Genomic DNA, 324,596 nt, shown 5'->3' on the forward strand with positions numbered 1-324,596 from the left:
CCAGCTCCGGGACACCACGCTGACCCTGATCTACAGCACCATCTCGCTGCCGTCGTGGTCGGCCGGTAGCCGGCAGGTGTCCTGCAGCATCGGCGCCACGCTGGGCAACGGCGGATGGTCCACCCTGCTGAACAGTGCCAAGGGCCCGCTGCTCATCAACGGTCAGCCGCCGGTGCCGCCGCCGGAGATTCCGCCCGAGCGGCTCTCGCTGCCGCCGATCCCGCTGCCGCAGCCGCCGGCGTCCTCGTCGTCCGGATCCACCTCCGGCTCGTCGGGCGCCGGGTCATCGGGCGCTGGGTCATCGGGTGCCGGGTCGGGAGCGGGTTCCTCGGGAGCGGGGGCCGGCAGCGGAAGCAGCAACCAGACCCAGCAGTCACACGGTCAACAACACGCCCCGCAGCAGCAGGAGACCGGGGCGCCCGAGCCGGAGCCGGGCGCACCACCGCCGCCGGCGGATGCCGCCCCGCCCCCACCGCCCCCGGGTGCACCGGCGCCACCTCCCCCACCGGCACCGGCCCCCGAGCCGCCCCCGCCACCGGCGGCCGAGCCGCCCCCGCCGCCGGCACCGTAGTCGGATGGCGGTGCGGATGAGCCCGCAGCGGTTCGAGGAACTGGTCTCTGACGCACTCGACCTGATCCCGCCCGACCTCGCTGCGGCGATCGACAACGTGGTGGTGCTGGTCGAGGATCGCAACGACGAGGAGCCGGACCTGCTGGGGCTGTATCAGGGTGTGGCGCTGACCGAGCGGGACTCCTGGTACGCGGGTTCGCTGCCGGACACCATCACCATCTACCGGGAAGCGCTGCTGGACATGTGCGACACCGAGGAGCAGGTGGTCGAGGAGGTGGCGATCACGGTGATCCACGAGATCGCGCACCATTTCGGGATCGACGACGACCGGCTGCACGAACTGGGTTGGGGCTGATTCGAAACGGCCGGGGCGCGGCAACCACGATGCGTCGGCGCCGGGTGTTATGAACGGAGCATGAGCGGAGAATGCCGGGAGTGCCGGGCGGGTCTGCAGCACTGCCACGGCACGGTCATCCACCACGTCCGGTACCGGTCGGAGTGCACCGAGGATGGCTGCGACACCCCGGATGCGCTGCACACCTTCGTCGTCGACTGCGAATCGGTCGGTTGCGTGTGCAGCCGGTCGGAGGTGTCGGCGTTGCGGGCCGGGTGAGCCGCCTCAGCCCATCGGGTCCACGGAGTGCAGCGCGTCCTCGACCGGCTGCACATCGGGTTCCGGATAGAACGGCGGGGATTCCTTCCCCCACTGCAGGCAGCTCCAACGACCGTCGGTGATCGGCGCCAACACCACCGATTCGGTGTTGCCCAGATGCCGGTCCAGCGCGAACGTGCTGTCCACCCCCGCCAGGGTGGCCGCCACCAGCCGGATCGCGGCACCGTGGCTGACCACTACGATGTCGTCGGTCCACGCGTCGTTGTCGAGGTAGTGCAGCCGCAACTGGGTGATCACCGACACGTAGCGGTCGAGCACCTCCACCCCGTTCTCCCCGCCGGGCATGTTGACCTTGAGGTTGCCCTGATGCCACTGCTGGTAGACGGTCTCGAATTCGGTGATCGCCTCGTCGTCGTTGCGGTTCTCCAGTTCGCCGGCCTGCACCTCGTGGATGCCCTCGAACACGTGGGCCTGTTGCCCCAGGTGTGAGCCGGCCTCCCCGGCGGTCTGTTCGGCGCGCACCGCCACCGAGTGCACCAGCAGTCCCGGTGGACGTCGGAGCTGGCGGGCGAAGGCGCGCGCCTGTTGGCGGCCCAGGTCGGTCAGTTCGGCGCCGGGCGGGGCGGTGTCCAGCCGGCGCTCCACATTGGCCTGCGACTGTCCGTGCCGCACCAGCACCAACCGCCCGCTCATGGGCCACCCCCGGTTTCGCTCACCGGCTTGCCCTCCCGCAGCCGGGCCAACCAACGTGCCTGTTCATCCAGTGGCGGTGGTGGGGCGCCGACCACCGACCCCGTCGGCCAGGAACCCAGATATCTCACATCTGCACAACGACGGTGCAGCGCCATAAGTGCCCCGGCGACCGCATCGTCGTCGATGTGGCCCACCATGTCCAGGAAGAACATGTAGCTGCCCAGCCCGGTCCGGGTGGGCCGGGATTCGATCCGGGTCAGGTCGATGTCGCGGACGGCCAGTTCGGTCAACGCGGTGACCAGCGCCCCGGGAACGTTCGCCAACCGCAGCACCACCGACGTGCGGTCGGCCCCGGTGCGCCGCGGTGGCCGGGCCGGTTGACCGACCAGCACGAATCGGGTGCGCGCGTTGGGTTCGTCGACGACGTCGGTGGCCAGCACGGCCAAGCCGTACCGTTCGGCGGCCAGCGCGGTGCTGACCCCGGCATCGGCGGCGCCCGCGGCGACGTCCTGGGCGGCGGCGGCGTTGGAGGTGGCCGGCACCAGTTGCGCGTGCGGCAGATGGTCGGCCAACCAGTGCCGCACCTGGGCGGCGGCCACCGGAAAGGCCGCCACCGTGGCGATGTCGGGGGGTTCGGTGCCGGGCCGGGTCACGATCGTGAAGGCGACGTCGAGGGTCAGCTCGGCGAAGATCTGCAGGGGGTTGCCCACCGCCAGGTTGTCGAGCGTGGGCAGCACCGAACCCTCGATCGAGTTCTCGATCGGAACGCAGGCGTAGTCGGCGTCGTGGGACCGGACGGCGGCCAGCGCGGCCGGTGTGCTCTCCACCGACACCGCGGTCATCCCGTTCGGATCTCCGGAGGCGTCTTTCGGGACGGCCCGGGGCACCATGCCCCGCGCCGACATCTGCAGCAGCGCCGATTCGCTGAACGTTCCCTCCGGCCCCAGATACGCGATGCGCGGCATCGCTTCACCCTATCGATTCCCGCGATCTCAGAGAGCCCGGTGAATCGGTGTGGCTCACTCCGGGGAAGGTCTTGCGCCGCCGACCAGGACATAGTTAAGTAAGGCTTACCTCACTTTGGATGGCCTTACTTCGGACGGAAGGCGGCGCGAATGACAGTTGCGGCACCCACGGGACCCACGACGGCGGAGCGGATCCGCAGCGCCTGCGCGCGGGCAGGCGGCGCGATGCTGGCGGTGGAGGGCATCGAACCGGTCGCCACGCCGGTGCACCACCTCCTCGAGGACGGATCGGTGGCGATCACCGCCCCGGTCGACGGTCCGCTCAACGCCCGGGTCGTCGCGGCCGGCGCGGGCGGCATCCAGGCCGTGCTGGAATTGACCGACTACGCGCCGGTGCCGCTGCGCGAACCGGTGCGGGCCCTGGTGTGGATCCGGGGCCGGCTGGTGCGGGTTCCCTCCGGACAATCCGCCGAACTGCTCGACACCATCGCCGCCGAGAACCCGAATCCCGCTCTGCTGCAGGTCAATTCCGATGCCGCCGGAGGGGACGGCGAACCCGCCGCGACCCTGCTGCGGTTACGTATCGACTCCGTGGTGGCCGCCGACTCCACCGGCGCGGAGGCGGTTCCGGTCGACGCGCTGCTGGCGGCGCGGCCCGACCCGTTCTGCACGATGGAGTCCACCTGGTTGCAGCACCTTGAGGTCGCCCACCGCGAGGTCGTGGACCGGCTCGCGAGCAGGCTGCCGGTGGCGCTGCGCCGGGGCCGGGTCCGTCCGCTGGGCCTGGACCGCTACGGCGTGCAGTTGCGGGTGGAGGCCGACACCGGCGATCACGACGTGCGGCTGCCGTTCAACCAGCCGGTCGACGATGTGACCGGCCTGAGCCGGGCGATCCGGATCCTGATGGGCTGCCCGTTCCTCAACGGCCTGCGGGCGCGGCGACCCTGACCGCGCCGCTACCGTATGTGCGGTGAGCGGTCCGGCCGAGGAGTTGACCGCCCCGCAACGGCGGGCGCTGCGTCTGGAGATAGCCGTCGTCCTGCTGGTGACCTTCGGGCTCACCGCCTACAGCGCGCTGCTGCGCCTGACCGAATCGGTGTTGCTCGGTCTGTCCGGTCAGATCGTGGCGCTCAACCCGCGCCGGTCGCAGTTCAGCCTCATCGACCTGGGCCTGAACCTCGCCGCGGTGTTCCAGCTGATGGGCTGGGGCGCGCTGGCGCTGTACCTGCTGTGGCGCAGCGGATCCGGTCCGGCCCGGATCGGGCTGGGCCGGTTGCGGTGGCGGCCGGATCTGCTCGGCGGCCTCGGCCTGGCCGCGCTGATCGGGCTGCCCGGCATCGGGTTGTATCTCGCCGCCCGCGCGCTCGGCCTCAGCGCCGCGGTCGAACCGGCCGAACTGTACGACACCTGGTGGCGCATCCCGGTCCTGCTGGCGATTGCGTTCGCCAACGGGTGGGCCGAGGAGATCGTCGTGGTCGGGTTCCTGGTGACCCGGTTGCGGCAGCTGCGGGTCACACCGGTGGCAGCGGTGCTGGCATCGAGCCTGCTGCGCGGGGCCTATCACCTGTATCAGGGGTTCAGCGCGGGCCTGGGCAACCTGGTGATGGGTCTGATCTTCGGCTGGCTGTATCTGCGCACCGGCCGGCTGTGGCCGCTGATCGTCGCGCACGCCGTGATCGATGCGGTGGCATTCGTGGGCTACGCGCTGGCCGCCGACCACCTGACCTGGCTCACCTGACGAGATTCCGGTCCGGCACACCGGTGGCGGCGCACCCGGCGGCTACATTCGGGGCGTGACCCAGCGACGGCCGCCCGACCCCCGACGACGCGAACCGTCGCAGGTCATCCGTCGCGACCCGAACTTCCGGCCGCCGCCGGTGTGGCCGCCCAATCCCCCGACCCCGCCGCCGGCCCAGCCGCCGCACCGCCGGCCACAACCGCCTCCCCGCCGGTCGGCCCCCGCCCGTCGGCAACAGCCGGGCGGGCCTCCGCCCCACCCGGCGCCGGTGCCGGCCCGTCCGGTCCGCCCGCGCCGCCCGTGGGTGCTCCGGCATCTCGGCCGGATCGTGCTGACCACGGTGCTGGTGTTCGCGGTCGCGGTGGTGGCCGGTGTGGTATGGATCGACACCGAACTCCAGCGGGCCCCGGTGCTCGGCCAGTACTCCGGCCGGCCGGCCGCCGGCAAGGGCACCAACTGGCTGCTGGTCGGATCCGACAGTCGGCAGGGGTTGACGCCCGACCAGCAGGCGGCGCTGACCACCGGCGGCGACCTCGGCAACGGCCGCACCGACACCATCCTGTTGGTGCACGTGCCCGCCGTCGGCTCCGGCGCCCCGTCCGCGATGGTGTCGATCCCCCGCGACTCCTACGTCGAGATTCCCGGTTACGGCGGCGACAAGATCAACGCCGCATACTCGCTGGGCGGCCCGGCCCTGCTGGCGCAGACCGTCGAACAGGCCACCGGGTTGCGCCTGGACCACTACGCCGAGATCGGGTTCGGGGGTTTCGCCGAACTCGTCGACGCCGTCGGCGGGGTCCGCATGTGCCTGGCCGAGCCGGTGACCGACCCGCTGGCCGGTATCGACCTGCCCGCCGGCTGCCAGAAGCTGGACGGCCGCAACGCGCTGGGGTTCGTCCGGTCCCGGGCCACCCCGCGGGCCGATCTGGACCGCATGGTCAACCAGCGCGCGTTCATGTCCGCCCTGCTGGACCGGGTGGTCAGTCCCGCGGTGCTGCTCAATCCGCTGCGTTGGGAACCGATGAGGACCGCGGCGATGACGGCGCTGACCGTCGACGCCGGCGACCACGTGTGGGATCTCGCCCGGTTGGCGTTTGCGCTGAGCCGCGGCGCGGTCACCGCCACGGTGCCGATCGGCGGATTCGGGTCCGGGTCGACCGCGCAGTGGGACCACGCCGCGGCCGACCGGTTGTTTGCTGCGCTGGCCTCCGACACCCCGATCCCGCCCGAGTTGCTGGACGATCCCGTGCCCTGATGACAGCTCGACCGAGCCCGGGTCCAGCAAACTCAAATCCGGCTTCAGCAGGGGCATCACGCCTTAGGATTACCTTGCCTCAATTAGGTTGACCTTCCCTGACAACCCTGTTTGACCTGGCATATCCTGGCCGCATGTCATCCGTGGACGTACTCGACACCAAGTTCCACCAGCTCGTGCAGGAGCAAATCCGGGCCGAGTTCTCGGCCGCCCAGCAGTACCTCGCGATCGCGGTGTACTTCGACGGCGCCGACCTGCCCCGGCTCGCCGACCACTTCTACGGACAGGCGGTCGAGGAACGCAATCACGCCATGATGCTGGTGCGGTACCTGCTCGACCGTGGGGTCGAGGTCGAGATCCCCGGCGTCGACCCGGTGCGCAACGGCTTCGAGTCGGCGGCCGACGCGGTCGGCCTGGCGCTGCAGCAGGAACGCACCGTCACCGAGCAGATCACCCGGCTGGCCGGTGCCGCCCGCGACGAGGGCGACCATCTCGGCGAGCAGTTCATGCAGTGGTTCCTGAAGGAACAGGTCGAGGAGGTGGCGCAGATGTCCACCCTGGCGCGGGTGGCCGAACGCGCCGGGGACAACCTGTTCCACCTCGAGGAGTTCGTCGCCCGCGAATTCGGCGACCGCCGCGCCGGCGACCCGACCGCGCCACCGGTCGCCGGCGGCGCGCTGTAACCCACAGTCAGTCCCGGCCGGCGCCGGTCAACCCGTCCTGCAGCCACTTCTTGGTGCGGCCCGGGTAGTTGGTCGAGATCCACGGCACCCCGAGATCGCGGCAGAGCGCCACATCCTCGTACTGGTCCACGGTCCAGCAGTAGGTGGACCGGCCCTGTGCCGCGGCCCGGTCGACCAGCTCGGGGCGGGCCCGCAGGGCCGCGATCGACGGTCCGACCGCGGTGGCGCCGACCGTGGTGGCGGCACTGCCGCCCAGGTAGCGCGACGTCGGACCGAGCAGCACCGTCGGCAGCAGCGGTGCCGACCGGCGGACCCGCCACAACGCGGCGGGCGAGAAGGACATGATGACCGCCCGGGACAGCCGCGCGGACGGCGGGGAGGCGATGCCGAACCGGTGCAGCATGGCCAGCACCTTGCTCTCCACCAGCCCGCCGTAGCGCACCGGGTGTTTGGTTTCGATGAACAGCTTGACCGGCCGCTTCCAGCCCAGCACCAACCCGATCAGCTCTTCGAGGGTGAGCAGACCGAACGTGCCGTAGACCGGCTGCCAACTGTCATGCCACGCCCCGAAGTCCAGCCGCCGCAGCTCGTCCAGCGTCATCGTGCTGATCACACCGGAACCGGTGGACGTCCGATCGACGCGCCGGTCGTGCACACACACCAGCTGACCGTCCCGGGTCAGCCGGACATCGCACTCCAGACCGTCGGCGCCCTCCTCGAGAGCGAGTTCATAGGCGGCCAGCGTGTGTTCCGGACGGTCCGCCGACGCCCCGCGATGTGCCACCACATAGGGGTGGCGGCCGAGCGCCTCCCCGCCCGTCTCCATACCGCTATGCTGCCGGGTTCTGCCCGCCGGCCTCAACCGGAGGCGCGGAGGAGCCGTCGGCGTGTTCCTCCGACCCGCCGGGCCGTCCCGGTTCCGCGGTCTGGTCGGGCACCACCACCCATCGCCGGGCCGGCCGCTCGACGGGGGTGCGGTCGAAGCTGTCGTGCACGCGGGCGACCAGCACCACGACGGCCAGTGCCGCCAGGTAGGCGACGACGGTGATCACGGTGTTGTCCGCGATGCCCTGGGCGTCCCGGGCGAAGCTGGTGAAGAACGCGCACCCCGAGATCACGTGGCTTACCAGCCACGCCGCCCAGAACACGTAGACCGGCCGGCGCAGCCAGCTCAGCCGATCCTCGGCCTTGGCCAGCTCGAAGATGAACACCGGCGCGACGATCAGGTTCACCACCGGCAGCACGCATCCCGTCCACAGCATCCACACCGGGCGCGGATCGGATGTCCCGAGCCGGCGGTAGGTCGCCGCCCGCCGCGCGATCAGCCAGTTCGTCAGCACCAGGATCGTGGTGACCACAGCGAACATCGCCGCCACCGAGAGCGCCACCGGCAGCCAGGTCGCCACGGCCGCCACCCACGGATGCAGCAGGGTGCTGCGGTTGATCAGCAGCAGGACGTACCGCACGATGTGGGCGAACGCGGCGGCGCCGAGGATCACCATGGTCAGGATGAGCACCCCGCGCACCAGCGCCGCGCTGGCGCCGGGCTCGGGTCCGGCGTCCTGCGGGGCGGTGTCGAAGTGCTCCACCAGTCCCCACCGGGGGACGGACTCGTACCGCGGTGTCGGCCCGAGTGGTCGCGGGCCGGTGCGGCGTGGTGGCGCCGCGCCCGGGCGGACCGCGATCCATCGGTACCCGGGAGGCAGCCGGGGCGGCGCGGCGCCCGGACCCGCCGATGCGGTGGTCGACCGGGCACTCCACGGCGACGGTGCCGGTGGTGTGGCGCCGGGCGCCAGCAGGGCGCCGTTGCACCGTGGGCACCACACCCGCCGGCGGTCGCGCACGTTCCACCGCGTTCCGCACTGGGAACACACCTGGATCATTCGACCAGCCTAATGGTGAGCGGTCGCCGAGCACTCGACGCGGACGCGGCCGTCACCCGCCGCCGGCCGCTCAGCAATCGCAGGTTATCCACAGTTTCCACAACGTAGTCCACAGGGGCTGGAATCGCCGGGTCCGAGCTGAACGGCGCAAACCTCCGGGCACCGTACCGATTGGGGACAACCGGCCGAGCCGGATCAGCAAACAAAGATCACCGTCAGCCGACGGGCGATGATGCGGCCCGGTTACCCCGGGTGACAGGGGTGGAAACGAAATCTCCGGACCGGGTTTTCCTGATCGGAATCAGCGGGCTATGATCACGCCCACAACCTCGCGTTGTGACAATCTTCACGGTGTGAAACCGCAAGGGAGTGTCGTTGAACGAGTCAAGCGGGCACGCCCGATGACCCCACCTCATTTCGGGCGGCAGGCCGGACCGGCGTCGGAATGGCAGCCCTCGGGACACCTCTATACCCGCAGCCAGCTCATCGCGTGTCTGCGCGCAGGCATCATCGCGCTCGCCCTGCTGGTGGTATTGGCGCTGATCGTCCTGTCATAACCGGCGTACAGGTCGGGTGTGCCGGGTAATCCGAGCAGGTGTGGGCCGCCTCCTTGCGAGGCGTCCGTCGATGGAGCAATGTTGAGGTCGGACGCTTTCGAACCTCGGATGCTCGAGCTCCACTGATTACTGAATAGGAAGGAATCTCGTGGCCGAATACACCTTGCCCGATCTCGATTGGGACTACGGTGCGCTTGAACCGCACATCTCGGGCCAGATCAACGAGCTGCACCACAGCAAGCACCACGCCACCTATGTGAAGGGCGCCAACGACGCACTGGCGAAGCTGGAGGAGGCCCGCGCCAACGGCGATCACTCCGCCATCTTTCTGCACGAGAAGAACCTGGCTTTCCATCTCGGCGGCCACGTCAACCACACCATCTGGTGGAAGAACCTCTCCCCCAACGGGGGTGACAAGCCCACCGGTGAGCTCGCCGCCGCCATCGACGAGCACTTCGGCTCGTTCGACAAGTTCCGCGCACAGTTCACCGCGGCGGCCAACGGCCTGCAGGGCTCGGGCTGGGCGGTGCTCGGCTACGACACCCTCGGCCAGCGGCTGCTGACCTTCCAGCTCTACGACCAGCAGGCCAACGTTCCGCTGGGCATCATCCCGCTGCTGCAGGTCGACATGTGGGAGCACGCCTTCTACCTGCAGTACAAGAACGTCAAGGCCGACTACGTCAAGGCGTTCTGGAACGTCGTCAACTGGGAGGACGTGCAGAACCGGTTCAACGCAGCGGTCAGCAAGGCCCAGGGCCTGATCTTCTGACGGTCTTCTGACAGCTGCCACCGCAGCGCTCGGACGGGGCGTCGCACCGAGGGTGCGGCGCCCCGTTTCGTTGCAGCCCGTACCGGCGGGACCCGACCGCCGTACCGGCTCAGTTCGCCAGCGGGGCTTGACTCTTCGGCGTCAGCGACCGCCGACCCGTTAGCACTGTCCGCCTCTTGTCTGCCAGCGCGGGTTTGGCGCATTCTTAGCCACTGCGTAGAGCCACGGAGGCGAGATGGACAAGGGGTCAGACCGGGCGATCGAGATCGCGCCGTTTCACTTGCGTGGAGCACTGAAAGGGTTTGTGGTGTCCGGCCGTTGGCCGAACTCCACCAAGGAGTGGGCACAACTTCTCAAAGCCGCGGTCCGGGTGGCATCGGTTCCTGGATTACTGCCCACCACAACCGTTTTCGGAGTCCGAGAGGAACTCCCGGACGATCCCGAGCCGGGCACCGTGGGTCTGGTCGTGGCGGAAGGCCCGGTGATGGGCGAGTCCGCCGTCCCGCCAGGGCATTTCGCGGACAAGCAGCCACCGGCCCTGATGTTGCTGCATCCGCCCTCGGAGACCACGCCGTCGCTACCGGAATGCGCCGGCGCCGCGTCGGGATGCGTGCTGCTGCCCGGGATTCCGCATCTGGGCCTGGAGCACCGTGCGGCCTGGGTGGAGGCCGAGGCCGACGGCACCGTCACCTCGATGATGAGCCGGGTGGGCGTCGACCCGATCAGCCACCCCGACACCGCGATATTGGCGATGCTGCTTGCGGCGTAAGGAATTTCGAATGTAGTTGACCCGGACCGGCGAAGTATCGGTTACGGGTGCCCGAAATCCCGGGAGCACTGGCGCGGCCCCTGCCGGCACGCTATGGTCGGTGTCGTCAGCGAAGGGGAGTAGCCCCCAATCGTCGTGTCGACATACTGGCGCACAGCCCGGCCGGCGAACCGCACCTCCTCTCAACCGGTGCGGTGGGCGAGACCTTCGACCCCTGTCGGCGGGTCGCGCATCCGTGACCTGTCGGCAATGTGTCGAGAGGTCGTTGCCCATGCTCACCGCCACACTGATCAGCCTCGGCGTGGTGTTCGTCGCCGAACTCGGCGACAAGTCCCAGCTCATCACCATGACCTACGCCCTGCGCCACCGCTGGTGGGTGGTGCTCAGCGGGGTCGGGATCGCCGCGCTGCTCGTGCACGGCATCTCGGTGGCCGTCGGCCACTTCCTCGGGATGACGCTTCCGGAGCGGCCGATCGCCTTCGCGGCCGCGGTGGCCTTTCTGCTGTTCGCGGCGTGGACCTGGTGGGACGGCCGCGACCCGGGCGGCGACGGGGCCCCGTCGGTGGCCCAGACCCGGCATGTGCTGTTCGCGGTCGTCTCGTCGTTCGTGCTGGCCGAGTTGGGTGACAAAACCATGCTGGCCACGGTCGCGCTGGCCAGCGAGCACGCCTGGGCCGGGGTGTGGATCGGCGCCACCGCCGGAATGGTGCTGGCCGACGGCGTCGCCATCGCCGTCGGCGCGGTCCTGAACCGCCGGCTGCCGATCCGGTCGCTGCACCGGTTGGCCGGACTGCTGTTCCTCGTGGTCGGGCTGTGGTTGCTGTTCGACGCCGCGCTGGGGTGGCGCGGGGTTGCGGTGGCCGCGGTCGGCGGGGCCGTCGCGCTGGCCGGTCTGGCCGCGACGGTGGGTTACCTCCGCGGCCGCGCGGCGCCGGAACCAGCGCCGATCACGCCGACGCAGGACCGGTGACCGGCTGGCAACGTTCAACCGCACCGTAAACAACTGTCACGGCTCCGTTCCCCCGCCCGGCGGCGCAGGAAATGAGACCGCACACATTACGTCAAGCCATTTGGCGATGGCATTAGCAAATGGAATTCACCCCGGGAACAGATCGGTTGCGCTGCACCGGTGGTGAACACGTCCCATCCGCGCCGCGCCGCCGTCGCCCCTGCCGGAGAAGCTTGCTGAGCATCGGTAAGATGCACTTCGCTGCACCATACGGTGCTACCTCGGGTGTCAAGCGAGGAAGCCGCCACGGCTGTGGAGACCCAGGAGGCTGCGCGGTTAGTTAACTTTTATCGGGTTTGCACTTGGTTGGACGCACAACTCTCGCTACGATGATCAGCAAATACCCCGCCCAATTGCCCGCTCAACAGATCATGTGGAGGTCAATTCGATGAGCAAGACGTTCGCCGACCGGCTGAACCGGCTGTTCGAGACGGTTTACCCGCCGGGTCGGGGCCCGCATACGTCGGCCGAAGTGATCGCCGCACTCAAGGCGGAGGGCATCACGATGTCCGCGCCGTATCTGTCGCAGCTGCGTTCCGGCAACCGCACCAACCCGTCGCAGGCAACGATGGCGGCGCTTGCCAGCTTCTTCCGGATCAAGCCGGACTACTTCACCGATGACGAGTACTTCGAGAAGCTCGACAAGGAGCTGACCTGGCTGGCGCAGATGCGGGACGAGGGGGTCCGCCGCATCGCTGCGCGCACCATCGGCCTGTCCCCCGAGGCGCAGGAGGACATTGTGAAGCGGGCCGAGGAGCTCCGCCGCAAGGAGAACCTCGACGACTGACCCGTTGCCCCGGGTGCGCTGACACCGGTCTCATACCGTCCGGCGGCGCGGCGCTCGTTCGGCGCGCCGCCGGACGAGCCGGTGGTACTGCTCCGCGATCGCGAGAATCCAATCCCGGTCGGAGAACGTCTCCGGTTGCCGTAACCAGTTGAGGCCGGGGAAGAGCTTTCGGGCCGAGCCTTCCTGGCCGTTGCGGCCGGCGTGAATCCATTCGGCGATCGCCCGGGCCTGCTCGTCGGCCGACACCGGCGGGGGGTCGAGGTGTCCGACCTCGTCGACCAGATCGTCGTCCGGGCTGTCAGGCCCGTCCGACGCCCCGCGCCCAGCCGGTGCGTCGACCCGGTCGCGATCACCGACGGCCAGGGTGGCCTCGAGGAACAGTCCGTCGGAGATCAGCGACATCCGCTCGGCCACGCGGAAGACCAGCGGACCGCGGGGCCGCTCCCCCACTCCCGCATCGGGATGGCGTCGGCTCAGCTCGGCCAGCAGCGGATCGATGATCCGCAGCTCACGGCGGGCCCCGAACCAGTCCTCGATGCTGGGCACCAACGCGGCCGCCGCCACCATCACCATCGCCAGACCGAGCATCGTGGCCACCGTCCCGATACCGGGCTCGTCGGTCTGGCCGACTGCCCTGATCAGCAGCAGCACGCTGGCCACCACGATCAGCGCGGCGCCGAGGGCGAACCCGAACAACGCCCGCCCCCGCCGGCTGCGGTTGGAGTGGCGGATACCGGCCCCGGCCACCACCGTCAGGGCGAAGATCACATACATCAGCGGCAGCAGCCACACCCACACCGCGCCGCCGGGACCGACATTGTGTCTGAGGTATTCCTCGGTGGTCATCTCGGGCTGCTGACCGGATGACAGGAAGACCACCAGGGTCAGCGTGGCGACGGCGACGGCGACCACGTACTGAACGATGGCGATGCGCCGCACCGTGGTGGTGTCACGCCCGGAGGCGACGGTGGTGATCATGACGCTGCTGCCGGCGGCACAGCCGATCAGCCCGACCTGGCTCAATCCGATCACGATGTTGGGCCAGCCCAGCGCGGTGTCCACCAACAGGGTCAGCGGCGGCCAGTTCAGCGCCGCGACCAGGGCCAGGCTGCCCAGGGCCACGATCATCGCGGTGCTCACCACCGACTGCTTGTTCGCCAGGGCCCAACCGATACGTAAACCGGTGGCCAGGCCCAACAGACCGGCGATCAACCAGACGATCAACCAAACGCCTCTCCGAGGCGGACCTGCACCAGCGAGGACCGGTCGGACGGCAACCGGCCCAGCCGGTAGATGAGCAACGCGGCGAAATCCTCGGCTTCCTGCTCGGCGTCCTCACCGCTGGGCCCCATGCACCCGGTGCGTTGGTTGAGCATGTAGCTGATCAGGTCGTCGCCGGCCACCTCGGTGCCGGCCTGGGCCGCCTGCGCGACCGGGATGCCGTCATGGCCGAGGACCAGGTGGCCGAGTTCGTGGGCCAGGGTGCGATCCCACGCCGGCAGGCCCTGCTGGATCAGGAAGACGTCACGGTCGGCGTATTCGCGCCACTGTCCACACACGCCGGGCGGCAGGTCGGCCATCTTCAACTCGATCGGACGGCCCCGCTGCTCGGCGACCGCCTGCACCAGCTTCAGCAGGGAGACCTCGCCGCGCCGCGGCGCGAGATCGAGAACCGCGTTGACGGCTCGTGTGACACGTCGACTTGCCGGCATCCGACCCCCTGTCTGCCCTGCTGTACAACGGGTGCCCAAAGCGGTCCAACCCTGAACCGAGAGATACCACCCCCTGGCGGCGCGGGCGGCGTTTTCGTCGACTCGCCGGGTGTCGTCCCGGCCCCGCCCGAATGGCGCCGTGTCGCGGCCCCTACGTCACGGCGATTCTCGCACAGCCGGGCCGACCCGGGCGCGGCACCGGAGCGAACGTCCGGAGCGATAGTGTTGGGCTGGATGATCAGCTGTGGCAAGGTGCCGCGGCCAGCGACGGCACCAGCGAAGTCCACGCCGCACGAGATGACCGAGAGGCAGCCGGGATGAGCCTGTTCAAGCGACGCAAGAGCCGCGCTACCCGTCGAGCCGAGGCCCGGGCCCTGAAACACAAGGCCAAGCTCGAGGCCAAGCTCGCCGCGAAGAACGAGGCCCGGCGGATCAAGTCCGAGCAGCGCGCGGAGGCCAGGGCGCTCAAGGCTCAGCTGCGCGCGCAGCAGAAGAGCGACCGCACCGCCCGCAAGGTCGCCGAAGCCCAGCTCAAGGCGGCACAGGAGGGCAAACTGTTGTCGCCGACCCGGATTCGCCGGGCATTGACCGTCACCCGGCTGCTGGCGCCGGTGGTGGTTCCGGTGGGCTACCGGGTGGCCATCGCCGCGCGCGGTTACCTCGATGAACGCCGTGCCGACCGGCTCGGGGTCCCGCTGGCCCAGCTCGGCCAGTTCTCCGGGCACGGAGCCCAGTTGTCGGCGCGGATCGCGGGCGCCGAACGGTCGCTGCGGCTGGTGGTCGAGAAGAACCCGAAGGACGCCGAGACCAAACAGTTCGCCGCCGCGATCACCGATCGCCTCAGCGATCTGTCCGCAGCGGTGGCGGCCGCGGAGAACATGCCCTCGACGCGGCGCAAGGCCGCGCACGCGGCGATCGCCGAACAGCTCGACGGTATCGACGCGGATCTGCTGGCCCGGCTGGGAGTGTCGAGCTGACCTGACGATGCCGTGACGGGGTTGACGTGAGGTGAGGGGTGCGACTGTGGGTGCGGACGGCTCCGCACCGCTGCGCGGCACCGCGACGGGTTTGTTGACCGCCGCGCTGGCGGTCGCTGCGCACGGTGCCGCCGGCGGTGCGCTGCCCACCGGCGCGCTCGGCGCCCACCTCGTCGTGCTCGCGGCGACCGTCGGCGCGCTGACCGTCGGCCTACGGTCGGCGGCCTCGACCCCGGTACTGGTCGGGTTGCTCGGTGTCGGCCAACTGCTGGCCCATCTGCTGTTCACCGCCGCCGGGCATGCCCACGGTCCGGACACCGCGAGCCTCCCGCCGCACCGGGCGTGGGTGATGGTGTTCGCCCACACCGTGGCGGTGGTGGCCGGTGCGATGCTGGTCGCGGCGGTCGGCAGGCTCGGTGGCGCGCTGTCGCGGGCGGTGCGTGCGGCGCGTCCGGTCGATCTCCCACCGGTGGCGCCGACGGCGCCGACGGTGCTGGTGTGCAGCGCCGATCAGCCGTTGCGGGCGTTGACGCTGGCCTCTTCGGTGGCGCGGCGCGGCCCGCCGGCCGGCGTCGCGTCCTGACCGACAGTCCCAACGACAGAAAGTCCGATCTCATGTCTTCGACCTCTCGCGCGTTCACGCGCACCCGGGTCGGCCCCGCCCGGATTCTCGGGGCCTTCGCCGGAATCCTCACCGTGATGGGGATCGTCATGGCCCCGCCCGCGGCGGCGCACGCCACCCTGATGTCCACCGATCCGGCCGACGGGGCGGTGCTCGAGGAGGCGCCGGAGCGGGTGTCGGCGACGTTCAACGAGCCGATGCAGGACACCTTCGCCGCGATGACGGTGGTGGGTCCGGACGGCAACCTGTGGTCCACCGGCGAGGCCGAGGTGGACGGTCCGGTGGTGAGTGTGGCAGTCAAACCGCTCGGGCCGGCCGGCACCTACACCGCCAACTACCGCGCCACCTCGGCCGACGGCCATGTGGTGCAGGGATCGTGGACCTTTGAGCTGAAGGTCGCCGGCAGCGGGGAGCCCGGTCCGCCGGCCACCCTGCCCGCCGATACCGCCGACGGGGAGTCCGACGGCGCCACCGACGGCGCGGCAACCGGGGCCGATCTGCCGGTCTGGGTGTTCGTGCTGATCGCCGCGGTGATCGTGGCGGGTGGCCTGGTCTGGGCGGTGCGGCGCCAGCAGTGAGCCGCCTGCGGGCGGCGGCCGTCGGCGTTCTGCTGGTGGCCGCCGCCACGGCAGCCGCCTGGGCGGTGGCGTTCCCGCAGGTCGTGCCGGCCACCGCGGCGACCCGCGCGCTGGCCGACTGCGCGGCGGTGGTGACGCTGGGGTTGGCGGTGGTCCCGCTGCTGGACACCGGCCGCCGGCGCGGCGAGCTGGCCCGGACCGCGGCCGGGCCGCTGGCGGTCAGCGCCGGATGCTGGCTGCTGGCCGAGGTGGTGCGGCTGGCGGTGCAGGGCGCGCAACTGGTCGGGGTACCGGTGTGGCGGCTGCGCACCTCGACCGTGGTGGAGTACGCGACCGTGACCGCGGCGGGCCGGTCGGCGCTGCTCAGCATCGCGGCCGCGGCGACGGTGGCCGGTCTGGCGTTGGCGGCGCACCGGCGGTCGGCGGCGTGGATGGTGGCGATCGGCGCGGCCGCGGCCGGGATGCTGGCGCGCACTCTCACCGGCCATCTGGCGGCGAGTCCGGTGGGCGGGGCGGCGGTCGCGGTCCATGCGCTGGCGGCGGCGCTCTGGTGCGGTGTGCTGGCGGCGCTGGTGCTGACCGTGGCGCACCGGGGCCGGTGGGCGCGGGTGCTGCCGCGGTTCTCCCAGGTGTCGTTGTGGTGTGTGATCGTGCTGCTGGTGTGCGGCGTGGCCGGCGCCGCCGTCACTCTCGCCTCCCCGGCGGCGTTGTTCGACACGGGCTATGGCCGGGTGTTGTCGGGGAAGATCGCGGTGACGGTGGCGCTGATCGGGTTGGCGTGGCGCAACCGCACCGGCTGGGTGCCGGCCGCCCGCGCGCACCGGACCACCGCCGAGGTGTCGACGGCCCGCTCGCTGACCGAACTGGCGTTGATGACGGTGGCGTTGACTTTCGCGGCGGTGCTGACCGTCACGGGGTGAGACGTACGGGCGGGACCCGGGCGCCTGGCATGATAGGTGCCGCCGGATCCACCGGCCCGCACCGCCCAGCTGAGACATGACACTGCAAAGGAGCAGCCACATGGCAGACCCGCAGGACCAGCCGGCCGGGACCGGAGACTCCGTGTCGTCGGGGCCGGATCCGGCAGCCGGTTCTCCGGAGCCGGCCGAGAAGGCGGGCGCCCCGGCCGAGAAGAAGACCGAGCGGGCCCAGAAGGCCACCAAGAAGACACCGGCCCAGAAGACACCGGCCAAGAAGGCGGCCCAGAAGACACCGGCCAAGAAGGCCACCAAGAAGACACCGGCGAAGAAGGCGGCCCAGAAGACACCGGCCAAGAAGGCCACCAAGAAGGCACCGGCCCAGAAGGCACCGGCCAGGAAGCCCGCCGAGCCCGAACGCCGGCAGACGGCCGGGGCTGCGCCCCCGGCCGATCTCACCTCGGCTGCCAAGGAAGTCGCCGCGCATGCCAAGTCCACGGTGGCCTCGGCGCCCAATCCGGTGGCGACGCCGGCGCCGATCTCCCGCCCCGACGACTCCCGGCTGCCGTTCATGATCGCGGTGGCGTCCGGGGCGCTGATCCTGCTCATCGTCCTGTTGGTCAACCGCCGCGGCAAGTAGCGCGCAATCGGCTGACAACGCCTTGACCCTGACGCCGCGTCAGGGTCGATAGTGGTGCCCATGGACCCTGCACCACTACGACCGCATCGGGCTGCCGGTGCCCAGTGTGCGGACCGCGGCGGGATACCGCGGTGACACCGATGCCGCCATCGAACGGCTGCACCTGATCCCGGTGTACCGCTCGGCCGGTCTCCCCCTGGAGGAGATCCGTGCGCTGCTCGACGGCGCCGCCGATCCCCTCGCCCGTCTGCAACGTCAGCATGCGCTGCTGCTCGAGCAGGCGGACCGGTTGCAGCACACCATCAAGGCAGTGGAGGAACTGATGAACGCACACCGCCACGGCATACAGCTGTCGGCGGAGGAGCAGGTCGAGATCTTCGGCAGCGCGGTGTTTCGATGAACACGCCGCCGAGACCGAACGGCGTTGGGGCGGCACCGAGGCGTTCCGGCAGTCCCGGGAGCGCATGCATCGCCGGCTGGCCGAGATGTATCTCGCCGACGAACGGTTCGCCGCGTTCTACGACGACGCCGAACCGGGATTGGCCCGGTTCGTGCACGACATCATCATCGATAACATCGAGCGGTGATCGTAGAACCTCGACCCACCGCCGATCTGGTCGATGAGATCGGTCCCGATGTCCGTAGTTGCGATCTGCAGCTCCAGCAGTACGGCGGCCGCGCCCAGTTCGCCGGTCCGATCAGCACTGTGCGCTGTTTCCAGGACAACGCGCTGCTCAAGTCGGTGTTGTCGGAGCCGGGCAACGGTGGGGTGCTGGTGATCGACGGTGACGGTTCCCTGCACACCGCCCTGGTCGGCGACGTGATCGCCGAGTTGGCCCGCGGTAACGGCTGGGCTGGTCTGATCATCAACGGCGCGGTGCGCGATTCGGCCACCCTGCGCACCCTCGACATCGGCATCAAGGCGCTGGGCACCAATCCGCGCAAGAGCACCAAGACCGGCGCCGGCCAGCGCGATGTGGCGGTCGAGTTCGGTGGGGTGACCTTCGTGCCCGGTGAGATCGCCTACGCCGACGAGGACGGCATCGTGGTCGTGCCACCGCCGTCCCCGTCGGCCGAAGGCTGAGTCAGTCGGGTGTCAGGCGGTCGCTGACAGCGCGGCGCGGCGTCTGCCGAACTGCAGACCCTCGTCGTCGACCCGGCCGTGCCGGATCAGCCCGAGGTCGAACAGATAGTTCTGCTTGAGCCGCCACGGGGTACGGGATCCGGCCTTGGGCAGCCGGTCCAGCGCCCGCAACACGTACCCGGGGGTGAAGTCCAGCAGCGGCCGCTCCTCGACGCTGTCGCCCGGATGCTGCGGTTCGACGACGTCGTAGCCGTGCTCGTCCATGTGGTTCAGGACGCGGCAGACGAATTCGGACACCAGATCGGCCTTCAGTGTCCAGGACGCGTTGGTGTAGCCGATGGTGAACGCCATGTTGGGCATCCCGCTCAGCATCATGCCCTTGTAGGCCATCGTCTCGGTGAGCTCGACCGGCTGCCCGTTGCGCTTGATCTCCGCGCCGCCGAACAGCTGCAGATTCAACCCCGTCGCGGTGATGATGATGTCGGCTTCCAACTCGGTGCCCGATGTCAACCGGATACCGGTCTTGGTGAAGGTGTCGATGGTGTCGGTGACCACGTCGGCCTTGCCGTGCCGGATGGCGCGGAACAGGTCACCGTTGGGCGCCAGGCAGAGTCGCTCATCCCACGGGTTGTAGCGCGGACCGAAGTGCTTCTCGACGTCGTAGCCCGGCGGCAGCCGGCGCTCGGCCATCCTCATCAACGTCCGGCGCATGTAGTTGGGGAACTTGCGCGACAGCTGGTACTGGAAGGTGCTGAAGATGATCGCCTTCCAGCGGTTGACCACACTGGCCATCTTCGGTGGCAGGTACTTGTTCACCTTGACCGCGATCGGGTCCACCAACGGCAGCGAACCGATGTAGGTGGGCGACCGCTGCAGCATGGTGACATGCCCGGCGCCGGTCTCGGCCAGGGCCGGGATCAGCGTCACCGCGGTCGCACCGCTGCCGATCACCACGATGCGCTTGCCGGCGTAGTCGAGATCCTCGGGCCAGTGCTGCGGGTGCACGATGGTGCCCTCGAAGTCGTCGGCGCCCGGGAACTCCGGCGAGTAGCCCTCGTCATAGTTGTAGTAGCCGCTGCAGGCGAACAGGAACGAACACGTCATCTCGACCTGCTCACCGTCGCGTTCCACCTGCAGGATCCACTTGTTGTCCGGATCGGACCAGTTCGCCGACACCACCCGGTGGCGGTACCGGATGTGCTCGTCGATGCCGAACTCCTCGGCGGTCTCCTTGAGATAGGCCAGGATGTCCGGCCCGTCGGCGATCGCCTTGGGGTCGGTCCAGGGCTTGAACCGGAACCCGAGCGTGAACATGTCGGAGTCCGACCGGATGCCCGGGTATTTGAACAGATCCCAGGTGCCGCCCAGATTGTCGCGGCGTTCCAGGATCGCGTAACTCTTCGACGGGCAGCGGTCCTGCAGATGCCAGGCGGCGCTGATACCGGAGATTCCGGCGCCCACGATGAGGACGTCGAGGTGCTCAGTCATGACCACAAGCTATCAACACAGTGTTGAGATAGTCAACACACTGTTGAGAACGTCAACGCTGTGTAAAGTGGGGCGCATGAGCACAGCCAGTCCGGTCCGCAGTCGGGGCCGCCGCAGCACCCGTCCCTCCGGCGACGACCGGGAGCTGGCGATCCTCACCACCGCGGAGAAATTGCTCGCCGAGCGTCCGCTCGCCGAGATCTCCGTCGACGACCTGGCCAAGGGCGCCGGGCTGTCGCGGCCGACGTTCTACTTCTATTTCCCGTCCAAGGACGCCGTGCTGCTGGCGCTCGTGGAACGGGTGATCGCCGAGGCGGACCAGCGCGCCGATGCGGCGCTGAACGGCATGGACGCGCGCGCGGTCGATCCGGCCGGGGTGTGGCGGGCCATCAACGCGCTGTTCGAGACCTTCGGCGCGCACCGGGCGGTGACACTGGCCGGTGCGGCGGCCCGCACCACCAATACCGAGGTGGATGCGTTGTGGTCGCGGTTCATGAAGAAGTGGATCGACTACACCGCCGAATCGATCCGCGCCGAGCGTGAACGGGGCGCGGCCCCGGACACCATCCCCGCCGAAGACCTCGCGGTGTCGCTGAACCTGATGAACGAACGCACCATGTTCGCGGCGTTCGCCGATGAAAAGCCCGCGGTGCCGGAGGACCGGATCGTCGACACACTGGCCCATATCTGGCTCACCAGCATCTACGGCACCGGCCGCTAGCTCGCCGGCGCGGGGACCGTCGACCATCGCCGCGTTGTCGGCCCGGCATGCGAACATGTGTTCGTGTCCGGTCCGGCTGGTCACGGCGCGACGATCCTGCACGCCGATCTCGATGCGTTCTACGCATCGGTGGAACAGCGGGACGACCCGGCGCTCCGCGGCCGACCGGTGATCGTGGGCGGCGGGGTGGTGCTCGCCGCCAGTTATGAGGCCAAGGCGTACGGGGTGCGCACCGCGATGAGCGGCGGTCAGGCCCGTGCGCTGTGCCCGCACGCGATCGTGGTGCCGCCGCGGATGGCGGCGTATTCGCAGGCCAGCGCGGCGGTGTTCGACGTGTTCCGGGACACCACACCGCTGGTGGAGCCGCTGAGCGTGGACGAGGCCTTCCTCGATGTCGGCGGGCTGGGTCGGCTGGCGGGCACGCCGGTGCAGATCGCCGCCCGGCTCCGCGAGCGGGTGCGTGCGGAGGTGGGGCTGCCCATCACGGTCGGGATCGCCCGCACCAAGTTCCTCGCGAAAGTCGCCAGTCAAGAAGCCAAACCCGATGGTCTGCTGCTGGTGCCGCCGGACCGCGAGCCGGCCTTCCTGCATCCGTTGCCGGTCCAGCGGCTGTGGGGGGTGGGCGTCAAGACCGCTGCCAGACTGCGGGCGCACGGCATCGAGACGGTGGCCGACGTGGCCGCGCTCCCCGAGACGGCCCTGACCTCGATGGTCGGGGCGGCGATGGGCAGGCAGCTGTTCGCGCTGTCGCACAACATCGACCGGCGGCGGGTCGCGACCGGGGTGCGGCGCCGGTCGGTCGGCGCGCAGCGCTCGCTGGGCCGGGCGGGCAGTGCTATGTCGGCCGCCGAGATCGACGCGGTGGTGGTCAACCTGGTCGACCGGATCACCCGCCGGATGCGTGCGGCTCACCGCACCGGGCGGACCGTGGTGCTGCGGCTGCGGTTCGCCGATTACAGCCGCGCGACACGGTCCCGGACCCTGGCCGCGGCGACCGCGTCCACCGATGTCGTGCTCGCTACGGCGCGCGCCCTGGTGTCCGCGGCGGCACCGCTGATCGCCGAACGCGGCCTGACCCTGATCGGGTTCGCGGTCACCGACATCGACCGCTCGGGTGCCACCCAGCTCGAACTGCCGTTACCGTGTGGTGGGACCGAAAGCCGCACCGCCGCCGGTCAACTCGACTCCGCGGTGGACAACGTCCGGCGCCGGTACGGCACCGCGGCACTGACCCGCGGGGTGCTCCTCGGCCGCGACCCGGGCTGGGAGATGCCCCGGCTGCCCGATGAGCACCGGTCGGCCCCTTCCTGGACCTGAATCAACTGGGCCTCGAGGAACTGGACCTGGATCAACTGGGCCTAGAGGAACTGGGCACTGACGAACCCGGCGAGCAGCACCGCGAATCCGCCGATCTCCCCGGCGATCAGCGCCACCATGGCGCCGTGCAGTGCCGTGGTGGAATGTTCGAACTGGTTGGTGGTGTCGCGGCGGGCGCCGTGCAGGACGTAGGACCCGATCGCCACCACGAAGAAGAACACCACGACCATCGCCGCGGTCAGGTTAACCGCCGCGGGCCAACCGCTCAGCTCGACGAACACCGCGATCAGCAGCGTGGCGAACGAGTACAGCAGCGCCGCACGGTGCGCGATGTCGACATACGGGTGCGCCAGATGGTTCTGGGCGGTCGCCATCTGCCGGTACTTCCACACCCCGAGGATCAGTGCCCACAGGAAGATCAACCCGGCGGCGAGCAGGGTGATGACGGTGTCGGTTCCGAGGTCGGCTCGCATCCCGCGAGTCTAGGACCCCGCCCGAATCGCCGGATCGCCGAATCAGCGCCTCAGTTGCGCACCGGACGGTCCCACACCCGATGCGCACCGAGTGCGGTGATGAGAGTTGAGGCGGCACGGGCCGGATCGGACTCCAACGCCACTCCGGCGGTGTCGACGGGCACCCCGGCCGCGGTCACCAGGTTCTCCCCCGCCGGCAGCACCGCCACCGGCTTGAGGTGGCGGTAGGACTCGTCGACCATGATCCGGGCCCGCATGTCGGCCGGTGAACCGGCCACCACGATGGCGTCGAACTCCACGGACCGTCCGGTCAGATACGTGCGGGAGACCGGCACGCTCACCTCCCCGTTGCCCAGTTCCCCGCCGTGGACGGCGGTGACGTGCGGGACCAGATCGGCGGCGAGCAGCGCTTCGACCAGCGTCGCCACCGCGGCGACGTCGGTGTCGGGCCCGGTGAGGATGCCGACCCGGCGGCCCTCGATCGGCCAGGTGCTGCCGAGCTGCGACAGCGCCGGGCTGAGCGTCTCCGGATCCACCGGCGGCACGCTCGGCCTCGGCGCCTCCAGCCCCAGCGCCGCCGCGACGGTGGCACACAGTTCGGCGTCGATGTTGGCCAGCACCGCGAGCGCCCGCTCCTTGATCGTCTGCTCGTAGCATTTTCCGATCTCGAAACTGAACGCGGCGGCCACGTGGGCCTGTTCGACCGGGTGCAGGCTGCGGTAGAACAGCGTGGCCTGGCTGAAGTGATCGTCGAAGGTCGCCGGGTTGGCCCGCCGTTTCGCCGAGGCCGGCAGCGGATGCGGCGCCTCGATGAACGCGCCGGTCTCCGCCGACGCCATGAACGGACACCCGCCGTCCAGTGAATTCGGTTGGTAGGGAGCCACTCCGGCATGGACCCCGTGCTGGTGGAAGCCGTCCCGGAGCATGTCGTTGACCGGGGCGTGCGGACGGTTGATCGGGATCTGCGCGAAGTTCGGCCCGCCGAGCCGCAGCAGCTGGGTGTCCAGGTACGAGAACAACCGGGCCTGCATCAGCGGGTCGTCGGTGATGTCGATGCCGGGCACCAGGTGACCGGGGTGGAAAGCCACCTGCTCGGTTTCGGCGAAGAAGTTCGTGACGTTGCGGTTGAGCTGCAGGGTACCGATGATCTGCACCGGGGCGAGTTCCTCGGGCACGATCTTGGTCGGATCGAGCAGGTCGATGCCTTCGAACATCTGCTCCGGATTGTCCGGGAACACCTGCACGCCGAGGTCCCATTCCGGAAAGGCCCCGGCCTCGATCGCGTCGGCGAGGTCACGACGGTGGAAGTCCGGATCCACCCCGCCGATGATCTGGGCCTCCTCCCAGATCAGCGAGTGCACCCCGAGGCGCGGCTTCCAGTGGAATTTCACCAGTGAGGTCGTCTCGTCCGGTGCGATGAGCCGGAAGGTGTTGACGCCGAACCCCTCCATCGTCCGGTAGGAGCGCGGGATGCCCCGGTCGGACATGGCCCACATGGTGTGCGCCGCCGACTCGGTGTGCAGGGAGAAGAAGTCCCAGAACGTGTCGTGGGCGGTCTGCGCCTGCGGGATCTCCCGGTCCGGATGCGGTTTGGCGGCGTGCACGACGTCGGGGAACTTGATGCCGTCCTGGATGAAGAACACCGGGATGTTGTTACCGACCAGATCGAAGGTGCCCTGGCCGGTGTAGAACTTGGTGGCGAAGCCGCGGGTGTCGCGGGCGGTGTCCATCGATCCGCGGTTGCCGATCACCGTCGAGAACCGCACGAAGACCTCGGTCTCTACGCCGGACTTCAGAAACTCTGCCTTGCAGATCTTCTCGGCCGCGCCGTTGGCGCGGAACACGCCGTGCGCGCCGGCGCCGCGGGCGTGCACGACCCGCTCCGGGATGCGCTCATGGTCGAAGTGGGTGATCTTCTCGCGGAAGTGGTGGTCCTGCAGCAGGGTGGGTCCGCGGTCGCCGGCCTTCAGCGAGTGGTCGGTGTCGTAGAGACGGGCGCCCTGCGCGGTGGTCAGGTACCGACCCTGCTGCGCCCGGGTGTCGGCCGGCCCGTCCGCCGGGGTCCCGGTGGCGCTGCGCAGTTCGGGTGCGCCCTGATCGGGCTTGGGTGGCAACGGTGGCCGCGGCTCGGTGGGCTCCTCGAAGGACGGCGGCTGCGGGGCCGGCGCTCCGGCCAGATCGGGGCGGACCCGTTTGCCCTGTTCGGCCCGGCCCTCGTCGACGAGGTCGTCGCGGCCGGTCACCGCTCCCACGACTTCTTTGGCCATTCCCTTGGCCTGTTTGAGTGCGTCTTTGGGCGCGTTGCTGTCAGCCATCGGATCCTTACCTTTCTTGGAGGGTGTTCGGGGCCGCTGGCCTTAGGCTTCGATTCACCCAGGGACAGCGGGTATGGCTTTCATTGGTCAGCCCTTGATGGCCGAGGAGGATTGGCCGCCCGCTGTCCCGCGACGACTCGACCGCTAATTGAGAGATGCGATTCGATCGCTGTGTAAGGACACGACGGCGTGGTCGTCTGCCGGGCTGGTGGAAATGGTGATGAGCACGGAGGCGGTAGTGACACAAGCTGTTTGGGCGGGTATCGATGCTGGGAAATCGGACCACTTCTGCGTGGTCATCGATGCGCAGGGAAAGCGACTGCTCTCGCAGCGGGTAGCCAACGACGAAGCGACTCTGTTGAAGTTGATCAGCACTGTCGCAACCATGGCTGACGGCGGTGAGGTCACCTGGGCCATCGATCTCAACGCTGGCGGTGCGGCCCTGCTGATCACGCTGCTGATCGCCGCTGACCAGCGGCTGCTCTACATCCCCGGCCGCACCGTGCACCACGCCTCGGGCAGCTACCGCGGGGAGGGTAAGACCGACGCCAAAGATGCCGCCGTTATTGCGGATCAGGCCCGGATGCGCCGCGATCTGCAACCGCTGCGCCCCGGAGATGACATCACAGTGGAGCTGCGCATCCTCACCAGCCGGCGCACCGATCTGGTGGCTGATCGCACCCGCACGATCAATCGACTGCGTGCCCAGCTGCTCGAATACTTCCCAGCCCTGGAACGCGCGTTCGACTACAGCACCAGCAAGGCCGCGTTGCTGCTGCTCACCGGCTATCAAACTCCCGATGGGCTGCGACGAGCCGGTGCTGCTCGACTGGCAGTCTGGTTGGGTAAACGCAAGGCCCGCAACGCCGATGCCGTCGCGGCCAAAGCCCTGCAGGCCGCTCACGCTCAACACACCGTCATACCCGGACAACAACTCGCTGCGGCCATGGTTGCCCGCTTGGCCAAGGAGGTGATGGCCCTCGACACCGAAATCGGCGACACCGATGCGATGATCGAGGAGCGGTTTCACCGCCACCGCCACGCCGAAATTATCGTGAGCATGTCGGGCTTCGGCGTCACGCTCGGCGCCGAATTCCTCGCTGCCACCGGCGGAGACATGAGTGCCTTTGACTCCGTCGACCGCCTCGCCGGCGTCGCCGGCCTGGCTCCGGTACCGCGTGACTCCGGCCGCATCAGCGGCAACCTTCAACGACCCCGCCGCTACAACCGGCGCCTGCTGCGCGTCTGCTACCTGTCGGCGCTGTCTAGCATTCGATCCGACCCCGCCTCGCGCACGTATTACAACCGCAAACGCGCCGAAGGCAAACGCCACAGCCAAGCCGTCCTGGCCCTGGCACGTCGGCGTCTCAATGTTCTGTGGGCAATGCTGCGCGACCACACGACCTATCAACCCACCACGCCTACTGCCGCCGCAGCGGCTTGACAACCTCATTGAGAATCCTCCTGCTTGTTCCGCCCCACGCGGGGCCGCCCGGCCTACGGCCGTTGCGCGCCTTCTTCCCCGCGCGGGTGGGAACTAAACGTCGGTCCAGGCCAACAGCTGGTCGGCGGACCAGGTGTTGACGATCCGTTCGGCGGGCAGCTCGGCGTCCAGCGCCCGCTGGGCGCCGTAGCCGAGGAAGTCGAGTTGGCCCGGCGCGTGCGCGTCGGTGTTGATGGCGAACAGACATCCGATGTCGCCGGCCAGGTTCAGCAGGCGGGTCGGCGGATCGCGGCGTTCCGGACGTGAGTTGATCTCCACCGCGGTGCCGTGGTCCCGGCAGGCGGTGAACACCTTCTCGGCGTCGAACCGGGATTCCGGGCGCAGGCCGCGGTTTCCGCTGACCAGCCTGCCGGTGCAGTGGCCGAGCACGTCGGTCAGCGGGTTGGTCACGGCCCGGAGCAACCGACGCGTCATCGCGTCGGCGTCCATCGACAGCTTGGAGTGCACACTCGCGACCACGACGTCGAGCCGTTCGAGCAGGTCGGGATCCTGGTCCAGGGAGCCGTCCTCGAGGATGTCGACCTCGATCCCGGTGAGGATGCGCATCGGCGCGAACTTCTCCCGCAGTTCGTCGATGACGTCGAGTTGGTGGCGCAGCCGGTCCGCGGAGAGTCCGTTGGCGATGGTGAGCCTCGGTGAGTGGTCGGTGAGCGCACAGTATTCATGACCGAGCTCACGGGCGGTCCGCATCATCTCCTCGATCGGGGCGGAGCCGTCCGACCAGTTGGAGTGCAGATGCAGATCGCCCCTGAGCGCGGCCCGGAGGTCGCCGCCGCCGAGGTCGGCCGCGGCTTCGCGCAATTCGACCAGGACGTCGGGTTCCTGTCCGGCCCAGGCCTGGGCGATCACCCTGGCCGTCTTGGGTCCGATGCCCGGGAGCGACTGCCAGCTGTTGGCGCGGCCGTGCCGTTCCCGTTCGGCGTCGCTGAGCGCGTCGACGACGTCGGCGGCGCGACGGTAGGCCATCACCCGCCGCGGGTCCTCGCGGGCGCGGTCCTTGTAGTACGCCACCTGCCGGAGTGCCGTCGCCGGGTCCATACCCCCAGTGTGCTCGGTTTGCGGCAGATTGCCCACGCCGGTACAGTGGATTGAGGTTTTGTTCAATTCATCAACTGATCAAATCACAAAGGTGTTGGTTTTCGCGTGCCCAGTTCCGTGTCCGACGGCCCCGAACGGCCGTTGTATGAGATCAAGGCCAACCTGTTCAAGGCGCTGGCCCATCCCGCCCGGATCCGGGTACTCGAAATCCTCTGCGCCTCCGGCGAACCCACCCCGGTGAGCGACATCCTCGCCGACACCGCGATCGAACCGACCCTGCTCTCACAGCACCTCGCCGTGCTCAAACGACATCATGTGGTTCGCGCGCAGCGCGTGGGTAACGCGGTGTTCTACGAACTGACACATCCGAAGATCTCCGAATTGCTGGTGATCGCGCGCACCTTCCTGGCCGACACCCTCGGCGCACAGCGCGATCAGCTGGAGACGTTCAAACGACTTCCACCATTGGGACGGTCACAGTGATCGCCACTGCGAAAGAGAATCTGATACGGCTGTTGCCCAGCCGCCGTGACTACGCCGAGTTGCCCCGGTCGTGGCGGCGTGACATCCTCGCCGGCATCACCGTCGGCGTGGTGGCCCTGCCGCTGGCGTTGGCCTTCGGCATCAGTTCAGGCGTGGGGGCGGCCGCCGGCCTGATCACCGCGGTGGTCGCCGGCCTGGTGGCCGCGGTGTTCGGCGGTTCCCACATCCAGGTGTCCGGGCCCACCGGCGCCATGGCCGTCATCCTGGCGCCGATCGTCGCCCAGCACGGGCTGACCAGCATCGCGCTGGTCACCGTGTTGGCCGGGTTGATCGTGCTGGCGGCCGGCATCACCGGGTTGGGGCGCGCGGTCACATTCATTCCGTGGCCGGTGATCGAGGGGTTCACGCTCGGCATCGCGGCGATCATCTTCCTGCAGCAGGTGCCGGCGGCGTTCGCGACCGAGGCGCCGGCGGGGCAACGCACGCTGGTCGCGGCCTGGCATGTGGTGACGCACGCCGACTGGACCGCGGCGGTGAAGACCCTGAGCGTGGTGAGCCTGGTCGCGCTGCTGATGGTGGTGTTGCCGCGGCTGCACCGCAGCATTCCGGAGTCGCTGACGGCGGTGGTGGCGGCGACGGTGATCGTCACGGTGTTCGGCATCTCGGTGGCCACCATCGGGGAGTTGCCGTCGCAGCTGCCGACCCCGGTGTTGCCGCAGGCCGACATGGGCGCCATGCAGACCCTGCTCGGCGCCGCGTTGGCCATCGCGGCGCTGGCGGCGATCGAGTCGCTGCTGTCCGCGCGGGTCGCGGCGACGATGTCGGCGACGGGGCCGTACCACCCGGACCGGGAGCTGGTCGGACAGGGCATGGCGTCGGTGGCATCGGGTCTGTTCGGCGGGATGCCGGCGACGGGCGCGATCGCCCGCACCGCGGTGAACGTGCGCTCGGGTGCCCGCACGCGCCTGGCGGCGATCGTGCATTCCCTGGTTCTGCTCGCGGTGGTGTATCTGGCCACCGGCCCGGTGTCGGCCATTCCGTTGTCGGCGTTGGCCGGTGTGCTGATGGTGACGTCGTTCCGGATGGTGTCGTTGCACACCGCTCGGCGGATCCTGCGTTCGACCCGGTCCGATGCGTTGACGTTCGTCCTGACGGCGCTGGTGACGATCACCTTCGACCTGATCGAGGCGGTGCAGATCGGTGTGCTCGTCGCGGCGTTCTTCGCGCTGCGCAATGTGGCCCGCCGGTCGGGTGTGACCAGGGAGGAACTGCCCGGAGAACCGCAGCCCGGCGATGAGAGGATCGCGCTGCTGCGGCTCGAGGGGTCGATGTTCTTCGGTGTGGCCGAACGGATGTCGTCGACCATCTCGGAGATCGAGGCCGATGACATCTCGGTGGTGATCATCCGGTTGTCACAACTGGGGACCCTGGACGCGACCGGGGCGAACTCGCTGGCCCAGATAGCCACCGAACTCGAGCGGCGTGGAATCACGGTGATCATCAAGGGAGTTCAGCCCGAGCACTCCAAGCTGCTGTCCAATGTCGGTGTCTTCGAGTCGCTTCGGCACGAGAAGCATCTGATCGACTCGCTCGAGGACGCCATCGAGCACGCGCGCAGCCACGTCGCACGCCAGCAGACGGCCCGGACCACCTCATAGTCGGCGGCGGACAGACATCCACTCCCCGACATTGGTGTCCAGGACCCCACTCGAGCACTGACAGGCTCCCGGCGAACGGAAGAGGTGGTCTCGTGGGGCTCTTCGACTTCGTCGGCGACGCGGTGGACTCACGGCTGGTTCGATCGCGGCTTTACTTGTGCCTCTATGCGTGTGCCGCCGGTGCCGGGATGGCAAACGTCCATCAGTCAGCTGGGTTTGCCTCCCGACAGCCGTATCGCCACGAAAGACCATCCAGCACGTTCAGATCCGTTCATCGGCCATCTCGATGACCACGCCTACTTTCTCGCCACCGACGGAGAGGTCGCGGTCCCGGCGGTCAACAACCCCGGCGCCCCGGTCGTGCTGCGCGCCGCCGACCTGACCCGTTGCGGAACCTCTGGCGGCTACCCGAACAACCCGATACCTTCGGTCGCGTCTGGCGGGCGAACACCACCCCGGGTCCGGCTCTCCGACGACGCCACCGAACTGATGTCACTCGTCGCGCCGTGACAAGCGGTCAGCCGCAGCCGGCCGCCGGAGGCCTCCTTCGATGGGTCGGATCTCCGGTGTCGGTTCAGTCGGCGAGGAAGGTCAAGAGCTCGTTGGTGACGAACGCCGGGTTCTCCTCGACAAGCCAGTGCCCCGCTCCGGGGACCTCTACGGCTCTGGTGATGTTGGCCATCCGGGGTTCGACGGTGAGCCGGGTGGATTCGAGCAATCCCTCGGCGGTCATGAGCAGCGTGGGCGTGGTGATGGGGCCGGCCGCCACGTTGTCGTGTTCGTCTTGGTCCAGCGTCCGGTACAGGTCGAATCCCCCCGAGAGGACGTCGGGCCGGTTGTAGGTGCGCGCGAACTCGTCGACCTGTTCGTCGGTGAACGGTGACTGTGCGCCCGGCCCGCCGAAACTCGTCCCGCCGTATGCGACGTAGGGGTAGAACAGGGCGAGGTACTCGCGCACGTCGTTGGCGACGACCGCTTCAGGGACCCTCGGCTGATGGTGAAAGGCCATGTGCCAACTGAATTCCCGATAGCGTGCCGCGCTCAGGGCGGGGCCGGGGAGTGGGTAGTCCAAGTGGGCGTATTTGCTGACCTCGGTCGGGTATTGCGCCGCGTACTGAAATCCGACGCCGGCGCCGAGGTCATGGGCGACCAGCCTGATGGACCGCAGGCCGAGCTGGTCGGCCAGCAGACGATGCACGAACCTGGCCAGCGTGGCTTTGTCGTAGCTCGGCGGGGCGCCTTCGCTGTCGCCCAGTCCGGGCAGGTCCAACGCGTACACCGTGTACTTCTGCGCCAGTGCGGGAATGATCCCGCGCCAGGCGTACCACGTTTGTGGCCATCCGTGCAGCAGGACCAACGGATCGCCGCTCCCGCCGGTCACGTAGTGCATCCTCACACCGTCGACATCGGCGAACTCATGGCGGAACAGGCGGTTGAATTCGTCGTCGTCGCGGGTGGCGGAGTCGAACGCATGGGCACCTGTATCCACCACCGCGGCACCGGGAGCGTTCTGGCAAGGTGACGCTCCCCCAACGCAGCCGCTCACCAGCAATACCGACGCCATCGTCACACCGAGGGTCCATCGTGCTCGGCCACGCCGCCGCGCAGTGTTCAGACGGCCACCGGCGGCCGCTTCGGCACCGATGCGCTCCTCACGTTCTCGTGCAGTCACTGACCTACCTCCGTGGGCTTGTCGACCCCTCGATGGCAGCACGGGCCTTGAACTGCTTGCAAGAAAAATTGCAGATCTGCAAAATTGCCCACGTGGATCGAGGTGACAAGGACGTGCTGGCTGGAGTCGGGCCTCGTTTGCGTGCGATCCGTCGGTCACGGGGCGTGACGCTGGCGGCGCTCGCCACGGAGACCGGTCTGTCCGAGAGCACGTTGTCGCGGCTGGAGAACGGGAAACTCCGGCCGACCCTGGAGCAACTGCTTCCGTTGGCTCGCGCACACGGCGTGCCGATCGACGACCTGGTGCAAGCACCGCTCACCGGTGATCCGCGTATACATCTGCGACCGATCCGGCGTTTCGGGTTGACCGTCATCCCGTTGACACGACGGGCCGGTGGAATCCAGGCCTACAAGATCGTGTACCCGCCGGCAGACCGGGCAATGACGACGCCGCTGCAGACTCAAACGCACGAGGGCTATGAGTGGTTCTACGTTCTCAACGGCCGTGTCCGGTTCGTGCTGGGGGAGCAGGAACTGCTGCTCAACCCGGGAGAGGTCGCCGAATTCGACACCCGCATACCCCACTGGATCGGCAGTGCAGGACCAGAGCCCGCCGAACTGCTCACCTTGTTCGGACCCGAGGGTGAGCGCGCACACCTGTTGACGGCCGGTGACTGACTGCCCTGAACAGTGAATTGTCCGGTTGTCACCGCTTCGCGTCGTGACAACCGGTCAGCCGCAGCCGACCACCGCGTTATCGGGCCGGCAACCCGGAGTCGCGGATCGCCTCGGCGAGCGGCTCCAGCACCGCCGGGGTGTGCGGAGTCGGCAGGTAGACGATGGCCAGATCCAATCCTTCGGAAGCGAGGGCAGCCGCCTCGTCCACCACCTTCCGGCAGTCGCCGTCCTCGCCGAGCCGGACGTGCGCCGACAGCCTGATCTCCCGTGGATCCCGGCCGACGTCGGCGCAGTGTGCGGCGAGCACATCGCGCTTGCGCGCGAACTCCTCGGGCGGTCCGCCGACGAAGTTCCAATGGTCGGCGTACTTCGCGGTGATCCGTAGGGTGCGTTTCTCACCACTGCCGCCGATGCAGATCGGCGGATGCGGCTGCTGCGGCCCCTTCGGCTCGTTACGCGCCGACTTCAGTCGGTAGTACGCGCCGTCGAAGTCCGTGGTCTCTTGACTGAGCAGGCTGATCAGCACCTGACACGCCTCCTCGAAACGGTCGAAGCGTTCTTTGAGGGTGCCGAGTTCGATGCCGTACGCCCCCGACTCCTCCTCGTTCCAGCCGGCGCCGATGCCCAGTTCCAACCGCCCGGCCGAGATGATGTCGAGGGCGGAGGCCATATTCGCCAGCACGGCCGGATGGCGGTAGTGGATACCGGTGACGAGCACGCCCACCCGGAGCCGGGTGGTGGCCTGCGCCAGCGCGGTCAGCGTGGTCCACCCCTCCAGGCACGGTCCCGTGGGATCGGAGAAGATCGGATAGAAGTGATCGAAGGTCCAGCCCGACTCGAAGACGTCGATGTCGTCGGCGGCGCGCCAGACAGAGAGCATGTCCTGCCAGGTGGTGTTCTGCGGCGACGTCTTGAATCCGAACTGCATGGCTGCCAACGCTACCCGCCGGCCACGTCAGGGTCCTGCCATTCGCCTGCCACGACATCGGACCGCAAAGGGTGCGACGGGCCGCCGCCCGCCGGGTGCCAGACCGCCTCAGTAGCCGTAGCGAAGTAGCTCGTCGGCGGTGATCAGGCGTTCGTTCTTCGCCGGGAACTCCCGGCTCTTGACCGGATGCCGAAGCAGTGACCAGGCGATTCGTCCCATTCTGGATCGGGTCAACGGGTTGCGGAACACGAGAACCACCCCTGCGGTAGGCGAATAGCTGTGCCGTGGGTCCACACTACCGCACGACCCACCTTTTCCATTAGATCCGGTTGCGACGGCAAACGCCATGAGGCACGCCGACAAATGTGGCCGAAGTTACCGGTGATGTTCCGGCGCCCTGCTCACCGCTGCGGTGCGGCAGTCGGCTCGATCGGCCGCGGCAGCGCGGTCCGGCGCATCAGGTAGCGGTCCACACCGGCCGCGGCGGCCCGCCCCTCGGCGATCGCCCACACGATCAGGGACTGACCCCGCCCCATGTCACCCGCGACGAACACCCCGGGCACGCTGGTCTGGAAGTCCTTGTCCCGAGCCACGTTTCCGCGGTCGGTCAGCTCCACCCCGAGATCGGTGAGCAGGCCTTCCCGCTCCGGCCCGACGAAACCCATGGCCAGCAGCACCAGGTCCGCCTCGAGTTCGAAGTCGGTGCCCTCGACCTTCTCGAATCTGCCGTTCACCATGGTGACCTCGTGCGCCCGCAGCCCGGTCACCCGACCGTCCCGGCCGACGAACTCCTCGGTGTTGACCGAGAACACCCGCTCGCCGCCCTCCTCATGGGCCGACGAGACCCGGAACATCAGCGGATAGGTCGGCCACGGTGTCGACGGGGCGCGGGTCTCCGGCGGGCGCGGCATGATCTCGAACTGGTGCACGCTGACCGCACCCTGGCGGTGCGCGGTGCCGAGGCAGTCCGCACCGGTGTCGCCGCCGCCGATGATGACGACCTTCTTGCCCTTGGCGGTGATCGGCGGCTCACCGTGCTCGTCGACCACCGGGTCTCCCAACTGCACCCGGTTCGCCCACGGCAGGTACTCCATGGCCTGATGGATGCCGTCGAGTTCGCGGCCCGGGATCGGCAGATCCCGCCACGCGGTCGCGCCCCCGGCGAGCACCACCGCGTCGAACTCGGCGCGCAGCCGCTCGACCGGCAGATCCACCCCGACGTTGACCTTGGTGCGGAACTCGGTGCCCTCGGCCGTCATCTGTTCCAGCCGGCGGTCGATATGGCGCTTCTCCATCTTGAACTCGGGGATGCCGTAGCGCAGCAGCCCGCCGATCCGGTCGGCCCGCTCGAACACCGTCACCGCGTGCCCGGCCCGGGTGAGCTGCTGGGCCGCCGCCAGCCCGGCCGGACCGGACCCGACGACCGCCACCTTCTTGCCGGTCAGCTTCTTCGGCGGCAGCGGCACCACCCAGCCTTCATCGAAGGCCTTGTCGATGATCTCGACCTCGACCTGCTTGATGGTCACCGCATCCTGATTGATGCCCAGCACGCAGGACGCCTCGCAGGGCGCCGGGCACAGCCGCCCGGTGAACTCCGGGAAGTTGTTGGTGGCGTGCAACCGCTCGATGGCGTCGCGCCACCGGTCCCGGTAGACCAGGTCGTTCCACTCCGGGATCAGGTTACCCAGCGGGCATCCGTTGTGGCAGAACGGGATTCCGCAGTCCATGCACCGGGACGCCTGCCGGCGCAGCACGTCGTCGGAGAAGTCCTCGTAGACCTCTTTCCAGTCCCGCAGCCGCAGCGGCACGGGGCGCCGCTGCGGAGTCTCCCGCGAGGTGATCTTGAGGAAGCCGCGTGGATCAGCCATTGGCGGCCGCCATGATCGCCTCGTCGACATCCGCGCCGGACGCCTCGGCCTCTGCGATGGCGGTCAGCACGCGCTTGTAGTCGCGCGGCATGACCTTCGCGAAATGTGTCACGTGTTCATCCCAGTCGTTCAGAATTCGTTGGCCGATGGCCGAATCGGTGGCGTCCACATGGGCCGCGATGAACCCGCGCAGCCACTCGCGGTCCTCGTCGTCGAGGGATTCCAGTTCGACCATCTCCCGGTTGAGTCGTCCGGGCAACACACCGTCGGGGTCGTAGACGTAGGCGATGCCGCCGGACATCCCGGCCGCGAAGTTGCGGCCGACCGGACCGAGGATGACGACCCGGCCACCGGTCATGTACTCGCAGCCGTGGTCGCCGACGCCTTCCACGACGGCCAGCGCACCGGAGTTACGCACCGCGAACCGCTCCCCCACCTGACCGCGCAGGAACACCTCACCGCTGGTGGCGCCGAACAGGATCACGTTTCCGGCGATGATGTTGTCCTCGGCGACAAAGGATTCCGGGACGTTGTCCGGTGGCCGCACCACGATCCGCCCGCCGGACAGCCCCTTGCCGACGTAGTCGTTGGCGTCGCCGTACACCCGCAGCGTGATGCCCCGCGGCACGAACGCGCCGAAGCTGTTGCCGGCCGATCCGTCGAAGGTGATGTCGATCGTTCCGTCCGGAAGTCCCTGGCCGCCATAGGCCTTGGTGACCTCATGGCCGAGCATGGTGCCGACGGTGCGGTTCACGTTGGCGATCGTGGTGCTGAATCGCACCGGCGTACCGTTGTCCAGCGCCTCCCGGCACATCGTGATCAGCTGCTGATCCAGCGCCTTGTCCAGGCCGTGATCCTGCCGGGAGCTGCAGTACAGGTCCTGGTTCATGAACGCCGACTCCGGTTGGTGCAGCACCGGCGACAGGTCCAGCTTGTGCGCCTTCCAGTGTTCGGCGGCGCGGGTGGTGTCGAGCATGCCGACCTGACCGACCATCTCGTTGACGGTGCGGAAGCCCATCTTCGCCATGTATTCGCGGACCTCTTCGGCGATGAACAGGAAGAAGTTCTCGACGAATTCGGGCTTGCCGGTGAACCGTTGCCGCAGCACCGGATTCTGGGTGGCCACCCCGACCGGGCAGGTATCCAGGTGGCACACCCGCATCATCACGCACCCGGACACCACCAGCGGTGCGGTGGCGAATCCGAACTCCTCCGCGCCGAGCAGCGCGGCGATCACCACGTCGCGGCCGGTCTTGAGCTGCCCGTCGACCTGCACCACGATGCGGTCCCGCAGCCCGTTGAGCAGCAGCGTCTGCTGGGTCTCGGCCAGGCCGAGCTCCCACGGCGCGCCGGCGTGCTTGAGCGAGGTCAGCGGCGAGGCGCCGGTGCCGCCGTCGTGGCCGGAGATGAGCACCACGTCGGCATGCGCCTTGGAGACGCCGGCCGCGACGGTGCCGACACCGGCCTCGCTCACCAGCTTCACGTGCACCCGCGCCTGCGGGTTGGCGTTCTTCAGGTCGTGGATCAGCTGCGCCAGGTCCTCGATGGAGTAGATGTCGTGGTGCGGCGGCGGGGAGATCAGCCCGACCCCCGGAGTGGAGTGCCGCACCTCGGCCACCCACGGATACACCTTGTTACCCGGCAACTGGCCACCCTCACCGGGCTTGGCGCCCTGGGCCATCTTGATCTGGATGTCGGTGCAGTTGGTCAGATAGTGGCTGGTCACGCCGAACCGGCCGGACGCCACCTGCTTGATCGCACTGCGCCGCCAGTCACCGTTGTCGTCCGGATCGAACCGGGAGACGTGCTCGCCGCCCTCACCGGAGTTCGACCGGGCGCCGAGCCGGTTCATCGCGATCGCCAGCGTCTCGTGCGCCTCGGCGGAGATCGAGCCGTAGCTCATCGCGCCGGTGGAGAACCGCTTGACGATCTCGCTGGCCGGTTCGACCTCTTCGATCGGCACCGGCGGGCGGACGCCCTCCTTGAATTTGAGCAGACCGCGCAGCGAGGCCATCCGCTCGCTCTGGTCGTCGACGAGCCTGGTGTACTCCTTGAAGATCTCGTACTGACCGGTGCGGGTCGAGTGCTGCAGCTTGAACACCGTGTCCGGGTTGAACAGGTGGTACTCACCCTCCCGGCGCCACTGGTATTCGCCGCCGACCTCCAGTTCGCGGTGCGCCCACTCCTCGGGCCGGTCCAGATAGGCCAGCTCGTGCCGGCGGGCCACGTCCGCGGCGATGTCGTCCAGGTCGATGCCGCCGGTGGGGCAGCTCAGCCCGGTGAAGTACTCGTCGAGCACCTCCTGGCTGATGCCGATGGCCTGGAACAGCTGTGCACCGGTGTAGGAGCGCAGGGTGGAGATGCCCATCTTCGACATCACCTTCAGCACGCCCTTGCCGGCCGCCTTGATGTAGTTGTTCAGCGCGGTCTCGCGGTCCAGCCCCTCCAGCAGATTCCGGTCCAGCATGTCCTCGATGGACTCGAACGCCAGATACGGGTTGATCGCCGACGCGCCGAAGCCGATCAGCGCCGCCATGTGGTGCACCTCGCGGGCGTCGCCGGCCTCCACCACCAGGCCGACCTGGGTGCGGGTGCGGTCGCGGACGAGGTGATGGTGCACCGCCGCGACGCTCAACAGCGACGGGATCGGCGCCAGCTGCTCATCGGACTCCCGGTCGGAGAGCACGATGATCCGCGCGCCCTCGCGGATCGCCGCGGACACCTTGGCCCGCACCCGGTCCAGGGCTTCCTTCAGCCCCTGCCCGCCGCGGTTGACCGGGAACAGGCAGCGCACCACCGCGGCACGCATCCCGTGTTTGCGGCCCCGGACCTCGTGGTCGGGGTCGACGTTGATGAGCTTGGCCAGTTCGTGGTTGCGCAGGATCGGTTGCGGCAACACGATCTGCCGGCAGGATTCCGGACCCGGGTTGAGCAGGTCGCCCTCCGGTCCGATGACGCCCTGCAGGCTGGTGATCACCTCTTCGCGGATGGCGTCCAACGGCGGGTTGGTCACCTGGGCGAACATCTGCTGGAAGTAGTCGAACAACAGCCGCGACCGCTGCGACAGCACCGCGATCGGGGTGTCGGTGCCCATCGACCCGAGCGGCTCGGCCCCGGTGCGGGCCATCGGGCCCACGATCAGGTTGAGCTCCTCGGAGGTGTATCCGAAAACCCGCTGCCGCAACACCACCCGGTGGTGCGGCATCCGCTGGTAATCGCCCTGCGGCAGCTCGTCGAGCGGGAACAGGCCGGCATCGAGCCACTCCTGATAGGGGTGTTCGGCGGCCAATTCGGCCTTGATCTCCTCGTCGTCGATGATGCGGCCCTGGGCGGTGTCCACCAGGAACATCCGGCCCGGCTGCAGCCGCATCTTGCGCACCACAGTGGCCGGATCGAGGTTGAGCACACCGGCCTCCGAGGCCATCACCACCAGGCCGTCGGCGGTGACCCAGATCCGGGAGGGTCGCAGGCCGTTGCGGTCGAGCACCGCGCCGATCACCGTGCCGTCGGTGAAGCACACCGACGCCGGGCCGTCCCACGGTTCCATCAGCGAGTCGTGGAACTCATAGAACGCCCGCCGGGCCGGATCCATCGACTCGTGCTGCTCCCACGCCTCGGGGATCATCATCAGCACCGCGTGCGGCAGGCTGCGGCCCCCGAGATGCAGCAGTTCGAGCACCTCGTCGAAACGTGCGGTGTCCGAGGCGCCCGGGGTGCAGATCGGAGCGACCTTCTCCAGGTCCTGCCCCCCGAACAGATCGGTGCGGATGAGCGCCTCCCGGGCCCGCATCCAGTTCTCGTTCCCGGTGACGGTGTTGATTTCCCCGTTGTGGGCGATCCGCCGGAACGGGTGGGCCAGCGGCCAGGACGGGAAGGTGTTGGTGGAGAACCGGGAGTGCACGATGGCCAGCGCGCTGGTCAGCCGCTCGTCCTGCAGGTCCAGGTAGAACGCCTTGAGCTGCGGCGTGGTCAGCATGCCCTTGTAGACGAAGGTCTGACCGGAAAGGCTTGGGAAGTAGACGGTTTCCCGGCCAGGACCGTCCTGGCCCGGGCCCTTGGTGCCGAGTTCGTGCTCGGCACGCTTGCGCACCACGTAGGCGCGCCGCTCCAGGTCTATTCCCGTTGCCCCACCGAGGAACAGCTGCCGGAACGTCGGCATGGCGTCGCGGGCCAGGGCGCCCAGCGACGAGTCGTCGATCGGCACCTCACGCCAGCCCAGGACGGTCAGTCCCTCGGCCTCGACGATCTTCTCCACCGCGTCGCAGGCCTGGGCGGCGTCCTTGGCCGACTGCGGCAGAAACGCGATGCCGGTGGCGTAGCTGCCCGGCGGGGGCAGTTCGAAATCCCCCTGCTCCTCGACGACGGCACGCAGGAATTCGTCGGGTACCTGCAGCAGGATGCCGGCGCCGTCGCCGGTGTTCGGTTCGGCGCCCTGCGCGCCGCGGTGCTCGAGGTTGAGCAGCGCGGTGATGGCCTTGTCGACGATGTCGCGGCTACGACGGCCGTACATGTCGGCCACCATGGCCACGCCGCATGCGTCGTGCTCGAATGCCGGGTTGTAGAGGCCCTGAGCCTTGGGCGTCATTCCCACCTGACCCTTCACGAAAGCGTTATGAAGCCTGGCTACCGCCGAGACGACGGCGATCCAGCCTGGCGAGGAAGGTGCCTCCGTGCAGCACTGAACGGCTGGTATGTCCCACTCACCACGGGTGATGAAAACGATAAGGCAAAAACCGGCCTGCGCGCCAACTTAGATGAACCTAATTGAATTCGGGACTGATGCCCGCCTGATCGGCGCTGGTCGCGGCCGCGTACCGAATGTGGAAGTCCGGGTGCAGTTTTCGTAGTCAAACAGATTCGGACGGCGATGCGCGTGCCTGTCCGAATGCCGGGGATTTCACCAGTGCGATTTTGCCCACATCTCGGATTACCCGTGTGCCACCTGCGTCAACCGTCACGAATTTGTTTGCAGAAAGCCTTGCCAGATTCTTAGGAATCGCTATCTGCGGGCCGCGGCCAGGCTCTGCTCCGGACGCAGGTCCAGTCGCCGTAGCAGTTGGGCGTTCAACGCCACCACCACGGTCGACAACGACATCAGGATCGCGCCCACCGACATCGGCATGACGAACCCGGCCGGGGCCAGCACACCGGCCGCCAGCGGAACCGCGATCAGGTTGTAACCCGCGGCCCACCAAAGGTTTTGCTTCATCTTCCGGTACGCGGCCCGGGATAGTTGCAGCACCGAGAGCACCGAGCGGGGATCCGAGCCGGCCAGGACCACACCGGCCGAGGCGATCGCGACGTCGGTGCCCGCCCCGATCGCGATCCCGACGTCGGCCCGGGCCAACGCGGGCGCGTCGTTGACGCCGTCCCCGACCATGGCGACCCGACGGCCTTCTCGTTGCAGCTCCACGACTTTGGCGGCTTTGTGTTCGGGCGGCACGTCGGCGAGGACCCGGTCGATGCCCAGCTCGGCGGCCACCGATTCGGCGACCGAGCGCGCGTCGCCCGTGATCAGGGCGACGTCGATGCCTTGCCGGTGCAGCGCGTCGACGGTCGGACGGGACTCCGGGCGGATCTCGTCGGCCAGCGCCACCGCTCCGGCGATCATGTCATCGACCAGCACGTACAGGACGGTCGATCCGCGGGCCCGCCACCCTTCGCTGCCGGCCGGCGCGGTCTGACCGGTCTCGGCCAGCAGCCGTGGACCGCCGACCCGGACCGTCCGGCCTGCCACGCGGGCCCGTACCCCGAGCCCGGGAGTGGAGGCGAAGTCGGTGGCGGGCGGGAGATCTGTGCCGTGCCGCTGCGCCGCGGCGACCAGCGCCCGTGCCAGCGGATGCTCGGACGGCGCCTCCGCCGCCGCGGCCAGCCGCAGCACGTCCTCCTCGGAGTGAGCACCGGCCGCGGTGATTCCGGTGACCGCGGGTTGCCCCTTGGTCAGCGTGCCGGTCTTGTCGAACAGCACCACGTCGACCGTGCGCATGTTCTCCAGCGCTATCCGGTCCTTGATCAGCACTCCGCCGCGGGCCGCGCGTTCGGTGGCGATGGCGACCACCAGCGGGATGGCCAGTCCGAGCGCGTGCGGGCAGGCGATCACCAGCACCGTGATGGTGCGGACCACCGCGAAGTCCGGCCGGTGGAGAACGGCCCAGACCAGCGCGGTGAGCAGCGCCGCGCCCAGGGCGAACCAGAACAGCCAGCCGGCCGCGGTGTCGGCGATCCGCTGCGCCCGCGACGACGAGCTCTGCGCCTCGGCGACCATCCGCCGGATGCCGGCGAGCGCGGTGTCGTCGCCGACCGCGGTCACGGTGATCCGCAGCCCGGAGTCGGTGGCCACCGTCGCGGCGACCACCCGATCCCCCACGCCGCGCCGAACCGGGACCGACTCCCCGGTGACCATCGATTCATCGACGTCGGCGACACCGTCGATGATCCGCCCGTCGGCCGGGATGCCGGCGCCCGGCCGCACGATGACGGTGTCCCCGACCCGCAGGTCCGCCGGCGCGACGACGGTGACCGTCTCACCGTCCGGCCCCTGCTCAACGCGTTCGGCGGTGTCGGGCAGCAGCGCGGCCAACGAGTCGAGCGCCGAGGTGGTCCGCGCCAGCGACCGCAGCTCGATCCAGTGCCCGAGCAGCATGATCACGATCAGCAGCGCCAATTCCCACCAGAACTCGAGCCGATGGTCGAGCACGCCGAGGCTCGCACCCCAGGACGACAGGAACGCCACCGTCAGGGCCAGGCCGATCAGCAGCATCATTCCCGGTGTGCGGGAACGGATCTCCGAGATCGCACCGGTCAGGAACGGCCGGCCGCCCCAGACGTACATCACGGTGCCGAGTACCGGTGACACCCATTGCGCGCCGGGGACCCGGGGCACCTGGTAACCCAGGATCATCGCGAACATGCCGGAGAACGCCACCGTCGGGACGGCGAGTAGCAACATGACCCAGAACAGCCGCCGGAATTCGGCGACATGGCCCGCGTGATCCCCGTGGCCGTGCCGGTGGTGGTCGCGCCCGGTCAGGTGCTGCGCGCGCCCGTCTGCCGCGACGGTTCCGTGGTGCGCGGGGCCGACCATCTCACTACCTTATACCCCTAAGGGGTATATGCGTGTGGCGTTGCCGCAAAGCTTGACGCCGATGCCACATCCACCGAACACACCGCTGGGCCGATTCGGCGTCGACACCGTCACCGTCGACCCTGCTCGCTGTGTGGGCTCCATCCCCGCCGGCGGGGTGGTCAATCCCCTCACCGGTACCCCGACACTGGCGGTGCTGGCGATGCTGGTCGACCACATCGGCGGCGTGGTCAACCACATCCGCCGCGGCCCCTCGGAGTGGACCGTCACCAGCGAACTCGTCCTGGAACTGACCCCCGATGCGGTGGACCGGGTGGCCGAGGCGCCCGACGAACCCGTGTTCGCCACCGGCCGGCCGTTCGGTCCGCGCACCGGCACCGCGCTCAGCCGGTGCGATCTCACCCACCGCGATCAGCTCGTCGGCACCGCGACGGTGCGATCGTTCTACATCGACGCACCCGACGAACACGTCCCCTACCCCGCCGCCACCGAGGACACGACCCGGCCGACGGATCTCGCCGAGATGATGGCGGTTCGGGTGGGCACCGCGGAGGGCGGCGCACAACTGCTGCACCAGCTGCCCGACCCGGTGCTCAACAACACGCTGGGCATCGTGCACGGCGGGGTGTCGGCAGCCGCGCTGGAACTGGTCGGCGCGGCTGCGGTGAACGCCGGCCGCACCGACGAACTCCTCCAGACGGCGTCGCTGCGGATCAACTTCCTCCGGCCGCTGCGCACCGGACCTGATTCGCACTATCGGGGCGCCGCCCGGCGGGTCGGGCGGCGCAGCGCCCTCAGCGAGGCCGAGGCCGTCGACACCGACGGCCGCGTGGCGATCATGGCGCGGCTCACCGCCTATCGCTGAGGTCCAGCGCCCGCTACCATCCGCGCATGCGGGAAGTCGCCGGCGGCGGACGGATCGGGGGATACGTCAACCGGCTGGGGTATCTGCCCCGGTGGCTGCTGCTGGGGGTGGTGATCGGTGTCATCGCCGGGCTCGGCGCGGTGGTCTTCTATCTCGCGCTCGACTACAGCACCCGGTTGCTGCTCGGTCACCTCGGCGGCTATGACATCCCCGAGGCTGTCGGCGACGGCGGCGATCCCGGATCGGCCGGGTTCCAGCGGCCCTGGGCGATCCCGCTGATCGCCTGCACCGGCGCTCTGGTGTCCGCGTGGCTGATCGCCCGATTCGCACCGGAGGCGGAGGGCCACGGCACCGACGACGCGATCGAGGCGGTGCACACCGATCCGCGTCGGATCCGCGGTCGCGCCATCGTGGTGAAGACCGTCGCCAGCGCGCTGACGATCGGCTCGGGCGGTTCGGGTGGCCGGGAGGGCCCGGCCGCGCAGATCTCCGCCGGCTTCGGCTCCCTGCTGACACGCCGGCTGGACCTGTCCGACGACGACGGGCGCATCGCGGTGTCGCTGGGCATCGGCGCCGGCATCGGCGCCATCTTCGGCGCCCCCCTGGGCGGCGCGGTGCTCGCGGCGTCGATCGGGTACCGCAAGGACTTCGACTACACGGTGCTCGTTCCCGGCTTCATCGCCTCGGCGGCCGCCTATGCGGTGTTCGGCTCGATCCTCGGCTTCGATCCGCTCTTCGGCCATGTCGCAGCGGATTTCCGGTTCGATCACGCCGCCCTGTTGCTGTGGTTCGTGGTGCTCGGCGTGCTCAGCGCAGGCGTCGGCTACCTGTACGCGCGCACGTTCTACGGCATCCGGGCGGTGACGGCGGACCTGCCCGGCGGCCGGATCGTCAAACCCGCGCTCGGCGGGCTGGCGGTCGGTCTGCTGGGGCTTGCGCTGCCGCAGGTACTGTCCAGCGGCTACGGGTGGGCGCAGAAGGCCACCGTCACCGACACCCTGATGGCCCTGCCGCTGTGGCTGGTGCTGGTGGTGCCGTTCGCGAAGATCCTGGCCACCGGCCTGTCGATCGGCACCGGCGGATCGGGCGGGATCTTCGGGCCCGGGGTGGTGATCGGCGCCTTCGTCGGGGCGGCGCTGTGGCGCTTGGGTGAGGCGGTCGACGCGCCCGGGCTGCCGGAGAGTCCCGGTGTCTTCGTGGTGGTCGGGATGATGGCCTGCTTCGGCAGCGTCGCGCACGTGCCGTTGGCGGTGTTGCTCATGGTCGCCGAGATGACCGGGTCCTTCTCGGTCGTCCCCGGCGCGATGGTGGCCGTCGGCCTGGCCTACCTGCTGATCACCCGCACCGACGTGTCCATCTATGCGGCGCAACGGATGGACCGGGAATCCGCGGCCGCCGAACGGGCCCGCCGCGGCGCCGGCGGGGATTCCTGACATCGATGCTCGGCAAACGGTCAGGCCCGCGTCACCGAGGACGCGGGCCTGATCGGGGGATCTCAGCGGGCTTTCGCGGCCGCCTGCTTCTCGGTGGTGGCACCCTCATGCTGGAGTCGGCCGCCGGCGTTCTCCAGGTGGGCGCGCACGAACCATTGGAACTTCTCCATCTCCGCGGCGTGCCCGATCAACATGTCGTTGGTGACCGGGTCGAGTTCCTCGGTCTCGTCGATGGCCTTGCGGGTGTCCTCGATGACACCGTTGTAGACCAGATCCAGTGCGGACAGATGCGCCTGCACGCAGTCCCGGCCGATCGAATAGTCGTCCCAGGTGCGGTCGTCGAGGATCGCGCCCGGGGTGCCCTTCGGCGAGCCGCCCAGCGTCGCGATGCGCTCGGCCACTTCGTCGGCATAGCCGCGGATCAGCGCCACCTGCGGGTCGATCATCTCGTGCACGCCGATGAAGTTCGGGCCCACGACATTCCAGTGCACATGTTTGAGCGTCAGGTGCAGATCGTTGTAACAGCTCAGCTGCTTCTGCAGCAGTTCGATCACCTGATCGGCGTCCTTGTCGGTCATGCCCGGAACGGTGTAATGGGATTTCGACATCGACAGCTCCTTCTTCTCGCGTCGACGCCACGCATACCCCACATCCAGCTGCGGTAACCGCCGGACGGCTCACGGATCCGGCGCGGTCGGACGCCCCTCACCCGCCGCTCACAGGGCGCGCAGATCGGGGATCGCCATCCGCGGGCCGAACCGCGGGTTTCGGGCCAGACCGCTGACCTCCAACAGCCGCACCGCCCGGTGCCGGTGCGGCCGGATCGGCTCGAGGAGTTCCAGCATCGCGGCATCGTCGATCGGCCGCCCGAGCAGGCTCCAGCCGACCATCGCGGCCAGGTGGTAGTCGCCCACCGACAGTGCGTCGGCGTCGCCGAACGCCCGCTGCAACGTCTCCGCCGCCGTCCACTGCCCCACCCCGGGCAGCGACATCAACCCGGTGCGGGCGTGTTCGACGGAGCCGGTGGTCAGCCGTTCCAGCGCGTCCGCGCGGCGGGCACACCCGACGATGGTGCGGGCCCGGCCCGGGTCGACGTTGGCGCGGTGGTACTCCCACGACGGGATCCGCTGCCACACCTCCGGCGACGGCGGCACCCGCAGGTGGGCCGGGGCCGGACCGGGCGCCGGGCTGCCGTACCGGGTCACGAGCCGCCGCCAGGACCGGCGGGCGTCGGCGCCGTGCACGCGCTGTTCGAGGACGGCCGGGATCAACGCCTCCAACACCCGGCCGGTCCGCCCGAGCCGCAGATGCGATACCCGGCGGGCGGCGGCGGCCAGGGTGGGATGGTGCGGCCGGAAACCGGACGGATCGTCGTCGGCGCCCAGGAACGCGGGCAGGGACTCGGCGAATTCCGTTGCCCCGGCGCCCCACATCCGACATTCCACCGACCGTTCGCCGGTCCGCGCGATCCGTACGGTGACCGGCCCGTCGGCCATCAGCGACGTGCGCCAGATCGACCCGTCGGGGCTGTCGTGATGGCACGGGTCGCCGCGGCCGCGGCGCAACGGCGCGAGCGTGAGGCCGGGACTGACCGGTCCGGCGAAGACCACGCTGCGGCGCACGGCGGCGTCCACCCAACGACTCCCCTCGGTTTTGCCGTGCCGTCGGCGGGGTAGCTACGCCGTATGAAGTCAGCGCACACCGACGACGAACCGAGCCCCGACCATCAGCGGCCGGCCGATGCCGACGATACCGCGGTCGAGGCGGCCGGTCTGATGTCTGAGGCACTGGAGACCATCGAACAGGCCCGCGGTCATCTGTACGCCTTCCACCAACTCACCGGCCGCGCCGACGGGATGCTCGACGACGTGGTGGCCAAACTCACCGATGCCGGTCACCCCGAACTCGCCGATCTGGTCGACCACGAGCTGATCGGCCGGAATGTGCTGCCGGGCCGGTGGACTTTCCAGGTGGTCGAGGACTACGACGACGGCTACTACGACTGCTTCCGCGGCATCGAGCGGCAGATCCGGGACCGGCTGATGCGGGGACGCCGGCACGTGTACGAGGCCGAGATGAAGGAACGCCGCCGCACCCACGGCCACCCTGCCCACACCGCCCGACCTCCCGAGCAGGAACGCCTCCTCACCGGGGACTCCGGCCGACGCTGACGGCGGGCAGACATGTCGGCGGCCGTCACGCTGTTCACCCGCGACCTGCGGGTCCGGGACAACCCGGCGCTGGGGCGGCAGACCGGGACGGCACCGACGTGCTGCCGGTGTCCATCCTCGATGACCGTTTGCTCGCGGGCCGGATCGCCAACCCGAACAAGGCGGCGTTCCTCAGCGCGGCGCTCGCCGATCTCGACGGCGACGTCGCCGACGCCCCGGATCGTCGACCACCTGGACGGCGCCCGCCGGTTCCGCGCGGTCCGGACGGGAGCGTGAGCCGATGCGCACCGTGACCGGCCGCCCCGACCACATCGTCGTGGTGGGCGCGGGGCTGGCCGGACTGTCCGCGGCACTGCACCTGGCCGGTCGGGGGCGATCGGTGACCGTGGTGGAGCGCGGCGCCCATCCGGGCGGCCGGATGGGCCGACTGGATGTGCACGGTTACCGGCTGGACACCGGCCCCACGGTGTTGACCATGCCGGAGATCCTCGATGAGACGTTCGCGGCGGTCGGCAGCTCGGTGGCCGACCGGCTCGACCTCAAACCGGTCGTCCCGGCCTACCGCGCCGAGTTCGCCGACGGGTCCGGCCTGGATGTGCACACCGATCCCGCCGCGATGGCCGACGAGATCACCCGGTTCGCCGGCGGCGCCCAGGCCGCCGGATATCTGCAGCTGCGGAACTGGCTGGACCTGCTGTACCGCACCGAGTTCGACCGGTTCATCGCCGCGAACTTCGACTCGCCGCTGTCCCTCGTCAGCCCGCACCTGGCGAAGTTGGTGGCGCTCGGCGGCTTTCGCCGCTGGGAGAAGGTGATGCGCCGGTTCATCACCGACGAGCGGCTCCTGCGGGTGTTCACCTTCCAGGCACTCTACGTCGGGGTGCCGCCGCAGCGGGCGCTGGCCGTGTACGCGGTGATCGCCTACATGGACACCGTCAACGGGGTGTATTTCCCTGCCGGCGGTGTCCGGGCGGTGCCCGAGGCGCTCGCCGCCGCGGCACGCGACGCCGGCGTCGAGTTCTGTTACCGGGAACGGGTCACCGGCCTCGAGCGCAGCGGCGACCGGGTCACCGCGGTGCACACCGACACCGGCCGCCGACTCGCGGCCGATGTGGTGGTCCTCACCACCGAACTGCCCGACAGCTACCGGCTGTTGGGACGTCGGCCGCGCCGGCCGGCGCGGTTGCGGCCGGCTCCCTCCGCCGTGGTCGCCCATGTCGGGTGCCGGCGGGCCGAGCCCGCGCCACCGCATCACACCATCCTGTTCGGCAGCGCCTGGGAGCAGACGTTCCGCGACATCATCGACGACGGCCGGCTGATGCGCGACCCGTCGCTGCTGGTGAGCCGGCCCACCGCGGGGGATGCGAGCCTGGCCCCCGACGGGCGCGATCTGCTCTACATCCTGGCGCCGGCGCCCAATACCGCGGCGGGCAGGATCGATTGGGATCTGCTCGGCGACGGCTACGCCGAGGAGATGCTCAACGCGGTCTCCGCCCGGCTGCCGGAGTCGACGGTGGACGCCGAGATGCTGCATGTGGTCAATCCGGCCGACTGGGAACGTCAGGGCATGGCCGCGGGCACCCCGTTCGCGCTGGCGCACACCTTCAGCCAGACCGGGCCGTTCCGGCCCGGCAATATGGTGCGCGGTGTCGCCAACGCGGTGCTCGCGGGCGGGTCCACCGTGCCCGGGGTGGGCATCCCGACCGCACTGCTGTCCGGGCGGCTGGCCGCCGACCGGATCACCGGGGCGGCGAGGTGACCGGCCGGCGGCGACATCTGGACCGCGCCGCGGTACCGGCGGCGTTCGACGCCGGCGCGGCCTCCTACGACCGGCTGGTGGCCGCCAACCCGGGATACCATGAGCACCTTCGCCTCTCGGCCCACCGGATGGGGCTGCCCGGATGTGCGGCCCGGGGCCGGGGGTTACGGATCCTGGACGCGGGCTGCGGCACCGGCGCCTCCACCGCGGCCCTGCTGACGTACGCACCGGACGCCGAGATCGTCGCGGTGGACGCGTCGGCCGGTATGCTGGCCGCGGCGGCCGCGAAGCCCTGGCCGGCGACGGTGCGGTTCGTGCACAGCCGCGTCGAGGATCTCGCCGGCGCCGGGGTGGGCGGGCCGTTCGACGCGGTGTTCGCCGCATATCTGCTGCGCAACCTCCCCGACCCGGACACCCAGCTGACCGCTTTCCGGGATCTGTTGCGGCCCGGGGGGATCCTGGCGGTGCATGAGTACTCGGTCCGCGATTCCGCCGTGGCCACCGCGGTGTGGAATGTGGTGTGCGGCGCGGTCGTCATCCCGCTCGGCCGGCTGCGCACCGGCGACGCCGCCCTCTACCGCTATCTGCGCCGCAGCGTCAACACGTTCGACGGGGCGGAGCGGTTCCGGAACAGATTGCGCGCGTGTGGTTTCACCGACGTGCGCAGCGCGACGATGCCGGGCTGGCAGCGCGACATCGTGCACACCTTCCTGGCCCGGCGACCGGGCTAGGGTCTCGTCAGCCGGCCTTGGCGCGCCGCCTGGCATCGCGCAACTGCACCCAGAACCGAGCCGCCTCCCGGATCGACTCCTCGACCGGGCGGGGATGCCAACCCAGTTCCCGCACCGCCTTGCTGTGGTCGAGTTCGGCTTCGGCGCGCATCAGCCGCAGCGACGCCAGCGACAACTGTTCGTCGGTGCCGCGCAACCGGCCCCGCACGGTGCCCAGCGTGGCCAGGGCGTAGGACACCGGCAGCGGGATCGACCGGGCAGGGGCCGGCACCCCGGCCGCCTCCGCGGCGATCCGCGCCACCTCGGCGTTGCTGATCATCTTCTCCGAGACCAGGTACCGCTCACCGGGCCGGCCACGCTCGGCGGCCAGGATGAGCGCGCGTGCGGCGTCCTGCACCCCGACGGCCTCCGCGGCGATGCCGCGCATCACGAACGGCAGCTTGCCGAACGCCGCCGCGGCGATGATCTGGCCATGCGGGGTGCGGCCCCAGTCGCCGCTGCCGTAGGTGGTCGACACGCACATCGCGACCGCGGGCAGACCACGTTCGCGGGCGTACGCCAGCACCAGGTTCTCGGCCAGCACCCGGGATTTCACGTAGGGCGTGACCCGGCGGTTGCCGATCTGGTCCTCTTCGGTGGCCCGCCGGCCGCGGCGCCGCCCCACCGTCACATAGCTGCTGGTGTAGACGAACCTGCGGAGCCCGGCCTTCTCGGTGACGTCCAGGGCGACGTTCAGGACGTTGCGGGTGCCCTCGACGTTCGTCTGGAACAGCGGGGTGGGGTCGCGCAGCCAGCCGCGGGTGTCGACGACGCAGTAGTAGACGTCGTCCACACCGTCCATCGCGGCGCGCAGCGTCTCGGTGTCGAAGACGTCTCCGTGAAAGCGGTGCAGCGCAAGGTCGTCGATGCCGACGGTGTTGGCTCCCGGCCGCACCATCGCCCGCACCTGATGCCCGTCGGCGACCAACTGCCGGGTGACGTGCGAACCGAGGAAACCGTTGGCGCCGATGACGAGCTTCGGCCGTGCCGTCACGCCCGGCCTCCGTACTGCTCCATCCAGGCGGCCGCCTCATCGGTCAGGGTGCCCAGCTCCCGGGCCTTGCGGCACCACTTCATCGCCGCCGAGGCGAACCGCAACGGGTTGTACACATCCTCCTGCCGACACCACAGCCCGTCGCCGGCGTAGGTGAGGATCGACAGGTTGGTGGCGCTGATGACGGTCCCGTCGCCCGGGTCGATCATCGGGTTGTCGAGTTCGCAGATGATCCGGCCGGTCGGCTCGTCGATCACCGACCACAGCGACGGGAACGCGGTCATGTGGCTGCCGGGGAAGGTGGTCATGGTGCGCCAGATCCACTCGCGCACCTCCTCGCGGCTGCGCATGGTGCCCGCGGCGTGTTCCACATAGGTGACATCGACCGTGTACTGGTTTGCCCAGGGGTCCCAATCCTTGGTCCGGGCCGCCCGGTCGACGGTGGCCTCGAAGTTCGCGAACGCCTCGGCCAGCTCCTCGCGGCTGAACTGTGGTGTCGTCACATACAGAACTAGAACACGTTCTATCGAGCTTGTCGAGGGGTCAGCCGGCGGCGCGGACCTGCCGGACGCCGACCGGCTCCCGCAGCGGCACGTCGAGGGTGCCCAACAGGGCGATCGCGATGCATGCCCGGCCGACCGCCTCCGGCAGCGTGCCGCTCCACAGCTCCACGGTGACCGTCTCGGGGGTCTCGACGACGTGCGCATGAACGCCGTAGCACTGCGGGGTGCCGGTGGTGAAGTGCACCGCGAGCCCGTCGTCGGTGCGGGTCCACGACTCGACCGTCAGCGGCCGGGGGTCGACGATGTGCGGGTTGTCGGTGAACACCGTGCGGGCGGGGTCCGCCGGCACCTCCGGCGGGGAGGTGACGGGCTGTGCCGCCGCACCCGGCGCTGCGGTGATGGCGGTCGCGGTGAGGACACCGGCGAGCATCGCGGTCCCTGCTGTTCTACGGGTCAGCATGGCCCCACGGTAGATCCCGGCGCACAATGGGGGAAGGGTTCCGAAGGAGGACGCGCGTGAGCGAGTACAAGAAGGCGATCCTGGCCGGCGGCTGCTTCTGGGGTATGCAGGAGCTGATCCGCAAGCAGCCCGGCGTCGTCTCCACCCGGGTCGGCTACACCGGCGGCGAGAACGACCACCCCACCTACCGCAATCACCCTGGGCACGCGGAGGCGATCGAGATCGTCTACGACCCGGCGCAGACCGACTACCGCACGCTGCTGGAGTTCTTCTTCCAGATCCACGATCCGACGACCAAGGACCGGCAGGGCAACGACATCGGCTCGAGCTACCGGTCGGCGATCTTCTACCTCGACGAGGAGCAGAAGCGCATCGCCGAGGACACCATCGCCGATGTCGACGCGTCCGGGCTGTGGCCGGGCAAGGTGGTCACCGAGGTGACGCCCGCCGGCACGTTCTGGGAGGCCGAACCGGAGCATCAGGATTATCTGCAGCGCTTCCCGAACGGCTACACCTGCCATTACCCGCGGCCGAACTGGAAACTAACTGTTCGGTCGGGCATTCGCGGTCGGTGAGCGGCGCGAAAGCCACACTATGAGGCCTGCGTAGACGACGACTGCGATCAGTGGCATCAGCCATCCCGACGGCGCACCAAGCGCAACTTCCGCTCCGATTGCGAGTACCTGGGTGGACACACCCAGGCTGACGATAGCGATCCAAAGGGTGTCGTAGTCAACCGCCGTTTCGTGCACCTTGGCGGGGGGTTGGCGCCGTCGCATCCACCAGAGCAGCGCCAGCGCACCACCGACGGCCGCCATGAGTGCCCCGGCGATCGCCGCTGCCGGCAGGGTTGCGCCGTTGGAGAACTTGCCATCGAAGAACACTGCGTAAGCCAGCGTCGATCCAAAGACGCCGACAATCAGGACCGCGATGGTTTGCCGAATGTTGACCAACTCAGACCTCCATCGGGTTTACAGGCAGTCCCAAGCGGATGTCACCGCAGTCCGGGCGGGACCCGAGATCAGTGCGCCGCCGGCGGCACCGCCCACGAATCCGAGCACTCCACCCCCGAACACGCCTATCGGACCTCCCAGGATGCCCATGAGAGCGCCGCGGGCTGCTCCGATTGCACCACCGACGAAAACACCTTGAACCATGTTCTTTCCAACGTCCTCCTTGAAGCTCTCGGCGAAGCAGGTCCCGAAGTGGTGCTCGTCGGAATCGGTGGAGAGCGGTTGGATGATCGGGTTCCGAGCAAAGTCGAAACTATCGAAGTCGTCTGTAGCTTCTCGCAGTCGTTGAGCTACCGCGTGATCCGTACTCACCAATTGTGCGGCGCCGACCCGAACTGTCGCAGCGAGCACGTTGGATTGCTGGAGGCGCACTGCCGTGGCTGCCGGGGATCCGGTGGCCAACCGGTCGACTAGAGAGAGATCCTCTCGGACATCGAACGCGAGGGCCCCCGCGACTCGGACGACTAACAAGGCCTCTTCTTTGGCCTGATCGACCATGGCCGCACCGGATTCTGCAATAGACGCACCGAAATACAATCGCTCGGCCAGCAACTCAACGGTGTCGCGGTCCCTCTTGGTTCGAGCCTGCGCGGCGGTACTCGCGTCTCCCTCCCACACGATTTCGCTTTTTGCCGACAGGTCTGCAGCGATGTCGTCGTAGATAGAGGTCCAGGTGTCGGCCGTAACCCGCCACCGCCGTGCCGCAGAACGGAGGTGTGCAGTCTGCCATCCCTGAATCTGCGACAGAGTGGGCAGTCCGGAGGCGGGTAAAGCATCGATCATGGAAAGATCCTCATCGCCTTCTTCACAGACACAGCCGAGGATTCGTCCTCCCCGAGGTACATCGCGGCGGCCTCAGCGACCTTGATGGCCAGCTCCTCCGCTCTTACCGCCAATGTCCCGCACGCAGATTCGATACTCGAGTCAGCGGTTGTCAGCGACATGGACGTCGCTTGGTAGTGCGGTCCGGGTTCGCCAACCGGAAGCGCGTGGCGCAGTTCATCAGCTCTCACCCCGCACACCGACGCAAATGCTCTCAGACTGTCGGGGGCCACCCGCAGAGTCGCCATGTTCGCATTCTATGGCCGGGCGTCAGCGGGCCAGTGCACCTTTTCCCCTCGCAGCGAACCCTCAGCGGCGGTGCAGTGTGACGCGGCCACCGTCCTTGGGCGTGTAGGCCACCCCGCGGGAATGCACTTTCTCATCCGGTGCGGTGGTCGTCTCAAGAGTGAAGTGGCGCAACACCGTCCGCAGCACCACGTCCATCTCGACGTTGGCGAACACCGCGCCGACGCATCGGCGGGTGCCACCGCCGTAGGGCAGCCAGGCGAACATCGGCGGTCGGCTGCCGACGAACCGGTCGGGATCGAACTCGTCTGGACGCGGGAACTCCGCCGACCGCTCATGCAGCTGGGAGATGCTCACCACGATCGAATACCCGCGCGGAATCACCCAGTCGCCGAGCTCCAAGGTCGGCGCGTAGACATGTCGGCCGGAGAAGTCGATGACCGTGCGGGCCCGCTGCACCTCCAGGATGGTGGCCTGCCGGTAGGTGTTCTCGTCGGTGTCCGCCTCGGCGGCGAGCCGGGCCAGCACCTCGGGATGGCGGGTGATGCGCTCGAACACCCAGCCCATCGTCGATGCGGTGGTCTCGTGACCGGCGGCCAACAGTGTCAGCAGTTCGTCGGCGATGTCCTGCCGGGTCATCGCGGTGCCGTCCTCATAGGTGCTGCGCAGCAACAGCGCGAGCACATCGTCACGCTCCTCGAAGTGCGGGTCGGCCTGCACCTTGTCGATCAGCCGGCCGATCACCTCGTCATAGCACCGCCGGTAGGCGGCCAGCCGTCCCCACGGGCTGAACCGGCCGTAGTTGCGGGACGGGGTGGGCAGCGTGGCGACCCGCGAGCCGAGCGTCACCCAAGGCGGGATGATCCGGCGCAGTTCGTCGAGGTGTTCCCCCTCGGCGCCGAACACCGCGCGCAGGATCGCGTTGAGGGTGATCCGCATCATCGGCTCGAGCGTCGGGAACTCCCGTCCCTCAGGCCAGTTGGCGGCTTCGGCGAGGGTCTCCTCCTCGAAGATCTTCTCGTAGTTCTTGATGCTCTTGCCGTGGAACGGCGGGGTGAGCAGTTTGCGCCGCCTGCGGTGCTCGGCGCCGTCGAGCGCGAACACCGAACCGGGGCCGAGCACTCGGGACAGGTTGGGCTGGATGTTGCCGACGTCGTCCGGATTGGCGCTGAAGACCTGTTTGGCCAGCACAGGGTCGGAGACGACGACGGTGCGGCCGAACACCGGGATGTTGAGCCGGAACACATCGCCGTAGCGGCGGGTGGCGGTCGTCAGTGTCCAGCGGCGCGACGCGATGAACGCGATGCCCTGCAACGACTTCGGCAGCGGCACCGCCGGTGGCAGCTTCTGCGACCGGACAGCGTGATCGACGTCGGGGGCAATCGTGGCTTCAGTCATGACGCTCCAGCCATCCTTGGTACTACCGTGTACCGCCGGTGATGGGTGTACGGTACCGCTAGGTACCGGTAAGGGCAAGGGGGTGACGCGATGACGACCGCGGTGCAACCGGCCGATGTCGGCGCCGGCGACGACGCTTTCCGGGGACGGCTGCTGTCCGGCCTGGCGGCCTCGATCGCCGAGCGGGGCTACCGCGAGACCACCGTCGCCGACATCGTGCGCCATGCCCGCACCTCCAAACGCACCTTCTACGACCAGTTCGGCAGCAAGGAAGAGTGCTTCCAGGAACTGTTGTGGGCCAACAACATCGATATGATCGGCGCGATCAGGGCGGCGGTCGATCCGGAGGCCGACTGGTCCGAGCAGATCCGCCAGGCCGTGGTGGCCTACGTGGACCACATCGAATCGCGCCCGGCCATCACCCTGGCGTGGATCCGGGAACTGCCCGCGATCGGCGCGTCGGTGCGCCCGATTCAGCGGGCGATGATGCACGAGCTCACCGAACTGCTCATCGAGCTGAGCCGCAGTCCCGGCTTCGCCCGCGCCCAGATGCCGCCGCTCACCCGCCAACTGGCGGTGTTCCTGCTGGGTGGCCTGCGGGAGCTCACCGCGCTGTTCGTCGAGGACGGCCGGGACGTGCGCGGGCTGATCGCACCCGCGGTGTCGGCGTCGAAGGCCCTGCTCTCCGCCGGTGCGAGCGAATGATCACCGCAGGATCAACCGGGCGGACTTCTCCAGCCGCCGGGTCATGTCCTCCTGCGACGAGTACCCCATGCCGACCCACACCAGCACGCCGATGTAGAGCAGCTCCAGCGCCTCGATGACGTCGTAGTCGGTCTGCGGCCCGAGCGCTGCCAACAGCCTGTCCCTGATGTCGCGGCCGATGCGCTGCCGCAGCACCTCGACGTCGGGATCGCGCCCCAGCAGCGCCGTCGTCACCGCGCCCGCGAACTCCGGTTCGTCGGCCACCAGCAGGGCGATGTGGCGCAGCACCTCGATCACCCGGGTGGCCGGATCGTCGGACTTGTGATCGGCCGGCGGCGCCGCGGCCAGCCGTCGCCAGAACACCTCGGCGACCAGGTGTTCCTTAGATGAGAAATAGGTGTAGGCGGTGGCTGCCCCGACACCGGCCTCGGCCGCCACCCGCCGGATCGTCAGCCCGGCGAACCCCTCACGTTGCAGCAACTCGACCGCGGCCCTGCCGAGACGGTCGACGGTGTCGGCCTGCTTGGCGGTCAGGCGACGCCGAGTCGACTCCAGAGCCGGATCGGACACATGTCTGGACGCTACTACAACGCCTCGTGGCGGGCAACGCTAAGTTGGTTACCCATGACGTCCGACCACACCACGCTGCCGCCTGCCGCGGCCCGACTGTTCGCCCTCGCCGACGAGACCACCGGATTCATGCCGGCCGACGAGGGCCGCGCGCTCTACGACGCGGCGATGCGCTTCCTCGGCGACGGGATCGGTGTGGAAATCGGTACCTACTGTGGGAAGTCGACGCTGCTGCTCGGCGCCGCCGCGCAGCAGACCGGCGGGCTGCTCTACACGGTGGACCACCATCACGGCTCGGAGGAGCATCAGCCCGGTTGGGAGTACCACGACCCGTCGCTGGTCGACCCGGTCACCGGGCTGTTCGACACCCTGCCGTCGCTGCGCCACACCCTGGACGCCGCCGGTCTCGACGACCATGTGGTGGCGGTGGTGGGCCGTTCCCCGGTGGTCGCACGGGGCTGGCGAACACCGTTGCGGCTGTTGTTCATCGACGGCGGACACACCGAGGAGGCCGCCCAGCGCGACTTCGAGGGATGGGCCCGGTGGGTGGACGTCGGCGGGGCGCTGATCATCCACGACGTGTTCCCGGACCCGGCCGACGGCGGCCAGGCGCCCTACCACATCTACCGGCGCGCGCTGGACACCGGCGCCTTCCGGGAGGTCGGCGCGACCGGTTCGATGCGGGTGCTCGAACGCACCGCCGGGGTCGCCGGCATGCTCACCGGCTGACGGCCCGCCGTCAGCTGCCGGCGGTGGTGGCGCAGGCGCAGTCGAACTCGTCCTCCAGGCCGCGGGGCAGATCCTCGGACCGGAAGATGTTGTTACCAGGGGTGGTGCGGGACAACGCATCCGCGGCCAGGATCACCGCCGCGCCGGTCCAGGTGGTGCGCTCCACCGGCCACCGTTTGCCGTCGGCGTAGACCAGCCCGGTCCAGTACGACCCGTCCTGCTCGCGCAGGTGGTGCATGGCCGCGAACTGTTCGTGGGCGCGCCGCGAATCACCGATCGCGTCCAGCGCCAACACCAGTTCGCAGGTCTCCGCGCCGGTCACCCACGGGCGGTCGTCGACGCAGCGGATTCCCAGGCCGGGCACCACGAAGTCGTCCCAGCGTTCGTCGATGCGTTCCCACGCGGCCGGACCGCGCACCGCACCGGTGAGCACCGGGTAGTACCACTCCATGGAATGGCGGTCCTTGGGCACGAACGAACCCGGATGCGCGACGATCGCGTGCCCCAGCCGGCCGACCGCGACCTCCCATTCGGGCTGCGGGTCGTCGAAGTAGTCCGCCAGCGCCAGTCCGCAGCGGATGCTGTGGTAGATGCTGGCGCAGCCGGTCAGCAACGCCTCCTCTGCGGGTCCGGATTCGCCCGATGCCCAGGCGATCTCACCGTTGGGCCGTTGCAGGCTGAGCACGAAGTCGATGGCGCGGGTGACCACCGGCCACATCGTCTCGGCGAAGGCGCGGTCACCGGTGATCAGCAGGTGGTGCCACACACCGGTGGCGACATAGGCGCAGAAGTTGCTGTCGCTGTTGGCATCCTCGACGACGCCGTTGCGCACCTGCAGCGGCCAGGACCCGTCGGCGCGCTGCGTGGTGCGGCACCAGTCGAACGCGGCGCGGGCGGGCTCGATCAACCCGGCCACGGTCAGCGCCATCGCGCTCTCCACGTGGTCCCACGGATCGGTGTGGCCACCCTCCGACCACGGAATCGCCCCGGAGGGCTCCTGTACGGCAGCTATCGACTCGGCGGTCTGCAGACACTGCTCCGGAGTGAAAACTCCTGGCACGCCGGGTAATTCAGCTGTCCGCACCGGCCACCTCCGGCTTGTCGAAATACAACGCCACGCTCTTGCCGATCAGCGGGTTGAGCATCTCCTCGGCCCACCGGGTGACCCACGGCCGGCGCACCATGTCCCACACCAGCAGCTGATGGTAGGCGCGCACCGCGAAGTGGCGGTCATTGTTCGTTCCGACAGCGCATTTGAGCCACCAGAACGGCGAGTGCAGAGCGTGTGCGTGGTGCCGGTGGGTGAGACGCAGCCCGTGCCGGGTGATCTTGTCGCGCAGTTCGTCGGCGCGGTAGATCCGCACGTGCCCACCCTCGTTGGCGTGGTATTCGTCGGACAGCAGCCAGCAGATCCGCTCCGGCAGCCAGCGCGGCACCGTCACGACGAGCTTTCCGCCCGGCTTGAGCACCCGGACCAACTCGGCGATGGCGCGGTCGTCCTCCGGCACGTGTTCGAGGATCTCCGAGGCGATCACCCGGTCGAAGGTCCCGTCCGCATACGGCAGGTCCAGTGCGTCGCCCTTGACCACCTCGGCCCTGGCGCCCGCCGGCGCCTCCCTCTGCTCGGCCATGGCCTGCAGGATGGTGTCGACCTCGTTGAGTTCCTCGGCGTTCTGGTCGAAGGCGACGATGTGTGCCCCGCGCCGGTACGCCTCGAACGAGTGCCGGCCCAGCCCGCAGCCGACATCGATCACCGAGACACCGGGCCCGATGCCGAGCCGGTCATAGTCAACAGTCAGCATATCGCCCGCTCGTATATCGAAACCGTTTGTGCTGCAACAGATTCCCAGCTGAACACATCGAGCGCGCGCTGCCGTCCGGCGGCACCGAGACGACTGCGCTGGTGCGGTGAGTCCAACAGTTCGCCGAGGACACGGGTCAGCGCGTCGACGTCGGCCGGCGGTACCAGCCGCGCACACTCGCCGTCCGGGCCGAGCACCTCGGGGAGGGCGCCGGCGCGGCTCGCCACGATCGGCGTCCCGCTCGCCATCGCCTCCACCGCCGGCAGCGAAAACCCTTCGTAGAGCGAGGGAATGCAGGCCACCTCGGCGGAGGCCAGCAGCCGGGCCAGTTCGGAGTCGGACAATCCGCTGGAGGCCTGCACGATGTCGGAGATGCCCAGTTCGGCGATCAGCTTCTCGGTGGGCCCGTTGGGTTCGAGCTTGGACACCAACTGCACGTCGAGATTCCGTTTGGCGCGCAACCGGGCGACGGCGTGCAGCAGGTGGCTGATCCCCTTGAGGGGCACGTCGGCGCTGGCGATCGCGATGATGCGGCCGGGCACCCGGTGTTCGGACGGGGTGAACAGCTCGGTGTCCACCCCCAGCGGCACCACGTGCAGTTGTCCGGGTGAGACGCCGAAGTCCGCGGAGATGTCGGCCGCCGACGACGAGGACACCGTGATCAGTTCCGGTATCCGGCGCGCGACCCGCTTCTGCATCTCGGCGAAGCCGTACCAGCGGCGCACCAACGGTTTACGCCACCACTTCGCGGCGGCCACCTCGACCACCTTGTCCCGGGTGATCGGATGGTGCACCGTCGCGACCACCGGCAGCCCCAGGTCGGCCAGCTCCAGCAGACCGGTGCCCAGGCTCTGGTTGTCATGGACGACGTCGAACTCGTCGCGGCGCTCGGCCAGGATGCGGGCCATCCGCATGGTGAACGTCTTGGGTTCCGGGAAGCCGGCCGTCCAGGTGGTCAGCAGTTCGAGCAGGTCGATCCGGTCCCGGATCTCGCTGGGCCGCGGAATCCGGAACGGGTCCGGTTCGCGGTACAGGTCGAGGCTGGGCACCTTGGTCAGCTTCACCCGCGGATCGAGCCCCTCGGGATAGGGCTGGCCCGAGAACACCTCGACCTGATGCCCGAGTTCGACCAGGCCACGGCTGAGATGCCGGACATAGACGCCCTGCCCGCCGCAGTGGGTCTTGCTTCGATACGACAACAACGCGATGCGCATATCAGCTCTTCACGCTCGGCCCCGACGGCTGCGGGGTTCGGGCGGTCGGGCTCGGAACCGGCGAATCGGGAGTCATGCGCGCTCCGGGCCCTCTGGACATGTGTCCAGACTATAGTTTGACGCTCTAGCGGTCGCAATGTGTCGGCGCCGGGTTCCGCTCACCGCATCCTGTCGGACCCCCGCCGTATTCTTCGAACATGGATTCGAACATCTCCGGCCCCGAGCCGTCCGGCGCCCCATCGGCCCGCGCCCAGTGGGCGGCGGTACTGGACGAGCTGGAAGCGGCCGAGGCGGCTCTGCTGCGGGCCCCGGTGCACAGCCTCAGCGGCCCACAGCTGCTCGAGCTCATCCGCCGCCTGGAAATCCTGGAACGCCGGACGCGGGCCCATCAGCAACGGCTGCTCGGACGGCTCGTGGCCGAGTCGGTGGCCGGGTCGGTGGCCGGGTCGGTAGGCAAGGCGCTGCGTATCTCCCCCGCGGAAGCGCACCGCCGCATCACCGAAGCGAGGGGGTTGGCCTCATGAACCGCACACTCATGAACCGCACACTGAAGCGGCGCTGCTGAAGCGCTCAATCCGAACGTTTGAGCATCCAGGCCGGGATCCAGTGGGTCACCGTCCGGCGCCGCGCCCCGAAGGCGATGGGATAGCTGACCAGCCCCCACCAGAAGCCCTGCTCGCACATCCCCCAGCAGGTCAACCGCCCCTCCACCACGGTGTGCATCTGCAGCCCGGCCGGGTTGTAGCCGCCCCGACGGTGGGGCTCGCGGGGAAACAGGGCGGCGAGATCGACCAGCACGGTCACCGGTGGGTCGACCCGCCGGAACGGCGGCTGTACCGGCTGACCGTTGTAGCCGATCGACTGCAACGCACCCACGCATTCGATCATACGTTCGAATGACCTCGCGTCGAGGGTCGGACGGGTTTCGAATCCCGGTGGCCGGTTATCTCCATGGCGATGGCCTTCGACCTCACCCCCACCGTGGCGCAGCACGACCTCGCCGCGCGCACGCACGAGTTCGCCGAGCAGGTGATCCGCCCGGTGGCGTCCGAGTACGACCAACGCCAGGAGTTCCCCTGGCCGGTGCTCGAGGAGGCCGCCACCCGGGGGTTCTACAGCCCGCTGTTCTACCGCGATCTGATCGGCGATCCGACCGGGTTGTCCCTGCCGATGTTCATGGAGGAATTGTTCTGGGGCTGCGCCGGCATCGGGCTGGCGATCGTGATGCCGGCCCTGGCGCTGTCGGCGATCGGACAGGCGGCGACCCCGGAGCAGATGCTGCGATGGGCCCCGGAATGCTTCGGCACGCCGGGCGACCTCAAACTGGCCGCGCTGGCGATCTCCGAACCCGAGGGCGGCAGCGACGTGCGCAATCTGCGCACCCGGGCGGTGCGCGCCGACTCCGGCCCGGACGCGGACTGGATCATCGACGGCCACAAGATGTGGATCGGCAACGGCGGCATCGCGAATGTGCACGTGGTCAACGCCGTTGTCGACGAAGAACTCGGTCACCGGGGACAGGCATTGTTCGTGGTTCCCGGCGGCACTCCCGGGCTGCAACTGGTGCGCAAACTCGACAAGTTGGGCTGCCGTGCGTCACACACCGCCGAGCTCAGGTTCACCGGGGTGCGGGTGCCGGCCGACCATCTTCTCGGCGGGCAGGACAAGCTCGAGTACAAACTCGCCAAGGCCCGCGAGACCGCCGCGGACGGCCGCAGGTCCGGGTCGGCGACGCTGGGCACCTTCGAACAGACCCGTCCGATGGTGGCTGCGCAGGCCCTCGGCATCGCCCGGGCCGCCCTGGAATACATGACCGACTACGCAAACCGCCGGGAGGCGTTCGGGGCGCCGATCATCGACAACCAGGGCATCGCGTTCCCGATCGCCGAGATCGCCACCCGGATCGACGCGGCCCGCCTGCTGACGTGGCGGGCATCGTGGATGGCCGCCACCGGGGTTCCGTTCGGCCGCGGTGAAGGGTCGATGGCGAAGATGGCGGCCAGCGAGATCGCGGTCCGCGCCACCGAACAGGCCATCCAGACCATGGGCGGCTGGGGGTACATCACCGACCATCCGGTGGAGAAGTGGTATCGGGACGCCAAGCTGTACACCATCTTCGAGGGGACCAGCGAGATCCAGCGGGTGGTGATCTCCAACGCGCTGGGCGCCGCCGCCGGCAAGCCGCCGCTGCACTTCGAGCTGGATCCCTCCGGCGGTCCGCTCAACCGGTATCTCGGTCGTGGAACTCCGCTGCGCGGACGCGCCTCCGATGCCATGCTGGCTGCCAGGGACCGGATCCCCGAACCGGTCATGCGGCTGGCGATGAAGGTGTTGCGGCCACCTCGCAGGTGAACCCGCCCACCACGGGACACCGACCACCGCAGAACAGGAGATGTGATGGCGGTCCGGATGAGTGCGCACCTCGGTGAGGCGCATGAGCTGCTGCGCTATGAGCCGACCGCGAAACGGGTGCGGGTGCGGCTCGGCGGTGATCTGGTCGCCGACACCACCGACGCGGTGTTGGTGTGGGAGCCGCGGCGGCTCGTGCCGACCTACGCGGTGCCGCGGGCCGCGCTGCGGGCCCAACTGGTGCCGGCCGGCGCGGCCACCGGCGCCGACGAGGAGGTGAGGACACGGCTGCCGGCGATCGGCTCCCGCCCGGTGCTGGACCCGACGGTGCCGTTCGCCGCCCACTCCTGTCCGGGCACCGCCTTCGACGTGCTCACCGGCGACGACGCCGGCGACGCGGCGGCGTTCCAGCCGCACGACCCGGATCTGGCCGATTACGTGATCCTCGATTTCGGGGCGTTCGAGTGGTGCGAGGAGGACGAGCCGGTGGTCAGCCATCCGCGGGATCCGTTCCACCGCATCGACGTGTGCCGCACCAGCCGCCCGGTGCGGGTGGAACTGGACGGCACGGTGCTGGCCGAATCCGACCGGGCGGCGGTGCTTTTCGAGACCGGGCTGCCGCCGCGCTGGTATCTGCCGCGCGACGACGTCGTCGCCGAACTGCTTCCCAGTGACACCGTGACCTACTGCGCCTACAAGGGCCGGGCCTGCTACTACTCCCTGCCCGACGGCCCGGCCGATGTGGCGTGGAGCTACCGCGAGCCGCTGCACGATGCGGTGCCCGTGCGGGACCGCATCTGCTTCTTCGACGAACGGGTCGACGTCGTCGTGGACGGGCAACGCCGGCAGCGGCCCACCACGGTATGGAGCTGACCCACCCGCGACGGTTGAGGTCCCCCCGCGGTGGGCATGCCTGCACCTGACACCCGACGCGAGGGGCAGGCATGCGAGCAGTGACGTGGCACGGTCGCCGCAAGGTTTCGGTCGACACCGTGCCCGACCCGGCCATCATGGAACCGACCGACGCGATCATCCGGGTCACCAGCACCAACATCTGTGGCTCGGATCTGCATCTCTACGAGGTGCTCAGTGCCTTCATGAGTCCGGGCGACATCCTGGGCCACGAGGCCATGGGCGTGGTCGAGGAGGTGGGGCCGGAGGTCGGTGCGCTGCAGGCCGGCGACCGCGTGGTCATTCCGTTCAACATCTCCTGCGGCACCTGTTGGATGTGTGCTCAGGGTCTGCAGAGTCAGTGCGAGACCACCCAGAACCGCGATCAGGGCACCGGCGCCGCATTGTTCGGCTACTCGAAGCTCTACGGCGAGGTCGCCGGCGGGCAGGCCGAGTACCTGCGGGTTCCACAGGCGCAGTACACCCACATCACGGTGCCGCACGACGGCCCCGATGACCGTTATGTCTACCTGTCCGACGTGCTGCCCACCGCCTGGCAGGGCGTCGAGTACGCCGCGGTGCCCGACGGCGGCACGCTGGTGGTACTCGGCCTCGGCCCGATCGGATCGATGGCCTGCCGGATCGCCGCCCACCGCGGCAACTGCCGGGTGATCGGTGTCGACCGGGTCCCCGAACGCATCGAGAAGGTACGGCCCTACTGCGCCGATGTGCTCAACGTGGACACCGACGACGTCGAGGCCGCGGTCCGGGAGCAGACGGGCGGGCGCGGCGCCGACTCGGTGCTCGAGGCGGTCGGGATGGAGGCGCACGGCTCGCCGGTTGCCGCAACCGCGCAGAGCGCCGCCGGATACCTGCCCGCACCGGTGGGCCGGCTGGTGATGCGGCATGCCGGGGTCGACCGGCTGGCGGCGCTGAACCTGGCCGTCTCGCTGGTGCGCCGCGGCGGCACCATCTCACTGTCCGGGGTGTACGGCGGGGCCGCCGACCCGATCAACATGATGATGTTGTTCGACAAGCAGGTTCAGTTGCGGATGGGGCAGGCCAACGTCAAACGGTGGGTGCCGGAGATCATGGACCTGCTCACCGACGACGATCCGCTCGGGGTCGACACCTTCGCCACCCACCGGCTGCCGCTCGAGGCGGCGCCCGACGCCTACGAAACGTTCCAGAAGAAACAGGACGGCATGATCAAGGTGGTGCTCAAACCCTGATCCGGTCACCACAGGTAGATGATCAACACGACGGCGAACAGCGCACCCAGCCAGGCGTCGGTGGACACCTTGAGCCATCGCGGCGCGGTGCGCACCTCCATGAAGTAGCGGATGACCAGACGCGATTTGATCAGCGTGAGGGCCAGCACCAGCACGGTGACCGGCACGCTGGGGTCGACCGTGGTCTTGAAATGGGCCGGCGCCAGCCACCAGGACCCGATCGTGATCGCGGTCAGTGCCACCCATGCCCAGGTCATCGCCCGGGCCGCGCCGGTGTCGTCGTGGTGCCGGGTATCGGTTGTCATGTCACCTCATCACGTAGAGCAGGCCGAAGATGATGACCCACAGCAGGTCCACCATGTGCCAGTAGACGGCGCCGGACTCGACCATCCACACCCGGCGGCGCCCCGCGTTGCGCAGTTCGCGTATCACCGCCCCCAGCACGATGAGCCCGATCAGCACGTGCACCAGGTGCACCCCGGTGAGCACGTAGTAGAACGAGTAGAACATCTGGGAATTGGTGTGGCCGGCAATGATCTTGCTCGCCCACTCGTAGCACTTGAAGCAGACGAACAACACCCCGCCGAACCCACCCAGATACACCAGCCGGATGGCCCGCCGATGCTGTCCGGCACGGGCGGCCAGCACGCTGCGCGCCACGAACAGCGAGCTGGTCAGCAGGATCAGGGTGTTGATCACGCCGATGTTGACGTCGAGATGCTGCTGGGCCCGCAGGAACTCCTCCGGGGTCATCGCCCGGTAGACCATGAAGATCACGAAGTACCCGGCGAAGATGACCAGGTCGCCGAGCACCATCACCCACATGTGGATGTCGCCGGGCAGATGCGCCGCCGCACCGCGGCCGCGCCATGCCGCCTCGGGTGTGCCGGCCGACAGTGAATCCGAATGGGTCATGGAGTTTTTCCTGACGGTCAATCCAGCGGGGGCGCGTCGGCCGGTTCCCGTTCGGCGGCGCGTTTGAGCAGCATGATCAACAGGGCCAGCCAGACGGTGAACACCACGACCGACCACCAGAACGCCAGCGATCCGTTCCAGGCGAACGGACCGGAGTAGAACACGAACATCTGGGTGGCGATGACTTCCGTGATGATCTGCCAGATCGTCACGTAGGCAAACCATTTCGGGAAGATGTCATTCTTGTCGTACAGGATCGCGATGGCGAACACCAGATAGGCGGCCGAGAAGCAGCCCAGCGACCCGTTGTACGACAACATGCCGAGGTCATAGAGCATGCTCACCACTTCCGGGTCCCGGTCGGCGCGGAATGTCGCGGTGAGGAAGCACACCGCCACCAGCAGGAAGCCGGGTAGCGCGCCCACTCCCATACCGCCGATGTAGCCGTAGGCGAACACCGATCCGACCGACATCCGTTTGATCTGGTAGGCGACCAGTCCGTTGGTGATCGGGGCGCCGCCGAGTAGGATCATCAGCAGAACGAAGCCGATCTGGATGGTCAGGCCGTTGGTGGTGAAGAACGACACCTTGTCGGCGGCGGTGACATCCGGGCGCGGCGGCGGGGTCACCCGGGCCATCACGCAGATGATCACCCCGAACGCCAGGTACCAGGCCGGGAAGAACCAGGTCACCAGACGGACGTCGGGTCTCCCCTCGGGTCGCCGGTCGGCCGCCGTGCCGGTGCGGCCGGGGGTCAGGACGCTCACCGCAGCACGCCGTCCGTTTCGGCCTGCCGCAGCACCGCGCGCCGCAGCACGAAGAACATCACCACGACGAACGCCGCGAACGCTGCGTTGCGCAACCAGAAGGTGAGCAGACCGTCCCAGGCCAGCGGCCCGGACTGGAAGACCGCGGCACCGGCCGAGGGGATCATCGCCAACCCGGTCGCCAGCGAGTAGTGGCCGACCCACCGCGGGAAGACCGGTTCGGGACCGGCGTCGAAATAGACGGCCAGGGCCAGCAGGATGAACTGGGCCAGCACCATCCCGATCGGCGCGATGAACACGATCCAGGCGAGGTCGTTGAGTACCTGGATCAACTCCGGACTGCGGTCCGGGCGGAACGCCGCCACCAGGAAGAAGATGTTCGACAGCGCGAAGATGGTCGCACCACTGACGACGGCCGTCAGATAGCAGTAGGCGAAGACGTGGCTCTGCGTTCGCATCCGCTTCATCTGCACCACGATCACCATGAAGAACGGCAGCACCATGATCCCGCACAGGTTGAACGTCACCTGGCTGAACCGGATCCACGCCGTGTTCTCCGCGTAGAACGCCGCCACCTGGTCGGGACTCAACAGCGGCGACATCGGGGGCCAGAACCCCGGGAACGACACCAGCGCCGTCAACAGCACCAGCCCGACCGCCGGGCCGGTCCACAGACTCACCCACTGCGCCTTGATGTTCCCGGCCTTCGGGGAGTCCTGGACCTCCTCCAGAATCTGCACGGGCACTCCTTTTCACCTGACTGTGATCAGCGTTGGCTCATCCGCTCGGACCTGCGCACCCAAAGCGAACGGAGCTGTGATACCCCTGCCCACAGGCGCTTACCTGCTCGGGAGACTAACAACCCGGTACCCGCCCGGTAAAGAAGTTTCTGAGTTGAGTCAGTGATATCTGTCGTAGACTCGCCGTCGGTGTCGCGTCCGGACGCGGCGGAAGGAGCGCCGGTGCTCAACGAGAGGACATCCGACCGGGGAAGCAAGGGCCGGCAGACCCGGGAACGACTGCTCGGGGCGGCGATCGCCGAGTTCAAGCGCGGCGGGATGGCGGCCGCGGACGTCGCCAGCATCGTCGCCGCGGCCGGCGTCGCCCACGGCACCTTCTTCTTCCACTTCCCGACCAAGGAGCATGTGCTCGTGGAATTGGAGCGGCGTGAGGAGGAACGGATGGCCGCCGAACTGAATCGGTACTTCCGCACCCCGCACACCGTCCGGCAGACGCTGGCCGAGATCGTCCGGCTACTCGAGGACCTGGAGCGTCGGCTCGGCACTCGGCTGTTCAAAGACTTTTTGGCACTGCACTTCTCCACCACCCGGCCACCGTCGGAGGAATGGAGCCGGCACCCGGTCATCGCCGCCGTGGTGGAGGAGTTACAGCGGGCCCGGGACCGCGGTGAGATCCCGGAGGACGTCGACGTCATGCACAACGGGGTGTCGTTTCTCACCGGTCTCTACGCGCTGCTGATCACCATGCCCGAATCCCACGACCTACGGGCGCCGGCCCTCTCGGAGTACCTGACCACCTACGTTCACGGCATGCGGGTGCGCAGCGACCCACCGGCGATTGCCCGTTGACCGACCCGGGTACCCGGCGGGTATGGAGCACCGGTCGGACCAGTCGACGCCGCCTGACACATATTCCACCGAAACGCCGCTACCTGGGGTTTCATCTGATGGGATTCCGGAAACATCACCCGCGAGTCAGTTCGAGACCGCGAAGTCGACCGGGCGGAGATGACCAATGAACCACCCAGAGCACGTCGGTACGCTCCCCGCCCCCTCGGTGCTCGCCCAGGCCGATGAGGGCGGCGGCGCGGCGCTGAGCGAGATCATCGGGTTGTCGGTGGCCGCCGCGGTGGTCACCCTGGTGCTGTTGTGGATCGGCTATCTGCACCGGTCACACAAGATCACCTGGCTGACCGGCCTCGGCGACTGGGCGGGCCGCCGCTTCAAACGCCCGTCCTGGGTGGCGCTGCCGATCGCGTTGTTCATCGCGTCGATCATCTGCGCGCTGTTCGGGTTCATCTGGGACGTCAGCCTGCACATCGGCAACGGCCGCGACGACGGGGCGCTGGCCAACCCGGCGCACTACTTCATCCTGATCGGCCTGTTCGGCATCTTCGTCGCCGGGTGCACGGCCATGGTGTTGCCGTTGGGCGGAGCCGACGCCAAACCGGGACCGTCGGCGGTACGGATCACCGATCACTGGTACGCCCCGGTCGGCGGCATCGTGATGGCCGGCTGCGGTCTCTACGCGCTGATGGGTTTCCCGCTCGACGACATGTGGCACCGCATCTTCGGCCAGGACGTCACGCTGTGGGGCCCCACCCACCTGATGATGATCGGCGGCGCCGGGTTCTCCACCCTGGCCGCCGCGTACCTCGAACTCGAAGGCAAGCGGGTCCGCGGCCCGGATACCCCACCCGACGGCCCGGGCCTCAAGTTCATCCAGTACCTCGCGTTCGCCGGTGTGCTGATCGGCGCGTCGGTGTACCAGATCGAGTTCGACTTCGGTGTTCCGCAGTTCCGGCAGGTGTTCCAGCCGATGTTGATCGCCGCCGCGGCGGCCCTGGCGCTCGTCGGTGCGCGGATCTTCCTGGGCCGCGGTGCCGCGATCATCGCCGCCCTCGTCGCCATCGGACTGCGGGGCATCGTGGCGCTGCTGGTCGGCCCGATCCTCGGTGAGCCCATCAACTGGTTCCCGCTCTACCTCGGCGCGGCGGTGGTCGTCGAACTCCTCGCGCTGACCCCGCTGTTCCGCCGACGGGTCCTGTTCGGACTGGTCAGTGGCCTGGGCATCGCCACGGTGGGGCTGTGGCTCGAATCGCTGTGGATCGGCACCGTGTACCACCTGCCGTGGCCGGCCGGCATCTGGCCCGAGGCGCTGGCGATGTCGATCCCGGTGGCCGTGCTCACCGGTGCGTGCGGCGCCATGCTCGGCATGGTGCTGACCGAGGAGCGGCTGCCGCGGCGAGCCGTCGGGGTCGGTCTGGTGGCGCTGACGGTGCTGGCGATCGGCGGCGCCACCGCCAACGGGCTGCGCTACGACGTGCCGGAGACCGCCACCGCCACATTCACCCTCACCGAACAGGAACCCGCCGGCGACCAGCAGCGGGCACTGGCCGACGTACGCATCGACCCCGCCGATCTGATCAGCGCGGACCCGAACTGGGTGGCGGTGCTGGCCTGGCAGGGTGGGGTGGACAACAACCGGGGCATCTTCATCGACCACCTCGAACGGGTCGGCCCCGGCCACTACCGCTCGACCGAACCGATGCCGGTGTCGGGCACCTGGAAGACGCTGCTGCGGGTACACGACGGCCGCACCCTCGCCGCCGTCCCGATCTACCTCGCCGGCGATCCCGGCATCGGCGCCGAGGAGGTTCCGGCCGAGCAGCAGTTCACCCGGCCGTTCGTCGCCGAGATCACCATCCTGCAGCGGGAGCGCAGCCCGGACATCCCCGAGTCGTTGTGGCTCATCGGGTGCCTGGTGGTGCTGGCATGCACGCTCGCGATGGTCGCCGGAATCACCTGGGGCGCCGGACGGATCAACAACACCGAGCCCAGCGGCAGCGCGGCCGAACTGGAGCCGTCGACGCAGGCATGACCACTCGCCCCGACGTCGCGATACTCGCCGACCACCCGATCTGGCTGGCGGTGCCGGCCTTCGCGCCGGCCATCGTGGTGGCGGCGGTGGTGGTCTACATCGCGATGAAGAACCGCCGCAGGCCGGACTCCGACAATCAGAATCCCGCAGACACCGAGAAGTGAACGACACCGAGAAACGAACACAGTCAAGGAGGACCGGTGACGAGGATGCTGGCCGTACTGGCCGTGACCGGGCTGATCACGGTCGCATGTGCCGACGACACCGACACCGGCGGACCCGCCGCTCCCCCCGGCCCCGGCACCACCGCTGACGCGACACAGCCGGTCACCACCGACGCGCACCGGTCCGACGGGCTGGTCATCGACGTCACGATCGAGGACGGTTCGGTCACCCCCACCAACGAACGATTCCAGGGCCGGGTCGGCGAACCCATCACGATCCGGGTGACCAGCGACACCGACGACGAGTTGCACGTGCACTCGATCCCGGAGCACACCTTCGCGGTGGCGCCCCGCGCCGATCAGACCTTCGAGTTCACCGTCGAGGTTCCCGGCCAGGTGGAGATCGAACTGCACGATCTGCATCGCACCATCGCGACGGTGCACGTGCGGCAGTGACATACCTGGCCCACGGCATCGGCGGTTCCACCGATCTGCCGATTCCGTTCACCTATGCGCTCATCGGGGCGTCGTGGGCGTTGGCGATCACCTTCGCGGTGGTGGCGTTCGCCTGGCGGCGGCCGCGGTTCGATCCGGACCGGCCGGGCCGCGCGCTGCCGCGTTGGGTCACCACCGTCGTCGACGCCGCGGCGACCCGCTGGGCGTTGGCCGCCGCCGCACTGCTGTTCACCGGCTGGGTGGCGCTGGCCGCGTTCTTCGGACCACAGGACCGGTCCAACCCGCTGCCCGGCGTGTTCTACGTGTTGCTGTGGGTCGGCCTCGTCGCGCTCTCGGCGCTGATCGGTCCGGTGTGGCGGGCGATCTCCCCGGTCCGTGCGGTGTACCGGCTGCTCAGCCTGCCGCGTCGGTTACCCGACCGCGGCTATCCGCGTCAACTGGGGTACTGGCCCGCCGCGCTCGGGTTGTTCGCGTTCGTGTGGCTGGAACTGGCCGGCCCGAATCCCGGTTCGCTCACCGCGATCCGCACCTGGCTGCTGGTGTACCTGGTGGTCACCCTGGCCGGGGCCCTGTGGTGCGGTCCACGCTGGTTCGGCCGCGCCGACCCGTTCGAGGTGTACAGCGTGGTGGCGTCGCGGGTCTCGGCGCTGCGGCGCAATCCGCAGAGCGGTCGGATCGTGATCGGCAACCCGTTCGACCACCTGCCGTCGCTGCCGGTGCGGCCCGGGATCGTCGCCGTGCTCGCGGTGCTGCTCGGGTCGACCGCCTTCGACAGTTTCTCGGCGACGCCGCGGTGGCGGGATTTCGTCGACTCCACCACCTCGGGGGTGCTCACCGCGACGCTGTTGAACACCGCCGGACTGCTGGTGTTCATCGGCGTGGTGGCCGGCACCTTCTGGGGAGCCGCCCGTGCCACCGGCGGGGTGGATCCCGAACAGCGCCGGCGGCTACCCGGCCGGATGGCGCACTCGCTGATTCCGATCGTGATCGGCTACGTGTTCGCGCACTATCTGAGCTACCTGGTGGAGCGCGGTCAACAGACGCTGTACCAGTTGGCCGATCCGCTCGGCGCCGGGTGGAACCCGTTCGGCCTCGCCGACACCGAGGTGAACTACGTGCTGTCCATGCATCCCGCGGTGTTGTCCACCCTCAAGGTCGGGTTCGTGGTGGCCGGCCATATCGCCGCGGTGGTGGCGGCCCACGACTGCGCGCTGAAACTGTTGCCCAGGGCCCATCAACTCACCGGCCAGTTGGCGATGATGCTGGTCATGGTGGGTTACACGTTCACCGGCCTATATCTGCTGTTCGGCGGGTGAACACCGCGAACTTGCGGTTACAGTGACGGCGTGCCGGGTGATGGTTCGGTGGAAGACGCGCTCGCCGGCGGTTCGCCGCAGCGGGTCGGCTGGTTCCGCTTCTACTTCGCCGACGAACGCTGGGAATGGTCGCCCCAGGTTCAGCAGATGCACGGCTACGAACCGGGCACGGTGACCCCGACCACCGAATTGGTGCTCTCCCACAAGCACCCCGACGACTACGCCCAGATGGTGGCCACGCTGGAGCAGATCCGGCGCAGCCACAACACGTTCAGCACCCGGCACCGCATCGTCGACAAGCACGGCGACGTGCATTCGGTCGTGGTGGTGGGAGATCAGCTGTGCGACGAGAACGGGGCGGTGATCGGCACCCACGGTTTCTACGTCGACGTCACCCCCAACATCGCGGTCGCCGACGATCTGGTCAGCGCCGCCGTCGCGCAGATCGCCGAGAACCGCGCCACCATCGAACAGGCCAAGGGCATGCTGATGCTGATCTACCGGATCGGCGCCGACGCCGCTTTCGACCTGTTGAAGTGGCGGTCCCAGGAGACCAACGTCAAGCTGCGGATGCTGGCCGAGCAGTTGATCGAGGACTTCACCGGCCTGGACTATCAGGACGAGTTGCCCACCCGCGGCACGTTCGACCATCTGCTGCTCACCGCGCACCAACGGACCAACTCCGACGGGCGCCGGGCCGGTATTTCCTGAACCCGTCCTGCCCGACCGGCCTACCGTGGAGACATGACGGCCCTGATCATCGTCGACGTGCAGAACGACTTCTGTGAAGGCGGCGCGCTGGCGGTCGCCGGTGGCGCCACGACGGCGCGGCGGATTTCTGATTTGCTGCGGTCCGAGACGGGGTATACCCACGTGGTGGCGACCAAGGACCAGCACATCGACCCCGGCGACCATTTCTCCGACCACCCCGATTTCGTCAGATCGTGGCCGCGGCACTGCGTCGCCGGCACCCCCGGCGCGGAGTTCCACCCCGACCTCGACACCGGCCGGATCGAGGCGGTGTTCGGCAAAGGGCAGTACTCTGACGGCTACAGCGGATTCGAGGGTGTCGACGAATCCGGAACCCCGTTGGCGCAATGGCTGCGCGACCACGGGGTCACCCGGGTCGACATCGTGGGGATCGCCACCGACCACTGCGTGCGGGCCACCGCGCTGGACGCCGTCCGGCACGGCTTCGACACCCGGGTACTGGTGGACTACACCGCCGGCGTCGACGCGGACGCCACCGCGCGGGCGGTGTCCGAACTTCGCGACGCCGGTGTCGCGGTGACCGGTTCGCTCGCCGCGTGAACTCCGACGGGTGAACCCCTGACATCTGACAACCCCGGTCTAGCGCCAGCCCCTTCGACAACTTCAACCGATTGAGAGCATTCGTGACCCAGTCCACCGCCGCCCGACGGCCGGCGTCCCCCGATCAGGCACAGATCTGGCCGGGTAAGGCCTACCCGCTCGGCGCCACCTATGACGGCTACGGCACCAACTTCGCGGTGTTCAGCGAAGCCGCCGAACGGGTGGAGCTGTGCCTTTTCGACGACGACGGCGCGGGCGGTGTCCGGGAGACCCGGGTGCCGCTGCCGGAGGTCGACGCGTTCGTCTGGCACGGCTATGTGCCCAACGTCGTCCCCGGCCAGCACTACGGATACCGGGTGCACGGTCCGTACGATCCGGCCGCCGGGCATCGCTGCAACCCCAACAAACTGCTGCTCGACCCGTACGCGAAGGCGCTGGACGGATCATTCGACTGGAATCAGTCGCTGTTCGGCTACGACTTCGGCGACCCGGACAGCCGCAATGACGACGATTCGGCGCCGAGCATGCCCAAGTCGGTGGTGATCAATCCCTACTTCGACTGGGGCACCGACCGCCCGCCGGGTCACGAGTACGCCGACACGGTGATCTACGAGGCGCACGTCAAAGGGCTCACCCAGACCCATCCCGATCTGCCCGAGGAACTGCGCGGCACGTATTCGGGGGTGGCGCACCCGGTGATCATCGACCACCTCACCGCGTTGGGCGTCAACGCCATCGAGTTGATGCCGGTCCACCATTTCGCCAACGACTCCACCCTGCTCGACAAGGGGTTGTCGAACTACTGGGGCTACAACACCATCGGCTTCTTCGCGCCGGACCCGAAATACAGCAGCAGCACCGCCCCGGGCGGGCAGGTGCAGGAGTTCAAGGCGATGGTGCGGGCGCTGCACGAGGCGGGCATCGAGGTGATCCTCGACGTGGTCTACAACCACACCGCGGAGGGCAACCACCTCGGGCCGACGCTGAGCTTCCGCGGGATCGACAACGCCGCCTACTACCGGCTCGTCGACGACGACAAGCGCTACTACATGGACTACACCGGCACCGGTAACAGCTTCAACGTCGGCAACCCGCACTCCCTGCAGCTGATCATGGATTCGCTGCGGTACTGGGTCACCGAGATGCACGTCGACGGGTTCCGGTTCGATCTGGCGTCGACGCTGGCACGTGAGTTCTATGACGTGGATCGGCTGGCGACGTTCTTCGAACTGGTGCAACAGGATCCGACCGTCAGCCAGGTCAAGCTCATCGCCGAACCGTGGGATGTCGGGCCGGGCGGCTATCAGGTCGGCGGATTCCCGCCGCAGTGGACCGAGTGGAACGGCAAGTACCGCGACACCGTCCGCGATTACTGGCGCGGTGAACCGGCCACCCTCGACGAGCTCGCCTACCGGTTGACCGGGTCGGCCGATCTGTACGAGAACACCGCCCGCCGGCCGGTCGCGTCGATCAACTTCGTGACCGCCCACGACGGATTCACCCTGCGGGATCTGGTGTCCTACAACGAGAAACACAACGAGGCCAACGGCGAGGACAACAACGACGGGGAGAGCCACAACCGGTCCTGGAACTGCGGCGCCGAGGGGCCGACCGACGACCCGCAGGTCAACGCGCTGCGCGCCCGCCAGCAGCGCAACTTCCTGGCCACCCTGCTGCTGTCCCAGGGGGTGCCGATGCTCTGCCACGGCGACGAGCTGGGCCGCACCCAGCAGGGCAACAACAACGTCTACTGCCAGGACAATGAGCTGTCCTGGATCGACTGGTCCACCGCGGACACCGAGTTGATCGAGTTCACCAGAACCGTCTCGGCGCTGCGCACCGCCCACCCGGTGTTCCGGCGCCGCCGGTTCTTCTCCGGCCGGCCGGTGCGCGGGCACGGCGGCGATCGGCTGCCCGACATCGCGTGGCTGGCGCCGGACGCCTCCGAGATGACCGACGAGGACTGGGAGTCCGGTTACGCCAAATCGATGGCGGTGTTCCTGAACGGTCAGGGCATCCCGGATCTGGATGTGCGGGGGCAGCGGGTCGTTGACGACTCGTTCCTGCTGTGCTTCAACGCGCACTTCGAGCCGATCGAGTTCACGCTACCGCCGCCCGATTTCGCCGGCTCCTGGCTCCGGGTGATCGACACCGCCGAACCCGCGGGCCCGGCCGCCGAGCCGCTCGACGCCGGGGCACCGCTGTCGGTGGAGGGCCGCGCGGTCGTGGTACTCCAGGCCGTTCCGGCCGGCGACTGAGCCCGCTCACCGGGTGGATCTACTCCGCGAGCTCCTCGGCCACCGGGTCCGGGCGTTCGGCCGCCAGTTTCGCGTCGAGGGTCTCCTCCTCGAGATGGCCGTCGGCGGTGACGCCCGCGGCGCCGCTGGAATACCCGGAGCTCCACCGCTCGGGCGGGTCGACGACCTCGTCGCCGTCGTCGTTGCGCAGATCGTCGGAGTCCAGCGCCTCCATCGGGCGCAGGGTGTCGCCGGGCCCGCCGACGTCGTTCGCGCTCGCCGGATCCATCCCCTCGGGATTCATGTGGCCTCCTCGCAGTCACGCTGTCGTCGCCCGCCGGTTGCCCCGCCCGAAGCACCGCTAAACGCCCCGCTCCGTACCGCGAGGTATGGTACGTTTGCTGGTATCGCAGCCGTGGCCGCCACACAGGTTGCTGAGATGTTCGAAGCACCCCGGCCGGGCGGGCCGGTGTCGGCACCGATGAGCGGCGGTAGCCGACCGGCGGCCACGGCTGCAATTCTTTGCTGAAATCCGCCGCGCCGGGGCGGTTGGCCGTATGCTCCCGCGCATGGATCAGCCACCCGGCGGCCGGTTGTCGGTGGACGACTGGATTGCGGCCGGCTTCGCCGAGTTGGCCTCGGGTGGCCCCGACGCGCTGCGCATCTCCCGGCTGTGTGCGCGGCTCGGTGTCACCAAGGGCAGCTTCTACTGGCATTTCTCCGACGTCGCCGGTTACCGCGCCGCGCTGGTGCAGGCGTGGGCAGACGAGCGGGAGCAACGCGACGCCCGGGCCGCCGAGCCGGAGCACCTCGAACCCCGGGAGCGGCTGCGGCGGATGATGGAAACCCAGCTGGACTCGCGCCACTGGGCGGTGTCGCGGGTGATGCGGATCTGGGCGTTGACCGACGACGCGGTCGCCGCCAGCGTGCGCCGCAGCGACGAACGGGTGCTGCGCGCGGCCCGCCAGGCCCTGATCGACTCCGGCTTCGACATGGCCCAGGCACATCTGCGCGCGACGCTCGCGGTGGCCACCAACGCCGGGTTGTTGATGATCGACGCCACCGCCCCCGACATCCCGAACGAGACCCGGGAACAGTTCCTGGACTTCATCTTCCGGCCGTGACACCGGTCGGGGATCCAGAGTCGGGGACCCGGGGTCAGGGCCCGGGTCCGGTCAGGAGATGAGCCGGGCGATGGACTCGAGCGGGATCGGCACCCAGCTCGGGCGGTGCCGCGCCTCGTAGCCGGCTTCATACACCGCCTTGTCGAGCTCGTAGGCGGCCAGCAGTTCGGCGTGGTGCCGCGGGTCGTCCCCGGCCACGGCCGCGTAGCCGTCGCAGAACGCCGCGGTGTTGCGGTCCACCCACTCCCGCGCCCGCGCGGCGAGCTGTTTGTCGTGCTGCAGATCGTCGCCGCCCTGTTCGGCCAGCCGGTGGTAGGCGGCGTACTCATAGGACCGCAGCATCCCGGCCACGTCCCGCAGCGGTGAATCCGGCCGGCGCCGTTCGGACAGCGGATAACCCGGCTCGCCCTCGAAGTCGATGAGCAGCCAGCGTTCCGGGGTCCGCAGCACCTGTCCGAGATGCAGATCGCCGTGGATGCGCTGCACCGTGATGGTCTGTTCGGCCAGTTTGCGGTACCGCTCCTCGATCAGCGCCGCGTAGGGCTGGAGCGCGGGCACGGTCTCGGTGGCCGCCGCCAGCCGCGCCAGCAGCGGCTCCACCGGGAACTCCGCGGTGCCGCGGCCCAGCTGCTCGGCCAGTGAACGGTGCACCGAGGCCACCGCCTCGCCGAGCCGGTAGGACTCCGCCGCGAAGTCGCCACCGACCTCGTCGGCGTACAGGTCCCCCTCCGCGTAGAGGTCGCGGGTGCTCGCCGTGGCCATGTCCCAACCCTCGGCCGAGTTGGCGGCGAACTCGGTGATCATACCCAATGCGTATGGGGCACCGTCGAATTCGATCTCATAGGCCGCCATGAGCCGGGCCACGTGGGGATTGCCGGCCCGGGCCAGCACCCGGTTCAGCTCGATGTCGGGGTGCACGCCGGGGGTGACCCGGCGGAACGACTTGAAGATCACCGCGTCCTCGCCGCCGTGCACATCCTCGTAGATGACGCTGGTGTTGCTCTGCTCGGCCGGTGAGACCCGCGGGCTGGCCTGCAGCGGCAGCGTCACCCCGGGTTCCTTGTCGAAGCGCACCGCGCCGACGGTGGCGGACCGCTCGAACAGTTCCAGCAGGTGCCTGGCGGCGGCGGGATCGTAGAGCGCGTCGTAGGCGGTGCGGTCACCGGCGCTGCCGATCGTCGCGACCGCGCTGTACTCCTCGATCGGTCCGCCGCCGTGTCCACGGTCCGGTCCGCCCTGTGGGCCGTCGGCGTGCCAGCTGACGATGATCTGGTATTTCTCGGCGGACCCGTCGCGGTAGTCCACGTCGAGCAGCACCAGGTCCATGTCCTCAGACAACGCGATGACCGTCGCCGGTTCGGCGGTGACCAGCTCGCGGCTGCGCCCGGCGTACCAGCGCTGATGCGGTAGCCAGTCCTTGAACGGCAGATTCATGGCTGCTCTCCAACCTCTGGTTCGGGCTCGCGCAGCTGGAACCAGTAGAACCCGTGACCGGGCAGCGTCAGCAGGTACGGCAGCTGGCCGATACGGGGGAACTCGACGTATCCGGTCATCTCGACGGGGGTGTAACCGCTCCAGTTCTGCAGCTGCAGTTCGATCGGCTGCGGGAAGCGCGACAGGTTGTTGACACACAGCACGGTGTCCTTCTGCCCGTCCTCCTCGAGCTCGCGGATGAAGGCGAGCACCGACGGGTTGCTGCCGCCCAGTTCGCGGAAGTCGCCGACGGCGAACGCCCGGTGCCGCCGCCGCACCGCCAGCATCTTGCGGGTCCAGTTGAGCAACGAGGTCGAACTGTCCCGCTGCGCCTCCACGTTCACCGACTGGTAGCCGTAGATCGGGTCCTGGTTCACCGGCAGGTACAGCCGGCCCGGGTTGGCCTTGGAGAAGCCGGCGTTGCGGTCGGGTGTCCACTGCATCGGGGTGCGCACCGCATCCCGGTCGCCGAGCCAGATGATGTCGCCCATCCCGATCTCGTCGCCGTAGTAGATGACCGGTGAGCCGGGCAGGCTGAGCAGCAGCGCGGTGAACAACTCGATCTGATTGCGGTCGTTCTCCAGCAGCGGGGCCAGGCGCCGGCGGATGCCGACGTTGGCCTTCATCCGCGGGTCCTTGGCGTACTCGGCGTACATGTAGTCGCGTTCCTCGTCGGTCACCATCTCCAGCGTCAACTCGTCGTGGTTGCGCAGGAAGATGCCCCACTGCGCGGTCTCCGGGATATCCGGTGTCTGGGCGAGGATCTCGCTGATCGGGAAGCGGGACTCGCGCCGGACCGCCATGAAGATGCGCGGCATCAGCGGGAAGTGGAACGCCATATGGCATTCGTCCCCTCCGACGGCGGGATCGCCGAAATAGGCGACCACGTCGGCCGGCCACTGATTGGCCTCGGCCAGCAGGACCCGGCCCGGGTACTCGTCGTCGACGACCTTGCGGCACCGTTTGAGGAAGGCATGCGTCTCGGGCAGGTTCTCGCAGTTGGTGCCCTCACGTTCGAACAGGTACGGCACCGCGTCCAGGCGGAAGCCGTCGATGCCGAGGTCGAGCCAGAACCGCAGGACGTCGAGCATCGCTTCCTGCACGGCGGGATTGTCGTAGTTCAGGTCGGGCTGGTGGCTGAAGAACCGGTGCCAGTAGAACTGCCGGCGCACCGGGTCGAACGTCCAGTTCGATTCCTCGGTGTCGACGAAGATGATGCGCGCTTGGGAGTACTTCTCGGCGGTGTCGCTCCACACGTAGAAGTCGCCGTAGGGCCCGTCCGGATCACGCCGGGACTCCTCGAACCACGGGTGGGTGTCGGAGGTGTGGTTCATCACCAGGTCGGTGATGATGCGGATACCGCGCCGGTGCGCCGCATCGAGCAGGTTGACGAAGTCGTCGACGGTGCCGAATTCGGGGAGCACCTTGTAGAAATCGCGGATGTCGTAGCCGCCGTCGCGCAGCGGTGAGTCGTAGAACGGCGGCAGCCACAGACAGTCCACCCCGAGCCACTTGAGGTAGTCGAGTTGTTCGGTCAGACCGCGCAGGTCGCCGATGCCGTCGGCGTTGGAGTCGTAGAACGCCCGGACCAGCACCTCGTAGAAGACGGCGTGTTTGTACCAGGTGGGGTCCTCGGGCAGCACCCGGGCCTGGCCGAAGTCGTCGGCGGTGGGGTGCTCCACCACGCTTCCGGCGGGACCATGCTCGACATGACTGCCCTCGGAGCGGTGGTGCTCGGTGCGCCGGTCGGGTTCGCTGGTCGACTCCATCAGCTTCAAAACTACCCACGCCCGGCGGATCCAATCGCGAAGATCAACCGCGCGAACGGGTCCCGGGCGGCCACCTGATCCCCGGGTATGACGATCCGGCAAATTTCTTCGCGGTTTTGCTCCGGCATGATCATCGGAGGCATTTAATGTTCTCAGCCGGGGTGGGCAGCGAAGCTGCGACCGGACGGCGTCCGGGTCGTCGCGGCAGAGGGGGACGCAACGAGCCGGACGCCGACCTCACAGTTAATAACTCACAGTCGATGACCGGCGGTTGAATCGGCCGCGCGGACGCGTTAACGTTTCCGCGTCCTTGATCTTGTCCCGGGCCGGGCGGATGCCGGCCCGCTGGAACGATCACCCTGTGGATTCGACGAATCGAGTGCCTGTGGCTGAGTCTGTGCCCAATGATGGTGAAGCTCCTGTAATCGTCGGTATGGCCGATGCGGCGATGCACATGTACGCCGCAGCCATCGACGCTCTGCCCGACCCCGCCGATCCGGAGTATCCCGAGCAGGTGGGCGTGGTGCTGGCCGGCCTGCGCAAGTTGCAGGGCGCCCTGGCTCAGGCGGCCACCCGCAGCCGGACCAACCCCTCGGTGATCGTGGCGTTGAGCGCGGTGCGCAACCGTTACGACGAGGTCATGGCCGCCGCCGCCAACGGACCGAACGCCACCCTGGGCCAGCGTCTCTACATCGCCCGGCAGCGCGCCAAACTGTCCATCCCGGAGGCGGCCAACGGCATCGGGCTGCGTCCCGACATCATCGCGGCGGTCGAGGCCGAGGAGATTCCGACCGAGGGCGAAGAGATCAAGATCAAAGATCTCATCGCCGCCCTCGGCGGCTGATCGGGCCGGGCGATCCGGTCAGGGCAGGAACCGCTGCGCGGCGTTCACCCGCACCATCCGTTCGGCGCTGGCCTGCCGGTATCCGATGATCGCGCCGCCGACCGTCATCAGCACCAGCCCGGCCACCCCGGGCAGGGCCACCGCGGCGATCTCGCCGCTGCGCGCCGACCGCAGATACTGCGGATAGCCGAGCCGGTGCAGGTCGGCCCGGACGGTTCCGGGCGGCACCGGTGCCGGAAGTGCCGGGGTGGGGCCGCGGCCCGGGGCCGGCACCGGGTTCGCCGCGCCGCCGGCACCCGGAGAAGACGGCGCACCGCCCGGGCGACCGGGCACCGGGCCGGCCGGCGGTCCCAGCGGTGGCGCGGCGGCGGGCGGAGGGGACGCGACCGGAGGAACGGTCGGCAGTATGGGCCGCACCGAGGCGGGCGGCACCGCCCGCGGGACCGGCAGCAACGGCGCCTGGATCGGCTGCGGCTCGCCCGGGGCGCGGCCGCCGCCCCCGCCCGGGGCGTTGACGACCGGGCCGCCGACGTCGATCACCGGCGGCTCGTCGGGCGGTGTCTCGGCGATCGGCAGATCCGGCGGAGCGGCCGGCGGTGGAACGGAACCGACCCTGGGCAATGGCGCGGCACCGAGCCCGGGCGGGCGGCCGTCGACCACCGTGGGGGCCTCCTCCTGTCCGGGCGACGGGACCGGCCGGGGTGCCGGCAGGCCTTCACCGGGTCCGTCGTCGGGATTCTCGTCCGCGCCTTGATACGTGCCCTCGTTCACCCCGGGCTGCGCCTCGGCGGGGCCGGTCTGTTCTCCTGGGCCGCTCTGTTCTCCGGGTGCGGGTCCGGGTTCGGGGTCCGGCCCGGCCGCCGCGCCCGCCATCGGATCGGACTGCAGCGCGCCGCGCACCGTCGACCCGGTCGACACCCCGATGCGCACGGTGTTGACCACCATGCCCCGGGTGAAGGGTGAATCGCCGGTCCCGCCGCCGCGGTGGCGCAGCACCTGGGGCACCGTGAGGAACAATGTGGCGCCGCGGCCGCGTACCGCGGCGACACCCGGATTGCCGGCGCCGCGCGCACCGGAACCGGGTTCGCCGGTGTTCGGCCGGGCAGCCGGCCCATCGGATCCACCGGCGCCGGCCCCGGTCCCGGCCGCCGTCGCAGCCGCCACGGCCGACCCGGTGTTCGCTCCCGCCGTGGACGGTCTGCGCACCCCCCACCGGCCGCGTTCGGAATCCGCGCCGGAGATCCGCACCTGCTGCGCGCCGATCCGGACCGCGATGCCGTTCGAGCCGACCTCGACGCTGCCGCGCGAACGCGACCCGACACCGTCGGCACGTGGCGTCCCGGGTCGGCCGCCGGCCCGGGTACCGCCGGGCTGGGCATCGGCAGTGGTCGCGGCCGTCCCGATCGGGCCGCGGCCGGCACCGAACCGCACCGGGGAGCCGTTCCGTCGAGCGTCGGCAGTCCGCGGGGACCCGGCCTGCGAGGACCCGGCCCGTGCGGACCCGGCCTGTGCGGATGCTGCCGGCGTGGCCGACTGGCTGGACCGGCCGGCACCGGAGTCACCGGAGTCGTCGTCGCCGGGTTGCGCACCAGCGACCGGGGCGGTGGCCTGTGCCAACCACACCCCTCCGGCGATCAGACCGGCATAGCCGACGATCCGCCATGCCGTTGCCGACACGATGACCACTCCCCGTTGTCGAGGTTCTCCCCGCGAATATGTTCTGGGATTGTTTCACCATTGGCAATTCCGCATCCGAGCTTTCGGGAGGACAACACAGTGACGGTCCGTGACCACGGCGACCCGGGCGACGCCCCGACGATTCCGCCTCCCCTGCAACCCCCGCGGAACCCGGCCCGCCCGTCGGCCGCCGAGGAAGCGCGCACCATCGTGGCGTCGACCAACACCGCGACGCTTGCCACGTTGACCGCCGACGGTGACCCCTGGGCGTCGTTCGTGACCTACGGCGACCTGGACGGCGCACCGGTGCTGTGTGTGTCCGATCTCGCCGAACACGGCCGCAACCTGGACGCCGACCCACGCGCCAGCATCGCGATCGTCGCCCCGGACGACGCCGGCGCGCAGACCGACCCACTGGCCCGCGCCCGGGTGACGTTGGCCGGGGTGGCCGAACGTCCCACCGGCGCCGAACTGACCGCTGCCCGGGAGGCGCACCTCAACGCCGTCGCCGCGGCCAGGTTCTACATCGACTACAGCGATTTCACGGTGTGGCTGCTGCGTGTGCACCGGGTCCGCTGGGTGGGCGGGTACGGCCGGATGGATTCGGCCACCGGCGCCGACTACGCCGCCGCCGAACCGGATCCGGTGCGGCCCCGGGCGGCCCGGGCGGTGGCCCACCTCAACGACGACCACGCCGACGCGCTGACCGCGATGGCCCGGGTGCTCGGCGGTTACCCGGACACCCGGTCGGCGGTCTGCACCGGCGCCGACCGCTACGGCCTGGATCTCCGGGTGGACACCGAACGCGGGGTGGCCCACACCCGGGTCGGTTATCCGGCCCCGCTGCGATCGATCGATGAATTGCGTTCGGCTGCAGTCGAGTTGACCCGTATGGCCCGCGAGGGCGCCTGACCTCCCGGCGGCCGGGACCCGGCAGGCCGGGCCCCTGCCATACGATCACCGGTATGACTGCCGCGCCCGACCGTCCGGCCTCCTGGCAGGAGGCCTTCGAGTTGATCCGCACCCGCGGGTATGAACGACGCGCCGAACCGTTCCGGCTCGCCAGCGGTCAACTCAGCCACGACTACATCGACGGCAAGTACGCCGTGGACACCGGCACCCGGCTGGAACTGGTCAGCCGGGCGGTCGTGGAACTGGCCGCCGCGCACGACATCGAGTTCGACGCGGTGGGCGGCCTGACGATGGGTGCCGATCCGCTGGCGCACGGCATCGCGATCGTCACCGGCAAGGCCTGGTTCTCGGTCCGCAAGGAACAGAAGTCCCGAGGCCGCGAACAGTGGATCGAGGGCACCCGGTTGGCCCCCGGCACCCGGGTGCTGCTGGTCGACGACGTGATCAGCACCGGCGGTTCGACGCTGCAGGCCTACGAGCGGGTGACCGAGGCGGGCGCGGTCGTCACCGGGGTGATCCCGATGGTCGACCGCGGCGATTCGGCCGCGCGCCTGTTCGCCGAGCGCGGCGTTCCCTTCGTCGCCCTGGTCACCTACCGGGATCTCGGTATCGAACCGGTGCAGGCGGTCGACCCGGCGACCTAGGCTGGCTGCCATGGCCCCCGGCAATCCCAGCGGAGTCCCCTCCAGCGGGCCCGACCCGCACGGGTTCGACCCCGAGGCGATGTTCGCCGCCGCGCCGGTGGCGGCCCTGGCGACGGTCGGGTCCGACGGTCAGCCCCACCTGGTCCCGGTGGTCTTCGCCGTGCACGGCGGCGCCGTCTACACCGCGGTCGACGCCAAGCCCAAGACCACCCAGCGGTTGCGGCGGCTGGTCAACATCGAGGCCAATCCGCGGGTGAGCCTGCTCGTCGACCACTACACCGAGGACTGGACCCAGCTGTGGTGGGTGCGCGCCGACGGTATCGCGACCATCCACCGCAGCGGTGAGCAGATGGCCACCGGCTACGCGCTGTTGCGCCGCAAATACCCGCAGTACCAACGCATCACGCTGGACGGCCCGGTCGTCGCCGTGGAGATCCGGCACTGGTCGTCCTGGCACGCCTGATCCGCGCCCTTGTGCTCTGCGTCACATCGAGGAATGGTTGATTCGTGCGGCGCGTGAGGGCCCGCACCGCACCGGCTGCGCGAGGCGAGGGAGAATGCCGTGGCAGACAGGTCGAACTCTTCCGCAACGGGCACCGCCGTCCCGGTGGCCGACAGCCCGGCGGCGATCCGCAACGTGGCGCTGGTCGGGCCGTCCGGGGGCGGTAAGACCACGCTGATCGAGGCGCTGCTGGTGGCGACCGGCGTGCTGAACCGGCCCGGCTCGGTCATCGAGGGCACCACGGTCTGCGACTTCGACGAGGCCGAGGTCGCCCAGCAGCGGTCCATCGCGCTGGCGCTGGCGCCGCTCAAGTACGACGGGGTCAAGGTCAACCTGCTCGACACCCCGGGCTACGCCGATTTCGTCGGGGAACTGCGGGCCGGGCTGCGGGCCGCCGACTGTGTGTTGTTCGTGGTCGCCGCCAACGAGGGCGTCGACGCCTCCACCCGGGCGCTGTGGCGGGAATGCAGCGAGGTGGGGATGCCGCGCGCGGTGGCGATCACCAAACTCGACCATCCGAGCGCCGACTACGCCGAGGCGCTGGCCGGCGCCCAAGCGGCGTTCGGCGAACGGGTGCTTCCGCTCTTCGTCCCCGTCGACGACGGTCTGCTCGGCCTGATCACCAAGACCCACTACCGGTATTCGGAACGCGCCCGGACGCTGCGCCCGCCCGACGGTGCCCACACCGAACGCATCGACACCCTCCGCGGCGAGCTGATCGAGGGTGTGATCGAGGAGTCCGAGGACGAGACGCTGATGGACCGCTACCTCGCCGGGGAGGACATCGACGAGTCGGTGCTGCTCAAGGACCTCGAACAGGCGATCGCCCGGGGATCGTTCTTCCCGGTCATCCCGGTGTGCTCCACCACCGGGATCGGCACCCTGGAACTGCTCGACATCATCACCCGCGGATTCCCGGCACCGCCCGAACACCGGCTGCCCGAGATGTTCACCCCGGCCGGGGCCCGGCGCGATCCGCTGCCCTGCGATCCGGCCGGGCCGCTGCTGGCCGAGGTGGTCAAGACGACCTCGGACCCCTACGTCGGCAGGATCAGTCTGACCAGGGTGTTCTCCGGAACCATCAGGCCCGACACGACCGTTCACGTGTCGGGCCATTTCACGGCGTTCTTCGGCACCGTGCCGTTCGGGACCGGGTCCTTCGGGACCGGCAGCGGCCCGTCCGGGACGGCCTGGACCGTCGGCCACACCGACCACGATGAGGACGAGCGGATCGGTTCGCTGTCCTTTCCGCTCGGCAAACAGCAGCGTCCCGCCCCGGCGGTGATCGCCGGCGACATCTGTGCGATCGGCCGGCTCACCCGCGCGGAGACCGGTGACACGTTGTCGGACAAGGACAATCCCCTGGTACTCAAACCGTGGACCATGCCCGAACCGCTGTTGCCGGTGGCGGTGCGACCGCGTGCCAAGACCGATGAGGACAAGCTGGCGGTCGGGTTGCAGCGGCTCAACGCCGAGGACCCGACGTTGCGGATCGAGCAGAACCCGCAGACCCATCAGATCGTGTTGTGGTGCATGGGTGAAGCGCACGCCCAGGTGGTGCTCGACACGCTGGCCCGCCGCCACGGGGTCGCGGTGGACACCGTCGAGGTCCGCGTTCCGCTGCGAGAAACGTTCGGCGACAAGGCAAGAGGGCATGGCCGGCATGTCAAGCAGTCCGGTGGTCACGGTCAGTACGCGGTGTGCGACATCGAGGTGGAACCGCTGCCGGAGGGTTCCGGTTTCGAGTTCGTCGACAAGGTGGTCGGCGGTGCGGTGCCGCGTCAGTTCATCCCGAGCGTGGAGAAAGGGGTCCGCGCCCAGATGGAGAAGGGGGTGGCAGCCGGCTACCCCGTCGTCGACATCCGCGTGACGCTGGTCGACGGCAAGGCGCACAGCGTCGACTCGTCGGACTTCGCGTTTCAGATGGCCGGCGCCCTCGCGCTCCGGGAAGCCGCCGCGGCCACCCGCATCGACCTGCTCGAACCCGTCGACGAGGTGACCGTCGTCATTCCCGACGACCTCGTCGGACCGGTGATGAGTGATCTGGCCGGGCGCCGCGGCCGGGTGCTGGGCACCGAGAAGACCGACGAGGACCGCTCGGCGGTGCGTGCCGAGGTCCCGCAGATCGAATTGACCCGGTACGCAGTCGATCTGCGGTCGCTGGCGCACGGCGCCGGGTCGTTCACCCGCAGCTTCGCCCGCTACGAACCGATGCCCGAGGCGGCGGCCGCGAAGATCCGATCCCAGGGCACGTGACGAGGCACGTGATAATGAACCATGCCCTCGGTCAAGCCGTTTCGCATCGCCGTTCCCGACGACGACCTCGACGACCTGCGCCACCGCCTGGCGCGCACCCGCTGGCCCGACCGCGAATGTGTCGACGACTGGGGGCAGGGCGTCCCGCTGGACTATGTGCGGGACCTGGCCGGGTACTGGGCCGACGGATACGACTGGCGGGCCCGGGAGGCCGCGCTGAACCGCTTCGATCAGTTCATCACCGAACTCGACGGGCTCGACATCCACTTCATCCATCAGCGCTCCCCGCATCCGGACGCGTTTCCGCTCCTGATCACCCACGGCTGGCCGGGCTCGATCGTGGAGTTCCACAAGGTCATCGGGCCGCTCACCGACCCGACGGCGCACGGCGGCACGGCCGCCGACGCGTTTCACGTGGTGTGCCCGTCACTGCCGGGTTACGGGTTCTCCGGTAAGCCGACGACGACCGGATGGGGTGTCGGCCGGATAGCGACCGCCTGGGATGAGTTGATGGCCCGGCTCGGCTATGACCGTTACGGCGCCCAGGGCGGCGACTGGGGCGCCGCCGTCACCACCGAACTCGGCCGCCGCGGCGGCCGGTGCGTGGCCATCCACACCACCATGCCGCTCGCCCGGCCACCGGCCGATCTGACCGATCCCACGCCGGAGGAGCAGCGGGCGCTGGCGGCCGCCCGGCACTACCGGCGCTGGGATTCCGGATACGCCAAACAGCAGTCGACCCGGCCGCAGACACTGGGCTACGGCCTGGTCGACTCGCCGGTCGGCCAGCTGGCCTGGATCGTCGAGAAGTTCTGGGCCTGGACGGACTGCGACGGCCACCCGGAGAACGTGCTGAGCCGTGACGAACTGCTGGACAACGTGATGCTGTACTGGGTGACCGGATCGGCGGCGTCGTCGGCACGGCTGTACTGGGAGAGTTTCGCGGTGTTCGGCTCCACGGACCGGGTCCGGGTGCCGACCGGGGTGGCGCGGTTCCCGCGCGAGATCAATCAGGCGCCGCGGCACTGGTGCGAGGCGATCTACCCGATCACCCACTGGACGGATATGCCGCGGGGAGGTCACTTCGCCGCGTTCGAACAGCCCGAACTGTTCGTCGAGGACGTCCGGACGTTCTTCCGCACCATCCGGTGAGCGACCGGCGGCGCGACGCTCAGGTGCGGACCTGCTGCGACCGGGACTGCTGGGCCAGGGCGGCCACCTCGAGGCGTTCCTCATAGGCGCCCTCGTTGCGGCCCAGGGCGACGGTCGCCGCGAACATCGCGGCCCCGGCGAGGGCCAGCGGCACCGGCTCCCAGCCGTTGATGTCGAGATGCTCACCCAGCACCGCGGCGCCCAACGCGACGGCCACCACCGGTTCCAGCACCAGCATGGTGGGCACCGACGCCTGCAGCGAACCGGCGTGGAACGCCGACTGTTGCAGCAAGGTCGCCAGCACCCCGAGCAGGATCAGCAGGTAGAGCAGCGGCGAGGTCACGCCGACCGCGACGCCGCCGGTGAACAGCTTGTGCAACCACACCTTCGTCAGCACCGCCACGACGCCGAACAACACGCCGACCGCGGTGGCCAGCAGCAGCGCCCGCCGCCAGCCCAGACTGCGCACCGCCAACACCACGCAGACGGTCACCCCGGCCACACAGGCCACCGTCACCACGACCGTGCCGGGAATCGACGCCTGGTAGTCGCCGGGTTTGGGTTTGGCGATCAACACGAACGCGGCGAGCGCGACGGTGAGCACGGCCGCCCACGCCCATTCACCGCGGCTGACCCGCCGGGCCCCCAGCCGCGCGCTCAACGGCAATGCGAACAGCAACGCCGACACCAGGATCGGCTGCACCAGGATCAGCGAACCGAACGCCAGGGCGGCGGCCTGCAGGGCGTATCCGGCGACGGCCGCACCGGTGCCGATCCACCACAGCCGGCGCCGGACCAGGGTGGCGATCATCACCGTGCTCACACCCTTCTCGGGCGGCACGTCCATGGTGGCGCGCTGGCGGACCACGATGCCGACGGCGGCGAACACCGCTGCACACACCGCCAGCAGCACCGCCAGTCCTTGGCCCAGCACGACTCATCCCTTCCCGGCGCACGTCTCGATGGCCGACAACCCCACCACGGTAAACCGAACCCGGCCGGCGTTCAGCGCGGCACCCGGATCTCTCCCGGACCGGTGCGGGGTGCGCAGCAGCAGGGACGTGTCAGACGGCGCGCAGATGCCGCTTGGGCCGACCCGGCCCGGAACGCGCGGGGTCCGATCCCGTCGGGCCGGCCGGTTCCGGACCGGTTGCCGGCGGGTCGGACGGGGCGATCCGGTCGTTGACGGTGGCCACCGCGGTGTCCACCCGCTCGACCGCCGCCTCGCACAGATCACGGACGCGATCACCGGCGGTCTCGACATCGTCGGCGGCGCTGCGCAGATAGGCGGTCAGGGTGGTGCGCAGCCGTTCTCCGGCTCGGCGCAGCCGCTGCCGCAACCGGTCGTCGTCGACGTCGACGGTGACGTAGGGCAACAACCGAAATCTCATATCCGCTCCCTGCTCTGCACCTGCGCACAAGAGTAGTCGGGAACAGCACCGGCCGGTCACCACGCGGTGTGGGCCCGGCTTCAGATCGGTTGCAGCTTCGGCACGGTTGCCGCTCGCCTCGGTCCCGAATTGACATCGAAGACAGGAGCCGCGGAGCAGCGGGATACATTGACATCATGGCTGGGGCCGAGGAGAAGCACACCCGGTTGGCGGTGGGCAGCCGGGTGCGCACCACTGATGAGTCACGTGCCACCGGAGAGATCGTCGAGGACTTCGGCGACCTCGCAGGTACCGAAGTCGTCGTCGACGACACACTGACGGCACGGGCGCGGCGCTGGGCGGTCCGGCTCGACGACGGCACCCTGGTATTCCTCGACGACGAGAACCTCGAGCCGATCGACTAGCCGCCGGAGCCGGTCGTGGTCACCCTGGACCGCCTGGTCAACGTCCTCGGCAGTTACGGGGTCCGGCTGCAGTTCTGTCCGGTGCCCCGATCGACCGAGGTCCGCAGCGTCGCCCTGCACGAGAACGCCGGCGGTCTGAGGGTCACCGGCGACGTGTTGCTGGCCGTCGGGGCGGAGTCGGTGGCCGAGGCGGTGCGGTGGGCCGAGACCGCCCAGGCCGTCGTCGTCCTGACCCGGGCCGGACCCGACGCGTCGCGATCCTGCTCCGACGGGGCGGTCGCGGTGCTCACGGTGGAGCCGGAGGTGTCGTGGAGCGAGCTGGCCGCGGTGGTGTACGGGCTGGTCCTGGAGGGCCGGGAGACCGAATCCGGTCGGGGCCCGACGGATCTGTTCGCCCTGGCCGACAACCTCGCCGACGCGGTGGGCGGGCCGGTGACCATCGAGGACCGCATGTCCCGGGTGCTGGCGTACTCCCAGCGCCAGCAGCACGCCGACCCGGCGCGCGCGCAGACGATCCTGGCCCGGCAGGCGCCGGAGCCCCTGCGCCGGCTGTTCGAGCAGCTGGGGGTGTCCGAGCATCTGGCCGCCGGTGACGACCCGCTGTTCATCGCGGCCCGGCCCGGACACGATCTGACCGGGCGGACGGTCATCGCGGTCCGCGCGGGGCGGGAGCTGCTGGGTTCGGTGTGGGTGGTGACGCCCGAACCGCTGGACGACGGCCGGCGGCGGGCGCTGGCCGACGGTGCCCGCACCGTCGCCCTGCATCTGCTGCGCTCACGCGCGAGCGCCGATCTGGAACGGCAGGTGGAATCCGACCTGGTGCTGCGTCTGTTGGAAGGCACCTCCGACGCCGCGGGGGCGGCCGCTCGGCTGGGGCTGCCCCAGGAAGCGTTGCGGATCATCGCGGTGCGCGCCCGGTCGGGCGTCGATCGGCAGGGACCGCTGCTGCTGGCGTTCGAGCACGCCACCACCGGTTTCGGCTGGTCCCGGGCGGGGCGCAGCGCGTTGGCGGGTGACACGGTCTACACCGTGCTGCCCGCCGATCACGCGGCGACCGCGCGGCGCTGGGTGGAGGGGTTGCAGGCGGCCCTGCCCTCGGAGGTGACGGTGTCGGCGGGTATCAGCGGGATCGCCGATCACACCGAGTTGCCGGACGCCCGCCGGGAGGCCGACGAATGCCTGGCCCTGCACGACGCCCTGCACGACGCCCGGCCCGACACCGGCAGCCCCGACTCCGACAGTGACGCCCTCGCCGCGGTGGTGTACGACGAGTCCTGGCATGACGTGCTGCTGCAGCGATTGCGCACCGCGGCCCGCGCCGGCCGGATACCGTCCCGCGGACCGATCGCCGCGCTGCACGAGCATGATCTGCGGCACGCCACCCAGTACGTCGCGACCCTGCGCAGTTGGTTGGCCGCCCAGGGCGATCCGGCGGCGGCCGGCGCGGTACTCGGGGTGCACGAGAACACGGTGCGTTACCGGTTGCGGAAGATGACCGCTGTGACCCAACTCGATTTGCAGGACCCAGACAAGCGGTTGGCGATGATGATCGAGTTGGCCGCGATCGAGGGCCCACCGATATTATCGGGATAGCACAAATAGCGGCATCTCGCTTGTGCGATTTCACCAAGGGGTGACGGGTGCCACAGGGCCATTATTGAATTGAGCCCTGTCGACACCGGTTTCGGCCCGGCTACCACCGGCCGGCGGCCCGTACGGGGCTCGTATGGGTTTCCGACAGCCATGAGTCGTCCACACGCGCAGATGGGGGGAGGTTCGATGTCCCAGCGGTTCGCTGAGCGAGTCGATGGCGGGCCACGGTCGGCCATCGTGATCGGGGCCGGCATCGTCGGGCTCTCGACCGCCTGGTTCCTCCAGGAACGCGGTGTGGACGTGTGCGTCGTGGACCGCACCGGGGTGGCGGCGGGCGCGTCCTGGGGTAACGCCGGCTGGATCTCCCCCGGCCTGGCGATCCCCCTCAACGAACCCGGCGTGCTGCGCTACGGTTTGCGCAACCTGCTGAGCCCGACGGCGCCACTGCATCTACCACTGACCCGGGACCTGCGCCAGTGGGCGTTTCTGACCAGGTTCGCCGCGAACTGCCGCCGATCCTCGTGGACGCGGGCGCTGCTGGCCAACAAGCCGCTCAACGACGAGGCCATCGAGGCCTACGACGTGCTCACCGCCAACGGGGTCGACGCCCCGGTGACCGATGCGCCGATCACCGCGGTGTTCCGGGACCCGCGCGAGGCCGGCCGTCTGCGGGACGAACTGCGGCGGGTGGCGGAGACCGGTCGCGATGTCGAGGTCACCGAGCTCAGCGGAGCCGACCTGCGCGAGCGGGTGCCGTTGGCCTCCGCCGAGATCACCGTCGGCCTCGAGATCCACGGCCAGCGTTATGTCGACCCGGCCCGGTTCGTGCAGGCGTTGGCCGATTCGGTGGTCGACCGTGGCGCGACCATCCACCGGATGGACATCACCGGCGTCGACAGCGGACCGGGTGGGGTCACCGTGCACTCCGCCGGCGGTCAGGAGCTGTCGGCCGGGGCCGTGGTGATCGCCACCGGCGCCTGGCTGCATCAGCTGGCCCAGCGCTGGGTGAGGGTGCCGGTGCAGGCCGGTCGCGGCTACTCGTTCACCGTCCCGGTGGACCGGCCGGTGCCGGCGCCGGTGTATCTGCCGGAGGTCCGGGTGGCCTGCACGCCGTGCGCGGCCGGTCTGCGGGTGGCCGGAACGATGGAATTTCGGGATCCGGACGCCCCGTTGATATCGAAGCGGGTCGACGCGATCGTCGCCGCCGCCCGTCCGTTGCTCGACGGGGTGCGCTGGGACGAACGCGGACCGAGTTGGGTGGGGCCCCGACCGGTCACCCCGGACGGGCGTCCGTTGATCGGCGCGGTGGCCGAGGACGTGTACGTCGCAGCCGGCCACGGGATGTGGGGGTTGACCCACGGCCCCGTCACCGGGCGATTACTCGCCGAACAGATCACCACGGGTAAACAGCCCGACGTCCTGGACGAATTCGACCCGTTGCGCTGAGCGCCGGGCCGAGACTCTCACCAATCGCTGGTAACCGACGTCGATGGGACGGACGCTACCAGCCGACCGGAAAAGGAAGCAGCAGATGACAACTCAACGCATTTGGCTCACCCAGGAGGGCTACGAGCGGTTGCAGCAGGAGTTGCACACCCTGCAGGAGCTGGTGAACACCGCCATCGATGACGACGAGAACACCCTCGACGTGCAACGCGCCCGGCTGGAGCGGATCCACGAGATCCACGAGATCCTGGGCAACGCGGTGGTCGGGGAGGCGCCGCCGGACGACGGTGTGGCCGAGCCGGGCATGGTCGTGACGGTCAGCTACGACGATGACCCGGACGACACCGAGACGTTCCTGCTCGGCGTGCGCGGCGCCGAGGAGGCCGACGACCTCGAGGTGTACTCGCTGGACTCGCCGCTGGGTTCGGCGATCGCGGGTGCCCGGACCGGCGAGACCCGGACCTATCAGGTGCCCAGCGGGGCGACCGTGAAGGTGACGCTGGTGTCGGCGGTGCCTTACGGCTCGCACCACCCGACCCCGGCGGGCTGATTCACGGCGTCCCGGCCAACGGCCGGGCCGCCGTCTCCCGCAGGGTCATGACCACCCCCAGCGACACCACCGCCGCCAGTGTCACGGCGCAGGCCGGTGCCAGCGGGTTGGCGGTGGTGTCGATCAACCAGGTCATCACGTACGGGGTGGTGCCGCCGAACAGCGCGACGCAGACGTTGTAGCCCACCGACATGCCGCTGTAGCGCACCCGGGTGGTGAACTGTTCCACCGCGGTCACCACCGCCACCGAGATCACCACCGACTCGATGGCGGCCAGCCCGGCGTGCGCGATCATGGCCGCCGCCGTCGAACCCGAGTTCAGCAGCAGGAACAGCGGATACGCCAGCACCGCGAACGCGATCGCACCGCCGACCAGCAGCGGCTTGCGGCCGATCCGGTCCGACAGCGCGGCCAGCGGCAGGATAAGCACCAGCGCCACCACGCAGGCGATCGTGCTGGAGATGAACGCGTCGGAGCTGCTGAGGCCTAGTTCTTTGATGAGGTAGGTCGGCATGTAGGCGAACACCACGTAGTACGCCACGTTGAAGATGATCATCAGGCCGATCACCTGCAGGATCGACCGCCACGCCGTCTGCACCGCCTCCCGCAGCGGCGACTGGGCGACCTCCTCCTGCTCGCTCAGCGCGGTGAACGCCGGGGTGTCGTCGAGCCGCAGCCGGATGTACAGGCCGATCAGGCCGAGCGGACCGGCCAGCAGGAACGGGATGCGCCACCCGACGTCGGTCATCACCTGATCCGGCAGCGCCACCTGCAGCGCGGTGACCGTGACGGAGCCAAGCAGGAAGCCCAGCACACCCGACCAGGCCATGAAGGTCACGATCAGGCCGCGGCGCCGGTCCGGGGCGAACTCCGCGAGGTACACCGCGCCGCCGCCGTACTCTCCACCGGCGGAGAAGCCCTGCAGGCAGCGCAGCAGCAACAGCAGCAGGGGCGCCAGCACACCGATCGATTCGTAGGTGGGCAGCAGGCCCATGGTGAGGGTGGCCCCGGACATCAGCAGGATCACCAGGGCCAACACCCGCTGCCGGCCGATCCGGTCGCCCAACGGGCCGAAGAAGAAACCACCGAGGGGGCGTACCACGAACGCCGCCGCGAAGATCGCGAACGTGTTCAGCAGCGCCGCGGTGTCGTCCCCGGCCGGAAAGAAGTTCGCCGCGATGTAGGTGGCGAGGAATCCGTAGATGGCGAAGTCGAACCACTCGACGGCGTTTCCGATGGAGGCGCCGGTGACGGCCTTGCGGATCACCACCGCATCGGGTGCCGGCGGTGCGCTGACGATGCTGGGGTTCTCGGACACGGGTCCAAGTTTTACATGAGCGGTAACGCCGTTACGCATTGGCGGAAACGTTCTTCTCCCATCCCGGGGTGGCCATCGGTCACCGTCGGGCCCTGATCCGCTTCAGTACATGCAGACGTTCGGCGCCGCCATCAGGATCGGCCACAATCCGGCTACCACGCCCATGGCGAGGATCTCCGAGCCGGCCGGGAACAGCCGGTGCAGCTGCGCCTCGAGGTGTCCGACGAGTTCCGGGTGGAAGAACGCCCACACCAGACCGACGACGACGTACGGCAACAGCGCCCACAGCGCGGCCTCCAGGACCGCCTCGACGCTCACCCGGTGGTTCAGCACCCGGCGCAGCAACGTCATCTCGTCAGATCACCCGCTTTCCCCGACGGGCCCGCCGGCGCACGTCGGCGAGCAACACGTGGCTGCCGCCCTGCCGCACGAACGGCGGCAGGAACCGGTTGACGAACGCCACCAGGAGGAACAACTGCTCGAAGCGGCGTTGCCGGCGGTCGGACCACCGCACCCCCAGCGCATCCCGGAACACCGGCGCCAGAAACCCCACGGTCAGGAACCTCAGCAACGGCCGGAAGGGCCGGCCCAGCACGGGCGTGATCATCGTCAGATCGAGCAGATCGGACAGGTATGCCCGGGCCCGGTCGTCCACCACGACCCGCGCACAGGCGTTGTTCCAGTACTCGTCGAAAGCGGCGCGGGTGGGCGGCCACTGCGACTCGGCCACCTGCAGGGTGGTGCCGAGGGGCCGGGCCGACCGGTAGAACTCCTCGGCCTGCCCGGGAGTCATCTCCCCGCGCAGCAGCCGATAGCTGTCCTCCAGCCCGACGAACAGGCAGGCCGCCACCCACATCTGCAACTCGCGGTCGAAAGCGTTGTAACGCACCGGGCTTCGACGATCCGACACGACGTGGCGGTGCACCCCGTCGACCGCCGCCCGGAACATCGCCCGGTCGGATTCCGAGCCGAACACCGCGACCGCCAGATACTGGAACGTGGTGCGGGCCCGTTTCCACGGATGTTTCATCAGGTTGCCGGAGTCGACCCTGCTCTCCATCACGCCGTAGGCCACCTCCGGTCGGGACAGCTGCATGATGACGTTGGCGGCGCCGGCGGCGAACGCCCAGAAGTCCATCGCGTCGGCGACGGTGACCGGCGCGTCACTCCACCGTGCGGTGCGCCGGGTGATGTGGATCCGGGTGTCGGTGACGGTCAGGCCGGATCCGGACGCCGGGTGGGGATCGGACGCTCGGTGGGGATCGAACAGCGACATGTCGACTTCCGTTCACTGCCGGGTGTTCGCAGCGTCTCACACCTCAAACACCCCCGCAAGGCCCGAACCGCTGGGCACATAGGCTCGTCAAAGTGTCGTGGTACCGGGCTTGGATCGGGTTCAAAACAGCCAGCGGGAGGCGAATCGGCATTAACATTACGTGCGATCCGATCCGAAGGCAGGCGATGTCATTGCTGACCAAGCTGCGTCAGTTGCTGAGCTATCAACTGACCATCGCGGAACTGATCGGGCTCGGCATCATCGTCGGGGCGCCGTATCTGATCATCGGGATGGTCTGGTCGAGTACCCACACCGAACATCTGCAGGGCATGCAGGGTGCCGATCTGGTGGTCTCGTTCCTGGGTTCGATCGTGTCCTGGCCGGTGCTGCTGTTCTCCGACGTCTGCATGACCTGAACCGGTCTCAGGCGGTGCGGTGCGCTCCGGTCGTGAGCATCCGCCGGCGGATCGGTTCCCGTCCGGGCGGCTGGGGCGGGGGCGGCAGCAACGCCTTACGCGGCCGCATCGGCACCACCGTCGGTTCGGTGGTCCGCAGCTTCAACGGCTCCCCGGCGTGCCGGATGGTCAACTCCCCGTACGGTCCGTCCCGCAACGTGTAGGTGATCTGCTCGTGGGTGATGTCGACCTTGACCCGGAATCCCCGCCACCGCAACCGGAACCGCAACCGGGTGATGCCCGACGGCAGCGCCGGGTCGAGCTGCAGGACACCGTCGTCGTCGCGCAGCCCGCCGAAGCCCTCGACCAGCGCGGTCCAGGCGCCGGCCAGTGAGGCCATGTGCAGCCCGTCGCGGGTGTTGTGGTGCAGATCGCGCAGATCGACCAGCGCGGCCTCGTAGGTGTAGTCGTGGGCCAACTCCAGATGCCCGACCTCCGCGCACATCACCGCCTGGGTGAACGCCGACAGCGAGGAGTCGCGGGTGGTGCGCCGCTCGTAATAGTCGACGTTGCGGGCCTTCTGCTCGGGGGTGAAGGCGTGGCTCTGCCAGTGCATCGCCAGCACCAGGTCGGCCTGTTTGATCACCTGCGACGGGTACAACCGCACGTATGGTTCGTACTTGAGCAGCGGATACCTCGTGTTGGTGGTGAAATCCCATTCGCGCAGGGTGGTGAACCCCTCGCACTGCTGGTGCACCCCGAGTTCCTCGTCGTAGGGGATGTGCACCGCGTCGGCGGCCGCCAGCCAGGCTTCGGTCTCCTCGTCGGTGACGCCCAGTTCGCGGGCCAGGTCGGGGTGTCGGTTGCAGGCCGCCACCGCGGCCCGCAGATTGGCCGCGGCCATCAGGTTGGTGAACACGTTGTCGCGCACCACCGCGGTGTACTCGTCGGGGCCGGTGACCCCGTCCAGATGCCACACCCCGTGCCGGTCGTGGTGACCCAGCGACTGCCACAGCCGCGCCGTCTCGACCAGCACCGCCAATCCGCACTCGGCTTCCAGCGACTCGTCGCCGGTGACGATCCGGTAGCGCTCGAAGGCCATCGCGATGTCGGCGTTGACATGCCAGCCTGCGGTCCCGGCCGGCCAGTACGCCGAGCATTCCTGACCGGCGATCGTGCGCCACGGGAACGCCGCACCCTGCAGGTCGAGTTCGGCGGCGCGTTCCCGGGCCATGTCGAGGGTGGACGCCCGCCAGCGCAGCGCATCGGCGGCGGCGTACGGGGCGGTGTAGGTCAGCAACGGCAGCACATGACCTTCGGTGTCCCAGAACGCGTGCCCGTCGTAACCGGTGCCGGTGAGGCCCTTGGCCGGGATCGCGCGGCGTTCGGCGCGGGCGCTGGCCTGCAGCACGTGGAACAACCCGAAGCGCACCGCCTGCTGGCAGTCCGGATCGCCCTCCACCTCGACGTCGGCGCAGTCCCAGAAATCGTCGAGGTAGGCGCGCTGGGCGTCCAGCAGCCCCTGCCAGCCGGTGTAGCGGGCGATGGCGATCGCGCCGGCCGCCTGATCGCGCAGCGCCGGACGAGACCGCAGACTCGACCAGCCGTAGGCCAGCCACTTGACGATCCGCAGTCGCTGGCCGGCGCGCAGCCCGCAGATCACCGTGGTGCGGGCCAGGTCGTCGGCCGCCTCGGTGTGCATCTCCATGCGGCCCGGCACCTCGACCTGATGGGCCATCTCGGCGACCATCATCAGTTCGCTGGCGCGGGTGCGGTGGATGAGCACGGCCCCCGAGTCGGTGGTCTCATGGCAGACCGGCTCCAGTGGGCTCTCCAACGCCGCGGCCACCCGCGGGTCCCATTCCGGATGCGGGATGTCCTCGTTGGCGACCAGCTCGGACTGCACCGTGATCAGCGCGTACTCGTCGACCGGCTCCACGATGTACTCGATCGCGGCGACGGCCCGGTGCGCCAGCGAGACCACCCGGGTGGACCGCACCCGGACCTGCTTCCCGGCCGGCGAGCACCACCGGGCGTCGCGGCTCAGGGTGCCGGCCCGCAGATCCAGGATCCGCTCATGCGAGATCAGTTCGCCGTAGCGCAGGTCGAACGGTTCGTCGTCGACCAGCAGCCGCATGATCTTGCCGTTGGTGACGTTGATCAGGGACTGACCGGACTCCGGGTAACCGTAGCCGGCCTCGGCGTAGGGCAGCGGACGGAATTCGAAGAACGCGTTGAGGTAGGTGCCGGGCAGCCCGTGCGGCTCGCCCTCGTCGAGGTTGCCCCGCATCCCGATGTGGCCGTTGGACAGGGCGAACAGCGATTCGGTTTCGTCGAGCAGTTCGAAATCCAGCCGGGTCTCGCGGACCCGCCAGGGCTCGACTGGGATGATGTCCTCGGCCGGGCTCACGGCGTCAACAACTCGGCCAGATCGGTGACGACGATGTCGGCGCCGTTGCGGCGCAACGCTTCCGCCTGCCCCACCCGGTCCACTCCGACGACCAGGCCGAAGCCCCCGGCCCGGCCGGCGGCCACCCCGGACAGCGCATCCTCGAACACCGCGCCGTGTTGCGGCGGCACCTGCAACAGTTCGGCGGCCCGCAGAAACGAGTCGGGCGCCGGTTTACCGGGTAGCTGTTCCTCGCGCATGGTCACTCCGTCGACACGGTACTGCACGAAGCGATCCAACCCGGTGACCTCGAGTATCTGTCGGCCGTTCGCGCTGGACGTCACCACCGCCACCCCCAGACCGGCGTCCACCACCGCGGCGAGGTAGCGGCGCGAACCTTCGAAGACCTCCACCCCCTCGGCCTCGAGGATCTGGTGGAACACGACGTTCTTGCGGTTGCCGAGGCCGTGCACGGTCTCGGTCGCCGGGTCGTCGTCGTAGTGGCCGTCGGGCAGCTTGATGGACCGGCTGGCCAGAAACGACCGCACTCCGTCCTCCCGCTTCTTGCCGTCCACGTAGTGGTGGTAGTCGGCGTCGATGTCGAACGGGACGAACTCGGCGCCGGTGCGCGCCGCACGGTCGCGCAGATACTCGTCGAACATCGCCTTCCACGCCTTGCGGTGGACGCCGGCGGTGTCGGTGAGCACCCCGTCGAGGTCGAACAGACAGGCGCGGATGTGGTCGGGCAGCCCCAGCACGAATTCACCTCGGACTCTCGGACATCGGTCGGACCTGACCCCTTCATACCCGGTCGGTCACCCGGCAGGGCGACAGGAGGGGCTACAGGATGGGCCGCCCGCCGGTGACCGCGATCCTGGCGCCGGAGATGTAGCTGCCCTCGTCGGCGGCCAGCAGCACGTACGCGCCGGCCAGTTCGGCGGGCTGACCGGCGCGGCCCAGCGGGGTGTCGTCGCCGAACCGCGCCACCTTCTCCGGCGGCATGGTCGACGGGATCAGCGGCGTCCAGATCGGGCCCGGTGCGACACTGTTGACACGGATTCCCTTGTCCCCCAACATCTGGGCCAGGCTGGCCGAGAAGTTCGCGATCGCCGCCTTGGTCGCGGCGTACGGCGCCAGGGTGGGCGAGGGCATGTCGGAGTTCACCGACGAGCTCCCGATGATCGAGGCACCCGGCTTCAGGTGCGGCAGCGCCGCTTTCACCAGGTGGAAGTAGGCGCCGATGTTCAGCCGGAAGGTGTAGTCCCATTCCTCGTCGCTGATCTCCTCCAGCGTCGGGTGGGTCATCTGATGGGCGTGGTTGACCACCAGGACGTCCAGGCCGTCGAATTCGCTGACCGCACGGTCGATCACACTGCGGCAGTGGGCCGGGTCGGACAGGTCGCCGGGAACCAGCACACATCTGCGTCCCGCATCGGTGACAAGTTGCGCCACCTCGGCGGCGTCGTCGTCCTCGTTCAGGTAGGAGACCAGCACATCGGCTCCCTCGCGGGCGTAGGCGATCGCCACCGCCCGGCCGATCCCGCTGTCCCCGCCGGTGATCACCGCGCGTTTGCCGGTGAGTTTGCCCGATCCGCGGTAACTGGACTCACCGCAGTCCGGGACCGGATCCATCGCTGACTGTCGGCCGGGCACCTGCTGCTGTTGCTCCGGGAACCCCATCGGTGGTCCTTTCTTCGTCGGTCCCATTTCTTCGGTCGATCCGTGCTGGTTAACCGGCCACCGCGGGAACAAACCTGACGGGCGCGTTCCCGATTCAGCCCGCGCCCGCGGCGCCGGTCGGTGATACTGGTGCCGATCTCGCATCGCCGCCGGAGGAGGGCCATGAAGTTCACGTTCGCGCTGCCGCACATGATGGAACTCGACGCGATGATGCAGCCCTGGGAGATGGCGGTGACCGGCGCGGATCAAACCCGGATGGCCCGGCGCGCCGAGGAGTTGGGCTTCGACATGATCGCGGTTCCCGAGCACATCGTCATGCCGCGCGAACACGTCGACCTGTCCGGCGGGCACTGGCTGCACTCGACGATCGCACAGGCCTACTTCGCCGGCGCCACCGAACGCATCACGCTGAACTCGTGTGTGACGATCCTGCCGCTGCAGCATCCGCTGGTGACCGCCAAGGCGCTGGCGACCGCGGACTGGCTCAGCGGCGGCCGGATGATGGTGACCTTCGGTGTGGGTTGGCTGCAACGCGAATTCGAGTTGCTCGGCGTGCCGTTCCGCAAGCGCGGCCGGATCGCCGACGAGTATCTGGCCGCGATCATCGAGCTGTGGACGCAGGACGAGCCGAGCTTCGCCGGGCAGTTCGTGTCGTTCGAGGACGTGGTGTTCGAACCCAAGCCGATCCAGCAGCCGCATCCGCCGATCTGGATCGGTGGTGACTCCGACGCCGCGTTGCGGCGGGCGGCCCGGTTCGCGTCCGGGTGGTTCACCTTCCTGACCAAACCGGAGGACATCGCCGCGCGGGTGGACATCATCACGTCGCAGCCGGAATACGACGGCCGCCCGTTCGACGTGATGCACGGGCTCGGCACCAACCGCGTCGGCGAAGGGCATGTACCCACCGGCGATCGCGGCGCCTGGCCGGGGATGAGCGCCGCCGAACTCATCGACCGGATCGGTGCCCTGCACGAACACGGGGTCACCTACACGTCGGTGCCGATCCCGCCGGTGCGCGGTGTGGAGGAGTACCTCGACTACAGCCAGTGGGTCATGGAGGAGATCGCGCCGAACGTGCCGTGACGGTGCCGGGCGTGCATTCGTTGCGGTGGGCGTGCATGAGCTGAGCCGACCGTGCATCCACGGTGCGATACGAGGCGATTTCCCGCAGCCGTCTCACCATCGACACCACCACCGCACCATCGACCCAGCCACCGCACGACCACCGCGCTCAGGCCACAGTCATCGCGGGCGGCGCATCACCGATGCGCCCCGGTCCTGCTACCGGTGCTGCTCGAGGAAGAACCGGGCCGCCTTGGCGATGGAATCCTCCACCGGTTCGGGTTTGAAACCCAGTTCCCGTTCGGCCTTGCTGTGGTCGAGCGGTGACATCAGCTCGGCCATCTTGAGTCCGACATGGGCGAACATCAGATCGCGGCGCAGCAGCCGGGCCGCCAGATCGTTCCCGCGGGCGGCCACGCTCAGCACCGGCAGCGGCAGCCCGAACCACGGTGCCCGCCGCCCGACCGCCTCGGCGGCGATGGCGTGCACCTCGCGGGTGTGCAGATAGCGGTCGGAGATGATGTACCGCTCCCCCACCCGGCCCTGCTCGGCGGCCAGCAGCATGGCCCGGGCGGCGTCCTCGATGCCCACCACCTCCGCGGACCAGCCCAGATAGAACGGGAACCGGCCGGTGGCGACCATCGCCAGCAGCCGGCCGTGCGGGGTCGGCTGCCAGTCGCCCGGACCGTAGGTGGTGGAGATGCACAACGCCACCGCGGGCAGACCGCGCTCCCGGGCATACCGCAGCACCAGCTGTTCGGCGGCGACCCGCGCCTCGATGTACGCCCCGCCCTCGGTCCAGTTGTGCGGGTCGTCCTCGGTGACCGGCCGATACGGGTTGATCGCCATCGTGCCTGTGGTACTGGTGAACAGGAACCGGTTCAGGTCGGCTTCGACGGCGGCGTCGAGCACATGGCGCAGCCCCTCGACGTTGGTGCGGAACAACGGGGCCGGATCGCGCAACCACATCCGGGCGTCGACGACGCAGTAGTACACGTCGTCGACGCCGGTCATCGCGGCGCGCAGGGCGGCGTCGTCGAACACGTCGCCGTGACAGCGTTCCACGTCGAGGTCGTCGATGCCGCGGGTCATGCTGGTGGTGCGCACCATCACCCGGACGTCGTGGCCTTCGCGCACCAGCTGGCGGGTGACATGAGACCCGAGGAATCCGCTTGCGCCGATGACCAGCTTCTTCTTCGCCACGCAAGCACTGTCACATGACCTGCGCGACGGTGCCGGTCGTTTCGGTGAAAATGCGGTCCGCCGCCCGGCAGTAGGATCAGCGCTCGATGAGAGCCATCGTGTTGCTGGCCCAGGCCGGGCACCTCGACAAGGCCGGCACCGTGCACGCGCTGGGGCTGGGCTGGACGACCAGTCCCACCCCCACCCCCCAGCACGTGCTGATCGTCTTCGTCGAGGTGGAGTGGTCCGAGATCGGGAAGGAGTTCCCGATCCGGGCGGAGCTGATCGACAGCGACGGCAATCAGGTCGCCCAGACCGAAGAGAACACCATCAAGGCCAGACGCCATCCGGTGCATCCGGCGGGCACACCGGTCACCATCCCGTTCATCGCGACGATCCCGACGCTGAACCTCAAGGTCGGCGAACGTTATCAGTGGCGGGTCACCATCAACGGGGAGATGCATGAGGACTGGCTGGCCGGGTTCACCGTCACCAACGACTGATTTCCGGCTGGGCCGGATCCTCGCGGTGCTGCTGCTGGCCTGCGCCCTGGCGGCACCGGCGGGCATCCCGGGTTCGGTTCCGACGGCGCGAGCGGCTGGTCCGGCGGTGATGACGCTGACCCTGGTCCGGCACGCCGAATCGATGGGCAACGCGTCCGGGGTCATCGACAGTTCCACCCCCGGTCCCCCGCTCAGCCCGCTGGGCTGGGTGCAGGCGCAGGTGGTGGCGGCCGAGCTGGCCGGGGGCGGCCACGACGGCCTCTACGCCTCGACGATGATCCGCACCCAGCAGACCGCGGAGCCGTTGGCGAACCTGACCGGCGAACCGGTCGTGGTGCTGCCGGGGCTGCGGGAGATCGAGGCCGGCGTCTTCGAAGGCCAACCCGAAGCCAGTGCCGGCGACTACTCGGGTGGCTATTTCACCGCGCCGGCCCGGTGGCTGCGCGGCGACCGCAGCGCGCGCATCCCCGGGTCGATCGACGGCAACGAGTTCGACGCCCGCTTCGACGAGGCCGTGCAGCAGATCCACGCCGACGGCGCGGTCAACCCGGTGGCGTTCGCCCACGCCGCGTCGATCATGGTGTGGGTGATGATGAACGTCGACAATCCGGACCCGGACCTGCTGCTGCAGCGGCCGTTGCGCAACACCGGCCGGGTGGTGCTCACCGGCAGTCCCGGGCAGGGCTGGACGCTCGTCGACTGGGACGGCATCCCCGTCCGACACCGGCCCTGAGACCGGGCCTGAGACCGGGCCTCACGAAGACGCAGGTCCCTAGAAGTGCGTCATCCAGGTCGCCAGCAGCACGTCGGTGCGCACCCAGATCAGCACCGCGAACAGCAGCACCAACGTGACGACCGTGGCCGCCTGCACCGCGTTGCGGCGCGCGGGGGGCGGGTAGGCGAACGCCGCGGCCACCAACGCACCGGTGAGCAACCCGCCCAGGTGGCCCTGCCAGCTGATGCCGGGCACCACGAAGGTGATGACCAGGTTCACCACGATGAGCCCGGTGACGAACCGGACATCGAGGTTGAGCCGTTTGGCCACCACGTAGGTGGCGGCGAACAGGCCGAACACCGCTCCGGACGCGCCGGCGGTGGGATTCATCGCGAGCAGGTACACCAGCACCGACCCACCCAGCGCGCTGAGCGCGTAGAGCAGCCCGAACCGCAACCGGCCGAGCGCCGCCTCGAGCGGCCCGCCGATGACGTACAGCGCGAACATGTTGAACAACAGGTGCATCAGCCCGAAGTGCAGGAACGCCGACGTCACCAGCCGGTAGTACTCCCCCGCGGCGACCGCCGGCGCCCACAGCACGAACGCCTCGGTGAACCCCGTCGACGCCCGCTGCAGCACGTACATCAGCACGTTCACCGCGATCAGCGTGTAGGTGAGCACCGGCGGGCCGGTGCTGATCCGGCCGCCGAACGGGGTCGTCGGCCGGCGCACCGTGCGGGCGGCCGCGGCGACGCACTCCACGCACTGATGGCCGACCGCGGCGGCCCGCATGCACTCCGGGCAGATGTAACGCCCGCAGCGGGTGCAGCGGACATAGGTGGTCCGGTCCGGATGCCGGTAACACGTCGGGGTGCCCGCCGGGACGTGCGGGGTGCTGGGCATGCTCATCGCCCCTGAGCCTAGAGCTTGCCGATGACCTCGCTCCCGAACGCCTCGATCGCCTCGAGCGCGTGGTTCAGGCTGTCGCCGGGGATCGGCACCTGCAGCCAGGTCACGCCGAGGGCGCCGAGCTTGGCCACCCCGTCGAGGTAGGCGTCGGCGTTGAAGTCCGCGCGACCGGGCGTCCCTCCGGTCAGGTTGCTGAACACCACGTCGACGTCCGCGGGGTCACGGCCGGTGGCCTCCAGTCTGCGGTGCAGATCGGTGATGCCGGCGGCGAGCGCCTCGGCCGAATCCATGGCGGCGGTGCGCGCGGTCTGGGCCAGCACCGCCGGCGCCGGGAACGGACACCAGCCAGCGCCGTGGTCGGCGACGCGTTGCCGGGCGGCGCCGGTGTTGCCTCCGATCCAGATCGGCGGGTGGGGCTTGGTCACCGGGTGCGGATGGGCGGTGATGCCGTCGGCGGTGAAATGCCGTCCCGTATAGGAGACGTTGTCGGTGGTCCAGATCGCCCGGATCACCTCGAGCGCCTCCTCGAACAGCGCGGCGCGCTCCTCGAAATCCACTCCGAGAGCGGCGAATTCGCGTTTCAGATAACCCACGCCGACGCCCAGGGTGAACCGGCCCCCGGACAGCAGATCGACCGATGCGCCCGCCTTGGCCACCACGAACGGGTTCCGGTACGGCAGCACCACGATGTGCGGGATCAGCCGCAGGGTGGTGGTGTGCGCGGCGGCGAAGCCCATCGCCACGAACGGGTCCAGGGTGTCGTGGCCGCCGTGGTCCAGCCATTTCTGGGTGGGCGCCGGGTGGTCGGTGAACCCGAACCCGGAGAAGCCCGCCGTCTCGGCGGTCGCGGCGACCCGGGCGACGGCGGCTCCGGTGGCCAGGTCCGGGTGGTAGGGGTGGCTGTCCATCGGATAGGTGAACGCGAACCGCATCCAGGGCCCTCCTCGGCGGTGATCGAGCTTGCCGAAAAGCATGCCGTAATACCGACGGCAGCGCGCAACCGGCCTATTTGTTACAAGGAGATGTTGTGTAAACTCAGCGTATGGCACTCGTCAACCGGACCGCGCCGACGGCCACCGTCGGGCGTCGCGCCGAGGTGCTGGCCGTGCTCCGGTCCTCGGACGCGCCGCTGAGCATCGCGCAGATCGCGGACCGGATCGGTGTGCACCCCAACACCGTCCGCTTTCATCTTGACGCGTTGTCGGCGACGGGGCAGGTCGAACGGGCGCCCACCGAGGCCCGGCGCCGGGGCCGTCCCGCACTGCGGTACCGGGCGGTGCCCGGCATGGATCCGGCCGGCCCGCGCCATTACCGGCTGCTCGCCGAGATGCTGGTGACGGCCGTCGCCGCCGAACCCGACGCGCCGGAGCGGGCCGCGGCGACGGGGCGCGAATGGGGAGCCCGGCTGGCTCACACCGCCCCGGCGGCCCGAGGGGAGCCGCCGGTCCGGCGCCTGCTCGATCTGCTCACCCAGGTGGGCTTCGAACCCGACCGCGAATCCGAGGGCCGGATCGGCCTGCGCAACTGCCCGTTTCTGGAGTTGGCCCACACCCACGCCGAGGTGGTGTGCCCCCTGCATCTCGGATTGATGCAGGGGGCGTTGGCAGCCTGGGACGCCCCCGTCGACGTCACCGACCTCACACCGTTCGCACAGCCGGATCTCTGTGTGGCACAGCTGAGTTCGAAGGGAGCACGGACATGAACGCCGGAGTCGCCGTCGCGGTGGCCGTCATCTTCGCCTGGCTCGGGATCGTCATCGCGATCTCGTTCATCGAGGCGCCGTTGAAGTTCCGCGCGCCCGGGGTGACGCTGCAGATCGGTCTCGGCATCGGCCGGTTGGTGTTCCGCGCCGTGAACTCCGTCGAGGTGGTGCTCGCCGTGGCCGCGATCGTCGGGCTGTTGGTGGGTGGCCGGCCGATGGGCGGGTTCATCGCGGCGCTGGTGGCCGCGGTGGCGTTGGCCGCCCAACTGCTCGCGGTGCGGCCGCGGTTGACCCGCCGCTCCGACGCCGTGCTGGCCGATCCGGAGGCCGCCGGCCAGACCCGGTCGCGGGCGCACTACGCCTACGTCGCATTCGAAGTCGTCAAGGTGGTGGCACTGTTGACCGGCGGTGTGCTGCTGCTGGCGACCTGATCGGAAGGACTTGTCGCCGTGGAGGTTTCCACAGATCTGCGGGACCGCGCCGATATCGAGCGGTTGCTGCGCAGGTTCTACGGGCGGGCCCTGCACGACGACGTGCTCCACGGGCCGTTCACCGATCTCCGCGCACGCGGCCTCGACGCGCACATCCCGGTGATGTGCGACTTCTGGGAGACCGTGCTGTTCCGGGCGGGCCGGTACCGCGGGAGTGCGCTCACCGCGCACCGCCACATCCACACCGAGCACTCGTTGACCGGCGAGCGGTTCGCCCGCTGGCTGACGCTGTGGCAGGCCACCGTCGACGAGATGTTCCGCGGCCCGGTGGCGGACCGGGCCAAACTGCAGGCCGGCCGGATCGCCTGGGCGATGCACCGCCGCCTCAACGGCACCGACTCCCCGCTGCTCGACGCCTACCTGGGGCGTGGCGCGGCCTGAGTCACCGGGCCAGCTCGGTGAGGAACCGCTGCACGTCGTCGACGGAGTGGAGCAGGAACTGCGCGGCGGTGTCGCGGTCGGCGACCTCCGGATCGTCGGGGTGGCCGACGAAGATGCCGATGCCGTTGCCGTGTTCCTGTAGCGCTCGGAACGCGTCCTCGTCGGTGATGTCGTCACCGAGGTACAGCGGCACCACATCGTCCCCGTCGAGGCCGAGCACCTCGATCAGGTGCAGCACCGCCTTTCCCTTGTGCCAGTCGATATTCGGTTTCAGCTCGTAGACCATCTTGCCTGGGGTGAGCGCCAGCTCGTCACCGAACTGCTCGAGCAGCTGCTGCACCGCTTCGCCGACGCGCCGGGCGTCCTCCCGGACGGCCAGCCGATAGTGCACCGCGACCGAGGCGCGTTTGGGTTCGACCTGCACCCCCGGCAGCGTCCCGACCGCCTCCCGCAGCCGCTCGGTCACCGTGGCGATCAACTCCGCGTGGGCGTCGATGCGGTCGCTGGAGATCGATCCGTGCTGCGGCGTCCAGATGTCGAAGCCGTGGCTGCCGGCCACGGCCAAATCGTCGACCCCCATCAGGTGTTGCACCACGGCGCGGTCCCGGCCGGTGATGATGCACACCGGGTGCCGCTCGGCCAGCGCGCGCACCGTGGCCCGCATCGGCTCGGACAGCACGGCCTCCTCGGGCCGGTCGACGATCGGGGTGAGCACCCCGTCGTAGTCGAGGAAGACCGCCGGGCGGCGGCCCGCCAGCCGGGATCGGACGGTGTCGTCGTCCAGCGCCGACGGCAGCGCGCTCACTTTGGTGGTTCGCATATCGCCTCTGGCCTCCCGTCCTGCCGGCGCCATCGTCCCGCCGGCGCGAAGAACTGCTGTCGATCCTGCCCCACGCTCCCCGGCGACTGTGATGGACTGGGGCGGTCCAGGTCGGAGGTGAGACGTCGGAGGTCAGATGACACACCCATCGGGGTCGGGGGCGCCGGGTCCGACCCACACCCGGGCCCAGAGCCCCCAGTCCGGCCAGCCCCAGCCCGGCCAGCACTGCGTCGCCTCGTTCGACGACTACGCGGGTGCGCAGCGCCTCGTCGACCGGATGTCCGACGGCGGGTTCCCGGTCCAGTACTTGCGCATCGTCGGTGACGATCTGCGGACCGTCGAACACGTCACCGGCCGGATGACCAAGGCCCGCGCCGCGCTGGTCGGGGCGGGCAGCGGAGCCTGGTTCGGGCTGCTGATCGGGCTGCTGCTGAGCATCTTCGCGGTGGGCCCGATGTGGCTGTGGGTGTGGCTGATCGCGACGGCGATCGGCGCGTTCTGGGGTGCGGTGTTCGGGTTCGTCGCGCACTGGTCCACCGGCGGCGAACGGGATTTCTCCAGCATCAAAAGCCTTGTCGCACAGCGCTACGACGTCTATGTGCCGACCGAGTACGCCGACGCGGCGGCCCGCTTCGTGCAGTCGGTGCAGCCGGGACGGTCCGCCCCGGCGGGCTAGCCGGGCCGCATCGCGCGTCGGTTGATCGCGCCGACGGCCTCCTCGACCAGACCGGCTTCGGTGTCCCCGGGCGTCGGCGGGGTCAGCCGCGCCGGTATCCGCCGGGCGGGAGCGGTCGAGCCGCGCCGACGGAGTTGCTGCACCAACGACCGCACCGGCCGGTACAGGCCACCGGCCAGCGCCGCGAGCACCGCCGCCGAGCCCAGCGCCGCGGCGGGCAGCCCCACCGATCGGCGGCCGCCGATCAGCGCCGCACAGTCATCGGTGTAGCTGGTCCGCTGGAACAGCGAACCGCGCGTCTCGTGCAGTCGCTGGTTGACGGCGTCCTCGCGGGCAGCGGTCTCATAGTCGGGTTTCAGCACGCTGCCGCAGGCGATCCGCTCCCCGCTCCGGTCCACGGCGTAGAGCGACACCGGTGCGGCCAGGCCGAGCACCGACCCGAACACAACGGCGGCCCCGAGGACACCCGCACACCACCGGACGGCACCCATGTGACACCACTCCTACACACCATTGTGTGCCGGCAGCTATACCCATCGGTCCGAATGGCAATCCCTGGTCGGGACAATTTTCCCAGAATCGGCAGCAGGTCATCACGGGGCAGCGGTCGACTGCGGGGCTCTCGACGCGGCGGTCAGCTGATTCCGGATGCTCGCCGGCGCCCGCCCTCGGTGACGACCGGACATCGGCTGCGGGTGTGCGTTCCGGGCGTCGACCGTGCCATCCGGGCGTCGACCGTGAACAGGCCGCGTCGACCGTGAACAGGCCACGTCGAGGGTGAACGCACCGCGGTGTTTCGGCCGAAATCCCGCCGCCGGCGCACACCGACATCCGCCGGCGCACGCTCACCGCGGCGGTGACACACTCACCGCGCGCACCGCACGCGCACCGAGCTACGCCTGGGCGAACTGCTGCTTCTGCTCGTAGAGCTGCGCCCATTCGGCCCGCGACCGGATCGTGGTGTCGACGTCGGTCGCCTTGGCCCGCAACGCGCCGACGGTGGCCTCGGCCCGCGGGGTGTGCTCGAACGGGTCCCAGCTGAAGAACCGGCAGGAGTTCTCCCAGGTGATCTTGTTGATGTCGAAGTCGTCCGCGCCGGCCGCCCGCAGTTCGGCATGCACCTGCTCGGGAGCATCGGGCCAGAAGCAGTCGCTGTGCGGGTAGTCGCACTCCCAGGCGATGATGTCGATGCCGATCTCGTGCCGCAGCTTCAGCGACGTCTTGTCCGTGACGTAGCACGCCAGCGAATGCTCCCGGAACACGTCCGACGGCAGCTTGTCGCCGAAGTCGCGGCGCAACCACTTCTGGTTGGTGTAGTGCCGGTCGCAGCGGTCCAGGTAGAACGGGATCCAGCCGATGCCGCCCTCGGAGAACGCGAACTTCAGGTCCGGATAGTTGCGCATCGCCGGGCCCCACAACAGATCCTGGGCGCACATCGCCGACACCTGGGTGGCCAGGATGATCATGTTGTCGATCGGCGCGTCCGGCGCCATGCTGATCGCCCCGAATCCGGTTCCGATGTGCAGGCACATCACCACGTTCTCCTCGGACAGGGTCCGGAACACCGGGCCCCAGTAGTCCTCGTCGTGGTAGCTCGGAAGGCCCTCCAGGTGCGGCAGTTCGGGCATGGTCACCGCCCGGCACCCCTTGGCGGCGACCCGGCGGATCTCGGCGCACATCGCCTCGGGATTCCAGGTGGGCAGGATCGCGATCGGGATGAACCGGCCCGGATACGAACCGGCCCATTCGTCGATGTGCCAGTCGTTGTAGGCCGACACCATGATCAGCGTGACGTGCTCGCGGTGCATGTTGAGGTGCCGCGCGGAGAACCCGGTGAAGGTCGGGAAGCACATCGACGCCAGGATCCCGTTGCGGTTCATGTCGCGGACCCGTTCGTGAACGTCGTAGACCCCGGGACGCATCTCGGCGAACCGGGCCGGGTTGCGGCCCCACTCCTCCGGTGGCCAGGACACCACCGCGTTGAGCCCGCTGACGCCCTGCGGCCGGCCCTGATACATCCACTGGTCGACACCGTTCTCGTCGGTGACGACGATCGGCGCCTCGTCTCGGTACTTGGCCGGGACGTGGCGCAGGAACATGTCGGGCGGTTCCACGACGTGGTCGTCGATGCTGACGAGAATCAGGTCCTCGGGGCGCAGATCGTGACTCATACCTCAGTAGTACCGTGAGAAACCGTGACCGTCTCTGCGCTATCGGCCAGGAACTTAGCTTCTTCGGCCAAGCCGCCGCAGATCGATCTGCGCCGCGGCGGCCGCGCCCTCGGCGGCAGTTATCTGTACGAGGGCGACAAACTGCAGACCGGCTGGCACTCCCACGACGTCCACCAGATCGAGTACGCCATCGGCGGGGTCGTCGAGGTCCAGACCCGGACCGGTCACTATCTGCTCCCACCCCAGCAGGCGGCGTGGCTGCCGGTCGGCCTGGAACATTCGGCGACGATGAACCCCGACGTCAAGACCGTGGCGGTGATGTTCGACCCGCAGCTGGTGCCCGACGCCGGCAACCGCGCCCGGATCCTGGCGGTGTCACCGCTGATCCGGGAGATGATGATCTACGCGCTGCGCTGGCCGATCGACCGGCCGCACGGCGACGAGATCTCCGACACCTTCTTCCGCACCCTGGCCCATCTGGTGTCGGAGGCCCTCGATCACGAGGCCCCGCTCAGCCTGCCCACCTCAGACCACCCGATCGTGGCCGCGGCGATGGCCTACACCAAGGAGCATCTGCAGTCGGTGACCGCAGAGGAGGTCAGCCGCGCGGTCGCGGTGTCCGAACGCACCCTGCGCCGACAGTTCCGGCAGGCCACCGGAATCTCCTGGCGCACTTATCTGCTGCACGCCCGCATGCTCAAGGCGATGGCGTTGCTGGCCGCACCGGACCAGTCGGTGCAGGAGACCGCCAGCGCGGTCGGTTTCGACAGTCTGAGCGCCTTCACCCGGGCGTTCACCCAGTTCTGCGGCGAGACCCCGTCGGCCTACCGGCACCGAATCAGCACCGATCCGCACAGCAGGCCCACCAGCGCCGATCCGATCGGGTAAGAACACCATATGGTTCTTCAGCACATCTCCGGCCTCCGCAAATCGGCGCAGAGCTCCGGACGGCCGGTCGACTTCAACGGCACGTGGCTCAACGAACTCGGCTCGGAACTGCATCTGGAGGTCGACGGACAGGGCAGGGTGACCGGAACCTTCCAGACCGCGGTCGGCGCCCCGCAACCGACGCAGAAGTTCGAGGTGACCGGGTTCGTGGCCGGTGATGTGCTCGCGTTCTGCGTCAACTTCGGCGCCTACGCCTCGCTGTCGAGCTGGGTCGGCCAGCACACGGTCGAGGACGGCAACGAAGTCATCAAGGCGATGTGGCTGCTGGGCCGCGACATCAAGGACGCCGACGAGCCCACCGATCTGTGGAGCGCTGTGCTCACCGGCGCCAGCAACTTCCGCCGTTGAACCCACGCTGAACCCACACCGCGGGTCGGTCCGACCGGCCTGCTAACTTTCTGGCTGCCAGTCGCACCCCGCACCCGGGGTCAGGGAATCCGGTGCGAATCCGGAGCTGACGCGCAGCGGTGACGGTGACGGGCCGAGCACGATGCCACTGGGCGACACCGCCTGGGAAGGCGCTCGGCCCGGTTTGAGCCGAAGCCCGAAGACCTGCTGGCCCTCCCGGCGTTGCGCCGCGAGGTCGTACCCCCGGCTCCGCGTCACGAGCCCCGGCCTCGAAAGGTCTGTGTATGCCTGCCCGTATCAGGAATGCCCGTGTCACGAAGCTGACCGCGACGTTCGCCGCGGTGCTCACCGTGACCGGTTGTGCCGGATCGGCCGCCACGTCCGCATCCCCCGACACCGCCGACGGCTATCCGGTCCAGCTGGAGAACTGCGGCCGGACCGTGTCGATCCCCGCCCCACCTCAGCGCGCGGTGTCGCTCAATCAGGGGTCGACGGAGATCCTGTTGTCGCTGGGACTGGCCGACCGGATGGTCGGCACCGCGACGTGGACCGACCCGGTCCGGGAGAACCTCGCCGCCGACAACGCCGGCGTCGAACGGCTGGCCGACAACCATCCCTCCCTGGAGCGGGTGCTGCAGACCGAACCGGATCTGGTCACCGCATCGTTCGCCTCCACGCTCGGCCCGGGCGGTGTGACCACCCCGGAGGCGCTGGAGCAGCTCGGCATCCCGTCCTATCTGTCGCCGGCGGACTGCATCAAGAACAACGACACCGACGGTGACGGGTCGCGTGATGCGGCGCTCGAGATGGACACGGTCTACCAGGAGATCACCGACCTGGCCGAGATCTTCGGGGTCCCGGACCGCGGGGCCGCGCTGGTCGAGGAATTGCAGACCCGGATGGCCGCGGCCGCCGACACCGCACCCGGCGCACCGGTGCGGGTGCTGTTCTGGTTCGCCAACTCCGAATCACCGTATCTGGCCGGATGCTGCGGCGCCCCGGGCATCATCGCCCGCACCCTCGGGTTGACCAACGTCTTCGATGACACCAACGCCGAATGGCCGCAGGTCAATTGGGAGACGGTGGCCGACCGCGACCCGGACGTGCTGATCATCGGCGACCTCACCCGCAAGAGTCAGACCGCTGAGAGCGCGGCCGCCAAGATCGAGTTCCTAAAATCCCATCCGGTCACCCGGGAGCTCACTGCCGTCCGGGAGCAGCGCTACATCCCGTTGTCCGGGGCCGCGATGAACCCGTCGATCCGCACCGTCGACGGTGTCGAACAGGTGGCGGCGGCGCTGCGCGAGTTCGGGTTCGGCGGGTGAGCCTTGCCCACCGCGCCTGGCTGCTGGGCGCGTTCGGGCTGGCGGCGCTGCTCGCGTCGATCGCGGTGGCGGTGACGATCGGCCCGTCCACGGTGGGGGCCGGCGAGGTGTGGGCCGTGGTGCGGGCCAGACTCGCCGGACCGCCGTCGGGTCTCACCCGCATCCAGGAAGGCATCGTCTGGGATCTGCGGCTGCCGCGCAGCCTGCTGGCCGCCGCGTGTGGAGCCGGTCTGGCGGTGTGCGGGGTGATCCTGCAGTCGATGCTGCGCAATCCGCTGGCCGATCCGTTCCTGCTCGGCGTCTCCTCGGGGGCGTCCACCGGTGCGGTGTCGATCGTGGTGCTCGGGGTCGGCGCCGGGTCGATCGGGCTGGCCGGCGGCGCGTTCATCGGCGCGGTCGGCGCGTTCGGGTTGGTGCTGCTGCTGACGGTGGCGGCCGGGGGCGGCACCGACCGGGTCATCCTGGCCGGGGTGGCCACCACCCAGCTGTTCTCGGCGCTGACGTCGTTCATCGTGTTCACCGCCGCCGACGCCGAACAGACCCGCGGGGTGCTGTTCTGGCTGCTCGGTTCGCTGGCCAGCGCGTCGTGGCGGGATGTCGCGGTGGTGACCGCGCTGGTCGCGGCGGGCCTGGTGGCCTGCCTGGTGTGGGCGTCGTCGCTGGATTCGTTCACCTTCGGTGAGGACGCCGCCGCCGGCCTCGGGGTGCGGGTCGGCCCGACCCGGCTCGGTCTGCTGCTGGTGACCGCGTCGATGACCGCGGTGATCGTCAGCACCTCCGGGGCGATCGGGTTCGTCGGGCTGGTGTTGCCGCATGTGGCGCGGGCGCTGGTCGGGGTCGCCCACCGTCGGCTGTTGCCGCTCAGCGCGGTCATCGGCGCGGTGTTTCTGGTGTGGGTCGACACCGTGGCGCGGGTGATCATCGACCCGCAGGAACTGCCGGTCGGGGTGGCCACCGCGCTGATCGGGGTGCCGGTGTTCGCGTTGATCCTGCTGCGCCGGAGGCGTGCGGTATGACCGACGTCCGAGACGCGACCGCAACCGCTCAGACGGCGGTGTGCGCCGATCGGGTGTGCTGGACGGTGCGCGGCACGCTCATCGTCGACGGGGTGTCGCTCGACGTCACACCCGGGTCGACGGTCGGCCTGCTGGGCCCCAACGGATCCGGGAAATCCACCCTGCTGCGGATGCTGGCCGGGATCCGCCGGCCCAGCTCCGGGGTGATCCGGCTGCACGATCAGGACGTCACCACCCTGGCCCGCCGGCAGGTGGCCCGCCGGGTGGCCGTCGTGGAACAGGAGTCCGGCACCGACAGCGACCCACGGGTGCGCGACGTTATCGCGCTCGGCCGCATCCCGCACCGCCGGCCGTGGGCCGCGCTGTCCGACCGCGACCTCCGGATCATCGAGCGGGCCGCGGCCGCCACCGACGTGGCGGACCGGCTCGACCAGCACTACGCGACGCTGTCCGGCGGGGAACGCCAGCGGGTGCAACTGTCCCGGGCGTTCGCCCAGGAGCCGGAGGTGCTGCTGCTCGACGAGCCGACCAACCACCTCGATGTCCGCCATCAGCTCGACCTGATGCGGATGGTCCGGGACGCGGAGCTCACCTCGGTCATCGCGATGCACGACCTGAACCTGGCGGCGGCGTTCTGCGATGCGCTGCTGGTGTTGGCCCACGGGAGGGTGGTGGCCGCCGGCCCACCGGCCGGGGTGCTGACCGCCGAGTTGGTCGAACGGGTGTACGGGGTCCGCGCCCGCATCGGGCACGACGACACCGGCCTGTACGTACGGTTCCTGGGCTGACGTTCCCGGTCCGGGCCGGGCACTGGGCCGGCGCCCCGGGCGAGCCGTAGGCTGGCACACGTGCCAGATCTGCATCCGGACGTCGCGCGGCTCGCACCGCTGCTCGGCACCTGGGCAGGTGCCGGCACCGGCGAATATCCCACCATCGAGCCGTTCGGCTACTACGAGGAAGTGACCTTCGACCACGCCGGTAAGCCGTTTCTCACCTACACCCAGCGCACCCGCGCCGCCGACGACGGGCGGCCCCTGCACACCGAGACCGGCTACCTGCGGGTTCCGGCGCCGCACCGCGTCGAGTGGGTGCTGGCCCAGCCGACCGGCGTCACCGAGATCCTGGAGGGCCCGTTGACCGTGACCGACGGGGTCATCGAGATGGAGTTGACGTCCACCACGGTCGGGGTCACCTCGTCGGCCAAATCGGTCACCTCGGTGCGCCGGTCGATCCGCGTCGACGGCGATGAGCTGACCTATTCACTGGACATGGCCGCGGTGGGACATCCGCTGCAGCACCATCTGGCCGCGACGTTGCACCGGAAGACCGCATGACGCGAGACAACACGACCGGCGCCGGCGCCACCCCGGATGGCCGGATCAGGGTCCCGGCCGATCTGGACGCGGTGACCGCGGTCGGCGACGAGGACCACACCGGCATCGATCCCAGTGCGGTGGAACGGATCTGGCAGGCGGTACGGCACTGGTACCGGGCCGGTATGCACCCGGCGATCCAGGTGTGTGTGCGCCACGACGGCCGGGTCGTGCTCAACCGGGCCATCGGGCACGGCTGGGGCAACGCCCCCACCGATCCGCCCGACGCGGAGAAGGTGCCGGTGCGCGTCGACACCCCGTTCTGCGTGTACTCGGCGGCCAAGGCGATCGCCACCACCGTGGTGCACATGCTGGTCGAACGCGGCCACCTCAGCCTCGACGACCGGGTGTGCGACCACCTGCCCGGCTACACCAGCCACGGCAAGGACCGCACCACGATCCGGCATGTGCTGACCCACAGCGCCGGGGTTCCGTTCGCCACCGGCCCGCGGCCGGATCTGCGCCGGATGGACGACAGCGAGTACGCCCGCACGATGCTGGGGAACCTCAAACCGCTGTACCGCCCCGGGCTGGTGCACATCTACCACGGGGTGACATGGGGGCCGCTGATCCGCGAGATCGTCTCGGCCGCCACCGGCCGCAACATCCGCGACATCCTCGCCACCGAAATCCTCGAGCCGCTGGGCTTCCGGTGGACCAACTTCGGTGTCGCGCCGGACGACGTCCCGTTGGTCGCACCCAGCCATCCGACCGGGAAACCGCTGCCCGCGCCGATCGCGGCGGCGTTCCGCACCGCGGTGGGCGGCACCCTGCACCAGATCATCCCGTTCTCCAACACCCCGCAGTTCCTCACCGGGGTGGTGCCGTCGTCGAACACGGTGTCCAATGCGTTCGAGCTGTCCCGGTTCGCCGAACTGCTGCGCCGCGGCGGCGAACTGGACGGGGTGCGGGTGCTGGCGCCGGAGACCCTGCGGGCGGCCACCCGGCAGTGCCGCCGGCTGCGCCCGGATCTGGCCACCGGCGGGCAGCCGCTGCGGTGGGGTCTCGGATACATGTTGGGCTCCAAGCGGTTCGGCCCGTTCGGACGCAACGCCCCGGCCGCGTTCGGGCACACCGGGCTGGTCAACATCGCGATGTGGGCCGACCCGGAGCGCCGGCTCGCGGCGGCCGTGGTCAGCAGCGGCAAGCCGGGGAACCACCGGGAGGCCAACCGGTACCCGGCGGTGCTGGACCGCATCGCCGCGGAATTCCCCCGGGCCTAGAGTCCAGAGCGTGCCCGATCACCCGCAAGACTCCATGCGTCCCGAGCTGGCCGAACTGCTGGGGCGGCGGCGGCTGACCACCGACGCCGCCCGGCCCGAGGCGGTGCAGCGCCGACACGGCGCCGGCGGGCGGACCGCCCGGGAGAACATCGAAGACCTCGTCGACCCGGGGTCGTTCGTCGAGTACGGCCGGTTCGTCGTCGCCGCGCAGCGGCAGCGCCGCGACCTGGCCGACCTGATCGCCCGCACCCCGGCCGACGGGCTGGTCGCCGGCACCGCCCGGATCAACGGACGGCCGGCCGCGGTGCTGTCGTACGACTACACCGTGCTGGCCGGCACCCAGGGCGTGTTCGGGCACTTCAAGAAGGACCGGCTGTTCGACCTGATCGAACGGATGCGGCTGCCGACGGTGTTCTTCGCCGAGGGCGGCGGCGGCCGGCCCGGCGACACCGACCATCCGACGGTGTCGTCGCTACAGGTGCGGGCGTTCAAGCTGTGGGCCGGACTGTCCGGGCTGGTGCCGCGGATCGCGGTGGTCAAGGGCCGCTGCTTTGCCGGGAACGCGGTGATCGCCGGGGCGGCGGATCTGATCGTGGCCACCGCCGACACCTCGATCGGCATGGGTGGTCCGGCGATGATCGCCGGCGGCGGGCTCGGCGATGTGCACCCCGACGAGGTGGGGCCGATCTCGGTGCAGGAACCCAACGGGGTGGTGGACCTCGTGGTCGCCGATGAGACCGAGGCGGTCGCGGCGGCCAGACGGCTGCTCGGCTATTTCCAGGGCAGCACCGCGCCCGGGGAGGTGGCGGACCAGACGGTGCTGCGCACCATGGTTCCCGAGCGGGCGCGGCGGGCCTACGACGTCACCCCGGTCATCGAGACCTTGGCCGACGCCGATTCGGTGACCGTGTTGCGGCCCAGGTTCGCCCGCGAGATGGTGACCGCGTTGGCCCGCATCGACGGCCGCCCGGTCGGGGTGCTGGCCAACGACACCCGTTACATGGCCGGCGCCATCACCGCCGCGGCCTCGGACAAGGCCGCCCGGTTCCTGCAACTGTGCGATGTGTTCGGACTGCCGGTGATCAGCCTGATCGACTGTCCGGGCTATATGGTCGGCCCCGCCGCCGAGGCCGAGGCCCTGGTGCGGCGCGGTTCGCGGCTGCTGGTCGCCGGGGCCGCGCTGCGGGTGCCGCTGATCGCGGTGGTGCTGCGCCGCGGCTACGGGCTGGGCGCCCAGGCGATGGCCGGCGGCGGTCTGCACGAACCGGTGCTCACCGTGGCGTGGCCGGGCGCCCATCTGGGCCCGATGGGCCTGGAGGGAGCCGTCCGGCTCGGGATGCGCAAGGAACTCGAGGCGATCGCCGACGAGGCCGAGCGCGAGGAGCGGGTGCGCCAGGCCACCGCGGCGGCCCAGCGGCACGCCGCCGCGCTCAACGCGGCCATGCACTTCGAGATCGACGACGTCGTCGACCCAGCCGAGACCCGTGGGCTGATCGCGGCCACGCTGGCGGCGGCCACCGCCGCGCCGCGGGACCGCCCGCCGCGCAGGTTCGTCGACACCTGGTGACAAGAGCCTGCCGCCGTCCCGGAGGACGGCGGCAGGACCACGTGGGGGCGGGTCAGCCCGCCATGAACTCGTCGTAGGCCGACGCCAGATCCGGCGGCAGCACCGTGACGTCGCACTGCCGCTGCACGTCACCGATCGGTGCGACGATGTCGCGCAGCTCGTAGTACTCGTTCGGGTTGGCGGTGAAGTAGGCCCGCACGTTGGCCGACGCCTCCGCCCGCGGCTGGCCGGCCGCGGCCGTCAACACCTGATTGGCGCCGGGGTGCCCGGCCAGGTAGTCGCGCGCCGACCCGGTGACCGAGCTGACGGTGTTGGACACCGCGCTCGCGGTGCACTGCTCCGGCGCCGCGGACGCGACCGGCACGGCAACCGCCGCAACCATCGTTCCCCCGAGCAGTGAACCGGCACAGACCGCGGCGAATCGCCGGCGTGTAGAGGTACTGCTGAAATTCATGATCACTTTCCTTCTTGGCACGGAATTGATGTTTTGTCCCCGTCCCGGTTTTCCACGGTAACCGCGCCGAAAACCCGCTCCCGGCGGCTTTCGCGCTCGGTGAACACGCAGGTGAAAGCGTTACGGAGGAGCGGCGTGACGTTCATCTCAATTTGCCGCGACATACCCGGCGGAGCACGACGATTTGCGCTCGAATCGGGCGGATTCTTACATTCCTCGACGCACTCTTAAATGATCGTGATATTCGGTGTGATCGAATTGTTATCTCTGATCGGGTGAAATTCGCCCGATTCTCCGGTGGAGCCGGCAATCGTCGCGGAGCGCCGGCGTCGGCCGACCCGTGCCGGTGGCGGTCGGCCCGGGCTTGTAGCGTCATGAGCCGTGAGCACACCGGCGGCACGGGCGCGGTATCTGCGCGGCGGGTTGGTCGGCGCCTGCTCTGCGTTGCTCACCGGCGCCGCCCACGGCGCCGCGGGCGGCTCCCTGCCGGGCAGTGGCGCGCTGACCCTGCTGCTAGTCGGCTGCGCCACGGTCGGCGCGTTGACCGCGACCCTGACCACCGGCCACCGCGCCGCGCGGGCGGCGGTGCTGGTCGCGGCGCTCGGCGCCGGGCAGTTCATCGGCCACTTCGCGTTGACGCTCACCGCGGGCGGCCACGGACATGGTCTGACCGCGCTGATGGTGGCCGCGCACGCCGCGGCCGCGGTGGCGCTCGGCCTGCTCATCGGGCTGGGCGAATATCTCTACCTGGTGGCCCGCTCGGTGCTGTGCTGGCTGCGGCTGGTGCTGCGCCCTGCCGGGCGGACCCCTGATCGCTCACCGCTGCGGGCGGCCAGACATGTCGCCGCGCAGTCTGTCCTGTGGTGCTCGGGACTGGGGATGCGGGCTCCCCCGCACCGGGGGTACGCCGGCGCCTGACGCCGAAGAGCTCTCCTGAACATCTCCTGACGCCCCGGTTCGTGGCCGGGCGTCTCACTTTGTGACGTCGCCGTCGACCGCCGACGTCTCCCGTCCCCGCCGACCCGGCCCGGCTGCTGCGTCGGCCCGTTCGTTCCGAAAGCACAAATCCCATGACCACCACTGGAGAAGACCGGGTGGACTCCGGCAGCCGCGTCCACCCCGCTACCCGGGCGCACCGTCACCCGGTGTTGGCGCTGCTGCGCCGGCTGCACTTCTACGCCGGCGTGTTCGTCGGCCCGTTCATCCTGATCGCCGCGGTGACCGGGCTGTTGTATGCGCTGATCCCGCAGATCGACGCCGCGGTGCACCGCCATGAACTGACCGTCGACCGGGTCGGCGAGCAGCGGCTGCCGCTGGCCGAGCAGATCGCCGCCGCCCGGGCCGCCCACCCCACGGGCGCGGTGTCGTCGGTCCGTCCACCGGTGACCGCCGAGGAGACCACCCAGGTGACCTTCGCCGTCGACCCGGAAACGTCAGGGGTGCCGGCGGATTACGCCCGCACCGTGTTCGTCGACCCCTACACCGGCGAGGTGCGCGGGACGTTGACCACCTACGGCCAGTGGATGCCGGTGCGGGCCTGGTTCGACGAGCTGCACCGCAACCTGCACCTGGGCGCCGTCGGCCGGCACTACAGCGAGTTGGCCGCCAGCTGGCTGTGGGTGATCGCGCTCGCCGGCCTGGTTCTGTGGGTGCGGCACCGCCGCCGGTCCGGGGGTCTGCGGCGGCTGGCCCTCCCCGACCGGGCCGGCCCCGACGGCAGTCCGAACAGCCGCAACCGGGCGGTGTCCCGGCACGCCGCGGTCGGGGTGTGGCTGCTGGTGGCGCTGCTCGGGTTGTCGGCCACCGGGATCACCTGGTCCCGGTACGGCGGCGCGTCGGTGGATCGGCTGCAGCAGCAGCTCAACTCGAAGGCCCCCGCGGTCGACACGTCGCTGAGCACCCCGGCAACCGGGCAGCACGGCCATGCCGGTCACCACAGCGGGACCGGTTCCGGTGACGAGCTGCTCGCCGGGGTGGACACGGTGCTGCGATCGGCTCAGCAGGCCGGGTTGGCCGGCCCGATGTGGCTGTACCCGCCCGCCGAACCGGGTGAGGCCTGGCGGGCCGCGGAGCGCAAGCGGGACTGGCCGACCCGCAATGACGCGGTGGCGGTCGATCCGGTTTCCGGGGAGATCACCGACCGGGTGGACTTCGCCGACTGGCCGCTGCTGGCCAAGCTGACCCGGTGGACCATCGACGCCCACATGGGAATCCTGTTCGGCGTCGTCAACCAGGTGGTGCTGATCCTCACCGCGGTCGGGCTGATCTACCTGATCGTGCGCGGTTACCGGATGTGGTGGCAGCGCCGGCCGGTCCGCGGAACGGCCTGGGCGGTCGGGCGGCCGCCGCTGCGGGGAGCCCTGCGCGCACTGGGCCCGCTGCCGGCGACGGTTCTGGTGCTGACCGCCGCGCTGGTGGGCTGGTTCCTTCCGCTGTTCGGGTTGAGTCTGCTGGCGTTCGTGGCGGTCGACGCGGCAGTCGCGTGGTACAAGCGCCGACGCACCTGAAGGCCGGGCTGAATACCGCTCCGACGCAGCCGGTCTGGCGGCCCTGCCCGGCGGAATCGCCGGGCAGGGTACCCTGAGCGGTGCAGCTGGTTTGCCGACGCGCCGCGGCGCATCGGCATCGAGTGGCGGATCCCTCCACGGACCGTCATGAGAGGGAACCCGGTGAGAGTCCGGGACTGTCCCGCAGCGGTGTGCAGGAACGACCGCCGTCATCGGCACTGGCCCGCAAGGGCTGGGAAGCGACGGCCAGTAGGAACCGAAGACGAATGCCTGCGAGTCCGAAGACCTGCCGGCTGTGCCGGGCGCGCCGCGTCCGGCGCGCATCGCCTCGTGGACTGGGCTGATGGCTACCGGCTGTCGGTCGGTGGGCGCCCAAAGGCGATGAGCATCCCCCGCACCGAAGGACGCCGAGTGACATCCCAAGCGACATCGCAACCGACATCCCGACCCACACCGCAACCGTTCCGGGCCACCGTACTGGGCACGCCACGCATCGGCCCCAACCGCGAACTCAAACGAGCGGTCGAGGGATACTGGTCCGGCAGGATCGACCGGTCGACGCTGCACGAGGTGGCCGCCGACCTGCGCCGCACCGGCAACGCCCGGCTGGTGGAGGCCGGGCTGGACTCGGTTCCGGTCAACACGTTCTCCTACTACGACCACGTGCTCGACACCGCGGTGATGTTGGGGGCTCTGCCACCGCGGGTCACCGGGAACGCCGAACTGGCCGATGACCTGGACCGCTACTTCGCCGCCGCCCGGGGCACCGACACCGTCGCGCCGCTGGAGATGACCAAGTGGTTCGACACCAACTACCACTACCTCGTCCCCGAGATCGGACCGGACACCACCTTCTCGCTGCATCCGGACAAGGTCCTCGCCGAACTGGAAGAGGCGCTGCAGCAGGGTGTTCCGGCACGTCCGGTGATCCTCGGACCGCTGACGTTCCTGGCGTTGAGCAAGGCCGTCGACGGCGGCCCGGAACCGATCGAACGGCTCGACGAGGTGCTGCCGCTGTATGCCCGGCTGCTGGGCCTGCTGGCCGACGCCGGGGCCGCCTGGGTGCAACTGGACGAACCGATCCTGGTCACCGACAGTCTGGCCGATGCGGCGGAGCTGGCCCACCGGGCCTACATCACCCTGGCCCAAACCCCCACCCGGCCCGGGATTCTCGTGGCGACGTACTTCGGTGAGCTGGGCGGCGTGCTGTCCGCGCTGGCCCGCACCCCGGTTGAGGCGATCGGCATCGACCTGGTCGCCGGCGCCGGTCAGCCGGTCGCCCAGGTTCCCGAACTCGCCGGAAAGCTCGTGGTCGCGGGGGTGGTCGACGGCCGCAACGTGTGGCGCACCGACCTGGAGGCGGCGCTGGGCACCCTGGCGACCCTGCTGGGCAGCACCGCCGCGGTGGCCGTGTCCACCTCGTGTTCCACACTGCATGTCCCGTACTCGCTGGACGCCGAGACGGATCTGGACGATTCGCTGCGCGGTTGGCTGGCGTTCGGTGCGGAGAAGGTGTCCGAAGTGGTCACCCTGGCCACCGCGCTGCGCGACGGCCGCGATGCCGTCGCCGACGCCATCGACGCGGCCAGGGCGGCGTTGGCATCCCGCAAGACCGATCCCCGGCTGCGCAACGAGCAGGTCCGAGCACGGCTGGCGGGCATCGCCGCCAGAGGGCTCCGGCGGGCGCCCGCGGCGGCGCGGCGGGCCGCTCAGCAGGAGCGGCTGCGGCTGCCGTTGTTGCCCACCACGACGATCGGCTCGTTCCCGCAGACCGTGGAGATCCGCAGGACCCGGGCGGCGCTGCGGTCCGGTGCGATCGACGAGGCGGAGTACACGCGGCGGATGCGGGATGAGATCGCCGCGGTCATCCGGCTGCAGGAGGAGCTCGGCCTCGACGTGCTGGTGCACGGTGAGCCGGAACGCAACGACATGGTGCAGTACTTCGCCGAACAGCTCGACGGTTTCGCCGCCACCCGGAACGGCTGGGTGCAGTCGTACGGCACCCGGTGCGTGCGGCCGCCGATCCTCTACGGCGATGTGGCCCGACCGCGGCCGATGACCGTCGACTGGATCACCTACGCGCAGTCGCTGACCGACAAGCCGGTCAAGGGCATGCTCACCGGTCCGGTGACGATTCTGGCGTGGTCGTTCGTGCGGGACGATCAGCCGCCGGCCGACACCGCCAACCAGATCGCGCTGGCCATCCGCGATGAGACGGTGGATCTGCAGGCCGCCGGGATCGCGGTCATCCAGGTCGACGAGCCGGCGCTGCGGGAGCTGCTGCCGCTGCGCGCCAAGGACCGCCACCTCTACCTGGCGTGGGCGGTGTCGGCGTTCCGGCTGGCCACCACCGGGGTCGGTGACACCACCCAGATCCACACCCATCTGTGCTATTCGGAGTTCGGCGAGATCATCGGCGCCATCGCCGATCTGGACGCCGACGTCACCTCGATCGAGGCGGCCCGCTCGCACATGGAGGTGCTCGACGACCTCAACGCCGCCGGTTTCGCCAACAGCGTCGGACCGGGTGTGTACGACATCCACTCGCCGCGGGTGCCGGCCCGTGCGGAGATCGTCTCCTCACTGCGGGAGGCGCTCAAAGCCGTTCCTCCCGAACGACTCTGGGTCAACCCTGACTGCGGGTTGAAGACCCGGCGGACCGAGGAGGTGGTCGCGTCGCTGCGCAACATGGTCGAGGCGGCCGAGGAGGTGCGGGCCGCGTTGTGAGCCCGCGTGCGACGGACCGGGGCCGACGGATGCCGGTCCCGCACCCCGGCGGGTGCGGGACCGGCAGCGTCACCGGGATCGCGCGCTCACCCTCACCGGGTGACGCGGACCCCACCGTCGGGGAGCCGCTCGGCGTGACCGGCCGGCATCGGCTCGGTGCTGCCGTCCGTCTTCACGAACACCCCCGCACTGTCGGGCGGGAGCGATGCGATGTCGAACCCGGGCAACTCGTGCGGAACCTCATCCCGCAACACCACCCGCTCGACCCCCTCGGGCAGTTCGGTGCGCAGCACGGGCCCGGGAGACGGGGCCGGGTCGGGTTCGGCGGAAGCGGCGCCGGCCGCGGCCAGCCCGGCGCAGATCACACCGGCCGTGACCGCGGCCCCACCGACCGCGGCGGCGGCGCGGCGCACCCACGGGTGACCAGGGGCATCTGCAGCATTCATCGGCGTATCTCCTCTCGTGGCGCGGTCCGGACGGTCCGGCCGCAGGGGATAACCAACCACGACGGCTGTTTCGCCGGCGTTTCCTGCCGCTTTTCGTGTGCGGTCACCCCGGCGCCGTCGGCGGCCGGCGCAAACACGAGGGAAACACGTCCGATTGCATCATGGCTGCATGCGGATTCTCGTCGTCGAGGATGAACCCGAACTCGCGGACGCGGTCGCGGACTGGCTGCGCGCGGACAGCCATGCCGTCGACGTCAGCCACGACGGGGACGACGCCCTGGAGCGTCTCGACGTCAACGATTACGACGTCGTGGTGCTCGATCGCAACCTGCCCGGCGTGCACGGCGATGACGTGTGCCGGCGTCTGGTGGCCGACGGTGCCACCGTCCGGGTGATCATGCTCACCGCGGCGGGGGAGATCGCCGATCGGGTGGACGGACTCAGCCTCGGGGCCGATGACTACCTGGTCAAACCGTTCGCCCTGCCCGAACTGGCCGCGCGGGTGCAGGCCCTCGGCCGCCGGACCGGCCCGGCTACGCCGCCGGTGCTGCGCTGCGCGGATATCGTCCTCGATCCGGCCCGTCGCACGGTGTTCCGCGCGGGCCGGTACGTGCCGCTGTCCAACAAGGAGTTCGGCGTGCTCGCCGAACTGATGCGCGCCGACGGTGCGGTGGTCTCCGCCGAGCATCTGCTGGAGAAGGTGTGGGACGAGAACGCCGATCCGTTCACCAGCGCGGTGCGCCTGACGATCCACAAGTTGCGGCGCAAGCTGGGGGACCCCACGGTGGTGCACACCGTCGTCTCGGCCGGGTACCGGGTGGGCTGGTCGTGAGGGGTCGATGGTCCGGTCGGGTGTCTCTGCGCGGTCGCATCACGATCATGAGCGCCGCGGTCTCGTGCGCGGCGGCGGCGCTGCTTCTTGCGATCACCTATGCGCTGGTCGACCTGCAGCTCTCCCGGCGAGGTCCGGTCGTGATGCGGCGGAGTCCGCCGGACACGGCGCCGGCGGAGCCGACCGGTCCGGAAGTGTCCGGGGTGGCGGCCTGGATGGACCGGCACCGCGCCGAATTACAGGAAGCCGCCACCAACTCGTTGTTGCTCTACGGGGCTGTCGCGATGGCGGCGGTGACCGCGCTCGCCGCCGTCGTCGCCTGGCTGGTCGCCGGCCGGGTCCTGTCCCCGCTGCACCGGGTCACCGCCACCGCACGCCGGATATCCCGGGCTCCTGCGTTGAGTTCGGGTCTGCGGGAACGGATTCAGCTCGCCGGGCCCGCTGACGAAGTCAAGGACCTGGCCGACACGTTCGATCAGATGCTCTGCCGGTTGGACCGCGCCTTCGCCGGGCAACGGCGATTCGTGGGTGACGCGTCGCACGAATTGCGGACCCCGGTAGCGGTGAGCCGGGCCATGATCGAGCTCGCGATGCGCCGTAACCCCGGGTCACCCGAGCTGATCCGGCTCGGCACGGATCTGTTGGAGGTCAATGAGCGCCTCGAGCGGCTCATCACCGGACTGCTGGCACTCACCAACGCCGAGAACGGGGTGATCGACGCCCACACCGTCGACCTCGCCGATGTGGCCGGCCATGCCGCGGCACAGCTGGCCGGCACCGCCCGCGCCCGATCGGTCGAGGTCGACACGACGTTGTCGGAGGCCGTCACACGCGGTGACGCGACCCTGCTGGAACGGCTCGCGCACAATCTCATCGAGAACGCCGTGAAGTACAGCGGCGACGACTCGCCACGGGTGGTCGTCACCACCGGATCGTTGTCGGATTCTCAGGTGTTCCTCCGTGTTTCGAACAATGGCGAGCCCATCCGCGACGAGGACCTGCCGACCCTCTTCGAGCCGTTCCGGCGGCTCACCCGCGACACCCGGGCCTCGGGAGCCGGGCTGGGGCTCTCCATCGCCGCGGCGATCGTGCAGGCGCATCAGGGCACGATCGAGGCGACCGCCCGACCCGACGGGGGCCTCACCGTCGAAGTCGTCCTGCCGGCTCCGGCGGCCGCACGACCCTGAGCCGGCCGCGGTCGTTAATGTGACCTCCATGACTACTGACGCGGACCGGGTCGCCGAACTCGCGCGGCGGGTGGTCGCCGAGCACGACCCCAACTCGGTGCCCATTCCGGAGTTCCTCGGCGCGTGTTATGACGCCGGACTGTCCTGGGTGCACTTCCCGGAGGGGCTCGGCGGCCTGGCCCTGCCACGCGGGTTGCAGGCCGTCGCCGACCGGATCCTGCAGGGTGCGGGTGGGCCGGTGCCGCTGGGGCTGAACCCGATGGGTTACGGCATGGCCGCTCCGACCATCCGCGAGCACGCCCAGACCGATGAGCTGAAACGGTTCTGGCTGCGACCGCTGGCCACCACCGAGGACATCTGGTGTCAGTTGTTCAGCGAGCCCGGAGCCGGGTCGGATCTGGCCGGGCTGGCCACCTCGGCGGTGCCGGACGGCGACGACTGGATCGTCAACGGGCAGAAGGTGTGGACCAGCCTGGCGCACCGCGCCCGGTGGGGGTTGCTGCTGGCCCGCACCGACCCCGACGCGCCGAAGCACAAGGGGTTGACCTATTTCGTGCTGGACATGCACGCCGACGGGGTGGAGACCCGGCCACTGCGGCAGATGACCGGACAGGCCGAGTTCAACGAGGTGTACATCACCGACGCGCGGATCCCCGACGCGCACCGGCTCGGCGCGGTCGGCGACGGCTGGCGGGTCGCGATGACCACCCTGATGAACGAGCGCAGCGCGTTGGGCGGCAGCGGCAACCGGCGCGGGTCAGGCACCATCGCCGATGCGGTCGCGTTGTGGGCGTCACGGCCCGACCTGCACACCCCGGTCATGCGGGATCGGTTGACCCGATTGTGGTTACGCGCAGAAGCTCAGCGGCTCACCGCCGAACGGTCCCGTGCCACCGCCACCGTCGGCGGACCCGGCCCGGAGGCGTCGATCGGCAAGCTGGTCGGCGCGGAACTCAATCAGGAGATCTACCAGTTCTGCATGGATCTGCTCGGGCCCGAGGGCGTGCTGTACCACAGCTACGACATGGACGGCGGCTCCGGCGACGACTGGCGCGGCCCGATCCAGCAGCGCTATCTGCGCAGCCGCGCCAACACCATCGAGGGCGGCACGTCCGAGGTGATGCGCAACATCCTGGGCGAGCGGGTCCTCGGATTGCCCGGTGATCTGCGCGCCGACGCCGGCATGCCGTGGAAGGAGATCCCGCGTGGCTGAGGAGCTTGCGGAACAGCCCGACAACGCAGCTGAGGAGCTTGCGGAACAGCCCGACAACGCAGCTGGTCTTTCGCCCACGTTCACGTTCACCGAGGAGCAGCAGCAGCTGCGCGCGGCGGTGCGCAGGTTCTGCACCGAGCACTTCGACGAGCAGACGGTGCGCCGGCTGATGGAGTCCGAGCCCCGTTTCGACCCGAAGGTGTGGGCCCGGCTGGGCGCCGAGCTCGGCGTGCTGGGCATGTCGGTGCCGGAAGCCGACGGCGGCGTGGGCGGCACGCTGGTCGATCAGGCCGTCGCGGTGGAGGAATTCGGCGCGGCACTGGCCTGCGGCCCGTTCTTCGGCACCGTGTATCTGGCCGTCCCGGCGCTGGCGGCGGCCTCGGCCGGCCCGGTGCGCGACGAGCTGCTGGGCCCGTTGCTCGAGGGCGCCCGCACCGCGGCGGTGATCCTCGCCGACCGGGCCGGGGTGTTCGACCCGACCGCCGTGACCGTCACCACCGACGGCGCCACGCTGACCGGCACGGCGTCGCAGGTGGTCGACGTGGACGCCGCCGATGACCTGCTGGTCGCCGCCGACGGTCCGGACGGGGTCGGGCTGTACGCGGTCGACGCCACCGGCCCCGGGGTGACGCGCACCCCGCTGGTCACCATGGACCTGACCCGACCGCAGGCGGCGGTGCGGTTCTCCGGGGCCCCGGCACGGTTGGTCGCCGAACCCGGCACCGCCGAACGGGTGATCACCCGGGCGCTGCAGGTGGGTGCCGCGCTGCTGGCCGTCGAACAGGTGGGCGCGGCCCAGCATCTGCTGGACCTGTCGGTGGATTACGCCAAGTCGCGGCTGCAGTTCGGCCGGCCGATCGGCTCCTTCCAGGCGGTCAAGCACCGGCTGGCCGACATGCTGGTCGACGTCGAGCACGCCCGGTCCACCGCCTACCACGCGGTGTGGGCGCTGGCCGACCCGGCCGGCGAGCTCGACGATCCGGCGCTGGCCACCGGCATCGCGCAGGCCGTCTGTTCGGCCGCGTTCAGCCGGGTCGCCGCCGACACCATCCAGGTGCACGGCGGCATCGGCTTCACCTGGGAGCACTCGGCGCACCTGTACTACAAGCGGGCGGCCACCGACGCCGCCCTGCTCGGCACCGCCGAACAGCATCGGGACCGGGTCGCCGCGCTGGCGTTGGACACCGCGTCGCCGGATCGGGTCCCGCGGGTGGCCACCGGCAGCGGATAGGCTCGGTAACAGCCGCTCACCTGGGAGAAAGGACGTGACGTCGATGATCACCCTCACCAACTGGACCGGAGGCCTGCTGGTCGCGACCGGCGTGATCGCCTACATCGCCAGTGGCGCCGTCAGCGTCACCGCCCTGATTCCGGCGTTCGTCGGTGTGCTGCTGCTCATCGCCGCGTTCGTGGGCGCCCGCTCCGACGGTGCGCGTCAGCCGGCCATGATCACCGCGCTGGTGGTCGCGTTGCTGGCGGCGCTCGGCGCGGTGATGAACGTGCTCAAACTGCCGGCGGTGTTCGACGGCACCGCCGAGCGTCCGGCCGCGGTCGTCACGAGCACGATCATGTTCGTGCTGCTGGTGATCTATCTGATCCTCGGCATCCGGTCGTTCCTGGCGGAGCGCCGCGGCGACAAGGTCGGCTGAGTGTGCGCAGCCGGATCCCGGTGAGGCGACCGGCGCCTCACCAGTTCCAGTCCTCGTCGGTGGTGCTCTCCGCGGTGCCGATGACATAGGCCGCGCCGCTGCCGGAGAAGAAGTCGTGGTTCTCCCCGGCGCCCGGGTCGAGCGCGGCCAGGATCTCCGGAGCCACCTGGCAGTCGTCGGCCGGGAACAGCGGATCGAAGCCGAGGTTCGACAGCGCCTTGTTGGCGTTGAACCGCATGTAGGGCAACACCGGTTCGGTCATGCCGAGCGGGTCGTACAGGTCGTGGGCGTAGTCGACCTCGTTCTCGTACAGCTCGGTGAGCATGTCGTAGGCGAACTCCTGCAGATCGGCCTGCCGTTCGGGAGTCGACTCGTTGTAGCCGAGCTGGAACTTGTAGCCGATGTAGTGGCCGTGGATGGCCTCGTCGCGGATGATCAGCCGGATGATGTCGGCGGTGTTGGTCAGGATCGACCGGGTCGACCAGTACAGCGGCAGATAGAACCCGCTGTAGAACATGAACGACTCGAGCATCACCGAGCTGATCTTCTTCTTCAGCGCGTCGTCGCCGCGGTAGTAATCGTGCACGATCCGGGCCTTGCGCTGCAGGAACCGGTTGGTCCGGGACCACTCGAACGCCTCGGTGATCTCCCTGGTCGAGCACAGCGTCGAGAAGATCGAGCTGTAGCTCTTGGCGTGCACCGACTCCATGAAGGCCATGTTGGTGTACACGGCCTCCTCGTGCTGGGTCTTGGAATCGGCGAGCATCTCGATGCAGCCGACGGTGCCCTGCATGGTGTCCAGCAGGGTCAGCCCGGTGAACACCCGCACGGTCAGCTGCTGCTGTTCCGGCGTCAGGGTGCGCCAGCTGGGCAGGTCGTTGGACAACGGCACCTTCTCCGGCAACCAGAAGTTCGCCGTCAGCCGGTTCCAGACCTCGATGTCCTTCTGATCGGTGACATCGTTCCAGTTGATCGCCTCGAGCGGAGCGACGTCCGTCGTGGTCTTTTCAGCGAGCTCTGTCATCGCGTCACCCTTTCCGATCCATCCGGCCGCCCCGCAACGCGGGCCAACACTCCACATACTGGCGTGCACCTGCTGGTTTTCCTAGCAGAAACGCCAGTTCAGCGAGTTAGCTCGAGTGGTGGGTGGTTGAATGCCCGCGCGGGGTGTGCAGCGCTCGAGGATAGCCGACCCGGCGGGGTGTCGGCCGTCACGCTCACAGCTGCACACCGTCGATCGCCCGGTAGATGCGTTGTTCGCTGACCGGGCGCGCGGTGCCGAGCTGCTGGGCCCACAGACTGACGCGCAGCTCCTCGATCATCCACCGGATCTCGGCGATGTCGGGGCGGGCGGCGCGGGCCGGTGACACCGCGGCCACCAGCTCCTCGTAGGCCTCCTGAACCGCGTGCACCCGGGCCATCCGGTCCCGGTCGGCGGCCACGGCGTGCGGCAGACGCTCCAGCCGTCGTTCGATCGCGGTGAGGTACCGGGTGAGGTCCGCCAGCCGGCCCGCCCCGGAGGCGGTGACGAACCCGGCCGGCAGCAGCCGGCCCAGCTGATCGCGGATGTCGGCCACCGCGTCGGCCTGGGTGGGCGGCGGTGGGTCGGGCAACGCCAGCTGCACCCGCTGCGCGGCGGCCAGCACGTGCTGGACCCGACCGACGACGTTCTGGGTGGTGGCCGCCAGCTTCGCGGCCACCCGGTCCCGCACGGCGAGGAACTCGGCACGGGTCCACACCGGCGTCTGGGCCAGCACGTCGACGGCGGCGTCGGCGCAGTCCTCCAGCAGCGCCGTCGGCGATCCGTGCGGGTTGTTGCCCAGGACCAGCCGGGCGCGCGGGTCCAGTGCCCGTTCCACCGCCTTGACCGGGGACGGCACCGTCAGCCGCAGCAGACGCCGCAGGCCGGGACGCATCGCCGCGGACTGCTCGGCCTCGGTGGGCAGCACCCGCAGGTCCACCGCCGGCCCGGTGTCGACCAGGGCGGGGTATCCGCGCACCGCGCGGCGTTCCACGGTGCGGGGCAGTTCCTCGAGGTCCTCGGGCCAGTCCCGCAGCCCGGTGCGTTCCAGGTCGGCGCCGACGGCGTCGGCGACGGCCCGGCGGGTGGTGCCGGCCAGTCGCTCCTGCAGCGCCGCGAGGTCCTTGCCGCGGGCCACTTCGGTGCCGTCGGGGCCCTCCACCGCGAAGGTGACCCGCAGGTGGGCGGGCAGGCGGTCCAGATCGAACGCGTCGATCGGAACGAGGATGCCGGTGCGACGGTGCAGTTCGCGTTGCACCGCTTCCAGGAGCGGCTCGTCGCCGGGTTGCAGGGTGGTCAGCAGCGCGCGGGCGGTGTCGGGGGCGGGAACGAAGTTGCGGCGCAGGTCCTTGGGCAGCGACCGGATCAGTTCGGTGATCAGTTCCTCACGCAGCGCGGGGACCTGCCAGGCGAAGTCGTCGCCGCCCAACCGGGCCAGCACGTGGACCGGCACGTGCACGGTGACCCCGTCGTCGGCGGCCCCGGGTTCGAAGCGGTAGCTCAGCGGCAGCTCCACATCCCCGCTCTGCCAGGTGTCGGGTTGTTCGGCGTCCGCGTCGTCGGTGCGCAGCAGATCCTCGCGGCGCATGGTGAGCAGATCCGGGGTGCGGTGGCGTTGCTTCTTCCACCATGCGTCGAAGTGACGGGCCGACACCACGGTGTCGGGTATCCGGGCGGCGTAGAACTCGTAGATCTCGTCGTCGCCGACCAGCAGGTCGCGGCGCCGTGCCCGGTCCTCGAGTGCGGCCAGTTCGTCACGCAGCCGGGCGTTGTCGTGGAAGAAGCGGTGCCTGGTGTGCCAGTCGCCCTCGACCAGGGCGTGCCGGATGAACAGCTCGCGGGCCACCTCCGGTTCCACGGTGGCGTATCCGACCCGGCGGCGCGGCACCACCGGCAACCCGTAGAGCGTCACCCGCTCGTAGGCCATCGCCGCACCGCGCTGGGCGTCCCAGTGCGGTTCGCTGTAGCCGCGCTGCACCAGGTGCGCGCCGACACGCTCCACCGTCTGCGGGTCGATGCGGGCCGCGATCCGCCCGTACAACCGGGACGTCTCGACCAGCTCGGCGACGACCACCCACCGCGGCGGTTGTCTGGTGAGCACCGATCCGGGGGCCAGGACGAAACGGGTGTTGCGGGCGCCGAGGTATTCGCGCGGGCCGCGGTCCCGGGCGCGGTCCCGGCTCTTGCGGTCGCGCTGGTCGTCGCGCATCCCGACGTGCGACAGCAGCCCGGCCAGCAAGGCGGCGTGGATCCGGTCGGGCGCGGCCGGTTCGGGGTCGGGCGATTCGCGGATACCGATGTCGCGGGCGATGCTGCGCAGTTGCCCGACCAGGTCCTGCCATTCCCGGATGCGCAGGTAGTGCAGGAACTCCTCCCGGCACATCCGGCGGAATGAGTTGCCGGACCGTTCCTTTCGCTGCTCGGTGAGATACCGCCACAGGTTCAGGTAGGACATGAAGTCGGAGTGCTCGTCGGCGAACCGGGCATGTTTGGCCCGGGCGGCGTCCTCCTTGTCAAGGGGGCGTTCGCGTGGGTCGGGGATGGACAGTGCGGCGGCCAGCACCAGCACCTCGCGCACGCATCCCTCGGTCTCGGCCTGCAGCACCATGCGCCCCAGCCGCGGGTCGACGGGCAGCTGGGCCAGCCGCCGCCCGACGTCGGTGATCTCCCCGCGCTCGTCGAATGCGCCCAGCTCGCGCAGCAGCGCGACCCCGTCGCGGATGCTGCGCTGATCCGGCGGGTCGAGGAACGGGAAGTCCTCCACCGCACCGAAACCCAGGGCGGCCATCTGCAGGATCACCGCCGCGAGGTTGGTGCGCAGGATCTCGGGCTCGGTGAATTCGGGGCGGGACTCGAAGTCCTCCTCGGAGTACAGCCGGATGCACACGCCGGGCGCCACCCGGCCGGATCGGCCGGCGCGCTGGGCGGCCGACGCCTGCGAGATCGGTTCGATCGGCAGCCGCTGCACCTTGGTGCGTCTGCTGTACCGGGAGATCCGGGCGGTGCCCGGGTCGACGACGTAGCGGATCCCGGGGACGGTGAGCGACGTCTCGGCGACGTTGGTGGCCAACACGATCCGCCGCCGTAACCGATGCGGGGTGAACACCTTCTGCTGTTCGGCGGTGGGCAGCCGGGCGTACAGCGGCAACACTTCGACGTCGGGATCCAGGGTGCCCCGCAATGCCTCCGCGGTGTCGCGGATCTCCCGTTCTCCGGAGAGGAAGACCAGCACATCGCCGGGTGGTTCGGCGTCGAGTTCCCGCACCGCGTCGATGATGGCCTCGGTCTGATCGCGGATCTCGGTGCGGACGATCTCGTGGTCGGGGTCGTCGGGATCGTCCGCGGTGTCGGTGCCGGCCGGCACTTCCAGTGGGCGGTACCGGATCTCCACCGGGTAGGTGCGACCGGACACCTCCACCACGGGGGCGTCGAAGTGCTTGGCGAACCGGCGCGGCTCGATCGTGGCGGAGGTGATGATCACCTTGAGGTCGGGCCGCCGCGGGAGCAGCCCCTTCAGATAGCCGAGCAGGAAGTCGATGTTGAGGCTGCGTTCGTGGGCCTCGTCGATGATGATCGTGTCGTAGCGCAGCAGCCGCCGGTCTCGCTGGATCTCGGCCAGCAGGATGCCGTCGGTCATCAGTTTGACCAGGGTTCGGTCGCCGGCCTGATCGGTGAAGCGCACGGTGTAACCGACCGCCTCCCCCAGCGGGGTGCCCAGTTCGTCGGCGATGCGCTGCGCGACGGTGCGGGCCGCCAGCCGGCGCGGCTGGGTGTGCCCGATGGTGCCGCGGATGCCGCGGCCGAGTTCCAGACAGATCTTCGGCAGCTGGGTGGTCTTGCCCGACCCGGTCTCCCCCGCCACGACGACCACCTGATGGTTGGCGATGGCCTCGGCGATCTCGTGGCGGCGCTCGCTGACCGGCAGATCCGGATAGCTGATCTCGGGCACCGCGGCCGCCCGGGCAGCGACGAGCGCCTCACCGGCGGCGATCTGTTCGGCGATGCGCTGCAACTGTTCCGGTTTGGCGCCCCGCACCTGCCTCAGCCGACGGCCGAGCCGGGCGGCGTCGCGATGGGTGAGGCCGTCGAGGCGGGCGCGCAGCGCACGCACGTCGTGAGACGGATCGGACACTGGTACCACGATAGGCCGCCCGCAGATCCGGGCTGTGCCCTGTTCCCGGGGCTGTGACCTGTTGCCCCAACCCTCCCGCGCGCCCCCTCCCCCGCACCCCTCCCCCGCGCCCAACGTGAAACCGCTGCGCTGTGCGGGCGGTTTTTCCGCAGTAGTTGCACGTACGACGGCTCCCGGACCGTTTCCGACGGGATGGTCCCGGCGGTCGGCGGCGGCCGAACTCGTTTCGCACGCAACCGTCCGATGCTCCGGGGATGGACCAGGCTCCGCGGGCGTACCAGGATGGGATCCAGACCCATCAATCAAGGCCGATGGCGGCCGGCACCGGTTCCGGTTCGCGGTGCAGATGACGACTCGCTGTGGGCTGATCGCTCATCCGTAGGACACGTCATGACCGCACCACGCACCCCGTCCGGCCCGACCACCCGGGGCGTCGACCCGGAGAATCTGATGGCTTTCGTCCTCCGCGCCGTGACGGAGGTCGGCGCCGCGCTCAACGCCGCTCTGGTGGTGATGGGCGACCGGCTCGGCTACTACCGGAGCCTGGCCGCGCACGGCGCCAGCACACCGGCCGAGTTGGCCGAGCGGACCGGCACCGATGAGCACTACGCGCGGGAATGGCTCAACGCCCAGGCCGCCGGGGCGTTCGTCAGCTACGACCCCACCACCGGCCGGTACCTGCTGCCGCCCGAGCATGCCGAGGCACTCACCGATGAGACCAGCCCGGCATTCGTCGGCGGCCTGTTCCAGATCGCGCACGGAACCGTCTGCGACACCGCCTCGATCCTCGAGGCCGCCCGCACCGGCGGCGGTGTCGGCTGGGGCGACCACAATGCGGACGTGCACATCGGGTGCGAACGGTTCTTCCGGCCCACCTATCACGCACATCTGCTCGCCGAGTGGCTGCCCGCACTCGACGGGGTGCTCGACAAGCTCACCGCCGGCGCCTCGGTCGCCGACGTAGGCTGCGGTCACGGCGCGTCGACGAGGTTGATGGCCGAGGCGTTCCCACGGTCGACGTTCCAGGGCAGCGACGTTCACGCGCCGTCGATCGAGGTCGCCCGGCAACGCGCCGCCGGGACGGGGCCGGACGCGGTACGCAACATCGCCTTCGAAACGGCCGGTGCGGACGCCGTCGCCGGCGGACCCTACGACCTCATCACGATGTTCGACTGCCTCCACGACATGGGCGATCCGGTCGGTGCGGCCCGGCATCTCCGCGAGGTGATCGCCGACGACGGCACCTGGATGATCGTGGAGCCCGCCGCCGGCGACCGTGTCGAAGACAATCTCACGCCGATCGGCCGGGCCTATTACGGCTTCTCGACCCTGCTGTGCACCCCGGCGTCGCTGTCCCAGCCCGTCGGGTTGGCGCTGGGCACACAGGCCGGACCGGCCCGGATCCGGGAGGTCGTGACCGCGGCGGGTTTCACCCGGTTCCGACTGGTCGCGGACACTCCGTTCAACAACGTCTTCGAGGTCCGGCCGTGACGTTCACGCGCCGTCTTCAGCCCCGATCCGTTCCTGCCTGACGCACGGCCGGGACATGACCTCGTTCCGTAGCCTGGTGATGTGAGTGCCGCACCGGCCGAGGCCGTGACCCTGGACAACCGTTTCGCCCGCGAGCTGCCGGAGCTCGCGGTGGCGTGGCAGGCCGAGTCGGCGCCCGACCCGAAGCTGCTCGTCGTCAACGAGGCGCTGGCCCGCGAGTTGGGTCTCGACCCGGACTGGCTGCGCAGCCCCGACGGGGTGCGGTTCCTGATCGGCACGTCGCTCCCGCCGGGGGCCACCCCGGTGGCGCAGGCCTACGCCGGTCATCAGTTCGGGGGGTTGGTCCCCCGCCTCGGCGACGGTCGGGCGTTGCTGCTCGGCGAACTTGTTGACGAGCAGGGCCGGCTGCGTGACCTGCATCTGAAGGGCTCCGGCGCCACCCCGTTCGCCCGGGGCGGCGACGGGCTGGCCGCGGTCGGGCCGATGTTGCGTGAGTACCTGGTCAGCGAGGCGATGCACGCACTCGGCGTGCCCACCACCCGATCCCTGTCGGTGGTCGCCACCGGCCGGCCGGTGTACCGGGAGACCGAACTTCCCGGCGCGGTGCTGGCCCGGGTGGCGTCCAGCCATCTGCGGGTGGGCAGCTTCCAGTACGCCGCGCTCGTCGGCGATGAGGCGCTGGTCCGTCGGCTCGCCGACCACGCCATCGCCCGGCACCACCCGGCGGCCGCCGACGCGGCCAACCCGTATCTGGGATTGTTCGAGGCGGTGATCTCGGTGCAGGCCCGGCTGGTGGCCCGGTGGATGCTGGTCGGCTTCGTGCACGGCGTGATGAACACCGACAACACCACGATCTCCGGGGAGACCATCGACTACGGGCCGTGCGCGTTCCTCGACGTCTACGACCCGGCGACGGTGTTCAGTTCCATCGATGACCGGGGCCGCTACGCCTACGGCAACCAGCCAGCCATCGCGGGCTGGAATCTGGCCCGGTTCGCCGAAGCCCTGCTGCCGTTGCTGGCCGACGACACCGACCGCGCGATCGCCGTCGCCACCCAGGCGTTGCAGGGTTTCCCGGGCCAGTACGAGGCGGCCTGGACCGCCGGTATGCGCACCAAGCTCGGATTCCGCGCCAACGCGGACATCCCCAAGGAACTGATCGACGATCTGCTCGCCCAACTGATCCAGAGCCACATCGACTACACGTCGTTCTTCCGGACCCTGAGCCGCGCCGCCCGCGGCGACACCGAACCCGCACGGGGAGTATTCCTGGACCTCGCCGAGTTCGACCGCTGGCTGAGCCGGTGGCGCGATCTGGACCCGGATCCTGAGCTGATGGACCGGTCCAACCCCGTCTACATCCCGCGCAACCATCTGGTGGAACAGGCCCTCAGCGCGGCCGTCGACGGAGACATGGAGCCGTTCCGCCGGCTGCTGACGGTGGTCACCGACCCGTTCACGGAACGTCCCGGCCTGGAGCGCTACACCGAACCGGCACCGGAATCGTTCGGCCCCTACCAGACCTTCTGCGGCACCTGACGCCTACCGCTGGGCGGTGACGAGCTCCCGCACCGCCGGGGCGACCTCGGCGGCGAACCGTTCCGTGGTGGCGGTGTCGTCAGAGGCCAGGATGAACGCGCTGATGCCGTGGCTCAGGGCGATGTCGGCCAACTCGTCGGCGGAGGGCTGCCCGCCGACGTTGAGGAGCCGGCGGATCTGCCGGGGGTCGCGTCCGGCGGCGACGGCCGCGTCGTCGATGCGCTGGTTCATCGCGGTCAGGTCGGACACCCCGCCGGACAGGTACTGCAGCGACGGCAGCCAGCCGTCGGCGAGCCGGCCGACCAACCCGAGCATCCGCGGTCCGTACCCGCCGATCCAGATGCTGATCCGGTGCGCCGGCGCGGGCCCGCGTTTGGCCCCGCGGATCCGGTAGTGGGCACCGTCGACGTCGAGCACCCCGGCGGCGTCGACGTCCCAGATGCCGCGGATGACGGCGATCGCCTCCTCGAGCGCCTTGATCGCCGCACCGGGACTGCGGCGCTCACCGCCCATCGCGACCACCCCGTCCCAGAACGCGCCCGCACCCAGCCCCAGCTCCACCCGGCCGCCGCTGAGCAGATCGAGACCGGCGGCCGACCGGGCCAGCACCGCCGGCGGCCGCAACGGCAGGTTCGCCACGTTGGCGCTGAGCCGTACCCGCTGGGTGCGGGCCGCCGCATAGGACATCAGCGTCCAGGTGTCGTGGTACTTCGCCACGTACGGGTGATCCTGGAATGTCACCAGGTCCAGCCCGGCCCGGTCGGCGACCACGGCCTGTTCGACCGGATGGTGCGGCGGATGATTGCTGGGTGTGACGAAGGTGCCGAACAGCAGATCGTGCCCATAGTCGGTCATGACAGGCCTCCTCAGATCTTCAGGTCTACCCGCTTTTCGCATCACACTCCCCGCCGAAGTGCCGGTGCGGCGGGCAGACTGGCAGGTGAAGCGGTCGAGAGGAGACGTGGTGAAGGCGACGGTGCGGTTGGGCCGGATAGCCGGGATCCCGGTCGGGGTGCACTGGAGTGTGCTGGGCATCGTCTTGTTGCTCGTGGTCGGGCTGTCGGTGCAACTGCAGTCGGTCGTGGGCGGATATCCGCAGGCCGCCTACATCACAGCCGCATTCGGCACCGCGGCGTTGTTCGTCCTGTCGCTGCTGGCGCACGAACTCGCGCACGCGGTGGTGGCCCGGCGCAACGGGGTGGAGGTCGACGGCATCACGCTGTGGCTGCTCGGCGGGGTGGCCCGGCTGCGCGGCGACGCGCTGACCCCCGGCGCGGCCTTCCGGATCGCGGTGGTGGGACCGCTGACCAGCCTGCTGATGGCGGCGATCTTCGGGGCCGCGACCTGGCTCGCCGAGGGGGCGGGCCTCGGCGACCTCACCCACGCGGTCCTGCTCTACCTGGCGATCATCAACGTGGTGCTGGCGGTGTTCAACCTGATCCCGGCGGCTCCCCTGGACGGCGGACGCATCCTGCGCGCGGCGATCTGGGCGTGGCGGGGCGACCAGTACGTCGCCACCGTGTGGGCCGCGCGGGCCGGCCGGTTGTTCGGTTTCACCTTGATCGCGCTGGGTCTGGTTCAGGCGATGACCGGCCTGGGCGGGCTGTGGTACATCCTGCTCGGCCTGTTCATCGTGACCATGGCCGGCGCCGAGGAGTATCAGGCCCGCACCACCGCAGCGCTGGCCGGGGTGCGGGTGCGGGACGTGATGACGCCGCAGCCCGAGACGGTGCCGGGGGACCTCACCGTGGCCCGGTTCCTCCACGACGTCCTGCTGTTCCGGCGCCATTCGGCGTTTCCGCTGGTGGACGCCTTCGGCCGGGTGGAGGGGTTGATCACCCTCAACCGCATCCGGTCGTTGTCACCCGAGGAGCGGGCCACCGCCCTGCTACGCCAGGTGGCGTGTCCGGTCAACGAGGTTCCCACCGCCGCCCCCGATGAGCTGCTGACCGATCTGCTGCCCCGCCTCGGTGGCTGCGCCGACGGTCGTGCGCTGGTGTTCGAGCGGGGCCGGCTGGTCGGTATCGTCTCGCCCACCGACATCAGCCGTGCCGCGGCGCTGCACGGTTTGACCGCTGAGATAGGCTCCGGCGGTCCGGACATCAGCCCTGGTCACCCGTGGTCACGCTGACCCACCCAGCAGAATCTGTTTACTCGTCGGGCGATACGGGAACAACAGGCGCTCGATGTCCGTTTGACCGACGGAAACCGAGACTACGAGGCACTGCCATGACTGTTGATTACGACGCTCCAAGACGAAAACAGGACGATCTCGAACCCACCGACTCGCTGGAGGAGTTGGCGGTGCGGCGCGCCGAGGCGGCGCCGGTGCTGGAGGTCGACGACGCCGACCTCCTCGAGGGTGTCGAACTGCCGGGCGCCGACCTGTCCGGCGAGGAGCTGACGGTTCGGGTGATCCCGAAGCAGGACGACGAGTTCACCTGCACGAGTTGTTTCCTGGTGCAACACCGCAGCCGGTTGGCGGCCGGCTCCGATTCGGTGTGCGTCGACTGTGCCTGATGTTCGGGGCCTGATGTTCGGGGCCTGATGTTCGGGGCCTGATGTTCGGGGCCTGATGTTCGGGGCCTGATGTTCGGGGCCGCCTCGGGCTGAGCGCAGCGATCTGGGACCGCGGCTGCCCGGCCGGATCTGCTCCGGCCGGGCAGCCGCGGTGTCTCCGGTGCGCGCAACCCGCACGTCGGCCGCCGTGGCACGACGGCTGAGCGCTCCTGTCGGTGGCCGGTGATATCTCTGTAGGTGATGCCAGGTCGGGGGGACCTGGGACACACAAAACGTGTGGAATCGGCGCCTACAGGGGGGGACGATGACGTCGACGTTCGAGGATCGCATCGACTGGGTGCTGCGGGCGCGCTGCCGCGCAGCCGATCCGGACACCTTGTTCGTCCGGGGCGCGGCCCAGCGCAAGGCGGCGAAGATCTGCCGGCCGTGTCCGGTGCGCACACAGTGCGCTGCCGACGCATTGGACAACCGGATCGAATACGGCGTGTGGGGCGGGCTGACCGAACGGCAACGCCGGGCGCTGCTGCGCAGACACCCGGAGGTGGACTCCTGGGCGGAGTTCCTCCCCCGGGTGATGGACTGACCCCGGTGCTGGATCGGACCCGGCGGCGACCGGCGACCGAGGGCGACTGTGACCTGGGATACTTGCGGTTCGGACGGCTGAAAGTGAAGTAGGTCTGATGGCGAAACCCATTCTGCTGGTGCACGGTGCGTTCTCCGGTTCCTGGGTGTGGGACCAGGTGGTGGCCGAGCTCGCGTCGTGCGGCGTGCAGGCCCGGACCGTCGAGCTGTCCAGCCGGAAGCCGGATGGAACGCTCGCCCGTGACGCGCATGTGGTGCGGGACGCCCTGAAACAGTTCGACCAGCCGGCCGTGCTCGTCGGTCACTCCTACGGTGGCGCGGTGATCACGGAGGCCTCGGCGGACAACGATCACGTGGCGCATCTGATCTACGTCTGCGCGGCCCTGCCGCAGGCCGGCGAGTCCGTCAGTGACGTGCTGGCGCGAGATCCGGACCCGCAGGGTGATCTCGCCCCCGCGCTCGAGGTGCGCGAGGACGGCACCGCCACGATGAAGCGTGACGCGGCCCGGCAGGCGCTGTTCAACGACGCCACCGAGGAGCAGTTCGAGTCGGTGGTGGACAAACTGGGCCCGCACGCGATGGGCACCCTCAGCGAGCCGGTCACCGGCCTGGGCTGGCAGCAGCATCCCGCCACCTACGTGATCGCACTGCGGGACCAGATGTTCTCGGTTGCGCTGCAGGAGGAGTTCGCGAGCCACGTCGGCACCGTCGCGAAGATCGACACCGGCCACGGCCCCATGGCCACCCGGCCGGCCGAGCTCGCCGAGATCATCGCCACCGCAGCACGTTAGGCGCGACATCGCCGGCGAGCCCGCAACCGCCAACGACGGGGCCGCCGTTCGGGTCGAGCCTGACAGTCCGGACGGCTGCTCGGCGGACTCGGTGCGCTCCCGGCGCGCGAGCTGTCGGACGCTGTCCGCGTTTGGCAGTATCTCGCACCGCGGGAAGAATGTGCGCAGCCGATCGAACGAGGAGACCATGGCCTCATCCACCCGGCGTGTCGGCGCCGAGACGTCCAAGACCCGCGACACCCTGCTCAACTGTGTCGAACAGATGATGCTCGCCGAGGGGTATGCCAGTGTCACCTATCGTGCACTTGCGGCCAAGGCCGGTGTCACCCCGAGCCTGGTGCAGTACTACTTCCCGACACTGGACGACATCTTCATCGCCGCGATCCGGCGCTATTCGGAACGCAACATCGCCCAGCTGAACAAGGTGCTCGCCGAGCGGGCCGACGATCCCCTGCGGGCGTTGTGGGAATACAGCTGGGATGAGGCGACCGGTGCGCTCATGACGGAGTTCATGGCGCTCGGCAACCACCGCAAGAACATCCGGTCGGAGATCGCGTCGGCGACCAGGAAAGTCCGCAAGATCCAGTTGGATGCGTTGTCGGCGAAGTTCGGCAAGGACGCCCGACTCGGCGCGGAGTTCGACCTCAGCCTGCCCGCGCTGCAACTGCTGCTGTCGGGGCTGCCGAAGCTGCTCAACCTGGAGGCGGGCGTCGGGGTGAAGACCGCACACCACGAGATGGCGGCGGCGTTCGAACGTTATATGGACGCCCTCCAGCCGACAGCCGGCACGGCAGAGACCAAGACCGGGGCGAAGAGCACACCCCAACGCAAATCCGCTGCGCATCGTCCGAAGTCTCCGGGTCACTGAGCACTTTCCGCTGTCCTGTACGCACGTATGGCAATTGTGCTATACATCCGTACAACAGCGACGGTGGGAGGGACCCATGACCAATTCGGACGAACTCGAACAATTGCGCCGACGGGTGCAGTACCTTGAAGACCGCGCGGCGATCCTGGACTGCGTGATGAATCAGGCCCGCGGTCACGACCGCCACGACGCCGACCTGATGAGTGGCGTCTACTGGGAGGACGGCGTCGACGAACACGGCCCGACCGTGAAATCCGGCCCCGAGTACGGCGAGTGGGCCAACGCCGCGCACAGTGCGGTGTTCGAGGACCATCTGCACAACATCACCACACACACCTGCGAGATCGACGGCGACGAGGCACATGCCGAGAGTTACGTGATCGGCGCCATGCGGGCCAGGGGCGGCAAGGTCGTCTCGTTGATGGGTGGCCGCTACCTCGACCGCCTGGAGCGACGGGACGGCGTGTGGAAGATCGCGGTCCGGCGCTGCACCATCGAGTGGATGATGAGCGGCGATTCATCGATGCTCAATTCCGGTGCCGTCCAGGGCTTCATCAAGGGAAAGTGGGACAAGTCCGACGCCTCCTACATTCGGCCGCTGCAGCTGGAGAGCGCACCGGTCGAGCGGTGGTGACCGGTGCGGCTTGACGGTCGCGCCGCACTGGTGACCGGCGGCGGCTCCGGGATCGGCAAGGCCACCGCGCAACGCCTCGCGGCGGCGGGTATGCGGGTGTGCGTGGCCGACATCGACGCTGACGCGGCCGCCGAGGTCGCCGACACCGTGAACGGGGTCGCGGTTCGATGCGATGTGTCCGATCCGGCACAGGTGGACCGCGTCTTCGCCGCATGCACTCACGAGCTGGGCGGTGTCGACCTGGCTTTCCTCAACGCCGGCATCACCATCGAATGGTCCGGCGACATCGCCGAACTGGACCTGGCCCAGTACCGCCGATCGGTCGGCGTCAACCTCGACGGGGTGGTCTTCGGTGCGCGAGCCGCGGTGCGCTCCATGCGGGTCCGAACCCGGCGGTCCCACGGGGTCATTCTGGCCACCGCATCGCTGGCGGGGCTGATCCCGTGGCACCCGGATCCGGTGTACTCGCTGGGCAAGCACGCGGTGGTCGGGTTCATGCGTTCGATCGCGCCGAATCTGGCGCCGGAGGGAATCGCGGTGCACACCATCTGCCCGGGCATCACCGAGACCGGTGTGCTCGGGGACCGTCGCCCGCTGGTGGAGCGCATCGGGGTGCCGGTGATGGAGGCGGACACCGTTTCCGACGCGGTGCTGGCCGCGGCCCGTGCGCCGATCGGACAGACCGGCGCCTGCTGGGTCACCCAGCATGGAAAACCCGCGTGGCCGATGACTTTTCCCGACGTGCCGGGCCCTGACAGCAAGCTCAACGTGCCGGTTCGCCGCACATCGGGCTGATCACCCGCCGGACGTCAGCCCAGCACGGCGGGCATGCTGTCCCAGCCCCGGACCGTCGCGGTGGGTGCGCGCACCGCGTTGTCGGCGTCGATCGTCCAGTCCGGCCACCGCTTGAGAATCTCCTCCAGCGCCACCCGGCCCTCCAGCCGGGCCAGCGACGCACCCAGGCAGAAATGGGTACCCCGCCCGAACGCCAGATGGCTGCCGGAGCTGCGGTGGATGTCGAATCGGTCCGGGTCCTCGAACCGGCGCTCGTCGCGGTTGGCCGCCCCGGCCATCAGCAACAGGGCGCTTCCGGCCGGCACCGTCTGTCCGTGATACTCGACGTCGTTGGCGACATACCGGGCGATGTTGTGCACCGGCGACTCATAGCGCAGAACCTCCTCGACCGCGCCGGGGATCAGTGCCGGATCGCGCGCCAGCTCGCGTCGTTGATCGGGGTGCTCGCCCAGGAGTTTGCCCAGCCAGCCGAACAACCGTCCGACGGTCTCGGTGCCGGCGTTGGCGATCACTCCGAGGAAGACCAGCAGCTCTTCGGTGCGCAACCGGCGCACCGTACCCGAGACGTCCTCGAATTCGACGTTGAGCAGTTCGGTGACCAGGTCGTCGGACGGGTGCCGTTCGCGCCAGGCCACATAGTCTCTGAACATGTCGCCGTTGAAGTAGTTGTCCCTGCTCACCGGCAGCGGCCGCCCCGGTTGGTTGCGGAGCCGGCGCCCGGCGACCGAGCGCACCTCGCGCTGCAGGGAATCGGGCATCCCCACCAGCATGCCGATCACCCGCATCGGCATCTCGGCACCGAGGTCGCGGGTGAAGTCGAACCGGTCTCCCGCGTTCAGCGGGTCGAGGCAGGCCGCGCAGAACGCCCGCACCTGATCCTCGATCGCGGCCATCTTCCTGGGCGTGAACGCCCGTGAGACCAGTAGCCGATGCACGGTGTGCAGTGGCGGGTCCTCGTGGATGAACACCCCCAGCGGCATCACCGGTTCCGCTTTGACCACCTCGAGGATGTCGCCCTTGGCCGAACTGAGATTCTCCACGTCCCGCAGGGCGGCTTCGACGTCGGCGTAGCGGCTCAGCGCCCAGAAGTCGAACTTGTCGTTGTAATACAACGGAACCTCGTCACGCAGCACCCGATAGGTGGGGTATGGATCCCGGTCGATCTCGATGTCGTAGGGGTCGTAATACAGCCGGCTGCCACCCAGGACGCGCATATTCTCCTCGATTCCGCCGACGCTCCGGCAATGCAGTACGATCGTACAGCACGCTGCCGGACAACCTGGAGAGTTTGATGGACCTCGGCTTCGTCTCGATGAACACTCCGCGGGACCTGTCCCCTGATCGTCTCGGACGGGAGTTGGAGACAAGGGGATTCGAGTCGATGTGGGTCGGAGAGCACCCGAAGATCCCGGTGGCCGCCGGCGACCGGTTCCCTCCCGCTCTGCTCGGCTCACAGAAGCAGATGTGGGACCCGCTCCTCTCGCTGTTGGCCGCCGCGCAGGCGACGAGCGCCCTGCGCATCGGGACCGCGGTGGCACTGCCGCTGGAGCGCGAACTGTTCACATTCGCCAAGGAGGCGGCCACCCTCGATCGGCTGAGCGCCGGTCGGTTGCTGCTCGGTGTGGGCGTCGGGGTTCGTCCTGAATTCGAACTGCTGCAATCAGTTCCGTGGTCAGCACGATACCGCGCTCTGGGTGACATGCTCAACGCCCTGAAGGCGTTGTGGACCGAGGACGAGGCCGAACACCACGGCGAGTTCTTCGCATTCGAGCCGGTGTGGAGCTCACCCAAACCCCATCAGCGCCCTCATCCTCCGCTGCTGGCCGCGGCGACCGGGCCGAAAGCGGTACGGGAGTGCGCGTCCTGGGCCGACGGCTGGCTTCCGGGTGATGCGGCACTGCCCGACGTCGGGACGGCGCTGACCGAATTCCGCCGCGCGGTCGCGGACGCCGGCCGGGACCCCGGAACGCTCGAGCTGACCATCATGGTCTGGGGTGATCCGTCGCCGGGCCGTCTGGCGAGGTACCGCGAGCTGGGATTCCACCGGGCCATCGTGGGTGGGGGACGGCGTGGCGGCAGCGACCCGTCGGCGACGTTGGCGTTCTTGGACCGCTACGCCACGATCGCCCACGAGCTGCGCTGACGTCAGTTCCGCGGCACCGGTTGCCAGCGGGTGTACACCAGCTCGATCAATTGGCCGCCCGGATCCCGGACCATGCAGGCATAGCCCCCGCCCGGGTCGGCGACCACGGTGCCGCCCGTCGCGGTGACCGCGTCCAGTGCGGCGGCCATATCGTCGACCGCGATCGACAGGTGGGTCAGCCCAGCGCCGACCAGGTCCCGTGGGGGTGCTTCCGGCGCCGGATGACCCGACATGGTGAGCAGCTGCAACACGAAGTCGCCCCGCCTCAGATACACCGCTTCGAACCCGATCGGCGGTTCGAGCCCGAGCAGGCCAGCCGCCATCTGGTCGGGCACGGTGAGCCGGTTGGCCTCGGTGAAGCCCAGCGCCGTATAGAAGGGTTGCACCGCGTCGATGTCACGCACCCGCAGTCCGACGTGGCTGACGCTCATCTCGATCAGACCCCCGCCGGCCCGGGCCCGCCGTGCATGTAGAGCGTCTGCCCGGAGCAGTAGCTCGACGCATCGGAGGCGAAAAACAAGACGCCGTAACCGATTTCGTCCGGCTCGGCGATCCGGCCGGACCCGTTGGTCTGGCCGATCATGTCGATGTCGAAACCCTGTCGCTTGGCATCGGCCTCCAGGCCCGGGGTGCGGATGGCGCCGCACGCGATGCAGTTGACCCGCACGCCCTTGCGAGTCCACGCGGCCGCCATCGATCCGGTGAGATTGTTCAGGCCGGCTTTGGCCGCGGCGTACACCGGCGCCTGCGGCATCGCCAGCAGGCCGGCGCCCGAGGAGATGTTGACGATCGCCCCCCTGCCCTGGTCGATCATCGGCTTGGCGGCCGCGCGGGACAGGTACCACGCGCTCGACAGGTTGAGGTTCAACACCTCGTGCCACTCGTCGTCGGTCCACTTCATCAGCGGTTTGGTCGCCCCGCCGCCGGCGTTGTTCACCAGCACGTCGAGGCGGCCGAATTCCCCCACCGTGGCATCGACGAGGGCGCGGCACTCGTCGGGGGCGGTGACATCGGTGGGCACGGCCAGGGCTCGCCGGCCCAGCGCCTCGATCTCGGCGGCCGTCTTCTTCAACGGTTCCGGTCGCCGCCCGGCGAGCACGATGTCGGCGCCGTATTCGGCCAACACCAACGCCGAGGCCCGCCCGATCCCGGTTCCACCGCCGGTGATGACGGCGACCCGCCCCGCCATCGAGAACCTGTCGTCCACAGCACCACTTCCTGTCCGCGACTCGTCGAATGCAGTACGACTGTACAGCATCGGAAATCGCCTCTCGACAACTTCGCGCAGGTCTTGTACACCAATGGGATGCCGCATCCGACCAATGACGTCTGGGAAGTGCTGTCCACCGCGCGGTCGATCCGTCGGTTCACCGACGAACCGGTCGACGACGCGACCCTGCAGCGCTGCCTGCAGGCCGCCACCTGGGCCCCCAACGGGGCCAACGCCCAGTTGTGGCGCTTCATCGTGCTCGACGCCCCCGAACAACGTGCCGCTGTCGCGGAGGCCGCGCAGATCGCCTTGCACTCAATCGAATCCATTTACGGGATGAGCCGTCCCGCCGACGATGATCGAAGCCGGGCGGCCCGCAACAACCGGGCGACCTATGAATTGCACGACCGCGCCGGCGAGTACACCTCGGTGCTGTTCACCGCCTTCAAGAACGAGTTCTCCTCGGAACTCCTGCAGGGCGGATCGATCTACCCGGCCATGCAGAACTTCTATCTGGCCGCGCGGGCACAGGGCCTGGGCGCGTGTTTCACCAGCTGGGCGTCCTACGAAGGGGAGAAGGTGCTGCGGGAGGCGGTCGGCGTCCCGGACGACTGGTTCCTGGCCGGCCACGTCGTGGTGGGCTGGCCGCGGGGTCGGCACGGGCCGGTCCGGCGGCGGCCACTGGGCGATGTGGTGTTCCGCAACCGCTGGGACCCCGACCGCGCCGACATCACCTACGGCCGCGGCGCCCGACCCAAACGGCGCTGAGCGGATCGGTCACCGCATCATGTAGCCGTACTGCCGGCGCGGATGTACGCCGAACAGGTCCCGGTAGGACGGTGGCCGGCGACCGTCCTCGTCGCGGATCCCGTATCTGGCCGCGAGTTCGGCGCCGATCAGGGTCTGCCCGCTGACCGACATCAGCCCCGGATCGCGGTACAGCGCCCAGATCACGTGCCCGGTCAGCTCCGGGGTTTCCGCGGTGTCGAGGATGTGCCCGAATTTCTCGGGTTTGCTCGCGATGATCTTCCGGACCCGCTCGGTCAGCAGTGAGCCCATCCAGATCGACACCGCTGCGATTCCGTACTCCCGGAAATCCACCGCCATGTCGGCGGCCATCTTGTCGGCGCCGGCCTTCGGCACCCCGTAGGCCGGGCCGAACGCGTAGTGCACCCCACCGGATGACGAGGTGAACACCACCAGGCCGCGGCGCTGCGGAAGCATCAGCGGCGCCGCGTACACCGTGGCGACGTAGCTGCTGCGCAGGCCGACATGGAGGGTGTCGATGACGTTGATCGGCTCCTCCCAGAATTTGGTCCGACCCATCATCTCGTCTCGGATGATGGCGGCGTTGTTGACCAGAATGTCGATTCGGCCGTGCTCGCGGCCTATCCGTTCGAACAACGCCCGCACCTGGTCGTCGTCGCCGTGGTCGACCCGCACGGCGATCCCGGTACCCCCGGCCGCCGTCACCCGGTCGGCGGTGTCGTCGATGGTGCCCGTCGCCCCGCCGGCGCCGGACCGCTGGGTTCGGCCGGTGACATAGACCGTGCACCCATGGCTGCCCAACGCATGCGCGATTCCCGCACCGGCGCCACGGCTGGCCCCGGTCACCACCACGACCGGACTGTTCTCGGACATGTTCTCCCTTCTGCGGCGACGGTCAGCGGATGGCGCCGCCGTTGACCCCGATCACCTGTCCGGTGAGGTATCCGGCGGCATCCGAACAGAGAAAGGAACACACGGCGGCGACGTCCTCGGCGACCCCGAGCCGACCCATGGGGATGGCCCGGGTGAGGTATTCGGCGGGCGGGAGTGTGCCCCGCCGCTGCTGTTCGCGCAGCATGGGTGAGTCGATGACGAACGGCGGAACGGTGTTCGCGGTGATGCCCTTGGCCGCGTAGTCCAGTGCCACGGTCTTCGTCAACGCGATCACGCCGCCTTTGGTGGCGGCGTAGTGGCCCTGCCGGTGGGCGCCCTGTTGGCCGGCCGCCGAGGATATGGTCACGATACGGCCCCACCCGTCGGCCACCATGTCGGTGAGGGCGGCCTGCACGCACAGGAACGTTCCGGTGAGATTCACCGCGAGATAGCGGTTCCATTCGTCGAGGGTGATCTCGTCGAATCGGGTGAATCCCGCGATGGCGGCGCTCGTCACCAGGATGTGCACGGGCCCGAGCGATCCCCGTATCGCGGCGAAGGCGTCGTGAACCGCATCCTGATCGGCGACATCGGCGCCGACGGCAACCGCATCGCCACCGTGGGCCCGCAGCTCGGCGGCCGTCTGCTCGGCGGCCGCATGATCGATGTCCAACACCGCGACCCGGTGCCCGTCGTCGCCGAGCCGGGCTGCGATCGCCCGCCCCAGCCCCGAAGCCCCTCCGGTCACAACCGCCACTCGGCTCACCACGCCACCTCCGCCGCGCAGGCAGTCATCGTCACAGGTCCTGCCGGATGAGGTCGGCTGCCCGCCAGGCGACCGCCATGATCGGACCGTTGAGATTGCCGGCAACCATGACCGGCAGGACCGAACAGTCGACGACCCGCAGTCCATCCACCCCACGCACCCGCAGTTGCGGGTCGACGACGTCGTCGTCGCTGGGCCCCATCGCGCAGGTGCCGATCGCGTGGTAGCCGCAGTAACCGCCGTCGAGTGCGGCGTCGACGAGTTCGTCGTCGCTGCGGATGTGCGGGCCCGGAAAGGTCTCGTGGCTGATGCGTTCGGCGATCGGTGACTGCTCGAACACGCTGCGCATCCTCCGCAGCAGGTTCGCCGTGGTCTCGCGGTCGGCGTCGCTGCCGAGGTAGTTCGGATCGATACGCAACGGTGCGGCCGGATCGACCGCGGTGATCTCGACCGTGCCCTCCGAGGTGGGGCGTAGCGCCATGCCCAGAGCCGAGACACCCGCCTGCCGTGGGATGACGACCGGTTCACCGCTCTGGTTGTACGGGGGAATGGTCCACGGGCCGAGCATGATCTGACCGTCCGGCCGGTCCAGGCCCGGTTGCGTCTTGACGAACCCGACGACGTCGAAAGACGGTGCGGCGAGGGGGCCTTTCCGGGTCGCCAGATACTTCGCGCCGGTCAGTGCCTGGCCGGTGCCGGTGGCCAGCAGGCGGTTGTAGCCCAGATCCTCCCGCAGATCGAACCGCAAGGTCGCACAACGGTGTTCGCGCATCCTCCGGCCGACGTTAGCCCGGTCGAGGTAGACCGGCACGCCGGCCGCGTCGAGCACCTCACGCGGGCCGATTCCGGACAATTGCAACAGCTTCGGGGTGTTGAGGCTGCCCATCGCGATGATCACCTCGCGGGTGGCGTAGACCTTTCCTGTTCTGCCCCGGCTCGCGATTTCCAGTCCGACGGCCCGCCCGCCGGCGAGCAGGATGCGTTGCGCGACCGCGCGGGTGCGCACGCTGAGATTGGCCCGGCGCAGTGCGGGTTTGAGGAATGCCCGGGCGGCGCTGACCCGGCGGCCGTTCTTGATCGTGGCGGTGGCGTAGCCGATCCGTTCGTCGTCGGACTCGTTGATGTCCTCGACCCGGTGCAGCCCGGCCACGGTGCCGGCGTCGATCATCTCGTCGCACAGCGGGTCGGCATCGCGGGGCACCGAGATGTGCAGCGGTCCGCCGGCGCCGCGGGTCGGTGACGGCCCGAACTCGTTGTCCTCGAACTGCTTGAAGATGGGCAGGATATCGTCCCAGCCCCAGCCCTTGTTGCCGAGCTGCTCCAGGCCGTCGTAGTCCGCGCGGTTGCCGCGGTTGTAGATCATGCCGTTGACCGAACTCGAGCCACCGAGCACCTTGCCGCGCATCCACTGCTCGGTGTGCCGGCCGGGGCCGAACGGCGTGGTCTCGTAGTGCCACATGTGCCGCTCGCTGTCGAACAGCTTGCCGGATCCCTTCGGGATGGAGAACAACGGATTACGGTCGAATCCGCCGGCCTCGATCAGCAGCACACTGACCTTCGGATCGGCCGAGAGACGGTTGGCGAGCACACATCCGGCCGATCCGGAGCCCGCGATGATGTAGTCGTAGCTACTCATGCGCGCAGCCTATACGGATGTACAGCGTTTGAGCCCGTGTTGCGTCGAATTCGTCAGCCGGCCGCCCGCAGAGTGAGCACGGAGATATCCGGCGGGGCGCCGACGCGCGCCGGCGGCCCCCAGAACCCCGCGCCGCGGGAGACGTAGAGCTGGGTGTCTCCGACAGCGGCCAGTCCGGCCAGGGTCGGCTGCACCGCCCGCACCGCGAGATGGAACGGCCAGACCTGACCGCCGTGGGTGTGGCCGGACAGCTGCAGGTCCACCCCGCGGGCGGCGGCCTCGGTGATCAGATCCGGCTGGTGGGCCAACAGCACCGTCGGCAACGCCGGATCCGTGCCCGACAGCGCCCGGTCGAAGTCCGGCGGATCACCTCTGCGCGCACCGGCGACATCGGTGACCCCGGCGAGGGTGAACGCGGCCGGGCCGCGCCGGATGACGGTGTGGGCGTTGCGCAGCGTCCCCACTCCGAGCCGGTCGAGCTGCTCGATCCAGGCGTCGGTGTCGGTGAGGTAGTACTCGTGGTTGCCGGTAGCGAAGAAGGTTCCGTGGGCGGCCCGCAGCGCGTGCAGCGGTTCGGTGGCCGCGGCCAGCTCGTGCACCTCGCCGTCGACGAGATCGCCGACGATCACGATCAGGTCCGGTTCGGTGTCGTTGACCAGCCGCACGATCCGTTCGGTGAAGGAGCGACCCAACAGCGGACCCAGGTGCAGGTCCGACAGCATCGCGACGCGGAAACCGTCCATCGCCGGGTGCAGTCCGCGCAGCCGCACGGTCACGTCCAGCAGGTCCGGGTCACCCAGCGCCCGGGACGCACCGGCTCCGACCACCCCGGCCGCCGCCACTCCGGCGAGCGCCGCCGCACCGCGCGCGAGAAACAACCGCCGATCGATCACCGGTGAGTGCTCCGGTGTCGGCTCCCGGCGCGGTCGGCGGCGCAGCACCACGCGGAGGGGTTCGAGAACCAGCAGGATCAGCAGCAGATATCCGGCCACCGCGAACCACAGATAGCCCGGCCACGCCAGCCAGCGGGTGGCGGTCACCCCGATCATCCGGGGCAGCAGCAGGGCCGCGATCAGCACCACGAACAGCGCGCCCAGCACGCCGGTGAGCAGCCACCGTGTCCGCCCGGCGACCGTGGTGTCCTTGACCAGCCGTTTCCACAGGTAGAGGTGGATCAGCGCGAGGATCGCGGTGAGAACGAGAATGAACATTGCCGTCCTTTGCCGGTGCCACCGCGACCCTATGCGGCCGTCCCGGCCGGCCGCCCGACCGGGTCGGGTCAGCCGAACTGGCCGGGCTGATAGTCGCCCGCCGGCTGCCCGACGATGACGTTGCCCCGGTTGAAGGCGTTGATCAGCACGATCAGACCGACCAGCGCCGCGAGTTGCTCCTCGTCGTGGTGCTTGGCGGCGCGGGCCCACGCGTCGTCGGTCACACCGCCGCCGTCGGCGAGCCGGGTGCCCTGCTCGGCGAGTTCCAGCGCCGCGCGTTCGGCCTCGGTGAACACCGTCGCCTCCCGCCATGCCGCGACCAGGTGCAGCCGGGTCGCGGTCTCGCCGGCGTGGGCGGCGTCCTTGGTGTGCATGTCGAGGCAGAACGCGCAGCCGTTGATCTGGCTGGCCCGGATCTTCACCAGTTCCCGGGTCGCGGCCGGGAGGCTGGAGCCGTCGATGACGGCGTTGGCCGCGACCAGGTGCTTGAGGAACTTCGCCCCGAGTGGGTTGTCCAGCAGGTTGATGCGAGCGTCCATGGTGACCTCCGGTGTCTGTGGGACCGCCGAATTGCGGTCCACCCTTCAGACACCGGAGCGCACCCGGATGTGACAGGTCCTGCCGAATCCGTCGGATCTATGCGCCGAGCTTGCTGCCCGGGGTGAAGGTGATCGGCATCTTCGAGTAGCCGTAGACCCAGTGCGTGGGCACGAGTTCCGGGGTGCCGGCCAGTCGGATGTCCCTCATCCGGGACAGCACCTCTTCGAAGACGATGCGCAGCTCCAGGCGAGCCAGGCTCGCGCCCAGGCAGATGTGCCGGCCGCCGCCGCCGAACGCCATGTGGTTCGGTTTCTCCCGGTGGATGTCGAATGTGTCGGCGTTCTCGAAGACGGCCTCATCCCGTGATCCGCTGCCGTACCACAGGACCAGCTTGTCGCCTTCGGCGATCCGCTGGCCGCCCACTTCCACATCCCGGGTCGCGGTGCGCGCGAACCACTGCACCACCGACGTCCAGCGCAGGATCTCCTCGATCGCGGTGGGGATCAGCGCCGGGTTGTCGCGGAGCTCCTGCATCGCCTGGGGATGGTCGATCAGGGCGCGCAGACCGGTGGAGATGGTGTTTCGGGTGGTGTCGTTGCCGGCGAAGGCCAGCAGTCCGAACACCGCCACGATCTCCATGTCGTTGAGCTTCTCGCCGTCGACCTCGGCGTTGCGCAACCGCATCACCAGCGAGTCCTCGACGGCCGCCTTCGTCTGCTGCTCGATCTGCGCGGCCAGATAGCCGCTCATCTCCTCGAACACGTCGACGGCGCCCAGCGGGCCGGGCACCCGTTGCGCCTGCTCGAGCCGTTCGGTCCAGTCGGAGAAGACGCCGGCGTCCTGCTGCGGTACACCCATCATCTCCAGCAGCACACCGAGCGGGACCGGGACCGCGAAATCCTCGACGAAGTCGCACGACCCCTTCTCGATGAAGTTGTCAATGGTGCGGTTGACCCGGGCGCGGATGTCATCCTCCATCTTCGCCACCGCCAGCGGGGTGAAGACCTTGGACACGATCCTGCGGTAGCGGGTGTGCTGGGGCGGGTCCATCACCAGCATCATCGAGCGCATCAACTCCAGCGGCACCTGCTGATCCGGATGCAGGTACACACCGCCGCGGGCGCTGGAAAACGTCTCCGTGTCGTGGCTGATGCGATGGATGTCGGCATGGCGGAACACCGACCAGTACCCGATGCCGTCGGGCCGCTCATACCAGTACACGGGCGCTTCGGTGCGCATCCGCTTGAACAGCCCGTGTGGAGGACCGTCGGCCCGCCACCGGAGATCCAACATGTCCATATCAAGGCCTACGGTCACCTCGGGGGCGGCTTGATTCCATTCGGGAAGCATCGAAACCGGCCGGAACAATCCGGCCCCACACAAACCGCAGCGCGGGTCTGAACCGCGGGTCTGAACAGCGAAGACGAGAAACCGGACGGCAACGCTGCTACCTCCACCATAGCGCGGGTCGGCGGGCTTGCGGCAAGGCCGGGGTGGTGGCGCACAATCGCTGTTCCTAGTGGTGACAGGGGGATCGTGGACACAGGGAGGCGTGTGACGGCGAACGAGAACACCGGGCGGGACGACCGGCAGGACGAGTTGCGGTCCGAGCTGGAATATGTGGCCGACCTCTACGCACGGCTGGACGCCGAACGCGCCGGCGCCCAGGAGCGGTACCGCGAGGCGCTGCGGGCTCCGGTCGATCTGCAGGACGGCGGGACGCTGGTGGACCGCGACGCCCGGGTACGTGCGCTGGCCCGCGAGATGCAGCGCCTCGACGTCGCCGACAGCGGGTTGTGTTTCGGCCGGCTCGACACCGAGTCGGGCGAGCGGCGTTACATCGGGCGGATCGGCATCTTCGACCGCGACAACGACCACGAGCCGCTGCTGCTGGACTGGCGGGCGCCGATGGCGCGGCCGTTCTACACCGCCACCGCCGCCAACCCGGAAGGGATGCGGCGGCGCCGGCAGTTCCACAGCCGCGGCCGGCAGCTGACCGGGTTCACCGACGAGATCCTGGGCCGTCCCGACGCCGGCGAGGATCTGACCGGGGACCCCGACGCCGCGTTGCTGGCGGCGATCAACGCGCCGCGCGGGCCGGGGATGCGCGACATCGTCGCCACCATCCAGGCGGAGCAGGACGCGGTCATCCGGCTGGATCATCCGGGGGTGCTGGTCATCGAGGGCGGACCGGGCACCGGCAAGACCGCGGTGGCGTTGCATCGGGTCGCCTATCTGCTCTACACCCGCCGGTCGCAGCTCTCCGGCAGCGGTGTGCTGGTGGTCGGTCCGAACCCGACCTTCCTGGACCACATCGGCAGGGTGCTGCCGAATCTGGGTGAGTCCGACGTGGTGTTCATGACCCCGGGCGATCTGGTGCCGGGCCTGCGGGTGACCGCGCAGGACAGCGACGACGCCGCCCGGGTGAAGGGATCGCTGGAGATCCTCGACGTGCTGCGCGCCGCGGTCGCCGACCGGCAGCGATTGCCCGAGGAACCGCTGCCGATCGAGCTGTCCGATGTGACGGTCCGCATCGACGCCGAGACCGCGCAGTGGGCGCGGCAGGAGGCCCGCGACAGCGGGTTGCCGCACAACGAGGCCCGCGCGGTGTTCGCCGACGTCGTCACCTGGGTGCTCACCGAACGGGCCATCGCCCGGATCGGCAGGGGCTGGCTGACCCGCGACGACCGCGCGGCCTGGGAGGAGCTGCGGGCGGATCTGCTCGACGAGCTCGCCAACAACGCCGACTACGCGGCCGCGCTCGATCAGCTGTGGCCGATCCTCACCCCGCAGCAGCTGCTGGCCGACCTGTACACCTCACCCGAGCGGCTGCGGGCGGTCGGCGCGGATCCGGCGCTGTACCGCGCCGACGGCGAGGCCTGGACGGTGTCGGACGTGCCGCTGCTCGACGAGCTGATCGACCTGCTGGGTCCGGACAAGCCGGCCGACGACACGGCCGAGCGGGAACGGCAGAAGCAGGCCGAGTACGCCGCGGAGGTGCTGGAGAGTCTGGTCCGCCGCGAGGACCTGATGGACGACGAGGACCGGCTGCTGCCCACCGACATGCTCTTCGGCGAGGACCTGGCCGAGCGGTTCGCCGAGCGCGACCACCGCGACCTGGCCGAGCGTGCCGCCGCGGACCGGGACTGGGTCTACGGCCACATCGTGGTGGACGAGGCGCAGGAGCTGTCCGAGATGGACTGGCGGGCGTTGATGCGGCGCTGCCCGAGCCGGTCCTTCACCGTGGTGGGTGACCTGTCTCAGCGGCGGTCGGCGGCCGGCACCACCTCGTGGGACAGCATGTTCGAGCGGTATGTGCCGGGCCGCTGGGTGTACCGCACACTGACGGTCAACTACCGCACCCCGGCGGAGATCATGGCCGTCGCCGCGGCATTGCTGGCCGAGTTCGCGCCGGGGGTGGCCCCACCGGAGTCGGTGCGCGCATCCGGGGTGCCGCCGTGGTCGCGGCGGGTCACCGCCGACGAGCTGCCGGCCGCCGTCGAGGAGTTCGTCCGCGCCGAAGCGGACCGGCCGGGCACCAGCGTGGTGATCGGCCCGCCGGATGTGCCGGGCGCGGTGGCGCCGTCGCAGACCAAGGGGTTGGAGTTCGACGCGGTGCTGGTGGTGGAGCCGGAACGGATCCTCGCCGACGGGCCGCGCGGCGCCGCCGAACTCTATGTGGCGCTCACCCGGGCCACCCAACGGCTCGGGGTGCTGCACATCGACCCGCTGCCGTCGGCGTTGAGCGGGCTCACGCCGCTGGAGGACCCGGCCGGGACCCCCGCGCCCGCCTGACGGGTCAGCGCCAGGCGAAGACCGGTTGTTCGAGGTCGTGCACCGGGTCGGGACGGCCTTCCAGGCCCAGCAGCCGCAGTTGCAGCAGCACCGCCCCGGTCGGGGCGTGGATGAGGTCACCGCCGAGCGGGATCTGCACCACCGGCCGGTCGCTCTCCGGGATCGAGACGAACCGCGGCGAGTCCGGGCGCTGCAGCTGGTGCAGCCCGACCCGGTAGGCGGCCACCACCTCGTCCGGGGCGGGCCGCAGGTCGAGCCGGCCACCGCCCCAGATCACCACCGGGGTGATCACGTAGCCGGACCGGGTCGGGTAGTCGTCGAGCAGGCCGAGCACCGACGATTCGGGCAGGGTCACCCCGACCTCCTCGTGCGTTTCCCGCAGCGCCGCCTCGACGATGGTCTCCCCCGGGTCCACCCGGCCGCCGGGCAGCGCCCACTGTGCGCTGTGGGAGGACAACCGGAACGCCCGCCGGCACAGCACGAACGCGGCGCCGCCGGAGACGTCGACCATCCGGCCGTCGAGGTCGGGCGCCGACAACCCGCGCCCGGCGTTCCAGTCGTCGACCGGAGCCGGGTCGACCCGGTCCTCGCCGACCTCGGAGTCGACCAGCACGATCGCGACCGCGGCGTGGCGCTTGGTGGGATCGGTGACTACCCGGCGGTCGTGACCGGCCAGATTCCTCCGGATCGATTCGCGCAGTTCCGCGTCATAAGGGATCGTCACCTGCTCGACCATAGCCAGCGTCGGGGTGACACCCGTCGGGAAGGTATCGGCGATCAGGCACGCTGTTGAGAGATATGACCGCCACAACCCCTGCCTTGATCGGCGATCCGGCCGACCTCTCCGCGCTGCGCGCGCGGGGCGCCGACCCCGACGCGCTGTTCACGTCGTTCGCGGACTGGGCGGCGGCCAACGGCACGCCGCTGTATCCGGCGCAGGAGGAGGCGCTGATCGAACTGGTCAGCGGCGCGAACGTGATCCTGGCCACGCCGACGGGGTCGGGCAAGTCGCTGGTGGCCACCGGCGCGTTGTACGCCGCGCTCGCCGGCGGCCGGCGCAGCTACTACACCGCGCCGATCAAGGCGCTGGTGAGTGAGAAGTTCTTCGCGCTCTGCGAGGTGTTCGGCGCGGTCAACGTCGGAATGCTCACCGGTGACGCCGCGGTCAACGCCGACGCGCCGATCATCGCCTGCACGGCCGAGGTGCTGGCAAACATCGCGCTGCGGGAGGGCGGCGAGGCCAACACCGACGACCACATGATCGTCATGGACGAGTTCCACTTCTACGGCGATCCGGACCGCGGCTGGGCCTGGCAGGTGCCGCTGCTGGAACTGCCCAAGGCGCAGTTTCTGCTGATGTCGGCCACGCTCGGGGATGTCACGTTCCTGCGCGACGATCTGACCCGGCGTACCGGCCGGCCGACGGCGCTGGTGACCGGCGCCCAACGGCCGGTGCCGCTGTTCTACTCGTATGCGACCACGCCGATCCACGAGACCATCTCCGATCTGCTCGACACCCGGCAGGCGCCGATCTACATCGTGCACTTCACCCAGGCGTCGGCGCTGGAGCGGGCGCAGGCGTTGATGAGCATCAACGTGTGTACCCGGGAGGAGAAGGCCGCGATCGCGGAGATGATCGGTGGGTTCCGGTTCAGTTCGGCGTTCGGCGCCACGCTGTCGCGGCTGGTGCGGCACGGTATCGGGGTGCATCACGCCGGCATGCTGCCCAAGTACCGGCGGCTGGTGGAGCAGTTGGCGCAGGCCGGGCTGCTGAAGGTGATCTGCGGCACCGACACCCTCGGCGTCGGGATCAACGTGCCGATCCGCACCGTGGTGTTCTCGGCGCTGTCGAAGTACGACGGGGTGCGCACCCGGCTGCTCAACGCCCGGGAGTTCCACCAGATCGCCGGCCGCGCCGGACGGGCGGGCTTCGACACCGCCGGAACGGTCGTGGTGCAGGCGCCCGAACACGAGGTGGAGAACCTCAAGCAGTTCGCGAAGGTCGCCGACAATCCGAAGAAGCGGCGGAAGCTGGTGCGCCGCAAGGCTCCCGAGGGGATGGTGCCGTGGAGTGAGGCCACCATGAAACGGTTGGTCGACGCCGCGCCGGAACCGTTGACCAGCAATATGCGGGTGTCGACGGCGATGATCCTCGACGTGGTGGACCGCCCCGGCGACCCGTTCGCCGCGATGCGCCGGCTGCTCACCGACAATCACGAGCCGCGCAAGCGGCAGCTGCGGTTGGTCCGGGAGGCGGTCGGCATCGCGCGGTCGCTGTTGCAGGCCGGGGTGCTCGAACGGCTCGACGAACCCGAACCGGACGGCCGGCGGTACCGGCTGACCGTGGACCTGCCACCGAACTTCGCGCTGTACCAACCGTTGTCGACGTTCGCGCTGGCCGCGATCGACCTGCTCGACCCGGCCTCGCAGACCTATGCCCTCGACGTGGTCTCGGTGATCGAGGCGACGCTGGAGGATCCCCGGCAGATCCTGGCGGCGCAGTTGAAGAAGGCCCGCGGCGAGGCGATCGCCGCGATGAAGGCCGAGGGCATCGAGTACGACGAGCGGATCGAGCTGCTCGACGAGGTCAGCTACCCCAAGCCCCTCGAGGAACTGCTCGAGCACGCGTTCGAGGTGTACCTGCAGAGCAACCCGTGGGCGGCCGACGCGCAGCTGTCGCCCAAGTCGGTGGTGCGTGAGATGTGGGAGCGGGCGATGACGTTCCGCGAATACGTCAGCGAGTACGGGTTGACCCGCTCGGAGGGGGCGGTGCTGCGCTACCTGTCCGACGCGGTCAAGGCGTTGCGCTCCGGGGTGCCGGCCGCGGCCCGCACCGAGGAGCTCACCGACATCGTGGAGTGGCTGGGTGAGCTTGTCCGGCAGGTGGATTCCAGCCTGCTCGACGAATGGGAGGAGCTCACCAATCCGGACCGGCCCGATCCGGGCACGGCCCCGGCCGCCGCGCCGGACCGGCCGCGGCCGCTGACCGGCAACGAGCGCGCGTTCACCGCGATGGTGCGCAACGCGCTGTTCCGGCGGGTGGAGCTGTTCGCCCGGGAACGCTGGGACGAACTCGGTGCGCTCGACGCCGACTCGGGCTGGACCGCGCAACGCTGGGCCGAGGTCGGGGAGGCGTATTTCGCCGAGCACGATGACGTCGGCACCGGTCCGGACGCCCGCGGCCCGGCCATGCTGATCTTCGACCGGCAGCCCGGGGTGTGGCGGGTGCGGCAGATCCTCGACGACCCGGCCGGGGACCGCGACTGGGGCTTCGACGTGGAGGTGGACCTGTCCGCCTCCGACGAGGCGGGCACACCGGTGCTGCGGTTGATCGACGCCGGCCGGATGGACTGAGCGGTCCCTCGAACCCCGATCGTGAACCCCGATCGTGTGAAGCGGGGAACAACGCCGGTCGTAAACTCGATCCTGTCGAGCAATCAGGAGGCAGCCGTGAGCGACCATGAAGTCCGGATGATCGTGTTGTCGACCGACGATCTGGATGAGTCGATCAAGTTCTACAGCGAGACCCTCGGGATGCCACTGAAGTTCCGCGACGGCACGCACTTCGCCGCCCTCGACGGGGGCTCGGTGACGCTGGCCCTGGCGACCGAGGTGGACCACCCGATCCCGGGGCAGGTGGTCGTCGGCATCAAGACCGACGATGTGGACGGAGCGGCCAAGGCCGTGGAGGCCAGCGGCGGCGGCATCGTCAAGGGCCCCTACGACGACGCTCATGAGCGCCGCGCGGTTGTCTACGACAACAAGGGCAACGGCCTGGTGTTCTACAAGCCGCTGAAGCGGTGACGATGCGCCGCCGCCGGCCGGGGCGTCAGGCGACCTGGCGCGCGTCCACCCAGGCGCCGTAGCCGCCCAGGATGTCGCTGACGTCGGTGAAGCCGCTCCGGCGCAGCAGGCTGGCGGCCACCGACGAGCGGTAACCGCCGGCGCAGTACACGACCGTCGGCCGGGTGGGGTCGAGCTCGGTCAACCGGTCCGGCAGCTGACCGACCGGGATGGCGATCGCTCCCGGAATCGCGCCGAGGGCGACCTCACCCGGATTGCGCACGTCGACGATCTGCAGGTCGGGTAGTTCGGCCGCCCGCTGGTCGAACGCCTTCACCGTCAACCGGGAGGCCACCTGGACGCGGTCCGGGTGGGCCATCATCACCTCGAACGGCCGGTCCAGATGGCCGATCACCCGGTCGAATCCGATCCGGGCCAGCCGGTTCTTGGCTTCCAGCTCGTCGCCCGGCTCGGTGAACAGCACGATGTCGACGTCCGCCGGCAGCACCGACCCGGCGAATTCGGCGTAGCGGCCGTCCAGACCGATGTTGATCGCACCGCGCAGATGCCCCTGGGCGAACTCCTCGGGGCTGCGGCCGTCGACCAGGACGGCGCCGCGTTCGACCGCGGCCAGCATCTCGTCGTAGCTCAACACCGGCGGCAGGGCGGTCTCGTCGAGCAGGCCGCGGTTCTTGCGGTTGAGGATGGCGTCGTAGACGAAGTAGCCCGGCGCGGGCGGCTGTCCTTCGGTGACCAGTTCGATGAACGTGGCCTTGTCCGGGGCGCGCAGCGCGTAGTTGGTCTCCCGCTGCTCGCCGATCGTCGACCACAGCTCGGTCGACAGGTTCTTGCCGCAGGCCGAGCCGGCGCCGTGGGCCGGGTACACCCTGGTGGCGTCGGGCAGGGTCATCAGCTTGTGGTGCAGTGAGTCGTAGAGTTTGTCGGCCAGTTCCTCACGGGTGTATCCGATCGAGGCGAGCAGATCGGGACGGCCGACGTCACCGATGAACAAGGTGTCGCCGGTGAGCACGCCGTAGGGGATCTCGTCGTCGGCGTGCTCGTAGACCACGATGCTCAATGACTCGGGCGTGTGGCCCGGCGTGTGCAGGAACTCCAGCGTCACATCACCCAGCGAATAGCGTTCGCCGTCGGCCACTCCCATCGATTCGAACTCGGTCTCGGCGACCGAGGAGTAGACGATCTTGGCGCCGGTGGCCTCGGCCAGTTCCAGATGGCCGGACAGGAAGTCGGCGTGGAAGTGGGTTTCGATGACGAGTTCGATGGTGTAGCCGTATTTCTCGGCGTCGGAGAGGTATTCGGCGACATCGCGTTGCGGGTCGACCACGACCGCACGGCCGGTCTTGTCGTCGGCGATCAGGTACGACGCGTGCGACAGGCAGTCCAGGTAGTACTGGATGAATTTCATCGCGGATTCCTTCCTCGCGCGGATGCCGGTCGATCCGGCCCCGTTAGGTACCCCTGGGGGTATGTGTATCATGATGACGACTATACCCCCACGGGTATATGACGCAACATCGACGACCGGAAGGACGACTCACATGACCGCCACGATCGACTGCCGGCACCTGCGGGACTGCCTCGACTCCGACTCGCCGCCGAGGGTTCTGGACGTCCGCACCCCCGGCGAGTTCGAGACGGCGCACATCGCCGGCGCCTACAACGTGCCGCTGGACCTGTTGCGCGAGCACCGGGACGAGATCGCGCGGCACCTCGACCAGGACGTCATCCTGGTGTGCCGCTCCGGCCAGCGCGCCGCGCAGGCCGAGGAGACACTGCGGGCCGCCGGGCTGACCAACGTGCACATCCTCGAGGGCGGCATCACCGCATGGGAAGCCCAGGGCTTCGACGTGGTCCGCGGCAGGCAGCGGTGGGATCTGGAACGCCAGGTCCGCCTGGTCGCCGGGGCGATCGTGCTGTTCAGCGTGCTGGCCAGCGTGGTGGTACCCGGCCTCCAATGGGTGGCCGCCGCGATCGGGGGCGGGCTGATGTTCGCCGCGCTCACCAACACCTGCGCGATGGGCATGCTGCTGGCCAAGCTGCCGTACAACCGCGGCGCCACCTGTGACGCCCGCACCATCGTCGCCCAGCTGATCGACTCCGGCCCCGAGACGGGCCGATCATGATCGGGCTGATCATCGCCCTGGCCGTGCTCGTCGGCGTGGCGCTGGGCCTGCTCGGCGGCGGGGGTTCCATCCTGATGGTGCCGCTGCTGGCCTATGTGGCCGGGATGGACGCCAAAGCGGCGATCGCGACCTCGCTGCTGGTGGTCGGCGTCACCAGCGCGGTCGGCGCGGTCTCGCACGCCCGGGCCGGTCAGGTGCGGTGGCGCACCGGCCTGATCTTCGGCGCGGCGGGCATGGCCGGCGCCTATGCCGGCGGGATACTCGCCCGCTTCATCCCGGGCACCGTTTTGCTGCTGGGCTTCGCGGTGATGATGGCCGCCACCGCGGTGGCCATGCTGCGGGGGCGCCGGAACACGGCGACGCCGGATACCGGTGGTGACCACCGGCTCCCGGTGCCCCGGATCCTCGCCGACGGCCTGGTGGTGGGCCTGGTGACCGGCCTGGTCGGAGCCGGCGGCGGGTTCCTGGTCGTACCGGCGCTCGCGCTGCTCGGCGGGCTGTCGATGCCGGCCGCGGTGGGCACCTCGCTCGTCGTGATCGCGATGAAATCGTTCGCCGGGCTGGCCGGTTACCTGACCAGCGTGCAGATCGACTGGCCGGTCGCCCTGGCGGTGACGGTCGCGGCGGTGGCCGGGGCGCTCCTCGGCTCCCGGCTGACGGCGCTGGTGAACCCCGACACCCTGCGGCAGGCGTTCGGCTGGTTCGTGCTCACGATGTCCGCCGTCATCCTCGCGCAGGAGGCCCATCCGGCTGTCGGGGCGGCCGCCGCCGTGCTCACCGCGGTGGCCGCGGCCCTCACCTTCACCTGCAGCCGGTACGGCCGGTGTCCGCTGCGCCGGGTCGCGGAGGCACTGAGCTCACGTCCGGCCACCGCATGACCTGTTCGAGCCGGCCGCCGGAATACCCCCACCGGTACCATGGGTTACATGATCCGGGGGTCGGAACCCCCTTCAGAAAGGAGCAACCCATGGTTGGTGACGAGGCCGCGATCGCCGCGGTGCTCAACCGGTTGCGCAGGGCTCAGGGTCAGCTCGCCGGAGTGATCTCGATGATCGAACAAGGGCGTGACTGCAAGGACGTCGTGACCCAACTGGCGGCGGTGTCGCGGGCCCTGGACCGGGCCGGATTCAAGATTGTCGCCACCGGCCTGAGGGAGTGCCTGTCGGGTGAGGGCGCGGACGGACAGGAGCCGATGTCCGAAGCCGAGCTCGAAAAGCTGTTCCTGGCCCTAGCCTGATCGGGACACGGCCTGATCGGGACACGGCCTGATCGGGACAGGGCCTGATCGGGACACGGCCTGATCGGGACAGGGCCTGATCGAAAGAGAAGGGGAGAACCGTGAGCTACGCACTGTCGACAAGACTGCGCACCACATTCGAGGATGCGGTCGAGCGCACCCGTAAAGCGTTGGCCGATCAGGGTTTCGGTGTGCTCACCGAGATCGACATGAAGGCCACGCTGAAGGCCAAGCTCGGTGAGGACATGGAGGACTATCTCATCCTCGGTGCCTGTAACCCGCCGTTGGCGCACCGGGCCGTCAACGCCGATCGGCAGATCGGCCTGCTGCTGCCCTGCAACGTCACGGTGCGTGCCGACACCTCCGCGGAGGGCACGGTGATCGTCGACGCGATGGACCCGAAGGTCATGGTGCAGGTCTCCGACCAGCCCGGCCTGCAGGAGGTCGCCGACGAGGCGGCGGCCAAACTGCGTGCCGCGATCGACGCGCTCGCGGCCGGCGACGGCGGGTGATCCCGGCGCCGGGTCCGAAGGGCTGTCGTGACGACGACCGACACACTGCACGATCCGGTGACACTGCCCTGTGGGCTGGTGCTGCCCAACCGGATCATGAAGGCCGCGCTGAGCGAGGTGCTCGCCGACCGGGAGCACGCGCCGGACGCCCGGCTGGAGCGGTTGTACTCCGCGTGGGCGCGCGGCGGGTACGGCTTGATCGTCACCGGCAATGTGATGGTCGACGGCTCGCAGCTGGCCGAACCCGGCAACATCGTCATCGAGGACACCCGTCACCTCGACGCGCTGACCCGCTGGGCCCGGACCACCAAGGACGGCAACGGCGGCGGTGTGCCCATCCTGGCGCAGCTCAATCACCCTGGCCGGCAGGCGAATCCGTTGGCGTTCGGTCACGTTCCGGTGGCGCCCAGCCCCGTTCCACTGAACTTCCCGGGCGCGGCCACACCCCGTGAACTGACCTCCGCCGAGATCGAGGACATCATCGACCGGTTCGCCACCACCGCGGCGATCTGCGAGGCGGCCGGCTTCGACGGCGTTCAGATCCACGGTGCGCACGGTTATCTCATCACCCAGTTCCTCTCCCCGCTGTCGAACCGGCGCACCGACGAGTGGGGCGGCGACCCGCAGCGGCGCCGCCGATTCGTGCTGGAGGTGGTGCGCCGGGTCCGGGCGCGGGTGTCGCCCGGATTCGCGGTGGCCATCAAGCTCAACTCGGCCGACTTTCAGCGCGGCGGGTTCACCGAGGACGAATCCCGCGCCGTGTTGGAGGCGCTGGCCCCCGAAGGCCTGGATCTGATCGAGATCAGCGGCGGAAGTTACGAGCAGCCCGCCATGATGGGAGCCGTCTCGGAGAGCACCCGGCAGCGGGAGGCGTACTTTCTGGCCTACGCGCGCACCGTGCGCACACTGATCGGCGACATTCCGCTCGCGGTCACCGGCGGATTCCGCAGCCGGTCGGCGATGGCGGCGGCGGTGGCCGCCGGGGATTGCGACGTGATCGGGCTGGGCCGCCCCACCGTCACCACCACCGATGCCGCACACGTCATCCTGACCGGGCGCGCCGACGCGGTGCCGTCGTATCACCCGCGCTACGGGATGCGGAGGATGCTGGGCCGCTTCGTCGACCTCAAACAACTGGACGGTCTGCTGGAACTGGCCTGGCACACCGATCAGCTGCATCGGGTGGGCGCCGGACTCTCACCCGACCTCAACCGGGGACGGCTCGCGGCCACTCTGGCGATGCTGCGCCGCAACGGCCGGGCGTCATTCCGCCGCAAACGCGGGCCGTGAGAGCGGGTCCGCCGGCTCGGGCCGTTCGGCTCAGAACTGAGCGCAGGTGTCCAGCACCGTGCGCATGGCGGTGATCTCGGCCTGCCCCTCCGGGGATTCCTTCCAGGCGCGGATCCTCTCGCGCTTCTCGGGCGGGATCTCGCCCATCCTCTCCCGCATCTCGGCCGCTTTGGCGTGACGTTCCTCGACCGACATGTCGAGCACCTTCTCGAACTTGGCCATCCGCTCCGGATCGGCGGCGAGATCGGGTGCGTGCTGCTGGGCGGCGGCTCGGAACTGCTCGAAGGTGCAGGTGGTGTCCAACAACCGGTGATGCGGTTGCGCGCCGGCGGCGCCGGTGCCGAACAGCAGACCGGCGGCGGCCACACCTGCCACGGTCGCGAACAACGAGGTACGACGAACGGCCACGACGAATCTCCTCCTCGACGGATGGACCGGCAGACACCTCGATTGTCCACGATCCCGCGATTGACAGGCAAGTAAACACTTGCCTATCGTCGTCGTGTGGGGGATGTCTTCAAGGCCCTGGCCGACCCCACCCGGCGCGCCATCCTCGACGAACTGACCGAACGGGACGGCCAGACGCTGTTCGAGATCTGCGCCCGGCTGACCACCAGACACCTTCGTAAGTGGTTTTTGTCAAGGGGTTGGGGGGCTCTGCCCGGTCCTCGTCTCTACGTAGTCATCAAACGGGTTTGGTACCCAACTGCGTGCAACCGAGTTCGGTGAGGACGGGCGGGGCCTGCTCATGGTGTCTGGCGAGGTCACCAAGTGGTGCCTCAGGGGCGCTGGGCTTGACCCCATTTGGTGGACACAGGGTCAGGCGGCTTGTGCCGTCTGAGTGATCCGGTTCTCGTATTCGACCGGGGAGATCATGCCGATCGCTGAGTGGCGGCGGCGGCGGTTGTAGACCCGCTCGATCCAGTCACCGACAGCGAGCTTAGCCGCGGCCTTGGTAGGCCACAAGTGACGGTCATAAAACTCGACCTTCATTGTGCCCCAGAATGATTCATGCTGGGCATTATCCCAGCATACGCCGGTGCGCCCCACTGAGCGGGCCAGGTTGTGCCCGCGGGAGAACCTGGCCAGCTGTGCACTGGTGAACTGACAACCGCGGTCGGCGTGCAACACCACCTGCTCGGCCAACTGCCCGCGCATGGCCACCGCCATGGCCACCGCCGACTCCACCAGGTCGGTGTGCATGTGATCATCGATGGCCCAGCCGATCACCCGCCGGCTGCAGCCGTCACGGACCGCGCATAAGTACAGCCAGCCCTCGCCGGTGCGCAAGTAGGTGATATCCGACGTCCAGACCCGGTCCAGCTCACCGACATCGAAACGACGGTTGACCAGGTCTTTGGGCACCGGGGTATCGAGGTCGACGATCGTGGTCACCGGCGCGAACGTACGCGGGCTGATCCCGGCCAGGCCCTGGCGGCGCAGCGAGGCCGCCACCGTCTTGCGCGACACCTTCTCACCGTCCTCGCGCAAATCAGCCAGAATCCGCGGCGCCCCATACACCCCGTCAGAGGCCTTATGGAAGGCGGCGACCTTGGCGTCCAACTCCGCACGCCTCTGCTGGGTCGGCGTAGGCTCGCGATCACGACGGGCACGCCATTTGTAGAACCCCGAGCGCGACACCTCCAGCAGCGCACACATCCGCTTGATCGGGTAGTTGGCCTTCTCCGCCTCGATCAGACCGTAGGCCTCTACTGGTTCTGTTCGGAGGCGAAGAAGGCCGCGGCTTTTTTTAAAAACTGCCGGTCCAAACGCAATTCGGCGTTCTCCTTGCGAAGCCGTTCCAGCTCGGCACGTTCATCAGCATCAAGCACCGCCCCATTATCGCCGCCGTGCTCACGGGCCTGGCGCACCCAGCGACCTAGCAATTGCTCACCCACCCCGATCTCGGCCGCCACATGAGCAATCGGGCGGCCCGTCTCGATCACCAGCCGAGCCGCCTGCTCCCGAAACTCCGGGGTGTACTTCTTCCGCTTGCCCGACATACGGACATCCTTCCCGCGGGACCAGCAGTCCCACCAGTCAGGTGTCCACCATCAGGGGTCAACCCCAGCGCTTGGAGCTTGGCCCCAACCGTGGTTATTCGAGTGGCTTGGTTAAGCGGCCACGGGCATCACCTGCGCGGCGGCGATGGCGCCATCCCAGCGCACCCGCTGGGTGACCACGACATGCAGCCAACGCAGCAACGCCGCAGCGATCGCTGCTCGGGCCTGGCCGTCGGTGAGCTTGTTGTCGTCGCGGGTCGTCAGATACCGGTAGCGAGCGAGCATCACCGGATTATGTTGAAGGGCACCCCATGTCGCGCGCCAGGCGGCCAGCCGCAGCCGGGGTCGGCCACGCCGGGAGATCCGCGCTCGGCCGTTGAAGGTGCCGCTGGCGTTGTCGCGTGGGCACAGCCCGGCATGTTTGACCAGCGCGCGAGGGCTGTCAAAACGGGTGGGATCGCCGGTTTCGGCCAACATCGCCGCCGCTCCCACCGCCGAGACTCCGGGGATGCTGGTGACCAACTCGGTCAGCTCGAGTTCGTCGAGCACCTCAACCATGCGGGCTTCCACCTCGGCCAGCCGGATGCTGGCCGCGCGCCAATCAGAAAGCACCCAGCGGGCCCGCTCCAGTACACCGCGGCGTTGGACCATCACCCCGGCCGGGTCGACCAGCGCGACGAAGACCGCCTCGATGATGGCCCGACGCCGCCGCTGACCACCCCAACGGCCCAGCTCGCGAACCACCGCGGCCTCAAACCGTGCCAGCCCACGTCCCTTGAGCCGTTCCGGGCGGCCGTCACAGCGGTCGAGCACCACCGCCACAGCCGCACACCAGTTGCTCGAACCGAAGGGATCCGCCGCCGCCTCCAGCACCCCCGGCCAGACGCACTCCAGCAGGTCGCGCAGCTGCTGCACACACGCAGTGGCCTCGGTGACCAGCCGCTCACGGCGCGCTCCCAGCTGGCGCAGCCGCGCCCACGTCTCCTCAGCACGCTCGGGGCGGTAACAATGCAGCTGGGCCACCAGCCGCGCGATCAACATCGCATCCTTGTCATCGCTTTTGTCACAGGTGTAGTCCTCAGCTTCACGTGCCCGACCCACCAACATCGGGTTCACACACATCAACGTCATATCGCGTTGAGTGGCAAGCTGATTGAGCACCATCCAGCGATGCCCGGTCGGCTCACACCCCACCGTCACACCACAGAACCCATGCTTGTGCGCCACGCGCTGCGCCCACTCCAGCACAGGACCCAATTCCCACGCCCGAGCCTTCACCGTCTTGCGGGCCAGCACCTGCGAATCGTGATCACACACCACCACCGCCTGCTTCTTATCCGCCAGATCAATACCGACGATCACATGATCGGCCGGCACCAGCCGCCGCAGCTCGGCCAACTTGGCATTACGGCGCTTGTCACCACGCGACAGACCACTACCCTTGGACACGACGCCCTCCTCCATGTCATTGGGACTCGAACCCGTCAACGACATCAGGAGGGCGTCGCCACTTTCATCACCAACACGCCGCATAGCTCTCTTACTACGGGCGCTCGCGGCAGGCGATCTCCCAGCATCTCGACGTGCTCGAGCGGGCGGGTCTGGTCAAGACCCGCCGTGACGGCCGGTACAAGTTCCACCACATCGACACCACGCCGCTGGAACCGATCATCGAGCGGTGGCTCCGGAAAGGAACGGAACACGATGCGAATCCATCTGACCAGCGTGCTCGTTGACGATCAGGACAAGGCGCTGCGCTTATACACCGAGAAACTCGGCTTCCTGCCCAAGCACGACATCCCGCTGGGCGACGCCCGGTGGATCACGGTGGTCTCGCCCGAGGAGCCCGACGGCACCGAACTGGTGCTGGAACCCGACGGCCATCCGGCGGTGGGGCCGTTCAAGGAGGCGTTGGTCACCGACGGGATCCCGTTCACCTCGTTCGCCGTCGACGATGTGCACGCCGAGTTCGACCGGCTGCGGCAGATGGGCGTCCGTTTCACCCAGCCGCCCACCACGATGGGCAACGTCATCACCGCCGTGCTCGACGACACCTGCGGGAATCTGATCCAGCTGGCCCAGATGATCGGCTGAGTTCGGCCTCTCCCACTCTCAATGTAGCGCGCACCCCCGGGCTTGCCGCAAGGCCCGGGTGCTGCCGCACAATCTCCCCTCGTCCACACTAGAAGGGCTGGGAATCAACGATTCTCAGGAGGGGGGATTCGTGTACGACGTGATCGTCGTCGGCGGCGGGCCGACCGGCATGATGCTGGCCGGTGAGTTGCGGCTGCATGGGGTGCGGGTGCTGGTGGTCGAGAAGAACAGCGAGCCACCGGCCCACGTCCGGTCGCTGGGTCTGCATGTGCGCAGCATCGAGATGCTCGACCAGCGCGGTCTGCTGGACCGGTTTCTGGCGCACGGGCAGCGGCATCCGGTGGGCGGGTTCTTCGCCGCGATCGCCAAACCGCCGGCCGAACTCGACACCGCACACGGTTACGTGCTCGGCATCCGGCAGCCCGTCACCGACCGCCTGCTCGCCGAGTGGGCCGCCGAGCGCGGCGCCGTGATCCGCCGGGGCTGCGCAGTGGTCGGCCTGGACCAGGACGCTGCCGGGATCACCGTCGAGTTGGCCGACGGTTCGGTTCAGCGGGCGCGCTATCTCGTCGGCTGCGACGGCGGCCGCAGCACCGTGCGCAAGCTCGCCGGGATCGGGTTTCCCGGTGAGCCGGCCCGATCGGAGACGCTGCTCGGCGAGATGTCGCTCTCCGCGGATCCGGCGACGGTGGCCGCCGTGGTCGCCGAGGTGCGCAAGACCCAGTTGCGGTTCGGCGCCATGCCGCTCGGGGACGGGGTGTACCGCGTGATCGTGCCGGCCGAGGGCGTCGCCGGTGATCGCGCCGAACCGACCCTCGACGAGTTCCGTCGCCGGCTGAAGGCCTTCGCCGGCACCGACTTCGGCGCGCACACACCGCGCTGGCTGTCCCGGTTCGGCGACGCCACCCGGTTGGCCGAGCGTTACCGGGCCGGCCGGGTGTTCTTGGCCGGAGACGCCGCGCACGTGCACCCGCCGGCCGGCGGGCAGGGGCTCAATCTGGGCATCCAGGACGCGTTCAACCTGGGCTGGAAGCTGGCCGCCGCGGTCGGCGGCTGGGCGCCGGACGGACTGCTCGACACCTACCACGCCGAACGTCATCCGGTGGCCGCCGACGTGCTGAACAACACCCGCGCGCAGATGGAGTTGATGTCGCCGGAACCGGGGCCGCGGGCGGTGCGGTGGCTGCTGGCCGAGCTGATGGATTTCGAGGAGGTCAACCGGTATCTGACCGAGAAGATCACCGCGATCGGCGTGCGCTACCACACGATGGGCGACGGTCATGGGCTGCTCGGCAGGCGGATGCGCGACATCCCGCTGACCGGTGGCCGGCTCTACGCCCGCATGCATGCCGGCCGCGGGGTGCTGCTGGACCGGACCGGAACGCTGTCGGTGTCGGGATGGGCCGACCGCGTCGACCACATCGTCGATCCGGGCGCCGCGCTCGACGTGCCGGCGGTACTGCTGCGTCCCGACGGTCACGTGGCCTGGGTCGGCGCCGACCACCCCGGTCAACAGGACCTGACCGCCCGGCTGTCGAGGTGGTTCGGCGCCCCGGCCTGACGCGGCTCAGGCGTGCCGGATGGCGCGGTAGGCCGCCCGGCCCACCAGCTCGCCGAGTTCGTCGGGGGTGTGATCGTTTTCGTCGGAGAGCAGGCTGCGCACCGCCGCCTCGCCCATGGACACGAACAACTCGACGAGCACCGGGAGTTTGCGGTCGGCGTCTTCGGTGCCCCAGCGTTGCAGATCGGGGGCGATCAGCGCGGCGAACCGTTCGGCCACCCGTTGGCGACCGCGCGCGATCATCGTGGCGATGTCGGGTCCCGGATTGGACCAGAACAGCATTCGCCAGGTGTCGGGTTGGTCGGCCACGGTGCGCAGCAGTGCCCGCATACCGGCGATGAACGCCTCCTCTGCGTGGTGGGTGCGCGGTGTCGGATAGGCGGCGAGCACGCCGTTCAGCAGCGTCTGTTCCTCGCGTTCCAGCAGTGCGGTCACCAGCGCCACCCGGTCGGGGTAACAGGCGTAGACAACCGGGCGGGTCACCCCCAGCCGGTCGGCGACCGCGCCGATGGTGATGGCCGGGATGCCGCCGCCCTCCAGGGCGATGGCCTTGGCCGCGTCGAGCACCTGCGGCCGGCGCCGTTCGGGCCCCAGGTGGGCTGCCCGGCGTCGTGATCTTGCGCCACCACGCTCAGTTGCTACACTCACGTAGGAAAATACTACATGACTGTAGGAATTGGCAGGGACAGGCCGGGAAGGGGAATCAGATGGCCGCCGCCGCTCACCACGTCCAACCCGCGGAGGATTACGGGTTCTTCGGCCCCGACTCGGTGACCTGGAAGGTGTGGAGCTATCCGACCTCGTTCAGCATCGGGTTCATCCGCTCGGTGGTCATCGAGGAGCTCGACCCCGCGCTGGTGGCGGCGGTCGACACCACCCACGACATCTACAAGCGGCCGCGCACCCGCTACGACCGCACCCTGCGGTACTTCGCGATGGTGGCGTTCGGCGACTCCCGGTCCACCTCGCAGGCCGCCGACGTGCTGGTCAAGGTGCATTCCAAGGCGATCGGCACCGAGCCGTACAGCGGCCGGCGCTACGACGCCAACGATCCGCGGTCGCAGCTGTGGATCCACCTGACCGCGTGGCACTCCATCCTCTACGCCTACGAGAGGTACGGCCCCGGCCCGCTGTCGGAGCAGGAGGAGCAGCGGTACTGGGCGGAGTGCGCGCGCGCCGCGGAACTGCAGACCTGCGATCCCGCCGACGTGCCGCGGGATCGGGCCGGCGTCCGGGACTACTTCGACCGGATGCGCCCGCAGCTGTCCGGGTCGCCGATCGCCCGCAAGGCCATGGCGCATCTGCTCGACGGCACCGCGCTGGTCGCCCCGGACCTGCCCCGGCCGTTGACGCCGCTGACCTGGGTGACCAACCGCGTGGTACGGGCCGGTGTGCTGGCCGCCATGCCCCGCTGGATGCGGGAGATGGGCGGGCTGAAGCAGTCCCGCGTCACCGATGTGGCCGTGGCACCGGTGCTGCGGGTCGTGTTCGCCGTGCTCCATGCCGCTCCGGCAACCGTGAAACTGCGGCTGCTGAAGCAGATCTCACCGTCAACGGTGCCGGTCGTGGCACCGGTGTTCCACGGGGTGGCGCCCCGCCGCACCGAGGTGGTCAGCCCCGCCGAGGCGCGGGAACGCCACGGCTACCACAAACCCGCCGAAGCGCATCTGGAGTGGCGGGCCAGACAGCACCGGCGGGTGTTCACCGACCGGCAGGAACCCAGCGATGCGGGACTACTGGAATCGCAGCCGATCCTGGGCGCGCTCAGCTGACGTGGAATCGTCCGCCCCGGTGCCGTTTCCGCACCTGTTCACACCGCTGCGGCTGGGCGCCGTCACCCTGCCCAACCGCGTCGTGATGGGCTCGATGCACATCGGCCTGGAGGACCGCCCGGGTCAGCTGCCCAAACTGGCCGCGTTCTACGCGGAGCGGGCCGCCCACGGCGTCGGACTGATCATCACCGGCGGGTTCGCGCCGAACCGCACCGGCTGGCTGCTGCCGTTCGCCGGCAAGCTGACGTCGGCGCGGGAGGCCGACCGGCACCGGGTCATCACCACGGCGGTACACGACGCCGGCGGGCGGATCGCACTGCAGATCCTGCACGCCGGCCGGTATGCCTACCACCCGTTCGGCGTCAGCGCGTCGCGCACCAGGTCACCGATCACCCCGTTCCCGGCCCGTGGTATGACCGGCGGCGAAATCCGGGGCACCATCGACGATTTCGCGCGGTCGGCCGAACTGGCCCGGCGCGCCGGCTACGACGGTGTGGAGATCATGGGGTCCGAGGGCTACCTGATCAACCAGTTCCTGGCCGCCCGGACCAACCGCCGCACCGACGAATGGGGCGGTGATCCGGCCCGCCGGCGGCGGTTCGCCGTCGAGATCGTCCGGCGGGTGCGGGCCGCGGTCGGCGACGACTTCCTGGTGATCTACCGGATGTCGCTGCTGGATCTGGTGCCGGGCGGGCAGACCTTCGCCGATGTCACGGCGCTGGCGGCCGAGATCGAGGCGGCCGGCGTGACGATGATCAACACCGGGATCGGCTGGCACGAGTCGCGGGTGCCCACCATCGTCACCTCGGTGCCGCGGGCGGCGTTCAGCTGGGCCACCGCGGCGTTGGGCCGGCACGTGACGGTCCCGGTGATCGCCAGCAACCGGATCAACATGCCGGAGGTCGCCGAGGAGATCCTGGCGCGTGGCGACGCCGATCTGGTGTCGATGGCCCGGCCGTTTCTCGCCGATCCGGAGTGGGTGGACAAGGCTCGGCAGGCCCGCAGCGAGGAGATCAACACCTGCATCGCCTGCAATCAGGCCTGCCTCGACCACGCCTTCGCCCGCAAGCGGGCCACCTGCCTGGTGAATCCGCGCGCCGCCTACGAGACCGAACTGCGGTTGGCACCGGCCCGCCGACCGCTGCGCATCGCGGTGGTGGGCGCCGGCCCGGCGGGTCTCGCGGCGGCGACGACGGCGGCGGTGCGCGGTCACACCGTGGACCTGTTCGAGGCGGCCGGGGTGATCGGCGGACAGTTCCAGCTGGCCCGCCGCATCCCCGGCAAGGAGGAATTCGCCGAAACCATCCGCTATTTCACCCGCAGACTGGAGATCACCGGTGTCAAACTGCACCTCAACCACCGTGTCACCGCGGCCGAGCTGCTCGACGCCGGCTACGACGACATCGTGCTGGCCACCGGTGTGGCACCGCGTATTCCGGACATCCCGGGAATCGACCGGCCGAACGTGCACGGCTACGCCGAGGTGATCACCGGGCAGGTCGACATCGGCCGGCGGATCGCGGTGATCGGCGCCGGCGGCATCGGTGTCGACGTCACCACGCTGCTGACGCATGGCGGGGTACGGCCGCAACCCGTCGCGGACTGGCTGCGCGAGTGGGGCGTGGCCGACCCGGCCGAACACCCCGGCGGGCTGACCGGAGCGCAGCCGCCAGCACCGGCGCGGGAGGTGTATCTGTTGCAGCGCAAGCGCTCCCAGATCGGCGCCGGATTGGGTAAGACGACCGGTTGGGTGCATCGGGCGACGCTGCGCCACCGCGGTGTGCACCAGCTGACCGGCGTGCGGTATCACCGCATCGACCAGGCCGGCCTGCACATCAGCGTCGACGGCCGGGACCGAGTGCTCGATGTCGACGACATCGTCGTCTGCGCCGGCCAGCTGCCCCAACGGGAGCTGCACGCCGAACTGTCCGCCGCGGGGATGTCGGTTCATCTGGCCGGCGGCGCCGCGGTCGCTGCGGAGCTGGACGCCAAACGCGCCATCGCCGAAGGCACCCGGCTGGCCGCGCGTATCTGAACCCACCGAGGCGGTCGGCGACGACTGGTCGTGGCTGGTGCTCAGCGATGCGATCATCGACGGCACGCGCCGGTTCGACGCGTTTCGACGCCGACTGGAGATCGCCCGTTCGACGTTGAGCGCCCGGTTGTCACCGCTCTGCGACGACGGATTGATGGTGCAGCAGGATCGCGATTACCTGCTCACCGACGCCGGTGCCGACTTCTTCGCATGCGTCATGACGGCGATGGCGTGGGGGACCGCTGGCATACCGACGGAAACGACGTCCCGACGCGCGTCATCCACATCGACTGCGCCGACCAGGTTCGCGGCGAATTACGTTGCGCAGCATACGATGGCCTGCTGGATGCGCACGCCGTGGCGTTCGACCGGCGGCCCGAGGACAAGGGTCTCGATCTGTATCCGGTGCCGTTGTCGATGATGGCGTGGGGAGATCGGTGGTTGCCGACCGAGCGACCGTCGGTGCGGCTGACCCATCTGGTCTGCGGGCAACGTCTCACCGCCCGGCTGAGCTGCAGCGCCTGCGCTCGGCCGATCGACCGGTCGGCGGTGACGTTCGAACATCGTTGAGGGGCATCCGCGCCGCGCGCAGATGACGAATTGGTGCATCGCCGGGTGCGCCACAGCCGTTACGATGCTTAACCATGGCGGCGGCACTGCAGGTCAACCCCGATGACTTGGGTAGCGCGGCGACAGCGCAGACCGAGGTGGCCGCTGCCGTCTCGGCGTTGACGATCGGCGAGTCGATCAGCGCGGCCGGTGCGGCGCTGGCGGGTCTGTCCTGCGGGTCGGCCTGTCAACAGGCCGGTGCGACGCTCGACGCGGTGGCCGGCGTCATCGCCACCGACCTGTCGGCCCATGCCGAACGGTTGACCCGGGCCGCCGCCGACTATCGCAGCACTGATCAGCAGCAGGCGGAACGGCTCAACCGGATCGCGGGGCGGTGATGGTCACGATTCCGCTGGTCGAAGCGTCCCGACCGGAGGAACTGGTATCGGCTGCGGCGAAGGCCGGCGCGGCGGCGGCCACCCTGCAGGCCCAGATCGCCCGCCAACAGTCCACGCTCACCACATTGCGGACAAGCTGGCAGGGCACCGCGGCAGACGCCGCGCTCGCCAAGGCCGCACCGACCCTGCAGCAGCTTCAACTCCTGCATCAGTCGCTGATCGACTTGCAGACCAGCCTGCACACCGACGGGACGGCGCTGATCGGCCACCGGACAGCACTGCTGGAGACGGTCTCTCAGCTGACGGCGCTGGGATGGTCGGTCGCGCCGCACGGCACGGTGTCGGTGCAGGCGGGCAGTGCGCTGGACCAGTACGCGCGGATAAGCCCGGCCAACGCGATGCGGGTGCAGCAATTGGCCGCCACCCACACTGTCGTGGTGGCCCGACTGCTGGGCGAGTTCGACGCGGCTGACCGCCGGGCCCGGGGCGGCATCACCGCCGCGGTGGCGCCGCTGGACGGCAACGTCGCCCTGGTCTGGAGTGCCTTCGGACCGAAACCACAGACCCCGGCGCGCGACGGCCCGCAGATTCCCGAAACCACCGATCCGGTGCAGATTCGCGACTGGTGGACGTCGCTGACGGACGAGGAACGGGAACGGCTGCTGCGGGAGCATCCGGAGAAGCTGGGCAACCTCAACGGGATCCGCGTCTCAGACCGCAGCGAGGCCAACAAGACGGTGATGAACAACGACATCGACCGGGTGCAGAACCGGGCGGCAGTGCTCGGCGCCGACATCGAGGAGGTGCTCGCCGATCCACAGCGGTACAACCTGACCGACACCGATGTCACCCGGTACCGCAACGCGGTCAAGGTCAGAGAGGGCCTGCAGCGGCAGGCGGAACTGACCGATGAGCCGACCTACCTGTTCGTATACGAGCCAGAGGAGTTCGGTGGACAGGGCCGGGCCGCGGTCGCGGTCGGCAACCCCGATACCGCCGAGGACACCGTGGTGCTGGTGCCGGGCACCGGCAACAGCGTCACCGACGGTTGGCTGGCCAGCGATGACATCACCAACGTGTTCAAGGAAACGAATCTGGCGAACGACGGCGGTCCGACGGCGGTGGTGGCCTGGATGGGTTATGACGCACCGGACTCGCCGATCGATCCGCGGATCGCGATGACCGGCCTGGCCCGCGAGGGTGGCCAATTGTTGGCGTCCGACGTCAACGCGCTCGATGTGACGTCGTTGGGTACCTCCCATGTCACCACGATCGGACACTCCTACGGTTCGACCACGGTCGCCGACGCCGCCGCCGGCTATGGGATGCGTGTCGACGATGTGGTGTTGATCGGCAGTCCGGGCACCGATATGGCCAAGAGTGCGGCGGACTTTCACCTTCCGGAGGGTGGTCACGTCTATGTCGGGTCAGCTTCCACTGATCCGATCACCGGTATCGGTGAAGCGTTCGGCGCGCTCGGCAATGACCCGTCGATGGACGGTTACGGCTCAACCCGGTTCAAGGCCGAGGTGTACGGCTTCAACGCCAACGTCTTCGCCGACCACAGCGCCTACTTCGAGCCGGGTTCGGAGTCGTTGTACAGCATCGGCGACATCGCCTCGGGCAACGGGGACAAACTGCAGGAGCACGGCATGACCGCGCAGCACCGCGGCGCGGGTGTGCTGCCTGACTTCGTGGATCCCGAATTGTTCCGCCGGGCCACAACAGGACATCACCATTGACAGGTCAGACGAGGATCGGAGCATGAGTGCGAAGCTGGTTGGTCCGGGCGGCAGGGATGCTGACCGCGGTAATCGTTGTGACGGGATGTGATTCGATGGCTGCTCCCTTCGGTGGTGTCAGCGAACCGCTGACCCCCGAACAGGCTCGTGACCAGGCCGTGGACGCGGCTCGGGATGTGGTGTCGACGCTCGATCTCCCGGTTGCCGAAGCGCATTTCAGCCGGGCGGCGTGCCGGGACAATGGGGGTGGCCCGTACCGGGGTCAGGTGACCATCAAGTATCCGAAGGCCGACAGTTATGACGCCGCGACCGCGGAGATCGAGCAGATGGTGCAGCGGCTTTTCGCTGCCGGTTGGGACGACAACACCGATTTCCGCACGCACGGCAAGATCGCTCACAAGGACGGTGTGGTCGCGGTGTTCCGACCCCAGAGCAGCACCGCTCAGAACCGGATGATCGACGTCCTGGGTGAATGCCGCGACACCACCACAACCTGGGAAACCCGGGGCGGCCTTGAGACGTTGACGTTGCCGTAGCGGATAAGGTTGTCCCTTACTGGGTTTCGGCTGCCGCCCGGGCCCGTTCTGTCATCGAGGCAATCACCCCGCCGTCATTGAGGATGTCGGTGCCGGTGAGGTAACTCGCCTTGGCACTCGCGCAGAAGGCGAGCAACTCCGCCATCTCCTCCGGGGTGCCCCAGCGCGGAACCGCGGCATCGGCGACCATCGCCCCGGCGCCGGCCTGCTCCTCCAGCCGTCCCATCTCGGTGTCGATCGATCCGGGCGAGACCGACACGATGCGCAGCCCGCGCGCGTTGAACCGCTCGGCCTGGGCGGCGCTGTACCACTTGACGAAGCTCTTGCTGAGCGCATAGGCGATACCTGAGCGGCCCTCCTCGGGGAAGGCGTCGCAGGTGGCGAGCATCTCCGACAGGAACCCGTCCAGATCGGTCAGCGCGCGGGCGAACAGGTTCGTCCGAACCATCTCGGCCGGCAGCATGTGCGCGGCCATCGAGGCCACGTTGACGATCGCCGCGCCCGCGCCCGCGGTCCGGAGGAAGGCCTCGTTGACGTGGACGGTACCCACCGCATTGGTGCGCATGACGTATTCGGCGCTACCCATGCTGGGGCTGACCCCGGCGGTGTGGATCACCGAGGCGAGCTCCCCGATACCCGCCGTCTCCTTGAACAGCCGGTCGACCGCCTGCGGATCGGTGACGTCGCAGTGCACGGGCGTGGCGGTGATGCCGTCGTCACGCAGCACGGCGGCCGCCGTGTCGAGCCGGTCCTGCCGCACGTCGCACAGCACCACCGCATGTTCCCGGCCGACGACCCGGGCGGTCGCCTGCCCCATTCCGCCCGCACCTCCGGTGATGACCGATACCGAAGACATGACGGTAAACCTATACTGGCCGCGCTGCCCGGCACCAGGGCCGGCGCCGGGTAGCCTCGATCCGGTGCATGAGTCGAATCCCGACAAGCTCGATGCGAGCACCCTGAGCGGCGTGTCGGAGACCGCGTTGATGACGCTCTACGGCCGGGCCGAGCAGGCCCGCCACCCGCAACCGATCATCGACGACCCGATGGCCGTCCGGCTCGTCGACCGCATCGACTTCGACTTCACCAAGTTCGGCCGCCGCGGTCAGGAGATGGCGCTGCGGTCGCTGGCTTTCGACCGGGCCGCGCTGCGGTACCTGTCCGATCACCCGCGCGCCACGGTCGTCGCGCTCGCCGAAGGCCTGCAGACCACCTTCTGGCGGGTCACCGACGCCATCCCCGATGCGCGGTTCCGTTGGCTGACAATAGACCTCCCGCCGATCATCGAACTGCGCGAGCGGTTGCTGCCGGCCGAACCGCGAATCGTCACGCTGGCCCAGTCGGCGCTGGACTTCTCCTGGATGGACCGGGTGGACACCGATCACGGCGTACTCATCACCGCCGAGGGGTTGCTGATGTATCTGCAGCCCGACGAGGCCATGACCCTCATCGAGCGGTGCGCCGCCCGGTTCCCGGGTGGACAGATGCTCTTCGACCTGCCGCCGGTTCTGCTGAAGAAGCTGGCACCCAAGGGTTTACGGGCCAGCCGTCGCTACCGGGTGCCGCCGATGCCGTTCAGCCTGTCCCCCGCGCAGCTGGCCAGGCTGGCCGACACGGTGCCGGGTGTGCGGGCGGTGCACGACCTCCCGATGCCCGAGGGTCGCGGGTTCTTCTTCCGGGCCGTGTTCCCGCGGTTCTGGCAGGCCCGGCCGACCCGGCAGTGGCGCGGCGCCTACACCCTGCTGGAGTTCGGCTGACACGCACCCACCAGGATGTCCCCGTGAGCCCCCTCGACCCCACCACCGTCTCCGGCATCCACGGCATGCGCTACGACGGCGCCACCCTGTCGCTGCGGCAGGACCTCACCACGGCGCTGGTCGACCATCGCGGGGAGCTCGAGATGGCCGCCTACGCCGTGCTGGCCGACATCTCCCACACCCGGGCCTGATCGGGGGCGTCGGCCGGTTCCCGGTCCGGCGAGCACCGACTACGCTCTTCTGCTGTGCGGAAACGGGCCAGAGGTGCGATCGAGCGGCCCACCTATCTCCTGGAGTCGGTCGACAACGCCCTGCGGCTGTTGCAGATGCTGCGCGACGGGGGAGCGGTCCGGCTCACGGAGGCGGCCGAAGAGCTCGGCGTCGCGCCCTCCACGGCACACCGCCTGCTGGCGATGCTGGTCTACCGGGGCTTCGCCGTACAGGACGAGAAGCGCACGTACCTTCCGGGTCCGGCGTTGCGCGCCGGGCCGGCCGAGCGGGGCTGGACCCGCGAGTTCACCGACGTCTGCCTACCGCACCTGGAGGCGTTGTCCACGGTGTGCGGCGAGACCGTCAACCTGGTGATCCGGGTCGGCACCGGGGTCCGGTTCCTCACCTCGGTGGAGTCCACCGCGATGTTGCGGGTCGGCGACCGCAGGGGGCAGGTGTTGCCGGCCGAGCGCACCGCCGGCGGTCGGGCGTTGCTGGCCGAGCTCGACGACGAGGTGGTGGAGCGGCTCTACGCGGACCGCTCGGCCGGGCAGCGGGCCGAGCTGCTGACCGAACTGGCCGCTGTGCGTGAGGTCGGGTTCGGCCTCAACGTCGAACACACCGAGGAGGGGGTGGCGGCCTTCGGGGCGGTGGTGCGCAATCGGCTGGGCCGGGCCGTCGGTGCGGTGACGGTCGCGGTGCCGATCGTGCGCTACCAGCGGCATGCCCGCGGGGATCTGGTCAGACAGTTGTTCCGCACGGCCGACGAGATCTCGGTGGATCTGGACGGCCGGTTCGATTCGCTCGAACCCTGACTTGTTTCTGCTGTACAGAAATAGCTACCGGGCGGATGGTGGCCGACCCTAGCTTCGAGGGAGGGCCGTGCCCCGGGTCCGCCGACCGGCGTGACGCCGGAGTCGCGACCGATCCACATCGACTCCACATCGACCGGGTTCTGTCCGGTCCGGGGCGGTGGCGACCGGGCGGCCCACCCCGAAGCAGCTTTCGTGAAGGAGCTTTCGTCATGTCTGCCCACGTCGCCGGCGATCGGCGCGGGTCGAACACGGTCCGGTCGATGAGGACACCGTGACCGGTTTCGTCATCAGGCCGCCCCGGCCGCCGGTGCTGACCCGGCTGTACGGCCGGAACCCGTTGTTGCGTCCGATCGATCGGGTCGAGGCGACGATCATGACGCTGACCGTCGTGCTGTCGGTCATCGGGCTGCCGTTCGCCCTCGCCGTCACCTCGGAGCAGGTCCGCGCCGACACCGCACCGGCTGCGGCGGCCGTCGCCGCGGCGGTCATGGCGGGCGTCGCCGTCACCGCCGCCGCGATGTGCGGGGTGACCCGGGTGGTGTGTGACCGGATCCGCACCGCCCGCTGGGAGCACGGGCTCGACAGCCTGGAGGACGCCGTCTGGCCATGATGGGGTCATGGCCGAGGTGACAGTCGACCCCGCGGTGACATTCGACAGTTCCGGTTGCCGGCTCGCGGGAACCCTGGTGAGCCCCGCCGGGCCGCGCGCCGCCGCACTGCTGCTGTCCGGCTCGGGCCGGGTGGACCGCGACTCCGACACCCGCGGGTTGCGGCTCGGGGTGACCCGGATCCTCGCCGACGAGTTGGCCCGCGCCCGGGTGGCGACGTTGCGGTACGACAAACGCGGCGTCGGGGCCAGCGGTGGCGACTACCTGCGCGCCGGATTCCACGAGCAGCTCGCCGATGCTCGCGCCGCGCTGCGCCGGCTCACCGAGCGGATGCCGGGGTTGCCGGTTCTGGTCGTCGGCCACAGTGAAGGTGGTCTGCACGCCATCGAGTTGGCCGCCGACTCCGCTGTGGCCGCGGCGGTGCTGCTGGGCACCCCGGCCCGACCGGGAGCCGAGGTGTTGCGGTGGCAGGCCGAACAGATCCTCGACACCATGCCCCGGTGGGCGCGCGCACTGCTGCGGGCGGTTCGGCTGGATCCGCTCGAGACCCAGCGAAGGCGGCTGGCCCGCATCGCCGCGTCGTCCCGGGATGTGATGCGGATCCAGGGGGTGCGCGTCAACGCCCGCTGGCTGCGTGAGCTCATCGCCCACGATCCGAGGCCGGCGCTGCGCCGGATCACCGTGCCGGTGCTGGCGATCACCGGTGCGCACGACGTGCAGGTGCCACCGGCCGACATCGACATGATGCGGGAGCTGATCCCGGGCCCGTTCGAGGGCCATGTCGTCGCCGGCGTCAACCACCTGTTGCGGCCGGATCCGCACCGCCGCGGACCTCGCGGCTACCGGCGGTCCGCCCGGGATCCGCTCGCCCCGGCGGTACTCGAGTTGATCACCGACTGGGTGTCCCGCACCGTGCCGGTGCCGTGACCGGCGCCGGCCGCTAGATCCGCCGGCGGAGCGTCGCCGCCCGCAGCGTCAGATGGTTGCGTTCGGCCAGGTTGTCGGCCTTCGCGGCGGCTTCGGCGTAAAGGTCTGCCGCAGTGGCGATGTCACCGGCCTGTTCGTGCAGGTAGGCCGCCGCGGCGGTGTGCCGGGGCAACTCGGGGTCCAGTTCGGCCAGCGCCGCCAGACCCGCCCGTGGTCCGGCGGCGGCGCCGACCGCCACCGCACGGTTGAGCCGCACCACCGGGCTGCCGGTGAGCGCCACGAGCTCGTCGTACCACTCGACGATCTGCACCCAGTCGGTGTCCTCCACCCGCTGCGCATCGGCATGCAGCGCGGCGATCGCGGCCTGGGCCTGATACTCGCCCAGCCGGTCACGGGCCAGCGCGGCCTGCAGGATGCCCACCCCCTCGGCGATCAGATCCCGCCGCCACACCGATCGGTCCTGCTCGGCCAGCGGCACCAGGCTGCCGTCCGCGCGGGTGCGGGCGGGCCGGCGGGCGTGGTGCAGCAGGAACAGCGCGAGCAGCCCGGCCACCTCCGGATCGTCGGTGACCGCGACGAGCCGGCGGGCCAACCGGATCGCCTCCTCGGCGAGGTCGACCTCGCCGGTGTAACCCTCGTTGAAGACGAGATAGAGCACGCGCAGCACGGTGCGCAGATCACCGGGCCGACCCGGTTGCACGTCGGCAATGGTGTGTTTGGCGCGGCTGATCCGTTGCGCCATCGTGGATTCCGGCACCAGATAGGCCTGCGCGATCTGCCGGGTGGTCAGCCCGCCGACGGCGCGCAACGTCAGCGCGACGGCCGACGCCGGGCTCAGGCGCGGATGCGCGCAGAGAAAGTACAGCGCCAGGGTGTCATCGACGGCGGGGACGGGTCCGGGCGGCGGTCGTGTCGCGATGAGTTCCTCGCGGCGGCGACGGGCGGCGTCCGACCGGGTGGCGTCCACGAAGCAGCGCCAAGCGGTGGTGATCAGCCAGCCCTTCGGATCCCGCGGCGGCTTCCCGGCCCAGGTGGTGAGCGCTCTGACCAGAGCCTCCTGGACGGCGTCCTCGGCGGAGGCGAAGTCGGCGCCGCGGCGGACGAGGGTGCCCAGCACGCCGGGGATCAGCTCGCGCAGCCGGCGCCCGTCGATCACTGGTCGACGATGGTCGGCGCGGTGGTCAGGAACGGCCGCAGTTCGAGCCATTCATGGATCGGTCTGCCGCCGGCGCCGGGGGCCGCGGAGAGCTCACCGGCGAGTTCGACGGCGCGTTCGTAGGAGTCGACGTCGATGATCATGAACCCGGCGATGAGGTCCTTGGTCTCGGCGAACGGTCCGTCGGTCACCGGCGGCCGGCCGTCGCCGTCGTGGCGGACCCAGGCGCCTTCGGGCGCCAGCGCGCTCTCGCCGACGAACTCGCCGGTCTCCTTGAGCCGGTCGGCGAAGTCGGCCATGTACTTGATGTGCGCCTCGATCTCGGCTGGTGTCCACCGGTCCATCGGCGCGTCGTTGACGGCCGCCGGCGCCCCGCGGTAGTGCTTGAGCAGCAGGTACTTCGCCATCGGATTCTCCCTTCGGTGTGGCGACCCGATCGGTCGCTCATCCATGGGACGGAGCCGTCACGCCGTTCTCGACATCCTCGACCGTGACCGCAGGCGCCCGCAACCGCTTGCGATTGCTTACGGTCTAACGGTGAATTTCGACGAGTACCGCAGCCACGACGCGACCGGCCTGGCCACACTCATCGCCGACAAAGAGGTGACGCCTGAGGAGTTGCTCACCCTGGCCCGGGACCGGGCGGCCGCGGTGAACCCGCGGATCAACGCGATCGTGCGGGAGGTGCCCCCGGCGTTGCCCACCGAGCTGTCCGGTCCGTTCGCCGGGGTGCCGTTCCTGATCAAGGATCTGTCGCAGGACTACGCCGGTCTTCCCACGTCGGCCGGCTCGCGGGCGCTGATGTCGACGCCCGCCACCGAACATGCCGGCGTGGTGCGGCGCTGGCTGGACGCCGGTCTGGTGATCTTCGGCAAGACCAACACCCCCGAGTTCGGGGCGAAGGGCATCACCGAACCGGAGGTCTGGGGCCCGACCCGCAATCCGTGGAATCTGCGGCACAGTCCGGGCGGGTCCTCCGGCGGGTCGGCGGCCGCCGTCGCGGCGGGCATCGTGCCGTGCGCCGGGGCGAGTGACGGCGGCGGCTCGATCCGCATTCCGGCGGCGTGCTGCGGGCTGGTCGGGTTGAAGCCCGGGCGGGGACTCGTCCCCACCGGACCGGCGGTGGGTGAGTCCATGCACGGCGCGGCCGTGGAGGGGGTGGTGTCCCGGTCGGTGCGGGACACGGCGGCGATGCTCGATGTGCTGGCCGGCGGGGAGCCGTGGGGCCCCTATGCGCCGGCCGTCCCGCCGTCGTCGTTCGCCTCGTGTGTGGGCGCGGATCCGGGCCGGCTGCGGATCGGGGTGCGGGTGCCGACGGCGATCAACCCACAGCCCCACCCGGACGCGTTCGCCGCGGTAGAGGCCACCGTGCGCACGTTGACCGAATTGGGCCATCAGGTCGAGGAACTGCCGCAGGCCCCGTTCGACGACGCGGCGCTGGCCCGCGATTTCCTGCTGACATGGTTCGTCTACACCGCGTGGGAGCTCGCCGACACCAAGCGCCGGACCGGCGCCGGGGACGATGCGTTCGAACGGGACACCCTGATCCTGGCCGCACTCGGCCGGGCTACCGGCAGCGTCGACTATCTCGACGCCGTGCATCGCCGGCATGCCCACACCCGCCGGCTCACCGAATTCTTCGAGACCCACGATCTGCTGCTCACCCCGACGCTGGCCACTCCCCCGCCGCGGATCGGGCAGTTCGACCTCCCGGCGGCGCTGGAACGCGCATCGGACGTGCTGATCAAGACCCGCACCGCCGGGTTGCTGCGATTCACCAAGTTCGTCGACGACGCGGTGGAGCAGAACCTGGCCTGGGTGCCCTACACCCAGTTGGCGAATCTGACCGGGCGGCCGGCGATCTCGCTGCCGCTGCACTGGACCGCCGACGGGTTGCCGCTCGGTGTGCAATTCGTCGCACCGCTGGCCGGTGAGCAGACGTTGATCCGGTTGGCCGCCCAGCTCGAAGAGGCGATGCCGTGGGCCGACCGGGTGCCGCCGCTCTGAGCGGGTCTCAGAGCAGCCCGGAGGCGGTCACCACCTGCCACGTCCCGACGACCGCGAACAGGATCAACAACACCTGACTGCGGTGGTCGCGCGCCCAGTTGTGGATCGGCTGCAGGATCGCCTCGGTGCGGCTGGGCACGAACACGTAGCCCAGCAGCGCGATCTCGAACACCGCCAGCATCACGATGATGAAGACCAGCACCGCCGCCACCTGGGTGCCGATCGGCGCACCGGACGCCACGATGATGGTGTTCACCAACAGCACCAGCGGGGGCGGCGGCACATAGGCCAGACCGAACACCATCGACACCCACACGGCGCCGTTCTCCCATGCCTGCCGGGCCCGGCCGACCAGCCGCCCGACGGCCGCCTTGGCATTCCGGTACCCGCCGCGCAGGCCGCCCGGCGCGGGTTGGTCGGCCCCGGCGCCGGCGCCCGCGGTGTCGTTCCCGGCGGCGGCGCCCGGGGCGTCGGGGTCGAGCACCAGCGTCGAACCGGCACCACCGGCGACGGCCGGCGCCGGTTCGGGCACCCGCCGCCGGCGCAGCAACCGCACCCCGATCCAGGTGGCGACCAGCAGGCAGAACACGCCGGTGCCCAACTGCAGTGGTTGGATCCCGGTCTGTTCGGACGGGGTCGCCAGATCCCGGGCCACCGCCTCGAAGGACGGCACCAGGTGCAGCAGCATCAGCGGCACCAGCCAGACCGGGATGTTGACGATCAGGCAGCCGATCCAGAACGCGACCAGGTTCGGTATCGGCCGGGGCCGCGAGATCATCAGCAGGATCAACGCGAGCAGCATCGGGTTGAGCGACACGAACAGTGCCAGCCCGACAACGTCACTCCACATGGTCACTCCACATGACCGATCCCTGTTCGTCGCGATCCCACGTGATTCCTCGTGTTCCGTCGTGTCACAAGCGCTCTGCCGCCACCGGGTCGTCGTCCTACAGCAGCCCGAGCTGTCGCAGATCGGTGACGTACCGGACGATCACCTCCGGTGTGACATGTGGAATGCCCTGCCCGCCGTTGATGCCGGCCCTCTTCACGGCGGCCTCGAACCGGTCGGCCGGGGCGTCGGAGCCGTGCCGCGGCTCCGGGGGCTGCGGTTCGCCTCCCTGTTGGCGCAGCAGGGTCAGCATCTGCAGCACCGAATGCTGGCGTTGCCGCTCCGGAAGGGCGTGCAGGCCGGCCTCGAACCGCCGCAGCCATTCGCCGAAATCGTCGATCCGCTCGATCGGGTGGCCCGCCTCGATGAGCCAGTCCACGTACTCGTCGATCCCGATGCCGTCGTCGTGCGGGTTCATCACGTGATAGGTCCGGAAGTCGCCGGCCGGCGATCCGGTCGCCGTCCGGGCGATCTGCCATCCGAGCGTGGCGACCGCCTCGGCGACGAAATCGACCGGGAGCCCGTCGAAATGGGCCCGCTGCCGGCTGCCGTCGTCGCCGAGCCGGTAGAACGACTTGGGCGCCACCCCGGTGGCGACGATGCTCAGCACCATCCGGCTGACGGTGTCGGTCACGTTGAGCTGGCCCGCATAGGTGGGATCGACCAGGATCATCCCGGACCGGAACACCGCCACCGGCAGCCCGCACAGATCGTGGGCCTCCCGGAGCAGCACCTCACCGGCCCACTTGCTGTTGCCGTAGCCGTTGGCGTAACTGGCGTCGACCGTGCGGGTGGGGCTGATCGTGCGGATGTCGGCGTCCTCGGTGAACAGGTCCGGTTCGATCTGCCGGCCGATATCGGAGGTCGACACGAAGTTGTACGGCTTGAGTTTGGCGGTCAACGCGAACCGGATCAACTCGGCGGTACCGACAACGTTGGGGCCGAACAGTTCCCGATACGGCAGCACACTGTTGACGAAGGCCGCGGAGTCGACGATCAAATCGACCCGTTCGGCCAGTCGCCGCCAGGTCTGCACGTCCAGACCGAGGTTGGGCTGCCCCTTGTCGCCGGCGATCACCTGCAGCCGCTCGGCGGCCAGCTCGCGGAAGTGCCGCCGCAGCGCCGGGTCGGTGTCGAAGACCGCCTCGAGCCGCTGCCGCGCATCGGCATCGGATCTCCCCCGCACCAGGCAGATCACGGTGTCGTCCACCCGGCGCAGTCTGCGCAGCCATTCCAGCAGCAGGTAGCGGCCGAGGAACCCGGTGGCCCCGGTGAGCAGCACGGTCTGCACCTGCCCGGTCGGGCGGGGCAGGTCCGCCGCGGTCCGCAGGGTGGCGGCGTCGATGAACCTGTCCAGGGTGAGGTCTGCGGCCCTGACCTCGGTCGCGGTGGCACCGTGCACGGATTCGTAGGTGACCGCGCCGAGATCCGCGCCCTGCGGTGCGGTGTCGGCCCCGCCCTCCAGCTGTCTGCTCAGTCGGCGGACCGTCGGCGCCTCGAACAGGGTGCGCACCGCGACATCGGTGTCCAGCGCGGTGTTGATCGCCGCGACGGCCCGCATCGCGGAGATCGAGTCGCCGCCGAGGTCGAAGAACGAGTCATCGACGCCGACCCGTTCCAGCCCGAGCACGTGCGCGAAGATCTCGGTGAGGGTCTTCTCGACCGCCGTCTCCGGCGCCCGGTACCGGTCCGCCCGCTGATACTCCGGCGCCGGCAGAGCGCGCCGGTCGAGTTTGCCGTTGACCGTCAACGGGATCCGGTCCAGCACCACCACCGCGGCCGGAACCATGTAGGCGGGCAACCGGTCGGCGAGCCGGGCGCGGGCCTGATCCGGGTCGGCGGTGCCGGTGATGTAGCCGACCAGCCGTTTGTCCCCCGGCCGGTCCTCACGGGCGATCACCGCGGCCTGCTGCACACCGTCCAGATCGGCCAGCGCAGCCTGGATCTCACCGAGTTCGATGCGGTAGCCGCGGATCTTGACCTGCTCGTCGGCGCGGCCCAGATACTGCAGCTGCCCGTCGGCGCCCCAGCGCACCAGATCCCCGGTGCGGTACATCCGGCTGCCCGGCGGCCCGAACGGACACGCCACGAACCGGGTCCCGGTCAGCTCGGCGCGCCCGATGTACCCGACGCCGATGCCGTGGCCGGCCAGGTACAGCTCGCCGACGACACCGGGCGGGACCGGCCGGAGCCATTCGTCGAGGACGAACGCCGCACCGGTGGGTACCGGTGTGCCGATCGGGGCGACCGCCGCCCCGGCGGTCAGGGGTGCGCTGATGGCGGCGTAGATGGTGGCCTCGGTGGGCCCGTAGGCGTTGATCATCACCCGCCCGGGCGCCCACCGGTCCACCAGGTCGGTCGGGCAGGCCTCACCGGCGACGACCAGTGCGGTCGAGTCCAGTCCCCGCTGGGACAGCATGCCCGCCGCGGACGGGGTCTGATACACCACGTCGACGTGTTCGGCCACCAGCAGGTCGTGCAGGTCGTCGGGGGATCCGGTGATCGATTCCGGCACGATCACCAGTCGGCCGCCGTGCAGCAGGGCGCCCCAGATCTCCCAGACCGAGACGTCGAACACCAGCGAATGCCATTGTGACCACACCTTTCCCGGCCCAGCGGGTAGATCGGCGGGCAGGGTGTGCAGCACCCGGGTGACGTTGGCGTGGGTGATCGCCACGCCCTTGGGCACCCCGGTGGTGCCGGAGGTGTAGATCAGGTAGGCGATGTCGTCGGGCGCCGGAGGCAGCAGGGTGCTGCTGGGATACATCGGCGGCGCCGGATCGTCGACCTCGATGATCGGCACCCCGGTTCCGTTGAACCGGGTCCCGAGTTCCACGGTGGTGAGGGCGACGATCGGTTCGGCGTCCGACAGCATGAATTCCAGCCGGGCGGCCGGCACCGCCGGGTCGATCGGCAGGTAGGCCGCGCCGGTCTTGAGCACGGCCAGGATCGCCACGATCGCGTCGGCGGACCGCGGCATCAACAGTGCCACCGACTCTCCCGGGCCGGCGCCGTAGACGGCCAGCAGGTTGGCCAGTTCGGTGGCCGCGTCGTCCAGTTCGCCGTAGGTCATCGACCGGCCCTCGAAGGTGACCGCCACGGCTCCCGGATCGCGGGCCACCTGCCGGGCGAACACCTCCGGAATCGATTCCAGCGCAGGGCTGTCGGCCAACACCGCGCGGTTCGACCAGGCGTCGAGTTGTTCGCGTTCAGCGGCGTCGAGCACCTCGATCGCCGACAGTCGCCGGGCCGGATCGCCGACCATCGATTCCAGCACCCGCCGGAACCGGTCGGCCAGGGCGTCGATCGCGGCGGTGTCGAACACCTCGGTGTCGTATTCGATGCGCAGTCCGAGCTCGTGTCCGGGCAGCGCCATCACCGACAGTGGATAGTGGTTGAACTCGCGGTTGGTGAAGCCGGTGACCGCCAGCTCCTGCGCCCCGGAGAACGCACCGGTGTCGATCGGGTAGCTCTCGTAGAGGAACAGCGTGTCGAACAGCTGGTCGTGCCCGGCGAGGTGGTGGATCTCGGTGAGGGCCAGGTGTTCGTGCTCGAGGGTGTCGTTGTGGGCGTGCTGCAGCTGGGCCAGCAGATCGGCCACGGTGGTGTCGGCGCCGATCCGGGCCCGCACCGGGATCGTGTTGATCAGCAGCCCCACGATGCGGTCCGCGCCGGGCAGGTCCGCGGGCCGTCCGGACACCGCGGTGCCGAACACGACGTCGCGCTGACCGGTCATCGCCATCAGCAGGTGCGCCCACGCGGCCTGGAGCACGGTGTTGACCGTGGTGCGCTGAGTTCGGGCGAGTTCACCTATGGCCGCGGTGGTTTCGGTGTCGATCCGATACGATGCGCTGCCCCGCGGCCCGGCCTGGCCCGGTGGGGCGATCAGGGTGGGGGTGTCGAAACCGTCGAGCAGTTCCCGCCACGCGGCACGGGCGGCGTCGCGGTCCTGCGCGGCCAGCCAGGTGACGAAGTCGCGGAACCGGGCCGGCGCCGGCAACCGCTGACCGAAATAGCCGGCGAAGATCTCCTGCAGCAGGATCGGCAACGACCACCCGTCGATCACGATGTGGTGCACCGTCAACACGAACCGGTGCTCGGTCGCCCCGGTGCGGATCAATGCCGCCCGGAAGGTGGGCCGTTCGGTGAGGTCCCGCACGGCCGCCCGCTCGGCGGCGCACAGCTGCTGCACCTCGTGTTCGGGGTTCTGATCGTCGCCGCGCAGATCGAGGTAGCGCCACGCCGCCACCGGTTCGGTGGGGATGATCTGCACCGGGTGATCGTGGTCGGTGCAGAACCGCGCGGCCAGGTTCGGATGCCGGGCGACCACCGCGTGCACCGCGTCGCGCAGGCGGTGCTGGTCGACGACGCCGGCGATGGTCAGGTCGAGTTGCACGGCGTAGATGTCGTCCGCGGTGGTCCTGGTGACCGCAGAGTGGAAGAGCAGCCCCTGCTGAACCGGGGTGAGCGGCAGGATGTCGGCGATGTCGTGGCGGTCGGCCAGCTCATCGATCTGCTGCTGGGTGAGCCGGGCCGGCGCGATGTCGGACGGGGTGAGCCCACCACCGCCGCTGCGCACATGCGCGCAGACACCGCCCAGCGCCTCGAACCACAACCGGCTCAACCGGGCGATCTGCGCCTCGTCGACCAGCGACGGCGCCCACGTCCAGGTCGCCTGCAACACCGGACCGTCGGGGCCGGCATCCAGGGTTCCGGCATTCACCTCGACGGTGTGCATCAGCGGCATCCGCACCCGGGAGGCGACCCCGGTCAACTCCAGGGCGTCGGTGTCGATGCGCCACAGTTCGTCGGGCAGGTCGCCGGCTCCGGCGGCGAGCCGGCCCAGGTAGTTGAACCCGATGGCGGGTTCGGCACCCCCCAACTCGACGTCGGGGTTCAGATGGCGCAACAACCCGTAGGTGATTCCGTCAGGAACGCTGCGCAGTTGTTCCTTGGCGGCCTTGACCGCCGCCCCCAACGCGTCCCCACCGGTGCGCACCTGCTCCCACGACAACTTCGGAATGGTCAGCGCCACCGGGTATTTGGTGGTGAACCACCCGACCGTGCGGGACAGATCGACACCTGCCGCCAATTCCTCGGCCCGGCCGTGGCCCTCGACGTCGATCCCGATCGGGCTGTCACAAGCGCCGAGGAACTCCGCCCAGGCCAGCCCGAACGCGATCAACAGGATGTCCTGCACCCCGGCGTGAAACGCCGCCGGCACCGCCCCCAGCAACTGACGCGTGGTGTCGGCATCCAGCGAGACCGACAACTGTCCGGCGGTGGCGTAGGTGTCCCGCTCGGGCCGGATCGCCGGCAGCGCCGACGGGGCGGCGATCACCCGCTGCCAGGCCTCGACGTGTTCGACCACCTCCGGGGCACGGGCATGGTCGGCCAGCAGCGCCGACCAGCGGGCGAACGAGGTGCCGTTCGCGGGCAGGTCGATCGGTTGACCGGTGCGGTGCTGGGCCCAGGCGATGTTGAGGTCCTCCACCAGGATCCGCCAGGACACCCCGTCGACCGCCAGGTGGTGGATCATCAGCACCAGCTGACCGCTGCCGCGAGCCCACACCGCGCTGAGCATGACCCCGGCCGCGGGATTCAACCTCGACCGCGCGGCGATCAACACCTCATCGGTCAGGGTGTCGACGGTGTGCATCACCTCGCGCGCCGATGTCGCGCCGGGTTCGGGGATGAACAGGGACCAGTCGTCCGTCCCGTCCCCGGCGGTCATCCCCTCGGCGCGCATCCGCAGGGTGGGGTGCCGGTCGATCAGCGCCTGCAGCACCGCCACCACATCGGCCTCGGCCGCGGCGGTGTCGGTTCCAGGCGGGGCCTGCAGCACCACGGTCTGGTTGAACTGATCGGTCGGACCGTCGACGCCGCGCAGCCAGCGCATGATCGGGGTGGCCACCACCGCACCGGTACCGTCATCCGCGACATCGGCCTGCCCGTCGGTGTTCTCCGCGACGTTCTCCGCGACCTCGGCCACCGCGCCGACGGTCTGGTGGACGAAGATGTCGCGGGGCCGGCACTGCACCCCCGCCGCCCGGGCGCGGGCCACCACCTGCATCGACAGGATGCTGTCACCGCCCAGATCGAAGAACGAGTCGTCCACCCCGACCCGCTCCACCCCCAGCACCTCGGCGAAGATCCCGGCCAGGATCTTCTCGGTGGGCGTGGACGGGGGGCGGTAATCCGCGGCGGCACTGCGGTATTCCGGCGCCGGCAGCGCGCGGGTGTCCAGCTTGCCGTTGACGGTGAGCGGCAGGGCGTCGAGCATGACGATCGCCGCCGGAACCATGTAGGGCGGCAGCCGGTCGGCCAGTTGGGCGCGGGCCTGGACCGGGTCGGCGGTGCCGGTGATGTAGCCGACCAGCCGTTTGTCCCCCGGCCGGTCCTCACGCGCGATGACCGCGGCCTGGTCCACCCCGTCCAGACGCGCCAGCGCCGCCTGGATCTCACCGAGTTCGATGCGGTAGCCGCGGATCTTGACCTGCTCGTCGGCGCGGCCCAGATACTGCAACTGCCCGTCGGCGCCCCAGCGCACCAGATCGCCGGTGCGGTACATCCGGCTGCCCGGCGGCCCGAACGGACACGCCACGAACCGCGACGCGGTCAACTCCGACCGCCCCACATACCCGACCGCCACCCCGTCACCGGCGATGTACAGCTCGCCGACAACGCCTTCCGGAGCGGGCCGCAACCCTTGATCGAGCACGAACAGCGCCGCCCGCGGCACCGGGGTGCCGATCGGCACCACCGGGGTACCTGGTTGCAGCGGCCCGCTCATGGCCGCGTACACGGTCGCCTCGGTCGGGCCGTAGGCGTTGATCATCACCCGCCCGGGCGCCCACCGGTCCACCAGGTCGGTCGGGCAGGCCTCACCGGCCACCACCAGCGTGGTGGCGTCCAGTCCCTCGGGGGACAACATCCCGGCGGCGGACGGGGTCTGGCACAGCACGCCGACCTTCTCGGTGATCAGCAGGTGCCGGAAATCCTCCGGGGAGGTGCCGACCGACTCCGGGACCACGACCAGCCGGCCGCCGTGCAGGAGCGCACCCCAGATCTCCCACACCGAGACATCGAAGACCAGCGAATGCCATTGCGACCACACCTGTCCCGGCCCGGCGGGCAGGTCGGCGTGCAGCCCGGCCACCAGTTGGGTGACGTTGTGGTGGGTGACCGCCACCGCCTTGGGCCGCCCGGTGGTGCCGGACGTGTAGGTCAGGTACGCCAGATCGTCGGGTCGCGGGCCGGACGGCGCGGTGACCGGCTGAACCGCGAGCGCGGGGTCGGCCACATCGAGGACGGGGATGTCGTGACCGTCGAACCGCGACCGCAGGGCCGCGGTGGTCAGCGCGGCGACCGGGGCGGCGTCGGCGAGCATGAACCCGATCCGCGCGTCGGGGTGTGCCGGGTCGATGGGCAGGTACGCCGCACCGGTTTTCAGCACGGCGAGGATGGCGATGATCGCCTCGGCCGACCGCGGAATGAGCAGTGCCACCGACTCGCCCGGCCCGGCTCCGTACGCGATCAGCCGGTTGGCCTGCCGGTTCGCCGCCTCGTTCAGCTCGCGGTAGGTCCACGACCGGTCCTCGAAGACCAGGGCGACGGCCTGCGGTGCGCGGATCACCTGTTCCTCGAACAGTGTCGGGATGGTGACCGGGGCGGGACCGGGGTCGGTCAGGACCGCGCGGTTGCTCCACTCATCGAGTTGATCGTGCTCATCGTCGTCGAGGAGGTCGAATGACAACAGCGTCCGGGTGGTGGGTTCGGCAGTCATGACTTCTCCCTCGTGTCTGCGGTCATGGCCACCAGTACCCGTCGCATTCGGTCGACCAGTCGTCTGATGCGCGCCGCGTCGAACACGGTGGTGTCGAATTCGACTCGCAGACCCAGTTCATGGCCCGGCACAGCCTGCACCGAGAGCGGGTAGTGGTTGAATTCGCGGTTGCTGAAGTCGGTGATGGACAGGTCCTGCACGCCCAGCAGGGCGGCCGCGTCGATCGGATAGTTCTCGAACACGAACATCGTGTCGAACAACTGATCGTGGCCGGTGGCACGGTGGATCTCGGTGAGCGCCAGGTGCTGGTGGTCCACCGTGTGCGCGAAGTTGTTCTGCAGTTGTTCGAGAATGCCCGCGACGGTGGTCGTCGGGGTGATGGTGGCCCGCACCGGGACGGTGTTGATCAGCAGGCCCACCATCGACTCCGCCCCGGCCAGTCCGGGTGGCCGGCCGGACACCGCGGTGCCGAAGGCGACGTCGGTCTGTCCGGTCAGCCACATCACCACCTGCGCCCACGCGGCCTGCAGCACGGTGCTGACCGTGGTGTGACAGGTGCGCGCCAATTCCCCCAGCGCCCGGGTGGTTTCGGCCGGGATCCGGAACGAGGCGACGTCGCGCCGTCCGGGCAGCCGGCCGGGCGGCCCCACCAGGGTGGGGGCCTGGAACCCGGCGAACACCTCACGCCAAGCCGCGCGGGCGGCGTCGTGGTCCTGTTCGGCCAGCCAGCTGACGAACCGGCGGTAGGGCACCGGTGCGGGCAGTCGCTCACCGAAGTATGCGGAGAAGATCTCCTGCAGCAGAAGGGGTTTCGACCAGCCGTCCAGCACGATGTGGTGGTTGGTCAGCACCAGCCGGTGCTCGTCGGCGGCGGTGCGGATCAGCAGGGTCCGCAGTGTCGGGGAGTTGGTGAGATCGCACACCGCGGCCCGTTCGGCGGCGCTGAGCTGTTCGATCCCCTCGGCGGGCGCCTCCCCGTCGACGTTCGGCGCGGTCATGTCGACGTAGCGCCAGACCGGTTCGGGGTCGGCCGGAAGCACCTGCACCGGTTCAGCGAACTGGTCGTGGAACCGGGCCACCACGTTGGGCCGTCTGCGGATCACCCGTCGCACCGCGTCGCGCAGCCGGTCCGGGTCCAGCGGTCCACGCACGGTGAGGTCCAGTTGCACCGCGTAGAGGTCGTGGTTGTCCGGTGCGGCGCCGGCGTGGAACAACAGACCCTGCTGCAGCGGGGTCAGCGGCAGCACATCGGCCACCGGCTCGCGGCGGGTCAGTTCGTCCAGTTCCTGCTGGGTGAGCCGGGCCGGCGCGATGTCCGACGGCGTCAGTCCGCCACCGCCGCGCCGCACATGGTGGCAGATGCCGGTCAGGGCGTCGGCCCACAGCCGGCTGACCCGGCTGATCTGGTCCTCGCTCAGCACCGACCGGGCCCAGGTCCAGGTCGCGTGCAGCCGCTGCCCGCCGGACCCGTCGTCGGCGTCGAGGATGCCGGCATTGAGTTCGACGGCGTGGCCCAGCGGGGTGTCCGTCGCCGCGGCGGCCGCGGTGACCGCCACCGCGTCGGAATCGATGCGCCACAGCTCCTCGGACAGGCCGGCGCCACCGGCCCCCAGCCGTCCCAGATAGTTGAAGGCGATCGCCGGGTCCGGATCCGGCAGCTGCACGTGCGGATTCAGGTAGCGCAGCAACCCGTAGCCGATACCGTCGGGCAGGGCGCGGAGCTGCTCCTTGGCGGCCTTGATCACCGGACCGAGGGCGGCGTCCCCGGCGACGACCTGTTGCCAGGACAGTCCACCGACGGTCAGCGCCACCGGGTGTTTGGTGGTGAACCAGCCGACGGTGCGGGACAGGTCGACCTCGGCGTCCGGGTGCGAGCCGATGTCTTCGGTCCGGCCGTGTCCTTCCACGTCGATGCCGATCGGACTGCCCGGCGTATCGAGGAACTCCGCCCAGGCCAGCGCGAACGCGATCAACAGGATGTCCTGCACCCCGGCGTGGAACGCCGCCGGCACCGCGCCCAGCAACTGACCGGTGGTGTCGGCGTCCACCGTCATCGACAACTGTCCGGCGGTCGCGTAGGTGTCGGCCGTCGGGTCCGGCGCGGGCAGCGCCGCGGGCACCGCCGCCACCTGTTGCCACACGCCGGCCTGGGCCACCACCTCGGGGGTGTCGGCGTACTCGGCGAGCAGGGTCGACCAGCGGGCGAACGAGGTGCCGCCGGCGGGCAGGTCGATCGGCTGTCCGGTGTGCCGCTGTCCCCAGGCGATGTTGATGTCCTCGACCAGGATTCGCCAGGACACGGCATCGACGGCGAGGTGGTGGACGATCAGGGCCAGCCGGCGGGTGTCCGGCGCCCACAGGGCGCGCACCATCGTTCCGGCGGCGGGATCCAGTTCGGCGCGTGCGGAGCGCAGTTCGTCCCCGGACAACCGGTGCACGGTTCGCAGGCATCCGCGGGCGGTGACGGCTCCGGATTCGGGCACCGTCAGGTTCTCGACGTCCGCGGCGCGCAGCCGCAGCATCGCGTGCCGGTCCAGCACGGCCTGCAGGATCTCGACGACGTCGGCCTCGGTCACCCCGGCGGGCGCCCGCAGCACGACGGTCTGGTTGAACTGATCGATCGGGCCCCGGGTGTCGTACAGCCAGCGCATGATCGGAGTGGCGACCACCGGTCCGGTCCCCGCGTCGTCGACCGCGGCATCGGCGCCGGTGGGCACCGCGACCTGGGCCAGCCGGGCGACGGTGCGTTCGACGAAGATGTCGCGGGGCCGGATGGTCAGCCCTGCCGCCCGGGCGCGGGCCACCACCTGCATCGACGAGATCGAGTCGCCGCCGAGGTCGAAGAACGAGTCGTCGACCCCGACCTTGTCGATACCGAGCACCTCGGCGTAGATGCCGGCCAGGACCTCCTCGACGGCGTGGGTCGGCGCCCGGTACTGTTCGGCGTCCTGGTATTCCGGCGCCGGTAGCGCCCGGGTGTCGAGTTTGCCGTTGACCGTCAACGGCAGGGCGTCGAGCACCACCACCGCGGTCGGCACCATGTAGGCGGGCAACCGGTCGGCGAGTCGGGCGCGGGCCTGATCCGGGTCGGCGGTGCCGGTGATGTAGCCGACCAGCCGTTTGTCGCCCGGCCGGTCCTCGCGGGCGATCACCGCGGCCTGCTGCACACCGTCCAGATCGGCCAGCGCGGCCTGGATCTCACCGAGTTCGATGCGGTAGCCGCGGATCTTGACCTGCTCGTCCGCCCGGCCGATGTAGTGCAGTTCCCCGCCGGTGTCCCAGCGCACCAGATCGCCGGTGCGGTACATCCGGGTTCCGGGCGGCCCGAACGGGCAGGCCACGAACCGGGTCGAGGTCAGATCGGAGCGGCTCACGTATCCGGTGGCCAGACCCGCTCCGGCCACGTAGAGTTCGCCGACCACCCCGGGTGGCACCGGGCGCAGCCAACCGTCCAGCACGAAGAACGCCAGATGCGGCAGCGGCCGGCCGATCGGGCTGGTGTTGTCGTCGAGGTCGGCGGCGCCGATCTCCCGGAACGAGGCGTGCACCGTGGTCTCGGTGATGCCGTACATGTTGATCAGCCGCGGCCGTTCCGGATGGTTCCGCATCCAGGCCGACAGGCGTTGCGGCTCCAGCGCTTCACCGCCGAAGACCACGGTCTGCAGCTGCAGCTGCCGCGCCTGCTCGGGCTGCAGCGAGTCGGCCGTCTGCAACGCATAGAACGCCGACGGCGTCTGGCTGAGCATGCCGACCTGCTCGGCGGCCAGCAGGGCGTGCAGATCCTCCGGGGACCGCACCACCGGATCGGGCACGATCACCACCCGTCCGCCGTACAGCAGCGGGCCCCAGATCTCCCACACCGAGAAGTCGAAGGCCAGCGAATGGCACTGGGTCCACACCTGTCCGGACGCCAGTTCGGCGTCCAGGGCGGACAGCAGGGCGGCGACGTTGCGGTGCGTGACCGCAACACCTTTGGGCACCCCGGTGGTTCCCGAGGTGTAGATGATGTAGGCGATGTCGTCCGGCGCCGGGGCCGGTCCGGTGGTGGCGCCGGCCTGTCCGGGCGCCGCCGGGTCGTCGATGTGGATGACCGGCACCCCGGATCTGTGCAGCCGCGCGCCGAGCTCGGCGGTGGTCACCGCGACGATCGGCGCGGCGTCGCCGAGCACGAACTCGATCCGGGCGTCGGGATGTGCCGGGTCCAGCGGCAGGTACGCCGCACCGGTCTTGAGGACCGCCAGGATCGCGGTGACCGCCTCACCGGTGCGGGGCAGCAGCAACGCCACCCGCTCGCCGGGGCGGGCGCCGCGGGCGGCCAGCACCCGTGCCAGCCGGTTCGCATGCTCGTCGAGCTGACGGTAGGTCCACGCCCGGTCACCGCAGCTCATCGCGACCGCGTCCGGGGTGCGCGCCGCCTGGGCGGCGAACAGGTCCGGAATGGTGGCCACGTCCGGTTCGGGGCGGTCCAGCACGGAGCTGTTGCCCCAGTCGGACAGCCGGTTCCGCTCTTCGCTGTCGAGCAGGTCGACGGCGGCCGTCCGCTGGGCCGGATCGGTGGTCATCGCGGTCAGCACCCGCCGCAGCCGGCCGACCAGTGCCTCGACATCCGCGGTGTCGAACACCTCGGTGTCGTATTCGATGCGCAGTCCGAGCTCGTCCCCGGGCATTGCGACCACCGACAGCGGATAGTGGTTGTATTCGCGGCTCTGGAAATCGGTGACCGCAAGGCCTTGCGCCCCGGCCAGCGCCGCCGCATCGACCGGATAGTTCTCGTAGACGAGCAGCGTGTCGAACAGCCGGTCCTGACCGGCCGCCCGGTGGATCTCGTTGAGCGCCAGGTGCTCGTGCTCGACGATGTCGTTGTGGGCGTGCTGCAGCTGGGCCAGCAGATCGGCCACGGTGGTGTCGGCGCCGATCCGGGCCCGCACCGGGATCGTGTTGATCAGCAGCCCCACGATGCGGTCCGCGCCGGGCAGGTCCGCGGGCCGTCCGGACACCGCGGTGCCGAACACGACGTCGCGCTGACCGGTCATCGCCATCAGCAGGTGCGCCCACGCGGCCTGGAGCACGGTGCTGACCGTGGTGCGCTGCGCACGCGCCAGGTCGGTCAGCGCGCCGGTGAGCTGTCCGGGCAACCGGAAGGACGCGGTCGCACGTGGTCCGGCCTGGCCCGGTGGGGCGATCAGGGTGGGGGTGTCGAAACCGTCGAGCAGTTCCCGCCACGCGGCACGGGCGGCGTCGCGGTCCTGCGCGGCCAGCCAGGTGACGAAGTCGCGGAACCGGGCCGGCGCCGGCAACCGCTGACCGAAATAGCCGGCGAAGATCTCCTGCAGCAGGATCGGCAACGACCACCCGTCGATCACGATGTGGTGCACCGTCAACACGAACCGGTGCTCGTTCGCCCCGGTGCCGTGGCCGCCGGTGTGGACCAGTGCGGCACGGAACACCGGCTGGTCGCCGAGCGTGCACACCGCGGCGCGTTCCGCCGCGCACCACTGCTCGAAGTCCGCGCTGTCGTCGAGTTCGACCTGCTGCCAGGCGATGACCGGGTCGGTGGGGATGATCTGCACCGGGTGATCGTGGTCGGTGCAGAACCGCGCGGCCAGGTTCGGATGCCGGGCGACCACCGCGTGCACCGCGTCGCGCAGGCGGCCGGCGTCCAGTTCGCCGGCGATGGTGATCATCAGCTGCACCGCATAGATGTCTGCGGCCGGAAGGTCGGCTTCCGCGGCGAACGCGGTCTGGAAGAGCAGCCCCTGCTGCAGCGGGGTGAGCGGCAGGATGTCGGCGATGTCGTGGCGGTCGGCCAGCTCATCGATCTGCTGCTGGGTGAGCCGGGCCGGCGCGATGTCGGACGGGGTGAGCCCACCACCGCCGCTGCGCACATGCGCGCAGACACCGCCCAGCGCCTCGAACCACAACCGGCTCAACCGGGCGATCTGCGCCTCGTCGACCAGCGACGGCGCCCACGTCCAGGTCGCCTGCAACACCGGACCGTCGGGGCCGGCATCCAGGGTTCCGGCATTCACCTCGACGGTATGCGCCAGGGGCATCGGGATTTTCGACGCCGCTTCGGTGATCGGCAGACCGCTCGGGTCGATGCGCCACAGTTCGTCGGGCAGGTCGCCGGCTCCGGCGGCGAGCCGGCCCAGGTAGTTGAACCCGATGGCGGGTTCGGCACCCCCCAACTCGACGTCGGGGTTCAGATGGCGCAACAACCCGTAGGTGATTCCGTCAGGAACGCTGCGCAGTTGTTCCTTGGCGGCCTTGACCGCCGCCCCCAACGCGTCCCCACCGGTGCGCACCTGCTCCCACGACAACTTCGGAATGGTCAGCGCCACCGGGTATTTGGTGGTGAACCACCCGACCGTGCGGGACAGATCGACACCTGCCGCCAATTCCTCGGCCCGGCCGTGGCCCTCGACGTCGATCCCGATCGGGCTGTCACAAGCGCCGAGGAACTCCGCCCAGGCCAGCCCGAACGCGATCAACAGGATGTCCTGCACCCCGGCGTGGAACGCCGCCGGCACCGCCCCCAGCAACTGACGCGTGGTGTCGGCATCCAGTGCTGCGGTGAGGCGTCCCGCCGTCGCGTAGGTGTCGCTCTCGGGGCGGACGGCCGGTAGCGCGGCCGGTGTCATCACAAGGTGCCGCCAGGTGTCGACGTGTGCGGTCACCTCGGGTGTGCGGGCGTGTTCGGCCAGCAGGGTGGACCAACGCGCGAAGGACGTACCTCCGGCCGGCAGGTCGATCGGTTGACCGGTGCGGTGCTGGGCCCAGGCGATGTTGAGGTCCTCCACCAGGATCCGCCAGGACACCCCGTCGACCGCCAGGTGGTGGATCATCAGCACCAGCTGACCGCTGCCGCGGGCCCACACCGCGCTGAGCATGACCCCGGCCGCGGGATTCAACCTCGACCGCGCGGCGATCAACACCTCATCGGTCAGGGTGTCGACGGTGTGCAGACAGTCCCGGGCCGTCACGGCACCGGCCGCGGGCACGAGCAGACCGTCCCCGGCGGTCGTCCCCTCGGCGCGCATCCGCAGGGTGGGGTGCCGGTCGATCAGCGCCTGCAGCACCGCCACCACATCGGCCTCGGCCGCGGCGGTGTCGGTTCCGGGCGGGGCCTGCAGCACCACGGTCTGGTTGAACTGATCGGTCGGACCGTCGACGCCGCGCAGCCAGCGCATGATCGGGGTGGCCACCACCGCACCGGTACCGTCGTCGACGGTCTCCGGCTCCCCACCGCTGACCTTGACCACCGACGCCAGTCGCGCGACGGTCTGTTCGACGAAGATGTCGCGGGGCCGGCACTGCACCCCCGCCGCCCGGGCGCGGGCCACCACCTGCATCGACAGGATGCTGTCACCGCCCAGATCGAAGAACGAGTCGTCCACCCCGACCCGCTCCACCCCCAGCACCTCGGCGAAGATCCCGGCCAGCAGACCTTCGAGCGGTGTGCCCGGCGCGCGGTATTCGGCGCCCGTCGCCCGGTATTCCGGCGCCGGCAGCGCGCGGACGTCGAGCTTGTTGTTGGAGGTGAGCGGAATCGATTCGAGCACCACGATCGCCGCCGGCACCATGTAGGGCGGCAGCCGGTCGGCCAGTTGGGCGCGGGCCTGGACCGGGTCGGCGGTGCCGGTGATGTAGCCGACCAGCCGTTTGTCCCCCGGCCGGTCCTCACGCGCGATGACGACCGCGTTCTCGACGCCGTCGACCGCTGTCAGCGCGGTCTGCACTTCGCCGAGTTCGATGCGGTAGCCGCGGATCTTGACCTGCTCGTCGGCGCGGCCCAGATACTGCAACTGCCCGTCGGCGCCCCAGCGCACCAGATCCCCGGTGCGGTACATCCGGCTGCCCGGTGGCCCGAACGGACACGCCACGAACCGCGACGCGGTCAACTCCGACCGCCCCACATACCCGACCGCCACCCCGTCACCGGCGACGTAGAGTTCGCCGATCACCCCAGCGGGGACCGGTCGCATCCAGGAGTCGAGCACGAACAGCGCCGCCCGCGGCACCGGGGTGCCGATCGGCACCGCCCCGGATCCGGGGGTGAGCGGCGCACTGATCGCCACGCACATCGTGGTCTCGGTCGGGCCGTAGGCGTTGATCATCACCCGCCCGGGCGCCCACCGGTCCACCACCGCGGCGGGGCAGGCCTCGCCGACGACGGCCAGCGCCGCATTCTCCAGCCCCTCGGGCGAGAGCATCGCCACCGCAGACGGTGTCTGGGTGAGAACCGTGACCCCTTCGTCCACCAGGACCCGGTGAAAGTCCTCCGGTGAGCCGGTCACCGACTCGGGTACCACGACCAGCCGGCCGCCGCGCAGCAGTGCTCCCCAGATCTCCCACACCGAGACGTCGAACGCGAGGGAATGGCACAGCGGCCAGACACCCGGATAGGGCAGCCCGGCGTCCAGGGGCGCCATCAACTGGGTGACGTTGTGGTGGGTGACCGCCACTCCCTTCGGGTTTCCGGTGGTGCCCGAGGTGTAGATGACGTAGGCGGTGTCGTCGTATGCCGGCCCGGGCAGCGCGGTGGCCGGTTGTTCGGCGATCGCCGAATCGTCGAGGTCGATGACCTCCCCGACCTGACCGTCCAGCCGCGACCGCAGATCCGCGGTGGTCAGGGCGGCAGCCGGGGCGGCGTCCCGCAGGATGAACTCCAACCGCGCGGCGGGCACGGCGGGGTCGATCGGCAGATACGCCGCCCGGGCCTTGAGGACAGCGAGAATGCCGATGACAGCCCGGCTGGATCGTTCCGCGACGAGCGCCACCCGATCTCCGGGACCGACTCCGCGCGACACCAGCAGGTGCGCCACCCGGTTGGCCGCCTCGTCCAGTTCGCGGTAGGTCATGCGCAGACCGTTTCCGCTGACCGCCGGCGCATCCGGGGCATCGGCCACCCGGGCCGCGAACATGTCGGTGATCGCGACCTGGTCAGGCGGCGGCGTGTCGAGCACCCGGTGGTTGCCCAGCACCGCCAGGTCGGACCGGCCGGGGTCGGCGATCAGCTCGATCGAGGACAGCCGCCGGTCCGGGTCGGCCGCCATCGCCGACACCACATGCTGCAGATGCGCGGCGAGCTCGGCGACCTCGAAACCGGCGAAGGGTTGTCCGGCGCCGGCGGTGCTCAGGAACAGTTCGTCGCCGGCACCGATGAAGAACAGGCCGAAATGCCCCATCGGACCGTGGTTGGTGTACGACGCGGTCAGTGGGGCACCGGCGAGATCGAGGGTGAGCCGGGACGGGATGAAGTTGACCGCGACCCGGTTGGAGACCGGTCGCCGCGATCGCCAGTCCCCGGAGCCCGCGTCCGGTCCGAGCGTGTGCACCGGGAAACGTTGGTGCTGCAGCAGTTCCCGGATCCGGATGTCGACCTGTCGGCAGAAGTCCGCGACGGTGAGGTCGGGCGCGGCGTTCAGCACCAGCGGCACCACACCGGCGAGCATCGCCGGCAGGGTCTTCGATCCCGCGTCCACCCGGCGGGAGACCGGGAAGTCCAGCGCCACCTGTTCGCCGTTGCCCGCCCAGGATCTGACCATCAGCGCGCAGGCCGCGGTGGTGATCGCATACCGGCGCACCCGCAGGTTCCGGGCCAGCACCTTGATGTCACCGACGACGGCCGGATCCAGCGGGACCGACGCGGACGGTTCATAGCCGCGGCGCTGAGCGTCCGCGGGCGGCAGGGCGAGATCGAGTCCGTCGTCGGACGGCAGATGGTCGAGCCAGTACGCCTTGTCCTCCCGGAATTCCGGTGAGGCCTCATAGGACGTCTCGTAGTCCAGCAGATCGCGCAATGTCCCGAAATAGGCCGGCCCGATCGGCTTCCCGGACACCAACGCCGTGTAGACCGACGCGATCCGCCGGCTCACCAGCGCCATCCCCAGCCCGTCCACCGCGATGTGGTGGCACAGGCCGAACAGGTAGTACTGATCGGTCCGGGTGCGGAACAGCGCGAACCTGATCAGCCGGCCGGTCAGCGGCATCAGCGTGTGTTGCATGGCCGACGCGACGTCCCGGACCTTCTGTTCCGGATCGTCCTCAGCGGTGAAGTCGTAGAACGGAAGCTCCAGATCCGCGTAGTCGAGCGGCTTCTGCAGCACCCGGCCGTCCGCTTCGAAGAAGGAGGCCCGGGCGGGTTCGGCTTCCTGCAGTGCGATCCGGATCGCCTGTTGAAGAAGGTCTCGGTGAACCGTGCCGTCGATCCGGCCCAGCAGGCCGAGCTGCCATTCGGCCCCCGCGAGTCCGCTTTCCTGCGACAGCCAGATGTCCAGCTGGCCCCGGGTCAGCGGTAACGCTTCATCGACAGGTTCCATTGACCATCTTCCTCAGACGCTTTCGCCTAATGACTGCTTCCCTGCGCCAACCTGTCGCGCAGGCTCTTGGGCCGGATGTCGGTCCAGTTTTGCTCGATGTACTCCAGGCATGCAGACCGGTCCGCTTCCCCGAAGACCACCCGCCAGCCGGCCGGCACATCGGCAAACGTCGGCCACAGGCTGTGTTGCTCCTCGTCGTTCACCAGGACGAGGAAGCGGCCGTTTTCGTCATCAAACGGGTTGGTGCTCACTTTTCTCCAAGCTGCTGCTTTTGGCGGACATCGCAGAGTTATCCCAAACATACCGGCATGTCGCAAGTTGGCGCTTGGCCTTTTTCAAGGACTTCCTCAGGTTTGCGTTCCAGAAATGGGCGGAGACGTTCGCGATTAATTCACCAATACCCATCAGTAGATTTGTTATCGCAGGTTGAAAGCGGTTTCATGGCATTCTCCGCGCTTTGCGCATATTGCATCTTCATGAGTGTTATGTGGCCGCGAGCGGCATTTTTCACGAATCCGGCTTGGAATATGCGGCCGAGTGGCAATCTCAGCAATCGGCAACCAAATAACTGGACTTATTGTCGGATATACATTCCCAAATTCGAAACACCATTATTTACTCCTGCGGTAATTCGCTCCGGCGGCGTTCCGGATCGCTATGCCGTGGTCAATGCCATTGCGCGATGGCATCACTACATTGCGAAGTGTGCGCCTCCGCGACGATGCCGGTCGTGCGTGCCGACGACGATCGCCGACCGAGCCGGCGCCGACGTCACTCCCGCACATCTCAGCAACGTACACAGCGCCGGCACAACGCCCCGGTGACGGTCCGAAGCTGCTCGCTCCGAGGGTGATTCGGGCAACATCAGGCCGGCGCGTGATCGTATGGACACTCAGCCCAGCCGCCGACAACGCGGCACTTTGCTATCCGGCAGCGGCGGCGGAGTCACCGCCTCGAATTATCTTCTGCGTAAGACCCTTTGGCAGACAGACGGCTACGATTCGGTCCGGCCGTCCCGGGGCCCGGCCTCCGAACCGTCGATCGGGGAGGATCCCCGGGGCATCAGCATGACGAACAACGGAATACGCAGTGTCACACCTGCCATGGGTGCCCGGATCGCGAAGGACACCACTTCCAGCTCGAGCCGCTTACCCCGCTGCGTCTCCATCTCCAGACGCCCCGGGAGGCGCTTGGGCGACGCGAGCCAACTCAGGCCGCGTTCCAGCGACTCGACCAGGTTCATGTCACCGACTATACCCATCCCGCTCGGGACGGTCTGGTGAAAATTCTTGTATCAGCGGGTTTTCAGCGGTTTTCAGGGGATGTCAGCGTGTTCCGGCGGTTTGGTGAAGCAGTACATCCGGTACTCGGTCGACCCCTCGGTGCGCAGCTCCTCCCAGGCGCGCCGGGCCGGTGCGAACTCACGCACCCGACGGCGCAGGAATGCCGGTGCGACCCGTTCGATCACGTCCTCCCACACCGGGAGGATCTGTTCCATTCCGCGCACGACCTCGGCATTGATCACCCGCGCGGACACCATGTCCAGCGGCGCGGCGGCCAGCGCCGCCTCCCACTCGGCGAATTCGTGCGGTTGGCGGGCGTCGGCGTACAGGAAATGTCCACCCGGCCGGAGCACCCGTGCGACCTCGGACAAAAAGCGCGAGAAGCGTGGATACAGGTGCGAGGATTCGATGTTGATCACGGCGTCGAACGACTCGGCGCCGAAGGGCAGGTCCTGCGCATCGCCCACCACGAACTCCAGCCCCGGCAGGCGGTGCTTCTTCCGGCAGAACTCGATACCGGCCGGATTCAGGTCCAACCCGACGTAGGACATCGGCCCCAGGGTTCGCATCAGATACGAGGCACCCCCGCCGTGGCCACACCCCACTTCCAACACCCGCTTGCCGGTGAGGTCCGCCTGGCCGGCGGTGCGGTGATACAGCTGGATCGAATACCGGTTCGGTTCGTCGGTTTCCGACAACGGCAGGCCCATCGGGGGGTCCTCCTCGTAGCCGTAGTTCAGGAAGACCACATCGTCGTCGTCGAGTCTGCGGCTGGCGTACGAGTAGATGAACTTCTGACCGTGTTGGGTTAGCTTTTCATTCAGCTTCCGGAAGACCTGGTCGCGAGATTCCCGCACACGATTCCGCAGAGGCATATGCGCCAGTATTGCAGACCCCGTGCAGCGGGTGAAGGCTGTTGCCCATCGGGCTATTGACTTCGACCCGTCCGCAGGCAGGCTGAAAGGCTTTGACCGCTATGAAGTTTGCGTTGGCCTGTTACGGCACCCGCGGCGATGTCGAACCGTCGGTGAGCATCGGCCGGGAACTTCAGCGGCGCGGTCACGAGGTGCGGCTGGCGGTGCCGCCGGACCTGGTCGACTTCGCCGAGAGCGCAGGTCTTTCCGCGGTGCCCTACGGGCCTCGGCTGGCGGACTTCCTGCGCGAGGACTTCCTGCGCCACTTCTGGTCCCGGATATTCGGGAACCCGGTATCGGCGTTACGCGAACTGTGGGCTCCGATCGCCGAGCACTGGTCCGCGACGAGCACGACGCTCATGTCGCTGGCACAGCATTGCGACCTGCTTTCCACAGGTCTGAACTACGAACAGCCCGCCGCCAATGTTGCTGAGTTCTACGGTATCCCGCTGGTGACGCTGCACCACTTCCCGATGCGCCCGAACGGACAGCTGGTGCCGGCGCTGCCGTCGGCGCTGGTCCGCGCCGGCGGCGCCCTCTCGGATTGGCTGTTCTGGTGGTCCACCCGGAGTGCGGAGGACGCGCAGCGCCGTGAACTCGGATTACCGCCGGCACGGGTTCCGGCGACGCGCCGGATGGCGCGGCGGGGCGTGCTGGAGATCCAGGCCTACGACGCGGTGTCGGTGCCGGGACTGGCCGCGGAGTGGGCCGGATTCGGAGACCGCCGGCCATTCGTCGGTGCGTTGACGATGGAGCTGCCGACGCCGTCGGACGCGGAGGTGCTCGAGTGGATCGCGGCGGGCACACCGCCGATTTGCTTTGCCACCGGCAGTATTCCGGTGGAATCTCCCTCGCAGACGGTCCAGATGTTCGCGTCGGTGTGTTCGCGGCTCGGCGAACGGGCGTTGATCTGCGCCGGCGGCACCGACATCGACGGCGTGCCGGAGTACGGACATGTCAAGGTGGTGGGGGCGGTGAACTATGCACGGGTGTTCCCGGCGTGTCGGGCCATCGTGCATCACGGTGGCTCCGGCACCACCGCCGCCGTCCTGCGCGCCGGCGTGCCCAGCCTGGTCACCTGGAGTTCCGCGGATCAGCCCTATTGGGGCAACCAGGTCAAACGACTGAAAGTGGGGACGTCTCGCCGGTTTTCCCACACCACGCCCGACACCCTGGTCGCCGATCTGCGCCGCATCCTCACCCCGGACTACGCCGTCCGGGCACGCGCTGTCGCGGCACGCATGACCGATCCCGCCGACAGCGTCGTCCGGGCCGCCGATCTGTTCGAAACGGCCGTCGAGTGTGCCCCCGGCGTGGCCCACCGGGAATGAGGGAAGCAGAATAGCGGTGCGGGCAAAGATTTTCGTCTACGTTCAACAGCGAACCCCGTCGGCGCGCAAGGCTCCGCCAAGCCCGTCACGCCGCCTTCGGCAACGTCAGATCACGAGATGTCAGATCACGAGATAGGGGGCAACATGGCCGACCACAGATGCCGTATCTGCAACGGTGTCCTGCGTGAGGTTCTCGACCTCGGTCGCCAGCCCGTGTCGAACGCCTTCGCACTGCCGGAGGACGCCGACAAGGTTCCGTTCTTCCGGCTCGCGATGGGGGTGTGCACCTCGTGCACCATGGTGCAGCAGTTGGAGACCGTTCCCCCCAGCGAGATGTACCGGGCCGATTACCCCTACCGGGCATCCGGATCGATGGTGATCCGCAGACACTTCGAACAGGTGGCCCGGCAGATCGTCGAGAACTGCCCGGGCGGCCGGGACGGTTTCGTCGTCGAGATCGGCAGCAATGACGGAGTGATGCTGAAGACGCTCAGCGCGGCCGGGATGCGCCACCTCGGAGTGGATCCTGCCGCCGGCGCCGGGGAGGTCGCCCGCGCGCACGGCGTCAACGTGCGGACCGCGTTCTTCAACGCCGACACCGCGGCCGAGATCCACAGCGAGCACGGTCCGGCAAATCTCATCTTCTCTGCCAACACGTTCAGCCACATCTCCTATCTGGATTCCATCTTCAAAGGTGTGGACCACCTGCTCGCGCCGGACGGCCTGTTCGTGTTCGAGGACCGGTCGTTGGCCGACATCCTGCGTAACAACTACTTCGACCAGATCTACGACGAGCACATCTACCTGTTCTCGGTCAGTTCGGTGCAGGCCATGGCCGCCCACTTCGGGTTCGAGTTGGTCGATGTGGAACACCTTCCGCTGCACGGAGGTTCGATTCGCTACATCGTCGCCCGCAAAGGAGTGCGAGAGCCCGCGGAGGCGGTCGCGGAGTTCCTGGCCGGGGAGCGCGAGCAGGGGCTCGGCGGTGACGAGGCGTTCACCCGGTTCGCCGATCAGATCGCGCGCATCAAGACCGATCTGGTGTCGCTGCTCGCGGACCTGCGCGACGAGGGCCGGCGGGTCGTCGGCTACGGTGCCACGTCGCGGAGCGCCACGGTGCTGAACTACTGCGGCATCGGCCGCGATCTCTTGCCGATGGTGTGCGACTCCACCCCGGAGAAGCAGGGCCGCGTCACCCCCGGTTCGCGGATTCCGGTGTGCCCGCCGGATGCCTTCGCCGATCCCTACCCGGATTACGCGCTGCTGTTCGCGTGGAATCACGCTGAGGAGATCATGGCCAAGGAGACCGAGTTCACGGAGAAGGGCGGACGCTGGATCCTCTACACCCCGCAGGTTCACACGGTCTGACCCGCGGGCGGGCCGGCCTCACCGCGGCGGTTTGAGCAGCAGGCCCTGTCCGGTCGGCAGCGCACAGACCTGCACTCCCAACGCGCCCGCCACCTCGTCCATGGCGATCCGCTGCTCATCGCGGCCACGGTTGGCGTAGTCGTCGAGCAATACCACCGCCCCTGGGGTGAGGCGGGGCCAGAAGTGGCGCAGCGCGGCGACTTCCGGTGGCGCGCAGTTCATGTCGATGTGCAGGTAGGCGACCCTGTCGGTGTCGACCTGGTCCAGCGTCTCGGGCACCGCACCCACGATGATGCGATGGTTACGCCACTGTGCGAAGTTCGCACGCACACCGTCGACCCCGTCGACGTACATGCCGTTGCGGACCAGCTGTTCACTGTGTTCGACGATGCCCGACTGGCGCTCCTCCTCGGTCACGTAGCGCGGATCGATCCCGGCGAACGTGTCGAGCAGATAGAACGTCTTGTCCAGCCGGTCCCAGTCGAGGTACTCCATGATGGCACTGCTCAGGAACCCGTAGCTGACACCGCATTCGACGAAATCGCCGTCCAGCTTGCTGGCGGTGGCGGCCGCCCACAACCCGACGTGGACCCGCCAGTGCCACTGGTACCAGTCCTCGTCACCGAGGGCGCGCGCACCGCGTTGATAGGCGCGTTGGAAATCCGGGTCGTCGATGAACGCGTAGCTGTTGAAACAGATCAGCCCGTCGTTGGAGTAGACCTTGGGCAACAGCTTGCGGGCCAGCCAGTACTCGGCACGGACGGCCCGCAACACCAGCCTTGTCGGCAATGAGAGTTTGCGCCCCACAATGCAAACCCTAGCACCGTCGCCGGCGCGCAGGCGCCCGGTGAATTGATGTGACATTCGGGCTTTTTCGCGTTCGAGACGGTTGCCGCGGCAATTCACACCGCCTGGCGGGCAGCGGCGAATCGCTCGAAGGCGTCCGCCGCCCGCGTGATGCTGTCGGCGGGGCGGGTGACCTGTCGCGCGATCTCGCGGGCTCGCGCGGCGTACCGCGGTTGCAGGATCCGGCGCAGATCCGACACCAGTGTGTCCCGCGTGGTGCTCGCGAAACTGCGGACGGTTCCGACCCCGAGGAGTTTCACCCTCGACGCCCAGATCGGCTGGGCGCCGTCTATCCACAACACCAGCGTCGGCACCCCGGCACGCAGGCTGGCCGCCAGGGTGCCGGCCCCGCCGTGGTGCACCACCGCTCGGCACAGTGGGAAGACCGCGGCGTAGTTGACCGTGCCCACGACCTTGACGTGGTCGTACTGCGGGACGTCGCGGTAGTCGCTCCACCCGGAGCACACCAGCGCCCGCTCCCCCAGCTCCGCGCACGCGGCGGCGATCATGCGCACGGTGTCCGACGGCGACTCGACCGGCATGCTGCCGAAACCGAAGCAGATCGGCGGCGTTCCCGCGGCGATCCAGTCGGTGACGGCGTCGTCGGCCATGGTCGGTTGGGCCATCGTCAGGGTTCCGACGAATGGCCGCTGGTCGGCCCACTGTTCCCACTCGGCGGCCAGCCCCGGGAAGCACACCGGTTCGTAGGCCTGGATCTCCAGGCCGCGCCGGGCGGCGATGCGGCGCGACACCGGCCGGGTTGCCCTCGGCAACCCGAGTTCCCGCCGCTGCGCGTCCTCCACCTTCCGGTTGAGCCGCCAGCCGATCCAGTCGTATGCCCACATCGCGAGCCGGGCCAACGGGGGCGGGAGCCGCCACAACAGCCGGCCGTTCACCCGGATGGGGGTGTTGTGCAGGGTGGCGAAGGGCACGTCGTGGTGTTCGGCGACGTTGGCCGCCACCTCCTGATAGCTCTGACCGGCGAGCACGGCATCGGCGCCGCCGATCAGCGAGTCGAGCGCTGAACTCATCTCCATCCAGGCCCGGTCGCTGGCCGCCCACATCTCCCGCCACAGCGCCCGCAGCCGACGGACGCGCCAGAACCCGTGGAAGAAGCAGGTCCAGAAATCCCGGTAGACGTCGAGCCAGGCCACGGTCTCCAAGCCGTACGGCACCGCCTCCAGACCGGCGGACTCGGCGAAGCCGACCAGATCCGGCGGCACCGCGATCCGGACGTCGTGCCCACGCCGCTGCAGCTCCCGGCCCACCGCGACGGACGGTTCCAGGTCACCACGGGTTCCATAGGCTGCCAGGACGAGTTTCATTGTCCCGTCAGTCCTTCCGCCACAGCACCCCGGTGCCGTCGATTTCCACGATGTCCTCGGTGATGCCGTGGGTCGCGCGGAAGTCCGTCACGGCCTGACGGCACCCGTCGATCGCGTGGTAGTCATCGATGATGCAGAATCCGCCCGGCGACAACCGGGCGTAGAGTCCGTCGAGCGCCTGGATCGTGGACTCGTACAGGTCACCGTCCAACCGCAGCACCGCGATCTGCTCGATCGGGGCCTTGTGCAGGGTGTCCTTGAACCAGCCCGGAAGGAAGCGCACCTGATCGTCGAGCAGGTTGTACCGCTCGAAGTTGGCCCGGACCTCCTCCTCCGACACCGCCAGGATCGGCGCCGCCAGGTGCAGCCGATCACCCTGATCGGCGCGGTACTTCTCGGCGTCCGGTGGCGGGACACCGGCGAACGAGTCCGCCAGCCACACACACCGTTCCTCATCGCCGTAGGCGGCCAGGACGGCCCGCATCAGGATGGACGCGCCACCCCGCCAGACACCGCACTCGACCAGGTCGCCCGGCACGTCGTCGCGGAGCACCGTCTCCACACACTCCTGCAGGCTGGTGAGCCGCTTCATGCCGATCATGGTCAACGCCTCGACCGGCCAGTCCAGGCCCAGGTCCCGCTTGTGTTTGTCGAACGGGCGTCTGCGCACCAGCATGAGGTTTCCGATCTTGAAAACGGGCCGGTGCAACCAGTTCCACCCCACCGGCACCAGTTCGTCGCTGCCGTATCTGGTCAGATCCCGGCGAAGCAGATCCAAATAGGCGGATCGGCTGTCACGGTCGGTCACAGTCACGAGGATCCCATCTCCTAAGCCGGTGAGTTTTGAGCTGAGCCTAACCGCCTCGGGGGACGGGGCCGTACCCCTCGTGGATATTCGATCTGTGTTGTGGCGGTTACGTTTTCAGGAATTCGCCGGTACTCGACGTGCAGGTGCGGATCTGGCGAACGGTTGCCCGGGCGGTTCCCGGTCACGATGAGGCGCTATCCCCGGTGCGCTTCGGGCTGGCAAATCACGCCCAGGTTCCCTTGCGGCCGTGCGCGAGTGCGACGCTCTCGTAGAGCGGTTTCATGAACCTGCGGGAGAACCGGTAGCGGATGTTGAACTGGCCGCGGAAGTCCTCCAGAGCGGTCCGGAAGCCGTGTTCACTCGCACGGAACTCGTCGAGCACCCGGTCCAGCACCGCGGGATCCCACGGTTCGTCGCGGGCCGCGGCCTGCAACGCCTCGTACACCACCGGCAGCCAGTCCGTGCCGAACGTTGCGGTGACCGGACCTGCTTCGCGCTGCCGCCGCAGACCGGGTTCGAGGAACTCGTCGATCTCCGGCGCACTGCCGGTGTTCAACTCGATCGGCAGGATCGCCGAGACCCGGGCCAGTTCCCGGCGCCAGTCCTCGAGGAGGTTCGGGTAGTCGACGAACACCCGCGGCAGCCCCCGGGTATCCCGTTCGGCCAGCAGGTTGTACTTCAACCACAACGCCCCGGACAGCTGCGGCGACGCCTTCATGAACTTCGACAGCGAGGCGTTGACCTCCCGCGGGTCGCGCACCGCGAGCACCGCGGCCACGTCGTATCCGGTGGCACGGGCGGCCGTGAACCAGGCGTCGCACAGCACCGAGATGTGCAGCACCTTGATCACCACCACCGGGGCGGCGGGCAGGGTGCGCAGATAGTCGGCGATCTTCCGGGTGAACGCCGCCTTCTCGGCCGGACTCACCGCACCGGGCTCCTGTAAGCGCAGGGTCGGGTCGAAATAGCTGCTGCCGTGCCGGTACAGGAACTGCTCGTTGATGTGCAGCGCCTTACGCGGCTCCCAATAGCCCCGCGGATTGCCGGCGTCCGCACCCAGCATTCCGGGCGGTAGGGCGGCGCCCGCGAGACCCAGGGCCCGGGTGAGCGCCGACGTTCCGGACCGGCCCATGCCCAGGACGAACAACAGCACCGGCCGCCTCGCGGCCACGGTGCCGCCCGGCGCGATCACCGGCCCTGCTCCGCTGCGGCGGCGACGGTTGACCCACGCAAGCAACACATCCCGGTCATCGACTCTCCATTTGGTTGGTATCACGGGTGCCACAGCTCGCCATGAAGTACCCCAGGTTTTGTTCCTAGTTGGTTGCGAGGGCCGGGGTTGGCTGGCTCGCGGGGTGTGAGGTGCCGGTGAGGGCGGCCTCGTACTCGGCTGGTGGGACGTAGCCGAGGGCTTCGTGCAGGCGTTCCTGGTTGTACCAGGCCACCCATCCGGCGGTGGCCAACTCGACGTCGTCGACGCTGCGCCAGGGTTTGCCGCGGTTGATTAACTCGGTCTTGTAGGCGGCGTTGACCGCTTCGGCGAGGGCGTTGTCATAGCTATCGCCGCGGGACCCCACCGAAGGGGCGATCCCGAGCTCGGCCAACCGGTCGGTGTATGTCAACGATAAGTATTGCGACCCTCGGTCGGAGTGATGGATCAACTCAGACAGGTCTGAGTCCGAGTGCCACACAGCATGATTGAATGCTTCCAGCGGTAGGTCCTCGGTGCGCATGCTGGCCGCGACTGCCCATCCCTTGATGGCTTTGGTGCAGGCGTCGGTGACGAACGCGGTGTAGCAGAACCCCTGCCAGGTCCGTACGAACGTGATGTCAGCAACCCACAGCCGGTCTGGGGCCTCAGCGCTGAACTGCCGGTTGACCAGATCAGCAGGCCGGCAGTGCGCAGGGTCGCTGATCGTGGTGAACACCGGCTTACCGCGCTGCACGCCGCGCAGGCCGGCTTTACGCATCAACCGGCGGGTCTGCTCGCGGCCGACCCGCCAGCCGCGGCGTTTCATGGCGTGATGCATCTTCTTGACGCCATAGACCGAGAAGTTCTGCTCGTGGACGGTGCGCAGCTCGGCGATGAGGAGTTCATCGCGCATCGCCCGCTCTGATGGCGGGCGGGCCTTGGCGGCCCGATAGCCCCGGGAGGTGAGGAAACCGGCGATTGCTGCCCGCAGAACACGGCAAATGAGCTCGACCCCGAACTGATCGCGATGCGCATCGATGAAGGCGATCATTTCGTCGCGGGGCGGTCGAGCTCCGCTGCGAAAAACGCGGACGCAGACTTCAAAATCTCGTTAGCTCTGCGCAATTCGGCGTTCTCGCGCTTGAGCTTGCGGATCTCGGCGTGCTCAGTGCTGGTCACGCCGGGGCGCTGCCCGGCGTCAATCTCGGCCTTGCGCCGCCACCGGCGCACCGATTCCTGCGATACACCAAGTTTGCTGGCTACAGACTTGATGGCCTCGAACTCAGAAACCCCTGAGTCTTCCATCGTGGTGTCCAACAACCGAAGCGCACGGTCACGAAACTCCGGCGAATACTTACGTGGCATGTTCCTGATCCTCCTATACGGATCGGAACAAAACCTGGGGTACTTCACCATGGCGATGTTCTCGACCATTCCGCCTTCCGATCAGTTCCGTGTTCGACGACCGTCCATTGCCGTTCATTATCACCGGTTTTGAGCACTTGACCAGCCGCGTTGCCGGACCCGACGCCGAATTACACGGCGAAACGTCAAGGTAGCGAATAAATTTGCTGCGACGTAAGCGAATGCTGCTCGGGATCCGAGGGAATCGCGAGCCGTCTGGCAATTTCCCGGCCGGTTTCTCTCCCACCCCGCTGCGACCCGGATGCGGCCGCCCGGTTCATCCGGACCGCGGCTTGTTCGTGGCTCGAGCCTGATCCACGTCCCGATCGGCGCGGACCGGATCCGGGCCGGCCGCCGTGGCGGGACCCTGGCGTTAAAGTGACCCAATGATGTGGAGTCGGTGTTCCGTCACCCGGACAGGTCCGGCACATCGCCGGGTTAGGGGATAAGGGCAGATATGCGCGGCATCATTCTCGCCGGCGGTTCCGGTACCCGCCTTCACCCGATCACGATGGGTGTCAGCAAGCAGCTGCTTCCGGTGTATGACAAGCCGCTCATCTACTACCCGCTGTCGACGCTGATCATGGCGGGTATCCGGGACATCCTGGTGATCACCACCCCGACGGACGCGCCGGCGTTCCAGCGGCTGCTCGGCGACGGCTCGGCGTTCGGTGTGAACCTGCGGTATGCCGAACAGCAGGAGCCCGAGGGGCTGGCCCAGGCCTTCGTGATCGGCGCCGATCACATCGGCGACGACACCGTCGCCCTGGCGCTCGGGGACAACATCTTCTACGGTCCCGGGCTGGGGACCAGCCTGCGCCGGTTCCAGAACGTCACCGGGGGAGCGATTTTCGCCTACTGGGTGGCCAATCCGTCCGCCTACGGCGTGGTCGAGTTCGGTCCCGACGGGAAGGCGGTGTCGCTCGAGGAGAAGCCGAAGGTCCCGAAGTCCAATTACGCCGTTCCGGGCCTGTACTTCTACGACAACGACGTCATCGAGATCGCCAGGTCACTGCGCAAGTCGGCGCGCGGCGAGTACGAGATCACCGAGGTCAACCAGATCTATCTGGAACGCGGGCAGTTGTCCGTCGAGGTGCTGGCGCGGGGAACAGCGTGGCTGGACACCGGAACGTTCGATTCCCTGCTCGATGCCAGCGATTTCGTCCGGACCATCGAACGCCGCCAGGGGTTGAAGATCGGCGCTCCCGAGGAGATCGCCTGGCGCGCCGGATTCATCGACGACGAACAGCTCGCCGCCCGCGCCAGGCAGCTGCTGAAGTCCGGATACGGGACATATCTGCTTGAACTTCTGGGCAGGGAACGGCGGGAGCCTTTCTGATCTGGTGCCGCCTCAGGCCCGGTGCGGAAAGAATTTTTCTGCACGCTGATGCGATTTCGGCGAATTCTCCCACCGCGCCGAAAGGCGGTTTTCCGGCGGCAACAGGTCGAATGACTGCACCCAGCACATTCCGTCATCGAATAGTCGCTGCCCGGAACGCTTTTGGCGAGTAACACGGGGATGCCGACGCCGGATATGGCTAGTAGGTTTGGGACGCAGATGCTTGGACCTGAGCTCGCATTCCGATTTCGGGGCTCAGGCGGGTTGACGGCCGACGTCGACACGGCCCGGCCCGGATTTCCGTCAGATGATCGGTGATGTGCAGGAAGTTTCGAGGAGGGGCAGATGTTCACAGCTTCATTGACCAGATTCGCCGCGGCGGCGGGCGGTATGGCCCTGGCTCTCACCGCGGGCGCCGGGCCGGCGGCGGCCCAGCCCGATTACGGCCCGATGGTCGACAGCCCGTGCACATTCGAACAGGCGATGGCCGCGGTGAACACCGAGAACCCCATGGCTGCGCGGTATCTGAACCAGTCACCGCCCAACATCCAGTTCCTGCAGGTGTTCCTGAGCTCGCCGCGCGAGGAGCGGGTGAGTTTGCTCAACCAGATCAAGGACAATCAAGGCGCTGATCAGGCGCTGCCGGTATTCCGGCAGATGTTGACCAGCTGCGTCAACTACTGATCCCGTCCGCGGTCGGATCCCCTGCGCAGCCGTTCACCCCGGTCCGGTCTCGTCGGCCGGCGGTGGGGCGGGTGGCTGGTAGGGGGTGTACCACCACCAGTCGGCGCGTTCGCCGGTGGGCCCGGTGCATGGCGCGACCTGGGGCGGGGGTCGGTCGGGTGGCCGGGCCAGCGATCCCGGGTGCAACCGGTCGCCGTCTCGGTCGGACACGGTGAGGTTGTCGGGAGTGTCGGAGATGGTGATCAGCCCCCGGTGATGCAGCCGGTGGTGATACCGGCAGACCAGTACCAGGTTGTCGAGGTCGGTGGGGCCGCGGTGTTCCCAGTGCCGGATGTGATGGGCATGCAGACCACGGGTGGCCCCGCAACCGGGCACCGCGCAGGTCCGGTGGCGGTATTCCAGGGCACGGCGCAGCCGACGGCTGATCTGCCGGGTGTGGCGCGCGGTTCGAGCTTGGTGGCGGTACGCAGCCGGCTGGCCATCGCATTACGGGCCAGCCGGGGGTAATGCTCATCGCCGCCCGGCCGACCGTGTCGGGCGATCACCCCGACCTGATCCAGCGACAACCGGCCGTCAAGCACGTCGCCGGTGCAGCGGGGCAGCTCATCCCATCACTGCGCGACGGCAACCGTGGTCTTGGCGTTCGCCGGTGATTCACCGGTTTTCCACGCCGGCGTCGTCGAACAGGCATTCCAGCACCGCGTGCACCGCCGGTGAGCGGTCGTCCCGTCGCCATGCCGCCCGGAGGTCGACATCGACGTCGGCCTCGGCTGCGCCCTCGAGCGGAACGAACACGACGTGCGGATCGGTGGCGTTGCGCGCCACCGACGCGAAGGTCAGATGGCAGCCGACCTGGGCGCTGACCAACGCCAGCGCGGTCTGGGTATCCGGTGCGATCTGAACGACTTCGGGCACAAAACCGTTGGCGTGCGCGAGCCGGCGTAACCGGTCCGGCAGCACCGATCCCTCATACGGCGGCAACGACACGAAGCTCTCCCCGGCCAACTCGCCGGCGGACACCCGTCCTCTGCCCGCGAGCGCATGGTCCTCGGGCAACGCGACCACCAGCTCGTCGCGCATCACGATCCGCGACGAGACGTCGGCCGGAATCAGATCCCAGCGCCCCAGGGCGATATCGGTCTCGCTGCGAACGAGTTTCTGCATCGCCGGTTGCGCGAAGTTCTGGCTGGACAACTCCAGCCGGATCCCCGGTCGCTGGGACCGCACCACCCGGGCCAGCCGGGCGACGTGCGGGTGTGTCGACATACCGGGGAATGTGATCCGCACGATCCCGGTCATCCTCTACACCTCGGGGACCACCGGCGCCCCGAAGGGCGCCCAGCTCACCCACTCGAACCTGTATCGCAACGCCCTCGCGTTCACCGGACTGTTCGGTCTGAACCGCACCGACGTGGTGCTGGGCACCCTTCCCCTGTTCCACGCGTTCGGCCAGAGCAACGCGCTCAACGCCTCGATCGCCGTCGGGGCGTGTGTCTCGCTGGTTCCGCGTTTCGACGCCGCGGCGGTCCTGCGCCTCATCGAGCGGCACCGGGTCACCGTGTTCGCCGGCGTCCCGACGATGTACACCGCGGTGCTGCAGGCCGAAGCCGGCCCGACGGACACGTCGAGCCTGCGGATATGCGTCTCGGGCGGGGCGCCGCTCCCGGTGGAGGTGTTGCGCGAATTCGAGAGCACCTTCGGTGCACAGATTCTCGAAGGACACGGGCTGTCGGAGACCTCACCGACCGCCTCCTTCAACCCGGCCGGCCGGACGAAACCCGGTTCGATCGGGCTGCCGCTCGACGCGGGTATCGAGATGAAGGTGGTGGACGGGGACGGCATCGAGGTGCCGACCGGCGACGTCGGTGAGATCGTCATCCGCGGTCACAACGTGATGAAGGGCTACTGGAACCGGCCCGACGAGACCGCCGCCGCGATCAACGACGGCTGGTTCCACACCGGCGACATGGCCGTCCGGGACGAAGACGGCTTCTTCTTCATCGTGGACCGGAAGAAGGACGTGATCATCCGGGGTGGCTACACGTCTATCCGCGTGAACTCGAGGAGGTCCTCTACGAACATCCCGCGGTGCGGGAGGCCGCGGTGATCGGGGTGCCACACCCGACCCACGGCGAGGAGGTCGCGGCGGCCGTGGCGCTACGCCGGGATGCGACCGCCACCGCGGAGGAACTGCGGGCCTTTGTGAAATCCCGGGTGGCGCCGTACAAGTACCCGCGTGTGGTCTGGCTGGTCGACGACCTGCCCAAGGGGCCGACCGGCAAGATCCTCAAACGCGAGATCGCGGTGAACGGTCTCACACCCGCGGTGGTTGATTTACCACGCACCGCTTGATTTACTGAACATAGCGCACCCGCCTGGTGCCGCCACCCATCGACAAGAGGAGTCATCCGGATATGTCGTATGTCGTCGACACCGTGAACAAGATCCACGAACTGCAACTGAAGGCCGTCGCCGACGGGCAGGACGCCGTGATCGACCTGCTGAGGAAGGCCAACGAGTACGCCGACCGCACCGCGGTCCCCGAGCCGTTGGGAAAGCTGGTCGAGCCGATCGAGGCCGTCGTGGGCAGCCCTGCCGAGTTGGCCCGGGCCTTCGCCGAGGTCAACCGGGAATGGGCGCAGGCCTGGCTCGACTTCCAGACCAAGGTCGCCGAGGCCCTCACACCGGCGACCGAGCCGGTGCGCGGTACCGGCGCCTGATCTGACACGCTGTCACGCGCCCAAGGTGATCGGGGGCCGGCCCGGGGGGGCTGGTCCCCGATCTGTTCGAGACGATCACCGGCGGATTCCGGGAGGTTGGCGAGAGGATGGGGTCGATGTCTGACGAGAAGTGGTTTCCGGGCAAGGCCACCATCGGCTCCTATATCCGTGCTCAACGCGAACTGTCGAAGATGTCCCTGCGTGAACTCGCCCGCATGTCGCAGGTGTCGAACGCGTATCTCAGTCAGATCGAACGCGGCCTGCACGAACCGTCGCTGCGGGTGCTGGCGGCCATCGCCGAAGCGCTGTCGCTGCCGCTCGAAGAACTCATGGCGCAGGCCCGCCCCGACTCCCGCCCCACCGACGGGACGACCCGGAGGACCGACGCGGTCGAGGCGGCGATCCGGGCCGAGTCGCGGCTGACGCAGGCGCAGAAGGAGGCGCTGCTCGCGGTGTACCGCAGCTATCTCGCCGAATCCGAAGGCTCGCAACAACCCGGCGACTAGCCAGGTCGGGCCGGAGCCCGCTACGCCCGGTCGGTCACCGGGGGCTCGGGCGGCAACATGAATCGACGGACCACCGGGCGCGGGCCGTCGGACCGGAGCAGACCACTCGCCGGACGCGGGCGCACCCGCTGCGGCCACCAGAACCACCGCCCGAGCACCGCCGCGATCGACGGTGTCAGGAAGGCACGCACGACCATGGTGTCGAACAGCAACCCGAGGCCGATCGTGGTGCCCACCTGCCCGATGATCCGCAGATCGCTCACCACCATGGACGCCATGGTCGCGGCGAACACCAGGCCGGCGACCGTCACCACCTTGCCGGTTCCGCCCATCGCCCGGATCAGACCGGTGTTCAGGCCGGCGCCCATCTCCTCCTTCATCCGCGACACCAGCATCAGGTTGTAGTCCGACCCGACCGCCAACAGGATTATCAGCGACATCGCGAGCACCATCCAGTGCAGGTTGATGCCGAATATGTACTGCCACACCAGCACCGACATCCCGAACGAGGCACCCAACGACAGCACCACGGTGCCGACGATCACCAGTGCCGCGATCGGGCTGCGGGTGAAGACCAGCATGATGACGAAGACCAGGCAGATCGCCGCGACACCGGCGATCCACAGGTCGTACTTGGAGCCTTCCTGCCAGTCCTTGGCGGTCGACGCGGCGCCGGCGAGATAGATGCGCGCATGCCCGAGCGGGGTGCCTTTGAGGGCTTCCTCGGCCGCGGTCAGGATGCGCTCGGTCCGCTCGATGCCCTCCGTGGTCGCCGGGGGTCCGCTGTGCGAGATGATGTAGCGGACCGCGTGTCCGTCGGGTGACAGGAAGAAGCCCATCGCCCGCTGGAAGTCCGGGTTGTCGAACACCTCCGGCGGCAGATAGAAGGTGTCGTCGTTCTGGGCCGCGTCGAACGCCCGCCCCATCGCGCTGGCCTCGCCACCCGACTCGTTCATCTGCGCGATCAGACCCGACATCGTGCTGTGCATGGTCAGCGTCATCGCGCGCATGGTCTTCATGCTCGCGATCATCGCCGGCATCTGGGCCAGCATCTGCGGCAGCAGGGCGTCCATCCGGTCCATGTACTCGACGAGGATCTCGAGCTGATCGTTGATCGTGTCGACACCGTCCATGGCGTCGAAGAGCGAGCGCAGCGCCCAGCAGATGGGGATGTTGTAGCAGTGCGGTTCCCAGTAGAAGTAGTTGCGGATCGGCCGGAAGAAGTCGTCGAAGATCGTGATGCTCCCCCGCAGATCGGACGCGATCTGTTGCAGCTCATGAGCTTTCCCGACCAGGCTGTGGGTGGTGTCGGCCATCTCGCGCATCACCTGATGCATGTGCTCCATCAGCGCGATGGTCTTCTCCATGTCCTCGGCCTGCTTGAGCATGTCGTCGATGCGGTCGGCCTGGAACTCGGTGACCTGTTCCTGGGCGGCGCTCTGCAGGCTGAGCAGGAACGGGATCGACGTGCTCTCCATCGGTGTGCCCTCGGGCCGGGTGATGGCCTGCACGCGGGACACCCCACGCACCGCGAAGATCGCCTTGGCGACCTTGTTCAGCACCAGGAAGTCCGTCGGGTTGCGCAGGTCCCGGTCGGCCTCGATCATCAGCAGTTCCGGCGTCATGCGGGCCTGTGAGAAATGTTTGTCGGCCACCGCGAACCCGACGTTGGCCGGGATGTCCGCTGGGATGTATTCGCGATCGTTGTAACTGGTCTGGTAACCGGGCAGGGTGACGAGCCCGACCAACGCGACCGCGAGGGATGCCGCCACGATGGGGACCGGCCAGCGCACGATCGCCGTGCCGATGCCCCGCCACCGGCGCACCCGCAGTTTGCGTTTGGGCTCGAGCAGGCCGAACCGCGTCGCCACCGCGACACCGGCGGGCACCACGGTCACCGCGACCGACACCGCCGCCAGCATCCCCAGGGCCGCCGGGACGCCCATGGTGTTGAAATACGGCAGCCGGGTGAAGCTGAGGCACAGGATCGCCCCGGCGATGGTCAGACCGGACGCCAGGACGACCGGGGTCACCCCGCGGAACATGGCGTAGTAGGCGGCTTCCGGATCCCTGCCGGCCTGACGCTCCTCCTGATACCGGCCGAAGTAGAAGATGCCGTAGTCGGTGCCCGCCGCGATCGCGAGGAACACCAACATGTTCACCGCGAAGGTGGACAGTTCCAGGACCCCGTTGTCGCCGAGATAGGCGACCAGCGCACGGGCCGCCCCCAGCTGGAAGCCCACCATCGTCAGCAGCAGGACCACCGTGATCACCGACCGGTAGACCAGCAACAGCATCGTGAAGATGACGATGACGGTCACGATGGTGATGGTCAGCACCGACCGGTTCCCGCTGGCCTGCATATCGCTGACCAGGGGTGCGGCGCCGGTGACGTAGACATCGACCCCCGGCGGCGGGTCGGACCGGTCGACGATCTCGCGGATGGCGGCCACCGATTCGTCGCCCATCGTGGTGCCCTGATTGCCGACCAGCGTCAACTGCACGTACGCGGCGCGGCCGTCCGGGCTCTGCACGCTGGACGAGGTGAGCCGGTCTCCCCACAGATCCTGGACGTTGGCGACGTGTGCGGTGTCCGCGCGCAGCGTTCGCACCAGCTCGGCGTAGTAGGCGCGCGCCTCCGCGCCGAGCGGGTCCCGGCCCTCCAGCACGATCATCGCGTAGCTGTCGGAGTCGGATTCCTCGAAGGTGCGGCCGATGTGCGCCATCGCCTGCGCCGACGGGGCGTCGGGCGGCATCAGCGAGACGGCGTTCTCCTCACCGACGCGTTCCAGCAGCGGCGCCGAGAAGGTGCCGATCAGAATCAGCACCAGCCAGCCGATGATGACCACCGGCGCGAAGGTGCGGACGGTGCGCGCGATGAACGGCCGTCCGGTGTCCGCCCGTGACTGCTCGAGACCCATGCGCCGCCGCTAATCCCTCAACAACAGCGAGCGGACCAGGGGGCGGGGGCCCACCGGTCGCAGCATGGCGCTGGCCGGCCGGGTCCGCACCCGCTGCGGCCACCAGAACCACCGACCCAGGATGGCGGCGACCGACGGGGTCATGAAGGCCCGCACCACCATGGTGTCGAACAGCAGACCCAGGGCGATGGTGGTGCCCACCTGGCCGATCATCAGCAGATCGCTGACGATCATCGACGCCATGGTGGCCGCGAACACCAGACCGGCCATCGTCACGACCCGGCCGGTGCCGCCCATGGCCCGGATGATGCCGGTGTTCAGGCCGGCGCCGATCTCCTCCTTCATCCGGGACACCAGCATCAGGTTGTAGTCCGAACCGACCGCCAACAGCACGATCACCGACATCGCCAGGACGACCCAGTGCAGTTGGATGCCGAGCAGATGCTGCCAGAGCAACACCGACATGCCGAAGGACGCACCCAGTGAGAGCACCACCGTCCCGACGATCACCAGCGCCGCGATGACGCTGCGCGTCATGAACACCATGATCATGAAGATCAGGCAGACCGCGGAGATCGCCGCGATCATCAGGTCGTACTTGGCGCCCTCCACCAGGTCCTTCACCCCGGCCGCCGAACCGGCGAGATAGATCCGGGAGCTCTCCAGGGGCGTTCCCTTCAGCGCCTCTTCCGCGGCGATGTAGATCGGTTCGACCAGCGCCATGCCCTCCGGGGTCGCCGGGTCACCGCGTTGGGTGACGAGCATCCGGGCGGCTTTGCCGTCCGGGGACAAGAAGATCTCCATGACCCGCTGGAAGTCCTTGTTCTCCAGCGCTTCCGGCGGCAGATAGAACGAGTCGTCGTTGTGCGACGCGTCGAACGCCTTGCCCATCGCGGTGGCGTTCTCGCTCGACGACTCCATCTGATCGAAGATGCCGGACATGGTGGCGTGCATGGTCAGGATCATGGTCCGGCTGGATTCCATCGTTTCGATCATCTGCGGGAACTGCACCAGCATCTGCGGCATCAGCGCATCGAGCCGGTCCATGTCCTCGACGAGTTCCTCCATCTTCTCGGTCATCTCGTTGATGCCGTCGAGGGCGTCGAAGATCGACCGGATCGACCAGCAGATGGGGATGTTGTAGCAGTGCGGTTCCCAGTGGAAGTAGTTGCGGATCGGCCGGAAGAAGTCATCGAAATCGGCGATGTGGTCGCGTAGATCCCTGGTCGTGTCCAGCAATTCGTGTGTGGTGCCGACCATGCTGTGGGTGGTCGCGACCATCTTTTCCATCAGGCTCTGCATGCGCCGCATCAACGCGATGGTCTCGGTCAGCTCGTCGGCCTGCTTGAGCATGTCGTCCATGCGGGCCCGCTGGAACGGCAATGCGAGCCGCTGACTGGCCTGCGACATGCTCAGCATGAACGGGATCGTGGTGTGCTCGATCTGCCGGCCCTCGGGCCGCGTCACCGACTGCACATTGGCCACGCCGGGCACCTCGAAGATCTTCTTGGCGACCTTGTTCAGAACCAGCAGATCCGCCGGATTGCGCATGTCACGGTCGGCCTCGATGAGCACCACGTCGGGGACCGACATCGCCGAGGCCGGGAAATGCCGGGCGGCCGCCTTGTATCCCTCGCTCGCCGGGATGTCGTCGGGGATGAACTCCTGGTCGCTGTAGCTGGGGTTGTAGCCGGGCAGTGTCAGCAGGCCCACCAGCGACAGCGCCACCGCCGCGGTCAGGATCGGCACCGGCCACCGCACCACCGCGGTGCCGATGCGGCGCCAGCGGTGCGTCATCACCCGCCGTTTGGGTTCGAACAACCCGAACCGGCTACCCAGGGCGATCGTCGCCGGAACCAGGGTGAGCGCCACCGCGACCGCGACGAGCAGACCCACCGCCCCCGGGATGCCGAGCGGTTGGAAGTGCGGCAGTCGGGTGAAGCTCAGACAGGCGATCGCGCCCGCGATGGTCAGACCCGATGCCAGCACGACCTTCGCCACGCTGCGATAGGTGGTGAAGTAGGCGGAGTCGCGGTCCTCACCGGCCTCCCGGGCCTCCTGGTAGCGGCCGAAGAAGAAGATGCCGTAGTCGGTGCCGGCCGCGATACCGACCGACACGAGCAGATTGACGACGTAGGTGGTGAGCCCCACCCAGCCCTGCAAGCCGAGGTACGCCACCAGGCCGCGGGCGACCTGCAACTCGACGGCGACCGTCAGCAACAGCACGATCACCGTGAGGAACGACCGGAAGAAGAACAGCAGCATCAAGAAGATCACCGCGACGGTCACCAGGGTGATGAGGATGACCGTGGCGGTGCCGCTGTCCCCGGCATCCGCGCCCAGTGCGGCCGGACCGGTGACGAACGTCTCCACACCCTCGGGCGCCGGCGTTCGCTCGACGATCTCCTGGACGGCCCGCACCGCTTCGTTCACCTTGGCCTGCCCGAACCTGCCGACGAGGTTCACCTGGACGAAGGCGGCCTTGCCGTCGTCGCTCTGGGCGGCGCCGGCGGTGAGCGGGTCCCCCCAGAAGTCGCGGATGTGCTGGACGTACTGGGGGTGCTCGCGCAGCTGGCTGATCAGCTGGTCGTAGTACTCGTGGGCTTCCAGGCCCAGCGGTTCCTGACCCTCCAGCACGATGATCGCGATGCTCTCCGAATCCGGTTCGTCGAAGAGCTCGCCCATCCGGTGCATCGCGGCGAAGGCCGGCGCATCGTAGGGAATGAGGGACAGGGATTTCTCTCGTTCCACCGCTTCCAGCGGTGGCACCGCGACCGTCGCCAGCACCGTGAGAGCGACCCAGCCCAGGATGATCAGGACCGAGTACCTACGGATGAACGACGCTACGCGCGGTCGTCGAGGTTCGACGCCGACGCGGTCGAGGACGCTCATGCGGCCTGCAGGAGGCAGGAGGCAAAGGCGTTCACCTGGTTCGAGACCTTTTCTTCCTTGACCTCGTCATCGACCATGATGCGGCAACCGATGCTGTTGCTGTCGCCTTGCGCCATGATGCTTCCCAGTGCGGTGGTCTTGCTGATCTCCATCTGCAACGACCAGGGCAGCGCCACATTCTCGATGAACTGCGGATCGGTGTTCTCATCGAAATAGCTGATGCTCGCGGTCGTGCCGGGCGGCCCGAACACCTCGTAGGTCAGCCGCTTCGGGTTGAACGTGGTCACCTCGTTCTGGAGAGCAGCGGCGTAGGTGGGGCGCTTCTCGGAGCCGAAGATACCGTGCAGGCGTGACACGGCGAATCCGCCCGAGCTGAACACCACCAGCGCCAAGAGCGGAATCCAGAAACGCTTCAACAGCCGAAGAATGGTAGCTCTCCTCCCCTGCTACATACCGGGCGTCGCGCGGCCAGATGGCCCCCGACCCGGCGCGTCAGGGCCCGCAACATTGGTCGTTTGAGAGTAAACCATGGGCGATGTCACGCACATAGAAGTCCACCTCACTGCTATCAGAAGTGCTCGTACACAACATGTTCCGCGACATGTCGCCCCGTCGACAAGAGTGTGCCCCAGATGCGCGAGCAGGTGATCGCAGTTACCCGTCGACATTTCGCTGTTTCTGGTGATTCGTGCGCGTTCCGGCGGCGTTCGGAAACCCGGTATCGCTTGCTGAAGGGCGCGGCTCAGCGCGAATCCGCCTGTGATTGCGCGGTTTAGCGGGCAATCAACCGCCGCCGGCCAACGTTGCCAGTTCTCGCGACACGGGAGCCGCGGGAGGGTCTGAGCACCTTTGGTCGCGGGTTGCCGACCATGGATCAGCAAGAATCGCCCGCGCTCACAACGTATTTGACTTCTGTGACGGGCGATCCGCCACCGCGACAGGTGTCCCATCAGTGGCACGCCTGTCCCAGAACAGCGGGCCGTCTCGGTTCGGTCCGGTGCGCTATTCGAGGACTTCCACGGGCCGGGAGCCGGATCCGAGGAAGTCGTCCAGGTAGGCCGGCGGCCGCAGGTTCAGCAGCTGTTCGCGATCGGCGGCCAGATCCTCGTAGGTGAGCGCGGCGATCTGGGCCACCGAACAGGACAGCCGGGAGTCCGGGGTGCCGCGGCGAAGGATCCCGACGCCGAAGTCGCAGTCGAGGACGGCCACCCGCAGATCGTCCCGGGTGCTTCTGAGGTGGACGATCGCCTTCCACACGTCACCGCTCCAGCCGAGGAACCGGGCCTTCCACCACGGTGTCGCGGCGCGGTACTCGGCGTATGAGCCCGCGGGCCGGCCGACCGAGGGAAACCTGGGGTTACAGTCGTGCAGGACGACGATGCCGTCGTCCCGCAGATGGCGCAGGGTGTGGTCGACATCCCGCATCACCTGCTCGTAGGTGTGCAGGCCGTCGATGAGGGCGACATCGATCCCGCGGCGTTCGAGGAACTCCGACCGGGTCGCGAAGAACTCGTCGCTGGTCATCGGGAAGTAATGGGTGGCCGCGGCCTGTGCGTCGGCCCGCCGACGCGTGCGTGCGGTCATCCGGAACCGGGGGTCGACGGCGATTTTCTCGTGTGCGGCGATTCTCCGGAACGCGGCGCCGCGGGAGACGCCGACCTCGAGATAGACCGGATCCGCCCTGCCGGCGAGCGCACGCTGGACGACCGTGATCCGGTTCATCGCCGAGTCGCCTTCAGTGTCCGCATCCCACTCCCCTTCATCCCTTCTCGGATCGACAACTCGCCATCGCGAACTGCTCGAGCAGGTCGGTGGCGGTGGTGAGTGCCTCGTCCGGCGTCGTCGTCCCCGCCGCCAGATCCCGGGCCCGCCCGAGATAGCCTGGGTCGAGGATCTCCCGCAGGTCGCCGACGAGGCTCTCATAGGTAAGATCGGAAAACCGCCGTCCGTAACCGACTTTCAACCGTTTCAGCTGCGCCGCCCAGAACGGCTGATCACCGGCGGTCCAGAAGATCAGCATCGGTAACCCGGCGCGCAACCCGGCGGCGAGGGTGCCGGACCCGCCGTGGTGGACGAGGGCCCGGCATGCGGGCAGTATCCTGCGGAAACGGATTGCTTTGACCACCTTCACCTGATCCAGGCGGTCGATCTCGCCGTAGTCGGTCCACCCGGAGCAGATCAATGCCCGCTCACCCAACTCGTCACAGGCGGCCGCCAGCATCTCGATCAGCTCCGCCGGAGAGTTCACCGGCATGCTGCCGAAGCTGAAGCAGATCGGCGCCGGGCCCGCGGCGATCCAGGCCGCCACCTCGTCGTCGGCGTCCGTCGAGAGATCGAGTGTCAGGGCGCCGACGAACGGACGCCTGTCGGACAGGGCGGCCCACTCGGCTGCCAGGCCCGGGAAGCAGACCTTCTCATATGCCTGGATCTCCAACGTGCCCCGTTCGGTGATGCGCCGGGGTGACGACGAGGTCGCCTTCGGAAGTCCCAGGGCCGACCGTTGGGCGTCCTCGGCCTTCTTGTTCATCCGCCAGATGAACCAGTCGTTGGCCGCCATGGCTGAACGTGCCAGCCGGCGCGGCACCATCGGGAACAACCGGCCGTGCGGCCGCATCGGGAAGTAGTGCAGGGTTGCCAGCGGGATGTCGTAGTGTTCGGCGACGTTGACGGCGAGGTCCTGATAGATCTGGCCGGTGAAGAGGATGTCGGCGCCCTCGGTCAGGGCGGTGAGCTCGACGCTCATGTCCATCCAGAACGCGGTGACCGGTTCCCAGGCCTCGCGTACCAGCCGGATGGGTTCCCGGATCGTCCACAACCGCCGGAAGAACCGCGACATCAGCGTGCTCAGGAAGTCGTCATCCCAGAACTCGCGGACATCCGGCCCGTAGCGCACCGCGGACAGCCCTGCCGCCTCCGCGAACCCGATGAGGTTCTCCGGCACGCCGATCTTCACGTCATGGCCGCGGCGCATCAGTTCCCGCCCCACCGCAATGGACGGCTCTATGTCACCCCGGGTGCCATAGGCTGCCAGTGCGAATTTCATGGGCCCCTATGCGGTTCCGATGCGGGCGTGGGTTTCCATCAGATCGGCCGCCTGCGCCACGCTCACAGCAGGTTCGGTCATGTGCGCTGCGATACGGCGGGCGTGTTCGGCATGGTCCGGGGCCAGGATCCGGCGCAGGTCGGCGATCAACGTATCCGCTGTCGTCGCCGAAAGGCGCCGCTTGGTCCCCACTTTCAATCGTTTGAGCTGGGCTCCCCAGAACGGCTGGTCCCCTGCCGTCCACAGGGCCAGCGCAGGCACCCCGGCGCGCAGACCGGCGGCCATCGTCCCGGAGCCGCCCTGATGGACGACGGCCCGGCAGTGCGGGAACACCGCTCCGTAGTTGACGGCGCCGACGACCTTGACGTCCGGGGATGCCGGCACATCACTCATGTCGGTCCCGCCAGCGCAGATCAGCGCGCGTTCACCGAGTTCCGCACACGCCGTCCGGATCATCCGCACCGTTTCCGCCGGAGACTCCACCGGGATGCTTCCCAGGGCGAATCCTATTGGTGGTGAGCCGGTTTCGATCCATGATCGCACCTCGTCCTCGGCGCCGGTGACCAGCTCCATCGTCAGCGCTCCGACGAACGGCCGGCGCGGCAGCCGGCCCGACCACTCCTCGCGCAGGCCCGGGAAACACACCGCGTCGTAGGCCTGGATCTCGAGCACTCGGCGGTCCGCCACCCGCAGTGACAACGGGCGTCTCGCCGGCGGCAGGCCCAGTTCGAGTCGCTGTTGTTCCTCCGCCTTCCTGGACAACTGCCACGCCATCCAGTCGTAGACGACCATTCCGGTGCGGGTCAGCGGCGGCGGTGACAGTCGGAACAGCCGGCCGTTCGGACGCCAGGGGAACGTGTGCAACGCGACGAACGGGATTCCTTGGTATTCCGCGACATTGGCGACCGCGGCGTCGTACCCGACGCTGGTCGAGATGACATCGGCGCCGTCGGCGAGGGATACCAGCGTCGCGGTCAGCTGTTCCCATTGCTCGGTGTCCCATTGCTGGGTGTAGACCGCCGAGGCCTCCTCGCGTATCCGGTTTCCACGCTCGGCGGAGAACAATCCCCGGGTACCGGTTGTCCACAGATTGCGGTACGCCTCCAGTTTCGGCGCTATCTCGGTGCCGTAGGGCACCGCGGTGAGACCGGCGTCCTCGGCAAAGCCCACCAGGTCGGGCGGGACGGCCAGCCGCACGTCATGGCCCCTGTGCTGCAACTCGCGTCCGACCGCTACGGAAGGCTCGACGTCGCCACGCGTGCCATAGCTGGCCATCGCGATTCTCACAGCGTCGCCGCCCTCCGACTCTCCGGTGAAATCTGGACTCCCCCAGGATGATGTCGCTCATTATCACTGACCGCGGGCGCGGCTGTGAGCGAACAGGCAACCCTGAGCGGGGGCGTGATTTGCGAGAAAACCGTTCAGCAAACGGCAAATTGACTCAATCAACGCTCTGGCCAGCAACGCCGATCGCGGTGGAGATCCGAGCAATGGCCGTCCGGGTTCATCTCGGCCGCGAAATTTCGGGGCGTCCGGTCAGCGCGCCATCCCGAGACGGCGCCGGGCCCGGCGCCGGACTTCCGGGGCCAGGGCGTCCGCGACCAGGATGTCCGGCAGGAGTCCGGGTTCGGACATCATGGCGCGAAACACCAGTCCGATCGTGACGCCGTGGTCGGGGCGGTCGGTGACGGTGACGGGATCGCCGGCGCGGACCCGTCCCGGATTGATCACCCGCAGGTAGGCGCCCGGCTTACCGGCGCGGGTGAAGGTGTCGGCCCAACCCCGGATACCGAGGAATGTGGTGAAGGTCCGGCAGGGCGTCCGGGGGCGGGACACCTCCAGGACCAACCCGTCCGACCCCAGCCGCCACCGCTCGCCGATCACCGCGCCGGTCACATCGACGCCGAGGGTGGTGAGGTTCTCGCCGAACATGCCGTTTGCCAGGTCGCGGTCCAGCGTCCGCTCCCAGCCGTCGAGGTCCTCGCGTGCATAGGCGTAGACGGCCTGATCGTCGCCGCCGTGATATCTACGGTTTCCGATCAGGTCGCCGTCCAGCCCGCTGCCCGGCCCGCTGCGGCGGTCACCCGGCGCGCGCACCGCCACGGCCGCCGTGGTGGGTCGTTTGTCGATACCGGATCGCCCGTTCGGACCATCCGAGTAGCGCTGAGCGATGTTCACCGATACGACAGTCGACACGACGCAACTGTACGGCGGCGGGACGTCACCGCCGACTCCATCGGCCGGCGCAACGCCGCCCCTCGAAAGTGATCCCGATCAGATCGGTCGCCAACGTCGCGCCGGTCGTGTCACAGTGGAGACATTGTGTTCGAGAAAGACACCGCACCTGTCTGGCGCGACCCGCTGTCCCTCGGCTGGCAAGCCCATCGGGGGTTGCTGCTGCTGCGGCTGCGTTGGCACGCCTCATCGAGTCGCCGTGACGAACGGGGAGTCACCACCCTGCTCCGCCCGTCCCGCGTGCTCGGCCGCCTGCCCGTCCGCCCGGTGCTGCGGCCGCGGACCCGTACCACCGGCCACCGGCCGGAGTAGGGCAGCCCGGCGGCACCGGAGCCGCACCGGTGCCGCAGGCTCAACCCGTGCTGACGAAGTCGTCCCAGTTCGACGCGAGGTAGTCGACGAACCGGGGGCCGACCGCCTCGGCGGCGAGGTGCTCGGCTGACACCGGCAGCGGCGCAGCCCGATAGGCCGGGTCGGCCAGCACCTGACGGGCGAAGTCGTGGTGGACGATCGCCGCCTTGCCGATCAGGACGAAATCGGCGCCGCTGTCCAGACACCGGCGCGCCGACTCGGCATCGGTGATCTTGCCGGCCACCCCGACCCGGGTGTCGCCGCGGGGCAGGTCCATGAACAGCTCGATCAGCCGGCGGCCACGGTGGGCCTCCTCGTACGGCTCCTTGAACGCGTCCCACAGCGACAGATCGAGGTAGTCCAGCTGACCGTCGGCCAGCACCTCCCCCGCCAGCGCCCGCGCCTCGTCGAGGACGATGCCGTAACGCTCGGGGGACAACCGCAGGCCGAGTTGGAAGTCCGGTGACGTGGCGGCCCGGATCCCGGCGATGATCTCGTGCACGATGCGGAACCGGTTCTCGGGTGACCCGCCGTACCGGTCGGTGCGGTGATTGTGCCGGACGTCGAGGAACTGGGCCACCAGATATCCGTGGGCGCCGTGGATCTCGGCGCCGTCGAAGCCTGCCTTCTCGGCCCGGACGGCGGCGTCGACGAAATCCTGGACCACCTGCTCGACCTGCGCCGTCGTCAGCGCGGTGACGCCCTTGTCCGGATCGTCCCACGGCGCCACGACCGGCAATCCGGTCAGCCGGGCTTCGGCGCGGCGGCCCCCGTGGTGCAGCTGGACCGTGGCGACCGCACCGGCCGCGCGTATCCCGGCGGCCAGCCGGGTCAGCCCCGGAAGGTGGCGGTCGTGCCACACCCCGAGCTGTCCCGGGAACGCCTGCCCGGCCTGGCTGACGTGGGCCGCGCAGGTCATCACCATCGCGAAACCGCCCTCGGCCCGCCGGACCAGCCAGTGGTGCTCGTCGTCATGCAGAGTGCCGTCGGCGTTGCTCTGCATGTTGGTCAACGGCGCCAACGCCAGCCGGTTGCGCCAGGTGGGCCCGTGCGCGAACCGCAGCGGTGCGGACAGATCGGTCATCGGCACCATCTCATCACGGCGCCGGCCGCACATGCCCGGCGCCGGACGGTGATCGCTCGTCAGGACGCCGACACCAGCAGTTCGGAGTCGCGGGACAGTTCGGCGCGGGCGCGCCGCTCCACGAGCAACGGGACGAATTCGCGTATCGGAGACTGCTCGAACCGGGCGTGGGCGTTGTGCACCACGTCAGCCACCCGCTCGGGCGCGACGTCGGTGTAGCGGGCTGCCAGTCGCTCCACGACCTGGTCGATCAGCATGGACTCGCTGATTTGCGCCACATCGGGTAGCTTGCCCCACGCCCCCGGGCCCGTCAACGGGATCCACGTCACTTTCGGCGGCGTGTCGGCCGGGATCACAGTCGCCCCCGCCGACGGTCCCCCGGCGCTCCTCGGCCCCTACCGGGACTCGCCGACGACGGCGTGGATGCGGCCCCGCGGGTACGGCAGGTCGATGCCGTGTTCGTCGTAGGCGCGCAGGATCTCCCGGCGCAGCCGGCGCTGCACCGCCCACTGCTCGTTGGGGCGGGTCTTCACCGTCATCCGCAGTGTGAGCAGATCCGGGGACAGCTCCTGAATGCCGAGCATCTCCGGCTTGCCCAGCACCTTGTCGGCCAGCGACTCGTCGGCGAGGGCCCGCTCGGCCGCCTCCACCGCCACCTGCTCGGCGCGGTCCACATCGACCGTCAGCGCCACCGGCACCTCGACCCGCGCCACGGCGTACTCCTGACTCATGTTCCCGACCCGCAGGATCTCGCCGTTGCGGACGTACCACAGGGTGCCGTCGATGTCGCGGACGGTGGTGATGCGCAACCCGACGGTCTCCACCTGGCCGACGACCTCGCCGAGGTCCACGATGTCGCCGACCCCGTACTGGTCCTCGAGCAGCATGAACACCCCGGTGACGAAGTCCCTCACCAGGTTCTGCGCGCCGAAGCCGATCGCCAGGCCGACGACGCCCGCCGACGCGATGAACGGGGCGATGTTCACTCCCAGCACGCTGAGGATCGCCAGGCTGACCCAGATGATCAGCACGATCGACACCGTCGACTTGAGCACCGAGCCGATCGTCTTGGCTCGTTGCTGCCGCCGCTCGGCGATCTTCTGGCTGGTCGCGCCGGAGGACTTACGGTCGCGCAGCGGCCGCAGCAGCAGCGGCCTGGTGTGCGGATGTCCGTCGGATCTGCCCATGCGGCCGGTGGCGCGGTCGATCATCCGGTGCAGCACGAGCCTGGCGATCAGTGCCGCGACGAGGTAGGCGACGATGCGGATCGGCACCTCGATCAGCCAGTGCTGACTCGTCTCCGTCCATTCGAGTGCGACCCAGGTGGCGGGCGTGAAGCCAAGATCCATACGTTCGACGGTAGTGGTAACCGCGCCACCGGCCCAGGCGACGGACCCGTTGATCAGGCCCAGACACCCTCCTCGCGGTACCGGATCTCCTTCTGGATCCATTCGTTGTCCTGCGGGAAGTCCTCGACGTCGTTGATCCGGCGCACCTCGAGCCGGGCGCCGGGGCCGAGCGGGCATTTCGCCGCCCACTGCCTGGCCTCGTCCTTGGAGGACACCTCGAGAATCCAGAACCCGTTGAACAGTTCTCGGGCGTCGGGGTAGGGGCCGTCGGTCACCACCGGCGGGTTCTGGTCGAAGTTCACGACGAACCCCTCCTCGGGGCCGGCCAGGCCCTCCCCGCCGCGCATCACCCCGGCCTTGATCAGTTCCTCGTTGTAACGGCCCATCGCCGCGATGATCTCGTCGAAGTCGACGTTCTCCATCTCCTGCCCCGCTTCGGGGGTGGACCGCATGATCAGCATGTATCGCGCCATGGTGTGCTCCTCACTGGCTGTTGGTGTTGCGTTGACTGGTTCGCAGATATGGACACCCCGGCAGGGGATTTCTCATCGCGGCACGTCCCGCTCGGCCAGTTCCTTCAGATGCCGCAGCGAATTCACCAGGTGTTCGGGCGGGAAGGGCGGGAACCGCATCGCGCGGCGATCGGCCGCCGGCACCTGCGACCAGTCGTATGTCAGCGTGACCCGGGTGCCTGCCGGAGCGCCGGGGGCGTGCTGCGGTGCCAGGTCGTAGCGCCAGATCCAGCCGCCGAACTCGACGGGCCCGGTGGCGTCGGCGCCCCGGCCGGGGATGTGCCGCGGTTCGGCTCCGGGCTGCCAGGCGATCGCGTGCGGCGGGTCGAACACCTCGACCCGGTTCGCGATCTCGTAATGCCGGTGCGGATGGTTCTCGTGGTACATGCCCATCCGGAAGATCTGGCCGGCCCCGGTCAGCCGCGCACCGTCGACCGGTTCGCGCACCCATCCGGTGCCGTCGATCCGCGCGTGGGTGGTCGGATCGGCGAGCACGTCGAACACGGTCCGGGCGGGTGCGTTGACGGTGGTGTGGACTGCCAGGCTCGTCCCGGTCGTCTGAATGTCGCTCATACCGGTACCGACCGGTGGCGGCCCGACGACTCATCGCCGGTTCTGCGTGACTGTGGCGGAATCCGGCGCTCAGAACCGCCACCGCGTCACGTAACGCGCGGCGCACACCGCAATACCGTCTAGCTGTCGTCTCGGACGGCGTCCCGCAGCGGCGCCTTGAGCACCTTCCCGGAGGCGTTGCGGGGCAGGGCGTCCACCACCACGACCCGGGTCGGCTTCTTGTAGGACGCCAGCCTGGTCGAGGTGAACTCGATCAGTTCGTCCGATCCGGGCGGATCGTCCGGATCGCGGGGGACGACGACGGCGACCGGCGTCTCGCCCCATTTCGGGTGCGGCGCGCCCACCACGGCGACCTCCCGCACCTTCAAATGTTCGGCGATGGCGGCTTCCACCTCGGTGCAGTAGACGTTCTCCCCACCGGAGATGATCATGTCCTTGAGCCGGTCGACGACGTAGAGGTAGCCGTCCTCATCGGCGCGCACCAGATCACCGGAGTGGAACCAGCCGCCGCGGAACGCCTTCGCGGTCTCCTCCGGGTTGTCCCAGTAGCCCAGCATCGTCTGCGGTCCGCGGTAGACGATCTCGCCGACCTCGCCCTGCGGGACATCGTTCATGTCGGCGTCCACGATGCGGGCATCGACCAGCGGTACCGGCCTGCCCACCGAACCCAGTTTCTCGATCGTGTCGGCGCCGTCGAGAACGGTTGTCACCGGAGACATCTCGGTCTGCCCGAAAGTGCAGACGTTGGCGGCGTCGGGGAACACCTCCGCCATCGCCCGCAGCAGCGCCGGCGTCGCCGGTGAGGCGCCCCAGGAGATGGTGCGCAACCGCAGCTTGCGGTCCCGCACGGTGGGGCTGGAGCACAACGCCTGCCACTGGGTCGGCACCAGGAACGCGTTGGTCACCCCCTCCGACTCGAGCAGGTCGAGGAACTCCTCGGCGTCGAAACCGCCGGTGGGGGTGATCACCGTGGGATAGCCGAGAATCAGATTGGGCACCAGGGCGCCGATCGCGGCGATGTGGAACATCGGCGAGGTCACCGCGACCACCTCGTCGTTGCGCACGAAGTTGTAGGCCCGGGTGAGGGTCAGCGTCTGGCCGAGCAGGTTCTGGTAGCTCAGCATGGCGCCCTTGGGCCGGCCCGTGGTGCCCGACGTGTACATGATCAGCGCGCAGGTCCGCAGATCGTCGGGGCCGGTTCCGGGGTGCGGCGCGGCCGACGCGACCGCGTCGGTGTAGAGCTCGGCGCCCGGCCCGGCGCCGTCCGGGTCGCTGCCGACGACCAGACACGCCACATCGGAGCGTTGCTCACGCACCCCGGCCACCAACGGTGCCAGGTCCTGTTCCACCACCACCGCTCCGGCGCCGGAGTTCTGCGCCAGGTAGGCCACCTCCGCGGCGACCAGCCGGAAGTTCACCGGGACCGCGATCGCGCCGAGCCGGTTCACCGCGACCAGCGTCTCGACGAACTCGGGTCGGTTGGTGAGCAGGATCAGCACCCGGTCGCCGTGGCCGACGCCCCGGCTCTCCAGCGCGGTGGCCAGCTTGCGGGACCGCTCCTCGAGTTGCGCCCACGTGGTGGTGGCGCCGCGGAACCGCAGGGCCGGACGGTCGGGTTGGCTGCGGGCGTGTTTGCCGACCTGTTCAACCCAGGTCAGGGCGGTGTTCGGGTGCGGTGTCGAGCTGCTCATCGGACCAGGAGTCTATGGGCCGCGGCCGGTGTCGCGCCCTGGCCCTGCCCGCCCGGCTACAGGCCCGCGTTGCGGACCAGTTCCACCGCGTACCGGGCGACGAACGTGCCCGCCGGCGGATGCCCGTTGCAGGCGCCGTCCGACTCGCCGGGGCGTTTGATCCACAGGTAGGCGTCGGCGTGCGCGCCGGCGGTGGCCGTGGTCGGGAAGGCGCCCAGGGCCCGGCCGGGTGGATTGCACCACGCGTCGCTGTCGAGTGGTCCGGCGCCGTTGCGGGAGGTGTCGATCACGTAGTGCGCGCCGCCGGTGAGGCCGGAGATCGCCTCGCCGTAGCCGATGGACTCCTCGGTGGTGAAGAAGTTCGCGGTGTTGAGGCTGAAGCCGCGCGCTCTGGCGACGCCGACCTCGTTGAGCATGCCGGCCATGTCCTCGACGCTCACCCAACGTGGGTGGCCGGCGTCGATGTACACCGCGGTCGCCGGGTTGCGGGTCAGCGTGTCCACCGCGTACCGGATCAGCTCGAAGCGTTCCTGGCGCTGCTCCGACGACAGGCAGCCGGACATCGCCAGCGCATCGGGTTCGAGGATGACCGCGGCCGGGCCCGAGCCGATGGCGGCGGCCACTCCGTCGATCCACCCGCGGTAGGCGGCCGCGGAGCCGAATCCGCCGGCGGCGTAGCTGCCGCAGTCGCGGTGCGGGATGCCGTACAGCGCCAGGATCGGCATCTCCCCGGCCGCCTGCGCGTCGGCGATGTACTTCGCGTCGACGGCGGGGCTGGACAGATGGTCCATCCAGTACGCGGTCGGGGTGTTGACGATGATGTCCAGTTCCGGGCTGGGATCACCTTTCGCGGCGCGCGCGGCCTTCGAGTCCGGGTTCACGTAGAAGGTGTGCCCGGCGAGCGGGTTCGCGTCGCTGACCAGCCGGATCGCCGGTGTGGTCCCGGGAGCGGTCCCCGTGAGCACACCCACGGCCACAGCGGCGACGGTCAGGAGGGGAAGGATCGACCGGGCGGCGGCGTGCGCGGCTGTAGACATCACGTCCACAGAACTTAGCGGGTCTCTACAACACCCATCCAGGAGGTGCCCATCAGTCCTTGTGCGCGGACACCAGGAACCCCGGGAACATCAGCTTTCCGTCCGCCGCCCGCTCGTAGGCGGTCGGCGGCCCGTCGAGCAGGTCTCCGGTGAAATCGTTGACGTACAGCTTGGCCGGCCGTATCTCGTCGACCGTCCACAGCACGCCCACCGTGTCGCGGAGCTCCTCGGCGGTGAACCCGTCCGGGCCGTGCCCGTCGCCGAAGGGGCGCTCGGCGAAGGTCAGGATGAACAGCCGCGCGTTCGGCGCGGCCGCCCGGTGGATCGCCCGGAGGTAGGCCTGGCGTCGATCCACCGGCAGCGCATGCAGCAGGCCGCTGTCGATGATCGTGCTGAACCGGCCGTCGTATCCGCCGAACTCGGTGAGATCGGCCTGCGCGAAGGTCGCGGTGGTCAGCCCGCGTTCGGCGGCGGTCGCGGTGGCGGCGGCGACGGCGGCCGCACTGCAGTCCAGCCCGACGACGGTGTGGCCCCGCGCGGCGAGCTCGAGGGACAGGGCGGCCTCCCCGCAGCCCGCGTCGAGCACCTCGCCCCGCACGGTGCCCTGAACGGGGCACTGAGCGGGGCCCGCGTCGAGGAGCGCGGCCAACTCCGGCTGGGGCGCCCCGATGCTCCACGGCGGCGGGACTCCCCGGCGGTACATGTCGTCCCATTCCATGTCGGGTCTGGACATCAGTGCTCTTCCCTGACGTACTCGCGTTCCCGACGTGCTCGAGGCGGTGTGCTGCGGGTACCCACCACTGTGCCCGCTCGCCGGTGTGTGGTCCACCGTGCGGCGCCGACGCCACGGCCGGGGCGGGGCGGCCGATGCCCGGGCGCTAGGGTGCTGGGGTCGGCCCCAGCGAACAAGCCGATGGAAGAGTTGAGCACACCCATGACCACAGCAGAATCACCGGCGCTCGAAGCCCGGGTCGGCCACTGGTACCAGATGGACAACACCTATCTGGTGGGCCGCGAGAAGCTCCGCGAGTACGCCCGCGCGGTGCAGGACTACCACCCTGCCCACTGGGACGTCGCCGCGGCAGCTGAGCTGGGCTATTCCGATCTGGTGGCGCCGCTGACGTTCACCTCGGCACCGGGCATGACCTGCAACCGGGAGATGTTCGAGTCGGTGGTCGTCGGTTACGACACCTACATGCAGACCGAAGAGGTCTTCGAACAACACCGGCCGATCGTCGCCGGTGATGAACTCACCATCGACGTGGAGCTCACCTCGGTGCGCCGGATCGCCGGCCGCGACCTGATCACGGTGACCAACACCTTCACCGACACCGCCGGCGAGGTGGTGCACACGCTGCACACCACCGTCGTCGGGGTGACCGCCGAGGACGTCGACCCGGCGATCAAGACCGCCGTGCAGAACGCGATGATGCACGACGTCGACATCTTCAGCGTCGGCGAAACCGAGTACCGCAAGACCGTCCGACCCGAGGGCGAGGTCCGCATCTCCGACGGCGGCCTGACCCGCACCCCGGGCACCCCGGCGTTCGAGGACGTCCAAGTGGGCGACGAGCTGGGTGTGCACCATGCCAAGCTGTCCCGCGGCGACCTGGTGAACTACGCCGGCGTCGCCGGTGACGCCAACCCGATCCACTGGGACGAGGACATCGCCAAGCTGGCCGGCCTGCCCGACGTGATCGCCCACGGCATGCTCACCATGGGGCTGGGCGCCGGGTTCGTCTCCAGATGGTCCGGTGACCCGGGTGCGGTGACCCGCTACGCGGTGCGGTTGTCGGCACCCGCGATCGTGTCGGCCAAGGAGGGCTGCGACATCGAGTTCAGCGGCCGGGTCAAATCGTTGGACCCGCAGACCCGGTCCGGCGTCATCGTCGTCACCGCCAAGTCCGGCGGGAAGAAGATCTTCGGTCTGGCGACGATGAACATCCGGTTCCGCTGACTCATCCGGTCACCGCATCGACGCCGCCGGTCGGCGTGATCAGGCCGATGCCGCCGTCGTAGCGGGGATACAACAGCTTGCCGCGGCCGCTGTCCGCATCGGTGAAGAACACGAAGTGCAGGCGGTGGTCGCACAGCCGCGCCAGTGCGGTGTCCTCGGTCAGTGTCGGCGCCGGACGGGAATTCACCACCAGCGCATCGGGACCCGGTTCCCGCGGGGGGTGGACATGGCGTTGCCGGACCAACCGCAGACCCGTCGGCCCGGCCCGGTACACCACCGCCTCCTCTCCCGTTTCGACGTCGGTGAACAGGTGCATGTTGTAGTCCATCGCGTCGAGGATCTCCGAGGCGCACCACGGGGTGGTGCGCGCCGCCGCCACCTCCTTGCGACGGACGATGGTCGCGTGCCCGGGGGCGGTGAGCAGGGTGCGCGTCGAATCGGGCCAGGGCCGCGGCCGCCACGGCCCCCACGCCCGGACGATCTGGCGATCCAGCCGCCTCAGCACCGCATCCCAGCGGTGAGGGCTGTCGTTGAGAGTCTGCATCCGCACCGGCTTGTCGCGCACCAGCAGGTTGATCTGGATCAGGATGGGGTCGTCCGGCGCGGTCGGCGTGCTCAGCCGGACCCGTGCGCCGCCGCCGATACCGCGGTGCCGCAACGCCTCCCGCACGAGACGCTCGACGGTCCGGACCATGTCCGCGGTGTCGGCTTCCGGGTCGAGATCAGAGAACACCCGCACCTCGGGGTACGCCGGGTCCGTTCCCGGCTCGGCGGATACCGACAAGCTGGTCATCGCTCTCAGCTTCTCCTTGCTCACCGTTGGCCAGGCCTCGAGTCTGCGGGCCGACGGCCTCCAAGCCCAGGGCCGAAAGTCCCTAGAACTAGCCCCTAGAACTGAAGAAACCGGCAGGTGTGGAACGGATTCGTGTGACCGGGGCCACACCGCCGCGACGGGCGGCTCAGACCGTCAGCCGGCGGATGATCGACCGCAGGCGGGGCAGGTCCCGGCCGCTGACCAGCTCGCAGCCGTGCCGCTCGGCGAGTTTGCGTGCGGCGGGTGTGAAGTCGTGGTTGGTCACCACCATGGTGCGGGTGCAGTCCTGCATCGGCGCGCCGGCGACGACCTCCTGGACTGCTGCCGCACCGACCGGCCGGGATTGACGTTTGCATTGCACGGCAAGTCGATTGGGCCGGTTGCCGATGATGAGGTCGACACCCCAGTCGCCGGTGACCGACGTCATGATGACCGGCACACCGCAGGAGCGGGCGATCCGGGCGATGTGGTCCTCGAACTCCCGGCCGGACATCGCCGCGGTCGGGTCCTCGCCCGGGGCCGGCGTGGTGACACCGTGGAACACCCCGCGGAGAAAATGCGGCGCCGCCGCGACTGCGGCCGGGACTGTGAGCGCTGCAAGAGAACTCGCGATGAGGTCGAGTCCGGCCAGATAGGCGGCGACGCCCGCGAGGACCGCGAGCACCAGGTACCGTTTGAGACGCGACACGGCGGATCGTAACGCGGCTCGCCGACAGCCGGGCCTCTCGGCGGCTCGGGCGGCTTCAGGCGGCCGGCGTTGTCGCGGCCATACCCTGCAGCGCGCGCCGTAGCTGGGAACGTGCCCGGGAGGCGCGAGACATCACCGTGCCGATCGGGATGTTCATCCTGGCAGCAGTCTCCGAGTAGGTGCAGCCCTCGACGTCGGCGTAGTACAGCACCGTTCGAGATCCCTCGGACAGTTGCTCCATCGCGGCGCGGATCCCGCTGTCGGGCAGGGACTCCAGCACCTCGCGTTCCGCCGACGGCGCTGCGGTGCGCGCATGGGTGTCGTGGTTCGCCACTTCCCGATCGGTGAGGACGTCGAGGGACACCTCGGCCGGGCGCCGTTGCCGACGTCGGTGGTCGTTGATCCACTGGTTGTGCTGGATGCAGAACAACCACGCTTTGAGGTTGGTGCCCTCTTCGAAGGATCCGAACCCGACGAAGGCGCGCATCAGCGTGTCCTGGAGCAGATCCTCGGCATCGGCGTCGGTGCGGGCCAGCCGGCGCGCTCCCCGCGACAACACGTCGATCAGCGGTCCGACCTCCGCGGCGAATCTCGCCTTCAGCGCGCTGTCGGGTTGGATCCGGGCAGAGGGGATGGATGCGGTCATGATCGGTACCTCGGCTGTCGATGTCGGGGCCGGCCCGGCGGTGGGCTGACGAATATCAGCCTGGCGACATCCACGCACGACCGAACCCTTGATTGTCCGTGGTCAGCGATCCGTGGTCACCACGTCGCGGTCACCCGGGGCGCGGCCCGAAGCTGTCTGCGTGAGGTGATGCCCAGCTTGACGAACACTTTGCGCAGGTGCCACTCGACGGTGTGCACGCTGAGGAACAACTGGGCTCCGATCTCCTGGTTGGTCAGGCCGTCAGCGGCCAGCCCGGCGATCTGCGCCTCCTGCGCCGTCAGCTCGTCCCCCGAGGTCAACGGCTGTCTGCGCACCTTCTCACCGACAGCGATCAGTTCCCGGCGGGACCGCTCTGCGAAGCCCTGTGCCCCCATCCTGGTGAACATCCCGTGCGCTTCGTTCAGCTCGCGACGGGCTTCGCCCCGTCGGTGCTCTCGCCGGAGCCATTCGCCGTAGGTGAGATGCACCCGGGCTCGGTGTACCACCACCCGAGACCGACTCAAGTGGTCGAGCGCCTCTCGAAACAACCGGTCGGCTTCGTCGCCATCGGCGAGGAGGGCCCGTGCGCCGGCCAACGCCCCGAGTCCCCACGGCGTGCCGCTGGCTCCGGCACGCTCTTCGATGTCACCGAGCGCCCGGTGCGCGGTGTCCGTCTCACCGACACGCGCGGCGGCTTCCACCAGTTCGTGCAGACACCAGCTGTAGAAACCCAGATCCTCGTACTCGCAGGTCGTCCGCGCGGCGGCGAGAGCCTCACGGTATCGGCCGATCCCGTTGTACAGCAGCGCGGCCGCGTAACCGGTCAGCCCCATCAGACGCCCCTCCCCGCGGGCCTCGCCATCGGCCGCGGCCGCCTCGATCAATCGGGCCGCCTCGACCGCGTCGCCCCGCCAGGCGGCGATGATCAGCCGGTGATACCGGACCGGCCCCCGGTGGTCTGTGGCCGCGGTGATCGACTCCGCCTCGGTGAGCAATGTGTCAGCCAGACCGAACTCGCCGAACAGCAGGTGGACACCAGCCCGATACACCAGGGCCTGGGGCAGACCGGCGAGCGCTCCCGCGTCGCGTGCCTGTCTGACCACCGCCTCCGACAAGGCGTCGACCAGATTCTCGTCCCACAGCTCGTGGCCGGCGGACTCCTGAAGCACGGGAAAGGCCGGCACCAACCAGTGCACGACCTCGGCCGGCCGCGACCGGGCCAGTTCGCACATCGCAGTGAGTGCGACACGCAAAGGCGCTGCGGCGGCGCTGATTCCGCCGACGATGCGCTGGGTCATCCCCTGACAGAACGCATCCACGGCCCGCGACCCTTCCGGCGCACGGGCGAACGCAGCCTGAACCGCGTCGGCCGCCTCGAGCAGCGCACCGGACGGCGCGAGACGCCCGGCGTACATCAGCGCGGCGAACGCTTCCAGATAGCTCTCCCTGGCGGCCGGTGCGTCGACATCCTGAAGCAGCTGAGCGGCGGTGAGCAGGGCCGCGGCGGTCTGGCCGACGGGTGGGCCACCGGCGTCACCGGCCCGGCTCCGCGCGAACTCCAGCTGCGCGCGCAGGTGTACCGCGCGGGCCCATTCGAGTGCGGACAGCGGTGCCCGTTCCGCGATGGCGAGCAGGTCGTGGGCCGCGGCGCTGTCGGCGGCGTCGCGTTTGGCCTGCGCCGCGGCCAGCGCCCGGCGACCACGCAGCCCCGGATCGGCGGTGAGCACCACCGCACGCTCCAAGAACGTCGCGGTTGCCGCTATTCCGCCACGTTGTTGCGCCCTGGCCGCCGACTTCTCCAGTTCGGCCGCGACCGCGTCGTCGGTGCCCGTCACACCATTGGCGGCATGCCAGGCACGGCGATCGGGATCGGCGCCCGGGTCGGTTGCCTCGGCGAGTGCGCGGTGGACCGCACGACGGTCGCGAGGGTCCGCGGCACGGTAGGCCGCCGAGCGCATCAGGGGATGGAAGAACCGCATTCGAGGCCCGAATTGGATCACTCGCGCGGCTTCTGCGGGCGCCAACGCGTCGACCGCGATGCCCATCAGCGCCGCGGCCCGCAGAAACAACGCGGAATCACCGATGGGCTCGGCCGCGGCGATCAGCAGCAGTCGGCGGGTCTGCGCGGGCAGGGCCCGAATCCGGTGGACGTAGTTCTCCTCGATCCGGCTCGGCGCACTGCCGGCACCGGGGCTGACGAATCCGCCCGCCAGTTCGCCCACGGCGTAGGTTCGGGGGACCTCGAGCAGGGCCAGCGGGTTGCCCCGTGACTCGGCCACCAGCCGATCCCGGACGTTGGCGTCGATCGCACCGGGGAACATGTGCTCGAGCAGGGTTCGCGCATCGGCGTCGGCGAGGCCGGGCACCGCCAGCGCAGGAACGCCGACGAGTGCCTCGTGGATGTCGTCGCGGAGGGCGAACACCATCGCCACCGGTTCGGCCATCAACCGGCGCGCGACGAATCCCAGCGTCTGCAACGACACCCGGTCCAGCCACTGGGCATCGTCGATCACACACAGCAGCGGTTGGTCGGCGCCGGCGGCCGCGAGGAGATTCAGCACCGCCAGCCCGACGAGGAAACGGCCCGGAGCGGGCCCGGCGCCACGCCCGAACGCGACGTTCAAGACGTCGCGCTGGGGGGACGGCAGGTCATCGAGCCGATCCAGCAGTGGGGCACACAGTTGGTGCAGTCCGGCGTAGGCCAGTTCCATGTCTGATTCGACTCCGGCTACCTGCACGCAACGCATCCCGGCGGCGTCGCCGAGCAGCTGGCCGAGCAGGGCCGTCTTGCCCACCCCCGCTTCGCCGTGTAACACCAGCACACGCGAACTGCCTGCGCGCGCTGTCGACATCACGTCACGCAGCGTCGCGATCTCGGCCGCGCGGCCGTGCAACACGACGTCGCCGTCCCGGCTCGACATGCCGCACCACCGCCGCTCCGGACCGCACCGCGTCGCCTGGTCACAGTCGGCCCTTCGGCAATCCTATCGGGTCGCCGCAGCGCCGAACCAGCTTCGCTCGGCGGGCAACGGCCGGACCGAGGACGGTCATCGTCGGTTCTCGGCTGCGCTTGCCAGCAGCCAATCCTCGAACCGAACGTCGAAATCCGGCGCGGCGTCGCCGGGAACCAGTGTGCGCTCGTCGATGTCGACACCCCAGTACCGCGCGTTCGGGTCGCCCAGCACCTCGCGGGTGTCGCCGTGCGCCGTCAGCGCGGTGCGGATGAGTTCGGGTAGTCGGTACTGTGCGGGTCCACCGACCTCCACGATGCCGTTGACCGGTGGGCTCACGGCCGCGACGGCGACCGCTTCGGCGACATCGGCCGTGGCCATCGGCTGGATCAGCACGTCCGGTAGGCGGACGACACCGTTCAGAGTCGCCGAATCGGCTATGGTGGCGAGGAATTCGAAGAACTGCGTGGCCCGCACGATGGTAAACGGCACCGGGCCGGCGCCGATCAGGTTTTCCTGCAACAGCTTTGCTTGGAAGTACCCGCTTTGACGCGCCAGTGCATCGGTGCCCACGACCGACAACGCCACATGATGTGACGCACCGGCCTCCGCCTCCGCAGCCAAGAGATTCGCAGTGGACACTCGGAAGAACTCCTGGGCGGCAGCGTCGTCGAACGTGGGTGAATTCGAGACATCCACGACCACGTCGGCGCCGGTCAGCGCTGTGCGGAGGCCCTCCCCGGTGAAGGCGTCGACACCCGTTGACGGCGCCGCGGCCACCGCTCGGTGTCCGTGCTCGACCAGTCCGGTGACAACCTGCGCACCGATTCGTCCGGTGCCGCCGATGACGACGATCCTCATGATGGGCCCCTTCTCTGCTGTCGATCGCGGTTCCGATCGCCAGAACAGATGCGGCGACGGCAATTCATCCGGTGCGCTTCATCACGCTCGGATGAGCTGGTCGGCCCCGTGTGGTTCCGGTGGGCAGCACAGTCAGACCAACGAGAGGATCGATCATGGAATTCCAGGGGCTTCATGTGCTGGTGACCGGAGGCACCGGCGGTATCGGGCTGGCCTGCGCCCGCGCGTTCGCCGAAGCCGGCGCCGAGGTCACCGTGACCGGTCGCGACGCCGGCCGCGGCGCGGCAGCGGCCGGAGCGCATCCGCGCCTCCGGTTCATCCGGGGCGATCTGGCCGACCTCGCATCGGTGCAGAACCTCATCCGGTATGCCGACGCCGTGGACGTCCTGGTGAACAACGCGGCGAGCTTCCCCGGCGCACTGACCGTCGAGCAGGACGCCGAGTCGTTCACCCGGACCTTCGCCACCAACGTCACCGGCACGTACTTTCTGACGGCGGGCCTGATCCCGGGCATGCTGGCGCGTGGACGCGGCAGCATCGTCAACATCACCTCGATGGTGGCCACCAAGGCAGTTCCGGGGGCCTCGGTGTACAGCTCGTCCAAGGCCGCGGTCGAATCGCTCACCCGCTCATGGGCCGTCGAATTCGCGGCCCACGGCATCCGGGTCAACGCGGTCGCCCCGGGGCCGACGAGCACCGACGGGGTGGCCACCGAGTGGGGCGAGACCAACGAGGCTCTGGGCCGGGCCCTGCCCATCGGCCGCACCGCCGATCCCGACGAGATCGCCCAGGCCGTCGTGTTCCTGGCATCGTCGCGCGCCAGCTTCATCACCGGAGCGGTGCTGCACGTCGACGGCGGGGGGATCGCGGTCTGACGAACGTCCGTCGTGTGGATGAGTCTGGGTGAGTCTGGATGAGTTCTGTCGTCCATGGATGTTCCGGGAGACGTCAACACCTTCCGCATCGTCGTCACCACAGACGATCGAGCCCGAGGAGAACGCCATGAGCACGACCGCCGTCCGACCCGTCGCACACCCGGAGCACGATGAGCTGGTCCCATCCCGATACGCGCTGCGCGTCGGCGACATCGAGGTGCTGGTGATCAGCGACGGGGTGTTGCCGTTGCCGGCCGCGACCCTGGCCACCAACGCGGACCGGGCCGAATTGGCGGCCTGGCTGCATGACATGTTTCTGCCGGCGGACCTGTTCGACTGGCCGTTGAACGTAGCCGTGGTGCGCAGCGGTGACCGGACCATACTCATCGATTCCGGCCTGGGACTGGAGTTTCCCGAGTTTCCACGGGCTGGCCGGTTGGCCCACCGAATGCAGGCAGCCGGCATCGAGCCCGCAGCCGTGACCGACGTGGTGCTGACCCACCTGCACATGGACCACGTCGGCGGGTTGCTCACCGACGGGCTCATGGGCCGACTACGGCCGGACCTGCGGGTGCATCTGGCCGCTGCGGAGGCCGAGTTCTGGGCCGCACCCGACTTCTCCCGCACCGCGATGCCGCACCCGGTGCCCGATGTGCTCCGGGCGGTTGCGTCACGATTCCTCGACGTGTACCGCGATCGGTTACGGCCGTTCGACACGCAGTACGAGGTGGCGCCCGGTGTGTCGGTACATCGCACCGGTGGACACACACCGGGGCACAGCATTGTGCGGTTGGAGTCCGGCAAAGACCGACTCACCTTCGCCGGTGATGCGGTGTTCCAGGTCGGGTTCGACAACCCGCAGTGGCACAACGGATTCGAACATGATCCCGAGGAAGCGGCGCGTGTCCGGGTTCGGCTGCTGCAGGAGATCGCGGCATCCGGCGAGACCCTGGTGGCCACCCACCTGCCGTTTCCGTCACTGTGCCGGGTGGCGCCGCGGGGCGAGGCGTTCAGGTTCGTGCCCACCGTGTGGGATCACTGACATCCGGGCCGGGCCCCGGTGTGACCGCGTCGCTAGAACACCCGGATCCAGTCGATGATCATGTCCGCCGGATAGCTGCCTCCGGCCGGCTCACGGCCGCCGGACCCTCCGACGGCGATGTTGAAGACCGGCACCATGGTGTAACCGGGATCGTTGAACGGCCACTCCGGCAACGAGTTCGCCAGCACGGTGAAGAAGGGCTCCTTGCCCGGCTCGTAGTCCTGCCAGAAGTACATGCCCGACGGCAGCCAGGTCATCCGCCAGGTGTGCCAGGCACTGTCCACCGGGTAGTTCTGGGTCTGGAACATCGTACCGTCGAGTTTGGCGTGCACCGTTGCGCCCGACGGCCAGTCCCGGTTGCCGTACCACTCGAAGATGTCGATCTCGGCGCCGCGCACCGGGTCGTCGTTGAGCAGCCAGAACGCCGGCCAGGCGCCGTCGGTCAGGCAGTTGAGTTTGACGCGTGCCTCCCAGGTGGTGCCCACCCCGCCACGCCACAGGCCGACGATCTTGGCGCTGGCGTACTTCTCCCGGATGTTCGCCCCCGGGCCGCGGGTGGCACGGATGACCAGGTTGCCGTTGCCGTCGTGGAAGACGTGCTCCTGGTCGGTGACGTAGCGGCCCATGTTGTACGGCTTGTCCCATTCGACCGGGTTCCGGATCGTCTCCCGCTCCGGAACGATGAACCACTTCGCCGGATCCGGGGGCGACCCCGCCGGCCCGTCGAACTCGTCGGCGAACAGCAGACCAGGCCCGGAGGCCGCCTCCGGTGTGTCCGGTCCCGGAGCCGGCGCATCGAGCACCGGCTGCGCGCCGGCCTGCGGAAGCGGCAGCGCGGCGGCGACCGCACCGAATCCCAGCATCATCATCGCTTGACGGCGGTTCATCATCGGCATGGTTGAACCGTAAATGGCGCAGCGTGGTTCGGGCTGCCTATTCGAGCGGATTCGCGGCGTTTCGTGTTCCGGCCCGGGTGACGGCGCGAAATCCGCACCCGCGTGCGAAGAGTCGGTCGCCGTTGCTCGGCAAACCCGGTCAGCTCGGCGCGTTGGCCTTCACCGCCGCCAGCGCATCGGCGCTGAGCTGGGCCAACTCCTGAGCCTCAGCCACCGTCAACGCGGACGCGTAGATCTGGGCCATCCGCCGATTGGTTGCCTGCTCGACCTCGGCGTAACGGTCCTTCTTGTCCGTGCCCTCGGGGTACGGTTCCGGCCAGCCGAACATCTGTGCGTACTGGCGACCCTTGTTGAGCATGTGCGCCTCGATCGGGCTGATGTCGGACAGGGTGAGCGCATTGAAGTGCAGACCCGCGCGCAGCTCCCGCAGCACGAACATGACCTGCAACGCGCGGGCCGGAGCATCGTCGGCCAACGGCATGGTCCGCCAGCCGGCGAACAGCGGGACCCCCGCGGGCGGCGCCGCGGCGATCACCTTCTCCCCCAACCCGGCGAGACGGTCCAGGCCATCGGCACCCGACAGGTACTTGCGGCCGAAGTCGGCGGTCTGCGCCCAATACCGCTGGGCCGCACCCTCGGCGCCGTGCACGGCGACCCCCTCGTCCCACAGTGCCGCCAGGCCGGTGGGCTCGAACACCACGAACACCGACGCCACCGTCGCCCCGCTGGCCTGGCCCAGCACCCCGCCACGCCCGGCGACGTACCCGGCCAACGGATTCTGGTAACCGGCGGCCTGGCTCGCACTGAACGTCTCCGGGTGCAACATGAACAACGCAACGGCCTGCTCCATCGCCGCTCCCGCGTCCGCAACGGCTTTCGTCATGTCGGTGTCGCTCATCGCACGTCCTCTTCCTTCGGCCTTCGGCTTTCTCTCATCCTGACATGCACCCCGGGGACACCTCGATCGAGCCGTCCCCGGGCGGGCGGCCAGGATCGACCTTGTCTGCGCTTTGGGTTCGACGGTTTCGCCGTGGCCGTGAGCCGACCGTTCCCGGACCGCCCGCGCGGCCGTCGAGTGCGTGTACGTGCTTGTCAGACAAACGGATCGGCTGTGTCACCGTGAACCGACACCCTCCCCACCGCTGCGGGGCTAGAGTGAACCCGCGAATGCGCCGCCCGGCATCGTCACCGTGTCGCGACAGCGCACCACCTGTTCGAACGTTCAGAGGACGCCGGATGATCAGCTGGATGAGCCGGCGCGCGAATGCGGCGGCGGCGCTCGTGGCGGCGCTCGTGGCGATGCCCGCTCTGATCACCGCCTCCGCATGCTCGTCGAGCAACTCTCCTCCGCCGCGGCCCGGCACCACCGGCGGTGCGGCCGCTGACGACGTCTCGGCCATCGCGGTTCAGACCTACGTCTACACCTACCCGCTGGTGGCGGTCGAGGTCACCCGACGCCAGTCGACCAACGTTGCGGCTACCGACCCGTCGACGGGCGCAGCCCCGATGAATCAGCTTGCCCACCTGGGGTTTCTGCCGACAGCCGAGTTCACGGGAGTGGTGCGGCCCAACGTCGACACGCTGTACACCTCGATGTTCTTCGATGTGTCGGCCGAGCCGTTGATCGTCACCGTCCCGCCCATGGGAGACCGCTACCACCTGTTCCCGCTGCTGGACATGTGGACCAACGTCGACGCCTCACCCGGGACCCGCACCGTCGACGACGCCGGCACCGGTTATGAGTTCGCGATCGTCGGGCCGAACTGGCACGGTGACCTGCCCGAGGGTGTGCGGGAGTACCGGTCGGCCACCGACGCGGGCTGGATGATCGGCCGGATCCAGGTCAACGGCCCCGAGGACATGCCCGCGGTCATCGACCTGCAGAACGCGATGACGGCGGTTCCGCTCAGCGCCCACGGCACCCCCTACGAGCCACCCGGCAACGCTGACCTGCGGCCGGACTGGCCCCGGGGCCGGGAGGTGTCCCGCTACATTCACGACCTGTCGCCACAGCAGTACTGGGACCTGTTCTATTCGGGGCTCTCCCACGATCAGCCCCGGCCCGGCGACGAGGTCCTGCTGGAGCGGCTCGCCGCCGTCGGTTGGAGTCCGACCGAGAAGCTCGATCTGGCGCAGCTTCCCGACGACGAGCGCGACGTCTGGGAGCAGGCCTGGCCGCAGGCGTTGAGCCAGATCGAGGTGGACCTGGGCAGCGAGGAGGTCAACGGGTGGCTGCTCGCCCGCACCGGCCTGGGGGATTACGGCACCGACTACGCGACCCGCGCCGTCGTCGCACACGGCGGGCTGGGCGCCAACCTGCCCTCCGACGCCGTGTACCCGACGGTCCGCGTCGATGACACCGGTGCCCAACTCAACGCCGCGAACGACTATGTACTGCGGTTCTCCCCTGAGGATCTGCCGCCGGTGCGTGGCTTCTGGTCGCTGACCCTCTACGACGACCGCGGCTTCTTCGTCGACAACCCGCTCGACCGGTACGCCCTGCGCGGCGAACGGCTGACCACGAATCCGGACGGCTCCGTCGACGTCTACGTGCGGCACGAGCCACCCGGCTCGGACAGAGAGGCCAACTGGCTGCCCACACCGGAGACCGGCGACTTCAACCTGATGTTGCGGCTGTACTGGCCCGAAGCGGAGATTCTGGACGGCGGTTGGAATCCGCCACCGGTCCAGATCCTCCAGTAGCCGCGGCCGGCCGGCATCCCGCGGTCTCGAACGGCGGCGGGGTGGGTATCCCGTCTGCCATGACCGATGCCCCACCGCCCGACGAACGACCCGAGAACGCGGTCGTGATCTTCGCTCCCCTGCCGGTTCTCACCGTGACGATCGAGGACCGCTCGGGGGAGGCCGACATTCACGTCCACGCCGGCGGGCAGGGGGTCTGGCAGTCGCGGATGCTGTCCTCGCTCGGGGTGCCGGTGGTGCTGTGCGCCGCCGTCGGCGGGGAGACCGGCGACGTTCTCGGCCACCTGCTGCCGATCCCGGATGTCACCGTGCGCACCGTGCCGGTCAGCTCCCGCAACGGGGCCTACGTACACGACCGCCGCACCGGCGAGCGGCAGGTGATCGCCGAATCCCCCGGCAGCCCGTTGGACCGACACGAACTCGACTCGCTCTACGAGCTGACCCTGACCGAGGGCTTGAAACACGGCCGGGTGCTGCTCTCCGGGCCGCAGGAGTTCGGCACGCTGCCGGCTCAGCTCTACCGGCGGCTGGCCGGCGATCTGGGTGGCAACGGTTGTCAGGTGGCGGCCGATCTCTCCGGTGACCGGCTCGAGGCCGTCCTGGCCGGAGGGCCCGAGCTCATCAAGGTGAGCCATGAGGAACTGCTCGCCGACGGACGAGCCAAATCCGACGACGCCGCGGATCTGGTCGATGCCATGCGCACCCTGCGGGACGACGGCGCGGGCACGGTCGTGGTGTCGCGGGCGGGGTCCGCGCCGGCGCTGGCGTTGCTCGACGGTCAGCGGCCCGGTGGTGACGGATCCCGCGGCGGGTCGGTGGTCGAGATCGTCATGCCGACGTTGGAACCCGCCGATTCGGCCGGTGCCGGAGATTCCATGACCGCCGGCATCGTCGCGGCGCTGGCGCAGGGACGGCCGTTGCGTCGGGCGTTGCAGGTCGGTGCGGCGTGTGGGGCGCTCAATGTGGTGCGGCACGGTCTGGGCACCGGCGGCGCGGAGGCGGTGGAGACGCTCGCCGAACGTGTGGAACTGCGCGCATGGGAGGCAGCGGGGTGAGGCCGGTGACTGCGCGAACGCCGGGGACGACGGGGCCCGGGAGGAGGTGCGACACATGGTGGCACGCGCGCTGGTGACCAATGACGACGGCATCGATTCACCCGGGCTGCATGCGCTGGTGATCGCGGCTCATCGGGCGGGCCTGGAGGTGATCGTCGCCGCCCCGGTCGAGCAGGCCAGCGGTGCGAGCGCGGCGCTCAGCGCCGTCCGGCGCGACGGCCGCACCGTCGTCGAGCGCCGCGACCTGCCCGGCCTCGACGGTGTCGAGGCGTGGGCGGTGCACGCCCAGCCCGGCCACATCGTCGCCGCGGCGCTCAACGGCTGGTTCGACCCGCGTCCGGACCTGGTGCTGTCCGGAATCAACCACGGCGCGAATGTCGGGCGCGCCGTGCTGCATTCGGGCACGGTGGGCGCGGCACTCACCGCCAAGATCAGCGACACCCGCGCGCTGGCGGTGTCCCTGGATGTTGCGCTTCACCCCACCGGCACCCGGCACTGGGACACCGCGGCCGCCGTGGTGGTCCCGGTGCTGGAGCTGCTGTTCGACGCACCCCACGGCACCGTGCTGTCGCTCAACGTCCCGGATCGCCCCGCCGCCGAACTGCGTCGGATGCGCCACGCCCGGCTCGCCCGTGGCGGCGCGGTGCAGACCCGGGTGGAGGAGGTCCGCGGCGGCGGGGTCCGGCTGGCCGAGGTCGAGGTGCCCGACGTGCCGGAATCCGACACCGACAGCGCGCTGCTCGATGCCGGGCATCCCACGCTGACCGAGCTGCGGTCGGTCGAGGCCGACGACGGGGACCTGGTGCGTAAGTGGTTGGCCGGACAGCCGGTGGAGTTGTTCGGAAAGCACTAGCGCACACGGTTTCACGTCATGGATTGGGCGGTGGAGCGCCTACTGCCCGGTTCGGACTCCGGAACGGGCCGGCCACGGCGACCGTGCATCCGTTCTCGCACATCCGACACATCGGCCGCACCTCTGTGTTCGCACCTCGGAGTCGTGGTTGCGCCGGCGTGCGCCCGACCTCCGGCAGATTGCGGTTCCGCTCAGCGCCGTTGGGGAGTGACCCGCATCTCCTGGCCAGGATGTGAGGAGACCGTGACGATGACGGTGCCCGGGCCGGTCACGAACCTGGTGTTGGCGTAGCCGATGAAGCCGTAATGCCCGTCGATCGTCGACACGGCGGTGATGTCGCGGTTGCTGGCGGCGCCGGTGTCGAGGTTCCGCCATGCCGCGGTCACGGTGAGCGCGCAGGATCCGTCGTACACGCCGGCGTCGTACCGGATCACCGCGCGCACCCCGTCCTCGATCCGGTCCCCGACCTGCACCGGCGTCACCTGGGCCTCGGCGCTGGCCGTTCCGCCGCAGGCCGGTGACGCCACCACCGGCACCTCGTCGAGGTACGCCTCGGCGTACGCCGTGCCGGCCCCCGACCAGGCACCGGCCAGTGCGACGGCGAACAGGCCGGCCACGCGCAATGCGGTCATACCCGGATATCGCGGCACGGTACGCATGTGTTAGCCGCGGGCATGCGGCGCGCGCAGTCCGAGCGTGCGGCGACCGGCCGCGAGCAACTCGTCACGCAGGGCCGCCTCGTCGAGGTCGCCGTAGTCGACGCCGGCGGCCGCCGCGATCCCCGCCATCACCACCGCGGCCTTGACCCTCCCGCCGGGTCCGGGTTGGACGTCGCCGAGCAGCGCCATCTGCCGTTGCACCACCTCCGCCCAGTCCGGCCGGGTCCGCAGCAGCGCGACGACTCCCGGGTCGCCGGTGAGCAGGGAGATGACCTCACGGTGCGCCGCCGCCAGGGCCGCGTAGCCGCGCAGGAAGTGGTCGGCCCGGGTCCGGGCGCCGCGGCGCGCCTCGGCGGCCGACACGATCTCGGCGACCTCGGAGATGAGCGGTTCCATCACCGCGGTCAGCAGTTCGTCGCGGGTGCGGAAGTGGTGGTAGATCGCCGATTTGGTCAGGCCCAGGGCGTCGGAGATCATCTGCAGCGAGGTGCCGGCGACGCTGTGCTGTTTGAACAGTTCGATCGCGACCTCGATCAGGCGCTGCCGGGTCGGACCGGTGCCTGCGGACGCACGGCTGGTCAACAGGGCTGCCTCTCTGCTGATGGGCTTGCCGACACCGCTCACTCTAACCGACCATCCGTACAGGCCAGGTCTGTACGTTTGGTCAGGTACCACCTGTACGATTGGTCAGTCAGTCGCGGCGATGGGCCGCGGCGACCCCCGAGGAGAACCATGGCTTTCGACTTCGACCGCAAGGACCGCACGGCCTTCGACCTGTCCGGCAAGGTCGTCGTGGTGGTGGGAGCCGGCCAGAGCCCCGGCCCCGGGATGGGCAACGGACGGGCGATCTCGATCCTGGCCGCCCGCCACGGCGCGGAGATCGTGGCGGCCGATGTCAATGTCGCATCCGCCCGGGAGACGGTTGATCTCATCCGTGCCGAGGGCGGCCGCGCCTACGCCGTTCCGGCCGATGTCGCGAAGAAGGAGGACTGCCAACGCATTTTCGACACGGCGATGCGGACCAGCGGCCGGGTGGACGGCATGGTGTACAGCGTCGCGACGAATCCACCGTTCGACTCGGAGACGAACTCGATGACCGTGGAGAACTTCAACTACGGCATCAACGTCAACATGCTGGGTTGCTACTACTGCAATCTGTTCGCCGCTGGGTGCATGGAGAAGAACGACGGCGACACCACCGGAAGCATCGTGAACATCTCCTCGATCGCCAGTGTCAAGAACGAGCTGGGCCTCAACATCGGCATCATGCCCTACGCGCTGGGCAAGGCCGGGCTCAATCAGATCACCGAGCTGACCGCGGTCCAGTTCGCCGAGGCCGGAATCCGCGCCAACACCCTGATGCTGGGGCCGATCGATTCGGCGCTGGCCAACCGGGAGACCCAGTCACTGTTCGGTGTGGATGCCGACGAGGCCGCCGCCCGGCACAGCGAGGTCGTCAAGCTCAGGATGGGGCGTGCCACTGTGTGGGAATCCGCCTATGCCGCACTGTATCTGCTCGCCGACGAGTCACGGTTCATGACCGGACAGCAGATCCGGTTGGACGGCGGCGCCACGCTGGTGCGCTGAGCCCGTACGGTAGGTGGCCCGTTGTACGGTCCCGCCGAGCACCGCTGACCCGGCGCACGCTGTCGATCATGCTTCACCGGGGATCCTGATCACCCTACGGTCGGAGCTCGACACTGAAAACCCCAGGGGCCGACAAACTCTCAGCGGCGCCCGAGAGATGGATGAGTTTGTCTTCGCGGATCAACATGTACGGGGGACGTTTTTGTCGACCCAGATCCCCTCACCAAATTCCCGAACCATTTCGCGAGGGTCAAAGCGCATGGCTTCGGCATGGATGGCTGCCGCCGTATCGTCCGCCGCAGCCATCACCAACACCTCGATACCGACTTGATATCGATCACTGAAATCGTACGCCGTTCCACCAAGAACCAAGACAACAGCCGCCAAATGTACACTGTCGCCGCGGTGGTTGCCCTTAGCCCGATCTCAGCGCGGTGTAACCAGGCAATAGGTTCGCGGCGGATCTCGATAGACCATGGCTTCCACCTCATCACCGAGGTCGCGCCAGGCATCGGCTCCGCAAACCGCACCATTGGTGGTGCCGTCGATCCGCTCTGCCACCAGAACATTTGCGGCCGGATCGGTGCAGAGCACCGGCCTGACCAGACGGCCAACGTGGTAACACTCACCGGGTTGCAGGTTGAGGGCGAAGCACAGGGTGCGCGATTCATTCACCAGCGGAATGTAGCGAGTTCTCGGAAACGGGTTCTCCGGACAGGTGGCGGAGCCATCACCTTGGGACACCAGTAGAAAAGTCGCGTCCCTCCGATCACACTCGACCGGATCGATAGAAAGCCGGCCCTCGGCGTCGGTATCCGCAGTGATGCACTGGCCGACCTCGATACCGCGCGACTTCAGCCGATCGCCGATCCAGCCGACGAGGTGCAGTGCCCCCAGCAGCAAGAGCACCACGCCGGCCACGATGAGCCCAGCCCCCCTGCTCGCCGGCAGCGGTGTCAGATCGGGGACGTTCGGACTCGCCGCGAGCAACCGCTCGTCGTCCCGCTGGTGCCAACGGTTGTGAGCGATGCGGCGACGCACGCCAATGACCAACAGCAGCGCACCCAGGATCGGAAACAGGAATGCGCCTATCGCGGAGCCGATCCGCAATGTGTCGCCACCGTCGGCGACGAACTGCTCGAGCACGACTCTGTCCCTTACTTGGTCTCGGCCGTCGAGGGTAGAGGATTCCGCAAACCTGATTGACGGATTTGGTGATCTTGTCTGCCCGGCGGCCACGGCCCGTTATACGGTCAGGGCTGGAACAGGATGCCGTCCTCGGACGCCGCCGCCAACAACTGCGGAATCGTCAGTTCCCCGTAACCGGCGTGCACCGGCCCCCGCGCGGTCCCCAGAAACGGCACCACCCCGGGATCGGGCGTGACGTCGAGGTGGTAGGCCTGCACACCGGGCAGGTGGTACTGGAAGAAGTTCATCAGGAACGCCGCCAGGAAGACGGCGCTGCCGGTGATGCTCCTCCCCCACAACGCAGACGCGTTGTAGAGCGGGGTCATCGCGGCGGGGTCGCCCACCATCACGATCGGACCGTAGTGCGGTTTGGCGCCACCGCCGGGCACGAACGGCGGCATGAACGGTTGCAGGCCGGGTAGGTCGGTGGCCAGGTACGGCGCCGAACTGCCGTAGGTGCCGATGTTGACGAACATCGAGTCGGCGCCGTTGCCCGGCACCGTGGTGTTGATTCCGGGCGCCTCGAATCCGACACCGGCCATCCCGGTCTGCTGGGCGACGAACTGGGCCTGCCACCCACCCAGGGAATGGCCGGTGACGAAGATGTCGTCCTCGCTGTAACCCTGCCGCACGGCCTCGGCGCGCACCTGCTCGGCGAAGTCCAGCGCGTCGTGGAACGCCGCCGGGGTGGTCCCGGTGAACACCACCTGCAGATCGGCGATGACCTGGGGGATCACGATGAGCGGATTGAACAGCAGATGGGATCCGCCCGTCGTGCCCTGGTAGGCGATGATGATCTGCCCCTCCGGCGTCACCCAGGTCTTGGCCACGGTTCCGGTCATCAGATTGGTTCGCGACATCTGAAATCCGTTGACGGTGAACGGAACCAGATCGCCGGGCGTCGATCCGAGCACATAGGCGGCGGTGGACGCGTTGAGGAACTGTGCCACCGTCGGGGTCGGTTGGTCGATCGGGCCGGTGTAGGTCATGGTGGGCACCGCGGGCTGCGGCGGCGGTGTCTCCCACAGCCCCAGCAGCCGCTCGATCTCCCGGTACGTTCCGAAGATCAGATCGTTGACCGGCGCCAGGCTGACCGGAAGTGTCGGGGTGTCGGCGGAGGAGGTGAGATCGAGCGCCTCCAGCACGGTGTTGACGATGCGTGCCGGCAGTTCCAACAGCTCGGCCACCGGCGACAGCGGTTGTGGCGCAGTGGGTCCGGGCGCCTCGGACGGTTCGGATACCTCGGGCTCGTCGCTCGTGTCGGAGCCGAGGACCGCTCGCGGCACCAGGGCGTCGGGGTGTGCCCCCGGGGCGAGGGCGCGCTTCCGCACGGGAGGCGCCGGCGTGGTCACATCCGGCAGGTCGATCGGCTCGACCAGCGTCACAACCACCGGCCTCGAGGACGGCTGAGGCGCGGCCGCCGCGGAACGTGTGGGGCTGCGGTGCGGATCCGTTTCGGCCGCACCCGGTTCCGGGCCGGTGTTGTCGACAGGTTCGGCCGGCTTCGTGGCGACGGTCCGCAGCCTGTCGCGGTCGCGCAGCCTGGTCAGCGGTGTGTCGGCGCGTTCGGACCAGCGGCCGACGACCGGTCCGGGCGCGAACCCCGAGACGGCCCGTCGTGACGAACCGGCGAGCCCGGGCTCCTCCGTCACGGCTGGTCTCGACGTGGTGGCGGGCGTGCGCCGAGACCCGGTTCCGACGCGGCCCGGCCTCGTGCCCGAGCGCGGAACGGACGTTGTCTCACCGGATTTCGCGCTCCGCGTGGTATCGCCGCGAAGTGAGTCGCCGGTTTCGGAGACGCTCGCGGAACCACCGGTGTCGGCCCAGGCGACCCCGGGCGCGGGCGCACCCGCCACCGCCACCGCGACCACGAACGCCGCCGGGACGAGTGCGGAGACGTATCCGACCGTCCACCGTTCCCGTATCCGGGTCTGCACCCGCGCACCGTGTTTCACCGCCGACGGCTCCTCGCTGCTCGACACACCGGCCCGGCCGCCGGCACGATGACAACCTACATTGTCAGGTGACCGCGGTCACGCATCCCGGTGTTTGCTGTGCCGTCCGGGTCCCCGCAGCCCCGTCGGGAAGCCCCCGGAGCCCCCGTCCGGTTGGACAACCCGCCGTGCCCAAATAGGCTGGAGACCGGTGGGAGCAGCGTGCCGGCCCGCCTTCTCGTTGGTTCGTTCTGATCAGGAGGGGACGTCATGCGTCGGCTCCAGCCGATACCGGTGAAGACAGGGGCGGCCGCCGCGTGCCTGGCGCTGCTCGTCGGCGGCTGCGCGGCGCACGGGTGGGGCGCTCCCCACGACACCGACCATGCCCCGGAGGGGACTACGCCCGCTGCGCCGGTCTCGGCCCCCGCGCTGCCCGGGATGATCCCCGCCGCGCAGGGGACCCCGCTGGCGCCGGCCATGTCGCCGCCGGCCCTGCCGCTGGCTCCGCCCGCCCAGCCCCCACAGTCGTTCGCCGACCTGAACGCCCGGGTGCAGCAGGCGACCGCCGACGCCGCCGCGTCCGGAGCGGACATCACGATCGCCGTCCTGGACCGGAGCACCGGTCAAGCCGCGTCCAGCGGCGGCGACACCCCGTTCCCGATCGCCTCGGTGGTCAAGCTCTTCATCGCCGATGACCTGCTGCTGCAGGAGTCGGAGGGAAAGACCCAGTTGTCCGACGCCGACCGGGCGGCGCTCGACCTCATGCTGCGCTCGTCAGACGACGGTGCCGCGCAGATGTTCTGGGACCGCAACGGCGGTAACGCGGTCATCTCCCGCATCGTGGCCCGGTACGGGCTTACCGGCACCACCCCGCCCTACAACGGCCACTGGGACGTCACCCTGAGCACCGCCAACGACCTCATCCGCTACTACGACAAGTTGCTTGACGGCTCAGGTGGGCTGCCGCGCGAGCAGGCCGCGATCATCATCGACAACATCGCCCGGTTCACCCCGTCGGGGGTCGACGGCTACCCGCAGCGGTTCGGCATCCCCGACGGGCTCCACGGCGAACGGGTTGCGGTCAAACAGGGATGGTTCTGCTGCTGGAACGGCGCCAACCAGTTGCACGTGTCCAGCGGCACGATCGGACCCGATCACCGCTACGTGATGGTGATCAGCTCGTTGGATCCCACCAGTGAGGCCGCCGCCCGCGAGAACATCACCCGGGCGGTCAAGACGGTCTTCCCCGAAGGCAGGATCTGACCGATCCGGCCGCCGGCCGGGCGGGTGTCAGCGGCCCGGCAACGTGGTCACGTGCACGTGATCGAAGTGGCCGTAGCCGGAGCCCTGCGGCCCGCTGGGGGTGTAATAGGTGCCCCGCCAGATCACGTCCTGAACCCCGAACCGGGCGGCGTTGCTCAACACGAACGCCATGATCTCGTCGCCCAGGGCGATGCCCTCCGGGCTGTGGTGATTGGGGATCATCACGTCGATCGCCAGGCCGCTCGGATGCCACGGCAGGGAGTCCGGCCGCACCCCGCCGATTTCGGCGATCTGCGGGAAGCGGGCGCTGATGGCGCGGGCCACCAGAACCGTGTTGGGCTGCAGACCGGCTTCCGGCGCCACCCCCACGGGCAGCGACTCCAGGTTCAGATCGGCGCGCGCCGCGGCCAGCTCGAGCGGTGAACCCGCCCCCGGCACCGGCGCGGCCGCGTTCACGACCATCTGCTGCTGTTCGGGTGTCAACGCCGCGTACTGAGCCTCCGCGGCGGCGATCTGCCTCAGCAGATCCTTCCACTTGGCCTGCAGCTGTTCCTTCTCGGCGGCGGCTCGTTCGGCGGCGGCGCGGGCCTCGGCGGCCGATCGCTCCGACGCCCGAGCGGCACCGGCCGCGCGTTCACGTTCGGCGCGGAAGGACGCCAACCGCTCGGTGATCTGGACGGTGACCATCCGTTGGATCGCCAGCCGGTCGATCAGCTGCTGCGGGGCGGTGGCGGTCAGCGTGGCGCTGATCGGGTCAGTGCTGCCGCCCATGTAGGTCATGGCGGCCACCTTGTTGACGGCTTCCTGGTGGGGTTGCAGCCGGATGTTCGCGGCCGCCAGCGCCTCCTGGTCGGCGCGGTGCCGCTCCTCCGCCGCGGACTGCTCGGCCAGCTTGGCGTCCACCTCCCGTTGGGCGGCGGTGACCTCTTCCCGACTCTGCAACGCCTGTCGGGACAACTCGTCGAGTCTGGCCATCGCGTCAGCCGCCGGATCGGCCTGCACCTGCCCCATCGAGAGGGTCAGCACCAGGCACGCCGTCGCGATCCCGCACGCCGCGCGCCGTAGTGGCCGGCACACCCTGGTCACTCGAATGGTCACGTTCCTTGCTGTCTGGACGGGCGCTGTCCGGACCGGCTCGGTCCCGCCGGTGGCGCCTCGGACAGGCTACGAAGTGGCCCCGACCATGTCCACCGCGGGGTGCCGGAGACGGGTCAGGCGGCGCCGGTGCGGTCAGCGCTTGTTGAGCAGCCCGGCGTCGACCGGCACGACCGTGCCGGTGACATAGCGCGCGTCGTCGGAGGCCAGCCACGCGACGGCATTGGCGATATCGCGCGCCTCGACGTAGTCGACCGGTATCGCATTCTCCAGCGACCGGGCGATGGCCGGCTCGTACTTCTTGAGCATGCTGAGATCGCCGTTGTTGGCCATCGGGGTCGCCACGGTCGTCGGCGCCACGCTGTTGACCCGGATGTGGTGCGGAGCGAGATAGTTGGCGTACGCCCGCATGATCCCGATCACGCCGTGCTTGGCGGCGGTGTAGGCGATCATCCCGCCGCTGACGACCGGGGTGCCGATGAGCCCGCCGGTGGAGCTGGTCAGGATGATCGACCCGCCGCGGTCCTGCGTCAGCATCGTCGGCACCGCGACCCGCAGGGTGTTCCACACGCCCTTGAGGTTGACGTTGACGACGTCGTCCCACTGCTCGTCGTCGGTGGTCTGCCCGCCGGGCCCGATGCCGGCGTTGGCGACCACGATGTCCACCCCGCCGAGTTGGGCCGCCCCGTCGTCGAACGCCTTCTGCAGCCCCGCGAGGTCGCAGACGTCCACCTCCCGGGCCACGATGCGCCGGCCCAGCGTCTCGACCTGACGCACCGTCTCGGCGAGGTCCTCCGGCCGCGACATCTGATAGACCACGGTGGCGTACTGCTCACAGACGTCGACCGCGATGACGTCGGCGCCCTCCTCGGCCAGGCGTACCGCGTGGGCGCGGCCCTGACCCCGGGCGGCGCCGGTGATGAAGGCGACCTTACCGTCGAGTTTTCCCATGTCCGTCCTATCCGGGTGGTGTCGGCGAGTGGCCACGACCGGACCACCCGGGACAGTTTGGTCGATCGACCAAACTTTGGGCAACAGGTCGCCGCCGCTAACCGGTGAAACCCTCGCCCGTCGTCGACCGGTCGTGGTGGGTGAAGGTCAGCGGGATCTGCCGGTCCGCGGCGATCCGGTCGAGCATCGCGATGCGTTCCCGGGCCGGCGCGCCGGTGCGTTTGCGGTGCTCCCGGATCGGGTTGGCGAACGGCAACCGGTCCGCCAGCGTCGCCAGCCGGACGTTGAGCCGGGTGAGCCGTTCGACGGTGCGCACCCGACGCTCGATGTCGTAGCCGAGCCCGTCGTACATCGAGCCCTCGATCATCGCGCGGATCTGCTCGGCGCCGAACACCACACCCGCGGGTGCGAACGCGATGTTCGTCGTGATCTGGGTGGCGTACTTCGCGGCGAACTTCTTCACCGGGCCGGGCAGCGTCCCGGTCAGGGTGCGCAGATGTTCCGGGCCGGCCACGGCGTCGACGAGCTCGGCGCGCCACGGGGAGGGGTCGCCACCCCGGGCCAGCACGTAATTCAACGATTTGATGAGCTCGAGTCCGTTGGGGGACCGCAACTTCTCCGGGGCGCCCCACAGCTGCCCGGAGTATGACGAGTACTCTGCCAGATCCTCCAGCTGGTCGTGGGTCAGCTTGCGGCCGAAGGCGTGGTCGACCAGGCGACCGAGCAGCATGCCGCTGCCGAACCCGAGCAGCGAGGTGACGGGGATGGGTTCGCCGAACTTCAGGTAGACCCTGTCACCCCACTTGCGGCGTAACCCGCGGCTGGCCAGCGCATGCATCAACCGCACCCGCACCACATCCTGGAACGCATCGGAGCGCCGGTCGAAGATCTCGGGCCGGACGAACTGGGCGAACACCCGGGCGGTCTCGATGAAGCGGCGCGGGCCGTCGTCGGCGAACCGGCCGGTGGCGCCGGTGGCGGCGGAGATGTCGCCGGTCATCGCCGTCTCGTACACCGCCCAGCCGCGGATGACGGTGGTGGCCGACATGGTGGCGCCCATCGCCAGCATGCGGCCGCGTTCGGCGGCGGCGAGGTCGAACCGGCCGGGCAGGCTGTCGAGGTGTTCGAAGAGGTCGACGAACTCCGGCGGCGGATTCTTCACCGAGTCGATGCCCCGCGTGAGGGCCTGTTCGAAGATGGCGCGGGCCTCCCGGTGACCGAGACGTTCGAACGCGTCGACCACGCCGACCATGTGCTCGTCGCCCTGCCAGAAGTAGTCGTCACGCCAGCGGGTGAGGTCGCTGGGTTCGACCTCCTTGTCGATGTCGATCCAGTCGCCGAACATGGATTCGCGCATGCGCCGCCACTGCGGGGCGAAGTGGTCCCGACCCGGCGGTATCGGCCGCAGCGGTTTGTCCGGATGCTCGCGCCGATTGAAATCGACGTCCTCGAGCCGGATCTCTGAACGCTCCCCGGTCACCGTCATGTGTGACATCCCATCCCGTCGGCACCGAATCCGACGTTAGTTCTGTGCGTCGCCGATGTGAACAGCGGTTCGGCGGTCAGAAGCCGAACCGGAGGTCACGCGACCTGGCTGACGTGGGCGGCCGATTCGCCGATGGTGGCCTCGGCGTCGGCGCCGATCATGGTGCGCAGCAACTTCTGGTGCTGACGGCGGCCCCGCTGGTCGGCCCGCTCCAGCCCGCCCGGCAGGGTCAGCGCGGCCACGCTGCGGGCGAGGTTGAGCGGCAGCCGCAGCATCGGGTACCAGGGCGGTGCGTAGTACGGCAGCCCGAGCTCGCGCACCGTGCGCGGGCCCAGGAACGCGCTGGCGATCGACAGGTGCTGAGCCCTCGCGAACCGGCGCCGCAACCCGGGCAGGGTGTCGTAATGCCAGCGCAGCGGGTCATCGACCATGGGTGCGGCCAGTTGCCGGCTGGACTCGTCGGGTTCGGCGAGCGCGGAGAGGGTGTGCGCCAGCACCCGGATGGCGTCCCGGAAGTTCCGCGGCAGCCACCGGTCCTCCACGCCCATCAGCCAGCCGACGTAGCGGGTGAGGTGGGCGACGGCGTCGTACTCCGACGGGGAGAGCACCACCCCCATTCCGATGGCCCCGACCGCGGGCGCCACCAGGGCGCCGACCAGGGTTGCGGCCATGTCGGTCTGGTTGATCGGCACACCCCATTCGTCGGCGCGCCAGTCCGGCATGGCCGACACGTGACGACGCACGAACGAGTGGATCAACCGCACCCGGAGGGTGGATCGGTAACCGACCCCGAGCGGTTCGAGCCCGCCTTCGGCGATGACGTCCAGGGCCCACTGCATGGTTTCGGCGAACCGCTTGTTGGAGCCCTTCTCCAGCGCGCCGGTGCGCAGCAGCGTCTTGTTGAAGCCGGAGAACTGGTAGCCGCCCAGCAGGGATACGTCGCGGGCGATGTACATGCCGTCGGCGCCGCCGCGGCGCAACGCGCGTTGACCCTTGCGCACGACATCGAGGTCAACCCAATCCGGCAGCGGTTCATAGGTTTCGAAAAACCCGCGGAGGAGCTCCGGGGCGTCCGGGACGCTCTGGATGCCGTCGCTGAGCGCGCGGTCGAACAGCATGCGCGCCTGCTCCGTCCCGGTGGCGACCATCCACTCGACCACCCGGTCCATCGGCTCGTCACCGACGGTGAGCCGCTCGCCGAGCAGCTGCCACTGCTGCGGTGTGGGGTTCTTGATCGCGAGGGCTGTCGCGGTGGCGCGCACACCGGCCGGGATCGGCCGCGGCCGGTCCGGGTGGCGTGTCGGAATGGGCACGCCCATGGAATTCCTCCTCGACCCCCCCCTGTTGACAACATGTGTAGTCAACATAAGGTCGGTGTTCGGCGGCTGTCAACGAAGCATCGAGGTCCTCCCATGGCACCCAGCGCACCGGTCGCGAACCCGCTGGAACAGTTGACTCTCGAGCAACTGCGGCTCCGGACGAGCATGAAGTGGCGGGTGCATCCACCGGATGTGCTGCCGCTGTGGGTGGCCGAGATGGATGTGCCGTTGGCCGACCCCATCGCCGAGGCGCTCACCACCGCCGTGGCGCGCGGGGACACCGGATATGCGGCCGGAGCGCGCCGGTACGCCGAAGCCTTCGCCGGGTTCGCGGCGCGCCGCTGGGGATGGTCCGGGCCGGCGGCCGAGCACACCGCGATCGTGCCGGACGTGATGCTCGGGATCGTCGAGGTCTTGAAGCTGATCACCGACCCCGGGGACGCGGTGGTCGTCAACGCGCCGGTCTACCCGCCGTTCTATGCGTTCGTCACGCACGCCGGACGCTGCGTGGTCGAGGCACGGCTCGGCGCCGACGGCCGGATCGACCCGGCGTCGCTGGAGGCGGCGTTCGGCACCGCCGCCGGGATCGGCGACCGGGCGGCCTATCTGTTGTGCAGTCCGCACAATCCGACCGGCGCCGTGCACACCGCGGACGAACTCGCGCACGTCGCAGCGCTGGCGAGCCGGTATGGGGTGCGGGTGATCTCCGACGAGATCCATGCGCCGCTGGTCCTGCCGGGCGCGAGTTTCACACCGTACTTGAGCGTCCCGGGCGCCGAGGACGCCTTCGCTGTCACCTCGGCGTCGAAGGCGTGGAATCTCGCCGGCCTCAAGGCCGGGCTCGTGATCGCCGGCCCCGACGCGGCGGCCGACCTGGACCGGATGCCCGAGGAGGTCAGCCACGGTCCCAGCCATCTCGGTGTGATCGCCCACACCGTCTCCTTCGCTGAGGGTGAGCCGTGGCTGGATGCGCTGCTGGCCGGCTTGGCGGCGAACCGCGACCTGTTGGGCCGGCTGCTCGCCGAGCGGCTGCCGCTCGTCGGCTACACACCACCGCAGGGCACCTACCTGGCCTGGCTGGACTGCCGCCGGCTCGGGCTGGACGAAGCCGGTGGCGGTGACGGTCCCGGCATCGTGTCCGAACTGGCCGGCCCGGCGCGGGTGTTTCTCGATCAGGCGCGGGTTGCGCTGAGCTCCGGGCACGTGTTCGGTTCCGGCGGCGCCGGTCATGTCCGGCTGAACTTCGCCACCTCGCAGGCCATCCTCACCGAGGCGATCACCCGGATGAGCACGGTGCGGGCCGCCCGATGCGAGTGACGCCGCGGTCCCTCCGGGTGTGCATCGCAGCTCTTGTGCTGGCCGCGGCGGTGTCCTGCGGTGCCGTTCCCGCGCCCGATCGGGTTCCGAGCCCGACGGCTTCTCCGGTACCGGCTCCTGCTTCGGATCCTGCTCCGGCCGGGGCGGCGGAGCGGATCGCCGCTGCGCGGTACGACTTCGGGCCGGTGATCGGGCAGGTGGACGATGCGGTCGCGGTGCGCCGGCTGCCGGGGGCGGTGGTGCAGATCGGCCACGCCGGCGAGGTGGTCTTCCGGCAGGCGTTCGGCTCTCGAAAACTCGCCGGTGAGCCGGGACCGACCGGCGAGCCCACGCCGGCCGAGCCGATGACCGAGGACACCATGTTCGACCTGGCCTCGTTGACGAAGAGCCTGGCGACCACGGTGGCGGTGCTGCAGCTCGCCGAGCAGGGCCGGCTGCGGGTCGATGATCCGGTGCAGAGCCATCTTCCGGAGTTCAACCCACAGCACGACCCGCGCCGGGCCCGGGTGACGCTGCGGATGCTGCTCACGCACACGTCCGGGATCGCCGGGGACCTGAGCCTGGACGGGCCGTGGGGGCTGGACCGGCCCGACAAGGCCGAAGGGGTGCGCCGCGCGCTCGGGGCGTGGGTGGTGCACGAACCCGGCCGACTCTTCCACTACTCCGACATCGGTTTCATCCTGCTGGGCGCGATCGTCGAGAAGCTCACCGGCGAGCCACTGGACGTCTATGTGACCGAGAACGTGTTCGCACCCTTGGGGATGGCCGACACCCGCTATCTGCCGGTGTCGAAGGCGTGCGGGCCGATCCGGATGGTCGGGAACGCGGTCGTGGAAGACGAATCCGCCGAGCCCACACCCTGCGGTGAGGACAGGTGGAGCACATCGTTGCGGGCGCGCATCGCGCCGACGTCCTGCGACGGCGACACCCCGGACCTCAACCCGCACCGCGGGCGGCTGCTCCGCGGCACGGTGCACGACCCCACAGCGCGCCGCATGGGCGGGGTCTCCGGCAGCGCCGGGGTGTTCTCGACCGCGGCGGACGTCGGCAGCTACGCGCAGGCGCTGCTCGACCGCCTCGCCGGACGGCCGAGCCGGTTTCCGCTGCGCCGCTCGACACTGCAGATGATGACGTCACCACAACAACCCGGCCACGCTCCGGGACAGCTGGATGTGGCGAACAAGGCCGCCCGGGAGGCGGTGCTATCTGCGTCGGACGATCCCCTGCTGGCGCCGGACTATCCGGCGGTCCCGGGCCGAGATCTGCGCGGGTTCGGCTGGGACATCGACACCAATCAGTCCCGGCCGCGCGGCAGCGTCTTCCCGGTCGGCAGCTTCGGGCACACCGGCTTCACCGGGGTGACGCTGTGGATCGACCCGGGCTCGGACACCTACGTGGTCGTGCTCGCGAACGTGATTCACCAGCCGGGCGGCCCACCCGTGGCGCCGCTGAGCGGCCGGGTCGCCACGCTCGCGGCCCGGGCGCTGCATCTGTACGGAACCTAGACCCGTACCCGCGCACCCGCGCGGCAACACCTTTAACACAATTCACTTTGTTAACATCGCGCGATGCGGGATGCTCCCGAGGAGTCTGATCTGTCGATGTCTCGGTCGATATCCCGGCGTGACGCGCTGCGCTTCGCCGCCGGAGCAGCGCTGGCCGGCATGGGCGCGGCGGCAGCGGGTTCCGGTGCGCCGTCAGCGTCGGCGGCACCTCCCACGCTGATCGATTTCGCCATGCGGCAGATCCCGCCCGAGGCCATCCGGGCTGCGGGGCATGCCGGCGTGATCAACTACGTGTCCACATCCCGGCCGGGTTCGAACTTCGGGGCCAAGCCGATCACGCTGCCCTACGCCAAGGCGCTCACCGCCGCGGGGCTGGTCATCGTCAGCAACTACCAGTACGGCAAGCCCGGCGGCACCGCACCGTCGGACTTCACCCGGGGGTTCGCCGGGGGTGTCGCCGACGCCCGCACCGGCTGGCACCACCACACCGCCGCCGGTGGCGGGCAGAGCGCGCCGATCTACTTCAGCGTCGACGACGACATCGATCGCCACACCTGGAACACGCTGGCACTGCCGTGGTTTCGCGGAATCAACTCCGTTCTCGGCGTACAGCGCACCGGTGTGTACGGGGGAATCAACGTGGTGCAGTGGGCCATCGAGGACGGCGTCATCGGGTTCTCGCGGGTGCAGGGCCGCCGGTGGGCGTGGCAGACCCGGTCCTGGTCGCGCGGACAGATCCACCCGGCCGCGGTGCTCTACCAGCGCATCATCGACACCCCGTCGAATCCCGGACCGGTGGTCGGCGGAATCCGCGTCGACGTCAACGACGTGCTGGCCGCCGACGTCGGGCAGTGGAACCTGCACCCCTGAGACCGGAGTTCGTCGCCGGCCACCGACGTCGGCCTGCAGACAGAGCAGCAGCGTCACGCGATGGCCCAGCTGCTGATCGACCACCTGGGTGTGAACACGACCGATACCGCGAAGCGCCGTCGGAGCCCTCGCAAACGTTGACCCCGGCAGAAGCGGCGTCTTGTGTACCTCGGCCCGAGTTGGGACGACGCCGCCGTTGCCGACCTCGAAGATCAGCGCTGTCCCACGTGTCGATGCAGGAAGTCGATCTGATCGGACACGATCTTTTCGAAGTGTGGCTCGAGATAGGGCTCGAAGTGCCTGCAGTCGTACACCAGGGCCTCACCACGAGGTATGCGACGAGCCACCCTGAGCGCCTTGTCCATTGGTGTCACATCGTCGTACCTCGCGACCTGGATGAGCGTGGGTGCGGTGATCCGCGACGCATACCGGCCCGGTGAGTAGAACGGTACGCGCAACGCGATGCGGGCAGCCACGTTGTTCTCGGTGAAGAGCTTCTCCCGATGATCAGCGGCCATCTGCTCGACGAGATCCATCGCCCCCGGGGAGGTCATCATGGCCAGTTCGCCCGGTCGACCGACGGCCGCCGTGCGGTGTGGTTCCGCGCCGAACCACGCACCTACCTGATCGCGAACGCCGGCGAGGAACAACCGGCTCACCAACCCTATCGGCTGGGCGAACGCCGACGCGGGCCCGTCGACATGGGGCACCTGCGCGATCCCCGCGGCCAGTTCGTGGTCGTGGGCCAGCAGATGCAGCACGTGTCCTCCACCGAACGACGATCCCCACGCCACCAACCGGGTGGTGTCCACACTGTCGAGGCTACGCGCGTAGGAGACCGCGGCCCGCCAATCCGCTTGCTGAGCTTTGATATCCAGGATCCGACGGGGTTCGCCGTCGGAGGCCCCCCAGAACCGGTAGTCGAACACCAGGACCGCATAGCCGGCCCGGGCGAAGCGGTCGGCGTAGGCATCGAGGCGCAACTCCCGGAAAGCGGCGAATCCGTGAGCCATTACGACAAGCGGCGGATTCTGCACCCCGTCGGGCCGGTAGAGCCACGCAGCACAGCGGTCCCCTTCGGAGATGAAGGTGGTGTCGTGCCGGACGTAGGTGTGTTCAGCCATACCTCTCCCCTGAATGATTTCCGGAGCCTATACCCCGGCAGGGCCTTCTAATCCGCGGGTTGCAGCACGGCCTGCTGGAAATGCCTGCAGGCCAGCAGCGCCAGTTCGACTTCAAGGCGATCCTCGCCGATCGGTCGGGCCCGGCGTTCGACCGCGCGGTTCACCCGGTACCGAACCGAGTTCGGGTGCAGCAGAAGCCTCTCGGCTGCGGCAGTGTAGCTCGACCCGACGTGAAGGAAGACGAGAAGGGTCTCCCGGAGCCGTGCATCGTTGGCGGTGTCGCTTGCGAGAGGCCCGAGGGTGTCGAGCACCCATCGACGGGTGTCCGCGAGATTCTCCGTCAGCAGCGCGCTGACGGAGATTCCGTAGTCGTCCGCGGCGGTGATGCGGGGCGGGATCGCCGACGCGGCAGCGACTTTTCGGGCGTCTCGTGCGCGGCGGTGCGAACGGCGGAAACCTTCCAGTCCGTCGTCCACGGTTCCCAGTGCGACATGAACACCGTTGTCGGCGGTTTCCGCGAGTTCCCGGATCGTGCGCACGGGCTCGGTGACCACGTGATTGATTGCCAGCCAGGCCCAGCCGCTGACGGTGTCCTCAGCGACGAACAGCGGGGTGTTGCGCAGCTGAAATGCTTCGGCGACCGCGCGGGCGAACCGCTCCAGCCGCAGCAGTTCACCACCCGGGAGATCGCTGCGGGTCATCCACAGGACCAGCGCGAGGTGGCGGCCCCGCAGGGGATAGCCCAGGGCAGCCGACGCGGTGTCGATGTCAATCGGTTCGTCGCTGTCCAGGATTTCACGGACCCTCACCGCGCGGATGTTGTTGCGGTGCTCCAGCCACCGTTCTCGCTCGGTGTCGTAGGTGTCGGAAACCTGCTGGGATATCCAGTCGATGTACGCGAAGGAGGTGCTGGAGATCCTCTCGTAGACGGAGAGCCTGAGATCCGGGTCGAGTTCGGTTTCCCTGACCTCCCGGAGGATCCGCTCCAGCATCTCCTGCTGGCCGAGACGGTAGGCCCGGATGAGGGCACTGAGCGCGATGCCGTGCTGGGCGGCGCGCCGGGCGTACTCGAGGGCGGCGGTGGGGGGTTCGACGCGGTCGAGGTCGATGCCGTAGCGAATGACGGTGAGGACGGTTTCGACGTTGCCGGCGACGCTGGAGCGCAACAGTTCGACAAGGCGGGGATCGCTGCGCAGCTCGTCGATGTCGGCGAGGATGCGTCGCTGGATGCGTTCGACGTCCTCGCCGGAGTTCTCCAGCAGCCGGTCCACGATGAGCGCGACCGTCGAGCTTATGTCGTCAGCGTTGTATCCGGACACCACCACAGGCTGCACTCTAGCGATTCTTCCTGCTGCTTATCAGAAGTCTTTGTATTCTGGATACAAACCCGCTGACGTGGTTCGTCGCCTGCGCACAGTGTGGCCGCTGTCGCCTCTCCCTACTGTCTCTGGCCATGTTGTCGCAGTCTGTGCACTTGGTGTCCCTGCCCGATCAGCGTGCCGCTTCGGCCCCGGCGGCGCCCTGCCTGGCGGACGACACTGTGGCACTGAGCAACGCCGAGTTCCGACACGCGGTCGACTCCGCCGCCGCCGTCCTACGCGGACACGGCGTCGGCGCCGGCGACGTCGTCGCGGTGATGCTTCCCAACACGGTCGATCTGGTGGTGACGCTGTTCGCGGCCTGGCGACTGGGAGCGGCGGTCACACCGTTGAATCCCGCACTGTCGGTCGACGAGTCCGCCTACCAGATCGCTGACGCCGGGGCGAAGGTTCTCGTCGCCGGCGGAAACCTACCCGCGCCCGCGACTCCGGTGGTGCGCCCGGCCGATCTGAAGACCGGGCACGGCCCGGTCGAGGTCGCGCCCCCGGCCGACGACCGCCTGGCGCTGCTCATCTACACCAGCGGGACGACGGGCCGGCCCAAAGGCGTGATGCTCGACCACGCGAACATCGCCGCGATGTGCGCGTCGATCATCGAGGCCAACGAACTCACCTCAGCCGACAGCAGCCTGCTGATCCTGCCGCTGTTCCACGTCAACGGGATCGTGGTCGGAACGCTGTCGCCCCTGATCGCCGGCGGTCACGTCACCATCGCCGGGCGCTTCGACCCCCGCACCTTCTTCGACCGCGTCCGCCGCAGCCGGCCGACATACTTCTCCGCCGTGCCGACGATCTACACGAAGCTGCTCGAACTCCCCGAGGATCCCACCGTCGACACCTCGAGCCTGCGGTTCGCCGCATGCGGAGCCGCCCCCGCCAGCGCCGAACTGCTGCAACGCTTCGAGCAGCGGTACGGCGTCCCGATCATCGAGGGCTACGGGTTGTCGGAAGGCACCTGTGTGAGCACCGCCAACCCCCTGAGGGGTCCCCGCAAGCCGGGCACCGTCGGACTGCCGCTGCCCGGTCAGCAGGTCCGCATCGTGGACGCGGAGGGACGCACGCTGGGCGCCAACGAGATCGGCGAAGTTCTGATCGCCGGGCCGACGGTGATGCGGGGCTATCTCAACCGGCCCGAGGAGACCGCGAAGACCCTCGTCGACGGCTGGCTGCGCACCGGCGACATCGGTTATCTGGACGACGACGGGTATCTCGTGCTCGTCGACCGCGCCAAGGACATGATCATCCGCGGCGGCGAGAACATCTACCCCAAGGAGATCGAGGCGGTCGCCCACCGACTGCCGGAGATCTCCGAGGTGGCCGTCGTCGGCCGGCCCCACCCGCTCTACGGCGAGGTGCCGGTGATGTACGTCGCCGCCGCACCGGGAGCGGTGGTCGACACCGACGCGGTGCGGCGCCACCTCGCCGTATCTCTTGCGAAATACAAACAGCCCGTAGCGATCAGGGTTCTCGACGTGCTTCCCAAGAACGCCGTCGGAAAGATCGACAAGCCCGCCATCCGCACGTTGGACGCCACCGCCACGCAGACCGCCTGACCCTGTGCCGAAAGGACACCAGTCGAGATGAGCTTCACCCAGCACGACTATCCCGACGTCGAACCCAAGGAATTCCTGCGCAGACCGCTGCTGGAACGGATCCGCATCCTCAGCACCCACTGGGTCGAGCACGGCTTCGGCACACCGTTCATGGTCCCGCTGGTCTACGTGGCGAAGGTGACGCTGCTCTACATCCTCGGCGGCGTGGTCATCGCGACGGTGACCTCCGGACTGCCTGCCTTCTGGCATGTGTCGCAGTGGTGGGACCAGCCGATCGTCTACCAGAAGTTCATCCTGTGGACGGTCCTGCTCGAGGCCATCGGACTGGGCGGCTCCTGGGGACCCCTGGCGGGCAAGGTCAAACCGATGACCGGCGGTATCCAGTTCTGGTTGCGACGCGGAACCATCCGGCTGCGGCCGTGGGCATGGGTTCCGCTCACCGCCGGTAACCGGCGCGGCTGGCCGGACGTCATTCTCTACGCCAGTCTTCTGATCTCCCTCGTCGTCGCACTGCTGTCTCCCGGCGTGACGACCGCCTCACTGTTGGAACGGTTGCCGGACAACACTTCCGGGTTGGTGAATCCGCTGTTGATGGTCGCCCCGATCGTCCTGCTGATCCTGGTGGGATTACGCGACAAGACGATCTTCCTGGCCGCCCGCGGCGAACAGTACCTGCCTGCGATGGTGTTCTTCGCGGTGTTGGGCTTCACCGACATGATCGTCGCGCTGAAGCTGCTGATCGTGGTCGTCTGGGTCTGCGCGGGGGTCTCGAAGTTCGGCCGGCACTTCGCCCGCGTCATCCCGCCGATGACCAGCAACAGCCCCACGGTCGCCACACTGCCGGCGTTCAAACGCGCGATGTACCGGGATCCGCGCAACGACCTGCGCCCCTCCCGGCTGGCCGAGTTCATGGCTCACGTGCTGGGCACCGTGGTCGAAGTGGTGGCACCGCTGGTACTTCTGTTCTCCCACAACAAGACCCTGACGGTGGCCGCCGTCGTGCTGATGCTCGGCCTGCACCTCTACATCATCTCGGCATTCCCGCTCGCGGTCCCGCTGGAGTGGAACGTCCTGTTCTCGTTCGCCACCGTGTTCCTGTTCCTGGGGTTCCCCAGCTGGGAGGGCTATGCCGTCGGCGACATGTCCTCACCGTGGCTGACCGTGGTGATCGTCGCCGCCCTGCTCTTCTTCCCGATCCTGGGCAACGTGCGGCCCGACAAGGTGTCGTTCCTGCCCTCAATGCGCCAGTACTCGGGCAACTGGGCGTGCAGCGTGTGGGCGTTCGCCCCGGGCGCCGAGGCCAAACTCGACAGGGTGAAGCGGCCCGCGATCAACCAGATCGACCAGTTCATCGCCTACGGCTACGAACCGGAGTGGGCTGCGGTGATCATGAACCTGCCCGCCACCTTCCGGGCGATGCACACCCAGGGTCGCGGGCTGCTCTCGGTGCTTGTCAAGAATCTGCCCGACATCGACACCCGCACCGTGCGGGAGGGCGAGTGGGTGTGCAACTCGCTGATCGGCTGGAACTTCGGCGACGGCCACCTGCATGATGAACGGATGATCGCCGCCGTGCAGGAGCAGGTCGGTTTCGAGCCCGGGGACCTGGTGGTGGCCTGGGCCGAATCACAGGCCTGGGGCAGCCCGGTTCAGCACTACAAGCTGATCGACGCGGCCCTGGGCGTCATTGAGACCGGCACGTGGAGAGTCGATGACGTCGCTGAGGCCCAGCCGTGGCTGCCGAACGGTCCGGTGCCGACCACGGTCACCTGGTCCCGGTTCCGCGACGGGCGGGGGGCGGTGGTGTGACAACGGCGACGGTGGTCGGCAGCGGCCCCAACGGGCTCGCCGCCGCGGTCACGCTCGCCAAGGCGGGTGTGGCCGTCACCGTCCTGGAAGCTGCCGACGAGATCGGTGGTGGCACACGCAGTTTCGAAGCGATCGTGCCCGGTCTCCTGCACGACCACTGCTCGGCGATTCATCCCATGGCGGTCGGATCGCCGTTCATCAACGAATTCGGCCTGGACCGCCACGGCCTGCGCTGGCGCTGGCCCGACATCGACTGCGTCCACCCCCTCGACGACGGGACGGCCGGCGTGCTGCGCCGCTCCGTCGACCACACCGCCGCCGGCCTGGGTCCCGACGGTCGCGTCTGGAGGGCGCTCTTCGGCCGCCCCGTCGACCGGTTCGACGCCGTCAACGACGCCGTCATGGGACCGTTGCTGCGCGTACCGAAACACCCGCTCACGCTGGCCCGTTTCGGCGCGCCCACCGTGCTGCCCGCCTCCGCGCTGGCCCGGGTATTCCGCACCCCGGCGGCGCGGGCGCTGTGGGGCGGGGTGGCCGCGCACGCCTTCCGGCCGCTGCACCTGCCGATGACCTCAGCCATCGGGGTGGGGATCATCACCGCCGGGCACCGCCACGGCTGGGCGGTCGCCGAGGGCGGTTCCCGCGCCATCACCGATGCGATGGCCGCCCGCCTGCGGGAGTTGGGCGGCACCATCGAAACCGGGGTCCGGGTCCGCGACATCGCCGATCTCCCGCCGACCACGATCACGGTGTTCGACCTGGCCCCCGAAGCCGTCGCGGAGATCCTCGGCGACCGGCTACCCCCACGGGTGGCGCGGGCGTACCGGGCGTTCCGACGCGGGCCGGGTGCGTTCAAGGTCGACTTCGCCGTCGAGGGCGGTGTGCCCTGGTGCAACCCCGACGCCCACCGCGCCGGCACCGTGCACGTCGGCGGCACCTTCGAGGAGATCGCGGCGACCGAACGCGACGTTAACGCCGGGCGGATGCCCGAGCGCCCGTTCGTGCTGGTCGCCCAGCAGTACGTCGCTGATCCGGGCCGCTCCGTCGGCGATATCCATCCGGTGTGGAGCTACGCGCACGTGCCGCACGGCTACCCCGGTGACGCCACCGAAGCCGTCGTCGCGCAGATCGAGCGCTTCGCCCCCGGCTTCCGCGACCGCATCGTCGGCTACCGCACCGAATCCGCCGAGGGGATGGCGCGGTTCAACGCCAACTTCACCGGCGGCGACATCCTCACCGGCGCCAAGGACATCCGACAGCTGACCTTCGGACCCCGAATCACGTTGTCGCCGTACGCAACCGGTGCGCCCGGCTACTACATCTGCTCGGCGGCGACCCCGCCCGGACCCGGCGCACACGGCATGTGCGGCTATCACGCCGCGCAGACCGCGCTGCGGGAACTGGCCCGCTAGCGGGGCGCTTCGGCCTCGACACGCCCACTCACTACTTCGCCATGTTCGCGAACCGCGACAAATGCAGTTGGTGCGCAACGGTGATCGTCTTGGTCGGCCCGTTCCGGTGCTTACCGAGAATGAGGTCGGCCTCACCGCCGCGCGGATCGTCGCGGTCGAACGCGTCCGGACGGTGCAGCAGGATCACCATGTCCGCATCTTGCTCGAGACTATTATGTAGGCTTACTGCATTTGCGACGAAGTTGTGCGTGCCGGGCACCGTCGCGTCGTAGACGTCGTGCTCGCCGATGCTGGTGATCTCGACGAGCGTATCCCAGTGCACGTCATCGGTCGCGGTGTCGTGCCGTTCGCGGTCCTCGAGCAGAGCAGCGATGCGGTGCAACCGATCCCGGCTGGGGGCTCGCTTCCACAATGCTGATCCGCTGAACTGCGTGCCCATCGCCGCTGCGATCTCCCGATGGATGATCCGCTTGTCCGCCAACGCCTGCCGCACTCGTGTCCACACGTTCGTGGGCACGGTGTCGACATCGGGGTTACGGACAACCCGCTCCAGTTTCGTGATGACCGTCTGTGCGGCAACGTCTTCGAGACCTTTGACCCCGACGTGGCGCAGGAACCGCAGCTGATTCTCCGCACCATGGATCACCAGATGCCAGGAGTCGCGGAATCGGGCCTTCGTGACGCGTTTGATCCGCGCAGCGATACCCAGCCGCAGCAGCAGCAGCATGACGTCATCGACCACGCGCCGGCTCGTCGACGCATAGTAGATCCGTCCCTGACCCGCCCTGCCGTCCCAGCGCACCGAGCCGTCCGTCGCCCACAGGTGCCGCAGGAACAGCGCGATCTGATCGTTCGGCAGACGGAAAACCTCTGCCGGAACGAACTTCTCGTGACCGCTCTTCCCGAACAGGCCCAGCCTGTCCAGCCACGCCGCGATCGGATCGCGTGTGCCGTGGGTCAACCGGTACGGCGCCGGCAACCGCAACGTGGTCACCCGCGCGGCCGCATGGTCGTCCCGGACAGCCGTCACCCCGAAACGCCGCGCCGCAGTCGACAACGCCTGCAGGTTCCACTCGTCAGTGCCGGCGTACCGGACCGGCTGACGCCGCACGCACGAGCCGTCGCCGATCGTGTGCGCCAGCAGCACGACCTCGTCATCGGGCAACCGCTCGGTGTGCACCGGCTCGGGCACCCGCCGCGGCACCGCCACCCGATCCCCGACGGTCAACTCGCCCAACGGGGTCCAGCCGTCGAACGTGAGGAACGGGTGATTGGCGGTGGCTTCGACCTCCCGGCCCGATGCCAGCCGCACCTTGAACACTTCCTTGCGGCCGCTGTAGAAGACGTTCGACACCGGCCGGGCCACCATGCGGTTGCGGTCGTCGAGTGACCACACCAGCGGACGTTCACCGGTGGCCATCAGCTCGCCGAACGTCACCTCGGCGCCGGTGTCCGCGCGCAGGAGCCGGGTGTTGGCCGTCAAGCAACCCGATTCACGCAGGTCAGACACCTGGGGCTTCTTGTCGGTGCGCTGCTCCGGCCCACGGTTGAGCTGGCTGATCGCCACCACCGGCAGGTCGAGCTCCTTGGCCATCAGCTTGAGGCTGCGGGAGAAGTCCGACACCTCCTGCTGGCGCGACTCGTACTTCTTGCCCGAGGTCATCAGCTGCATGTAGTCGACGACCACGAGCCGCAGATCGGCCTTCTGCGCCAGCCGCCGCGCCTTGGCCCGGATCTCCATCATGGTCAGGTTCGGCGAGTCGTCGATGTACAGCGGCGCCTCGCTGATCTCGCTCATCCGCCGCGCCAGCCGGGTCCAGTCGTCGTCGGTCATCCGGCCCGAACGCATATCGGACAGTTTGATTTTCGCCTCGGCCGACAGCAGCCGCATGACGATCTCGGACTTGCTCATCTCCAGCGAGAAGATGATGCTGGCCATCCGGTGCTTGATCGAGCAGGACCGCATGAAGTCCAGACCCAGCGTGGAGTTGTGGGTGGGCACCATCCCCTGGCCCGCCAGATACAGGTGCGCCGGGTTGTCCACCTCGACGCAACGCACCGGCACGCTGTTGATCCGGCGCACCGCGTCGATCTGCAGCACCGGCGCCAGCAGCGCGGCGCCACCCGGCTGCTCGCCGTAGCGGGCCATCGACCCGGCGGCCGCGATGGTGTCCAGCCCGGCCCGCAACCGGGCGGTGGTGCGCACCCCGTACCCGGTCGGCCACTGGTGGTCGGCGTCGGCGACGATCACGGTGCCGTCGGAGAACTCCACCTCGTAGCACGGCCGGCCGAGCATGACCTCGGTCGCGGCGACCACCCGGGTGGGCCGGCCGTCGGCGCCGAGCAGCTCATCGCCCACCGCGACGTCGCCCATCGTGGTCCACCCGTGCGGTGTGGGCAGCGGGGTGTCGAGTGCCAGCGCCTTCCCGACACCGGGCCGGGCGGCGATGATGATCATCTGGCCCGGATGCAGCCCGTTGGTGACCTCGTCGAGTTCGATGAATCCGGTCGGCACCCCGCGGGCCAGCCCGCCCTGCGACGCGATCGCGTCGATCTCGTCCATCGTGGGCTGCAGCAGATCCTCCAGCGGGACGAAATCCTCCGACGCGCGCCGTTCGGTGACGTCGTAGATCTCCGCCTGCGCCCGGTCGACCACCTCGTTGACGTCGGCACCGTCCGCCCCGGCATAGCCGTACTGCACCACCCGGGTGCCGGCCTCCACCAGCCGGCGCAGCAGCGCCTTCTCCGCCACGATCCCGGCGTAGTAACCGGCGTTGGCGGCGGTGGGGACGGTGGAGATCAGGGTGTGCAGATACGGCGCCCCGCCGATCCGGCGCAGCAGCCCGCGGCGGTCGAGCTCGGCGGCCACGGTGACCGCGTCCGCGGGCTCACCCCGCCCGTAGAGGTCCAGGATCGCGTCGTAGACGTTCTGATGGGCGGGCTTGTAGAAGTCTCCGGGTCGCAGCTTCTCCAGGACGTCGGCGATCGCGTCCTTGCTCAGCAACATTCCCCCGAGCACTGCCTGCTCGGCGGCGAGGTCCTGCGGCGGTTGGCGACCGAAGTCCTCACTCGGCGGGGGGACATCCCGTCCGGGGTGGCCGAGATCATCGACGACAGCCACGCTCGGTATCACCTCCTCGCCTCATCGCTCGAACGTGCGTTCGGCGCCGATCCTGACGGTAAGCCAGCACACCGACAGGCCGCCGCTCGCGAACTCCGGACCAGTGCCTGCGACGGCTCACGTTAGGCGTTGCTGGGCGGGGATCAAAACGATGCTGTGGATGGAGTTGTGCATGGGCTGTGGATACCTCGGCGAGCCCATGTTGAGGCCCTGGGGAGAACCTGTGGATCATCCCGCCGTTCGACACTGTTTTCCCAGCTAAGGGCACCACACTCCGGCTGTGGATCTGTGGATGACAAGTTCTTCGGCGTGTCGTGGCGGGTTGCCGTTTCGGGCGTGTTGAGTGCCCTGGGGGTGCCCGTCGGGTGAACATCCGGTGGGGTTCGCTGGCGTGGGACGACCGGACAGTGTTCGCTGGCACCGACAGCAACGCCCGGGTGAAAAGCGGTTTCCCGCTTCACCCGGGCGTAACTGAAATCGTCGGTTGGCTACTCGGCAACCAGGTTGAGCGTGACCGTCGCGGTCACCTCGGGATGAAGCTGCAGGCTCACCTCGTGGGTGCCGACGGTCTTGATGTGCGCCTTGGGCAGCTGCACGACCCGCTTGTCGAGATTGGGTCCGCCGGCCTTCTTCAGCGCCCCCACGACCGTGGCCGGGGTGATCGAACCGAACAGCTTGCCGGTGTCCGGCGCCGCCTTGACGGGGATCTCGAGCTGGCCGAGATTCTCGATCGCGGTCTTCAGCTCGTTGGCGTGCTCACGGTCGCGGACGGCCTTGAGCTCGCGGGCGCGCCGGATCTCGGCGGCCTGCCGCTCGGCCCCGCGGGTGGCGAGGATGGCCAGGCCGCGCGGCAGCAGATAGTTACGGCCGTAGCCGTCCTTGACCTCGACGGTGTCACCGGGCGAACCGAGATGGTCCACCTCGGCGGTCAGAATGAGTTTCATCTGTCGCGTCTTTCCTACTCAGTCTCAGTCGCTCGGCCTAGCGCGCCGACGAGGTGAACGGCAGCAGCGCCATCTCCCGGGCGTTCTTCACGGCGTTGGCGATGTCGCTCTGGTGCTGCACGCAGTTGCCGGTGACGCGGCGAGCGCGGATCTTGCCCCGCTCACTGATGTACGTGCGCAGCAGCGCGGTGTCCTTGTAGTCGATGACCTGCCCCTTCTTGGAGCAGAACACGCACTTGCGGGTTTTGACCGGCTTCTCGGGGGCCGGACGTCGCTTGTTGGACTTGGCCATGTCGGTGTGTCTCTTTCCTGAATTCGCTGATGTTTCGTGTCTCTAGAAGGGCGGCTCGTCGTCGGCGTCGCCGAACGAACCCGACGCCGGGGCGCTGCCCCACGGATCGTCCTTGGGCTCGGCGGCTCCGCCGGCGGCGCGGGAACCCCCGCTGCCGAAGCCGCCGCCACCACCGCCGCGGCTCACCTTGTTCACCTTGGCGGTGGCGTACCGCAGCGACGGGCCGATCTCGTCGACCTCGAGCTCGACCACCGTGCGCTTCTCACCCTCGCGGGTTTCGAAGGACCGCTGCTTGAGCCGGCCCTGGACGATGACCCGGGTGCCCCGGGTGAGCGTCTCGGCCACGTTCTCCGCCGCCTCCCGCCAGATGTTGCAGCGCAGGAACAGTGCTTCACCGTCGCGCCACTCCCCGGTCTGGCGGTCGAAGATCCGCGGGGTCGATGCCACCGTGAAGTTGGCAACGGCGGCGCCGGACGGGGTGAAACGCAGTTCCGGGTCGGCGGTCAGATTTCCGACGACGGTGATGACGGTGTCACCAGCCACGGGGTCCTCCTGGGTGGGTTGCAGCGGACGAGTTGCACGCGAGCCTACGGAAGCGCTCTGACGAGCACGACCCGATCGCCTCTAGTGTTTGTCGGTCCGCATCACCTTGGTGCGCAGCACCGACTCGTTGAGGCTGAGCTGGCGGTCGAGTTCGGTGACGGTGGCCGGATTGGCCTTAACGTTGATGACCGCGTAGATGCCCTCGGAGTGCTTGGCGATCTCGTAGGCCAGCCGTCGGCGGCCCCAGATGTCCACCTTCTCCACGCTGCCCCCGTCCTGACGGATGACGTTGAGGAACGTCTCCAACGACGGCGCGACGGTGCGCTCGTCGAGGGTGGGGTCGAGGATGAGCATTATTTCGTACGGACGCATGGAAACCTCACCACCTCCTCTGGTCTGACGGCCGCGGTCCTTCCGCGGCAGGAGGGTCGCCTGCGTCGGCAACCGGCCCAGGGTACCGGAAATCCTCCCGACCTGTGAAATCCCGCTAAGGTGAGCTCGTTCGGCATCGAGGACGGGGGTGCCGTGAACCATCCACCCGGACCGTACGGGCAGGGGTTTTCCCGGGGAGTTTCCGGGACCGCAACCCGGCTACCCGCCAGGGCACCCGCCGGGTTACCCGCAGCCGGCGGGGTGCTCGTCCTGGCCGCGGTCATGGCGATCGTGGCCATCGTCTGCGGGGCGGTGCTCGCCGCGGGTGCGGTGCTGCTGCTGCGGCGCCGAATGGCCGGCCGGTGGCTGGTGGCCGGCGGCAGCGGGGTCATCGTCCTGCACAGCCTGGTCGTGCTGGTGGTGCAGGCCGGTCTGGCGGCGCGCCACGGCTACTTCCAGGGGCTGGGTATGACGTTCACGCACCTGACCTTCGCGACGGTCACGTTGGTGTTGGCGCTGCTGCCGTCGACGGTGCGGTGGATCCAGGCCGGCCGGCATGCTCCCGCGCCGTTCCCGCCGTACCCGCCGTACCCGGGTTGAATGCGGTCAGGCCGCCGGGACCGGTTCGGGCGCAGCCCGTTCCACCCCGATCCGCCGGGTGCTCGGCCGTAGCCAGTCGGGCAGCCGGCGCGGCGGGTTGTCGGGGGCGCGGTCGAACACGCCGCCGGACGGGTCGTCGATGCGCCCGTCCCACCGCACCAGGTCCTGCTGCGGCCGGTAGATCTGGCGGATCACCAACGCGCACAGGAGGATCACCGCGATGTCGCGGAGCAGCACGGTGGCGGTGAACCACTGCTCGGGCAGACCGCGGTTCTGCTCGCCGTACAGGTAGAGCATCCGCGGCACCCACACCAGCGCGTCGATGGTCATCCACGCCAGCAGGATGCGGCGGTGCGGCAACGCGAGCACCGCCAGCGGCACCAGCCACAGCGAGAACTGCGGACTCCACACCTTGTTGGTCAACAGGAAGACCGCCACCACCAGGAATGCCAACTGCGCCAGCCGGGGCCGCTGCGGCGCGGTCAGCGCGATCACCGCGATCGCCAGACAGCAGGCGGCGAACAGCACCGCCGACACCACGTTGAGCACCGTGGGTGGCTCCCAGAAACCGAGGTCCGGGTCGAAACCCCGCCAGCCGGTGAACGACTTGACGACGTTGTAGATCGAGTCCATGTCGTCGCCGCGGCGGGCGTTGAGCCGGAAGAACTCCGACCAGCCGCGCGGGTAGAGCACCATGATCGGCAGGTTGACCACCAGCCAGCTGACGGCCGCGGCCGCGGCGGTCTTGCCGACCTCGCGCAGCCGGCCCGCCCGGATGCCGAGCACCAGCAGCGGGCCGAGCAGCAGCAGCGGATACAGCTTGGCCGCCACCCCGAGCCCGATCAGCAGCCCGGCCAGCACCGGTCTGCGGCGCGCCCACGCCAGCAACGCCCCGGTGGCGAGAGCCACCGCCAACGCGTCGAAATTGGTGAAGATCTGGAAGATCAGGATCGGTGAGGCGGCCACCAGCGCGGCGTCCCAGATCCGCCGTCCGGCCAGCCGCGCCGTCGCCCACACGGTGGCCAGCCACGCCAGCGCCAGCCCGAATGCGGCGATGTTGAAGAACATCACCACCTCGGCGACGATCGGCACCGACACCAGTTTGGTCGCCGCGGTGTAGGTCTTGGCCAACGCCATCGAGACGTACTGGTAGAGCCCGGTCAGCACCGGATACTCCATGTACCGCACGGCCAGCCGGCCGTCATGGGTGATGTGCGGGGTGCCGGTCGAGTCGGTCTCCACCCAGCTGGACTTGTACGGGAACCTGCCCTCGTCCAGCAGTTCCGCGGTGTAGAGCGGAACCGTGTCCGAATAGCACAGCTGGTAGTAGGCGCGCTGATTGGACCAGTCGGCGACCCGCTGATCGGCGGTGCCGGTGCCGGTGGTCTGCAGACACGCCGCCTTGGTCGAGTACCCCAACGCCAGGAACACCAGCGCCAGCGCCAGCATCACCCGCAGCGGCGTCCAGAACCGGGTGCGGCCGATCAGGGCGTGCTTGCCGACCGGCCCGCCGATGACCTCGGCCAGTGCCCGGCCGAGGGTGTCGGTGCGGCTGGGGAAGTCGCGGGCGTCGAGGGACCGCCTGTCCGCCGCCGGCGGAGCCGGCGAATCCCACCCGGCCGGCGGAGCCGGCGAATCCCACCCGGCCGGCGGAGCCGGCGAGGCGGACCCGGGCAGCGCAGGGTCGGCGGCCGGGTCGCGGTCGCGTGGATCGGGGCCTGTCACGGGAACGGCTGTGGTGCGGGGGGCGGCGGCACGCCGGGCACCTGCGGTTCAGGCACCACCGGTGCGCCCGGCCCCGGCTGCTGCGGTGGGTACGGCTGCTGTGGCGAGAACGGCTGCTGCGGCGCACCCGGACCCGGCACCGGGGACTGCCCGCCGGGCGGGCCGAGCGGCACCGTCGTCGGCGGTCCCAGCGGGATCGTGATGCCAGGCGCCACTTCCACACTCGGCTGGATCACCGTCTCCGACGGCGGCGTCACCGTCGTCGTCCCGTCGTCATCCGAGGTGCGCTGCGGCGAGGGGGCCTGCGGCACCCCGGCGTAGCCGCCGATCTCGCCCGGCTTGGGGAACGACTCCCGTTCGGTACCCTTCAGGGCGCCGTCCATGGTGGCCTTCCAGATGTCCGACGGCAGGCCGGAGCCGTAGATCTTCCCGCCCCACTTGGTGCGCAGCGGTTTGTTGCCGTCGACGGTGCCGACCCACACCGCCGTCGACAGCGACGGGGTGTAGCCCACCATCCAGGCGTCCCGGTTCTCCCCGGTGTCCCCGAGCTGATGGGTGCCCGTCTTGGCGGCCGACGGCCGACCGCCGGCCAGCGCGTGCCCGTTGGAGTACGCGGCGATCGGCTGCATGGCCGCGGTGACGTTGTCGGCGACGTCCTTCTCGATGCGCTGCTCGCCGTCGTCGTCACGCTGATCGGCGTCGAACAGCACCTGGCCTTCGGAGTTCACCACCTTCTGCACGAAGTGCGGCCGGTGGTACACACCGGAGTTGGCCAGGGTGGCGTACGCCGAGGCCATGTCGATCGGACGGGACTGATACTGCCCCAGCACGATTCCATTGTTCGGCGGTCCGCCCTTGCCGTCCTCGGACAGGGTGTGCTCGATCCCGGGGATGCTCTCGGCGATCCCGGCGCGGTGCGCGGCGTCGGCGACGTCCTCGGGCCCGTTCTTCAGTTCCAGCATCAACCGGTAGAAGCTGGTGTTCAGTGACCGCTTCAGCGCCTCGGCGATATTGCACCGCCCGCAGCTGCTGCCCTCGACGTTGGTGATCTCGATGCCGTTGACCGTCAGCGGCGAGCTGTCCACCTGATAGCCCAGCCCCATGCCCTGCTCGAGCGCGGCCACCAACGCGAACACCTTGAACGACGAACCGGTGGGCACCGCGGCCTGCGCGAAGTCGTAGCCGTTGGCGTCCGAACCGCCGTAATAGGCCTTCACCGCACCGGTGCGCGGATCGATGGACACCACCGCGGCCCGCATGTCGGGGTCCTGGCCCTCCAGGTAGGTCTCGACCGCATCCACCGCGGCCTGCTGTGCCTGCGGGTCGATCGTCGTGGTGATCTGCAGACCCTCGGTGTTGAGGGCCTGCTCACTGATGTTGAACAGCTCCAGCAGCTCCCGGGTGACCTGCCGTTCGATCAGCCCGTTGGGGCCGGTGGTCTGGTTCTGCGACCGCGCCAGTTCCGGCGGCACCGTCGGCGGGAACACCTGCGCGGCCCGCTCCTGCGGCGACAGCGCGCCGATCTCCACCATCCCGTCGAGCACCCAGTTCCACCGCGTCTCCGCGCCCTGCGGATCGGCGGCCGGGTCCAGCGTCGAGGGCCGCTGGATCAGCGCGGCCAGCAGCGCCCCCTCGGCGACGTTGAGTTCCTCGACCGGTTTGTCGAAGTACGCCCGCGACGCGGCCGCCACCCCGTAGGCGCCCCGACCGAAATAGATGATGTTCAGGTACGACTGCATCACCTGGTCCTTGGACCACTGGCGCGACATCTTCGTCGAGATCACCAGCTCCTTGGCCTTCCGGATCAGGCCCCGCACGCCCACCCGCTCGGAACCGACCAGGGCGTTCTTGACGTACTGCTGGGTGATGGTCGAACCGCCCTGGACGTCACCGCCGAAGATGTTGTTGCCGATCGCGCGGGCGAACCCGGTGAAGGAGAAACCCGGGTTGGAGTAGAAGTCACGGTCCTCGGCGGCCATCACCGCGTCACGCACGTGCACCGGTATCTGGTTGATGTTCACATCGATCCGGTTGCCTTCGGGCGGCACGATTCTCGCCAGCTCACTGCCGTCGCTGGCCAGGATCGTCGACACCTGGTTGGTCCGGATGTCACCCGGTCTCGGCACGTCGACGATCAGGTAGGCCATCACGAACGTGATGATGGGCAGCACCAGCAGCGCCACCGCCCCGGCGAACAGGCCGCGGCGCACCCAGCGCCAGTTGATCCGGTCGAACCAGTTCGCCGGCTCCTCCGGCGGCTCCCCGGGCCCGCCCGGCCCCCGGCCGCGGCCCCGGGGCGGCGGAGGCGGCTGCTGCGGCGGCTGCTGGGGCGGTCGGGTCGGCGGGGCGCCGTTCAGCGCCGCCGTGACGATGTCGATCGGATCGCGCAGCTCCGGATCCGGTTCATCGCGGACCGGGGGCAGCACCGAGGTGCGCCGGTCATCGGGTGGGACGGCCGAGCGGGGACGCCGCGGCGGCTGCGGGCCCGATTGGTGCGGCCCCGGTTGCCGGGGCCTGACCTCACGCTGGGGTGGACGTGCGCCGGCACCGTCAGCGCCGCGCCCGTGGCGGGCGTCGCCGGCTGACCGGTTGTGGCGTCCTTCGTTACTCACTGGCCGTGCGCGCTCCGTCGCGCGCGGTCCGGGTGCCGCGGGTGCGCGTCCCCTTCGGAGGCCGCGTCTTGCCGAGCACATACGACTTGACCAGGTGATTCCAGCTGCAGGTGCGGCATACCTCCACCACGTGTACGGAGAATTCGTCGTAGCGGGACGCCAACACGACCAATTCCTCGGCGGTGCGCGCCGACCCTGACACCGCACCCAGATGGTCCCCGAAGACCCATGACACCAACGTGAGCTGTTCCTTGCGGCAGATCGGGCACATCACCGAGCTGGGCTTCCCGTGGAACTTCGCGGCGCGCAGCAGATACGGGTTGGCGTCGCACACCTCGTAGACGCCGGTACGCCCGGAGTACACGTCGGCCAGCAGGGACCGTCGCCGCAGGGCGTAATCCACCACTTGTCGCTGCAGTCGCACGATGACCAGAGTACGTCGGCGCTGCGACCGACGACGTTCGACTTGACCACCACGCGCCGGGTTACCCGTTTCGGTCTGCACCGATGCCCGCGGAGAAGGTCGTCACAGACCGGCTCTCGAGCCGCCGGGGCTCTACGATCGGACGGTGGCATCGAGAAGTCCCGGCCGGCGGACGGCGACCACCCGCGCACGGGACGCCGATCGGCACGACACCTGCCAGATCCTCGACACCGCGCTGGACGAGGGTCAGCTGTCGATGACCGAACACCGCGATCGGGTCCGGCTGGCCACCCACGCCACCACCCTCGGGGAACTGCAGGAACTGGTCGCCGATCTGCAGACCACCAACGCCTCGGTGCAGCTGCCGGCGCCCACCAAGCCGGTGGCCGCCGCGGGATGGGGCATCCGGGCGGCGACGGCCGCGGTGCTGGTGGTCGTCGGCATCGCGATCGGCTGGGGGCTCTTCGGCGGAGCCGGGTCCGCACCGCTGGGCTCGGGTGCCGGCGGGGGCGCCGGCAGCGCCGCGGACCCGGGCGCCCGGGCCGACGGGGTCGATCCGGTCGTGCTGACACCGCCGCGACAGTTGCATTCGCTGGGCGGGCTGACCGGGCTGCTGGACCAGATGCGGCAGCGGTTCGGTGACACCATGGGCTACCGGCTGGTGGTGTATCCGGAATACGCGAACCTGACCCGGCCCGATCCCGCCGAGCAGCGCCGGGAGCTGAACTACCACTACCGCGGCGGCTGGGACGATGCGCGCGCCACCCCGAGGTCCGGTGACGCCCGGCTGGTGGATCTGGCCGCCTTCGATCCCGCGACCATCGTCGGGGTGCTGCGCGGCGCTCCGGAGACGCTCGGCATCGCACCGGACGAGGTGACCAACACCTATCTGATCTTCGACGGCGGCCCCGGCGAGGGGCCGGATGCGCTGACCATCTCGGTGTACGTGTCCAGCGACTTCGGCGGCGGCTACATCGCGCTGGCCGGCGACGGCACCGTCAAACGGATCAACTACCCCTGACCGGACGCCGGAGGGTCAGCCGGCGGGATGAAGGCCCGGCAGCTGCGGCGGGCCGCCATCAGCTGTCGCAGCACGGCGGCCTCGCCGCCCTCGAGTCCGGTGGACGCGCGGTCATGACCGATGGTCGTCATCTGAGCTCCGTGATCGCAGGGCTGCCGCCGCGGCCCGGTCGCGCGTCTCCGGCCGCGCCCCGTGCCCGGTAGCGGTATCTGATTCACATTCGCCGTGACCTCAGGCGATCGCCTTCGGGCGTCTGGAGGGGTCGGGTCACGACCGGTCCACCCGCCGCGGTGGCGTCGGGAGGGCCGTCGGGCGAACGGCGGGTGAACGGCGGGCAACGCCGATGTAGCGTCCTATATATCGGCGCGATACTATTGCGCGAGGTGTCGGACGGACGTAACGGCCGGTATGCGCAGACAAGGAGGTGATTCGACTGCTGGAGCTCGCCATCCTCGGGCTGCTGCTCGAATCCCCGATGCACGGTTACGAACTGCGCAAACGGCTCACCGGTCTGCTCGGTGCGTTCCGCGCGTTCTCCTACGGATCGCTGTACCCGGCGTTGCGCCGGATGCAGGCCGACGGCCTGATCGTCGAGGATCCGGCACCGGACGGTACGCCCAAGGTCCGCCGTGCCCGCAGGGTGTACCGCCTCACCGAGGCCGGCAAGCAACGGTTCACCGAGCTCGTTGCCGACACCGGTCCACAGAACTACTCCGACGATGGTTTCGGAGTTCACCTGGCGTTCTTCAACCGCACCCCGGCCGAGGCCCGGATGCGGATCCTGGAGGGGCGTCGTCGTCAGGTGGAGGAACGCCGCGAAGGTCTGCGTGAAGCAATTGCGCGGGCCAGCAACTCATTTGATCGCTACACCCGGCAGCTACATCAGCTCGGGTTGGAGTCCAGTGAGCGCGAGGTCAACTGGCTCAATGATCTGATCGCGGCAGAACGCATGGCGCAGGGTCGCGCCGAGCAGCCTTGACCGGGCCGCGAGCACCACAGAAATACGAGAGGAATCGTTTTCATGTCTGAGCAGAAGGACATCCGAGTCGCGATCGTCGGTGTGGGTAACTGCGCCGCATCGCTGGTGCAGGGGGTGGAGTACTACAAGGACGCCGACGAGAACGCCACGGTGCCCGGTCTGATGCACGTTCGCTTCGGCCCGTACCACGTTCGCGACGTCAACTTCGTCGCCGCGTTCGACGTCGACGCCAAGAAGGTCGGCTTCGACCTGTCCGAGGCGATCGTCGCGTCCGAGAACAACACCATCAAGATCGCCGACGTGCCGCCGACCGACGTCGTCGTGCAGCGGGGCCCGACCCTGGACGGCATCGGCAAGTACTACGCCGACACCATCGAGGTCTCCGACGCCGAGCCCGTCGATGTGGTGAAGGCGCTCAAGGAGGCCGAGGTCGACGTGCTGGTGTCCTACCTGCCGGTCGGCTCGGAGGAGGCGGACAAGTTCTACGCCCAGTGCTGCATCGACGCCGGCGTGGCCTTCGTCAACGCGCTGCCGGTGTTCATCGCCTCCGACCCGGTGTGGGCCAAGAAGTTCGCCGACGCCGGGGTGCCGATCGTCGGTGACGACATCAAGAGCCAGATCGGCGCCACCATCACCCACCGCGTGATGGCCAAGCTGTTCGAGGACCGCGGTGTGCAGCTGGACCGCACCATGCAGCTCAACGTCGGCGGCAACATGGACTTCCTCAACATGCTCGAGCGGGAGCGGCTGGAGTCCAAGAAGATCTCCAAGACCCAGGCCGTCACCTCGAACCTGCAGAAGGAGTTCAAGACCAAGGACGTGCACATCGGCCCGTCCGACCACGTCGGCTGGCTCGACGACCGCAAGTGGGCCTACGTCCGGCTGGAGGGCCGCGCCTTCGGTGACGTGCCGCTGAACCTGGAGTACAAGCTCGAGGTGTGGGACTCGCCGAACTCCGCGGGTGTGATCATCGACGCGATCCGCGCCGCGAAGATCGCCAAGGACCGCGGCATCGGCGGCCCGATCGAGTCGGCGTCGGCCTACCTGATGAAGAGCCCGCCGACCCAGATGCCCGACGACATCGCCCGCGCGAAGCTCGAAGAGTTCATCAAGGGCTGACTCGAGGACTCTGCCGTCAGATCGCGTGTCGCCGAGATGTCGTGATCTGACGGCAGAGTGAGCAGTCCTCCACACATGCCGATGGGTTCAGACGAGTTTCGGTATCTGCCCGAGAACGCCGAGCAGGCCGGTGTCGACACGATCCCGCCTGCTCGGCGGGTCGGCCACGGCCCGATCAGCGCGCTGCAGTTCGGCACCGCGCCGCCGCGGCTGGTGTTCCTGCACGGCGGCGGCCAGAACGCGCACACCTGGGACACCGTGATCGTCGGTCTCGGCGAGCCCGCCCTGGCCGTCGACCTGCCCGGACACGGTCATTCGGCGTGGCGCGAGGACGGCGACTACGGCCCGAAGACCAACGCCGACACCCTGGCGCCGGTGCTGCGTGACTTCGCCCCGCAGCCCGACCTGGTGGTCGGCATGTCGCTGGGCGGGCTGACCGCGCTACGGCTCGCGGTGACCGCGCCCGAGTTGGTGCCGCGACTGGTCCTCGTCGACGTCACCCCGTCCGCGCCGAGACGCCACACCGAGATGACCGACGAGCAGAAGGGCACCGTCGCGCTGGTGGAGGGGCCGCGGACCTTCGACAGCTTCGAGGCCATGGTCGAGCTGACCGTCGCGGCCGCCCCGCACCGTGATCCGGCGGCGCTGCGGCGCGGGGTGTTCCACAACTCCAAACAGCTCGACGACGGCACCTGGACGTGGCGCTACGACTCCATCCGCAAGGGTGACGGGTTTGAGGGTCTGTGGGACGACGTCCCCCGCCTCACCACCCCCACCACCCTGATCCGGGGCGCCAGGTCGGCCTTCGTCAACGACGAGGACGCCGCCGAATTCGCCCGCACCGCACCCGGGTTCCAAGGCGTTCACGTGGTCCCCGACGCCGGGCACTCGGTGCAGAGCGATCAGCCCCGCGCGCTCATCGGGCTGTTGCGCGACATCTTGAACACCTGACGGACTCAGCGCCGGACCAGCCGGTCGGCCACCGGTCCGAGCACCACCAGCGACAGCCACGACAACTGTGCCGCGTCGGGGCCCGGGCCGTACGCGATCGGGATGGACACCAGGAACACCGCCATGGTGGTGGCGTAGCCGGCGAGGCCGGCCCGCCGGTCGGTGTCGGCGTCGCGGATGAGCCCGCGTCGCCGCGCCAGCGTGAGCAGCACCGCGGACGCCGCCACCACCAGCGCGACGTTGCCCGCGTACAACGCGGTCGGCAGCGCAAGCTCCGACGTGCTCGGATCGCCGATGCCCTGGGTGGTGAAGGGAATCAGCACCACCAGGCCGGCCACCACGAGGCCCGCGGTGATCACGGCGGAATCCAGTGCCTCGAATCGTGCGATCACGGCATGGTTCAGCCGCCAGAACCCGGCGATGACCACGAAACTGATCGCGAAGCTCAGCAGTTGATCACCCACCGTGCCGCCGAGCAGAGTGCCCGGACTCCGCCACTGCTCACCCGACGGCAGGTCCAGGTTGGTGACGAGCAGGGTGGCCGAGAAGCCGAAGATCGCGTCGATGAACGCCAGCGCCCGCCCGAACTCCACCGAGTCCCGCGCATACACCTGGGAATCGGAGGGACGGCAGCCGGGGGAACCCATGTCACGCAGTGTGCCGCACAGCACCGCCGGATCGCGTTACCGTAGCGGTCGTGGCACGTCCCATTCGCATCGGTGTGCAACTGCAGCCGCAACACTCCCCCGACTACGGCAACCTGCGCGACGCGGTGCGCCGCGCCGAGGACATCGGCGTCGACATCGCCTTCAACTGGGACCACTTCTTCCCGCTGTACGGCGATCCGGACGGCGCCCACTTCGAATGCTGGACGATGTTGGGCGCATGGGCCGAACAGACCTCGCGCATCGAGATCGGCGCGCTGGTCACCTGCAACTCGTACCGCAACCCGGACCTGCTGGCCGACATGGCGCGCACCGTCGACCACATCTCCGGCGGCCGGCTGATCTTCGGCATCGGGTCGGGCTGGTTCCGCCGCGACTACGACGAGTACGGCTACGAGTTCGGCACCGCCGGCGGCCGGCTCGACGATCTGGCCGCGGCCCTGCCCCGGATCAAGGCGCGCTGGGCGAAACTCAATCCGCCGCCCACCCGTGAACTGCCGATCCTGATCGGCGGGATGGGTGAGAAGAAGACGCTGCGGCTGGTCGCCGAGCACGCCCACATCTGGCACGGCTTCGTCGACCGCTCCACCTATCCGCACAAGTCTCGGGTGCTGGCCGAGCACTGCGCGGCGGTGGGACGCGACCCGGACACCATCGAACGGTCCTCCGGGCTTCCCGTCGAAGGCGGTGTGGACGCGGCGCTGGCCGAGGCCGCCGCGCTGGTCGAACAGGGCGTCACGCTGCTGACGGTCGGGGTGAACGGACCGGACTACGACCTGTCGATCGCCGAAGCGCTGTGCCGCTGGCGGGACAACCGCTGAACCGCGACACTCGCGTGCTGCCGGTTCGGCACCAGATCGCCACGCCCGTCACGAGTTTCGTCTGATCGGCCCCGGGACGGCGCGCCCGTGAGACACTGTGGCCGCCATGCCGAAGAAGTACGGGGTGAAAGAGAAGGACCTGGTCGTCTCCCATGTGGTGAACCTGGTCCTGACCGGCAAGCTCCGCTCCGGAGATCGGTTGGACCGCAACGAGATCGCCCGGGAGCTCGGGTTGAGCCGGGTGCCGATCCAGGAGGCGGTCGTCCAGCTCGAACACGACGGGTTGCTGTCCACCCGGTACCACCGCGGCGCTTACATCGAACGTTTCGACGAATCGGTCATCCTCGAACACCACGAGGTCTACGGTGTGCTGAACGGGATGGCCTCCGCGCGCGCCGCCGCCGACCCGTCCCGCAGGATCGTCGACCGGCTTGAGGCGGTGGCCCGGATCATGGCCAACAGCAGAGGCACCCGCAAATTCCTGGACGCCGCCGGCCAGTACCGCCAGCTCATCAACGACGAGTACGCCGGTCCGCGGCTGCGCGCCGCGATCCGCGCCGCGCAGACCTTCCTGCCGCGCAAGTTCTGGCTCACCTGCCTGCAGGATCACGACGAGATCTGGCAGACCTACGACGCCGAGACCACCGCCATCCGCACCGGCGATCCGGAAGGCGCGCGCAGCGCATGCGCCCGCCGTTCGGCGACGATGGGGCGGCTGATGTGCAACGAGCTGGTGCGCCGCGGCGTGCTCGAGCCGACCGGGACGGTAGCCCCCACGCGCTGACGCCGACCCGCCCGGGCGATTACGTTGCTCACATGACCCGAGTGACCCGGGCCGCCGTGGTGGCCGTGATCGCGCTCCTGGTGGGGTCGTTGACGGCGGGCGGGACGGTGCTCGCCGCCCCGGCCGCCGCGACCGTCGACCAGTGCGCTCCGCCGGGCGTGCAGAGCGCCAGTCCGCTGCCGACCAACCTGGCCGCGGCCGAAGCCGGTCCCGGGGTGGACCGCTACACCACCGACGGGGTGGTGCCGCTCGACAACATCGACCCCTCGGCGCTGCGGCTGCGGGTGCCCGGTGTGCTCACGGTCGGCACCCTGTCCGACGCTCCACCCAGCATCTGCATCAACTCGCTCGGCGAATTCACCGGCTTCGACAACGAACTGTTGCGCGCCATCGCCGCCAAACTGGGTCTGCAGATCAGCTTCGTCGGCACCGAGTTCTCCGCCCTGCTCGCCCAGGTGGCCTCCGGCCGCTTCGACGTCGGCTCGTCGTCGATCACCACCACCGAACAGCGGCGCCGCACCGTCGAATTCACCAACGGCTACGACTTCGGCTACTTCTCGCTGGTGGTGCCGTCCGGATCGGCGATCACCGGGTTCGGCGACCTCGTCCCCGGGCAGCGGATCGGCGTGGTGCAGGGCACGGTGCAGGAGTCCTACGTCGTCGACACCCTGGGGCTGCGGCCGGTGATCTTCCCGGACTACAACACCGTCTACGCCAGCCTCAAGACCCGCCAGATCGACGCCTGGGTGGCGCCGTCCCAGCAGGCCGAGGGCACGGTGCGGCCCGGCGACCCGGCCGAGATCATCGAGAACACCTTCAGCCTGGACAATTTCATCGCCTACGCGGTGGCCCCCGGCAACCAGCCGCTGATCGACGCGCTCAACGCCGGCCTCGACGCGGTGATCGCCGACGGCACCTGGGCCCGGCTGTACAGCGAATGGGTGCCGCGCGCCCTGCCGCCCGGCTGGAAACCCGGCTCCAAGGCCGCCCCGCCGCCGCAGCTGCCGGACTTCGACGCGATCGCCGCGGAACGCGCGTCCCAACAGCCGGCGGCCGGGCCCGGAGTCCGCAAATCCACCCTGGCGCAGCTGGCCGACTCGTTTCTGGACTGGGAGCTCTACCGGCAGGCCATCCCGGATCTGCTCACCACCGGGCTGCCCAACACGCTGCTGCTCACCGTCGGCGCCGGGGTGATCGGGCTGGTGCTGGGCATGGTGCTGGCGATCGCCGGGATCTCCCGCTCGCGGCTGCTGCGCTGGCCGGCGCGGGTGTACACCGACATCTTCCGCGGGCTGCCCGAAGTGGTGATCATCCTGTTGATCGGGCTCGGCCTCGGACCCGTGGTCGGCGGGCTGACCGGCTACAACCCGTTCCCGCTCGGCATCCTGGCGTTGGGCCTGATGGCCGCCGCCTACGTCGGGGAGATCCTGCGGTCGGGCATCCAGAGTGTCGAACCCGGGCAGCTCGAAGCGGCCCGGGCGCTGGGGTTCAGCTATCCGGCCGCGATGCGGCTGGTGGTGGTGCCGCAGGGGGTGCGTCGGGTGCTGCCGGCGCTGATGAACCAGTTCATCTCCCTGCTCAAGGCGTCCTCGCTGGTGTACTTCCTCGGGCTCGTCGCCGACCAGCGGGAACTGTTCCAGGTCGGCCGGGACCTCAACGCCCAGACCGGCAGCCTCTCCCCGCTGGTGGCGGCCGGGCTGTTCTACCTGGCGTTGACCATCCCGCTGACCCACCTGGTCAACTACGTCGACAACCGGCTGCGCCGCGGCCGCAAACCCGCCGCCGAGGACCCGCTGGAACCCGCGACCGCCCAGGAGATGATCTAGATGACCCAACCGAAAGCGGTGTCGTTGGCGGCCACCGACATTCACCTGGCGTTCGGGCCCAACAAGGTGCTGCGCGGCGTCGACCTCGAGGTCCCAGCCGGCACCACCGCCGCCGTGATCGGTCCGTCCGGGTCGGGCAAGTCGACCCTGTTGCGCACCCTGAACCGGCTCTACGAACCGGACCGCGGTGACATCCTGCTCGACGGCCGGTCGGTGCTCAGGGACAACCCGGATCAGTTGCGGCAACGCATCGGCATGGTGTTTCAGCACTTCAACCTGTTCCCGCACCGCACCGTGCTGGACAACGTGACCCTGGCACCGCGCAAACTCAAGAGACTCAGCCGCGACGAGGCCCGCGAACTCGGTCTGCGACAACTGGAAAGGGTGGGTCTGCGGCACAAGGCCGAGGTGCGGCCCACCACCCTGTCCGGTGGGCAGCAGCAGCGGGTGGCGATCGCCCGGGCGTTGGCGATGGACCCGCAGGTGATGTTCTTCGACGAGGCCACCTCGGCGCTGGACCCGGAACTGGTCAAGGGCATCCTGGCGTTGATCGCCGACCTGGCCGAGAGCGGGATGACCATGGTGGTGGTGACCCACGAGATGGGCTTCGCCCGGTCCACCGCCGACACCGTGGTGTTCATGGACCACGGTCAGGTGGTGGAATCCGGCCCGCCACAGCAGATCTTCGAATCCGCGGCCACCGAGAGGCTGCGCCGTTTCTTGTCCCAGGTGTTGTAGACCGCGGTGCTCGGACGGTTTTGCTGCAATCACAACTGGCAGCGTCGGACAGGTTAGACTAGCGAATCATGATGGAGGTCGAACCGCAGGTCACCGAGCTGGCGGAGGAGCTGCAACGGGTCCTCTCCCGGGTGTTCTCGGTGCTGCGCCGCGATCCCGGCGGGAACCGGGAGGCGAAGGAAGGCGCCGACCTCACGCTGTCGCAGCTGTCGATCCTGCTGACGCTGCTGGAGCGCGGGCCCATCCGGATGACCGAGTTGGCCGCCCACGAACGGGTCCGCACCCCGACCACCACGGTGGCCATCCGGCGGTTGGAGAAGCTCGGGCTGGTCAAGCGCTCCCGGGACCCGTCCGACCTGCGGGCGGTGCTCGTCGAGGTCACCCCGCAGGGACTGATCCAGCACCGGGAGGCCCTGGAAGCCCGCCGGGCGCATCTGGCGTCGATGGTCAGCCGGCTCAGCCCGGAGGACCGCCGCGCCCTGGCCCAGGCGCTCGGCCCGTTGGAGCGGTTGGTCGCCGACCCCGGCGGCAAGGACAACTCCGACGACGAATCCGACAAGTGACCGTCAGCCCAGCCAGTCCAGCACCGCCGCAGCGGTCCAACTCTGCTGCATGCTGCCCAGCGGCTCCCCGGTGAACGGTTCGTAGTACTCGGCGAACGAGCCGTCGCTGGCCTGCCGCAACCCCTCGTGGCGCAGCATCCGCGCCCGTTCCGCCCAGCCGCGGCGGGCGAAACACCAACCGAACAACCAGTTCAGCACCGGCCACACCGGCCCCCGCCAGTATTCGCGGGGCCGGAAATCCCGCGACACCGGTGACGTCGACGGGATCGAGGCGAACTTCAGGTCGGGGTGCGCGCAGAACCGCGGACCCTCCAGCAACCGCAGCAGGGCCCGCTCCCGGTCGTGCGGCAACCCGCCGCACAGCAGCGGCGCGAACTGGGCGACCGTCTCGGTCACCACCCAGCGGTCCGCCCGCACGTCGTAATCGCGTGCGGCGCCGGTGCGTTCATCGGTGCTGGCCACCACCCCGGCCCGGAACCGGTCCGCCCACTCGTACAGCTCGCGCACGTCGGCGGCGGGACGCTGATGGTCCTCCCCGATCTCGGCGAGCACCGTGCAGGCCACCGAGAAGATCGCGGAGACGAACACGTCCTCCACCGCGAAGCTCATCACCTTGCGCAGCAGATCGTCGTCGTAGCGGGCCGCCTTCATCTCCTCCAACAGCCACAGGTAGCGGTCGTACTCGGAGTCGCTGGGCCGCTGGGTCGGATCGGTGACGATCGTGTTGTCGGCGCGCCGGTAGTGGGGCAGTTTGCCCGGAATCACGTTGGCGTACGCGCTGTCCCAGCGCGGTGAGTTGTCCATCCCGGATTCCCAGCCGTGGTAGAGCGTGATGCGGCCGCGTTCCTCCGGGTCGCGGCACTCGGCCAGCCAGCGGTGCCAGCGCACCAGATCGTCCCACCGCCGGTCGATGAACGCCGCCACCACCCTGCGGGTGGTGCGGCCCCGGGTGCGGGCGTGGTCGACGATACGCTGCACCGCGATCGCATGCACCGGCGGCTGGGTGATGCCGGACGTGTGCCGGGTGCGGGGGGCGTTGTCGGTCAGCGCCTGCACCGCCCACCGAGCCGGGCCCGGGAAATACCCGTCGTCGGTGTTGGCGAACACGATGTGCGGGATCATACCGTTGCGCCACTGCGCCGACAGCAGGGTGTCGAGTTCCACCACCGCGCGTTCCACGCTCAACGGGGCCAGACCGATCGCCACGAACGCCGCATCCCAACTCCACATGTGCGGGTACAGCAACGGCGCCGCGGTGGTCATCACACCGAGGTCATTGCCGCGCAGCAGGTAGGCGGCGCGGGCCGCAAGCTGGGTGGGACCGAAACTCGGATCGGGTGGCATCGTGTTCCATCATGCGCCGGAACGGCCGATGCCGCAGGCTAGGGTGGCGATATGCCGACCGCGATGATCACCGGCGCCGCCGGCGGGCTCGGTTCAGCGCTGACCGCGGCGCTGGCCCCCACCCACACGCTGTTCCTCGCCGGGCGTGCTTCGGACCGCCTCGACGATCTCGCCCAGCGGTACGGGGCCACCACCTGGCCGGTGGACTTCACCGACCTCGAAGCGCTGCCGGCGGTGGTCGAACCAATCGACGAACTCGATGTGCTGATCCACAACGCGGGCGTCACCCATCCCGCCGACTTCGCCGACTCCACCGTCGAGGAGTGGCGAAACTCCTTCGACGTCAACGTGATCGGGCCGGTGGCCTTGACCCAGGCGTTACTGCCGGCGCTGCGGCAGCGCCGCGGGCACGTGGTGATCATCAACTCCGGTTCCGGACTGCGGGCGCATGCCGGGATGGCGTCCTACTCGGCGAGCAAGTTCGCCGCCCGCGCGTTCGCCGACGCGCTGCGTGAGGAGGAACCGCTGCTGCGGGTGACGTCGGTGTTCCCGGGCCGGATCGACACGGCGATGCAGCAGAAGCTGGTGGCCTATGAGGGGCGGCAGTACAACCCCGACGAATTCCTCCGCCCGGAGACGGTCGCCAAGATCGTCGCCGACGCGGTGAACACCCCGCCGGACGCCCACCTCCACGAGATCGTCGTCCGTCCCTACCAGTGATTTCGGCGTGCGCACGATCGCTGAGCGACCGTCAGCACGCCGAAATCGCAGCTCGGATGGTGGCGATCACCCGGTGCGGGTACTCGGTCAGGTCCAGCCAGGTGAATCGCAGCACCTGCCATCCCCGCAGGACGATCGTGTTCTGCCGGGCCCGGTCGCGGTGGAAGTCGTCGCTGTCGCTGTGATACGCCAGCCCGTCGACCTCGATCGCCACCCTGCCGGCCGGAAATGCGACATCGACCTTGTAACCACCGATCGCGTAATTCGTTGTCCAGCCGCTGATCCCGGCGCCTCGTAACAGCCTCACCAGCTTTCGCTCGGCCGCCGACCGGGCCCCGTCGTCGGCGGCGTGCAGCAGCAGGCGAGCGGCCGGTGAACCGTAGCGGCCCTTGTTGCGCAGATGGGCCTGCCACAGCGCGCGGAGGTCGACGTGTCCCCGTTGCAGCGCCCAGTCCATCAGCGTCCCCCCGCCGCGCCGGCGCACCGCGGCCTCCACCACCGTCAGCGGCAACGCGGTCATCCGCAGTCCGCGGGAGACGACGACGTCGGCCGCCGCCAGGTCTCGGCGCCGCACCCGCGATCCGGCCTTGCGGCGGCCGTTGCTGTCCCGCGGCACCGTCACCTCGACGATCTCGGGTGCGAACTGGGTGAGGCCGTGCCACCATGCGGCGGCCAGACCGCTGCCCGCGGCATCCGGGCCGTAACTCCACACCGCTGCCCTGATCCGGGCGGCATCGGTGAATTCCCGGTCGTCGGCGAAGTAGACACCACGCGCGCAACGCCGCCACCGCCCGGCCCGCACCCGCCGCTGCACCGCCTGCAGACTCAGCCCGGCACGCCGGGCCTGGGCGAGAGTGATCACCCCGTCGTGACGGCGAAGGTATTCGTCCAGCACGTCCGATCAGACGCGAGGACCGGGTCCGACCGTTCCACCATCCGCGATTTCGGCGTGCGCACGATCGCTGAGCGACCGTCAGCACGCCGAAATCGCAGATCAGACGACGAGGTTGACGAGCTTGCCGGGGACCACGATCACCTTCTTCGGAGTGGCGCCGGCCAGGAAAGCCTGCACCTTCTCATCGGCCAGCGCCGCGGCCTCCAGCGTCGCCTTGTCGGCGTCCACCGCGACCGTGATGTGTCCGCGCACCTTGCCGTTGACCTGCACCGGCATCTCGACGGTGTCCTCGACCAGATACTGCGGGTCGGCCTCCGGGAACGGCCCGTGCGCCAGCGATCCGGTGTTGCCCACCCGGTGCCACAGCTCCTCGGCTAGATGCGGCGCCAGCGGGGCGAGCATCAGCAGCAACGGCTCGATGGCCGCCCGGGCGGTGACATTCTCCTTGGTCAGATGGTTGGTGTACTCGATCAGCTTGGCCGCCGCGGTGTTGTTGCGCAGCGCCGCGTAGTCCTCCGACACCCCCGCGATCGTCTTGTGCAGCAACCGCTGTGTCTGTTCGTCCACCGCCTCGTGCGCGGCCACCCGGGTGGCGCCGGTCTCCTCGTCGACGACCAGCCGCCACACCCGCTGCAGGAACCGGTAGGCCCCCACGACGTCCTTGGGCGCCCACGGCCGTGACGCCTCCAGCGGGCCCATCGACATCTCGTACACCCGCAGTGTGTCCGCGCCGTACTCGTCACAGATCTCGTCGGGCGAGATGGAGTTCTTCAGGCTCTTGCCGATCTTGCCGAACTCCTGTTTGACCTCGATCTCGCCGTCCGGCCCGGGCCAGTAGAACCTGCCGTCCCGCTCGATCACCTCCGCGGCCGGCACATAGCTGCCGCGCGGATCGGTGTAGGCGTAGGCCTGGATGTAGCCCTGGTTGACCAGCCGCCGGTACGGCTCCCGGGAGGTGACGTGGCCCAGGTCGTAGAGCACCTTGTGCCAGAACCGGGCATACAGCAGGTGCAGCACCGCATGCTCCACCCCGCCGACGTACAGATCGACACCACCCGGATCGTCCGGGCCGTGAATCTCCGGCCGCGGACCCATCCAGTACGCCTCATTCTCCTTGGCGCACATCTCTTCTGAGTTGTGCGGATCGCAGTAGCGCAACTCGTACCACGAGCTGCCCGCCCACTGCGGCATCACGTTGGTGTCCCGGGTGTAGGTCTTGAGCCCGTTACCGAGATCGAGTTCGACGGTCACCCAGTCGGTCGCCTTGTTCAGCGGCGGCGACGGTTCGCTGTCCGCGTCGTCCGGGTCGAACGACACCGGCGCGTAGTCGGGGATGTCCGGAAGTTCCACCGGCAGCATCGATTCCGGTAGCGGATGCGGGCGGCCGTCCGAGTCGTAGACGATCGGGAACGGCTCGCCCCAGTACCGTTGCCGGGCGAAAAGCCAGTCCCGCAGCTTGTATTCGACCCGGGCCTCACCGCGGCCCTCCGCCGCCAGTCGCGACGTCATCGCATCCTTGGCGTCCTCGACATTCATCCCGTTGAGGAACCCGGAGTTCACCAGTTCACCGTCACCGGTGTGGGCCGCCTCCGAGATATTTCCGCCGGCAATCACTTCCACGATCGGCAATCCGAATTCCCGGGCGAACTCCCAGTCCCGCTGATCGTGGCCGGGCACCGCCATGATCGCCCCGGTGCCGTAGCCGAGCAGCACATAGTCGGCGATGAACACCGGAATGCGTTCGCCGTTGGCCGGATTGGTGGCATACGCGCCGAGGAAGACGCCGGTCTTGTCCTTGTTCTCCTGCCGTTCCAGGTCCGACTTCGCGGCGATCGCGGCCCGGTAGGTGCTGACCGCCTCCTTCGGCGTGCCGGCGCCGAGGGTCCAGCGCGGGTCCACGCCGTCCGGCCACCGGTCGGCGACCAGTTGGTCCACCATGTCGTGTTCGGGGGCCAGCACCATGTAGGTGGCGCCGAACAGGGTGTCGGGCCGGGTGGTGAACACCTCGATGTCGCCGGCATCGGTGGCGAACAGCACCGCGGCGCCGGTCGACCGCCCGATCCAGTTGCGCTGCATGGTCTTGACCTTCTCCGGCCAGTCCAGCACGTCGAGGTCCTCGAGCAGCCGTTCGGCATACGCGGTGATGCGCATCATCCACTGCCGCAACCGCTTCCGGAACACTGGGAAGTTGCCGCGGTCGCTGCGGCCGTCGGCGGTGACCTCTTCGTTGGCCAGCACGGTGCCCAGGCCGGGGCACCAGTTGACCATCGAGTCGGCGCGGTACACCAACCGGTACGAGTCGATGATGTCGTGCCGCTCCCCGGCCGGCAGCTCCGACCAGGACCGTCCGTCGCCGACCGGCCGGGCACCGGACTCGAACTCCGCCACCAGCTCGCTGATCGGGCGGGCCTTGTTCTGGTCCGGGTCGAACCACGCGTTGAAGATCTGCAGGAAGATCCACTGGGTCCACTTGTAGTACTCCACGTCGGTGGTGGAGAAACTGCGCCGGTCGTCATGGCCCAGGCCGAGCCGGCCCAGCTGCCGCCGGAAGTTGGCGATGTTGGCCTCGGTGCGGGTGCGCGGATGGGTGCCGGTCTGCACCGCGTACTGTTCGGCTGGCAGGCCGAACGCGTCGAAACCCAACGCATGCAACACATTGCGGCCCCGCATCCGGTGGTACCGCGCGTACACGTCGGTGGCGATGTAGCCGAGCGGATGTCCGACGTGCAGCCCCTCCCCGGACGGGTACGGGAACATGTCCTGCACGAACATCTTGTCGGCGGGCACCGGGCTGCCGTCCGGCGGCGCCAACGAGCCCACCGGGTTGGGCACATGGAACGTGCCCTGCTCCGCCCAGGTCTGCTGCCAGCGCCGCTCGATCTCGCCGGCCAGCTTCGCGGTGTAGCGGAACGGCGGCGTGTCGGTGGTGTCGGTGCTGGTCGAGTCGGTCACGCAACACAGGGTATAAGGGCCTGCCGGATCGGTCGTACCGCCCGCCGGGCCCGGCGCCGGCAACGGGACGGTCTCAGAAGGATCGCGGACACGTCAGCACTTGATTCCGAAACGATTCCGAACCTGTCGCCGCGGCCGTCGCGGTGGCTACAGTCGGCCTCTGACCAGTGAGAACACGAACTTCGACAGACCTTTCGACAGCGTTGTCAGCATGGGAAGGAACGGGGCGATGAACCGGCTTGCCCGTCGCAAACTGAGTCTGGCGGGAGGTGTGGCCGCCGGCCTGACCGGCATCCTCGGCTTCGCGGGCAGTACCGCATCGGCGCAGCCGCTGGTACCCCAACCGCCACCGCCGCCGGCACCCGCCACGGTGACCCAGACCGTGACCGTGGCCGCCGCACCGGTGGCGCCGGTGGCGCCGGTCACACCGGTGGGCCCGGTGAACCGGACACCACCGGTGGCCGTCGACCCGGCCACCGGTGTGGCGATCGGCACCGCACCGGCCGCCGGCACCACGCCGGCCCTTCCGGTGGCCGTGCCACGCGAGACCATCGTGCCGGCCCGCTCGGGCACGTTGCGGGACTTCTTCACCGAACGCGGCGTCAAGATGGAACCCCAGGCGGCGGACGGGTTCACCGCGCTGAACATCGTGCTGCCGATGCCGCGCGGCTGGGCGCATGTGCCCGACCCGAACGTCCCCGATGCGTTCGCGGTCATCGCCGACCGGGTGGGCGGTGGGTTCTACACCTCCAACGCGCAGGTCGTGGTGTACAAGCTGATCGGCGACTTCGACCCCAAGGAGGCGATCAGCCACGGCTACATCGACAGCCTGCAGCTGCCGGCCTGGCGCACCACGGCCCAGTCGATGGCCGATCACCACGGCTGGCCGTCGTCACTGATCGAGGGCACCTACCGGGACAACTCGGTGACGTTGAACACCTCACGCCGCCACGTCATCGCGACCTCGGGATCCGACCGCTACCTGGTGAGCCTGTCGGTGACGACCGAGGTGGATCAGGCGGTGGCGGCCGCCGAGGCCACCGATGCGATCGTCAACGGCTTCAAGGTCACCAGCCCGACCCGGCCGTCCGCGCCGCCCGCCCCGGTCCGGGCACCGTCGGCCGCCCCGGTGTCGCTGCCCGCCTCGGGTGCGGGGCTGCCGGCCGCACAGCCCTGACGCACCAACGATCCGGGTGTGACGCACCCCGGGGTGCGTCCCGGCCGGCCGGGTTCGTATCCTGTGCCCCATGCTGATCGCCGCGGTGCTGTCCCTGTGCGCCGCTGTCGCGACCGCCGCGGTCGGACTGCGGTTGCTGACCCGACCCGTTCCCGCCGACACCGGTGGCCAGCTGATGCGTGCGATGGCGCCGACTCAGTTGGCGGCGGCGGCGATGCTGACGGTCGGCGGTCTGGTGGGGCTGACGACCAGCCCGCAGACCGGCTGGGTGGTGCTGATCGTGTGCATCATCGGGGCGGTCGGCACGGTCGCGGCCGGCAGCTGGCAGAGCGCCAAGGCCGGCGCGGAGGCGATGGCCGCTGCGCCGCCGTCCGGCGGCTGCGGCACCGCGTGTGCGACCTGCACCCTGTCCTGCAGCACCGCCACCAGCACCAGCGCCGGCAGCTGATCCGGCGCGCCCCGCGCCCGCTGGTCAGTTGCGGCTGAGGTCGATCGGGTGGGTGGCCAACAGTGACAACGGATACGGCTGGCGGCGCAGCACCCGCCCCCACAGATCGACCCGCGGCTCCACCAGGACATCCGACGGCAGCGCCGAGAGCACGATCCAGTCGTCGCGTTCGATCTCCCCGTCCAGCTGGCCGATCGTCCAGCCGGAGTAGCCGGCGAAGATCCGGATCCCCTCGAGCGCCGGGGCGACGGCGTCCGGATCCGCGTCGAGGTCGACCATCACGATCCGGCCCTGCACATGCCGTAACCCGGGCACCCCGGCGGCGTCCACCCCGACCCGCAGCTTGCCCAGGCACAGCGCCGCGTCCCGTTTCACCGGTCCACCGATGAACACCGTCTTGGGTTTGGCGGCCAGCTTCGCCCACTGCGGCAGAATGTTGTACACCGCGGTCTCGCTGGGCCGGTTCAGCACCACACCGAGGGTGCCGCCGTCGTTGTGCTCGATGATGTAGATGACGCTGCGCCGGAACGTCGGCTCCAGCAGGTCGGTGTTGGCGAGCAGCAGCGTGCCCGACCGGACCCGCTGGGCGGCCGGTGCGATGAAGTCCTCCGGCTCCTCTGAGTGCGCCACGTCTTTCATGATGGCACCCGCGCCGAAGCGGCGGGAGTACAAACCCGCGGTTGCGCGTCGCCGCTGCGCGACGGCGGATGTGGCGGGCGCCCGATGTGGCGATCAGCCGGTGGTGGCGGCGTCGGCGCGGCCGTCGCCGTCGGTGTCGGCGAGCTTCACATCCCACCGGCCGTCGCCGTCGGTGTCGACATAGGCCCACTCCCGGCCCAGCACCATGTCGGCCGACCCGTCGCCGTCGAGATCCAGTAGGCGGTCGTCGATCTCACCGTCGCCGTCGAAGTCGACCAGCGGGCCCCCGGTGTGTTCGACACCGTCGGGTCCCAGCCAGCGCATCGGCGCGCCGGCCACCCCCAGCGCCCAGCTGCCGGTGCCGTCGTCGGTGAACGCCGTCTCCGGCACGTCGTCGTCATCGAGGTCGAGCACCGCGTGGTCGGCCAGCCCGTCCCCGTCCAGGTCGGCCAGCGCATCATCGAGGCGGCCGTCGCCGTCGAAATCCAGACCGACCGCGTCCAGCAGGCCGTCGTCGTCGAGGTCGAGGGTCGGGTCGGCGGTGTAGATGGTGGCCGAGCCGTCCTCGGCGCCCAGGCAGAAATCCATACCTCATCCGACGCCGACGGGTCGGTGCCGGTTCCCGCCTGTCACTTCTGCCCGTTCTGCCGGGCCTCCCACCACTTCAGCAGTTCGTCGACCGCTTCCTCCCGGCTCAGCGGGCCGCGGTCCAGCCGCAACTCCTTGAGATACCGCCACGCCTCACCGACCTGGGGGCCGGGCCCGATGCCGAGGATCTCCATGATCTCGTTACCGTCGAGATCCGGCCGCACCCGGGCCAGATCCTCCTTGGCCTGCAGTTCGGCGATCCGGCGTTCCAGATTGTCGTAGTTGGCCTGCAGCCGGGCCGCGCGCCGCCGGTTGCGGGTGGTGCAGTCGGCGCGCACCAGCTTGTGCAGTTTCGGCAGCAGATGCCCGGCGTCGGCGACATAGCGCCGCACCGCCGAGTCGGTCCACTTGCCGTCCCCGTAGCCGTGGAACCGCAGATGCAGGTACACCAGCTGGGAGACGTCCTCCACCATCTGCTTGGAGTACTTCAACGCCCGCATCCGCTTGCGGGTCATCTTCGCGCCGACCACCTCGTGGTGGTGGAAGCTCACCCGGCCGTCGGACTCCAGCCGCCGGGTGGCCGGTTTGCCGATGTCGTGCAGCAGCGCCGCCCACCGCAACACCAGGTCCGGTTCGCCGTCCTCCAGCGCGATCGCCTGCCGCAGCACCTGCAGCGAATGCTGATAGACGTCCTTGTGCTGGTGGTGCTCGTCGATCTCCATCCGCATCGCCCCGACCTCGGGCAGCACCACCTCACCCATCCCGGTCTCCACCATCAGGTCGATCCCGGCCACCGGGTCGTCGCCCAGGATGAGTTTGTCCAGTTCGGCCTGCACCCGTTCCGGGCTGATCCGCGCCAGCTGCGGCGCCATCCGCTCGATCGCGGCCCGCACCCGCGGCGCCACCGTGAACCGCAGCTGCGACACGAACCGGGCCGCCCGCAGCATCCGCAGCGGGTCGTCGCCGAACGACACCTCCGGCTCGGCCGGGGTGTCGAGGGTGCGGGCCCGCAGATGCGCGAGGCCGCCCAGCGGGTCGTGGAACTCGCCGAACCCGCCCGGACTGTCCGGGGTGATGCGAACCGCCATCGCGTTCACGGTGAAATCACGGCGCACCAGGTCGTCGTCGAGCCGGTCGCCGAACCGCACCTCGGGATGGCGGGACACCTGGTCATAGCTGTCGGCGCGGAAGGTGGTGATCTCCAGGCGCAGGCCGCGCTTGGCCACCCCGACGGTGCCGAACTCGATGCCGGTGTCCCACATCGCCTCGGCCCACGGCCGCAGCATCTTCTGCATCTGCTCCGGCCGGGCGTCGGTGGTGAAGTCCAGATCGGTGCCCAGCCGGCCGAGCAGCGCGTCCCGCACGCTGCCGCCGACCAGATACAGCTCGTGGCCCGCGTCGGCGAACACCGTGCCGATATCGCGCAGCAGTTCGGCGTGCCGGTTCAGTGCGACGGCGGCACCGGCCAGCAGTTCGGCATCCTCGACAGCGTTGGGCACGTTCGATGAGCTTAATGGCTACGAGACGGCAACGACCGGCGAGTACGCCCGGGCGGCATCCGGGTGCCAGCTACTATCGCTTGGGTGTCGGAGGGCGAGTGGGCCAAACCTAGACGGCGCCGAGGTCGGCGCCGCGGCCGACGCGCGGCAGGTCCGCCCCGGCCGACCCCCGAACCGGACATTTCCGGCCGACACAATATCGCCGTCCCCGCCGAGGACGGGTGCGACACGACCGAAACCCGCCCCACCGAATTCCCGCCGAAACCGGGCGCGCATTCCCGCGCCAAGCCGGACCACAAGCCGGACGGGAAACCCGACCGGAAACCCCGGTCCCGGCCGCGGCGCGCCCCCAACCGGTTGCGCACCGTGCACGAGACGTCCGCCGGCGGGCTGGTCATCGACGGCCTCGACGGACCCAAGGAGAAGCAGGTCGCGGCGCTGATCGGCCGTCTCGACCGGCGCGGCAGGATGCTGTGGTCACTGCCGAAGGGCCACATCGAGATGGGTGAGACCGCCGAGCAGACCGCCATCCGCGAGGTGGCCGAGGAGACCGGCGTCCAGGGCGCCGTGCTGGCCGCCCTCGGCAGCATCGACTACTGGTTCGTCACCGAGGGCCGCCGCGTCCACAAGACGGTGCACCATTATCTGATGCGGTTCCTCGGCGGTGAACTGTCCGACGACGACGTCGAGGTGAGCGAGGTGGCCTGGGTGCCACTCAGCGAGCTGCCCACCCGGCTGGCCTACGCCGACGAACGCCGACTCGCCGAGGTCGCCGGGGAGTTGATCGACACCCTGCAGACCCACGGTCCGCAGGCCCTGCCGCCGCTGCCGCAGATGGCGCCTCGGCGGCGCCCCCAGACTCATTCGCGTACCCGTAGCAGCCGTCGCCGCGACGACAGCGCGGCCCACTCCCGGGGTGAGGGCCGCGAGCGCGGCGCGGCCAACTCCTCCGGCCGGCGGACGAACGGCTGCGGAAAAGGACCGTGATGGCCAGTCGAGCACGCGGCGCGTTGCTCCCCCGCCTCCTGGCCGTCCTCGCAGTGCTCGCAGTCGCGCTGATGACGGTCCCGGTCCAGCACGCCGCGGCCACCGAAGCCGGCTCCGGAACCTTCCTGCAGGTGCGCATCGACCGCATCACCCCCGATGTGCTGACCACCACCAGCGACGACGACGTCACGGTGGTGGCGACGGTGACCAATGTCGGGGACCGGCCGGTGCGCGACGTGGTGGCCCGGCTGGAACTCGCGCCGGCGGTGACCACCTCGGCGGGCCTGCGCACCAACCTCGGCGGCAACGTCGACCAGTACCTGCCGGTCGCCGACTTCATCGATGTGGCACCCGAACTCGACCGCGGTGAGGACATCACGTTCACGCTCAGCTATCCGCTGCGGTCCACGCAGGGTTCGGCGCTCAACATCACCGAGCCGGGCGTCTATCCGTTGATGGTGAACATCAACGGCACCCCCGACTACGGGGCGCCGGCCCGGCTCGACGACTCCCGGTTCCTGCTCCCGGTGCTCGGGGTGCCCGGCGACGGCGCCGATTCCGGTGCCGCGCTGAGTTCGGTGGTACCGCCGGACATTTCGGCCCCGGTGCGGTACACCGTGTTCTGGCCGCTGGCCGACAGGCCGCGGCTGGCCGCCGGCGCTCCCGGCGGCACCACCCCGGTCCGGTTGGTCGACGACGAACTCGCGGTGTCGCTGGCGCCGGGCGGCCGGTTGGACACGCTGCTGGCCGCGGTCGACTTCGCCACCCGCCCGGCCGTCGACTCCCGCGGCGACCTCAGCCGCACCCTGTGCCTGGCGGTCGACCCCGATCTGCTCATCACGGTCAACGCCATGACCGCCGGGTACGTCGTCAACGACGGGCCGGACATCGGGCCCGGAACCCCGGTGCGCCCCGGCAGCGGCACCGAGGCCGCGGTCACCTGGCTCGACCGGCTCCGAGAACTGGCGACCCGGATGTGTGTGGTGTCCACCGTGTTCGCGCAGACCGACCTGGACGCGCTGCACCGCGTCGGCGACCCCGGTCTGAGCACCATCGCCACCCGCGGCGCCGCCAACATCGTCGACCAGATCCTCGGCGTCGAATCCACCCGCGGCGCCACCCTGTTGGCGGACGGCCCGCTGACCGGCCCGGCCGTCGAGCTGCTCGCCCAGCAGGGTGACACCGTGGCGATCGCGGCCGCCGACACCCCGGCGCAGGACGCCGCCACCGGCCTGCCCGCCGACGCGGACCTCACCCCGGTGCGGTACCGGCCGCAGGTGGTGGCCGCACCGTTCGACCCCGCGGTGGGGGCCGCGCTCGCCGGGGCCGGCATCGACCCGACCACCCCGTCCTACCTGGATCCGTCGCTGCACATCCCGCTGGCCGGCGATTCCCAGGTGGCCCGCCGCCAATCGGCCCTCGGGGCGCTGCTGTGGCGCAGCCTGCGACCCGACACCACACCGCGCGATCAGATCCTGCTGCCGCCGCCCACCTGGAACCTGCACGCCGAGGACGCCCAGGCGATCCTGTCGGCGGTGGCCACCGCCATCCGGGCCGGGCTGGCCGAGCCGCGCCCGCTGCCCCAGCTGATCGCCGAGACCGCCGCGGTGCCCGCCGACACCGAACAGTCGCCGCCCGCGCAGGCGGGAAACCCCGACGCCCGGATCGACGACGCGATCACCGCCGGGATCGGCGCGGTGACCGGCCGGTTGTGGGGTCTGACCGCGGCGCTGACCACCGACCACCGCACCGGGTTGACCGGCACCGGCTACACCGCGCCGTTGCGCGAGGACATGCTGCGGGCGCTGAGCCAGGCGGTGCCGGTCGACGCCCGCAACGCGCTGGCCCGCCAGCGGCTCGACACCGTCGGCGCGACGGTGGACAACCTGTTCCGCGCGGTCACCGTCGTCAACCCGGGCGACTCCTACACCCTGGCCACCGAACGCAGCCCGCTGCCGCTGGCGCTGCGCAACGACCTCGCGGTGCCGATCCGGGTCAGGCTGCACGTCGACGCCCCGCCCGGCATGACGGTCACCGATCTCGGCGAGATCGAACTGCCGCCCGGCTATCTGCCGCTGCGCGTCCCGGTCGAGGTCCACTTCACCCAGCGGTTCGCCGTCGACGTGGCGCTGACCACCGCCGACGGCCTGCCCGTCGGCGAGCCGGTGCGGCTGTCGGTGCACTCCAACGCCTACGGCCAGGTGCTGTTCTTCATCACCCTGTCCGCCGGGGCGGTGCTGGTGTTCCTGGCCGGCCGGCGGTTGTGGCACCGGTTCCGCGGCCAGCCCGATCCGGCCGACCTGGACCGCCCGGACCCGCTGGAGGTCGCGCTGCACTACGACCCGGCCACCGACACCGCCGCACCCGACTCGGCTCCCGACGCGCCGGGCGACCCGGGTCGATCACGCAGCCGCACCGGGGCGGACACCGGCGCCGGGCTCGGTGGGGACACATGAGTCCGCCCACGACGGGGGCCGGCTCCCGGCCGCCCTCTCCGGGCCGGGTGCCGGGCACCGGACTGCCGCCCACCCCCGCCCCGCCGCCGCGCATCGCGCCACCGCAGCGCATCCGGCGTGGTCCCGCGCCCCGGCGGGCCGCCGGCCGGCCGGAACTGTCCGATGCCGCGGTGGTGTCGCGGTCCTGGGGGATGGCGATGGCCACCCTGGTCAGCCGGATCACCGGGTTCCTGCGGATCGTGTTGCTGGCCGCGATCCTGGGCGCCGCGCTGTCCAGCGCGTTCACCGTCGCCAATCAGCTGCCCAACCTGATCGCCGCGCTGGTGCTGGAGGCCACGTTCACCGCGATCTTCGTGCCGGTGCTGGCCCGCGCCGAACGCGACGACCCGGACGGCGGGACGGCGTTCATCCGCCGGCTGGTCACCCTGGCCACCACCCTGCTGCTGGTTACCACGTTGATCTCGGTGGCGGCCGCGCCCGCGCTCACCCGGCTGATGCTCGGCGGCGATCCGCAGGTCAACGAACCGCTCACCACCGCGTTCGCGTATCTGCTGCTGCCGCAGGTGCTGTTCTACGGCCTGTCGTCGGTGTTCATGGCGATCCTCAACACCCGCAACGTGTTCGGGCCGCCGGCCTGGGCGCCGGTCGTCAACAACGTGGTCGCGATCGCGACGCTCGGCCTGTATCTGCTGGTGCCCGGCGAACTGTCGGTCGACCCGGTCGAGATGGGCAACGCCAAACTGCTGGTGCTGGGCATCGGCACCACGCTGGGTGTGGTCGCCCAGTGCGGCGTGCTGGTGGTGGCGATCCGCAGGGAGCGGATCAGCCTGCGGCCGCTGTGGGGCATCGACGACCGGCTGAAACGGTTCGGCACGATGGCCGCGGCGATGGTGCTCTACGTGCTGATCAGCCAGATCGGCCTGGTCGTCGGCAACCAGATCGCCAGCGGCGCGGCGGCGTCCGGTCCGGCCATCTACAACTACACCTGGCTGGTGCTGATGCTGCCGTTCGGCATGATCGGCGTCACCGTGCTGACCGTGGTGATGCCGCGGTTGAGCCGCAACGCCGCGGCCGAGGACGTCCCCGCCGTGCTGCGGGATTTCGCGCTTGCCATCCGGCTGACCATGGTGACGCTGATCCCGATCGTCGCGGTGATGACCGTCGGCGGACCCGCGATCGGTACCGCGCTGTTCGCCTACGGCAACTTCGGCTCGGTCGACGCCGGCTATCTGGGGATGGCGATCACGCTGTCGGCGTTCACCCTGATCCCCTATGCGTTGGTGTTGCTGCAGCTGCGGGTCTTCTACGCCCGGGAGAGACCGTGGACCCCGATCATCGTGATCGTGGTGATCACCGCGGTCAAGATCGCCGCGTCGGTGGCCGCACCCCATCTGACCAGTGATCCGGACCTGGTGGCGGGCTATCTGGGCCTGGCCAACGGGCTCGGGTTCGCCGCCGGCGCGGTGGTCGGCCACCTGCTGCTGCGGGCCCATCTGGACCCGCCCGGCGGGCGGTTGCTGGAGCCGGCCGTGGTGCGGACCGTGCTGGTGACCATCGCGGCCTCGCTGACCGCGGCACTGATCGGGCAGATAGCCGATCAACTGCTCGGGCTGGAGCAGCTCACCGCAAACGGCGGCGGGGCCGGTTCGCTGCTTCGGCTGCTGGTGCTCGGGTTGATCATGGCGCCGGTCATCGCGGCGTTCCTGTGGTTCGCCAGGGTGCCCGAGGCCGAGGCCGCGGTGGCTGCGGTGCGACGCCGATTCGGCAAAACACCGGCGAGCGGACCTGCGCCGGTGACCGCCGCTGCACCGGCGCCGACAGCCAACCCGGCGGCGACTACCGCGGACGAATCCCGGCCCGGAGCGCGTTTCCCGTACCCTGAGCAGAGGACTTCCGATCCGACGCGGCGGACCGGTGCGCCGGCCCCGGCCGCACAAGGAACTCCGGCAACCGCGGCCGGAGCGGGAATGCGGAAAGGACCAGCGGTGACTGACGACCCCGCAACCGGCGCCGCGCCAACGCCTGACCGGACCACCACGACCAGACTGCCCCGGCCCTCGGCCGCCGAGTCGAGCCGGAGCGCCTCGCTGGCGGGCGAGGCGCGCCCGTCGGCCGACGACTTCGAGCCTGATGTGCTGGAAGCGGACGGGGGTGGTGCGCACCCGGCCGATGGGCCCCCGGAGGTCGCCGGTGCCACGGAGTCCGTCGACAGGAGGGCCATCGACAGGAGGGCCATCGACACCGGCACCGCGGCGACCACCGAGACGGCCCGCCCGGTGATGTCGGGGCGTCCGCCGGCCGACTACGGCGGTGACCCCAGCCGCGAACCGCTGGCATTCGACTATCCGCGGGAACCGGCGATCGAGGCCGCGACCGCCGAAGAGGATGTCCACCTGATCCCGGGTGCCACCGTCGGCGGCGGCCGCTACCGGCTGCTGGTGTTCCACGGCGGGCCGGAGCACCTGCAGTTCTGGCAGGCGCTGGACACCGCCCTGGACCGGCAGGTGGCACTGACGTTCGTCGACCCGGACGCCATGCTGCCCGACGAGCAGGTGCAGCAGATCCTGTCCCGCACCCTCAAACTCAGCCGCCTCAACATGCCCGGCATCGCCCGGGTGCTCGATGTGCTCAACACCGGATCCGGCGGGCTGATCGTCTCGGAGTGGATCCGCGGCGGTTCGCTGGCCGAGGTCGCCGACACCTCACCGTCCCCCATCGGCGGGGCCCGGGCGATTCAGTCGCTGGCGGCGGCGGCCGAGGCCGCCCACCGCGACGGGGTCGCGCTGTCGATCGACCATCCGGCGCGGGTGCGGGTGAGCATCGAGGGCGATGTGGCGCTGGCGTTTCCGGCCACCATGCCCGACGCCGAACCCGAGGACGACATCCGCGGCATCGGCGCGGCGTTGTACGCGCTGCTGATCAACCGCTGGCCGCTGCCGGAGAGCGGATCCCCCAGCGGGCTGGCGCCGGCGGCCCGCGACGCCGCCGGAGAGGCCGTGGAACCGCGGACCGTCGACCGCGACATCCCGTTCCAGATCTCCGCCGCCGCGGCCCGCGCGGTGCAGGAGGGCGGCGGGATCCGCAGCGCCCCTACGCTGTTGAACCTGTTGCAACAGGCCACCGCGGTGGCCGACCGCACCGAGGTGATCACCACCGTCGACGAGGGTGACGAACTGCCGCCGCCCACCCGGTTCCACGACGCGCCCGACGAGGACCCGGAAGTTCAGGCCCGCCGGCGCAAGGCCCTGCTGATCGGGGTCGGAGTCGGCGCGGCGATCATCATCCTCGCGCTGGTGGTGCTCGGTTCGATCCTGTCCCGGATCTTCGGGGACGTCGGCGGCAACCTCAACCGGGAGAGCCTGGGTCTGGGCGGCACCACCCCGACCGCATCGGCCACCCGGGAATCCGGGCCGCCCGGCGAGGTGATCAAACCGGTGCGCGCCACCGTGTTCTCCCCGATGGGCGGGGCGGACTCACCGGGTCAGGCCGGACTGGCCATCGACGGCGATCCGTCGACGGCGTGGCCCACCGACACCTACACCGACCCGGTGCCGTTCCCGAACTTCAAGAACGGGGTCGGGCTGATGCTCGACCTGCCCGAGGAGACCGAGGTCGGATCGGTGACCGTCCGACTCAACAGCACCGGCACCGAGATCCAGATCCGGTCGGCGGACAGCGCCAATCCGTCGTCGCTGGAGGACACCACGGCGCTGACGCAGCCCACCCGGATGCGGCCGGGCAGCAACACCATCGAGATCGACAATCCCAGGGCGACGGAGCATCTGCTGGTGTGGATCTCCACGCTCGGTCAGGTCGACGGCGAGAACCGCACCGACATCGCCGAGATCACCCTGCGCGCCCCCGGTGAGTGAGCGTCCCTGACCCGGGTGGCCGCACCCACACCCGAGTAATCCACAGCCCGGTTATCCACAGCCCGCACCGGCGCTGACCACGCCATACCCGGGTGCCGGCAAACAAGTGCCGGGGACGGGCGCCGGCACCGCTTACGGTTCGGCTGTGAAGAGCTTCGGGGACGATCGCCGGTCGCGGACCGACGCGGAGCTGCTGGCCGCACATGTCGACGGTGACCGCTATGCCTTCGAGGAGCTGTTCCACCGCCACCACCGGCAGCTGTACCGGCTGGCCCGGCTCACCAGCCGCCACCCCGAGGACGCCGCCGACGCCCTGCAGGAGGCGATGCTGTCGGCCCACCGCAGCGCGCCGGCGTTCCGGTACGACTCCGCGGTGAGCAGCTGGCTGCACCGCATCGTCGTCAACTCGTGTCTGGATCGATTGCGGCGCAACAAGTCCCGACCCACCGCGGCATTGCGTGACGACGTCGCGGCGACCGGTGATCCGACCGCGGCGGTGGACACCGCGATCGTGGTGCAGCGCGCGCTGATGACCCTGCCGGTCGAGCAACGCGCCGCGGTGGTGGCGGTGGACATGCAGGGGTACTCGGTGGCCGAGACCGCCCGCCTGCTCGGCGTGGCCGAGGGCACCGTCAAGAGCCGGTGTTCACGGGCGCGTGCGAAGCTGGCCGGCGTGCTGAGGCATCTCGACAGCCGATCACCGGTCGGAGCCCGCAGCCGGCAGTAGCGTTCGACCCAGTAGCGTCTGCACTCGGGCCCCTGCACACCGACCGGTGGGAGCGAGATGGACAGCGACGACGACGCTCGGCGCCGGTCTGCCGGTCCGGACCGGCCCGCGCCATCGGACGGTGGCGCGTTCGAGCCGGAACGTCCCGAGACCCCCGGTGCCCTCGACCCCGAGGCCACCGACCGGGTGCGCGCCGAGCTCGCCCGCCTGGCCACCGACACCGACTCGGCCCCACAGGTGCCGGCCGCGGTGACCGCGCGGATCGGCGCGGCTCTGCGGGCCGCTCCCCCACCCACCGGGGACCGGTCCGGCAGGCCCGGTCCGGCGCACGCGGTGCGCTCCCCGTTGCCACCGCTGCGGCGCGTCACCCTCGTGGTGGGCGTGACCGCGGCGCTGCTGGCCGCCGGGCTGGGCGCCGTCATGCTGCTCGCACGGCCCGGTACACCGGCACCGGGCCCCGCGGCGTCCCCGGAACTCACCGCCAACCGCATCACCGCCACCACGGCCCGCCCCCCGATCGGGGTGCCGGACGACGAACTGCGCGAACTGCTGACCGTGCCGCCCCGGCTGGGGCCGCTGGCCGAGCCGGATCGGCGCACCGGATGCCTGCGGGCGCTGGGTTACACCGACCCCGACGCACTGCTCGGCGCCCGGCCGCACTCCGTCGACGGGGATCCCGGCGTGCTGCTGCTGCTTCCCGGCACCACCGCCGGGCTGATCGTCGCCGTGGTGGTCGCGCCCGACTGCGGGCCGGACGGCCCGGCGATCCGCACCGAACGACACGTATTCCAGCGGTGACACCGGGGCCCGCGGGATCTGCCGGGCACATGTGATGTGCGTGTGACGATGTGCGTGTGACGTAGCCGCCGCCCACCGCCGGGAACAGTGCCGCTTAGGCTGGTGTTGAAAACCGGTGCCAGCCGCAGCGCAGAAAGGCCCATATGTCCGACCAGACCATCCACGACGTGATCATCATCGGGTCCGGCCCCGCGGGGTACACCGCGGCGATCTACACCGCCCGGGCCCAGTTGAAGCCGCTCGTCTTCGAGGGCACCCAGTTCGGGGGCGCACTGATGACCACCACCGAAGTGGAGAACTATCCCGGTTTCCGCGACGGCATCATGGGCCCGGAACTGATGGACCAGATGCGCGAACAGGCGCTGCGCTTCGGTGCCGATCTGCGGATGGAAGACGTCGAGGCGGTATCGCTGCAGGGCCCGGTCAAGACCGTGACCGTCGGCGACGAGACCCACCGCGCCCGCGCGGTGATCCTGGCCATGGGCGCCGCCGCCCGCCATCTCGGGGTCCCCGGCGAGGAAGAACTCATCGGCATGGGGGTCAGCACCTGCGCCACCTGTGACGGGTTCTTCTTCCGCGATCAGGACATCATCGTGGTCGGCGGTGGCGACTCGGCGATGGAAGAGGCCCTCTTCTTGACCAAGTTCGCCCGCAAGGTCACCCTGATCCACCGCCGCGACGAGTTCCGCGCCTCGCGCATCATGCTGGAACGCGCCCGCGCCAACGAGAAGATCACCTTCGTCACCAACACCCAGGTCACCGCGATCGAGGGCGATCCGAAGGTGACCGGCGTGCGGTTGCGGAACACCGTCACCGGCGAGGAATCCCACATGGCGGTCACCGGCGTGTTCGTGGCGATCGGCCACGACCCGCGCTCCGAACTGGTGCGCGGCCAGCTGGATCTGGACGACGACGGGTATGTGCTGGTCAAGGGCCGCACCACCGCCACCTCCGTGGAGGGGGTGTTCGCCGCCGGCGACCTGGTCGACCGCACGTACCGACAGGCGATCACCGCGGCCGGCTCCGGCTGCGCGGCGGCCATCGACGCCGAACGGTGGTTGGCTGAGCAACCCCGCACCCCCAGCACCGAGGACACCGATCTGATAGGAGCACCCCGATGAGTGGCACCGTCACCGTCACCGACAGCACCTTCAAGACCGACGTATTGGACAGCGACACACCGGTTCTGGTGGATTTCTGGGCCGACTGGTGCGGTCCGTGCAAGATGGTGGCGCCGGTGCTGGAGGAGATCGCCAACGAGAAGTCCGGCACGCTGAAGGTCGCCAAGCTCGACGTGGATGCCAACCCGGAGGCCGCCCGGGATTTCCAGGTGGTCTCGATCCCGACGATGATTCTGTTCAAGGGCGGCACACCGGTGAAGCGGATCGTCGGAGCGAAGGGCAAGGCGGCCTTGCTGCGCGAAATCGAGGACGCTCTCTGACCGGCTGACCCGGCCCACCGGGCCTGCGGTTTTCGGTATTTCGAATGTGGTCTGCGACAATGGCCCGGTAGTGCCCCAGTAGTTCATGCCCCAGTAGTTCACATATGGCCACCAGCCTCTCCGACGCTGGTGGCCATATCCGAAAGGCCAGCGTGGAGGCGTTATGTCGAGTCTGCGTCGCGGTGATCGCGGAAGTGCGGTCGCCGAGATCCGCGCGGCGCTGGCGGGCCTGGGCCTGATCGACAATCCCGACGACGATCTGAGCACCGGCCGCCACGTGGTGCCGGATTACTTCGACGACGAACTCGACCAGGCGGTGCGCGCCTTCCAGCAGCAGCGCGGCCTGCTGGTGGACGGAGTGGTCGGCGAAGCGACGTACCGGGCCCTGAAAGAGGCGTCGTACCGGTTGGGGGCCCGTACCCTGTCGCACCAGTTCGGCGCCCCGATGTACGGCGACGACGTCGCGACCCTGCAGCTGCGGTTGCAGGAACTCGGGTTCTACACCGGACTGGTGGACGGGCATTTCGGCCTGCAGACGCACAACGCCCTGATGTCCTACCAGCGGGAGTACGGGCTCTACCCGGACGGCATTTGCGGCCCGGAAACCTTGCGCTCGTTGTATTTTCTCGGTTCCCGGGTCACCGGCGGATCCCCGCACGCCATCCGCGAGGAGGAGATGGTGCGCCGGTCCGGCCCGAGGTTGTCCGGTAAACGGATCATCATCGACCCCGGGCTGGGTGGCTCCGAGCGGGGCCTGATCATGTCCACCCCGCGCGGTCCGATCAGCGAGGCAGACATCCTGTGGGACTTGGCAAGTCGGCTGGAAGGCCGGATGACGGCGATCGGGATGGAGACATCGCTGTCGCGTTCCGCCCACCACTGCCCCACCGACGCGGAACGGGCCGCCACCGCCAACACCGTCGGCGCCGACCTGATGATCAGCCTGCGCTGCGCCATGCACAAATCACCGGCCGCGCACGGGGTGGCGTCGTTCCACTTCGGCAACGCGCACGGATCGGTGTCCACGATCGGCCGGAACCTGGCGGACTTCATTCAGCGGGAGATCGTGGCCCGCACCGGATTACAGGACTGCCGCACACACGGCCGCACCTGGGATCTGTTGCGGCTGACCAGGATGCCCACCGTCCAGGTCGACATCGGCTATCTGACCAACCCGGGTGACCGCGCGCTGTTGACCGACCCGCAGATCCGCGATGCGATCGCCGAAGGCATTCTCGCCGCGGTCAAACGGCTCTATCTGCTCGGTAAGAACGACCGTCCGACCGGTACGTTCACCTTCGCCGAACTGCTGGCCCACGAGCTGTCGGTGGAACAGTCCGGCCGCATGCACTCCAACTGACACCGGATCTCACCGGGTGTTCCCGGTGGCGCGTCAGATCACGCGACCGACGCCGGCGCCCACCGGCGCCTCGATCCGCACCTCGGCGAACAGCCGCTCCAGCGCCGCTTCGACATCGGCCTTCCAACCGAGTCCCTGTTCGAGTTCCAGCCGCAGTCTCGGGAAGTAGCGGTGTGGGGTGACCACCTCGAAACCCACCTCCTCGAGCACATCGGCGGCGATCACGCAGCGGCCGGCGGAGCAGTCGCCCAGCGTCTGCATCACCCTGGTCAGTCCCGCGGGTACCCGGTTCGGGTCGGACAGTTCGCCGACCTCGGCGGTACGGCCGAACGCCTCGAGCGCCCGCACACCACGCCGGACCAGATCACCGACGACCGCCGCCAGCAGATCCCGCGGCGTCGCATCGTGATCCGGCCCCTCCTCCACCCCGACCGCGGTGAGCAGGACCGCATCGGCGCTGACCGGCCCGGTGGGGAACAACCGTGCCCTGGGCACCACTGCTGGTGGTGCGTAGAACGCGTACCCGAAACAGTGCTCATCATGCGTATCGTTCTCAGCGTCCCGGTCCATCCGATCCACACCGTCACCGGTGGGCCGCCCGGGCCGCCGCGAGCGGGAGCGCAGGGCCAGCTGGCCGCATGAGCCCCACTCCAGCATCACCATGGACAACCAGGCTTCCTTCTCGAACTCCGGGTCGGCCAGGTGATCACCGCCGCGCATGGTGGACGGGTCGACCTCCCAGAACACGCAGCGCCGCGCATGCTTGGGCAACTGGTCGAAAGCCTCCAGCCGCAGCGGTGCGATACGTGTGGACACTAGATTTCCCCGATATCGCGGGGCGCGGCGGCGCGCAGACCGACTTCTGATCGAATCTCCTTGATACACAGGAGATTCGGTGGTTCAGCCGGCCTCGCGGCGCCGGGCGGTGCGGTGAGTGTCACTGTGACGTAATTATCCGGTGTCCCAGGTCAGTCTTGTGCTGGGGTCATCAACTCGACCAGCCGCTGTAGATCGTCGACGGACCCGAATTCGACGACGATCTTGCCCTTGCGTTTGCCGAGGCTGACCGTGACCCGGGTGTCGAACGCGTTGGACAACCGTTCGGCGACATCCTGTAGGCCCGGCATCTGGATCGGCTTGCGGCGCGGCGCCGGCGGTGTCGTCGGACCGTTGCGGTTGGCGAGGGTGACGGCCTCCTCGGTGGCCCGCACCGACAACCCTTCCGCCACGATCCGGGCGGCGAGTTCCTCCTGCTGTTCCGGACCACCCTCCAACGCCAGCAGCGCCCGCGCATGCCCGGCGGACAGCACACCGGCGGCGACCCGCCGCTGCACCGCAACGGGCAGGCGCAGCAACCGGATCGTGTTGGTGATGACCGGACGCGAACGCCCGATCCGCGCGGCGAGTTCGTCGTGTGTCACGTTGAACTCGTCGAGCAACTGCTGGTACGCCGCTGCCTCCTCGAGCGGGTTCAGTTGCACCCGGTGGATGTTCTCCAACAGGGCGTCGCGCAGCATGCCGTCATCGGCGGTCTCCCGGACGATGGCCGGGATGGTCTCCAGTCCGGCCTCACGGGCCGCCCGCCACCGCCGCTCCCCCATCACGATCTGATAGCGGACGGGACTGTCCGCCGGGGGGTCCGGCAGCGGTCGCACCACGATCGGCTGCATCAGTCCGAACTCGCGGATCGAATGGACCAGTTCGGCCAACGCTTCTTCGTCGAACACCTGCCGCGGCTGCCGCGGATTCGGTTCGATCGCCACCGGGTCGATCTCGCGGTACACCGCGCCGACGGAGTCCTGTTGCGGCTCCTGTGCGCCGCCCCCGATGACGACATCCGCCGCGGCAGACCCCATCCGTGGGCTCGTCGGATCCCCGCTGCCGTCGGGTCCGGTGGGAATGAGGGCGGCGAGACCGCGGCCGAGGCCGCTCCGTTTCCGAGTCGGTTGCGTCATGCGTGATCCTTCGAATTCGGTTGACCAGTCCCGGGTTGCTGTGCCTGCCGACCCTGCTGCAGGCCGCGTTCGGCGATCTCCCGGCTGGCGTCGAGATAGCTCATCGCCCCGCGGGAGCCCGCGTCGTAATCGAGAATCGTCATGCCGTAGCCGGGTGCCTCGGACACCTTCACGCTGCGGGGAATCACCGTCCGGAGCACCTTGTCACCGAAATGGGCCCGCACGTCGGCGGCGACCTGATCGGCCAGTTTCGTGCGGCCGTCGTACATGGTCAGCAGCACGGTGGTGACTTCCAGTTCGGGATTCAGATGCGCCTTGACCATCTGGATGTTCCGGAGCAACTGCCCCACCCCCTCCAGCGCGTAATACTCGCACTGGATCGGGATCAGCACCTCCGGCGCCGCCACCAACGCGTTGATGGTGAGCAGACCGAGCGACGGTGGGCAGTCGATGAAGACGTAATCGAAGTCGTAGTTCTTCAACTCGGCCAGCGCACCGCGCAGCCGGCCCTCGCGCGCGACCATGCTCACCAACTCGATCTCGGCACCGGCGAGGTCGATGGTGGCCGGTACACAGTAGAGCCGTTCGTTGTGGGGGCTACGCTGCAGCGCGGTCTCCAGCTCGATCTCGCCGATCAACACCTCATAGGACGACGGTGTCCCCGGACGGTGTTCGATGCCGAGCGCGGTGCTGGCATTGCCCTGCGGATCGAGATCGATCACCAGGGTCTTGAGGCCCTGGAGGGCGAGCGCCGCCGCGACGTTCACCGCGGTCGTGGTCTTACCGACCCCGCCCTTCTGGTTCGCGATGGTGAACACCCGCTGGCGGGCCGGTCGGGGCAGCTGACCGTGCCGGGCCGAATGCAGCAACCGCACGGCACGTTCCGCCTCCGCGCCGATCGGGGTGTCCACGGTGTCGGCTGCCCACGCGTCGGCCGCGGCGGGCCCGGGGCGCACCGCTGCGGCGACCGGCGCAGCCGGTGGGCCCACGGGCGCGGCCGGCGGGGCGGCGGTATTCCGTCCGGGATGGACGGTGACTGCGGGCGGCCGTGTTTCACGTGAAACATCGGCCCTGTGCGGGGGGTTGGTTTCACGTGAAACAACGCCGGGCGTTCCACCCTCCGGTGGACGACTCGGCATCGCTCCCTGCTCCGGCCTCACACTCATCCCCTTCTCCTGCCCGATCGTGTCGGCGGATATCCGCCCTGCTTCGCGGCCGCGCGGCGAGCGACCACCACCGTCGCGGGAGGATCTAATAAGTCCGCGCCACATCTCACCACCCTGACATCCACCGCTTTCAACCGGTTCAGTACACGCCGATGTTCATCGACCTCCGCCTCCGCGCGGGCGCCCTTGATCGCGAGCATGTGGCCGCCCGGCTTCAGCAACGGCAGGCTCCACCGGGCGAGCTTGTCCAGCGGGGCGACCGCCCGCGAGGTCACGGCGTCCATCTCCCCCACTTCTCGGCGTACGGCCGGATCCTCGGCCCGGCCCCGCACCACCCGGACCTCCAGGTCGAGCTCCGCCACCACCTCGTGGAGGAATTCACTTCGGCGCAGCATCGGTTCGACGAGGGTGATACTGAGGTCCGGACGGGCCAGAGCCAACGGTATCCCCGGAAGGCCGGCGCCACTACCGATATCGGCGACTCGCTCACCGGGCTCGATCAGCTCGCTGGTCACCGCACTGTTGAGGACGTGCCGATCCCAGATCCGGTCCACTTCGCGCGGACCCAACAACCCACGCTCCACACCCGCTCCGGCCAGGATGGCCGCGTACCGCTGCGCCCGGTCCAGCGCCGGGCCGAAGATCGTCGCCGCCGCCGGAGGCGGGGCCGCCACCGCACCGTGTTTCACGTGAAACATCCTCCGCGATCGTCCGCGGCCCAGCAGCCGACGAAACTACATAGATGTGATTCGCTACTCCGGCAGCACGACCACACGGCGTGACGGTTCGACGCCCTCGCTCTCACTGCGGACCCCGGGGATCGCCGCGACCGCGTCGTGGACGATCTTCCGCTCGAACGGCGTCATCGGGGCGAGCACCTCCCGCTCGCCGGTCTCGAGCACTCGCCGCGCCACCTTCTCCCCCTCGGCGGCCAACTCCTCCCGACGCCTGCGGCGCCACCCGGCGATGTCGAGCATCAACCGGCTGCGTTCGCCGGTCTTCTGATGGACAGCCAGCCGGGTCAGTTCCTGCAACGCATCGAGCACCTCGCCGCGGCGCCCGACCAACTTGGTGAGATCCTTACCGCCGTCGATGCTGACCACCGCGCGGTCACCCTCGACGTCCAGATCGATGTCGCCGTCGAAATCGAGCAGGTCCAAGAGCTCCTCGAGATAATCTCCCGCGTATTCGCCCTCGGCGACCAACCGCTCTTCGAGATCGTCATCCACCGCATCGCTGCGCTGGGGGGTCTCGGCTTCCGTCATTTCTGATCTCCCTCGGTCAGACGTCGCGGCCGACTGCGCGGTGCCCTGTGCCCGCGCGTCCGGCCGACGGTGTCAACGCTTCTTCTTCTTCTTCTTGGGTCGCGATCCGGACCGGGCTCCCGGCCGCGGCGTCCCGCCCGGTTTCGGTGCGCGCCCCGCTCCACCCGATCCTTTGGTCTTCGGCGTCGGCCTCGTGTCCGATCCCGTCTCCGCGGTGTCCGCTTCGCCCCCGGGGGCGGCCGCCGCGGTGGCACTCTCAGCCGACGCTCCCGACGCTCCGCCGGCCTTGCGGGCCCGGCTGGGTTTGGCTCCCGGCGCCGGGGCGTTCGCCGCCCGCCGCGCCAGCGCCTCTTCCTTTTTGGCCTGTTCTTCCTTCTCGATCATCCCGAACACGTAGTGCTGCTGACCGAAGGTCCAGATGTTGTTGGCGAACCAGTAGATGATGATCGCGATCGGCAGGAACGGCCCGCCCACCACGACGCCGAGCGGGAACACGTACAACGCCAGCTTGTTCATGATCGCGGTCTGCGGGTTCGCGGCGGCCTCCGGGCTCTGCCGGGCCACCGACGCGCGGCTGTTGAAGTAGGTGGCGATACCGGCCGCGAGCATCAGTGGCACACCCACCGCGATGACCGCGGTGCGGTCGAACACCGTGAACGCCTCCAGACCCGAGGTCTGCGTCATCCACGCGCCGATCGGCGCCCCGAAGAGGTTGGCGTCCAGGAAGTGGCCTACGTCCTCGGCGCTGAAGAAGTAGTTCGGCAGCGTCCGGTTCACCTCCGGATCGAGGTGCTGGGCGCCGATCCCGAATCCACCGGTGCGGTTGAACGACCGCAACACGTGGAACAGCCCGATGAACACCGGGATCTGGGCCAGCATCGGCAAACAGCCCAGGATCGGGTTGAACCCGTGTTCCTTCTGCAGCTTCTGCATCTCCAGCGCCATGCGCTGGCGGTCCTTGCCGTACTTCTTCTGCAGCGCCTTGATCTGAGGTTGCAGTTCCTGCATCTGCCGGGTGGTCCGGATCTGCCGGACGAACGGCTTGTAGAGGATCGCCCGCAGGGTGAACACCAGGAACATCACCGACAGGGCCCACGCGAAGAAGTTCGACGGCCCCAACAGGAAGGCGAAGACCTTGTACCAGATCCACATGATGCCCGACACCGGGTAGTAGATGATGTCGAGGCTGAACCAGTTAAACACGCACCTTGCTCCTGACACGGTCGGCGGTCGCGGTCGTTCCCGCGTCGCGCCGAACCTCGCGACGCTCGGGGATCGGATCCCATCCTCCCCGATGCCATGGACCACACTTCAACAGGCGCACCACCGTCAACCCGATCCCGCGCAGCAGCCCGTACTCGGTCAGGGCATCGACCGCGTACTGGCTGCACGTCGGGGTGAAGCGGCAGGTGGGTAGCCGCAACGGGGAGATGGTGTGCTGATACAGCCGGATGAGAAAGATCAGGGCCCGTGCCGATGCGGACCCCGCCGCGCGAAGAGTCTTCACCGCCGTGCTCGGTCTTCGGAGCGCACCCGCTTCAGAGCAGCTCGCAGCTGACGTTCCAGCCGGGCCGAATCGGCGTCCCGGCTGCGCGGCAACGCGCGGATGACGATCCGGTCCGCGGGGTCGAGATCGTCGATCAGGGACGCGGCCACATGCCGCAGCCGCCGGGACACCCGGTGCCGCTGCACCGCGTTCCCGACCGCCTTGGAGACGATCAATCCGATCTTCGGTGCGCCGTCGAAGGCGTCTTCACTCACCCGCAGAGCATGCACCACGAGGTCGGGCTGCGCAGCACGCACCCCGCGACTCACCGTGGCACCGAAATCCTTCGATCGCGTCATCCGGTACCGCGCCGGCAGCACCGCGCTCGATCCCGCGTCGGATCACGCGGTCAGCGCACGCCGGCCCTTACGGCGACGGTTCGACACGATCGCCCGCCCGGCCCGCGTCCGCATCCGCAGCCGGAACCCGTGGACCCGCGCGCGTCGCCGGTTGTTCGGTTGAAAGGTCCGCTTGCCCTTAGCCACGGCTGTCTCTCCTCGTCGTGTGGCGCATCACGCACCCGACGGCGGGAAAGGAGCCGTGAGAACGCGATGTGCCGCTGATAAGCTCGTCCACCTCGCTTGCCGGCGCGGTCTCCAGCAACTGGGTCGCAGCCGGGTCACCTCTTACGGGCGACTGTTCGAGGGTACTGACGACTTTACCTCGGGTCAAACCTGCCCCGACCCGCGTAAACGCACGACAACCGGCCGGCCCCCGACCGTGTTAGATGGGTTGTCAAGTATCCCTGTCGGAATGTTGCAGAACGGTTGGCACTCGGAGAGAAAACTGTTAGCTTCTGGCAAGGCCGTTTCGTTACGAGGCGGCGTAGACAACCAAGCGAGAACGTCGACCAAGCGCGAGCCCGTTCCGGATTCGCCGCAACGTTGCGCTCCGATGGCGATATCCTCGCCGGCAGACATGAGGCACGACGGCAGCTGTCGTTGTCCACAGCCTGTGGATAACTATGTGGACAGTTGGTCACGGCCTCGTCTGGTCATCTCTGGACCAGCCTTGAAGGGGGTGGCAGTCG

The 324,596-nt window shown here is 69.2% G+C and carries 301 protein-coding genes, 5 pseudogenes, 2 riboswitches and 1 other annotated feature (1 of these 309 only partly in view); of the genes and pseudogenes, 161 read left to right on the plus strand and 145 right to left on the minus strand.

Translation table 11 applies throughout. The features are described from left to right. The 3 genes in view from CKW28_RS21970 to CKW28_RS21980 are tightly spaced (at most 60 nt apart) and all read left to right on the plus strand, a layout consistent with a single transcriptional unit that may run on beyond the window. On the plus strand, nucleotides 1-571 hold the final stretch of the coding sequence (locus CKW28_RS21970) for a septum formation family protein (RefSeq protein WP_003924845.1). Its footprint begins 974 nt before the window's first position; the window shows 571 of its 1,545 coding nt (coding positions 975-1,545); the start codon falls outside the window, past its left edge; its stop codon occupies nucleotides 569-571. A gap of 4 nt (nucleotides 572-575) precedes the next feature. After that, nucleotides 576-926: a metallopeptidase family protein gene (locus CKW28_RS21975; RefSeq protein WP_003924846.1), complete on the plus strand. Its 351-nt coding sequence runs from the start codon at nucleotides 576-578 to the stop codon at nucleotides 924-926. A 60-nt stretch (nucleotides 927-986) separates the two neighbouring features. Further along, complete coding sequence (locus CKW28_RS21980; protein WP_003924847.1) at nucleotides 987-1,184, plus strand: hypothetical protein; 198 nt, start codon at nucleotides 987-989, stop codon at nucleotides 1,182-1,184. A gap of 6 nt (nucleotides 1,185-1,190) precedes the next feature. On the opposite strand, the gene CKW28_RS21985 is transcribed toward CKW28_RS21980, so the two are convergent. Together CKW28_RS21985 and pheA are read right to left on the minus strand one after the other, a co-directional pair. Further along, nucleotides 1,191-1,877 (minus strand): histidine phosphatase family protein, encoded by a 687-nt coding sequence (locus CKW28_RS21985; RefSeq protein WP_003924848.1) that lies wholly within the window; start codon nucleotides 1,875-1,877, stop codon nucleotides 1,191-1,193. Beyond that, nucleotides 1,874-2,842 (minus strand): prephenate dehydratase, encoded by a 969-nt coding sequence (pheA, locus tag CKW28_RS21990; RefSeq protein WP_003924849.1) that lies wholly within the window; start codon nucleotides 2,840-2,842, stop codon nucleotides 1,874-1,876. Before pheA ends, CKW28_RS21985 begins: the two co-directional genes overlap by 4 nt. A gap of 150 nt (nucleotides 2,843-2,992) precedes the next feature. On the opposite strand from pheA, the gene CKW28_RS21995 reads away from it, so the two are divergent. The 4 genes from CKW28_RS21995 (at nucleotide 2,993) to CKW28_RS22010 (ending at nucleotide 6,518) form a co-directional block, all read left to right on the plus strand. Beyond that, on the plus strand, nucleotides 2,993-3,790 hold the full coding sequence (locus tag CKW28_RS21995) for a DUF2470 domain-containing protein (protein ID WP_040546463.1): 798 nt from the start codon (nucleotides 2,993-2,995) through the stop codon (nucleotides 3,788-3,790). 22 nt (nucleotides 3,791-3,812) lie between these two features. Further along, the gene (locus tag CKW28_RS22000) at nucleotides 3,813-4,580 is read left to right on the plus strand and encodes a CPBP family intramembrane glutamic endopeptidase (protein ID WP_003924851.1); all 768 of its coding nucleotides are present in this window, start codon (nucleotides 3,813-3,815) and stop codon (nucleotides 4,578-4,580) included. A gap of 55 nt (nucleotides 4,581-4,635) precedes the next feature. Beyond that, nucleotides 4,636-5,835 carry an LCP family protein gene (locus CKW28_RS22005; protein WP_082764996.1) on the plus strand — a complete coding sequence of 400 codons (1,200 nt, stop codon included), beginning with the start codon at nucleotides 4,636-4,638 and terminating at the stop codon, nucleotides 5,833-5,835. 134 nt (nucleotides 5,836-5,969) lie between these two features. Continuing rightward, a complete protein-coding gene (locus CKW28_RS22010; protein WP_003924277.1) occupies nucleotides 5,970-6,518 on the plus strand; it encodes a ferritin in 549 nt (182 codons plus the stop codon). Between the two features lie 7 nt (nucleotides 6,519-6,525). Here CKW28_RS22010 and CKW28_RS22015 read toward each other — a convergent pair whose 3' ends face one another. Both CKW28_RS22015 and CKW28_RS22020 read right to left on the minus strand, forming a co-directional pair. After that, entirely contained in the window at nucleotides 6,526-7,344 is an 819-nt protein-coding gene (locus tag CKW28_RS22015) for a glycerophosphodiester phosphodiesterase (protein WP_003924276.1), read from the minus strand. A gap of 4 nt (nucleotides 7,345-7,348) precedes the next feature. Continuing rightward, the gene (locus CKW28_RS22020; protein ID WP_040546192.1) at nucleotides 7,349-8,401 is read right to left on the minus strand and encodes a DUF4328 domain-containing protein; all 1,053 of its coding nucleotides are present in this window, start codon (nucleotides 8,399-8,401) and stop codon (nucleotides 7,349-7,351) included. Nucleotides 8,402-8,802: 401 nt separating this feature from the next. Here CKW28_RS22020 and CKW28_RS23875 point away from each other — a divergent pair, with 401 nt between their 5' ends. The 5 genes from CKW28_RS23875 to CKW28_RS22040 all read left to right on the plus strand — a co-directional run bounded on the left by CKW28_RS23875 (nucleotide 8,803) and on the right by CKW28_RS22040 (nucleotide 12,292). Further along, nucleotides 8,803-8,958, plus strand: a complete 156-nt coding sequence (locus tag CKW28_RS23875; RefSeq protein ID WP_003924274.1) for a hypothetical protein — start codon at nucleotides 8,803-8,805, stop codon at nucleotides 8,956-8,958. Nucleotides 8,959-9,106: 148 nt separating this feature from the next. After that, complete coding sequence (locus CKW28_RS22025; RefSeq protein WP_003924273.1) at nucleotides 9,107-9,727, plus strand: superoxide dismutase; 621 nt, start codon at nucleotides 9,107-9,109, stop codon at nucleotides 9,725-9,727. A 235-nt stretch (nucleotides 9,728-9,962) separates the two neighbouring features. Beyond that, on the plus strand, nucleotides 9,963-10,496 hold the full coding sequence (locus tag CKW28_RS22030) for a hypothetical protein (RefSeq protein WP_003924272.1): 534 nt from the start codon (nucleotides 9,963-9,965) through the stop codon (nucleotides 10,494-10,496). Between the two features lie 271 nt (nucleotides 10,497-10,767). Beyond that, entirely contained in the window at nucleotides 10,768-11,466 is a 699-nt protein-coding gene (locus CKW28_RS22035; protein WP_003924271.1) for a TMEM165/GDT1 family protein, read from the plus strand. 427 nt (nucleotides 11,467-11,893) lie between these two features. Next, nucleotides 11,894-12,292 carry a helix-turn-helix domain-containing protein gene (locus CKW28_RS22040; protein ID WP_003924270.1) on the plus strand — a complete coding sequence of 133 codons (399 nt, stop codon included), beginning with the start codon at nucleotides 11,894-11,896 and terminating at the stop codon, nucleotides 12,290-12,292. 30 nt (nucleotides 12,293-12,322) lie between these two features. On the opposite strand, the gene CKW28_RS22045 is transcribed toward CKW28_RS22040, so the two are convergent. Both CKW28_RS22045 and CKW28_RS22050 read right to left on the minus strand, forming a co-directional pair. Further along, nucleotides 12,323-13,516, minus strand: coding sequence for a hypothetical protein (locus CKW28_RS22045; RefSeq protein ID WP_003924269.1), 1,194 nt, complete (start codon nucleotides 13,514-13,516; stop codon nucleotides 12,323-12,325). Then, nucleotides 13,513-14,004 carry an ImmA/IrrE family metallo-endopeptidase gene (locus CKW28_RS22050; RefSeq protein WP_003924268.1) on the minus strand — a complete coding sequence of 164 codons (492 nt, stop codon included), beginning with the start codon at nucleotides 14,002-14,004 and terminating at the stop codon, nucleotides 13,513-13,515. The genes CKW28_RS22045 and CKW28_RS22050 overlap by 4 nt, the downstream gene beginning before the upstream one ends. Before the next feature lie 317 nt (nucleotides 14,005-14,321). Here CKW28_RS22050 and CKW28_RS22055 point away from each other — a divergent pair, with 317 nt between their 5' ends. The 7 genes and pseudogenes from CKW28_RS22055 to rraA all read left to right on the plus strand — a co-directional run bounded on the left by CKW28_RS22055 (nucleotide 14,322) and on the right by rraA (nucleotide 18,822). Continuing rightward, nucleotides 14,322-14,981, plus strand: a complete 660-nt coding sequence (locus CKW28_RS22055) for a DUF6474 family protein (protein ID WP_003924267.1) — start codon at nucleotides 14,322-14,324, stop codon at nucleotides 14,979-14,981. A 46-nt stretch (nucleotides 14,982-15,027) separates the two neighbouring features. After that, nucleotides 15,028-15,564, plus strand: a complete 537-nt coding sequence (locus tag CKW28_RS22060) for a hypothetical protein (protein ID WP_003924266.1) — start codon at nucleotides 15,028-15,030, stop codon at nucleotides 15,562-15,564. Nucleotides 15,565-15,596: 32 nt separating this feature from the next. Further along, nucleotides 15,597-16,181 carry a copper resistance CopC family protein gene (locus CKW28_RS22065; protein ID WP_003924265.1) on the plus strand — a complete coding sequence of 195 codons (585 nt, stop codon included), beginning with the start codon at nucleotides 15,597-15,599 and terminating at the stop codon, nucleotides 16,179-16,181. Beyond that, nucleotides 16,178-17,101, plus strand: a complete 924-nt coding sequence (locus CKW28_RS22070) for a CopD family protein (RefSeq protein WP_003924264.1) — start codon at nucleotides 16,178-16,180, stop codon at nucleotides 17,099-17,101. Before CKW28_RS22065 ends, CKW28_RS22070 begins: the two co-directional genes overlap by 4 nt. A 100-nt stretch (nucleotides 17,102-17,201) precedes the next feature. After that, nucleotides 17,202-17,738, plus strand: coding sequence for a hypothetical protein (locus CKW28_RS22075; RefSeq protein WP_003924263.1), 537 nt, complete (start codon nucleotides 17,202-17,204; stop codon nucleotides 17,736-17,738). Nucleotides 17,739-17,805: 67 nt separating this feature from the next. Beyond that, nucleotides 17,806-18,325: pseudogene (locus CKW28_RS22080) on the plus strand (MerR family transcriptional regulator). After that, complete coding sequence (gene rraA / locus CKW28_RS22085) at nucleotides 18,322-18,822, plus strand: ribonuclease E activity regulator RraA (RefSeq protein ID WP_003924262.1); 501 nt, start codon at nucleotides 18,322-18,324, stop codon at nucleotides 18,820-18,822. Before CKW28_RS22080 ends, rraA begins: the two are co-directional and overlap by 4 nt. A gap of 12 nt (nucleotides 18,823-18,834) precedes the next feature. Here rraA and CKW28_RS22090 read toward each other — a convergent pair whose 3' ends face one another. Next, complete coding sequence (locus CKW28_RS22090; RefSeq protein ID WP_003924261.1) at nucleotides 18,835-20,310, minus strand: flavin-containing monooxygenase; 1,476 nt, start codon at nucleotides 20,308-20,310, stop codon at nucleotides 18,835-18,837. Nucleotides 20,311-20,386: 76 nt separating this feature from the next. Here CKW28_RS22090 and CKW28_RS22095 point away from each other — a divergent pair, with 76 nt between their 5' ends. Next, nucleotides 20,387-21,031 carry a TetR/AcrR family transcriptional regulator gene (locus tag CKW28_RS22095; RefSeq protein ID WP_003924260.1) on the plus strand — a complete coding sequence of 215 codons (645 nt, stop codon included), beginning with the start codon at nucleotides 20,387-20,389 and terminating at the stop codon, nucleotides 21,029-21,031. A gap of 57 nt (nucleotides 21,032-21,088) precedes the next feature. Continuing rightward, on the plus strand, nucleotides 21,089-22,348 hold the full coding sequence (gene dinB / locus CKW28_RS22100) for a DNA polymerase IV (protein WP_003924259.1): 1,260 nt from the start codon (nucleotides 21,089-21,091) through the stop codon (nucleotides 22,346-22,348). Nucleotides 22,349-22,389: 41 nt separating this feature from the next. Here dinB and CKW28_RS22105 read toward each other — a convergent pair whose 3' ends face one another. Both CKW28_RS22105 and CKW28_RS22110 read right to left on the minus strand, forming a co-directional pair. After that, entirely contained in the window at nucleotides 22,390-22,821 is a 432-nt protein-coding gene (locus CKW28_RS22105; protein ID WP_003924258.1) for a hypothetical protein, read from the minus strand. Between the two features lie 50 nt (nucleotides 22,822-22,871). Then, nucleotides 22,872-25,136 (minus strand): catalase, encoded by a 2,265-nt coding sequence (locus tag CKW28_RS22110; RefSeq protein ID WP_003924256.1) that lies wholly within the window; start codon nucleotides 25,134-25,136, stop codon nucleotides 22,872-22,874. A 220-nt stretch (nucleotides 25,137-25,356) separates the two neighbouring features. Here CKW28_RS22110 and CKW28_RS22115 point away from each other — a divergent pair, with 220 nt between their 5' ends. Next, the gene (locus tag CKW28_RS22115; protein WP_040548537.1) at nucleotides 25,357-26,580 is read left to right on the plus strand and encodes an IS110 family RNA-guided transposase; all 1,224 of its coding nucleotides are present in this window, start codon (nucleotides 25,357-25,359) and stop codon (nucleotides 26,578-26,580) included. A gap of 93 nt (nucleotides 26,581-26,673) precedes the next feature. Here CKW28_RS22115 and CKW28_RS22120 read toward each other — a convergent pair whose 3' ends face one another. After that, nucleotides 26,674-27,678 (minus strand): PHP domain-containing protein, encoded by a 1,005-nt coding sequence (locus tag CKW28_RS22120; RefSeq protein ID WP_003927842.1) that lies wholly within the window; start codon nucleotides 27,676-27,678, stop codon nucleotides 26,674-26,676. Nucleotides 27,679-27,783: 105 nt separating this feature from the next. On the opposite strand from CKW28_RS22120, the gene CKW28_RS22125 reads away from it, so the two are divergent. The 3 genes from CKW28_RS22125 to CKW28_RS22135 all read left to right on the plus strand — a co-directional run bounded on the left by CKW28_RS22125 (nucleotide 27,784) and on the right by CKW28_RS22135 (nucleotide 30,329). Then, nucleotides 27,784-28,161, plus strand: a complete 378-nt coding sequence (locus tag CKW28_RS22125; protein ID WP_040548512.1) for an ArsR/SmtB family transcription factor — start codon at nucleotides 27,784-27,786, stop codon at nucleotides 28,159-28,161. Continuing rightward, on the plus strand, nucleotides 28,158-29,819 hold the full coding sequence (locus CKW28_RS22130; protein ID WP_003927840.1) for a SulP family inorganic anion transporter: 1,662 nt from the start codon (nucleotides 28,158-28,160) through the stop codon (nucleotides 29,817-29,819). The genes CKW28_RS22125 and CKW28_RS22130 overlap by 4 nt, the downstream gene beginning before the upstream one ends. A gap of 165 nt (nucleotides 29,820-29,984) precedes the next feature. Continuing rightward, nucleotides 29,985-30,329: a 9-bladed beta-propeller domain-containing protein gene (locus CKW28_RS22135; RefSeq protein ID WP_003927839.1), complete on the plus strand. Its 345-nt coding sequence runs from the start codon at nucleotides 29,985-29,987 to the stop codon at nucleotides 30,327-30,329. 64 nt (nucleotides 30,330-30,393) lie between these two features. Here CKW28_RS22135 and CKW28_RS22140 read toward each other — a convergent pair whose 3' ends face one another. Then, nucleotides 30,394-31,311, minus strand: coding sequence for an alpha/beta fold hydrolase (locus CKW28_RS22140; RefSeq protein WP_003927838.1), 918 nt, complete (start codon nucleotides 31,309-31,311; stop codon nucleotides 30,394-30,396). 293 nt (nucleotides 31,312-31,604) lie between these two features. Between CKW28_RS22140 and CKW28_RS22145 the strand changes: the two genes are divergently transcribed. Then, entirely contained in the window at nucleotides 31,605-32,168 is a 564-nt protein-coding gene (locus tag CKW28_RS22145; protein WP_435405799.1) for a helix-turn-helix domain-containing protein, read from the plus strand. Nucleotides 32,169-32,244: 76 nt separating this feature from the next. Here CKW28_RS22145 and CKW28_RS22150 read toward each other — a convergent pair whose 3' ends face one another. From CKW28_RS22150 to CKW28_RS22170, 4 genes are all read right to left on the minus strand, one after another. After that, nucleotides 32,245-33,096, minus strand: coding sequence for an LLM class F420-dependent oxidoreductase (locus CKW28_RS22150; RefSeq protein ID WP_003927836.1), 852 nt, complete (start codon nucleotides 33,094-33,096; stop codon nucleotides 32,245-32,247). 401 nt (nucleotides 33,097-33,497) lie between these two features. Next, on the minus strand, nucleotides 33,498-34,964 hold the full coding sequence (locus tag CKW28_RS22160; protein ID WP_003927834.1) for a glutamate synthase subunit beta: 1,467 nt from the start codon (nucleotides 34,962-34,964) through the stop codon (nucleotides 33,498-33,500). Continuing rightward, nucleotides 34,957-39,549, minus strand: a complete 4,593-nt coding sequence (gene gltB, locus CKW28_RS22165) for a glutamate synthase large subunit (protein ID WP_003927833.1) — start codon at nucleotides 39,547-39,549, stop codon at nucleotides 34,957-34,959. The genes CKW28_RS22160 and gltB overlap by 8 nt, the downstream gene beginning before the upstream one ends. A gap of 414 nt (nucleotides 39,550-39,963) precedes the next feature. Beyond that, a complete protein-coding gene (locus CKW28_RS22170) occupies nucleotides 39,964-42,048 on the minus strand; it encodes a heavy metal translocating P-type ATPase (protein WP_003927832.1) in 2,085 nt (694 codons plus the stop codon). A gap of 61 nt (nucleotides 42,049-42,109) precedes the next feature. Between CKW28_RS22170 and CKW28_RS22175 the strand changes: the two genes are divergently transcribed. Next, the gene (locus CKW28_RS22175; RefSeq protein ID WP_003927830.1) at nucleotides 42,110-42,913 is read left to right on the plus strand and encodes a PaaI family thioesterase; all 804 of its coding nucleotides are present in this window, start codon (nucleotides 42,110-42,112) and stop codon (nucleotides 42,911-42,913) included. A gap of 26 nt (nucleotides 42,914-42,939) precedes the next feature. Continuing rightward, nucleotides 42,940-44,346: a chloride channel protein gene (locus tag CKW28_RS22180; RefSeq protein WP_003927829.1), complete on the plus strand. Its 1,407-nt coding sequence runs from the start codon at nucleotides 42,940-42,942 to the stop codon at nucleotides 44,344-44,346. A gap of 62 nt (nucleotides 44,347-44,408) precedes the next feature. On the opposite strand, the gene dps is transcribed toward CKW28_RS22180, so the two are convergent. Both dps and CKW28_RS22190 read right to left on the minus strand, forming a co-directional pair. Next, entirely contained in the window at nucleotides 44,409-44,954 is a 546-nt protein-coding gene (gene dps, locus CKW28_RS22185) for a DNA starvation/stationary phase protection protein Dps (RefSeq protein WP_040548506.1), read from the minus strand. A 108-nt stretch (nucleotides 44,955-45,062) separates the two neighbouring features. Beyond that, nucleotides 45,063-45,980: a DNA-3-methyladenine glycosylase family protein gene (locus CKW28_RS22190; RefSeq protein ID WP_003927827.1), complete on the minus strand. Its 918-nt coding sequence runs from the start codon at nucleotides 45,978-45,980 to the stop codon at nucleotides 45,063-45,065. Nucleotides 45,981-46,031: 51 nt separating this feature from the next. Between CKW28_RS22190 and CKW28_RS22195 the strand changes: the two genes are divergently transcribed. From CKW28_RS22195 to CKW28_RS22210, 4 genes are all read left to right on the plus strand, one after another. Continuing rightward, entirely contained in the window at nucleotides 46,032-46,517 is a 486-nt protein-coding gene (locus CKW28_RS22195; RefSeq protein WP_003927826.1) for a hypothetical protein, read from the plus strand. Nucleotides 46,518-46,624: 107 nt separating this feature from the next. Further along, a complete protein-coding gene (locus CKW28_RS22200; RefSeq protein ID WP_131588077.1) occupies nucleotides 46,625-46,810 on the plus strand; it encodes a hypothetical protein in 186 nt (61 codons plus the stop codon). Then, nucleotides 46,798-48,276 (plus strand): phytoene desaturase family protein, encoded by a 1,479-nt coding sequence (gene crtI / locus CKW28_RS22205; protein WP_003927824.1) that lies wholly within the window; start codon nucleotides 46,798-46,800, stop codon nucleotides 48,274-48,276. Before CKW28_RS22200 ends, crtI begins: the two co-directional genes overlap by 13 nt. Beyond that, the gene (locus CKW28_RS22210; RefSeq protein ID WP_003927823.1) at nucleotides 48,273-49,007 is read left to right on the plus strand and encodes a class I SAM-dependent methyltransferase; all 735 of its coding nucleotides are present in this window, start codon (nucleotides 48,273-48,275) and stop codon (nucleotides 49,005-49,007) included. The genes crtI and CKW28_RS22210 overlap by 4 nt, the downstream gene beginning before the upstream one ends. 7 nt (nucleotides 49,008-49,014) lie before the next feature. Here CKW28_RS22210 and CKW28_RS22215 read toward each other — a convergent pair whose 3' ends face one another. From CKW28_RS22215 to CKW28_RS22225, 3 genes are read right to left on the minus strand one after another with little or no spacing between them, the layout of a single operon-like run. Continuing rightward, nucleotides 49,015-50,040 carry an NAD-dependent epimerase/dehydratase family protein gene (locus CKW28_RS22215; RefSeq protein ID WP_003927822.1) on the minus strand — a complete coding sequence of 342 codons (1,026 nt, stop codon included), beginning with the start codon at nucleotides 50,038-50,040 and terminating at the stop codon, nucleotides 49,015-49,017. Then, nucleotides 50,037-50,543 (minus strand): nuclear transport factor 2-like protein, encoded by a 507-nt coding sequence (locus CKW28_RS22220; protein ID WP_003927821.1) that lies wholly within the window; start codon nucleotides 50,541-50,543, stop codon nucleotides 50,037-50,039. Before CKW28_RS22220 ends, CKW28_RS22215 begins: the two co-directional genes overlap by 4 nt. 40 nt (nucleotides 50,544-50,583) lie before the next feature. Continuing rightward, nucleotides 50,584-51,003, minus strand: a complete 420-nt coding sequence (locus CKW28_RS22225; RefSeq protein WP_061252252.1) for a hypothetical protein — start codon at nucleotides 51,001-51,003, stop codon at nucleotides 50,584-50,586. A gap of 56 nt (nucleotides 51,004-51,059) precedes the next feature. Here CKW28_RS22225 and msrA point away from each other — a divergent pair, with 56 nt between their 5' ends. Continuing rightward, nucleotides 51,060-51,578 (plus strand): peptide-methionine (S)-S-oxide reductase MsrA, encoded by a 519-nt coding sequence (msrA, locus tag CKW28_RS22230; protein ID WP_003927819.1) that lies wholly within the window; start codon nucleotides 51,060-51,062, stop codon nucleotides 51,576-51,578. On the opposite strand, the gene CKW28_RS23755 is transcribed toward msrA, so the two are convergent. The 4 genes from CKW28_RS23755 to CKW28_RS22245 all read right to left on the minus strand — a co-directional run bounded on the left by CKW28_RS23755 (nucleotide 51,546) and on the right by CKW28_RS22245 (nucleotide 54,482). Next, complete coding sequence (locus tag CKW28_RS23755) at nucleotides 51,546-51,956, minus strand: hypothetical protein (RefSeq protein ID WP_040548503.1); 411 nt, start codon at nucleotides 51,954-51,956, stop codon at nucleotides 51,546-51,548. The genes msrA and CKW28_RS23755 overlap by 33 nt on opposite strands. A gap of 18 nt (nucleotides 51,957-51,974) precedes the next feature. Then, nucleotides 51,975-52,799 (minus strand): hypothetical protein, encoded by an 825-nt coding sequence (locus tag CKW28_RS22235; RefSeq protein WP_003927818.1) that lies wholly within the window; start codon nucleotides 52,797-52,799, stop codon nucleotides 51,975-51,977. Further along, a complete protein-coding gene (locus CKW28_RS24460) occupies nucleotides 52,796-53,086 on the minus strand; it encodes a type VII secretion target (RefSeq protein ID WP_081475604.1) in 291 nt (96 codons plus the stop codon). Before CKW28_RS24460 ends, CKW28_RS22235 begins: the two co-directional genes overlap by 4 nt. Before the next feature lie 61 nt (nucleotides 53,087-53,147). After that, on the minus strand, nucleotides 53,148-54,482 hold the full coding sequence (locus tag CKW28_RS22245) for a cytochrome P450 (protein ID WP_003927816.1): 1,335 nt from the start codon (nucleotides 54,480-54,482) through the stop codon (nucleotides 53,148-53,150). A gap of 90 nt (nucleotides 54,483-54,572) precedes the next feature. Between CKW28_RS22245 and CKW28_RS22250 the strand changes: the two genes are divergently transcribed. Beyond that, on the plus strand, nucleotides 54,573-55,187 hold the full coding sequence (locus CKW28_RS22250; RefSeq protein WP_003927815.1) for a TetR/AcrR family transcriptional regulator: 615 nt from the start codon (nucleotides 54,573-54,575) through the stop codon (nucleotides 55,185-55,187). Here the strand turns inward: CKW28_RS22250 and CKW28_RS22255 are convergent, their stop codons facing one another. Further along, the gene (locus CKW28_RS22255) at nucleotides 55,188-55,757 is read right to left on the minus strand and encodes a TetR/AcrR family transcriptional regulator (protein WP_003927814.1); all 570 of its coding nucleotides are present in this window, start codon (nucleotides 55,755-55,757) and stop codon (nucleotides 55,188-55,190) included. A gap of 54 nt (nucleotides 55,758-55,811) precedes the next feature. On the opposite strand from CKW28_RS22255, the gene CKW28_RS22260 reads away from it, so the two are divergent. After that, the gene (locus CKW28_RS22260; protein ID WP_003927813.1) at nucleotides 55,812-56,486 is read left to right on the plus strand and encodes a class I SAM-dependent methyltransferase; all 675 of its coding nucleotides are present in this window, start codon (nucleotides 55,812-55,814) and stop codon (nucleotides 56,484-56,486) included. Nucleotides 56,487-56,496: 10 nt separating this feature from the next. Here the strand turns inward: CKW28_RS22260 and mmpH are convergent, their stop codons facing one another. Genes mmpH through manT form a run of 3 tightly spaced genes read right to left on the minus strand, consistent with a single transcriptional unit; the run spans nucleotide 56,497 to nucleotide 59,502 of the window. After that, on the minus strand, nucleotides 56,497-57,570 hold the full coding sequence (gene mmpH / locus CKW28_RS22265; RefSeq protein WP_003927812.1) for an MMP endo-(1,4)-3-O-methyl-alpha-D-mannosidase: 1,074 nt from the start codon (nucleotides 57,568-57,570) through the stop codon (nucleotides 56,497-56,499). Beyond that, nucleotides 57,557-58,288, minus strand: coding sequence for a class I SAM-dependent methyltransferase (locus CKW28_RS22270; protein WP_003927811.1), 732 nt, complete (start codon nucleotides 58,286-58,288; stop codon nucleotides 57,557-57,559). The genes mmpH and CKW28_RS22270 overlap by 14 nt, the downstream gene beginning before the upstream one ends. Beyond that, nucleotides 58,282-59,502, minus strand: a complete 1,221-nt coding sequence (gene manT, locus CKW28_RS22275; protein WP_003927810.1) for an MMP alpha-(1->4)-mannosyltransferase — start codon at nucleotides 59,500-59,502, stop codon at nucleotides 58,282-58,284. Before manT ends, CKW28_RS22270 begins: the two co-directional genes overlap by 7 nt. 197 nt (nucleotides 59,503-59,699) lie before the next feature. Here manT and CKW28_RS22280 point away from each other — a divergent pair, with 197 nt between their 5' ends. Next, nucleotides 59,700-60,026 carry a DUF222 domain-containing protein gene (locus tag CKW28_RS22280; protein WP_003927809.1) on the plus strand — a complete coding sequence of 109 codons (327 nt, stop codon included), beginning with the start codon at nucleotides 59,700-59,702 and terminating at the stop codon, nucleotides 60,024-60,026. Between the two features lie 46 nt (nucleotides 60,027-60,072). On the opposite strand, the gene CKW28_RS22285 is transcribed toward CKW28_RS22280, so the two are convergent. Beyond that, nucleotides 60,073-60,378 carry a hypothetical protein gene (locus CKW28_RS22285; protein ID WP_061252253.1) on the minus strand — a complete coding sequence of 102 codons (306 nt, stop codon included), beginning with the start codon at nucleotides 60,376-60,378 and terminating at the stop codon, nucleotides 60,073-60,075. An 81-nt stretch (nucleotides 60,379-60,459) separates the two neighbouring features. Here CKW28_RS22285 and CKW28_RS22290 point away from each other — a divergent pair, with 81 nt between their 5' ends. The 3 genes from CKW28_RS22290 to CKW28_RS22300 all read left to right on the plus strand — a co-directional run bounded on the left by CKW28_RS22290 (nucleotide 60,460) and on the right by CKW28_RS22300 (nucleotide 63,974). Then, complete coding sequence (locus tag CKW28_RS22290) at nucleotides 60,460-61,854, plus strand: acyl-CoA dehydrogenase family protein (protein WP_003927807.1); 1,395 nt, start codon at nucleotides 60,460-60,462, stop codon at nucleotides 61,852-61,854. Nucleotides 61,855-61,899: 45 nt separating this feature from the next. Further along, nucleotides 61,900-62,724, plus strand: a complete 825-nt coding sequence (locus CKW28_RS22295) for a DUF427 domain-containing protein (protein WP_003927806.1) — start codon at nucleotides 61,900-61,902, stop codon at nucleotides 62,722-62,724. A gap of 71 nt (nucleotides 62,725-62,795) precedes the next feature. After that, the gene (locus CKW28_RS22300) at nucleotides 62,796-63,974 is read left to right on the plus strand and encodes a zinc-dependent alcohol dehydrogenase (protein WP_003927805.1); all 1,179 of its coding nucleotides are present in this window, start codon (nucleotides 62,796-62,798) and stop codon (nucleotides 63,972-63,974) included. Between the two features lie 5 nt (nucleotides 63,975-63,979). Here CKW28_RS22300 and CKW28_RS22305 read toward each other — a convergent pair whose 3' ends face one another. The 4 genes from CKW28_RS22305 to CKW28_RS22320 are packed head-to-tail and all read right to left on the minus strand — an operon-like array spanning nucleotide 63,980 to nucleotide 66,396. Beyond that, nucleotides 63,980-64,279 carry a cytochrome C oxidase subunit IV family protein gene (locus tag CKW28_RS22305; protein WP_003927804.1) on the minus strand — a complete coding sequence of 100 codons (300 nt, stop codon included), beginning with the start codon at nucleotides 64,277-64,279 and terminating at the stop codon, nucleotides 63,980-63,982. A gap of 1 nt (nucleotide 64,280) precedes the next feature. After that, the gene (locus tag CKW28_RS22310) at nucleotides 64,281-64,889 is read right to left on the minus strand and encodes a cytochrome c oxidase subunit 3 (RefSeq protein ID WP_003927803.1); all 609 of its coding nucleotides are present in this window, start codon (nucleotides 64,887-64,889) and stop codon (nucleotides 64,281-64,283) included. Between the two features lie 17 nt (nucleotides 64,890-64,906). After that, complete coding sequence (locus tag CKW28_RS22315; protein WP_003927802.1) at nucleotides 64,907-65,656, minus strand: hypothetical protein; 750 nt, start codon at nucleotides 65,654-65,656, stop codon at nucleotides 64,907-64,909. Continuing rightward, entirely contained in the window at nucleotides 65,653-66,396 is a 744-nt protein-coding gene (locus CKW28_RS22320) for a hypothetical protein (protein ID WP_040548521.1), read from the minus strand. Before CKW28_RS22320 ends, CKW28_RS22315 begins: the two co-directional genes overlap by 4 nt. Before the next feature lie 222 nt (nucleotides 66,397-66,618). Here CKW28_RS22320 and CKW28_RS22325 point away from each other — a divergent pair, with 222 nt between their 5' ends. The 8 genes from CKW28_RS22325 to glgX all read left to right on the plus strand — a co-directional run bounded on the left by CKW28_RS22325 (nucleotide 66,619) and on the right by glgX (nucleotide 74,782). Then, a complete protein-coding gene (locus tag CKW28_RS22325; RefSeq protein WP_040548497.1) occupies nucleotides 66,619-67,245 on the plus strand; it encodes a TetR family transcriptional regulator in 627 nt (208 codons plus the stop codon). A gap of 166 nt (nucleotides 67,246-67,411) precedes the next feature. Then, nucleotides 67,412-69,277 carry a hypothetical protein gene (locus CKW28_RS22330; protein ID WP_003927799.1) on the plus strand — a complete coding sequence of 622 codons (1,866 nt, stop codon included), beginning with the start codon at nucleotides 67,412-67,414 and terminating at the stop codon, nucleotides 69,275-69,277. After that, nucleotides 69,274-69,441, plus strand: coding sequence for a hypothetical protein (locus CKW28_RS23880; RefSeq protein ID WP_003927798.1), 168 nt, complete (start codon nucleotides 69,274-69,276; stop codon nucleotides 69,439-69,441). Before CKW28_RS22330 ends, CKW28_RS23880 begins: the two co-directional genes overlap by 4 nt. A gap of 45 nt (nucleotides 69,442-69,486) precedes the next feature. Next, nucleotides 69,487-69,897 (plus strand): hypothetical protein, encoded by a 411-nt coding sequence (locus CKW28_RS22335; RefSeq protein WP_003927797.1) that lies wholly within the window; start codon nucleotides 69,487-69,489, stop codon nucleotides 69,895-69,897. Further along, nucleotides 69,894-71,213: a hypothetical protein gene (locus CKW28_RS22340; RefSeq protein WP_003927796.1), complete on the plus strand. Its 1,320-nt coding sequence runs from the start codon at nucleotides 69,894-69,896 to the stop codon at nucleotides 71,211-71,213. The genes CKW28_RS22335 and CKW28_RS22340 overlap by 4 nt, the downstream gene beginning before the upstream one ends. 30 nt (nucleotides 71,214-71,243) lie before the next feature. After that, the gene (locus CKW28_RS22345) at nucleotides 71,244-71,924 is read left to right on the plus strand and encodes a PAS and ANTAR domain-containing protein (protein WP_040548492.1); all 681 of its coding nucleotides are present in this window, start codon (nucleotides 71,244-71,246) and stop codon (nucleotides 71,922-71,924) included. A 33-nt stretch (nucleotides 71,925-71,957) separates the two neighbouring features. Continuing rightward, nucleotides 71,958-72,524, plus strand: coding sequence for an isochorismatase family protein (locus tag CKW28_RS22350; protein ID WP_003927794.1), 567 nt, complete (start codon nucleotides 71,958-71,960; stop codon nucleotides 72,522-72,524). Nucleotides 72,525-72,607: 83 nt separating this feature from the next. Beyond that, nucleotides 72,608-74,782, plus strand: coding sequence for a glycogen debranching protein GlgX (gene glgX, locus CKW28_RS22355; protein WP_003927793.1), 2,175 nt, complete (start codon nucleotides 72,608-72,610; stop codon nucleotides 74,780-74,782). A gap of 19 nt (nucleotides 74,783-74,801) precedes the next feature. Here glgX and CKW28_RS22360 read toward each other — a convergent pair whose 3' ends face one another. Next, the gene (locus CKW28_RS22360; RefSeq protein ID WP_003927792.1) at nucleotides 74,802-75,065 is read right to left on the minus strand and encodes a hypothetical protein; all 264 of its coding nucleotides are present in this window, start codon (nucleotides 75,063-75,065) and stop codon (nucleotides 74,802-74,804) included. A gap of 265 nt (nucleotides 75,066-75,330) precedes the next feature. Here CKW28_RS22360 and CKW28_RS22365 point away from each other — a divergent pair, with 265 nt between their 5' ends. Further along, nucleotides 75,331-75,885 carry a TetR/AcrR family transcriptional regulator gene (locus CKW28_RS22365; protein ID WP_003927791.1) on the plus strand — a complete coding sequence of 185 codons (555 nt, stop codon included), beginning with the start codon at nucleotides 75,331-75,333 and terminating at the stop codon, nucleotides 75,883-75,885. A gap of 51 nt (nucleotides 75,886-75,936) precedes the next feature. Here the strand turns inward: CKW28_RS22365 and CKW28_RS22370 are convergent, their stop codons facing one another. Together CKW28_RS22370 and treS are read right to left on the minus strand one after the other, a co-directional pair. After that, nucleotides 75,937-77,319 (minus strand): maltokinase N-terminal cap-like domain-containing protein, encoded by a 1,383-nt coding sequence (locus tag CKW28_RS22370; RefSeq protein ID WP_003927790.1) that lies wholly within the window; start codon nucleotides 77,317-77,319, stop codon nucleotides 75,937-75,939. Continuing rightward, nucleotides 77,316-79,127: a maltose alpha-D-glucosyltransferase gene (gene treS / locus CKW28_RS22375; RefSeq protein WP_003927789.1), complete on the minus strand. Its 1,812-nt coding sequence runs from the start codon at nucleotides 79,125-79,127 to the stop codon at nucleotides 77,316-77,318. The genes CKW28_RS22370 and treS overlap by 4 nt, the downstream gene beginning before the upstream one ends. Before the next feature lie 454 nt (nucleotides 79,128-79,581). Here treS and CKW28_RS22380 point away from each other — a divergent pair, with 454 nt between their 5' ends. Then, nucleotides 79,582-79,971, plus strand: a complete 390-nt coding sequence (locus tag CKW28_RS22380; protein WP_040548515.1) for a RodZ family helix-turn-helix domain-containing protein — start codon at nucleotides 79,582-79,584, stop codon at nucleotides 79,969-79,971. Between the two features lie 18 nt (nucleotides 79,972-79,989). Here the strand turns inward: CKW28_RS22380 and CKW28_RS22385 are convergent, their stop codons facing one another. Beyond that, nucleotides 79,990-81,648 carry a hypothetical protein gene (locus CKW28_RS22385; protein ID WP_131807458.1) on the minus strand — a complete coding sequence of 553 codons (1,659 nt, stop codon included), beginning with the start codon at nucleotides 81,646-81,648 and terminating at the stop codon, nucleotides 79,990-79,992. A 99-nt stretch (nucleotides 81,649-81,747) separates the two neighbouring features. Here CKW28_RS22385 and CKW28_RS22390 point away from each other — a divergent pair, with 99 nt between their 5' ends. From CKW28_RS22390 to CKW28_RS22410, 5 genes are all read left to right on the plus strand, one after another. Next, on the plus strand, nucleotides 81,748-82,560 hold the full coding sequence (locus CKW28_RS22390; protein ID WP_003924253.1) for a HugZ family pyridoxamine 5'-phosphate oxidase: 813 nt from the start codon (nucleotides 81,748-81,750) through the stop codon (nucleotides 82,558-82,560). Nucleotides 82,561-82,613: 53 nt separating this feature from the next. Further along, nucleotides 82,614-83,204 (plus strand): orotate phosphoribosyltransferase, encoded by a 591-nt coding sequence (pyrE, locus tag CKW28_RS22395; protein WP_003924252.1) that lies wholly within the window; start codon nucleotides 82,614-82,616, stop codon nucleotides 83,202-83,204. Between the two features lie 10 nt (nucleotides 83,205-83,214). Continuing rightward, nucleotides 83,215-83,667 carry a TIGR03668 family PPOX class F420-dependent oxidoreductase gene (locus CKW28_RS22400; protein WP_003924251.1) on the plus strand — a complete coding sequence of 151 codons (453 nt, stop codon included), beginning with the start codon at nucleotides 83,215-83,217 and terminating at the stop codon, nucleotides 83,665-83,667. A gap of 99 nt (nucleotides 83,668-83,766) precedes the next feature. Then, nucleotides 83,767-85,962 carry an elongation factor G-like protein EF-G2 gene (locus CKW28_RS22405; protein WP_040546174.1) on the plus strand — a complete coding sequence of 732 codons (2,196 nt, stop codon included), beginning with the start codon at nucleotides 83,767-83,769 and terminating at the stop codon, nucleotides 85,960-85,962. A gap of 21 nt (nucleotides 85,963-85,983) precedes the next feature. Then, the gene (locus tag CKW28_RS22410) at nucleotides 85,984-87,114 is read left to right on the plus strand and encodes an epoxide hydrolase family protein (protein ID WP_003924249.1); all 1,131 of its coding nucleotides are present in this window, start codon (nucleotides 85,984-85,986) and stop codon (nucleotides 87,112-87,114) included. Nucleotides 87,115-87,133: 19 nt separating this feature from the next. Here CKW28_RS22410 and CKW28_RS22415 read toward each other — a convergent pair whose 3' ends face one another. After that, nucleotides 87,134-88,048 (minus strand): DMT family transporter, encoded by a 915-nt coding sequence (locus tag CKW28_RS22415; protein WP_003924248.1) that lies wholly within the window; start codon nucleotides 88,046-88,048, stop codon nucleotides 87,134-87,136. A gap of 130 nt (nucleotides 88,049-88,178) precedes the next feature. Beyond that, the gene (locus tag CKW28_RS22420; protein ID WP_040546173.1) at nucleotides 88,179-88,505 is read right to left on the minus strand and encodes a hypothetical protein; all 327 of its coding nucleotides are present in this window, start codon (nucleotides 88,503-88,505) and stop codon (nucleotides 88,179-88,181) included. A 176-nt stretch (nucleotides 88,506-88,681) separates the two neighbouring features. Here CKW28_RS22420 and CKW28_RS22425 point away from each other — a divergent pair, with 176 nt between their 5' ends. The 4 genes from CKW28_RS22425 to CKW28_RS22440 all read left to right on the plus strand — a co-directional run bounded on the left by CKW28_RS22425 (nucleotide 88,682) and on the right by CKW28_RS22440 (nucleotide 92,498). Then, nucleotides 88,682-88,909, plus strand: a complete 228-nt coding sequence (locus CKW28_RS22425) for a hypothetical protein (RefSeq protein ID WP_003924246.1) — start codon at nucleotides 88,682-88,684, stop codon at nucleotides 88,907-88,909. Between the two features lie 15 nt (nucleotides 88,910-88,924). Further along, nucleotides 88,925-90,502 (plus strand): PucR family transcriptional regulator, encoded by a 1,578-nt coding sequence (locus CKW28_RS22430; protein WP_003924245.1) that lies wholly within the window; start codon nucleotides 88,925-88,927, stop codon nucleotides 90,500-90,502. 186 nt (nucleotides 90,503-90,688) lie between these two features. Then, on the plus strand, nucleotides 90,689-91,948 hold the full coding sequence (locus CKW28_RS22435) for an NAD(P)/FAD-dependent oxidoreductase (RefSeq protein WP_040546172.1): 1,260 nt from the start codon (nucleotides 90,689-90,691) through the stop codon (nucleotides 91,946-91,948). Nucleotides 91,949-92,033: 85 nt separating this feature from the next. Next, on the plus strand, nucleotides 92,034-92,498 hold the full coding sequence (locus CKW28_RS22440) for a GreA/GreB family elongation factor (protein WP_003924243.1): 465 nt from the start codon (nucleotides 92,034-92,036) through the stop codon (nucleotides 92,496-92,498). Nucleotide 92,499: 1 nt separating this feature from the next. On the opposite strand, the gene CKW28_RS22445 is transcribed toward CKW28_RS22440, so the two are convergent. The 3 genes from CKW28_RS22445 to CKW28_RS22455 all read right to left on the minus strand — a co-directional run bounded on the left by CKW28_RS22445 (nucleotide 92,500) and on the right by CKW28_RS22455 (nucleotide 95,092). After that, complete coding sequence (locus CKW28_RS22445; protein WP_003924242.1) at nucleotides 92,500-93,816, minus strand: MFS transporter; 1,317 nt, start codon at nucleotides 93,814-93,816, stop codon at nucleotides 92,500-92,502. A 102-nt stretch (nucleotides 93,817-93,918) separates the two neighbouring features. Next, nucleotides 93,919-94,167, minus strand: a complete 249-nt coding sequence (locus CKW28_RS22450) for a hypothetical protein (protein WP_003924241.1) — start codon at nucleotides 94,165-94,167, stop codon at nucleotides 93,919-93,921. Nucleotides 94,168-94,171: 4 nt separating this feature from the next. Next, the gene (locus CKW28_RS22455) at nucleotides 94,172-95,092 is read right to left on the minus strand and encodes an oxygenase MpaB family protein (protein WP_003924240.1); all 921 of its coding nucleotides are present in this window, start codon (nucleotides 95,090-95,092) and stop codon (nucleotides 94,172-94,174) included. A 185-nt stretch (nucleotides 95,093-95,277) separates the two neighbouring features. On the opposite strand from CKW28_RS22455, the gene CKW28_RS22460 reads away from it, so the two are divergent. Then, nucleotides 95,278-95,508 (plus strand): hypothetical protein, encoded by a 231-nt coding sequence (locus CKW28_RS22460; RefSeq protein WP_435405798.1) that lies wholly within the window; start codon nucleotides 95,278-95,280, stop codon nucleotides 95,506-95,508. A gap of 7 nt (nucleotides 95,509-95,515) precedes the next feature. On the opposite strand, the gene CKW28_RS22465 is transcribed toward CKW28_RS22460, so the two are convergent. The 3 genes from CKW28_RS22465 to CKW28_RS22475 form a co-directional block, all read right to left on the minus strand. After that, nucleotides 95,516-97,897: a glycoside hydrolase family 65 protein gene (locus CKW28_RS22465; RefSeq protein ID WP_003924238.1), complete on the minus strand. Its 2,382-nt coding sequence runs from the start codon at nucleotides 97,895-97,897 to the stop codon at nucleotides 95,516-95,518. Further along, the gene (locus CKW28_RS22470; RefSeq protein WP_003924237.1) at nucleotides 97,894-98,634 is read right to left on the minus strand and encodes a beta-phosphoglucomutase family hydrolase; all 741 of its coding nucleotides are present in this window, start codon (nucleotides 98,632-98,634) and stop codon (nucleotides 97,894-97,896) included. The genes CKW28_RS22465 and CKW28_RS22470 overlap by 4 nt, the downstream gene beginning before the upstream one ends. A gap of 82 nt (nucleotides 98,635-98,716) precedes the next feature. Further along, entirely contained in the window at nucleotides 98,717-99,556 is an 840-nt protein-coding gene (locus CKW28_RS22475; protein WP_003924236.1) for an SDR family oxidoreductase, read from the minus strand. A 162-nt stretch (nucleotides 99,557-99,718) separates the two neighbouring features. Between CKW28_RS22475 and CKW28_RS22480 the strand changes: the two genes are divergently transcribed. Continuing rightward, on the plus strand, nucleotides 99,719-100,639 hold the full coding sequence (locus CKW28_RS22480) for a TIGR03619 family F420-dependent LLM class oxidoreductase (RefSeq protein ID WP_003924235.1): 921 nt from the start codon (nucleotides 99,719-99,721) through the stop codon (nucleotides 100,637-100,639). Nucleotides 100,640-100,837: 198 nt separating this feature from the next. Here the strand turns inward: CKW28_RS22480 and CKW28_RS22485 are convergent, their stop codons facing one another. Further along, nucleotides 100,838-101,821 (minus strand): NAD-dependent epimerase/dehydratase family protein, encoded by a 984-nt coding sequence (locus CKW28_RS22485; RefSeq protein WP_003924234.1) that lies wholly within the window; start codon nucleotides 101,819-101,821, stop codon nucleotides 100,838-100,840. Nucleotides 101,822-101,907: 86 nt separating this feature from the next. Here CKW28_RS22485 and CKW28_RS22490 point away from each other — a divergent pair, with 86 nt between their 5' ends. Then, nucleotides 101,908-102,303, plus strand: coding sequence for a DUF6941 family protein (locus CKW28_RS22490; protein ID WP_061252250.1), 396 nt, complete (start codon nucleotides 101,908-101,910; stop codon nucleotides 102,301-102,303). Continuing rightward, entirely contained in the window at nucleotides 102,263-103,036 is a 774-nt protein-coding gene (locus tag CKW28_RS22495) for a histidine phosphatase family protein (RefSeq protein ID WP_050811888.1), read from the plus strand. Before CKW28_RS22490 ends, CKW28_RS22495 begins: the two co-directional genes overlap by 41 nt. Nucleotides 103,037-103,075: 39 nt before the next feature. On the opposite strand, the gene CKW28_RS22500 is transcribed toward CKW28_RS22495, so the two are convergent. Both CKW28_RS22500 and CKW28_RS22505 read right to left on the minus strand, forming a co-directional pair. Continuing rightward, the gene (locus CKW28_RS22500; protein WP_040546171.1) at nucleotides 103,076-103,927 is read right to left on the minus strand and encodes a rhomboid family intramembrane serine protease; all 852 of its coding nucleotides are present in this window, start codon (nucleotides 103,925-103,927) and stop codon (nucleotides 103,076-103,078) included. An 11-nt stretch (nucleotides 103,928-103,938) separates the two neighbouring features. Beyond that, nucleotides 103,939-104,859, minus strand: coding sequence for an LLM class F420-dependent oxidoreductase (locus CKW28_RS22505; protein WP_003924230.1), 921 nt, complete (start codon nucleotides 104,857-104,859; stop codon nucleotides 103,939-103,941). A gap of 110 nt (nucleotides 104,860-104,969) precedes the next feature. Here CKW28_RS22505 and CKW28_RS22510 point away from each other — a divergent pair, with 110 nt between their 5' ends. From CKW28_RS22510 to CKW28_RS22520, 3 genes are read left to right on the plus strand one after another with little or no spacing between them, the layout of a single operon-like run. After that, nucleotides 104,970-105,629 (plus strand): helix-turn-helix transcriptional regulator, encoded by a 660-nt coding sequence (locus CKW28_RS22510; protein ID WP_003924229.1) that lies wholly within the window; start codon nucleotides 104,970-104,972, stop codon nucleotides 105,627-105,629. Next, nucleotides 105,626-106,060: a hypothetical protein gene (locus CKW28_RS22515; RefSeq protein WP_003924228.1), complete on the plus strand. Its 435-nt coding sequence runs from the start codon at nucleotides 105,626-105,628 to the stop codon at nucleotides 106,058-106,060. Before CKW28_RS22510 ends, CKW28_RS22515 begins: the two co-directional genes overlap by 4 nt. Before the next feature lie 18 nt (nucleotides 106,061-106,078). Continuing rightward, nucleotides 106,079-106,501: a group III truncated hemoglobin gene (locus CKW28_RS22520; RefSeq protein ID WP_003924227.1), complete on the plus strand. Its 423-nt coding sequence runs from the start codon at nucleotides 106,079-106,081 to the stop codon at nucleotides 106,499-106,501. A 1-nt stretch (nucleotide 106,502) separates the two neighbouring features. On the opposite strand, the gene otsB is transcribed toward CKW28_RS22520, so the two are convergent. Then, entirely contained in the window at nucleotides 106,503-107,321 is an 819-nt protein-coding gene (gene otsB, locus CKW28_RS22525; protein WP_003924226.1) for a trehalose-phosphatase, read from the minus strand. A 136-nt stretch (nucleotides 107,322-107,457) separates the two neighbouring features. Between otsB and CKW28_RS22530 the strand changes: the two genes are divergently transcribed. Beyond that, entirely contained in the window at nucleotides 107,458-107,997 is a 540-nt protein-coding gene (locus tag CKW28_RS22530; RefSeq protein ID WP_003924225.1) for a YflT domain-containing protein, read from the plus strand. On the opposite strand, the gene CKW28_RS22535 is transcribed toward CKW28_RS22530, so the two are convergent. Together CKW28_RS22535 and CKW28_RS22540 are read right to left on the minus strand one after the other, a co-directional pair. Further along, nucleotides 107,994-108,488 (minus strand): hypothetical protein, encoded by a 495-nt coding sequence (locus tag CKW28_RS22535; RefSeq protein WP_003924224.1) that lies wholly within the window; start codon nucleotides 108,486-108,488, stop codon nucleotides 107,994-107,996. The two genes, CKW28_RS22530 and CKW28_RS22535, sit on opposite strands and share 4 nt — an antisense overlap. Nucleotides 108,489-108,890: 402 nt before the next feature. Next, nucleotides 108,891-110,156, minus strand: coding sequence for an amidohydrolase family protein (locus CKW28_RS22540; protein ID WP_040546184.1), 1,266 nt, complete (start codon nucleotides 110,154-110,156; stop codon nucleotides 108,891-108,893). 36 nt (nucleotides 110,157-110,192) lie between these two features. Here CKW28_RS22540 and CKW28_RS22545 point away from each other — a divergent pair, with 36 nt between their 5' ends. The 8 genes from CKW28_RS22545 to CKW28_RS22580 all read left to right on the plus strand — a co-directional run bounded on the left by CKW28_RS22545 (nucleotide 110,193) and on the right by CKW28_RS22580 (nucleotide 117,968). Then, a complete protein-coding gene (locus CKW28_RS22545; protein WP_003924222.1) occupies nucleotides 110,193-111,056 on the plus strand; it encodes an AraC family transcriptional regulator in 864 nt (287 codons plus the stop codon). Nucleotides 111,057-111,065: 9 nt separating this feature from the next. Beyond that, nucleotides 111,066-111,464: an avidin/streptavidin family protein gene (locus CKW28_RS22550; RefSeq protein ID WP_003924221.1), complete on the plus strand. Its 399-nt coding sequence runs from the start codon at nucleotides 111,066-111,068 to the stop codon at nucleotides 111,462-111,464. Between the two features lie 43 nt (nucleotides 111,465-111,507). Then, a riboswitch (cobalamin riboswitch) is annotated at nucleotides 111,508-111,690 on the plus strand. 58 nt (nucleotides 111,691-111,748) lie between these two features. Then, a complete protein-coding gene (locus tag CKW28_RS22555; RefSeq protein WP_003924220.1) occupies nucleotides 111,749-112,789 on the plus strand; it encodes an ABC transporter substrate-binding protein in 1,041 nt (346 codons plus the stop codon). After that, nucleotides 112,786-113,805, plus strand: a complete 1,020-nt coding sequence (locus tag CKW28_RS22560; RefSeq protein WP_003924219.1) for a FecCD family ABC transporter permease — start codon at nucleotides 112,786-112,788, stop codon at nucleotides 113,803-113,805. The genes CKW28_RS22555 and CKW28_RS22560 overlap by 4 nt, the downstream gene beginning before the upstream one ends. After that, complete coding sequence (locus tag CKW28_RS22565; RefSeq protein ID WP_050811887.1) at nucleotides 113,802-114,593, plus strand: ABC transporter ATP-binding protein; 792 nt, start codon at nucleotides 113,802-113,804, stop codon at nucleotides 114,591-114,593. Before CKW28_RS22560 ends, CKW28_RS22565 begins: the two co-directional genes overlap by 4 nt. A 60-nt stretch (nucleotides 114,594-114,653) precedes the next feature. Next, nucleotides 114,654-115,139: a peroxynitrite isomerase gene (locus CKW28_RS22570; protein ID WP_003924217.1), complete on the plus strand. Its 486-nt coding sequence runs from the start codon at nucleotides 114,654-114,656 to the stop codon at nucleotides 115,137-115,139. Next, nucleotides 115,136-116,401: a lipase LipE gene (gene lipE / locus CKW28_RS22575; RefSeq protein WP_003924216.1), complete on the plus strand. Its 1,266-nt coding sequence runs from the start codon at nucleotides 115,136-115,138 to the stop codon at nucleotides 116,399-116,401. Before CKW28_RS22570 ends, lipE begins: the two co-directional genes overlap by 4 nt. Before the next feature lie 34 nt (nucleotides 116,402-116,435). Beyond that, nucleotides 116,436-117,968, plus strand: coding sequence for an acyl-CoA carboxylase subunit beta (locus CKW28_RS22580; RefSeq protein ID WP_003924215.1), 1,533 nt, complete (start codon nucleotides 116,436-116,438; stop codon nucleotides 117,966-117,968). A 52-nt stretch (nucleotides 117,969-118,020) separates the two neighbouring features. On the opposite strand, the gene CKW28_RS22585 is transcribed toward CKW28_RS22580, so the two are convergent. Beyond that, on the minus strand, nucleotides 118,021-118,422 hold the full coding sequence (locus tag CKW28_RS22585) for a heme-binding protein (protein WP_040546169.1): 402 nt from the start codon (nucleotides 118,420-118,422) through the stop codon (nucleotides 118,021-118,023). A 381-nt stretch (nucleotides 118,423-118,803) separates the two neighbouring features. Between CKW28_RS22585 and CKW28_RS22590 the strand changes: the two genes are divergently transcribed. From CKW28_RS22590 to metE, 3 genes are all read left to right on the plus strand, one after another. Next, nucleotides 118,804-119,340, plus strand: a complete 537-nt coding sequence (locus CKW28_RS22590; protein ID WP_003924213.1) for a hypothetical protein — start codon at nucleotides 118,804-118,806, stop codon at nucleotides 119,338-119,340. Nucleotides 119,341-119,492: 152 nt separating this feature from the next. After that, nucleotides 119,493-120,929, plus strand: coding sequence for a PepSY-associated TM helix domain-containing protein (locus CKW28_RS22595; RefSeq protein ID WP_003924212.1), 1,437 nt, complete (start codon nucleotides 119,493-119,495; stop codon nucleotides 120,927-120,929). Nucleotides 120,930-121,051: 122 nt separating this feature from the next. Continuing rightward, nucleotides 121,052-121,219: riboswitch (cobalamin riboswitch) on the plus strand. Between the two features lie 91 nt (nucleotides 121,220-121,310). Beyond that, nucleotides 121,311-123,656, plus strand: coding sequence for a 5-methyltetrahydropteroyltriglutamate--homocysteine S-methyltransferase (gene metE, locus CKW28_RS22600; protein WP_081475425.1), 2,346 nt, complete (start codon nucleotides 121,311-121,313; stop codon nucleotides 123,654-123,656). Nucleotides 123,657-123,748: 92 nt separating this feature from the next. On the opposite strand, the gene CKW28_RS22605 is transcribed toward metE, so the two are convergent. Continuing rightward, nucleotides 123,749-124,102 carry a hypothetical protein gene (locus tag CKW28_RS22605; protein WP_131588010.1) on the minus strand — a complete coding sequence of 118 codons (354 nt, stop codon included), beginning with the start codon at nucleotides 124,100-124,102 and terminating at the stop codon, nucleotides 123,749-123,751. 169 nt (nucleotides 124,103-124,271) lie between these two features. Between CKW28_RS22605 and CKW28_RS22610 the strand changes: the two genes are divergently transcribed. Genes CKW28_RS22610 through CKW28_RS22630 form a run of 5 tightly spaced genes read left to right on the plus strand, consistent with a single transcriptional unit; the run spans nucleotide 124,272 to nucleotide 128,983 of the window. After that, a complete protein-coding gene (locus tag CKW28_RS22610; RefSeq protein ID WP_003924208.1) occupies nucleotides 124,272-124,934 on the plus strand; it encodes a response regulator transcription factor in 663 nt (220 codons plus the stop codon). A 47-nt stretch (nucleotides 124,935-124,981) separates the two neighbouring features. Then, complete coding sequence (locus CKW28_RS22615; protein WP_050811891.1) at nucleotides 124,982-126,121, plus strand: sensor histidine kinase; 1,140 nt, start codon at nucleotides 124,982-124,984, stop codon at nucleotides 126,119-126,121. A 28-nt stretch (nucleotides 126,122-126,149) separates the two neighbouring features. Further along, entirely contained in the window at nucleotides 126,150-127,334 is a 1,185-nt protein-coding gene (locus CKW28_RS22620; RefSeq protein WP_003924206.1) for an acyl-CoA dehydrogenase family protein, read from the plus strand. Then, nucleotides 127,327-128,565, plus strand: coding sequence for an acyl-CoA dehydrogenase family protein (locus tag CKW28_RS22625; protein WP_003924204.1), 1,239 nt, complete (start codon nucleotides 127,327-127,329; stop codon nucleotides 128,563-128,565). Before CKW28_RS22620 ends, CKW28_RS22625 begins: the two co-directional genes overlap by 8 nt. 43 nt (nucleotides 128,566-128,608) lie before the next feature. Beyond that, nucleotides 128,609-128,983, plus strand: coding sequence for a hypothetical protein (locus CKW28_RS22630; protein WP_040546180.1), 375 nt, complete (start codon nucleotides 128,609-128,611; stop codon nucleotides 128,981-128,983). Between the two features lie 37 nt (nucleotides 128,984-129,020). On the opposite strand, the gene nrdF is transcribed toward CKW28_RS22630, so the two are convergent. Both nrdF and hrpA read right to left on the minus strand, forming a co-directional pair. Beyond that, nucleotides 129,021-130,007: a class 1b ribonucleoside-diphosphate reductase subunit beta gene (gene nrdF / locus CKW28_RS22635; protein WP_003924200.1), complete on the minus strand. Its 987-nt coding sequence runs from the start codon at nucleotides 130,005-130,007 to the stop codon at nucleotides 129,021-129,023. Nucleotides 130,008-130,200: 193 nt separating this feature from the next. Next, complete coding sequence (hrpA, locus tag CKW28_RS22640; RefSeq protein ID WP_040546167.1) at nucleotides 130,201-134,136, minus strand: ATP-dependent RNA helicase HrpA; 3,936 nt, start codon at nucleotides 134,134-134,136, stop codon at nucleotides 130,201-130,203. Nucleotides 134,137-134,526: 390 nt separating this feature from the next. Here hrpA and CKW28_RS22645 point away from each other — a divergent pair, with 390 nt between their 5' ends. Both CKW28_RS22645 and CKW28_RS22650 read left to right on the plus strand, forming a co-directional pair. Then, nucleotides 134,527-135,627, plus strand: a complete 1,101-nt coding sequence (locus CKW28_RS22645; protein ID WP_003924198.1) for a class I SAM-dependent methyltransferase — start codon at nucleotides 134,527-134,529, stop codon at nucleotides 135,625-135,627. Between the two features lie 81 nt (nucleotides 135,628-135,708). Next, nucleotides 135,709-137,166, plus strand: a complete 1,458-nt coding sequence (locus CKW28_RS22650; RefSeq protein ID WP_003924195.1) for a protein adenylyltransferase SelO — start codon at nucleotides 135,709-135,711, stop codon at nucleotides 137,164-137,166. A gap of 3 nt (nucleotides 137,167-137,169) precedes the next feature. Here CKW28_RS22650 and CKW28_RS22655 read toward each other — a convergent pair whose 3' ends face one another. After that, a complete protein-coding gene (locus CKW28_RS22655; protein ID WP_003924194.1) occupies nucleotides 137,170-138,021 on the minus strand; it encodes an LLM class flavin-dependent oxidoreductase in 852 nt (283 codons plus the stop codon). A 109-nt stretch (nucleotides 138,022-138,130) separates the two neighbouring features. Between CKW28_RS22655 and CKW28_RS22660 the strand changes: the two genes are divergently transcribed. The 7 genes from CKW28_RS22660 to CKW28_RS22690 all read left to right on the plus strand — a co-directional run bounded on the left by CKW28_RS22660 (nucleotide 138,131) and on the right by CKW28_RS22690 (nucleotide 143,356). Then, complete coding sequence (locus tag CKW28_RS22660) at nucleotides 138,131-139,297, plus strand: site-2 protease family protein (protein ID WP_040546179.1); 1,167 nt, start codon at nucleotides 138,131-138,133, stop codon at nucleotides 139,295-139,297. Between the two features lie 98 nt (nucleotides 139,298-139,395). Next, nucleotides 139,396-139,686, plus strand: a complete 291-nt coding sequence (locus CKW28_RS22665) for a DUF4193 domain-containing protein (RefSeq protein ID WP_003924189.1) — start codon at nucleotides 139,396-139,398, stop codon at nucleotides 139,684-139,686. A 304-nt stretch (nucleotides 139,687-139,990) separates the two neighbouring features. Further along, nucleotides 139,991-140,269 carry a WhiB family transcriptional regulator gene (locus CKW28_RS22670; protein WP_003924188.1) on the plus strand — a complete coding sequence of 93 codons (279 nt, stop codon included), beginning with the start codon at nucleotides 139,991-139,993 and terminating at the stop codon, nucleotides 140,267-140,269. Nucleotides 140,270-140,366: 97 nt separating this feature from the next. Beyond that, entirely contained in the window at nucleotides 140,367-141,059 is a 693-nt protein-coding gene (locus CKW28_RS22675) for an alpha/beta fold hydrolase (protein WP_003924186.1), read from the plus strand. Nucleotides 141,060-141,246: 187 nt separating this feature from the next. Then, complete coding sequence (locus tag CKW28_RS22680) at nucleotides 141,247-141,927, plus strand: TetR/AcrR family transcriptional regulator (RefSeq protein WP_040546178.1); 681 nt, start codon at nucleotides 141,247-141,249, stop codon at nucleotides 141,925-141,927. Nucleotides 141,928-142,003: 76 nt separating this feature from the next. Then, nucleotides 142,004-142,561, plus strand: a complete 558-nt coding sequence (locus CKW28_RS22685) for a nuclear transport factor 2 family protein (protein WP_003924183.1) — start codon at nucleotides 142,004-142,006, stop codon at nucleotides 142,559-142,561. Between the two features lie 3 nt (nucleotides 142,562-142,564). Next, nucleotides 142,565-143,356 carry an SDR family oxidoreductase gene (locus CKW28_RS22690; RefSeq protein WP_003924182.1) on the plus strand — a complete coding sequence of 264 codons (792 nt, stop codon included), beginning with the start codon at nucleotides 142,565-142,567 and terminating at the stop codon, nucleotides 143,354-143,356. A gap of 14 nt (nucleotides 143,357-143,370) precedes the next feature. Here the strand turns inward: CKW28_RS22690 and CKW28_RS22695 are convergent, their stop codons facing one another. Then, nucleotides 143,371-144,570, minus strand: a complete 1,200-nt coding sequence (locus CKW28_RS22695) for a cytochrome P450 (protein WP_003924181.1) — start codon at nucleotides 144,568-144,570, stop codon at nucleotides 143,371-143,373. 77 nt (nucleotides 144,571-144,647) lie between these two features. Between CKW28_RS22695 and CKW28_RS22700 the strand changes: the two genes are divergently transcribed. Beyond that, nucleotides 144,648-145,499: a TIGR03619 family F420-dependent LLM class oxidoreductase gene (locus tag CKW28_RS22700; RefSeq protein ID WP_040546166.1), complete on the plus strand. Its 852-nt coding sequence runs from the start codon at nucleotides 144,648-144,650 to the stop codon at nucleotides 145,497-145,499. 2 nt (nucleotides 145,500-145,501) lie between these two features. Here CKW28_RS22700 and CKW28_RS22705 read toward each other — a convergent pair whose 3' ends face one another. After that, nucleotides 145,502-145,930, minus strand: coding sequence for a VOC family protein (locus tag CKW28_RS22705; protein WP_003924178.1), 429 nt, complete (start codon nucleotides 145,928-145,930; stop codon nucleotides 145,502-145,504). A 5-nt stretch (nucleotides 145,931-145,935) separates the two neighbouring features. Beyond that, nucleotides 145,936-146,706, minus strand: a complete 771-nt coding sequence (locus CKW28_RS22710; RefSeq protein ID WP_003924177.1) for an SDR family NAD(P)-dependent oxidoreductase — start codon at nucleotides 146,704-146,706, stop codon at nucleotides 145,936-145,938. A 99-nt stretch (nucleotides 146,707-146,805) separates the two neighbouring features. Between CKW28_RS22710 and CKW28_RS22715 the strand changes: the two genes are divergently transcribed. Then, nucleotides 146,806-147,477 carry a nitroreductase family protein gene (locus tag CKW28_RS22715; protein ID WP_003924175.1) on the plus strand — a complete coding sequence of 224 codons (672 nt, stop codon included), beginning with the start codon at nucleotides 146,806-146,808 and terminating at the stop codon, nucleotides 147,475-147,477. A 9-nt stretch (nucleotides 147,478-147,486) separates the two neighbouring features. Here the strand turns inward: CKW28_RS22715 and CKW28_RS22720 are convergent, their stop codons facing one another. From CKW28_RS22720 to CKW28_RS22745, 6 genes are all read right to left on the minus strand, one after another. Further along, on the minus strand, nucleotides 147,487-148,350 hold the full coding sequence (locus CKW28_RS22720; protein ID WP_003924174.1) for an SDR family NAD(P)-dependent oxidoreductase: 864 nt from the start codon (nucleotides 148,348-148,350) through the stop codon (nucleotides 147,487-147,489). Between the two features lie 22 nt (nucleotides 148,351-148,372). Next, nucleotides 148,373-149,116, minus strand: a complete 744-nt coding sequence (locus CKW28_RS22725; protein ID WP_040546177.1) for an SDR family NAD(P)-dependent oxidoreductase — start codon at nucleotides 149,114-149,116, stop codon at nucleotides 148,373-148,375. A gap of 31 nt (nucleotides 149,117-149,147) precedes the next feature. Continuing rightward, complete coding sequence (locus CKW28_RS22730; protein WP_003924172.1) at nucleotides 149,148-150,752, minus strand: GMC family oxidoreductase; 1,605 nt, start codon at nucleotides 150,750-150,752, stop codon at nucleotides 149,148-149,150. A gap of 53 nt (nucleotides 150,753-150,805) precedes the next feature. After that, nucleotides 150,806-151,963, minus strand: a complete 1,158-nt coding sequence (locus tag CKW28_RS22735) for a metallophosphoesterase (protein WP_003924171.1) — start codon at nucleotides 151,961-151,963, stop codon at nucleotides 150,806-150,808. A gap of 68 nt (nucleotides 151,964-152,031) precedes the next feature. Then, entirely contained in the window at nucleotides 152,032-152,502 is a 471-nt protein-coding gene (locus CKW28_RS22740) for a carboxymuconolactone decarboxylase family protein (protein ID WP_003924170.1), read from the minus strand. A 97-nt stretch (nucleotides 152,503-152,599) separates the two neighbouring features. Continuing rightward, nucleotides 152,600-153,796: a cytochrome P450 gene (locus CKW28_RS22745; protein ID WP_234784947.1), complete on the minus strand. Its 1,197-nt coding sequence runs from the start codon at nucleotides 153,794-153,796 to the stop codon at nucleotides 152,600-152,602. A 261-nt stretch (nucleotides 153,797-154,057) separates the two neighbouring features. On the opposite strand from CKW28_RS22745, the gene helR reads away from it, so the two are divergent. Next, a complete protein-coding gene (helR, locus tag CKW28_RS22750) occupies nucleotides 154,058-156,298 on the plus strand; it encodes an RNA polymerase recycling motor ATPase HelR (protein WP_003924166.1) in 2,241 nt (746 codons plus the stop codon). 4 nt (nucleotides 156,299-156,302) lie between these two features. Here the strand turns inward: helR and CKW28_RS22755 are convergent, their stop codons facing one another. Then, the gene (locus tag CKW28_RS22755) at nucleotides 156,303-157,022 is read right to left on the minus strand and encodes an NUDIX hydrolase (protein ID WP_003924165.1); all 720 of its coding nucleotides are present in this window, start codon (nucleotides 157,020-157,022) and stop codon (nucleotides 156,303-156,305) included. A gap of 74 nt (nucleotides 157,023-157,096) precedes the next feature. Here CKW28_RS22755 and CKW28_RS22760 point away from each other — a divergent pair, with 74 nt between their 5' ends. Beyond that, nucleotides 157,097-159,652 carry a DEAD/DEAH box helicase gene (locus tag CKW28_RS22760; protein WP_003924164.1) on the plus strand — a complete coding sequence of 852 codons (2,556 nt, stop codon included), beginning with the start codon at nucleotides 157,097-157,099 and terminating at the stop codon, nucleotides 159,650-159,652. 96 nt (nucleotides 159,653-159,748) lie between these two features. After that, on the plus strand, nucleotides 159,749-160,102 hold the full coding sequence (locus CKW28_RS22765) for a VOC family protein (RefSeq protein ID WP_003924162.1): 354 nt from the start codon (nucleotides 159,749-159,751) through the stop codon (nucleotides 160,100-160,102). 25 nt (nucleotides 160,103-160,127) lie between these two features. Here the strand turns inward: CKW28_RS22765 and CKW28_RS22770 are convergent, their stop codons facing one another. After that, entirely contained in the window at nucleotides 160,128-161,507 is a 1,380-nt protein-coding gene (locus CKW28_RS22770; RefSeq protein ID WP_003924161.1) for an MBL fold metallo-hydrolase, read from the minus strand. A 133-nt stretch (nucleotides 161,508-161,640) separates the two neighbouring features. Here CKW28_RS22770 and CKW28_RS22775 point away from each other — a divergent pair, with 133 nt between their 5' ends. The 5 genes from CKW28_RS22775 (at nucleotide 161,641) to CKW28_RS22795 (ending at nucleotide 165,264) form a co-directional block, all read left to right on the plus strand. Then, nucleotides 161,641-162,225, plus strand: coding sequence for a rhodanese-like domain-containing protein (locus tag CKW28_RS22775; protein ID WP_003924159.1), 585 nt, complete (start codon nucleotides 161,641-161,643; stop codon nucleotides 162,223-162,225). After that, the gene (locus CKW28_RS22780; RefSeq protein WP_003924157.1) at nucleotides 162,222-163,103 is read left to right on the plus strand and encodes a sulfite exporter TauE/SafE family protein; all 882 of its coding nucleotides are present in this window, start codon (nucleotides 162,222-162,224) and stop codon (nucleotides 163,101-163,103) included. Before CKW28_RS22775 ends, CKW28_RS22780 begins: the two co-directional genes overlap by 4 nt. An 89-nt stretch (nucleotides 163,104-163,192) precedes the next feature. Continuing rightward, the gene (locus CKW28_RS22785; RefSeq protein WP_003924155.1) at nucleotides 163,193-163,462 is read left to right on the plus strand and encodes a metal-sensitive transcriptional regulator; all 270 of its coding nucleotides are present in this window, start codon (nucleotides 163,193-163,195) and stop codon (nucleotides 163,460-163,462) included. A 101-nt stretch (nucleotides 163,463-163,563) separates the two neighbouring features. Beyond that, the gene (locus CKW28_RS22790; protein WP_003924154.1) at nucleotides 163,564-163,974 is read left to right on the plus strand and encodes a DUF302 domain-containing protein; all 411 of its coding nucleotides are present in this window, start codon (nucleotides 163,564-163,566) and stop codon (nucleotides 163,972-163,974) included. 27 nt (nucleotides 163,975-164,001) lie between these two features. Beyond that, on the plus strand, nucleotides 164,002-165,264 hold the full coding sequence (locus CKW28_RS22795) for an oxidoreductase (protein WP_003924153.1): 1,263 nt from the start codon (nucleotides 164,002-164,004) through the stop codon (nucleotides 165,262-165,264). 30 nt (nucleotides 165,265-165,294) lie between these two features. Here CKW28_RS22795 and CKW28_RS22800 read toward each other — a convergent pair whose 3' ends face one another. Next, on the minus strand, nucleotides 165,295-165,672 hold the full coding sequence (locus CKW28_RS22800; protein ID WP_131588009.1) for a hypothetical protein: 378 nt from the start codon (nucleotides 165,670-165,672) through the stop codon (nucleotides 165,295-165,297). Nucleotides 165,673-165,768: 96 nt separating this feature from the next. Here CKW28_RS22800 and CKW28_RS22805 point away from each other — a divergent pair. Beyond that, nucleotides 165,769-165,885, plus strand: a pseudogene (locus tag CKW28_RS22805) (winged helix-turn-helix domain-containing protein); the annotation flags it as partial. 198 nt (nucleotides 165,886-166,083) lie between these two features. Here CKW28_RS22805 and CKW28_RS22810 read toward each other — a convergent pair. Together CKW28_RS22810 and CKW28_RS22815 are read right to left on the minus strand one after the other, a co-directional pair. Beyond that, nucleotides 166,084-167,267, minus strand: a protein-coding gene (locus CKW28_RS22810) for an IS3 family transposase (RefSeq protein WP_085975091.1) whose coding sequence is annotated in 2 segments (ribosomal slippage) — nucleotides 166,084-167,015 and nucleotides 167,015-167,267 — 1,185 coding nt in all. Because the reading frame shifts where the segments join, the coding sequence is not laid out codon by codon here. 111 nt (nucleotides 167,268-167,378) lie between these two features. Continuing rightward, nucleotides 167,379-168,716 carry an IS110 family RNA-guided transposase gene (locus CKW28_RS22815; protein ID WP_157997580.1) on the minus strand — a complete coding sequence of 446 codons (1,338 nt, stop codon included), beginning with the start codon at nucleotides 168,714-168,716 and terminating at the stop codon, nucleotides 167,379-167,381. A 98-nt stretch (nucleotides 168,717-168,814) separates the two neighbouring features. Between CKW28_RS22815 and CKW28_RS24270 the strand changes: the two are divergent. The 3 genes and pseudogenes from CKW28_RS24270 to rox form a co-directional block, all read left to right on the plus strand. After that, nucleotides 168,815-169,003 (plus strand): annotated as a pseudogene (locus tag CKW28_RS24270) (ArsR/SmtB family transcription factor); the annotation flags it as partial. Beyond that, complete coding sequence (locus CKW28_RS22825) at nucleotides 168,972-169,361, plus strand: VOC family protein (protein WP_003924280.1); 390 nt, start codon at nucleotides 168,972-168,974, stop codon at nucleotides 169,359-169,361. The pseudogene CKW28_RS24270 and the gene CKW28_RS22825, both read left to right, overlap by 32 nt. 130 nt (nucleotides 169,362-169,491) lie before the next feature. Beyond that, nucleotides 169,492-170,922: a rifampin monooxygenase gene (rox, locus tag CKW28_RS22830; RefSeq protein WP_003924281.1), complete on the plus strand. Its 1,431-nt coding sequence runs from the start codon at nucleotides 169,492-169,494 to the stop codon at nucleotides 170,920-170,922. 6 nt (nucleotides 170,923-170,928) lie between these two features. Here rox and CKW28_RS22835 read toward each other — a convergent pair whose 3' ends face one another. Further along, nucleotides 170,929-171,489 (minus strand): TetR/AcrR family transcriptional regulator, encoded by a 561-nt coding sequence (locus CKW28_RS22835; RefSeq protein WP_003924282.1) that lies wholly within the window; start codon nucleotides 171,487-171,489, stop codon nucleotides 170,929-170,931. A gap of 140 nt (nucleotides 171,490-171,629) precedes the next feature. Between CKW28_RS22835 and CKW28_RS22840 the strand changes: the two genes are divergently transcribed. The 7 genes from CKW28_RS22840 (at nucleotide 171,630) to CKW28_RS22865 (ending at nucleotide 177,954) form a co-directional block, all read left to right on the plus strand. After that, the gene (locus CKW28_RS22840; RefSeq protein WP_003924283.1) at nucleotides 171,630-172,694 is read left to right on the plus strand and encodes an oxygenase MpaB family protein; all 1,065 of its coding nucleotides are present in this window, start codon (nucleotides 171,630-171,632) and stop codon (nucleotides 172,692-172,694) included. Nucleotides 172,695-172,713: 19 nt separating this feature from the next. Then, the gene (locus tag CKW28_RS22845; RefSeq protein ID WP_040546202.1) at nucleotides 172,714-174,729 is read left to right on the plus strand and encodes an NADPH-dependent 2,4-dienoyl-CoA reductase; all 2,016 of its coding nucleotides are present in this window, start codon (nucleotides 172,714-172,716) and stop codon (nucleotides 174,727-174,729) included. Then, complete coding sequence (locus CKW28_RS24465) at nucleotides 174,668-175,150, plus strand: winged helix-turn-helix transcriptional regulator (RefSeq protein WP_353960605.1); 483 nt, start codon at nucleotides 174,668-174,670, stop codon at nucleotides 175,148-175,150. Before CKW28_RS22845 ends, CKW28_RS24465 begins: the two co-directional genes overlap by 62 nt. Beyond that, nucleotides 175,087-175,299, plus strand: coding sequence for a hypothetical protein (locus tag CKW28_RS23835; protein ID WP_162292326.1), 213 nt, complete (start codon nucleotides 175,087-175,089; stop codon nucleotides 175,297-175,299). Before CKW28_RS24465 ends, CKW28_RS23835 begins: the two co-directional genes overlap by 64 nt. Before the next feature lie 74 nt (nucleotides 175,300-175,373). Continuing rightward, a complete protein-coding gene (locus tag CKW28_RS22855; RefSeq protein ID WP_003924286.1) occupies nucleotides 175,374-175,676 on the plus strand; it encodes a type VII secretion target in 303 nt (100 codons plus the stop codon). Further along, on the plus strand, nucleotides 175,676-177,418 hold the full coding sequence (locus CKW28_RS22860; RefSeq protein ID WP_003924287.1) for an alpha/beta hydrolase: 1,743 nt from the start codon (nucleotides 175,676-175,678) through the stop codon (nucleotides 177,416-177,418). The genes CKW28_RS22855 and CKW28_RS22860 overlap by 1 nt, the downstream gene beginning before the upstream one ends. A 56-nt stretch (nucleotides 177,419-177,474) precedes the next feature. After that, nucleotides 177,475-177,954, plus strand: a complete 480-nt coding sequence (locus tag CKW28_RS22865; protein WP_234785068.1) for a lipoprotein LppJ family protein — start codon at nucleotides 177,475-177,477, stop codon at nucleotides 177,952-177,954. Between the two features lie 16 nt (nucleotides 177,955-177,970). Here the strand turns inward: CKW28_RS22865 and CKW28_RS22870 are convergent, their stop codons facing one another. Further along, entirely contained in the window at nucleotides 177,971-178,810 is an 840-nt protein-coding gene (locus CKW28_RS22870) for an SDR family oxidoreductase (RefSeq protein ID WP_003924289.1), read from the minus strand. A gap of 130 nt (nucleotides 178,811-178,940) precedes the next feature. Here CKW28_RS22870 and CKW28_RS22875 point away from each other — a divergent pair, with 130 nt between their 5' ends. The 5 genes from CKW28_RS22875 (at nucleotide 178,941) to CKW28_RS22890 (ending at nucleotide 182,271) form a co-directional block, all read left to right on the plus strand. After that, a complete protein-coding gene (locus CKW28_RS22875; protein WP_234785069.1) occupies nucleotides 178,941-179,711 on the plus strand; it encodes a class I SAM-dependent methyltransferase in 771 nt (256 codons plus the stop codon). A gap of 23 nt (nucleotides 179,712-179,734) precedes the next feature. Next, a complete protein-coding gene (locus CKW28_RS23765; RefSeq protein WP_003924291.1) occupies nucleotides 179,735-179,902 on the plus strand; it encodes a hypothetical protein in 168 nt (55 codons plus the stop codon). 54 nt (nucleotides 179,903-179,956) lie between these two features. After that, on the plus strand, nucleotides 179,957-180,736 hold the full coding sequence (locus CKW28_RS22880; protein WP_003924292.1) for an IclR family transcriptional regulator: 780 nt from the start codon (nucleotides 179,957-179,959) through the stop codon (nucleotides 180,734-180,736). A 271-nt stretch (nucleotides 180,737-181,007) separates the two neighbouring features. Continuing rightward, nucleotides 181,008-181,346, plus strand: a complete 339-nt coding sequence (locus CKW28_RS22885; protein ID WP_003924293.1) for a hypothetical protein — start codon at nucleotides 181,008-181,010, stop codon at nucleotides 181,344-181,346. Between the two features lie 7 nt (nucleotides 181,347-181,353). Next, nucleotides 181,354-182,271, plus strand: a complete 918-nt coding sequence (locus CKW28_RS22890) for an alpha/beta hydrolase (protein WP_003924294.1) — start codon at nucleotides 181,354-181,356, stop codon at nucleotides 182,269-182,271. Between the two features lie 13 nt (nucleotides 182,272-182,284). Here the strand turns inward: CKW28_RS22890 and CKW28_RS22895 are convergent, their stop codons facing one another. After that, complete coding sequence (locus CKW28_RS22895; protein ID WP_040546204.1) at nucleotides 182,285-183,424, minus strand: RNA polymerase sigma factor; 1,140 nt, start codon at nucleotides 183,422-183,424, stop codon at nucleotides 182,285-182,287. Then, nucleotides 183,424-183,834, minus strand: coding sequence for a YciI family protein (locus CKW28_RS22900; RefSeq protein WP_003924296.1), 411 nt, complete (start codon nucleotides 183,832-183,834; stop codon nucleotides 183,424-183,426). The genes CKW28_RS22895 and CKW28_RS22900 overlap by 1 nt, the downstream gene beginning before the upstream one ends. 130 nt (nucleotides 183,835-183,964) lie before the next feature. Between CKW28_RS22900 and CKW28_RS22905 the strand changes: the two genes are divergently transcribed. Continuing rightward, a complete protein-coding gene (locus CKW28_RS22905) occupies nucleotides 183,965-185,434 on the plus strand; it encodes an amidase (RefSeq protein WP_003924297.1) in 1,470 nt (489 codons plus the stop codon). Between the two features lie 7 nt (nucleotides 185,435-185,441). Here CKW28_RS22905 and CKW28_RS22910 read toward each other — a convergent pair whose 3' ends face one another. From CKW28_RS22910 to mtf2, 6 genes are all read right to left on the minus strand, one after another. Continuing rightward, nucleotides 185,442-186,284, minus strand: a complete 843-nt coding sequence (locus CKW28_RS22910; RefSeq protein ID WP_040546196.1) for a GAP family protein — start codon at nucleotides 186,282-186,284, stop codon at nucleotides 185,442-185,444. A gap of 97 nt (nucleotides 186,285-186,381) precedes the next feature. After that, complete coding sequence (locus tag CKW28_RS22915) at nucleotides 186,382-194,109, minus strand: non-ribosomal peptide synthetase (protein WP_095176483.1); 7,728 nt, start codon at nucleotides 194,107-194,109, stop codon at nucleotides 186,382-186,384. After that, the gene (locus CKW28_RS22920) at nucleotides 194,106-204,431 is read right to left on the minus strand and encodes a non-ribosomal peptide synthetase (protein WP_095176484.1); all 10,326 of its coding nucleotides are present in this window, start codon (nucleotides 204,429-204,431) and stop codon (nucleotides 194,106-194,108) included. The genes CKW28_RS22915 and CKW28_RS22920 overlap by 4 nt, the downstream gene beginning before the upstream one ends. A 26-nt stretch (nucleotides 204,432-204,457) precedes the next feature. Further along, nucleotides 204,458-204,682 carry an MbtH family protein gene (locus CKW28_RS22925; protein ID WP_003924885.1) on the minus strand — a complete coding sequence of 75 codons (225 nt, stop codon included), beginning with the start codon at nucleotides 204,680-204,682 and terminating at the stop codon, nucleotides 204,458-204,460. Between the two features lie 743 nt (nucleotides 204,683-205,425). Beyond that, nucleotides 205,426-205,674, minus strand: coding sequence for a hypothetical protein (locus CKW28_RS22930; protein WP_003924884.1), 249 nt, complete (start codon nucleotides 205,672-205,674; stop codon nucleotides 205,426-205,428). 72 nt (nucleotides 205,675-205,746) lie between these two features. Beyond that, a complete protein-coding gene (gene mtf2 / locus CKW28_RS22935; RefSeq protein ID WP_050811929.1) occupies nucleotides 205,747-206,589 on the minus strand; it encodes a fatty-acid O-methyltransferase Mtf2 in 843 nt (280 codons plus the stop codon). Nucleotides 206,590-206,690: 101 nt separating this feature from the next. On the opposite strand from mtf2, the gene CKW28_RS22940 reads away from it, so the two are divergent. Together CKW28_RS22940 and CKW28_RS22945 are read left to right on the plus strand one after the other, a co-directional pair. Next, the gene (locus tag CKW28_RS22940; RefSeq protein WP_003924882.1) at nucleotides 206,691-207,959 is read left to right on the plus strand and encodes a glycosyltransferase; all 1,269 of its coding nucleotides are present in this window, start codon (nucleotides 206,691-206,693) and stop codon (nucleotides 207,957-207,959) included. A gap of 144 nt (nucleotides 207,960-208,103) precedes the next feature. Then, nucleotides 208,104-209,327 (plus strand): class I SAM-dependent methyltransferase, encoded by a 1,224-nt coding sequence (locus CKW28_RS22945; RefSeq protein WP_003924881.1) that lies wholly within the window; start codon nucleotides 208,104-208,106, stop codon nucleotides 209,325-209,327. 18 nt (nucleotides 209,328-209,345) lie between these two features. Here CKW28_RS22945 and CKW28_RS22950 read toward each other — a convergent pair whose 3' ends face one another. The 5 genes from CKW28_RS22950 to CKW28_RS22970 all read right to left on the minus strand — a co-directional run bounded on the left by CKW28_RS22950 (nucleotide 209,346) and on the right by CKW28_RS22970 (nucleotide 214,863). Beyond that, complete coding sequence (locus CKW28_RS22950) at nucleotides 209,346-210,134, minus strand: class I SAM-dependent methyltransferase (RefSeq protein ID WP_050811928.1); 789 nt, start codon at nucleotides 210,132-210,134, stop codon at nucleotides 209,346-209,348. 95 nt (nucleotides 210,135-210,229) lie between these two features. Then, nucleotides 210,230-211,498: a glycosyltransferase gene (locus tag CKW28_RS22955; protein ID WP_003924879.1), complete on the minus strand. Its 1,269-nt coding sequence runs from the start codon at nucleotides 211,496-211,498 to the stop codon at nucleotides 210,230-210,232. A gap of 7 nt (nucleotides 211,499-211,505) precedes the next feature. Further along, on the minus strand, nucleotides 211,506-212,306 hold the full coding sequence (locus CKW28_RS22960; protein WP_003924878.1) for a TylF/MycF family methyltransferase: 801 nt from the start codon (nucleotides 212,304-212,306) through the stop codon (nucleotides 211,506-211,508). Between the two features lie 223 nt (nucleotides 212,307-212,529). Continuing rightward, nucleotides 212,530-213,438, minus strand: coding sequence for a sulfotransferase family protein (locus tag CKW28_RS22965; protein ID WP_162292357.1), 909 nt, complete (start codon nucleotides 213,436-213,438; stop codon nucleotides 212,530-212,532). A gap of 184 nt (nucleotides 213,439-213,622) precedes the next feature. After that, a protein-coding gene (locus CKW28_RS22970) for an IS3 family transposase (RefSeq protein WP_235653871.1) occupies nucleotides 213,623-214,863 on the minus strand; the annotation gives its coding sequence in 2 pieces (ribosomal slippage) (nucleotides 213,623-214,581 and nucleotides 214,581-214,863; 1,242 coding nt in all). After that, nucleotides 214,471-214,588, minus strand: a sequence feature (AL1L pseudoknot). Its footprint overlaps the gene before it by 118 nt. Nucleotides 214,864-215,359: 496 nt before the next feature. On the opposite strand from CKW28_RS22970, the gene rfbA reads away from it, so the two are divergent. Both rfbA and CKW28_RS22980 read left to right on the plus strand, forming a co-directional pair. After that, the gene (gene rfbA, locus CKW28_RS22975) at nucleotides 215,360-216,241 is read left to right on the plus strand and encodes a glucose-1-phosphate thymidylyltransferase RfbA (protein WP_003925537.1); all 882 of its coding nucleotides are present in this window, start codon (nucleotides 215,360-215,362) and stop codon (nucleotides 216,239-216,241) included. Nucleotides 216,242-216,586: 345 nt separating this feature from the next. Beyond that, the gene (locus tag CKW28_RS22980; protein ID WP_040546950.1) at nucleotides 216,587-216,925 is read left to right on the plus strand and encodes a hemophore-related protein; all 339 of its coding nucleotides are present in this window, start codon (nucleotides 216,587-216,589) and stop codon (nucleotides 216,923-216,925) included. A 33-nt stretch (nucleotides 216,926-216,958) separates the two neighbouring features. Here CKW28_RS22980 and CKW28_RS22985 read toward each other — a convergent pair. Both CKW28_RS22985 and CKW28_RS24275 read right to left on the minus strand, forming a co-directional pair. Further along, nucleotides 216,959-217,596: pseudogene (locus tag CKW28_RS22985) on the minus strand (HNH endonuclease signature motif containing protein); the annotation flags it as partial. Continuing rightward, the gene (locus CKW28_RS24275; RefSeq protein ID WP_308210510.1) at nucleotides 217,580-218,224 is read right to left on the minus strand and encodes a LysR family substrate-binding domain-containing protein; all 645 of its coding nucleotides are present in this window, start codon (nucleotides 218,222-218,224) and stop codon (nucleotides 217,580-217,582) included. The pseudogene CKW28_RS22985 and the gene CKW28_RS24275, both read right to left, overlap by 17 nt. Between CKW28_RS24275 and CKW28_RS22995 the strand changes: the two are divergent. The 3 genes and pseudogenes from CKW28_RS22995 to CKW28_RS23005 form a co-directional block, all read left to right on the plus strand. Continuing rightward, nucleotides 218,220-219,277: pseudogene (locus CKW28_RS22995) on the plus strand (AMP-binding protein); the annotation flags it as partial. The gene CKW28_RS24275 and the pseudogene CKW28_RS22995 overlap by 5 nt on opposite strands. A gap of 62 nt (nucleotides 219,278-219,339) precedes the next feature. Further along, nucleotides 219,340-219,645: a hypothetical protein gene (locus CKW28_RS23000; protein ID WP_003925541.1), complete on the plus strand. Its 306-nt coding sequence runs from the start codon at nucleotides 219,340-219,342 to the stop codon at nucleotides 219,643-219,645. A gap of 116 nt (nucleotides 219,646-219,761) precedes the next feature. Further along, nucleotides 219,762-220,151 (plus strand): helix-turn-helix domain-containing protein, encoded by a 390-nt coding sequence (locus CKW28_RS23005; RefSeq protein WP_003925542.1) that lies wholly within the window; start codon nucleotides 219,762-219,764, stop codon nucleotides 220,149-220,151. Between the two features lie 20 nt (nucleotides 220,152-220,171). Here the strand turns inward: CKW28_RS23005 and CKW28_RS23010 are convergent, their stop codons facing one another. From CKW28_RS23010 to CKW28_RS23085, 15 genes are all read right to left on the minus strand, one after another. Beyond that, entirely contained in the window at nucleotides 220,172-223,072 is a 2,901-nt protein-coding gene (locus tag CKW28_RS23010) for an MMPL/RND family transporter (RefSeq protein ID WP_003925543.1), read from the minus strand. Between the two features lie 9 nt (nucleotides 223,073-223,081). Further along, nucleotides 223,082-225,964: an MMPL/RND family transporter gene (locus CKW28_RS23015; RefSeq protein ID WP_040546952.1), complete on the minus strand. Its 2,883-nt coding sequence runs from the start codon at nucleotides 225,962-225,964 to the stop codon at nucleotides 223,082-223,084. Beyond that, the gene (locus CKW28_RS23020; protein WP_040546955.1) at nucleotides 225,961-226,380 is read right to left on the minus strand and encodes an MmpS family transport accessory protein; all 420 of its coding nucleotides are present in this window, start codon (nucleotides 226,378-226,380) and stop codon (nucleotides 225,961-225,963) included. Before CKW28_RS23020 ends, CKW28_RS23015 begins: the two co-directional genes overlap by 4 nt. Nucleotides 226,381-226,966: 586 nt before the next feature. Then, on the minus strand, nucleotides 226,967-227,686 hold the full coding sequence (locus CKW28_RS23025) for a class I SAM-dependent methyltransferase (RefSeq protein ID WP_003925546.1): 720 nt from the start codon (nucleotides 227,684-227,686) through the stop codon (nucleotides 226,967-226,969). A gap of 37 nt (nucleotides 227,687-227,723) precedes the next feature. Next, the gene (locus CKW28_RS23030) at nucleotides 227,724-229,007 is read right to left on the minus strand and encodes a glycosyltransferase (RefSeq protein WP_040546957.1); all 1,284 of its coding nucleotides are present in this window, start codon (nucleotides 229,005-229,007) and stop codon (nucleotides 227,724-227,726) included. A gap of 6 nt (nucleotides 229,008-229,013) precedes the next feature. Beyond that, nucleotides 229,014-230,294 (minus strand): glycosyltransferase, encoded by a 1,281-nt coding sequence (locus tag CKW28_RS23035; protein ID WP_040546959.1) that lies wholly within the window; start codon nucleotides 230,292-230,294, stop codon nucleotides 229,014-229,016. Between the two features lie 249 nt (nucleotides 230,295-230,543). Next, nucleotides 230,544-231,203: an MOSC domain-containing protein gene (locus CKW28_RS23040; protein WP_040546961.1), complete on the minus strand. Its 660-nt coding sequence runs from the start codon at nucleotides 231,201-231,203 to the stop codon at nucleotides 230,544-230,546. A gap of 391 nt (nucleotides 231,204-231,594) precedes the next feature. Further along, complete coding sequence (locus CKW28_RS23050) at nucleotides 231,595-232,677, minus strand: NADH:flavin oxidoreductase (RefSeq protein WP_040547428.1); 1,083 nt, start codon at nucleotides 232,675-232,677, stop codon at nucleotides 231,595-231,597. A gap of 59 nt (nucleotides 232,678-232,736) precedes the next feature. Then, nucleotides 232,737-232,955: a three-helix bundle dimerization domain-containing protein gene (locus tag CKW28_RS23055; RefSeq protein WP_085975151.1), complete on the minus strand. Its 219-nt coding sequence runs from the start codon at nucleotides 232,953-232,955 to the stop codon at nucleotides 232,737-232,739. A 117-nt stretch (nucleotides 232,956-233,072) separates the two neighbouring features. Beyond that, nucleotides 233,073-234,026 carry a mechanosensitive ion channel family protein gene (locus CKW28_RS23060; protein ID WP_003925553.1) on the minus strand — a complete coding sequence of 318 codons (954 nt, stop codon included), beginning with the start codon at nucleotides 234,024-234,026 and terminating at the stop codon, nucleotides 233,073-233,075. Between the two features lie 53 nt (nucleotides 234,027-234,079). After that, nucleotides 234,080-234,499 (minus strand): YciI family protein, encoded by a 420-nt coding sequence (locus CKW28_RS23065; RefSeq protein WP_003925554.1) that lies wholly within the window; start codon nucleotides 234,497-234,499, stop codon nucleotides 234,080-234,082. A 72-nt stretch (nucleotides 234,500-234,571) separates the two neighbouring features. Next, nucleotides 234,572-235,111 (minus strand): SRPBCC family protein, encoded by a 540-nt coding sequence (locus CKW28_RS23070; RefSeq protein WP_003925555.1) that lies wholly within the window; start codon nucleotides 235,109-235,111, stop codon nucleotides 234,572-234,574. Nucleotides 235,112-235,230: 119 nt separating this feature from the next. Continuing rightward, nucleotides 235,231-236,802, minus strand: a complete 1,572-nt coding sequence (locus tag CKW28_RS23075; protein WP_003925556.1) for a long-chain-fatty-acid--CoA ligase — start codon at nucleotides 236,800-236,802, stop codon at nucleotides 235,231-235,233. A 56-nt stretch (nucleotides 236,803-236,858) separates the two neighbouring features. After that, complete coding sequence (locus CKW28_RS23080) at nucleotides 236,859-237,839, minus strand: glycoside hydrolase family 6 protein (protein WP_040547433.1); 981 nt, start codon at nucleotides 237,837-237,839, stop codon at nucleotides 236,859-236,861. A 52-nt stretch (nucleotides 237,840-237,891) separates the two neighbouring features. Continuing rightward, nucleotides 237,892-238,572, minus strand: coding sequence for a class I SAM-dependent methyltransferase (locus CKW28_RS23085; RefSeq protein WP_040546964.1), 681 nt, complete (start codon nucleotides 238,570-238,572; stop codon nucleotides 237,892-237,894). A gap of 201 nt (nucleotides 238,573-238,773) precedes the next feature. Here CKW28_RS23085 and CKW28_RS23090 point away from each other — a divergent pair, with 201 nt between their 5' ends. Further along, nucleotides 238,774-239,796, plus strand: a complete 1,023-nt coding sequence (locus CKW28_RS23090; RefSeq protein ID WP_003925559.1) for a fused (3R)-hydroxyacyl-ACP dehydratase subunits HadA/HadB — start codon at nucleotides 238,774-238,776, stop codon at nucleotides 239,794-239,796. Nucleotide 239,797: 1 nt separating this feature from the next. Here CKW28_RS23090 and CKW28_RS23095 read toward each other — a convergent pair whose 3' ends face one another. From CKW28_RS23095 to CKW28_RS23115, 5 genes are all read right to left on the minus strand, one after another. After that, a complete protein-coding gene (locus CKW28_RS23095) occupies nucleotides 239,798-240,589 on the minus strand; it encodes a sigma 54 modulation/S30EA ribosomal C-terminal domain-containing protein (protein ID WP_003925560.1) in 792 nt (263 codons plus the stop codon). A 166-nt stretch (nucleotides 240,590-240,755) separates the two neighbouring features. After that, nucleotides 240,756-241,298, minus strand: coding sequence for a restriction endonuclease (locus CKW28_RS23100; protein ID WP_003925561.1), 543 nt, complete (start codon nucleotides 241,296-241,298; stop codon nucleotides 240,756-240,758). Between the two features lie 55 nt (nucleotides 241,299-241,353). Then, complete coding sequence (locus CKW28_RS23105; protein WP_003925562.1) at nucleotides 241,354-241,944, minus strand: sigma-70 family RNA polymerase sigma factor; 591 nt, start codon at nucleotides 241,942-241,944, stop codon at nucleotides 241,354-241,356. Between the two features lie 116 nt (nucleotides 241,945-242,060). Beyond that, the gene (locus tag CKW28_RS23110; RefSeq protein WP_003925563.1) at nucleotides 242,061-244,865 is read right to left on the minus strand and encodes an ATP-binding protein; all 2,805 of its coding nucleotides are present in this window, start codon (nucleotides 244,863-244,865) and stop codon (nucleotides 242,061-242,063) included. 126 nt (nucleotides 244,866-244,991) lie between these two features. After that, a complete protein-coding gene (locus CKW28_RS23115) occupies nucleotides 244,992-245,756 on the minus strand; it encodes an SDR family oxidoreductase (RefSeq protein ID WP_003925564.1) in 765 nt (254 codons plus the stop codon). Between the two features lie 155 nt (nucleotides 245,757-245,911). Here CKW28_RS23115 and CKW28_RS23120 point away from each other — a divergent pair, with 155 nt between their 5' ends. Next, complete coding sequence (locus CKW28_RS23120) at nucleotides 245,912-246,631, plus strand: SDR family NAD(P)-dependent oxidoreductase (protein WP_040546966.1); 720 nt, start codon at nucleotides 245,912-245,914, stop codon at nucleotides 246,629-246,631. A gap of 127 nt (nucleotides 246,632-246,758) precedes the next feature. Further along, nucleotides 246,759-247,673: an MBL fold metallo-hydrolase gene (locus CKW28_RS23125; RefSeq protein WP_003925566.1), complete on the plus strand. Its 915-nt coding sequence runs from the start codon at nucleotides 246,759-246,761 to the stop codon at nucleotides 247,671-247,673. A 32-nt stretch (nucleotides 247,674-247,705) separates the two neighbouring features. Here CKW28_RS23125 and CKW28_RS23130 read toward each other — a convergent pair whose 3' ends face one another. Both CKW28_RS23130 and CKW28_RS23135 read right to left on the minus strand, forming a co-directional pair. Then, nucleotides 247,706-248,560 carry a glycoside hydrolase family 16 protein gene (locus tag CKW28_RS23130; protein ID WP_040547436.1) on the minus strand — a complete coding sequence of 285 codons (855 nt, stop codon included), beginning with the start codon at nucleotides 248,558-248,560 and terminating at the stop codon, nucleotides 247,706-247,708. 148 nt (nucleotides 248,561-248,708) lie between these two features. Then, nucleotides 248,709-249,467, minus strand: coding sequence for an SCO6745 family protein (locus CKW28_RS23135; protein ID WP_003925568.1), 759 nt, complete (start codon nucleotides 249,465-249,467; stop codon nucleotides 248,709-248,711). A 350-nt stretch (nucleotides 249,468-249,817) separates the two neighbouring features. Between CKW28_RS23135 and CKW28_RS23140 the strand changes: the two genes are divergently transcribed. From CKW28_RS23140 to surE, 3 genes are read left to right on the plus strand one after another with little or no spacing between them, the layout of a single operon-like run. Beyond that, nucleotides 249,818-251,272 carry a DUF1254 domain-containing protein gene (locus CKW28_RS23140; RefSeq protein ID WP_064774566.1) on the plus strand — a complete coding sequence of 485 codons (1,455 nt, stop codon included), beginning with the start codon at nucleotides 249,818-249,820 and terminating at the stop codon, nucleotides 251,270-251,272. Nucleotides 251,273-251,331: 59 nt separating this feature from the next. Beyond that, a complete protein-coding gene (locus CKW28_RS23145) occupies nucleotides 251,332-252,327 on the plus strand; it encodes a 1-phosphofructokinase family hexose kinase (protein ID WP_003925570.1) in 996 nt (331 codons plus the stop codon). Between the two features lie 58 nt (nucleotides 252,328-252,385). Further along, nucleotides 252,386-253,180 (plus strand): 5'/3'-nucleotidase SurE, encoded by a 795-nt coding sequence (gene surE / locus CKW28_RS23150; protein WP_040547441.1) that lies wholly within the window; start codon nucleotides 252,386-252,388, stop codon nucleotides 253,178-253,180. Nucleotides 253,181-253,371: 191 nt separating this feature from the next. On the opposite strand, the gene CKW28_RS23155 is transcribed toward surE, so the two are convergent. Both CKW28_RS23155 and CKW28_RS23160 read right to left on the minus strand, forming a co-directional pair. Further along, entirely contained in the window at nucleotides 253,372-253,812 is a 441-nt protein-coding gene (locus CKW28_RS23155; protein ID WP_003925572.1) for a hypothetical protein, read from the minus strand. Between the two features lie 30 nt (nucleotides 253,813-253,842). Continuing rightward, a complete protein-coding gene (locus tag CKW28_RS23160) occupies nucleotides 253,843-254,421 on the minus strand; it encodes a TetR/AcrR family transcriptional regulator (RefSeq protein WP_040547443.1) in 579 nt (192 codons plus the stop codon). A gap of 150 nt (nucleotides 254,422-254,571) precedes the next feature. On the opposite strand from CKW28_RS23160, the gene CKW28_RS23165 reads away from it, so the two are divergent. After that, entirely contained in the window at nucleotides 254,572-255,426 is an 855-nt protein-coding gene (locus CKW28_RS23165; RefSeq protein ID WP_003925574.1) for an SDR family NAD(P)-dependent oxidoreductase, read from the plus strand. Between the two features lie 180 nt (nucleotides 255,427-255,606). Here the strand turns inward: CKW28_RS23165 and CKW28_RS23770 are convergent, their stop codons facing one another. The 3 genes from CKW28_RS23770 to CKW28_RS23175 all read right to left on the minus strand — a co-directional run bounded on the left by CKW28_RS23770 (nucleotide 255,607) and on the right by CKW28_RS23175 (nucleotide 258,266). Next, nucleotides 255,607-255,813: a hypothetical protein gene (locus CKW28_RS23770; protein WP_131588039.1), complete on the minus strand. Its 207-nt coding sequence runs from the start codon at nucleotides 255,811-255,813 to the stop codon at nucleotides 255,607-255,609. A 39-nt stretch (nucleotides 255,814-255,852) separates the two neighbouring features. After that, the gene (locus CKW28_RS23170; protein WP_003925575.1) at nucleotides 255,853-256,572 is read right to left on the minus strand and encodes an LppU/SCO3897 family protein; all 720 of its coding nucleotides are present in this window, start codon (nucleotides 256,570-256,572) and stop codon (nucleotides 255,853-255,855) included. A gap of 107 nt (nucleotides 256,573-256,679) precedes the next feature. Continuing rightward, a complete protein-coding gene (locus tag CKW28_RS23175) occupies nucleotides 256,680-258,266 on the minus strand; it encodes an alpha/beta hydrolase fold domain-containing protein (protein ID WP_003925576.1) in 1,587 nt (528 codons plus the stop codon). A gap of 163 nt (nucleotides 258,267-258,429) precedes the next feature. On the opposite strand from CKW28_RS23175, the gene CKW28_RS24280 reads away from it, so the two are divergent. Both CKW28_RS24280 and CKW28_RS23180 read left to right on the plus strand, forming a co-directional pair. Next, nucleotides 258,430-258,621, plus strand: coding sequence for a hypothetical protein (locus tag CKW28_RS24280; protein ID WP_003925577.1), 192 nt, complete (start codon nucleotides 258,430-258,432; stop codon nucleotides 258,619-258,621). A 197-nt stretch (nucleotides 258,622-258,818) separates the two neighbouring features. Continuing rightward, nucleotides 258,819-259,811 (plus strand): serine hydrolase, encoded by a 993-nt coding sequence (locus tag CKW28_RS23180; RefSeq protein WP_040546969.1) that lies wholly within the window; start codon nucleotides 258,819-258,821, stop codon nucleotides 259,809-259,811. A 27-nt stretch (nucleotides 259,812-259,838) separates the two neighbouring features. Here CKW28_RS23180 and CKW28_RS23185 read toward each other — a convergent pair whose 3' ends face one another. The 4 genes from CKW28_RS23185 to CKW28_RS23200 form a co-directional block, all read right to left on the minus strand. Then, the gene (locus CKW28_RS23185; RefSeq protein ID WP_040546971.1) at nucleotides 259,839-260,897 is read right to left on the minus strand and encodes a coiled-coil domain-containing protein; all 1,059 of its coding nucleotides are present in this window, start codon (nucleotides 260,895-260,897) and stop codon (nucleotides 259,839-259,841) included. 144 nt (nucleotides 260,898-261,041) lie between these two features. Then, complete coding sequence (locus CKW28_RS23190; RefSeq protein ID WP_003925580.1) at nucleotides 261,042-261,857, minus strand: mycofactocin-coupled SDR family oxidoreductase; 816 nt, start codon at nucleotides 261,855-261,857, stop codon at nucleotides 261,042-261,044. Between the two features lie 97 nt (nucleotides 261,858-261,954). Next, complete coding sequence (locus CKW28_RS23195; RefSeq protein WP_003925581.1) at nucleotides 261,955-263,343, minus strand: oxygenase MpaB family protein; 1,389 nt, start codon at nucleotides 263,341-263,343, stop codon at nucleotides 261,955-261,957. A gap of 95 nt (nucleotides 263,344-263,438) precedes the next feature. Next, on the minus strand, nucleotides 263,439-264,662 hold the full coding sequence (locus CKW28_RS23200; RefSeq protein WP_003925582.1) for an oxygenase MpaB family protein: 1,224 nt from the start codon (nucleotides 264,660-264,662) through the stop codon (nucleotides 263,439-263,441). A gap of 93 nt (nucleotides 264,663-264,755) precedes the next feature. On the opposite strand from CKW28_RS23200, the gene CKW28_RS23205 reads away from it, so the two are divergent. The 3 genes from CKW28_RS23205 (at nucleotide 264,756) to CKW28_RS23215 (ending at nucleotide 268,354) form a co-directional block, all read left to right on the plus strand. Continuing rightward, nucleotides 264,756-265,979, plus strand: coding sequence for a MalY/PatB family protein (locus CKW28_RS23205; RefSeq protein ID WP_003925583.1), 1,224 nt, complete (start codon nucleotides 264,756-264,758; stop codon nucleotides 265,977-265,979). After that, nucleotides 265,970-267,484 carry a serine hydrolase domain-containing protein gene (locus CKW28_RS23210; RefSeq protein WP_081475503.1) on the plus strand — a complete coding sequence of 505 codons (1,515 nt, stop codon included), beginning with the start codon at nucleotides 265,970-265,972 and terminating at the stop codon, nucleotides 267,482-267,484. Before CKW28_RS23205 ends, CKW28_RS23210 begins: the two co-directional genes overlap by 10 nt. A 63-nt stretch (nucleotides 267,485-267,547) precedes the next feature. Continuing rightward, nucleotides 267,548-268,354: a DUF1906 domain-containing protein gene (locus CKW28_RS23215; RefSeq protein WP_081475504.1), complete on the plus strand. Its 807-nt coding sequence runs from the start codon at nucleotides 267,548-267,550 to the stop codon at nucleotides 268,352-268,354. Between the two features lie 212 nt (nucleotides 268,355-268,566). On the opposite strand, the gene CKW28_RS23220 is transcribed toward CKW28_RS23215, so the two are convergent. Together CKW28_RS23220 and CKW28_RS23225 are read right to left on the minus strand one after the other, a co-directional pair. Next, entirely contained in the window at nucleotides 268,567-269,478 is a 912-nt protein-coding gene (locus tag CKW28_RS23220) for an alpha/beta hydrolase (protein WP_003925586.1), read from the minus strand. Nucleotides 269,479-269,525: 47 nt separating this feature from the next. Further along, entirely contained in the window at nucleotides 269,526-270,812 is a 1,287-nt protein-coding gene (locus CKW28_RS23225) for a PucR family transcriptional regulator (RefSeq protein WP_003925587.1), read from the minus strand. A 119-nt stretch (nucleotides 270,813-270,931) separates the two neighbouring features. Between CKW28_RS23225 and CKW28_RS23230 the strand changes: the two genes are divergently transcribed. From CKW28_RS23230 to CKW28_RS23240, 3 genes are read left to right on the plus strand one after another with little or no spacing between them, the layout of a single operon-like run. Continuing rightward, nucleotides 270,932-272,410: a class I adenylate-forming enzyme family protein gene (locus CKW28_RS23230; RefSeq protein ID WP_003925588.1), complete on the plus strand. Its 1,479-nt coding sequence runs from the start codon at nucleotides 270,932-270,934 to the stop codon at nucleotides 272,408-272,410. Between the two features lie 27 nt (nucleotides 272,411-272,437). Beyond that, nucleotides 272,438-274,219 carry a DUF3556 domain-containing protein gene (locus CKW28_RS23235; RefSeq protein WP_003925589.1) on the plus strand — a complete coding sequence of 594 codons (1,782 nt, stop codon included), beginning with the start codon at nucleotides 272,438-272,440 and terminating at the stop codon, nucleotides 274,217-274,219. Next, nucleotides 274,216-275,631, plus strand: a complete 1,416-nt coding sequence (locus CKW28_RS23240) for a phytoene desaturase family protein (protein ID WP_040547452.1) — start codon at nucleotides 274,216-274,218, stop codon at nucleotides 275,629-275,631. Before CKW28_RS23235 ends, CKW28_RS23240 begins: the two co-directional genes overlap by 4 nt. Nucleotides 275,632-275,662: 31 nt before the next feature. Here the strand turns inward: CKW28_RS23240 and CKW28_RS23245 are convergent, their stop codons facing one another. The 5 genes from CKW28_RS23245 to rpsF form a co-directional block, all read right to left on the minus strand. Further along, on the minus strand, nucleotides 275,663-278,752 hold the full coding sequence (locus CKW28_RS23245; RefSeq protein ID WP_003925591.1) for a replicative DNA helicase: 3,090 nt from the start codon (nucleotides 278,750-278,752) through the stop codon (nucleotides 275,663-275,665). A gap of 488 nt (nucleotides 278,753-279,240) precedes the next feature. After that, nucleotides 279,241-279,696, minus strand: coding sequence for a 50S ribosomal protein L9 (gene rplI, locus CKW28_RS23250; protein ID WP_003925592.1), 456 nt, complete (start codon nucleotides 279,694-279,696; stop codon nucleotides 279,241-279,243). A gap of 37 nt (nucleotides 279,697-279,733) precedes the next feature. After that, the gene (gene rpsR / locus CKW28_RS23255; protein WP_003925593.1) at nucleotides 279,734-279,988 is read right to left on the minus strand and encodes a 30S ribosomal protein S18; all 255 of its coding nucleotides are present in this window, start codon (nucleotides 279,986-279,988) and stop codon (nucleotides 279,734-279,736) included. Between the two features lie 42 nt (nucleotides 279,989-280,030). Further along, entirely contained in the window at nucleotides 280,031-280,531 is a 501-nt protein-coding gene (locus CKW28_RS23260) for a single-stranded DNA-binding protein (RefSeq protein WP_003925594.1), read from the minus strand. An 81-nt stretch (nucleotides 280,532-280,612) separates the two neighbouring features. Then, on the minus strand, nucleotides 280,613-280,903 hold the full coding sequence (gene rpsF, locus CKW28_RS23265; RefSeq protein WP_003925595.1) for a 30S ribosomal protein S6: 291 nt from the start codon (nucleotides 280,901-280,903) through the stop codon (nucleotides 280,613-280,615). A 120-nt stretch (nucleotides 280,904-281,023) separates the two neighbouring features. Here rpsF and CKW28_RS23270 point away from each other — a divergent pair, with 120 nt between their 5' ends. Next, complete coding sequence (locus CKW28_RS23270) at nucleotides 281,024-281,503, plus strand: hypothetical protein (RefSeq protein ID WP_131588040.1); 480 nt, start codon at nucleotides 281,024-281,026, stop codon at nucleotides 281,501-281,503. A 6-nt stretch (nucleotides 281,504-281,509) separates the two neighbouring features. On the opposite strand, the gene CKW28_RS23275 is transcribed toward CKW28_RS23270, so the two are convergent. The 3 genes from CKW28_RS23275 to CKW28_RS23285 form a co-directional block, all read right to left on the minus strand. Further along, nucleotides 281,510-283,180, minus strand: coding sequence for a glycosyltransferase family 87 protein (locus tag CKW28_RS23275; protein WP_050812021.1), 1,671 nt, complete (start codon nucleotides 283,178-283,180; stop codon nucleotides 281,510-281,512). 44 nt (nucleotides 283,181-283,224) lie between these two features. Continuing rightward, a complete protein-coding gene (locus CKW28_RS23280) occupies nucleotides 283,225-285,654 on the minus strand; it encodes a transglycosylase domain-containing protein (RefSeq protein ID WP_061252246.1) in 2,430 nt (809 codons plus the stop codon). A gap of 178 nt (nucleotides 285,655-285,832) precedes the next feature. Then, nucleotides 285,833-286,264: a DUF5318 domain-containing protein gene (locus CKW28_RS23285; RefSeq protein ID WP_061252245.1), complete on the minus strand. Its 432-nt coding sequence runs from the start codon at nucleotides 286,262-286,264 to the stop codon at nucleotides 285,833-285,835. A 145-nt stretch (nucleotides 286,265-286,409) separates the two neighbouring features. Between CKW28_RS23285 and CKW28_RS23290 the strand changes: the two genes are divergently transcribed. Then, nucleotides 286,410-287,285 (plus strand): DUF1707 SHOCT-like domain-containing protein, encoded by an 876-nt coding sequence (locus CKW28_RS23290; RefSeq protein ID WP_061252244.1) that lies wholly within the window; start codon nucleotides 286,410-286,412, stop codon nucleotides 287,283-287,285. Here CKW28_RS23290 and CKW28_RS23775 read toward each other — a convergent pair. Then, nucleotides 287,276-287,416 carry a hypothetical protein gene (locus tag CKW28_RS23775; RefSeq protein WP_003925600.1) on the minus strand — a complete coding sequence of 47 codons (141 nt, stop codon included), beginning with the start codon at nucleotides 287,414-287,416 and terminating at the stop codon, nucleotides 287,276-287,278. The two genes, CKW28_RS23290 and CKW28_RS23775, sit on opposite strands and share 10 nt — an antisense overlap. 302 nt (nucleotides 287,417-287,718) lie before the next feature. Between CKW28_RS23775 and CKW28_RS23295 the strand changes: the two genes are divergently transcribed. From CKW28_RS23295 to CKW28_RS23305, 3 genes are all read left to right on the plus strand, one after another. Further along, complete coding sequence (locus CKW28_RS23295; protein ID WP_040547456.1) at nucleotides 287,719-288,264, plus strand: PadR family transcriptional regulator; 546 nt, start codon at nucleotides 287,719-287,721, stop codon at nucleotides 288,262-288,264. 42 nt (nucleotides 288,265-288,306) lie between these two features. Then, a complete protein-coding gene (locus CKW28_RS23300) occupies nucleotides 288,307-289,383 on the plus strand; it encodes an inositol-3-phosphate synthase (protein WP_003925602.1) in 1,077 nt (358 codons plus the stop codon). Nucleotides 289,384-289,458: 75 nt separating this feature from the next. Further along, nucleotides 289,459-290,334 (plus strand): Rv0045c family esterase, encoded by an 876-nt coding sequence (locus CKW28_RS23305; protein ID WP_003925603.1) that lies wholly within the window; start codon nucleotides 289,459-289,461, stop codon nucleotides 290,332-290,334. Between the two features lie 5 nt (nucleotides 290,335-290,339). Here the strand turns inward: CKW28_RS23305 and CKW28_RS23310 are convergent, their stop codons facing one another. Next, nucleotides 290,340-290,981 carry a TMEM175 family protein gene (locus CKW28_RS23310; protein ID WP_040546974.1) on the minus strand — a complete coding sequence of 214 codons (642 nt, stop codon included), beginning with the start codon at nucleotides 290,979-290,981 and terminating at the stop codon, nucleotides 290,340-290,342. A 50-nt stretch (nucleotides 290,982-291,031) separates the two neighbouring features. Here CKW28_RS23310 and CKW28_RS23315 point away from each other — a divergent pair, with 50 nt between their 5' ends. The 5 genes from CKW28_RS23315 to CKW28_RS23335 all read left to right on the plus strand — a co-directional run bounded on the left by CKW28_RS23315 (nucleotide 291,032) and on the right by CKW28_RS23335 (nucleotide 295,731). Further along, entirely contained in the window at nucleotides 291,032-291,820 is a 789-nt protein-coding gene (locus CKW28_RS23315; RefSeq protein ID WP_003925605.1) for an LLM class F420-dependent oxidoreductase, read from the plus strand. 106 nt (nucleotides 291,821-291,926) lie between these two features. Beyond that, the gene (locus tag CKW28_RS23320) at nucleotides 291,927-292,604 is read left to right on the plus strand and encodes a GntR family transcriptional regulator (protein WP_040547458.1); all 678 of its coding nucleotides are present in this window, start codon (nucleotides 291,927-291,929) and stop codon (nucleotides 292,602-292,604) included. 32 nt (nucleotides 292,605-292,636) lie between these two features. Beyond that, nucleotides 292,637-294,430 (plus strand): ABC transporter substrate-binding protein/permease, encoded by a 1,794-nt coding sequence (locus CKW28_RS23325; protein ID WP_081475505.1) that lies wholly within the window; start codon nucleotides 292,637-292,639, stop codon nucleotides 294,428-294,430. Further along, a complete protein-coding gene (locus CKW28_RS23330) occupies nucleotides 294,431-295,168 on the plus strand; it encodes an amino acid ABC transporter ATP-binding protein (protein WP_003925608.1) in 738 nt (245 codons plus the stop codon). Between the two features lie 68 nt (nucleotides 295,169-295,236). Further along, on the plus strand, nucleotides 295,237-295,731 hold the full coding sequence (locus tag CKW28_RS23335; protein WP_040546978.1) for a MarR family winged helix-turn-helix transcriptional regulator: 495 nt from the start codon (nucleotides 295,237-295,239) through the stop codon (nucleotides 295,729-295,731). A 3-nt stretch (nucleotides 295,732-295,734) separates the two neighbouring features. Here the strand turns inward: CKW28_RS23335 and ggh are convergent, their stop codons facing one another. Then, nucleotides 295,735-297,075: a glucosylglycerate hydrolase gene (gene ggh / locus CKW28_RS23340; protein ID WP_003925610.1), complete on the minus strand. Its 1,341-nt coding sequence runs from the start codon at nucleotides 297,073-297,075 to the stop codon at nucleotides 295,735-295,737. A gap of 51 nt (nucleotides 297,076-297,126) precedes the next feature. Here ggh and CKW28_RS23345 point away from each other — a divergent pair, with 51 nt between their 5' ends. Then, nucleotides 297,127-297,795 (plus strand): SDR family oxidoreductase, encoded by a 669-nt coding sequence (locus CKW28_RS23345; RefSeq protein ID WP_003925611.1) that lies wholly within the window; start codon nucleotides 297,127-297,129, stop codon nucleotides 297,793-297,795. 31 nt (nucleotides 297,796-297,826) lie between these two features. Here the strand turns inward: CKW28_RS23345 and CKW28_RS23350 are convergent, their stop codons facing one another. Next, nucleotides 297,827-298,690: a PDDEXK-like endonuclease domain-containing protein gene (locus CKW28_RS23350; protein ID WP_003925612.1), complete on the minus strand. Its 864-nt coding sequence runs from the start codon at nucleotides 298,688-298,690 to the stop codon at nucleotides 297,827-297,829. Between the two features lie 99 nt (nucleotides 298,691-298,789). Beyond that, nucleotides 298,790-301,651, minus strand: coding sequence for a leucine--tRNA ligase (gene leuS, locus CKW28_RS23355; RefSeq protein ID WP_085975152.1), 2,862 nt, complete (start codon nucleotides 301,649-301,651; stop codon nucleotides 298,790-298,792). 220 nt (nucleotides 301,652-301,871) lie between these two features. Between leuS and CKW28_RS23360 the strand changes: the two genes are divergently transcribed. After that, entirely contained in the window at nucleotides 301,872-302,819 is a 948-nt protein-coding gene (locus CKW28_RS23360) for an LpqN/LpqT family lipoprotein (RefSeq protein ID WP_003925614.1), read from the plus strand. A 70-nt stretch (nucleotides 302,820-302,889) separates the two neighbouring features. Next, on the plus strand, nucleotides 302,890-303,267 hold the full coding sequence (locus CKW28_RS23365) for a hypothetical protein (protein WP_003925615.1): 378 nt from the start codon (nucleotides 302,890-302,892) through the stop codon (nucleotides 303,265-303,267). A 24-nt stretch (nucleotides 303,268-303,291) separates the two neighbouring features. Here CKW28_RS23365 and CKW28_RS23370 read toward each other — a convergent pair whose 3' ends face one another. The 3 genes from CKW28_RS23370 to CKW28_RS23380 all read right to left on the minus strand — a co-directional run bounded on the left by CKW28_RS23370 (nucleotide 303,292) and on the right by CKW28_RS23380 (nucleotide 305,993). Further along, nucleotides 303,292-303,906, minus strand: coding sequence for a YqgE/AlgH family protein (locus CKW28_RS23370; RefSeq protein ID WP_085975129.1), 615 nt, complete (start codon nucleotides 303,904-303,906; stop codon nucleotides 303,292-303,294). 93 nt (nucleotides 303,907-303,999) lie between these two features. Then, complete coding sequence (locus CKW28_RS23375) at nucleotides 304,000-304,494, minus strand: hypothetical protein (protein WP_003925617.1); 495 nt, start codon at nucleotides 304,492-304,494, stop codon at nucleotides 304,000-304,002. A gap of 41 nt (nucleotides 304,495-304,535) precedes the next feature. Beyond that, nucleotides 304,536-305,993 carry a CCA tRNA nucleotidyltransferase gene (locus CKW28_RS23380; protein ID WP_003925618.1) on the minus strand — a complete coding sequence of 486 codons (1,458 nt, stop codon included), beginning with the start codon at nucleotides 305,991-305,993 and terminating at the stop codon, nucleotides 304,536-304,538. An 84-nt stretch (nucleotides 305,994-306,077) separates the two neighbouring features. Here CKW28_RS23380 and CKW28_RS23385 point away from each other — a divergent pair, with 84 nt between their 5' ends. From CKW28_RS23385 to CKW28_RS23420, 8 genes are all read left to right on the plus strand, one after another. Continuing rightward, entirely contained in the window at nucleotides 306,078-306,980 is a 903-nt protein-coding gene (locus CKW28_RS23385) for an NUDIX hydrolase (RefSeq protein WP_040546981.1), read from the plus strand. Continuing rightward, on the plus strand, nucleotides 306,980-309,436 hold the full coding sequence (locus tag CKW28_RS23390) for a hypothetical protein (RefSeq protein ID WP_061252243.1): 2,457 nt from the start codon (nucleotides 306,980-306,982) through the stop codon (nucleotides 309,434-309,436). Before CKW28_RS23385 ends, CKW28_RS23390 begins: the two co-directional genes overlap by 1 nt. Continuing rightward, entirely contained in the window at nucleotides 309,433-313,308 is a 3,876-nt protein-coding gene (gene murJ / locus CKW28_RS23395; RefSeq protein ID WP_081475506.1) for a murein biosynthesis integral membrane protein MurJ, read from the plus strand. The genes CKW28_RS23390 and murJ overlap by 4 nt, the downstream gene beginning before the upstream one ends. A gap of 145 nt (nucleotides 313,309-313,453) precedes the next feature. After that, a complete protein-coding gene (sigM, locus tag CKW28_RS23400; RefSeq protein WP_003925625.1) occupies nucleotides 313,454-314,035 on the plus strand; it encodes an RNA polymerase sigma factor SigM in 582 nt (193 codons plus the stop codon). 57 nt (nucleotides 314,036-314,092) lie between these two features. Beyond that, the gene (locus tag CKW28_RS23405) at nucleotides 314,093-314,833 is read left to right on the plus strand and encodes an RsmA family anti-sigma factor (protein ID WP_003925626.1); all 741 of its coding nucleotides are present in this window, start codon (nucleotides 314,093-314,095) and stop codon (nucleotides 314,831-314,833) included. Nucleotides 314,834-314,976: 143 nt separating this feature from the next. Beyond that, a complete protein-coding gene (trxB, locus tag CKW28_RS23410; RefSeq protein WP_003925627.1) occupies nucleotides 314,977-315,954 on the plus strand; it encodes a thioredoxin-disulfide reductase in 978 nt (325 codons plus the stop codon). Next, nucleotides 315,951-316,274: a thioredoxin gene (gene trxA / locus CKW28_RS23415; protein WP_003925628.1), complete on the plus strand. Its 324-nt coding sequence runs from the start codon at nucleotides 315,951-315,953 to the stop codon at nucleotides 316,272-316,274. Before trxB ends, trxA begins: the two co-directional genes overlap by 4 nt. A gap of 163 nt (nucleotides 316,275-316,437) precedes the next feature. Then, nucleotides 316,438-317,634: an N-acetylmuramoyl-L-alanine amidase gene (locus CKW28_RS23420; protein WP_003925629.1), complete on the plus strand. Its 1,197-nt coding sequence runs from the start codon at nucleotides 316,438-316,440 to the stop codon at nucleotides 317,632-317,634. 33 nt (nucleotides 317,635-317,667) lie between these two features. Here CKW28_RS23420 and CKW28_RS23425 read toward each other — a convergent pair whose 3' ends face one another. From CKW28_RS23425 to rpmH, 9 genes are all read right to left on the minus strand, one after another. Continuing rightward, on the minus strand, nucleotides 317,668-318,450 hold the full coding sequence (locus CKW28_RS23425; RefSeq protein ID WP_003925630.1) for a hypothetical protein: 783 nt from the start codon (nucleotides 318,448-318,450) through the stop codon (nucleotides 317,668-317,670). 152 nt (nucleotides 318,451-318,602) lie between these two features. After that, a complete protein-coding gene (locus CKW28_RS23430) occupies nucleotides 318,603-319,589 on the minus strand; it encodes a ParB/RepB/Spo0J family partition protein (RefSeq protein ID WP_040546983.1) in 987 nt (328 codons plus the stop codon). Then, nucleotides 319,586-320,728, minus strand: a complete 1,143-nt coding sequence (locus CKW28_RS23435; RefSeq protein ID WP_435405797.1) for a ParA family protein — start codon at nucleotides 320,726-320,728, stop codon at nucleotides 319,586-319,588. The genes CKW28_RS23430 and CKW28_RS23435 overlap by 4 nt, the downstream gene beginning before the upstream one ends. A gap of 23 nt (nucleotides 320,729-320,751) precedes the next feature. After that, nucleotides 320,752-321,453, minus strand: a complete 702-nt coding sequence (gene rsmG, locus CKW28_RS23440) for a 16S rRNA (guanine(527)-N(7))-methyltransferase RsmG (protein WP_003925633.1) — start codon at nucleotides 321,451-321,453, stop codon at nucleotides 320,752-320,754. A gap of 54 nt (nucleotides 321,454-321,507) precedes the next feature. Then, nucleotides 321,508-322,020 carry a Jag family protein gene (locus CKW28_RS23445; protein WP_003925634.1) on the minus strand — a complete coding sequence of 171 codons (513 nt, stop codon included), beginning with the start codon at nucleotides 322,018-322,020 and terminating at the stop codon, nucleotides 321,508-321,510. A 72-nt stretch (nucleotides 322,021-322,092) separates the two neighbouring features. After that, nucleotides 322,093-323,223: a membrane protein insertase YidC gene (yidC, locus tag CKW28_RS23450; protein ID WP_003925635.1), complete on the minus strand. Its 1,131-nt coding sequence runs from the start codon at nucleotides 323,221-323,223 to the stop codon at nucleotides 322,093-322,095. Then, a complete protein-coding gene (gene yidD, locus CKW28_RS23455) occupies nucleotides 323,216-323,527 on the minus strand; it encodes a membrane protein insertion efficiency factor YidD (protein ID WP_003925636.1) in 312 nt (103 codons plus the stop codon). Before yidD ends, yidC begins: the two co-directional genes overlap by 8 nt. Next, a complete protein-coding gene (gene rnpA / locus CKW28_RS23460) occupies nucleotides 323,524-323,886 on the minus strand; it encodes a ribonuclease P protein component (RefSeq protein WP_003925637.1) in 363 nt (120 codons plus the stop codon). Before rnpA ends, yidD begins: the two co-directional genes overlap by 4 nt. Before the next feature lie 21 nt (nucleotides 323,887-323,907). Further along, the gene (gene rpmH, locus CKW28_RS23465; protein WP_003919815.1) at nucleotides 323,908-324,051 is read right to left on the minus strand and encodes a 50S ribosomal protein L34; all 144 of its coding nucleotides are present in this window, start codon (nucleotides 324,049-324,051) and stop codon (nucleotides 323,908-323,910) included. Nucleotides 324,052-324,596 lie beyond the last annotated feature (545 nt).

The organism is Mycolicibacterium thermoresistibile (assembly GCF_900187065.1).
In the GTDB taxonomy this organism is placed as follows: domain Bacteria; phylum Actinomycetota; class Actinomycetes; order Mycobacteriales; family Mycobacteriaceae; genus Mycobacterium; species Mycobacterium thermoresistibile.

Excerpts from the sequence above, each read along its gene's own strand:
- CKW28_RS22980 (WP_040546950.1), top strand. The coding sequence starts at position 216,587 with ATGTTCACAGCTTCATTGACCAGATTCGCCGCGGCGGCGGGCGGTATG.
- CKW28_RS22105 (WP_003924258.1), bottom strand. The coding sequence starts at position 22,821 with ATGCGAGCCGACCTCGGAACCGACACCGTCATCACCCTGCTCGCCGCC.
- CKW28_RS22515 (WP_003924228.1), top strand. The coding sequence starts at position 105,626 with ATGAACGCCGGAGTCGCCGTCGCGGTGGCCGTCATCTTCGCCTGGCTC.
- CKW28_RS22150 (WP_003927836.1), bottom strand. The coding sequence starts at position 33,096 with ATGCAGTTCGGATTCAAGACGTCGCCGCAGAACACCACCTGGCAGGAC.
- CKW28_RS22620 (WP_003924206.1), top strand. The coding sequence starts at position 126,150 with ATGACTACTGACGCGGACCGGGTCGCCGAACTCGCGCGGCGGGTGGTC.
- CKW28_RS22225 (WP_061252252.1), bottom strand. The coding sequence starts at position 51,003 with ATGCTGACCCGTAGAACAGCAGGGACCGCGATGCTCGCCGGTGTCCTC.
- CKW28_RS22535 (WP_003924224.1), bottom strand. The coding sequence starts at position 108,488 with ATGGGTGCCGTCCGGTGGTGTGCGGGTGTCCTCGGGGCCGCCGTTGTG.
- CKW28_RS22365 (WP_003927791.1), top strand. The coding sequence starts at position 75,331 with ATGGATCAGCCACCCGGCGGCCGGTTGTCGGTGGACGACTGGATTGCG.
- CKW28_RS23195 (WP_003925581.1), bottom strand. The coding sequence starts at position 263,343 with ATGACGGTGACCGGGGAGCGTTCAGAGATCCGGCTCGAGGACGTCGAT.
- CKW28_RS22605 (WP_131588010.1), bottom strand. The coding sequence starts at position 124,102 with ATGAATGCTGCAGATGCCCCTGGTCACCCGTGGGTGCGCCGCGCCGCC.
- CKW28_RS23875 (WP_003924274.1), top strand. The coding sequence starts at position 8,803 with ATGACCCCACCTCATTTCGGGCGGCAGGCCGGACCGGCGTCGGAATGG.
- CKW28_RS23010 (WP_003925543.1), bottom strand. The coding sequence starts at position 223,072 with ATGGGTCTCGAGCAGTCACGGGCGGACACCGGACGGCCGTTCATCGCG.
- CKW28_RS23180 (WP_040546969.1), top strand. The coding sequence starts at position 258,819 with ATGCGTCGGCTCCAGCCGATACCGGTGAAGACAGGGGCGGCCGCCGCG.
- CKW28_RS22305 (WP_003927804.1), bottom strand. The coding sequence starts at position 64,279 with ATGACAACCGATACCCGGCACCACGACGACACCGGCGCGGCCCGGGCG.
- CKW28_RS22585 (WP_040546169.1), bottom strand. The coding sequence starts at position 118,422 with ATGAATTTCAGCAGTACCTCTACACGCCGGCGATTCGCCGCGGTCTGT.
- CKW28_RS22610 (WP_003924208.1), top strand. The coding sequence starts at position 124,272 with ATGCGGATTCTCGTCGTCGAGGATGAACCCGAACTCGCGGACGCGGTC.
- CKW28_RS22175 (WP_003927830.1), top strand. The coding sequence starts at position 42,110 with ATGCCACATCCACCGAACACACCGCTGGGCCGATTCGGCGTCGACACC.
- CKW28_RS23060 (WP_003925553.1), bottom strand. The coding sequence starts at position 234,026 with ATGGATCTTGGCTTCACGCCCGCCACCTGGGTCGCACTCGAATGGACG.
- CKW28_RS23360 (WP_003925614.1), top strand. The coding sequence starts at position 301,872 with ATGAACCGGCTTGCCCGTCGCAAACTGAGTCTGGCGGGAGGTGTGGCC.
- CKW28_RS22095 (WP_003924260.1), top strand. The coding sequence starts at position 20,387 with ATGAGCACAGCCAGTCCGGTCCGCAGTCGGGGCCGCCGCAGCACCCGT.
- CKW28_RS23215 (WP_081475504.1), top strand. The coding sequence starts at position 267,548 with ATGCGGGATGCTCCCGAGGAGTCTGATCTGTCGATGTCTCGGTCGATA.
- CKW28_RS22730 (WP_003924172.1), bottom strand. The coding sequence starts at position 150,752 with ATGAGTAGCTACGACTACATCATCGCGGGCTCCGGATCGGCCGGATGT.
- CKW28_RS22055 (WP_003924267.1), top strand. The coding sequence starts at position 14,322 with ATGAGCCTGTTCAAGCGACGCAAGAGCCGCGCTACCCGTCGAGCCGAG.
- CKW28_RS22840 (WP_003924283.1), top strand. The coding sequence starts at position 171,630 with ATGGCCGCCGCCGCTCACCACGTCCAACCCGCGGAGGATTACGGGTTC.
- CKW28_RS22890 (WP_003924294.1), top strand. The coding sequence starts at position 181,354 with ATGGCCGAGGTGACAGTCGACCCCGCGGTGACATTCGACAGTTCCGGT.
- CKW28_RS22675 (WP_003924186.1), top strand. The coding sequence starts at position 140,367 with ATGGCGAAACCCATTCTGCTGGTGCACGGTGCGTTCTCCGGTTCCTGG.
- CKW28_RS23305 (WP_003925603.1), top strand. The coding sequence starts at position 289,459 with ATGCCGATGGGTTCAGACGAGTTTCGGTATCTGCCCGAGAACGCCGAG.
- CKW28_RS22450 (WP_003924241.1), bottom strand. The coding sequence starts at position 94,167 with ATGACGTTGCTGCGCCGGGTGCTGAACCACCGGGTGAGCGTCGAGGCG.
- CKW28_RS22160 (WP_003927834.1), bottom strand. The coding sequence starts at position 34,964 with ATGGCTGATCCACGCGGCTTCCTCAAGATCACCTCGCGGGAGACTCCG.
- CKW28_RS22120 (WP_003927842.1), bottom strand. The coding sequence starts at position 27,678 with ATGGACCCGGCGACGGCACTCCGGCAGGTGGCGTACTACAAGGACCGC.
- CKW28_RS22020 (WP_040546192.1), bottom strand. The coding sequence starts at position 8,401 with ATGATCCAGGTGTGTTCCCAGTGCGGAACGCGGTGGAACGTGCGCGAC.
- CKW28_RS22280 (WP_003927809.1), top strand. The coding sequence starts at position 59,700 with ATGGATTCGAACATCTCCGGCCCCGAGCCGTCCGGCGCCCCATCGGCC.
- CKW28_RS23135 (WP_003925568.1), bottom strand. The coding sequence starts at position 249,467 with ATGAGCGACACCGACATGACGAAAGCCGTTGCGGACGCGGGAGCGGCG.
- CKW28_RS23165 (WP_003925574.1), top strand. The coding sequence starts at position 254,572 with ATGGCTTTCGACTTCGACCGCAAGGACCGCACGGCCTTCGACCTGTCC.
- CKW28_RS22370 (WP_003927790.1), bottom strand. The coding sequence starts at position 77,319 with ATGAATCTGCCGTTCAAGGACTGGCTACCGCATCAGCGCTGGTACGCC.
- CKW28_RS23365 (WP_003925615.1), top strand. The coding sequence starts at position 302,890 with ATGCTGATCGCCGCGGTGCTGTCCCTGTGCGCCGCTGTCGCGACCGCC.
- CKW28_RS22775 (WP_003924159.1), top strand. The coding sequence starts at position 161,641 with ATGACCGCCACGATCGACTGCCGGCACCTGCGGGACTGCCTCGACTCC.
- CKW28_RS22825 (WP_003924280.1), top strand. The coding sequence starts at position 168,972 with ATGCGAATCCATCTGACCAGCGTGCTCGTTGACGATCAGGACAAGGCG.
- CKW28_RS22940 (WP_003924882.1), top strand. The coding sequence starts at position 206,691 with ATGAAGTTTGCGTTGGCCTGTTACGGCACCCGCGGCGATGTCGAACCG.
- CKW28_RS22910 (WP_040546196.1), bottom strand. The coding sequence starts at position 186,284 with ATGTGGAGTGACGTTGTCGGGCTGGCACTGTTCGTGTCGCTCAACCCG.
- manT (WP_003927810.1), bottom strand. The coding sequence starts at position 59,502 with ATGCGCATCGCGTTGTTGTCGTATCGAAGCAAGACCCACTGCGGCGGG.
- CKW28_RS22250 (WP_003927815.1), top strand. The coding sequence starts at position 54,573 with ATGACGACCGCGGTGCAACCGGCCGATGTCGGCGCCGGCGACGACGCT.
- CKW28_RS23050 (WP_040547428.1), bottom strand. The coding sequence starts at position 232,677 with ATGACCGATCTGTCCGCACCGCTGCGGTTCGCGCACGGGCCCACCTGG.
- CKW28_RS23115 (WP_003925564.1), bottom strand. The coding sequence starts at position 245,756 with ATGAGGATCGTCGTCATCGGCGGCACCGGACGAATCGGTGCGCAGGTT.
- CKW28_RS23065 (WP_003925554.1), bottom strand. The coding sequence starts at position 234,499 with ATGGCGCGATACATGCTGATCATGCGGTCCACCCCCGAAGCGGGGCAG.
- trxB (WP_003925627.1), top strand. The coding sequence starts at position 314,977 with ATGTCCGACCAGACCATCCACGACGTGATCATCATCGGGTCCGGCCCC.
- CKW28_RS21975 (WP_003924846.1), top strand. The coding sequence starts at position 576 with ATGGCGGTGCGGATGAGCCCGCAGCGGTTCGAGGAACTGGTCTCTGAC.
- CKW28_RS22040 (WP_003924270.1), top strand. The coding sequence starts at position 11,894 with ATGAGCAAGACGTTCGCCGACCGGCTGAACCGGCTGTTCGAGACGGTT.
- treS (WP_003927789.1), bottom strand. The coding sequence starts at position 79,127 with ATGGAGTCGACCAGCGAACCCGACCGGCGCACCGAGCACCACCGCTCC.
- CKW28_RS22735 (WP_003924171.1), bottom strand. The coding sequence starts at position 151,963 with ATGTTCATTCTCGTTCTCACCGCGATCCTCGCGCTGATCCACCTCTAC.
- CKW28_RS23230 (WP_003925588.1), top strand. The coding sequence starts at position 270,932 with ATGTTGTCGCAGTCTGTGCACTTGGTGTCCCTGCCCGATCAGCGTGCC.
- mtf2 (WP_050811929.1), bottom strand. The coding sequence starts at position 206,589 with ATGCCTCTGCGGAATCGTGTGCGGGAATCTCGCGACCAGGTCTTCCGG.
- CKW28_RS23075 (WP_003925556.1), bottom strand. The coding sequence starts at position 236,802 with ATGAGCAGCTCGACACCGCACCCGAACACCGCCCTGACCTGGGTTGAA.
- CKW28_RS22770 (WP_003924161.1), bottom strand. The coding sequence starts at position 161,507 with ATGAAATTCATCCAGTACTACCTGGACTGCCTGTCGCACGCGTCGTAC.
- CKW28_RS22920 (WP_095176484.1), bottom strand. The coding sequence starts at position 204,431 with ATGGAACCTGTCGATGAAGCGTTACCGCTGACCCGGGGCCAGCTGGAC.
- CKW28_RS22555 (WP_003924220.1), top strand. The coding sequence starts at position 111,749 with ATGCCTGCCCGTATCAGGAATGCCCGTGTCACGAAGCTGACCGCGACG.
- CKW28_RS22745 (WP_234784947.1), bottom strand. The coding sequence starts at position 153,796 with ATGTTGGATCTCCGGTGGCGGGCCGACGGTCCTCCACACGGGCTGTTC.
- CKW28_RS22860 (WP_003924287.1), top strand. The coding sequence starts at position 175,676 with ATGGTCACGATTCCGCTGGTCGAAGCGTCCCGACCGGAGGAACTGGTA.
- CKW28_RS22915 (WP_095176483.1), bottom strand. The coding sequence starts at position 194,109 with ATGACTGCCGAACCCACCACCCGGACGCTGTTGTCATTCGACCTCCTC.
- CKW28_RS23370 (WP_085975129.1), bottom strand. The coding sequence starts at position 303,906 with ATGAAAGACGTGGCGCACTCAGAGGAGCCGGAGGACTTCATCGCACCG.
- CKW28_RS22260 (WP_003927813.1), top strand. The coding sequence starts at position 55,812 with ATGACGTCCGACCACACCACGCTGCCGCCTGCCGCGGCCCGACTGTTC.
- CKW28_RS23335 (WP_040546978.1), top strand. The coding sequence starts at position 295,237 with ATGATGGAGGTCGAACCGCAGGTCACCGAGCTGGCGGAGGAGCTGCAA.
- CKW28_RS22030 (WP_003924272.1), top strand. The coding sequence starts at position 9,963 with ATGGACAAGGGGTCAGACCGGGCGATCGAGATCGCGCCGTTTCACTTG.
- CKW28_RS23220 (WP_003925586.1), bottom strand. The coding sequence starts at position 269,478 with ATGGCTGAACACACCTACGTCCGGCACGACACCACCTTCATCTCCGAA.
- CKW28_RS22300 (WP_003927805.1), top strand. The coding sequence starts at position 62,796 with ATGCGAGCAGTGACGTGGCACGGTCGCCGCAAGGTTTCGGTCGACACC.
- CKW28_RS22350 (WP_003927794.1), top strand. The coding sequence starts at position 71,958 with ATGACGGCCCTGATCATCGTCGACGTGCAGAACGACTTCTGTGAAGGC.
- CKW28_RS22115 (WP_040548537.1), top strand. The coding sequence starts at position 25,357 with ATGAGCACGGAGGCGGTAGTGACACAAGCTGTTTGGGCGGGTATCGAT.
- CKW28_RS21995 (WP_040546463.1), top strand. The coding sequence starts at position 2,993 with ATGACAGTTGCGGCACCCACGGGACCCACGACGGCGGAGCGGATCCGC.
- CKW28_RS22065 (WP_003924265.1), top strand. The coding sequence starts at position 15,597 with ATGTCTTCGACCTCTCGCGCGTTCACGCGCACCCGGGTCGGCCCCGCC.
- CKW28_RS22360 (WP_003927792.1), bottom strand. The coding sequence starts at position 75,065 with ATGAATCCCGAGGGGATGGATCCGGCGAGCGCGAACGACGTCGGCGGG.
- CKW28_RS23310 (WP_040546974.1), bottom strand. The coding sequence starts at position 290,981 with ATGGGTTCCCCCGGCTGCCGTCCCTCCGATTCCCAGGTGTATGCGCGG.
- CKW28_RS22110 (WP_003924256.1), bottom strand. The coding sequence starts at position 25,136 with ATGGCTGACAGCAACGCGCCCAAAGACGCACTCAAACAGGCCAAGGGA.
- CKW28_RS22685 (WP_003924183.1), top strand. The coding sequence starts at position 142,004 with ATGACCAATTCGGACGAACTCGAACAATTGCGCCGACGGGTGCAGTAC.
- CKW28_RS22550 (WP_003924221.1), top strand. The coding sequence starts at position 111,066 with ATGGTTCTTCAGCACATCTCCGGCCTCCGCAAATCGGCGCAGAGCTCC.
- CKW28_RS23000 (WP_003925541.1), top strand. The coding sequence starts at position 219,340 with ATGTCGTATGTCGTCGACACCGTGAACAAGATCCACGAACTGCAACTG.
- CKW28_RS22705 (WP_003924178.1), bottom strand. The coding sequence starts at position 145,930 with ATGAGCGTCAGCCACGTCGGACTGCGGGTGCGTGACATCGACGCGGTG.
- CKW28_RS23110 (WP_003925563.1), bottom strand. The coding sequence starts at position 244,865 with ATGTCGAGCCGGGACGGCGACGTCGTGTTGCACGGCCGCGCGGCCGAG.
- CKW28_RS22565 (WP_050811887.1), top strand. The coding sequence starts at position 113,802 with ATGACCGACGTCCGAGACGCGACCGCAACCGCTCAGACGGCGGTGTGC.
- lipE (WP_003924216.1), top strand. The coding sequence starts at position 115,136 with ATGACGCGAGACAACACGACCGGCGCCGGCGCCACCCCGGATGGCCGG.
- CKW28_RS22530 (WP_003924225.1), top strand. The coding sequence starts at position 107,458 with ATGACACACCCATCGGGGTCGGGGGCGCCGGGTCCGACCCACACCCGG.
- CKW28_RS23775 (WP_003925600.1), bottom strand. The coding sequence starts at position 287,416 with ATGACGACCATCGGTCATGACCGCGCGTCCACCGGACTCGAGGGCGGC.
- CKW28_RS23095 (WP_003925560.1), bottom strand. The coding sequence starts at position 240,589 with ATGACCAGCTTGTCGGTATCCGCCGAGCCGGGAACGGACCCGGCGTAC.
- rfbA (WP_003925537.1), top strand. The coding sequence starts at position 215,360 with ATGCGCGGCATCATTCTCGCCGGCGGTTCCGGTACCCGCCTTCACCCG.
- CKW28_RS23235 (WP_003925589.1), top strand. The coding sequence starts at position 272,438 with ATGAGCTTCACCCAGCACGACTATCCCGACGTCGAACCCAAGGAATTC.
- CKW28_RS22455 (WP_003924240.1), bottom strand. The coding sequence starts at position 95,092 with ATGTCGCTGTTCGATCCCCACCGAGCGTCCGATCCCCACCCGGCGTCC.
- CKW28_RS23200 (WP_003925582.1), bottom strand. The coding sequence starts at position 264,662 with ATGGGCGTGCCCATTCCGACACGCCACCCGGACCGGCCGCGGCCGATC.
- CKW28_RS22195 (WP_003927826.1), top strand. The coding sequence starts at position 46,032 with ATGAAGTCAGCGCACACCGACGACGAACCGAGCCCCGACCATCAGCGG.
- CKW28_RS22170 (WP_003927832.1), bottom strand. The coding sequence starts at position 42,048 with ATGGTCGGCCCCGCGCACCACGGAACCGTCGCGGCAGACGGGCGCGCG.
- CKW28_RS23025 (WP_003925546.1), bottom strand. The coding sequence starts at position 227,686 with ATGAACCGGATCACGGTCGTCCAGCGTGCGCTCGCCGGCAGGGCGGAT.
- CKW28_RS22670 (WP_003924188.1), top strand. The coding sequence starts at position 139,991 with ATGACGTCGACGTTCGAGGATCGCATCGACTGGGTGCTGCGGGCGCGC.
- CKW28_RS22135 (WP_003927839.1), top strand. The coding sequence starts at position 29,985 with ATGCGTGTGCCGCCGGTGCCGGGATGGCAAACGTCCATCAGTCAGCTG.
- CKW28_RS22490 (WP_061252250.1), top strand. The coding sequence starts at position 101,908 with ATGAGAGCCATCGTGTTGCTGGCCCAGGCCGGGCACCTCGACAAGGCC.
- CKW28_RS23090 (WP_003925559.1), top strand. The coding sequence starts at position 238,774 with ATGACCACAGCAGAATCACCGGCGCTCGAAGCCCGGGTCGGCCACTGG.
- CKW28_RS23430 (WP_040546983.1), bottom strand. The coding sequence starts at position 319,589 with ATGACGCAACCGACTCGGAAACGGAGCGGCCTCGGCCGCGGTCTCGCC.
- CKW28_RS23375 (WP_003925617.1), bottom strand. The coding sequence starts at position 304,494 with ATGGATTTCTGCCTGGGCGCCGAGGACGGCTCGGCCACCATCTACACC.
- otsB (WP_003924226.1), bottom strand. The coding sequence starts at position 107,321 with ATGCGAACCACCAAAGTGAGCGCGCTGCCGTCGGCGCTGGACGACGAC.
- CKW28_RS23140 (WP_064774566.1), top strand. The coding sequence starts at position 249,818 with ATGAGCCGGCGCGCGAATGCGGCGGCGGCGCTCGTGGCGGCGCTCGTG.
- CKW28_RS22655 (WP_003924194.1), bottom strand. The coding sequence starts at position 138,021 with ATGACCGACTATGGGCACGATCTGCTGTTCGGCACCTTCGTCACACCC.
- CKW28_RS23005 (WP_003925542.1), top strand. The coding sequence starts at position 219,762 with ATGTCTGACGAGAAGTGGTTTCCGGGCAAGGCCACCATCGGCTCCTAT.
- pheA (WP_003924849.1), bottom strand. The coding sequence starts at position 2,842 with ATGCCGCGCATCGCGTATCTGGGGCCGGAGGGAACGTTCAGCGAATCG.
- CKW28_RS23325 (WP_081475505.1), top strand. The coding sequence starts at position 292,637 with ATGACCCGAGTGACCCGGGCCGCCGTGGTGGCCGTGATCGCGCTCCTG.
- CKW28_RS22955 (WP_003924879.1), bottom strand. The coding sequence starts at position 211,498 with ATGAAACTCGTCCTGGCAGCCTATGGAACCCGTGGTGACCTGGAACCG.
- CKW28_RS22090 (WP_003924261.1), bottom strand. The coding sequence starts at position 20,310 with ATGACTGAGCACCTCGACGTCCTCATCGTGGGCGCCGGAATCTCCGGT.
- CKW28_RS22505 (WP_003924230.1), bottom strand. The coding sequence starts at position 104,859 with ATGCGGTTCGCGTTCACCTATCCGATGGACAGCCACCCCTACCACCCG.
- CKW28_RS23190 (WP_003925580.1), bottom strand. The coding sequence starts at position 261,857 with ATGGGAAAACTCGACGGTAAGGTCGCCTTCATCACCGGCGCCGCCCGG.
- crtI (WP_003927824.1), top strand. The coding sequence starts at position 46,798 with ATGCGCACCGTGACCGGCCGCCCCGACCACATCGTCGTGGTGGGCGCG.
- CKW28_RS22310 (WP_003927803.1), bottom strand. The coding sequence starts at position 64,889 with ATGACCCATTCGGATTCACTGTCGGCCGGCACACCCGAGGCGGCATGG.
- rpsF (WP_003925595.1), bottom strand. The coding sequence starts at position 280,903 with ATGCGTCCGTACGAAATAATGCTCATCCTCGACCCCACCCTCGACGAG.
- CKW28_RS22425 (WP_003924246.1), top strand. The coding sequence starts at position 88,682 with ATGGCTGGGGCCGAGGAGAAGCACACCCGGTTGGCGGTGGGCAGCCGG.
- CKW28_RS24460 (WP_081475604.1), bottom strand. The coding sequence starts at position 53,086 with ATGGCGACTCTGCGGGTGGCCCCCGACAGTCTGAGAGCATTTGCGTCG.
- CKW28_RS23030 (WP_040546957.1), bottom strand. The coding sequence starts at position 229,007 with ATGAAATTCGCACTGGCAGCCTATGGCACCCGGGGTGACATAGAGCCG.
- CKW28_RS23205 (WP_003925583.1), top strand. The coding sequence starts at position 264,756 with ATGGCACCCAGCGCACCGGTCGCGAACCCGCTGGAACAGTTGACTCTC.
- CKW28_RS23320 (WP_040547458.1), top strand. The coding sequence starts at position 291,927 with ATGCCGAAGAAGTACGGGGTGAAAGAGAAGGACCTGGTCGTCTCCCAT.
- rsmG (WP_003925633.1), bottom strand. The coding sequence starts at position 321,453 with ATGTTTCACGTGAAACACGGTGCGGTGGCGGCCCCGCCTCCGGCGGCG.
- CKW28_RS22330 (WP_003927799.1), top strand. The coding sequence starts at position 67,412 with ATGAACCACCCAGAGCACGTCGGTACGCTCCCCGCCCCCTCGGTGCTC.
- CKW28_RS23345 (WP_003925611.1), top strand. The coding sequence starts at position 297,127 with ATGCCGACCGCGATGATCACCGGCGCCGCCGGCGGGCTCGGTTCAGCG.
- murJ (WP_081475506.1), top strand. The coding sequence starts at position 309,433 with ATGAGTCCGCCCACGACGGGGGCCGGCTCCCGGCCGCCCTCTCCGGGC.
- CKW28_RS22680 (WP_040546178.1), top strand. The coding sequence starts at position 141,247 with ATGGCCTCATCCACCCGGCGTGTCGGCGCCGAGACGTCCAAGACCCGC.
- CKW28_RS23085 (WP_040546964.1), bottom strand. The coding sequence starts at position 238,572 with ATGTCCAGACCCGACATGGAATGGGACGACATGTACCGCCGGGGAGTC.
- CKW28_RS23015 (WP_040546952.1), bottom strand. The coding sequence starts at position 225,964 with ATGAGCGTCCTCGACCGCGTCGGCGTCGAACCTCGACGACCGCGCGTA.
- CKW28_RS22075 (WP_003924263.1), top strand. The coding sequence starts at position 17,202 with ATGGCAGACCCGCAGGACCAGCCGGCCGGGACCGGAGACTCCGTGTCG.
- CKW28_RS23445 (WP_003925634.1), bottom strand. The coding sequence starts at position 322,020 with ATGACGGAAGCCGAGACCCCCCAGCGCAGCGATGCGGTGGATGACGAT.
- CKW28_RS22930 (WP_003924884.1), bottom strand. The coding sequence starts at position 205,674 with ATGAACCTGGTCGAGTCGCTGGAACGCGGCCTGAGTTGGCTCGCGTCG.
- CKW28_RS23405 (WP_003925626.1), top strand. The coding sequence starts at position 314,093 with ATGGACAGCGACGACGACGCTCGGCGCCGGTCTGCCGGTCCGGACCGG.
- CKW28_RS23105 (WP_003925562.1), bottom strand. The coding sequence starts at position 241,944 with ATGACCGCATCCATCCCCTCTGCCCGGATCCAACCCGACAGCGCGCTG.
- metE (WP_081475425.1), top strand. The coding sequence starts at position 121,311 with ATGAGCATCCCCCGCACCGAAGGACGCCGAGTGACATCCCAAGCGACA.
- CKW28_RS23155 (WP_003925572.1), bottom strand. The coding sequence starts at position 253,812 with ATGACCGCATTGCGCGTGGCCGGCCTGTTCGCCGTCGCACTGGCCGGT.
- CKW28_RS22380 (WP_040548515.1), top strand. The coding sequence starts at position 79,582 with ATGTACGCCGCAGCCATCGACGCTCTGCCCGACCCCGCCGATCCGGAG.
- CKW28_RS22420 (WP_040546173.1), bottom strand. The coding sequence starts at position 88,505 with ATGAGATTTCGGTTGTTGCCCTACGTCACCGTCGACGTCGACGACGAC.
- CKW28_RS22900 (WP_003924296.1), bottom strand. The coding sequence starts at position 183,834 with ATGGCGAAGTACCTGCTGCTCAAGCACTACCGCGGGGCGCCGGCGGCC.
- CKW28_RS22435 (WP_040546172.1), top strand. The coding sequence starts at position 90,689 with ATGTCCCAGCGGTTCGCTGAGCGAGTCGATGGCGGGCCACGGTCGGCC.
- rplI (WP_003925592.1), bottom strand. The coding sequence starts at position 279,696 with ATGAAACTCATTCTGACCGCCGAGGTGGACCATCTCGGTTCGCCCGGT.
- CKW28_RS22645 (WP_003924198.1), top strand. The coding sequence starts at position 134,527 with ATGACCGCACCACGCACCCCGTCCGGCCCGACCACCCGGGGCGTCGAC.
- CKW28_RS22720 (WP_003924174.1), bottom strand. The coding sequence starts at position 148,350 with ATGTCCGAGAACAGTCCGGTCGTGGTGGTGACCGGGGCCAGCCGTGGC.
- CKW28_RS23420 (WP_003925629.1), top strand. The coding sequence starts at position 316,438 with ATGTCGAGTCTGCGTCGCGGTGATCGCGGAAGTGCGGTCGCCGAGATC.
- CKW28_RS22495 (WP_050811888.1), top strand. The coding sequence starts at position 102,263 with ATGAGGACTGGCTGGCCGGGTTCACCGTCACCAACGACTGATTTCCGG.
- CKW28_RS22785 (WP_003924155.1), top strand. The coding sequence starts at position 163,193 with ATGGTTGGTGACGAGGCCGCGATCGCCGCGGTGCTCAACCGGTTGCGC.
- CKW28_RS22965 (WP_162292357.1), bottom strand. The coding sequence starts at position 213,438 with ATGGGCCGGTCCGGAACGTCGGCGCTCACCCGGGCCCTGGGTCTCGCG.
- CKW28_RS22480 (WP_003924235.1), top strand. The coding sequence starts at position 99,719 with ATGAAGTTCACGTTCGCGCTGCCGCACATGATGGAACTCGACGCGATG.
- CKW28_RS21980 (WP_003924847.1), top strand. The coding sequence starts at position 987 with ATGAGCGGAGAATGCCGGGAGTGCCGGGCGGGTCTGCAGCACTGCCAC.
- CKW28_RS22290 (WP_003927807.1), top strand. The coding sequence starts at position 60,460 with ATGGCCTTCGACCTCACCCCCACCGTGGCGCAGCACGACCTCGCCGCG.
- CKW28_RS22865 (WP_234785068.1), top strand. The coding sequence starts at position 177,475 with ATGCTGACCGCGGTAATCGTTGTGACGGGATGTGATTCGATGGCTGCT.
- gltB (WP_003927833.1), bottom strand. The coding sequence starts at position 39,549 with ATGACGCCCAAGGCTCAGGGCCTCTACAACCCGGCATTCGAGCACGAC.
- pyrE (WP_003924252.1), top strand. The coding sequence starts at position 82,614 with ATGACTGCCGCGCCCGACCGTCCGGCCTCCTGGCAGGAGGCCTTCGAG.
- rpsR (WP_003925593.1), bottom strand. The coding sequence starts at position 279,988 with ATGGCCAAGTCCAACAAGCGACGTCCGGCCCCCGAGAAGCCGGTCAAA.
- CKW28_RS23390 (WP_061252243.1), top strand. The coding sequence starts at position 306,980 with ATGGCCAGTCGAGCACGCGGCGCGTTGCTCCCCCGCCTCCTGGCCGTC.
- CKW28_RS22700 (WP_040546166.1), top strand. The coding sequence starts at position 144,648 with ATGGACCTCGGCTTCGTCTCGATGAACACTCCGCGGGACCTGTCCCCT.
- CKW28_RS23435 (WP_435405797.1), bottom strand. The coding sequence starts at position 320,728 with ATGCCGAGTCGTCCACCGGAGGGTGGAACGCCCGGCGTTGTTTCACGT.
- CKW28_RS21985 (WP_003924848.1), bottom strand. The coding sequence starts at position 1,877 with ATGAGCGGGCGGTTGGTGCTGGTGCGGCACGGACAGTCGCAGGCCAAT.
- CKW28_RS23120 (WP_040546966.1), top strand. The coding sequence starts at position 245,912 with ATGGAATTCCAGGGGCTTCATGTGCTGGTGACCGGAGGCACCGGCGGT.
- CKW28_RS22715 (WP_003924175.1), top strand. The coding sequence starts at position 146,806 with ATGCCGCATCCGACCAATGACGTCTGGGAAGTGCTGTCCACCGCGCGG.
- CKW28_RS22460 (WP_435405798.1), top strand. The coding sequence starts at position 95,278 with ATGTCATTGCTGACCAAGCTGCGTCAGTTGCTGAGCTATCAACTGACC.
- CKW28_RS22500 (WP_040546171.1), bottom strand. The coding sequence starts at position 103,927 with ATGAGCATGCCCAGCACCCCGCACGTCCCGGCGGGCACCCCGACGTGT.
- ggh (WP_003925610.1), bottom strand. The coding sequence starts at position 297,075 with ATGCCACCCGATCCGAGTTTCGGTCCCACCCAGCTTGCGGCCCGCGCC.
- CKW28_RS22440 (WP_003924243.1), top strand. The coding sequence starts at position 92,034 with ATGACAACTCAACGCATTTGGCTCACCCAGGAGGGCTACGAGCGGTTG.
- CKW28_RS24275 (WP_308210510.1), bottom strand. The coding sequence starts at position 218,224 with ATGACCGGGATCGTGCGGATCACATTCCCCGGTATGTCGACACACCCG.
- CKW28_RS22630 (WP_040546180.1), top strand. The coding sequence starts at position 128,609 with ATGATCACCCTCACCAACTGGACCGGAGGCCTGCTGGTCGCGACCGGC.
- CKW28_RS22760 (WP_003924164.1), top strand. The coding sequence starts at position 157,097 with ATGACCGCCACAACCCCTGCCTTGATCGGCGATCCGGCCGACCTCTCC.
- CKW28_RS22695 (WP_003924181.1), bottom strand. The coding sequence starts at position 144,570 with ATGCGCGTCCTGGGTGGCAGCCGGCTGTATTACGACCCCTACGACATC.
- CKW28_RS22410 (WP_003924249.1), top strand. The coding sequence starts at position 85,984 with ATGCCCTCGGTCAAGCCGTTTCGCATCGCCGTTCCCGACGACGACCTC.
- CKW28_RS22035 (WP_003924271.1), top strand. The coding sequence starts at position 10,768 with ATGCTCACCGCCACACTGATCAGCCTCGGCGTGGTGTTCGTCGCCGAA.
- CKW28_RS22180 (WP_003927829.1), top strand. The coding sequence starts at position 42,940 with ATGCGGGAAGTCGCCGGCGGCGGACGGATCGGGGGATACGTCAACCGG.
- CKW28_RS23210 (WP_081475503.1), top strand. The coding sequence starts at position 265,970 with ATGCGAGTGACGCCGCGGTCCCTCCGGGTGTGCATCGCAGCTCTTGTG.
- CKW28_RS22235 (WP_003927818.1), bottom strand. The coding sequence starts at position 52,799 with ATGATCGATGCTTTACCCGCCTCCGGACTGCCCACTCTGTCGCAGATT.
- dps (WP_040548506.1), bottom strand. The coding sequence starts at position 44,954 with ATGTCGAAATCCCATTACACCGTTCCGGGCATGACCGACAAGGACGCC.
- CKW28_RS22010 (WP_003924277.1), top strand. The coding sequence starts at position 5,970 with ATGTCATCCGTGGACGTACTCGACACCAAGTTCCACCAGCTCGTGCAG.
- CKW28_RS22945 (WP_003924881.1), top strand. The coding sequence starts at position 208,104 with ATGGCCGACCACAGATGCCGTATCTGCAACGGTGTCCTGCGTGAGGTT.
- nrdF (WP_003924200.1), bottom strand. The coding sequence starts at position 130,007 with ATGACAGAGCTCGCTGAAAAGACCACGACGGACGTCGCTCCGCTCGAG.
- CKW28_RS23330 (WP_003925608.1), top strand. The coding sequence starts at position 294,431 with ATGACCCAACCGAAAGCGGTGTCGTTGGCGGCCACCGACATTCACCTG.
- CKW28_RS22595 (WP_003924212.1), top strand. The coding sequence starts at position 119,493 with ATGACCACCACTGGAGAAGACCGGGTGGACTCCGGCAGCCGCGTCCAC.
- CKW28_RS22050 (WP_003924268.1), bottom strand. The coding sequence starts at position 14,004 with ATGCCGGCAAGTCGACGTGTCACACGAGCCGTCAACGCGGTTCTCGAT.
- CKW28_RS22475 (WP_003924236.1), bottom strand. The coding sequence starts at position 99,556 with ATGGGGTTCCCGGAGCAACAGCAGCAGGTGCCCGGCCGACAGTCAGCG.
- CKW28_RS22855 (WP_003924286.1), top strand. The coding sequence starts at position 175,374 with ATGGCGGCGGCACTGCAGGTCAACCCCGATGACTTGGGTAGCGCGGCG.
- CKW28_RS22615 (WP_050811891.1), top strand. The coding sequence starts at position 124,982 with ATGAGCGCCGCGGTCTCGTGCGCGGCGGCGGCGCTGCTTCTTGCGATC.
- CKW28_RS22665 (WP_003924189.1), top strand. The coding sequence starts at position 139,396 with ATGACTGTTGATTACGACGCTCCAAGACGAAAACAGGACGATCTCGAA.
- CKW28_RS22295 (WP_003927806.1), top strand. The coding sequence starts at position 61,900 with ATGGCGGTCCGGATGAGTGCGCACCTCGGTGAGGCGCATGAGCTGCTG.
- CKW28_RS23300 (WP_003925602.1), top strand. The coding sequence starts at position 288,307 with ATGTCTGAGCAGAAGGACATCCGAGTCGCGATCGTCGGTGTGGGTAAC.
- CKW28_RS22780 (WP_003924157.1), top strand. The coding sequence starts at position 162,222 with ATGATCGGGCTGATCATCGCCCTGGCCGTGCTCGTCGGCGTGGCGCTG.
- CKW28_RS22400 (WP_003924251.1), top strand. The coding sequence starts at position 83,215 with ATGGCCCCCGGCAATCCCAGCGGAGTCCCCTCCAGCGGGCCCGACCCG.
- CKW28_RS23125 (WP_003925566.1), top strand. The coding sequence starts at position 246,759 with ATGAGCACGACCGCCGTCCGACCCGTCGCACACCCGGAGCACGATGAG.
- CKW28_RS22580 (WP_003924215.1), top strand. The coding sequence starts at position 116,436 with ATGCGTCCCGAGCTGGCCGAACTGCTGGGGCGGCGGCGGCTGACCACC.
- CKW28_RS22510 (WP_003924229.1), top strand. The coding sequence starts at position 104,970 with ATGGCACTCGTCAACCGGACCGCGCCGACGGCCACCGTCGGGCGTCGC.
- CKW28_RS22270 (WP_003927811.1), bottom strand. The coding sequence starts at position 58,288 with ATGCTGACTGTTGACTATGACCGGCTCGGCATCGGGCCCGGTGTCTCG.
- CKW28_RS22015 (WP_003924276.1), bottom strand. The coding sequence starts at position 7,344 with ATGGAGACGGGCGGGGAGGCGCTCGGCCGCCACCCCTATGTGGTGGCA.
- CKW28_RS23070 (WP_003925555.1), bottom strand. The coding sequence starts at position 235,111 with ATGAGCGACATTCAGACGACCGGGACGAGCCTGGCAGTCCACACCACC.
- CKW28_RS22875 (WP_234785069.1), top strand. The coding sequence starts at position 178,941 with ATGACGCTCTACGGCCGGGCCGAGCAGGCCCGCCACCCGCAACCGATC.
- CKW28_RS22870 (WP_003924289.1), bottom strand. The coding sequence starts at position 178,810 with ATGTCTTCGGTATCGGTCATCACCGGAGGTGCGGGCGGAATGGGGCAG.
- CKW28_RS23880 (WP_003927798.1), top strand. The coding sequence starts at position 69,274 with ATGACCACTCGCCCCGACGTCGCGATACTCGCCGACCACCCGATCTGG.
- trxA (WP_003925628.1), top strand. The coding sequence starts at position 315,951 with ATGAGTGGCACCGTCACCGTCACCGACAGCACCTTCAAGACCGACGTA.
- CKW28_RS23080 (WP_040547433.1), bottom strand. The coding sequence starts at position 237,839 with ATGTCTACAGCCGCGCACGCCGCCGCCCGGTCGATCCTTCCCCTCCTG.
- CKW28_RS23130 (WP_040547436.1), bottom strand. The coding sequence starts at position 248,560 with ATGAACCGCCGTCAAGCGATGATGATGCTGGGATTCGGTGCGGTCGCC.
- CKW28_RS22740 (WP_003924170.1), bottom strand. The coding sequence starts at position 152,502 with ATGGACGCTCGCATCAACCTGCTGGACAACCCACTCGGGGCGAAGTTC.
- CKW28_RS22245 (WP_003927816.1), bottom strand. The coding sequence starts at position 54,482 with ATGACTGAAGCCACGATTGCCCCCGACGTCGATCACGCTGTCCGGTCG.
- CKW28_RS22335 (WP_003927797.1), top strand. The coding sequence starts at position 69,487 with ATGCTGGCCGTACTGGCCGTGACCGGGCTGATCACGGTCGCATGTGCC.
- CKW28_RS23145 (WP_003925570.1), top strand. The coding sequence starts at position 251,332 with ATGACCGATGCCCCACCGCCCGACGAACGACCCGAGAACGCGGTCGTG.